Source organism: Commensalibacter communis, assembly GCF_947179015.1.
Classification (GTDB): Bacteria; Pseudomonadota; Alphaproteobacteria; order Acetobacterales; family Acetobacteraceae; genus Commensalibacter; species Commensalibacter communis.
Window position 1 is genome coordinate 230,687 of the sequence record NZ_CAMXCM010000001.1, and the last position, 461,373, is coordinate 692,059.

The window sequence follows — 461,373 nt, forward strand, 5'->3', positions numbered from 1 at the left end:
TTGATTACGTGCATGCTCTGCAGCAAGGGCTTCTGCCTTTAAACGTCTTTCAGCGGCTATTTTTGAAGCAGTAATCTTTTGAATAGCATCATTGATTGTATTGGCTTTTGCAGCAGCCTTCGCGGCGTCTTGAGAGACTTTAAATGCAGTGGATGCAGAACGCTGTTGAATGGCTCGGGCTTCTTTTGTAGCATTTGCAAGCTGGTCTCGTTGCTTTTCTTGTTCTTTATGTAACGCTTCTAACTTGGATGTCTCATCTGCTAATTTTACTTGTAAATCATTTAGTTCTTTTTTGTGTTGTTTGATGATTTTTGCTTTTTGTTCTAGCTGAGCAGAAACGCCTTTAATGATTGATAAACCAAGCGTTGAGCGGGACGAATTGATAGGAGCTGCAAGTAGGGTATCCGTTGGATATAGAGAAAGACGTTCAATAACTGGTAAGAACTTAGAAAATTGTTTTGATTCATCTTGGAGCTTTTGATTTAGAATCTCCATTTGTTTCTTTAATTGTTCAATTTGTTCTGACAGCTTTTCTGATTTTGTTTCTGTTTCTTGTAGTGCGCGGGTTGCTTTAAGCATTTCATTATTAAGAGCTTCGGCCTTTTTACGATCTTCAGCAGCTTGTTTGATGGCGCTTTCTTTTTGTTGTTTTAAATCTTTTAATGCTGTTGTGGCTTGCTGTTTTTGTTGTTGTAAGCGTTTTTGTGCATCTTTTGCTTGTTGTAAGGCATCTTTTGCTGACGTTGGTTTTTCTGCTTTAGCAGCAGAATTATTGAAAAAAAATAAAGCAGAGGAAAAGAAAAAGGCGCAACTTCCCCTTAAAACGATTTTTAAAAACCGCTTTGAAGAAAAAAGGGGATATTGCGTCGTCTTTTTCAGAAAACCCTCGTTTTATTCTGAGATTAATGTTTTGCCAGTCATTTCTTTAGGTTGAGGCAAATTCATTAAATGCAATAAAGTAGGAGCTAGATCAGCCAATCTTCCGTCGTGTAACTTCACTCCGGAAACACCCGCAAGGATGACAGGAACTTTATCAAGTGTATGTTGTGTATGGGGTTCCCCTGTAACAGGATCGACCATAATTTCACAATTTCCGTGATCTGCGGTAATAATCAACGCACCATTTTGTTGTTTGATCGCTTTGACAACTTCACCTAATGCTTGGTCAATAGCTTCTACAGCTTTAATCGCAGCATCCAGCATTCCTGTATGTCCGACCATGTCAGGATTAGCAAAATTCACCACAATCAAATCATATTTTTGACTGTTTATTGCCTCTACAATTTTAGACGTAAGTTCGGGCGCAGACATTTCTGGTTGTAAATCATAAGTAGCAACTTTTGGTGAGTTCACCAAAATGCGATCTTCACCAGGGAAGGGTTCTTCACGACCACCATTCAAGAAATAGGTAACATGAGGGTATTTCTCTGTTTCAGCAGAACGAAGCTGTTTTAACCCAGCTTTTGAAACCACTTCACCTAAGACATTGTCAATAGATTCTGGCGGAAATAAAACCCCCATATAGTTTGTAAGAACATCACTATATTGCGTCATTCCTAAAACTTTGGAGAATTTAACGATTTTGGAGCGAGTAAATCCATCAAAGTCAGGAAATAAGAACGCATTCATTAATTGACGAATACGGTCTGCACGGAAGTTAAAGGATAAAATACCATCGCCATCTTGCATGCCTTGGTAGTCATCGATAACAGTTGGTAAAATGAATTCATCAGTAATTTTTTCATGATAAGAATCTGTGATAGCCGATAAAGCATCCCCTTTATGTGGACCTTCACCTGAGATCAGCGCGTCATAAGCTTTTTGTACACGATCCCAACGTTTATCACGATCCATGGCGTAATAACGTCCAGAAACGGTTGCAACTTTCACTTCTTTAGGGAGTTCTTTTAAAGCTTCTGTAACAAATTCCTTAGCCGATTCAGGGGGGGTATCCCTGCCATCGGTAAAGATATGCAATGCAACTTTGATGCCTGCTGCGTGTAAAGATTTAGCCAAACCAACTGCATGATCTTGATGGGCATGAACCCCACCAGGAGAGAATAATCCAAGCAAATGGCATGTACCACCATTTTTCTTTAAGGTATCAATAAACTCAACCATTAATGGTTTTTGAAGAATAGAGCCATCTTTGACTGCTTTGCCAATTTTCGGCAGCTCTTGCATAATGATACGACCTGCACCAATACCCATATGACCGACTTCTGAATTACCCATTTGACCGTCAGGTAAACCAACATCTTCGCCACTTGCTTCAAGTAGAGCGTGTGGACATTCTTTTAATAAATAATCTAAATTAGGCGTATTTGCGTTTGCAATCGCGTTATTTTTACGTTCTGGATTATATCCAAACCCGTCAAGAATGGTTAACATGACTGGGCGATATTTATTTTGAGTCATTTTGATATCCTATTCCTTGAAACAAGTAAAAAATCAAATAAATGTTTTATAATGTGTATGTTAGAATGTACTAGTAAGAATATTATGGAGATGACTATAACATAATAACAGACATTGCTTGTGAATTTTTTCTATAAAATGAAGAAATGTTTTTTATAGTGAATATGATAATTTTTATCATCAGGAACAATATAAAGGTATATTATAATGACAAACCAATCAAAAAAAGAGTTTTTATGGGTTTCTGATCTGTCTGCTGAACAATTAAGAGTTATGCGTGATCATGGGACAGAACCCCCAGGTAGTAGCCCGCTCAATTATGAAACGCGCTCAGGGATTTATTATTGTGCAGGGTGTCATACGCCATTATTTCATGGGGATATGAAATATGATAGTGGTTGTGGTTGGCCAGCTTTTTTCACCGTTATCGATAATGCGGTTGAGACGGAAATCGATCATAGCCATCACATGGTAAGGACAGAAGTTCATTGCGCAAAATGTAAAGCACATTTAGGGCATGTTTTTCCAGATGGTCCCCAACCAACGGGTGAGCGATATTGTATCAATGGAATTTCGTTGAAGTTTAAAAAGGAAGAGTCTTAAGTATTAAGATATGTTTGAAAATGATTTTGATGTGTTTGCAATCAGCCAAAAACTTAACCCGATGATGGCAATGATGGATAACGCTAAAAAGGCTGTGCCATAATTACAATCTTTTGCAATGATGCCAGCAATAGAGGGGCTGAGGGCTGCACCGATTCCTTGAACTGTCATAATAATGCCTATGCCCGTATTAATCCGTCCCGATCCATCAAGGATGCGAGCGGTTAAACCAGGCACGGCAACGCCCATCAATCCAGCACCGACACCATCCAGCATTTGTACTGGGATTAAAATATCAGGATGTTGGATGAAACCAGCCAACAATCCTCTGACGGGTAAGGCAATTAAGGCAAAGATAAAAATAGATTTATAACCCTTTGTTTGTGCGACTTTGGCAGCTAATAAAGCCATAGGAACCATTGTAAGTTGAGCAATAATAATAGTTAATGCTGTATAAGCTCCAGGATTGCCTGCAGTGCCTCTGGCAACCATTGCTTGGCTTAATAAGGGGAGCATAGCAGCATTTGCTAAATGAAAAAAAGCAACGGTAATTGCGAGGACTATCATTGATCTCTTTTTTAATAAATCCAAGATAGATTGAGGATCTTTATGTGTTTCACTTAGACCTCGGGCTGCTTGATAATTAATGTTTTTAGGGCGAATAAATTGAATGGTTATTATAGATAATATTGTCCATACAATCATGAGGGCAAAAACAGCTTTTAATCCGAAATAATAACTAAAAACCCCAGCCATCATTGCTGAAAAAGCATTGCCACCATGATTATAAGATTCATTGCGCCCCAGCTGATGATTGTATCCTTTTTGCCCAACCAATCCTAGGGTTATTGCATTAATCGCAGGCGGAATAGCAGCCCCAGCAATAGCTGCTAAAATTTGTGCCGATATAGTCATATAAAAAACAGGATAAAAATAATTTAAACAACACGCGAGAATAATAACTAATGCAGAAACAATAATAACAGCGCGTTTAGCATGGATGATATCAGCCAAGGTACTAATAGGGGTAGTAACAATCATTCCTGTTAGACCACTGATGGTCATCACCCACCCAATTTGATCAACTTCCCAATGATGTTGTTGTAGAAATATAGCTAGAAAAGGCCCTAATCCATCCCTTACGTCTGATAGAAAAAAATTAAGAAGATTTAATGGGAGCAGGTTCATGATCGTTCTATAGAATATTAAATATATATAAAATGTTAATCTGTTTTCGAAATATTGAATAGAATATTATTTTGTTTGATGAGCATATATTATACAATTTGTCGGCTTCAGATGATTCATCAAATGAGTAATAAATGACCGAGATAAATTCACAAGCTCAAGAACAAATCTGAAAGAAAATTATAGAATATTTTTCTGATGAACTAAAGAGTTTTCCTAAGGAAATCAAGCTTGGTCTTGTTATAAACAAAGGTCGATATATTTTGAATTCCGAGCAAATTTATACGATATTGGCACATATCTCAGATGATACGGGTATATCAACGGTTTTATTACGAAGTATTTTCCCATATAGTCGTTTTTTTATTACAACTAAAGTAGATATTTCTATATCATTTGGGGTATTCTGTTTAATTATTGCTTCGATCACTTTTTTTATAGATCGAGACAATAATATTTTCTTTTTTTTTGTTTTTTTATCATGTTTACTTTTTACATTTGCACTTTTAAAATTTATTATAATTAGTCTTATTAGAATTCTTAAACCAGTATTAACAATTGCATCGTTTATCAAGACTATTACTGTTATTATTGATGAGCACCGTGATAAATTAACTTTTGGAATATCTATTCAAGATCGTCAAATATGGCGCACAAAGATTTATGAAATATGTTCTCGATATAAAAGTATATTTTGGTCAAAAGGCGAGTTTCTTCCTGCGTTGATCCTTCTTTTATCAGATCCTGACGGATATGCGTTATCGCTTATGATTGAGGAGTGCGCTGAAATAATGTCGCTTCCTTTTGAAATAATTGATAGCTCAAGAATATATGAAAAATATACTGATCTTAATGAGGATCAGTTGTTAACCGTCGTGCATTTTGAAGACTTATTAATTGATTTTTGGGCAGAAAATCAAATAAAAAACTGACTAAGCTCTATGCGCGATTTGTTATAATAAATCAATTATAAATTAAAATATTTTCGTAAAATTAAAAATTAATCGGATCAACAAAGTAGCTTAATAAACTATTTTTTTGTTGATCCAAATGGATGGTTAAACTCGTTCGACTTTGTATTTAGCTTGCAAACATTCGACAATTTCTTGAGAATGTTCTGCACTGCGTGCTTCAATCATAATTTCTAGTACGGCTGATTGCACGCTGGACGTCGTAAATAAACGTTGATGAGAAACTTCGATAATATTACCGTTCATTTCTGTGCCGATAATATGAGAAATATCAGCCAATACACCAGGACGATCAGGAATAAAGAACCGTAATCTTAGCAAACGTCCTTCACGTAATAGGGTACGTAGCAATGTGTTGGCTAAGATACGTGTATCAATATTAGCACCACTGATAGGGAAAGCAATATTCTTATTTTTGAAACGCTCTGGATAAGTTAAAATCGCAGCTAAAGCATTGGCTCCAGATCCTTCAGTGACTTGTTTAGCGTGTTCGGCAGTTAATGTAATGGCATCTTCAATCGCCTGTTCAGGAACGGAGATAATATCATGCACATGCTTTTTAATGACTTCGAACGGATATTGTCCTAATTTCCGAACAGCTGTTCCTTCGGCGATAGTGGCTCCGCCTAAAACAGGTAAATCTTTGTTTTGTGCCATGGAATAAGAAAAGAACTGCTCACTTTGCACGCCAATTACTTTGGTATATGGACGTAACGCAGCAGCAGCAATTGCAAACCCTGAAATTAATCCACCGCCACCTACGGGAACAAGTAAATAATCAAGTTCACCGGCATCTTCAAAAATTTCCAATGCCGCTGTGCCTTGCCCAGCCATAACAGCTGGATCGTCATAAGGATGAACAAAAATACGCCCTTCTTTGGCAGCTAATTCATCAGCGAATAAAGAGGCTTGGGCAAAATCTTCGCCTTCTAGGATAATTCTTGCGCCCCATGCAGCGGTTCGATTGACTTTTGCAACGGGGGTAAATTTCGGCATAACGATAATGGCATCAATACCCATTACTTGTGAATGACGAGCAACCCCCTGAGCATGATTACCAGCAGAAACGGTGATTACACCACGTTTCTTTTCTTCTTCAGTCAGCATTGCCAAACGATTAGCAGCACCACGTTCTTTAAAAGAACCGACAGACTGTAAGTTTTCAAGTTTTAATGTAAGATTAGCACCCACGCGCTTTGACAAAGATTGACAAGCAATGGTTGGAGTACGGGTGACGCGACCTTTGATCCGTTCTGCGGCAGCATAGATATCATCGATAGAAAGCATTATTTTTAACCAGACCTAGGCACCATAAGTAATATCAAGGATTTCATAAGAGCGGTCTCCACCTGGTGCAGGAACGGAAACTGTTGATCCTTTTTCTTTTCCAATTAAGGCTTTTGCCAATGGTGACGAAATAGAAAGCAACCCCTGTTTGATATCTGCTTCATGAACACCGACAATTTGATATGTCATTTCTTTGTCGGTTTCTTCGTCGACCAACACTACTTTAGCACCAAATTTGATAGTGCTTCCTGAAAGTGTAGAGGGGTCGATGACTTGTGCAGAAGAAATAATTTGCTCAAGTTCTAAAATACGTCCTTCAGTAAAAGATTGACGATCACGAGCAGCGTCATATTCTGCGTTTTCAGATAAATCACCATGGCTGCGTGCTTCAGCGATCGCACGAATAATTTCAGGGCGTTCTTTATCTTTAAGGCGACGAAGCTCTTCTTCCAGACGTTGAAGCCCTTGTGCCGTCATTGGAAATTTTTGCAAGATTTACTATCCTTTAAAAAACGAACAAGAAGATACTATACCGAAAATCAATATAATAATAAATAACTTTCTACGGAAACGAAGTAATGATTATCAAAATATTATTTATTGTTCAATAAATATGAAATATATCTGTAAAATATAGATTATAGAATAGGATTACAAAAGATGCAGTATCCGATAGTTGTGGGGCTTGTTGGTTTAGGAATAGGGCTGAGTTCAGTAACATATGCTGATAAAGTTGCGTATCCTAGTTTTGAGTATAAAGATTGGCAAATCGTTTGCGATAACACTCGTACATGTCGTGCCGCGGGATATTCTGCTGAAGAGGCTTCAAATCGTGTGAGTATCCTGTTAACCAGAAAGGCGGGTGTAGGGCAAGATGTATCAGTCAAAGTAAAATTTTCAGACATTTCTGATGATGGTAGTACTATTAACGAGCCTCATATAATTACCTTGAATATCAATAATCATTCTTATGGTGTAATTGGTAAGGTCATTAGTACAGAAGATAGAGCCCATTCATTAAATAAAACCCAGACAGATGCTTTAACCAAAGCGTTAAAAGGTACATCAACAATCACATTTATTGGTGAGGGCAAAGAGTGGGTTCTGTCAGGGAACGGAGCTGCGGCGACCTTATTAAAAATGGATGATATTCAAGGACGTGTTGGAACGCCATCTGCGTTGATCAAAAAAGGCGCTAAGTCAGAGGATAGTGTTTTACCCGCACTGGCTCAGCCTGTTATTCACCAACAACCTATTCCAAAAGAAGAACCAAAATTATGGCAAAGCAAAATTGATTGGAATATATTGAAAAAAGAGCTTCTTAGAGACAAGACATTCGAAGATGATGATCGTTGTGAGTTATTAACTGAAAAAGATACAAATTTAGGAAAGTTTGAGCCCCATGTTGTTGTGGTATTATCTCATAAACGTCTATTGGTTAGTGGTCTATGTTGGCGGGCGGCTTATAATGAGGGATATGGGTATTGGATTATTCAACAACAACAACCTTATAAACCTCAATTGATCACAACGATGGCAGATGTTACGTTGGAAGGTGACTTTAAAAAGAACAACACAATTGACTCTTTTATGAAGGGCAGAGGGCTTAGTGATTGTATATCTCGTATGTCTTGGGTATGGGATGGAGAGAATTTTGTTAAAACCTATGACGGTAACTCTGGAATGTGTCGGATGATCACTCTTGGTGGGGCATGGGATTTGCCAAGTTATATTGCCAAAGTTCAGTGAGTTTTATAAAATGACATCGTTAAAATGGTCTACTTATTCTGAACTATCAACGCAGCTTTCGAATATAGAAATTGATTGGTTGTTTAATCAAGGATCATTGACTAAACGTTTGGTTGAACTTAGCGACAACCAATTTTCTCTTGAAATATTATCCGAAAAAACACAAAAGTTGCGGCAAGATGAATGTGATTATTTAAATATATCTTCTTCATCACAACAGAGCGTAAGAGAAGTGCTTTTGAAGGGAAAAGAAATTCCTTGGGTCTATGCGCGAAGTATCATTCTTTGCAATAATATAGATCAAAATGATACAAGCATATTAATTAATATAGGCACGAACCCACTCGGTTCGATTTTATTTGAAAAAGATCAATTTGATCGCTCTGTTATAGAAGTAACAAAATACCCAGCTAACCTTTTATCATTTGAGCATTCCGATAATGATTTATGGGCTAGACGCTCAAAATTTAATAGTGATACGCACATTGTCTTGGTACAAGAAATATTTTTATCCGATATTTGGAGAGTTATACAATCTATAAAATAATGGATGATTGCATCATCATTTTATAGATTAGAAATTAGTTATTACACTAAATTATTCGGGAAATCTGCTGGTAACTCATTTGCAGCACAATTAATAACATCTTCATTATCGATCCCACGATCTTTAATAAAAGTAATATTAGCAAACTCATCAATAATTTCGATTGGATAGGTTGGTCCAGCTTCACGATAAAATTCCATCAAAGGCAAATTATCATTTTGAAAGCCTCTAGTTCTTTCGGGATGATTTAAAATCCAGCGAGGAAAAAATATGGTTCCTTGGTAAAAATTATCCTTTAGATTAATGATTATGCTGACATTGGTTCCTGTGGGTTCCGTCCAAGAAATTTTACATATTTCTGCAGCAATTCTGGCAATATGTACAGATTGACTTTTAACCCATCGTTGCCCGATAAGACCATTATGAATGCGATAATCGACGATGTTTTCGTTTTTGATATAAAGTTCGTAATTCCAACCATTATCATAGGTAAAAATTAATTGTCTACCAAGAAAATGTGAAAGATCTTTTCTATCAAAATGAGGCATGGAGATTTCCTTTAGTATTACCAGATCAAAAACATATAATAGAATTAGCTATTAGATTGTGTAATTATATTCAAATTACAATAGTTTGGTTAGTGAAATATCTTAGCTAAGCGCATTTTTGAGATAAATTGATAGCAATCTCTTACGAAATTTAAAAGAACAACAACTTTCACGAAAGGGATAGTTGTTGTTCTTATATTTATCTTAATGTTTAAAATAAGATTGTAAAGGCGCTACGTCCAATTGTCCAGCGCGCAATGCAGAAATCGCATGAACGGCAGCAATTGCTCCAGCCATTGTTGTATAATATGGTATGGCATGGGTTAACGCAGAATGACGAATATCAAAACTATCCGCAGTGGCTTGTGCTCCTTGAACAGTGTTGATAATCAGTTGAACCTCGCCTGAAAGGATGGCGTCAATGCAGTGGGGACGACCTTCAAGCACTTTATTCACGATCTTTGCTTCGATGCCAGCTTGCTTTAAGGTTTCCGCGGTTCCTCGAGTTGCAAGAATTGTAAAGCCCATTTCTGTTAGCTTACGTCCTATTGAGGGTAAAGATACACGATCGTTATGACGAACAGATAGGAATACATTGCCAGATAAAGGCAAGGTAACCCCTGCGCCAAGCTGAGATTTTGCAAAAGCGCGTTCGAAAGATGTATCAATACCCATAACTTCACCCGTTGAACGCATTTCTGGACCTAGGATGATGTCAACATTGGGGAAACGTGCAAATGGGAAAACAGCTTCTTTAACAGCCACATGACCCGAAGATGAACGTTCAGTCAAATTGAATGATTTCAATTTCTCACCCGCCATTACTCGAGCCCCAATTTTAGCAACAGGAACACCCGTCGCTTTCGCCACAAAAGGAACGGTTCTGGATGCACGAGGATTAACTTCTAAGATGAAAATTTCATTATTCTTAATAGCATACTGAACATTCATCAGCCCAACAATGCCTAATGCTTTAGCGAGGGTTGATGTTTGTGCTTTCAGCTCAGTTACGACGGAAGGCGCCAAAGTATATGGCGGGATCGAGCAAGCGCTGTCGCCAGAATGGATGCCTGCTTGTTCGATATGTTCCATAACACCAGCAACATATACATCTTCGCCATCCGCCAAACAATCGACATCCGTTTCAATAGCATCACTCAGGTACTGATCGATTAATAATGGACCAGAGCTGACATCGATACCGGCTGATTGCAGAACATCACGTAAATAACGATGTAAGCTATTTTTATCATAAACAATTTCCATCGCACGTCCACCAAGAACATAAGAGGGACGCACAACGACAGGATAGCCAATTTCTTCAGCGATTGCTTCTGCTTCGTCACCATTGCGAGCAATGCCGTTTAACGGTTGACGTAATCCTAATTTTTTCAGTAAAACTTGGAAACGTTCACGATCTTCAGCTAAATCAATCGCATCTGCAGGCGTGCCAAGTAATGGAATATTGGCTTCTTCAAGGGCTTTTGAAAGTTTTAACGGGGTTTGACCACCATATTGAACAATACAGCCTTTGACAGTGCCATTTTCTTGTTCACGACGGATTAAAGAGATTACATCTTCATTCGTTAAAGGTTCGAAATATAACCGATCGGAAGTGTCATAATCTGTTGAAACGGTTTCAGGATTACAGTTGACCATGATGGTTTCATAGCCAGCTTCTCTGAGTGCATAAGAGGCATGAACACAGCAATAATCGAATTCAATCCCTTGCCCAATACGGTTGGGGCCACCACCCAAGATAATGATTTTTTCACGATCTGTTGGGTTGCTTTCACAAACAGGTGTATTGAAGCTACCTTCATAGGTGGAATACATATAAGAAGTCGAAGAAGCGAACTCGCCAGCACAAGTATCAATCCGTTTATATACTGGCATGACTTTAAGATTGGCACGGTGTTGTGCAATATCTGCTTCTGTTTTATTTGTAAATTGTGCTAGTTGTTTATCAGAGAACCCAAGCGCTTTGATCGCTCTGAGTTTATAAGTATCATTGGGTAATCCATTGGCTTGGATTTCTTTTTCAACGTAGATAATTTTTGCAAGCTCACGTAAGAACCAAGGATCTAAACGACATGCTTCGTGAATGCTTTCCAAAGAGATGCCTGCACGAATAGCTTGTGCTGCCATTAAAATACGATTAGGGCGGGGCTGAGAAAGCGCGCCGCGGAATGAATCGATATCTCCATCGCCAGGAATCTCAACAGAATCAAGCCCAGAAAGGCCAATTTCCATTGAACGTAGCCCTTTTTGTAAGGCTTCTGGGAAAGATCGACCAATCGCCATGGCTTCACCAACAGATTTCATGCTGGTGCTCAATAATGCTGGTGTTCCAGGGAATTTTTCGAATGTAAAACGCGGTATCTTAACAACGACATAATCGATTGTAGGTTCAAAAGAGGCTGGGGTTGTTTTGGTAATATCGTTTTTAAGTTCGTCCAGCGTATAACCAATCGCCAACTTGGCAGCAATCTTAGCAATTGGGAACCCTGTTGCTTTGGAAGCAAGTGCTGATGAGCGTGACACGCGAGGATTCATTTCGATCACAACCATACGGCCATCAACGGGATTTAACCCGAACTGAACATTTGATCCACCAGTATCCACACCAATCGCACGTAAACATGCAATCGATGCGTCACGCATGCGTTGATATTCTTTATCTGTCAACGTTAACGCAGGCGCGACGGTGATTGAATCACCTGTATGGATCCCCATCGGATCAATATTTTCGATGGAGCAAATAATAATACAATTATCCGCGGTATCGCGAACAACTTCCATCTCGAATTCTTTCCAACCTAAGATACTTTCTTCGATCAGCACTTCTGTTGTTGGGGATGCATCCAGACCAGAGGTTACAATTTGTTCGAACTCGTCTTTATTATAGGCAATACCGCCGCCAGAACCGCCAAGCGTAAAAGAGGGGCGAATAACAGCGGGAAGACCTGTGAACTTTAATGCTTCTCTGGCTTCTTCAATAGTATGTGCAATGGTGCTGCGAGGACTTTCAATCCCAATTTTTTCCATGGTTTCGCGGAATTTTAAACGATCTTCAGCACGATCAATCACGTCTGCTTTGGCACCAATTAGCTCAACATTATGTTTTGCCAAGAACCCAGATTTATCCAACGCCATTGCTGTATTCAAAGCAGTTTGCCCACCCATGGTTGGCAGGATCGCATCTGGTTTTTCTTTGAGAATAATTTTTTCGACGGTTTCTGGCGTAATAGGCTCGATATAAGTCGCATCGGCCATATCAGGATCAGTCATGATCGTGGCGGGGTTAGAATTCACCAAAATCACGCGATAGCCTTCTTCTCTCAACGCTTTACAAGCCTGAGCACCAGAATAATCGAATTCACATGCCTGACCGATCACAATCGGTCCAGCACCAATAATCATAATAGAGGATATGTCTGTCCGTTTAGGCATAGGAACACCTTATTGTTTTTTGTTAGGAGAGTGTTGGTCCATTAATTCCGCAAAGCGTTGGAATAAATAATGGCTATCGGTTGGGCCAGGGCTGGCTTCTGGATGATATTGCACAGAAAATGCAGGATATTTATCCGAAGCAATGCCTTCATTTGATCCATCAAATAAATTAATATGAGTTGGATGCGCATCAGATGGCAGGCTTTCAGGATCAACGGCAAAGCCGTGATTTTGGCTGGTAATCTCAACGCGACCTGTTTTTAAATCTTTGACAGGTTGATTAGCACCACGATGCCCTTGATCCAGTTTATAGGTTTTGCCACCCAAAGCGTGAGCCAAAAGCTGATGTCCCAGACAAATCCCAAAAATAGGAATGCGTTTTTCAAGCAATGTTTTTAAGACAGGCACGGTATAATGTGTAGTTGCTGCAGGATCAGCAGGGCCGTTGGATAAGAAAACACCATCAGGATTATGGCTCAGGATTTCTTCGGCAGAAGCAGTGGCAGGCACAACGGTAAGGTTACAGCCGACTTCGACAAGATTACGGAAAATATTATGTTTGGCTCCATAATCAATCGCAACCACGTTATATGTTTTGCTTGGTTTTGGTGATGTCTCATCACCCCAATGCCAAACGCCATTTTTCCACTGGTGTGATGTCGCACAAGTGACTTCTTTGGCTAAGTCCATGCCTTGTAATCCAGGCCATGCTTTTACTTGTTCTTGCAAGAATGGAATATCAAAGATGCCATCTTCTGGGAAATATAATAATGCATTTTGTGGCCCTTGGTCACGAATACGTAAGGTTAAAGTACGCGTATCAATGCCACAAATCCCAGAAACGTGATGTTGTTTTAACCATTCTTGTAAAGGACTGGTTGAGCGCCAACTGGCTGGTTCTGTAATGGGTTGTTTAACAATTAACCCTTTGGCAACGATTTTATTGGCTTCGTTATCATCAATATTTGTGCCAACATTTCCAATGTGAGGAAAGGTGAAGGTAATGAGTTGCCCAGCAAAAGACGGATCTGTCAATGTTTCTTGATATCCAGTCATGCTGGTGGAAAAGCAAATTTCACCAATAGAAAGATTATCTTTGGAGGAAAATGCCCCAAATCCGATCCCCCATAAAAAAGTACCGTCCTCTAGCAAGAGAACGGCATTGGCACCTGTTGGACAGGTATGAGGGGTAGAATCGGAAAGTTCATTTGGTTGTAAATCAGACAATGTTAAACCCGTTTCTTGAATAATTGTTGTCCAATGTTTGGATGGAATGGCACGGGCTTGTTTCCATTTGCGGATAGCCTCTGTGCTGACTTTTGTAATGCGGGCGGCGTTTTCAATCCCCCCAAGGCGAGAAATAATTGTATCAATATCCATCATGTCCTTATGTCCTTTGCTGGACGAATGTCGTATACTATATATAAAGCATTGGGAAAAAAATTCCCAGAGTATTTATAAAATTTTTCTTTTGGGAAATTTATTCCTGAATTAAGTCATGCTATACAGTATTTTAGTTTATTATATGGAGAGTTATTGTGGATTTACGCGAGCGTTTCAAAGAAGATCTTAAAGTGGCGATGAAAGCCAAAGAAGCCGAAAAAGTATCAACCTTAAGAATGATTGGTGCAAAATTAAAAGATTTGGATATTAATGCACGTCCAAAAGGAATTGAAGCGGTTGGAGAAGACGAAATCATTGCGATGTTAAAAGGCATGATTAAATCTCGTCGCGAATCTGTGGAAATGTATAAGCAAGCCGACCGTCCTGAATTGGCAGAAAAAGAGGAAAGCGAAATTCAAGTCATTGAAACATTTTTGCCTGCTCAGTTAGATGATGCTGCCATTGCAAAAGTTGTGGATGAAGCCATTGAAAAAACAGGAGCTTCTTCTGTGAAAGAAATGGGAAAAGTCATGGCTTATTTAAAAGAACATTATGGCGCTGTGTTAGATTTCTCTAAAGTCGGTCCATTAATTAAAGCTAAATTTTCTTAATATATTAAGGTGATGTGTGGCGTTTGATCAGCGTTTTCTTGAGGAATTACGGCAACGTATTCCTTTACATAGTATAATTTCAAGAAAAGTAAAAGTTGCCCGATCAGGTCGCCATTGGAAGGCGTGTTGTCCTTTTCATGGGGAAAAAACGCCTTCATTCTATATCTATGATGATCATTTTCATTGTTATGGATGTGGCGTTCATGGGGATGTTATTTCCTTTGTGATGCAAAATGAAGGTCGAACCTTTAATGAAGCGGTCACAGAGCTTGCTGCTTTGGCAGGAATAGAAGTTCCAGAACAAACTCCTCAACAAAAACAACGTCAGGAGCAACAGCATAATTTATACGAGCTGATGGCAGCAGCGCATGAATATTACTTATCTGAATTTCAAACCAATAAAGCCAAAATTGCGCGAGATTATTTATTGGATCGTGGAATAACGCCACAGACAATACGTCATTTTGGTCTTTGTTGGTCGGGTGATGGTCGAGGGGGTCTGATCCAATATCTAAGATCCAAAGAATATAGTTTGGAGATGATAGGCGAAGCAGGTTTATTAAGAAAACAGGCGGACGGGCAATGGGGGGGAGAGCTATTTTTTAATCGCGTGATGTATCCCATATGTGACCGGCGTGGTCGTGTGATTGCTTTTGGTGGACGTATTATTGGTGAGGGACAGCCAAAATACCTAAATAGCCCAGAAACGCCGTTATTTTCGAAACGTCGAATTTTATTTGGATTAAATCATTTATCATCTGTTTTTTCACGTAAAGACATAGATCCACTATTTAATACTATCTTGGTTGTTGAAGGTTATATGGATGTGATTGCTTTGTATCAAGCAGGGTTCCATGGCGCGGTTGCCCCTTTAGGAACAGCATTAACTCAAGACCAATTGGCTTTATTATGGCGGGTCAGTTCACAACCTGTTTTGTCCTTTGATGGTGACAGTGCAGGGCGCAGGGCAATGTTGCATGCTGCTGAAGAAGCATTGCCGATTTTGACCCCAGAGCAGACTTTGAATTTTATTACCCTTCCAGAGGGTGAGGATCCGGATAGTTTCATTCAAAATAAAGGGGTGAACGCCTTTCTTGAAATTATACGTCACAAACTAAGCCCTAGTGAAATATTGTATAATTTGTCTGTTGATGCCATGACGAATCGTTCACCAGAACAGAGAGCTGCGTTAAGAAAGCGATTAACGTCTATTGCTGAACAGATCAAAGATAAAAACCTTGCTAAGGAATATCGGAAAGTATTATTGGATCGGTTTTATGAGCAATTCTATTCTAAAAATAAACAATCAAATTATCAATCTCCTTACGGAAAAAAGCAAAACGATAAATTTAATGAACATTTAATGCGTCCTGTATTTCAAAAAGATCAGGTTGAATATCAACGGATGTGTATTTTAATTGCTTTGTTAATATATTGTCCAAGGATTATTTCGAGTGTTGAAGACGCACTTTGTCGCTTGGATTTGCCAGAGGAGCTATCGAAGTTAAGGGAAATTTTATTAGATTTCCCCCTTGATTGCGATAATATAAATTCATATTTACAAGAGAGAAATATGATTGAGGTAACCAAAAAAATCCTCAGCCATTCCAATCTAACCTTGATAAATCATAATAATTACGATAAAATCAATGATTTTGGATTGTTTGAAAAGCAATGGTGGCATTATTATGGGTGGTTAAATATTCACGAATTGGAAAATCAAGTTACACAAGCGCAACAGGACTGGATTAATTGTCCAGATGAGGAACACCAACGAACATTAATTGCTAGACTTAATGCTTTGGATGCTGTTAAACGTGGTGAGATTGATGTTTAAAAACGTGTTTAAGATAATGTGTAAGAATAATTTTGATATAACTCTTGATTTATTTTAATAAAACACCATTTGTAATAACAAATTATTTTTGGCTATGAAGTTGTTCCGCTAACCCTGCGTAATTCAAGAAAGTGATAAGGGTCTATAAGAGAGCCAATTTTAAGAGAGTCTGCATAGGTTTGTGTTATTTATTGATTGGTGATTTGTTAATATTTAGAAATAGTGCTATTTGGTAGTAAACTATTTATTCTTTGAGGCGGAAAATGGTTGTAAAAGCAGCAGGTAAAAGTGAAGGAAATGCAAATGATCGGGATAATGACACCAGTTTGTTAGATGTCAGATCTGCAGATGTTAAAAAATTAATTAGCAAAGGGAAGGAAAGAGGATATGTAACTCTTGATGAGCTGAATGCAATCCTTCCACAAGATAAAATGTCTTCTGAACAAATCGAAGATGTGATGGCTGCTTTTTCAGAGATGAGTATTCAGATTATTGAGTCTGAAGAAAGCGAAGAAGAAGCTAGTGAAGATGATAATGAAAATAATGCTTCCGAAGATGAGGTTGGGGAGAATGATGATGAAGAAGTCGTCGTTGCAGCAACCGAATCAACTGCAGGAAGAACGGATGATCCCGTACGTATGTATTTGCGTGAAATGGGTGCAGTTGAGCTCTTGTCACGTGAAGGCGAAATCGCCATTGCCAAACGTATCGAAGCGGGTCGCAATCAAATGATTGGAGGGCTTTGTGAAAGCCCCTTGACATTCAAAGCTATTATTGGCTGGCATGAGCAATTAAAAGCCGGTGATATTCTACTTAGGGATATTGTAGATTTAGAGGCGACACAAACAGAATACGATCAAGCAGGTTTGCCAGATATGAGCAGTGCTCTAAGTGCATCTGACGATGGTGACGAAGACACTGATGAAAATGATGATAGTGATGAAGACACAGATGAGAACGGAGAAGATTCTAATGAAGAAAATAACCTTTCTCTATCAGCATTAGAAGAAAAATATAAAGATGAAGTTTTAAGCCATTTTGCTGAAATCGAAACAATTTACACCAAACTTTATCAACTTCAAGCTCAACGTCTAGATTTTATTCAAGCTGGTGAAAAATTAACCCCGGCCTTTGAAACGGAATATGAAGATCTAAGAAATAAATTGATTATTGAAGTTCAACAAGTTCATTTACAAAGTAATAAAATTGAATTTCTGGTTGAACAGTTGAAAGAAGTTTCAAAAAAATTAGCGACTTTAGAAGGTGGTTTGTTGAGAATGGCCGAGAAATGTAAAATTTCTCGTGACGATTTCTTATCTAAATATCATGGTTATGAATTAAATCCAGATTGGATAGATGCAGTCCGTGCGTTGCCAGGAAAATATTGGAAGTTATTTGTTGAGCGATACGAAGAAGATATTAATAAATGTCGTGATGAAATCGCTGAACTTTCTCAAAGAGTAGGATTGCCAATTGGTGAATTTCGCCGTGTTTTTTCAACGGTTTCTTATGGTGAACGTGATTCGTCCAGAGCAAAAAAAGAGATGATCGAAGCCAATTTGCGGTTGGTTATTTCGATTGCTAAGAAATATACGAATTGCGGATTACAATTCTTGGATTTGATCCAAGAGGGTAATATTGGCTTAATGAAAGCGGTTGATAAATTCGAGTATCGTCGTGGTTATAAATTCTCGACTTATGCGACATGGTGGATTCGTCAAGCTATTACCCGTTCTATTGCGGATCAAGCCAGAACCATTCGCATCCCAGTGCATATGATTGAAACAATTAATAAATTGGTTCGTACTTCTCGTCAAATGCTGCATGAGATTGGTAGAGAGCCAACCCCAGAAGAGCTTGCTGAAAAATTGGGAATGCCCTTAGAAAAGGTCAGAAAAGTTCTGAAAATTGCGAAAGAACCTATTTCTTTGGAAATTCCAGTTGGTGACGAAGAAGACAGCCATTTGGGTGATTTCATTGAAGATAAAAGTGCGGTTATTCCTTTGGATGCTGCAATTCAGACCAATCTTCGTGAGGCAACAACACGTGTTTTAGCCTCTTTGACACCTAGAGAAGAACGCGTTTTGAGAATGCGTTTTGGTATTGGGATGAATACAGATCATACGTTGGAAGAAGTTGGTCAACAATTTAACGTAACACGTGAACGTATTCGTCAGATTGAAGCTAAAGCATTACGGAAACTTAAACACCCAAGTCGTAGTCGTAAGCTGCGTTCATTCTTAGATGATAATTAATTTAATTTTAAATTCTAATTCATAAGGGAAGAGGGCTTATCGCCTTCTTCCTTTTTTTGTTAATTGAAATGTCAGCACTAAATAATATTCATCCTTCTACACCTGTAACGGTTTCTATCACTTTCTTGCGAATGGATCATTTTCCAACTTACGAACTGTTGGATTTGCCTGCTGGATATTCTTTGGAAAAATTGTCTTTTGTTCCTGTACCACTATATCGTTATCTGTATGGGAATGTTGGCAAAAGCTGCTGTTGGTGGATGCGCAGGGTACTTTCAGATCAATATTTAGAGCAATTATTTTCTGATCCGTTGATTGAAGTTTATATTTTAAAAGATTCAGAAAATATAATTTCTGGTTTTTTTGAACTAGATTGTACACTTTTTACCAGTATCAATGTTGCGTATTTTGGTTTGATGCCTCATTTAGTCGGTCAAGGGATAGGAACTGCTTTTTTTCATCAAGCAATTCGAAAAGCGTGGGAAAAGAAACCAAGTTGCCTACGCATCAATACGTGTAACCTTGATAATCCAAGAGCATTGGAAATTTATAAAAAAGCTGGTTTTGAGCCATTCAAAGTAGAAACCGAGCTTTGGAATATTCCAGATGTTTTAAATTTACCTATTCCTAAAAAATATCGAAAAAAATAAGATAATCCCTTGCTTTTTATGAGAGTTTATGGTTTTAAAAGAGTTCTTCCCTGCCAAGGTTTTACGGCTATGCCTTGGCTATACCCAAAAGATGGAAGAATAATCAGGTTCTATACTGATTTTATTGGGTTGAAGTCAGCCGAAGGGAGATAATATGCCATTATACGAGTGCGTGTTTATTGCACGTAATGATGTCACTCAACAACAAGTTGAAGATATCGCTAATGGAGTTGCTTCTTTGATCGAAAGTGAAGAAGGCTCTGTACAAAAACGTGAATATTGGGGATTACGTAACTTAGCATACCGTGTTAAGAAAAATCGTAAAGGCCATTATATGCTATTAGGTGTTGATGCAAAATCAACAACTATCAAAGAAATTGAACGTCAATTGAACTTGAACGAAGATGTTCTTCGTTTCATGACATTGCGTATTGATGCGATTGATGAAGCACCATCTGCGATTCTTTCTCGTAAAGGGGATGATAGCAGAGATCGTTCAGATCGTTCTTCAAATAATCGTTCTTCTAAATCATCTGGGCGTTATGAAAGCGGTCGCAAAGCCGTTGAAGAAGATGATCTAAGCTCTGATAACAACAGTTTTGCTGTTGATCATGCTGATGATGAAGAGGAGGTCTAATTCATGTCAGAAACAGCTCAAGTAAATCCAGCTGCACGTCGTATTGCTGTGGGGGCACGTCGTCCCTTCCATCGCAGACGTAAAACATGTCCTTTTTCATCTGCAAATGCACCAAAGATCGATTATAAGGATATTCGTTTATTGTCTCGTTTCCTTTCAGAAAGAGGCAAGATCGTTCCAAGTCGTATCACTGCAGTTTCTGCAAAGAAACAACGTGAATTGGCACAGGCAATCAAACGTGCTCGCTTTTTAGCATTATTGCCTTACGTTCAAGACTGAGGGAGAAGAGATTATGGCTGCAACTGAAGTTATTCTACTTCAAAGAGTAGAAAAACTGGGTCAAATGGGTGATGTCGTTAAGGTAAAACCTGGTTTTGCTCGTAACTACTTGCTTCCTCAAGGTAAAGCAATCCGTGCGACGGCTGCTAATCGTGACCGTTTCGAAAGAGAACGTAGTCAATTAGAAGCACATAATGTCAAACGTCGTGAAGAGGCTGAACGTCTCTTGGAACGTTTACATGGCTTGTCAGTGGTTATTATTCGTCAAGCTGGCGAAAGTGGAAACCTTTATGGTTCTGTAACTGCACGTGATATTTCTGAAGCTGCTGCAAAAGATGGTGTATCCTTCTCTCGTCAGCAAGTCGAAATCGCACATCCAATTAAATCATTAGGTTTGTACCAAGTTAAAGTTCAACTTCATCCAGAAGTTCACTTGGATGCAAAAGTTAATGTTGCTCGTTCTGTTGAAGAAGCTGAACGTCAAGAAAAAGGCGATGTTACACAAGTTGAAGCTGCACATACACATGTGGATGCTGATACTGTTGAGCAAGCCAATTCAGAAATGTTAGAAAATGCACCTGTTGTAGATGAAGCTGCTGATAAAGCAGAATAATATAACATTATTTTTTGATATGGTTATAAAAAGCGAGGGGATTAACCCTCGCTTTTTTTATAGTTTTATCTTTGATTAGATTAAATTTTTATTAAAGCATCATAACTTATTTGAATTTTCAGTTAAAAAATAAGATACTTATTTCAAGAGTAATCGTTTATTTTGTAAATTAAGAAAAGCTTTATAAATTTGGGAGCTAGATATGTCTGGATTATTAGACGCAGTTTTAAAAAAACTCATTAAGAATGGTCGTTTAGAAGTTATATTTCCAGATAAAAGAAGAAGAATATATGGGGATATGAATGCTAAAGATGCTGCTGCAATGGAGATTTTAACAGCAGATACCTATGCTCACTTGTTAGTTAATCCCAGCCTTGCTTTTGGTGAAGGCTATATGAATGAAACTATCAAACCAATCAATTGCTCAATTTATGATGTTTTGAATGTGATCTTACAAAATGATCTTGCAGCTGGACATTTTGGAGAAAAAATTGTTTCTGTTTTAAGGTTTGGAAAGCGTTTTTGGTCTCAGCTCAATGGTTTGAAAACGTCACGTAAAAATGTAGCACACCATTATGATCTAAGCGGTGCTTTGTATAGTTTATTTTTAGATGAAGATCGTCAATATTCTTGTGCTTATTTTCTGACAGGTAATGAAACCTTGGAAGAGGCTCAGTTGGCTAAGAAACGCCATATTGCATCTAAATTGAACCTAGATCGTCCAGGGCTCAATATTTTGGACATTGGATGTGGTTGGGGTGGAATGGCGTTGTTCCTTGCAAAAGAGTTTGATGCCAACGTAACTGGAATTACTTTATCACAGGAGCAACTGCAAGTTGCTAAAAAACGTGCTAAAGAGGAGGGGTTAGAGGATAAGGTTCGTTTTGAGTTAAGAGATTATCGATTGGTAAATAAACAATATGACCGTATTGTTTCAGTAGGCATGTTCGAACATGTGGGTGTGAATTTTTACGATCAATTTTTTCAAGATATTAAAAGAATTCTCAAACCTGATGGTGTTATGCTTCTCCACTCGATTGGACGCTCCGATGGTCCAGGCTCTACAAATGCTTGGATTAATAAATATATTTTCCCAGGAGGGTATTCTCCATCATTAAGTGAAGCTTTTGCAGCTATTGAAAAAAGTGGTCTGTGGGTTACTGATTGTGAGATACTTAGATTGCATTATGCCAAGACATTAAAATTATGGCGTGCACGAGTAGAAGCACAAAAACAAGCGATTATAGAAATGTATGATGAACGTTTTTATCGAATGTTTGACTTTTATTTGTCTTCTTGTGAATTATCATTTTATTATCATAACCACATGAATTTCCAACTACAGATTAGCCCGACAATCGACAGCTTACCGATAACAAGAGATTATATGTTTCAAACGGAACAGGAGTTATCTATCGAGCATTAATATTATGGTGCAAGTGAGCAAGTTGATCAAACTCTGAAATCGTCAATGTTTCTGCTCTTCTTGTACCGTCAATATTTGCTGAAGCAAGTAATTGTTCCCCGCCGATATTTTTTAATGCACCTTTTAACATTTTGCGTCTTTGTCCAAAAGCAGCGGCAGTAACCTGTTCCATCGCTTTAAAGAGGGCTGGTGTAGGTTGCTCTGCTTTGGGAATGATATTAATGACAGCAGAATAAACCTTTGGTGGTGGGGAAAACGCACCAGGTGGAATACGCTTTACGATCACACATTCAGCAACCCATTGTGCAATAACAGATAAACGTCCATAATATTCAGTATTAGGAGCAGCGCATATACGCTCAGCGACTTCTTGTTGGAACATTAACGTCATGCGTTTCCATTCTAATCCTTGCTTTAACCACCCCAGTAATAATGAAGTGCCTATATTATAGGGTAGGTTGGCGATGATTTGACGCGGTGCGTCACAAAGCGTTGTTAGATCAAGTTTTAACGCATCATGTTGCACGACTTGAAAGCGATCAGGGTAAAAACTTTGTAACTCATGAAGTAATTGCAAAGCACGCTGATCGACTTCAACGCCAATGATCTTTTTGGCAGCGCTGTCCAACAAAGCTCTGGTTAGACCGCCAGGGCCTGGCCCCACTTCAATCACATTTTTATTGGTTAAATCTCCAGCCAAAGCAATAATTTGCTGATTTATCATGGGGTCTAACAGAAAATGTTGCCCCAATGATTTTTTGGCAAGAAGATTATATCTAGTGATGCTTTCTTTTAGGCTGGGTAGCTGGTTTTGTTGTAGAGTCATTGGTATTTGTATGCATTTCAATAATGGCTTGGCGGTGTAAGTCGCGATCTAATTGTTGAGACACTTGTTCAACACGTTGGCTTAACAGTTGGTTAGCAATTTCACTGGTTGAAATATCAGCGATATTCTTCTTTTCTTTTGTACAAACCATAATTAGGGCAATACCATCAATTGAAACCAATGGTTTGCTGACTTGACCAGGTTGTAATCCTTGCAAAACATTACCCATTTCTGGATTCATACGCTCTAACTGCATTGGGCCAGGATCAGAAGGGCGCGTGTTTCCCGCCTTTTGGTTTGCTTCTTCAACTTGTTGGCAAGTATGTAAAGAATTTTTTAATTGGTTGACCTGATTTAATACACTGATTTGCTGTGGGGTAGGGTTTTTCGGGTTTAGTTTAGAAGAGAATGGGAGGAACACTTGCCGAATAGTCATTAACGTTCCCATTTCATTACCGATCGTACGTTTGCCACTGAGCATTGCAATAATATATCCACCAGCAACTTGAATAGGGTTAGAAATTGCCCCAATAGGCATTTTGCTGACTAGAGTAGCAACTTCTGGATCTAAATTATCCTTCTGCACCCAGCCTAGAGCTCCACCTTGTAAGGCACTTTGTGCTTGAGAGAATTGAGCAGCAACGATTGGAAAAGGGGCACCATTTCGAAGTTGTTGAATGATGGTTTTGGTAAATTGTAACTCTTGTTCTGGATGACGTGCGTTTTCAACAGGAATGAAGATTTCATTCAGAAGATATTCTGGTTGTCCAACCTCTTGTTTTAAGGCTTTTTGTCTTTGTTCAACTTCTTGGGCTGTAATACGACTTTGGCTTCCAAGTTCTTGTTGAAGGACTCTACTCCATCCTAGTTGTAGCCGGATTTGGTCAATCAAGGTGCTCATAGATACACCATCGGACGAAAGTTGGTTTCTTAGAGCATTAGGGGGCATACCATTGCGTTTTTCAATGTCAGCAATGGCTTCGGCGATTTGCTCAGGGGGGACATTCACATTTCTTCTGAGCATCTCTTGAGTATGAAGGCGTTCAGTAATTAATTGCTTAATTAATTGTGGACGCATCCGCTGTAATACATCAGGAGTTAATCGGACACCTGCGGTTAATTGGAATAATTGTTCTCTGTTATTTACATCTCTTTGGGTTAACAGATTACCATTAATGATCGCAATAATCTTGCTTTCTGCATTATCTTGAGCGTCAGGAATGGAGTAATCTTTACCCATAGCTTTCGAGTTAACACTGGGAGAGGAGGAGGGAATATGATTTTTGTGCTCTGTTGTTGCAAAAGAAGTCGCGGAGCTTAAAAAAGTACCAACCATAGCTAGGAAAATACTCAATTTATATGGAGAGAGTAAGAGTGAAAATCTATGTGTCTTGTACATTATCCATTAATTCCAAAAGTGCCAAGTGTTTTAAAGGTTAGCATAAATAATACTGTATCACTATTTTGCTCACCATTAATCATTGTATATTGTTTAAGATAAATTACATCTAGACTGAAGCAATCATTTCGATAGCCCGCATTACCACCGATTGCGACATTTTGCTTTCTAGATAAACTGCGTCGTCCAAAAGCAGATGCATGCCAATGTTCCCAATCTGTGGAAGCACCTAACGTTAATTCACTTGTTTTTTGATCGTAAAGCTTAGATGGACCTGTGGATGTAAAGGGGTTTCCAAAATAGTAATAATAAGGGGTAACGGGTTCATAAATATATCCCCCGTTGATACCGAAATGTTTGAAGCCTGCGTTAAATATTCCTTCACCATATGTAATATCCCCGCTATATGGGTCTACACGAGTTCGGGCTGTTGTCGTAAAATATTGCGTGGGTGCAAATCTTAGACGCGCGACCACATCTGACATATGACGATTGACTCCGGCATTTCTGGGTAAATTTTTGGTTACATGTTCTTGGTAACTTTGACCGACTAAGAAATCAACTTGCTTACCGTTCCATGCCCAATTTCCGTGAATACCGACATTGGCTCTGGCACCACCATCTAAACGATCTGTTCCTTGAAAACGATTGAGTGCGAAAAGGGTTGTATCAGAAAATTCGTATGCAAAGCTATCTTCATTTGGCATTGCCCAATTTCGTCCGCCTTTGGAATGAGGGGCAGCAATAAGTTGTACAATAGGCTCGATAACCTGTGTGCCGGTTGTATTGCCTAGTTTAAATTGTCTAAGGAAAGGCCAATTCATTTTGACCGCTAATGTTGGTAATGCTTGTCCTGTAAAATGGCTACCGTATTTATTTAAATAAAGTGGTTGTTGGTAGAGATGTGATGCATTGTAGATGTTGGAATCTACATGTAAAGTCACCAACCATTTTTGTCCAATATTAGTATCAAATGGTCTATCCCAATTTAAAGAAGCCTGACCTCTTTGGTCATTTACACCTGTTGGGCGATAAAGGATAAAGTTGGTTGTATCAAATGAGAAGCGACCACCTAATGCATCAGGTTGACCGAAATAGCTATATGTATAACGTGGTAGCACAAAAGGCAGATCGGAATCATTAATGACGCCACGATTTAATCCTTGATAAGCTTGCATGGTAACCTTTGAGTAGGCACCTTCTCCAAACCCTTCTAAATAAAGATTTGAGCTTAAGGTATCTTGACCGTAACCGTTGATACGATAATCGCGCATATAGTCAGCAGATGTTGCAACGTTAATATTTGCACCATAACGCCAATTTTTATTTAATGACCATTCTGTTTTTAAGAATAAATATCCTTGTGCGCCATGACCATTACTGTGGAGTGTATTTCCCCATGCATTTTGCCATGAATCTTTATCTACTGTATCATCTGCGACACCACCTTCAACGCGCAACATGCCTTGATTAAAGCGCGCTCTGTAGATAGCACTTAGTTGTGGTCCAGTTTTTGTTGCAAATAAGGGGCTCAATGTCAAATCTGACCACTTATTCATCGCCCAGTAATATGGAATAGTCGTGTAGGCACCAATATATTTACTATTAAAATTAATACTTGGGATTAAGAAACCACTTTGGCGTTTTACAGAAGGGTCAACGATAGAGAAGAAAGGCATATAGAAAACAGGCACACCAAAGAAATCGATGAATGTATCAGAGAAATCAATGCGCTGATTTTCCATATCTCGAATAGCTTGATAAGAACGTAATTGCCAGAAGGGTGCTTTTTTAGGATTTTTTTCACAAATAGGACAGGCTGTATAAACAGATCGGCTGAAATCATGCACTTTACCACCCGTGCGTCGAGCACCATTAGCAGCCAGTTTACCATTGTCGGCAAGCAATGCATAAACTTGATCCATCACGCCTTCACGCATATTATCACCAAGTTGCACATGTTGGGTAAATAAAATTTCACCATCAGGTTCAACCATAGATACATTACCACTGGCGGTAGCGATGTTCGTGGTACGATTATAAGTCACTTTATCAGCGCGCAAGATATGGTCATTTTGCCATATATGAACATCTCCAGCCCATGTAACCTCTCCAGTCTTTGAATTGTAAGAAACGTTATCAGCTTGGAAAGTAATCGGTTCTTTTTCTGAAAAAGGAGTACCGCTTGATTTGCCAATGTTGGATTGAGCAATTTGTACTTGCTGCTGTGCAAATACACTCTGATCCACAAGTAAACCAATAGTTCCTATTGATCCGCTGAAAATGCTAATTAACAATAAGGTTTTATGCTTATTTTTACGAGCAATTTTTCTGGTCAATTTTTTAAAGAGTGAAGGTGAAGAATAATTACGCATCAGCCGTCTTCCAAATGAATAAGAAGAGATATAGCCAAACAAAGTCCAGCAGCCGTCGGGGCCCATGCAGCAATAAGGGCTGGCAAAGCACCAGACTCACCAAATTGTTCAGCGACTTTTGAAATGGTAAATAAGGCAAAACCAGCAGCTACTCCTGAGCCAATCATTTTCGCAACGCCACCTCTGCGTGTGGAACGGGTGGCAAATCCTGCAGCAACCAAAGCCATTGTACTAGCTAATAAAGGTTGTGCCAATAATGACTGAAAACGCAAGCGATGACTGATAGACGAAAAGCCAGATTCGTTTAACAAATGTATGAACCCTGGTAATGACCAAAAGGACAACGTGTCAGGGGATGAAAAGCTTTCTTCTATGTTTGATAGTGACAGATTTGTTGACAATTTAATCATTCCTAAATTGACAGGTAATTTGTCTGGTTTAATAGACCGTGCATCATTCAAGACCCAATAATGTTGATGTTCCAAATATCCCGAAGGCGATTCAATACGAACCAGTAAATGGTCATTATCGTCAAGTCTGAAAATGCTGATTCCTTTCATATGAAGGATGTTATCTTGCACTTTCACTTCCTGAGCATGTAAAATTGCAACACCTTTATGATCTAGCCCTTGATCAGATTGACGAACCCATAAAGAGCCGCTTGAAAGGCTTGTTAATTTTCCACCACTTGTATTTAAATAAGTTTGATCGAGGATTTCAGCTTTACGAAATAAGTTAGAGGAGATAGGGGAAATAATCATAATTGAAAATAATCCCAGACCAAAAGCACATAGCACAGGTGCAGTTAAGAATTGCCAAGCAGAAATTCCTGCTGCGCGTGTTACAATTAATTCGGAAGAGCGAGTTAACCTCCAAAAACAAATAATCCCACCTAAAAGAATGCCAAATGGTAAAATTTGCATACAGAAGTTGGGAATATGATAAAGCGCAATAGAAGTTGCTACACTTGTTGAAACGTGAGGTTTGGTTGCAACTCGACGCAATAAATCAATAAAGTCAAATAAAGATACCAGTGCTGTTAAAGCAAGGATCATCGATATTGAGGCAAAAGAAAATTGTTTTGCAATATAGATTGAAATCGTGCGTGCTGAAAACATATTTTACCTTCCTTTTTGTAAAGAAGATAGGGGGATAGGTTTGTCAGTCTTGGATTTTAATTCGGGTATAAAAAGAATGAAAGACGCAACAATGCCTGGTGTAATTGCTACAACCCATATGAATGGAATGAAGATCATATTTCTTGTTGCTATGTTTTGAATAATTAAAATCAATGACATTAACCCAACAATAGTAAAAATAGCACCGAGTGGGCGAAGAATATTACCATATCGTGCAAAACTTCCTCTTAACACGCTGACCAATGCAACCATAGTGAATGAAAATATGGTTAATGGCGAAGTTAATCGTCGATGTGCTTCGACCGCTAGTTTGCCATAATCACGATCAAATACCTCTTGTGCATTGGGATGAAGTAGTTCGTACAAAGACATTTCCGTTGCATCTTTAAGACGTGCAGCTTGTTCTTTGTTTGAAGAGAGATCAATTGTATTTCGTTTAAAATTCAGCACATTTAAACGACCTGTTCTTTTATCGATAACTTCTCGGGAACCATTTAATAAAACGACTTGAGGCTTATCATTGATAATAACGATATTCCCACTTTCAGCGAGGATAGTAGCTTTATTATCTGGTTGCCTAGCATCCTCTACTAAAATACCTTTCAAGACACCATTATGGTCTTTAGAGCGTATATAAACGGTTAAATTATTCGAAATATTCGTAAAAACACCTTCTTGTAACATAAAGGCAGCCATTTTATTTCGGATTTTAAATTCGTTTTGCCTAAAAGAATGATAGGCAGCAGGCACAATCCATAGATTAAGTAAATAACACGCAACTGTTGCAATGAGCGCACAAATCATTCCAGGCTTAGCCAAAGCAAATGATGACATTCCTGCTGCTCTCATGACAACGATTTCTCTGTCACCAGCTAAACGATGGTATATAAATTGTACAACAACAAAAGTTGTAATAGGTAAAATAACCGCAACAAAAGAAGGAATTAACAATCCAGTTAGTTGAAGGAATACCCCCAGAGACAGACCTCTATCGACAACAAGAGATACAAATCGTAAAGATTGTGTGAGCCAGATAAGTGCTGCTAAGCCTCCTGTTGTTGCCACCAAAGCAATCAATAATTGATGTAAGATATAGCGGTCAAACATGGGGAGACGCAATGAAGCCAATAAACGCATTTGAAATTACCCCACCTTGTTCCCTAGATATTTCTTCTTTACTATTAATACGGTTCAAAAGACAATAAGAATTATAAATTAAGTAACGAAAATGAGAGTTTTTGCTTTTGATATTTACACCAATAGCAAAAATTTTTCATTTAAAGAAACGGATTTAATATAGTTTGTTATAAATGTATAGCTCGACTTAAGCTATTATCATGATTGTTTTGCTAGTTTGGAAAGATTTTTCCTGGATTTAAAATATTTTTTGGATCCAAACTTTGTTTGATTTTTTCCATTAGCTCTAGCTCTACCCCGCCACGCCATGAGGGCATCATATAGTTCTTTAATTGCCCAATACCATGTTCAGCAGAAAATGAACCTTCCAAATCGTAAACAACTGCACAAACAGCATCCATCAAATCATGGCTTTTATTCATAAAATCTTTGCTGTCGCCATTGGCAGGTTGAACCAAATTAAAATGAATATTCCCATCCCCTAAATGTCCAAATGGAGCAACCTGTATTCCTGGATAGATTGCTTCGCATGCTTGGGTTGCACGTTCAATAAATTCTGGAATAGAGGAAATGGGAACAGAAACATCGTTTTTAATGTTTGCCCCAGAAAGTTTTTGTGATTCAGATTGTTCTTCTCTGAAACGCCACAAATTAAGTCTTTGCGTTTCGCTTTCCGCAAGAACGGCATCGAGAATAATTTCTTCTTCAAAAGCTTTTTCTAGGACGGTTTCAAAGAGCTCTCTTAATCCATCCCCTTGTGCCGGAATGGCCAGTTCGACAACTATATATACGGGTGCTTTGGTTTCAAGTGGGAAATTTAACTCTGGAAAATGTTGGCAAACCAGATCCATGCCTTTTTGTGAAATATATTCAAATGCTTGTAATGCAGCAGGGTTATAATTGTTAAACAGATGTAGTAAACGTAGTGCATGTTGCAAATCTGGCACTGCACACAATGCAACTTCTGTAGAACGCGGGAGGGGGTGTAAATGCAGAACAGCAGCTGTAATAATGCCCAGCGTTCCTTCTGATCCTATAAAGATTTGCTTTAACGCATACCCTGTATTGTCTTTTCTCAGGCGACGTAAATTATGTAATATTTGACCATCAGCCGTTACAACTTCTAGACCCAAAACAAACTCTCTAGCATTGCCATATCGTAATGTATTATTACCACCAGCATTGGTTGCAATAACGCCTCCAATTTGTGCAGAGCCTTGGGATGCAATAACGATCGGTAAATATAGCCCTGCATTTTTCGCTGCATTTTGGGCTTCTTCTAAAATAACACCAGCTTCCACAGTCATCGTAGAATCAATGGTATCAATATTGCGAATTTTATTCATGCGGCTTAGGCTAAGGATGATTTGGTTACCTTGTTTTGGTGGCGTTGCACCACCGACAAGGCTTGTATTTCCACCTTGTGGAATAATCGTTACATCATATTGGACGCACAATTTAACGACATCTGAGACTTCTTGCGTATTCTGAGGTCTTAGTACAGCAATACTATTCCCCTGAAAGATTTGTCGCCAATCAGTGTTATAGATTTCGGTATCTTTGGGATTGGTGATAATTCCTTGTGAACCGACAATAGAGGTCAGGTCATGAATAAAGCTGTTAATATCCATAAGAGTAATCCATTAATGAAGGTAAGTTGTATTATCGGGTTGATACGGTTGATACATAGCAGAATTAAAAACCGAAGTCCCAGCAATTCCAAAAAATAAACCACATAATATTGAAACAATAATCGTGGCTGTTTTAAAGGGGAATTTGTCAGATTGAGCATGAAGTTCAGTCTGTAGCTCAGCTCTAGATCGTTGTGTAAGCAATAATTCTGACTTTAGTGTTTCGTTTTGTCTTCTTAAATCACGAATAACGATATCTAATTGAGTGATATTGCGAGTTAGGTTTGAAATGTGGGAACGCGCTCTGGTCAACTCCAGAGAGTCTGACTGATTTTTATATTGAGCATTATTAGCGCTGTTTGATGAAGGGGGATTATTGGCAATATTTTTAAAAAGGTTTTTTAATGCTCCACCCGTAATCGTATCCTTTTTTGCCCTTTTTTTAATTGTTTCGAGCGCATTTGCAGATTGCCCTGGTTGGTCTTCTAAAACCAATGCCAGAATATCAGCAAGGACTTTTAACTCTTTGGGGTCTATTTTTTGGTTCATTTTTAATTACGTTGTTCTTGGTGCGGCAGCACGGGTTAACCTATCACAAATTGCTAATCCTAATCCGACTTGTGGAATGGACATGACTGCAATTCCTTTTAATCCTAATGCTTGTCCTTGTGCATCTAGATCGCGTAGATATGCAAACAAATTTTGTGCGGCCTCTTCTAAATTAGCATTGATACTTAAGTTTTTAGACAAGCCAGTATGTTCTATTGGATGCCCAAAAGCAAGTAAAGCTTCATCGGGTGCCACATGGGTGCAATTCAACCGAACTGGTAAAGAAGGTGCATAATGAGAACTCAGCTGACCAGGGGAAATAATTTTGGTTTCGATGGGGTGGCTGATTTCTATGGTTCCACAAATAGAGGTTAATGCTTCCAAAGAAATACCACCGGGGCGTAATAGAGTTGGGGTATCACGGCTTAGATCGAGAATAGTGCTTTCGACACCCACTTGACAGGGACCAGAATCAATGATGGCATCAATTTTATGATTAAGCTCTTGAAATACATGTTGAGCCGTAGAAGGGCTGATTTTACCAGAGTTGTTCGCAGAGGGGGCAGCAATCGGTTTTTTGCTGAACTGAATCAGTTGTCTTGCGACCTTCGTGTTGGGAATACGTACCGCCATTGTCGGTAAATAAGCAGTCGCAATAGGACTTATTTTGATAGGATTATCTGTTCTTTGGTTCAAAACCAACGTCAAAGCGCCTGGCCAAAATTTCAATGCCAGCTCATAAGCAAGTTCTGTTTTTTGAACAAATTGAAAGAGATGATCTAACTCGGCGAAATGAATAATTAACGGATTAAAGCTTGGGCGACCTTTAGCTCGATAAATTTTCTCTACAGCCTTTGTATTGGTTGCGTCAGCACCCAATCCATAAACAGTTTCTGTGCCAAATGCGACGACGCCCCCATGCTTAATGATGGTGGCTGCTTGTTGGATTTCAGATAGTGAATCAGAAAATAAAGAAGTCATCAGGAATTAATCACTCAAAATTACTTAAATAATCATCAATCAATGTACTAGAACAAAAGAAAGGCGGAATACGTGATCCTTCTTTGCCATATTGTAAAGGTTGGTTGTCAAAACTGCGCAAATATCCACCAGCAGCCTCAAGTATTGCTTGAGGAGCAGCCGTGTCCCATTCCATAATAGAGTTAAGGCGAAAATGCAAATCAGCTTTTCCTTCGGCAATGCGTATAATTTTGGCAGCAGATCCCATCGCTTTGATTGAGCAAGCTGGAAAATTTTCAAGCTTTTCGCTTAGTTGGGGATCATTTGAATGGTTATGAGAGGTAATAATGCGAAAACCGTTTTTAGGAAGTGTGCTGACATGAATAGGAATTTTTTTGTTGTTCTCAATTCGCCAAGCTCCTTGACCAACAATACCGCAAAAGATTTCATTATAAGCTGGCAAAGCAACAACGCCCATAACAGGTTTGTGGTTGCGGATCAGACCGATATTGATGGTAAAGTTCTTACTGCCTCGGATGAAACCCTTGGTACCGTCAAGGGGATCGATTAACCAAAATTCAGAACCAATTTTGGTATGGATGCCTTCGGATGTTTCTTCTTCGGCAATAATGGGGATGGAGGGGACGGCTTTTCGTAAACCTTGCAAGATTAGGGTTTCTGAGGCTTTATCTGCTTGGGTTACGGGGCTGAGGTCAGATTTCGTAGAGACAATTAACCCTTTTTCACGGATTTCATTAATAATGACTGTGGCTTGTGCTGCCAAGTCAATTGCCAATTTCATTAATTGTTGGTCAGAAAAAGGGTGCATTGTAAAATTTGAACCTAAATTAAGAATTTTTGATTGAGCGTGGAGATAAGAAATTTGATCATATCTAAAGTGAACTCAGTTTTTATAATTCAATTATCATTTAGAGAATATATCAAAAATATCACTGTGAGTAGATATTTATAGGATGCGATAAAGTTACATAACTTTCCTGCATAGATATTGTTGCTAAATATGAAACCCGTTTATATAAAGAAACTGCATTTGATTAGGTCATTATTATAAATGAATATTAGTAGGTGAAGCTGTTGTCTTCTCTCGTGCATGTGGGTTTCCCATCTATGTATGCGAATATAAGTTTATAGGCGTATAAATGCTCCAAATCGGTTGTATAGTTCATTGGTAGAACGCTAAATTTAAGATTTAGAAGTAGCAGGTTCGATTCTTGTTATAACCACCATAATAAAATGCCCCAAAATTTTAAGGATGGCAGCCTTAAACTCTTTATAAAATGAAGGGGGGTCTAGGGGGAAGATATTTTCTAATGAAGGTTAAATGATCTTCGGGTGATTTAATCTAACAGCGGAAAGCATGGTCATCACCGGTTAAAGATGATGTTATGATCGCTTTATTATCAGCAAGATGATGGGATTTATATCAAATTGCCTGTAGTAAAGCCATCATAACCACTCGCGGCAATCTGTCGTGATTATGTATATATTTGACACTTAGACCCTTCATTAAAATCGTTATTTTATGGATATCCACGATGACACAAAGTTTGATCGAAAAAATTACAGGTAAAAAAACCATTATCGTTCAAGAAAATGAACGTATGATTGCGTCGTATCAAGGGCGGGTTTTAGGATTTTACTCATCAGGAGTGCATTCTTTGCCTAATCGGGATCATTCTTTGGAATATACTATCTATGATTTAAACCAACCTGTTTTTTTCAGTGATTTAGAAAAAATTATTCGGCGGAAAATGCCTAGAGAATTAGAGCGACATGTCTTCATCATTGTAGCAAACGACAATGAAATTTGTATTATCAAAAATGGTATCGCAGTTTATGAGGTTTTAATGCCTAATACTGAGCGTCTGTTATGGAAAGATGCCGGAGAATGGTCAATCCAAAAAATTGTCATTCCAAACGATTATCGTATGGATGCGAAAGTTGTAAAACAGTTTGGATTGGAACAGAATGTCCTGTCTATCACAACAAATGAGAACGAAGTTTGCATCATCAGAAACGGGAATTTGGTTTATGATGTTCTTAGTCCTAATAAAGAATGTTTATTGTGGAAAGATGGAGAAGATTGGTCGCTTGAAAAAATTACCATTCCAGATGATTGCCGAGTTGATAATAAAGTTGCTAAACAGCTTGTTGTTTCCAAAAAGGCGTCGTTGTTGGTGACCTCCACGATTGAATCTTATGAAAAAGGGATATTAAGAATTGATGGTATTATATATCCACCATTAGAGGCAGGGACATATTACTTTTGGAATATCGCGGTTAATCTTACGGTTAAAAAAATAGATTTGCGTCGTCAGACTTTGGATATTACTGGTCAAGAACTATTAACACGCGATCGGGTAACTATTCGTATTAATCTGACCGCAGATTATACAGTAGAAGATCCAATGATGGCTGTTTCAGCAGTCAAGGATTACCAAGCAGCCCTTTATAATACGTTACAATTAACGTTTCGTAAAACTTTAGGGGAAATGTCTTTGGATCAGATTTTGGATCGCAAATTTGCTATTGGTGATGAAACAATGGCGATGGTGCGTGCGGAAATGAAATCCATTGGATTAGAAGTGCATAATATTGATTTAAAAGACGTTATTTTGCCTGGAGAAATGCGTGATATTTTTAATCAGGTCGTTGCTGCTGAAAAGCAAGCAGAGGCGAATGTCATTCGCAGACGTGAAGAAACGAATGCGACACGTTCATTATTGAATACAGCCAAAGTCATGGCGGATAATCCGATTATGTTGCGTTTGAAAGAATTGGAAAGTTTAGAAGCTATTGCTGCCAAAGTCGATCATTTAACAGTTCATAATGGTACCGAAGGGCTGATGAATGATTTGGTTAAGCTAAGAAGTGGTAAATGATAGTTAAGATATATTTTGATTTTTTTCTTGATGCAAAGTCTGTTCAAGGAAAAGAGAAAATACTGAACAAGATTACTCGACTTTTAGACAATCAATATGGTTATGCATCAGTGAACCATATTGAGAATAATAAATTCATCATAGCTTATGAAATAGATACCTGAAAAAATTTGATATTTCGATTGATTGAATTTTCTCAAACAATAGGAAGGTAGTGGATTATCACAGGTTCTATCAATGATGATTTGAGTTTATGGAGTAATGATCCAAGAGTTATTGGGGTTAGTCATATTGGGATTAATGTAGATAAATCAAATAGATAATTCAATTATGTATTTGCTGCTGCTTTCTATTACAATTGTTTCATTTAGAACGCAATCAACTGTTTATGACCTTCATTCTATTGTTAATCATAGAGTGAAGGTCATATGACTTTATTGTATTGTCGATACCCAGCCACGTTCAATTTGATAGCCATAGCCTGTTAATTGATATGGTGTTATATTAATTTTGGTTGAGACTGTTTTGCTTGAAAAATTACTCAAGCTACCTATACAATCGGTATTATATTCAAAGGGAAAATACATTTTTGATGTGTTTCCAATGGCGCCGCCAAAATCTGTGGAAGTCACAGGGCCGTAAAAAACACTAATCTTTGCTAGTAAATTACATGATGGAACAACAAATTGGGGAAAGCCAACTTTATAAAATGCATAATATTCTGCAAATCCACTTCCTGATGTTTGCAGATTGCTAACGGTGCTTGGTAAAGTCCAGCTGCCGATATGGACTGTTTGTCCTGTTTGTTCGTCTTGTAAGTCACCACTCCATGTGTTCCCGGTGGTTTTTTTAACGGTCATTTTGTAATTATGACCATAAGTGGTTGGAAATACTACGCCACAGCTTACACCAGGACCGCCATCAGCTCCGTTTGAGCAATTTGGATCTGTTGTGGTTGAATTGGCAATAAATGATGAAAATACAGCTCTTAGATATTGTTTTCCATTGATATCATATTGTGGTTGAAGTCCAGTATATGCACCATTTCCTTGATTGCCAGAGTTATTAAAATAAAATTGTTGTGCAAAATAGGTGCCCGTCGCATGTAGAGTATTTTTATTTACTGTAAATCTGAAGGTTAAATTTGTTAAGCCGGTGTTATTATAAGGCTTAACAAATTTACCGATTTGCCAAGAAAACCCTACATTCCCAGCTGGGACATACGCCATCGCATTAGATATTCCAATTAGAAAAGTAGAAAAGATACCTACGATTAAACTAATTGTTTGTTTTTTGTTTTTAACCATAATATTGGTTGATCCTTTTTGTATAAAATGAATAAAATATAGTGATAATTATTTAAAATTTATAATAATTACTAGTACAATATAATATTATATTCAAAATAAATACACAAGTTCGAATTTATATACTTAGAAAAATTCAATTTTTACTTATAATTTAACGTCTATATTTATTTGTAATTTATTTGTGGTATTTCATTATGTAGGTTTCTGCGTTTGCCCTTTGTCTGACAAAATGCCGACTATTTGTGTATGATGTGATCAGCATTTTTTATAAACGTAAATTTCTTTGTTCTTTAGATTTCCTTGTTGGATATTTTTGATATAGTAGATTGAATTAATAATTATTTAATGAAATAAATTTTAAGTTTTTGAAGGATTATACAGATGATACCGACAGTCAGTTTTGCCAGTTTAAAAAAACCAGAAAAGGGTGATATTGTTCTTTTTACATTTGAGAATGGCGAACAAAGTGATTCTTTTCGTGTAATAAACAAAGCATTGGGTGATGCGTTGACTCGCGCGATTGCAGCAGAAGAGTATAAAGGGAAGTTAGGTCAAGTCTGTAAACTCGTTGCCCCAAGTGCGGAATATACTCATGTTGTGATTGTTGGTTTAGGTGAGCAGGCTGATTTTTCTATTGCCAAGGCCCGTCAAGCTGGTGGTGTGGCAGCAAAATCTTTGCAACATAAAACCACCGCTTTAACCATGATGACTGATTGGGATTTTACGGAATATTCGACTTATATTGCTTTGGGTGCATTACTAAGTGTGTATGAATTTAATAAATATTGCACAGAAAAAAATAAAAAAACCGATACAAAACACTTAAAAGAAATCCAAGTGTTAACTTCTGATTTTGAAGCAGCTCAAAAAGATTGGGGTAATATTGCCGCAGTGGCAGAAGGATCTTATTTGACCAGAAATTTGGTTAATGAGCCTGCTAATCACTTAACACCTCCTGAATTTGCCAAACGGATTAAAGAGCTCGAAACATTAGGCGTTTCAATTGAAATCCTAAACAGAGCTAAAATGGAAGAACTAGGCTTTGGTGCATTATTAGGGGTTGCGCAAGGCAGTGATGCTGAACCTCAAACCGTGATTATGCAATGGAAAGGCAATCCAGAAGATAAAGAAGCACCAGTAGCATTCCTTGGAAAAGGGGTGACCTTTGATTCTGGTGGAATTTCTATTAAGCCAGCTGGCGGTATGGAAGATATGAAAATGGATATGGCTGGGGCAGCCACCGTTGTTGGGTTAATGAAAACTTTGGCAACTCGTAAAGCCAAAGCAAACGTCATTGGTGTTGTCGGATTGGTTGAAAATATGTTGTCTGGGAATGCACAACGTCCAGGCGATATTGTCACCAGTGCTTCTGGTCAAACCATTGAAGTCTTAAATACCGATGCTGAAGGACGTTTAGTTCTGGCTGATATTCTTTGGTATACCCAAGATCGCTTTAAACCACGTTTTATGATTAATCTTGCGACCTTAACAGGTGCGATTGTCGTCGCATTAGGCTATGAATATGCTGGATTATTCTCAAATAATGATGAACTTTCAGAACGCTTATCAACGATTGGAAATGATATTGGCGAAAAAGTATGGCGTATGCCAATGGGACCCGCTTATGATAAAGCCCTAGACGCACAATTTGCAGATATGCAAAATATTGGCGGTCGTGACGGTGGGTCTATTACTGCGGCTCAGTTCTTACAACGCTTTGTAAATAAAACCCCTTGGGTTCATTTGGATATTGCTGGAACGGCTTATACTGGCAAAGGAACAGATAATGGCCCTAAAGGTGCAACCTCTTTTGGTGTCTGTTTATTAAACCAATTGGTTAAAGATCATTACGAAGCCTAAGGATTTTTAACATGGCCTCTGTTGGTTTTTATCATTTAACCAAGACTAGTTTAGAACAAGCATTGCCAGCGTTGTTGACACGCACGATGCAAGTAAAAGAACATGGGTTGGTCTTATGCAAAGATGACCAACAGGTTAAATTATTGACAGAGGCTTTATGGCGTATCACACATCCTGTGTGGTTGCCACATGGGTGTCAAACATCTAAACACCAAGATATTTCTCCTGAATGGCAACCGATATGGTTGACAGTGTCAGAGGAAAATCTTAATCAGGCTGCTTTTTTATTCATTGTAAAAGGGCAGTCTTCACTTTCTTTATCGTCTTTTAAACGAGTGTTTGATTTATTTGATGGGAATGATGAACAAGCCGTTCAACAAGCACGGGAACGGTGGCGGTTATTAAAACAAGAAGGTCATGATTTGACCTATTGGAAACAGACCGACAAAGGTTGGGAACAAGGCGGCAAGTAGTATTTGTGCTTTTTTGTTTATTTCTTTGCCATTTTACGCTAGTGAATAAACAACTCATTTTATATTCAATATCAAATTATCGCTTATCCATGATAAAGGAATAAGATTCTGTCACTTTTTATTCTTTGCTTATTATTGTTGATCGTCATGTTGATGGGATTACAGGGCGGGATAGCAGCAAAGCGGTATTATCAAGGGTATGTTTTAACTGGTCTTGAGAATGTTCCTTTGATAGGATCTTCTTTGGGTTGTATACTCACATTTATTTATTCAATTTTTTATTTGTCTACAACAAGTTTACCTTTGCCAATATTGAATAAGATATTTGGTTTCAGCTTTTATCTTGATGCATTAAACTCTTTTTGTTTATTTTGTCTTTTCTTATGTGGTGCATTATTTGTATCCTTTAAACGAGAGTTAGGCGCTTCTCATTATTTTCTGTTACCTTATGTAAATACATTATTGCTGTTATTATCAGGTAATTTATATTTTCTCGTCGGTCTTTTGTCTATTTTGATGATGATGACCTATGGTCTTTCAATAGGAAAAACTATTATTCCTTTTATTGGGTTGGCGAGTTTACTAATTATAGTTGTTTTATTGCCCGTACAAGTCGGTGCGCAAGGAAATTTTGTTTATTTACCCTTCGAAATATTAAGACAAATTAGTTTCCCACCCATCATATTATTTTTCGTCTTATTAGCCAGTAGCGTCTTTATGGGATTTGTTCCTTTGAGCCAGTGGCGAATGAATATTGCTCGGCAAGGTAAAGGGGATGTCGTTTATAATTTTATGCATCTGTTATTATCTATGGCGGGGATGTATTTATTGTTACGATTTTATGTCGATCTGGGTCAAAAAAGTGAAGCTTTGTGGCTTTCATTATTGGTAACAATGATGGGTGTCGTTGCCGCTTGTTATGCGGGATGGCAAAGTTTAGTTGTGAAGAGTTTCCAAGAACGGATCAGCTGTTTATATATATTGGGCAATGCTGTTCTTGTTCAAACGGTTGGCATTGTCTCTTCTTTTATGGTCTCTGAACAACAACAATGGATTTCATTTGCGAATGATGTGTTATATTTTGGTTTATTCATTCAGTTTATAGGATTCAGTTTTGTTTTTTTATTATCGGGTTTGTTAAAAGCCTATCAAACAACACCGTCTGAGAAACAAATTATTCCTTCGTCGATTTTAATTTCTTTGTTGCTTTTGAGCTTTTTACTATCAGGTTTTCCTCCATTTGCTGGTTTTGCAATATTATGGGGTAATTTACAATTATTATTGACGATGCCAGCAGGACATCATTTAACCAATACGTTATTAACAACGGTTATTCTTGGGTTAAATGCGATTATTTTAATCGTCTCCATATTAGGGTGGATACGATTAATTTTAACAGGTGGCGTGCAATCACTTCAAAAAGCATTACTAGAATTATCAGACTATTTTTCGCTGAAATCCTTTGCAGAAATTAAAATAGGTATTGCTCTTCTCTTTATTATTGCGTTGATACCAGGATGTGTTTTTGTCCTAGCACGTTCTGTTGCAACGAATGTTATGGGCATATCGGAAGCATCAAGTAACTTTTTCACTTTTACTATTTCCTCATCACATATTTCATTTACCCCTTGGCTTATTGCGGGCTTATTCATTGGCATTGTCTTAATAATAGGATGGGTTGCGCGTAAAGAGAGGCAAAAAGCGCCGACTTTATTATTAAGAGAATCAAATTCACAACCGAATACAAACCGTTCCATTATTGTCGAGGAAACAAGTTTTTCATTTGGACAAGCCAGTTTTCAAGCAATGTTAGAAAGACGTTTTTCGTTTATACGTTATTTCTCTGTTATCAATTATACCGTTTGTAAAAATTGGATACGACTAAAGAAAATTTCTTTACGGCATACGCATCATATCAATCTTTTCGTTTGGCAATATCAGAATTTGTTTCTGTTGATGATAATTGCGATTATCCTCGTTTCTATCAGTATGATTGCACGGTGATTGCGATGATGTTTTGGTTATTAACTTTTAGCGTCACTTTGCTGCATTTAATGATGGTTTTATTATTGGCTCCTTGGGTAATGGGGTTCCAAAAATGGCTAGAGGCAAAGATACAAGGCCTGCCTGTTGTTCCTTTTTGGTTTTATTGGGGTGAAATCTACTCGGTTAATATTAAACGTTTATCTAGTTTTTTAACGATTACCTATTCATATACCTCTTTATTGCCTTTCATAGCTTTGGGAGCAGCAATCATTGCAGCTTTACTGGTGCCTAGTTTTACGGTGGGAATGGTTACAGCTTCTTTTTCTGACTTGTTGTTAATTATTGCTTTGCTGATGATGATCCCCGTATCTTTTTTCTTGGTTTCCTTGCGCTATGATTCCTTGAAAAGTCTAAAATTGTTACAGACCATGTTGGTTGATAATCTTTTATTTTTGCCTGTCTTATTCTTCGTGTTAACCATAATTCGTTTCATTACAGGCAGTACATTCCTTGATACGGTGGTAATATTTTTTCACCAGTTTGGTGAATTTCCTTTGATGGCGTATTGCCCTTTATTGGTTGTGGCTTTTTCTTTGTTATTTGTGGTTTGGGATATGCCTAATTTTTCACAAAGAGAAGGGATGGATGGCTTTGGTGGGGCAGATAGAGGGTTGCTGCTTTACACAAATGATGTGCAGTTTTTAGTTTGGTTGTCTCTGATCGCGCTGTTTCTATGGCCACAAAGCTTAGTTATTTTGCAACTTGGTGATCACTATTTTATAAATTGGTTGCGCGCAGTTCCTTTTGGGATATTGGCTTGGGTTACTAAAATTATTGCTGAATGTTTTATATTGGCAATGATGCGCAGTTTATTGCTGTTTTCCAGTGGTATTTATCGTGTTGGTATTGCAGTTGTTCTAAGTTTTTTGGCAATTATCTTATATTTTGCTGGTTTGAGTGGAGAGTAACGATGTGGCTTTCCTTATTCATTAGTATTTTATTATTGGCAACGATTGGTGGAATGTCCCATCCTTCTGCTCAAAGTTTTACTCATTCAATACTAACTATTTTTTGTCTATTAGCAGGAAAAGAAAATGCGCTTGATTCACAGATTACCGTAGGGTGCATGATCTTGTCTTTTGCATCAGGTGTTGTTTTAAGTATTATTTTAAGGCGACAATCCTTTCCACGCTCTTTCAAAGAATTATTCTCTGGGCTTTTTTTCGTTATCTTGATGGTCTCGCTAATTGTATACATTTTGCCACCTTCTTTACCAAGGTTAGAATATGGAATTGTTTTATCCATTATTTTAATTGGTATGGTTTATAGTGTTTTAGGAAAAACAGTTGGTGGGCAAATTATGGGGGTTGCGTGTGCATTAAATGCATTGTCATTGGTTGTTGGGTTAAATGGGCAAGGCATGGCTTTTATTGCACTGGTTTCATTTTACAGTGTTTTTCTATTCATGTCTTACGTTGTTGTTTCTAGATTGGGGCGATTTTGATCGTGGAAACAATAAATGATCTAGCAAAATTATTATATTGGGGTTGTGTGATTTGGCCTTTGGCTGGAATGGCTGGTATTTTTGCGTGTGAAGGTCAAGCAGCTAGGGCAAAATGTCATTTTGTTATTTCGATTATTTTAATTGTTATTACGGCTGCTTCGGCATGTTTAGCAGATGATTTTTTCTTGTCTACGGTGTGGAGTAGTGATGGGTTAACACGATTTTTGCGTCTTATCATCGCGATTGGGGCTGGTATCTCAACGGTCTTATTAACTTTTTGGGCACCCAGAAGTCTTTTCTTTGCCAAAGAAGACAAAAGATCATTATGGAATTTATTATTATTTCATTTGCTAATAACCGTTTCAATGTTAGCGGTTGGGGTTAATAATCTTTTCATTGCTTTGTTATTTATCGTCGTGTTAGCTGCGTTACTAATGTTAGGATGCATGATGATGCAAGGAGGCAGCAGCATCAAAGCAGGTTGGGGATATTTTCGGTTAGTATTGTTGTTCGCAATGATGGCTGTTGTTTCGGCATTTTTACTGGCATCGGTTCCAATCGATAATGCTCCTTATCTGGCACAATTTAGCAGTGTATTACTAAGTGTAAGTCTGGTTTTAATTGCTGGATTATTTCCAATGTCTATGTTTTCTTTAGGATTGACAATCGAACTGCCTTTGACATTAGGGGGCATTGGCTCTTTTATTCTTTCTGTTCCAACGATCGCTACTGTTTTAAGGTTATATCAACTTCCAAATTATCAGCCTTCTGCATATCTGTTAATTATTTTGGTCATTATCAGTTTATGTTTCGTGATAATGAATGAACAAAATCGTCAACGCTCTTCCTTGTGCCTCAGCTCTATATTCTTAGTTGCCATGAGTATTTTAGGGGGCATTTTTGCTAATCATGTCGAAGGAGTGTTCAGTGCTTGCTTGTTTATGATGGCACTAGTTGTTTTTGCACCCTTGGGATATATGATGAGTCAAAAGCAAAGGAATAATCAAGAAGCATGTGAAGGTTGGGTTATGTTGGCATTATCTGGGTTACCACCGATGGGTATTTTTTGGGCTTGCTCGGTATTATTTGCTTATTTGATGCAAACGTTGCCTGTGGCAGGAATATTGATTATTGGTCTATTTTTGATAAGAGGATATATTCTATTTCAAAAGGGTAGAACGATTTTTTTCTCTCCAGATATGTTTAATAAAGAAATACAATTGATTCTGGGGATTATTATTACGCAAACAATTATTATTCCTTTTGTTACATCCAGTTGGCTATACCAGATTTCTTTGGAATTTATTAAACATCATGGTGGATCATGATACAGTCTGAGCCACCGTTAACAACGCATACCAAGGCTGCGGATTTAATCAAGAAACACAAAAGGGAAAGTAAGTTCTTTTTCCGTGTAGAAGAAGATGAGTGGAGAGAAATTGTCTCAAAGCTACCTTTAGATCGTTTGATTTTTTTGGCGATGTGGTGCAGCGGTGATGATATTAACATTTTGTTTCTCGAAAATGGTTTCCGTCCGTTGGGGGTAAGGGTTGCTTTTTCAATTGATCGTTATTTAGCTGTATCTCAAATCCGTCCAGCAGCGATTATTTACGAACGTATGATTTGGGAGTTATGGGGCAAAGAGGCGATGAATGCCGTCGATTTGCGTCCATGGTTAGATCGAGGCCTGTGGAAACATACTTGGCCATTATCCTCTAAACAAGCACCAACTACTTGGCCGCCAGAACAATATGATTATGAAATGCCTCCTGATATCGTTCAAAAAGGTGGCGAGCTTGCAACGATTGATCCTTCATCTTGTCAAGGTTTTTCTCCGTCCTTATGGCGTTTTGCGATGGTGGGTGAAACAATTATAAAGGCAGAATCGCTATATGGATATACGCATCGTAGTATTATATCTAATTTATTAAATAAAAACGTTTTAGAGGTTTTACCTAGAATTAGCCGTATTAATGCAGTCGATAGTGTGGCACATCAAATTGCGTTTGCTCATGCGATCGAAGATATGGCGCAGTTTATGCCAACCGCCAAAGTATTACGAAAGCGGGTGATTTTATCGGAGCTTTCGAAAATAATTGCCCATTTGCTCTATTTATCGCAGCTATTTCGTCAGTTGGGGATTGGCATTATAGCTTCTCGTTGTGAGATTGCGCGTGAACTCTTAATGCGTTGGAGCGCGCATTATTACGGTCACCGATGGCTAATGGATTGTGTCTTTCCTGGGACTGTTCGTTCAATCGATGAAATGGGGGAGGAAGCTACCGAAAAATTACCAGCGAAAGTAAAATATCTATGTGCTGAAGCTCATAAACTGATGCATGGTTTCCCAGGATTAATAGATAGTTTGCAAGATATTGGGGTATTAAGCACAGAGCAAGCCATCCAATTTAATATTGGTGGGGTTATTGGGCGAGCTTCTGGGCGGGATGTGGATATTCGTCGATATATGCCTGAATATCGTTTAGAGTGGTTGTCTCCTCGTACTTTTACCAGTGGGGATGTGTATGCACGGATGCAACTTCGATTTCAGGAAATTGAGAATGCATTGCAAATTATTGAAACAATCTTGCAAGACGTCGAAGAAGAAGCCCCTGTTGAAGATAAGAAAATCATCGTTGAAACTTTATATGGTGAAGGAATAGGGGTTTGCGAAGGGGTGCAAGGGGATCTGTGGTATTATATCAAGGTAGAGGGTGGGATTATTAAGGATATTTTTATCCGTGATCCTGCTGCCAATCAGGCCTATGTATTACAGGGTATTTTGCAAGGCGAACTTTGGGAAAATCAATCCATTATCAGGGCTTCTTTTGGAATATTATCAACGGGCGTTGATCTATAAAAGGATAAAAAATGGCTGTAATCCGAGCATTATTTGATTCTGTTTTTGGAAAAATCAAACCTTTAGATCAAAAAATAGGTCATACTAATCAGATTCTACATCTTTTTCCTGTCCCTTGTGGGGATTGCAATGGTTGTATATTGGAAATAAACGCATTGCGAGGCGCAGCATTTGATATTTCAGCCAGTGGGTTAGCCTTTGTCGACCATCCAGCCATTGCAAATATTTTATTGATTACTGGGGTATTAACCCGTTCTATGATCCCGTATTTAGAAAAAAATTGGGAGTTAATGCCAGAACCAAAAGCGATTGTGACTGTTGGGGCTTGTGCAATTAATAAAAATGTTTTCGATGAAAATTATGCGGTTTTAAAAGAGACGACTGGAGGGGAAGATTGTATCTTGAAAATCGAAGGATGCCCCCCAGCACCTCAACAGATTATGGAGGGGTTATTGGGGGTGTTGGGGCTTCGTCCTCAGTCTGAATTGGATCTTCCTCATCCTCCTCACTCGCCTCTTTATGAAGAGCCTCTGCATCAGCCTTCAACAGACGAAAACTCCGATAACTCAACGGGATAGTGCATAAATATAATATACCACTAAATGCAAAAGTTCCCCATGGATCTGCAACTAATACAGTTGCATAAATGGTAGTCCCTAAAAATAAAGGTAGAACATAGGCAGTAGGAACTTTAAAATTTTTAAATGACCAAATCGGAATGGTTGAGATCAATAAGAAAGATGTTGTTACCAACATAATAATGGTTAATATTTCTGAATGAGCAATATTAATCAAAAAATCCCATTGTAGTTTATTGGCTTCTAATCCCAAGAATACAGGGAATAACACGATCCCAGCCCCAGCAGGTGCGGGTACTCCTGTAAAAAAGTTACTGGCGTATTTAGGTTTTTCTTCATCTTCTAAAGACGCGTTGAATCGAGCCAATCGTAATGCCATACAAACGGCAAACATTGCACAAGGGACAAAAGCATAACCGCTTCTTATATCTTTTAACGCCCACATATATAAAATGAAACAAGGGGAGATCCCAAAAGATAAAAAGTCGGCCAAGCTGTCTAGTTCCGCACCAAAACGGCTGGTTCCTCGTAATAAACGCGCAATGCGCCCATCTAACCCATCAAAACAAGCTGCGATTACAATAGCAATAACTGCTGTGCCAAAATCCCCATGGATAGCACTGCGAATACCAATTAAACCTGCGCATAATCCTAACATTGTTAAAAGGTTAGGAATCATGCGGTTAAACGATATTCCTTTTACCCTAGGGCGTATTTTTTGACGTAATAGTAAATTACGTCGTGCACGAAGCGATAAAGATTTAGGTGTTTTAGAGTTTAGAGACAATAGTTTCCCCACCAATCATAGTTTGTCCAATTTGTACATTCGGTTTACAGTTTTCAGGCAGATATAAATCAACTCGAGAACCAAAGCGAATCAACCCATAAAGATCGCCTGTTTCAAAGTGATCCTCAACATTTGCATCACATACAATTCGGCGTGCAATAAGACCAGCAATCTGAACGACGATTAATTGTTGACCATTGGGCAATGTCATACAAATAGCATTACGTTCGTTATGTTCTGATGCTTTATCCAAAGAGGCATTGAAAAATTTCCCTTTGATATATACTCGGCTGGTAATGGTTCCTTTGGCTGGAATACGTTGTAAATGCACATTCAACACAGACAAGAAAATAGAAACACGCCATACGGGCTTTTCAGGCATCCCTAAGTTGGCAGGAGGCATAATACAATCAATGGCTGCTACTGTGCCGTCTGCGGGGGCTACAATCACGTTTTCTTCCGTGGGGATGACGCGCTTTGGGTTACGAAAGAAAAACCAAACGAATCCAAAACCGAGTAAACTAAGTTTACCGATGAAGCGAGTCATTCGCCATTTTGTCATGCGCCCTAAAATAGCTACTATGGCTGTTATAATTAGGAAAGGGTGGCTGGCAGGATGTGGTTTGCACATACTGGATTGTATTGATTTTAAAATAGACATGTAAACGTAACCTTTAGACGTAATATTCTTAACTCAGTCAGAATCTTTTAAATTCAAACTGGATTTGGATGATTTGCTTTGTAGTATATAGTTTTTTTTCAAAGGTGCCACTGTAATTGGTGCATAAAGATTTTTTTCAATCTCAACAAGGTGATATCCACCCAAAAAAGGAACAAAAAACAACCCCGTGAATTCAAGTATTTTATTTGTTCTTAGAGAAACAGAATTCATGATTTTAGGAGGGAAGTACAAAACACGTTCATAATGATTTATACGAAACATATGTTGTTTTAAAACGATATTTAATTTTTGAATAAAGAACGCATTTCTATATCGAAAAGAAAGATTATCAATAACCGACCACCATCCAAGTTTATTGGGTAAGAGTAAGATGATTTTTCCGTGATCTTCTAAAGTCTCCCAGCATGAACGAAGCATTAAGCTAAATTGATCCTTGGATAGTTTGGCATCATGCACGTACAAAATACGGTTGATACTACAAGCTTGCAAGGGAAAAGAATCAATGGATAAATGGCATATATTTTGAGTATATAAAGATTTCAAATTCTGAGATGGGAGAGAATCTAATATCCCATGAATATGATATTGAGGGTACCAAGTGTTTTTTGGAATTAAAGAGGATGTTTGCCCCAATGTAAATAGAGATAGTCCGTATAGATTAGGCCACAGTTGTGCTAATTTATGTTGAAGATAGGTTGCAATTCCTTGTCTTTTTTGACGTGGATCGGTTAGAATAGAATTAAAGTCGTAGGCCATTGCAACCTTTTCCTCGAAGATAAATTTTAGTTTAAAAAAGGATAATGGTTAAAATAAGGAGAAAGCATGTCTATTATTATTGAACCTATTTCTTTCTATGAGTCAAATTATGCATGGATAATGATCGATGAAAAGAGCAAAAATGCAATTGTTGTTGACCCAGGAGATGCAAAACCCGTTTTAAAATATTTAGAAGAAAAACAATTATCTTTACAAGCGATTTTGATTACTCATTTTCATGACGATCATATTGGTGGAATAGCAGAATTAAAAAGCAAATATTCGTGTAAAATATATGCGCCTTTAAAAGAGATCAATAAAATTCCAAATATCGATCAAACCGTAAAAGATGGGGATATCATTTCTTTAGAGGCAATGGGACAGGCTGAAATAATAGAAACACCAGGTCATACATTGGGTTCAATTTGTTATTATCTGCCTAATTTAAAAGTTATTTTCACAGGCGATACAATGTTTAGCATGGGATGTGGACGTTTATTCGAAGGAACCCCGCAACAAATGTATAATAGTTTTGGAAAGTTAAAGAATTTACCAGAAGATACTCTGGTTTATTGTGCGCATGAATATACCGCCGATAATGGACGTTTTGCGATATCTGTGATCCCTGAAAGTATAGCTTTGAAAAATAGGGTGGAACAGGTAAAAAAGTTAAGATCACAATATTTGCCAACATTGCCCATCTCATTATTAGATGAAAAAAGAACTAATCCCTTTTTACTTGCGAAAAATGTTGATGAATTCACGGCATTTCGTAAAGCAAAAGATCATTTTGCATAATGTCTGATTAACATTTTCAAGTCATTATACCAACGTGTTTCCAAAGGAATGGCTCCCAGATACAATACACCATCGCGGATTAAGAGCGTTAGATGAATTTGTGATGGCAGTGAGGTCTGGGAAAGTTCCTGTTGTAGTTTATTACAACATTTTAAAGATGATAATTGTTCGTAGATTGCTTGATTAACACCATTCAAATAAAGTGATAACTCGCCTGTCGGAGCCATTTGAGGAAAAGGTAGATATAATTTGCCAGAAGAGTTAATGGCTAGATTATTCCAGCTTGAATTAATATTCTGAACTAACAATTTGTATAAATTATTAGGTTCTTGAACTAATGCTGCTTGGATATATACATTTTTCAGCTTTTGCGGGGATAAATTATTAACATTTACAGTCATTTGTTGTATATTAAGGCTTAGAAAGGCGAGACTGTCTTGAGGTGTTGCTTGAATATTCCAATGCAGCTTGGATCGTAAATTTTTAACCTGTATAGATTGAATTGTCTCTGTAGATTGTGAAGGGCTGGTATAAAAGATTTCATCACATTGCAGGTAAATTGAATTCTGCGAAATATTCTTGAAAATAGATGTGTGGATATTCCAAGAATTACCATGAATTTGGATACATTGGTTTAGGTTATTCAAGGAACAAAAAAGCTGCTCCCCGTTAAGACGAATTGAGATACTCAAAGGATGTGATAAAGAATAAAAAATTATCGCCTGTTTTGCTTGCCAAAGAATTTGGGGGGGGTGTGAAGAAATATCCTTTTGTATTGTTGGATATGCAACGATAACCTGTGGCCAAATCGTCCATTTAGAGGCAGAGGCTGATTGAAATTTAAAGATCAGACCTTGTTTAGTTAAAATATTTTGTTGATTGGTCAAAAACAGATTGATCGTTTGTTTCAAATAGACGTGGGAAAATAAAAAAGTTCCCCAAAAAAGAAAAAACATCAATCCCATTAACAGAAATTTTTGGTAAGATTTTTTTTTACGGTTAAATAAATGTCGTTTATTGTTATTAAACATAGGAAATTCAAAAATTTATATTGGATAGTTTCGATGTTTAGAAAAATCCACAAGAGAGATTCTTAAAAAATCAAGAAGAAAATTAATTATATTTTTTAATTGACTGTTGTAAAACGACAGAAATTCAAGGGTTGTAGAGAATCTACCAAAATAGCCAACGACTCTAAAGATTAAAACTTTTATCAAAAAACCCACAAAGTTATCCACAGGCCTATTCACTACGATTCCAACTTAGACCAACTGCGCTCGATAGCAGCAACCGTCTCCTTGCGGTTACTCGTATCCGTAATAGCAGGATGAATGATAATGTGGATAGTTCCTGGATATTTGTAAAAAGAATTTCTTGGCCAACAATATCCAGAGTCAATACTGACAGGAACAATTTTTAAATTGAGTTGATTGGCTATAGCAACTGTTCCTGCATGTAATTTTACTTTTTCACCGACAGCGGTTCGTGTGCCTTCTGGAAAAATAATAATTTGTCTAAAATCATTAACAGCTTTTTGACAGTCTTGAATTAGGTTTTTTAAAGCTTTGACACCCCCTTGTCGATCGAGAGGAATCATTCCAGATAATAACAACATTGGTCCAACCAAAGGAATACGGGTCAGCTCTCTTTTCATAATATATGCAGGGCGGTCTAGAAGATTCATCCATACAAACGTATCAAACGCAGATTGGTGCTGAGAAGCAATTAAAAAAGATTTGTCTTGGGGAAGGTTTTCTTGGCCAATAATTTGAGTGGATATTTTACAGATTTTTTCAAGTCCATTCAAAGAGAGACGAGTCCATAACTGAGCATAAGTTAGAGCGTGTTTCTTTGCTATAAAACGAATAACAAAAGCAATAGTACCCATAAAAATGGTTAATGTAATAAAGTAGATTAAAAATAGAATAGAACGAATTAAAATCATCAGAAATCAGCTTCTTATGGAATATTTTGTAATAAATCTTCTTTGGGACGTGTCGTATGGATAAGGCCTGTATAAGCTGCTAGAAATTTATTATATTCAAGAAACAATAATCTTATCGAATGTAAATGGGATAAAGTTTCTTTTTTATCATTACGAGCAACATAGGGATACAGCTTTACATTATCTAACAAAGTTTGCATTTCCACAAGTGCACGACGAATATGATAGCTAGAGGTCACAATAATTAATGAATCCAAATGATAATAATGTGCCCATGCAGCGGTTTCAACAGCATTCCCCATAGTAGAGGTTGCATTATGTCCCAATGTAATTCGATTTCGATCTTGTTGTGTCAAAGCAAAGGGTAGGATTCTTTCTAAATCCACCAAATGAGTGGTTGGTTCTACCCCAGAAATTAATAGATATTTCCCATGATTGGATTGTAAAAGTTTAATCGCAGTCTCAATACGTTTTGCACCACCTGTTAAGACAACAATACCCTGGGCGTTAGGTATAGCAGGATTATAGGTTAATGTATCAATAACAAATACAACAAAGCCCATGCCCCATAGAAGAAAAATCCCCAAGATCACCCATATAATACTCCATTTCGATTGCAAGCGTAGTTTATTCATATTTTACGTTAAACGCCTTAACCAAAAGTAAACAATGATAGTGGTGGTAATCCATCCGATAAAATAATTGCATATTGGCAGCAGAATAAACAGACCAAAAAGTTGAAAAGGGGTCGTTATTAAAAAATAAAACCAACTGGCATTGGACAGAGCTTGCCAATTAGGGTCACTGCTAAATGGTAAGGATAAATATGTTAAGAATAATAGCAAAGGTACTGAAAATACACTGCCTATTGTTCCACCCACACTGGCCAAAAAAGCACTTCTGTTTGCAAAACGAAAAGATATATAGGCATCTGATGCCCCAAGATTATGTAAAATTTCAATTGTTTGTTTACATTGCATTAATCCCGTTCGTGTGGATAATGCAATGACGGTCGCAGCAACAGATATGACAATAATAAGTGCTAAAAAAGCACTTGTTTGCAAGCTATTGGCTAAGGCATTTAATCGTTGATTCCAAAAATTGCTTTGTTCGATTGAAATATCAGGAACTGTTTGTTTCAGAGTTTTTTCAAGTGTAATAGATAAGGGCGGATCATGTTTTAAGTGAAGCTCTATAATCGCTGGAATAGGCAAAGCAAATGATTGAATACTTTCATGTAACCAAGGCGCAAGCAATTCATCAATTTCTTTGTCGGTCATTTGATGAAATGAATCGAGTTCTTTTGAAGTAGACAAGATTGCAATGACGCTTTGTATTTTTGTTTTAGTGGCGGTTGTTGATAGCGTTGTTGTTTGATTGCTGGATGATAACGACTCATTGGGCATCGGAATCTGTAAGATGATTGTTGACGCTGCACCTGCGCTCCATCTTTTTGCTAGTTGTTGGCTAGCATAGGCCCCAGCAATGGACAAGGCAGCAAGGAAAGTCATGGCTGCAACCAAAGGAATTAAAAATTGCCCAGGCAGTGCACGGTGCAGTTTTAGACCATCTGATGTTTTATATTTAAACAGCATCATTTACCCATAATCGTCCATTTTCCAATTTCAAGCGCGTTGCTGGAAATTGGCGAATTAATGCATCATTGTGTGTTGCCATGATAATAGTACACCCCAGATCATTCAAATCATAAAACAGATCCATTAGACGCTTGACTTGATATTCGTCTAAAGCGTTTGTTGGTTCATCAGCAAGTAAGAGATTGGGTCTATGAATGACAGCCCTTGCAATTGCAACACGTTGTTGTTCGCCCCCAGATAGGGTTTTAGGATAAGTATATTTTTTATGTTCTAATCCGATCCATTCTAATATACGTGCATTTGAACGTTGTACGGTATTTTCATCGATATTTTGTAACCGTAAAGGAAGTGCTATATTATCAAAAACCGTCAAATTAGGAATGAGTTTAAAATCTTGATAGACTATCCCAATACGTTGTTTTAACCGACAGATCGTTGATCTGCGAGCGTGATTAGTTGGTGTATCTAAAATCGTTATTAAACCCGAGCTAGGTTTTTTTTCCAAGTGTAATAAACGCAGCAAGGTTGATTTTCCAACGCCAGATGGACCTGTTAACCAACAGAAACCACCCTGAGGAATATGTAAATTTACATTGTCCAACAGAGTAATATCATTTTTATAATTTAAACTGACGCCATCGAGTTGAATCATTCGCTGTGCTTTAAATCTTTTTAATTTTTAGAAAGAGAAAACTTACAAACGTCTTCCCAAAAAGGCTGTGATGGTTGCGCAAAGTGCCGTCAAACCAATCAGCAATAAACCATCAAAAATTAATGAAGATGCAGAAATTGTATGACCAGCGACAGTTAATGATGATGGGATTAGTTCTGTTCCACGGCCAACTATATCACGTATTTGTGGATCAGCTGCATCGACCATGCCGACCGCAGAGTGTAAAACACTGGGTAATATTTTCCAAATAATACCAATAATGAGTAAAAGTGGCGCAAAGATTTCAGCGACTTGTTGAATGAAAAAGAAAGCAAAATGACATACTGCCCATATAACCGTTAAAACCATTTTGGATATTGGAACTCCAGAGGATGGATTTTTTTTTGTATAATGCTGCTCTGACATGGATGTGCTGAGACGTTCGTTTGTACGGGTGGTATCTGTGGGTATATTCACGAAATAATCCTCAAATAAACAATAAATTGGGCTAATTATCTTTCTGTTTTCAGTAATATGCAACCCTATAAAAAGCAATATTTTATATAATTACAGTAATGATACGATATGATTTTGGGTTTGTGAGGCGTTACATTGGATTTACTCACCAGCTTTTAACATAAAAAAAGACATAATCTTAAATAATTATTTGATCGGTTACTGAATTCAGATACAAACATTTGATATCAATTTCAGTTCGTTAAAATGTTAAGGAGAACGAGCAATGAATGCGCTTCCAGCCATTTTGGTTGTGGATGATGATCCTAAAATTCTGCAAGAGTTCAAGCAAATGTTAGAGGATCAGTTTTGCGTATATATTACACAATCTCCACATTGTGCCTTGGATATGATTAAAAGAGGCGTTCACTTTTCTGCTATATTATATAATTATTTTATGCCTGTAATGTATGGGAATGTGTTTTTTGCACGTGTTCGGAATATTACAGTTGCCACGCGTATTCTTCTATCATCTAAGGATCGAACTGATTTTTTAATTTCAGCGTTAAATCAGGGTGGGATATCTTTTTTTATCTCAAAACCTCTCGATCCTTTGGAAGTTAAAGAAATTGTACAACGTGCTGTTGCACGCTCTCAATATCGTCGCCAATTACGACATGAACAGATTTTGCTAAAAGGATTATTGGATCATTTACCTTATGGATTGGCCTTTAAAGACGAGCAAGGCAAATTTACTAAAATGAATGAACTGGCAGCAGCAAGAAGAGGCTTGACCGTTCAAGAATGTTTAGGAAAAACCGAAGAGGAAATAGAACCGTCTTTTAAGCCCCAAGAGCTGTCGGCGTTTAAAGAGCGTTTACAAAAAGAAGAACGCTTTGTTGCGACACTAGAAGTACCTGCTGCTGATATTCATCAGCCTTCGCAATGGTTTTTGATTACACGGTTGTTACTAGGCAGGGTCAAAGGTGAAATTGCGCATTCTTCCGTTATTATGGAATTAGATATTACCGAGCAGAAAATGCTAGAAGCTAAGCTACAACATGCAGAAAAACTACAAGCATTAGGAACTATGGCAGGGAGTATTGCTCATGATTTTAATAATCTGTTGACAACCATGATGGGATCGTTGGAGTTATCAGAACAATTATTAATGCAAGATCAGTTGCAAGAAAAACAAATTATTTCTATAAAACGATTATTAGTGAATACGCTTGCTGCTGCACAGAAAGGCGCAGTTCTTACGGAAAGATTGTTAAGTTTTAGTCGTCGAAAAAAATTATCTTTGCAAGAAGTCGATGTCGTTAAACAAGTAAAAGAAAATTATGAACTTTTATCCCAAACTCTATCAATGCGTCATGCTTCTCGTTTAAAAGGCGATAAGAAGGCCGCAATTAAAGAAAGTATTTACTTAGACATTCGGTGTCAGCTTCCTATGGGGGTTTTAATCAAAACAGATCCTTCTCAATTAGAGTTGGCAGTCATGAATTTATGTATTAACTCTGCTGATGCAATGCCTCACGGTGGGAAAATCATGGTTATTTTACACAAGGAAACGATTACAGACCCTGTGAACCATAATCATCAACTCTCATGTGGGGATTATGTTGTGATTACAGTAAAAGATGAAGGTGAAGGTATGTCAGCAGAAACGATTGCCCATATTTTCGAACCTTTTTTTACAACAAAGGAAGCAGGGTGGGGAACAGGTTTAGGACTAGCAATGGTTTATGGGTTTGCACAACAATCAGGTGGGGATGTGATGGTTAAAAGCCAAGCTGGGGTTGGAACAGCAATTAGTATTTATTTACCTATTTTAGTCAACTAACCTCGTTGAGCGTAAATTGATGAAAGAAGTCTTCTTTGCTTTGGAAGCATCTCAGGACGAAAGAGGTAATAATTATTACATTATTCCTCCTGACTTTCAAAATTATAAAGCGGATCCATACCGGTACCATTATTCAGAATTTGAAACTATATCAACATATCATTTTGATAATTTTTATCAGGCTAAGATCAAAGAAAATCAATTAACTGCTGACTTTTATGTGCAAAGTAATCTGGCATCAAAAGAATTCAATGTATTATTAGATCAGCTCGATATTAAACATCAATCTATTCCGTTGGATATAGTTCTTTATCGTAATAAAAAGCCGTTAAAGCAGTATTTTTTAACTTTTGTTACAGATATAATTTCTATTCTTGATGAAGGGCAATCTGATTTTCGAATAAGTATCGATCAATACACAAATAAACCAATTATCGAGAAAGGATTTACAATTTATGAAACAATATCAAATTTTATTATTGATGAAACAAAAGTAAATCAAAAACATTTATTTTATTGTGCAGATATCCAGAGTTTAATGTGTTCATCCTATTTTAAAGACAGATATATAAAACAGAATTTAATCGGGATTAATTTTAAAGAAATTAATAGCAAGTTTAAATATGATCCTTTGGCAAGTTTAATGTAACATTGTATATTAGTAAATAGAATCGTTTTAGTTATAAAGTAGAAGATTTAAAACTAAATAAGTAAGAATTAATTGTAACGTAATTGTAATATGACCTTTAATTTTTTTTGATAATTGATTGTAATCAATATGTTATATGAAAGTTGTTTGAATATAATTATGAATTTTGCCTAATTATTAAGAAAGCTATTCAAGAGTTGATTGAATATGCACTACCTTAATATTCATTTTGTATTATTTTGTAGAAGAGTTAATTTGGTATGTTTTTAAGGTATAATTAAGATTAAGATGCTTATAAAATTTGATGTAAATATTATTTTTCTTCTTTGTTCAAAGGGTTACATTTTATGGCAATAGAACAAATTGAAAAGAAATTAATCTTAGTTGTGGAAGATGATTCTGTTTTACGTCCGTTGTTGGTCGAATTGTTAAACGATATGGAGTTCGAAGTTATTGTTGCAGAAGATGGTCAAACAGCATTGTCTTTGTTACAAAATTTAAACGAGAGCCAAAGTAATATTGATTTATTACTCACAGATATTGGCTTGCCAGGTATGAACGGCAGTGATTTGGCAAAAATAGCACGAAAAATGTGGCCAGATTTATCAATTTTATTTATTACGGGTTACTCTCATGGGGTTGGAAAACTGCCAACAGATGAAAATATAAAGCTGATTACCAAACCTTTTTCTTTGGGTGTTTTCACAAAGAGAGTTGAAGAGCTCGTCGCAAGAGAATAAAGTAGGGCATACTTATTTTAGTAAAAAGGCTATTTAATACAGATGCAAAATCATATTTTATCTTCACATGACCCAGTACAATGGCATGGGACAACCATTTTATGTGTACGCCGTGATGGTCAAGTCACCATTGCTGGTGATGGCCAAGTCACATTGGGGCACACTGTTGTAAAAGGAAATGCCAAAAAAGTCAGAAGAATAGGTGCCAGTGGTACTATTCTTGCGGGCTTTGCAGGGGCAACTGCGGATGCATTTACCTTATTAGAAAGATTAGAAAAAAAACTTGAACGTTATCCGAACCAACTAGAACGTGCTTGTGTGGAATTAGCTCAAGATTGGCGTACAGATCGTTATCTTCGCAGATTAGAGGCCATGTTGTTGGTTGCTGATAAACATCATTCTTATACATTAACAGGAAATGGCGATGTATTAGAGCCAGAAGATGGTGTTGTTGCGATTGGTTCAGGTGGAAATTATGCGCTGGCTGCTGCCCGTGCTTTGTTGGGGGTTGACGGATTAACATCCGAAGAAATAGCACGTCGTGCAATGGCGATTGCTGGTGAAATTTGTATTTATACGAATTCTTCCCTTACCGTAGAGACATTGTCAGCAGAAGGTTAATAATGATGAGTAATAATATTCCAACCTATTCTCCAAAAGAAATCGTTGCAGAGTTAGACCGCTTTATTGTTGGTCAAAATGATGCAAAACGTGCTGTTTCCATTGCGTTGCGTAATCGTTGGAGACGTGCAAAATTGGCAGATGGTATTCGTGAAGAGGTTGTTCCTAAAAATATCCTTATGATTGGTCCAACGGGTTGTGGTAAAACAGAAATTGCAAGACGCTTAGCACGTTTGTCACAGGCTCCATTTTTAAAAATTGAAGCAACCAAATTCACCGAAGTTGGATATGTGGGACGTGATGTTGAAAGCATCGTCAGAGATCTAGTCGAAGCCTCTTTGGTAATGTTACGTGATATTAAACGCCGTGATGTCAAAGAAAAAGCGAAAGACGCAGCTAATCAACGTTTAGTAGTGGCATTAGTGGGTGAAAGTGCTTCTGCGGAAACTAAAAATAAATTTTTACAAATGTTGCTTAATGGTGAGTTAGAAGACAAGGAAATCGAGATTAGCCTTGCCGATGCGTCTTCACCTGTCAATCAATTTGATATTCCTGGCATGCCGTCTGCTCAAGTCATTAACTTTACTGATATGATGAAAGGGTTAATGAGCAAATCTGAAAAAACACGTCGTCTGACCGTTGCCAAAGCCCGCGAAGCATTGATTAAAGAAGAATCTGATAAAATGCTTGATAATGATGCATTGGTGCAAGAAGCGATTAATCGCACGCAGAATCATGGTATTGTTTTCTTGGATGAAATCGATAAAGTCTGTGCGCGTTCTTATGAAGGCAGTGGTGGACGCGGTGGTGCAGATGTGTCTCGTGAAGGGGTGCAGCGTGACTTATTACCTTTAATCGAAGGTACCACGGTTTCTACAAAATATGGTTTGGTAAAAACAGATCATATTTTATTTATTGCGTCTGGTGCTTTCCATTTAGCCAAGCCGTCAGATTTATTACCAGAATTACAAGGGCGTTTGCCTATTCGTGTAGAATTATCGCCGCTGACTTGTGAAGATATGCGCCGTATTTTAACAGAGCCAGAACATTCTTTGTTAAAGCAATACATCGCGTTGATGGAAACGGAAGGTGTCAAGTTACACTTTACCGAAGATGCCATTGATGCCATTGCAGAACTGGCCACGGATATTAATGAACGGGTTGAAAATATTGGGGCTCGTCGTTTGGCAACAGTGATGGAAAGGTTATTAGAAGAAGTGTCTTTCTCAGCTTCTGATAAGGCAGGGGAGACCATTGAAATTACACGTCAAGATGTTCAAGAACGTGTCGGTTCATTGGCCAATAAAAGTGATCTAAGTCGCTTCATCCTCTAATTTTTTTTCTAACTGACTGACCATGCGAGATTTATAGAATGTCTGATCCTTTTATTGTTCCAGAAGAAGAAAGTGCTGCCGAGGCGATTGAGGCAATTCGTGAAGAATTAGAGTTGTTTGATGATTGGATGCAACGCTATCGGTATTTGATTAATTTAGGCGAAAAGCTACCTGATTTTCCTTCAGAATGGCAAAATGATCAATTTCGCGTGGTCGGTTGTCAAAGTCAAGTTTGGCTCAATTTCCGTGAACAAGAAGGGAAATTGTTTTTCGCGGGCAGTTCAGATGCGGTGATCGTCAAAGGATTAATCGCATTATTATTACGCATTTACTCAGGGCGTGATGCTGTAGAAATATCTCAAATTGACCCTATTTTTATTACTGATTTGGGATTGGCAGGTGCCTTGTCTGCCAATCGCAGTAATGGTGTTGCGTCAATGGTAAAAGCAATCCAAACAATCACACAGCGTTATTTGTAGTTTCCAATATTTGTAAATAAGTTAATGAACGAGTCCGATTTGCATAAGCGCGGAATTGTGATTTTCTTTTACTTTTGGACTAGAGTAAAAATAAATACAAAATAAACATCTTCTTTTATTAAAAAGAATATATTAGAGAGGCATACATGAAAAGGACTATAGGGGATTTCTTACTTGATAGATTATCCCAAATTGGTATCAAAGATATCCTTGGTGTTCCTGGAGATTATAATCTTCAATTTTTAATTCAAACAGAAAGAAGAAACGATATCAAATTCGTTGGCACGCGTAATGAGCTAAATGGTGCTTATGCCGCAGATGGTTATGCCAGGTTGAATGGTATCTCGGCTTTGCTTACAACATATGGGGTTGGTGATCTCAGCGCGATTAATGGCATTGCTGGTGCATATGCAGAGTACGTACCAATTGTTTGTATTACAGGTGCACCTCCTTTAAATAGTATGTATCGTCGTCGTTCCTTGCATCATACGACTGCAGAAGGGAATTTTGAGGATATAATGAGTTGTTATCGGCCTTTTACTGTGGCTCAGGCAAGAATTACCCCTCAAAATGCTGTTGAGGAAATTGATCGTGTTTTACGTGCCTGTGTTCGTAAGAAACGTCCAGTTTATCTGCAAATACCATCTGATATTACTTTTTTTGAAATTGACGTTTATAACGAAAAATTATCTCTGCGCCAGCAAACCAGCGATTTGCAACAACTAAATGCTGTTGTTGAATCTATTGAAGAAAAATTGGCTAAGGCGGAAAACCCTTCTGCTTTATTAGGGATGGCATTGGATCGCTTTGGATTACGTGATTTAAGCCAATCTATGATTGAAAATCTTCAGATTCCTTTTGCAACTTTATCTGCTGCACAATGTGTGTTGGATGGGGATCATCCGCAATGGATTGGCGGATATAGTGGACGCTCTTCTTCAGACAAGGTTAAGGCTGCTATTGAACAATCAGATTGTTTATTTGGGTTAAATGTTAAATTTACCGATAGTAATTCAAGCTATTTTACTCAACATGTTCCAGAAAATATGATCAATATCCGTCCATTTAGAACGATTATTGGTCATGAAGTGTATGAGGGCGTTTCAGCGATTGAATTATTAGATCGTTTATCCAAAATTACGCCTCCTAAAAAATACAAAAATTGGCAATCGAATCCTCCAAAAGTGAAGGATGCTTGGAAACCAGTCACTGGTGAAAAGTTAATCCAAAATCGTTTCTGGCAACGTGTCGAAAGTTTCATTAAACCACACGACGTGGTTGTTACAGAAGCTGGTACTTCCATGCGTGGTGTGAAGATTTTGGACATGCCCTCTGGTATTACGATTATCAGTCAACCTTTATGGTTATCGATTGGATATTCGTTGCCAGCATTGTTTGGTTCTTTGATGGCAAAGCCAAATCGTCGTCAAGTAATCTTTATCGGTGATGGATCATTCCAATTAACAGCACAAGAGGTTTCTTCTTTTTTTGAACATGATCTAAAACCTATCATATTCTTAATTAATAATAGAGGTTATACGATCGAACGAGCAATTATGGGCTTTCATTCGAAGTATAATGATATTCCTAATTGGAATTATCGTCAGTTGTTTGATGCCTTTAGTGATGGGAAAGAATTTTTCTCTCGTCAAGTCAATACTGAAGAAGAATTCGAAAATGCATTAAATGACGCTGATAAAGTTGCTGACAAGCAATTATGCTTGATTGAAGTTATGTTTGACCCGTTGGATATTCCAAAAGCAGTGCAATCTTCTGCAAACATGGTTGCAGCATTTAACTATGGACCAAGAGGCTTAAAAGAGCTTGATAAAAATATAGATGATTAAGTTGAATTCTATATAATGTAGTTAAAAACCAGATAAATATTTTATCTGGTTTTTTTTGTTGCCAGACAGCACAATAATTAAAGAGCTAATTATTGGTTTTATTTTGTTGAGGCACTTCAATATCGATTTCCAAAGTTGAAAAATCATTTCCTCTGTCTACTTTGACATGAATTTTCTCTTGATCGATAGCAATATGTTTCTGTATCACTTCCATAATTTCTTTTTGAAGTTTTTGTAACAGATCGGAATTGCTTGTTTGAGAAGAACGCTCATGAGCCAGTAGTATTTGTAAACGATCTTTGGCAACTGGGGCTGTATTTTTTTTATTGAAGAAATTTGAAAAAAAACTCATTATTTATTCCTTCCAATTAGCCAGTCAAAGAATCCTTTCTTATCAGTAGGAACAGTAACTTCAATTTTTTCACCTTGTAGGCGTTTCACAGCTTCTGAATATGCACGCGCCGCAGGAGAGTTCGGCGCAGATAATGTGATTGGTGATCCTAGATTAGAAGCCTTTAAAACATCTTCGCTTTCTGGAACAATGCCGATTAAAGGGATAGAAAGGATCTCTAGAATATCATCTGTATTCAGCATGTCACCACGGCTGGCGCGGCTAGCAGCATAACGCGTAATCAAAAGATGTTTTGGGATTTTTTCGCCTTTTTGTGCTTTGTCGGTAGTACTGTCCAATATCCCGATAATACGATCGCTGTCGCGTACTGATGATACTTCTGGATTCGTAATAATAATCGCTTCATCAGCAAAATGCATGGCCATTTTCGCACCTTTTTCGATGCCAGCAGGGCTATCACAGATAATCCAGTCAAATTTTTCCCTTAGTTCTGCGATAACTTTTCCGACACCTTCTTCGGTCAAGGCATCTTTATCCCGTGTTTGTGAGGCGGCAAGAATATAAAGTGTTTCTACACGTTTATCCTTAATAAGCGCCTGTGATAATGCGGCTTCGCCTTGAATAACATTAACAAAATCAAAAACAACACGACGTTCTGCGCCCATAACAAGGTCAAGATTTCTTAGCCCAACATCAAAGTCAATAACAACGACATTTTGTCCTGTTTGTGCCAAGGCTGCACCTATTGCAGCAGTAGATGTTGTTTTTCCAACGCCACCTTTTCCAGAGGTAACAACAATTACCTTTGCCATATCATCTCCCTTATTATTTACGGTTTAGAAATTTATTATTGTATATTGATTAATTATGCTAGAGACTAAAATTCAAAATTACTTTATTTTCAATAAAGGTGCGACTGTCATAACATCCTTATCTAAATATACTTGCGCAGCTTTCATACTGAAATCATTGTCAATTTCTTCTGCTGTCATATAATATCCATCAATAGCCATCAGTTCTGCTTCGAGTTGATAAGCAAAAATCCTGGCCTTAGGTTGCCCACTGATGCCTGCTATGGCTCTACCACGCAAAGCGCCATAGACATGAATGGATCCCCCTGCAACGATTTCAGTACCAGAAGCGACAGAGTTGGTGATGATAACATCCCCTTCTGGGAAGAGAACACTTTGTCCAGAGCGAACTTGTTCATCAATAATCAAACAGGGAAGAGCTACATTGGCTGTCTGTGGGTTTGCTGGCATATCGAGATTATCGATATTTTTTCCATTGCCAAAAATAAAGGTTTTTGGCCAGTTTTTTAACTTTTCCCATGTTAAGGAACCACCCTCAACACTAATAATCTGTATATTTCTTTGTGACAAAGCCAAATGTAAATTTTCCAGCCCTTCTTCTTGTCCAGAGAGAAGTTCAAGATTTAAAATTACGGGCTTTCCTAAAAAAAAGAACGAAGAGCGTTCTAGTTGTTTATCCAAGCTGGCAAGCCAACTTGGTAAAGGCGCTTCTGGTGAGAGAACCAAAGATAAAAAGGATCGCCCTCTAATGCGTATTTGAGGAAGAGATGGGGAAGTGTCTGGCACGAATAATAATTCCTATTATACAAGCAGAAAAAGAGATAAAATTAACTTATAATATTTTTATAATAGATAAAAATTAAAATTAATCTTTATATTCATTTTATATTTTTTTGTCACTTAATTATCTATAAATTTGTTAATTACAAGGAAATAGTGCTTTTAAGGCAAGGATATTTGACAAGTTTCAAGCTGTTGGAAATATTTTATTGGATTACTTGAAGTAATGGTGATAGAAGAATTAAATTTCAGAGTAAAATTCTATATTTCTGTATGTTCATGATATTTTAGAAAAATGGCTAAGTTATATGCGTATCTTATATCATCTACCTCTTTGCCCTTTTAGTCGTAAAATCCGTCTGATTATGGCGGAAAAGCGCTTGTCTTTTGAACTCATGACAGAGATGGTTTGGAAAAGAAGACCAGAATTCATTGCAATCAATCCAGCTGGCATGGTGCCTGTTCTGGTTGAAGAAACAGGTCTGACCATTCCTGATTCTTATGCGATTTGTGAATACTTAGAAGAGGCCTATCCCGATACTTCATTAATGGGTCGTACGCTTGCTGAACGTGTTGAAGTTCGTCGTTTGACGGCTTGGTTTGATTGTAAATTCAATCGTGAAGTGACCCATAATCTCTTATACGAAAAAACATTTAAACGTTTTTTTGGAAATAATAATCCTAATGCTCAGGCATTGAGGGAAGGGTATGAAAATATCAAATTCCATCTGAATTATATTGCTTTACTGACTGAAAATAGAGTGTGGTTGGCAGGTAGTAATTTATCTATGGCTGATTTTGCTGCTGCGGCACATTTATCGGCACTGGATTATATTGGTGATGTGAATTGGGAAAAAAATCCTGCGGTAAAAGATTGGTATGCACGGATTAAATCCCGCCCAAGTTTCAGAGCATTATTGAATGATCGTGTCAGTGGTGTTGTCCCTCCTAAACATTATGCTGATTTAGATTTCTAAGTGTTTTGGATCAAAGTATGACGTTTGATAAACCTGTTATTTTACAAGTTTTACCTGCATTAAACACAGGTGGGGTCGAACGTGGCACTGTTGAAATGGCACAAGCAATTTTAAATGCTGGTGGTGTTGCACTTGTTGCAAGTGCAGATGGAGTTTGGAAACAATCATTAGAACGGATGGGTGCAATCCATATTCAATTGCCTTTGAATTCAAAGAACCCTTTGGTGATTTGGAAAAATCAATTCGCTCTAAAAAAAATTATCAAAAAATATAATGTTGACATAGTTCATGTCAGGTCGCGAGCACCTGCATGGTCAGCTTGGCTGGCTGTAAAAAACACAAAGGTACATTTGATAACGACTTGGCATGGTGTTTTTAGCGAAAATTGGCGTGGTAAGCGTTGGTATAATCAAGTAATGACAAGGGGCGAACGAGTAATTGCGATCAGCTATTATATCGCAGAGCGACTGAAAAAACATTATGGGGTATCAGAACAAATGTTGAGAATCATTCCTCGTGGTGTTGACTTGAATACTTTTGATCCAGAGCTTTCTTTTGGCGATAGAGTGACAGATCTTGCTGAGAAATGGCAGATTCCAGCAACGAAAAAAATTATTTTATTACCTGGGCGTTTAACGGCTTGGAAAGGGCAAGAGTTGCTTGTGCGTGCTATGGCAATGATAAAACGACATCACGAAGATTGGATTTGTGTTTTTGTCGGACCATCAAAACATAACGACCAGTTTATAAAACGACTATTATTGCTAGCAGACCAATTACAGGTTCGTGAACAATTATATTTCGTAGGAAATTGTCAGGATATGCCAGCAGCATTTATGTTAGCGAACATTGTTGTGGTCCCTTCATTAAAACCAGAGCCTTTTGGTCGAGTAGTGATAGAAGCGCAAGCGATGGAAAAGCCAGTTATTGTTGCTAATCATGGTGGTGCGGCTGAAACCGTGATAGATAAAAAAACAGGATATGTTTTTGAGCCTGGTAATGTAAAGGCTTTGGCTGAACTGTTACAAGAGTTAGTCGAATCCTCAGATGAAGACTTACATTGGACGGGTCGTTTAGCCAGAGAGGATGCCCAAGCTCATTATGCCCTCACACAGATGCAAGCTGCGACATTGAACGTATATAATGAGGTTCTGCCTCAAACTAAACAATTAAGAGTATCATGACTAAGCCCTTGAAGATTTTAGTTATTCGGTTGGGGGCTTTAGGGGATTTCATACAGAGTTTTTATCCTTTTGCTGCTATTCGTCAACATCATGCACAAGATAATATTACCTTAATGACAACAGCACCCTTTGTAGAATTGGCACAGCATAGTCCTTGGTTTGATCGTGTTATCGTGGATGATAAACCTCACTTGTTTAATTTCGTCGGAAGATTAAAGTTAAAACAAAAGTTACAGGGTTATGATTTTGTATATGATTTGCAAACTTCTGGGCGTTCAAGTCGGTATTTTAAATGGGCAGGTAGGCCTCAATGGTCTGGCATAGCTGATGGAGCTTCTCATCCTCATAATAACCCTCATCGCAATCAAATGCACACGATTGATCGACAACAAGACCAGTTAGAAAAGGCAGGAATCACTCTTTTTCCATCTCCTGATCTATCCTGGCTATTGTCAGAGTCTATTAAAATACCTAGTCCTTATGTTGTCTTGATACCTGGGTGTTCTTTGAAACGTCCTGAAAAAAGATGGCCTATTAAATATTACGGTAAGATTGCACATTATTTAATGGAACAAGGGTTTCAGCCTGTGATTGTTGGTGGGCAATCAGAGGAAAATATGGTTGCTGTTATAAAAGAGTATTGTCCTCAAATAATTAGTTTAATTGGACAAACAAGTTTGTTACAATTAGGGGGCGTCATCAAGCATGCAGAATTTGCGTTGGGAAACGATACGGGCCCAATGCATCTAGCAGCAATGGTGGGCTGTCCAAGTGTGGTTTTATTCTCATCAGGTAGCGATCCGTTGTTAACGGCACCTCGTGGGGATGATGTAAAAATAATATATCAGGAAAATTTAAAAGATCTTTCTGTAAAAAGGGTTGCACAAGAACTGAAGTGGGTTCATTAGTTTTTGTGATTTTGATAAAATTTGATTTAATTGTTCTGGAGATTTGATTATGCTTTCTATTACTTTGCCTGATGGTTCCATTCGACAATATGAGGGAACGGTAACAGGCTTAACGATTGCACAATCGATTGGGGCAGGGTTGGCAAAAGCAGCTTTGGCAATGGAAGTTGATGGCAAACTGGTTGATTTGTCTTTGGAAATCACAGAGGATTCATCGATTAAGTTCGTAACCAGAAAAGACGAAGCAGCTCTGGAATTAATTCGTCACGATGCTGCCCATATTTTGGCTCAGGCTGTTCAAGAGCTTTTTCCTGGAACACAAGTAACAATTGGCCCAGCTATTGAGAATGGCTTTTACTATGATTTTGCCCGTGAAGAGCCTTTTAAACCAGAAGATTTAGAAAATATTGAGCGTCGTATGCATGAAATTGTGACGCGCAACGAGGCTTTTATTCGTCAAGTCATGCCACGAGATGAAGCAATTCAGTATTTTGAAAAAATTGGTGAACATTATAAAGCTGAACTGATTCGTGATTTACCTGAAACAGAAACGATTTCCGTTTATCAACAAGGTCCTTGGTTAGATCTCTGCCGTGGTCCACATATGCGGACAACAGCTGACGTTGGTGGTGCTTTTAAATTAACCAAAGTTGCAGGTGCTTATTGGCGTGGAGATTCTAAAAATGCGATGTTGTCTCGTATTTATGGGACGGCTTGGCGTGATAAAAAAGAGTTAGATGCCTATTTAACGCAAATTGAAGAAGCCGCTAAGCGCGATCATCGTCGTATTGGTAAAGAAATGGATTTATTCCATTTACAAGAAGATGCGGCTGGCTCTATTTTTTGGCACCCAAAAGGATGGCAACTTTATACAAATTTACAAAATTATATCCAAAGAATCCAACGTCGTTATGGATATGTTGAAGTTCGTACACCTCAACTATTAGATCGTTCTTTGTGGGAAGCCTCTGGTCACTGGGAAAAATTCAGAGAAAATATGTTCATTGCAACGGTCGAGGATGAGGATCGTACTTATGCATTGAAACCGATGAACTGTCCTTGTCATATTCAGATTTTTAATCATACGTTGCGTTCTTATCGCGAATTACCTTTGCGTATGGCGGAATTCGGTGCTTGTCATCGTTATGAACCTTCTGGTGCATTGCATGGGATTATGCGGGTGCGTTCTTTTGTCCAAGATGACGCGCATATTTTCTGTAGTGAAGATCAAATTACCTCCGAAACGGCGATGTTTGTTCGCATGTTATCTGAAGTTTATAAAGATCTCGGATTTGAAAGTTTTCGTGTTAAATTTTCTGATCGTCCAGAAAAACGTGCGGGCGATGATTCTACTTGGGATAAGGCAGAAAATAGTCTGAAAGAAGCATGTGAACAAGTCGGTGTTGAATTTGAATTAAATCAAGGTGAAGGCGCATTTTATGGTCCCAAACTAGAATTTGTTTTACGTGATGCGATTGGTCGTGACTGGCAATGCGGTACGTTGCAAGTAGACTATGTTTTGCCTGAACGTTTGAAAGCTTCTTATATTGGTGAAGATAGTGCCAGACATCGCCCTGTTATGCTGCATCGTGCGATTGTTGGATCATTCGAAAGATTCTTGGGGATTTTGATTGAACAATATGCAGGTTCTTTCCCATTATGGTTAGCACCAGTTCAAGTGGTTGTTGCAACGATCGTCAATGATGCCGAAGACTATGCTCAAGAAGTGGTTGAGTTACTACAATCAAAAGGAATGAATGTAGAGCTTGATTCTCGGAACGAAAAAATTAATGCAAAAATTCGTGAACATAGCTTGCAACACGTGCCAGTTATCTTGGTTGTTGGACGTAAAGAGGTCGAAGAACGTAAAGTTGCTATTCGTAGATTGGGTGGCGCAGCACAGGAAGTCCTGGGTTTAGACGAGGCAATTGAACTTTTAGGCAAAGAAGCAACACCTCCTGATTATAATCGTGCTCCTATTGTAAAACAAAAGCTAAAACTTGAATGTGAAGGCTAGATCGTTCGACAAAAATAGATTATAATAATTATTAAATCATTTTTATACCTTTAGAAAGCGTATCATCCAAAATCAATGTGCATTTATTGCCAAATAGGGTTATGTCTTTCTAAGGTAAACAATTAGAAGGAAAACTAACCATAGTAGTAAAGACAACGACACCTCCCACAACAAACCGCGAAGGTCCGCTTGTTGATGAGGAGATTCGTGCACCTCAGGTTCGTCTCGTTGGTGCAGAAGGCGAAATGTTAGGCATTGTTGCCACTCGTGAAGCTTTGAAAATGGCTCATGCGGTTGGGTTAAATTTATTAGAAGTTAGCCCTAACGCCGAGCCTCCTGTAGCTAAAATTCTTGATTATGGTAAGTTCAAATACGAACAACAGAAAAAGAAAAACGAAGCGCGTAAAAAACAAAAAGTGATCGAAATTAAAGAACTTAAAGTTCGACCTAATATCGACGAAAACGACTATCAAGTTAAATTAAATGCTGCAAAGCGTTTTATTGGTAGTGGTGATAAAGTAAAATTAACGCTTCGTTTTCGTGGCCGGGAAATGGCTCACCAAGAGTTGGGTGTGCAACTCTTGGAACGTTTTCGCTTGGATTTAGAGGCTGATACAAAAGTAGAACAGCTGCCAAAGCTTGAGAATCGTCAGATGGTTATGGTTTTAGCCCCACGTTAAAATAAAGAAAGGTATGTAATTAATTACATACCTTTTTTTTATATCTATAAAAATACTCGCTTTTCTGATAGCCATCGATTAAATTTCTTTTATCAATTGATAATTAATAATACTTTCATGAATAAAAAGGATATTTTTTGATGACGATACAATCTCGTTTTACAGGTTTTTGCCAAGAAGTCAGAAAAGATATTATCCTTGGGTGGGCGATTAATGCATCCTCTCCACAAGACTATGTGACTGTATCAGTCTTTATTGATGATCAGCAAGTCGCAGAAATTAAGTGCGATCAAAATAGAGAAGATATTCAAAAAAAAATTAATTTTTTTCGCAATGATATCGGTTTTCAATTCATCATACCAAATGAATTTAGAGATGGCAAATCTCATCGACTTTCTTTTCGTTTCCCAGATAATAATATTATTTCCATTTTAACGAAAAATAACCCTACCGAAGGGATCTCTGTTTATCCTTTTCAATTAGAAGAAAAACAATCAGATCAAGTCAAAGTTCTATCTTGTATGGATGGGTGGAAAAATGGGGCCATTCATGGCTGGGTATTAAGGCAAGATACCTCGACCGGTAAATATTCTGGTAAATGTCAGGTAATGGTGACAATAGATGGTCGTCATTTAAAAACAGTTGAGGCAAATCAGTTTCGAGGTGACGTCGCCAGTGCAGTTAATGCAGACGCACGTTGTGGTTTTGCTGTGGTTGTTCCTAGAGCATTACGTAAAAGAGTTCGCTCTGTATTTCGTGTATATGTCATGCCTGAGCAAATAGAGTTGCTGGGCAGCCCTTATGAAACGACATTAATTGATGATTTGTTAGAACAACAACTTTTAGTTTTAAATAATCAAATTGATTTTCTTTATAAAGAAATGACAGCGCTACGTACTCAGTTTAAACGTTTAGTGAGTGGTTCTGATTATGTAATCAACGAATATGGCACTTGGGCAAAGAAATACTATTTTTTATTACCAAAACGCTTGGAAAAACTACATTTAGAATTGGAAATTAATGATATTGGGTATCAAACACCGTTAATTTCTATTATTTGCCCTGTTTATCAGCCTGCAATTAAGTTTTTTAAAGAAGCTGTAGGGTCTGTATTGGGACAAACCTATCAAAACTGGGAATTGATACTTGTTGATGATGGCGGCAAATCTTCTGAGATTAAAAAAGAAATTAAACAGCTGGTTAAACAAGATGCTCGGATTAAATCTGTTACGTTAAAAACGAATAAAGGCATTTCAGAAGCTACAAATGCTGGGATTAAAAAAGCTACTGGGGAGTGGATAGCATTTTTTGATCACGATGACGTATTGGTTCCTCAGGCTCTAGAAATGATGATTGGCTCTGCGCAGTTGCATCAAGCGCAAATGCTGTATTCTGATGAAGATAAAGTGGATGATTACGGTGCTTTTGTTGAACCTCACTTTAAACCAGATTTTAACTATCGTTATCTACTTGGATTAAACTATATTTGTCATTTTGTAATGGTGAAAGTCGGTGCAGTAAAGAAAGCAGGGCAATTACACTCTCGATATGATGGTGCACAAGACCATGATTTCTTGTTACGTTTAACGGAGGTTATTCCTCATCAACAGATCTATCATGTGCCAGAAGTTTTATACCATTGGCGTAAAACAGCTGGTTCTACTGCGGAAACGGTGGATAATAAAGAATATGCGATCAGGGCTGGGGTTGCTTGTGTTCAGGATCATCTGAAACGGATTAAAAAATCTGCTAACGTATCTTCTATTAAAGATTTTACAGCGTATCAGATTGAATGGAAAAAAGCACAGTCTGATTTAGTGACGATTGTTATTCCGTTTAAAGATCAAGTCAAGACAACAAAAGAATGTATTGATCGATTATTGGAATATACAAACTATAAAAATTATCGGATTATATTGGTTGATAATGCTTCACGTGAAGCAGAAACCTTAATATTTTTAGAGGAATATTCTCAGTACGACAATATTGAAGTTCTACCGATCCATGAGGAATTTAATTTTTCCAGATTAAATAATCTTGCGACACAACAATTTGAAAGTGATTTTTATTTATTTTTAAATAATGATGTTTTTGTCAATGATCCTAATTGGCTTCATATTTTAGTGAATGAGGCTTTATTGTCTAAAGATGTTGGGATTGTTGGTGCGAAATTATTGTATCCTGATGGTCGGGTGCAACATGGTGGCGTTGTTGTAGGACCTGAAGTCATTGGCGATCATATGAATAGGGGTTTGGAAACTGAAGAATTTGGGTATGCTTGTCGTTCTATATTATCTCAAGAGCTAACAGCAGTCACAGCAGCAATGATGCTTATCAAAGCAAGTGTTTTCGAAGAGTTAAATGGTTTTAATGAAAATCATCTCAAAATTGCATTTAATGATGTAGACTTATGCTTACGTGCCAGAGAAGCTGGATATAAAGTGGTTTTTAGTGCTGATTGCATGGCTGTGCATCATGAAAGCTTATCCAGAGGAACAGATGATTGCCCAGAACATGAAGAACGTTTTTCTTATGAGAAAGAGTATATGAACAATAGTTGGGGACGGAAAGCTATTTATACTTGTGACCCTGCATACTCACCTAATTTCGTGGTAAGACCTCCGCTTTTTTACGAATTAAGTAATCCAGAAAAAACGGAGGCTACAGAAAAATAATAAATTATTTTTCGATTTGATTAAAATCAGCGATCAGGCTAGCGGCCTGGTCGATTTGAGACAGTAATTTCAAACGATTGCTGCGGATAGCAGGGTTTCCGTCATTAATCGTTACGTTTTCAAAGAATAGATCCAAAGAATTTTTTAACGTTGCAATGCTGTTCATTGCTTCACTAAATTGCTCTTGCTCAATGGTTACGCTAATTTGCTCAATGGCTTTACTCAAAGTAGCAGAAAGTTTTTTTTCTTCATCTTGAGCGAGTAATGCTGTATCGACTTTCCCTTGATGAGGACCATCCTTTTTATCTTCAATTCGTAAAATATTGCTGGCACGCTTAACTGCAGCAAGTAAGTCTTTACCATCTGTTGTTTCAAGGAAAGATGTAATTGCTTCGACTTTCTTTAATAACTCTACAAGATCAGTAAATTGCTTGGTTGGTGCAACAGCAGAAAGAATATCATACCGAGATCCTTCACTGCGTAATTGAACATAAAGACGTTCATAAATGAATTCGACTAACGCGTTAAGATCACTGGATGCTCGCAATGCTTGAGGTAAACCAGCAATAGCGAATTCAAAGAGTAATTTGATATTAAAACGCAGCTGATTTTCACGAATAATACGAATAATTCCCAAAGCTGCACGGCGAAGCGCATATGGATCGCCCGAACCACTTGGTTTTTCACCAATTGCAAAGAAAGCAGTCAGAAGATCAATTTTATCCGATAGAGCCGCAATGATCGAAATAGGTGCGGTAGGGACGCTATCACTTGGACCAGCAGGCTTATAATGCTCAGAAATAGCCAATGCTACTTCAGCAGCCTCTTTGTCATGCTTGGCGTAATACCCGCCCATAATGCCTTGGACTTCTGGGAACTCACCAACCATACCTGTGGTTAAATCGGCTTTACTAAGAAGGGCTGCACGTTTTGCGAGTTTTTCATCTTGCTTTAATTGTTGTGCAAGATAGCCAGCTAAACGCTCTAAGCGTTGAATACGTTCGTGTTGGCTGCCAAGTTTTGCATGGAAAATTACATTTTGAAGTTGTTGATTTCGTTGTTCAAGAGATGTTTTACGATCTTGATCCCAGAAATAACGCGCATCTGCAAAACGTGCGCGTAATACGCGTTCATTTCCTGCAATGATTAATTTACCTTCATCATCAGGAGTAATATTGGCAACAAATGCAAACGCATTGGCAGGGGAACCATCTTTATTTTTTAACGCAAAATAACGTTGATTAACTCGCATGGAAACTTGCATGACTTCAGAGGGTAAATCCATGAAGATCTCATCAATTTTTCCCAATAAAGGCACAGGCCACTCAACCAATCCTGTTACTTCATTTAATAAAACTTCGTCAGGAACAAGTTGCAGATTTGCTTTTTGGGTTAATTCTGTTAGTTCATCGAGAATTTTTTCACGACGTTTAACAACATCAGCAATGACGAATTGAGAGAGGAGAGTTTTTTCCCATTGTTCCGCATTTTTGATTTCAAAGGTTTGTGGTGCTAGGAAACGATGACCTTCGCTTTTATTATTACAAACCAATCCATGCGCATCATCATTTGCAGTGGCAAGGTCTAACGGAATGATTTTTCCATCAAGCAAGCAAGTAATGTAATGTAAAGGTCTTACCCATGTAAATTGGCTGCCATTGCCCCAACGTTGAGATTTTGGCCAAGGGAACTTCCACAGAATTTGAGGAAAAATTTGTGCAATAAAATCAGTTGCAGAAACTTCCGCGATTTTCTTTTGCAAAACCCAAAAGCCATTTTCTTCGATCAGATCAGATTGCTGTGCTTGATGTTTACGCAAGAACCCTTCCAATGCTTTTTCAGGCGCAGTCGTCCGTGGCCCACGTTCTTGCACTTCTTGAGCAGGAATGGTGTTTTGAATATCTAAACGAATAGCAATCCGACGAAGGGTGCTGAAAGTTTTGATATTTGTTGGGGATAAATTAGCCAATGCATCACAAAGCAGACGTTGTAAATTCTCGGTCGCTTGTCGTTGCATGCGTGCAGGAATCTCTTCGGAAAAGAGCTCGATAAAAAGTTCTGACATCTTATTTCTCCTCCGCTAACCAAGTTTCACAACAATGTTTGGCAAGGTTGCGGATACGACCAATATAAGACGCTCTTTCATTGACACTAATGACCCCACGGGCATCTAATAAATTAAATAAATGACTGGCTTTTAGACAATAATCATAAGCAGGTTGTGCTAGTTTCTGATTAGCTAGTGCCTCAGATTCTTTTTCTGCATCTTTAAAATGGCTAAAGAGGATTTCTGTGTCAGCACATTCAAAGTTAAAACGAGAATAATCTTGTTCAGCTCTTAGGAAAACTTCACCATAAGTCAGCCCATGATCGTTAAAAGCGAGATCATAGACATTTTCAATTCCTTGGATATACATTGCCAAACGTTCTAAACCGTAGGTTAATTCGGTCGATGGAACAGAAGTTGTAATACCGCCTACTTGTTGGAAATAGGTAAATTGAGTGACTTCCATACCATCGCACCAAACTTCCCAACCAAGTCCCCAAGCACCAATGGTTGGATTTTCCCAATCATCTTCGACAAAACGAATATCATGTTTTTTGGGATCAATACCGATAGCTTTATAACTTTCCAAGAGAAGCTCTTGACTGTCTTGAGGAGAGGGCTTTAATAACACTTGATATTGATAATAATGCTGCAAGCGGTTTGGGTTTTCTCCATAACGCCCATCCGTTGGTCTGCGACAAGGTTGCACATAAGCAGCCTTCCACGGCTTATTTCCTAAAGCTCGCAACGTCGTATGAGGGGATAAGGTTCCCGCGCCAATTTCAAGATCATAAGGTTGTAAAATCGCACATCCTTTTGAATCCCAAAATTCATGCAATTTCAAGATTAGTCCTTGGAAAGATAAAGCACCATTCTTTGATGATGGAAGCGTTGTATTCGAAGGCATGAAAAATATAATTCCTAGAAAACAATATAAAAATTAAATTACATTTTATAGTGTTTTCTGGAAAAAAATAAGAGTAATCTTAAGTAAAAAATCGAATAAATGAATTTAAATTTAAATCATGTGGATTGCAATTCCTTATTTAAAGGTATTTATTTGATATTCGTATCTTTGTAATCGTAAAAACCTTGACCTGTTTTAACGCCAAGTTTGTTTTTGGATAGAAAATTTTCTTTTAAATATTCTCTTGGTTCTTTGGGAGTATCTTTTCTGACGGTGGCATAATGTTCTTCGATATCATACACAACATCTAATCCGACTTCGTCCATTAAATGAAAAGCACCATGGCGGAAATCCCCAATCTGAGAAAAGATTTTATCAATTTCTTCAGGTGTAGAAACGCCTTCTGCAGCAACATATAAAGATTCTCTTTTAATTGCAGCCCAAATACGATTGAAAATGAAGCCAACACTTTCTTTTCTGACATGGAAAGGGCTGAGGTGCAGTTCTTCAAAAACTTTGATAATAAAATTAATAAGATTTGGATCAGTATACCCACATCCCATGATCTCTACCACTTTGATTGCAGGAGGGCGATAAAAATGTGTATTGATAACGCGGCTTGTATTTTTTACTTTGCCAATCAGTTGACTGGAAGGGAATGAAGAAGAGTTCGTCGCTAAAATAGCATCAGGTGGAATCATTTGATCCAGTTGACCCAAAAGATCGACTTTGGCATCAAAAATCTCTGGAATGGCTTCAATCACTAACCAAGCATTCTCGGTAGCTGCTTTTAAATCATTAAATGCTTTGACGGTTCCAGCTTTACCATTCGGTGTTTCTTTGACAACTTCAGGAAGATATTGATTAATATATTCGATAGATTGTTTTGTTTGTTCAGGGGATGAATCGTAAAGATGAACTAAATTTTTTTTTGTGGCAAGTAATGCTGCCATTCTGCGTCCCATATTTCCAGAACCACAGATTACGATAGGGCGGTTAATGTAATCAATCATGATTAATCCTTTTATATAAATGATGCACTTGGATTAATAAAAAGAATATATTTTTTTATTATTTAAAAGTAACAATATGAATAATTTATTAAAATTTAACCTAATTAGCATAAGCGGTAATTTTCTTATATAAAGAATCACTTTATTGTGATGTCTGCGTAGTTTGAATTTTATAAAAGGTTTTTAGAGAAAAAAAACTTGTTAAACTGCTTACAAAAACTACATAATGTTAGACGTTTATTGTTTTATAAAAGGATTATAAACAAATGAATAATGAAGAACGTGAGCTTATTAACAAATTTTTTGATAGGGTCGGGGGTAATACTTCATCCCAATCTGGTTCCGTTCCTACGACGAATCAGATGCCACCTGTCGATCAAGAAGCGGATCGGCTCATCAAAGATAATTTGCAAAAATATCCCGATGCAGGGTATCGCATGACCCAAATGGCGGTTGTGCAAGAGGCAGCTCTGGCAGAAGCTCAAAATCGTATTCGTCAACTTGAGTGGCAGTTGCAACAGGCTTCTCAGCAAGTACAGCAAATGCAACAACAACCTCAAAATCAACAACAATCTTCATCAGGTGGTTTTTTAGGTGGGTTATTTGGCGGTAACCGCCAGTCAACTCAATCCACACAGCAAAATCAGGCGCTTCCTCCTGGATGGGGTGCACCGAATCAGCAACAATTCCAAGGTCAACAAGGGCGTCCGTATCCTGGCCAACAAAACGCTTATGGTGCGCCACCTCCACAAAATTATCCTCCTGGATATCAACAAGGCATGTTTAATCGTGGTGGCGGGGGCTTTTTAGGCAGTGCATTGACCACCGCAGCAGGGGTTGCCGGTGGTATGTTTGCCTATAACGCGTTAAGCGGTTTATTCGGTGGCAGCCATGCTGGTGGTGCTGGTGTTGATCCAACAGCAGGAGCAGCAGATCCTTTTGCTGGTGGTGACCCATTTGCTGGGGCTGGCACAGGTGTTGATCCAGGTTTTGATGCGGGTGCTGGTACTGACGCAGGCTGGGGAGCAAGTGATAACTCTGGTTGGGGTGATAATAGCGGTCAAGATGACAGCGGCTGGGGTGACAGCGGCGGTGATGACAGTAATTGGGGAGATGATAGTTTCTAGGGTATTGAAAGTTTAATTGATACTGGGCAATGGTCTGACAATTGATTTTGCTGATTAAAGCCCTGTTCTTTATATTTTAATACGCTGAGAGAGTTTGGAATAAACCATTTGGTTGCATGATGATCTAACATGAAGCCATCAATAAAGTAACTGCCTCCCCAACACGGATTGGCTTGATAAGCCGTAGGAAACGTTGGGGAGGTTATTTTTTCTGATAAACTTTTATAAAAGAACTCATTTGGGGAAATAACTCTGTTAAAATCACCCAAGATAATAAACGCTTGCTTTTCCATTAAACGTTTTCGTATCCATTCTTGCAAAATAGGTAATTGTTCTTTGAGGAATTGACAAGATGGTTTAAGAGCCTTGTTCGTTAAAGGATAATCTTGGCAACCAGACTTTAAATGCAAAACAAGAATCCTAAGGCTATTCTTTTCTTTAGTATAAAAAGTTACATCTAACCCACTACGTAAAGGGTGTGATCCGTTTATATTGCCTAATTCTGTTAAATCTGGATTTTGTTCAATATGCGCAAAAACACTATATCGTACTGCAAGAGCTGTATGCTGAGCAATAGGGTCTCTTGATATAAAGAATAAATATTTATTTGCAGGAAAAACGGAACGCAATGTTTCCAAAGAACCGATTTCTTGTAGTGCAATGATGTCGGATTGTAATTTTATTGCATATTGTTGTAGTTGCTGAAAATCAGAAGCGTTTCTAAGATTTACATTTTGTGGAATAGGGGTGTTTTGGATATCTTTTTGAGAAACTAACCACTCTAAATTCCAAGTGGTTAGTTTTAGTATTTCGGCTTGTGCTGAAGCACTATTTACAAGACATAATGTATAAAGAATATAGGCAAAAATCTTATTATACATTGATGGCTAAGATTATTCTTGTGAACGACGTTCATCTACTTGATTTTGTAAAATCTCAATGGCTTGGCTGACAGTCATATCATGGCGTGTTTCTTCATTTAGGATATAAACTTGCCCATTGGGAATATCATAATACCATCCTTGAAGTGCGACCTCATTACGAGCCAATGCTGCGGCAATGGAAGGATGTGTGCGAAGATGTTGTAATTGTAACAAAACATTATGTTCTGTTAAAGTTTGAATATTTTCAGGCCCAACATCGGTTGCTGTTAACGCATCGGTTACAGCATGGGCTGTGGCTGCGAATTTGAGCCAACTTTTAACAGCTGGCATAGAATCTGTTTTTTCTGGATGGATCAGCGCATCCATTGCCCCACAATTTGAATGCCCACAGACAATGATGGTTGATACTTTTAAAGCGCAAACTGCATATTCGATTGCAGAGGTAACACCCCCCATAGCATTTCCGTATGCAGGGATAATATTACCAATATTTCTTAATACGAATAGATTTCCAGGATCTTGATCGGTTAAAAGTTCCGGGTGAATACGACTATCTGCGCAGGTAATAAAAAGAGTTTTAGGCTCTTGACCATTTGCCAGTTTACTAAAGAGCTCTTTGCGTTCAGGGAATTTCTCTGTTTTAAAGCGTTTAACACCGTGTAAAATGTTTAATAAAGTCTGTTTAGGATTTAGATCTGGCATGTAATTTCTTTCATTTATGTAAAACCAAGAAGCTGTTATTCAGCAAGAAGATATTGATATTGTAGATAGATCAAAATATATTGCAATTTAATTTTACATAAATTCTTGTTTACAATTTAAAAAAGCGGGCTTTTCAGCCCGCTTCTTAAAGGTTTTTACACAGAAAGTTTTTTAATTTCTTCAAGAATTTTATCAAATGCTATTTGATAGTCACCTGCATTTGGACCTCCTGCCTGAGCCATATCAGGTCGTCCACCACCACCCTTTCCACCAACAGCATCACTGGCAATTTGAACCAAATGAACTGCATTAACGGTCTGAGAAAGATCTTTGCTGACAGCAACCACAAAAGAGGCTTTGTCTCCAAAAGAGGAAAAGACAACTGCAATGCCGTTATCCATTTTTCTGACTAACCCCTCAGCTAAGGATTTTAATTCTTTAGGAGCGACGTCGCCCAAATTACGCATGACATATTCAATATTACCGATTTTCTCTGCGCTATTTTGCTCACTTCCTCCAACAGCAATTTGGTGTTGAAGTTTAGATACTTGTTGTTTAAGAGATTTACGTTCTTCAAGTAATTGCTGTAACCGTTCCACAAGCTGTGTCGATGGCGTGTTTAATAAAGAAGCTGTTTCGTGCAATGTTGCTTCATTTTGTTTAAAATATGCTTCCGCAGCGGTGCCTGCGACGGCTTCGATACGGCGAATACCCGCAGCCACCCCAGTTTCAGAGATGATATGGAATAAACCAATTTCAGCCGTGCGGGTAACGTGAGTACCACCACAAAGTTCAATCGACCATGCTTTGAGTTTTTCTTTGTCATTACCCATGGCAACAACGCGAACTTCGTCACCATACTTCTCGCCAAATAAAGCCATAGCACCCAGCTTGACTGCTTCATCAGGGGTCATAATACGGGTAACAACAGGTTCATTCTTGCGGATTTCTTCATTAACAGCAGATTCAATGGATTGAAGTTCTTCGGGTGTTAATGGTTTTGAATGACTAAAGTCAAAACGTAACCGATCGACACTATTTAAACTGCCTTTTTGGGTAACATGGTCACCAAGTTGGTTGCGTAATGCTTGGTGAAGTAAATGTGTCGCAGAATGATGGGCTTTAATCGCTTGGCGTTCTTTATGGTCAAGAGCAGCAGCAGCAGGCTCACCAACTTTAATGGAACCTTTTGTGATTTTTCCATAATGAACAATCAAATCACCTAGTTTTTTTTGTGTATTGATAATGGTTACTATAGCATTTTTGCTGGTAATATATCCTGTATCGCCAGCTTGACCACCACTTTCACCGTAAAAAGGGGTTTGATTAAGAAGAATGGCAACCTCATCACCTTCTTTGGCTTCTTGAACAGATTGATTATTTACAATAATAGCTTGGATCTCTGCGTCAGCAGTCTCGTTTTTATATCCAAGAAATTCTGTTGCACCACATTTTTCTTTGAACTCGAACCAGACGGTTTCGGTGGCATTATCCCCAGACCCAACCCAAGCAGCTCTCGCTCTGCTACGTTGTTCGTTCATGGCACTGTCAAAGCCCTCTTGATCAACCGTAAAGCCTTTTTCGCGTAAGGCATCGGCAGTTAGATCAAGCGGAAAACCGTAGGTATCGTAAAGTTTAAAAGCAATATCTCCAGGAAGTTTTCCTTTGCTTGGCAATTTATTGGTTTCGTCAGCCAACAAAGAAAGCCCTCGATCAAGCATTGTTTTAAATCGTTCTTCTTCGCCTTTTAAAGTTTCTGAAATCAAGGCTTTGGCTTGAATCAGTTCAGGATAAGCACCACCCATTTCAGTAATTAATGCAGGTAGCAATTTAAAGAAAGTAGGCTCTTTGGTGCCAATCATATGTAAATGGCGCATCGCACGGCGCATGATGCGACGTAACACATAACCACGACCATCTTTGGAGGGTAATACACCATCAGCAATCAGAAATGCGGCTGAACGCAAATGATCGGCGACAACGCGGTGACTTACTTTATGTGTGCCAAAAGGATCCGTATTGGTAACTTCAGCAGAAGCACGTATTAAAGATTGGAATGTATCAATATCAAAATTGTCTCTTTTCCCTTGCATAATTGCTGCAAAACGTTCCAATCCCATGCCTGTATCAATTGATGGGCGAGGAAGAGGCGTGCGGGTTCCTGGTGGGTCTTCGAAATATTGCATAAAGACCAAATTCCAGATCTCTACAAAACGATCACCATCTTCGTCAGGAGAGCCAGGAGGGCCACCGAAAATATCCTCACCATGATCGTAAAAGATTTCAGAACAAGGTCCACAAGGTCCCGTATCGCCCATACGCCAAAAATTATCAGAGCTGTTAATACGAATAATACGATCATCAGAAAAACCAGCGATTTTTTTCCATAATTCAGCAGCTTCATCATCATCTGCATATACGGTCGCAAGAAGTTTATCTTTGGATAAACCAAATTCTTTTGTAATTAAATTCCACGCAAATTCAATCGCACCTTCTTTGAAATAATCGCCAAAGGAAAAATTGCCCATCATTTCAAAAAAAGTATGATGGCGGGCGGTATAACCTACATTGTCCAAATCATTATGCTTACCACCAGCACGTACTACTTTTTGAGCAGTAGTTGCACGTGAATAAGGACGTTGTTCCTGCCCAGTAAATACGTTTTTGAATTGAACCATTCCTGCATTAGTAAAAAGGAGTGTTGGATCATTTTGAGGAACGAGAGGGGATGACGGAACATGTTGATGATCATTTTTGGTAAAATAATCTATGAAAGTAGAACGTATTTCGTTTGTACTGGGCATGTTAAATAGATAATCCTAATCAGATAAAAACATAATTTCTAAGAAGATTCCTGAGCAAACAAGTAAAATAGAAATTTTATAAACTATTTCACAATTTTTTTGATAATTTGCAAGATAAAGCTCTTTTAACTTTAATGAAAAAGGTAAATTTTTATGTCTAATGTTATTAAAAGTACACGTTCTTTGTTAGATCAAGGCTTAATTGGTCGTTTACGTCGAGATTGTCAAGCTGATTGGACACAATTCACTAACCATCGTTTTATCAAAGAATTAGCGTTGGGGACTCTGCCAAAAAATGAATTTCAACAATATCTTTTGCAAGATTATTTATATTTACTAGATTTTTGTCGAGTGGAAGCGTTAGCTGTATATAAAAGTCGATCTTTTGAAGAAATGCAATATTTTTCATCTGTATTACATGATCTGTTACACGTAGAGCTGCCTTTACACATATCCTATTGCCGCGAATGGGGCATTCAGCAAGAAATAATTGATAATACCCCCAAGACCCTAGAATTATTAGCTTATAGTCAATATATATTGAGTAAAGCAATGCAAGGGGATTTATTAGATCTGATCGTTTTATTGATGCCCTGCGTTATTGGCTATGGAGAAATTGGATTGAATATTATTTCAGATTCTGAGTCAAAAACTCAAAATAATCCATATCAATCATGGATAGATATGTATTCTGGTAAGGAATATTTGGAGATCATACAAAAAACGGTGACTTTTTTGGAAAAGATTTGCACAAAATATGGTGTAGAACAAAGATATTTAAATTTACTTGAACAATTTCAAACATCAGTAAGGTTGGAAACTGCATTTTGGGATGTAGGTCGAGCAAATCCACTATAAAATGAATGTCTTCATTTTAAGCAAAATTTTTTATATGAAACTCTGTAAGATTTATTATTGCTTAACAAGATTTGTATAATCTTTTGAATTCATTAAAAATAAGGCCAATAACACATATTATGCTATTGGCTTTTAATCTAATATAGCTAAGCGCTTAATTGCATTACTTTTGAATTACTTTTTTCTTTTTCAATAAAAATAGTTGTCTCAACAACTTTGATAACAAGACATGAATTTGTTCCAGGTTTGTTGTTTAAGGGTAAAAGGGCTTTGCCAGTAGTCCAACGACAATTTGATTGATTTAGATCATGCCAACCTTCTAATGTTGGTTGATCTAAGTGCGCTGTAATCTTCTGTATATTTTGATTATTAAATAGAGTGATTTCTCCTATGGATACCCCAAAATAACGGCGATCATCAATATACGGACCGATTACATCACTTGGGCGACTTGCGTTTGAGATAAGATGAACAGAAGTTACGTCGCCTGGTATAACGAATAAGTAATGATCATTGTTATTTTTACCGTATATCGTAATGCCAGTATCAGTAATAAGATGTAAATCTGTTTCTTTTGTAAATGTATAAGGCAATGTTTGATCAATAAAACCACATTCCTTGGCTCTTGTTTTAAGTTGATTAAAAAGAGGCTCAACAAAAACTTGAGATACATCCAAGGATACCGCTGAGTCGTTCCAAGTTTTAAATGCATGATTGTGGAGTGAAACAATATTATTTTGTTGATGGAATAATCGATGATTTTCAGTGTTTAAAAACGATTCAGCAAGCATTCCATTGGCAAATAATACAGAATGCTCCTCTGTCTCAATATGATATACATCAAATATTTTTAAACCATAATCATAATAAATTGATGTACCATTAACAAGCATACGAGCAGGTACAAACTTTTTGTTCAAAAACAAACAATGTTCAGAAGTTACCCACGTGTCTTGGTAAGGAATATTGGATGCAATAGCATCCTTTTTGATGCAAACAGGATATCCGGCCAAATCATCAGGAAAATTCGGGTTTACGGTAACTGTTCGATTACCAACCCATATTATTATTTTGTTTTGATGGTTATTGGTAACCACATCAAAAATTTTTATATGATCGCCAATTTTAAGTTGCTCCACAGGGACATCACCATTTGGAGTGCTAATCATAGAACCGGCTAAGTAACATGGAGTATCAATGTCAGGGGCTTCGCCGTTATATTGAATCGTTGTTCCAGAATAGACAAAAAGTGCAGGGTCATAGCCAAGTCCCATATCAAACTTATATTGTGTGTTTGCGTAGGTAACGGTTAAAATACCGGTTTGGGGATCGTATATTTGGGTTCCTGCAAAACCTAAATTTAGTTGATCCGTTTTACCAAATCCACGAATCTTTCCTTGGAATGATTTCGCTGTTGCCATAGAGAAATTAAAGACGTTATTGCCATTAGTGAAATTAATCGTCTGGTTCAAAAATGTGGGTGTGTAAGTATAATTATTAATATATGCGCCGCCAATCAGATTTATATAACCAGGTTTGTCGCTTGTAGAGCTGATATCTGTGACATTTAAACTTACACGTGTATGATCGAATGTTAACGAGCCATTGTTAATAAAACCTTTTGATGTTGAGTTTAAAGTAACTGTTGAACCATCGGTGGCACCGCTTTTAGCACTGGAAGAATAAGTAAAATTACCGTTATTAATAAATCCACCTGCACCAGCAGTGACATGGACAGTGCTTCCAGGTGTGTAATTTAGTGTGAAATTACCATCATTTATAACTTGACCAAAATTAATATTTATCGTCGTTCCACCAGTTGCAGATCGATTATCAATATTAAAGGTCCCAGTATTATTAAATACACCTCCAGCTGCTCCATTTCCCCAGTTCGAGGTCATGGCTCCACCGTTGCTACCTATACCTCGAATAATACCTGCATTTGTTAAGTTTTTAACATAAGGGGCACTGAATGTGGAAGATGCACCTGCATTAGATATAATTTTACTATTTGCATCATTGGTGATGGATGAATAGTTCAAATTAAATACCGTTCCAGAAGTATTGTCTGGTTGATCAAATTGAATTTGACCGTTTGTTTGGGTCAAACTGTTTGTTGTATTCGCATAACCAAAAGCTATATTAATACCTGCTCCAGGGGTCTTAGGATTGATTGAAAATAAACCATTATTGATCAGGTTACCATATATATTAAATGTGGTACCAGGTTGGGTAAATATGAATGAACCATTCTCATCGTTTGTAATTGTATTGCCAGTACCTCCACCTATATAGGTGGTTCCACCGTTGTTAAACAGCTGTTCTGTGGAATTGGTTCCACCATTTGGAAACGTGTTGGCCATAAAACCTCCTTAATAAGATTAAAAAATATTTTAATTTTTATTTCTTTTGTGCATTCAATTGGTCTGTATTCAATAAATGTAATTTGAAATTTACAATTATTGATTAAAAATAATTATTGCAATAAATTAGATTCTAATTTGAATCAAATATGAATCAAATAAAATTATCAAACAAAAGGAAGGTTGTAAATAATATTTCTGTAAGGGTACGAAATTTTTTATTTGTAATCGGACAGATAAATAAAAACACGCACTAACGCAGAACAACTAATCTGATGACTTGCTGACTAAATATAGTATGAAAAATAAGGGGAAATTGAAGTTAGAAACTATGTCTAATTTTGTAAAAAATAGGTAAAAAAGTATGTGTTATACTGATTTAATAAAAATAATAATGATAATTTGGTATTATCTATAGACCAGTTTGCGAGATAAATTAAAATTGGCAAACATACCTGCGGCTGCACCGATAACTAAAGCAATAATAGGGTGGGCTACACAAGTGGGGCTGAAATAGAAAAGAATTAAAACAGTGCCTCTATTTAAACAGAAACCAAATATATTTGTAATTAAGAAAGTTAACCATTGATTTATATACTTTTTCTTTTTTCCAGCGCCGCGAAAAGTCCATAAGCGGTTTATCAGCCAATTTGATGTTGCTGCGATGAAATATGCTAATAAAGTAGAGGCGGTTAATCCAATAATATGTCGCAATAAGTAAACAGTGCAAGTATCTAGGACAAGGCCAGAGAAACCAACTAATCCAAATTGGATGAATTGGGTTATTTTTGTATGATATTTTTCAGGTTTAAAGAGACTTAATAACCTTTGAAACATATCAATTAAATCTTTTGTTTATAAATAATTAAAATAAAAAAAGGAGATATCTTTTGATATCTCCTTCTTATAAATTACTAACTAAGTAATAAATTACTTAAGAATAATTTCTACGCGACGGTTTTGTGGTTCACGTACATTTGGTCCTGTTGGAACCAATGGATGAGATTCACCGAAACCTTGAGTAAAGATCGCACTAGCAGGAACGCCATCACGGATCAACTCAGATTTAACGCTTTTTGCACGGCGTTGTGATAGACCCATGTTATAACGAGCACCAGCTGCGCCACCACGAGCAGATGAAGTATCGGTGTAACCGTTAACTTCGATACGTGTTGTTTGAACACGTGTAGATGCTTGAGCAGCTTCACGGACGATTTCACGAGCGCGAGGTGTCAAAGTATATTTGTCGAAATCGAAGAATACTAAGTATGTACGAGCAGGTTGTGTTTGTGGCACAACTACAGGTGCTACTGTAGGAGGAGCTGGAGGAGCTGTGTCAAACGCATAACGTAGACCTAGGATAAATTGGTGATTGAAACGATGATCAACTTTACCATTACCTTTATAAACGCCATTACCAACCCAAGATGTTGATTTATATGTAGATTGGTCTAATTGACCCATCATACGATATTCTGTTGTAACAGCAAGACCAGGTACACCTGGGATGTCATATGCAGCACCAACGATACCTTGGTATGCAAACCCACCATTTGTTCCGCCAAGACGGTTCACGCTGCCGTTGCGGTAATTGGTTTGTAATGGACCCATATCTTGCCATAAGTAACCAGCACCAACACCAACAAATGGAGTAATAGGAACATCGATTCCGAATTGACGTAGATCGATATCATAAAGAACGTTTACTAATCCACCATAACCTTGGTCGTGACCTTTGGTTTTATATGCAGGTGATTCAGTGCCTTTACGACCATTAATATTAGAATAGTTGTAAACACCTTCTACTTCAACGCGAAGACCGTTGCCAAATCCCCAACCAGCAGAACCGAATGTTGTGAATCCAGTACCATGACGGTACTGAGATTTGCTTCCAGCAGCACTGTTTGTGCCATTAGCACGTGTGCTTGGTGAGAAAGTAGCGTGTTGATTTTGAACTAAGTTATAACCACCACCCAAGCTAACATAAGGGCCAGTAATTGTGCTAGCCATCGCTGCAGCGGGTGTGGCTACTGCAAAAGTCGTTGCAAGTAATGCTGTACGAAGACGCATCTTGACTTATCCTTTTAATTACGTTTTGAGCGATAGACCGCTGGTCAAAGCGGTAGCTCTTTTGAAACAATGAAACTCTATAACTAGATGTTAATCTAATCTATTTTATTGTAAAACCAAGGTGTTTTTGTATTTTACACGCAATTCTATAACACATGTAATAAAAATAACACAATAACTTTTCTTGGCCTTTCAACCACTAAAGATTAGACGGTATATTAATTAAGTTTTAATAGAATGACAATCACCGAAATATCATTGCTAGGCTAGATTTTTAAAGATGTGCTTTCTATACAACAATAAATTCATTATATACAGCCATCCTCGATTAGTAACTTATATAAATCTTTTTCGTTAACTTCTTGAGAAGTAAAAGTTTTTCCGATACCGTTCACCAGAATAAAAAGTAACTTGCCATCTTTCACTTTTTTATCATGTTGAAGATGTCTCAGCAGATTTGTGGCTTTCATTGGTGAGTTCAGATCTTTAATAGAAGTTGGTAGGCCTACTGACTTGAAATGTTTTAAAACTCGGCTTGTATCTTCTGAAGGACATAGTCCTAAACGTGTGCAAAGTTTAAAAATAAGGCAACATCCTAAGGCCACGGCTTCGCCATGAAGAATACGACCATCATATTCTAGCTCTGCTTCTAAGGTATGTCCTAAGCTATGACCTAAATTTAACAAGTTTCTACCTTTGGAACTTTGTTCGAATTCATCGTTTTTAATAATTCTCGCTTTGAAAGCACAAGCACGTTCGACGGCTTCATCAATATATTGATGATCTTTAGATAGAATCTTTTGACCATTTTCTTCGCACCACTGAAACAGCTCTGGATCATCAATTAAACCTGCTTTTACAATCTCAGCATAACCAGCTACGAGTTCCCTGTGGGGAAGGGTATCTAGAGTTTGTGTGTCGGCAATTACAATCTGGGGTTGATAAAACGCGCCAACCAAGTTTTTGCCTATGCTGGTATTAATTCCAGTTTTTCCGCCAACGGATGAATCAACTTGTGATAATAAGGTTGTTGGAATTTGAATAAATGGAACGCCTCTTAAAACACTCGCAGCGGCAAAGCCACTTAAATCGCCAGTCACACCACCACCCAGGGCAATAATCGGTGTTTTTCTTTCAATATTTTTTTCGAGTAATTGGTTTATAACTCGTTCGAAATGTTTAAAGGATTTTGTATTTTCACCTGGAGGGATCAAAATCGTTTCATAATGTATTTGTGCATGGCTGAGGCTGTCTGTAAGAGTTTGCAAGTGAAGTGCTGCAACATTCTCATCAGCGATGATAAACACTTTCTTTTGTGATAAGATTGGAGAAATTAACGCACCGGCTTGTTCAAGCAGTTGAGAGCCAATCATTACGTTATATTGAGTATCTGAAAGTTGAATAGGTAATGTACGCATGTTACTTGCACGCTCCAAAGTTAAAAGAATCTGTGTTAAAGTGGTTTCGATTTTATTGTCGTGACAAGGTATAATAAGGTCAGCTTCGGCATAAACCGGATAGCGTGTCGCCATAAGGTTAGAGAGGATCTCATGTTTATCACCTGAATTTAACAAAGGGCGATGGGTATGATGAGAGATTCTTTCCAAGAGCGTTTCAACATTGCAATGTAACCAAATTGTTGTCGTTTTCTCTTTTAATAATGCTCTTGTTTTAGGGTGCATAAAGGCACCGCCACCTGTGGCTAGTATAATAGGGGATTGTCTAATTAAACGTCGAATGACTTCGTGTTCCACACGTCTAAATTCTGCTTCTCCATATTGCTCAAAAATATCAGCAATTGTGCAACCTGCTGTTTTTTCGACTTCTTGGTCAGAATCAACGAAAGGAATGCAAAGCTCTTGAGCCAATTTTTTTCCGATCGTTGTTTTTCCAGCGCCCATTAATCCTATTAAGGTAATAGGTTTATTAATTCTTTTCTCTTTATTAAACATTAAATATACCGAAGATAGCGTAAGTTACATGAAACATACTGATTTAAATGAACAATTAAAAATATAAAATTTGGCTTTATTTTTCAACACAATCTATCGTAAAGGCAACGCTCTTATGCTATGAAAAAGTTTATTGTAACGACTTATATACAGAAATCATAGATTTAAAATTGTTAAGGAAAGATGATGCGTCGTCCTATTTTTATTATTATTGGCTTGATTGTTGTCGTATTTGCCATTGTTATCGTTCTTTTTGGGCTAAGGGGTCCTGAAATGCCGATTCAAGAAATACATAAAGTAATTCCTTTAAGCAAATTGCAACAGCAATCATCAGCACCAGCTCTGCCATCGATTCCATCAATGCCTGCTGCTGGTAATCCTGTTGGCCAACAACCAGCTGTGAATCCCTCTCAACCTATTCCTGCAATGCCACAACCTAATGCCACACCTGCGGCAACACCTAACACTAGTGGTCAGCCTGCGATGAATATGCCAACACCTCCCGCACAGCAACAAGCTGTTGTTCCAAATGCTGCAACAGGAAATACGACGGTAATGCCTCAACAAACACCTCAATCAACAGTACCTTTGATTATTCCCCAACAAGGCGCTGGAACTGAGAGTACAGTTGGTCAACAGCCTGTAAATCCACCTCAAGCCATTCCTGCGATGCCACAGCCAGCCAGCGCTCCTGGAAATGCAATAGGGGTTCCTGCACAACGTTAAAATAGTTTAACTAATAATGAATAATACGTATCTCGAATCTTTTCTTGAAATGCTGGCTGCAGAGCGTGGTGCTAGTAAACATACGTTACAAGCTTATCAAGCGGATATAGAGGATTTTCTGAGTTATCTTATGACTCAGAATGATAAACAGCCTCTAGAATCCGCTTCGAAAGAAGTTATTCAGGACTATTTTCAGTGGATGGGTAAAGAGGGTAAATCTGCGCGAACAGCAGCGAGACGATTATCCTGTTTGCGCCAATTTTATCTTTTTTTAGTCAAGGAAGGGATTAGAAGTGATAATCCAACGTATTTATTGCAAAATCCTTACTTACCTAAGACTTTGCCAAAATATTTAACTGAACTTGAAATTGGTCTTTTATTGGATGCTTGTGTTCTTTTAGAGGATTATCGTCGTGGCTTGGTGGCGCGGGCAGCTTTAGAAATTCTTTATAGTTCAGGCTTGCGAATCTCAGAATTATTAAAGATTAAAAAAGATCAAATTCAGTCCGACACTAAAATCTTACGAATCTATGGGAAAGGGGGCAAAGAGCGGTTGATTCCTATTTCTGATTCGGCAGTGGAGGCTGCTATTGATTTAAAGAGAAATGATCACCATTTACAAAGTATGTTTTTATTCCCTGGTCGCGACTCATCAAAAAATTTAACACGACAAGGATTTGACAAAATTCTTTATCAAGTGGCATTGAAAGCGGATTTGGATCCAGATCGTATTTCACCCCATGTCTTGCGCCATTCTTTTGCAAGTCATCTACTCGCTCATGGTGCCGATCTCAGATCTTTGCAAATGATGTTGGGACATGCTGATATTTCTACAACACAAATTTATACGCATGTTCAGACTGAACAACTACAAAAAACGGTGCGTAATCACCATCCTTTAGCTAAAGTAAGAGATAAAACGTAAAGATTGAAAATCTGTGCTAAGATAAAATGATAGATTTTCAGGCGAATAGACTATAGAATTTTATTTATTTATGGTATTTCCGGATAATTATGCGTCAATTTTTAGATTTTGAAAAATCAGTTGCTGAACTTGAAACGAAGATTTTTGAGTTACAGCACGTTGAACAATCCTCTGATGATATGAATATCTCCGAGGAGTTAAAGCAACTTGTCGAGAAAGCAGATAAGCAACTTATTGCTCTATATGCCAAACTGACCCCCTGGCAAAAGGTTCAAGTGGCTCGTCATGCACAACGTCCACATGCGTTGGATTATGTCAATGCGTTTATTGAGGATTTCACAGCGTTAGCTGGGGATCGATTATTTGGAGAAGACCACGCAATTATTGGCGGAATTGGTCGTTTTAATGGTCAAACCGTTGTTGTGATTGGTATTGAGCGTGGCTCTGATTTAGATACACGGTTGGAACATAATTTCGGGATGGCTAGACCCGAAGGGTATCGTAAAGCACAACGTTTGATGCAATTAGCTAGTCAGTTTAATGTGCCGGTGATTACATTGGTTGATACGCCAGGTGCTTGGCCAGGAATCGATGCTGAAGAAAGAGGACAAGCGGAAGCAATCGCAAAGTCTATTCAGACATGCTTGCGTACTACTGTGCCTATTGTTACGGTGATTATCGGTGAAGGTGGCTCTGGTGGTGCGATTGCTTTGGCTACGGCGGATAAAATTTTAATGCTTGAGCATTCGATTTATTCTGTGATTTCTCCAGAGGCTTGCTCTTCAATTTTGTGGCGTGATGCTTCTCAAGCCGCTCAAGCGGCAGGGGCATTATGTTTAACTGCCCAAGATTTGTTAAAGTTTAAATTAATTGATCAAATCATAGAAGAACCAATGGGCGGCGCCCAACGTGATCCCGAAGCTGCCGTTGCGTCTGTGAAGAAAGCTATTCAAGAATCACTCGATGAACTACAAGCAATCCCTGCACAAATTTTACAAGCAAAAAGAAGAGATAAATTCTTGGCGATGGGTCGCCAAGAAGTAGAGTAAATATTAAAGGGGTTCACCTTCTTGAGGTTGATACCCCATACGAATCAATAGTTCATAAACTGCTTTTGCTGCTTGTTCAACAGCTTGTTGATCTTGCCCTTTTGCGACCAGAGCAACACCGTTTTGCTTTTCATTTTTATAGAATGGATATGATCCAATATCTGTTTGTGGAAACTGATTTTGGATATCATTTAAATCAGCAGCAACTTTCCCTTCAGAGGCATGATAGGCATACCAAGTTTTTGAGACGATGGGATTTCCATGACGTAATGTCGGAATGATATTATCCAACATTGCCTGCATAATTTGTGGAACACCAGCCATGACATAGACGTTGCCAATAACATATCCAGGTGCAACAGAAACTGGGTTAGCAATTGGTGTCGCGCCCAAAGGTAAGTGCGCCATTCGTTGACGTGCTTCGTTGAAGTTTTCTTTTCCGATATAGTCTTCTAATAATTTAAAAGTTTCGGGGTGGATCTGGTTAGGGACTCCAAATGCTTCAGCAATACAATCAGAGGTGATATCATCATGAGTCGGGCCAATGCCGCCTGTGGTAAAGACATAATCCACAGCTGCTCTGATTTCATTAACAGTATGAATAATTACTTTTGGATCATCAGGAATAACCCTTGCTTCTTTTAACTTGATCCCTGCAATTGCCAAGTGCCTAGCAATATAGTTAATATTAATATCTTGCGTACGGCCTGACAGTATTTCATTGCCGATTATGATAATTGCAGCTGTGGGATTCATTGATACTTTCCTATGATACGTAAATATGAAATGATCTATAAGGTATATAGAGTTCCCTTGTAGTATAGCGAAGGATTGAGAATGTTACATACAAAATTTTTCGAACCCGTTTGTGTATGGGATGTCAAAGCTTCATTGGGTGAAGGCGTAGTCTGGATCGAAAGTGAACAATGCGTTTATTTTGTAAATATCATAGAAAAGAAGATCTATCGATATCATCCAGAAACACAGGCAAAAACAGTTTGGGATGCACCCAAAAAGCCAGCCTTTATCTTTCCAACAACAGGTTTTGTCTTATTATGTGGTATGGAAGATGGATTATACTGGTTTGATCCAGTTCAAGGCACTTTTACTCAATGGTTTGCCATGAACGAAACACATCCAAATAATCGTTTAAATGATGGATATATCGACTCTTTGGGCAGACTCTGGTTCGGCACAATGGATAACGAAGAGAAAGAACCAAGTGGGTCTCTTTATTTATTAACCTACGACGAAGATGGTAAAATATCTTCTGTGCTACAGGATAAAGACTACGTTGTTACCAATGGTCCAGTCATTATGGAAAATCATTATATCTTGTTTCATAATCATTCCAACGAGCAGGTTATATACAAATTTGATTGGCACGAGTCAGGATCTATTTCTAATAAGACAAGTTTTGCTGTGCTTGAAAATGGATATCCCGATGGGATGGCAAGTGATTCGCAGGATAATCTTTGGGTTTGTCTATATGCGGGCAATCAAATCAATGTTTATTCACAAGATGCAACATTACTTCAAACCATTCCGTTTCCTTGCCCTAATATTACAAAAATTACGTTTGGAGGACAGAATTACCAAACCGCTTATGTAACGACGGCAATAAAGGATATGACGGTTCAAGATAAACAGGAATACCCTTTGGCAGGTGGTTTATTTGCGTTTGACGTATCCGTTCCAGGGAAATCTCAAAATTTATTCAAGATTTCCGAACATGTTTTATTAAAATAATAGGTCTTTGAGTAAAGGAATAAAGGGTTTGTCTGCTTCCATCACTAAATAATGATCCAGTTCTTCGGCAGAAACCCATGCAAGCTGTTGATTTTCTCTAGGTTCTGGTGGGTTATTCCATTTATGACAGACATATAATGGCATCAGCAAATGAAAATCTGCATACTCGAAAGAGGCAAATGTAAAAGGAGCCAAGCAGCTTTGGGAGACGTCGACGTTAATTTCTTCTTTCAATTCTCTTACCAAGGCTGCTTCTGGCGTTTCCCCTGGCTCTATTTTTCCACCAGGGAATTCCCACATGCCAGCCATGGATTTACCCTCTGGCCTGCGAGCCAGCAACAAGCGACCTTCTGTATCGATCAAAGCAGCTGCAACAACCAATAAGATTTTTTTAGGTGTAGAAGAGGAGGGGGGCATAGAAGGGGCTTTCCCAGGGCAGATATCTTCGCGTTGCAGTAAAAAGTAAGAAACAGGTTGCTCCGTCGCCCGTGCAAGGAATTTTTCTTTGCCTTGACCAAAAGGTTGGTAACCGCATTTTTTTAACACAGCGATCGAAGCCATATTATCATCAGCAGCTGTGGCGCGAATGTAATTGATATTTAGATTTGCTAATGCCCATGTGCTAATGCGTTGTAATGTTTTACTGGCAATTTGTTGCCCCCAATATTTATGAGCAATCCAATATCCAATTTTCCCTATTTGATCTTTGCTATCTACGCGAAGACCAATGCAGCCGACAATTTTCTGGATGGTCTCATCGATAATAGTGAAATGATACGATTTTCCTTCTTCAGATTCTTTTGAAACCGAATCGATCCATTGTTCTAAAAGTGATTTAGGATAGGGAAAAGGAACTTGGCTGAGCATTCTGACAACATTCCAATCATTGATTAAAGAATGGATCGAATGAATATCCTCTGCTTCAATAAGTCGCAACGTATAATGATCGATTTTTAATGGAGGAACAGAAACATTATGGATCGTCATTGTGCAAAGCCTTGTTATAAAGATTATATTTTTCGAGCAGCAATGAGGAATTCTACATTGCCTTCTGGGCCAGTTATAGGGCTGGTTTCGATGCCCAAAATATCCCAGTTTTCTAAACTTTCCCACCAAGATCTGATTTCTTGGCATACTTTTTCGTGGATTACAGGATCACGCACCACCCCTTTGGAGCCAACATGCTCTCTGCCAGCCTCAAATTGTGGTTTAATTAATGCTACTGCCCATCCACCTGACTGACACAAAGCAAGTGCGGCTGGTAATACGGTTTTAAGGCTGATAAAGCTGGCATCACAAACAACAACTTGTACTGGATCATGAATGATTTCATCGGTTAAATAGCGTGCATTGCATTTTTCATGCACGATAACTCTCTCATCACTGCGTATTTTCCACGCAAGCTGTCCATGACCCACATCAACGGCATAGACTTTGCTGGCATCATTGGTTAGTAATACATCTGTAAAACCACCTGTTGATGCCCCAACATCGATACAATTCAATCCTTTGGGGGAAAGGTTAAAGGCAGATAGAGCATGATCCAGCTTAATACCGCCTCTGGAAACCCAAGGGTGCGGTTGTTGTTTGACATTTAATTCAGTATCTTCACGAACCATGTCGCCAGCTTTATTAACGCGTTGCTCTTTGCTGAAGACGAGCCCCGCCATAATTAAAGCTTGAGCTTTGGAGCGGCTTTCGACTAAGCCTCTATCAACCAAGAGGACATCAACACGTTTTTTAGCAGCCATCAGATCAAAGCTCTTTTATATGTGAATATGACAAATATACTAATTTTTACGATAGACAACATATTCTGCTAGCGCACGTAAATTGTCAGCGGCGGTGCCAAAAGGTTCTAAATGACGGATAGCTTTGGCAACCAAACGATGTGCTTCTTTTCTGGCATCTTCGATTCCTAATAGTGAAACAAACGTTGATTTTCCAGCAGCATTATCTTTTCCTGCTGTCTTGCCAAGTTCTTCCGCACTAGCAGTCGCATCCAATACATCATCTGCGATTTGGAACGCCGTTCCTAAATCCCTACCATAACTGATAATATGGTTTTTTAAGTCTGGGGTTGCTTTTCCTAAAATGGCACCTGCTTCGGCAGAATAACAAATCAGACGTCCTGTTTTCATCGCATGTAAGTTTAGAACTTCTGGTAGGGTAAGATGACGATTTTCGCCTTCCATATCAATCACTTGACCACCGACCATACCAGTTGAACCGCTTGCTTCAGCCAAAGCTTTTACCAATTGGATACGAATGGTGGCACTTTCGTGCACTTCTTCTATTGCTAATAATTCAAACGCTTTGGTTTGCAACGCATCGCCTGCCAAGATCGCAATCGCTTCACCATATTTGATATGGGTAGATGGTTTTCCACGACGTAAATCATCATCATCCATTGCAGGTAAATCATCATGAATCAAAGAATAAGCATGAAGCATTTCAACAGATGCGCCAACATATAATGATTGAGTCAATGATACATCAAACAGGGATGCTACTTCTGTTACCAGATATCCTCTGAGGCGTTTTCCCCCACCCAGAACAGCATAACGCATTGCATCAATTAAATTGGCTTCTCCACCCTTCATGCGAGGGAATTGTTTGTCCAATGTTGTCTCAAGTTCTTTTGCGCGTTGGGTTAAAGAATCACGAAGAGATTGAGCATTATAGGTTGTAGGGGAAGTCATGAGAGAAAGGACCTTCAAAATTATTCAATAGTTTCAGTATCAAGGCTGTTATCATCTTTTTTTACAATGATTTGAACACGAGCCTCTGCTTCATTCAGTTTTTTTTCACAATAACGGCGTAACTGCGCACCACGTTCATAAGAAACAATGGCTTCTTCCAACTTTTGTTGACCTGTTTCGAGGTTATGAACAATTTTTTCCAGTTCGCTTAAAGCATCCTCGAAAGAAAGAGAGGATAAATCATTGGTCATCGGTATTTTCCAATAGCTCTTTTTAATGTTAAAACAATCTTATTGTTTCTTCAGAAAATGGTTTTCTTGTTTATAAGACGACTTAATACAGTTGTATAGAAAATATTGACGTTATTTTCGTTTTATTAGAAAGGATAATGCCGTTCCTTGATCTGAAAAGGCAATTAATGCATGTCCAGTTTGGCGACAAAATTCTTGAAATTCTTTGATTGTGCTGCGGTCTGTTGCCAGAATACGTAGACTATCGCCTTTTTCTAGGGTTTGTAATGCACGGTTTGCTTTTAAAACAGGCAAAGGGCACAATAATCCTTTAACATCTAAAACGATCTCGCTCATGAAGATATTCCTAAAAAAAGACCTTGTTTCCAAGGTCTTTAATACTATATTTACAACGACTTGTATAGAATTTTCGTATTATTTTAATTCAGAGTGCTTCATTTCGCCTGTTTTACTATATTTATGAGTGAAAATACGAATAATTCCGATAATCGCTAAAATTAGACAGGTAATAATAATTTGGGCACGCGAAGTATCGTTAAAAAGCATTGCAACGATAACGGCTGCTAGGGATAAAACGGTAATCCATGATAAATATGGGAATAACCACATTTGGAAAATAGGAAGCTTATTTACGGTTTGCATTTTCTTGCGAACATTAATCTGAGAAAGACCAATCGCAATATAAACAAACAGAATGATAGATCCCGCACAGCTCAATAAGTAAGAAAATGTATGGCTTGGGGAGATATAAGAGGCAATTGAAATGGCAATACCAATAACGGAAGCTGTAATAATTGCTCTCTTAGGAACCCCGTTGCTAGTAGTATGAATTAACCATCTTGGAGCATCATCATATTCCGCAAGTTCAAATAAGGTTCTAGATGTTGCATAAATTGAAGAATTTAAACACGATAAAATTGCAATCAAAATAGTAAATTCCATAATTTCAGAGGCGTAAGGAATTTTAATCGCTTGTAATGCCATTAAGAATGGAGAGATACCAGGAACGACTTGATCCCAAGGAACGATTGATAAAATAATAGCAATTGAAACAACATAAAAAGCAACAATTCTGAAGATGATTGTTCTGGTTGCATAAGCAACATTCTCAGCAGGTTTATCAGATTCAGCCGCTGCAATGGTGGCAACCTCTGATCCTGTTACGGTAAATAAAACCGTCGGAATAATGGTGAAAATTGCAATAACACCATTAGGGAAAAAACCATGATGTGACCAAATATTACTGACACTGCCTGTTTTAAAGCCAAAAAAATGTGATAAAGCAATGCCACCAATGACAATAAAGGCAGCAATAGCAACAATTTTAATCAATGCGAACCAAAACTCAAATTCACCATACCCACGCACAGAAAATAAATTGGTAAGCATCATGGCAATGACCAATAAAGGCCCTAAGACCATGGTGGCGGCAAAGCTATATTCTGGGGGAATATGCATGTAATGCTGTAACATTTCTCCACCAGCAATTGATTCAGCAGCAATGGCAGAAATCCAAAATAGCCAATATCCCCATCCTAAAACAAAAGTAACATTATGTCCCATTCCTCGGCGAATATGATTTAAGAAGGAGCCGATTTCTGGTCGTTCAATAACCAATTCCCCCAACATTCTCATGACAAAGAAAATCATCAATCCCGTGATAACATAGGATAATAAAACAGCAGGCCCTGTGGCATGAATAGAAGCAGATGCACCAACAAAAAGGCCAGCGCCAATAATCCCCCCCATAGAAATCATGACAACATGACGACGTTCAAGGGTATGGGCAAGTTCACCGTCTTTTAAAGGGGGAGTAGGAACTTGTTCTTTGTGTTTTTTGGGTATCAATGATTCATCCTTTATTATGTTCATGAATGTTATAATTTAAATACAGTGTTGTGTATAATATATCGTGTATCAATTCCTTTTTTATACAAAGACAAATATGTGATATGGGCATATCTGTTGATTAATTCAAAGCATCACATAGGTGCATAAAACATATTAAGGCATTTTTGTGGCTAAAAAATCATGCTTACTTATTTTGATTATTTTTGCAAATAGATAATTTATTATCAGACAGAAATTTATGATTAAAATTTTTAAAATTAATATAAGAATATTACAAAATTTGAGTATGCTTTATGCTGAACAAAGATCACGATCAGTTATATGAAGGCGTGAGATATAATGTTAAATATGAGTAAAGTGAGTATAATAAGCCAATTTAAGATCTGATTGCTCAATTGGCTTTATGAAATAATATACGAATTTAAATTATTTTAGGGCATCTTCTTGTAAATAAACTGGGTAATTCACTAAAAAAAGAAAAATAATCATAAAGTGCCATTGAATCTATCTTACTTAATTCTGGATCATTTTTAAAGCGTGGCGCTGACGTATAGTATTTAACTCTATTTTGTTCTAGAGCAATTGTCATATAAGGGTCTCTTGCAGAAGGATTTTTTCTTCTAAAACCATATAATCTAGCATAATTTTTGTTGATAAATTTTGTCGCAATTGAAGTCATTGCTTGATCAGCAAGAATACATTGATCAAGGGTTGGGCTATTTTTTGGGGTTTCAGCATAGCACTTTTTGACTGCATCTTTAGTGCATTGATACCGTCTATACAATATTTGGCACCAAATTTATTATTGTGTAATAGTTTTTAATAAATTTTTGCTTTTAGTTTGATCCTTATAATAAGTAGATTATTAAAAGTTAAATTATAAGAGATTTTATTTAGATGTGCAAATTTGATGAGACAAAGGAAAAGAACTTTCGTTAAAAACGTGTTTAATAGCAATGATTGAACACGTCTTAAAAGTTTAGCTTATTAGGATATTGATTGATAATTATTTAGTATGTTCCAGGACATCTTTTTGTTAATATATCTGGTAAACTAGCAAAGCCTGGAAAATAGCCGGATAATTCAAAATGATCTAGCTTGCTTAGTGTAGGATCTTTTGTAAAACGTGGTGAGGATAAATAGTATTTTTCTCTTGGATTATGAATTTCTGCACTATAGTATGGATCTATTGTACTTGGGTCTTTTTTAAATGGACCATAAATATTTTCATATTTTATATTTTTACGAACTGCAATAGAAGCCAAAGCTCTATCTGCTACAATACATTTATCAAGCTCTGGGCTAGTATCTGGTGTATTTTTGTAACACTCTTGAACAGCTTCTTTCAGAGCGTTTAGACCTTCTTTACAATAAATTGCACCATATTTGTCTACAGTTTCATTAACTGCCTTTTGTGACATTTTAGGTGCTTCAGCTTTTGCTATCAAAGGGGAGAATGAAATCAGAAGAGTAATGAATAAATAACTATATTTCATCAAAATTATCCTTTTGTTGATTTATAATTAAATATAGACTGTATTGAGTGAAAAATAAACAGTCTATAAATTCCCATCCTACTTTATTCAGGGGCGTTTTCTGATCTCTTAACAGCAACTTTCGGTAAATTCAACGCTAAAGAAAGCTCTTTTAATCGTTCTGGTGTCGTGGGCGCTGGTGCACACATCATTAAATCTTCGCCTTGTTGATTTAATGGGAATAAAATAACTTCACGAATGTTTGGTTCATCCGTTAATAACATTACAATACGATCTACACCAGGAGCCGCACCACCATGAGGAGGTGCTCCATAACGGAATGCGTTCAACATCCCACCAAAGCGTTTTTCAACTTCTTCTTCTGGATAGCCAGCAATTTCAAACGCACGGATCATAATGTCTGGGCGGTGGTTACGAATTGCACCAGAAGAAAGTTCAATTCCATTACAAACAATATCATATTGATATGCATTAATTTCCAAAGGATCTCGATTATTTAATGCTTCTAAACCGCCTTGAGGCATAGAGAATGGATTATGAGAGAAATCGACTAATCCTGTTTCTTCATTTAACTCATACATTGGGAAATCAACAATCCAACAGAAACGAAATGCATTTTGTTCTATTAAATTAAGCTCTGTTGCAATCTTTGTACGGACGGTTCCAGAGAACTTAATCATTTCAAGCCCTTTGCCAGCCACAAAGAAAACAGCATCGCCATTTTGAAGATTACATGCTTTTTTAATTTGCTCACAACGTGCTTCATCAAGATTCTTAGCAATTGGGCCTTTGGCTGCGCCCGTTTCATCAAAAGTAATATAGCCCAGACCACCCATTTTTTCTTCTCTAGCCCAACCATTCAACTTGTCAAAGAAAGAACGCGGTTTGCCACCAGCACCGGGGGCAGGAATGGCACGCACTTCACCACCTTCGGCTGTAATTTTAGCAAATAAGCCAAAGTCAGAACCATCAAAAGCGCTAGTCACATCGGTAATTCTTAATGGATTACGTAAATCAGGTTTGTCACTGCCATACTCTTTCATCGCGGTTTTATAAGGGATGCGTTCAAAAGGGGCAGGGCTAATTTCATGATTTGGTGCAAATTCTCTAAAGATGCCTTCCATCACAGGTTCAAGTGTTTCAAAAACATCTTCTTGTGTAACAAAAGACATTTCAAAATCAAGCTGATAGAATTCACCAGGAGAACGATCCGCACGTGCAGCTTCGTCACGGAAACAAGGAGCGATTTGGAAATAACGATCAAATCCAGCAACCATTGCCAATTGTTTGAATTGCTGTGGTGCTTGAGGAAGAGCATAAAATTTACCAGGATGTAGGCGCGCTGGCACCAAGAAGTCTCTTGCTCCCTCAGGAGAAGAAGCAGTCAGAATAGGCGTTTGAAATTCAGTAAAGCCTTGTGCGATCATACGGTTACGAAGGCTAGAGATAACGTTGGATCGTAAAAGGATATTACGATGAATACGTTCGCGGCGTAGATCAATATAACGATAGGTTAAGCGTAAATCTTCTGGGTAATTTTCATTACCATTAACTTGGAAGGGAAGAACTGCGGCTGAAGATAAAATTTCAATATCTTCAGCTTGGATCTCAATTTCGCCAGTAGGCAGTTTGGGATTTACGGTATCACCTTCACGTGCGACGACTTTACCTGTCACACATAAAACGCTTTCCACTCTGATTTTTTCAACTGTTTCTAATAAAGTGGAATCTGCAGGAATAACTATTTGAGTTACGCCAAAATGATCACGAAGGTCAATGAATAATAACCCGCCATGGTCTCTTTTACTATGTACCCAGCCAGAAAGTTTAACAATTGATCCAACGTCACTTGCCCTGAGGGCAGCACAATTATGGGTACGATAGCGATGCATTATTTTATCCTATTATTAAAAAATCGATATTATAGTTTTATGATATGAAAGGCATGATTACAATAAAAATGCTATATCATTTTATTTAAAGGAATAATTATAAATGAGATCATGAATTCTTTCAAATTCATTCATGACTACTTAGTATATTTTTCTAAATACAGGGCACGTTTGATATTAGGACGAATAAAAAAAATATCTAATACTTGAATACCGATCATATGATTGATATGCATCAGAACTCTGTGTGAGTAATTGCCACGATAAAGTTAAATTTGTTAAGCCGATAATAATGGAATGAGAAACTCTTAAATTGTTATCGATGCCTTGCAATTTATATTTTTTGGTTTCGTGAATGTTAACAAGTCTTGTAATTGGTCATAATCTTCTAGTACACAGTCTAGAGTATATTTATCGAGAACTGTATAAAAGGCTTCAAATGCGTCATAAATAATTGTTTTTATAGTGCAATTTTTTTGAATGATACATTTTCCACATTTAATAGGTTGTTCTGTGTCTTCTGTGTGTCTGACGATGCTGCCCAAGGTAATATCACACGGCGGCTTATTTAATTTAAGCCCTCCACGTCGTCCTCGAACGGTTGAAATAAAGTCTGCTTTTCCAAGATGATGCACCACTTTCATAAGATGGTTTTGCGAAATATCATAACAAGTAGCAATTTCATGGATAGAGCTGAGGCGATCTTGATGAATGCTTAGATAAATCAAGACGCGTAGTGCATAATCTGTATATAAAGAGAGTTGCATAATTTAGGTCTCCACCAACACATAGACATTCTATAATTAATAGTTTCGAAATAGGGTTTAAATATGTTTAATTATTTAAACCCTTTATATTTATATAGTCATTAGTTTGAGCGTTTCCACCAACCAGCACGCGGTGCTGGAGACGGAGCAGCATCATCAATCACAATTGGCTTAATTGCAGTGTCTTGTTGATTTGGTTGTGTTTCTTCTTTTGTTTCTGATTTAGGCGTTTTTGCTTTTTTACTGACTGTTTTTCGAGAAGTAGTTTTTGCTTTTTTAGCATCAGCACTGTCGACAGTAGTATCAGCGGTCGTTTTTGTGGTTGATGTTGCTTTTCTTACTCGAGTTGTTCTTTTTACAGGTTTCTTTTCTGTTTCATCAGTAACAACAGTTAATGCAACAGCATCGGTGCTATCATTGGCGTCTTCTGTTTGACTTACAGCTTTTGCCTTTGGTGCTGCAGCTTTCTTTTTCGCTGTAGTAGAGACCTTTCTAGTTGTCTTACGCGTTGGTTTGGATGGCGTCTTTTCTGTAGCTGCTTCTTTTTCTGTATTTTCCGACACTATTGGTTTTGATGTTGGGATTTCAGAAACAGGAACAGTTTTCTCCTGTATATTATTTTCAACCTTATCTGTAATATCGACAGCGATAAAAGGGGCAGAGCTTGCATCATTATCTGTTTTTAGCGCATTTACAGATGCTGCTGTTTTTGTTTCTGTAATTGGAACAATATTAACAGTAGTTGTAGTTTGATCACGAGGTGCTTCCTGAGTATTATCCTCGTTAGATTGCTGATATTTGTTCCGTTTCCAACGAGGTTGTCGTGGGTAACGATTTGAGCGTTTAGGACGATCTTCACGTTTAGTTGCAAAATATTCGTCTTGATTAACCACGGGATGAAAGCTGATATCAGGCTGCTCATCTTGTTCAGCAATTATAACAGCTGGTGGGTTATCTTGTATAACTTTTTGAACATCTACAGATTCAATAATGTCCTCGGGTTGTTGATCAGGCTTACGTTGCTTATAGTTATTGTAACGAGAACGTCTATTATTATTACGACGTTTTTGTTGATAGTTTTCTCTTTCCTCAGAAGCCTCTTCTCCTTCAGAAAATTCAGATTGGATTGGAATTTCTCTGATGAAGGGACTTTGACTTTCTTGTAATAAGAAATTTGCTTTTTCTTGTTCTACTTCTGGCTCTTGTTCAAGAGCTTCATTAACTTCATGAGAGAAAGAAATCTTTGATTCAGTTAATGTTGCATCGATTTCAAGTATGATTTGAATTTTGTATTTATTTTCGATATCTAATAACCAACTGCGTTTTTGATTCAAAATATAAAACGCAATATCATTAGAAGATGTATGAACTGTTAAAACACCAGGTTTAGATTTGCGAGCTTCTTCGTCAATTTGGCGTAAAATATGCAAACAAGCACTTGGGATGCTGCGAATAATTCCTGTTCCATTGCAATGATGGCAAGGAATAAAAGAAAATTCAGAAATGGAAGGACGTAGCCGTTGGCGCGTCATTTCCAACAAACCAAATGAGGAAATAGAGCCAACTTGGATGCGTGCACGGTCTTTGTGTAAAGCATTTTTAAGACGCTTTTCAACCATATAGTTATGTTTTCTATTTTCCATATCAATAAAGTCAATAACGATCAGCCCAGCTAGGTCACGTAGGCGTAGCTGTCTTACAATTTCTTCAGCAGCCTCTTGATTGGTACGTAACGCTGTTTCTTCCAAATCTTTTTCTTTGATAGAACGCCCAGAATTCACATCAATGGCAACCAAAGCTTCGGTTTGATTGATAACCAGATATCCACCAGATTTTAATTGTACTGTAGGGGATAACATTTGTTCGATCAACTTTTCCACTTTATAATGAGAGAAAAGGGTTTGTTTCTGATCTCTCCATAAATGGAGTTTTCTCATGTTTTGAGGCATCAGAGCACGCATATACTCTCTGGCGATGTTCCAGCCTTCTTCACCATCAATCAAAATTTCGCCAATATCAGAAGTATAAATATCTCTGATTGCACGTTTTAATAAACTTGAATCTTCGTAGATTAAAGAAGGGGCAACTGCTTTCATCGTGCGGTCACGAATTTCATCCCATAAGTGCAAAAGATATTCACCATCTTTTAATGCATCAGGTTTAGGACATTGAGCACCAGCAGTGCGAACAATCATTCCCATATGAGAAGGAATGTTTAATTCAGCAACGATGTCTTTCAGACGCTTTCTTTCGGAAATAGAAGTGATTTTCCTTGAAATCCCACCCCCTCGAAGAGAGTTTGGCATTAACACACAATAGCGACCTGCAAGAGATAAATAAGTTGTTAAAGCAGCGCCTTTATTTCCTCTTTCCTCTTTAACGACTTGGACTAATAATATTTGTCTTTTGTGAATAACTTCTTGGATTTTATAGTTTTTGATAATATTTGCAACAGGCTGACTAATATCATCATCGTCATTAAATGTAGTAGGTTGTTGATCGTCGAAATTTTCATCGTCTAGTTGATTATCATCAAGATCAATTTTATTCAAATCAAGCAGTTTGTTACGGTCTGCGATTGGAATTTGATAATAATCAGGATGAATTTCACTGAAAGCCAAGAAACCATGACGGTTGCCACCATATTCAACAAAAGCAGCCTGCAAGCTAGGCTCAATTCGGATGACTTTAGCTAGGTATATATTACCTTTTAATTGTTTTTTAGTTGAATTTTCAACGTCATAATTTTCAATACAATTCCCATCTAGGGTAACAACACGTGTTTCTTCTTTATAGCTGGCGTCAATCAGCAATTTTTTAGTCATAATAATTTATTACTCCGGCGATTGTGTTTAAACAATCAATAATAATTTCAAAGTAATATTTGCGATGGGAACGTGCATTTCATATTATTTTTTACGACGTAACCATGAAATTTACCTGAAATAGATAAAAAACTTAAAATCTTGTTTAGCAAATTTAGAAAATAATTACACTACTCAAATTAAATTTTGTTTCATATTTATACAAAGTTATTGTTAGCAAAGTTGAACAAATGTTTTAGCTCTTAGATATCATTAAGGATACTCTTTAAATAAGTTGTTATAAATATTCAAAATAATATTGATTTGACATATAGTTTTGCCACTCTACGGTGCAGAGTATTTTCCACTAGAAAACAATATCTCAGAATTATATGACAACGCAAAGTTTTTTTTGTTATTTGCAGACTAATAAAGTTTTTTTATTAAAAAAAGAACTTTTTGAATTCTTCAAAAGAATCGGGCAATATAAGCTAGTGAAGGTTTCAATTGAATTAATTTGGTCAAAAGTGTCAGTAGGAAAATGATCGATAACTTAAAAAACTGTAATGAGATTATAAAAGATTCTATTCCTCAGATTTCAAGACGAATTATATTATCAGCATCTGTGACTTTATTTGTACCATCCGTTGCAATCGCTGTAGATAGGGTTTCGCAAAAGTCGACTATTACAAAACACGTAAAGACCTCAACAAAGCAAACTGTAAAAAGCAAGGCTCCAGCAATTGTTGGACGTGCCAGGCCACATGTACCTGTTATCATATTAGATCCTGGGCATGGAGGAAAAGATCCTGGTGCAGTTGGATATTCTGGAACTTATGAGAAACATGTAGCTTATGCAACAGCGGTAGAACTTTCAAAGCAATTGATGCGAACAGGAAAATACCGCGTTAAATTAACACGAAATTCAGATAAATTTGTTCCGTTAGACGGTCGTGTTGATTTTGCCCAATCAAACAAAGCAAACTTATTTGTTTCAATGCATGCAGATGCCTTGAATAACCATTCAATCAGAGGGGCCAGCGTCTATACATTATCTAACCATGCTTCTGATGCGCAATCTGCTGCACTGGCTTCTGTGGAGAACAATGCTGATAGATATGGAGGCGCGAATGTACATGTCGCGTCACCTGCAGTGCAAAAAATTCTAGCAAGTTTGGTAAAGTTAGAGACTAAGAAAGAGTCCGTTGCAATGGCGCGAAATATTGTAAGCTCTTTTCATTCCCGTGTAAGTTTATTACAAAATCCGAAACGTTATGCTGCTTTTGTAGTGTTAAAATCAATTAATATCCCATCTATATTGGTGGAGATGGGGTTTATGTCTAATCGAGTTGACGAAGAAGCTTTAAAAAGAGCAGCATATAGATCATTGATTGCATCCTCGATGTGTCAAGCTATTGATAGATATTTTGCAATTGGTGGAAGCGTCACGCACTTAACAGGTTAAATAAAAATTTGATTTTATATCAGAAAATGATATATTTCATTTACACAATTTATGATATTTAACCTTTATTTATAAAGTAAATATTTATGTTTTGTTGGATCTTTTTAATTTATTTTCTCTATATAATTTTGGTTTTTTTCAAAAATTATATAGAGATTTTTTTTATTAGTAACCTTGGTTATAATTACCTTGCTTAGGTCTGTTTGGTGTTGTTGCAGCACCTACACCCGCCCCAAGAGCACCACCAGCTAATGCGCCAATAGCAGCACCGCCGCCGCCGCCAGCAAGTGCGCCAATGGCTGCACCGGTGCCGCCACCAATTAATGCGCCTGTGCCGGCACGTCCACCCATACTGTAGCCATTATCACATGCAGTTAAAAAAGATGTTGAAAGAATGACAACAGCCAGACCTGCATAAGTCGATTTTAAAATTTTCTTCATTTTGGTTCTTTTCTCTCTTAAGGTTTAACTCATAAGACAACTACTCTTACAAATCTAATATAACAAAATGGCTTATTTTTGGCAGCTTTTTTTTAAAATTCGTCAATGATTGCGATTCTTTTATAAAATCATAAAGTATGTCGTAAAATACAGGCTTTATAAGAATTGGAATTTATTATTTATACATTAGAGTTGAGGTTTTTTGATGAATTTGAATTTTTTATTAAAATTTGACTACAAATTTTATTTATTTACGGTTATATATTTATATCTCTTTTGTGTTGTTTTTTTGTAACAATGTTGATGTTGTGCAATGTTTATTGTTAAAAAATATAAAAATTAAAAAAAACTTTTTTTTTTATAAGATTAAGGCTTGCCCCGAGCGTTGCAAATGGGTAATTCCAAGAGAGAGCTTTGTAATTTAGGGGCTGGGTGTTTCTATTTCAAAATCGTGATTATAGAAATTATTAATTAAAGTTTGATTAAAAGCATATAAAGTTTTTGCTGTCGGGAGTGGTGGATGTTTTCTCGTCTGTTCGGTTTTATGTCTGCAGACATGGCGATCGATCTTGGAACTGCTAATACATTGGTGTATGTCAAAGGTCGTGGAATAGTTTTGAATGAACCTTCAGTGGTTGCGATTGCTGAAGTTCGTGGGAAAAAACAAGTTTTAGCAGTGGGTGAAGAAGCCAAAAATATGGTGGGACGTACTCCTGGCAATATTACTGCTATTCGTCCTATGCGCGATGGGGTTATTGCTGATTTTGAAGTCGCAGAGGAAATGATTAAGCATTTTATTCAAAAAGTGCATAATCGTCGTATGTTTGCCAGTCCTCAGATTGTTATTTGCGTGCCCTCTGGATCGACAGCGGTCGAAAGACGTGCTATTCAAGAGAGTGCGGAAGGCGCTGGTGCACGCAGAGTTCTGTTGATTGAAGAACCAATGGCTGCAGCAATTGGTGCAGGGTTGCCTGTGACAGAACCTTCCGGCAGCATGATCGTTGATATTGGCGGTGGAACTACCGAGGTAGCTGTGATTTCATTGGGTGGTATTGTCTATTCTCGCTCGGTGCGCGTCGGTGGTGATAGAATGGACGAGGCTATTATTGCATATATTCGTCGTCATCATAATTTGCTGATTGGTGAAACGTCTGCTGAAAAAATTAAGATGGAATTGGGGGCGGCGATAGCAACCCCTTCTGCTGATGGTGGTCCTTGGCGCGAAGTCAAAGGACGTGACTTGATGAACGGTGTGCCAAGAGAAGTCTTGGTGTCTCAAGAGCAAATTGCGGATAGTTTAGCTGAACCCATCGCACAAATTGTCGAAGGTGTATCTGTTGCACTAGAAAACACACCGCCTGAATTAGCTGCAGATATTGTTGATAAAGGGATTATGTTAACGGGTGGCGGCAGTTTATTAGCACGTTTTGACGATGTTTTGCGTCAAGCAACAGGATTGCCAGTTATTCTTGCGGAAAATCCTTTGGACTGTGTTGCACTCGGTACCGGTCGTGCCCTAGAAGAAATGAAACGACTTAGAAATATTCTAACAACAATGTATTAAACTAAATTTGTTCATTGAAGCAATTTTATTAATTGAATAGTGTGTGTTGATTGAACACACACTATTTATATATTCAAGTAAACAACTGTAACTGTTGGTTGTCCAAATGATCCCTTTATCTATTCATCTTAAACAAGGCTTGACAAAATTAGTATTACCATTTTTGTTCGTAATGGCTTGTTTAGTTATGCTAATAGGACAAGCTAAACCCAAATTGGTGGAGGCAATGCGTCTAAAGGTGACAGATTTTTTGGCTCCTGGATATGCTTTAATAGAAGAACCCTTTAATTTCATTTATAATCTTGCACATAGCCTTAAGGATATCCAAAATTTATCGACAGACAATAAAAAATTAAAAGAAGAAAATTTACAGCTTCGACGTTGGTACCACGTTGCTATGGGGCTAAGTGAAGAAAATATTAAATTAAAAAATCAGTTACATTGGATACCAGAGCCCAGGTTGTCTTTCGTCACAACCCGTGTCGTTGCAGATGTAAGTGGCGTATACCACAAAGCTATTCTAGTCATTTTAGGTGAAGATCACGCCGTAAATCCCGGTCAAGTTGTTTTGGATGGGTTTGGACTAATTGGCAGAGTCACCGAAGTTGGAAATAGATCGGCACGCATATTACTAATTAATGATGATTCTAGTCGTATTCCCATACGCCTGTCTGAATCACATGCGCAAGCAATAATGGCTGGTGATAATAGTTTATATCCTAGACTGATTTTTTATCCAGAAGATAAACATCCTATTGAAGGAGAAAAAGTGTTAACCGAGGGGCAAGGGGATACTTTGCCTGCGGGAATTCCAATTGGGTATGTTCATTATATAAAAAAAGGACAGCCTGTCGTTGTTCCATATCTACCCTTAGACCATCTTAGAATCGTCAGAATTGTTGATTATGGAAATAAAGAGGTTACGCCTCCAGATGCACCTGGACGAATTACACCTTCGAATAAAAGAGTGAGACAAGGTCCCGTTGCAAGTCCTACAATGCTTGAACGTGATGAACAATGATAAAAAAAGAGAATACACATACTATTATAAATGATCGTAAAAGTCCTGGTATACGACCAGCATTTAATAGATTCCAACGTATTGACATGTTGGTTCGTTCGTTTGTACCCATGCTTTTTTCAATTTTTGTAATATTATTTTTATCGATACCGTTTGATATTCCTGGCAGAAATGAGTTATTGCCTGCGATTATTGTATCTTCCGTTTATTTTTGGTCTATCTACAGACCTAAATCAATGCCTGCGATTGGGGTTTTTTTTCTAGGATTATTGATTGATCTTTTAAATTTTACACCGCCAGGAATAGTAATTTTAATATTATTGATTATTTATGGTATAGGCGTGACACAACGTTTTCGCTTGGTAAAGTACAATTTTTTATTGATTTGGTTAATATTTTCTTTTGCTGCAACGGGAGTATTTTTGTTGCAATGGGTTTTAATATCTGCGTTTAGTTTAAGAATAGTGCCTTATTATTCATTTTTGTTCGAAATAATTTTTTCAATTGGCATTTATCCTTTGCTGTCTGTTTTATTTACGTGGGCACATCAAACGATTGCAAATCCTGCGAAAGTATAAGTTTTACAGTTGAAATGAAAAAAAAGAAACTCTCTCGCGGCAGTAAGCAAGCACAACAAGACGTTCATTCTTCGCGCCGTGTGTTTACGCGCAGAGCCCTATTATTGATAGCAGCGCAAACGGGAATTTTATCTTTATTAGCTAATCGTCTTTATAAATTACAAATTACTGAGGGCGATAAATATATTAAAATGGCTAAAAATAATTTGATTAGTAAACGGTTGTTATCTCCACCTAGAGGGAGTATTTATGATCGTTATGGAGATGTGCTTGCGAATAATAAAATTAGTTGGCGAGCTTTATTAATTCCAGAAGAAACAAGTAATTTATCCGATGTTATTGAGCGTTTTAGTCAGTTTATTACGTTAGATGAACATGATTATGCACGTATACAGTGGGCAGTCGATCATCAAAGACGTTTTATTCCAATTATGTTAAAGGATTTTTTATCTTGGGATGAAATGGCTATGATTGAAGTGAACTCACCCACTTTACCAGGGGTATTGATTGATACTGGCACAAAGCGTGTTTATCCAACAGGCCCTCTATTAGCCCATTTGGTAGGGTATGTCGCACCTCCTAATGAAAAAGATGTAGCTGCAAATTCATTTTTGGCATTACCTGGTATACGTGTTGGTCGAGCCGGTATTGAAAATACTCAAGATGACGTGTTGCAGGGAAAAGCAGGAGAGGTAGAGGTAGAGGTTGATTCTGTTGGGCGTATCATTACAACAATTGGCAGAAAAGAAAGTGTACAAGGGCAAGATATCCAACTAGCAGTTGACATGCAATTACAACAAGATGTTGTCAATTTAATCGGGGAAGAATCCGCCAGTGCTGTTATATTGAATTGTCAAAATGGCGAAGTGATGGCGATGGTCAGTAATCCATCCTTTGATCCATCTTTGTTTGACAGTGGGGTTAGTCATGCACAATGGAAAGCATGGATGACTGATGAACGTAATCCTTTGATGGATAAAGCAGTTGCTGGATTGTATCCTCCTGGGTCTACATTCAAGCCAGCGGTCGGACTAGGGGCGTTGGAAGCTGGAACTATTAATGAAAACGTGCGTATTAATTGTCCTGGCTATTATGATTATGGAGGCACAAGGTTTCATTGTTGGAACAAATATGGTCATGGGTCTTTGAATCTTCATGAGGCATTAAAATATTCTTGTGACGTTTATTTTTATGAAGTGGCACGCCGTACTGGAATGGAGGCGATCCATAAGACTTGCCAAAAATTGGGGTTAGGTGTGTCTTTACCTATTGAGCTAACTCATGTGAAAGCAGGATTGATCCCAACACCTGCATGGAGGGAAAAACACGGGCATCATTGGAATATTGGGGATACCATTGTCAGTGGGATTGGCCAAGGATTTGTGCATGTTTCGCCTTTGCAGTTAGCAACTTATACTGCACGGATGGCAACTGGTAAAATGATTAATCCCCATTTAGTTCGCGCAAGAGACCATAATCTTATTCCAGAAGCAAATTCTGAATTTTGGAAACCAATTGATATTAAGCCAGAATTTTTAAAGATGGTACGCTCTGGGATGTATGCTGTTGTAAATGAACCCAGAGGGTCTGGGGCAAAAGCGAAGATTGATTATAATGGTATATTATTAGCAGGGAAAACAGGAACGGCTCAGGTCAGAAGAGTATCAAGAGCATTGCGTGAAAGCGGTCATTTTAATTCTGCGAATTTACCTTGGAAATATCGTCCTCATGCTTTATTTATTTGTTTTGCACCTTATGATAATCCGCAATATGCGATTTCTGTTGTTGTGGAGCATGGGAATGCGGCTGCTTCTGTTGCGGCACCTTTGGCAAAAAATATCATGTTGAAAACCCTTCAACGAGATCCAGCAAATAAAGCAACAAGAGCAGAGCAAACAAAACCTGAAGAGCCAGAAGAGCCCAAATCTTCCGATCAATAAATATCGATACGCTTTATCTAATTTCTTTAATAAGAGTCAAATATATGGTTTTTGAAAAACGTTTATTAAGAGCAGAGCCAAACTTAAAGATATTAGGTAAATTATGGCGTATTAATTGGCTATATGTTGGATTAATTTGTCTGTTAGCAGGTGTGGGTTATATTGCGCTTTATTCAGCGGCTGGTGGTGCTGATTATCCTTATGCACGCCCTCAGATGATGCGTTTTGCGGTGGGATTTATTGTTATGATCTCGGTAGCTGTAACCCCATTAAGGTTTTTAGCAAAATTGGCGTGGCCCTTATATGGTTTGGGCATTGTGTTGCTATTGGCTGTTTTACATATGGGTCATGTTGGCAAAGGGGCGGAACGTTGGATTGTTATCGGAGGGATCGCTTTACAACCCTCGGAATTAATGAAAATTGGGTTGGTTTTGTTATTGGCAACTTGGTTTCATAAAATTAGTTGGAAGCAGATGGGAAACCCTTTGCGTTTAATTATCCCAGCAATTTTGGTCTTAATTCCAGTTGCCTTAATCTTAAAGGAACCCAATTTAGGAACAGCAGTGATTGTAGGTTGTATTGGGGCGTCGATCTTCTTTGTTGCGGGGATGCGTTTATGGCTTATTTTGTTGCTAGTATGCCCTTTACCATTTGCGTTTGAATTTATTTATAGTCATTTACATGATTATCAAAAAGCAAGAATTACAACCTTTTTACATCCAGAAAGTGATCCTTTGGGGGCAGGGTATAATATTATTCAGTCTAAAATTGCTTTGGGATCGGGGGGAATGTGGGGACAAGGCTTTTTACATGGAACTCAAGCACAACTAAATTTCTTACCTGAAAAGCAAACCGACTTTATTTTTACGATGTTATCAGAAGAGTGGGGATTTGTCGGTGGTATTTGTATTATTGGATTATTGTTAATGATAATTCTGGGGGGAATGATTTTTGCGATACGTTCAAAGAATCAATTTGGTCGTTTATTAGCATTGGGACTAACGATGAATTTTTTCTTTTACTGTGCTGTTAATCTTTCAATGGTGATGGGGGCTATTCCTGTCGGGGGTGTACCTCTACCGATGGTGTCTTATGGTGGTTCTGCGATGTTGACGGTGATGTTTGGCTTTGGGCTATTATTATCGGTACAAGTTCACCGAGACTCGACTTTTGGTATGGAAAAAAAAAGTAAAGATTAGTAAAGTGCCAAACATATTGCCACCGACCTTAGAGATAAGTGCTGCTTATAAACAAAGCCTTTATCAAGCAGGTTCTGTAGTAACCAGAATTAATCAATATCCTAAAGGCATTCCAGCTAAATTACATCAATCAACTTTGATTATGTTAAGTGCTTATAATCCTGGGGGGCGTTTAAGACTTTTGGGTTGGAATATAAAAATGATGCGAAAGCTCGAGCAAGAATTAAAGCAATATGAATATTTTATCGGTAAAGGATCTTTAAAAGAGGTGTCTGAACCTCTTTTTATGGTGGTGCTTTCTTTGCCAAAAGCTGTTGTTTTAGCAAGAAAATTTCGTCAGAATGCCATTGTGATGATCCGTCATCAACGTTTATCTAAACTGACATTTCTCGCTTAAATTGGGATTAAAATAGCATCATAATTGCGAATTGAGGTTGGATAAAATCATTCGTGTTATGTCCGTTGACAGTTAAAGCAGTACCGACGATAGCACCAATTTTGGGTGTCCAATTATACTCAATGGCTGGAGCTATTTGGATATCGTGAGATGCCCCAGTTATATTACGATTATAAACAGCGTTTTTATTTGTACCTCGTATTCTAGTTCCACGTGCCCAATCATAGACAAAATCAAAAGAAAACAGCCATTCTTTATTAAAACCATATTCCACAGAAAAACCGGTATTGCCAAATAAACCTGGTCTTGCGTTCCCTTGATATCCTAAGGAAGTGCCATAATTGCTTATATTTTTGATATTGACGGAGTTTAATGGTTGCCTACCAACTCCCCAAACGCGAATACGTAACGCTCGATTAAATATTTTATAAGCAGCTTGTGATTGAAGACCGAAACGAACAGTATATGTGCCATTACCAGCCCCATCCAGAGAGCGCCCTAAATTGGAATAGTTGCCCGTTGGAAAAGTCATTCCTAAGATTGTGGTTAGACTAGGTATATATTTTGGATTATTTTGGTCAATCAAGCGATATTGTAATTCAACAGGCAGATCAGCAAAATGCAAGCTGCTGGCGGTGGTGCGTCCATTCCATGCATAACGAATTTGAGGGGTACTTTGAACCGAAAAATGATTGGTAACGGCATATTTTACTAAAGTAAAATTAATAAAATTATCTGTTCTATTTTTACTATTTTGTACATTACCATTTGATAAATATCGACCACGGCTAATCGTTATTTGGGCATAGGGTTCAATAGCCCATAAACCTGCTGTTGTCATAGCCCCAGAGGGGGATAACAAAGAGCCTGTATAACGTTGCTCATTCAAAGTATTAGTGGTTTGTTGAGAGGGTGGCGTTACTTGAGCATCGGCATTTGTAAGGATTGTATACGAAATAATACAAACAGTTTGAATATATAGTATATAGCGATATTTGTTGATGGATATCATATAAGATCCCTGATACGTAACAATTTTAAATAAAATTAATTATTACCTGATATAATCAACAAGGAAATAGTTATCTATCACTATTAAAGTAAAGTTGAAGTGTGAAATAGTTGGCTATTAATTTAAGAAAGAAAATTGAATATCGAATGATCTTTCTTAAATTTAATTTATTAAAATGCAAAGTTTATGGCGAATTGAGGTTGAACAAAATCGTTAGTGTTATGACCGTCAATGGTTAATGCTGCCCCAACAATGGCACCAATAGTTGGTGTCCAGTTATACTCTATTGCTGGTGCAATTTGAATGTCATGAGAAGCGGCACTGACGTAACGTTCGAATGGGCCATTGGTATAAGCACCTCTCATCCTTGTCCCTTTCGCCCAATCATATTGGAAATCAAAGGCTAGAACCCACTCTTTGGTAATACCATATTCTAAAGAAAAACCCCAGTTACCGTATAAACCCGATTTGGCATTTCCTCTGTATCCGATATCAGTGCCATAATTGCTGATGCCACGAATATCAGCAGAGGTTAATGGTTTTCTAGCCACTCCCCATAATCTGACCCGTAAAGCATGGTTATTGATATCATAGGCTGCTTGGCTTTGTACGCCGAAACGTAATGCATAAGAACCACTTCCCGCTGCGTCAAGTGCTCTACCAAGATTCGTGTAATCTCCTGTTGGAAAGATCATGCCAAGATAAGTCGTAAAGCTTGGTATATATTTTTTGTTATTTTGATCAATCCATCGATATTGAAACTCCACAGGTAAATCGGAAAAATGAACAGTACTCGACGTTGTTCTGCCATTCCAATAATAGTTCACTTGAGGTGTAATTTGGACGCTAAGATTATTCGTCACGCCATATTTGATCAATAGAAAGCTGTCGGCAGAGTCTGTTCTGTATTTATTACTTCTGACACGACCATTATTCAAATATCCTCCACGACTGATGGTGGATTGAAAATATGGCTCCATCATCAGTGCGCCAGCTTGTGTTACCGCACCAGAAGGAGAGAGCAAAGATCCAGTATATCTTTGAATATCCAAAATACTGACATTAGATGATTTATTTAGTGTCGTTGTATCAGTAGCTGCATTTGTTGAAGGAACAGGTGTAATCGCAGAAAAATCTTTTGTTAACTTAGCATGGCTGCTGGGTGCTAATGCGCATAAAAAGCCCATAGATAAAAAAGAGATTTTAAATTTTTGAGTATAATTTGAGGATAATGTTTGTGAAGGGTCTTTAAATAAAAAACGCATCAGCCTGTCTCCAAAAATGGGGAAAAAATTAAGGTTGAAACGATGAGCAATCGTTGAGTAGTAACAGAATATATCAAGCTAATGAATATAAAATAAAAATACTATATGAAAAAAAACATACAGATTTTATTTCTGACAGCTTGTGTGAATATACAACACAATAATTCGTATTATGTGAATTTATATAGAAATAATACTTAACTATTCAAGATTATATGTAAATTTTAAGATATTAGTTATCGGCATCCTTTGGGCGATGACCAACAGTAGTAACGATATTAAATTTTCGTTTATTGCGTTTGATTAGCAATTCTATTTTTGAGCCAGGATGAGCCATGGCGACTGTTTTCATAAAAGTACGAACGGTATCAACATGTTGTGAATTAATCATTTCAATTCGATCTCCAACTTTGATTTTTGCATCATAAGCAGGACCTTTGGCATCGATGTCAACGATACGTACGCCATCACGTCTGTCGTCATCGCCCAAAGTCACCCCAAGCCATCCACGATCAATAAATCCAGTTTTACAAAGTTGGGTAACGATAGGGGCAACGATTTCGGAGGGAATACCAAAACCAATCCCGACAGAACTTCCCGTTGGTGAAACAATTGCGGTGTTTAATGCAATAACTTGCCCTGCTAGGTTAAAAGAGGGGCCACCTGAATTTCCAGGGTTCATTGGGGCATCAAGTTGTAAAAAATCATCAAAGGGACCCGATCCAATGTCTCTACCTCGAGCAGAAACAATCCCAGCTGTGACAGAAGATCCCAGTCCAAAAGGGTTTCCTGTGGTTAAAATCCAATCGCCGACTTCAACTCTTTTGCTATCTCCCCATTTGACATAAGGCAAAGGATGATGTGCATTGATTTTAATAACGGCAATATCAGTTAACGAATCATTTCCGATCACTGAGGCAGGAAGTTGTGTTCCATCTTGCAACGAAACGGTTATATCACTTGAATCACCAATAACATGAGTATTGGTGACAATAATTCCACTGGGATCAATAATAAACCCAGACCCAGCTTCTGTTATTTTTTGTTGTTGTTGGTGTTGCCTTTGTCGAAATTCTTTTTCTAGTGGTGTTCCTCTGACAGAGGGAGGAATAATTATTTTCTTGGGATGTTTAATGGGTACATTTTGAGAAACAGCAATATTAACAACTGCAGGAACGACTTTTTTTACCAATGGGGAAAAAGTCAATGGTCCATATTCCACCAATAAAGGTGAGGTCTTTGCTAATTCATCAGAAGGAATAATTTTTTCAGGAGCAGGAGCAGGAGCAGGAGCAGGAGCAGGAGCAGGAGCAGGAGCAGTGTTTTCCTTAACAATCTTGTCTTTTAAATCTTGCTTTTGTTCTTGTGCGCCAGCAGAGTAAGCATATAAAGCAGCCAGGACGCTCGATATACCTATCAATAAGATAGTTTTATATGCGATGTGAGAATAGGGAAATGAAGAGGATTTAAACAGTTTCATTAGGATTTACGCTCTGTTGCAGAAGAAATGCTTCCAGGGTTTTCTGGCCAATGATGCTTTGGATACCGTCCTTTCATATCTTTTCTCATATCTTTCCATCCTTCGTTCCAAAAAGTTTGTAGATCACTGGTAATCGCTTGTGGACGATTAGCAGGGGATAATAAACAACATTGTAATGTAATTTGCCCTTTGGCAATGCTGGGAGTAGTGTTTATACCATAAAAATATTTGGCTGGTGCAGAAATTGTAGGTCTTGATTGCGTATAATCAATATAAATTTTGTGATTATTGAATGAGATAGATTTTGGTAAGAGCTTATTCAGTTCTTGACAGAGTGTATATCCCAAATAGGCTTCCAGCATTTCTACGACATTGAGTTGTTTGATTTCCGCAAGATTAGTGATGCCATTCATCCAGGGAAGAAGCCATTCTTTACATGTTTTTGCTAATACATCATCAGATAAATTGGGTGAAGCTGAAAATCCAAAGTCAGATTGGGCGAGGGCATATCTGGCTTGTAATTGTTTGCTATGTTCATTCCAATCAAGGGGTTTCGATAAATTATTTGCAACAACCTGTAGCAAGATAGGCACAGCTTCTTTAGAGGAGGCAGGGATATTGCGATCTTGTAAAGTTAATCTGCCAAATTTTAGGCGTTCACGTAGAATAACTTTGCCACTGATACTATCTAATGTTGTTTCTTGCTCAATCTCAGCACGTTGATCGATAAAATTGGACAATGCTTGTAATTTAACAGGAAACGCCAAGCAAATATTGGTGCGTTTATACACATGAACGCTGGCAACCGCTAACAAACTTTCTTTTGCAAAAGGGTCTTGAGGGGATAAATGCGCTGCCCCACCGCCAGCCAGTCGAAAAGATCCAATTTCACTGCGTCTTTGAGCCAAACGATCAGGAAAAGCTGCACAGATAAGTAAAGATGGGTTAAGTGCAGGGGGGTGAGTAGCAGAAATACGTAGTCTTTTACGATAATCTTGGCTAATTTTACGAATGCGATGCCATAATCCTTGGTCATTTTTTGAATTTGGCTGATTGCGCATCCATATTAAACGAGATTGAATATCAACCGATGCAGGTTCTTCGTGACGCAAAGGATCTCGTTCTTCTAATAGTGCAGCGATATCAGCAGCCAGAGCTTTTTCTTCATCGGATTGTGCGCTTAACATCATGCTGGCTAATCTAGGATGGGCACCAAATTGTGCAACTTTTTGACCAAAAGGAGTGATATGATTTTTTGAGTTCAAACATCCTAATAAAACTAATAGCTCTTTTGCAGCTTCGATGACACCCAAAGAGGGTTTTTCAGGAAAAGGAATATCAGTGATGTCTGTTCCCATAATATCTGACCATGTCTGACAAACCAGTAAAAATTCACTAAGTTCAGCTTCGAGTATTTCAGGGCGGTCATGTAGTGGTAAGCTACGTTCTGTGGCTTGTGTCCATAATTTATAAACAACACCTGCACCCTCACGTCCTGCACGCCCCGCGCGTTGGGTTGCAGCAGCTTTTGAAATACGTTGCGTTTGCAAGCGTGTTAATCCTGTATCTGCATTTAACTGAGGTAATCTGCGATATCCGCCATCAATCACAATGCGCACACCTGGAACTGTTAGAGAGGTTTCTGCAATAGAGGTTGCTAGAACAATGCGGCGTGGTGTTTGAGGTGTGACTGGGCGCAGGGCTTTATCTTGCTCTGTAGCAGGCAAATCACCATAAAGTGGAAGGACCTCAGCATTGGGCAGAGAAAGAAGATTCATTGTTTTATGGATTTCCCCAGCTCCAGGAAGAAAGGCGAGAATATTGCCTTGTTCTTCTTTATAGGCTTCGGTAATTTGTGCAGCCATGACAGAGGGAAGGTCTCTGATATGGGTTAAATCTCTTTTGCGATGATGTGTCGTAATGGGATAATAGTCTGTCTTACTTTCGATAATATCGCATTGCAGAATTTCTTGTAAGTTTTTCAAAGATGGCGTTGCCGACATTGCTATCAGGCGAAGGTCAGGACGTAGATTTTGTTGTAAATTACGGCATAGCCCTAAACATAAATCAGCATCTAATGAGCGTTCATGGATTTCATCAAAAATTATTCCAGCAATGTCATCTAATAGAGGGTTATTGAGCAAATGTCTTAAAAATAATCCTTGGGTAACGACTTCTATTTCAGTATTGGCACTGACTGCTTTATCCATACGGGTTCGATACCCGATTTTTTGTCCAATTTCTTCATTTAACAAATAGGACATTTGCCTTGCTGCTGCTCTGGTGGCAATACGGCGAGGTTCCAGCATAATCAGCTTTTTTCCTTGTTTCCAAGGCGCATCCAATAATGCCAACGGAACAAGGCTGGTTTTACCTGTTCCAGGAGGGGCAACTAAAATCACATTTGAATGTTGATTCAAATATTCATAGAGATCGGGAAGTGTATGTTGGATAGGAAGTGAAATATTTGATATACTAAACATAGAATTTGTGACGACAAAATTATTAAGAAGAAATTTTATAGCTGATTTATCTTTATCTTCTTATATAAAAGACAAAATAATATTTATCAAAGGATAGTTTCATTGCGTGCTTGGTTGTTGAGTTTTCTTTTGGTTATTGGATTGGTAACCTTAAACCCTTATTCTGTTCTTGCCAAAGAAACAGATGCAGTCATTAATAAGCACGATCAGACAACTATTCTTTCAGAAAGTGATACGTACGATGGTCGTAAAGCGTTAACGCTAGGGCTGCGGATAAAGTTAGAGCCAAAATGGCATACTTATTGGATTAATCCAGGGGATGCAGGCGAGCCAGCTTCGGTTTTTGTAAAAATTAATGATCATCCCACCGCACAAGAAGGTAAAATTGAATGGCCTTCACCAGAGCCTTTGTCTGAAAATGGATTAATGTCTTATATCTATAAAGGGGACGTGGTTTTACCTTTTAAAATTTCTGTGCCTGATGAAGAGATGAATAAGCCTTTGAATTTGAAATTGAAAGTTAGATGGTTGGTTTGTGCTGATGCTTGTATTCCACAAGAAGGCGAGTTTGCTTTAGAGATTCCAAAAGGCGCAGCCTCAGACTCAAAAGAAGCCTCTTTGATTCAGCAATCTTTGTCCAAAAAGCCTAAACAAAGCCCTTGGAATGTCCATATTGCACCGACAGGTGAGTTATGGGTTCAGAATGATGCGATCAGCCCTTTGCATATGATTCATGCGTGGTTTATGCCTGACAAAAATGGTGTGATTGATCAAATTGCACCGCAGACACTAACAGTCAAACCAGGATTATTAATTTTAAATTTAAAACCTATTCATCAGCTTGATTCATTAAAGCCGTTCAGTGGGATTTTAGCGATACAAGACGATCACCAACAAGTGCAGCATTTTTCTGTTAAAGCATCAGTTGCCCCCTTACCAACATCAGGACAGTCACAAACAAGTTTATTGATTTTGATTGGCAGTGCTTTTCTGGGAGGGATTTTATTAAATTTGATGCCTTGTGTTTTTCCAGTCATTACGATGAAACTCTTGTCGCTAAGCCGTATTGGGCAAGAGCATATCAGTGTTCGATATAAAAGCAGTTTTGCATATACAGCGGGGATTTTATGTTGTTTTATAGCAATGGCAGTCGCATTTGTGGCATTACGTTGGATGGGATCGCAACTTGGATGGGGCTTTCAATTCCAATCGGTGGGGTTTGTAGTCTTATTATGTTGGCTCTTATTTGGAATATCTTTGAATTTCCTCGGCGTATTTAATATCCGACTTTCTTTAAATAGTGTTGGTTCAAATAATAAAACTACTGGATACTCCTCTGATTTCTTTACAGGATTATTGGCGGTATTGGTGGCAACGCCTTGCACAGCACCTTTTATGGGAATTGCCATCGCTGGGGCTTTAAACGCACCGTTATGGATCAGTGTTTTAATCTTTATCGGGATGGGATTAGGGCTGGCATTGCCTTATGTATTATTTGCTTGTATTCCGTCTTTTGCACGGTTGTTGCCTCGCCCTGGATTATGGATGGATATTCTTAAACAATTCTTGGCGTTTCCATTGTTGCTTAGTTGTTTATGGTTGGCTTGGGTAGTATATCAACATCAACAACCGATGAGCTTCTTGGTATTATTAACAGGATTTGTTGGATTAGGGTTTATAGCGTGGGGCGTTGGCATTATTCAACAGCTTTATATGCAGGGGACTTATCGTAACTTACGCTTGTTCATTAGTGGCTTGATTTTAATTATTGTTGGTTTATTGGGTGGTGGTTTTTATTTCTTTGTGCATGATGAAGCCACACACTCAGTTGCGGGTATCAAAGAAGATGCTATCCCATTTTCAGAACAAAAACTTGAAGAATTACGTCGAGAACACAAGCCTGTTTTTGTTAATATGACAGCGTCTTGGTGTTTAACCTGTATGGTGAATGATAAGGTTGCTTTATCTTCCGAAAAAGTTCAAAAAGCATTTAAAAATCAGCATATTACTTATATGGTTGGGGATTGGACGCAATATGATAAATCGATTGGTGATTTCTTAAAAGCACATGGGCGAGAAGGGGTGCCGCTGTATATTTATTATCCAATCAAGGGTAAGCCAAAAATATTACCGCAAATTCTGACGCCGAATATTGTGATAGATTATTTGTTTGACCCCAAAAAGTAGAGTTATGTTTAAAAAGTTTTAGATGCCTCTTTATAAATTTTTTTGCAAATAAATTAAAGTTTTTATGTAGCTCTATCGTTTCAGGAGTTATGATCTTTTTCTCAAATAATGTTCTGATTGCTAAGTTGGCTTTTTCTTTTAATATTTTCAGAAAAGCAATTTGCTCAAGATTTATCCTATATTTTTGTTTATTGTTTATGAAGAATCCTATCAAAAATAGATTGTTTTGTGATGTCATCACATAGTGACAGGAACCCTCCATGAAAATGCACCGAACTTTTGATCCATGGAAACAAGCAATCGCTTTTTGAATCCATTCGTTTAAAAGGATGATGATAAAATCGTCCCAATGCTTATCAGGGAAGAAAGCATCCTGATCTAACTGAAAATATATTTCTCCAAACACTGTCGTATTATGATTGGTGTCAATATGATTTCTGATGGTTGGTGGGGACATAATTAAGTCGAACATATTTAAGTGATATCTTTGAAGGAATTATTGTAATCATTTCCGATTCTGCAGTATATTTTCATATATATAACGAAGTAAACTAATAAATAATAATCACATTTACTTTTCGAAATAATGATATTTAATTTATATAAAGGATTGATAAGATGGAAGTCGGGTTGTTTATTCCCTGTTACATGGATGCTTTGGAACCAGAGGTTGGCATATCGACTTTGAAATTACTAGAGCGTTTTGATATCAACGTAACGTATCCATTTGATCAAACTTGCTGCGGGCAGCCGATGACGAATACGGGATGTCATACAGAGGCTGCCGAAACAGAAAAATTATTTGTTAAAAATTTCTCACAATTTGATTATATCGTGATGCCGTCAGGCAGTTGCACAAATCAAGTCCGCCATCATTTTGATGCGATTAAACAAACGGACGAGGTTCAGCATGTTCGTAAAAATACTTATGATTTAGTTGAATTTTTACATGATATTCTGAAAGTCGAAGATTTCCCTTGGGCAAGTTTCTCTCATAAAGTAGCTATTCATTATAATTGTAATGCGTTGCGTGGATTACGTCATGCCAGCATGTCTGAACGCAGGGAACCTTTTTTCTCTAAACCCAAAGATTTATTATCAAAAGTTAAAGGCATTGAATTTGTTGATTTGGAACGTCCTGATGAGTGTTGTGGCTTTGGTGGAACTTTCTCTGTTTTTGAGGAAGGTGTTTCTGCCAAAATGGGACAAGATAAAGTCATGGATCAACATCGTAGTGGTGCAGAATATGTTATTTCTGCGGATAGCTCTTGTTTAATGCATCAAAAAGGCTGTGCGATGCGTATGGGGGTTGATTTAAAATATGCGCATATTGCTCAAATCTTGAACGGAGATTTATCATGAGTGATCTTCAACAAGAGGTTCAACCCAAAGGGGCTAAAATCAAAGGGAATAAACCTGTTAATCAATTAGAAGCTGCTAATCGTTTTATTGCTGCTTCTGCACATCAACAAATGCATGACCAACGCCTATGGGATTTACGAAAAAAGCGTGATGCACAAATGCATTTAATCCCTGAATGGGAAGCGTTGCGAGATCTAGCTTCTGATATTAAATCACATACTTTGGATCATTTAGCGGATTATTTAGAAGAATTCGAGCGTAATGCCAAAGCTAATGGTGTGCATGTCCATTGGGCCAAAGATGCACAAGAAAGTAACGATATTATAACGACCATTCTAAAAGAGCGTAATGCCAAGAGCTTAGTGAAAAGCAAATCCATGCTGGGTGAAGAATGTATGTTGCGCCAGCATTTAGAGGAAGAGGGCATTACCGTTATTGAAACTGATCTCGGGGAACGTATTCAGCAATTGGATAAAGAAGATCCCAGTCATGTTGTTGTCCCTGCGGTGCATAAAAGCAGAACTGATGTCTCCAAAGTATTTGTGAAAACATTAAATGCTGAACAAGGCAATAATGATGTGCATTACTTGGCGGAAACTCAAAGAGAAACCACTCGACCTTATATTTTAAATGCTGATGCAGGCATGACAGGTGGAAATTTTCTTGTGGCAGAGACTGGTGCTGTGGTTGTTTGTACCAATGAAGGCAATGCTGATTTGTCAGCGAATACGCCGTCATTACATATTGTAACGGTGGGGATTGAAAAAATGATCCCTAAAATGGAGCATTTGGCAGTCTTTATTCGTCTTTTATCGCGCAGTGCTTTGGGATCACCAATCACACAATATACTTCTTGTTTTCGTGGCCCTCGTAAGGGTGGCGAAATGCATGTAGTATTGGTCGATAATGGTCGATCTACACGTCTTGCCAGTCAGAAATTTAAAGCTGGATTAAAATGTATTCGTTGTGGCGCATGTATGAATACATGTCCTGTTTTCCGCCGTAGTGGTGGGCTAAGTTACGGTAGTACATATGCAGGACCAATTGGATTAATTCTAAGTCCTACTTATAATGCACATAAATATCGTAATTTGCCTTTTGCATCGACGTTGAATGGCAGTTGTACGAATGTTTGCCCTGTTAAAATTAATTTGCATGAACAAATCTTTGCATGGCGCGAAACATTGGCTGATGAAAAAGAACTCTCTTTGTCCAAACGCATTATTATGACCTCGTTAGGTAAATTATTTGCTCATCCCAAAGCCTATCGAATGGCCGTTCAAACGGGGGATAAAGTATTGTCTTATTTGCCTCATTTTATTGTTTATAATCAACTCAATGCATGGGGAAGGCAGCGGGATATACCACAACCACCCAAAGAAACTTTTCATAGTTGGTATGCGAAAAATTACATGAAGAAAGGAAAGGCTGATGAGTAGTCGTGAATTTATTTTAAACCAAATCCGTCAATCTTGTCAGACAGAGCATTCTGAAGCGCCAACATTACCTTTGTTTCATCAAAATTCAGTAGATATTATTGAGAGATTTAAGCAATCTTTAATTGCTATGGGAGGACAAATCATTGAAGCAGATCCTCAAGACCCTTATAAATTTGTAAAAGAAAGAATAGCAGAAAGCAAAGTTATCTGTTCTGTTGTTCCTGAAATACAAGGCAATAGACATTTAACGGAAACAACTGAGCCTAAAGAGTTGCAAGATATAGATTATGGGATTTTACGTGCTAGTTTTGGGGTGGCTGAAACAGGTTCGATTTGCTTAACCGAACAAGATTTGTTTATTAATACGTTAGGGTATTTGCCTCAACATTTGATTATATTCCTTGATCCAAAACAAATAGTAGAGAATTTGCACGATGCTTATGCACGTCCAGAATGGAAACAAATTCATTATGCAGCATTACATAGTGGGCCCTCAGCGACTGCGGATATCGAAGGCGTATTAATCCGTGGTGCGCAAGGGGTGCGTTCTTTATCTGTGTTGTTGATAGAATAGCTTATTTATTATTTAGCAGAGTTATCTATATTATAATTATAGGTAGAAACAATTGGCCATTTTTTCTGCATATAGTTCAATAAGGGAAGGTTCTTTTGTAAGTTAGAGCTGATTGAAGGTTTCCTCTCGCCTCCAAATTTATCCTTTCCTATAATAATAGTTTGTTCACCTCTCATGGTATATTTTTGACCATTTTGATATGCAAAATATTTTATATCTTCGGGGTCAATACCCCCTCGACAGCTGATGCTGTATGAAAAAAGCAGGTAATGATTATTCGTTTTATTAAGGTCAATATTCTCAAATGATTTTGGGTTTATTGTTATATTTGCATCGACAGGACAATCTTTAACAAAATCATGGATAGTCCACTCTGGTTTATTATTAATAGAACCTTTTCCTGATAAAGATACTTGTTGCAGGTCATCTGAAGCCATTTCTTCGACGATAAGGATAACATCATGCTGTCCCTTTACGTCGTTCCATGTTTTTTTATACGTATTTGCTTGCGCGATAAATGGGTTCAAAACCATGGAAATGATAAATGCAATGGCATTTTTAATGAGGTGCATTTTATTTTTAAACGTCATCGTTTTTTATCGATTTATTACCAACCTTACTTATGAAGTTCAAACGTGCTTCATAAGTAAGAATTGCATAAAAAAACTTAATATCCCTTGGGCGTAGAGCCTTCAGGTAAAGTGCCTAAACTTCCAACGGGAAATTTACTATTGGTTGTTTTACCTGAAGATTGTTGTCCCTCTTGTGTCGTCTTATTAACAGTATCGGGTTTTCCACCTGGAAAAATAGCACTGAGGTCATCGTCGTCTGATGATGGGGATGATTGAGGAGTATTGGTTTTACCACTTGATTGCGTAGTAGGTGTGGTGGTAGGGGGTTGTACTGTTGATCCAGGTTTTCCAAGGTCTTGGGTTTGGATGCTTCCAGCAACAGGGGTACCAGTCGCATCAACAATCCAGTTTCCTAAATGTTTACGAATTTGGAATTCTAATTCGACATTCATGTCTTGCATCAGTTTTTGTGTAGCATCATATAAATTAGCTTTGCTGCTTGCTGCGCCTTTAGAGGAATCAATATTATAGGTATGATTGACACTGGCAGCCACAGAAGCAACTTTTTTATTGCTACTATCAAATATATCTAAAGTCGCATCCATTTGCCCGTAAATGCCATTGTGACCTTGTTCTTGCAACGATGCACGATTGATGATGAAATTTGCATTGCCAGAGGACCCACGAGCTTGGAAACGCGTTTTAGCCATATTTTCCAAAGCAGCTGCTGGTAAAACTGGACTAAGATTCGTTACATCACGCGGATATTTTTGATTTTCAGCGAGATTTTGAACGTTAATTTGACCAACATTGAAAAAAATAGGGGTTAGATAGTCGTAAGTTAATGGTGCAAATGTTTTAGGATCATCGCTAGAACATGCGGTTAATCCAATCAGTGGAGTCATCAGCAATAGTGCAGAAGCACATAATTTTAATTTCAAAGATAATGTGTTTTGTTGTTTTAATGACATTGAATGTTCCTTTGTGTGAAATCAAAAGTAGACATTGATGGATTGGAATGAAACTATAAAGAGAATTACCAGAAGATACACGCTTTATTTGTATGTATTAGATTTCTGTTGGTTTGAAAATAAAATCGTAACGACAAAATTCACAAGTCATTGTGATATTTCCATCTTTATTCATGGTATCAATGTCATCTTTGCTAAATGTTTTTAACAGGTTTTCAAGGCGAGAACGAGAACAACGACAGCCATAAGAAACAGGTTTTGCGGTTCCGATAGAAATAGAGGTGCTGTTAAATAAACGATAAAGCAATTGATTGTTATCGATGGTTTGATCCAACATTTCTTTGGAGGTCATGGTCTCTGCCAAAATAGTCAATGTATTCCATTCTTCTGCTTCATTGGCAATTTCTTCTTCATTTTTAACAATGATAGAAGGATCATTAGCGATCTTTTCTAAAATTAATCCAGAAGCTTCCCAGCCATCTGACGTGTGTTCACAATATAGACGTATCCAGCTGGAGAGTTGTTCGCTGCTTTCAAAATAATGGCTAGCCATCTCAGAGAGACTATTGCCAGTAATTTTAACCATTCCTTGATAGGTGTCTTTATCATTATGTTGGTCAACAGTAAGAGCAAATAGACCTTTTTCAAAAAGTTCTAAAGCGCTTGCCTCTTTTGGTAGTTGAGCGACTTTTTCTTCATCAAAACGTGCATAAAAACGAAGTTCTCCATTATGCGTGCAATCAACAACCAGCAAAGAAACGGCTCCTTCGCCTTTGACTTGTAAAGAGAAAGAACCTTCAAATTTGAGCGCTGCTGCCAATCCAGCAACCAAAGCAAGTGCTTCGCCACCTAATTTAGAAATAGCATAAGGATATTGATGACGTTCTAATAACGTATTCGCCAAAGCACCAAGGCGAATTAAACGACCTCTGGCTGAGGGGAAAAAGAAAGGGGTGATGCCTTCTGGAATTGTTAATTCAGGAACATCAGGGCGGTCGGAAATAGATGTATGTTTAGTCATTATTTTGTTTCTTTTTTTCGTGTTGTAAAAAATTGATATATTGCTTGCAAACATTCTTTGCTAGTTTTTTGTTTTGAAACAAGTCACTATTCTTTAGAAATCTGAAATAGGTTTCAAAACACCATAATTTACGGCGCACTCGTTTGCAGTTTTTTTACGTCGAATGTATCAAGGATTACATCAAGAAGGAATATAGATGACCACATAAATCGTGGCTGTGCAAAAATTTTCATACTCCACAAATCATTATCTAAAAAGCGAAAATAAATCTTGTTCGGATGCTGAATAGCAAAATCAGACACATGATCTGCAGTCTCATCAAAATAATCACATAAATATTGAAGGTTCGAAATGATAACTTCCTCTTTGTCAGGAGAAGTGAAAATTACATAATATGAACACTTAATATAGAAAACAACCGTTAAGAACACAATTAGTCTTATAGCTATTTAAATAAATAATGTGTTTTCCACTGGATTTACCGTCAGATTTATATATTGTTCTTATATCTAATTCATTTTTTTTGAATAGGGATGATAGACATTGGTAACTCTTAAGCTACTTAAAATTTAAAAATGGACCTACAAATATTGTAGATCCATTTTATTGATAAAGATGTAAATTAATTACAAACTCTTATTTACCAGAGCCATATTGACGCCAATCATCATCCATCATAGCCCAAATCAAGATGGCTTTATGTGCATGAAGACGATTTTCGGCTTCATCAAACACAACAGATTGCTTGCTTTCAAAAACTTCTTCAGTAACTTCTTCGCCAATATGCGCAGGCAAACAATGTAAGAAAATCGCATCAGAAGCGGCTAATTTCATTAGATCTGCATTCACTTGGTAAGGTGCTAATGCCTTCAAACGGACTTGTTTTCCATCGTCGCTGTCTGACATACTAACCCAAGTATCGGTTACAATAGCATCAGCGTTTCTGACGGCTTCTTTAGGATCGGTTATGACGTTAATATTGCCACCGTTTGCTTTTGCCCAATCAAGAACTTCTTGAGAAGGGGAAAAAGCATGAGGGGTAGCAAGGTTTAATGTGAACTCAAATTGTGTCGCTGCTTCAATCAGAGAACTTGCAACATTGTTACCATCACCTAGCCATGCCAGTGTTTTTCCTCTGATTGAACCTCTATGTTCCTCGAATGTCATAATATCAGCAATGATTTGTGATGGGTGAGAAGTGGGGGTTAATCCATTGATAACAGGTACAGAACTCAACTCAGCAAGACCCAAAAGGTCATCTGTGCAACCTGTTCTTAAGACCATAGCATCAACAAATCGAGATAAAACACGTGCTGTGTCAGCAATGGTTTCCCCACGACCAATTTGCATTGTATCGGTTGATAAAACAACAGAATCACCACCTAATTGACGAATGCCCACTTCAAAAGAAACACGTGTTCTGGTCGAGGGTTTAGAAAAAATTAGTGCAACATTTTTGCCTTTTAAAGGTGCTGTAGGATGCAAAGGATATTTACGATTTTCTTGCATATCCTTCATTTGTTTTCCCAAAACAACCATGTCTTGTAAATCTTTTTTTGATAAGTCACGAATATCAAGGAAATGTTTGCATTTTTTACCGTGATGGTTGTTTGGATGAGTTTTTGATAAAGAGCTCATTAATTTTGTTCCATAATATTTTGTAATTGCTTTGCGGCTTTTGCCAAACGATTTGCACCCTCGTGACATTCTTCTTCAGTAATAATGAGAGGAGGGATAATTCGAAGCACATTATTTCCCGCGGCAACCGTCAATAAATCTTGGTGTAAAGCAGCATTTTGAATTTCAGCAGGAGGCAGTTTTCCCTTGAGACCCAACATCAATCCCATCCCTTTGACTTCTTCAAAAACCGTTGGGTATTGTGCAATTAATGTTTGCAGCTCATTTCTTAGATAGTCTCCTGTTTGGACAACTTGATCTAGAAAATTAGGTGATAGTAAAATATCTAATACAGCATTCCCAGCGGCACACGCCAGCGGATTCCCACCAAAAGTCGATCCGTGCGTCCCTGGTGTTAAATGTTTGGCAATAGATTCTTTAGCAAGAAACGCGCCCATTGGAACACCACCTGCAATTCCTTTGGCCAAAGACATAATATCAGGTTCTACATCTGTCCATTGATAGGCAAACATTTTACCCGTACGACCCATACCGCATTGAATTTCATCAAAGCCAAGATATAAATTTTTTTCGTCACAGATTTTTCTTAGTTCACGCAAAAATACTTCTGGAACAACATTAATACCGCTTTCCCCTTGGATTGGCTCAATCAGGAAACCAGCAGTATGTTCATCGACAGCCTTGTGTAAAGCCTCCAAATCTCCAACAGGAATATGCTTAATCCCAGGAAGTCTTGGTTCGAATCCTTCCAAGTATTTCGGATTGCCTGTTGCAGTTAATGTTGCCAACGTTCTGCCGTGGAAGGCATTTTTAAAGCAAATAATATCTGTACGTTCAGGATGACCATTTTGAAATTGTGCTCTACGGATTCCTTTAATTATTCCTTCGTTGGCTTCAGCACCGGAATTGCAGAAAAAAACACTATCAGCAAAACTGATTTCAACTAGTCTTTGTGCTAGTTTTTCTGCTTGTGGAATGCGATATAAATTGGAAACATGCAATACCAGTTTAGCTTGTTCAGCGATCGTATTGGTCAAATGAGGATGGTTATGTCCAATAGAGGAGGTCGCGATGCCTGCACCAAAATCTAAAAATCGTCGTTTATCTTCCGTAAAAAGCCAAGCACCTTGACCTTGCATAAACGCAAGATTTGCACGATTATAGGTAGGCATAAGAACGGATATCATGGTTACTCTTCTTCATGAATTGGTTTAAAGAAAAGAATCATAATCTGTGATTGTATTTGTAAAGTCAATTTTTCTTTTTATTTTGCACGGCTAAATATATACAATAATATTATCATTTTTGATTATGCAATAGAGTATTCATCCTGTGAAATATCCAGATCTTCAAGAATATGCAATGGCTTATCTAGCACGATATAGTAATACTGAAAAAGGGTTAATTCGTGTGTTGAAAGCTAAACTACGCCGTTGGGCGGCAAAAGCTGAACAGGGTGGTATCGATCAATCAGAGATTGATGAGGGATTACGTCAAGGATTACAACAAATTCCTCAGATCATTGCAAAGGTTAAGAAAATAGGGATTATTGATGACCATACTTTTACTGAATATAAAATAAATTCATTGATACGCTCTGGACGCTCACAAAAAGTAATACAAAACAAATTATTACAAAAAGGTGTTGCTTTTGATGTGATTCAGTCGGTATTAGATCAGTATCAAGACATAGATACAGAATTACTAGCGGCGTTGGTCTACGCCAGGAAAAGACGTTTGGGTCCTTTTCGTCGTGTTGATCGCGAGGTTGGTGATGAACTAAAACAAAAAGAACAATCTTCTTTTGCCAGAGGAGGGTTCTCCTTCGTGATGGTAGATAAAGTATTGTCGATGGAACAGGCAGAAGCAGAAGAAACGATACAAAGATTACGGTCTTTATAAATTGGGTTGTTATATATGACGATTTTTAGATCATTAATTATATTGACATTTCTGTTACCTCTGCTTGCAGCATGCGGGGGTGGTCGCAGTTATAACGGACCATTACAATGTGCACCTTATGCCAGAAAATTAACGGGTGTTCAGCTCAGAGGCTCTGCCTATACGTGGTGGTATAAATCTCAAGGAAAATATTTACATACAAAGCAACCTAAAAAAGGGGCTATTTTAGTCTTTCGTAAAACATCAAAACTGCCCGATGGGCATGTTTCTGTTGTAAAAAAAATTAAAGATTCGCGCACAATTATAGTCGATCATGCCAATTGGGATGCACAAAGGATTAACCATAATGCATCTGTGGTGGATGTTTCCTCTCGGAATGATTGGTCTTTGGTTCGGGTTTGGTGGCCACCAATAAATAAATTGGGAACGCGTAAATATCCAACGTATGGATTTATTTTGCCAGGAAAGACTTGATCTGTAAGAAATATGAATCTGAATTCTGCTTCCAAATACAATCAATTGTCATATTTGGAATGTTTAGATCTGACAAATTGTTGAAAGTTGAAAATATCACCTGATTTGATTACTACCCCCAAGAAAAGCAAGTACTAACATGTCAAACCAGAATAGTAACAATAGACTAAATATGGATTTATAAATTTTGCATCCTATATAAAATTATAGTATTACCCAAGAAATCAGATTATAGTATATTTCTTATGGTTTTATTATTGATCTGGTTATGATGTTAAAGCAATAGATGCATCATTTTGAACCCAAACATAAATATGAGGATACTATGGGTAGCTTAAGTATTTGGCATTGGCTGATTGTATTAATTGTTATTTTATTATTATTTGGATCAACAAAAGTATCTTCCTTAATGGGCGATTTTGCCAAGGGGATTAAATCCTTTAAGAAAAATATGGCCGATGACGAACCATCACCAAATTCTTCAACGACCCAACCCAATAAAACATTATCAGCATCAGATCATAAGGATGACTCTGTGCCTTTTAATGAACCTCCGAAAACGACTGTCTCTTCTGATTCTGACAAGAAGTAAATTAATCAAAGGAATATATAGTCGTTTATGACTGTAATTTTTAAAAATAGCCAATCCATTTCCCAAGATGCCAAGGGAAGTGTGGCTGCATTAGGAAATTTCGACGGTGTACATCGTGGACATGGTTATTTGATACAAAGCCTGCGCGAACAATATCAAAACCGTCCTTTATCTGTTGTAACGTTTGAACCTCATCCTCGACAGCTTTTTTTTAAAGAAGCTGCGCCATTTCGTTTGACCAATGCGGACGAACGAAACGTAGTTTTAGAAAAGATGGGGGTTGATTTTATTTTTCAAATTGACTTCACACAAGAATTCGCATCTTTGAGTGCTCATGATTTTGTACATAATATTTTACATAATCATTTAGGCGTTACTCATATCGCTTGTGGCAATTGCTTTGCTTTTGGTAAAGGGCGCAGTGGGAGTATTGAATATTTAGCCTCTGAAACACAATCCTTGGGAATAGGCTTGACGGTTTTGGAGCCTTTACAAGATGGCGATGAAGTGATTTCTTCCAGTCGTATCCGTCATTTATTAAGAGATGGTCATCCTCGGAAAGCTGCTGAATTATTAGGTAGAGTTTGGAGTGTTCGAGCCATTGTCCAACACGGGGATAAACGTGGCAGAACAATTGGTTTTCCAACCGCAAATTTACTCTTGGGCGAACATGTTGAGCCAATGTGCGGTGTTTATGCTGTTAAGATTGCGCTGCCGAATGGTGAAATGCGTGATGGTGTTGCAAATGTGGGCTATCGCCCCACTTTTGGTCAACAAAATGAATGCCGTTTAGAAGTGCATTTATTTGATTTCAATCAAGATATTTATGGTCAAGAGCTACAAGTGTGGTTGCATCATTTCATTCGCTCAGAAAAACGCTTTTCTGGACTGGATGAATTAAAAGGTCAAATTGCCAAAGATGCACTGGACGCTAAAGATTTTTTTAGTAATCTTGAAATAATTAGATAATTTGTAATTATGAATTGAAAATAATCTGAAAAATAGGTTATTGATTGATGTTCGTGACTATTGATTTTTATCGTTATTTAAGGATTAATAGTCGTTTTGTTTATTATTGTCACAGTTAGAATAATGTTATGACTGAATCCAAATCGACTGATCTGTATCGTGATACAGTATTTTTACCTTCTACTTCCTTTCCTATGCGTGGTGGCTTACCTAAAAAAGAACCAGAAATTCTGGCTCATTGGAAGAAGATAGGGTTGGATGAAGCCATACAGAAAAAATCTGACGAGCGTCTGGCTGCAGGTCATAAAGTCTTTACCCTGCATGATGGTCCTCCTTATGCCAATGGTCATTTACATATTGGTCATGCATTAAATAAAATCATTAAAGACGTTATTAATCGCTCTCATCGCATGAATGGTGAGGTCGTGCGCTATATTCCTGGTTGGGATTGTCATGGCTTGCCGATTGAGTGGCGGATCGAAGAACAATATCGTAAAGCAGGTAAGAATAAAGATGATGTTCCTGTTTTGCAATTTCGTGCAGAATGTCGTAACTATGCCAAAGAATGGTTGACCACTCAATCTTCAGAGTTTCAACGTTTAGGGGTTCAGGCTGAATGGGATAATCGTTATGCAACGATGGATTTCTCTTCTGAAGCAACGATCGTTGAGGAAATTGGTCGTTTCTTATTGAACGGTAGCCTCTATCGTGGTTTGCGTCCTGTAATGTGGAGCCCAGTTGAAAAAACAGCTTTGGCAGAAGCAGAAATTGAATATCACGATCATACTTCTGTAACGATTTTTGTTGCGTTTCCAATTGTGAAAGATTCGACTTCAAATCACGCATTAGACGGCGTTTCAGCGGTTATTTGGACAACAACACCTTGGACAATCCCTGCAAACAGAGCAATTGCTTATAATAACGACATTAATTATCAAGTCATTATTGCTCAAGCTGTCAGTGATGAATCCTATGTCATGGTTGGCTCTAAATTTCTGGTTGCGCAAGATCTGGCTGATTCTTTTTGTCAACAAGTCGGGATTACCGATCATCAAGCTTTACATACATTCTCTGGTCAAGCGCTAAAAGGCACCGTTGCGGCACATCCTTTCCGTGGGAAAGGGTTTGATTATGATGTACCATTACTTGCAGGCGAATTTGTAACAACAGAGGCTGGAACGGGATTGGTTCATTGTGCGCCTGCTCATGGTGAAGACGATTTTTATCTTTGTCGTGACCACCAAATCGGCGTTGATGAATTGGTTCAAGATGACGGTGTATATGCACCTAATGTTCCATTATTTGCTGGTATCCACGTATTTAAAGCAGCAGAACCCGTTTGTGACCAGTTAATTGAATCGTCTCAAAAAGCACAAACCGAAGGAAAAGCTTTCACAGGATTAGTCGCCAGATCATCGATTGTTCACTCTTACCCACATTCTTGGCGTTCAAGAGCACCAGTTATTTATCGTGCGACACCGCAATGGTTTATTGCGATGGATGATGACAGAAAAATTCGTGAAAACGCATTATCTGTATTGGAAGTTGTAACTTTTGTCCCTGCACAAATTCGTAATCGCCTGACCAGCATGGTGGCATCCCGTCCAGATTGGTGTATTAGTCGCCAGCGTGCTTGGGGCGTTCCGATTGCGGTGTTTGTCAACAAAGAAACCCGTGAAGTATTACGTGATGAAAACGTTATGCAACGCATTGTCGAAGCATTCAAAGTTGAGGGGGCAGATGCTTGGTACACATCACCAGCTTCTCGCTTCCTTGGTGATAGCTATAATGCTGATGACTTTGAACAAGTATTTGATATTGTTGATGTTTGGTTCGAAAGTGGTTCAACCCATGCGTTTGTCCTAGGTCAAGATAAACTCAATTTTCCAGCAGATTTATATCTTGAAGGCTCAGATCAACATCGTGGTTGGTTCCAGTCTTCTTTGTTAGAATGCGTTGGCACCAGAGGCATTGCCCCATATAAAGCAATTGTTACGAACGGCTTTGTTATGGATGAGCAAGGGCGCAAAATGTCTAAATCTTTGGGCAATGTGGTCGCGCCACAAGATGTAAATGATTCATTGGGAGCAGATATTCTTCGGCTTTGGGTGATGAACTCAGATACGAATGATGATTTGCGTATTGGTAAAGAAATCCTGAAACAACAAGGGGATTTATATCGCCGTTTACGCAATACCTTGCGTTGGTTGTTGGGGGGCTTGGATGATTTCTCTGAGGCTGAAAAAGTGCCATATGCAGAATTACCAGAGCTTGAAAAATGGGTTTTACATCGCTTGACCGAAATGAATAAAATCATTCAACAAGCAGTAACCTCTCATGAATGGGTTGGGGTTTATCCAACGTTACACCATTTCTGTACGGTCGATTTGTCTGCATTCTATTTTGATATTCGTAAAGATGCGCTCTATTGCGATGATACAAATAATGTCCGTCGTAGAGCTGCTAGAACTGTTTTGGACATTTTGCATCGTTGTTTATGTGCTTGGTTGGCACCTGTATTATGCTTTACTGCAGAAGAAGCCTGGACAGCTCGTTTTGGTGAAGATCAAAGCATTCACCTAGAAGATTTCCCAACCTTGCCAGCTGAATGGAATAACGAAGCCTTAGCAGAAAGATGGTTACAAGTTAGAGCTATTCGCCGTATTATTACTACTGAAATTGAAAATGCAAGAAGAGAAGGGATGATTAAATCTTCTTTACAAGCAGCTGTTGAATTGGCTTTTTCTGAAAAAGAAGTGGCTCTTTTTGGACAATATGATTGGGCAGAATTAGTGATTGTTTCTCAGGTCGATATTCAGATCGTGCCTGGTTCAGCATCTCTTTATACGGAGGATGAAGAACAACAAGGTGAGCCGCATGCACCGCCAGTGGTCACGGTTGCTTCTGGTGAAAAATGTGCGCGTTGTTGGAAAGTTTTGGATGAAGTGGGTGAAAATACTGAACATCCAGAATTATGTCTGCGTTGCGTAGATGTAGTCAGCCAATAAAGATAGAGATTGTAGAAAGTAATGAATATAGTCTCGGCACATTCGGCGAAAACCAAGCATTGGCTTTTGGGTATAGTGATGTTGGTGTTGGTTCTCGTTTGCGATCAGTTAAGCAAATATTGGATTTTAAATATTTTTGACTTGCCTGAAAAAAGGTCTGTCGAGATACTTCCTTTTCTGAATTTTACAATGGTATGGAATAAAGCGATCACATTTGGCATGTTGGGTGATGCATTAGGTCAATACGCCCCAATAATTTTTGCTGTTGTTGCTTTTTCTATTGCAGTTGGTCTGTTTGTATGGATGATAAGAGCATCTAAACGATGTGTTGTTTTAAGTTTAGGTGCAATTATTGGTGGTGCTGTCGGAAATATTATCGATCGTGTACGTTTTGGGGCGGTTGTGGATTTTATACATCTTCATGTTAGCGGCTGGTCGTGGTATGTATTTAATATTGCCGATAGTGCAATTGTTTGTGGTGTAGGGGTATTGCTAATTGATGCTTTTTTCCGTAAGGATTCAAAACATTAGTTCGTATTGTCGTCTATTGAATGTTTGTTGATTTTTATTGTAAGTTAGGGGTGAGGCAAATTATGGTGCATAAGTTAAGCCTGAATTCTTTGATGCCAGTTGGCTGTCTTATGACGGTGTTTCTTCTTTCTGCATGTTCGGGAGAGGATGTTTCCCGCGCTTTTGGAATAAAACGTTCTATGCCTGATGAATATACGGTGACAACACGTTCACCATTATCTATGCCTCCATCGGAAAGTTTGTTGTTACCTGACAGCAATGGGGGACGTCCCGCAGGACAATCTATTCGTCAACAAACTTTAGAAATTTTATCCCCTGATGTGGCATTGGAAAGAGATAAAGACGTTCCAAGTCCAGGACAATCAGAGTTGGTAACACAAGCCAATCAATCTGCTGATGTTAGCCGTCAACATGAATTGGTAACGGATCAAGGTTTTGTTGATCAAATTATGTTTTGGAAAAGTGGCAAACCATCTGATCTAGCTGTTGATGGTGCTGCTGAAAATAAACGTTTACATAATAATCTAAGCCTAGGGGTCAGCCCAGATCAAGGGGCAACGCCTACAACAGATAAAAAATAACTTTTTCTTTGAGGTGATCGATATTGGTTGAAGATAGTGATAGAGAAAATATTTCTTTTCAAAATCATAATAAAATTCGCCAATTATCTGAACATACAATAAATCTAATTGCTGCGGGTGAAGTCATCGAACGCCCAGCAGCAGTTGTTAAAGAACTTGTTGAAAATGCACTTGATTCTGGTGCCGATCGTATTGTTATACACCTTGTTAATGGGGGTATAGATCGTATTCAAGTGATTGATAATGGATGTGGAATGTCATCCGATGATTTATCACTTGCGATAGAACGACATTGCACATCTAAATTAAAAGAAGAAGATCTAGTCCATATTCAAACACTAGGATTTCGTGGTGAGGCATTGCCTTCGATCGGTGCTGCGGCACGTTTAAAGATTATTTCCCGTATAGAAAATGCATCCCAAGCATGGCAGATCAGTGTTGAGGGTGGAAAAACCAGGGGTATCTCACCAGCTGCTGGGCAAAAGGGAACCCAAGTTGTTGTTGAGGATATATTCTTTGCAACACCAGTGCGGCGCAAATTTTTAAAAACGCCTCGTGTAGAATTTTCTCGTTGTGAAGCGATGATACAGCGCCTTGCTGTAGCACGTCCAGAAGTTTCATTCTGTTTGATTCGAGACGACAGAACAATTTTTGATCTGCCGATTCAAACTCAACAAGAACGAATTCTCGCAATTTTAAACGATATTCGTAAAGAAGAACTAATTGCGATTGATTTTAAGCGTGAGGAATTACGTCTAACGGGGTTTATTGGTGCTTCTTCTGTAAATCGATCTACGACTAATGGTCAGATTATGGTGGTCAACGACCGCCCTGTGATTGATCCAGTAATGCAAACAGCTATTCGCGTTGGGTATAGAGATGTTTTAGAAAAAGGACGTCATCCCGTTGTTGCTTTGTTTTTAGCGGTGCCGTTAGATCAGTTAGACGTTAATGTTCATCCTGCTAAAACGGAATTAAGATTTTCTGATGAAGCCAATGTGCGTGCATTATTAATTGGCAGTATTCAAAAAAGCCTGTCGATTGGTGCAGGAAATATAGGTATTCATCCTGAGTCGTTACATGTCGTCCCCAGGCAATATCAATCAAAACCGACAAATATACAATACCCATCTTCTATACCGCGATCCTTACCTACTCAATCGGATTCTCCTCTTGTGGAGCAAGCGCCTAAACAACAACTGGATGTTTTGTTTAATAGAGGAGCTTTGTCGGCCAGAGATGTTGGAAATAGTTTAGTAACCTTTTCCAATCCTGTTTTTGGAAAGGAATTTGATAACACATCATTTCCTTTAGGAACAGCTGTTGCACAGATATTTAAAACTTACATTTTGGCGGTCACAGGTCAAGATGAATTGGTGATTGTTGATCAACATGCTGCACATGAACGATTAACGCATGAATTATTAAAAAAACAATATTTAGAACAAGGAATTCGTTCTCAGCCTTTATTATTACCTGAAGTAATTGAGTTATCAGATTCTCACATACAATGTTTGTTGGATTTTAAAGATAGTTTAGAAGGGTTAGGGATCGAGCTCGAATCTTTTGGTGGTAAATCTATATTGGTTAGGTCATTACCCCAACTACTGGGTGCAATTTCTGCAAAGCCTTTGTTGATTGATTTGGCAGAAGAATTAGAAGCTGACGATCAAGCAAACCCCGAAGAGACGGAAACTCTCCACCATCGCCTAGATGCCATTCTGGCAAGGATGGCTTGTCATCACAGTGTCCGTGCGGGACGTTCGTTAAAAATAGATGAAATGAATGCGTTGTTACGACAAATGGAGGAAACCCCTAGGGCAGGAACCTGTTCTCATGGTCGTCCTACTTGGTTAAAATGGTCGAAAAAAGACATAGAAAAGCTCTTTCATCGTTCATAATTCAGTCTGTTGATCAGGTTGAATTCCAAAAAAATAAAATCATTTCTGGGCAATTCTGTTATAAAGATGTATAAACTTTTTATTATCGTATTTGAATCAATAAATTAATGAGAATACAGTGCACACAGTATTACTTACGCTCGTAACGTATTTGCCCTTACTTGGGGCTTTAATTATCTTCCTGATGCGTGGATCTTCTGAAGAGGTTGCACGTACCGCAAGATGGATCGCTTTATGGACCAGTGTTGTTGTCTTTGGTTTATCTATTGTAATGTGGAGCAAATTTGATCCAACATTGCCTGGATATCAATTTGATTACCAAAGTACATGGTTAGAAGGCTATGGCGTATCTTATCATGTTGGGGTTGATGGAATCAGTCTATTCTTTATTATTCTGTCTACCTTGCTGACATTGGTTGCTATTTTAGCCGCTTGGCAAATGATTATTGATCGTATTCGTGATTATATGGTCGCTATATTATTGCTTGAAACGACATTAGTTGGTTTGTTCTCTTCACTAGACATGGTGGTTTTTTACTGTTTCTACGAAGCAACTCTGATCCCAAGCAGCATGCTCATTGGGATTTGGGGCGGACCAAAGCGTATTTTCGCATCATTAACATTCTTTTTATTCACATTTACTGGATCATTATTCATGATGATCGGTATTTTGTGGATATGGGTTCATACAGGCACCACCGATATTCCAGTGCTAATGCATCAATCGTTTTCTGGCACTGTTCAAGGCTGGTTATTGTTGGGCTTTGTCTTGGCGTTTGGTGTTAAATTGCCGCTATTCCCATTACATTCTTGGTTGCCAAACGCATATTCTGAAGCTCCTGCACCCACAACATTATTAGTCTCAGGCGTGATGTCAAAGGCGGGTGCTTATGGTCTATTACGGTTTTGTATTTTGATGTTACCAGAAGCTTCGCATCGTTATTCCATGTTAATTATGATCTTGGGTGTGTGTGCTGTGATTTATGGTGCTGTGATTGCACTGGCACAGACGGATATTAAGCGTATGGTAGCTTATTCGTCTTTTTCACACATGGGATTGATTGCAATTGGTTTATTTTCGTTCACTGCTGAAGGTATTAACGGTGCTTTGATGCAAGTTATTTCTCATGGTGTAACGATTTCAGCATTATTCTTATGTATTGCAGCCGTGACCTATCGTGCAGAAACACGTTCTATTACCGAATTTGGTGGGGTGGCTAGTCAAATGCCTAAACTTGCCTTACTAGGGATGATCTTTATCATGGCAAATGTTGGTTTACCTGGTACGGGTGCATTTGTTGGTGAATTACTTGTTATGGTAGGGGCTTTACAAGTTTCTTTCTGGATTGCTTTGTTGGGTGGATCCACCATGATTTTAGGGGCAATCTATACCTTAGTTTTATATCGAAAAGTTATCTTTGGTGCCGTAGTAAAGCCAGCTGTTAGCCACATGCGTGATTTGAGTGTCAGAGAATTAACTATTCTTGTACCACTAGCATTGATTACTTTGTGGATGGGGATTTATCCAAATAGTTTCCTATCCGTTTTTGATCCAGCAGTTGTTTCCTTTACCAGTTCAGGTAGAGTTGCCGAGTTAACATCTCAAGTTCATACTGTTGCAGTGAATAGTATTGATACTCATTCAGCTGTTGTTCGCTAAAATGTGAAGGAATTTATTCCTTTAAATGATGAAAAACCCATTGCAGCCCTTGGCTTTGCAGTGGGTTTTTTTTATGATGTATTAATCTATAAATAAAAGGATTTTTTCAATGGCTCAGGATAAAGCGTCTTATAACTATGTGGAAATCGGTATCCAAGCAACAGGAAATCGTCAAGAAAGCGATTCTATGGGTGCTGTTGAAGTACCTGCTGATCGATACTGGGGCGCACAAACTCAGCGGTCTTTACACCATTTTAATATTGGTGGTGATATCATGCCACGTGAGGTCTATCACGCTTATGGTGTGGTTAAAGGAGCCGCAGCAGAAGTCAATGCCGCAGCAGGACGTTTGGATAAAACAATAGCTGAAGCGATTGTGCAAGCTTCAAAAGAAGCTGCTAATGGCAAATTGGATGATCATTTCCCATTATGTGTATGGCAAACAGGATCTGGTACACAAACCAATATGAATGCTAATGAAGTTATTGCTAATCGTGCCATTCAATTACTGGGTGGTGTAATTGGATCGAAGAAACCCGTTCATCCAAACGATCATGTGAATATGGGACAATCTTCCAATGATAGTTTCCCAACAGTAATGCATGTGGCTATGGCTTTAGAATTAGAGAGAAAATTCTTTCCAGAATTAAACAATCTTGTCAAAGCGATTGAAGCTAAGGCAGAGCAATGGTTTGAAGTTGTCAAAGTAGGTCGTACTCATTTACAAGATGCTGTGCCATTAACCGTGGGTCAAGAATGGTCTGGTTGGGCCTATCAATTAAAAGATGCATTACATCGTGTTAAAGAAGCAGAAAGAGGTGTTTTTGAATTAGCTGCTGGTGGAACTGCTGTTGGAACTGGGATGAATGCTCCCAAAGGTTTCTCTAAAGCAATTGCGGCAAAAATCTCTGAAATTACTGGGCAGTCTTTCATTACAGCACCTAATAAATTTGCTGCTTTAGGTGGCGTGGACGGAATGGTTGCAGTGATGGCAGCCTTGCGCGGTGTTGCAACAGTATTAATGAAAATTGCCAACGATACACGTTGGTTGGCTTCTGGTCCACGCTGCGGTTTGGGTGAATTACATTTGCCAGAAAATGAGCCAGGTTCTTCAATTATGCCAGGTAAAGTTAATCCTACACAATGTGAAGCCATGATTATGGTATGTATACAAATTATGGGGCTGGATGCTGCTGTCGCACTTGCAGGATCTCAAGGTAATTTACAGCTTAATGTTACACGTCCTTTGGTGATTATGAATACATTGCATGCAAGTCGTCTATTAACTGATGCTGCCAAAGCTTTCCGTGAATTCTCAGTTGAGGGTACTACATTAAACGAAAAGCGTATTCAGCATTATATTGATAATTCATTGATGTTAGTAACAGCATTAGCTCCAGTTGTCGGATATGATGGAGCAGCAAAAATTGCACATCTAGGGGATGTAGAAGGATTAAGTCTGAAAGAAGCTGCTTTGAAAACAGGATTGTTAGACGAAAAACAATTCGACGAACACATTAAACCACGCCTGATGGCTGGTGAAGGTGTTGAGGGCGCTTAATGATATAATTCAGATTTGGTATGTTAATAAAAATAGCTAATATATTTAATATTAGCTATTTTTTATGTACATCAAAGTAGTAAAACTAGGAATAAATAATGTTGCAAGCATATCGAAAAAATGACGATAGATATATATTGACATATCAGCTGAATCAAAACGACATAAATATATTTTTTAAAATGTTTAATAAGCTATTTCTATTACAGAGATGGTTTATTTGTTTAGTTTCATTTTACTGTGCTTTTATTCTCTTGTTTCCTACATTTCATTTAAAATGGGTCTTACTTTTTATAAGTTCTATCGTAGCAGGAGTATATTTTTCTTCTAATTTGTTTGTTAAGAACTGTACTAAAAAAGCCCCTGGCTTTTCTGTTTTAATACATAATAGATCATTATTAACTGTAGATAATGATTGTATTACAATTGATTATTTAGAAAAGTTAAAAAGTATTGTTCAATGGAGAGCGGTTATTAAAATAATTGAAAAGAAAGATTATCTTTATATTCATCTTGAAACAAAAAATTATTTAATCATTCCTTGTTATGTATTTGAAACAGAGCTAGATAAAACTAATTTTATCCATTTTGTAAAAACGCATATATTATTAGCAAAAGAACAAGATAAATTGAAAAAATGAGGATATAGTTTTAAATACTATAATGGATCTTGACATTTAAGATTTAATTAAATTTTTTAGAACAGTGGTGATCGTTAGTTTAAGTTTCAACCGAGATTGCTCTACTTTTGCGTTAGAGGCATTGCTTTCTCATTCCTATAATAATTTGATAATTTTTACACTTATTACGGTCGAAAGAAATAATCTAAATATCTAACGTTTCTATAGAGCCTGCATGTTCCTGAATGAATTGAAAACGCATTTCAGATTTTTTACCCATTAGATTAGAAACGCGTTCTTCAGTAAAGTTAGCCTCTTCTTGAGGAATGGTGACTTTTAATAAAGTTCTATGTTTAGGATCCATTGTTGTTTCCTTAAGATCTTTCGGAGGCATTTCCCCAAGACCTTTAAAGCGAGAAACTTCGACCTTTCCACGTCCTTGACTAAGTTTACTTTGTTTTTTCTCTTTATCTTTGTCATCCATTGCGTAAACACTTTTTTCCCCTTGAGTTAATCGATAAAGGGGAGGTTGAGCTAAATAAAGTTTTCCTTGAAGAATAAGCTCAGGCAGTTCTTGGTAGAAAAAAGTCATCAGCAGAGATGCAATGTGAGCGCCGTCAACATCAGCATCCGTCATAATAATAATACGACCATAGCGCAATTTATCTATATTGAAATAAGACCCAATACCACATCCTAGCGCTTCGATTAAATCTTTCAATTCTTGATTATTATTTAATTTTTGATTAGAAGCACTGGCAACATTCAGAATTTTACCACGTAAAGGAAGGATTGCTTGGGTTTCACGATTACGAGCTTGCTTTGCAGATCCTCCAGCAGAATCACCCTCAACAATAAATATCTCAGTAATTGCAGCATTTTCTTTAGTACAGTCTGTTAATTTTCCAGGTAAACGTAATCGTTTTGTAGCGCTTTTTCTGGGCGTATCTTTTGCTTCTTTACGACGTAGGCGTTCTTCGGCTTTTTCTAGAATGGTTGTAAACAGGATATCTGCTTGGCTGGGATCAGCAGCTAACCAATGATCTAAGCGATCACGTAATGCCGTTTCAACAAGCTTGACCGTTTCCTTGGAACTTAATTTTTCTTTTGTTTGCCCTTGGAACTCAGGGTCGCGAATAAAAACGGATAATTTAGCTGCAAGTGATCCCAATACATCATCACTTGTAATGATAGAGGCTCTTTTGTTAGAACGCTGATCACCCCAAGCTCTGATACCTTTGAGCAAAGCATTTCTAAAACCTTGCTCGTGCGTTCCACCCAATGGAGTGGGAATCGTATTACAAAAAGAACTGAGTGAAGAATCGCCTTTGGTTAACCATGCGATAGACCATTCAATACGACCTGTGTCTTTGCCTTCTGTGTCTGTTGGGAGGGAAACATCGCCCGACCAAATAGGGCAAATAAGAGTATTGGTATCAATTTCTTCTTTTAAACTATCTTCTAGTCCATTTGGAAAATGTAATGTAGCTTGAGCTGGAATGTCGCTATTTTTTAAAAGTGTTTCATCACATGACCAGCGAATAGTAACACCTTTAAACAAAAATGCTTTTGCACGGCATAGTTTAAAAAGTTGTTTAGGTGAAAAATGAATGTCACCAAAAATTTCTGTGTCTGGGATAAAGCTAATTTGGGTGCCACGTCGATTCTGAATTGCGCCTACTTCAATGAGTGGGGTAATTGGGGTACCACGTCCATAGGTTTGTTTCCAGAGGATTTTATCTCTGGCAATTTCGACTTCCATCCAAGATGACAGCGCATTAACTACAGAAGAGCCGACACCATGTAACCCACCAGCAGTATTATATACTTTATTGGAGAATTTTCCACCAGCATGCAAGGTTGTAAGAATGACTTCTAACGCTGACTTATCTTTAAATTTAGGATGAGGATCAACAGGGATACCTCGACCGTTATCGCGAATGGTTAGCTTATTGTCCGTATCTAATCTTACGTGGATCAGATTAGCAAAACCACCAACAGCTTCATCCATAGAATTATCAAGAATTTCGGCAGCCATATGGTGGTATGCCGCATCATCGGTACCACCGATATACATTCCCGGTCGCCTGCGAACAGGTTCAAGACCTTCTAAAACTTCAATATCATTAGCATTATAACTGTTTGTCGAGGATATGGTCGCACCTGATTGCTGAGGTATCTTAGAATTATCAGAAGAAAATAAATCGCTCATATTGTTACTGTTCCTTTAAACGGTACAATGTTACACACTATTTTCTTCATCTTTCTTGATTTAAAGTTTATTTTTTGCTTGTTTTTTTAGTATGACGTACTGCGCGCTTTTTACTTGTTTTTGCTCTACTTTTGGAGGAAGAAGCAGGCGCATCACAAACTTCGATTGAAGTTGGTTGTGCAATATCTTTTGCCTCTGCGTATTGAGACAAATCTGTAGCTGTTTTTAGAGGTTTAAGCTCATCAAACATACTCATTCTTTGTAAACAGAAAATAGTTCCTGCTTTTAATCCTTGAGAGGATTGAACGTTAGCTAGTTGGGTAATATAATCATCTTGTGCTTTTTGAGCACCACGTCCGTAAGTTGTACGAAAATGACGCTTTAATTGGCTCTCTTGGTCATTCACAATAGAACCAAATTGTTTAATAAACCCGTTATATTGATCTTGTGCTTTACAAGATAAAGCAGTCACCATAAGCTCGCTTTTTAAACCTTCAACGTTGAAAGCTTCATGAGCAGAGGATGAACGGCAGGCTGCATTTGCAGTACTAATTTGACCGACAATAAGGCCGCTAAGAATAACCCCAGAAAGAGCAAGACGTTTAATTGAAAAAGACATTCAATTCTCCAAATCAGGACAAAGGACAATGATTATAAGAATATATCAAATGAATATATAAAATAACCGATTCGGTATTTTTTTTCAGCTATTTTTATTTTCTTAGCAACTCAAACCTGTATCAGTTCATATGATTTGCTTTTTTGATATAGCAGGTATTCAATATAATGCAATAGTTTATTATTCTTTACCTTAACTGAGCATTCAGTAAAAAAAAGCATTGTTTTATCTTTGATAAATGATTAAAGATTATGTAAAATATTAAAGTTATATCGATATATTCTGTCATTAATAAACAATGCTTGGGATCAGGATAAGTCTTTGATATAATTTTTTATAAATAAATGGTTTGATTAGTAATCATAAAACGAAAAATAGTTTTTCGTTGAATGCAATGGGGGCTAGTACGTGCGTCTTCAATTATCTTTAGTTTTGGTTGGTTTAGGGTTTGCCTTAACCGCATGTCAAAATCAGCAGCTTACCTCTTCTGATAGTGAGGCAAATAATCCGTTTAAATACACAAAACGTTCCGCTGTGTGTAAAGTAACGCCAATTGTCAAAGAAAAAGATGGTAGTTGGAAAACAACTATGGCTGTACGCAGCGATGACGGGCAATGTGAGTTCGTTGTTAAAGATCCAGATTCAAGCGGTTCATTTGCCTCTTTCGGTATGACGATTGCACCTGAAAACGGTAAAACATTTTTGTACAATTACGACAATCGTACTTATGTTCGTTATACACCAACAATGGCATATGCAGGTGCCGATAAATTTACAGCAAGTTTGATAGGCAAAGATGCTGTTAAAAGAACACCATTGCTTGTCGATGTTACTGTTGATAACACAGGGGTGCAAGTTGCAAAACCTGTTGTTGCCACAGCACCTGTAAGTAGTAGTAAGGCAAGCAGTAAAAAAGCCAAAACTACTCGTAAAAAAACGACACGTCGCTCTACAGCTAAGAAGAAATAGTTAAATATATAAAAATTGAATATGAGATTAATAAATTTCATATTCAATTTTATATTGTAAAATAAATTGGATTAGGACGAGGTCTTTTCATTCCCTTTTCTTCAGCTGATTTGATTAAATCTTGCAACGTAACTTTTGTAGCTTCTTTTAGTATTTTGTGATCTGTTTCTTCCCAAAAAGGTTTTATAACCTGTTGATATAAAGGGGAGGAAATTTCTGTATATTTTTCTTTTTCTTGAACTGAAATCGCTTGTATTATACTAGCAACAGTAATTAATCGCTTTGGTTTGGCAAGGTGATATCCACCGTGGGGACCTCTAGTACTTTCCAAAATAGAAGCTTTAGAAAGTAATTGTAACAAAGGCTCAATACTTCGTTTAGGCAAAGTTGTTCTTGTCGATATATCAGCAGCACTGACTGTATTGTTTCGACTTGAATAAAAAGCAACATCTGTCACAATTAAAAGAGCAATGATTGCTCGATCTTGTCTTAAAAGCATAAATCTTTCCAAAGTTAGTTATTGAACATTAAAAAATATTTAATATTATTAAACATAGATATTATATTATTTTAGTAAAAAAAATAGGTTTTTGTACAAAAAATTATATTATATACAAAAAAATATAGTAATATATTGAATTATAATATTTATAATTGGGGATTAAATTAGATGGTTGATATACAAGGGAATGACTTTGGCTTCTCAAAGGCAAGAGGTAAAATTTATAATTCGTTATTGGAAACCATTGGTGGCACGCCGTTGGTACGTCCTTCGAATTTATTAAAAAAGGATCAAATTGCTGCTGATATTTTATTAAAATTAGAATGCTTTAATCCTTTGGCATCTGTAAAAGATCGGTTAGCGGCAGCTATGGTTTTACAGGCTGAAGCTGATGGAATTATCAGCCCACATAAAACAATTTTGGTTGAACCAACATCTGGAAATACTGGAATTGGTTTAGCGTTCATTGCTGCGGCAAGGGGGTATCGCTTGATTGTAACGATGCCTGAAAAAGCGTCGATAGAACGTCGAAAAATGATGCGTTTTTTAGATGCTCAATTAGAGTTAACTCCTGGGCATTTAGGAATGGCAGGGGCAATTGCACGTGCAGAGGAAATTGTTGAAACAACTCCAAACGCATGGATGCCAAAACAATTTGAAAATCCAGTGAATGCAACAATGCATGAATTCACAACTGCTGAAGAAATTTGGCAAGATACAGAGGGTAAAGTTGATATCGTTGTTGCTGGTATTGGAACAGGTGGTACGATCACAGGAATTGCAAACGGGCTTAAAAAACACAATAGTGCTATTGAAATCTATGGTGTCGAGCCTGCAGAAAGTGCTGTACTAAACGGTGAGGAACCTGGTCCTCATGGTATCCAAGGAATTGGTGCTGGATTCAAACCAAAAGTTTTAGAAATGGATTTGATTAAGCAAGTATTAATGGTTTCAGAAAATGATGCCTTAGCTGCATCTCGTAGACTAGCTAGTCTTGATGGTATTCCAGTTGGAATTTCTTCGGGTGCGGCATTACATGCTAGTTTAATGCTGGCAACTCGCCCTGAAAATAAAGGGAAAATGATTGTTGCCATAGCGCCTTCATTTGCAGAGCGTTATTTATCGACACCTTTATTTAATAATTTGGGATAACAATATTATATTAATTCAAAAAAAGCGGGAGTTACCCGCTTTTTTTTATTTGTGATCGTTAATTAACGTAGAATAATTTCTACACGTCGATTTTGTGCTTCGCGTACATTTGGACCTGTTGGTACTAATGGGTTTTCTGATCCATAGCCATGAATATCTATGTTACTTGCTGGGACACCATTTTTAATCAATTCAGCTTTGATTGAACGTGCTCTTTTAAGAGAGAGAGCAATATTATAACGTTTGCCTTGTTCATTAGGAGCTGCAGAAGTATCGGTGTATCCGTCAGCTTCAATACGTGTACTACGAACACTATTATATGCTAGTGCCGCTTCTTTAACGATAGATACAGCATGATCGTTTAAAGCATAACTGTCCCATGCAAAGAATACCAAATATGTGCGTGACTTTCTTGAGGATGGAACGGTTGGTGTTGTATCAACAGGCTGTGTAGGAGGAGGGGCTGGATTGAATTCGTATCTCAACCCTAATAAAATAGAATGATTGAAATAGGTAGTTGTATCTCTATTTCCACGTGCTTGGCTATAGGCATGAGTCGTATTATAGCCACCTTGTGTTCCCCAAACATCGGCAGTGTGGCTTTGTGGACCTAGCATCGTCCAAAAACGATATTCCGTCGTAAAGGAGAGCCCGACAACCCAAGGCGTTGGAAAGGACAAACCACCAATTGCTTGATAGGAAAAATTACCAAATGTTCCGCCGAGATGTTCTGTAAGACGATTATCTGTGGTGCGAAGTTTTACACCATTCATAGATGACCATCCATACCCAATACCTGCACCGAAATAAGGAAAGATATAGGGGCTACCAACATCCATATCAAAAAGAGCATTTGCCATAAAACCATAAGTTTGTTGGCGTCCTTGGCCCCAGGCTTTATAAGAGCCTAGATTCTGATATCTTAACGGATTGTTACGATAGTTTCCTTCGATTTCAACACGGAAACCATTTCCAAGGCCATAACCAAGGCTTGTGACTGCGGTTGCACCAGGTGTATATTTATCCCGTCCACCTGGCATAAATTTATTTAATCGTACAACTTGATCTTGGTTAAAGCTTACTCCGCCTGCTCCTGAAACGTAAATCCCTCGAACAGGCTGTGCTTTAGCAGTAGAGGATAAAAGAGGCATTACACAATAAGATGCTGAAAGGCTGAATAGGGATGTCATTAATAGACGAAAGCGTAAATTCATCTTAACCTTTAAACTCCTGTTAAGTGTAGCTGCTGTTGTTTATAGTACAATAATCATTTTGGAATAGCGTGTTTTTTTATAAGAAAGAAGCAAAAAATTATTTTTTTGAAAAAAGTTTTATTTTTGTCATACAAACATCACATATTACTCATGATTTTTAAGTATAAGAACTAAGTTAAGCTGATAGAAATTATTCGCTAGGAATAAAATTTAGTAATTGTTTATAAAGTGTTGGTTTAAGGATTAACATGTTCGCGATATCAAGATCAGCATCAGTTCCCAAAGCAGCTGGACAAGCACTGCGGATATTTTGAATAATTTTTGCATCCAGAGGGGCTCGTGCTTTTCGAGAGGATACAACGCTGTCTTTATAAAAAGATGTAGGTGTTTTTAAAGAATCTAATTGTTTTTTTATAAATTGCTCGCCTCGGCTGGTGCATAGTTGTGGCATGACACCCAATCCTTGGAGGGGCCATCCTAATGGTGCTAGAACTCGACTCCATGTAACGAATAATTCACCTTCATCAGGCAATTGTGCAATGGTTTGCACCAATCCTTTTCCTAAGGTTGTGCTGCCTACAATGACTGCTCTTTTATGGTCAGAAAGAGCCGCTGCCAGAATTTCTGCTGCACTCGCAGTATGTCCGTCAACTAAAATGACGATAGGTATCCCTTGGGTCAGGTCTCCTCCTTGAACGGCCCAAATATGATTTGCATCATCAAAGCGCCCTTGAGTGGTTGCAGCAATACCATTATCTAATAACAGCGCAGCACTTGTAATTGCTTGTTGTAATACGCCACCACGATTACCGCGAAGATCGATAATTAAGCCCTTTATTTTCATATCTTGTATTGCTTGATCTAGGTATTGGCTGATTTCCTCGGCTGTATCTGTTGAAAAAGAAGTGATTTTTAGCATCACAATATTATTGCTAGTAAATGCGAAAACAGTTGCTGGGGGAACAGATGCTCTTTTTATACGAACTGTTTTGGTCTTTTTGTTACTAGCCATACTAACCGTTAGGGAAATAGTTGTATTTTCCTTACCCCTTAACCATTTTTTAACCGTGTCTAATGATTGTTTAGCTGTTTTTTTACCATCCACTGCATATAAGCGTTGACCTACCATTAGCTGCGTTTCCCATGATGGGCCATTGGGATTAATAGAAGATATAATAAAATAGTTGCCTTGTTTAATTAAAGAAATTCCTGCGCTGGCGTCACCACCATCGCGTATGTCTCGATCGGTAACGGCAGAACTAGGGGCGACATAACGAGAATACGGATCCATATGATCGAATAGCTCGTCAAAAAACGCCTGTATAATTGCTTGCTTACCAATAGATTGGATTGTGTTTGAATTCTGCCAAGCATTGTACCAGATATTTATAACGCTTTGTGACCATAATTTGATATTGTCAGCTGAAGGAGGGATTGGCGTACTATAAAGCAGTTTTTGGGCTTTATATAAATTTAATTGTCCTTTTTCCTCTTTGATAGAAAAGGCAGGATCGATCGCGTTTAAGCCATTCAACCCCCATAAACATAATTGTTCGATAGAATGTTCATCTAGCGTTCTGGGTTGTAAAAATGTCAACGCTGTGGCGATAATATTAATGTAATTATTTTGATCGAAATCTTTGTCGCTTGAATGCACTGTGCTGGGTTGGGGTTGTTGTGCAATGGCAAAAGAACAACTCATCGCTATTAAGAAAGTTACGACAAGTAATATCTTTAAGAGTCGTTTGCAACAAGGCGTTATTGAAAGAACAAGTTGCATCGCAATAGTTTCAATCAATGGAAATGTTACATGCCTTAATAGGACTAGAATCGTATTTCTCCGATTAAAGTAGAGTGAGCAATTAAATTACAAAAGATATTAAGTACAGAACTTCGTCAAAAAGAACAGTGATTATTGATACAAAAGTAAAAGTTGTAATAAAATTACACTGATTGTTACATAAAATATACATAACAATCATGTGGATTCAGTCTTTTTTTGTCTTTTTACGAGAAGTTGTTTTTTTTGCTGTAGAAGTTGTGGCTTTCTTCTTTTTAGTTTTTTCTTTGGTGGATTTGCCTTTCTCTTCCAAAATAGACAACGCAGTTTCTAGAGTAAGCGTGTCGCCATTATCCCCTTTCGGTAGGGGGGCAACTGTTTTTTTATGTTGCAAGTAAAATCCAAAACGTCCTTTGCGTAACAAAATAGGTTCTTTATCTTTTGGATGGGCGCCTAAATTTTGAATAGAGGCCATTTTTTTCTCAACGACTTCCAATGCACGGGGAAGATCAACGGTTAAGACATTATCCGATTTATCCAAGGAAGCAAATATATTCCCGACTTTGATATATGGTCCAAACGGCCCCAAGCCTGCTTGAATCGCTTCTCCAGTGGTTGGGTATTGGCCTAAAGTGCGTGGAAGGGATAGTAATCCAATCGCATCTTCTAGAGTCATGGCATTTCCATCCATTCCTTTTGGAATAGTGGCACGCTTGGGTTTCTTCTTTTTATTTTCAGGATCTGCTTCGCCACATTGAATATAAAGTCCATAAGGACCACGTTTAAGGATAATGGATTCATCTGTTTCGGGATGGTTTCCGAGGGTGCGAGAACCCTCTTTTAATGTATCCTCTTCTTCTGGATTAGCACCATCAACCCCTAATCTGCGGGTATATTGGCATTCTGGGTAATTTGTGCATCCTATGAAAGCCCCATAACGTCCTAACTTAAGATGTAGTTTGCCACTATCACAAGCAGGACATTTACGCGGATCAGATCCATCGGTAGACTCTGCAAAGAAATGATTGCCTAGATCATGATCTAATGCATCAATAACATCTGAGATTTTAAGATCTTTTGTTTGTTCGATTGCCTTGGAAAAATCATCCCAGAAATTGCGTAAAACCGTTTTCCAATTGACTTTACTATCAGATATATCATCCAGTTTTTCTTCTAGATTAGCAGTAAAGTCAACGTCAATATATCGTGTAAAGAAAGAAGTTAAAAAGGCGGTAACCAATCTTCCGCGGTCTTGAGGGATAAAATAACGATTTTCAAGCGTTACATATTCTCGATCACGTAGCACTCCCAAAATAGACGCATACGTAGAAGGTCTACCAATACCCAACTCTTCCATTTTTTTAACAAGGGAGGCTTCGCTGTAACGAGGGGGTGGCTGCGTAAAATGCTGTTCTGGGATGATTGTTTTGGTTGTCGTATGTTCACCTTCTTTCATAGAAGGTAACATTGTTGAGCTTTCCTGTTTTGATGGATCTTTTTCTTGATCGTCAACAATATCTTTATAGAGTTTTAAAAACCCATCAAATGCGATCATTGAGCCTGTGGCTCTAAACAAATGCTCTTTGTTTGGATTAGCAAGTGTTACCGCAACTTGATCCAATTCTGCGGATTGCATTTGACTTGCAACGGCACGTTTCCAAATCAATTCATAGAGCTTTTTTTGATCTGGTGTTAAATATGCCGCGATTTGATCTGGAGTATAGCTAATATTTGTTGGCCGTATTGCTTCATGTGCCTCTTGGGCATTTTTGGCTTTGCTCGTATAGTGACGGGGTTTGGAAGGTAGATATTTATCCCCAAATTGAGTTTCAATATGTTGACGAATGGACGTAATAGCTTCACTTGCCATTTGTACGCCATCTGTTCTCATATAGGTAATTAACCCGACCGTTTCCCCACCAAGATCAACTCCTTCATAGAGTTGTTGGGCTGTGCGCATTGTGTTTTGTGCGCTCATATGTAATTTACGAGAAGCATCTTGTTGTAAAGTCGATGTTGTAAAAGGGGGAGCTGGATTACGTTTTGTTTTTTTACGCTCAACAGCTTGAACAGCGAATTTTTCTTTTTGAAGGGTTTGTACAGCTTGCTGAGCTAACTCTTCATTGTTAAGATCAAATTGCTCTAACTTTTTACCTTGGAGTTGTGTCAGTTTCGCTGTGAATGCTACATTTTCTGAAGTTAAGAACGTGCCACTAATCGTCCAATATTCTTTGGATTTGAAGACTTCAATTTCAGCTTCACGTTCACAAATAAGACGCAACGCCACAGATTGCACGCGTCCAGCACTGCGAGAACCTGGTAGTTTTCGCCATAGAATAGGAGATAATGTAAATCCAACCAAATAATCCAAGGCACGACGAGCAAGATAGGCTTCAATAAGCGGTTGATCTAGTTCTCGAGGGTTTTGCATTGCATGCTGGACGGCTTGTTTGGTAATCTCGTTAAAAGTTACCCGTTCAACATTAATGTTTTTAAGGAGTTTTTTATCCTCTAACATTGCTCTAACATGCCAAGAAATAGCCTCACCCTCTCTATCTGGGTCAGTTGCGAGATAGAGGTTTTTAGCACCCTTTAAGGCTTGTGATATGGCTTTAATCTGTTTCGTGCCACGTTCATCCGCAGCCCAATCCATAGCGAAATCTTCATCGGGACGAACACTGCCATCTTTGGGCGGTAGGTCGCGAACATGACCAAAAGAGGCAAGAACAGTATATTGATTGCCAAGGTATTTATTGATTGTTTTAGCCTTAGCAGGTGATTCTACTATAATGACGTCTGTCATTGCTTCTCCAGGCGAGAATAAGATGAAAAGTGTAAAGTCGAAAATATAAAAAACAAAATACTATCGTTTTTTTTCAAAGAAGCAAATGTTATTTAATTGCCTTCTAATAATGTTTGGTAATCTTTTTGTAAAGGTAAGAAAGAAAATTTTAAAAGACTAACAATGATTTTAGCTGGTTAGAATATATCCATTATGTTGAAAGATAATTTTGTTATTGATTTCAAGTAAAGTAATTGTGCTAAGTATTTCAGTGGCTGAATAAGAAAGATGACGAATAATTAAATCAATAGGGATCGGTGTTGTCGACAGTAAAGCAATGATTTCATCTTCTATTGAATTGCATGTTGTTTCTTGAATGGTATCCATTGATTGTTTGTCAATTGTGGCAATAGAAGGCTCTATATCAGTAAATAAATCTGGTTTAAAAGGTTTATGATTGTTTGTAATGAATGGTGAAAGCTCTGGAATAATATCCAACGCACTTTCCGTAAGAACTGCACCCATTCGTATCAGATTATTGCTGCCTTTACAGCGTGGATCCAAAGGTGATCCAGGCACAGCAAAGATAGGTTTGTTATAATTTAACGCAAGTTTGCTTGTAATCAGACTGCCAGAATTCAGAGCAGCTTCAATAACGACACATCCATGACATAGCCCTGCAATTAATCTGTTTCGACGAGGGAAATGAGTGGCTTGGGGAGAAGTGCCAAATGGAAATTCTGATATAATAACGCCTTTGTCGGCAATTTGCTTTTGTAGTTTTTCATGCTCTGTTGGATAAACAATATCGATCCCGCATGCAATGGCTGCAATTGTAAAGCCTGTATATAAAGCACCTTTGTGTGCAGCCTGATCGATGCCTCTGGCTAAACCAGAAGTGACACCAATCGAATGTGCTGCTAAATCAGCAGCAAGACTTTCTGCGATACGAATACCGTGCATTGACGCATTTCTGGCTCCAACAATTGCAATATTTTGCTGATGTAGAAAACCTGCGTTTCCCAAAACAGTAAGGACTGGAGGAGCATCATCTAATTGGGTCAATAATGCAGGATAGTCATCAAAGCCGTGAATGAGAAATTGTCCTTGAAGTTCAAAAGTTTTCTCAATTTCTTCAATGATAATAGAGAGAGGCGGTGGCGAAAAATACGTAGAGTTTTTTTTGTTTCTGAGTAACGAAGGTAATATATCTAAAGCTGCATCAGGTGTGTGATATTTTTTTAATAGCTGATGAAAGCGAATAGCTCCGATACCGTCTGTTCTTGCTAACCTTAAATAGGAAGATAGCTTTTGAATAGACAGGTTTTTGGATATCATTTTAGTCATTCGATGACTTTGATAAGGAAGATTGCTCTTTTTTATCTCCAATACGGGGTTCCGTGCCATCCATCAGACGTTGAATATTGGCGTGGTGCCGCCAGATAACCAACAGACTTATGATTAGGCTTGGAAAGAGTAGAGGTGCTTTTAAGTCAAACTGGGATTCAATCATAACTAATAATGGCCACGCGATAAACGCTGATAATGCACCCATTGAAGAAATTTTCGATAATTTAGCGCCTAAAAGCCAAATAGCACAGCATAAAGCGCCAGAAATTGGTGTTAACGCAAGTGCGGCACCAAGGCCCGTTGCGACACCTTTGCCGCCTTTAAAGCCTAACCATATTGGGAAGCAATGTCCAAGCACCACACAAATAGCAGCAATCGAAATCGCGGGATTAAGATTAGCCAGGCCAAAAATATACCCGCAAGCTACTGCAAATGTTCCTTTGCCCATATCGCACAATAATGTGAGTGCTGCGAGTTTTTTATTACCTGTTCTTAGCACATTGGTTGCCCCAATATTGCCAGAGCCAATTTTACGAATATCCCCCATTCCGCCGAGTTGACTGATAAGCATCCCAAAAGGAATGCTGCCAATAAGATAGGATATCAACGCAATTCCGCCCATTAAAGGCATTTGAGAAGGGGGGATATGCCACATCATGATGATTGCCTCGTATAAACACGACGACCAGATTTCCACGTACCTAAAACAATCCCAGGCAGTTCACGATTATCAAAAGGTGTATTTTGTGCACGTCCTGGTAATTTTCCAGCTTCAACCAGCCAAGTTTGATCGGGATCAAATAAACAAAGATCAGCATCAGCCCCTATATTCAAGGTTCCAAAATGTTGATCTAATAACGCTGCGGGACGATAGGTTAATAACGATAATGCATCCGACAAGGAAAGATTGCCTTCTTTAACCCGTAATAAAGTGACACTTAATAAAGTGACTAATCCTGTGCCACCAGCAGCAGCTTCAGCAAAAGGTAGTCGTTTATCATCAACATCACGGGGAAGATGATCTGATGCAATCGCATCAATTGTCCCATCGGCAAGCGCTTGGCAAACAGCTTGACGGTCTTCTTCAGATCTTAATGGTGGTGATAATTTTGCATAAGTACGAAAATCACCGATAGCTTCTTCATTCAGATCGAAATATACAGGAGCAGTGTCGCAACTGATGGGTAATCCTTTGGCTTTAGCTTGGCGAATTAACTCCAGCCCTTCGGCGGTGGATATATGACCAAAATGTAAACGGCATCCTGTCAATTCAGCAAGACGCAAGTCTCTGGCAATCATGATGGCTTCAGCCGCAGCAGGAATAGAAGGCAATCCTAATTTGGTAGCCAACTCACCGCGAGTGGCACTGCCATTTCTAGCAAGAGAAGGATCCTCTGGATGTTGCACGACAAGGCAATTATATCCTCTGGCATAAGCCATGATGAGCATCATGAGGCGTGTATTTTCGAGGGCTTTGTTTCCATCAGTGAATGCAATTGCTCCCGCTTCATGTAATAAACCGATTTCAGCCATTTCTTTGCCTTCGCACCCGACACTCAGTGCACCGTAAGGTAAAATATTGACAGAATGTGTTTCTTCCCCTTTGGCTTTGAGTAGAGTTACTAATGCAGGGTTATCAATGGCTGGTTTGCTATTCGGCAAAATTGCCATCGTGGTAATTCCGCCAGCAGCACTGGCTTCGGCAGCTGTAGCAATTGTTTCACGATATTCATAACCTGGTTCGCCAACAGTGACGCGCATATCGACTAGACCAGGACACAGTACAGCGCCTTGCCCATCAATAAGTTCACACTCTTCGGGTGGCTTTTCTGTTTCTGGAAGATCGACAGCAGCAATCTTGCCTTCTTTGACAAGTAAACATCCCAATTTATCCAACCCAGATTTAGGGTCAATTAAGCGCACATTGGTAAAAAGCAATGGTTTCATGGTTGTGCCTTTATCTGAGAGAATTTTTCGAGAACAGCCATGCGAACAGCAACACCCATTTCAACTTGCTCTTGAATAACGCTTTGTACAGGGTCGTCTGCTACATTACTGTCGATTTCTACCCCGCGGTTTAATGGACCAGGATGCATAACCAAAGCACCTGATTTAGCAAGGTTAAGGCGACGGCGATCCAATCCAAAGAAACGGAAATATTCTCTGCTACTGGGGACGAGACCAGCTTGCATTCGTTCTTTCTGCATTCGTAACATCATAATAACATCAACGCCTTTAATCCCTTCGTCCATAGAATAGTAAGGGGTGGCGCCCATTTTTGTAATCGTTAGTGGCAATAAAGTTGGTGGACCAATGACGCGTACGTTGCAACCCATTGTATTTAAAAGTAAAATATTTGAACGAGCTACTCGACTATGTAAAATATCACCACAAATTGCAACGGTTAATCCTGATAATTTCCCGTAATGGCGACGAATAGTAAGCGCATCTAACAATGCTTGTGTGGGGTGTTCATGCATCCCGTCACCTGCATTAATGACGCTGGCATCGACTTTTTGAGCTAAAAGGGCTGGCGCGCCAGAGTGAGCATGTCGAATAACCAATAGATCAGCACGCATTGCGTTTAATGTATAAGCTGTATCTAATAATGTTTCCCCTTTGCTGACAGAGGAGGTGGAGACAGACATATTAATCACGTCAGCGCCTAGTCGTTTTCCTGCTAATTCGAAAGAGGTTCTGGTTCGTGTGCTATTTTCAAAAAAGAGCGTAATCAGAGTACGTTCTCTTAATAAGGTCCTAGGCGTTTTCCTGGATCGATTAAGCAAAGCATAATTATCCGCTCGATCCAATAAAGACTCTATGTGATGAGGGGATAAGCCTTCTATTCCAAGAAAATGCTGTCCAAATGGATTATCCATTGGTTACGGCTCCTAATCTAGCCAAAACTTCCTCTTTACCTAAAGCGAGTAATGTATCATCAATTCCAGGAGACATGGTGCTGCCTGTCACGGCTGCGCGCAGAGGTTGGGCGACTTTACCCAACTTTAAAGATTCTTTTTCTGCAAATTCGTGAAGAAGATGATTAATAGTTTCTTTGGTAAAAGGAGTTAATGTGGCAAGTTGCGATGCAAGTTTGCTTAACATATCACAATTTTCTTCGGTCAGTAATTTTTGTGCTTTATCTGTAAAAGATAGAGGGGTTTGAGCAAATATAAATTGTGAATTCTCAGCGAGTTCTACAAGGTTTTTAGCGCGTTCTTTAAGTCCTGGCATCAATGTTAATAGACGATCTTGATGGCTTTGATCTAGGATAAGATCAGGATTGTTTGAAAGGCGACTTACAACATCTTTAACGAGTCTTTGATCGTCCGCTTGGCGGAGCCAATAGCCATTGACATGCATTAATTTTGCATAATCCATACGAGAGGGTGAGCGTCCTACACCATCAAGATCAAAGAGTTTAATCTGTTCTTCACGGTCTAGAATCTCGTCGTCTCCATGTCCCCAACCCAAGCGTAATAAATAATTACAAAGCGCTTCTGGTAAATATCCTTCATCTCGGAATTCGACAACAGAGCTGGCACCGTGACGTTTGGAAAGTTTTGCACCATCAGGGCCATGAATGAGCGGAAGATGTGCAAAATTTGGAATATCCCAGCCCATAGCACGATAAATCATTAGTTGGCGAAATGTATTGGTTAAATGGTCATCTCCACGAATAACATGGGTAATATTCATGTCATGATCGTCACATACAACAGCATGTTGATAGGTCGGTGTTCCATCAGCACGTAGAATAATCATATCATCCAGTTCAATATTTGCGACAGTGACTTCGCCTTGAACTAAATCATTGAGAATGGTTTTTCCTTCGTGAGGTGCTTTAATTCTAACTGTGTAAGGCGCACCTTCTGGAGCTTCTGATTCGTCACGATCGCGCCAATAGCCATTATAACGAGGGGGTTTTCCCTCAGCTTGTGCCTTGGCACGCATATCGGCAAGTTCTTCTTGGGTACAGAAACATTTATAGGCTTTACCTGTTTCTAATAAATGTAAAGCCACTTCTTGATGCCGTTTAATACGGGTTGATTGATAGACAGGTTCTTCGTCTGGGGTTAATCCCATCCATGCTAATCCATCAAAAATAACATCTACGGCTTGTTGTGTAGAGCGCTCTTTATCTGTGTCTTCAATACGTAATAAAAATTGACCATTATGATGCTTGGCATAAAGATAATTAAAAAGTGCTGCGCGAGCATTTCCAATATGGAGTAAACCTGTGGGGCTTGGGGCAAAACGTGTACGAACTGTCATAAGCGTCTTTCTTGAGTGCGCAAATTGAAAATAAATTTTGTATAAACGATCATACTATAATTATTTAAATCATATATGTGAAGTCTAGTTTCGTATTTGTTGTTATATTTTTCATCCCGTTAAGGATATGGGCGTTTCTTGACCGAATAATTAAAAAATCAATTAAAGCTGTTCAATTTTAATGATGTATTATGATCTGAGAATGGAGATGCAGAATGAATGAGCAAAAAGAACGTCAGGAAAGAAAAATTCAACGTGGTAGAATACCGGCGCCGCGTTTATATGGAATATTGGCAAGATCAAAGAGAGAGGGAGTGATTTTGCGTCGAGGCCCTAAAGAATGGGTGCAACTTATTAACTGGAATCTTTCTAACGATACATTGGAACATGGGCAATGGTTAAAAGGGCGCGTTTATGAAAATCGGTGTGATTTATCGCCATCTGGAAAGTATTTGATATATTTTGCCACAGGCCAGCATGGTACTCGCAGAGGATATGTTGGAACAATGGTATCAAAACCGCCTTTCTTTACGGCGTTGGCATATTGGAAACATGGTGGTCATACATGGGGTGGAGGCGGTGTTTTTGAGAATGAAAAAACTATTCAATTAAATTATTATTGGGATGAGCAAATACTAGCAGATGGATTTTCCGTGCCTTCGTCTATTCGTGTTAAACCTTTTGGAGAACAATCGGGCAAAGGTGAAGATTGGCCTGTTTATTATCATAGGCAATGTCGTGATGGATGGATAATGATACAAGAAGGGAAATGCCATCGTGCTTCCGCTGATATGACATATTTTTGGTATTTCGATCCTGTGATGATTTTTGAAAAAGTAAATAAAAATGGCTTCAAATTACAACAAATATGGCGCTGGATAGGAAGGCAAAATAAGCCTCATCTAGAGTCCGATTATGTGATTTTAGATCCGAATACTCGAATTCGTTTACAACTTGAGAATTTGACTTGGGCAGATTGGGATCAAGGGAATTTAGTTTTTGCTAAAAATGGATGTTTATATCGTCTTTCATGTAGTAAAAAAGGACATTTTCCACCTGTAGAAGAACAATTTTTTAAATTGATTTATAATTTTAGAAAGAACTCTTTTGCGCCATTAAAGGCGCCACTTAAAGTATGTAAGTGGTAACTCTTTTAATTAATCGTTTATTTTATTTTTCAATCCTTTCAAGATAAGTTGATCTGCCGAAATATATTTTCTTATTGTTGTTCTTTGAAATGTTGTTTACCAATAGTTATGGAAATTTTTTTCTATTAGAAGAAATTTATATCCTAAAATAGAATTATTTTTCTACGATTGTGAAAAAAGTAGAAAAATGATGGTCATAATTTTTAAACTTGGTTTTGGGGGACAAAGATGAAATTTGCATATGATCCCAGTCACTTTAGAGATAATACAACAATAACTGAAATGATTCACAAGGTTGCTGATCTCGGATATGAATATATTGAGATGTCTCCTCGTGTAGATTTTTGCCCTTTTTATGGATTTCCTAAAGTCGACAAAGCAACGATACAAACCGTAAAAAAAACTCTGTCTGAAACGGGAGTAAAGATATCTTCTTTATTGCCTTTGTATCATTGGGCTGGACCAGAGGAAGATCGCCGTCAAGCAGCGGTACGCAATTGGAAAAGAGCGATTGAAATTGCTGTAGAGTTGGGCGTTGATCTGATGAATAGTGAATTTTCAGGATCAAAATATCAAGCGGATGTTTCAGAGGAAATGTTTATTCGCTCGATGGATGAATTATTACCTATATTTGAAAAAGAAGGCGTTCGTCTAAATTTACAAGCACATCCTTATGATTTTATTGAAACCAATGCGGGTGCAGTGAATATGATTAGAGCACTTGATAAACCTTGGATCAAGCTAGTTTATTCAACAGCACATGCTTTTTATTATGATGATGGTGTTGGTGATATTAATGCTCAGTTTGATGAGGCTGGGGATCTAATAGACCATGTTTTATTTGCAGATACATATAATCATAAAGCAGCCTTTGGATTACGGTATATTGTTAATCCACCCGATGCAAAAGTAACCATTCATCAGCATTTAAATATCGGTGAGGGTGAAGTTGATTTCGATACGATTTTTAAAAGACTGCGAGCCATGAAATTTGATGGGATTGCAACCAATGCTGTCTTTGCATGGTCAGATAAACCACAAGAATCTTCAGATTTTATGAAGAAAAAATTAAAAGAAGGTCTTGGAATATAATGTTTAACATTGATGCTGCCTTCGTTTAACGCTGGATAAAATCATACTATTTCACTGTTTTTCAATGCAAGGCAGCATTTTAATTTCTTAGCAAATTTAAATAATAAAGGTTTAAGAATATGATTAATGGTGAAAGTAAAATTGCACGATTGCGTTGGGGTATGATCGGTGGTGGTCGTACGGGACAAGTCGGCTATAAGCATCGTACGGGCGCGTTAAGAGATGGAACTTATCAACTCGTTTGTGGCGCTTTCGACCTTGATGTAGAGAGAGGTCGTGAGTTTGGGGTAAATATTGGTGTTGCATCAGATCGTTGTTATGCGGATTACAAGGAATTAATTGCCAAAGAAACAGCACGTCCAGATGGTGTGGAGGTGGTTTCTATTGCAACGCCTAATTTCACGCATTTTGAAATTACCAAAGCATTTTTAGAAGCTGGCTTGCATGTTATTTGTGAAAAACCATTATTTTTTACGGTGGCAGAATGTGAAGAAGTTCGAAAAATTGCCGAAGCAAAAGGGTTAATAGTCGGGGTAACTTATGGGTTTACAGGACATCCATTGGTTGAACAAATGGCTATGATGGTTAAAAAGGGAATGCTTGGTGATATTCGGATTGTTGATTTGCAATATACACATGGATTTAATGCTGGGGACGATACCAATGCCAGCGAAGCACAAAAATGGAGAACCAACCCCAAGACTTCTGGTCCAACATTTGTGCTAGGGGACATCGGAACACATCTTTATTATCTTTCAGAAGTCGTGTTGCCACATTTAAAAATCGACAAACTGCTTTGTGATCGTAAGGCATTTATTCCAACGCGTGAACCTTTGGAGGATCATGCAACAGTATTAATGCATTATGATAATGGTGCTCGTGGACATTTATGGGTTTCTTCGGTTGATGCAGGGAATATGCGTTCGCATCGTTATCGTTTTGTTGGGTCTAAAGCATCGCTTGAATGGACAGATTCTTTTCCGAACCAATTAAGCTATGAAGTGCAGGGCGAGCCTGTCAAAATCTTGCATCACGGTATGCCTTATCTAGAAGATGAAACGAATGCGATTGATCGCATGGGGGCATTACATACCGAAGGGCTAGGAGATAGCTGGGCAAATATTTATTTATGGATTGCTCAAGCTATTGATGCCAAGAAAAGAGGAGATGAAGCCTTTTTGAAAACGCATCGTTATCCTGGGATCGAAGCAGGGACAGAGGGTGTTCGTTGGCTTGAAAACTGTGTTCGTTCTGCGGATGCAGGGGCAGTATGGGTTGATTTTAAATAAACTATTATAAGAGAAGTGAATAGAATGAAATTATCAATTTGTACTGATGTGATGGCGGACCTTTCTTTTGTAGAAATGTTGGATAAGTGCGTCAAACTTGGTGTTGAAGGCATTGAGATGACGGGTGGCGGCTGGTCTCGTGCGCCACATTTTAGAGCCGATGAATTATTGGCTGACAAAGGGTTGCTCAAACAAAAACTAAATGAAATTAAAGCCAGAAATCTTGAAATTGCAGCGTTAAATTGTTCAGGCAACCCATTGGATCCAGGAGGAATGGGAAAACGTCATTTAAAAGAAATCGAAGACACTATTCGATTAGCTGGAGAAATTGGCGTTAAGAAAATCGTTACTATGTCTGGTTTGCCCGAGGCTGCCCATGGCGATACAGTTCCAAATTGGCTGGTTTACACCAAAAGTTGGCCAGGGGAGATGCCTGAGCGAGATCGCTATCAATGGGAAGACAGAGCTTTTCCTTTGTGGCATCATTTGGTGAAATTGGCTGACGAAGTGGGTGTCGAAAAATATGCCCTTGAGAATTTCTCGGCAATGTTGGTTTGGAATCCAGAAACACTTTTTCGACTGCGCAATGAAGTGGGAGAAAAGATTGGAATGAATTTAGATCCTTCACATTTAATATGGATGGGTGCTGATCCAATTGCTTCAGCCAGAGCATTAGGAAAAGCTATTCATCATTGTCATGGTAAAGATACCCGTATTGAACGTGGATTAGCGGATGTGAATGGGTTGCTTGAAACCAAAGAAGTGACAGATGTTGCTAATCGTGCTTGGAACTATGTGGCGGTTGGGGCAGGTAAAGATTTGCAATGGTGGAAAGAATTCTTCTCGGTCGTCAGGATGGTTGGATATAATGGTTGGGTCAGCTTAGAAATGGAAGATTTTACGATGTCTACTGAAGCTGGTATTCAAACATCCATTGATGCTTTGCAAGCAACGATTAGTCGGTAATTTTATTGTATCACCTATAGAATATTTGTTTAAAAGATTAATATTGTATATTAATATATACCTTATCTATATATTAATTTTATTAAGGCTAACAATATTCAAGCTATATTCTATAGGATGTATCAATATTTATATATTGAAACTGAATCGCTGAGATTATGGATTCCTATTGCTTTTGCCGTTGGGTGTTTAGCTTATTTCTTACTACCTTTTGAACCATCTATCATTTGGGGATGTATATTTTCTGTTATAGGATTAACAGCGGTAATCATAATCCGTCGTTATTACACGGCGTATTTAGGTCTTTATCAAATCAGCTGGACAATTACACTAATAGCGTCGGGGTTTTGCTTGGCATGGTTGCAAACCTACCGCCAAGAACCTTTTTATGCGGTGCCCTCTCGTGCGACGGTTGTCCAAGGACAAATTCAGTCTATTGAATATTTAAATAACGGTAAGAAACGGATTACGTTACAGCAAGTTCGTTTTAAAACAGCACCAGAATCAGACCAAAAAAAATGGGAAAGAGTGATCTTATTCACGCTTTCTAAAAAAGATAATCAGTCTTTACGAAGTGGTGATTTGGTGCAGGCGAGAGTTATGTTGCATCGCCCTGCACCTCCTCAATATGTAGGAGGCTATGATCTACAATTTCGATCTTGGTTTAACAATATAGGAGCATATGGATACGCTCTAGAACCTGTAAAACTTATTTCTGTTCATCCTATTTACTCGATACAAAGTCTAAGAGAGAAAATTGCAGCACATATTCGAGAAATAAATGCTGGTTCTGCAGGGATTATTGCGCAAATCTTGCTGACAGGCATGGGTGGAGAATTATCCCCTGATGTGCGTCATGTATTTGCTGCTTCTGGACTGGCGCATCTATTGGCAATTGCTGGATTACATTTGGGCATTGTGATGGGGATTGTTGCTTTTACAGTACGGTGGTTATTGTTGCGCAGCCAAACTCTGACATTATACTGGCCGATAAAATCGATTGCGATTATCGTTGGATGGACTGTCGGATGTGGTTACTTGGTGCTAACAGGATTGCATATTCCAGCAATGCGAAGTCTATTAATGGCCAGTATTGTGATGTTGGCTTTACTTTGCAATCGTTCGGTGTTTTCTAAATATAATTTGATGCTGGCTGCCTTATTTCTTTTGTTGCTTTCGCCAGCTTCTGTATTGGATGTGTCATTTCAGATGTCAATGACGGCGGTGATGGCTTTGGTTTCTGGATATCAGTTGGTTTATCGGTGGTTAGAGAAATACCAACAGATTAACTCTTGTTTATTCCGATTTATTAAAGTTTATATTCTGGAAGGGGCATGGGTTAGTATTTTGGCAGGAACCGCTGTGGTTCCTGTGGTGATGTTTTATTTTCACGAATTAAATCTATATTTTGTCTTTGCAAATTTAATCGCAGTTCCTTTAATGGCTTTGTGGGTTATGCCTTTGGGATTATTGACCTTATGCACAATGATTTTTGGGTTTGATTATATTTTCTTAAAGCTTATGACCTTTGGAATAGATTGGATTATTTGGTTAGCAGAGCTTGTTTCCCATTTACCTTATGCCAGTGTTTCAGTTCCTAATTTTCCTGCTTGGGGATACGCACTTTATTTTCTAGGGCTGTGTATTTTATGTTTATGCATAACAGCTATACGTTGGTTTGGTATAATCGTGATGATAATCGGCATATCGTCTATTTTTTGTATAACCACACCAACTATTATAACGTCACCTAATGGAAGAATGATAGGGGTCAATCACCAGCATCGATTGTTGATGGTCTGTCAAGGAGGATGTGATCCGATAGCCGTGGAAGAATGGCGTAAAATTACAAAACTTACAGAAGCCAAAGTAATATCTTCCAATACCATAGAGGCAGGAATATATTGTAATAAGGATTATTGCTTTATCAAAAGAAAGAGGATTTTGATTTTATTAAAGAGTATTCCAAAGGATCAACAAGAGAATTTATGTCGATCAAGTCTCATTGAATTATCTTTCTTGTGGAATGAGTCCTCTTGTAAAAATATTCCTGTTATCAATAAAAAAGAAAATTGGATTAATGGCGCACATAGTATCTGGCTAGATCCTCTAATAATAAACACCGATATATATAATAGGGGGCAGCGACCTTGGGTTATGGAACCTATTCAGAGGGGGGTTCCTAAAATGCCGATGGCACAGCAGGAATAATATTATAAGGTAGAATTAAACAAAGAGTTTTATGAATCAGTTACTATTCTTAAGTTTGTATAGTCATAAATACTTAAATAAATTTTAGGCTAGCCAATATACTTAAATTGCTAAATTTTTATTTGGATAATGGCAAACAGCAGTAGCAGGACAACGCCAACATTCGGGTTTCCTGGCTTTACAAATATATCTTCCGTGTAAAATCAACCAATGATGAGAATCTCGTAATAATTCTTTAGGAATACGCCGAATTAATGCTTTTTCAACCGCAAGTACATCCTTTCCTATAGCAAGACCTGTGCGATTTCCCAATCTAAAAATATGGGTATCAACAGCCATGGTGCTTTGATTAAAAGCGATATTTAACACGACATTTGCTGTTTTTCGACCTACGCCAGGTAAGGCTTCTAACGCTTTTCTTTCTCCAGGAACATCACCATTATAATGTTCTAATAGCTGAGCCGACAAAGCAACTACATTTCTTGATTTCGCACGCCACAAACCAATGGAATTGATGTATTTTGCAACGCCTTCTTCGCCTAAGGCAACCATTTCTGAGGGAGTAGATGCAGCTTGAAATAGCTTGTCCGTTGCTTTATTGACCGATGCATCTGTTGCTTGTGCCGATAAAACAACAGCAACTAGCAATGTATAAGAAGAAGTATAATTTAATTCACTTTCTGCATCCGGATTTTCTTTGGCCAAAAGTTCAATAAAAGTCCGTACTTCTGCCAATGACATGGCGGTTACTTTTTTATCTGTTTCTACGCTTTTGCTTTTCATTGCGAAAAATTAAACTAACCCATAAAGCCCAATTGTTTTCCACCCATAATATGGAAATGGAAGTGAGGAACTTCTTGTCCAGAATCTCGACCTATGTTGCTGATAATACGATATCCGTTATCTTCCAGTCCTAATTCTTTGGCAACATAAGCAATGGCTTTGCTAAAGGCAACAAGCTCTTCTGGTGCAGCACGTTCAGCAAAATCAGAATAGCAAGTATACGGATTTTTAGGGATTATCAACGCATGGACTGGGGCTTGTGGAGCAATATCATGAAATGCAAGCACAAAGTCGTTTTCGTAAATTGCTTTGCATGGAATTTCTTTTCTTAGAATTTTTGCAAAAATATTTTGAGGATCATATTTTGAGATATTAATAGACATAGTTTGCTCCTTGCATGATTTATTTCAAAGGATCACTAGAACGCGCAGCTTTTTCTGCAATGCCGCTGGTTCCTTCTCTGCGATGTAGTTCTTGCCAAACATCATCAGGGGATACGCCTGCACTGACCCACATAACAAGTAAATGATATAATACATCAGCACTTTCGGTAATCAATTCTTTTTGATTGCCAGTGGCACATTCAATCAGACATTCGACGGCTTCTTCACCGAATTTTTCAGCAGTTTTTTTTGAACCTTTGGCCAGTAATTTTGCAGAATAGCTGGTATTGGGATCTGCATTTTTCCGTGAAAGAATCGTTTCATAGAGTTGATTAAGGATATCGGCGCTGATTTTTGGGCTCATCATTATCTTCTTTTGCTCTAATTCTTATTTCGATAAACGAACAGGAATGTTGTTTTGGGCGAGTTCTTGTTTAACTTGAGAGATCGTAAATTGCCCAAAATGAAAGACGCTTGCTGCCAGCAGCCCTGTAGCCCCTGTCTGTGCCCCTTCCGTAAAGTGATGTAATTCACCGACACCACCACTGGCAATCACAGGGATCTTAATGGTATTACAAACTGTTTTTAATAGTTCCAAATCGAAACCTTTGCCTGTTCCATCACGATCCATGCTGGTCAGTAAGATTTCACCAGCTCCACGCTCCGCCATTTGTTGACACCATTCAATCGCATTAATGCCCGTTGGATTACGCCCCCCATGGGTATAGATTTCCCAAGATCCTTTGCCATTAGAACGTGCATCAATCGCGACAACTACACATTGACTACCAAATTTATTTGCCGCTTCGTTGATAAGTTCGGGGGTTTTGATGGCAGCTGAATTGATTGCACATTTATCAGCCCCAGCCAGTAAAAGTGCGCGCATATCTTCGACACGACGAACGCCGCCACCAACTGTTAAAGGTAGGAATATTTTCTCTGCAGTGCGAGTCACGACATCCAGAATGGTATCCCTGTTTTCATGGCTGGCGGTAATGTCAAGAAACGTCAGTTCGTCTGCACCTGCTTGGTCATAAACTAATGCTTGTTCAACGGGATCACCAGCATCACGCAATGAAACAAAATTGACCCCTTTAACCACGCGACCATCTTTTACATCAAGACAAGGGATAACCCTGGTTTTTAACATGTTTCCAAGACCTTTAATGCTTCGGTAATATTCACACGCCCATCATATAATGCCCGACCAACGATAACGCCCTCAATACCGGGTTCTGTGTTGGCGACCTCACGTAAAGCACGTAAATGATCTAAATTGCCTACACCACCACTGGCGATGACAGGTATAGATAAATGGTGCGCTAATTCAGCCGTTTGTTCTAAATCTAATCCAGACAACATGCCATCTCGCTGAATCTCGGTAAAAATAATTGCTCCAGCTCCGCTGTCTTGTAATTTTAAAGCAAGATCGAGTGCTTTCATTTCAGAGGTCTCTGCCCAACCTTCGGTAGAAACAAACCCCGATTTGGCATCAATCCCAATCACGATCTGATTAGGAAATGCTTTACAAGCATCGTAAACCAGTTGTGGGTTTTTAACCGCGACACTGCCCAGAATAACGCGAGTAACCCCTTGAGACAACCAAAACTCAATGGATTGAAGGTCTCTGATGCCACCGCCAAGCTCTACTGGAACCTTTGAATTCGCAAGGATGGCTTGCACAGCTTCGATATTGACAGGTTTTTTAGCAAAAGCACCGTCCAAATCCACAACATGTAGCCATTTACATCCTTGCTGATGCCATTCTTTGGCTTGGCTTCCTGGATCATCTGAGTAAATGGTGGCTTGATCCATTTCCCCTTGGCGTAACCGAACGCATTGCCCGCCTTTTAAATCAATAGCAGGATATAAGGTTAATGGACGAGGAGCGGGATGTGATATCATAAAAAAAGAGCTTTCCTGATTATGAAGAGGAAGTATTTAAAAACGATTTATAAAGCAACAAGCCTTTAACAATTTGACCGTCTATTCTTTGATAGTAGGGATGGGTTGCCCAATGTTGATATTCATTTTGTAGATAAAATTGAAATAATTTTTTCTGTGTTTCATCAATAATAACATTGATGATCGGAAATCCGAGTTGCGAAATACAATGCTCCACTTTTGATAATAGTCGCTCCTCAACCCCTGCATTTAATGCATAGGGTGCAACGGTAAAGATATCGATCATTGCAGCAATTGAAGACGAATCTTTTTGCTTTGGTGGCGTCGTCACCTCGCAAATTCCAGTAATATTCCCATCTAAACGTGCAATGAATAAAATCTTTTCAGGTACTAACAACACGCCTTTGAAATAGTTTTCTACCTGATGACGAGGAGGGGGCTTTGTCCATTTACAATGATATCCAGCAATAATCGAGGCCTCTAATGCTTCAGATAGAGAATGAAGATCGTCTTCATTCTCCCAAGATACGAGTTTTTCGATTTCTATTTTAGGTAAAAGACCAGAAGTAAAATGATCCATTTTAAATCTTAATATGAATGATTAGGATAAGCGGAGTTAGTCTTCCATGTTAAAAAATTAGCAAGAATTCTCAGGCCGACTTCTTGGCTTTTTTCAACATGAAATTGTGTTCCAACCTTGTTGCCTTGGGCAATAATAGCAGGAATGGCTACTCCATCATAATCTGTTGTTGCGATAATAGTCTGTGAATCAGCGTTGGTTAATGCATAAGAATGCACAAAATAAGCATGATTACCAGGGTCTATTCCTTCAAGAATGGGATGCTGATTTGGTTTAAATTGTAATTCATTCCATCCCATTTGAGGTAGGGGTAAATTCTTGGGCTTCATTTGAGCGATCTCACCTTTTACCCACCCTAGACCCTCAGTGATATGATGTTCCAGACCTCTTTGTGCCATTAATTGCATACCAACGCAAATTCCCAAAAAAGGAGTTCCTTGGTCGGTGCTTTGTTCTATCGCGGTTAAAAGGTGAGGGATATTCTTTAATCCATTCATACAGTCTGCAAAAGCACCTTGACCTGGCAATATAATTCGATCTGCATTAAGGATTGTGTCTGGATGATTGCTGATTTCTACATCAACAGATAAATTAATTTGTTGGGCTGCATACAGGGCAGCACGTTGTGCAGAGGCAAGGTTGCCGCCATTATAATCAATCACAACGATTTTAAGAGAAGGATGGGACATTATATTATATCTTTTGGGCAAGATCTGGATATTGATCGAATAATCTTAATAAAGCAGCTTGTTTATTTCGTCCTGCTATAATTGTTTTGATTTTCCATCCTGATAACGTAAGTTCTGTTCTTTGAAAATGATACGCAAAACAGGCTAATAGAAAATGGATCAAAAATAAAATAACAAATGGCGGGTGTAACCAAAATTTTAAAGAAATACACAGGCTTAATATAATTAATCCGTGTATCCAGCTTTTTTGGATAAATAAACCAATTGCGCCCAAGACCAAAACCATCCAAGAAAATCCATTAGGAACAAGTTTGATATTTCTGGGGTATTGTGGATTGGTATAAACGGTAAAAAACTTCACAAGACACCTTTGGTAGATGGAATGTTATTTAAGGCACGAGCATCCAATTCACATGCACAGCGTAAAGCTCTGGCAGTGGCTTTGAAAGTTGCTTCGGCAATATGATGCGAATTACGTCCTGCACGTCTGATTGCATGTAGATTAATATGCGCACTCATGACAAAACCGCGAAAAAATTCTTCGAACAGTTCTGTATCCATTTGCCCAATTTTTTGTGTAGGGAAAGATACATCCCAAGCCAAATAAGGACGGCCAGAAATATCAATGATGACTTCGCTAAGCGCTTCATCCAAAGGAACCGTAGCTTGTCCAAAACGACAAATCCCTTTTTTATCCCCAATGACTTGACGAAAAGCCTGTCCCAAAGCAATCCCTGTATCCTCGACACTGTGATGATCGTCTATATGAAGATCCCCTTTGACGACCAAATCAAGATCAAACAGACTATGTTTAGACAAAGCGGTTAGCATGTGGTCAAAAAAACCAATCCCTGTATTAATATTAGATTTTCCAGTGCCGTCAATATTTAGCGTCAACTGAATATCTGTTTCCGAAGTTTGTCTGTGTATGCTGGTTTGTCTTTGCTGGGTCATAAAAGATTCTGTGTCCATTGATAATGATTACTGGCGATACAAGATAGAAATATAAGGCCAAGAAAAAGAAAAGACAATCTTATAGAAATAGAATAATGTAAGAAAAATTATTTTTTATTAGTTTTTATCAGTTTTTAATTTTTTTATTCGAGATACTGTGAGTGTTTGAATACTAAAAATACGATATATGGTTTAATATTCATATAGTGGATTAGCAAATGTCAAATATTGATTTTTTACTTTCACGTTTTTCGAGCGGTGCTTTGAAAGAGCCAGCACCTTCGGATCAACAATTGCATCAAATTCTGTCTGTGGCAATGCGTGCGCCAGATCATGGAAAGTTGCGTCCTTGGCGTTTTATCGTAATTCCAAGGGAAAACAGAGCCGCATGGTTGCAATCAGTTGAGCAATCCATGCAAAAACCAGAATATGATTATCCTGCATCCTATTTGCCAAAAGTGCAGCATAATTTTTCATGCGCGCCGATGGTGATAGCACTTGGCATGCGTCAATTTACGCAAAAAACCAGCGTTTCTGTTGATGAACAACTAATGGCTAGTTCAGCTGCTGTGATGAATATTCTGAATGCTGTGCATGCGTTGGGATTTGGTGCCAAATGGGTTACCGGTCCAATTGCTAATAAAGATATTGTTGAAGGGCTAGGGTTCCAAGAACCTTATCGGATGCTTGGTTTCTTATTTATCGGCAGTTTATGTGAGTCTGAAGAAGCTCCACCTCGCGTAGCGGTAGATGATTATGTTGCTGTTTGGAACGGGAAGCCTGTTCAATTCAAAGTAGATATTTAAGAGTATATGACCTACTTAAGAATAAAATTATATTAATTTGGGAGAGTATCAAATGCCATTACCAATGGATAAGAAAGATGTTGTTGTTATTGGCGGTGGCCCCGCTGGTTTAGGGGCAGCATTATCCTTAGAGGCATTGGGATTACAGGTTACTGTAATTGATCCAGCACCGTTACATGCTTTAGAAAACCCGTCATTTGATGGGCGTGAAATTGCGTTGACCCATCACACGGTTGCGTTAATGCAATCAATGGGGGTGTGGGATCGTATTCGACCCGAAGATATTTCTGTGATACAAGAAGCACGCGTTGAAAATGGTGATGAAAATGACCCTTTAACCTTTGATACCAAAGGCAAAGATGAAGAGGCGTTAGGATATTTAGTTCCAAATTGTGCTATTCGTAAATCTTTGTTTGAAGAAGCACAAAGCCGCGAAGGAATTACCATTTTACCTGAACAATCTTGTGAAGATCTGGCTTGTTTTGTTGATTATGTAACGGTTCAAATTAAAGGCGAGAAATTTACTGCAAAATTAGCTGTGCTTGCCGATGGACGTTTCTCTAAAACCAGAGATCATCTTGGCATCGGGTATCATTTACATGATTTTCATCGCCATATGATGGTAACTCGTTTAGAGCATGAATTACCACATCATGGGGTTGCGTTACAGTGGTTTGATAAAGGTCAGACGATTGCGTTACTGCCATTGAATGGCAATATGTCATCGATTGTTTTATCGTTACCTCCTGATGAAATGAACAAGGTTCGGTCATTAGACCAAGATGCCTTTACCGCCGATATTAGCCAACGACTACAAAATCGCTTAGGCAAAGTTAAGTCTGTTTCCTCACGTCATGTATATCCATTAAAAACAGTCTTTTCGAACCGATTTGAAACTCGCCATACGGCACTCGTTGGAGATACTGCGATTGGAATGCATCCAATTACAGCACATGGATTTAACTTTGCAATGACCGCGCAAGAGATTTTAGCACAAGAAGTTGAAGCAGGAATCGAACGTGGTGAAGAAATTGGTGCGGCAAAACAACTGCGCCGTTATGAACGTCGCTTAAGACAAAAAACATTCGCAATGTTCACAATTACCAATACGATTGCCACTTTATATACCCGTGAAGAAAAAGGATTATGGCTGTTAAGACAAGCCGGAATGCGTGCTGCTAATTTATTAAAACCTCTAAAAGATAAAGTTGTGGATCAATTGATTGATAAAAAAAGACGGTTATCCTCATCGTCAATAGACACAAAATAGTTATAGAAATAAAGATGAGTAGTATCCTTTTGGTCGTGAAGTTATCGTGATGAGAAATATTGTAAAATATGGATTTACAACCTTATTACTATCCGTAAATATCTCAGCTTCAGCTGAAGTTGTTCATTCGCTGGATCAGATTAACCCTAAGATGCATAGTCAAGATGGCAAAGCCAATTTTGCAAAAGAAATGAATGGGGATACACTACCCAATGAGTTTGGTAGCGATTTTTGGTCAACGCAGACAGCGTTAAAGCCCAGTGATATAATCAATATTATTGCTCCACAATATAAAAATGACAAATGGAGTCTGGTGGGGATGAAGGCTTGGCCAGGGCAAAAAGATCGTTATATTGTTGTGGCTTGTTCTACAAAGATAAAAAAAGAGATATTGGATAAATATCAAGAAAATAGTTGTTCGTACGAAGTCGATCCAAGAGATAAAATTATTGTAGCTGTTCTGGATTATGATGGCTCAGGAATGCCAAAACTTGCCGCTGAGCCATATATTGAAACAGTTGCGAGTGATGAAAATGGTTATGTCAACAATGACAATGGAGATGAGCTTGAAAAAAGTGCATTTAATCTAAAAAATAGAGACGATGGAGTTGTCGTAGGGAATTTGCAAAATTTAGATTTCGCGCATTACCAAGTAAATCCTCAAACTCTGGCGTTTGGTATTCGTTATGGCGCAGAGGTAGGGTATTCAGGAGGAAATGCGTCTAATCAATCGATGACTTTGTTTGCTATTATGCAAGGAAAACTTCGTCCGATTTTAAAAACAGATATGTATCATTTTGCAAATATTGCGGGTGAATGGCATAATGACGGAACTCGCGATCACGATATAACCGAAGAAGAGTATATTTTATCTTTTTTACCCCATCAAACAAATGGATTTTACGATATAAAATATACTCAAAAAGGGACTAAAAGTAAGAAAAGCAAAATCTATCGATGGAATAATCAAAAACTATACTATCAATAGTTTGCTTTCATTATCTTTTTATAATTCTGCTTTTCGTCTTTGTTGACGTAATACAGATTCAATCCAGTCATTCAGTTCCCGAGTAGTCTTCTCTGCGGTTTCTAAATCGGGATATATTTTAGGAAAACGCAAGGATAACCAACGCCACGCAACAAGACGTTTATGGCGTTTTTCTGCTCGTTCTAACTCTTGACGTGATGCATTGCTTGGATGAGGAAGCTTGCCAGTGCTGGGTGCAGAAATTTCTTTACCAGCAGCATGATCGGCTGCCCAACGCGTTAAGCGTTGAATACCATTATCACGATCATCAACAGGACAGACCGAATATGTCCAGCGATCTTTTAATTCTAATCCTTGCACACCTTCTAATGCTGAGGCAATCGCAAAGGTTTCTTCCATCGGGGCGAGGCGATAATTCGGATCATCAGGACGTAATACCGCGCGTTTCAATCGTGTTAAAACACCAAACAAGCTGTCAGAGTTAATTTCGTTGGCAATAAGCTGCACAATATCACTGTCAGGTTGCACCAAAGGTCGTAAGTCCTTCAGGATTTCAGGCGGTGCTTCTAATTGACGGCGAATGAAATCGGGATCACCAGCACCTGCGAGTAAACCAACGGTTCCTGTTTCATGCTTTCCATAACGTCCTGCACGACCGCCAATTTGCTTGACTTCTTGAGACGTAAGGGGACGTCTGCTGGTTCCGTCAAATTTATAAATAGTGCTGAAAATCACCCGTTTGATTGACAGGTTCAATCCCATACCAATCGCATCAGTAGCAATCAGGATTTCAGCTTCACCATCATTAAAGCGTTTAGCTTCGGCACGTCGAACCTCTGGACTTAATGCGCCGTAAATGACAGCAACTCGATGCCCTTTTTGCATAAGAACTGCACGTAAATCCAAGACTTCACGCCTGGAAAATGCAATTAACGCATCACCAGCGTGAAGCTGGTTTAGTCGAATAGGGGCAGAAGCTGTTTGTAAAGCACTTTTACGCTCCAGAGAGATTTCTTCCCAAGGGTCATCACAGAGTCGGGCTATATTTTTAACAATCGGAATACATTCAGGCGATCCCAGAACAAAAACTTGTCGTGCTGGCACACCCATAATCGCAGCCGTCCAAGCAGCCCCTCGATCTTGGTCGGTCAGCATTTGTGCTTCGTCGATAAGTGCAACATCGACAGGATTATCCATTGGACACATCTCAACTGTCGCAGCTAAAAACTTGCTATGAGGAATAAGTTGGCGTTCTTCTCCCGTTTTGAGGGATGCGCCGATGTCTCTTTCTGCCAGGGCTTCTTTGAATTCGTGCGCTAATAAACGTAAAGGAGCCAAAGCAATTCCGCTTTCGCTCTCTGCCATCGTTTTTAAAGCAGTGTAAGATTTTCCACTGTTTGTGGGGCCAGTAACAATAGTAATACGGCGTTTTAAACTGCGTGCTGTGACAAAGTGACCTGCATAACGATCCATCGCTGCAACACTGGCAAGGACTTTATTTTTGATATTCAGATCACCCAAATTGATAAAAGCGTTCTTTTTCCCTTTGGTTGGTGTATCATTGCGCCAGTTGGAGATTTGAGGGCGTAACGCTTTAATTTCTTTGGGATCAAAACGCCAAATATCTTTGCCATGTTTTTTTATTTTTTGGGCAACTGGAATTTTATTTTCAGCAATCCAGCGTAAGACTTCTTTATGAGAACAATGTAGCAAAGCAGGGATTTCTTTAAAAGAAACAAGGCTGTCTTCCCATTCTCTTTGCTTTTTAATTTCGTCTTTTTTACGATCACGAGCCTTTTGATGAATTTCTTGATCTTTTTGCTGCTGCTTTTGCTCTTGATAGACAATATCTTCGATGAAATGTTCGGTAGCATCAGGGTCTAATTGAAAAGCCAATGCAATATCTTGTGCCATTAAGCGCAGCGATTTGCTACCAATAATGGGTTTGCCACTATCAAGCAAATCCGTGTAAAGGGTTTGAAACGAGTCATTAGCGTTTTTACCGTTTTGACGTAGCCGTGTATGAAGGGCTTGTTCTAACGCATTATGTAAAGATTCTTCGTTGGGGTCTGGATCATGAATGAAAGAGACTGCCCAAGCAATATCTTCGGATTGAATCCAATGTTTATTCTCTTTTTGAACTTGTTTATTTAGATGTTTTGCCCATTCTTTTCTGCGAATAATGCAAAGTAATTTGTTAAAAGTTGCCGTTGAGATTTCGGTTTGCTCTGGTTGTAAATTACGAGCAATTAATTTTAATAACCGAGGTTCTTCTTGAGCACTTAGGGTAATAGGGCTTTGTTGTAATGCTTTTTGTAAGGCAAGTTCAGCAGGAGATAAATTCATGAATTTCCAAAAAATAAAGGATATGTCCAAAAGTAAAAAGAGAATAAAATCAAAGAAGTTATTGAAAGTGCAAACGGATTTCGAATATAACTAAGAATGATTATAATCTATTGATTTTTATTTTGTCACTTTAAATAGCTTTGAGGCATGATATTAGCTATTATTTAACGAAAAGAGTAGTGATAATTTTTTAAAGTTAAAAAAACTTATAAATACTCTTTGAAATCTGTTCAATTTTGGATAGGAATGGGTTAAAGTACATTCGAAATGTGAATAATTTTTATTTACGCAATAATTTAGGTTAATTTAGTAGGAGCCTCTTTATAATGTCTGAACCAATCGTTATTGATAGTTCTTTTCGTCTGACAGACCCAACCAAAGAATATAGCCATTTAAATGCAGAAAAAGTGTTGACGGTTCATCATTGGACTGATCGTTTATTTTCATTTACTTGTACTCGCACATCCAGCCTGCGCTTTGAGAACGGTCAATTTTGTATGATTGGGATCGAAGTTGACGGTAAGCCTTTGTTGCGTGCGTACAGCGTCGCTAGTGCAAATTATGAAGAAGAGTTAGAATTCTTATCTATCAAGGTTCCAGATGGTCCATTAACCTCTCGTCTATGCCATATGCAAGTTGGCGATACGGTTTTAATTGGGCGTAAACCAACGGGGACATTGGTGCTATCTAATTTAAAGCCAGGTCGTAACTTGTACTTCTTCTCCACCGGAACTGGGCTTGCACCTTTTATGAGTCTGATTCGTGATCCTGAAGTCTATGAAAATTTTGATCATGTGATTTTAACACATGGCGTTCGTACTGTGGGTGAATTGGCATATCGTGATTATATTACCAAAGAACTTCCAAATCATGAATTCCTTGGTGAAGATATTGCTAAAAAGTTGATTTATTATCCAACGGTTACGCGTGAAGATTTTCCTGTTCGTGATCGTATTACAACTTTGGTGAATAATGAGAAATTGTTCTCTGACATTAACTTACCTGTGATGGATCCAGAATTGGATAGAGCCATGATTTGTGGTTCACCAGAAATGTTGGTTGAAATCAAAGCTATTCTTGAAAATCGTGGCTTTACGGAAGGGAACGGGAATTCTCCTGGTTCTTTCGTTATTGAAAAAGCATTTGCGGAGCAATAATTAATGACATATGACTTTGACCTTATCGTAATCGGAGCAGGTTCTGGTGGCGTTCGTTGCGCACGAATTGCTGCTGGACATGGCGCGAAAGTTGCCATTATTGAAAAACAACATTGGGGTGGAACCTGTGTAAATATTGGTTGTGTTCCTAAGAAGTTAATGATGTTTGCCAGCACCTTTGGCGATTTGGTCGAAGATAGTCATGGATATGGCTGGGATACGAAAAAAGGTCAGCATCATTGGCAACAGTTGATTGAAGCAAAAGATAAGGAAATTAATCGTTTAAACGGTATTTACGTATCAATGCTTCAAAAAGCTGGTGTGACGATCTTTAGAGGCGCAGCCTCTTTTAAAGATGCACATACGATTAATATCGCACAAAGCGTTTTATCTGAAGATAATGCTCAAGGTAAATTAAATATTACCGCAAAGCATATTGTGATTGCGACCGGTTCATCACCAAGTCTTTTAGATATTGAAGGCAAAGAACACGCAATCGTTTCTGACCAAGCTTTTTATTTAAAAGAACGCCCTCAGAGAGTATCGATTGTAGGTTCCGGATATATTGGGATTGAATTTGCTGGTATTTTCGCAGGTTTGGGATCTCAAGTAGATTTAGTTTATCGACAATCGGTTCCCTTACGTGGGTTCGATCAAGATATGCGTGAAGCGTTATATGATGCTATTGATGCACGCTCTAATATTACGCAACATACTAGGGTATCACCTGTTAAAGTTGTTAAAAATGATGATGCTTACCAGCTTCATTTAGATAATGACGAAGTGATTACAACGGATTGCGTATTTTTTGCAACGGGTCGCCATCCTAATATCGAAGGGCTGGAGTTAGATCTGGCTGGGGTAGGCGTGACTAAGAAAAAACAAATTATCGTTAATGATGATTTTGTCACTTCTACTCCTAATATTTACGCTATTGGCGATGTGATCGATAAGATTAATTTAACACCTGTTGCTATTGCTCAGGGACATGCGCTAGCAGATCGTCTATTCGCAGGAAAAACTCGTAAGAGTGCTTATGATGCAACGCCTAAAGCAGTTTTCTTTTATCCGCCTTTGGCAAGTGTTGGATTGTCAGAAGAAGAGGCAGCTGAAAAAGGTGAAGTGGAGATTTACATTTCACAATTCACATCAATGAAGTATGCATTTACCCAGCGTAAAGTTAAAACTTATATCAAGATGATTGTTGATAAAGCCTCACAACATGTTGTTGGATTGCATATGCTTGGTGATGATGCCCCTGAAATTATGCAAGGGTTTGCGGTCGCCATTGCTTCGGGTTTAACGAAAAGTGATTTCGATCAAACGATTGGTATTCATCCATCTTCAGCTGAAGAGCTTGTTACGTTAAGACAAGTAACAAGAACCAGCCAAAAACAATAATACTATAATTATCTTGGGGTTAACCAACCATTGCCAGTTGAGTCCCCAAGTTTACCGCTGCCCATTGGGCCACTTTCCCTGTAAGCAGTTCCGTAACGTGAGAGATTAGCCCCACTGACAGGATCTTTTCCTTCTTTTAACGCCTGCTGGTGCTCTGGATCAGGACCTTTGGTCATATCCATCGAGGGCGCATAAGTATAACCAGGAGGTGGGGCTCTACGACCACGAACGGTAATATGTTCGCCATTACCAGAGTTATTATTTCCAGAGGTTGAGGACTGTGCATTCGTGGACTGTCCTGAAAGACCTGGTAATGTGGCACTGTTAGAGTTCACATTCATCTCTTGTGCATAACTGTTTGTTATGAGTAAAGGCGTGATTAGGAATAGCCCGTATAAGCTATGTTTCAGCCAGTGCATTTTAATATCCTTTTACTTCTTTGAGCGGTAAGAATTGCATATTCTATAATAAATACAATTCATTTTATATAAAACTGATAAGAAAATATAGATTCAAAATGATTTATTTGTGGCAAGTTCATTAAAATCTGATCAAACAGAATAAATAAAATTCATTGTTTTATTAAAGAATAAATGGGTTTATTGTCCAAAATTGAGTTGACGACAGTTCATATGATATTATTGATTCTAGGAATTGAGAGGCAAGCTATTATTTTTATAGATTTTTGCTTAATCTAAAATAGTATTGTTTTTTAGAGGGTAACTGTGATGGATCTTCAAGCGATTAATCCGATTGTTTATAATGCTTGGTTACAAAGAAAAAACGGAGGGTCACGTTATTATACGCCAAGTACAATTGAGCAATTACAGCAAATTGAAGATAGGGTCGGCTGTCATTTGCCTGCGGATTTTACTGAATTTATGCTTAAGTATTCATGTGTTGCACCGACACCGAAAAATAAATGTTCATGCTTTAAAGTGGACTACGTCACAGGTGCTAAACTTGGGATGATTTGGGGTTTAGTAGATTGTGCAAAATCAATTATAGACGCTACGGCATTTTATCATGAAACCTCTCCATATAATGATGAAATTGGCCCTAGATTACCAAAATCTTTGTTACCTTTGACCAGAAGTGAAGAGGCTGCTTTATTGATTGATTTGCGACCAGAAAGTTTTGGCAATATCCTTTATCATCCTGATTTGACTTATTATACGTTTGGCACGGATCTTAATGATTGGTGGAGAGTGGGCTATGTTGCACCAACTTTTACAGATATGCTTAAAGAGTTAAATACTGAAGAAGTCATTTGCCAACGTTATAACTTGCAACTTGGGAACTATGACTAGATTTACTTTGCATATTGACAGTAGGAACGACAAGCTGAAGTTTTATCTGTGATTTACTCTTCTTGCTAAATAATCTCCAACCCATTGAATGGCAGAAATCATAATGACCAATAATATAGTAACAATCAAAGTAATATCATTTCTATAATCTTGATATCCGTATTTAATAGCATATCGTCCCAATCCGCCTGCACCAATCGTTCCAGCCATTGCTGAAATGCCAATAACAAGAATAATGGTAACCGTAAAGCCAGAAATTAATCCAGGTAAAGCTTCGGGTAAAAGAACTTCTCTGATAATGGTTAATCGGCTGCCACCCATTGCTTTGACGGCTTCTATCAATCCTTGATCGACTTCTTTTAAAGAAACCTCAGCAATGCGGGTAAAGTAAGGAATGGTTGCAATGGATAAAGGAATAATAGCGGCTTCTGTTCCAATAGACGTTCCTATGATAAATCGTGTCACAGGGATTAAAGCGACTAATAGAATGATAAAGGGAATAGAGCGAAATATATTGATGATAATACTGACAATTTTATTAGAAATAGGGGCAGGGCGTAACCCGTCAGGTGCAGTAATGACTAAGAATAAAGCAATCGGTAGTCCACCAATCAATGTTAAAAAGCTACAAGCAGCAGTCATTTCTGCTGTATCTGCAATGGCTTGATAGAGTTGCGTTAACAGGTAGGGTGAGAGATGAAGTGTGTTTGCAATAAAAGCGTTCATTTGATCTAAACTAGAGGTTAACATATCCAATTCTTTCAACTGTTTCTACACCCATTGATGCCAAAGCATGAATTGTTTTGTCGCAATCTTTTGCAGGAACAGCCAGGAATGACGTGCCGATAGGGGTTTCCCTGATATGAGAGATACTTCCTTCTAACAAAGAAGCAGAAATAGAAAAATCTTTTTGTAAGTCAGCAATGAGCGGTTTTCTGACGACATTGCCAAACATAATGACATGCAAAATCGCATAATCATTAGGTGCAGGTTCATCATGTAATAGGTTCGTAATGCTGGCTGGTAAAGAAGGTTGTTCTTCGGTTAATAATTGTTTTGTTGTCTCTGTCTTAGGATGAGAAAATATATGAGCAACAGCACCTTCTTCAATAATCTGTCCTTTTTGGAGGACAATAACACGATCTGCCAATAAGCGAATAACACTCATCTCATGCGTAATCAAAATGATTGTGAGCTTTAGCTCTTTGTTGATTTGCAATAATAATTCAATAATTGAACGGGTGGTTTCTGGATCAAGGGCAGAGGTTGCTTCGTCGCAAAGCAGTAATGCAGGATCGGCGGCTAATGCTCTTGCTATACCTACACGTTGTTTTTGCCCGCCTGAAAGCTGTGCAGGATAATTATTGGCTTTATCAGGCAATCCAACTAAATTAAGTAACTCTTGTGCTTTTTGATATCGTTTTGCTTTTGGCATACCAGATATTTTAAGAGGTAAAGCAACATTTTTTAAAACGGTTTTATTACTGATTAAGTTAAAGTGTTGAAAGACAAGCCCAATTTTCTGACGCAAAGGTAGTAATTCTTTACGAGGCAAATTAGCAATATCTTTCCCTTCAATTTTGACCTTACCCGTATCAGGTTGCTCTAATCCAGCCAAACAACGTAAAAGGGTTGTTTTTCCAGCGCCAGAATGTCCGATAATTCCTAATATTTCACCTTTTTTAACAGAGAAAGAAAGGTGAGACAAAGCAATATGATTGTCGAAATTTCGGCAAACATCGTCAAATTCGACGACAGGAACATCAGGGGTGTTTTCAGAAGGTAAGATCATTTTTTAAAAATATATAGTAAAGAAAAGGTTTATTGCCAAGCAGGTAGGATTGCCCCATGATATTTATCTTCCATAGCTTTTTTAACAGCATCAGATTGGAAGCTTTCAACCAGTTTTTTAATTTCTGGGCGGTTCTCATCACCTTTTCTGACCACGATGATATTTGCGTATGGATTATTCAAACGATCTTCTTGTAGAAGGACTGACTTAGGATCAATCTTGGCAGAAATCACGTAATTGGTGTTAATCGATGCCATACTGACATCATCCAAAGAACGGGCAAGTTGAGCTGCGTCAAGTTCAACAAAATCATAATGATGAGGATTTTCTGTAATATCAGCTAAACTCGGTAAAGCAGGGGCGCCTTTTTTAAGTGTAATAAGCCCTTGTTTTGCAAGTAGATTTAAAGCACGACCTTGATTGGATGGATCATTTTGGATGCCAATTTTTGCTCCATCAGGTAGCTCTTTTAAAGACTTAATTTTATGAGAGTAAAATCCTAAAGGTTCAACCCAAGTTTTACCAACAACAGCAAGCTTATATCCACGTGCTTTGACCTGTGCATCCATAAAAGGAATATGCTGGAACGCATTCGCATCAATATCTTTGCCCACTAATGCTTCGTTAGGGAGGTTGTAATCGTCAAAATCGATAAGTTGGACATTAAGATTTTTTGTTTTTGCAACATTTTTTGCAACAACGGCTAGATCTTCTTCTGGGCCGGATACAACACCGACTTTGATCGTTTTGTCTTGTGAATCAGCAGCTTTGGTTTGAAGTGCTGTAAACGAGCAAAGTGCAAAAGCAACAGAACCAGCAAGAATAACTCGACGAGATAAAGAAGAAAACATAAGCAAAGCCCCTTGTGATGCAAGTGAAAATGACCAGTTTATTTATAAAATTGAGTTTATATCTATAGTAAAATTTTAAAAAAACAATAGTTAAACTACAACTTATAAAGATAATATCTTTTTTAAGGTGAAATAAAAAACGATTATTTTAAGGTAAATTGATATTTTTCTATAGGAAAAATCTAAAAATACGATACAATAATTAAGCCTTATATGCATGAAACTTCTTATTCTAATTCGTGATATAACGTATTATTTAAATTTTGTAACTTTTAATAATTGATTAGGATATACCCGATGAGTGAACCTTCTTCGAACTCTGGAACCAAAAATTCATCTTGGAAGTCAGATAGCTGGCGTTCATTTCCAATTAAGCATGTCCCAGAATATCCTGATCAATCTGCTTTGGCTGAAACCGAAGAGAAGCTCAATCGATATCCACCCTTGGTTTTTGCTGGTGAAACACGCCGTTTAAAGCAACAATTGGCATTGGCATCACAAGGGAAAGCCTTTGTGTTACAGGGTGGGCCTTGTGCCGAAATATTTGAAGAATTTACAGCAGATATTATTCGTGATGTGTTCCGCGTGATTTTACAAATGGCGGTCGTCCTAACCTACGGAGCAAAAGTGCCTGTGGTTAAAATTGGTCGTATCGCAGGACAATTTGCCAAACCACGTTCATCAGATAATGAAACCAAAGATGGTGTCAGCCACATGTCCTATCGTGGGGACATCATTAACGGTATTGAATTTTCTGAAGCCTCACGAGTGCCAGATCCAAAACGGATGGAGCTTGCTTATTTCCAATCAGCAGGCACATTAAACTTAGTTCGTGCTTTTGCTAATGGGGGGTACGCGAATTTAAATGAAGTACATCGTTGGAATTTAGATTTTGTTCAACGTTCTCCATTAGCAGAACGATATAGTGTATTATCAGAAAAAATTGGTGAGACATTAGCATTTATGAATGCTTGTGGGTTAACAGGTCACAATACACCTCAAATTAATGAAACTGATTTTTATACATCACACGAAGCCTTGTTACTTCCTTATGAACAGTCATTGACCAGAATTGATTCAACTTCTGGTGAATGGTATGATTGTTCTGCGCATTTCTTATGGATTGGCGACAGAACACGTCAACCAGATGGTGCTCATGTTGAATTCTTACGTGGTATTAAAAACCCGATAGGAATCAAAGTCGGGCCTAGTGCTAATATTGAAGATTTATTAAAATTATTGGATATTTTAAACCCTGAGAATGAGCCTGGACGCATCTCTTTAATTGCGCGTATGGGTGCAGGTAAAGTTAAAGAATTGCTTCCTCCTTTTGTAAAAGCAGTAAATGAATCAGGTAAAATTGTGACGTGGTTATGTGATCCAATGCACGGCAATACCATTTCAACAAGTGATGGCGTAAAAACACGTCCATTTGATGCAATTTTATCTGAAGTAATGGGATTTTTTGATGTTATGGCATCGGAAGGTGCAATTCCAGGTGGTGTGCATGTTGAAATGACAGGGGCGAATGTAACCGAATGTATTGGTGGTGCGCATCATTTAACCGAAGCAGACCTAGGGGAACGCTATCATACATTCTGTGATCCTCGTTTAAATGCTGAACAATCTCTTGAAATGGCCTTTTTAGTTGCAGAAGAGCTGGCTCAACGTCGTGTTGCTGCGAATAAAGAAAAATAACCCAAGGTTTTTGAAAGAGCATTATATATGACTGCCAAGGATAATAACGACTTAGCGTCTGTGTTTAACGATTGGGTTTCCGTAAAACAACCAGCCAATGCCGATAGTGTTGCGCTACGAACAGATGCTTATTTTGATAGAACACAGCAGATTGTTCATCATTATGGTGATAAAGAAGTAGTATATGCGGTCTTTTTACGTCGCCCTGTCTTATCTGCCCCAAGGTTAGTGTTGCAGTGGTTGGATCAAATCTTTGAACAAGAAAAGATTAAGGCAACCTATTACGTTGCCTTTCCAGAAGGGGAATGGGTTGGGGCTGGTCAACCTATTTTGTATTTAAAAGGTTCTTTTGAACAACTTGTTGTTCTAGAAACCATTTTATTGCAAAAACTGGGTGTCTGTTGTGTTGCTGCGTGTAATGCGTTTCAAATGGCACAAGCATTACCTGAAGTTGACTTTATCGCAATGGGTGCACGTCATTGTGCAGGCTATGAAATGCAGGAACTGGTTGAATATGCGGCTTGGGTTGGAACACAGGCTGCACAGAAAAAGAGTGGTTCTAAAGGATTTATCGGCACGGCGGCTGCAAGTACAGCGACAATGTTTGGGTTGGACGCTGGTATGGGCACAATGCCTCATGCTTTGGTTGGATATGCGGGTTCTACTGTTCGTGCTGCTGAGATGTTTCATGAACAATTTCCGGATCAAATATTGGGTGTATTGGTTGATTATTTTGGCAAAGAGGTCACAGACGGTATCGCTGTTTGTCAACGCTTTCCAGAGCTTGCCGATCAAGGAAAAATTTCTTTGCGTTTAGATACGCACGGCGGACGTTTTTTAGAAGGATTAAATCGACAAACATCTTATTCTTTGATTATGCGTCATGCTCCAGAAACATTGCAACGCTATTGTTCTGAAAAAGAATTAACGCATTTAACGGGGACGGGGGTTTCAGCTGCTGCAATTTGGTGGATGCGTGAGCGCCTGAATGAAGCGGGGTTTAAAAAAGTTAAATTAATTGCCTCTTCTGGTTTTGATGTCACGAAATGCCGTATGATTGCCGAGGCCAAAGCACCAGTAGATTGTATTGGAACTGGCTCTTTTATTCCCAGTCGCTGGAGCGAAACCTATGCGACGGCTGACATTATTGCCTATAATGGTCAGGCGCTTGTCAAACAAGGAAGAGAATTTTTGATTAATTTTGCACGCCAATATGTTCCTGGGTTATAAGTGTTGAAGAATCAAAAAATGTATAGGAGTAGAGTTTTTGGATAGTCAAAACAATGATGAAAATCATGACAAAGGTGAATATAAAGTTCATGTTTTTGATCTTTCCAGTGATGCCGAGGATAAAGTCGTAGAAATCATTGATGGTTTTTATAATGAAGAACATGCGATTGTTTTTGCACATGCCTACGTGCGGGCAAGTGTAGAACGCTGTCGTATTCCTGGCGTGACAAATCAAGAAATCGTTGATGCGTGGTCTGCGTTCGGTGAAGATATAAAAGTCATGAAAAAGGAAGAAATAGTTTGGAATTCTTCTGACGAAATTATGTCTTTTGTTGAAAATGTTGCGACCCCTATGGAATGTGATTGGCGTTCATTAGACCCCCGCCGATTGGTTGAAGAAGACGAATTCCCAGAAGATGACGACGAATAACCCCCTTGAGTTTTAAGATAATTTAAATAGCGATAAGTTTTAAAGATGAAATTACGTTTTGCCCCAAGTCCTACTGGTTTAATGCATGTAGGAAATGCTCGTTTAGCTGTTGCGAATGCTTTATATGCACGTCGTCATGGCGGTAAGTTTATGTTGCGTATTGATGATACGGATGTTGAACGTTCCAAGGAAGAATATGTTCGTGAAATTCACAAAGCATTAGAATGGTTTGGTTTTTCTTGGGACGAATATATGAAACAATCTGATCGTATGGATCGTTATAATATGGCGATTGAGCGATTGAAAGAATCTGGACATTTATATCCTTGCTTTGAAACCAAAGAAGAGTTGGATTTTAAACGCGAATTGCGTCGTCGTCAAAATAAACCGCCCATTTATGACCGTGCAATGTTAAGATTAACACCAGAACAACGCGCATCAGCTGAGGCAAATGATAAAGTGCCACATTGGCGTTTCAAACTTTCTGGTCGTGAAGTCAAATGGGATGATTTGGTGATGGGGCAATGTCGGGTTAAATTAACATCGATCTCTGATCCGATTATGATTAAAGCTGATGGAACTGTGTTATATACACTAGCTTCTGTTGTTGATGATTTGGAAACAGATATTACTCATATTATTCGTGGGGAAGATCATGTGACAAACACGGGTGTTCAAATTGATTTAATTGAAGCATTAACAGGTAAACCAAATAAAATTAGATTTGCGCATTTGCCTTTATTAATGGATGCCGATGGCGGTAAATTATCTAAACGTTTAGGCAGTGTTTCTTTGAAAGAGCTACGTGAAGACGGGTTAGAAGCCAAAGCCATTGTTTCTTATTTGGCACGTTTGGGAACATCCCGTGACCCTCAATTATTAAGTGTTGATGAGTTGGCACAAGATTACGATTTGTCAACTTACTCCAAATCTCCTGCACGTTTTGATATTCAACAAATGTTAATGTTGAATAAGAAATGCTTGCACGGAATGGAATTTGCAGAAGTCAAAGATCGCTTGCCATCTTATATCACAGAAGAATTTTGGAATGTCGTTCGTCCGAACATCGATCTTCTTAGTGAAGCGAGATATTGGTGGGATTTAATTCATGAAGATATGATTCCAGAAGTGGCAGAAGAAGATAAAGACTATTTACAACAGGCCTTAGACTGCTTGCCAGAAGACCCTTGGAGCGAAGAAACTTGGGGAGAATGGACAGCAAAACTGAAAGATATCAGTGGCAGAAAAGGTAAATCTTTATTCCATCCATTGCGGATTGCTTTGACTCGTGAAGAAAAAGGCCCCGAAATGAAAGGGATGTTACCTTTGATTGGTCGTGAACGTGTTGTTCGCCGTTTGCAAGAGGCAGTTTCTCGTTAATATTCATTATATTGAGTTAAGAGCTAAATCATAAAGGGCAGTTTAGGAACTCTAAATAGCCCTTTATGATATTTTAGGGTTTTATAAATTCATGTATTGAGCGAATTGCTTTTTCCAAAGTGGATGCCATCTTGATAAAGCAGGTCGGTTTAAAATAATATCATTGACTGCCCACATCATACGCCGTTTATCGATTTCAGGAGTTACGGCATTATCGGGACAAAGTATATAAAAATCCTCTTGAAATAATCGCTCGATAAAATAATCTACAAGTTGTTTTGCTGTCCAAGGTTCTTCTGGTTTATCGTCAGATGTTGGATTCATATTGGGGAAATTCATCGGGGTCCAAGTATAACCAGGAATCAATAAATGCGCCGAAACAATACCATTTGTGCTTTTCAGTAATTCGTGTGCCAGTTGCTCTGTTAATAGTTTAACCGCACCTTTGGCAACGGAATAGGCCGCATTTCCTGGGGGAGTGGTAATCCCTTCTTTTGACCCTAAATTAATTATGGCTGCAGGATTGTTGGCTTTAATCATATATGGCACAAAAAGATGTTGAGCATTTAAAACAGCGGTAAAATTCACATCTAACGATTGACGCCATTGTTCAGGGCTATCCCAAGGCCCAGCATTTAGCGTTATGCCTGCATTATTTATAAGCAATGCAACGTCTTTAAATTGCTCTGTGGTTTGGTGATAGAGTTGTTGTAAAATATGGGGATCACTGATGTCTCCACCCATTATGATGGTGTCGGTATTCAGGGTGCGGGCAAGTTTATTTAACTCGTTTAAATCTATATCAATTAAAGAGAGTTTCATTTTATGGGATGCAAGCTTCCGTGCCAATTCTGCGCCAATTCCTTTGGCAGCTCCTGTGATAACAGCAACTCGATCTTTTTGTATGATATGATGCATTCTTGTTGTCATGATGAATATCCTTTATTTTTGATAAGAATTGAAAAGACAAATAATGGTATTCCACAAATCGCGAGGATGGCTCCCACCACACCAATAGATGCCCAGCCAAAACCTGTTGAAATAGCTATTCCTCCAGTCCATGCGCCAATGGCATTAGAAAGGTTAAAAGCAGAATGATTCATGGCAGAGGCTAAGGTTTGTGCTTTTGGGGCAATATCCATTAGTCTTGCTTGCAATGCGGGAACCAAAGCAAAGCCAGTTCCGATTAGGAATAAGCAAATGGCTACCCATAAGGGGGAATGCGCTATGATGGTGAATAAACCGAGGAAAATTGCATTCCAAATTAGCAAACCAAAGATTGTTTTTAATAAAGATTGGTCTGCCAACCAAGAACCAATGATATTTCCGATCACCATTCCTAGTCCCCATAAGGCAAGGAAGAGAGGAACGCGGTGTTCAGGTTGCTGGGTTACATGTATTAAGGTAGGGGTTATATAACTGTAAACAGCAAACATTCCACCAAATCCAATAGCGGCAGTTGCCAGCGTCAGCCATACTTGTCGTGTATTCATGGCTGAAACCTCTTGTAACGGAGAAATCGTTTGATCGGATTTAATTTTTGGAACAGTAAGGGGAAGTAATAGCAGCAATATGATCCCCCCAAGGGATATTAACCCAAAAGTAGAACGCCACCCCCATAATTGTCCCATCCATGTCACCAAAGGAACCCCTGCAAGGTTTGCAGCTGCCAGACCTAACATGACGCGTCCGATTGCTTGGGTGCGTTGATGGTGGGGGACTAAACTTGCGGCTACTAATCCAGCCGTGCCATAATAAGCACCATGAGGTAAACCAGCGATAAATCGAGCGATGGCTTCCAAACCAAAATGGTTGGCAAACTCAGAAGCACCATTGCCAATGAATACTAAAATCGCAAGGAGATAAAGCAAAAATCGTCTCTCCATCCTTGCGCCAAAAATCACCAGTAATGGAGACCCAACAATAACGCCACAAGCATAAATAGAGATCAAATAACCAGCAGTTGGAATGGTGACTTGAAAAGTTTGTGCAATATTGGGTAACAGCCCCATTGCTGCGAATTCACCTGTGCCAATAAATAATCCGCCCAGAGCCAAAACAAGATGAGCCATCCAAATAGTGGTTGGATTATTTTCTTGAGATAAAGATGTCGTTTTCATGTCAGATACTCTGTTTTAATTTAATTAGAACCTTCATATAAATTAAATAGAGCGCGCTTTATGTAGGTAAGGTAACGGATGAACTCTGTGTTTTCAATGAACTAAAATTGCACATAATGTTGATTTTAGATGAACATTAAAATATGATTATGATGTAAAGATTGGGTCAGTGATGGGGTGAAAATTCTATGTCATTATTAACGCGCAGCGATCTTGGTGATCTCAGTCTTTTTCGCGAAATTGCCGAAGCTGGAGGGTTCCGAAAGGCTGCGGATAGACTAGATATGTCACCCTCAGCACTCAGTCGGGCCATGCGTAATTTAGAGGAACGTCAGGGTGTTCGTTTATTTCATCGCACCAATCGTAGTGTTCAACTAACCCCAGCAGGACGAGAGCTGTTACAATCCATTCATATTGGCTTTGGTGAGATTGAATCTGGATTAGAGGCGCTTAATCGCTATCGAGATCATCCTGCGGGGCTACTCAGAATTAATGTGTTAAGCGATGCTGCACGTCTTATTTTGGCACCTATCTTAGCAAAATATGCCGAAACTTATCCTGATGTCAGGTTGGAAATTGCCGTTCAAGATACCGTTATTGATATTATCAATAATGGATTTGATGCCGGTATACGATACGGTGATAATGTCCCGGAGGATATGATCGCTCTGAGGCTATGTAATGATTTAAAATGGATCATTGTTGCTTCTCCTGAGTATTTAGAATCAGCACCGCCTTTAAAAATCCCTGCGGATTTACATCATCATCAATGTATCGGTACCCGTATGGGAAATGGCAAGATTTATCATTGGGAATTAGAGCAGGAAGAAGAAAGATTTATTCTTTCCGCGGATTGGTCAATTATTGTAAATGAAACGATCCTTTCGATTGAACTTGCCGAAAAAGGCGGTGGGATTTGTTATAATTTAGAGCATCGCGTTGTCAAGCAATTGGCTGATGGGTCATTGGTTCGGGTTTTGCCAGAATGGGGATCAATAGGAGAAGCTTTTTACTTATATTACTCAAACCGTCGTCAATTACCCAAAGCATTGCGGGCACTAATAGATTTTATTAAGATATATCCTTTTTATTTATAATCAAAATATATTAAATTTGTTTAAGGATTAAATAAATGAACTTGATTTAAATTAGTAGGATGAATCACATAGGTTTGTTTAGATTTATCCTTTGACAAGTAATTATATACTTTTAATTTAGCGTTATTCGGTGTTAGTAAATAATATGAAACGTTATCATTTTGCTCTTTTTTATCTAGACTAAAAGCTATGATTACTCTTTTCTTTGTAAAGAAAAAATACTTTAAATCATTAAATGATGGTAACATATCAAGATCATATAAAAAATCATTATGAATAATCTGACCATATAAAACTAATTTGCTCTCCAATATCTGTTTCAAAAGAGTTTCTGAGACCCGTTTTATTTTGAATACTATCTTGACTTGCTCTATCAAAAAAATATGTTTTATCCCATTTAAAAGGTAAAATTTGATTTAAATCAACCACACATTCTTTTTGCTCTTTGCAATTATTCTTTAAGTATAAAAAAAGAGTTTGTTCAAAATCTTTTTTTACAGAAAAATATATAAAAAGCGTAAAGACAACTACTCCAATACAAATTATCGAATATTGCTTTAATTTCATATTTTTAACCTAAAACCTAAGTTTTTATATTCTCTTAAATAATTTTGAATTATAGAGCAAAAGATTAATTTTCTGCTGCTTCTTTATAAATACATTTAAATAATATATATAATTTGCTAAAAGATCTTTCCTTTATATTAAAAAACAGTTGTTATTACATGTCAAATCCTTTGAAAGTTGAACTCTTAAGTCCCGCGGGGACATTAAAATCCATGCGTTATGCATTTGCCTATGGCGCAGATGCTGTTTATGCGGGACAACCTCGATATAGTTTAAGAGTTCGGAATAATGAGTTTAATCACGAGAATCTTAAAATTGGGATTGATGAAGCTCATGCTCAGGGGAAATGTTTTTATGTGGTGGTGAACATTGCCCCTCATAATGCGAAATTAAAAACTTTTATCAAAGATTTAGAACCTGTGGTTGCAATGAATCCAGATGCATTGATTATGTCTGATCCTGGATTGATTATGATGGTGCGTGAAGCATTTCCTGATATGGCTGTGCATTTATCTGTGCAAGCCAATGCAGTCAATTGGGCAACCGTGAAGTTCTGGCGTCAAATGGGTCTAACACGCGTTATTTTGTCTCGTGAATTATCGATCAAAGAGATCGAAGAGATCCATCAACATGTGCCTGATATTGAATTGGAAGTTTTTGTTCATGGTGCATTATGTATGGCTTATTCTGGGCGTTGCTTATTGTCTGGATATATTAACCATCGTGATGCAAACCAAGGAACCTGCACCAATGCTTGTCGTTGGCAATATGGTGTTGAGGAAGGCACTGAAAACGAAGTTGGTGAGATTGTAAGCAAGAAATCCGAAAAGCAAGATGGATGCTGTCAAGAGAAAGAGGAAGTCCAACCCACATTAGGTGAGGGGCCATCAACTGATAAAGTATTCGTGTTACGCGAAGGCACCAGACCTGAAGAGGAAATGACTGCTTTTGAAGATGAACATGGTACGTATATCATGAACTCCAAAGATTTACGCGCGATCCAACATGTAGAGCGTTTGGTGAATATTGGCGTTTACTCTTTAAAAATCGAAGGTCGGACGAAATCACATTATTATGTAGCTCGTACCGCTCAAGTTTATCGCAAAGCAATGGATGATGCGGTGGCAGGTCGTCCTTTTGACACCAACCTATTAAGCACATTAGAATCTTTGGCACATCGTGGTTATACCGAAGGGTTCTTGCAACGCCATAAACATAATGATTATCAAAATTATGAAACGGGTTCTTCAGTTTCGATTAAACAACAATTTGTAGGTGAGTTCACAGGACAACGCCAAAATGGCTTGGCAGAAGTCACCGTAAAAAATCGTTTTGAAATTGGCGATCGTTTGGAAATGATGACCCCAAAAGGGAATATTAGTTTCACGCTTGAGAAAATGGAGAATACCAAAGGTGAAGCAGCCACAGTTGCACCAGGAAATAGCCATACGGTTTATATTCCGATTGCAGACGATGTGCAGTTGGAATATGCACTGTTAATGCGGTATTTAGGTGAGAAATAAGGACTAATTAATGGTATAGTTAGAAAGGCTGGTCTGGCAATAGGATCAGCCTTTTTATTTTGATAATATTTTAAGTAAGGATAAGATTGCTATTTAAATTGATAGTGAAATATTTGGGTATAAGGAGATACAATGTGGTAGTCAGTGTTAATGGTCAAGATAGGTGGACATGTCCATATTGTAATTATTTAAATAGTCTGGGAGATAATTGCAAAATTATATCTGGGGTATTTGATGAACATACAAATTCATTTACCGGTAATCCTAGTGATATAATATATAATAAGCACCAAGATCAATTGAATTTAAAGACTGCTTTTATAGTATGTTTAAACCCTGAATGTAGAGAATATATTTTTATGTTTTCTTTATCCTTACACAACTCTAGTGATTTTATTCATAAGTGGGATTCTTTACCTGAGGGTTTAAATACGGCAAAAATATTTCCCGATTATATTCCCAAAGCTATTCTTGAAGATTATAAAGAGGCTTGTTTAATCAAAGATAAAAGTCCAAAGGCTTCAGCAACATTATCAAGAAGATGTTTACAAGGGATAATAAGGGACTTTTGGAAGGTTAAGCCTGATACTCTTTATAAAGAAATTAACCAAATCAAAGATAAAATTGGCTCTGATTTATACGATGCGATTGATGCTATTCGGCAGATTTGGAATATTGGGGCTCATATGGAAAAGGATATTAATGTCATTATTGATGTTGATCCTAATGAGGCGCAGATATTGATCGAGTTAATTGAGATGTTGATTGAAGAATGGTATATCAAAGATCATGAAAGAAAAGAAAGATTAGCAAGAATTACAGCTATTGGTGTTGAGAAAAAAGCATTAAAAGGTAGTAAATAAGGAGAATTTTATGCCTAAACAATTTGCAATATTAATAGCAACAGTTTTTATTTTATTTATTGTTTGTTTTATTACTTTATATATTCTTTTAAAACCTGCTGTTGAAGATCATTTATTAGAGGTGGGTTCTCAATCTGCATATAACGCTCTTGCTATAAAAACGAAATTTGTACCGATTAAATCATCGATGTCTGAACTTATGGAAGGTGGGAATGGGTATAAAGTAACATCAACGAATAAGACATCAACTGGTTTAATATTTACGTTAGAATGGAACGTAATAACACAAGAATATTATAAAAAAGAAAGAGATAATGTTCTTTGTATTTTAACCTTTCCTAATCCTCAAAAAGGTCAATATGAAGCAACATCACGTTGTTGGCGTTTGAATTAAAATACACTATACTTATATTATGCCCAAGGATCATTTTGAATATTTGTAAATGGATCATTATTAATAAAAGATTGCTCAAATGGGTTATTATCATACCAATTATTATATAAAGGCACAGGCTGAATATAATTTCCATCCCAACCCGGTTCCATATGTAAGATACGTTGATTCAATGGTGGATGAGTTGAAAATAATTGCCTAGCACTATTGGCAAAAAACATATGGCTATAGGCTTTGCTATTAGGGGTATGAATAGTGGAACCTTCGATACTTCCACCAATTTTTTTTAACAAAGAGGCAACTGCATGGGGCATTCGGGTAAATTGTGCGGATGATGCATCGGCAAGGAACTCTCTTTGGCGACTAACACTGGCCTGCATAATATTCCCCCACAATGCTAACAACGCCCCCAAAGCAATAAAAATCAGGCAAAAGAAAGCCATAATGGCAAGACCGCCGCCACCTTCTTTGGAAGATCTGTTACGGCTTCCTCTGCCCATATTGATAATGAGCTGATAGGCAACAGTCATTAATACATACATTCCACAAATAATAGCTGTGAAACGTAGATTAATACGCATATCCTCGTTTAAGATGTGACTTAATTCATGACCAATTAAAGCCATTAATTCTTCACGAGTTAAGACATCCAAAGCCCCTTTGGTAATCCCAATCGCCGCATCATCAAACGTATATCCCGCAGCAAAAGCATTAATGCCTTGTTCGGCATCCAAAATATATAGGTGAGGTGCAGGAATATTGGCGGCAATCGCCATTTCAGCAACCACATTAATGAGTTGTCTTTCTTGAAAATTTTGTGCTTGTTGTGGATGAATATATCGTCCGCCTAGTTGCTCTGCGATAACGTAACCCCCAACTTTAAATTGGGAAAATTTATACAAAGCAACAGGAATAACTATACCAATCGTACCACCTAATAATATCCCGATGATTTCCCAGGGAATACTATCAAAATCTCTGGGTAAATATCCTTTTTCCCAATAATCAATGCCGATGGCCGTAAGAATAGGGAGGATGACCGTACCAATAATAAACAGAACGACAAAAATTGTCGTATTGTTACGCGCATTATGTTGATGGGTAAAAAAACTCATAGGGATCGTAACAGAATTAGTTGAAGTTTACTTTAGGGGCTGACTGAATTTGAGCTGAATCTTCAAATTCCAACAATTTTCCTTTTTCGGTATGACCAACCAAAGGGGCTATCAATACCGCAGGAAATGTTTTTAATGCAATATTATAGGAGGTAACTGCATCATTATATGCTTGTCTTGCATAACTGACGCGGTTTTCAGTAGAAGTGATTTCTTCACTTAATTGCATCATATTGGTACTGGCTTTTAAATCAGGATAGGCTTCTAACTGCAAATTTAATCCTGACATATTTCGATTGAGATTTTGTTCAGCTCTATTTAATGCTTGAATATTCTGACCGTTGGTTGGATCAGCGGAGGCATTTTTTAAAGCGCTGATTGCTTGGTTTCTGGCTTCGGTAACTTTGATTAAAGTTTCGCTTTCATGCTTCAAATAAGCTTTGGCAGTTTCAACTAAATTTGGAATTAAATCATATCGACGTTTTAATTGGACTTCAATTTGTGCAAAAGCATTTTTAAACTGTGCCTTGAGACGAACAAGTTGATTATAAATTGAAATCAATATAAAGATCGCAATAATAATTAGAGCAATAATAATAAGCGTGGTTATATTCATATCGATCTTACTACCATGTGAAAAAATGTAATATCGTATCTTAGCAAAAAATAAGCGAAATAAACATTAATCTTTTTATGTTTATACTATGAATATCAGTTATAAATAAATTTCATATATAAGATGGGTTGATTAGACTACTTAGTAAGTAGAATGGTTTTCAAACATGTTAAATACGCAACAGTAAGGCTGCCATCAAAGCAACGCATTCTTTTACAATGGGAAAACATCTGAAATTCATATATGAGTTAGGAAAGTATATATTGAAGGACTTTAAAGATGATTAGCTCAGGCATCAGCACAGGTTTAATTGCTATTATTATTATATTATTTGCTGTGGTAATGACATTGTTTAAAGGGGTTCGTATTGTTCCTCAAGGACAGCAGTGGATTATTGAGCGATTAGGAAAATACAAAGAAACATTAGGGGCAGGATTGAATATTGTTGTTCCTTATATGGATCGTGTTGCGTATCGTCTTTCTAATAAAGATCAAATCTTAGAAGTCCCTAGCCAAGATGTGATTACCAAAGATAATGCCGTTGTGACGGTCAATGCTATTTGTTTTGTCAAAATTGCAGATCCACAAAAAGCAGCCTATGGGGTTGAGGATTACGAGCAAGCAACTGCAAGTCTGGCCATGACATCATTGCGTGCCACCATTGGGAAAATGGATTTGGATGAAAGCCTTTCTTCTCGAGACATGATCAAAGCTGAATTATTAGGCGTGATGTCTGATCAAATGACGGATTGGGGGCTGATTTTACGCTCAATTGAAATTCAAGATATTGCCCCATCACCATCAATGCAAGGAGCAATGGAACAACAAGCCGCCGCAGAGCGTCAACGTAAAGCGACAGAAACCAGAGCCGCTGGGAATAAACAGGCCGCTATTTTAGAAGCTGAAGGGATTAAGCAATCCACTATTTTACGTGCAGAGGCTGAACAAGAATCTGCAACAAGGCAAGCTGCTGCTGCGATTTCTTTGGCAGAAGGAACAAAAAGAGCCAACCAGCTTCTTGCTGAAAGTATCAGTGGTGAGGGTGGTCAAGCAGCGCTAAATTTCCAACTAGCAACACGTTATGTTGACGCATTATCTGCTTTATCTCAAAGCAATAATACCAAAGTCGTTGCAATGCCATCCGAGCTATCACAATCCATAGGCAGCTTGATTAATGCAGGGGTTGTATTAGGAACAACCGCAGAAGTTGTTGCTGATAAAAAGAAGCAAACTCAAAGTCAAACAAGCACTAATTTCCCTTGGAATACCGAAAATAGTTCAACATAAATTATACGCATTAAGTAAGAGAAGATAAAATGGTCATAGATTTACATACACTTTGGTTAATGTGGATTATTATTGGTGCTGTTCTTTTACTTGTAGAGTTATTTACAACGACTTTTTTTGCACTGTGGATGGCTGGGGCAGCGATTGTTCCTGCAATTCTATCGTTTCTTTATCCCAATATAAGCTTAGAATTTCAAATCATCGTTTGGATAATTTCGATGTGTATCTGTGCATTCTTATGGATGCGTTTTTCTAAAAGAGATACACCGCTTGAAAATATTGATAAAGAGTTAATCGGACAAATTGGTATCCTTGCTAAGAAATGTGATGCTGAAAATAAAGGGATATTGTTATTACAAAAACCCGTTGATGGATTATCACAATGGGAATGTGTGGCGAACGATGCTATTCCAACGGAAACACGCGTGATTGTAATTAAAAGAATTGATCAACGGTTATTGCAAGTTGATTTTGAGAAAAAATAATTTAAAAATAGTAATCATTGACTAAACTATGCAAGAGGCATAATGGGTATAGGTCTGTTTGTAGTTTTTCTTTTATTGTTTATTGTTGTATATTACCCTTGCAACAACAATTTGTATTGTCCCACAAGGGCAGCAGCTTATTATCGAGCGTCTAGGAAAATATAAAACTACTTTGGGTGCAGGTTTAAATATCTTAACGCCTTTTGTTGATAGGGTTGCCTATCGTCTCTCAACCAAAGATCAGATTTTAAATGTTCCAAGTCAAGATGTCATTACCAAAGATAACGCATTGGTAAAAGTAAATGCTATTTGTTTTATTAAAATTATTGATACCCAAAAAGCGGCTTATGGTGTTGAAAATTATGAACAAGCAACCATTAGTCTTGTGATGACCTCCTTACGTGCGACGATTGGGAAAATGGATTTAGACGAAAGTCTTTCCTCCAGAGATGTGATTAAGGCTGAGTTGATTAAAGCCATGGCAGATCAAATGACGGACTGGGGATTGGTACTTCGCTCTATCGAAATTCAAGATATTTCACCCTCTGAATCTATGCAAGTTGCAATGGAACAACAAGCTGCGGCTGAGCGTCATCGTAAAGCAGCTGAAACGCAAGCTGCAGGAAATAAACAAGCCGCTGTTTTAGAAGCGGAGGGGATAAGACAATCAACGATCTTGAAAGCAGAAGGGATTAAACAGTCTACTATTTTAAAAGCCGAGGCAGAGCAAGAGGCTGCGGTCAGACAAGCTGCTGCAGCAGTATCTTTGGCAGAGGGTACAAAAAGGTCAAATGAATTATTAGCAGAAGGAATAAAAGCGGTTGATGGTCAATCTGCTTTGAATTACCAGCTTTCAAAACAATATATAGAAGCATTGGCTTTGTTATTTAAAAGTGAAAGCAATAAAGTGCTGATTATGCCTCCAGAATTATCTCAATCAATGGGTAATTTAATCAATTCCAGTTTCGTTTTGGGTGCTACAAACGAGTTGGATAAAAAAGATAAATCTTAAAGTCAGTGGTTGATTATAAACGTGATATCGTTAATTTATTTTTTTGGAAATACAATAAATGCATCATTTTCATAGTAATAAATCAATGCTTTGAATAAAACTTCCAGCGATGGTGCTGTTAATTGTGCTTTGGTATTCTCTATAATATCTTCAATAGTTGCACCATCGAACAGTTTGATCCATCCATTTTCTTTCACTTGTATTGGTAAATAGTCATTGGAATCTGGTGGAAATTCGCTGGCATCCAAACTAAAAGCACCTTTGGTGTCTAACGTCCATTTTTCTTGTTCAGGAGGTAAATAAAATCATTCTTGGTTCTTGATTGGAAAAGAGAGTAAATCACGAATAGCAATGAGTTTCATGTAGTACCTCCATATCATTCAAAAGAACTATCAGCACCGTTTAACCATTTTATCCAATCAGAAAATTCTTTGAATTTTTGTTCTGATTGTCCGTGATAGCGCCATATTTCTGGTTCAATAGGGTTATTCCATACGGCCAGTGTAAAGTCTCCATCTTTTTCACTGGCAACAGAGATAACCGATAATTGTTTATCAGAATAGATCATTGGTGCGGAATCTTCCCAATTTTCTCTCATGGATTTTACCCATTTTTTGAATTTTGGTTTATGAATGAGCTTCAACATCCCTTCAACATCAAGCCAAGTTTCACCAATTTCTTTCCGTTTGCCAGTATATAAAAAATGTTCGTGAAGTTGAGGGCTGACTTTTTTAGAAATAGATAGATCAAATGTAGGAACTTCACGCACGATACTGCCAGCAGTTCGTTTGATTTTTGCATCTTGCTTGGCTTCTGCTTCAGTAAAGCCATAGGATAGATATTCTTGAATGAATTCTTGCTTACGTTGTTCAACGCTTTTTTCATAAGCCTCAAGTAAATCACGAATAGACATTCTTATTTCCTAATTAAATTTATTAACCAGACCGTAATAAACGTCCTGCATTATTTTTAGCAAATAAAAGGAGTAAACATTCAATTGTTTCTTTTTGTTGCACAGACGCTTTTGGCTCATATTGAAACCATTGCTCGGACGATTGCCACGCTATATTTAACCATTGTTCAAATCTAATTTCATCAACCACTTTAAAATCAGGAAGTCCAGATTGTCTGCGTCCAGTGACTTCGCCACCGCCTCTGATTTTGAAATCTTCGTCAGCAATTAAAAACCCATCTTCAGTATCGCGTAACAGAGCTAGACGTTTTTTAGCGGTAAAATTGATTTTATCATCGTGAAGGAGTAAGCAATAAGATTGTTTTTCTCCTCGACCAACACGCCCTCTTAATTGATGGAGTTGGGCTAGACCGAAACGCTCCGCATGTTCGATAACCATAATATTGGCGTTGGGGATATTGACGCCAACTTCAATAACGGTGGTTGCAACCAAGATTTTGGTTTTATTTTGTGCAAACGCATCTAAAGCATCTTGTCGTTCTTGGCTATCTTGTTGGCCATGAGCTAACCCCACAATATCTTTACCAAAATGATGTTTCAGCTCGTTAAATCGATCTTTGGCAGCTGCTAAATCCATGACTTCGCTTTCTTCAACCAAAGGGCATACCCAAAAGATTTGACATCCTTGAGAGACCATACGTTCAACGCCTTGCAGGATTTGTTCCATACTGCCTAGATTATGCAAGGTGGTATGAATGGGTTTACGCCCTGCGGGCTTTTGAGTCAGGCGACTGACTTGTAATTCTCCCCACCGTGTTAGTAATAAAGTTCTGGGGATTGGGGTGGCGGTCATGACAAGAATATCGGTATTTTCTCCTTTATCCCCCAGTTTAATTCGTTGCTCTACGCCAAAACGATGCTGCTCATCAATAATAACCAGAGCAAGATTATGGAACTCCACGCCTTCTTGAAATAAAGCATGGGTTCCAATTGCAATTTTTGCATCACCATTCTGGATTTTTTCAAGCGCTTCTTTTCGTGCACTGCCTTTGACAGAACCACTCAGAAATACAGTTTCGACTGAACATAATTGTGAAAAGACCTCAAAATGTTGTCTGGCTAATATCTCGGTGGGCGCCATGATAACGGCTTGATATCCAGCCTCTACAGCGTGTAACGCGGTTAATAAAGCAACGATTGTTTTTCCTGAACCGACATCGCCTTGTAATAAGCGCAGCATCCGAAAAGGGCGTTCAAGATCTTGTTTAATTTCTTGTAACGCATGAACTTGCGATTGCGTTAATGGATAACCAAATTGTTCCAAAGCTTGATGAGATAAGGTTTGGTCTCCTATTAATGCTCGACCAGGATTTTTCTGTGTCGCTCTTTTGGCCTGCCCAATAGCCAGTTGTTCGGCAAAGAGCTCATCAAAGGCTAATCTTGAACGTGCTCTACTTTCAGCAGCTTCATAAGATTGATTGTCAAATAACTCTGGAAAATCACCTGGAAAATGTAAAAGATGTAAAGCTTCTTTAAATCTCGGCCATTGATTTTGTTGAACGATTGTGGGATCAATCCATTCAGGTAATATTGGGCATTTGGATAAGGCAGAACGGAGGGCTTTGTATAGATTTTTAGGAAATAATCCTGCTGTTAATGGCCAGACGGGTTCTATTAACGGGATCATATATTCGTTTTCTGTAGATTCCAGATAATGAGGATTTGTAATTTGTAAACGATTGCCATAAGTTTCCAACGTGCCAGATACAATAATTTGTGTATTGGGTTGGATTTTCTTTGCTTGCCATTGAGAGAAAAAGCTGAGTTCGGCGTTTTTAGTGCCATCCGTGGCATGAATCCGCCAGGGTTGCTTGCTGCGTAATGGTCTTTCAATATGGATAACTTTTAGTTTTACTGTGACAATCCTACCTGGGATTGCATTTTGCAGTTGAGGGCGATATCGTCGATCGATAATATTTTCAGGCAGGTGAAACAATAAATCAATAACGCGATACCCACCAACCGCTCTGGCAATCAGTTCGCTGGTTTTTGGTCCAATACCATCAAGGGAAGATAAAGGAGCAAGCAAAGGGGATAAAGCAAGTTGTGTTGTCGATGAAATAGAGGTTTCACCCATGAGATGGCTCGGTTATATTAGAGGTCATAAAAGCGTTTAAGATAAGGTATATTGCATCATGGATCAAAAAGAAACAATGACGGATTTAGAAATTCGTAAACGTCGTTTAATCTATCAAGGGAATTATCGTGGATCTTATGAAGCAGATTTGTTAATTGGTCGCTTTGTAAAGCAGCATATTGCGGTTATGGACGAACGAGAGTTAAATGAGCTTGAGCATATTATGAGTTTAGATGATACCGATTTAACCTTGTGGTTGACGGGTGCAAAAGAAATTCCTTCTGAACTATTGAGTATTCCAATGTTTCACAAAATGCGTGAATTCGCAAAAATTATTCATTCAAAATTATAAGATTTAATAACGAGGAGAGATAGAATGGGGGATACCTCATCAAAACAGCAGAACAATTTGTTGCCAATATGGGGTGTTCCAGATGGATATGATGCCTTTTTGTTAAAACGTCACGCTTCGGAATGTTTTATTAAAGATAAGAAAACTTTGGTTCATGTTGCCCGTAATGATGCGGATATGATCCGAATTGCTGATTTATTGAATTTCATTGATCCGAGTTTAGAAGTTTTGAACTTTCCGGGATGGGATTGTTTACCTTATGATCGGGTTTCCCCTAATAAACGGGTTGTTTCTGAACGTGTAGCAACGTTGACACGATTACTAGAGCCTGTTACTTCGCCCAGAATTGTTTTAACAACGATCTCAGCACTTTTACAGAAGGTAGCCCCTCGTTCTGTTTTTTCTGGACGTGCACTAAATATGAAAAGAGGGGATAGTTTAGATCATGAATTCTTAGTCGAACTCCTTGTTTCTCAGGGGTATAATCGAACAGATACAGTGATGGAGGCAGGAGAGTTCGCTGTACGCGGCAATTTATTTGATATTTTTCTTGCTGGTGAAGAAGAGCCTGTCCGTCTGGATTTATTTGGAGATGAGGTTGATTCAATTCGTTCTTTTGATCCTATTAGTCAGCGTTCAACAGGTACGATGGACGCGTTAATAATGCGTCCAACAGCTGATTTTTCTTTGGATGAAGAAAGTATTGCAAGATTTAGAACAAAATGGCGTGATTTATTTGGATCAACGGCAACAAATGATCCTATTTATGACGCCGTCTCTAATGGTCGTAGATATCAAGGTATTGAGCATTGGTTGCCTTTGTTTCATGAGAAAATGGAAACATTGTTTGATTATATCCCAAGATTGTCTTTATCGTTCGCATATCAAGCCGAGGAGGCATTACAACCTAGGTTGGAAATGATTGCAGATCATTATGAGGCTAGGAAGCAACCTGTCAGACCAAACGAAGTTCCTTATCGTCCGCTGCCTTCGGATTATCATTATTTGAGTCAAGAAGCTTGGGATCAATTAATCTCAGCATATAAAATAATTTCTTTTCACCCTTTTGCAAAACCTGATGGTGCTGTGGGTGTGGATGCTGGAGGGCGCCCTGGTATTGTGTTTGCAAAAAGCCTTGCTGTATCAGAGCGTGAAAATGTTTTTGCTTTTTTTGGGAAAAAAGTTTCGGAATGGGGATCTGCGGGGCGCAAAGTGATTATTGCTGCGTGGAGCAAAGGCTCCAGAGAGCGAATTGCAACATTATTAAAAGAGCACCAGATTCCAACCCAACAGTTAGCCCGTTGGATTGAGGTAGAGAAATCTAAGGCTGGTATTGTGAATTTGTTAACTTTGGGTGTTGATAATGGATTTATTGCTGATGATTTTGCATTAATATCAGAGCAAGATTTATTAGGGGAGCGTATTTCCCGCCCACATCGTCAGCGTAAAAGGGCAGAACAATTTATTTCAGAGGCTTCTGAAATTAGCGAAGGGGATTTGGTGGTTCACCAAGAATACGGAATTGGTCAATATCAAGGATTAATTAATCTTGATATAGGTAATGCTCCTCATGATTGTTTGTCATTAATGTATCACGGCGAGGAAAAACTTTTTCTGCCCATTGAAAATATTGAGCTGCTCAGTCGATTTGGTTCGGATCAATCAGGCGTGGCATTGGATAGGCTAGGTAGCCCAGCTTGGCAAAAGCGCAAAGCTACCATGAAGGCCCGTATTCGCGATATGGCTGATGCTTTGTTGCGTACAGCTGCGACACGTTTGATGAAAGAAGCCTCTATTGAAACGCCCCCCGAGGGATTATGGGAAGAGTTCTGTGCAGGGTTCCCATTTATTGAAACAGAAGATCAATCTAGAGCAGTGGCAGATATTATCCAAGATTTATCGTCTGGCCGCCCGATGGATCGTTTAATTTGCGGTGATGTGGGTTTTGGTAAAACCGAAGTTGCTTTGCGTGCAGCCTTTATTGCAGCAATGGGCGGTTCTCAAGTGGCTGTTGTTGTGCCAACGACATTATTGGCTCGACAACATTATCGTACATTTATGAAACGGTTTGATGGGTTTCCTATTAAAATTGCACAATTATCACGTATGGTAACCGCCAAAGATGCGACGCAAGTTAAAAAAGAAATAGCTGATGGTACAGTGAATATTGTCATAGGTACTCATGCCTTACTGGCCAAAGGAATACAATTTGCCAATCTGGGGATGTTAATTATTGATGAGGAGCAACATTTTGGGGTGACTCATAAAGAAAAATTAAAAGCATTGCGTGAAGATATTCATGTTTTGACCCTTTCTGCAACGCCATTGCCAAGGACTTTGCAACTCTCTTTGACGGGTATGCGGGAAATCAGTCTGATCGCGACACCTCCTGTCGATCGATTGGCAGTCAGAACGTTTATTATGCCATTTGATCGTGTTGTAATCCGTGAGGCTTTACAAAGGGAGCGTTTCAGAGGCGGGCAAGCATTCTGCGTTGTTCCTAGGCTGCAAGATTTACAACCATTACAAGAACAACTGCTTGATATTATTCCCGACTTACGTTTGGTGCAAGCTCATGGTCGTTTGACACCGACCGAGCTGGAACGTGTGATGACAGAGTTTAGTGATGGAAAGTATGACGTTCTTCTTTCGACCAATATTGTTGAAAGTGGTCTGGATATGCCATCAGTTAATACGCTGATTATTTATAAAGCAGACCGTTTTGGATTGGGTCAATTATATCAGCTTCGTGGTCGAGTAGGGCGTGGTAAGCAACGTGGTTATGCATATCTTACGTGGCCACAAAACCATTTTTTATCTAAAAACTCTGAAAAGCGACTTGAGATCATGCAGTCTTTGGATAATTTAGGAGCAGGATTTACGCTTGCTTCTCATGATCTGGATTTGCGTGGTGCAGGGAATTTGCTCGGTGAAGAACAGTCTGGTCATATTCGCGAGGTGGGTGTTGAATTATATCAAAAAATGCTCGAGGAAACAGTCGCATCATTACGTGCAGAACGTGACAATCAACCTATTGAAAATCAGGAATGGAGTCCTAATATAGTGCTAGGACTGGCTGTATTAATTCCTGAAAACTACGTTACTGACTTGCCTGTGCGGTTAGGGTTATATCGCCGTATCGGTAATCTAGTGCAAGAAGATGAAATTGAAGCAATGCGCGCAGAATTAATTGATCGTTTTGGTGATCTTCCAGATGAAGTGTCTAACTTACTGGCAGTTGTGAAGTTAAAAGGATTATGTAAAAAAATAGGTGTTCAGCGTGTCGATGCTGGTCCAAAAGGAGTGGTGGTTCAGTTTTTAAACAACCAATTTAAAAATCCCGAAGGTCTTATTAAATGGGTAGCAGGAATTGGAGAGGGATATATGAAGTTACGACCAGATGGTAAATTGGTATATTTGAGAGAAACACCATTTGCAAAAAGAGTACAACGTACTCAATTCTTACTAGAGAAACTTCGTGAAATATACAACTTTAAATAAATAATTTATTATGTTTACAAAATACTTTACTTAAGTGTAATAATTATTATAGTTATTTATTATCATTAAATTTTTATTTATTTCGGAGAGTATTTATGTATAAAATAAATATTCTCTGTAAAATCTTGAATACAACTTTGGATTGGATTTTTCTAGTATGTTGCAAAAAAATATTAACGATCTTTTAGTTTTTTTAAGTGTTGCAAAGGAACGCAGTTTCACGAAAGCTGCATCTAAGTTAGGTGTGTCGCAATCTGCATTAAGTCATACAATGCGAAACCTAGAAGGGCGTTTAGGAATTCGTTTGTTGATGCGTACGACGCGCAGTGTTGCGCCAACAGAAGCAGGCGAGTTGTTGCTGAGGAATATTGCCCCTCGAGTAGAGGAAATGGAACAAGAATTAAGCAGGGTCATTGAATTTAAGCAACAACCTGCAGGCACTATTCGACTGACTGCTGATGAGCATGCAGCAAATTTTATTTTGTGGCCTAGATTAAGAAGCTTTTTGAAAGACTATCCTGACATAAAACTCGAAATTGATGTTGATTTTGCTTTGAAAGATATTGTAACAGAACAATATGATGCTGGAATTCGTTTAGGAGAGCTGGTTCATAAAGATATGATTGCTCTGCCAATCAGCCCTGAAATTCGTATGGCTGTGGTTGCATCACCTCATTATTTAGAAAATAGATCTATTCCCAAAAAGCCAAAAGATTTATTAAAACATCAGTGTGTTAATCTGAGATTACCAACAGTAGGTAATTTGTATGCTTGGGAATTTGAGGTCAATCGACGTGAGATCAAAGTGAACGTCGAGGGGCAGGTAATCTGTAATACTTTAACACAAATGTTACAAGCAGCATTAGATGGTTTTGGTTTTATATATGTGCCAGAAGACGAGGTAAGTATTGCAATACAACAAGGTCGATTAGTCCGGGTATTGGAAGATTGCTGCCCTTACATTCCGGGATATTATTTATATTATCCCAACCGTCGTCAGCATAGTTATGCTTTTTCTCTATTTTTAAAAATGTTTCAAAATCAGAATAAAAAATAAAATTAGCTTTGTCTTTAAAATATTTGACTTGACGATACTTGATGATAAAAATCATCAAAATATTTCACAAATAAAGTTATTATATTAATTGTAATATTATTACATCCATTGTTGCTCTATATTATAGGTTTATATATCTTTTTTTTACAAGGTACATCAAATGTATGATGTTGTGGTTGCTCGTGCAATACATGTTCTATCTGTCGTTATTTGGATAGGTGGGGTATGTATGGTGACGACGATTTTATTACCTTCACTGCGGCGTTATTTTCCTATTCAAGAACGATTAAGTTTGTTTCATAAAATCGAAGAACGGTTTGCTTGGCAGGCAAGATTTGTTGTGTTATTGACTGGAATGTCAGGCTTTTATATGGTTTGGCGTTTATCTGCTTGGGATCGTTTTCACCATATCTCTTATTGGTGGATGAATGCGATGCTATTAATATGGGTTCTATTTATGGTGATGCTTTTTGTTCTGGAGCCTCTTTTCTTAGAAAAAAAATTACATCAAATGTCTAATGAAAATCCAGAAAGAGCGTATAAATTAGTACAAAGATTACATTGGGTATTGCTTATTCTAAGCTGTATTACCATTATGGGGGCAGTGATGGGGAGTCACGGTTTTTGGTAAGATAATTTAATAGAATAAGGGCGCAACAAAATGCAAAAGCTAATTCGTAATATTCTTTTATTTATAAAGAATATACCAAGAGGATGGATTGATGCATGGCGCCATTATTTTTACTTCAAAGGACGTACCAATCGATCTGGATTTTGGTCATTTGCGATTATGAATAGTTTAGTGGCATATGTCTTGTTTTTGTTGAGTGCCCAATTAGGGCTAGTATATGGTATTAACCTTTATACAAAATATGTAGAATCTTATCTTTTATTTACGATTTATATTATCGCCAGTACGGCACCTTCTTTTTGTTTGTGTATCAGACGTTTGCATGATTTGAATTTGAGGGGGTTTTGGTTTTGGATCTGGCTCTTGGTTTTATTCGTATCGATCCCTTATATGTATGTTAATTTTGTTTGTCAGTGGTTCATATTATTGGTGGCTTGCTATCCTTCAAGTGAAAATGAAAGATTTGGCAGTCCACCACAATCCTCTTTTACTGTATAAATTACCAAACAGGAATTGGGACACTATTAACTTTGAATAAATTTCCTTGCCAGTTAATATCCCATTCTAAAGCATTATTGTCCACGCTGCGCCCTGCAAATTTTGCTAAAATTAATCCAGTTTTGAGCTTACTGTTTTGACTTTCATTACTAGCTGTAATAAGTGCTTGCATATTTGTTATACGCAATACACCATTTGCAGAGGTTAAGTTTGGTTTGTTATTCAAAGTCACATTGCCATTAGCTGTGATGCTTACTTTTGGATTATTTACATTAAGGCTATTAATTTTAACAGGAAATGTACCACTCGCAGCTGTATCCATATTTCCGCTAGTTGCAGCAAGAATTAAAGGATAAAATTGTGCAGTTGTTGTCATATCAATCGTCCCTCGTTGAGGAACAAAGGCAGAAGGCGTATTATGTTGCGATGTCGTTGATAATCCTGAAAAATTAACGACAACACGAATATTATTACCCTGCGCACTCAGTTGTGCGGCTAAAATTTTTGCTTGATAAGATGCTTTGCTATTTTGAATACGAATATTATTCCACGTAAAATTTACCTTATTACCATTTTGTAGGCTGGTTAGTAAGGGTGCTAAGCTATCAGTATAATATCTTTTATTACAATCTTTCATTTGGTGATTTAATATAAGATTTAAAATACCTGTAGAGGTTATATTTGTTATTCTCTGAAGTTGATCAGTAGATAAATTTTTATTAGATTGGGTTGTGTTCAATTGTTGAGCAATCATTTTAATAGCGGGATTATTAGATGCTTGCACTGTGTAATTGGTTGCGCTAATAGAATTGGGACTATTAGAACTGTTATTTACAGTAACATTAGAGCAAAAAGATTGCCAAGTTTGTGATGCATGAGCGGTATATGCCGATAGATGGCTTATTGCGAATAATCCAAAGAGAGTAAGTAAATTTGCTTTTTTATTCATGATGATAATATTTTTTTGATAAATGATTGCTACTAATTATTAAAATATATAGAGATTTAATAAGATATCAAAGAAAGAATTATGGTTTTTCTTTCATTTGATATAATTTCATTTAAGGTTCCCCTTCAAAATGTTCAAATTTATTGATCCTTTTTTAGTTTCATTGCTATCGACTGTCTTATTAGCCAGTCTATTCCCATGTTATGGCAGTGGTGTGGCTTTTTTTGATAATTTGGCCATTATTGCGATTGCGTTAATGTTCTTTTTACAAGGTGCACGGCTGTCTCGGCAAGCAATGGTGCAGGGGTTATTGCATTGGCGATTACATTTAGTAATTTTCCTTTGCACTTTTGCTTTATTTCCGATCCTAGGGATCGGTTTACATTTTTTCTTTCCTCACTTGTTGATCCCTGGATTATGGAGTGGTGTGATTTTTCTGTGTTGCTTGCCTTCTACGGTTCAGTCTTCGATTGCATTTACATCAATCGCAAAGGGAAATGTTCCTGCCGCCATTTGTTCTGCAACAGCTTCTAATCTGCTTGGGGTGTTTATTACACCTTTATTGGCAGGGTTAATTTTCAGTAGCCAAGGGCATTTGAAATTAGATGGGACAATTAATATTGTCTACCAATTATTACTACCGTTTATTGCCGGGCAATTACTACAACCATGGATTGGCGAATGGGCGGTGCGTAATCGGCGTTTACTGTCTTTTTCTGATCGTGGGTCTATTTTGATTGTTGTTTATAGTGCGTTTAGTGAAGCAGTAAATATGCATTTATGGCAGGAACTAAGTATCGATCAATTGATATATGTCGTGTTGATTGATGTTTTCTTATTATTCCTGGTTTTAACGATTACAGCGATTGTTAGTAAGTTTTTAAAATTTTCTTTGGCAGATCGAATTAGTATTATTTTTTGTGGGTCAAAAAAGACCCTGGCATCAGGCGTCCCGATTGCGAATGTGCTTTTTCCATCTAGCATGGTTGGAATCATTGTTCTACCATTGATGATTTTTCACCAGATCCAACTTTTTATTATCGCCATTCTAGCAAAATATTGTGCAAAATTAATGGATAAGGAATTGGCTGCGAAAAAAGAAGATTAATTTATAAAAAACCGCTTGCCAAAGAACTATAAAATCGTATATGAATGTTTTTACAAATCAGGAGGGGTGGCCGAGTGGTTGAAGGCAGCGGTCTTGAAAACCGCCGTGCGTTAATAGCGTACCGTGGGTTCGAATCCCACCCCCTCCGCCATATATGTCAGTTAGAACATTGATTTTGCTATATATTTCTTGTAAAATTAAATCTGACCCATTATAAAACCCATCTTAGAGTATTTGCTGAATTTTACTTCCTTACAATGCAACTTGTTTTGTTATCGTATCTATATTGATGAATCGTGGAGTTAGACAATAATTTAATAGCTTGCTCAATAATATCTAAAGAAAGTAAAAACCATTCTTTTGGCTGTACTGTTTTTCCAAAACGATCTTTAATTTCTATTTGTAATTGGGCTTGCCCAAAAAAACGGTGTAATAAATTTTCAAATGAAGCCAAATTAATATTTTTAACTCTATACTTATGAACAAGTTGTACGGGTGCTAAGAGATAGGTAGCTTCATTTTGTGCGTTCTGGATACGTTGTTGCACGTCATCTGACGTTGTATATCCAATTTTAAATAATCCACCGTCTAACTCTTGAATGCTTTCATTTTTAGAAAGGCTTTTTAAGATATAAATATATCCAGAAATTTCTTTTCCAGGAATGGTTATTATATGGTCTGAGCTAAAAGTTTCTGTTTCAGGTTTGGAAATACGTCTGCCTTGTGGATCTTTATACAATTCAGTAGCCAAAGAACGTAATAAATTTTCACCTTCCATACCATTACTAAAAATCAATCTTAAACGTGCGTTTTTTCGTCCATTTCTTATTTGACGCTCTGTTACTTCTGCAACTAAAACCATAATTCCGTTTAAGATAAAGAAATCACCAGTATCAATTTCTTGCTCTTTACGAAAACGTATACTGGCTCTTTTTCCACTTACGAGATCACTAACACAAGAATCAAATAAGGGTTTAAATTGATTAAAATCAAGGCATTTAATGCGCTTTGAAACGCGATCTGTCTTGGAGATAAGTCGTTTAGGTGTTTTTGAAGAAGAGAAAATATTTGTTGCGGATGAGGTGTCTGTTGATAACAAAGCATGTCCTTTATTAAAAATATCATCCAAAGAATTTGGAATATCTTCTATTTCTTTTTCCTCTTGATAGTTCAGTAGGAAATGCCGATCTTGTGACTTTAAAATACGAATATATTGATTATTTTTATGGTATTGTTCTAATCGTGCAGCCAGTTTACGTTCATTTAAACTTAATCGATGCCCATCACGCACATCGCCTGGTGCATAACCATTCGCATCAATAAAAAGATTAATCTCTTCAAAATCATGCAAGATTTTATCATCTTCACTTGGACGCTGATTTCTTTTTTTCTGATCGGTTAATCCCATTTCTTGCATGCGGTTGAAGATTTCATCAAGGGTTGCTTTGGTCATTATATAATACTTAATTTTCTGGAGTAATAGAACGTTTACGTTGTGCTTCTTTTAACCAGGCCAAGGCTTCGGCCAAGCGTTGTTCCATTGGGTGATTACTATTGATGTTCGGCTCTTTTTGATGCTCGTTATGAAATATTTCAATTTTTGGCCATAATGCAATTGCCTCGCCTTCGGTCATGCTTATTTTGGAAGATATAATATAAGTATGCAGTGTGTTCAATGTTTTTGCATTCAGGGTTTTTGATAAAATTTCATAAGCACGTTGAAACGGATTGATTGTTTCAATGAGGTCAATATCCAGCTCTGAGACATGAATTAATTTATTTGCCATGCGAATGAATTGATCTCTTTTTGCTATTGCCTGAGGATATTTTTGTTTAATTTCTTGTTCTTCCTCTGGTGATAATTCTGGCTCCATTTCTACAGAGGGAGAGCTTATGACCATTTTTGTGGCCAGGCGTTGACTAATTGCTTCGACTTCTTCATCATTACAATTAGGATATTTTTCTCTGATAATCCCAGGTAAAACGCTTTGCATTAAAATTTCTGGAGGATATTCTTTGATATTCATTCCAGCTTTTAAAACAATGCTATCTTGTAAGGTAATAGCGACCAAATCATTCAAATCATTTTCGCAAATTTCTTTGGCACGTTCAGAAGGATAAGGGTTAAGTCCTTTGATGGACAAAATAGATCCTCCATCTGGGCTATTTTGGATAAACCCTTCGATTGAGTCGCTATCTGTACGATTTTTAAAACTATAAGATGGTGCCAAGACTTGTTCCATTAATAATGAACAGGCAATGGCTTTAAGGAAGTTATTGACAGATTCCTGCACACGATCATCGCTGGCATCAGGTTGGGCAATAAGGTTAGTAAATTGCGCATGGTTTTTACCAGGGGCATCACGGGTTGCCCGCCCGATAATTTGGATAATTTCAGTCAAAGATCCACGATATCCAACGGTTAAAGCATGTTCACACCAAATCCAATCAAATCCTTCTTTGGCCATAGCCATTGCAATAATGATATCGACATCATCGCGCCCATCAATATTGCGTAAAGAAGCAATAACTTTTTCACGCTTAGTAGTGTCATCGTTAACTAAATCAGCGATTTTAAGGGTTCTGCCATTAGGAGCCGTAATCAGGTAAAATCCAGTGTCTTCGTCAACACCTTGATACTTTCCAATAATATCACACAGCCTGGCGATTTCATCATATTTATCATCGGTAGCTTCGGCAGAGTTAGTATGGGGAATATGAATGATGGTTTTTAGGTCTCGGTTTAAGACCTCGCCAATAGCGTCTAAATATCGACCGCGATAAAAATGATATCCCATTCCCAGCGTTTTTAAATAATGATACCCATTTAATTGTTCGTAATAGGTATAGGTAACGCGGGCAAAGCGTTCTTCGTCCTCTGGGGACAGGATTGATTCAGTATCTCCACGGAAATAAGAGCCCGTCATGGCAATAATATGGGCTTTGTCGCGTTCAATCAGTTGATGCACCACATCGCCCAAGCGGCTTTCTTGTTTAGAAGAAACATGATGGAATTCATCAATCGCAATTAAACAGTTATCAAATCCATCAACCCCAATTTCATTAAACGCAAACCTTAACGTGGCATGGGTGCATAACAAGATTTGATCTTCTGAGGCTAAGAATTGTTGTAATGCCTTGGTTTTGGCATTATTGCTGGAAATATCAGTTAAGTCCCACTTTGCATTTAATGTCCAATCAGCAAAAAAGCCTTTGGTGGTTAAATCAGTCGAGGCAAACGATTTTCCAATGGATCGTTCGGGAACGGCGATGATGACTTTTTCCAACCCTTGGTGATGTAATTTATCTAATCCCAAAAACATTAATGCTCTGGATTTTCCTGATGCGGGTGGGGATTTGATGAGTAAATATTGCGCATTACGGGCAGCATAGGCGCGTTTTTGCATTTCCCGCATGCCCATATTGTCCAGATTTTGGCTGGTTCCTGTTTGGTGATAGGAAACGGTGGTAAAATTAACCATTTTTTATTCCTTTTTATTCTTTTGTGGCAGGATTGGACGCGGATTTAGAGGGCTTTTTTTTGGTTTGTTTTTTAACGGCTTTCTTTTTTGTATCGGCTTTTAACAAACGTTCATACTGTTTGAATAAAAAAGTTAATCGTTCTGTATCATCGACAAAGGGTTTGCCATTATAGAAATTTTCCAACATTTCATCGGTTTGCTGATGGGCTTGTAAGAGGTTGGCGGGCATGGTTTGGGGATTATAGAGGAAAGCAATGGTTTTACCTGGATGTTCCTCTCTGGCGGCCAAGATATTGCCTGCACATTCAGCCAGTTGCTCTTCTTGATCCTCGGTTAAAGGAAGGAATGGGAAATTATTATAGACGATTGTGTTGGAATACCTATAACGCTCTTCTAGTTTTCCACCAATATTCGCCAACCATACCGCATGTAAACGAGAGGATAAAATCGCAAATAAATAGTCAGGTGGATCAAAAATAGCGAATGATGAATTATTGATAATAATATTGGCGGGCATAAAGCCAATCGATAAATAATGACGTTGTTCAGATGATACTGCTGGAATTAAAAAAACTTCTTGATTTATTCGACTTCGTATTTCATCAAATCGATAAGGTTGTTGAGCTAGTTCTTTGGTTGTTTTTTTACTACTTTTTAAACGAAATTGTTGAACTGCTTTTATTCTTTTCATAATGGGGGGGATAGAGTGTGCCAACGGTAAATCCTGATCCTGAATCCACAAGCAAAAACGTTCCTCTCCACGAATAAATTCTTGTGATCCATAAATACGCTTCACCAGAGGGGTCGCTTGTGGATAATTCTCTAACAGTTCTTGTTTTTCTGGTGGAGATAACATTAAATATCCACCATCAGTTGGTTTATTACCAAACACCATAATAGGAGTTTTTCCAAAAGGTTTACTGCGTTTTTGTACAATAATATCATTATTAACAGGCAATAAATATGGTGAAATATGAGGGATATCCGTACTATGATCCTCAAAATATAATGTCTTTATGGTTGATGATGCACGCCGCAATCCCACAATAATACAAGTCACTCCCGCATTATGGGTGGCATTATTTTTCCATTTAAAAGATGGCCAGGCAAAGCCAATTTCAATATTAAGATTTAAAATTAACGGCCAAAGCAGTTCCACTTGTGTACCTTGGCAAATTGAATTGGTGCTAACCAATGCCCCGCCATATGTCTTAGGATGGGTTAAAAATTGTGCGGTTTTAAAAAACCAGCCTGCACTATAATCCAGCGTTTTATAAGATTTGGTATGTGGAGAAAATAGCTGTTCAATATCTTCTTTTTGCTCTTTACTCTGCCAAGTACTACCATGAAATGGAGGGTTCCCCGCCACATAAATCTCTGTTTTGGAATCAATATTTTCAACAGGACAAATCTCTGTCCAATCCAATCGTAACGCATTCCCACAAATGATATGACCATTTTCTGTCAAGGGCAAGGTTGCTGGGGAATCTCCAAAATCCTTTTTCATCTTGGCATTCATTTGATATTGCACAATCCACAAGGATAGTCTTGCTGTTTGTGCTGCAAAATCATCCAGCTCTATCCCATAAAAATGATCCAATTGAATAGACGTAAACCCCAACGGTGCTGCTATTTGTTGTTTTAACCGCTTTAAGACTTTGAATTCCAGCTCTCTTAACCGACGATAGGCAATAATTAAAAAATTACCCGATCCACAGGCAGGGTCAAAAATACGAATACGAGCCAAATGATCGTGAAATTTATTTAATTTGGATAAATCATCCCCAGCCTCGGTTAATTCAGCCTCTAACTGATCCAATAATAAAGGTTTTAATAATCGCTCAATGTTCGGAACAGAGGTATAATGCATCCCATTATCTTTGCGTAACTCTTTGTTCGCAATGGCTTGCATCATCGATCCAAAAATATCAGGATTAATTTCTTGCCAATTATAATTGCCACAATCTCTGAAAAAGCGTAATGCTCGGTCTGAAAATCTGGGAATACGAATGTCATCGTTAAATAATCCCCCATTCACATAGGGAAAATCCAATACCCATTTCGGAAAATTCTTTGTTTTCCTTTGGGTTGGGTTGGTCGCCATTCCCTCAAAAAGCTGGTGCAAAATATCCGCTGTATCTGATCCATCGGGCGATGAATAGGTCATCACCGTTTCAGTAAATTGATCTTTTGGAAAAATGGCAGTATCCTCGGCAAAGAAACAAAATAATAATCGCATCACAAATAGATTTAATTCGTGTTCTGCCTTTGGATTGTTAATCCAATCCATATTATGATCTAATAACTCTTTGTATAACAAATTGAGTTTACGCGTGGCTTTACGATCGGCTTCAACCTCTTCTATAACTTCGTATCGTTCTATACCCGCCAAATAAGCAAAAAAATCAAAGTAATCATTCAACTCTGTGAATGGTTTATCCAAAAGTTGATCCTGTTTAGCGTTCCAAGCCCTGATCGTTTTGCCATTTGTCACAACATATAGACGAGGTTTGTTTTTGTGCTTGTTATATTTCTCTTTTAATTGATCCTCGGCCAGCAATAAATCATCATGATCAATGGCTATAAAAGCCAGTTTTTTAGGAATAAAAACAGGTGTGTTTAATTGATAAGACTTTTGAATATCCGTAATTGTTTTTTGCGGAATATTATAAATCTCTAAGAACTTGGTAATAAAAGCAGAGCCATCTTCAAAAGGTTGCTCTATCAATAGTTTTAGCTTTGGTTCAAGTTCGTAAAGATTTAGCATTAATTTGTTCCGTATAACAATCGTGATTAGCTATATTATCAAGAGATTATATTTAATTTTAATGATTGTATCTAAATTTTTATTGAATATTAATCATTTTAAAAACGGACGAGCGGGGGAAGCGGGATTTATTTGGTAACATATTGATATATAATAATATTTTATTTTCCCGTTTTATCCCGTTCGTTTTTGTGGTTCAGTATTAGCGGGAGGCATTAAGTTTCTGCCATTCTCCCGCTTTTCCCGTTAATCCCGCTGCAATTTAATGGGTTTTATTTTTTATTCATAATTCAAGATCTCGCCTTTGACGATGTAACATCGCATATCGCCCATTGATGGAATTGTGACTTTTTGCTTCATTCGATCAAGTTGAGGCACATCGAGAAAGTGGTGATCTCTTAATATTCTAGCCATTTGTAATGGATCAAAGCCTTTACAAACCTCTTTCTTCCAAGCCTCAGACAAGATCAAATAATCAAACACACCATTTGCATTCTTCTTTTTATACCCAACGCGGTGGGGTGTTCGGTCGGTGTCTGCGAACGTAATATCAATAAAGCGATTGGCTCCATGCGCTTCAAGATAGTGTTTGATATGCAAGATCATTTGTTTTTCTTCATGTTCTTGCATATTGGGATTATGGTTGATCCAGTCTTTGAAACATTGTTCTATATTCTGGGTAATGATGACTTTATCAAATGGGAATATTTGATATTGAATCGCCAGCAATCCCGCTTGTTCAATCAAAGCACAACGCTGGGCAATGGTTCTGATCGCACCATCTTTGCTGGTTGTATGATTTGATAAAAGCTCTTGCGTGCGTTGTTCTATAGTATTGGTTAAGTGTTGTTTAAAGCATCCCTCGTTTTGTTGACGTGCTTTGCACATAGCCTCGATAAAAGCCAGTCCAACCGTGCCATAGAATCTGGCTGATTGTGTTTGTAGGTAAGAGGCAAATAACCCAGCTTCTTTAAACTCATGGATATTCTCAAATAACCCCATATTCGCCCCTGCATCGGCGGGGATTTCCATAAATCTGACTTTCTGTCCCATTTTGCTGGATCGTTGATCCTCACTCATCTTTTGATCTAACGTGACCTCTCCAGACGATAAGAATGTGGATCGCCATGTTTTTACAGAACGTGCATTCCCCAATTGATTGGCTCTGCCTTTACCAATCCCATTAGCCAGCATATAGATAATATCGCCAATCTCTTTTGCTGAGGCCTCCCCAAATTCATCTAAAATTAAACATAAATCGGAAGTTTCATTGGCAATGCCTTCCAATCCATTACCTGTATGTCTCCAGCTTCTGACTTGACCATCTCTGGCACCTTTCCCCCAAAGCGATGCTGCAACAAATAACGCCGTACTTTTTCCTGATTGGCTTTTACCAACCAGATGTAATCCACCCCCAGCAATATGAGTCATCTCCAATAAACTCCCCGCCAAAGACGCACAGACAAAGAAGATCAATCTTGAATTACCAACTAAATATTGCCCGATCTGTTCTTGCCAGTCTGATAAGCTGCCAGATTGGGTAAAGAGTTGACCTTGATGAATATTCCCTGTTTGTAGGATTAGGCTATTTTTTGTCTGTGATGATGAACCCATAATTTTGCCATTAGGCATCATAAACAAAGCTTTGTTGTTTAAATGATGCCAGCCAGTTTTATGAGTGCTGCGTAATAAGATATTGATTTTCAATTGGCTGATAAAGTTTAATAAGTGTTTACGTCCAGCAATGAGGCATGCCAATCCTTTGCCTTCTAACGTGGCAGCAATTTCATTGCCATTCGAGTGGATTAAACTGCGTGGAATAGAATAAGTATGTTTTGTGCCTGAGTTTTGGTTCGTCCAAGCAATATATAACCCACAATTAGACCCATGCTCATCCTCTGTGGCTCCTAAGATCGTAAAAGGATCCCAGATTTTAATCGGTAAAGCATCATCTTTATAAGGGTTGGTATAATATAATCCATCATCATAGAACTTATAACCAGATGGCATCATGATTTTGATGGGTTTTTCGATCATCTGAGCATTATTCAGTAAATGCATTAAATAATCGTGTTCTGTTTGATTGCTCTCTAAACAAGCCTGAGGAACAGGATCAGCCAAATCCCATCCATTGGGTAAAGTTGTTGGTAAAGCAACTTTACGAAGGGATTGAATGCCAATCCCATATAAAATCTCAATAAGATCGCTTGCATAGTCTTCTCCTGCTTGGTCATGATCTGGCCATATGATGATTGATTTATCTTTTAAGACTGACCACTCATTGCGATTGGCTCCGTGACTGCCTCCTTGTGAGGTCACAACTATATATTCAGGGAATATTTCACGCCCTGCATCGGCGGTCTTTTCCCCTTCAACAATCAAGATCGGATCATGAGGACGCTGTGCAAGAATTTCCAATCCATATAAGGGCAATAATGAATTGGGTTCTTTAAAATGCCACTTAGTTTGATCTTGCTTATTCCCTTGCTTATCAATCCATACACGGTGACCATAAGTCATGGGTAAGAAGTCTTTCTTACCGTTGTCTTTTTCAATGCGTAATCTTGCCATTAATGGTGCGTTATCAGCATCACGATAAATCCACATCTTTGAAGCAAATGATGGTTTTTTGGGTTCGTTTTTGGCTGGAAGCATAGGTTCCCAGATGAGTTCTTGCTCTGCACAAATTGAGGGTGAATTAACTTTATCTAACATGATGATAAGCCTCCAATCTAAGAAGGGCAGAGATCTTGCATGCTGCTTGGCTTTGAGTGGAATGATCCAAATAAGACAAGAGTGCAATTAAATCCCCACCACGATCAGAGGTTGCAAAATCTGCCCATTGTCCTGAACGCATATTGATCCGAAAAGATCCTAAATGCTGATCATGCCTTGTCGGATTTAACGCAATATATTCATGCGCTTTAATAACGCCATTAGGGAGCCATGTTTTTAATAATAGATGACTATGAGAAAGCGCTTTCTCTTTGACCGCTTTATAGTTAATCATAGGTGCGTAAGCTTTGGCTTTTAACGCGGCTCTTGATTTAGATTTAAAACGAGCATTAAAAGAATTAGTTTTGACATGAACACTCATAATTACACTCCTTTACGCTGAGTTGAAGAATGATCATGAAGCTTTGGTAAACTATGAATATAGGCTTCAATAGAGGCATAAGGGATGCGGGTATTGCGACCCATCTTAATGGCTTCTAATTTGCCAGCTTGTAACAAGCGATATAAATTTGCTCGTGACGTGCTTAAGTAAGCACAGGTATCTTTGATGCTCAGTAAAGACATCGGATGGTATATGATTGGTTGTGTCATAATCGACAATCTCCAAGTTAAAAATGAAATTACTGGAGATAATTAATAGTCCTCAAAAAAAGAAAAATGCACAGTACAATTTAAAATAAAAATGTACTGGCTTTTTAAATCTTGTACTTTTGATAGAAATATTTTATAATAAGCTATTGATAAATAATATTATTGTATGCTTTATTTAATGGCATGCTATTCAATCTATACAAAAGACATAACTGATTATATTTGCCAGAGAATCGTTGATGGGGAAAGTTTGCGCCATATTTGTAAGGATGAATCTATTAAAGTAGAGAGTTTATGAATGTTGACTATATATAAATCGTTACATTGAAAAAGAATCAAACTAATCAATAAAAAAGAGGAAAGAATAAAGATGCGTGGAGGATATAGAGAAGGATCAGGACGTAAAAAAGGATCAACTCACAAAGTCTCTTTATCAACCGTTCAAGGGATCATGCAAAAAGAAGAATTTCAAAGTCCATTAGAAATCATTTTAAAGATTATGAACCAAGCCTATGAGAATGAAGATTATAAATTGGCGTTAGAAGCTGCCAAAGGAGCTGCGCCCTATATGCATGCACGGTTAAATGAAGTAAATGCGAATATCCATCACATGAAGAGAATACAAGAGATGAGTGACGACGAGTTACACTATTTTATTAATAAAAACTAAATATAAGATAATTAATCAGGTGCATATTTAATCATTCTTTTATATTCTTTTTCCGATTTAAAACGGTTTAATGCTTGCACAATGGCAGATTGACTGACAGAACGTATTCCAACTCTTTTTAAAATATAATGGATCAGTTGAATAAGTTTAGAATTTGCTTGTTTAAAGCTAAATTTTAAATTTCTAATTTCTGTGAATTTTAATATTTCTTGAGCAATAAAAACTGTATCAACATGCCAAAAATTGGCTGCGGATTGATATTTTAATGATGGTTCATTAATAAGATAAGCATTTTGTTTCAAAGAGTTAATTATTTGTAGAATAGCTTTGCAATGATTAGATAAAAAAATTACATCTTCCATTTGTTTTATATTATCACTAAAGATAATGGTTTTTTCATCTAAAAAATTGATTGCGTCAGGTAAGTTGTCCAATAATTTTTGATAAAGATGGATAACTTGACGCATCGGTTCATATACAGGCATTGTATAAATAGGTTTTGTAACACGTAACATATTTAATTTTTTTGTAAATAATTCTGTTTCATTTAGCGTAAGTTCAAAAAAAGATTTGGTAAACCATCGATTTACCTCATCGACTGTAATGGCAGGTTCTTCAAAATCTTCATGAACAATCTCCTATATATCCGTTTTTGGGTTCCCTTTTGGATTATGAATATTCAATGTAAAATAGAAAGGCCACGCCGTGCCTTCTTGATATGAATAATAATATATACGTCTAAGGAACTTTTTACGTATCTTTGTCATTGAACTTTCCCTGATAACAATACTCAGCCCATTGTTGCATCATGTCGCGTCTTTTGGCAAATAGATCCCCACGACGATAGGCAGCTTCTACTTTATTGGCAATGGTATGAGCCAAGGCCATTTCTGCCACATCTCTTGGCCAGCTGGTCGCTTCTCCACACCAATCCCGAAAAGTGGATCTTAATCCGTGAATGATCACTTCTTTGGTATTGGCTGCATGATGTAAGGCTTTGGATAAAGCAACGTCAGATAATCCTTTGCCTGTTTTAATACTGGGAAAGATAAAACTATGATGATCTTTTTTGAACACTTCAACTTTCTTTAAAATCGCTATGGCTGGAGTTGATAAAGGCACGCGATGTTCTTTCCCTGTCTTCATACGTTGATCGGGGATTGTCCAAATGGATTGATTTAAATCAATCTCCTCCCACCGTGCAAAACGCACTTCACTGGAACGAGATGCACATAAACATAAGAACTGCACAGCCAGCGCACTGACCCCATCAGATTTTTGCAAATTAGCAATGACAGGTTGGATCTTTTGCCATTCAATTGCTGCATGATGCTGGACTTTGGCTACTGAAGAGGGTTTAGGCAGAATATTAAATAAATGGCCTTTCCAACGCGCTGGATTATTGCCGTCACGCCAGTGGTGTGTTGTTGCATAATCCAAAATACGTTCTATGCGACCACGAACACGATCGGCCGTTTCTGTCTTTACTGTCCAAATGGGTCTTAATACAGCCAGAATATCATCTGTATCAATGGAAGATACAATTTTACTGCCAATCACAGGATACGCAATACGTGATAAAGAGCTTCTCCAGATGGGTGCGGATCTGGGATCTTTCCAGCCTGCTTGTTGTTCTGTGATATAGCGTTCGGCAACTTCTGCAAAATTTGGAATTTGTTTTTGTTTCTTTGCTTTGGCTTTGAGTTCCAAAGGGTCTATGTTGTTTGCAACTTGCCTTCTTATATCAATTGCAACTTGACGCGCTTTGGCTAATGTAAGGATATAGGCTGATCCAATGCCAATCTCACGGCGTTTATGGGTGGTTGGACTGAAATATCGCACTGTCCAATGACGTGCTTGCCCTTTGATGGTTAAATAGAGGTTCCCACCGTCACAATGAATACCATCCTCGAGACCATCAATCTTACGAACATTCAATTGACCAGCTGGAATACGACTCATCTAATAACCCACCATAAAACCCATCTTATATCATGAGATTATACAGGCTAAACAGAAACGTCAAGAGACAATAAAATAGTTTAATATATTGATTTATATAGTATAAATTATACATAATGAGACTGTATGAAACATTATGTTGGTGGCCACCCCCTCCGCCATATATCAAAACATTTCCCTACATAATACAGCATAACATATAGAGAAACATTCATTTTTGACGTTTTTGCTTTGAATTGTGTAGTATTTTATATCATTTCAAAGCATGAATTTTGTTGGTATCAAATCATATTTGTTGATATTGATAAACAGGTTTAATTAATTATAACCCTAATTTAAATTATCTTTATCGTCGTAAAATAGTTAATATTATTTTTATATCAACGTCTAATAATTTACCTATATAAACTGATAAATAGAAAAGATGAGAAAAATGAATTATTCTGATTTCACCTTCTTTTGGGGACACATAGAGGATTCTGTGCATCCAGAATGTAGCCAGTTTTACAAAAGCCCTTTCATTATTGATGGAATAGAATTTAATTGTACAGAACAATGGATGCATTGGAAAAAGGCTGTGATTTTTGGAGATCAGGAGATCGCACAGAAAATCCTGTTGGCAAAGTCTCCTTTTGATCAGAAGAAGTTGGGGCGCGAGGTTTCTAATTTTAATGCCTCATTATGGAGTGCAGTATCAGTAGATATTGTATTTCGTGGAAATATTGAGAAATTCTCACAAAATCCAGAGCTTTTAAAACGACTTTCATTATCCAAAGGCACTTTATTAGTAGAGGCCTCACCCTATGATACTATTTGGGGAATAGGGTTGGATGCCTCTGATCCTAAAGCGTTACATAAAGACCAATGGCAAGGACAAAATTTATTAGGAAATATTGTGACACGTGTCAGAGATGTTTTATGTGGCGTCATATAAAAATGAATCAAAGGTTTCGAACTACTTCTGTGTGTGTTAGAGAAACCGTTAGCAAGTTTTAAAGAGGCACCATAATGAGTAAAGACGAGAAAGATTTCGGAATAAAAGAAGAGTATGAATATGAGCTGCCAGGTCAGCCATTGAATTCTTCTGATGAACCTTTGGGAAGGTCTTTTTTTTCTAGCCCTTCTGATATTCCTGCGGATGATAAATATCTTAATGCCGATGAATATACAAATTTGGGTTATTTAAAATACTGGTTTCTCTCTTGTGCGGTGATGCTTGCTTTAGGGTTAACGTTCGAGTTTGGAATATTGGGCAAAGATGGAAAGGAAGGTCCTTTATGTAAGTACCTTCCCAAAAATAAAGTATGTTATTATATGGCAGGTGTAGCCCCTAAACCAGCAAGTCCTGCACCATCCTTGGTAAAATAGAAACTATTCTTCAGTTTTTTCTTGTTGTTTATTCGCTCTTTGAACGGTTAGACGTTTAATGACGGGAACCATTAATTCAGTAATTTCCTGGTATGCCTTGGCAGCTATGCTGTCTGGATCTTGGGCAACAATTGGAACACCTGCATCTGCGCCACTACGAATTGCTGGGATTAATGGGATTTCTCCTAGGAAAGGAAACCCTAAGGTTTGAGCTTCATTTTTGGCACCATTTTCACCGAAAATATAAGTTTTCTCATTACAGCATGGGCAAGAGAAATAAGCCATATTTTCGATAATACCTAAAATTGGCGTTTTAGATTTTTGAAACATCGCGATGCCTCGTCTTGCATCCAATAATGCAACATCTTGAGGGGTAGAAACGATAATTGCGCCATCAATTTGAATTGTTTGGGTCAGGGTTAATTGAACGTCGCCTGTGCCAGGTGGTGTATCAATTAAAAGAACGTCAAGCTCTCCCCATTTAACATCGGATAAAAGTTGTTTGACGGCACCCATAACCATTGGCCCTCGCCAAACCATGGCTTGTTCTTGTGGAACCAACATTCCAATCGACATGGCAGAGATTCCCCAAGCAGTCATTGGTAATAATTTATGATTGACGACTTCTACCTGACCTTCTAATCCCAACATATGCGGAACAGAAGGGCCATAAATATCGGCATCCATCAACCCTACTTTTAACCCTTGCTTAGCAAGGCTGACAGCAAGATTGATGGCAGTAGAAGATTTTCCCACACCTCCTTTGCCAGATGCAATGGCAATGATACAGCCAATTGATTGCAATGTTTCAATCGGACCATTATTGCCAGGTTTAGCAGGTGGATGTTTATGAGGTTGTTTCCAAGCAGGGGCTGTATTTTTCCCTTGTGTAGTATTGGCTGGTTGCCGAGGTGGGAAAACTAATCGTTTACTTGATGCTGTTCCTGAATTTAAAAAAACACGGGCTTGGGTGACATTTTCAAGCTGTTGTAAATGCTGTTCGATTCTGGCTCTTAACGGTTCAGCCGCATCAGGTGGAATAGTTGAAAGATTTAAGGTTAAGTGAACTTTTTGACCCTGAATGGTTATATTTTCGATAATATTAGCATCTAATAACCGTATATCAGGCGACCAAGGAAGTGTAAAATCAGATAAAGTTTGTTTAATCGTTTGCTGATCAATTGGATTTGGGCTAGTCATAGATATACTTTCTAAAGATGGCAATAGGAATAAAGACGATCATAAAGGATCCTTGAAATAATATATAACAATTTTTTTAAAGATTTTTACGATTAATTTTATATTTCTATTATAAAGCACATATAGAAAGATAATTTTACTATTAATGATAAAGGACTGGAGCGTTGTCTATTCAAACAACCAAACCAGGTAGAGATCATCGTATAGATGCCTTGCGAGGTCTGGCATTGATTATGATGTATGTCGATCATATCCCAGAGGATTTATTAAATCGTTTTACGATGCGGAATGTTGGGTTTGCCGATGCTGCAGAGATATTTGTATTATTGGCAGGATATGCCTCATGGCTGGCTTATGGCAGAAAAATAGCAAAAGATGGCTTGTGGAGCGTTACCAAAAAGATATTACATCGTTGTTGGAAAATTTATTTATTCCAAATGGGACTTGTCTTGATTAGCTTGTTGAGTATTTATCAATGGCGGCGTTTTTGGGTATTGCCTGTTGATTTTTTAGAACCCGAGCTGGCGCATGGATATAGCATCGCGCGTCAGATTTGGCGTTTGTTATTATTGGATGCGTTACCCAGTAATTTAAATATCTTACCGCTTTATATTATTTTATTAGGTATATTTCCTCTATTATATTTATTGATAAAGTGCCGGTGGTGGTTGGCAATTGGGTTCAGCTTTGTTGTCTGGCTGGTGGTAAATATTAATCCATGGTTCAATTTCCCCAATTGGTTAGATCCAGACGGTTGGTTTTTTAATCCATTTGCTTGGCAATTTTTATTTACGATTGGGATTTATGGAGCCATCATCGCAGGTAAGCATCAAGGAAGTTTTCCAGCATATTTATGGTTAAAGTGGTTTTTGTCACTCTACTTACTCTTTTCTTTTTTTGAGGCATTTCCTTGGCAATATTGGGGTTTGCCTGATTTAAGGATATTGCATGTGCCTGTTCCAGCTAAGGCATATTTATCACCATTACGATTGCTAGATGTAGTGGCTATCTTTTATTTAGTGCAATCCTCTGAGAGAGCAAAACGCTTTTCCGAAGGGAAAGTCGGTCAATTTCTAGCCTTATATGGTCGTCATTCTCTTGAAATATTTTCTTTAAGCACGGTGTTTGATCTATGGGGGCGTTTAATGTTTGCAAGTTGGGGAACCAGCTTGTGGTTACAACTTATTGTTAATTGTATGGGTGTTTCTCTTTTATATTGTTTAGCACTGCATCTGGATAAAAAAAGAGCTAAATTGAAAGCAAGGTTAAATACAAATATTCTTTAGAAATTATGAAGAGGATACTCTAATTCTCTTCATAAATTATTTTCTTGATGGTTTACATTTAAGAGATCTTAGCTAAAGTATTTACCCTACGTTCTTTTTGCATGTAGGTTTTTTTATGATCAATTATTATTAATCTGAACAGGAAAATATGCGAATGAAAATGCGCAAAAGATTTTTAATGCAGCCTTATTGTTTGTTGTTTATAGGAACAACTTGCTTGTTCCCTGTTTCAGAAGTTAAAGCACAATCCTCTATTTTTTCTCTTCCTTTTTTTCACAAAACAGAACTTATATGCCGTTCACAACGTGTGCCCGACAGTTTTGCCGATTTAGCAGATAAATTATTACCAACCGTGGTAAATATTTCGTCAAGCAAAGTGGTAAAACCTGGTCAGACGACAGACGATGATGAAGAGGATGATAGTGATGAAGGTGATGATGATAATAATGCGGCACCTGATCCTAATTCACCATTTGAAAAATTCTTCCGTAATTATATGAATAATCGCGGTGTTCCTGATGATGGAAATAATCATTTACAAGCATTAGGATCGGGATTTGTAGTCGATCCAGCAGGATGGATTGTAACAAATTATCATGTTATTAAAGATGCCGATCAAATTACGGTAACATTACAAAATAATCACATGTTGAAAGCCACCTTGAAAGGTGTGGATGAACGGACGGATTTAGCTTTATTAAAAATAAATCCAAAAACCCCCTTAACAGCAACTTCTTTTGGTAATAGTGATCAATCAAGAGTAGGGGATTGGGTATTAGCTATTGGTAATCCTTATGGGTTATCGGGCACGGTGACCTCGGGTATTATCTCTTCTCGTGGTCGTGATATTGAGCAAGGACCCTATGACGATTTTATTCAAACAGATGCCCCGATTAATAAAGGAAATTCTGGAGGCCCTTTATTCAATATGAAAGGCGAGGTTATTGGGATTAACACTGCGATTTTCTCTCCTTCTGGAGGATCTATTGGAATTGCCTTTGCAATACCTTCGAACGAAGCTAAGGGAATTATCGATCAATTAAAAAAAACTGGGAAAGTAGCCAGAGGATGGGTGGGTATTCGTATTCAAGAAGTTAGCGAAACGATTGCAGACAGTTTGAATATTCAACCCTTTCAAGGGGCTTTGGTGGTACAAGTCGATCCCAAAGGCCCAGCAGCAAAAGCGGGAGTTAAGGCTGGAGATGTAATTCAAACGCTGGATGGAAGTAATGTTACCGCACATACGATGCCTCGTCTGGTTGCACAAATGACCGCGAATAGCAAAGCATCAATCGGGGTTTTAAGGCAAGGAAAACAAATTGTTCTACCTATTGTCATTGAAAGCTTACCCGATGATGGTAATGTACAACCTGATCCTCATCATGATATCCAAGAAGAAAAAGAAAAAATTGTTTTATTAAAAGATCTAGGCGTTTCAGTTAGTAATATGACTGATCTTTTAAGACAAAAATATAATCTTTCTGAAAAGCAACAAGGAATTGTAATTGTTAAAGTTGATAGTCATAAAGGCAAAAATACAAGCGATTTAAAAGTCGGAGATGTGATCATTGGAACAAATAAAAGTAATATTACTCAGGCTACTGAGTTACAAAAAGAAGTTACTTTGTTTAAACAGGAAGCGAAGAAAAAAAATCAACGAAAACCAACGATGTTACTTTTGATTCAAAGCGGTGACGCTATGCGTTGGGTTGCTGTTCCCATGCAAGATAATAAAAAATAATGTGTTTTGCTTTGAGTATTGCACAAATAAAGAAATGATTTTTATAAATGCGAACCATCATGTTTTATAGCCTTAAAAAGCGTGAAATATACTCAGCTGTGCAACAAAGTCTGCGCTTATTGCTATCAATTGCTTTGTCTAGTTTAATAGCCTATGTTTGCAAGTTACATGAACCTTATTGGGCGTTAATTACCTCGGTCATTGTAACCCAAAGTCGTATAGTGCAAACTATTCAAACCAGTCGAGATCAAATCGTTGGTTCTTTGATAGGTGGAGTGGCTGGGTTAATTGCCATTATTTTAGAGAATTATTCACAGTGGCCGTCTTTGATTGTTTTTACGATTGTGATTATTCCGATGGTTGCATTGGTTGCTTGGCGACCCTCTATGCGTTTGGGAGTGGTTACTCTAGCAGTGGTATTTTTATTTCCTTCTCCTGGTGGGATGTTTGAACGTCCTTTTGACCGTATAATGGCCATTATTGTTGGGGTTATTGCATCTCTTGCTGCCAGTTATTTTATCTTACGTCCTCAGGCGCGATGCAATGCATTTATTCATGCCAAAGTAGCTTTCGATAAGCTACATATATTACTGCATTCTGTATTAACGTCTCATATTATTTGGGAAGAAGTTGAATCAATGAATGATGATGTTGCTTCTGAATTACGTGACTTAGCCAGCGAAATCGCCGAAGCACGGAAAGAACATCCAAATTATACGTTAGAGCATTCAGATCCGACATTGGTCAGAGTTTATCCACTATTAAGACGTTTACAAAGCGATAGCATTTTTGTTGCCAGAGCAATGGATGAATATCATCAGATGTTGCCTGATGAAACAAGGAATATTTTGAAAATATCTTTGAATCAAGTTTTTGAAAGATTTATTCAGCTATGCAACGAGCAAGCAGATCATAGTGAACCATTCTTTTGTTCTATCCAAGCAGCCAATGATTTTGAAGCCATGATAGAACCTATTTTGAAGGAAATTAAAGAAAATTGCCCAGAAACCATTCAATTTACACTGGAAGCATTGTGCCATGATCTGGTTCTCGGGCATGATGTTTTTATGTTATCCAAAAAGCTGAGGGCTTCTTCTTAGAACAAATTTATTTATATTTATTCACTTCTTCATCTGTTAAATGCCTGGCTTCGTCAACCAGCATCACAGGAATTCCTTCTTTGATGGGATATGCTAAAGCAGCATTGCAACTGATGAGTTCGCTTTTTTCTTTGTCATAAATCAAAGGGCCTTTTGTCAATGGACATACTAGGACGGAGAGCAAGCGTGGATCAATAGGGGGAGAAGATGATTGTTCTGTCATGTGAACCTTGTAATCAATATAATGGGTTGCAGAAAAGATAAAGAATAAAGCAAAATTGTTAATTGGCTCTATTCTATACTCATATTATGAAAATAGAAGGCTTGATAAACGTCTTCTTGCTTCTAGGGTTGATGGATCGTCTAAGCCCCATGCTTCGAAAAGGCGTAAAAGTTGTTTTTTTGCGGCTTCATCATTCCAGCTTCGGTCTTTTTTAACGATTTCTAATAATTCATCCGCAGCTTCCTTACGTTTTCCAGCAGCATTATAGGCGCTTGCCAGATCATAACGTGCTTGGTGATCGTCAGGGTTGGCGGTGACTTTGTCAAGAAAAGATTGGAACTCGCTTTGTACTTTCTGACCTTCAATAGCCAAGTCAATGGCTGCTTGTGCACCAGTAATTTCACCATTTTCTAATAAAGCTTCTGGAACTTGCTCTATAACTTCTTGGGCTGCTTCTGGGCCAGAATGTGCTAATAAGGCACGAATCATTCCACCCCAAGCTTCTGGTTTTTCTGGCTCCAGTTCTAGGGCTTGAGAATAGGCCCCCATAGCTTCTTCATACTGATGATTTTCAAGAAATTCTTTGCCTTGTTCAATAAAATCTTCGCTAGGCATAGCACTACCTGCTGCTTTTAACACTTGATCGATGAATTTTTGAATAGCACTTTCTGGCTGTGCACCTTGGAACAAATCAACAATTTGGCCTTGCCAAAAAGCAGCAACGACAGGAATAGATTGCATTGGCAATCCTACTTGCATCAATTGTTGCGTTAAGGCTTGGTTTTCATCAACGTTAAGCTTAACAAGTTTAACCCGACCCTTGGCTGCGATGACAACTTTTTCTAGAACAGGCGTTAATTGTTTACAAGGAGAGCACCAATCCGCCCAGAAATCAACCAAAACAGGGATAGTTTTGCTGCCGTCCAATACTTCTTGCATAAAGTTATTTTGATTGCCATCAATAATCATATTTGGATTGGATGAAGACGAGGTAACTGCAGAGCCATCTTCTGATAAAAGCTGTGCAGTGGAGGGGCTGTTAAAAGACGTCATAGAGTTATGTTATCCCGTATATAAATGAGGTACATTTAAATGATATAAATTTTATAAGGTCTTTAAAGAAAGAAATGTTTATTATTACAATTCAATCATAAAGTGTTAGGCATCATTATATCAATAAGGGCATAGAGAAACAAAAATAAAAATAATTTTTTAGAATTTATTATTTTTCACTTGCAAGGTTTTTAAGAATCTCTTACAAGCAACTTACGCAATATAAAGCGGGCGTAGCTCAGGGGTAGAGCACAACCTTGCCAAGGTTGGGGTCGTGGGTTCGAATCCCATCGCCCGCTCCAGGTTAACAAATCTGAAGCGAGTTTCCAGAAAAATAATTTTAAAAGCCTTCTAACACAATTTTTCCAACCATTGTTTGGTTTTCAAGAAGAATATGTGCTTTTTTAAGGTTCTTAGCATTAATTTTTCCTAGATTTTTTCCTAGAGTAGTTTTTATTTTTCCTTGATCAATCAAAGATGACACTGTGTTTAGTAATTGGCTTTGTTTAATCATATCATCTGTTTTATGGGTTGAACTAGCAAACATATATTCATGATGCAAAGACAGGCTTTTTTGTTCCAAGAATGCAGTGCCACACTTGATAGGATCGTCAATCATACAAATTTTTCCAAATGGACGAATAATTTCTTGAAATTGATCAAGGTAATGTTCGGTATTATGTAAACTGGCAATATGGGTCACATCTTGAATGCCCAGTTCCTCAAGTTGTTGCTTCATTGGTTGATGATGGTTAATAACATAGTCCGCGCCTAATTTTTTAACCCATTCGATAGATTCTGGACGGGATGCTGTTGTGATAATCGTTGTGTTTGTTAGTAATTTTGTGAGTTGAATAAGAATAGAGCCAACGCCACCGGCACCTCCCATAATCAGCAAGATTTCTTTTTTTGAGGGATTTTGTGTATTTGAAACGTTTAAATGAAAATGATCAAATAAAATTTCCCATGCCGTCATTGTCGTTAAGGGCAAAGCCGCTGCTTCTGCATTGCTCAGCGTTGAAGGTTTTTTACCAACCAGACGTTCATCAATCAGTTGATATTCTGCATTACAACCTTGCCTTGTAATATCTCCAGCATAATAGACTTGGTCGCCAATTTTGAAATTTTGAACCTCAGAACCAACTTCGATGACTTCACCAACAGCGTCCCATCCTAATATTCTAATTTGCCCTAGTTGAGGTTGAGCACGTTGTCTGACTTTGTAATCAACAGGATTAACAGCAATTGCGTGAATTTTGACTAATAAATCCCGTCCTGTAGCTGTTGGTTTAGGCAGCTCTATATCGATTAATGCGTCAGGTTCTGTAATCGGTAGAGAGGTTTTATATCCAATGGCTTTCATCATAATCTCCTATAATTGATGTGTTATAGATGAATATAAAACTTGTTATTTCTTTGATAAACAGCATAATAATTGAAACATTATCAAATTATTTTTGAAAATATGCAGTTAGAAGATTTACAAATTATTATCAAAGTCGCAGAGTTGCGCAGTATTACGGCTGCTGCGGATTATTTTAATATTCGCCCAGCAACCGCCAGTGCGGCGATTAAAAGGGTAGAGCATCATCTGGGAACTGAGCTGTTTACCAGAACGACGCGACAATTACGCTTATCGACAGCGGGTGAAAAATATTTACCTCAATGCCAACAAGCATTGCAGTTATTAACGAAAGCCAAACGAGATATTGAGGAAGATTATGCCGAGATTCAAGGGGAACTTCGTATAACGATTTCTTCTGATTTAGGAAGAAATTTGGTCTTAAAATGGCTAGATGAATTTATGGATCAGCACCCTAAAATTATTTTAAAAATCCATATGAGTGATAGTAATATTGATGTGTACCGTAATGCGATTGATGTGGCATTGCGCTATTCTCCTTCTCTGCAAAGCAATTTATACGGATTCAAAATTTGTGATGCGCCACGTTTGATGTGTGCGGCTCCTGATTATCTTGCAGAATATGGAACGCCTCAACACCCCGATGATCTGGTTCATCATCAAGGGTTGTTTTATGAGCTTGATGAGGTTGTGCATGATGAATGGAAATTTTCTGATGGACAACAGAATTATAAAATAAAGATGAAGGGCAAACGTTTTGGGAATGACAGTGATGTGGTTAGGAAATGGTGCGTTGCAGGCAAAGGGATTGTGATTAAATCATCATTAGATATGTATGAAGATTTACTGGCTGGGTGATTAGTTCCGATTTCACCTGGTTTCACAAAAGATGTTGCCGAGCTATGGTTAGTTTGTCCCAGTAAACATTCTATTACTCCAGCCGTCCATTTGTTAAGAGATTTATTTCGGCAAAAATGTAAAGAATCAATTAATGATATGAAAGCAAAAGGAATTTTAGAGGAGTATTTAATATGAGAAAAATGACCTTAAATAAGAAAAATAAAATTTAACCTATTTAATAATTATCCACTTGCATATATTTTAAAAATGTCGTAAACAACCTCTACGTTCAGAGCGGGCGTAGCTCAGGGGTAGAGCACAACCTTGCCAAGGTTGGGGTCGTGGGTTCGAATCCCATCGCCCGCTCCAATTTATTTATGCTTTTATGATAAAGCAGTCTCTAAATGTTTCCTTATAAGTTACCAATCTTTGAGATTTTTATGCCCATTGAATCGTTTCAATATTTATTGGTTCTAATGTTATCATGATTGATGCCGAAGATATTGAATTATCGTGTATAACGATTGAGGATCAAGATTTTATTGCCAATGCTCGGCAAGATATTCCAAAATAGTTGCAAGAAATCAAACTGTCGAGACAGAAATTATTCTCTTTGAAATTGTTAGTCTTTGCCGATCTAAACTATTGATCTATATCGGCAAATCATAACATTAATTATATAACAGCGAGTGCTTGTTCAAGGTCGGCGATAATATCAACTGCATTTTCGATACCAATAGACAAACGTACTACATCAGGTCCAGCACCAGCCACAGTTTTTTGTTTATCCGTTAATTGGCGGTGGGTTGTAGACGCAGGATGGATGACTAGGGATCGTGTATCCCCAATATTTGCTAATAACGAAAACAGATCTAATTTAGAAACAAATTTGACGCAAGCATCATATCCGCCTTTTATCCCGAATGTGAAGACTGAGCCTGCGCCATTCGGTGCATATTTTTGTTGTAAAATATGATAAGGATTACTCTTCAATCCAGGATATGACACCCAAGAGACTTTTGGATGATTTTCTAAGAAATTGGCAACTTCAAGAGCATTGTCGCAATGACGCTGCATCCTTAGTGGTAGAGTTTCTACACCTGTCAGAATAAGGAAAGCGTTAAACGGGGAAATGGTAGGTCCTAAATCCCGCATTCCCAGAATACGAGCGGTCAAAGCAAAAGCCATATTTCCAAAAGCATCGCTGGCAACTAGACCTGCATAGTCTGGTCGAGGTTCCGTAATTTTGGAATAGTTCCCCGATTTTTTCCAATCAAAATTGCCTCCATCAACGATGATCCCACCCATAGAATTGCCATGACCACCAATAAATTTGGTTAAAGAATGGATGACAATATTTGCACCATGTTCAATAGGACGAACAAGGTAAGGGGTCGCCATCGTGTTATCGACAATTAAAGGGATATTATGTTTTTGTGCGATTGTGGCTATTTTTTCAATATCAACAATGATCCCACCTGGATTAGCAAAACTTTCAATAAAAATAGCACGAGTGCGATCGTCGATTTGGGATTCAAATGTTGAAATATCATCTGCGTCTGCAAAGCGAACATGCCAATCAAAAGACTTAAATGTATGCACAAATTGGTTAATAGAGCCACCATAAAGCTGGCTTGCAGCAATAAAATTATCGCCTGGCTCCATTAGAGTTTGAAAGGCCAAGAATTCTGCGGCATGACCTGATGCGGTCGCCAAAGCAGCAGTTCCTCCTTCCAAAGCGGCTATACGTTCTTCTAAAACAGCTTGGGTAGGATTAGTGATACGGCTATAGATATTCCCAGCGTCTTTGAGGGCAAAGCGATTGGCTGCTTGATCGACATCTTCAAAAACATAAGCAGTTGTTTGATAAATAGGCGTTGCGCGTGCGCCTGTGGTTGGATCTGGTGTGGCACCAGCATGCACAGATAAGGTTTCGAATTTTTGCTTCTTGGTCATTGTTGGGCTTCCTTTATATCTATTGCTACTTTACACTATTTGATAGTTAACTTTTATAAAAAGTAGATCAATGAATAAATTACAATATTTTTTACTTTTCTCAATTGTTTCAATCTTTTGCGGGAATAGCAATTTAAGTTATGCCCAGGAAACTCAGCAGAATGACATTATACAAGGACCTTTTAAAACGAGTTTATATCCAGAGGGTAAAATTTATTTTGTTAAAGAAAATGATGCCACACCAGATGATCGCTGTCAGATGATTGCTTTTATGCTGGAATATAAGCAAGATCATATAGTGAAAAAAGAAAAGATTGATGAATATGAAGAAAATGGTGGTTGTGTAGAGGTTGCCTCGGTATTTTTCGACAAAATTCATAATAAACCTTATATATTTGTAATGCAAAAATGGGAGCATAGTTTTCCACCTGCTATTCAGATGGGGAGTGATAGTTATGAAATAAGGGCTTATACTAAAAATAAAGAGGGAAAATTAGTTATAGATGCAGATGTTTCTGCTGATCCTAATTTTGAAGGAATAGACGGAATTGTTGATGATGATGTTAATCCTGAACGTCACTATAAATATAAAACAGCAGCAGACGTAAAGCGATACTTAAAGAAGAAATATCATTAATGATTTAATTTAATATAATGACTTTATCATATGAATATTAGTTTGTTACATTACCTAAAAACTAGTAACCTTAAAAAATATTCGAAATATTAATAAATACGATAGAATGACAGAGGGTAAAAAGGTAATGGATCATAACAACAAAAATTTTGATAAGCATGACTGTAATACGATAGAGCAATCAAATCTAGCTCGTTGGCCAGACCCTGATTTAGATCCAGATGTGTATTTGTCTTTGACGCCAACACCCGACGGTATGAAGCCTATCTTTAATTTAGGCGTCAGAATGTGTATTGGATTTTATGATAAAGAAGGTGCCATTTATGATTATCAAGGTGTCTTGACGGAGCATTCTATATCAAGGACACATCCTTATTACACGGAGAATGTGTCATCTACTACGCTCTATGATTTTTCGCAAGAAGATTGGTTTCCTCTTCTTGATGCTCAACATTATATCCCTAAAATTATTTTAGTGCATGTAATAAAAAATGGAATAAGATCCAAAGATCCAAATAATTATGGTTTTGGATTAATGTATAAAATGTACACCGCTATTGTATTTCGATATGGTCAAGCGATGATGGTAACAGTCCTTGTCAATGTAAGAACGTGGGAGATAAGGCATTTTAAGGCTTTGGAACCGCATAATCTGGATGAAAAGATATCTCAATAGGCTTATGAATATAATTAAAACACTACATTTCAACGTTCATATATCAAAGATATAGAAAATCATAAGAAACATGTGCATGCAACATGTTCGATAAAATATGATTGTCAAGAATATACAGATTGGCAATGGGTAGAGAAAGAATGATCGAAATTATAGGGAAAGATGGCGGTATTCTTCAGCTCGAAGTTAATTATACGAGCTGTGGTGGTATAGAATATACTTTCTATTATAAAAATAATGATATTTTTTTCATGTGCAAAGATGATTATTGTGATGATGACTATTTATGGGACTTTAAACGTGATTTAAAAGAATTACTGAAAAATAAGCAAAATTCCACTATTCCAGAAAAAATATACCAAGAATCTGACACTTGGCTGACAATTCAATTAAAGACAATGTTTCCTTTTTTATCTGGCAAAACATCTGGATCATTAATCAAAGAAAATGAGCATGATAGTTGTTCATTTCACTTTGTATATCCTGATGCTACTTTGGAATGTAAAAAGATTGAAGATTCTTCAGACTATCTAATCGAATTTGAGTTTATTGATCCAAATATTGTGCAGGATATAGTTGAGGGCATGTTAGCTTTGAAAGGATCTTTAACGGTTACCAGAGCAGCTTTATGGGATTTCCATCAAGATTTATTATCACTTTAAAAGATTTTAAATATAGTTACATGGAAAAAAAATAATGATAGAAATAAAAGGCGAACGTGAGCTGATTCAGATTGATGTTACTCAATCGAATACAGATAAAAAACAATGGCAATCTGGAGATAATATAAGCTGTAACATCTATTTTCAAAAACTCGAATGTAAGTTCGCATCAAAAGATATCGTGATTAGTTACGATGCATTGGAAATGTTTGCTAATGAACTAAAGATGCTTATTAATAGTCATAGAGGTGGTTGTGGTTGCTCTTTCACTGATGAAAATCAAGTTATTTTCCTAGGGTATGAAATTGATAGAAACCCATCTAGACCTGTTATTGTCTTGGAAAATAATGTTTATAAAGTGGGATTCAATCTTCTTTATCATAAGGGCAGTGATATTTTCCTCAGTGGATACTTATATTCTAGCAAAGAGCAGTTACAACAAACAATCCAACAAATAGAGAGGTTGTTATGAGTATTTACTAACTTATTTCTTGCCTTGCTTAGCCTGTGTCAACATTTCATAAGAACGTGCAAAGTTTGTTTTAAAATAGATTATATCTGTTTCTGCCAATTTATTTTCGGCATAGGCACAACTGAGCAAATAATCTCTCATTTCATTAAGTAAATCAAGTTCTGTTGGAAACAGATCATTAGTTGTCAAGGAACCAGCTGGTGCATTTTGAATAAGTTTGGTTGCTCTGTATTTTAATGGATATTCAATCCAAGAATGATAATCCCCAATGGCTTCAATGATCTTATGATTAGATAACAAAGCATTCGTGACTGTTGAATGCACCAAGTAGTTTTGAAAATAAAGGTTCATAAAGGTTGTTTTATCTTCTGCCTCTTCGAAATCTTGAAAAATATGGATGAAATCAGAGGGTTTGTTAATAAGATAAACACAGATATAATCAATCAAGTAATCACAACAAATACTCAAAGGGCTGTCGCTGTTATTAACCGAGCATTCTTTGACTGCATGGCATAGGATAGAAGAAATCTTATCTTCTTTACACCATAATTGTTGAACAAATTCTGGATTTTGGAATGCTGAGCTAATGTAATATTGCGATGCTGGGGATTGGTTGGACATGAATTTTCCTTGAAGTTAATATTAATTTACATTTAAAATTATTTTTATTTTACTCCGAAACATAGAAGCATATTGTCATTCGGTAAAATTTGTTTTTGGTGGTCAATAATAAATAATAAACTCTGCAATCCTAACATTCTTAGCACAATACTTAAATACGCATTAGGTAAATAATAGTTAAAAAAGTCATGATTATATGATACTCAACTATGGAGAGATATAATGTATATTGCAACAAGTAAAATACATTTAGATATTTCAATATAATCGATTGTTGGATAACAATAAAAATACAAATATTATCTGATTGATAGGTGCTTTTTTGAAGAAAATATATATTGCCGCTTTACTCGGATTGTTCATAACGGTTCCTGCAAAGGCGTATCTTGCTTGCCCTTATATCGTTCCTGTTCCTTTGAATAGTTCGCCATCTCCGTTGGTCAATCCAGAGCCAACACCGTTGGTTAGTCAAGCGGATCAAAAGGTTTGTGGTAATGGGTATGCGTGGGGATTTTCGACGAAAACCAATGTTAATGTTTATGCAGCTGAACATATAACCAAAGATCAGATTTTAAAAGCTCGGGAAATGCGGCGTTTTGGTACATTTGATAATAGAGATCCGTTGATTCAAAATTATCGCAACTCTGGATATGATCGTGGTCACATGGCTCCCAGTGGGGATATGGGGGATTATGAGTCTCAAGTCAAAACATTTGTGCCTCAAAACTTAGTCCCGCAGACAAGACAATTAAATAGTGGGAAGTGGAATTGGATCGAGGGTCAGGTTCGTCAAATGGCAGTGCAATATGGTGAAGTTTATGCGGTGACAGGTCCATATTTCCAAGGAAGAACAAAAACAATTGGCAAAGATAACCTTTGGGTGCCTTATGCCACGTGGAAAGCAATTTACATTCCATCTACCAAAGAAGCAGGGGTTTATTTCTGTCGAAATACTCAAAAACCCAAATGCTATGTTCAAACGGTTGCTTTTTTCACTGAAAAAACTGGAATTGACCCATTTCCAACATTGGCACCATCCATCAAAGAACAAAAACCAGCATTTCCAAAAATGGGTGAATATCGAAAGAAATCTAATCCATATGCTAAACATCAAAAATATAATTATTAATGCATCCATTCTATCAAATATTGAGCGCATTTTTACTTTTATGTGAAAATGCTATTTTGTATCCTGCTTTCGCGCAATCAGATAAGAACACATATATGACAGACGATAAGTTGAAATTTGTTCAAGATAAAGCTAATGATTTTTTAAAACGTTATAATCAAGAATACCACACCAGTTGGGAGGCTTTAGCTCTTAATCCCAAAATCAGTATACCTCAATGTGCTGGTGCAATGTCGGCTAAATGGGGTAACAGATTTATGAATGGAGATAAAATAACCATTGATGTAGAACGCTATGTTATTTTAGTAACTTGTGCTAAGGATCAAAGCGGCTCTTCTTGGACGGTTGATGTTCCTACAACAAGACCTGATCGCGTCACTGTGCATCAATAATCAATTCGTAATGTTGAAATCAAGAGTATCATTTTAGCTTATAAGTAATAAACCCTATGATAATAAAATTCGATGAGTTAATTATGGATGGAGTTAAATCTCCACCGACATAAGACACTCTGAGATAACTTAATTTTTAAAAATTAGTTGTTGGTGAAACTTGGATAATAAAGTGGTTTATGTTGTTTCACCTGATCTTATCATGATTATAGGTTTCAGTCTTATGTCTTTTATCGGAATTTTAATTCTTCAATTTTTTGCTTTGATTATTCCTGGGCCAGATTTCTTGTTGGTTTCTAGAACAGGAATTACAGGCAGTAAAGTCGCAGTCTGTCAAGTGGTTGCTGGGATTTGTACAGGTGCTTTAATATGGATGATTTTATCGATCCTTGGGTTACATATTTTATTTCAAACTTACCCTGTTGTTAATCAATTAGTTATGTTGGGTGGGGCTTGTTATCTAATATATTTGGCTTACGGGATTATCAAACAGTCCAATCTGGAAATTGGTAATGTAGCTATTCAAGGACAGCGTTATTATCTAAAAGGGGTCATGTGCAATTTATCTAATCCTAAAGCAATTATTTATTTTGCAAGCGTTTTTTCAGCGTTGCCTTTGGGATCAGATATAACCAATATTATACTGATTATCATTTTACTTTTAGTTGAAAGCTTTTTATGTTTTGTTGGATTGGGTATTTTATTCTCTCATTCTATGATTAAAAGAATATATCAACAATATACCAAAAAAATAGATATCGTTTCAGCGATTATCTTTATATTTTTTGCGTTATTATTATTGTTTAAATTTTTAGTTTCAGTCGATTTAGGGTGAAGTGATAGATAAATGTGATTTGTTATTTTAACGATAAAGTGATTAACTAATACTTATTTCATTAAAATAGGATGGCTCTTATGTTACAAATTATTCAGTCTCCTTCTAAATATATTCAAGGACCTAATGCTCTACAAAAAATTGGGTGTTATGGAAAGTTATTAGCAGATCACTATCTAGTTATTGCAGATAAAGTCGTGATGAATATAACCAAAGACATTATCGAAAATAGTTTAAAAACAGAATCAGTTCAGAGCCATTTTGAGCTTTTTAATGGTGAGTGTTCTAAAAACGAAATTCACCGCCTAGGTGATGTATTAAAAGCCAATAATTGTCGAGGCGTGATCGGTGTTGGTGGCGGAAAAGCGCTTGATACGGCTAAGGCTGTTGCTTATTATAATAAAGTACCTGTTTTAATCGTACCAACGATTGCTTCGAATGATGCGCCGACCAGCGCGTTGTCTGTGATATATACCGAAAAAGGCGAATTTGAAGAATATTTAATGTATCCGACTAACCCAGATATGGTTTTCATGGATACAATAATTGTTGCCAAAGCACCCGTTCGTTTATTCGTTGCTGGAATGGGGGATGCATTATCAACCTACTTTGAAGGACGTGCTTGCTCAATGTCACGTGCAAAAACAATGGCTGGTGGGCAATCAACCTTGGCCGCAATGGGATTGGCAAAACTATGTTATGAAACCTTGTTAGAAGAGGGATATAAAGCAAAGTTGGCTGTTGAAAATGGCGTTTCCACATCTGCTGTAGAGCGTATTATTGAAGCAAATACATATTTAAGTGGTATTGGATTTGAAAGCTCTGGCTTGGCTGCAGCGCATGCGATCCATAATGGATTTACGGTATTAGAAGAATGCCACCATATGTATCATGGTGAAAAAGTTGCTTTTGGCACATTGACCCAACTTGTGCTGGAAAATGCATCGGAAGAAGAGCTGGAAACTGTGTTAGATTTTTGTGATCGTCTTGGGTTACCAATTACTTTGGCTCAAATTGGGGTTAAAGAAGGGGATGGATTTACAGAAAAGAAAATTATGGAAGTTGCTAAAGCCAGTTGTGCGGAAGGGGAAACTATTCATAATATGCCGTTCAAAGTCACACCAGAACGAGTTTATGCAGCGATTTTGACCGCTGATGCGCTGGGTAAAGCATGGCGAGCATAAGCTCTTATTTATGGTATAAAATTCTACGTTTTATTGGTGAACAATATATGATATTAAACTTCTTTTAATACAAAAAGTTGAGGATAAAATGACCTATGATGCGGTTGGGCCATTATGTATCATTTTATTAATTATGGTTGTTTTCCTCAGCTTACCTATTCCTCTGTTTCGAAATATCCAAGTGGTTCAGCAAAGACAAGATAATCGTTTATATACGATTGATGGTTTACGTGGATATTTAGCCTATTTTATTGTCTTTTTGCACGCAACTGTTTGGTATAATTTAATTTCAGTTCATCAATTTAAAGGTTCAGAACATACAAATGTAGAGCTGTTGGGAACAACGGGTTTATGTATATTTTTTATGGTTTCATCATTTTTATTTTGGACAAGATGGTTAAATCATCAAGGGAAAATTCAAGTTATTCCTTTTTATATCAAACGTTTTTTTCGAATTGCACCCATTTATTACTTATGTATCTTATGTCTGTTTATTGCGGTAATGAGCAAAACCCACTGGCACTTAGATGTTTCTATTTGGAGTTTTATTAAACAGATTCTTTCTTGGCTAAGTTTTGGATTATTTTCTTTTCCGCCCATTAACGGATATGGATTAACTTCCTTATTAGTGATGGGGGTAGTGTGGACTATTCCTTATGAATGGATGCTTTATCTGGCTTTGCCTATTATCGGGGTGTTTAGTAAAAATATTTGGTTATCTTTTTGGTTTGCAATAACTCTGTGTGTATTCACTGTTCTAGCCCAATTTTATTGGAAAATTCATTTTATCGCTGATAATGACATGATGCCTTTTGCGTCTTATGCGATTGGGATGTTGATTGCAACATTAAAACAGATGAAGTGGCAGCCACCATTAAATGATATATGTGGCTCATTCATAATGACTGGTTGTATCATATTGCTGTTAATTTTTTGTCATAAATATCCAGAACCTTTGATGTTATTTTTTTGTGGCGTTTTTTTCTATTGCGTTGTTTCTGGAGGGTCTTTATTTGGCTTGTTTAAACTTCCTGCATCACAACGAATGGGGAGAGTCAGTTACAGTATTTATCTATGCCAAGGTTTAATTTTATATTTTTTTAGTGATACGTTAATCTTTGTAAAACAGTTTATGTTGCGTTCCATTTGGCATTATTGGGTGGCTTTTTTAGGAGAATGTATCATTCTTTTAATAATTGCTTGTTGTTTATATATAATTGTTGAAAAACCTTGTATGGATTTAGGCAGAGAGATAGCTGATAAATATATAAAAAACAAAAGAAATAAGTGTGTTACAACTAAATGACTTATTTTTCGATTTGGCCATTTTTTATAATTATGGCGCTGCTTTTATTGGTCTTATCTTTGCCGATATTTAGAGTGATTAAACCAAACACACAAAACACACATCGTGTTCAAACGATTGATGGATTAAGAGGTTTTTTAGCCTATGGTGTTGTGTTTTCTCATGGTCAAAACTTCCATACATTATTAGCAACAGGACAATGGGCAGGCAGCCCTAATCCTTTTTACAATATGTTTGGAACCGTAGCAGTTCGTTTGTTTTTTATGATAACGGCGTATCTATTTTGGTCAAGATTATTAGCATCTCATGGGAAAATGAATTGGCAATCTTTTTATATCAAGCGTTTGTTTCGTATAGCCCCAGTCTATTGGTGTGCTTGTCTGGGTGTTTTTACCATTGTGATGATAGAAACGCATTGGACATTGCGAGTGCCTTGGACAGAGTTTGCTAAACAAATTGGCTCTTGGCTGGCATTGGGTATTTTGCCACTGCCAGATATTAATAATCATATGATGAGTTTTATGATTTTACTTGGGGTTGTATGGACATTACAATATGAGTGGTTATTTTATGGATTATTGCCTTTAGTGGCATGGTTTGCACAAAATAAAGAACGGGCACTTATTTTCATTATTTGCGCTATTATTTTTATTTTGATTTCAGCTTATTTTCTGCAATCGTATCCTATTATCAGGCAAGTATGGGGCGTGTTATTCATGTTTTTAATGGGGATGCTTTGTGCAACCCTACAGCAATATGCGTTTATCATTCCGTTTAATTCAATGATACAATCATTCTTTGTATCAGCAATGATAATGGCTATTTTTATTTTAGCACCCAACGGCATCTATGTTTCATCTATTTTATTTGCTGTAATTTTCTTTTTTATTATTTCAGGGTGTTCTCTTTTTGGATTACTAACTTCATCTGCTTCTCAACGTATGGGGGAAGTAAGCTATGGGGTTTATTTGTTACAAGGAATCGTGTTTTATTGGGTTTATTCCGTCCCATTTGTACGTCATTATGTGTTACAAGGTTCTATTGAATTTTGGGGTATTATGACTTTGATTTGCACTCTAATTCTGTTCTTTGCAATGATTGTTCATATAATCCTTGAAAAACCTGGAGTTAAAATAGGGTATCGATTATCTGTTCTATTGAGTGCTAGAAAATAAACATTATTATCATAACTATGATTCACTAATTTTTTTATATTTAGAAAAATCTTGGCAGTTTTTGATTAAATTTCTCATACTATTAAGAAACTTTATTCCTTTAACTTTATCGGTTCTAAGAATGTGGGGTTTATTATCGGTATCGCTTAAAATAAACTCTGTATAGCCAGCCTCATCAACGCGGCTGTTTTCTGGCCAAGTAAGAAGTGAAAATTGGTATTTTCTGGTAGATTCCATTGTCACGGTAATTGAGCATATATGATCTGAATTAACACTATATATTCTTTTACCATCAATGGTTGCTTTTCTGGGCATAGATTGTTGCAAATTATTCACTGCACTGGGATATAAAGCGGTATTTTGAACATTTTGCCCATGAGTTTGATAAGTGACGAAAAAGCTAGTTACAAACGAACAAGATAAAAATAGTGTTTTCATTTTGTGAACCTTTTAGATTAACACAAGGCGCGTGAGTATATTAGATCTAATCTTTTATTTTCAAAGGGATTAGTTTCAAAGTTGGCATTTGAGAGAAGCTGCAATTTTTGGGATGATAATCTGCACATGATGTCGTTTCGCTGGGTTGGCTTAGCTCTTGTGTTTCCTGATTGATATCAAAAGATATTTTGCATCTTTTATAGGTGATGGTAAGCTTTTTGTTTTTCAATGCAAAAGGATCAATATATCCTGCAATTTCTGCATTGCATCCTGATGATTTCATAGAGACCAAACCATAAGCTGGGTAATAGGGCATATATAAAACCGTTGCATAATGATTGGGTGATTTATACTCATAGGCGATCATATTTAAAGAATATTGTTGTGGTTCACTATTGGATTGAGCTTGGCTCACAACAGGAAAAAATATCACAGTACCAATTATATAAGGGGTAAAAATAGAAAGTAATTTCATCAGACCATACTCTGGCTTATTGTGGATAAATACGAGTTAGCAAAGATATAGATGAAAAAGTACAAAAGTCACCATGCCATGCTGTACAAGCAGCAGTTTCTTTAATAATTTTTAACTCGTTATTATTGGTTTTTTTAAAATTAATTTTACAAAGTGGATCCTCGGTAGAGGTGAACTCAATTTCAGACTTGTTTTTGGGGTTGATGCTTGTGCTACCATATGAATTCGCCTGACAAGTCGGGGAATCATAAGTAATTAATGCTTTTCCAGGCTGATCTGTATATAACGCAATAACGTAATTATTTTTATCTTTGTGAGCATTGTAAATACTGATTTGAGAGTCTGTAACGATTGATGGCTTATCATTCCTAGTGATTGCTTTTGGCGTATTATATGTCTGCTTAGAAGGGGATGTTTTATGATGTTGTGTGTTTGCAAAACTGGATGGCATACTGCTTATCATCAATAAGAATAATACTCCCAAAGAACTGTTTCTAATCAACCGTCATCTCCAATATATTTGCCTAGTAAATAAGAAAGAAATCCCTTGATATGAAGGGATTTGCTCACTTATTTTAAAATATTTTATTCACTATTCATCATTTTAGTTGAAATACAAGGAAATTTCAAACCTCTAATGATGTGTATTATATGTTGGATATATTTCGAAATTAATATAATTTGGAGAATATTGTTTGAATTTGACTGGGTGTAGTAATGTGGTTTGCAAGTAGAATTTGTAATAATAGACGTGATTTTTGAGGGTTTAAATCTTCTGAAACAACAAAATGATTTTGGTCATCATTAATCTCCACATTACGATTCACAAAACCACTTCCCACTCTTGTGGACCGGACGATAACAACCCCTTTATTTGCAGCATTTTGTAACGCTTTTAATGCAGCCGCTGATGTATTTCCGTCTCCAACGCCTGCTAGAATAATACCTTTTGTACCTCTTTTTACAGCATCTTCGATTAAGTCCCCATCCATCTGAACGTGCGAATAAATAATGTCCACTCTAGGAAAAGGTGCTTGACTAGGCGGGGATAAATACTCAGTTTCTTGAGAGAATGATGGTAGATAAAAGCGAACATGTTCATTATTTACAATGCCAATTGAACCCGCATTTGGAGCTTGAAATGCTTCTAAATTGGTCGTGTTCATTTTTTGTGCAGAGCGAGCAGAAAAAATCGTATCATTCATCACAATCATGACAGGACGATTCTTGGCAAGTGGGCTGGTTGCAACTTTGACGGCATCAATGAGATTGGCATTTCCATCTGCACTGGCATACCCTGCAGGGCGCATGGCACCGACAAGGATTATAGGTTTATGATGAGGTAATACTTCGTTAAGGAAAAAAGCAGTTTCTTCCATTGTATCTGTACCATGTGTAATTACTATGCCAGCAAGTTTTGGATTTGTTTCTGCTTTTTGAATATGATGTACTAAATCCAATAATATTGCATCGGACATATCTTGCGACCCAATTTGAGAAACGGCTTCAACTTGTATATTGGCAAGGTCTTTAAGTGCTGGAACAGAAGCAATCAATGCTTCGCCAGAGGTTTGACCAGCATGATATCCAAGACTTTTATGATCTTGGGCTTGTCCTGCAATAGTTCCACCTGTGGTTAAGATTAAGACAGTTGCTTTTTCATGTATAGGTTGCTGCATGATTGTTGTTCCTGATTCAGAATGGGTGTTTTGGGCAAGTAAAGATTGAGAGAAACAGATTAAGCTTAAGCATGTAAAACTGAAAATAAATTGGTATGTAGTTTTTTTTATATTATGATACATGGTATGAAACGATCATTTCTATTAATGAAATATATTGAACGAATGAATTTTAATCATTATCTTAAATCTATTTGTAATCTGTTTTGGTTGTGATTTAAATAGAATAGATTAAGATGCTGATTATCTTAAAAGAGAATATAGATTTAAAATAAAGGTTTTGGTGATTTTATGGTATTTCAGTGGTTTAAAAAGAAAGGTCAAAAAGGCTCGACACAAAATCATTCTCAAAGATTGCTGGTTTTACCTATGCTTCAAACAGGGCAGCAGATTGATTTTATTTATAAAGTTGAGAATCAGGCTGTTCAATATATATTTGATCTCAGTCTGGTTTTGCAACCCAATGAAGTTATTGAAGAAGTTAATTACGAAAATAAAGAAGATTCTTTTCAATTAAAAGATTTTATTTATCAACAAAATGAATTCACAGTTACGGCTGACGGTGGCTGGAATAACTCGAAATTCGCGATTTTACTCAAGGTTACTACAAATACAAAACAAATTTATCATTTTACAATATTAGTAACGATTATAAGTATTTATAAAAATAAGAATGACCTTGGAAATGGGCAAAGAGTTTGTCGTTTATGGGGGTTAGATCATAATCCAGATTTAAATTATGCTCAAGAAAATCAAGAACCCTGGATTGAGGGGGATATGATTTTGAATATTCATAATCGTTATTTATGGGAATACAAAAAAACAGATAAACAAGAAGTATGGCTACCGTTATTTATTTTGAACGGCGCCACAGATTCTGTTGTTTCTTCTTACAGTGATGCAAAAAATCCTGGTGAACGATTGGCTTTGAATCATATTCATTCCGATCAAGGAAAGGTAAAATCAGATTCCAAAGGGAATTTATCAGTTCAAGGGGATATGACGACGGGTTCAATCTATACCAAAGCAATCATTGCTGGACACCCTTTGGGAGAAGGAATGTTATTTACGTCCCAGGGAATGATCGCAGGACATAGTTTATATATTGGCTCCCCTGAGGCAAAGCCAAAAAATATCTATATTGGAATGCCTGGTGTTGTTTCTACCAAAATGGTCTCAACTGATTATTTACAGTTAACCCCTTTATCGGTCAAAGAGTTGCCTTCTCAGGTTACCAAAGGAACGCTAATTTTATGTTATGATTATAAGGGGCATTCAGATTTGGTTTTATTATATGCCAAAAAAGATACTCCGCAAACTCTCAGTGATTGGAAAGTTTTATTCGCGTCTACTGGGATAGAGCAAAAACCAACACCACCAACCTCATCCTATACGCCACGTATTGCCCCTACATCTAAGCCACATTTATATCCGGTGTCATTTAATCCAGATATTCCAACGGGAAGATCTAAGTTAAATAATATAATTGATATCAAACCAGTTCCAAATACTGATAATACGAATGAACAAGAACTGGTGAAGACGCAAACTAATTCCTGTTCTGGGATTGGTACTTATACTAGATTTCAATTTGAAAAAGTAACTATTCCTAAAACAATCGATAAAAAAATAGTGTGGAAAAAGCTTTGTGTCGAAGATCAAGACCAACAATTAAAGGGGGAGGGGCAACAATACTGGTCTGAACAAGAGAGTTGTTGGCAAGTTCCCGTAGAGGGATTATTGCACGTAGAGGGCTCGTTTATATTTATCGAGGAACAATTGAATTCATCAGAACCTATCCCGTATCATACAGGGGATATGCTATTATTAAATGTTGCTTGTAATCAGGAGCAAAAGCACGAGATTTATCCAACGACACAGTTGGAATTCCCCCTAATCCCTTATGTAAATGATGTTACACATAAGATCTGCGCACATCAGCAAATTAGTTTCTCAATGACCTATCCAGTCAAAAAAGGGGATAAGATCAGTATCATATTAGGATATTTGAACCAACATTCAGCTTACAGTGTTGCAAAAGATTTATGTGTTAAAAAATCAATTATAACATTATATATGTCATAGGCTGATCGGCTTAGCTGATCCTTGTTTTCTCATTATTAGAGTAAGCTAAAAATGGAGATGCTAAGACAACATTCATATTTCTATACAGATGCTCTAAGGTGATATCAATCCCGTGTTCTACGTTAATCGCAGTGATAGTCCCATAATAGTAAATTTCATAATTATCCAAAGGTAATTGATCGAGCAATGCTTGCGCACATTGAGGGGTAATGGAATAACAAGGTGTACCAGCAAACATAGTTGTAGAGATAAAATCTGGGGTTATAGATTGTGACAAATATTCTTCTTTATTGATTTTATCGCCATATGCGCCAATCTGATTGATCCGGTGTAGTTGTGAGGAATCGCCTACTTGTACTAAATATGATATTAAAGAAGAAGGGAGGCCTTTTGCTGTTTGTAATCGAATTGGCCAATCTAAGTTATATCCCCAAGCAATAATATCATATTGTTCTTTATTATCTAACAAAAGCTTGTTTGCCTTTACGAAATCAGGATGAACGATGACATCATCTTCCATAATCGTAATGCCATGTTCACTTTTGGCCGCAATCTTCCAAAGTTCGACATGTGACTTCAAAACACCTAAGCCTCTTGGTTTATAAAGGTTTCTATCTGTGATCAATCCATCTAAAATAAGCTGCCTACGAGCTAGACGATTGCCATCATATGCTTTGAATATATTTAAATGCTCTAAAAGAAAGGGATTATTTATTTTGAATTGTTCAAGACGCTCTGTGTGGCGTTGCAGATTGATAAGATAAACAGGCAGCATATATTCCTCATAAGATCTTGTTGATTAATACAATGTTTTAATAAACAATTTGATTTCTAACGGATATATCTTGAAAAGTAAAAATACTTTTCAAGATATATGAGTTATTTTATTCAGCGTTTTTCAATTCACCTGCTGACCACACACGATACGATAAATGAATATCTTTTGGAGTGTAAATGACGAGCGGAAGTTTGCTGTTATATCTTAAGAATTTTAAATTTGTATGAATGGCAATTTGCTTAAGTTCTGTTGTTTGTGGAAAACAAGCCATTCGTGTCGAAGCAGGTTGGCCGATTTGACTTAGTACATAATATTCGTATCCCCACCCTGTCAAAGGTTTCGTTTCGATTGTTCCATTGATCATGATATGATTACAATCTGCTTTTAATGTTTTTTCAGGAATTAATTCGACACGATATAAATCTTCATCTTGCAAGTGAGGTAATTGTATAACAATTTGTTTAAATCCCTTTTCGGGCTTTGGCCAAATAGACATAGGATCCTTTGTATCTGTAGTATACCCTGTTGTTACGTTCAGAAAAAACGAAAAAAAACCAATGAGAGATAAACATATTTTACAAAGTGAAAGATTCTTTGAGAAAGGCATTTTATTTCCTTGAAAATCGAAAGGTAAAGCAATATTTTATCATAAACATAGTAAGATTTGGATACATTCTCTTAAATCTTATGATAGTGTGACCACAAATTATAAATAACACATATTATCACTATGGATAATTTTTCCCTAGTTTAAATAATGGTTTTGATTTGGATAAGCTATGAAACTTTATATTTATGAACATTGTCCTTTTTGTGTTATGGCAAAAATGATTTTTGTTTTAAAGAACTATCCCGTAGAAACTGTTTATTTATTATATGATGATGTTCAAACGCCAATGCATATGGTTGGTCGTAAGGCGCTGCCTGTCTTAGAGTATAAACCGAATCGTTTTATGTCTGAAAGCATTGATATCATTCATTACATTGATCAGAGTATCGGTGAGCCACAGGTAACATTGCCTATTGTTGATGAAATCGCACAATGGGTTAAAGAGGTAGAGCGATTTATTTATCGTTTAGCTTATCCTCGTTGGATTAGAGCTCCTTTTCCAGAGTTTAGCTCTGATGAAGCTAAGAAATATTTTTATAAGAGTAAAGATCCATCTGGTAGAGGGTTTATGTCTGATTTAGCGGATCCTGCATTATTGCAAAGGGCGCAAAAGGCAATTGATAAATTAGAAAATATTCTGGTTGATTATCCTTTGATTGATCGCACAAAGCCTATTTCGATTAGTAGTTTATCTTTGTTTTCGCAGCTACACTCCTTATCTATCATCAAAGGATTAAATTATGGTAATATTGTTGATAGATGGCGAAAAAATACTGCAGAAAATTTCTTTATTTCATTAAATGATGAGTTCGCTAACTAAAAAAGAGAGAGACAGTTTATTGTCTGTCTCTAAGTCGGATCTAAATAAAATCTTCTGTTTGAGGAAACATTGCGCGGATGCTGCTTAGCTGGTGCAATTTTTTGGCAACATTTAACGCTGTGGAAGAGCGAGAAGGGGTCGAGGATATAGGAATAGTATCCGCAGCGCCTAATTCATCAAAATTATTGTCGATTTTATGGATCAAAGCAGTACGATCTTTTGGGTCTAAATCTACAACAAAAGAAGAAATTAGTTGTTCAACCAACAATAACGCGGCACTCAGCTGCTGATTTTCAATTTTAAGATTTTTCACATCCTCTTGAAGTTGTAGCAATTCTTCTTTGGAAATTAATTGTTCAGTCATAATAAATATCCAATCCATAATATAATGAGAAATATAATTTTTACATCTTTATGCGAAAGTTTGTTTGTTAAAATTTATACAACTATTAAAAATTACTCAATAGAAATAACGCGGCGTTGAACGACTTGCCCAATTATAACCAAAACAGGACTTTTAAGATTGGCTGTCTCAACCAATTGGGATAAATTCTCTAATGTTCCAGCGATTACTTTTTGATTAGGTAAAGTTCCTTTTTCGATCGCAGCCGCTGGCCATGTTAATGGTAGACCTTTATGAATTAATTTTTGGCATAGCTGGTGTAGCGTGCTAAGTCCCATATAAATAACCAAGGTTTGTTGTTGGTTTATCATACTTTCCCACGGTAAATCTAGTTGCCCTTCATGTTGCGTATGACCAGTTAGAATCAGACAAGATTGAGCACAATCACGATGGGTCAGGGGAATACCGCTATATGCTGCACATCCATTAGCCGCAGAAATGCCGGGAATAATTTTGAATGGAATCTCAGCTTTTACCAAGGCTTCCGCTTCTTCGCCGCCACGACCAAAAATGAAGGGATCTCCTCCTTTTAAACGTAGAACACGTTTCCCATTTTGTGCATGTTTGATTAAAAGTTGATTAATATCTTGTTGTGGAAGTGTATGTTTCTTTTTTTGTTTGCCAACGTAAATTAATAAGGCATCACGGCGAATTCGTTTTAAAACGTCCTCTGATAATAGATGATCGTATAAAATTACATCTGCATTTTGTAAGCAATGCATTGCTTTTAAAGTTAATAAATCAGGATCACCGGGACCAGCACCAACCAACCATATTTCACCTTTGATAGGCGTATTCAGATCAACAAGTTGTTCTAAATAGGTAAGAGCTTGGTCTTCTTGGTTTTGTTCTATGAAAGAGGGCCCGCGACCATCTAAAAATCTTTCCCATAATCGTTGGCGCTCTTCTGTAACAGGTAAATGTTTTTTTATCCAATGGCGGTGCTTTCCCATAAAGCGAGCCATATGTCCGGTTGCTTGACTGATAATAGGCTCTATTGCTTCCCGAATACGTCTGCTCAGGACAGGGGCAGTTCCTCCAGTAGAAATAGCAATTTGCACGGGGTTTCTATCGATTATGGCAGGTGTAATAAAGCTCGATTGTTGGGGATTATCAACAGCACAAATAGGAATGTTACATTCTTGAGCCCATTGAGAAATTTGCGTATTGTAATCTTGATCGTCTGTGGCTGCAAAGATCAGGCGAACACCATAAATATGGGTTTGAAATTGTTCTTTATTTTCGATTTGTCCGTGGAATTGAACTCGATTTTGCTGAACAAGTTGTTGTATTTCTTGACACAGATTTTGGGCAAAAATTTCTATCTGAGCATTTTTATCCAATAATAGTCGGATCTTTCTTGCTGCAATTTGTCCTCCACCAACAATAACAAGGCGCGAACCATCGATACGTAATGTAATAGGGAAATAAGAAAAAGGGGTAGAAACATCCATAATGTGATTATTTTACCTGATAAAATTGTAAAAATATAAATGCAGTCCATAAAATCGTTCATATCTTAATTTTTATAGGTAGTAAAAGGAAAGTTGTTTTTTTATACTTGGAAAGTATAAATTTATAATCTTCAAACATTGTATCAAAAAGTAAAATATAAAACGGTGAGAGAATGATATGTGAGTTATCCATAGCAAAACTGTTATTTATTTATAACGCTCTGCAAGTTTCTTTACAGTTTTTTTGTTTTCTCATGACTTGCCTCTTGTGATGATAAACGTTCTTTTGTAAAGTCAAAACCAAGTTTATATCATAATTTTTCATAAAGGTCAGGATATTCGCTGATGAGGCCCTATGGACAGGTTCGTCGTTTATTTTTTAAAAGTGAGTATTCCAATAGATCTTTATTCTCAGTTGTTTCTAAAAAGCAAAGAAATACATAATATGTTTTTTTTAGAATACACCTTATTCTTTTACATAAAAAGCTCACAATATGACCCCTCGTAATCGATCGCTGCTTAATACGATTGCTTTCTTATTTGTTTTATTTGGTGCAATTATTTATACCATTATGCATGTGCGTGAGGACTTAATGGGCTCAACACATTCATCAGCTTTGGCTTTTTTATTATTGGGCTTGGCATTAATTATTGCATTGGGGTTTGAATTTGTAAATGGCTTTCATGATACCGCAAATGCTGTGGCTACGGTGATTTACAGTAATTCCTTACCCCCTACTTTTGCTGTCATTTGGTCAGGAATTTGGAATTTTATAGGCGTGTTGCTATCAAGTGGTGCTGTTGCCTATACTATTATTTCCCTATTACCCATTGAGCTGGTACTCAAAGTTGGTAGCGAGGCAGGCTTTTCAATGATTTTCGCCTTGCTATTGGCTGCGGTTATTTGGAATTTGCTTACTTGGTTTTTTGGTATTCCAAATTCGTCTTCTCATACATTGATTGGTTCGATTCTTGGTGTCGGGATAATGAATCAGTTATTGATGGGCGATGGCGTAAGCAGTGGCGTGGATTGGGGACAAGCACTACAAGTGTTCAAAGCATTGATATTCAGTCCTTTGGCTGGATTTGCAATCGCCTTTTTAGGAATGCAATTACTACGCGTTTTGTTACCTATTCCAACATTGTACCAAGCTCCAAAAGAGGGCAAAGCACCACCTTGGCCTATGCGTTTACTGTTGATTTTAACTTGCACAGGGGTAAGTTTTAGTCACGGTTCCAATGATGGGCAAAAAGGCATGGGATTGATTATGTTAATTCTCATTGGGACTGTCCCTACAGCCTATGCATTAAATAGTGCTGTGTCTTCAAAACAAGTTGAGGACTTTACGCATAAGGCGATTATTGTAGATAAAATTCTAGCTCAATATAGTTCAGATATTAAATTATCATTAAATGAGAGCCATGCAATTTTAACGAAAACAATTCAACAAAATCATTTGTTACCAGAAACTGTTCCTGCAATGAGAACAATGCTTCAAACAATCAGGGCAGATGTCGGTAATCGAACAACATTCAAAGAAGTTCCCATTGAGCATCAGACTAATTTAAGAAATAATTTATATTTATTAGATCAAAATCTAGTTCATTTTACCCATTTAAAAGGGGACTTACCGAAAGCAGAAGAATCAGTAATTGACGATTTCGAAGGTGATATTGTTAGTGCAATTCAGTTTATTCCTCCTTGGGTCAAAGTTGTGGTTGCGATTGCGTTGGGTTTAGGTACGATGGTTGGATGGAAACGCATCGTCGTCACAGTTGGTAAAAAAATTGGTAAACAAGAAATGAGCTATGGCCAAGGTGCTGTTGCTGAAACCGTTGCCATGACTATGATTCAAATGGGAAATCAATTTCATATGCCAATTAGCACAACGCATGTTGTAACCTCTGCGATTGCAGGAACGTCTGTTGGACGTGGGAATGGAATACAATGGAGTACAGTGCGCAATATGGCGATGGCATGGATATTAACTTTACCCATTTCAATTATATTGTCTGGTTGTCTTTTTTGGATATTTTTGAAATTATTTTAAACAATAACAGTTAATGATAAAACAGATTTTATGATGAGATCTGTTTTGTCGTTATTATATTGCATTATTTGGAATAGAGTAAATGAAGTCAAAAATCGGTTATAGGCTATCTGAAATTGAACAAGAGGCAATAGCAATTTGTTATCCTTGGATATTCAAAGGATTTCAATTTTTAAAACCTGAAACAGGTCATGAGCTAGCGATTGGCAGCTTATTATTGGGCTTGTGCGGTGGGCATAAACCATGGCAAGATGATCCCATATTACAAGTGAATGCAATGGGATTGTCTTTTCCTAACCCTATTGGAATGGCTGCTGGATTTGATAAAAATGCGTTAGTAATTTCACCATTGGCTCGACTGGGCTTTGGTGCTGTTGAGGTTGGAACGGTTACACCTCGACCACAAACTGGGAATCCAAAACCAAGATTATTTCGATTGACCGAAGATGGTGCCATTATTAACCGTATGGGGTTCAACAATGATGGCATCAATCGCATTATTGCACGACTTGAAAAAATAAAAGATTCGAAAGGATCATTTAAAACAACGGCGAACATTCCCGTTGGTGTCAACATTGGTATTAATAAAATTGGGGCTGATCCTGAAAAAGATTATCCATTTCTAGTGGGAAAAGTTCAGGATTATGCAGATTATATTGTTTTAAATCTTTCCTCTCCTAATACGCCTGGATTAAGGGATTTACAACATCCTTCTCGTTTACGTGGTATCCTAGCAGCGATTAAGGATCAATATCCTCACCATCCTCCAATATTGGTTAAATTAGCCCCTGATTTGGAAGAGAAAGAGATTGAAGGAATTGTTGAAACCGTTATAGAAGCTGGGATAACAGGATTAATTTTAACAAATACAACGATTTCACGTCCCGATGATTTGCAAGGGGCTTTTCGTTATGAGCCAGGTGGATTATCAGGTCGCCCAGTTCGTCAAAAAAGCACTGAAATGTTGGCTCGGGTTGCACGTTTATCCAAAGGCAGATTAACATTAATTGGATGTGGTGGAATTGAAACTGGTGCTGACGTTATCGAAAAAATTACGCACGGTGCTGATTTTACGCAAGTATATAGTGCCTTAGTTTATGAAGGCCCTGGTTTAGTTCGGCGTATAAAAAAAGAAATTGTTGAAATTTTAAACCAGCAAGGGATCAAGCATATTTCAGAGTTAAAAAATATTGCGCTTTAGTCTTTATAAAAAGCCATTCAACTATTCAGGTTGGATGGCTTTTTTTTGATTAGCTTTGTTTGTTTGCGCGTAAACGAAGCATATCAACATATTTTTTCATCGTAATTAGCTTATTTTCTGTTGGTGCGTTTAAAAAATGTACTAATCCTAGCGTTTGATTGCCGTTTGGTATCAATGTTGTTTCAGGGGGGATACGATATAAATTTAACAATTTTGACATCGATATGATTTCTATCTTTTTAAATTTAAATAAAATATAATTTGTAAATCGTTGATCATAAAATTCATCTCTATATCCTTGTTTATCCATGAAACCATAAGTAGACTGAAGGATCATTTCAAAGAAGGGTAATACAGATTCGACATTGTTGAAGAATAGTGCTCCTGCTGAAAAGCCTCTGTTTTGTGTATTAAATGGAACGTTATCTTCTTGCATTAAACGCCAACCATACCAATATCCGCCTGATTGTGGTGATCCTTCACCAATCAAGCCTTCTTGGCAGGCATGTATTAAAGGACTATCAATTAATTTAATAAAAAAGTCGTCTAATGGAGCATTACAGATAATATCTGTATCCATGTAAAATAGCGGTTGTGCTTGTTGCAAAATCGGGTGGTTAATACGGTATCTTGCCATAACCCAATCTAATGTATCTGTTGCTGGCAGAATGGTAATCATATGAAGTTTGTTACCTAGCCCCAAAGAAGAAAGTTTGTCTTGTAAATATTCTTTGGTGTTTTCTGCGGTAAACACCACAATTTCATGTTGCCAAATTCCAAATTCGATCAAAGATTGTATGGATGTATAAACACATTCAAAAATTGCATCTTTACCAAATGCACAAAAATAAATAATTGGTTTATATTTTTTGAAGATTGCCACCTTCCATGATTGATGAACCAATTGGAATTCTTTGATATCCTGGAGATTAGTTAAGGGACGAGCGGTTAATATTTCTTGGTCATTGGTGATAATATCCCCCAATATCCATGTTCCGTCGCTATTACGCTGAGGCTGTATAAGCGTATTATTTCCTAAAACCACCCATTGGGAGTTCAAAATATAATCGAACCATTGTTGTGTATTCTGCATGTTGTTCACTTTATTAACAATATCCCAAAGGTTAATTACGATGACCTTTGGGATATAGATTTTACGGAGTTGCAGGACCTTTGATAATTTGAGCAAGGTCTTTTGGACGAACATAGGTTTGGAATGCTTTTTGGATTTCGGCAGCTGTTGCTTTGTAATAGGCTTCTGCTGCAAGATGGGAAGTATTTAACGGCAGTCCCAAACTGGTATAAGTTAAATAACGACTGGCAATCCCATCAATACTGGCCTCTTGCAAAGGAATGCTGCGTAACAAAGAGGCTTTTGCGAGTTGTAATTCATCATCTGTTACCGAAGCAGTTTGCATTGAAGTTAAGTCTTTTAGTGCCGCTTTGCGTGCTAAAGAGACTTTATCTGGATCTGCACCAAAACTAATACTGTATGAGCCTCTGGTTTGTGACCAGCTAAAATCACTATTTACATTATAGACATAGCCTGTTTTTACACGTAAATCTTTATAAAAACGTCCAGCAAAGCCACCACTAAGGACTTCATTGCCTAAATTTAATAAATAATGATCTGGATGATGCACATCCAACCCAATGCTTTCTACGAGTGCAACACTATTTTGCACTGCGCTTTTGTCGGGAACATGGACATAAGAACTTTTACTATTTGGACGTGTAGGCATGTTCAGGTCAGGCTTTTGTCCTTCGGCCTTCCATTGACCAAAATATTTCTCAATCGTTGCTTTTGCTTGTTCTGGAGTAATATTTCCAGCCACCACAATTGTGGTAAGATCAGGTCTGAAGGATTTTTTATAAAAATCATTCAAATCTTGTATCGTTAATTTCATCACTTGTTGAGGGTTGGCTTGACGTAGGCTGGGGTCATTAGGTGGATTAATGGCTTTGGTAATCGCTCTGCTGAAATGATAACCAGGTGATTGGTATAATCCGACCAAAGATTGCGAGGTTTGTTGCTTTACAATATCAAAGAATTTTTGATCAAAGGCAGGATTAAGCTCGTTATCAGCTAATAATTCCACGCCACGATCAAAATCAGGAGCTAATACAGATAAAGAAAAATCACTGCCAGCACTGACATCAGCGGCAATATCGTCAACGGCCTTTCTGAAAGCTAAACGATCTAAGGTTTTCGTTCCATATTTGAACATGTCATCCGTAATGCCTGCAATACCTTCTTTGCCTTTTCCTTCTTGCAAGCTAGGGTTTTGACGGATTTGTCCGTAAATATTGATCGTGTTACTGACATGGATAGGTTGAACAATCAGGCGTATTCCGTTGCTGAGGGTTATATCTGTAGGGGCAGGACTTTCTTTAGGAACATTTAGTTTTTTCAGTGCAGATTCTGCCCATTCAGGAAGCTTGACGGGTTTGTCCGGTACTGAGGCAAAGGATTCTGCACCACCATAACCTTTATTTGAAATCGGTTTTCCAGAGTTTTCAGGGGTTAAAATAGCCGTAATAGCTTCGTCAGGATTTAGGATTTGTTTAGCAAGCTCATTGACTTGTTCAGGAGTAACCGCTTGATAGGCAGCAGCCATCTCATTGGGGTCATTTAATCCTTGGAATGCTAATGCTGTTGACCAAGAACTGGCCAGTCCTGTGATGCTGTTGGCAGAGAACGCAAGGCTGGCGATTTCTTTTCGTTTTGCAGCTTCGACGAGTTCAGGAGAAACGCCATGTTCATGAATATTTTGAAGGATTTGTTTTACCTCATTTAAAATAGGTTTGTAATCTTGTCCTTTGGGGAAGGCGGCTATCGCAACACCAAAACCAACCTCTCCTTTGGGGACATATTCAAAATCTGCCATTAAGGCTTTGCCTTGAGGAACCAATCCATATAATGCACCCCGTTGGCTAGAAATAACATCGCTTAAAATATCCGCCACGGCAAAATTCTTTGATTTTTCCCCAGGCATACGCCATGCAATCGTGACTAAGCTGGTCGGGAAATCCGTAGGATAGGTTAATGTTTGTGCTTTGATGGGCTTAAGTGTAATAGGTTTGGTTTTAGGAATATCTTTACGAGGGATAGAACCAAAATCTTTTTCGACTTGTGCAATGGCTTGAGCAGGGTCAACATCACCAGAAATGACTAAGATTGCATTATTAGGTGCGTAATATGTTTCATAAAATTTTCTTAACAATGCCACAGTGGTTTTATTAAAAGAAGGACGTGTTCCCAAAGCATCATGTTCATAAGGTGTGCCATCGAACATGATTTTTTGAAGTTCAGATACATATTTATAAATAGGATTGGATAAGTCCCTTGAGACTTCTTGTTCAATCGCACCACGTTCTTTTTCCCAATCCGCAGCATTTAAGCTGAGACCACCCATCCGTAATGCTTCAATTTTTAACATAATGTTTAAATCTTCAGCAGGGGCAGTATAGTAATATTGGGTTACATTTTCAGTGGTAAAGGCATTATAACTGCCTCCTAATTGGGCGCCCAAAACAGCCAGTTGATCTTTGTCTAATCCTGTGCTGCCACGGAACATCATATGTTCCAACGCATGTGCGGTGCCAGGAAATCCAGCAGGGGCTTGATTAGAACCAACAAGATAACTGATTTGAGCAGTGACTACAGGAGCTAACGGATCTTTGACAACGATGACGCGTAATCCATTTTCTAAAGTTTTCCGAATAACATCTTGTTTAATCAGCACAGCAGATTGTGTGTCCGCAGGTTTTTGTGCAGCTGCATTTCGGGAAAAGGAAATACCCCCCATTAATGGGGTTGACGCCAGTAAAGCAAGAGAAAGCGTTGCTGTACCAAATGTAAATTTCATCGCTATTTTTATCCTATTTTATAAAAATGTTTCTTAATAGGTTAGTAGAAAAAACAAGTTTAGTAAAATTAATATCAATAGAAACGATGGTAAAGAACTTAGATCATCAAAAAATATTTAAAATATTATTGTTACGTTAGACATTTAGAAATAATTTCGACAAGTTGCTTATAACGCCTAAACTATCCTGTGCACCAAGCTGTATTGGGTAATAGTGTATATTGTATTTATTGAAGCGCCAGTGGCAGAAAGCGTACTGGCATCAGGGATGAATAAAAAATAATATATTAAAGCAAGTAAGCAAAACGATCAATTTTGTCGTAAATTATTCATCAAAAAAAGATAAAGGCTATGTTTCACGCCTTTATCTTGGGTTTTATTCTTGGTCAGCGCTGTCAGAATTCAAATTGATATAATTTTCGAGTCCCATGCGTTTAATCAAGTCAAATTGTTTATCGATGAAGTCGATATGTTCTTCTTCTGCATCAAGGATAGAAAGGAACAAATCACGAGTTACGAAATCACGAACAGATTCACAATATGCGATTCCTTCACGAAGATCTTTGGTTGCTTTTTGCTCCATCGCAAGATCAGATCTCAACATTTCTTCGACATTTTCACCAATTTGAATGGTGTTTAAGCGTTGCATATTGGGTAAACCATCAAGCATCAAAATTCTTTCGATGATTTCGTCTGCATGTTTCATTTCTTCAATAGATTCGACATATTCTTTTTTACCTAATTTGGTAACGCCCCAATGGTTTAGGGTACGTGAATGAAGAAAATATTGGTTAATTGCAGTTAATTCGTTTGTTAATTGAATATTTAAAAATTCAATTACTTTTTTGTCTTTAATCATTTGGTTTCTCTTAAGATTATTATGATTTATTATATTTTGTTTCTTGAGGATGAATGACATCCTTGGGGTTCACCATATCACTTTTATCATCATAAGTAAAAAGCATAAACGAAATTAAAATTGTTTTTTTTCATATTTTTATAAAAAAATACTGGACAACTTAATTGAGAATGGTTATTAATATCATTATTAACAACTTTGTTGTCTTGGGGCATTTGGCAATGTATATTTGTTCATGTAGAGCTTTAACTGATAAGGATGTTGGTAACGCAATTCGGAGCGGTGCAGATCGCCCCAGTGCGGTTTATGAATCTTGTGGATGCAAACCTGATTGTGGTCGGTGTGTTAACCGGATTGTTAATATGCTTAAAGAACATAAGAAAGACGCTGTTTCAGCATAGATTTGTATATTTTGTTTCTTGAACTTATTCGGCTCGTTTGTAATGAACGAGCTTTTTTTTGTCTTTTTTATAGCAATCATTGAAAAATATTTTTATCTTGTTAAGATTTCCTACCATGACCACAACAGCGCAGAAATGGGGGGTAAAGGAAGTTTATGGCACAAAATACAGATAATGTATTAGTTCGAATTGATCTTTGGATATTGGATACGATTTTTCAACCGATTGCCAATCGTCTTCCAGGCGAGAGGATGAATATTCGCCTTGGTATGAATCTGTTATTAGGATCAGTTATTTTTTCCTTTGCATTTTTATTAATGCCATTGTTCTTTTTCAATGTTGGCTTCTTTAATTCAACTTATAATTTGATGTCATGCATTGTCGTCATCTGTTTTTATATGTTCGTTTATCGCAATCAAGAAGTAGTCAGAGAAGGATTTATTAACCCTTTACGCTACCATCTCTTTGGGATCAGGATTATCTCGATTCCATTCACGTTATATGGTATTTATATTTGGTTGTCTTCGGGAGGAATGGCTGGTCGATTTACGATGTTATATTGTATCAGTAATATTTTATCTGTATGTGGGTTATATTTGATTTCTTGTAATATAAATCCACCTAAGAAAAAAGAAGAGCATAAAGTCGCCTTTGCTGATAATCCTTTTTCTTAATTATTGAACATGCCCTGATTAAGCTAATAATTGTCAGGGCAATTTAGATATTAACGATGAGCTCTTTCATATTCAGCAATGCGTTGTTCGGCTAATTCCCGCCAAGGTATATCTTTGGGAGCGGCTTGCAGCGCTTTGCGGAATAATTGAACACTATCCTCTGAAACTTTACCTTCGGTCTGTGTTTGTACTTCGGCAATTTGTGCAGCAAGATTGGGATCAAATTGTTGATTTAATGCTTCTTTCCATGCTTGGCTTGCAGCTATTAAATTTCCACGAGAAGCCTCAATTTTTCCTAACAATAAATAACCTTCTATTCTTTTGGGATCTGTCATGGATAAACTGGATAATCGTATTTTCAATTGCTCTATATAAGGGGCTACTTTTTGACTCATTTCTTTTTGCTCAACCAGCCGTGGTGCGAGCGGTGCAGCTGGTAAAGAAGGAACACCATTCATCAAGTATAACCCTATTGCCGCCAATGGAATGCAACATAATCCCAAACCAGTAACGATTACGCTGCCTCTCGATAAGGGCGATTGCGGCATTGACGATTGTATTGAAGAATCTGTTTTTAATAGTCGTCTTTGGATTTCAAGTTGCGCTTGATTATATTCAGGTTCTAAAATAAGCCCGTTGTTAAGATCATTTTTAATTTCATTTAATTGAGATTGATACACTCGCAAAGCAGATTGCTGCGTATTGGTTATTGTTGGGGCTTTGCATAAAGCGATCCAACATGGAACCAAGCAGAGTAAGCTAAAAAGAATAATCACTGTCCATAACATTGTTGTTTACTCTTTCATTAACTCGGAAAGGCGTTTTTGTTCTTCTTTACTCAATGCTTCAGCCTCTATATGTTTGCGTTTGCGCAAGGTTACAAAAGCGATGATACAGCCTATGCCTAAAGCCAACACAGGCATAAACCATAATAAAGCTGTTGTAAAAGTGAAAGGCGGTTTTAAGCGAATAAAATTTCCGTAATGATCCACCATCCATTCCATGACTTGTGAGTCTGTATCTCCTGCAACGATGCGTTGCCTAACAACTTTGCGTAAATCTTTGGCCAGATCAGCACTGCTATCCTCGATGCTTTCATTTTGACAAACTAGACATCGTAATTGCGACCCAAGATGCTGAGCTCGTTGCTCTTGTTGGGTGTTTTTTAGCATTTCATCGGGACTATCAATACCAAAAGCAAGCATTGGTGCTGATAGGCTGATACAAAAAAGAAAAAAAATCGTAAAGAAACGCATGAGCATAGTTCTTTATTGCAAAAGAGATAAAAGAATTTGCGTAGAAGCGACACTTAGTGGTTTTGGATAATGCCACTTGATGATTCCACCAGGCATAATCAGAAAACTTTCTGGAACACCTGAAAGTCCCCATTCAATACCAATATTTCCCTCGGGATCTTGACCGATCTTTTGATAAGGGTTGCCATTTCGTTCTAAAAATCCAGATACCGCATCAGGCTTATCTTTATAAGCAATCCCCCAAATATCAATATGGCTAGATAATTGCTGTAAAACACCCATTTCTGTTAAACAAGGAATACACCAAGAGGCAAAAAAGTTAATGAGAATAGGTTTGGTTTGTCGTTGCAACTCTTGTTGATTAAACCCTGCTGATGGGGGTTGGCCTATTAAAGAAAAAGGAGGAATGGGTTTATTGATAACTGGGATATTGATTTCTCTGGGATCAAAATTGCCTTTACGTAATCCAGATAGCATTGCCAAAAATCCTCCACCAGCAACAGCGGCAGTGGCAAAAGGAATGGACCATAATAGACGGCGACGGGTAATGTCCTGCATATTAAGCTTCCTTTACTTTTTTGCGTTGGGCAGGGGTGCCTATTCTGAAACGACGATCCGTTAAAGTAATAAACCCACCAATTGCCATAATAAATCCACCCATCCAGATCCAAGGTGCCAAGGGATTATAATGTAAACGTAAGACAAATAAAGGGGTTGATTGTGTGCTGTTTTTACTGTCACCAAGCACTGCATATAAATCAGAGATAAAATTGGTATGAATAGCGACATCCGTTACGACTTGCTTTTGACGGTCAAAGTAATGACGGGCAGGGAACATCCATGTCACCACTTTTCCGTTTTTAGAAATTTTAATCACTGCCTCTGTGGCAATGAAATTAGCGCCTTGTCGATCTTCGATATTGGTTAATGTCCAATCATATCCAGCCAGATGTATCGTGGTATTGATGGGAACTTCAACGATTTTTTGCTGACTGGCAGCCATCCCAACGATGCCAAGGATGGTAATGGCAACACCAATATGAGCCAAATAAGATGCATAAAAAGCGCGAGGTAACCCAATCATTCTTTTCACTGAGTTACCTAATGATGTTTTAAAAAATGCGATATGTCTGATAAAATCTGAACAGGCACTTAAGATAACCCAGATACTTAATCCTGTTGCAAGTGATGGAAAAATTTGATGTAAATAGATGAAAGCAATAATGGTGCAGATAATGGATAAACCAGCTGCGATGCTTAATGTCTTAAATGTTTGTTGAATATTTCCTTTTTTAAATGCAATGACAGGGCCAATAGCCATGACAAGGAATAAAAAGAGCGCAATTGGGATCAGTGCATTATCAAAAAAAGGTTTACCAACAGATAAAGTCTGTCCGTTGATGAGCTGCACAAAAGGAGGATAAAGCGTTCCTGTTAATACAACGGCTGCCATCGTACATAATAAGATATTATTTAAAACGATAGAGCCTTCACGTGAAAAGAAAGTGAAAATTCCAGTTGAGGTCAAATTCGGGGCACGCCATGCAAAGAGTAACAAAGCCCCACCGCTGATTGCGGCTAATAAAAGTAAAATAAAGACACCTCTGGCTGGATCAGAAGCAAAAGCATGGACAGAATTTAAAATACCAGAGCGTACTAAGAATGTTCCGCTTAATGACAGGGAAAAAGTCCCAATTGCAAGTAAAATTGTCCAGATTTTTAATGCTTCTCTTTTTTCCACGACTAAGGCAGAATGTAACAAGGCCGTTCCTGTAAGCCACGGCAGTAAAGACGCATTTTCCACAGGGTCCCAAAACCAATATCCTCCCCAACCAAGCACATAATAAGACCACCAAGATCCTAAAGCGATCCCACAAGTTAATAACGCCCACGCCAAGACAGTCCAAGGTCGAACCCAACGCCCCCATGCGGCATCAACTTTCCCTTCTAGTAATGCAGCAACCGCAAATGCAAATGGGACTGCAAACCCCACATAGCCCATATAAAGAATAGGAGGATGAAACGCCAACCCTGGGTCTTGTAACAAAGGGTTCATGCCTTGCCCATCTAATGGGGCTGGCCATACGCGTAAAAACGGATTGGAAGTAGTTAGACAAAAAAGTTCAAATCCAGCAGCGCTGCCTCCCATAATGGCAATGACTTTAGCACGAAGTGACAAAGGGAGGTGATGACTATAAGCCGAAACAATGGCACCAAAAAGGGCAAGAATAAAAGCCCAAAGTAAAATAGACCCTTCGTGATTTCCCCAAACGCCTGTAATTTTGTAAAGTAACGGCTTATCCGCAGCACTATTTTGCAAAATGTTTAATACAGAAAAATCATCAGTAACAGCAGCTGTAATTAAACATGCAAAAGCCAAAGTCAAAGCCATAAATTGACCCCACGCCAAAGGCGAAGCCAATGCCATTAAACGGTTATTCTTAACCTTAGCCCCCATTAAGGGGACAATAAATTGCGCCCCAGCAAGACAGCAAGCCAAAGCCAATGTAAAATGACCAAATTCTGGGCTAAGTATTTTTGAGATCACAGCGTTTGTCCAGAGTATATTTTTGAAATAGGCTAGAAATCATTTTTTATTTTCTCTTCTCCAGTAAAAAGACTTTTGAAAAGCAAAAAAAATTTCTAAATAGAGTTAAATATTGTAAATTGTAACCAACCATTACAATGAATTTAACTATTTTACTAAGCAAATATTAGCTTAGTAATTGAGATATGTTTGAATATGATTATTTAGGTTGTGTCATATGATCCCACGTTGCTGCATCGGGTGGAGGGCCATATTTAGGATCCCACTTGCCGCTTTTGCGTAAAGCATCAGCAACTTCTTTAGGCATATAAGTTTCGTCATGTTTAGCGAGTACTTCACTGGCGGTAAAAATATTGTTTTTGTCCAATGTTCCAATGGCAATTACGCTTTGCCCCTCGCGAAATAAATCGGGTAAAATGCCAGTATAATGTACTTCGATAGCCGCTTGCCCGTCAGTGACTTGAAATTGGGCGGTGGGGGTTTGGTCTTTGTGTGAATAGTGCAAAGAATTTGCCAAAACCATTCCACCCAGTCGGATCGTCGTTCCTTTTACAGTGGGATGATTAATCAACTGTGAAGGGGCTTTGAAGTAAACCAGATTACTTGAAAATGCCGAAAGAATTAAAACGATTGCTATGGCAAAAGAAGCCATTGACCCTAGGATAATCCACAATCTTTTTGTTTTACGTTTCATGGCTGCTGATTATTTTGAATCTGTATAAGTTTTTTTTGAACACGTTTTAATCTTGTCCAAGAATGAAAAGATAATATTCCAAGAGAAAGAACGGTAATACCGTAAGCAGCAATAAGATAAGGTAAATGGGTCATAAGTTAAATGGCCTATTCATTTAATAAAAAATGGCGGACTTGACGTTCAAGAATAGCAGCACGCAATTGCATACAAACCAAAGCAATAAAGCCCAAAGCAAATCCCATAAAACAGAAAATAAGGGGCCATATCATTGAAAGGCTCATTGCGGGTGCATGTATTATACTAAATGTGCTGGGTTGATGTAAAGTATGCCACCAATTAACACTAAATTTAATAATAGGTAAATCAAAAACACCTACTAAAGCTAAAATTGCTGCTGCTTTATATCCTTTTTGCTGATTATCAAAGGCATGCAATAAGGTAATATGCCCAAGATATAAAAAAAACAAAACCAAGACAGAGGTTAATCTGGCATCCCATACCCACCAAGTCCCCCACATTGGCTTACCCCACAGAGACCCTGTAATAAGACAAAGTGCGGTAATGACTGCACCAATGGGACCAATTTCACCAGCTGCCAAATCTGCTAGTGGATGCTTCCAAATTAGAGAGCATAAAGCACATGCAGCCAACGCAAAATATCCTCCACTTGCCAAAATTGCCATGGGAACATGAATATACATAATTCTGACGCTGTCGCCTTGTTGCCAATCCGCAGGGGAAAAACATAACCCCCAGATCACCCCAATCACAAGGAAAATGATAGCCGATATTGTAACCCATGATTGTATTTTACTTGCAAAGCGTAAAAATGTTCTTGGGTTAGCAAAACGATGAATATTGAAACTTGATTGGCTCGGTGGGGAAGATGATGTATTTGTCATTTGGAAGATATTAAATAAAAATAAAGATAATCATACTATTACAAGTGAATGTGTTTTTTTTCAATTTTAAAAGTAGAAAGATTTATATTACTATGCATAATTAATAAAGTTTTAATTATAATATGATTAGCATTAGGAAACTAAAATGTTATTTGTGATTATGTGTACTGATAAACCCGATTGTAATGAATTGAGAATGGCTGTACGTCCGCAGCATCTAGCATATTTGAAAACATATGAAAAATATATTAAAGTTTGCGGTCCTTTACTAAATAAAGATGAAAAAAGCTGTGGATCTTTGATTATGATCGAGATGGATGACCGAGCAGCAGCAGAAGGATTTGCTGACAGCGATCCATATACAAAAGCTGGTCTTTTTGAAAGTGTCATTATTAGACCAATGAAAATGATTGCATCAGACGGAAAAATGTTAGCAACATAGTCGCTTATAAAAGCTAAATATAAAAAATCAATTCAATACATATATTAGGTAGAGAATAAATGCGGCTTCAATTTTTAAATCAAGCCCGGTTGCTTGAAACGGATATAAACAATAAGTATCAATTTAATGGCTTATCAGCAATATATTATGATAATGTCACAGACACTTATAGTGTTCCGTGTGATTTTGGAGCCGATGGTAAACCAACAGCAATTGATAGTTTTCAATTTACAGGATTATATAATCCTGATGGCACCCCACAAATCCAATTGGAGAAAACCCCAATTGATTTAACGAAAATTAATGATGTGCGCTCTGTTCGTAAAGACCCCAAAGGGGATGGGTATTGGGTAACCACAGAATCAATAAGACCAAGTATTTATCGCTATTATAATAATGGGACTGTTAGAAAATTAGGAACTATCCCTAATCTTATAGAAATCAGCTCAGAGGATGAATATAAACAATCGACAAGAGCGACTTTTTCCCCTGATGGGTTTTATTACGTTTCGTTACAAACAAACTTGAAACAAGATACTCCAGGATATATTCGAATTACGAAATTTGATTCAGATGGGCAATCGGTTGCACAATATGCTTATGGTACTGATTCTACCTCTACGAATAATAATGGTGTTTATGAAATATTGGCAATTAACAACGATCAGTTATTGGTATTAGAACGAGAGTATACTTCAGATCAAAGTAATCTAATGGCAAAAATGAATGCATATGCCAGGGTTTATGAAATTAATTTAAAAAATGCAGAGAATATTTTAGGGGTTGTCAACTTAAATTCTACGAATGCACAATTAGTCCCAAAGAATCTTGTCCTTGATTTAGAGGGTTCACCCTTGGCAAATGCACAAGAGTACGGTTTGACTGGTATTGTAAATATGAGTTCAGGCCCGACTTTATTTGATGGAAGACGATCAGTTGTTTTTGCCTCGGATACGCAGAATACCACTACTAGCGCAGAAAATACAAAATTAGTTAGTTATGCGCTTGATACGACATCCAGCAGTTTACAGTTGAATTATATCAATCAAGTGGGGCTGCCTTTTGATTATAAATACAGAGATTCTAATGGGATAACCTATCGTATTGGTGGATTATCTGGAATTGACTATGATTCTAAAACAGATACTTATATTGTTGAGTCAGATCACCAGACAATTGATGGTGCTTCGCTAGGATATTCCGTAATGTTTCGTATTAAACTGCACGGATTAACTGATGTCAATTCACGCCCAACAGTTGAGTTTTTAAGTGCGCAGCCACTGGTTAATGAAAAGGGCAATGCTATCTCTGATGCTGAATCCATTCGTCTTGATCCAAATGGAGATGGTTTTTGGTATACGACAGAAGAAAAACCTGCTGGAATTTATCATTATCATCAAGATGGTTCAGTAACTAAGGTTGCAGTTCCAGAGAATATTGCTCTGCGGGCTCAAGATAATTTAAGTTTAGAGGGTTCTACTTTCGCACCTGATGGCTCTTATTATATCGCTATGGAGCGTAATTTAACGGGTGATGCCACTGGATATTCCAGAATTACGAAATATGACGAAAACGGAAATATTACAGCACAATATGCGTATTATACGGATCGTCCTTCGACGATTGGTGCAACGAGTAATGGGATTTCCGAGATTTTAGCTTTGGATAGCAACACGCTTTTAATCATGGAAAGAGGTGATAATAGAAATCAGACAGGCGTTACAGAAGGAGCCTCGAGGAACCGTATACGTATTTATAAAGTCAGTTTAATTGGTGCACAAAATGTTTTGAGTATTGATTATTTAACAGCTGAGAATGCCAAATTATTGGATAAGACTAAAATCTTTGATTCCCAAGATCCTTCGATTGTAGATAAACTAAATACAAACGAGACGAAAATTGATAATATTGAAGGGATGACTCTGGGACCAAAGTTACCTGATGGTCGACAATCTTTGATATTGGTTTCGGATAATAATTTTAATGCGTCTCAATATAAAACTCAGTTTATCAGTCTTGCTTTAGATGATGGTGATGCATGTTTTTTGCCTGGAACATTTATCCGTACACAAAATGGAATGGTTCGAGTAGAAGATATTATGCCAGGGGATTTGGTTTATAGTCTTGGGCATCGTAACGTATGGCAATTACGCCAAGTAGTATGGGTTGGTAAGCAAAAGGGTACTGTCATTCCCTATAAACATGATGACATGGCAGGATATCCCGTTTGTATTCGTAGAAATGCATTTGAAGAAGGCGTTCCTTTTGCAGATTTATATGTGACTGCTGAACATTGCATGTTTTTTGAGGGATGTTTTGTCCCTGTTCGTATGTTGGTCAACGGCAAGACAGTTTTTTATGACCGTTCTGCCATCACGTATGATTATTATCATATAGAGCTTGAAAAACATAGTATTATTGAGGCCAACGGCGCTTTGTCAGAGAGCTATTTAGACACAGGAAACCGTCATTATTTTGAGAGTAAATCATTAAGCAATGTAACGTTTAACAAAATAAAAAATTGGGACCGCGATGCGGCAGCACCTATTATTACAAAACGAGGCAACGCACAAGCCATTTTCAATTTTTTAGATCAACGTGCGGATCGTATGTGCGTGCAGTCAGTGGAGGCCAAAAGAGCTAAAACCAATGATCCCAATGTATATTTGCTGACAGATCGAGGAAGTAAGATACTGCCTATGCAAAATCGAGACCAAAAAATATTGTTTGAATTACCCTCTACTACCCAATCGGTTCGTTTAATGTCGAGAACTTATCGTCCATGTGATGCATTTGGACCGTTCGTTGATAATCGGTATAATTTGGGTATTTCAGTGGGAAAAATTTGTTTACACCATGAGGATCAAGAGCAAGTTATCGATATTCACTTATCCAAACGTGACCTCTCGGGATGGTTACCTTTATCAGAGTTAAATGCTCGATGGACAGCAGGAAACGCGCTTCTTCCCTTGCAACCCTTAGATACAGTGGGAAACGTATTTTTATCAATTCAGGTTTTAGAAACAGGTTCTTATTTTGTTGACGATTGAAAATGTTGCTCTTACGTAACTCGTTGTTTAAGCGAAAATTTAACTAAACGCTAGAAGATTTAAGCTGTTTTCTTTATCTTTTTAGCGCTTTTATAGAGTGGTTATGAATTATATAGTCTAACGATTGAATATTTAATTATATATCTAATGATGAAAGGCTTTCAGGGGATTCTATAGAAACTCAAAATTGTTCAAAGAAATGATCGGGCAATGGGCTATGGATTGTCAATTGATATTCGTCACTCATTGATATATTAAAATTCCCTCGTATCTTCTGCCCATGGGATCAGTTTGGTTGTGGCTATTGTTACTGCTCCCCATAAACATATCGTCATCAAAGATAATAAGAATAAAGCTGCAAACATTAAATCGGTTTGAAAGCGATTATTTGCATTTTGCATCAAAAACCCAAGTCCAGAAGAAGCACCAACCCATTCCCCGACCACGGCACCAATGGGAGCAATAGCTGCGGCAATTCGAAGCCCTGAAGCAAAAGAAGGTAATGCAGCAGGAATACGGATATATAGTAATTGCCTTAGAGGGGAGGCATTCATCGTTTTTCCCAACTCTATCCATCCCGCTGGGGTACGGGTCAAGCCGTCAAAAAAAGCAGAGGTGACTGGAAAAAAAATCATAATCATGGCCATGACCACTTTGGAACTTATCCCAAAACCAAACCATAAAACTAATAAAGGAGCAAGCGCAAAGGTTGGGATGGATTGACTTATCAAAATAATCGGCATTAACCACTGTCTGACGAACGGGATAAGACTCATCATTAATGCCAAAAGAATCCCCAAACCACATCCTGAAATAAGCCCTAGGATCGTCTCGTTGAAGGTGATAAGAGCGGAGTTCCATAATAATACTTGATTATCTTTGAAAGCGATAAAAACAGAATATGGCGAGGGTAATAAATACGGTGGTATATTAAGAAAAAGATGTATCCCTTGCCATAAAAGCAATAAGCCAATTATTAAGATGGGGATGCGGAAATAAAGGGGAAAGGATGGCATTATATTGCACTTTTTTCTATCAAAAGATTTAATAAATTGGCTTGAGCTTGTTGCACGTGGATATCGTCAGGATGACGAGGAATAGAACCTTGAATAGACGGAATGAGATGAATCTGCGCAGGATGGCCAACCAGAATTTGAATATTTTCTCCTAATCGACAGGCCTCAAAAGGATCATGGGTGATTAAAATAACAGTTTTTCCATGCAATAATTGTGCTGTATAATCCTGCATTTTGCTACGGGACACACTATCCAATGCTGAAAAAGGTTCATCCATCAGAATAATCGGACGATCTTCATATAATGTTCGAGCAAGTGCAGCACGTTGGCGCATTCCTCCTGATAATTGAGAGGGATATTGATGGACGACATTGCTTAATCCCACTTGCTCTAAAATATGAAGCGCTTTGCTTTTATCTTGTTTTTCTTTTCGTAATTTACTGCCTAACATTACATTTTGAATAACCGTAGCCCAAGGCATCAACAAATCTTGTTGTGCCATATAGCTGATTTGTGAAGTTAATGAGGCTGTTGGCTCACAAGTTATCTGTCCTTCACTAATAGGTAAAAGACCAGCAATCATTTTAAGTAAACTGCTTTTCCCAACACCACTTGCCCCAAGGAGGATATTAAATACACCACCTTGGAAAGTTGTGTTTAATTTGGAAAACACAGGTTTATTCTGATAATTGAGCGTAAGATCATGAATATAGATTGGTGGTGAAATGTTTGGCACAATAATTACTTATTAAAAGGAGAAAAAGTTGCAAAAGGGCGGGTTATACGAGGAGGAAAAGCAGGCTCCCCATCCATCCCACGTTGTAATGAAAGATTAGGATTGTAAAAAGGATCATTATTACATACAGATTTCCATTTAGAGCGAATTGACAGGATTTCTTGCCGCTCTTTCCCTGCGCGTCGCCCCGTATAATGATCTCCTAAGGAAAGCGATTCATAATGGATCAACTCAGCATGTTGGCACTGAATAATATGATAGTTTGCTTTTCGTAATTTCAAACAAAAATCAACGTCATTATAAGCGATCTCATAAGTTTCATCAAATCCTTGCACTTGGTTATACGCCGACCTGCGGATTAACATGCAAGCTCCTGTAACTGCTGATACATCATGGTCGTAGGTTAATGTAAATCGATTAGATTGCTGAAAACGCCCCGCATGCTCACAGAGGTTAGCAGCCCCCATAATAATACCAGCATGTTGTATTTGCCCATTAGGATAATAGAGCTTTGCCCCAACAGCACCGACATCATCATTTTGCATGTGTCCCATCATATAACTTAACCACTTTGAAGCCTTAGGTCGAACATCATCATTCACAATTGCAAAAAAATCATGCTTTGCATGTTGAATCCCAAAATTACAGCTTTGAGAGAAATTAAAACTATCTGTTTTTAACCAAACCACCCGTAAGTTTTGATGTTTTAATAAAGGACGTAAATAATAACGCTGCGCACGGCTTAAAGGAGCTGGTTGTGAGATGACTAATATTATTTCAGTATTCGGATAATGTGTCTTGTGAAGAATACTTAGAATAGCGTTTCGAATGGTTTTCGATGAAATGGTAGTTGGAATAATCAGGCTGACAGGGATGTGATCAGAAATTAGATTAATTTTTAGCGGAAAAATATTATCTTGTATTTCTCCGATCCAGTTTCGAGATAATAAATCTCGTTTAATTATTTGGTGCATCGCTTTGATTGCTGCTGTGCCGGGGGTGATCTGGCGATGGCTTAATATAAAAGGCACATGATGAACAGATAAATTTTGGTTCCCTAAATATAGCGCCAAAGCAAGACGGTGTGTATAAGCGGAGTTGTACTTTGTTGGGTGTTGTTGTTGATATGAGTCAAAGATATCTTGGCGAAATAGCCAAATATCTTGAGTTAAGAGACCAGATGCTAGTATTGAATATCCAATATTGGGTTTAAAGTGAGGCGTGGAGCGTTGATGATTGTGATCAAACATATCTGAGTCAGCATAAAGAGCTGCTGGGTAATTTTCTCTTGTGGCTTGATCTGCAAAAATAGCGAGCGCATGATCTGACAAGACTTCACCATTTTGTAAGATAGCCACGTAAGATTGATCGGCTTTTCGAGGTGTGGGCCATTGTTGATCTAAACTGATATCCGTTTCAGGGTAATGACTATCAGGCGGATTATATATCAAGGAATGAATGACAGGCCATTGATTATAAAATGGACTTTGATACAGAATTTCTTTCTCTTGCTGCCCCCAGCGATCATATAGATCACACCAATCTTTGTAAATTAAATGGATCTTTGATTGATTATATTGATGATGGAGAGCTGTGCGTAAACGTTTTTTTAGATGAGTTGGCGAGCCTAAAATTGTTTTTATAATAGTTTGTGGGCTGCTCAATGCCAATAATATGCCCGCTTGTAATCGAGACAAAGGGATAATCTTTATAGAACTCAATACAGGGCTAGTTTTGCTATTCTGAGGGATACTAACTTTAATCTTATCACTATCATGTGGTAAATATATAATCCCGCCGATCCAATGTTGTGAGAAGCAGTCATATTGTTTCAAATAGTGGGTTTCTTCCCATTCTAGGCTGTCACGGTGATGAATAGAAAGCACAAAAGGGAGGTTATTATTTTGTTTTTGCAGCAGTTTGCAAAGTACCAAACACCATTGATTTTCATTCTCTTTATTTAAAGATAGTTCAATGAAGTTCGATACAAGAGGTGACATAAAGATTCTTTATACGCAATATACAATAAACAGATTCTACCAGTAGTTACATTTTTCGCAAAACAAAAATATGATATTGAGTATACTTGAGAGGATAGGATTGTAAAATGAATATAAGAAAAGCTGCTGATTAGATATTAAATAATACTAAATTATAAAGTATTATGTGGATAATTTTGATATTAATTTTACTTAAAAATATTGTAATAAATTATAAAGCGCATTATAATATGTATAATTGATCGGGTTATTGCTGTTTTAAATAGGTAAATCGTAAAAAATGAGCAAATATTATTCTGGATATAAAAACACCATAGCGCTACTTCTAATCGGGGGTGGTGTAACGGGTTTGTGCGATTCTGGGTACAGTGCGACCCCGCAAACGAATATTTCTCATGGTACGATGAACGCAACCGACCAAGCAAAAGCATTGTCTCATTTACAAAAGGTGGATGTTGGACAAGGATGGATTGCGTGTGAAAAAACCGCTCAATCTTGTTCTTTATGGAATGCGGTTAAGGTTGTGAATATTGATCCTTATCAAGATATTAAATATCAAATAGGAAAATTATCTGTTACTTTTCCAAAAGGTCGACCAACATTTTCTTTAAATAATAAAGAATTAGTTATCTCACTTGGAGGAATGTTCCAATATGATGTTGGTGCTTTTGTTGGTGGGAATCCAAAGGGAAATGGACCATCGATGAATAGTATTCGCAGTCATTTAAGGCGTGGTCGTTTTATCGTAAGTGCAAAATATAAAGATTTTGTGGTAACCGTGACCCCTGATCTGGGAACATCTGGCACACAAAATGATTCTTTGTTTGAAGCTTCTTTAAGGTATCAAGGATTTCGCCATACATCCATTGATATAGGGTTATTGCAGCCTCGTGTAACGTTGGAAGATGCCGAGGGTTCTAATTTTTTTGAATTCGTTGAACGCCCAATGGTGATTGATTTAGTTCGTAACATTGCTGCGGCAAATGCACGTTTGTCGTTGGGTGGGACACATTGGGAAAAAAGATATATTGTGGCAGCATATGTAACGGGTCCTCGTTATGGTTCTTTTAAGAATTTTCAGGATAATCAAGTTGGAGGTGTTTTTCGCTTGGCAGGTCGTCCAATCATTACTAACGATATTGATTTACATGTTGGTGTTTCTGGTTCTTTTGCCTTTCATGGAGAAAATCGAAAATATTCGATGAATACCGGGCAAGAGGCACAAATATGGTTAACACGTCCTTATTTAAGAACCAGAACGATGGATGGGGTTGATAGTATATGGAGTGTTGGACCTCAAGTTGCTTTGCGTTATAAACGGTTTTTGTTAACATCTGAATATTACTCTATTCATATGCAAAGATCGTCTGTAAATGGTGAGAATGCTCCAAATTTAAATTTTCCAGGATGGTATGTTAGTGCCAATTACACGTTATTTGGACAACCTCGACTTTACGAGGCACAAAGAGGCGTATTTATCACGCCTATAGGACCAACTTTCAATCCATCAGCAGGATATTGGGGGGCATTGGAATGGTCTGCGCGGTGGAGTGTGATGGATTTAAACAGTCATAAATCTTGGTATGGTTCTGATAAAAAATTATTGGGTGTAAATGGTGGAAAGCAGACCGTATGGTCAACGGGTTTCAATTGGTACCCATCTTCCCAAGTCAAAATAATGTTAGATTATAATCATATTCAAGCATCGTCTTCGTTGAAAAATGAGTATAACCCCAGAGGTCGCAGCAGTAATTTGATCATTTCAAGGTTGCAATATAATTTTTAATTCAATTTTACACATTATTTTATAGTTAATGTGTAAAACCCCTTATATTACCTGACCTAAATGTTACTTTAACTTTCTATATATTCATACATAAGATTATTTTTTCGTAGTTTGATTCTCTGATATTTGTTAATTAATCTACATATTTAATAATATGGTGTGTGATATGTGTATAAATAAAATAAATGATAGCAAAATTAATAGCTTTATTTTACCATACAGCATCGTTTTCAGTGTTGCTGTATGTTTTACGAGTGCTTCTTCTGCAAGTAGTATTGCTAGCACGAAGATAGTTACCCAGTCAGAGCAAATTCCTGATGATAAACAGCTTGCACAATTAGGAGAACAAAAGACCGATTTTAGACAAGGCTGGTATATTTGTGCAAAAGCTGAAAAAACTTGTACAATGTGGAATGCTATAAAAGTTATTAATGTAGATCCTTATAAAAATATTAAATACCATGTCGGGGGATTAAATTTAACATTTCCCAAAGGTCGCCCAGCTTTGGCTTCTCAAAATAAACGGTTAAAAATTTCGTTGGGTATGATTATTAACTATGATATCGGCGGATTTATTGGACCTGATAACAAATATGGTCAAGATGTTTCTGGGTCCCGAGGATATATACGTCGTGGACGATTTAGTTTAGGCGTGCAATATGATGATTTCTTATTAACCATAAGCCCTGAATTTGGTGAGTTTTTTAGAGATACATATAATTTATATGAAGCTAACTTGGCATATAAAGGGTTTAAAAATACAATTATTACTATCGGGTTATTTCAACCAAGGTCTTCAATGCAAGATGCAGAGAGCTCGACAGGATATGAATTTATGGAGCGTCCAGCCATTATTGACGTGGTACGTAATATTGCTGGAGGTGAGCCAAGATTAGCGTTTGGTGCCCAACATTTTGGTAATGGATATATGATTAGTGCTTATGTCACGGGTCAGCGATTAGGCAAGCCATTCCAGCAAAATTTTCAAAATAATCAAATTGGTGGCGTATTCAGAACCGCGGTGCATCCGCTTGCTACTCGAGATTTTGACTTACATTTAGGACTTTCAAGTTCGTTTGCTTTGCACGGTGATAATAAAAAATATGGGATCAGTGCGAGGCAGGATGCTCAGTTGTGGTTAAGTAAACAATATATTCGCACGGGCACATTGAGTGGGGTTGATAATGTATGGTCTATTGGGCCAGAAGTGGGATTTCGTTGGAAACGAGCTGTTGTGCAATCAGAATTTTATAACGTGCGGTTGGGACGTAATTCAAGTTATAATGAATACAGACCTAATTTTAATTTTAAAGGATGGTATATTTCGTCTTCTTATACACTTTTTGGTCAACCACGATCATATAATAAAGCACGTGCTATTTTTAATCCACCAACAGGATCATATTTTAATCCAGCAGCAGGTCAGTGGGGGGCTTTGGAATGGGATGCACGGTTTAGCCAAATGGATTTAGATGATCGTGTACATAGTTATAGCCCCACGGGAAAATTCCAAGGAGTGCAGGGAGGAAAGCAAACCATGATTACCACTGGATTTAACTGGTATCCATCGTCCCATATGCGGATTATGTTGGAATATCATCGTGTGCACGCGACAGGGTCCAAAGGAAATAGATATAATCTCTTTGGTCGTACCAGTAACTTTATTACATCAAGATTACAATTTACGTTTTAAGACTTGAATAAGAACAAATTAACATTTGACGAAAGATTAAGTCAGCGGTGTAAGATGTTCATAATTAAATGATTTATGTATACCAAATAGAGTAAAGTGGATGAAACGACTTCTTTTTGTATTTTTCTTGTTTTTAACGTCTTTTTCAGCTTATGCACAATCAAATGAAAAAATATATAGTTATAAACAGTTTGGTGATCAGTATGTGGTTAGTATTAAAAATCACGCTGAAATTTCAAAAGCGATTAGTGATTTCTGTAATGACCAACATATTATGGCTGGAAACATCATTGGCATTGGCGCTGTAAAAGAAGCCACATTACGTTTTTTCAATCCTGTTACTAAAAAATTTAGAGATAAAACATTTTCTGAGCAAATGGAAATCAGTAATCTAACAGGAAATATTGCTCAAAAAGATGGCAAGCTTTACTTACATTTACATATAACACTTGGTCGGTCTGACTATTCAGCTTTGGCTGGGCATTTACTAACTGGTGTGATTAACGGTGCGGGGGAATTTGTCATTACAAAATATAACGGTCAGCTACCACGATATTATGATGAAACGATTGGGTTGAATTTGTATCAGTTTAACTAAAAAGTTGTTGTATTGGTCAAAATTTGATTAAAATATCGAATTAGCACATCCAATATATCTTCTTTTTAAAATCAATCGTTGCTGGCGCATCCCCTCGGCAAGCCTCAATATGATCGAGATTTACATCTTGAGGAGAGTTGGGAGATGAAATAATCCATACGCCTGACTTGTGTTGGCGAATAACTCCATCTTCCATCAGTTCGCCATTTTTTATGCCAGATATATTTACTTTTTTTGCATATATTTTTATTCGATCGTTGTGTATTTTGACAATTACAGTATCGCCCATCCAAGAATTTTGTTCTTCATAGTAAATTTTGTATATGAATGTTCCGTTATGGTATTCTGGCTTTTTAGGTATAGACCAAGCATGGATGCTGAACATAAAAAAGAATATAGGGATTAAAGAAAATTGGAACTTCACAGAAGGTATCCTTGGTAAGAAGACAATAACTTATAGTATAAATTTTGAATTTATATCAGTCCAAATTGTTCGACATGCTTATCTTGCTGCATTTGCACAGCATGTTCTAAATCAATAGAGATAATCTGACTGACCCCACGTTCTTGCATGGTGACGCCATATAACCGATTCATGTGACTCATGGTAAGTTGGTGATGGGTCACAACCAAAAAACGTGTTCCAGCTTGTGCGGTCATATCGGATATCAATGAGCAAAAACGCTCTACGTTCGGATCGTCCAAAGGAGCATCGACTTCATCCAAAATACAAATGGGAACAGGATTACAACGACTGACCGCAAAGACAAGAGAAAGGGCGGTAAGTGCTTGTTCTCCACCAGATAGCAATGAAAGTGTAGAGAGTTTTTTCCCCGGAGGTTGAGCGTAAATCTCTAACCCTGATTGCAAAGGATCCTCATGAGCGAGCAATTTTAAATAGGCACTGCCACCATTAAACATACGGGTAAATAAATCTTGGAAATGTTGGTTAACTTCATTAAAAATTGCATGAAGTTTTTCTTTGCCTTGTTGGTTTAGTTTTTGAATGGAATCTCGTAATTGCTGAATAGCAGTCGATAATTCAGTATATTCTTTTTCTATATTGTTTAATTGTTCTTGTTTTTCTTCGCGTTCAATTTCAGCACGTAAATTGACAGCTCCCAATGCGTCGCGCTCAGCAGAATTTTCTGCAATGATGGTCTTGAGTTTTCTTTCTGCAGCATCACCGATATCCATGTCAGTTTGTTGCTTGGCATGTTCTTGAATAGATGGCTCGATGTTATTTTTTAATTGTTCTAATAAAGCCTCTGCTTGTTCTTGCTTTGCTTGTGCTTTCAGCAGGTTCTCTCTAGCTTTATGAGCATTTTGCTCTGCTTGTTGTAATTGTTTTTGTGCTTCTGTGCGATCTCGTTCAAGCTGAATTAATTGTTGTTGTGCTGCTTGATATAATTCACCTGCGTGCGCCTCAGTTTCTTTTAAAGAGATTAACTGCTTTTCAAGAACAGGAAGCTTTTGATTTAAAAGATCATATTCAGATTGTAACTGTGTGATTTTGTTTAAAGAGATCGTTGCTTCGTCTTGTGCCTGAGATAAACGGGCTTGCCATTCTTTAAATTGAGTTGCCAAAGCTTCTTTTTGTTTAAGCAGATTGTCTTTTTCATTCAGTAGTAAATGATAAGACAACCGTTCTTTTTCTTCTTGTTCTTTGCAATTTTTATAAGTTTCTTGTATCTGATAAAGATTGGCTTTAACAATGTCTAACTCAGGGCGGGCAGCATATAATTCTTCGACTTTAATAAACTCTTGCTGTTTATTTTCTAAGTATTTCTTTGCATCTTCACACCGTGGTTGAAGGGTTTCAATACGGCTATGGTGCTGAATGTAATTTTCTTTGATCGCTTGATGATTTTTTTGTGCAACCAAAAGCGCTTGTTCAGCAATTTGAGATTCTTGTTGCAATGCCAGTATTTGCTGTTCTAGTTCTTGAACGTTCTTTTGCGCTGCTTGTTGAGCAGAGAGTGCTTGCTGAGGATTTTCCAGTCGTGTTTGTTGTTCTTGATCTTGAACTAATCCTTGTTCCAGTTGTTCTAATTCTATTCCCAGCTGTGTTTGTTTTTCTTGTAATGTTTCTAGCCGAATAAGGTTTTGTTGATCATCGCTTAATTGTTTGTGTTGCTGATCTTTAAGGGTCGATAATTGATGTTCAATCATCTGTAAGTGTTGTTGCGCTTGTTGAGCAGCCTCTTTGCAGTGTTGTAATTGTTGTTGGCTTTGTTCGACGATGTTATCGTCAGGCCTAGGAAACTCAGCTTCTTTTTGAGCGTGCTCGTAAGTTTTTTGTTTATCGTCAAATTCCTGTTGTGCTTGGGAATACGCAGGGTGCAGCGCATCAAACTGAGTTTGAGCTGCTTGAGCACGGTTTTGCAGAGATAAAAATTCTTGTTGTGTTCTTTGCAATGTTTGATCGGTCGTTTTATAGAGCGCTTGTTTGTCTGTAAGCTGTACTTTAATCGTTTGAAATTGCTCTTGAAGGTTTTGATGCTTCGTTTGTAGCGTAGGATATTCAGAGCTTAACGCCGCCAGAGCTTCTTCAGTTCGTTTTAAATTTTCTCTTTGTAATAGACGTTGAGCTGCTCTGTTTTGCAATCCTGCTTTTTGATGATAACCATCCCAACGCCATATATCACCCTCTTTGGTCATCAGACTTTGTCCAAAAGTAAGGGTTTGAAAATAATTTTGACCTTGTTCAACCGTTTCAACCATACCAATATGATCGAACGCGCGTTGTAGAGCAGGGGGTGGGGGAATAATTTCTGAAAGTTTCCGAATAGATGCTGGGAATACAGAATGGCTTGGCGGTAATGGCATCCAGCCTGTCTGTGTATCTAAACTGACGGGGCTTTCTAAAGTCTCGTCAAACAAAGCCGCCACCGCAACAATAAGATCAGATGGAATTGTGATACTGTCTAATACAGCTGGTAAAGTATTGGTAAGTTTTTCTTCTTGATCATGTGACAAAGCAAGCGCCAGACCATCTCGTTTTGCTTGCAGCTTTTGTTGCTCTGCTTCATGTTGGTGCAAATTTTTTTGCGCTTGCTCTGTTGCTTCTTGAGTTTCCTGATATTGCGCAGTTAAATTTTGTATTGTTTCTTGTAGAGATGTAACTTGATCTTTTTGTAAATTGAGTTCCGTCTTTTTATTTTGTAAAATTTGATCTGCAATGATCGCTGCTTTAGCTTTGTCAATTTGTTCAGCCAAGAGCGTTAAATTCTTCTGTGCTTGTTGGAATGCTTGTTGTGTCGTTAACAGATTTTTTTGACGGTTATTATAAATTTGTGTGGCTTGTTGGTTTGCAGACTCAGTTTCCAGATGTGCTTTAATAGCATCTTGATAATGTCGAGACGTTATTTCTGTATTTTCTTTAGCGTTTAAATATGTTTTTTGTAGCTCTGATAGTTCAGCAGCAAATTGTTGTTTTTGTTGTTCGGTCAAAGATTGCTTTTGTAATGTTTGCAGTTGTGTTTCAAAATTACTTTTCTGAATTAAAAGCTGTTGTTGCTTTTCGGTTTGCTGCTTAATTTTTGTCGCAAGTTGCGTATAGGCTTGCTCGACTTGTTGAGCGTGGTGTTGTGCGTGACTTGCTTGTAATTTTGCTTCGTTAAGACGTGATTCGCTTTCTTGCTTTTGCGTTTGTATGGTTTTTAAATGTTGTTGGGCATGATCCTGAGCATTGGCAAGATTATTTATTTCCTTTTCTTTGGGAAGAGCTTCAAGACATCCTTGATAGTCAGCAACGATTTTTTGATACTCTATTTCAGCAGCTTGCTTGGCTTGTTTAGCTTGCTCATATTGCTGTGTAATCGTTTGATGTTGTTTTTGTTGCTCTTCAAACGTTTTTTCTTCTTTTTGAATTTCCACAGTCAAACGGGCTAATTGCTTGTCATAGTCAGCAATATTGCCTTGAAGAATTCTTTCTTTTTCAGGGTGTTCCAGCAGATTTTGTTCTGTAGTTTGTAAATGAATATGAACTTGATTTAAATCAGCTTGCGTTTTCTCTACACGATTATTGGCTATGATTTGTTGTTCTGTTGCTTCTTGAATACGTTCTTGAAGTTGTTGCAACTGTTCTGTAATTTTATTTCTTTGCTCTTGCAAGAATCGTGTTGCATTACGTTCATGATCCCATTGGGTACGCGCTTGAATCCCTTGTTGTCTGAGCTGCGGTATTTTTTCTTCAAAAGATTCAAATAGGGTCTTCTGTTCAGTATATTTGTATTCAGCATCCTTTTGTGCGTTGTCAGCTTGGATTTGCTTTTGCTCAAATAGATATAGACTACGGATTGCACGTTGGAAATATAGGGATTGTAAAGTGGTTTCTGCTTCTCTCAGTTCGGTTGAAAGCCGTCTATAGATTGTTGCTTGTGAAGATTGTTCGTTTAAAGATTCAATAAGCAAAATCAGTTGTTGTTGTAAATCATCCAAACGTGCCAGATTTTCTTCAGTTGCTTTAAGTTTTAATTCGGCCTCTCGACGACGACTATAGAGGCCAGCAATGCCGGCCGCTTCTTCTAGGACTTGTCGTCTTTCTTCGGGTGAGGCTGAAATCAGTTGTGCGATGCGGTTTTGGCTGATGATTGCAGAGGATCGCGGACCAGACCCCAGATCAGCAAAAAAAGTTTGCACATCTCTGGCTCGTTGAACTTTGTTATTAATTCTATATTGGCTGCCAGAACCACGTTCTAACTGTCGAGAGATTTGCAGTTGGTCTTGTTGTTGAAATGGGGCTGGTGCAATCGTTTCTGTGCCTTCGATGGTTAAGGCAACTTCGGCGATATTACGTGCTGCCCTTCGTGTGGTTCCGGCAAAAATGACATCGTCCATTTCTCCACCACGTAAAGAGCGGGCAGAGCTTTCCCCCATAACCCAGCGGATGGCCTCAACAATATTGGATTTGCCACAGCCATTGGGGCCGATGATCCCTGTTAACCCTGGTAAGATTTCTAATGTAATAGGATCAGAAAAACTTTTAAATCCAGCAATTTTTAAATGTGTAAAGCGGATGGTCATACAGGGATATTGGAACTATGGTAATTAAGGGGTTGGTTGACGGCTTAAAGCATTTGTAACCTGTTTTCCAAAATCTTCAATAGTTAATTCACCAACAACAGGTTTGCCGTTGAAAATAAAGGTTGGGGTGCTGTCGATTTTATATTGCTCTTCAGCTTGTTTGGTTTCTGCTAAAATTGCATCACGTAAAGCAGAATCGTTTGTAACTTGCTCAAACTGAGAAGCATTCATGCCAGCAAGGGTTGCGTATTTTTGTAATTCTTTGACTGGATCTGCACCTTCTTTAAATGCCCATTGCTCCAAATTATCTAATAAAGCAAAAACAAAAGGTTTATATTGCTCAATAGGTAAACTGCGTGCAACGATAGCAGCCATCAGCGCAATTTTATCTAAAGGAAAATCTTTGAAAATATAATAGACTTTGCCTGTGTTAATATACTGCTTTTCAATTTCTGGAAAAACCGTTTGAGCAAAGCGTCCACAATGAGCGCATGTCAAAGAAAACCATTCTTGGACATGAACTTTGGCATTTGGATTACCTAGTGCGCGTGGCGCAGAAAAATTTGGTGAAATTGTTGCTGCTTTGGCTTGCAAGCTGGTTGCGAACAGGGTTGCAGCTGGAAGTGCAGTGCTTAGAAATAAGCGGCGCGTAATAGGCATAATAGGTTCCTAAAATAGTAAATAAAGACAATGATATTATGTTTCAATTTTAACATCAAATTTGACGGTTAATCACGTATTTTATCATAAATATCATTGAGAATCATAAAATTATTTATTGTAAAGGTGATTGAGAGATGTGGATAATGATTTTGGTTAATCAATATTGATTAACCACCACGGAAAATAAAGAAAACAGCACCAACAATACATAGTCCTGCCCATACATAATCCAACTTAAAGGATTGATTCATAAAAAAGATGCTAAAGGGGATAAAGACCAATAAAGTAATGGCTTCTTGCATGATTTTTAACTCCCCCAAAGAGAGCTTGGTATATCCAATACGGTTGGCAGGGACTTGGATCATATATTCGCCCAAAGCAATGCACCAACTGATGAGTGCAGCGATGTACCACGGCTTGCTTTCTAATGTTTTTAAATGTCCATACCATGCATAGGTCATAAAAAGATTTGATAAGACCAGCATCGACGCAGTTGTTAACCAAACAGGCATTTGTTTCTCCTTTTAAGTTATAAATTTTGCTGAATTTGAATAAATTTTAGTAGTTTGTTAAATAAATTGAATATGCTAACATTTGGTAATAATTTTTAATGTATAAATGAAATTATTCAAATGGCTAAAACAACTGTTGATTTTATATGCTTTATAAGCATGATCCAATAGTAAAATATTGAAGATGAGACTATTTTATAATTCTATTCTGTTATAGGAGATTTTAAATGATTATTCTGTGTGGGGATGTTTTAATTGATTTTATCCCAGATAAAACGGTGGATGGAAAAGATTGTTACTATCCAGCCCCAGGGGGGTCATGTGCAAATATTGCTGTGGCTATTGGTCGTTTAGGCGGAAAAGTTGGCTTTATGGGTGGGATTTCTAATGATTTTCTAGGTGAAAAATTGATGGAATTCCTTGAAACCTCTAACGTCGAAACCAGATACGTGGCACGAGGACCTCAACAGACAACGCTTGCTTTTGTAGAGTTGGGTGAAGAAGAGCCACAATATGCTTTTTATGATGAAAATACAGTTTCTCGTCTGTGGGTTCGTTCACAATCTCCTGGATTTACAGATGATGTGAATTTAATTCATATTGGATCGACTTCTTTGATTGAGCCCCCCATTTCTGAAGCATGCGAACAAATGTTCAGAATTGAAAAAGGTAAACGTATTCTTTCGATTGATCCAAATTGTCGTCCAGGCAATACATTACATCCAGCCGTATATCGTGCGCGGATGTCGCGGTTAATCGCGATGGCTGACATTATTAAGCTTTCTAAATCTGATTTAGCATTCTTAATGCCAGATACCTCTTTTGATGAAGCTGCTGAAATGTGGATTTCACAAGGGACTTCGATCGTAATCATTACACGAGGCAGCCAAGGTACATTATGCTACCTACCAGGACAAAAGGCAATTACGGTAGAGCCAGACTATATTGATGATGTTGTCGATTCTATTGGCGCAGGGGATACGTTTATGGCTGCAACGCTAACGTATTTGCAAAAAGAAGAATTATTGACACTGGATAAGATTAAATCAATTACTGCCGATCAAATTACGCAGGCATTAAAATATGGCTCTGTTGCTGCAGCGATGATCTGCCAACGTCGTGGTGCCAATCCGCCTTGGGAACAAGAAGTTGCGGAACGGATTGCCTCAAAAAAATAATTGTTCATTATAGGCAGAGAAAATAACTTTATCTTTGCCTTTTTTATTTCAGAATGAGCTTTAGGTTAAATTGATTTTTATATCATTTAGCTGGTGATTTTAAAAATACTGCAATGTAAGATAAGAACGTAAATTTTTATCAGCCCCTTAAGTCTTATTTTAACGATGGGTTATAGGGGAGTGGTCATAATATCGGTAATAATCGGATAATACGATTTGAAGGTGAGAAATTAGAGTATAGATTTGGATAGATTTTTAATGATTAGAGCCATATCAAACATTTATTAAGAAGTATTTTTATAAATCTTTTTGGCTATTGTCATTTTCATCTGTCTGACTAGGGACGTTAGAAGCAGGAAAATTCCAATCATTAGGAATATGCATTCTTAAACGTCGAATATGTCTTGGATCAGAGTCTAAGACTCTAAATACTAAACCACTTGAATGTGTCAGTACTTCACCTTTTGTTGGAACATGCTCTGCCAGGCGAAATACGAGACCACCAATCGTATCAATATCAGAATTATTTTCTTCCTCGGTTAAAAAGGCGCCTATGTGTTTTTCAAGATCTTCAAGCACCATTCTAGCATCAAGGTCTAGTGTATGGCGGTCGCGCTCAACCATCATTTCCACGTCAGGGTCATCATGTTCGTCGGCAATATCGCCAACAATTGTTTCAACAAGATCCTCAATTGTAACCAAGCCATCGATACTGCCATACTCATCAATCACCAATCCTAAGTGGGTACGATGTTGACGCATTTGTAACAATAAATCCAAAATAGGAATTTGTGGTGCTATGAAAAGAGGCTGCCTTAAAAGATTCGTAATATTAAATTCTTCGTGGTTTCCCGTATAGGCAATCAGGTCTTTGACATGTAACATTCCAATAATATTATCGAGTTCCGTATGATATACTGGAACGCGAGAATGATTTTCATGTCGCATAACTTCTAATGCTTTTTCAAACGTAATTGTGTCTTCGATCGCAAATATATCTGCTCTGGGTATCATCACGTCATCTGCTGTTTTTCCACGCAAACGTAGAATATTAGAGATCAATAATCGCTCTTGAGTACTAAGCTCTTCAGTACTAACATGTTGCGGGGATTGATCGTTTGCGTTTTCCTCATCAACCAAATTAACAATAGATTGACGCAAACTGGGATGTTTGCTCTTATATATCCAGCGCGAAATGACTGATTTGAAACGTCTAGGTTTTTGCTGTGCAGAGTTTTGTCCGTTATCGGATGATGAATTGTTTGATGAACCAGAGCCACGATGCATTATTATATACTCCGTGATGGGTAAAGTTTCCAAGGATTAGGAATGTTCAGTTTTTGTAATAAAAGAGCCTCTCGCATTTCCATTTCTTTGGCTTCGTTGACATAAATATGATCATAACCTTGTAAATGTAATAGACCATGAATTATTAAATGTGCCAAATGATGCATAAAAGGTCTTTTATTTTGCTGTGCTTCTTTTTGAATTGTTTGCAGCGCAAAAATAATGTCACCGCCTATCATACCCCCACCAGGTAACTCAAAGGTTAATACATTGGTTGGTTTATTTTTTCCCCTAAATTGATCGTTTAATTTTTTAATAGAAAGATCATTAGAAAAACACAAATTGGTTTCTTCGGTAATCGGAAGAATTTGATGGATACGATACAGTAGTGGTAGTAATTTAGGCATAAATCTACGCCATTGTAACTCTTGTATAATCAGTTTTTCGTTTAGCTGTTGTCGAGTTTGATAGGTGAGTTGCATGGGCATTATGTTTTATGAGTATCAGGACGGTGTTGAGCATCACGTTTATCATATGCCTTCACAATTCGACCGACCAACGGATGCCTGACCACATCTTGTGCTTGAAAACGCATAATTTCAATCCCTTGAATACCTTCAAGTGTTTCAACGGCGTCTTTTAATCCAGATTTGATATTAGAGGGTAGATCTATTTGACTGATATCCCCAGTAATAACCATTCTGGATCCTGGGCCTAGACGTGTTAAAAACATCTTCATTTGAGCGGTGGTCGTATTTTGAGCCTCATCTAAGATAACATAAGCATGTTCAAGTGTGCGCCCTCTCATAAATGCAAGAGGGGCGACTTCGATTTCACCATTGGTTAACCGTTTAATGACTTGATCGCCTGGCATCATTGCATGTAACGCATCATATAAAGGGCGTAGATAAGGGTCAATTTTATCCTTCATATCCCCAGGTAAAAAGCCCAATCGTTCGCCAGCTTCCACAGCAGGGCGAGATAAAATAATACGATCAACTTGACCGGACAGCAACATTGAAACAGCCTGTGCAACAGCAAGGAAAGTTTTCCCTGTGCCAGCAGGACCTATTCCAAAAACCATTTCATGTTTTAATAACAGCTTTAAATATTCAGCTTGCCCCGCCGTTCGTGCAGAAATAGTTCCTCGGCGTGTCGTAATTGTGGGTGCATTGCTGGGAATTGCTTCATTTTGCTCATTAGGATTTTTTTGAGCATAAGCATTTGTTTCTAACAGCCCGTCTTGCGTCATACGAATAATGGTATTCACGACGGTCGAATTGATATCTTTTTGATGGTAAATATGGTTATAAAGATTGCTCAAAACAGCTTTGGCAAGCTCGGCACTCTGTATGTTGCCTTCTATAACAATATGATTTCCTCTGCAGCCAAGCTTGATCTGCAGCTCTTTTTCAATTTGTACTAGGTAACGATCATGCTCACCAATCAAATGAGCTAGAACCAAGTTATCACTAAACTGCAATGTTGTTTTTAGCGTGGATGCGTCTAATAATTCTTCTGAAACGATAAGGGGGCGATTATCAGTTTGTTTACTCAATGGGATGTGCTTTCTTTAACAAGAGAACCTGATAGAGAGAAAGTAAGGCATTCATCTATTTCTACCATACATTCTTGACCAATCAAACTATCATTTCCTTGGGCATGAACGGCTTGTAAATAAGGAGACTTACCAGCTATTTGCCCTTCCTTACGGCCTTTATGAGTAAAGAGAATGGGAATCTTGCGTCCAACTGTGTCTTTGTTGAACTGAGTTTGTTGATCTTTTAATACGGCTTGTAACTCTTGCAAACGTGCATCTTTTTCGGGTTCTGCGATTTGATTCATTGAAACCGCAGCTGAAGTACCTGGGCGAGGAGAATATTTAAAAGAGAAAGCCTGTGCAAACGTAATGTCCTGAACCAGTTTCATGGTTGCTTTGAAATCTTCGTTCGTTTCACCTGGATGGCCTATGATAAAATCAGAGGATAAAGCAATATCTGGTCTGGCTTTTTTGAGTTTCTCAATAATAGCATAATATTCACTAACCGTATGACCACGATTCATTGACTTTAAAATACGATCTGATCCTGATTGAACGGGCAGGTGTAAAAACGGCATTAAAGTAGGCAAGTCACGATGGGCTGCAATTAAAGAATCACTCATATCGTTTGGATGTGACGTTGTGTAACGAATACGCAGTAATCCAGGAATGGTTGATAATTTTTCAGCAAGTTTAACCAAATCCCAAATATTCCCATCGGGACCTTGACCATGATAAGCATTTACATTTTGACCAAGTAGTGAAATCTCTTTGACGCCAAGGCTGCATAAATGGGTTGCTTCATCAACAATTGCTTGTACTGGGCGGCTTTCTTCTGCACCTCTTGTGTAAGGAACAACGCAGAAAGAGCAAAATTTATCACACCCTTCTTGGATGGTTAAAAATGCTGTATATCCTTGTGATTCATCAGGTGCAGGCAAGAAATCAAATTTGCTTTCTGTTGGGAAATCGGTCTCAATTACATTACCTGATTTGCGAGCGACGTCTAATATCATCTTAGGAAGACGGTGATAGGTTTGTGGACCAAAGACAATATCAACATAAGGCGCACGCTTTAAAATAATTTCACCTTCTGCTTGTGCAACACAACCTGCCACCGCAATTAATGTTGGGTTACCTTGGTCTTCACGATATTCTTTGATCTGTCTTAATCTTCCCAATTCAGAGAAAACTTTTTCGGTTGCTTTGTCACGGATATGGCACGTGTTTAAGATCAAAACATCGGCTTTTTCAGCTTCATCAGTAACTTTATAGCCCAAAGGGCGAAGAAGATCGACCATACGGTTACTATCATACACATTCATTTGGCATCCCCATGTAATGACATGTAGATAACGTTGTTGTATTGTCTGTGTAGAGTGAGCAATATGAGTAAAACTGGTATCAACCATTCGGTAAGCAACCTATTATAAATAAAAAAGACAGCAAGGTTCTTTTTTAACAAGAAAAAATAAACCAAGCTATCTTTTTATAAAAATAAAGGCGTCGAGACAAGTATTTTATAAACGTTTAACCGTTAGGTTGGAGGAGAAAATATCTCCATCAAAACGAATAGCACCCTGTAAACTCTGAGAAAGTGTTTCAAAGTGTTTTTTGAACATTGTCGCTAGTTCTTCCGCTTGTTTGTGGTAGGCTTGCGGATCAGCCCAACAAAGTGCTGGATTTAAAAGTTCACTTGGGATTCCATCAACTTTTGTCGGGATTTGTAATCCGAAATGCTTCTCTGTTTCAAAAGGCACATCTTTTAACGAGTGATTCAATGCCATATGTAATAATTGGCGGGTATGGGGCAAAGAAAAACGCTTTCCGATACCATAGGGACCACCACTCCAACCTGTATTAATTAACCAGCATTGAATATTAGGATTTTCTTCCAAACGTTTCATCAAAAGAGCACCATAAATATCCGCAGGTCTGGGCAGGAACGGTGCGCCAAAACAGGTACTAAAGGTTGCCTTTGGTTCTTTCCCCAATCCGCTTTCTGTGCCAGCAATACGTGCTGTATATCCCATTAAGAAATGAAAGATTGCTTGTGCATTGGTCAGTTTTGAAATCGGAGGTAACACACCAAACGCGTCTGCAGTTAACATTACGATATTTAGAGGCAGACCACCTTTACCAGATGTTGAAGCATTGGGGATAAAATCAACTGGATAGCAAGAACGTGTATTCTCTGTAAGAGAATTATTATCAAAATCAGGTGAAGCATCAGGGTTTAAAATAACATTTTCTAAAACTGATCCAAACCGTAATGACGCATTCCAGATTTCAGGTTCTGTTTTTTTATTCAAATTGATGACTTTGGCATAACATCCGCCTTCAATATTAAAGACACCAGTTTTTGACCAACCATGTTCGTCATCACCAATTAAAACACGTTCTGGATCAGAGGAAAGAGTGGTTTTTCCAGTACCAGAAAGACCAAAGAAAATAGCGACATCCCCATCTTTACCAATATTGGCAGAGCAATGCATAGGCAGGATATTTTCAGCAGGAAGTTGCCAATTCATCGCAGAAAAAATAGATTTTTTAATTTCCCCAGCATATTGGGTTCCGCAAATAACGATTAACTTCTCTTTGAAAGATGTTGTAACAGCGGTCGGTCCATGGGTGCCACATCGACCAGCGTTTAAAAAGAGATGAGGGGCATGTAAAATTGTATAAGGTTTTTTACTGTTTTGTTTGATGGTTTCTTTTTCATCTTCACTTAAATCTTCAGGTCTGACAAACATATTTCTAGCAAAAAGCGCGTGCCAAGCACTGGTTGTAATTAATCGAATTGGAGTACAACAATCAAAATCACGTCCAGCATAAAGGTCTTGAATATATAAAGTTTGCCCTTGAAGATATCCACCAACTTCTGACAAAAGCTGTGCAAAGTGAGCAGTGGAGAGTTTGTGATTAATATCACCCCATTGGATTTGATCAGAAATATTAGCTTCATCGACAACGAATTTATCGCCTGCTGCACGCCCTGTGAAATGTCCTGTGTTTACAACAAAGGCACCTTCTTTGGATAAAGCCCCCTCTTTGTTGCGAATAGCATGCTCGACTAATGCTGCACGAGAAAGATTAATATATAAATTTGGTGCTTTTATTATTCCTGTGCCCTGTAGAAAACTTGCAATAGCATTATCTACTTGTTCATGGTCACCATGTGTATAGGAAAGGCTAAGCGTTGCTCCTGTAACATAAGGTTTTACAACATTATGAGGTAAGGAAGATGAGTGTGTCATAATTTTCAGAACCCTGAATTATTAAAGTATAGGTTCATCTTATTTAATAGAGTAAAATATCCAAAAGGCTATTCACAAAACCGCTAGTTCTTATCAACAGTCATTGAAATATTTTGCAATATTATGAAAGTTAAAAAAAATTAATAATTATTCAAATAAGTTATATTATTTTTTTTATATCTTCGTCAGATTTCCCTTGCCTTAAATAAGCAGTACCTGTCGCGATAATATCCCATGTTTTTTTGGATAACTGTTTTCTGTTTTTAAAATCTTCGGGATAAAGGGGCTGATGATAGATAATAGATGCCCTCATCTCAGACCATTTACAAAAATCCCATAAGTGGGGAGTAAGTTCCATATCTCCGTACCAAGAATATATTGGACGACGAAAGCGATTGACTGGTAACATCCCCAAACGATCATAAACCACCGAAATAGGTTGGATAATTGGAATAGGATAGGCAACATTTTTGGCAATTGGCTTTGCCAGTACAAAGAAGGATGACAAAAAAGGCGCAAGATGAGATCCCTCGGTTGAGGTGCCTTCTGGAAATAAAATTAAATTTCCACCTTCTTCTAATCTTTTTTCCATCGTTTGTTGTTCTTTGATTGTCGATTGACGTTGCCTACTGACGAATAAAACCCGTCCCAGTCGACATAATGTGCTAATGACTGGCCAAGAGCCAATTTCTTCTTTGGCGACAAAAGCTCCTGGTACTAGTCCTCCAATGGATGCAATATCCAGCCAAGAAGTATGATTGACGATATAAATAATAGGTCGTTTTTGTGAACTGGATTGATGTTTTTGTTCCGCAAGCTTTCCAAATATACGCAGATCGAGCCCTAATATTCTGGAAACGTTACGCCAGTAAAAGCGTGCAAAGTTAATTTTTGCAGAGCCAGGTAATTTGATAAATAAACTTTGAAAAGGCATACAAAGAATAGTCCATATTAAGACAATGCCAATCTTTTTTGCTGCTCTAATTCTTTGATAAATACTAGAAAATTTAGACAGAAAATGAGGGTATGTAATAGGTAGTTGATGAATATCGTGTTGTATAAAATGTTTTTTTTGGTTAGAAGAACGCAAAGGAGAGTTATTCACTTGTGATGAGATTGGTTTGCAAGATATTTTTTGTAAATTTTGTTTGAAAAAGGATAAGTATTTCAAGGTATGACAGCTGCTTATTACAAAGGTTTTGAAAATTGGGTAAAATGTTCTACTAACAATTGTCGGCATTCTATAAGAAGTTAAAAAGAACTACAAGGATATGTCTTATAATACGTTTTAAAAATGTTGTATATATATCACGACATCTTTATAGTGCAAATATTTTAAAAATTGTACATGTTTTTCATAATGTTGTACGGTGAAATGTTTTATATAAAAGATAGGGTAGTTTTTCATAACATATCATTAGATTAATTTTTATCTTTTGTTATCAATATTAAATTTAAAATGCTGTGATTGTATCAATAAGATAGAGGAAATAAAGTTTGTTGTTCACCGAACTGCAATTAAGTTACTTTCGTATATTTAAAAAGATGAAGCCTTCTAAAATGGCCTTTGGCTTATGTTGGGGCGTGATCACAGGCACTTGCACATCTATATACGTAGCTATGGCAGCCGATCCTCAGACTTACAGAGTGGAAATCAGACCAACAGGTAACAAAGATATCGATGCCACATTATCTGATGTTTCAAGCCTTGTATCTTTAAAAAAAACCAAAGCTGTTGGGGCGTTTGCTTTGGCTGGGCGAGTCAAAGGGGATTACGATCGGTTACAAACTGCAATGGATAGTTTTGGATATTATAACGCTAAAATTAACATTAAACTTGGTGCGGGCAAGACCTTAATAAGTAATGATGATAGCAAGAAAAAAAATAAAACAGAAGCAGATATACATCAAGTTACTCAATTAGCCAACGCAATGGATGGAAGCAATCCGGATCTACCTAACTTTATTGCAAATATACCTGATAAAACAGAGGCGGTTATTGTTGTTGATATTGATAAAGGGGATCAATATCATCTTGGTAAAATAGAGTTGGTTGAAAATAAACCTTCAACACAGCCTGTAAAAGATCCCACGTCACCGAATGCTAAGCCTAAAATAGTGTCCGAACCTGTAACATTAACAGCAGATCAACAAAAAGCCTTTAATCTAAAACCTGGGCAAGTTGCAGTATCAGCGGATGTCGTGGCTGCAAAAGGGCGTTTATTAACATCCCTGCGGGAAGATGGTCATGCATTGGCAAAGATCAGTGATCCAGTAGCCTATTTGCGCCCAGATACGAAAACATTAGATATCGTATATCAAGTCAATCCAGGTCCAATAGTCGATTTAGGAAATATTGACTTTAGAGGGTTAAAAAAAGTTAATGAGGATTTTGTTCGTAAACGTCTGTTATTACGTGATGGTCAATTATATCAACCATCGAAAATAGAATCCGCGCGGCAGGATTTAGCTTCTTTAGGTGTTTTTTCCAGTATTGATGCCACTGCGGCAACCAAACTTGACGTGAATGGCAAACTACCATTGGTTCTGACCTTCAAAGAATCTAAAAGAAGATCGGTCAGCTTTGAAGCAGGGTATTCAACAGATTTAGGGGGACGTTTAGGCGTGCGTTGGTCGCATCGTAATCTGTTTGGAAATGCAGAAAAGCTTAATGTTGCTGCTTTGGCTACTGGGTTAGGCGGTACGGCTCAAAGGGGACTGGGATATGATATATATGCTGATTTTACAAAACCGGACTTTCGACGTAGAGATCAAGATTTTAATGCTCGTATCGAAGCAGTAAAGCAGAGATTATACTCCTACGATCAGACAGCACTCTTAGTTAAAGGAGGGCTAAACCGAAAAATTAATAAACGGTGGAGAGCATCTGTTTATTTAGGGGCAATCCAAGAGCGCATCATTCAGCAACACATTAAAAATGATTATACAATGATTAATGTGCCATTAGCAGTCCGATATGACAGCACAGATTTGGACAGTCCGATGATGTCGCCAACACATGGAATGAAAGGGTCTGTTTCTGTAACACCAACCACATCATTTGGGGATGGTACGATTTTCTTTGCGGCTTTAGAAGGTAGCGCTTCGACTTATTTAGACCTTGCAAAAATTGGCTTAACAGATCCAGGAGATAGCGTGTTTGCGTTCAGAGGAACGGTGGGTAGTATTCAAGGCGCATCACGAATGAATCTGCCACCAGATCAACGTATGTATGCTGGGGGAACGTCGACCGTCAGAGGATTTCGCTTTCAAGGGGTAGGGCCTCAATTCCCTGGGACAAAATATGCGGTTGGGGGGAAAGCGATGGATGCTGGAACGGTCGAGTTTCGACAAAAAATTACAGAATCTATCGGCGCACAGGCATTTGTTGATGCCGGGCAAGTCAGTAAAACAAGTATGCCGTTTCAAGGAGATTTAAGAGTAGGTGTGGGTGCTGGCGGAAAATATTACACTCCTTTGGGACCCATTCGTTTAGATGTCGCCGTGCCGATGAACCGTCCATCCAGAGGGGATAAATTCGAAGTGTACATCAGTTTAGGCGAGACATTTTAATGGCAACCGAGGATACAAAAATGACAGAAGCACAATCTACATGGCGACAAACGCATCCTATTGGATGGCGTATTCTCTTAGGATTCTCAATTTTTATCACAACGATCATTGTTTTCTTTTGTGCTTTGTTTATTTTTCTGAATACGCAATTTGGAAAAAATTATGTGTTGACCCAGATTGAAAAGCGCACACACGGTCAAGTTCAAATTGAAAATATTTCAAGCTTTTTCTCTCGCCAGTTAACGATTGCAGATGTTAAATTAAAAGATCCAAATGGTGGCGTATGGCTTAATGTGAAGCAAGTCAAGATGGATTGGTCACCGTGGGAAAGCTTTCGTAACAGTAAAATTATTATCAATTCTCTAATTATTAAAGAACTCGATTTAAATTCATTCCCATCAAAACGCGCCGTCATAGATTTATCCAAAGATAAACGGAAACCGATCAACCTTACGTATATGGTAGACCTCCGTGATTTACAAATTCAACAACTGCTTATCTCTAAAAATATTTCGCCAATTGAGATGCGTTTGGCGATTGAGGGGAAGGTTCTTATTCGCGATCTTTCCAAGATGGTTGATACGGAAACATTAAAAGCAGTGATGAAGGCCAAACCAAAACTGCATCTTTTGGCGTCTAAAAGGCTACCTGATTTTAAATTTAACGGAAAAGTCAGCGGTAATTTGATGGGTGAAGACGGGAAAAGTGCTTCTACGCCTTTACATTTTTCTGTCATGTTCCCTCCAGGGGCAGACACAAATAGCAAAGATAAAGCAGAAATTTACCTCGATTTAGGCAGTGGTGATTGATGAAACTGACAACAGAAAAAACGACTCAAAATCAGGAAGTGCCAAAGAAAAAATGGCGTCAGCGTCACCGTATTCTTTGGGGGTTAGGATGGTTATTTGGTGGCATCATCGGTTTGATTATCGTTGTTATTGCAGGTGCGTTTATTTTTGTGAATACGCAAAAAGGACAAAATTATCTGGCCAATAAAATTGGGGATTTAACAAATCACACAGTTATCGTTGATGGATTAACAGGCTCTTTCCCTAATCATCTACGCGTTGCTACAATCAAGTTAAAAGATCCAAAGACTGGCGTATGGTTATCGTTAAAACAAACAGAGCTTGACTGGTCTTTATTGGCGTTATTAAGCAAAGAGATTCATGTTGATCGACTATATGCCAAGGAGATCAATGTTTATAATTTACCTTCACCAACAGAACCAGAGGCAGGTTCAGAGAGTAGCTCTAGCTCTTTGCCAAATATGGCGATAGCAGCGAATATTAATGATATTCAAGTCGATAAATTATATGTTTCTGACAAAGTTGCACCGATTGATCTTTCAGTGGGGATCAAGGGTAAAGTCGCGATTAAAAACGTGTTAAAAGTTGTTTCCGTTCAATCTATTAATGATTTATCCAATATTAATTTATCACTACATCTTTGGGAGTTAAATCAGGCAACGGATTTACAATTGTTGGCTGGTATTGGGGATAAAGAAGTTGAGAGTGCCTCTCTTAAAATCAATGTTAAAAAACAGTCTGATGGGTTGGTTGAACGTTTATTAAAAATGGATCAATTAACACCATTAGCTTTAAATGTCGCATTACAAGGTCCTTATAATCAACTCAAAACGCGCCTTAATTTATCAGCAGCTCAAACGAATTTAAATCTTAATGGCGATGTTGACCTTATAAACTCTAAAATGAATGTTACATTATCAGGACATTCACCTGAAATGACATTAAGCCCTACGATCGGTTGGGGAGGATGGGACTTAGACGCTAAATTACATGGTGCATTTCAGTCTCCAGCCGGCACAGGGAAATTTGAGATGACAAACTTAGCTGCAGGGGACGCAATGGTTAATAAGCTGTTGTTGCAATTTAAAGGAGAGGATTTAGCATCTCTAGGCGATCAAACAACGCAATTTAATCCTTGGATTCGTTTGAAGCTGGTTGCTGATGGCTTACGCATTCCAGGCAGCCAACCAAAATTATTGGCTGATAGTCCGCTCTCGTTAGAGGTGATTTATCATCCCAAAGAAAAAGACCAGCCTGTGGATTTACAGTTAGATCATCAGTTGATTAAAGCGGTAGGTCGTATTTTTGTAAAACCATCTTTGCATGGAAGTATGGATTTATTTGCTCCACAACTAGGTTCTTTGGCAAAAGCAGGAAATGTTGATTTAAAAGGCTCAGCGGTTTTAAATATGGCTTTTGCATTACCTGAAGATCCAAAAAATCCTATTCATGTCGATGTGGACGGACCGTTAATGATTACTGGCGGCCTTCCAATTGCAGTGCAAATGATTGGGTCTGAAGGTCATATTGGATTGCATGCACAAATGGTTCAAGGTCAAGATCAAAAAATAGAGTTAGACTCTCTGGTCGTAAAAGGGAAACAGATTGGTTTAAATGCTCAAGGATCATTAATTGGTGAACAAGTTAAAGGGTTGTTTAATCTAAGTGTCAACGAATTGTCAGCAGCAACCCCAATATTAAAAGGTAAAGCTAATGCTCAGGTAAATGTGGAGGGTTCGTTAAAAGATTTAGCCGCACAATTAAAATTAACAACTAACTTCACAACGGCTGCTAATAGTGGGTATGTGATTCGACCTAGCCAACTTGAATTGACAGCGAATGCACAACATTTACCTTCACAACCAACTGCGACCGTTGGGCTGACAGGAACGTTAGATCAAACGCCATTAAATATACAATTACAAGCAGGTCAATCTGAACAACAAAAGGCCTATTATTTGAAATTACAACAAATGGAGTGGCGTGGTATCAAAGCCGTGGCCGATGTTGTAATGTCTGAAAATAATATGTTGCCTGTAGGTAAAATTAAACTTGATATCGCGCGTTTGTCTGATTTTAGTCGTTTAATTAACCAAAAGATTGATGGTAATGTTCATCTAGATATTCATAGCTTGCCTGAAAATAAGTCCAAAGTCATGTTGGATTTGAACAGCCAACTTACGATGCCTCAGGCAAAAATAGGAAAATTATCATTATCGGGCTCTGTTGAAAATCCTATTCAAAAACCAGTTGTTAATTTAAAATTACAAGTCAATCAATTACAAGTCCCCAAAGTAGTTAGAGGTAATGCGAATATGACCGCTAATGGCGGGATGGAGAATTTAAAACTAGCACTGAATGGCAATTTTCCTGATTTAATGGACGCCAAAGGAAATATTGATACCGCACTTACGTTGAATTTATTAAAGAAAAAAGTTGATATTCAGAAATTTGCTGCATTGGTTAAAGGCGAGAATATTCGCTTACTGGCACCTGTACAAGCAGATTTTGGTGATAAGATAGCCATTAATCGCCTTAGAATGTCTTTAGCACCACCAAGTGCTGCTGCAGCAACGATTGATATTGCAGGAGAAATCAAGCCAAAATTGGCTGTAACAGCTTCTATTCAGAATATTACGCCAGCACTGGCAAAACCATTTGCGCCAGACTTAAAAGCTAAAGGCGTTATTAATGCGCAGGCAAAACTACAGGGTACTATTGAAAAACCACAAGGAACGATTCAAGTTAATGCGCATAATATGCAGCTATTAACAGGTGCAGCAGCCTCGTTGCCTCCTGCGCAATTAAATGCGCAGGCGAATTTGAATGGCAACTCAGCAAGGCTTGATACAAAGTTACAAGTAGGACAAAAAGTGAATGCCAGCGTCACAGGAACAGTGCCATTACAACCTAAAGGAAACGTGGCGTTACAATTAAATGGAAATATTGATTTATCTGTAGCCAATGCGATTGTTGGGGCATCAGGTCAGCAAGTGCTTGGATTGGTGAATATGGCGATGCAGGTGAATGGAAATGTGAATTCGCCTGTGATTACTGGGCATGTTGATTTAACAAATGGCAGTTTCCGTGATTATGCTCAAGGTGTCAGTATTCGCAATATGCAAGCCTCGATTGTTGGGCAAAGAGATTCGATTGTATTACAATCATTTTCAGCCAAAGCTGGGAACGGGACAATGGATGCGAATGGTCAAGTTGGTGTGTTTAAACCTGGCATGCCGATCAATTTGCATTTCGGTATGAAAAATGCGAAACCATTAGTTAGTGATTTACTGACAGCGATCTTAGATGGCGATATTAATATCAAAGGAATGGCTAAGACACGTATCGATGTTGATGGTGTTGTTAAGATTAAACGTGCCGACATTAATATTCCTCATTCTATGGCACGTTCTGTTGTCCCGTTAAAAGTTATTCGTCCAGGGGATAAAATAGAAGTGGCTCAACATGATTCTGCAGGGCCTGATATTGGTTTAAATCTTACGGTTAAATCTGCGGGGCAAATCTTGGTTCGTGGATTTGGCCTCTTTACCGATATGGCTGGGTCATTACATGTCGGTGGGACTGCCAATGCACCACAAATCTCTGGTGGTTTTGAAATGCAAAATGGTCATATTGATTTGGCGGGTATTTCTTTGGAATTTACCAAAGGAATTATTGGGTTTAAAGGCAGTAACGTTGATCACAAAATTGATCCATCGTTGGATTTTGAGGTTAAGAAATCAGTTGAAGGAAATACTGTTAGTCTGGCAATTACTGGTTACGCCAGCTCGCCTAAAATAGCGTTAACATCATCCCCACCATTATCTCAGGACCGTGTCTTGGCAATGTTATTATTCGGTGTTGATTCACAAAGTCTTTCAACGACACAAATGGCTGAAATTGGCGTAGCATTGGCAACTTTAGGTGGCGAGGGTAGTGGATTTGATCCACTAGGAACGGTTCGTAAAACGTTAGGGCTTGACCGTTTATCCGTTGGCGGAGGTAGTAGTGACGGGAAAGGATCTTCTACTGGAACCAGTGTCTCAGCAGGTAAATATATAATGAAAGGTGTTTATTTGGGTGCCAAACAATCAACGGGTACAGCTGGCACGCAAGCTGAAATGCAAATTGATATTACCAAACGCTTAAAAGCAACAGCAACTGTTGGAACTGGACAAGATAGAACAGGTTTCGTTACCCCTGATAATGATCCAGGAAGCAGTATTGGATTATTGTACAAATTTGATTATTAAGTTGTTTTCTGTTCATGCTCATTAGCCATCTCTTGTAAAAGAGAGGTGGCTTTTTTGACCACATCGCTCCATACTCTTGGGCGTGTTTGTCGAATAATTCGAGTTTTTGGATACCATGGGCTATATTCAGCCCCAGAAATCCAGCGCCAGCAATTATCATATCGATCTAATAAAATGGCATTAGCTCCTAATCCACCAGCCAAATGGATGACAGAAGTATCAACAGAAATCACCAAATCTAAATTCTTGATAATTCCGGCAGTGTCATCCATATCTTGCACCTCAGTCATAGGATTAAAGACAGAAATATCTTTTGACAAATCGTTTATTTCATGCGCATGGTGCCCCATTTGTAAACTGATAAAAGTGGCATTTTTTACAGATCGTAATAATGGGATTAGCTTAGTTAATTCAATTGAACGTTTATTATCCGTCATAACCGCATAGGCATCACTGGGATGAGGTGACCCACCCCAAACAAGACCCACTTTTAAATGTTTAGTATCAGGTAATTTTTTTTTCCAAAAATTTATTTTTTTTCGATCTGCTATTAAATAAGGTATAAATTTATGTTTGTTGGGATCAGCACTTAGGGCTCTGGGCAGGCTGATAAAAGGACAATGCCAATCAAAGAATGGTGCTTCTTCGCCACCAACCTTAACCATCGGTTTTCCTCTGATTCGCTCACAAAGCCCTTTCATTGTCTTCGCCACCCATAATTCGACAATTGCGCCGCGCTTGATAAGCTCTGGCACAAAACGCAAATACATCAAGGTATCTCCAAGTCCTTCTTCTTGAGTAATCAGAATTTTTTTCCCTTGGATATCTGTTGTATTTGTTAATGTAGGAAGCAATGTTTCACGTGGTAAACTTGTATGGTTAGGTGTGTCCAAACGGTATTCATGCTCTGCCCAACCCTGGTAATAATATTGTCCCTTCAACAAACATAATGAATAATTTACACGTATTGGTGCCCAAAGAGGGCTAAGTATGATTGCTTTGCGATAATATATCAAAGCCTGCTCTGTATCGTTTATTGCATTATAGTAAGAAGCAAGGTTAGCTAAAATAGTAACATTATCTTCGTTACGTTGTTCTAGATATTTATATATTTTCAAGGCTTGTGGATATTTTCCTGCTTCGAAAAGAATAGTGGCTAAAATATTAAGTAACCAATCTTGTTTTTTAGAGAATATTAAGCATTTTCTGATATATAAAATTGCTTTTGATGATTGTTTTGTATGTTGTAAAATATTGGCGTAGGCAATATACAAGAGCTCGTCCGCTGATTGAAGTTTAAAGGCTTCTTCGTATACTTTAAAAATCAGGCTATATAAATTATGACTCCCCAGATAAGGTTCAAGCTCACTGCAACTGTGCTGATAAGGGGTTTCCTTAAGTTGTTGCGCTAAACAAAGATGGTACGCAGCCTCTTTGGGTTGATTGCAACCTGCATAGGCGATCCCCAACAACGTCATAATAGGTTGGTTGAGTTTAAAATTCTTATATGGAAGTAGTAAAGCAAGGGCTTTTTCAAAATTTCCTTGATGTAAAAGGATATTTATAGGGTGTATTATATCCTCATCAGAAGGATTGGAAATTTTTGTCATAATTACGTCGATAAAGTTCAATAAAATAAATTGATATATAAAATAGGATCAATACTTTATTTATCAAAATTATTGTTGTTTTCCCAGTTTTTTAATTTACTGGTTTTACCAATGCCTGGATTGAAAATATTGCATGGATCAAGTTCTTGATAGAATTTTTTTAACGGTTCTTTTGCATGGTATAGATGACCAACATTATGTTCAGCAGGATATTCTGCACCTCTATGGTCTAAGATCTTCAACATTTTCTCCTCTAGGGAGACGATGTCGTGTCCTTTATAAATGACATAATCTTGGTGAAACACATGACAGAAAAAATGACCATAATAAAGTTTATGCATACATGTTTTATCAATTTCAGAAGGGAGCGTTTCTGTCCATTTCTTGTCATTACGACGTAAAGCAATATCAAGGGCTAAAATATCCTCTACCGTTTTATGGTGAATGGCACGATAACGAACGGCTGCCCCAGCAACAGCAAAACGCTGTAAAAATGCTTTTTTCCCTTCGTCAGGATTACATTCAAAAAAATTACCTTCTGGATGTGTTTGAAAGAATTTGCTTAGGTATCCTTTGATCGTTTCAATATCATTTTTTCCCACTTTTAAAAGGAGATGATGTTCATATGTTTTTGCATAATCATTCATACGGGTGGGTAGATGTTGAGGAAATAAAGAGCTTGCGAACTGCATAATTTTATCGCTGAAATGCAAAGGTAAAAAACCAACTTTTTTTGTTAAATAATCAAACCGATTTTTCAGTTTAAAAAGTAACGGAATATAATCTGTTCCAAAATAGTTAATAAATAAGAAAGTATCTTTTCCATAGACAGCAGCAATGTCATACGCTTTTTTATGAATATACTCTCCTGAAACAGGAACGATGCGTTGGGAAAGCAGATCATATCGTATTTGGGTTAAGTCATCAGGATTATTGGTGCCAATATAAAAAACTTGTGTTTCTTTTTCTTGTGGAAAAGTATCTAAACGTACTGCAAAAACAGCGAGCTTACCCGCACAACCCGAAGCTTCGTGTAAATGAGAGGAATCAGCATTATACCGTGCAGGGGTGGGGGAATCGACTTGGCAAACATGTTCTTTATAGTGATGGTCTGAACAATGCTTCTCAGTTTTTGGTAGGTTATGGCTATCAAAGAGATTATTGTCTAAATTTGTGAGGATCTCTTCGGGTGTATTTCCCAATTCAATTCCTAAATGATTAATAAGCTCTAAACGACCATCATGCGTATATTGAGCATAAAGAGCCATTTCAGTATAGGCTGGTCCGCGTTGTACTAACGCACCTCCAGAATTGTTGCAAATTCCACCAAGTACAGAAGCTCCAATACAAGAAGACCCAATAACTGAATGAGGTTCTCGATGATAGGGTTTTAATTTTTTTTCAAGTTCGTTTAATGTTGAGCCTGGAAAACAAATTACCTGTTCTGCATTATTCAGAAGAAATATTTTCTTCATATTCATCGTATTGATGATGACAATATCACGATCATAATTATTGCCATCAGGGCTTGACCCACCTGTCAATCCTGTATTGGCTGCTTGCATAATGACAATCACATTGGCTGTTACACATGCTTTTAAAATTTGCCATTGTTCAAGTAACGTCTGTGGCTGAACAACAGCAATAGCTCTGCCCGATCCGTATCGAAAGCCATTACAAAATAAACCCATTTTACTAGGATTGGTAATAATATTTCGTTGACTAACAATTGTTGTCAATTCAGATATAAGATGCTGTTGAGTATTAGATAAGTTAGTTTGTAATTTTCTTTTTAAAAACATGGCAGTAATTGTCTTAATAATCTATGAATTTCTTGTATTATAATCATTAGTAAGATTATAAATCCATATAAATATCGATAGGTAAAAAAAAGAGGATTATAAAATCCCCTTTGATAAAACAATTATCAGCTTAATTAAGCAGACTTCATCACTTCAGTTAGTTCACTTAGAACAGTGTTAGAATCTTTAGATTCTAAAACTGCGACCTCTGTAACGAAACGTTCTTGCGCTGCTTCAAAGAGCTTTCTTTCACTAAAACTGCCATCAAGGCTATCTACGTTGCGACGAAGGTCACGAAGCACTTCGGCGATTTGTATTAAATCACCAGAATTAATTTTTTCTTGATAAATAACAGCGCGTCTTGCCCACATACCCTTATTATTTTGTGGTTTCCCTTTGATTGTCGACATTGCTTTGCTGACGATTTCCCTGGAAGCAATTTTGCGTAACCCTGCTTTTTTAGCTTTTGATAATGGGATACGCAGGGTCATTTGATTATCAGGAAATGAAATTTGTATCATTTCGAGTTTGGTTCCAGCAATTTCTTCGACACCAATACGATCAACACGCCCGACACCATGTGCAGCATATACAATGGCATCGCCTTCTTGAAAAGGGAATGTATCTTTGTTGTCTACTTCTTGAGCAGCTGTTTTCGCAATAGCAGCGCGTGCCATTTCATCAGTGACACCGCCTTTGGGAGGGGAACGGAATATATTCATACGATGAAGCTATCACAAATTTCACAAATTGTCATCATAATATTTTTTAATTAAATATACAAGAAATAGAATTGTTTATTACCATTGTATGCCATTAACAGGTGCAATAGGAGACCCAGTTGGATCACCGATTTGTTCAAGCAAATCGATTTCTAAACTACGCGTCATCGTTAGCATTGGCAAAGCATGTGGACTGTCGTCGAAAGGGTTTTGTAAATCGCTGCCGATTTTATATAACGCCATAAAAAGAAAACCCACAAGTGCGGAACCCAAAGGCGTAAACCATCCTAATGTTTCAACCATAGAAAAGGGTAATATAACACATGTAATTTCGGTTAAAAAATAAGGTAACGTAGAAAATTGAATCGATAAAGGAGTGTTTTTAATTCTCTCCAATGCTCCTTGAGCATTGGCAATATCCGATAAAATCCGATCAATTTGTGCGTGAACAGCACCATCAATATGCTTTTTATCAACTTCTTGAGTAACCATAAGCCCTATTTGGAACAACACGCCATTAGGTTGGTTTCTAAGTCCTTTGATATAATTTTGAATATGTATGGGTAGGACACGTTTTACATTGCTGTTTAACAATGCGTCTTTACCTCGTAGGTGATAGGCCAAGACATAGGCATACCCAGCGATGGCACGCGTTAAGTCAGGGTGTCCTTTAAGGATAGTCGTGCATTGCCTTGAAAACGAACGACAATTATTTGTAATTAGTCCCCAATGAGACCTAGCCTCCCACCACCGATTATATGCAGTATTATTTCGAAAATTCATAAATAATACCAGAACAGAGCCGATTAAAGCGATAGGAAGCTCAGATTGACCAAACCAACTGATTTGATAATATCTGTAACAAATAACAACCAACATATCCCAAATAAAGAGGATAGAAAGCGGTTTGAAGCTATCTTGGAGAATAAACCGAAGACCACGTTTAGCATTAACAATCATTAATTAATGTCTTTTTATTGATGGTTGTAATATATATTCAAAATAACAGTAGAACTGTCACAATAAATTATGTCGATTTTAAGTTAATCAATTTTCATAGTCAATTTAAGCATAACCTTGCATATTCTAATCTTACTCTCGCTCTGAAGCTCTTATTCTTTGACTTTCGGTGCGTAATTGACCGCAAGCTGCTAGAATATCCCTGCCACGAGGGGTACGAATAGGAGACGAATATCCTGCCTGCATAATAATATCTGCGAATTTTTGCACTTGTTCCGATTTAGAGGGTTTATAATCGCTTCCAGGCCATGGGTTGAACGGGATTAAATTGACTTTGGCGTGGATCCCCTTAAGTAGACGAACAAGCTCATGTGCCTCGGCTTCACTGTCATTAATTCCCCGCAACATGATATATTCAAAAGTAATACGTCTTGAATTACTGGCAGCTGGATAACGACGGCAAGCGGCTAATACATCTTTGATAGGATATTTGCGGTTCAACGGAACAATTTCGTTTCGCAAATCATCTCTGACGGCATGCAAAGAAATCGCAAGATTAATTGCCAAATCATTTCCGCACTGATCCATCATTGGAACCACACCAGAAGTCGATAATGTAATACGACGTCTAGAAATACCAATTCCTTCGTCATCCATCGCAATACGCATAGCTTTGGCGATATTTTCGTAATTATATAAAGGCTCACCCATACCCATTAAAACAATTGTCGATAAAAGGCGAGGTCTATCGGCTGTCGGGGTTGGCCATTCACCATAACTATCTCGAGCAGCCATAAACTGACCGATAATTTCAGCCGAACCAAGGTTCCTTACGAGGTTTTGCGTGCCGGTATGGCAAAACCGACAAGAGAGGGTGCAGCCAACTTGCGAAGAGATACAAACAGCTCCTCGATCTTCACGACGATCTGGAATATAAACGGTTTCGGCTTCTTGACCATCTCTGAATTGGAATAGAAACTTACGAGTTTCATCCTTAGAGGTTTGTTCTGTGACGACTTTTGGTCGACTGATAACGCAATGATCAATCAACTTGGCACGTAAAGGCTTGCCAATAGAGGTCATTTCATTAAAATCAGTAGCCCCCTTATGATAGATCCAATGCCATAGTTGCTTTGTTCGAAAGCGCTGTTCACCCATATCCACCAAGAGTTGCTCTAATTCTACACGAGACAATCCGACAAGCTCTGTTCTGCCATCAGGCAAGACAGCAGAAGGAGGAGAGAATTGCGCAGATTTTGCCAATATTCTCTTTTTTTCTTCTTCGGTTAAATCAATAGGAGAAGCATTGGATAAAGTATCAGTAGCCATCATAAAATTGGGTAATCCCAGAGTAAGAGAAAAAATTAGGTATTTTAAGAACGAAGATAAGAGCCATTAATATCAATATAGCCTTTGGTAAGGTTACAGCTCCATATGGTTGCTTTACCACTTCCAAGATTTAGGTCAACTTTAATTTTAATAGTCTCCTCTTTCATATGCTGTGCCACAGTCTCACGGTCATAATCAATAAGAACACCGCCTTCATGAGCAACCCATACATCACCAATAGAAACGGATAAGGTATCTCTATTTGCAGGCTCTCCTGCCTTTCCAACGGCCATAACAACACGTCCCCAGTTTGCATCTTCGCCTGTAATTGCAGTTTTTACCAATGGAGAATCACCAATAGACATACCAATTTTATGAGCGGATTCATCATTGATCGCACCCGTAACAGTAATTTCAATCAGTTTACTGACACCTTCGCCATCTTTGATAACCAGTAACGCTAGTTCCTTAAGCACCTTTTCCAAAGTAGTGGCAAAGTCAGTTAAACGAGGATCACTTGGATCAGTAATATCAGGTGTGTTGGCAACGCCTGTTGCGAATAATAGTAATGTGTCTGATGTGGAGGTATCTGAATCAACAGTAATTGCGTTGAATGTTGTTTTTACTTTTTGAGAAAGTAATGCTTGTAAAACAGAAGCAGGTAATTTGGCATCGGTTGTTACAAAAGATAGCATGGTTGCCATGTCAGGTGCAATCATTCCGCTGCCCTTGGCAATTCCTTGAATGGTCACGGTTTCTGTGCCGATTTTCGTTCGTAAGGAATATCCTTTTGCGAATGTATCCGTTGTCAAAATAGCTTGGGCTGTTTCTGTCCAATGATTTTCATCTAATTGTTGGTATAATGTTGGCATAATATCAACAATTTTTTGATATGGCAGTTGTTCACCAATAACACCCGTAGAAGCAACAAAGATTTCTTCTGCTGAACATCCAATTGCTTTTGCGGCCGCTTCGGCAGAGCGTTGGACAGTTTCAAAGCCAGCTTTTCCAGTAAAAACATTGGCAATACCAGCATTAACCAATAACCCTCTGGCATGACCTTTGGCTAATATAGAACGACACCAATCGATAGGAGCTCCTGGACATTTATTTTGCGTAAAAACTCCAGCGACGGTTGTGGAGGGCGCAAACTCCATTAGCGTTAAGTCTAGTCGCCCAGAATATCGCAACCCTGCTTCTATAGAAGCCAAGCGTACCCCAGGAACAGCAGGAAGCGCTGGAAGTGGAACTGCTAGGGGGGAGGTTGGATATGCGCTCATCGTTGAAATTACCTTATGTTAAATCATTCACCAGAAAATTAAGAATATAATTATATATTCGAATAAAAATATCTATATCTATAATGTTAATTTTATAATGATAATCAATAGAGATCGTCAGATAAAGGATTAATATTCGATAATATGAGCGTTTTCCAAACTTTCTTCGTAAATACGGCTGATTGCTTCTTTTGTAATTTGTTCTTTGATGAAAGATTCAACAGATTCTAAGGAAGGAACAGGTCGATTACGCTCGGCAACTTTTTGGAGAATAACCCATCCATAGTTCGTTCGTATTGCTCTGGCAGTATATTCGTTATTTTTTATTTTTGAAATTGCTTGAATGATAGGTTGGTCTAGCTCGCTGATGGTTAACCAGCCCATATCGCCTTTATTTTGATCTCTGTTTTGTAAATCAATCGAATACATACGTGTTGCCGCTTGAAAATTTTGTCCAGCTTTGAGTTTTTGTAAAACGAGTTCTGCAACTTCAGGGGATTGAACAACAATTTGGCGTAAATTAACTTCTTTGATTTCGGGTTGGTTTATATAATGTTCATTATAATAATGTTGAATAGCTTGTGGGGTTAATAGAGGTCTAAGCTTTTCGAGAAAATAGGCTTGTGTAAGTTTTTGTTGAGCAAGATCTTTGATTGCAGCGTTAATTTGTTGTTGGACAACAGGTCGTCGAGAAATACCATCTTTTTGAATAGCAATCTGCAAAGCATGATCAACAATAAGCTGTTTCGTTAATTGGGGATATAATAACTCTTTTGGAAGAGATTTTAATTCTCTAGGCAAATTGGACGCTAATTTTTTTACATCGCCAACGGTAATAATATCATCGTTAACGCGTGCAAGTATTTGTGCTGAGTTATTGGTTATTACGTTTGTAACAGGTGGTTTGACTGGAGGTTGTATTTCGGAAAATGTAGAATTCTCACTTTCTTTTGGAATTACAATCGACGTTCCAGCCATTCCTGTGAAGGTAAAAAAGGCTGCCTGAGCGATAGTTAGTGCAAATATGTATAAACCACATTTCGTTATTCTACAGACGGCAACCATTTATTTTGATTCAACCTTATTTTGCAGGTGCAGATGTCGGAGCAGATGCAGGAGCTGAAGGCGGTTGAATGGTGTATTTTTTGATGATCGCGTCGTTTTTCGTAATTTTGCTTTGTTTTACAGTATCATCAATGACGGCTTTAACATTTTGTTGAATTAACTTTTGACGAATCATCGGTGTTACTTTGTCCAAAGGAGGAACTGGAACATCTTTATAGGCTAGTACTTGAATAACATGATACCCAAATGGGCTTTTCACAGGGGTTGTGCTGGTTGTATTTGCTTTCATAGCAAAAGCTGCTTTTGAAAAGTCAGGAACAAGTTCGTCAGCTTTAACCCAACCTAAATCACCACCATTTTGTCCTGCAGTTGCTTTATCGATTGAGCTTGATTTAGCAAGATCAGCAAATTTCTTACCAGCTTTTAATTCTTTGATAATTTTTTCAGCTTCAGCTGATGTTTTTACCAAAATATGGCGAATATGTGCTTCTTTTACAGGGGGTTTATTCGCTATATTTTCATCATAGAATTTTTTAATCGCTTCTGGAGTGATTTTAGGTTCAACTTGAGCCTTTAAATAAGCATCTTGGATAATACCCATTCTAGCAAGTTTTAATTGTTGTTGTACTTCTGGGGTGTTTTCAAGGTTTGCTTTTTCAGCCATTTGTTGGATGGCTTTTTGATTGACCATTTGGTCGATCATCATCGGTAACAAAACACCTGTTGGAATTTGGCTGAGTTGAGCAGGTAATAATTTACGTGCATCGATAACGTCGCCAATGGTAATGTTTTGACCATTGACAGTGGCTAACACTGTGCTTTTATCAGCTTTTTCGAGAGGATCCGCATTGTTTGCAGCGGCAGCTTTATTTGTAATCTCAGCTGTTGGGGCTTGTGTTGGTGTTGGTGCTGCAGGTTCAGCAGCCATCAAAGCAGTGCTGAAAAGACTTGATGTGACAAAAAGGCTAGCTGCAAAACGGAATGTTTTTGTAGAAATGGACATTCAAAATACCTTAAAAAAATTGATTTTGTTAAGTCATAAAATATAAAACCTTAGTTGTAATTATACCATACAAAAAAAAGATTGTCTTCAAAGAAAGTCGTTATTATCAAATGAAGCATTAAAAAATTAGGGACATATTTAAAAATACAAATGCAGGAATTTTTATGATATGGTATTAAAAATTTTTAATTATAATATTGTTTGCTTAAGTTCTGCCTGAATTTTGTTAAGTTTAAATAAGATTACTGACTGACCTTGTACTAACAGGCAGAGTTACGGGGTCGTTGTTTGGAAAATATTGATGTTTGCAAAATTTGCTCGTGCTGTTTTAGGTACATCTAATGAGCGTTCATTAAAAGCCTATCAACGGCGAGTGCCCAAAATTAATAGTTTAGAGCCTGAGATGCAGGCTTTGGATGACGCTGCTCTTGCAAATAAGACAGTTGAATTTCGTAAGCGTCTTGCTGATGGTGAGGAACTAGATGCATTGCTGCCCGAAGCTTTTGCAGTGGTCAGAGAGGCTTCTAAACGTGTATTGGGAATGCGTCACTTTGATGTGCAGCTTATTGGTGGGATGGTTCTTCATGATGGTAAAGTCGCTGAAATGCGTACTGGTGAAGGAAAAACACTAGTTGCAACATTAGCAGTATATTTAAATGCACTGCCTGCCAAAGGGGTGCATGTTGTCACCGTCAATGATTATCTTGCGTCTCGTGATGCAGAGGAAATGGGACGTTTATACAATTTCCTTGGATTAACAGTTGGTACTATTGTTGCTGATCTAAATGATGATGAACGTAAACAATCTTATCAAGCTGATATCACTTATGGCACAAATAACGAATTTGGTTTTGATTATTTGCGCGATAATATGAAATACAGCTTTGACGAAATGGTACAACGTGACTTTTTCTATGCGATTGTTGACGAGGTTGACTCTATTCTCATTGATGAAGCGCGTACACCTTTGATTATCTCTGGTGTTGCAGATGATAGTTCTGATTTGTATCGATCTGTTGACGAGGTAATTAAAGAAATTGTCAAAGTCCCAGAGAACTATGAAAAGGACGAAAAGTTTAAAACTGTTATCCCTACAGAAGTTGGAACAGAAAATATCGAGGCAGCTTTAGCCGCAAAAGGTGTTTTGCATGAAGGGGGTCTGTATGACATTCATAACGTATCCCTAGTCCATCATATGCAACAAGCTCTAAGAGCACATACTTTGTTCGCTAAAGATGTGGATTATATCGTAAGAAATGATAAAATTGTCCTAATCGATGAATTTACGGGTCGAATGATGGATGGTCGTCGTTACTCTGATGGGTTGCATCAAGCTTTAGAAGCAAAAGAACATGTCACAATTCAGCCAGAAAACCAAACGCTTGCTTCGATTACCTTCCAAAATTATTTCCGTTTATACCCCAAACTTTCTGGAATGACGGGGACTGCAATGACTGAAGTTGATGAATTTGCAGAAATTTATAAACTGGATGTTGTTTCAATCCCAACTAATTTAAAAGTTCAGCGTAAAGACGAACATGATGAAATTTATCTGACAGCTAATGAAAAATATGAGGCTGTTAGTAAATTAATTGAAGAAATTCATGCGAAGAAACAGCCGATCTTGGTTGGTACAACGTCAATTGAAAAAAGTGAAATTCTATCTGATTTGCTAGCAAAAAAGAAAATCCCTCATAATGTTCTAAATGCGCGTTTTCATGAAAAAGAAGCTCAAATTGTAGCACAAGCGGGTGGTTCTGGAGCTATCACGATTGCCACGAACATGGCTGGTCGTGGAACGGATATTAAGTTGGGGGGGAATGTTGAAATGCTTATTCAACAACAACTCTCTGACATAGAGGACGAAGAAGAGCGTAACCAAAAAGAACAAGAATTACGTGCACGTACAAAAGTCGATCACGAGCAAGTCAAGGCAAATGGTGGCTTGTTCGTGATAGGAACTGAACGTCATGAAAGCCGTCGTATTGATAATCAGTTACGTGGTCGTTCAGGGCGTCAAGGGGACCCCGGGAACTCAAGGTTCTTTTTATCCTTAGAAGATGATTTAATGCGTATTTTTGGTTCTGAACGCATGAGCGGGATGTTGCAAAAAATGGGACTTAAAGAAGGGGAAGCTATTGTGCATCCTTGGATTAACAAAGCCCTAGAAAAAGCCCAGAAAAAAGTTGAAGAACGCAATTTTGATATGCGTAAAAACACATTAAAATATGATGACGTGATTAACGATCAGCGTAAAGAAGTATATTCTCAACGTCGAGAATATATGTCATCAGAGGATGTGTCTGAGACGATTGCAACAATGCGTAATGATGTGATTTCGATGTTGATTGCAAGTTACTTGCCAGAAAAATCTTTTGCAGAACAATGGCAAACTGAAGAGTTAGCTGCAGAAGTCAAACGGTTACTTAATCTTGAGTTGCCGATTAAAGAATGGTCAGAAGAAACAACGATCAGCATTGATGAGATTGAAGGTAGGATCAAAGAAGCTGCTGAAAATGCACACGCAGTACAAGCTGCGAATTTTGGTGCTTCTATCATGCGTTATGTTGAAAAACAAATCTTATTGACAACATTAGATGGTGTTTGGAAAGAGCATCTCTTACGTCTTGATCAAATGCGTCAAGGGATTGGCTTGCGTGCTTATGGGCAAAAAGACCCTCTTAATGAATATAAAAAAGAGGCTTATAATTTATTTCATTATATGCTCGACGAATTAAGTGAGCGCGTCATATCTACTTTGTGTCGTGTTGAAGTAAACGTCAGAACAGATGAAGAAGAGCCGATGGACGAATTCGGTGAAGGACAGTTTTTAGAAAAAAGTGAAGATGAAGAGATTGATATTCCAGAAGAGTGGGCAAATATCTCTCGTAATGCACTATGCCCTTGTGGTTCAGGTAAGAAATATAAGCATTGTCACGGCAAGTTAGTTTAAGTGTTGTTGGTTTAAAGATAGAAAGAATTAAGAGACAAATTTATGGCAGGACATTCCAAATTTAAAAATATTATGCATCGTAAAGGTGCTCAAGATGCACGTAGAGCAAGAGATTTTGCAAAGATTATTCGTGAAATCACCGTTGCTGCTAAGACAGGGTTGCCTGACCCAGCATCAAACCCTCGACTAAGAGCTGCAGTTGCTGCTGCCAGAGCAGTCAATATGCCCAAAGATAATGTCGATCGTGCGATAAAAAAAGCTGCGGGTAGTGGAGAGGGCGATAATTTTCATGAAGTAAGGTATGAAGGTTATGGCACCGCAGGGGTGGCGATTATTGTTGAGGCGTTAACCGACAATCGTAATCGTACGGCTTCCGACGTCCGTGCTGCATTTAATAAATATGGTGGTTCTTTGGGGGAAATGAATTCTGTATCCTTCATGTTTGAACGGTTAGGGGTGATTACTTATCCTGAAGCTATTGCAGATTACGATACAATGTTTGAAGCTGCAATCGAAGCCGAAGCGGATAATGTTGAAGTTGCCGATGGGTATTATGAAATTACTTGTCCAATGGAAAATTTCTTTGCTGTTCGCGATGCGTTGGAAGCAAAATTTAAAGATCCTGAAAGTGCTAAGATTGAATGGCGTCCAAGCAACACAGTGACGCTGACCGAAGATAACGCACAGACCTTGTTAAAATTGATTGATACATTAGAAGATCATGATGATGTGCAAAATGTCTTTGCGAATTTTGATCTTCCTGATGAAGTTGCTGAACGGTTATCGGTTTAAGATTCGTGGTTAGAATCTTAGGGATTGACCCTGGCTTGCGTTTCACAGGCTGGGGGGTAATAGACGCTCAAGGAAATCGTCTTTCTTATGTCGCCAGTGGGATATTGGCGACGGACAGCAAAGCATCAGTTCCAGAGCGTCTTTGTGTTTTATCCGATGGTTTGGAAAAACTAATTGAGCAATATGCCCCTGATGAAGCTGCTGTTGAAGAAACGTATGTTAATCAAAATGGCACGGCGACGTTAAAACTGGGATATGCCAGAGGGGTAGCTTTGTTAATTCCAGCCAAACGAAGTTTAATGGTTATTGAGTATGGTGCTAAAACAGTCAAAAGGGCTGTTGTTGGAACGGGTGCAGCAACCAAAGATCAAGTAACGATGATGGTAAAGCGTATTTTACCCAGTGCTATTATTCAAAAGGCCGATGCTGCGGACGCATTAGCGATTGCGATTTGTCATGCCCATCATCGTACTAGTCAGAATAGCATTGCAATGGGAAAGGTAATGGCATGATCGGTCAATTGACAGGATTACTTATTGAACAAACTGAAGCAGATCGCTGTTTAATAGATGTCAATGGTGTCGGATATGTGGTTTTTTGTTCTAATCGTACATTAACGCGCTTACCCAGGCCTCCAGAAATCGCGAGGGTGTTGGTTGAAACCATTGTTAGAGAAGATGCGATTTTACTATATGGGTTCGCAGATAGTTACGAACGTGATTGGTTTCGCTTGTTAACGACAGTTCAAGGGGTTGGCGTGCGGATGGCATTGTCCATATTATCTACTTTATCTCCTGATGAGATCAGCTCTGCCATTATGACCGCTGATAAGGCCACCTTAACCCGTGCGCCAGGAGTGGGGGCAAGGCTTGCCGTTCGTATTTTGACAGAACTGAGTGGTAAAGTAGCCTCTTTATCTGACCAAGTAGTTTCGACAGTTGTATCTGATGCAAAAGGCCACAATCCTATTCCTCAAGCGACCCAAATTTTATCTGATGCATTGTTGGCGTTGGAGGGATTAGGGTTTCGCCGCGTAGAATCTCAACCTGTTGTTGCTAGAGTGGTTAAACGTTTAAATGAAGAAGACAAAGGATCAGAGCTTGATCTTGTAATTCGTGAATCATTGAAAGAGTTGGCACGATGAATTCTGCTGAAGATCGTCCATTTGATGCGACAAAGCGACCAGAAGATAATTTTGAGGTTGCGTTACGTCCGCAGTCTTTGTCTGAATTTACGGGGCAAAAGACATCTCGTGAAAATTTATCAATTTTTATCCAGGCGGCACGTAAGCGGGAAGAGGCATTAGATCATGTATTATTGCATGGTCCTCCAGGTTTAGGGAAAACAACGTTAGCACAGATCGTCTCGAAAGAATTAGGCGTAGGGTTTCGTGCAACTTCTGGTCCAGTGATACAAAGAGCAGGGGATTTGGCTGCGATCTTAACCAATTTACAGCCAAGAGATGTGCTGTTTATCGATGAAATCCACCGTTTACATCCTTCTATTGAGGAAATTTTATATCCTGCGATGGAAGATTTTCAGTTGGATTTGATTATTGGTGAAGGACCTGCTGCACGTTCTGTCAGAATTGATTTGCCACCTTTCACATTGGTTGCAGCAACAACGCGTTCGGGTTTATTGGCAACACCATTGCGAGATCGATTCGGTATTCCATTGCGATTGATTTTTTATACGCCAGAAGAGCTGAAATTGATTGTAGCACGCGGGGCAAGAAAACTTGGGTTTGAATTAACGGATGATGGTGCACAGGAAATTGCAAGGCGTTCTCGTGGTACGCCTCGTATAGCTGGGCGCTTGTTAAGACGTGTGCGTGATTTTGCCTTGGTAACACATAAAGAGGGACAAGCGGTGGATAGTGGCCTTGCTGATGCTGCACTCTCACGGTTGGAAGTCGATCAAATGGGACTGGACGCGATGGACCGTCGTTATCTGATGCGAATTGCGGAATATCACCACGGTGGACCTGTGGGGGTAGAAACTTTGGCCGCAGCACTGGCAGAATCGAGAGATACGTTGGAGGATGTGATTGAACCTTATTTAATTCAAGAAGGTTTGGTTTTAAGAACGAGTCGTGGACGCGTTTTAGGCGAAAGGGGCTGGAAACATTTGAATTTAGTTCCACCTCCGTCTATTACGACACAGTTTGATTTATTAAATGATATTAATGAGGAAGATGAATAAAATGGATATGTCTGATCAAGAAGAGAACATATATAAAACCAAGACTAGATTATTATCTAAAGAAGAAATTCAAAATTATCAGTTTAGAATATGTTACGAAGATACAGACGCAGGTGGTGTGGTCTATCACGCGAAATATTTAGGAATCGCAGAGCGTGCAAGGACTGAGTGCATTCGCCGTTTGGGGGGCACTCTTGCCGAGTTATATAAAGAATACGGTCAGATATTAGTCGTTCGTCAGATGGAAATTCAATATCGTAAACCCCTTTTTTTGGATGATATGGTGAATGTCAAAACCAGTCTAATTACTGCTTTGGGGGCTAGCTGTTGGTTGTCTCAAGTCTTCTCACGTGAAGGGGAAATTGTTACAGAAATCAAGTTGCAATTAGTATGTTTAAAGAAGGGTGATTACATGCCAACACCGTTCCCTCGACACTGGCAAAAGATGTTTGATGCATTAACAGAAGTAGGCGCTTAAAAGAAAAATATGACCAAGATGAAAACATGATTGTTTTTGTTTCAAAAAATAGATAACAGTTAAGTTAATAGAGAAAAAATCTTAGCCTCATTAGTAATGCTTTGTTCATACTAATGAGATTCATAGTGCAGGAGGCATCTTTGGATCCAACGATTAATGCAGCGAATTTAGCTGCACCAGCAGCCGATTTATCCCCTTGGGCATTGTTTATTCATGCAGCCATTGTTGTAAAGTTGGTTATGATTGGTTTGGTCATTGCCAGTATCTGGGTATGGGCAGTTATCATTGATAAAATTGTTACTATTCGTAAAGCAAAACGTCAGGCTGATGAATTTGAAGATTTATTCTGGTCTGGTGGCAGCCTTGATGATTTGTACGATCAATATGGGGTAAAACCAAATCACCCAATGGCAGCTGTATTTAGTGCAGGCATGGGTGAATGGCGCAGATCAGCCAGAATTGCTGGTGTTGATATGAGCAGTGAAGGTGTAAAACAACGTATTGATCGGGCGATGTCTATCACAATTACTAGAGAGATGGAACGTTTGGAACGTTGGTTAACTTTGTTGGCAACAATCGGGCCCGTGGCTCCTTTTGTTGGGTTATTTGGTACTGTTTGGGGAATTATGCACGCTTTTGCATCCATCGCACAATCAAACAACACCAGTCTTGCGGTGGTTGCTCCTGGTATTTCAGAAGCATTATTCGCAACAGCATTGGGGTTGTTGACAGCTATACCTGCAGTGGTTGCATATAACTTTTTCAGTAATAAAATGAATTTATTTGCTGAACGTTTAGAAGGGTTTGCGACAGAGTTCTCTGCGATTCTTTCTCGCCAATCAGAAGCATCAATGTCTTCTCAAAACTCTGGTAATGTAAATAATCAGGAATAAATCTAATGGGCTTTTCTGTTCAAGGTGGATCTGGCAGAGGGGGACGCGGTCGTCGTCGCCCCCAAGCAGATATTAACGTTACCCCGATGGTTGACGTGATGCTAGTGTTGTTAATTATCTTCATGGTCGCAGCTCCGATGATGACCAGTGGTATTAATGTGGATTTGCCTAAAACAGCTGCAAAGCCTGTTAATGCGGATACAAAACCGATTACGGTTACCGTCAAAGAGGATGGATCAGTTTATATGGGTGATAATCCAGTTGATATGAATCAGCTGGTTGAGCAACTCCGTGCTGTTTCTCAAAATGATCCAGAACATCGTATCTTTGTAAAAGGGGATCAGCATATTAATTATGGGCGTGTGATGGAAATTATGGGACGTATTACAGCAGGTGGATTTACACATGTTGCATTGCTTGCTCAGATGCCATCAGGAGCAGAAGCTGGACAGCAGCCTGCACCATTGCCACCAGCTGCACCTTCTCATACTCCTTAATCAAAGGATTCTTATCGATGCTGGGTATGTATCGTTCTGAACGTAAACTTTTTGGTTGTTCTATTGCTGCCTCTATTGGATCGCATCTTAGTGTTGTGGTGTTGCTGGTATTGTTGTCATTAACATTTCAAAGTGATCCACCTCCTAAACCACCCGAAGAGCAACCTGTTCAGGTTGAATTTGAGAGTAAAGATACAGGACAAGAAACGCCTGCAAAAGCAGAAGTGGATTCTCCTAAACCAGATGCGCCAGCTCCTGAAAAATTAGATGCACCACCAGCACCGACGAAGCCTATTAATGCACCAACAGAAGAGCCTCCTCCTGTTCCTCCGCCACCTCAAGCATTACCACCGCCACCTCAAGCTGTGGCAAAGATTGATACGGTGCAGCCTGTGCAGGAGCAAGCAATGGAATCGCCTGCTGAATCAGCTGTTACGCTGCCCCCAGTTGTGGCGCCATTGACTTCGTCCTCTCAGTCTAAATCACCAGCACCTCCATCACCTTCACCAATGCCTGATGCACTGCCGACAGAACATCAGACATTTTCGAAAATAACCAAGCCCGAGAAAGCAAAGCAAGAAGTGCCTGATACTTCCGCTTTGGAAGCAGCAATTACTTCGAATCGCGCTGAACAAAAGCAAACACACCCCCCTAAATCTGCTGCGAATCCTCGACAAGGTGGATCGCCAAATGGTGGTGGTGCAAGAAATGGTGATATAACCAAAGGGCTTTCAAAAGCCCAACAAGGAAGAATTGCTGATTCGGTTCGGGGTTGTTATACGCAAGATACGGCTGCTAAAAACTATGCGAATAACGTAGCACATATGGTGGTTACTGTTGATAATACGGGTATGGCTCGAATGGTAGATTTTGATGCTGCGACGAAAGCGAAGATGAGCAGTGATCCTGCCTATCGTGCGTTTGCTGAGCGTTCAAAAGATGCAGTATTGAGTCCCAAATGTTCTAAGCTACCTATTCCAAGTAATATGCTTGGGCAAAGAAATACCATTAAGTTTGTGTTTCGCCCTTAATATTTTTGGTAAAAAAATGATGATAAAATATCGTTACATTATGCCACATAAATATGTTTTATTAAGTGGTTTATTCTGTAGTGGTATTTTACCTTCTGTTGCACTGTCAATAAAACAACGGTCATCGTGTAGTGTAATGAAGTTGGAAAACGGTAAGCAACTAGTATTGCAATCTCAATCCCTAGTAACATCGTTGAAAGGTGATCGTGTAAATTAAAAGCAAATATACACGTCTCTTTCACATGTAAATTTTAATCAGGAGGATGCATATTATCTTGAGGAAGATATAGCTGAAGATAATACTATGAAACCCTTCTAAGTCACAGCTAGGGAGGATCGCTGACTCGGTAAGAAGATGTTACGCCAAGATATTGCCGCTACAAATTATGCAAATAATATTGCGCACATGATCGTTACTGTTGATAATACGGGGATGAGGAGTAACTCCTCTTATCGTTTATTTACAGAGCGTTCAAGATACGCGGTATTAAACTCAAAATGTTCTACGCTATCTATTCCAAGTAATATGCTGTTTGGAACAGAAATACAATTCAGTTTGTATTTAAGCCTTAGATATCTTTATGTTTATATATTAGGGTATTTTTATGTATAACTTCTTATTTCTCTCTTTTATATCTAGTATCCCATTTATATTCAAAGATGCGTTAAAAGAATATTTGAACATGCTTTATTGTTATCGACAAAATACTGATACAAAGGAATTTATGGGATATAGAGCGCATATAATTATCTCTCTTGATGATAAAGGAGAGACAAAAAGTGTAGATTTTGATGCGGCAACAAAAGTCAAAATGAATAGTGATCCTAAATATCGTGTTTTTGCTGAGCGTTTGAAAGATTCTGTGTTAAATCCAGCTTGTTCTAGACCATAGATACTCATTAAGATACAAAAGAAGAATACGATTCGATTTGTATTTCGTCCATAAATATGTCGTAATTAAATAATAGTTTTTTGGATATATAAAGTTAAAAAGGAAAGTAACGTTATGCGTTCGATTATTTCTGATCAAGATGCTGATATTCTACGTGATGCATTGATGCCTCGTCGCACAGTATTATATGGGTGTGCCGCTGTTGGTGGGATTATGGCGACCCCTTTATCTGCTTTTGCACAGTCTGGCGATAACGCCCCAGGGGCTGCTGAAATTACAGTGGATCGCGCGCGTAACGAACCTATTCCTATCGTTATCCCAAATTTTGGGTCTGGAAATGGCGCTACAATCACACAAGTTGTTACTGATGATTTGAATAACACGGGTCTTTTTAAAGTAATCAGCTCTACTTCATCTGCTGCAACGCCTGACTTTGCATCATATAAAGCGATGGGTGCTCGTGCTGTTGTGACGGGAAATGCCTCTGGTGGTCGGGTAGAGTTCCGTTTGTGGAATACATTAACAGGACAACAAATCCAAGGCACTGCATATTCTTTTTCAGGCAGTGGCGATGTTCGTCGTGTTGCTCATATGATTGGGGATGTGATTTACGAACGTATGTTGGGTGAAAAAGGTTATTTTAACACTCGCATGGCTTATGTTGCACAAACAGGACGCCGTTCAAATCCGACGAAACGCCTTGCCATTATGGATTATGATGGTGCGAATAGTCGTATGTTGACTAATGGTAAATGGTTGGTGTTGACCCCTCGTTTTAGTCCAGTCAGTAACCAAGTGGCATTCATGTCATATGTGAATAACCGTCCACGTGTTTATTTGTTCAACCTGCAAACTGGTCAGCAAAAAATATTGGGTGATTTTTCTGGGATTTCTTTTGCTCCTCGTTTCTCACCTGACGGGCGTTCCGTTGTTATGTCTGTGACTCGCGGGGCGGGATCAGATATTTATGTTGTGGATCTTGCTTCTGGTTCAAAAAGGCAATTAACTAGCTCTGGCGCAATTGATACCAGTCCATGTTACAGTCCTGATGGCTCTCAGATTGTGTTCTCTTCTGATCGTGGTGGAAAGCAACAATTATATATCATGAGTGCCAGTGGTGGTAGTGCGCATCGCATTTCTTATGGTAGTGGCAGTTATGCTGGTCCTGTGTGGTCACCTCGTAAAGATGTTATTGCTTTTGTACGTATTTCTGGTGGATTCTCCTTAGGGGTAATGGCACCTGATGGTAGTGGGGAGCGTATTTTAACCCAAGGTTATACTGTTGAAAGTCCAACTTTCTGTCCAAATGGTCGGGTTCTTGCGTTCTGTAATCAATCAGCAGCTGGTGCTGGCGGAGCAGGGTTCTCGTCCTCAATCAAAACCATTGATGTTACTGGATTTAATGAGCGCTCAATTCGCACGTCAACGATGGCGTCAGGGCCATCTTGGTCTTCTAGCAACACTTAAAAAATAAATATTAATTCTATATTAAAAATTATAAACAAAAAACAAAGTTTTTGATAAGGTAAAATTAATCTTAGCCTGAATTACAGGTTTGGGTGAAAAGAACAAAGTTACTTTGTTCTTTTAATTTTTATATTTGTTTTGCGATCATTTATCATTGGGATAATTTGAAAGCGATTTTGTAGGAATACAGATAATGAAATTAAAGCTTCTTGGTGCTTTTGGTGCTGCATTGATGCTTGCTGCTTGCGGACACAGTGATGATAAAGGTGCGTCAACAGGAAATGGTGCTGGCCAACAAACTGTTAGTGGAGTAGTTCCTGGTAGCCAAGCTGATTTGGTTGCTAATGTTGGTGATCGTATTTTCTTCCCGTTCAATTCAAATAATTTAACTAGCGATGCACGCTCAACATTAAACCGTCAATCAGAATGGTTAAAACGTTATCCAAACGTACAAGTTATGGTTGCTGGTAACTGCGATGATCGTGGAACAGAAGAATATAACATTGCGTTAGGTTCACGTCGTGCAAATGCTGCTCGTGATTACTTGGTATCTTTGGGTGTTTCTCCTGATCGTGTTACAACGATCTCTTATGGTAAAGATCGCCCAGTTGCAGAAGGTGATAATGAAGAATCATACGCACAAAATCGTAATGCAACGACTTCTGTACGTTAAAATATATTGATTTATCGATATTGATAAAAAGCCGATAAAACGTATTATATGTTTTATCGGCTTTTTGTTATTTATAAAAATAAAATTTGTTTGTTGGATAAGTTATAAAGCAATTGGTAACTAGATCATCCTATTAAGATATCTCAAAGGGTAATGTAAATGCTATTTTTTGATACTCGTGTTGTAAAACAACCTGAATATTTATCGTATAAAAAACTTTTTAGAGGCACATTATTGGGGGTATTTTTACTTTCTGGAGGAATAACCAACAATGCTCTTGCACAAGATGTTTCCAGTCGAGATGTTATCTCATTGCAAAATCAAATTGAGTCGTTAAAAGCACAAGTCAGCCAATTGCAACAAACGACATCATTTTCTGGTAATTCAGATCGTCATACTAAAAGCAATAGTAATAATAAAAGCAGTGGTGATCCTAGTGGATTATTACCCGAATTATTAACAAGAGTGAATAATTTGGAGGATCAGCAACGTGTCATGCGCGGACAACTTGACGATTTAACCAATCAAGTTCAAACAAAAATTGATTTACTAAATAAAAAAATTGATGATGCCAATTTCGCTGCAGGGGGAAATGGTGGGGGATCAACTGCACCAGCTGCTAAGGCTGCACCTGTTGAATCTGCTTCATCTGAAACACCAAAACCAGCATCAAGTGCAGGGGATTCATTGAAAGATGGTCAGCAAGCATTATTAGGTAAAAATTATTCTCAGGCAGAATCGATTGCTCGAAATATCATTGCAACACCACAAGGGAAAAAATCTGTTCCAGCTCATTTCTTGTTGGCACAATCCCTGGCCGGACAACAACGTTATAAAGATGCATCTGTAGGATATTTTGATATATACAAAAAATTCCCTGATTCGACACGTGCACCCGAAGCATTATTGGGGGTAGGGATTACATTATTGAAAAATGGCGATAGTGCAGCTTCTTGCCAAGCACTTAATTTGTTAAATAGTAAATATCCAAATGCTTCTAGTCGCATTAAAAATGCCGCAACCAGTTTACATAAAAAGGCAAAATGTTCTTAAAATTGCATAATGGATGATTTAAGCTTTCCTCCTCTGACTCAAAATGAGTTTAATCAATATATTGAACCTTTGGGGCCATGGGGAGAGGATAAGGATAATATCCCTCCTATAGCGGTTGCGGTTTCAGGGGGGGCAGATAGTTTATGTCTTGCATTAATGCTCTCAAGATGGCGTAAAAATATTCATGCTTTTATTGTGGATCATCAGTTGCGGACATCTTCAGGGCAAGAGGCAATTATTACTCAAAACCGTTTATCTCGTTTATCTATTCCATCTACGATTTTAACGCTAAATAATTTGAACGCAGGTGCTGCTTTAGAAGAGAGAGCTAGAATAGCAAGGTATGATGCGTTGTTCGATGCCTGTTCTAAAAAAGGATGTCTTGATTTATTACTTGGGCATCATGCTGGGGATCAGGCTGAAACTGTTTTGATGCGTATTCGTGCAGGCAGTGCGGCGGACGGTTTGGCTGGTATGGCGTTGATTATGGATTTACCAAATATAAGGTTGGTCAGACCATTATTATCCGTGCCTCCACAACGATTACGTGCAACTTTGAAAAAAGAAAATATTGTTTGGATAGAAGACCCTTCGAACCAAGACATGCGTATTCGACGTAATCAATTAAGAAAAGAGCTATCGACGAGTTCTCAACAATCCGGTGCAATATCTACTTTGTTACAGCGTTCCCGTGAAGAAGGACGTAACCGCATGAAAAAAGATAAAGAACAAGCAGATTTATTGGTTCAACATGTGGAGATTAGACCAGAAGGATTTGCACTTTTATCAGCCTCAACAATAGAATCCAGAGCGTTAGGGGCGATCATTCGGACAATCTCAGGTTCAATTTATGCGCCTGTGTCTCAGTCATTAGAAAGACTGCGTCATTTACGTTCAATGACTGTTGGTGGTGTTAAAATACAGCCGGCAGGCAGGTTGGGTGATGGATGGTTAATGTTTCGTGAAGAGGCTGCTATGCAAAAAAGGGTACAAGTTACCCCAGATTGTATTTGGGATCATCGGTTTCGAGTCATTATCCCTGATGGGCAAATGAAAGATGGAATAGAGGTTGGTGCCTTGGGGGACGGATATAAGCAATTTGCTCATCGTAATACATTCCCTTCGGCTTTATTGAGAGTGTTACCAGCGTTTTGGGATCGTCAAACTTTAATTGCAGTACCACATTTGAATATTTTTTTACAAAGTGATGTTAAAAATTGGCAAATTATTTTTCAACCTAAACAACCAATGACACAAAGTTATCTTTTTTGGGGTATATAATGTGAAACACAAGATTTAATTTGATGAATTAAAATGAGGGAAAATAATTTTTTTGACTAGGAAAATATTAGTTTAGTTCTTATGTTAAATAAGTAATAGTAAATAATAAAACAAAATAATTTTCATTTTGTTTAAGGGATCTGTAAAACAAGACGTGTTTGTTTTGAACATGGAAATATAAAATAGTATGAACAAAAAGAATTTTGGCCGTAATTTAAGTTTATGGGTTGTTGTGATCGTGATGGTCATGCTAGCTGCTGGATTTTTCCGTCCAGATACAGGGCAATCTACTGGAGAACAAATTAATTATTCACAGTTCATCAGTAATATCGATCAAGGAAAAGTAAAGTCTGTCGTTATTCAAGACCGTAATTTAAGCGGTAAGTATAAGGATGATAAAACTTTTACAACATATTTGCCCCCATCAACGAACGATTTGCTTACAAAACTATCAAGCAAAGATGTTTCTATTGAGGCAAAACCTTTGGATAACCAACCCAATTTATTTTGGCGTTTGATTATTAATTTGCTTCCGACATTGTTGATTATTGGGCTATTTATTTTGCTTATGCGCAATATGCAAGGTGCAGGTGGAAAAGCAATGGGTTTTGGGAAATCCAAAGCTAAGATGTTGACTGAAAAACAAGGTCGTGTCACGTTTGCAGATGTTGCAGGGATTGACGAAGCTAAAGCCGAGTTAGAAGAAATTGTTGAATACTTAAGAGATTCTCAAAAATTCCAACGGTTGGGCGGTAAAATTCCTAAAGGGGTTTTATTAGTTGGACCTCCTGGAACGGGTAAAACATTGCTAGCTCGTGCGATTGCTGGTGAAGCAAATGTTCCATTTTTTACCATTTCAGGTTCAGATTTTGTTGAAATGTTTGTTGGTGTAGGTGCTTCCCGTGTTCGTGATATGTTCGAGCAGGGCAAGAAATCAGCTCCTTGTATTATCTTTATCGACGAAATTGATGCTGTAGGTCGTCATCGTGGCGTTGGTATGGGTGGTGGCAATGATGAACGTGAGCAAACTTTAAACCAAATGTTGGTTGAGATGGATGGATTTGATAGCAGTGAAAGCGTTATTCTGATTGCTGCAACAAATCGCCCTGATGTTCTCGATCCTGCATTACTGCGTCCGGGACGTTTTGATCGTCAGGTCGTTGTTCCTAATCCTGATGTGGCTGGACGTGAAAAGATTTTGCGTGTGCATATGCGTAAAGTGCCTGTAACCAGTGACGTTGATCCGAAAGTTATTGCCAGAGGTACCCCAGGATTTTCTGGTGCAGATCTTGCCAATCTGGTCAACGAGGCAGCTTTGTTAGCAGCACGTTTGAATCGTCGTACGGTTTCGATGCTTGAGTTTGAAAATGCCAAAGACAAAGTCATGATGGGTGCAGAACGTCGCTCGTTAGTGATGAGCGATGAAGAGAAGAGAAATACGGCTTATCATGAAGCAGGTCATGCACTTTGTGCGCTCTTAATTCCTGGATGTGACCCTGTGCACAAAGCCACCATTATTCCTCGTGGACGCGCGCTGGGGATGGTGATGAGCTTACCTGAAGGGGATCGTTATTCCGAAACCAAATTGAGATGTAAAGCCCGACTTGTCTTGGCTATGGGTGGTCGTTGTGGTGAAGAATTAGCCTTTGGCCCTGAAAATATCACTAGTGGTGCATCTGGCGACATTCAAATGGCAACCAATCTTGCTCATAATATGGTGACTGAATGGGGAATGAGTGAGAAGCTCGGTATGGTTAATTATGGTGATGGTGAGCAAGGTTATTGGCAAAAACCAAGCAAATCAGGGTCTACCATTCGTGAGATCGAGATTGAAGTCAAACAATTAATTGATGAAGCATACACTCGAGCAATGAATTTGCTAACTGAACATAGAGAAAAGTGGGAAAGGTTAGCTGAAGGATTGTTAGAATATGAGACATTAAATGCTGATGAAATCCAACGTGTTTTACGTGGTGAAAAGATTGAGCGTAGTTTCGTAGATGACACGACGAAAAACCTTCGTTCATCTGTTCCTGAGATTGTAACTACTGAAGTAACAGAGACCTCGTCTGAAAATAAATCGGTTGAAGATGAGAATAAAACAACATCTTTAAATCTGGATAAATCTGATCCAACTGCGTAGTTTATTTAACAAATAAGATTAATTTTAAAGTGAAAGAAGTTTTTTCTTTCACTTTTTTTATATATAGGCTTGGCGAACCAGCAATTTCTTTATAGTAAATAAAGAATGCAAGATATATTTTTAGAGCCAATGGCATTCTTATATGACGACGTTGCTGAGCAAGCGATACAAAATAAGAGCGCTTATCCATTTTTAGGTCAGCAAAGACTAGCGTTTTCAATGGTAAAGCAAGTGAGTCATCGTCAAAAGCATTTTCCTTTGTCAAAAGATTTATTTCCAGTAATATGGCAGGAAAAATTAAATCAATTATCGTCTCCGCTACCTATGGCACATTTACCTTCTGGTCCGTTAGTGATGGGAATATTAAATATCACGCCAGATAGTTTTAGTGATGGTAGTAAGCACTTTCAGTTAAATGATGCTATTCGTGCAGGCCATCAGATGGTCACGGATGGGGCTGCAATTATTGATATTGGCGGTGAAAGCACAAGACCAGGATCTATTCCAATCACACCACAAGAAGAATGTGAGCGTATTGTGCCTGTTATTAAACAGTTGCGAGGGTGTGGTGCTTTAATTTCAGTGGATACACGCCATGCACAAACGATGCGCGTAGCTTTAGAAGCTGGTGCTGATATGATCAATGATATTTCGGCACTTGATGATCCTGAGAGTGCAAAGATTATTGCTCAAGCAAAATGCCCTGTTATTTTAATGCATATGCGTGGAACACCTCAGACAATGGGAAATTATACAAGATATGGGAATGTTTTGTATGATGTTTTATCCGAGTTAACGAATAAGATTCAAAAAGCAGAGCAAGCAGGAATCTCCCGTGATCAAATTATCATTGATCCAGGTATCGGGTTTGCAAAAAATAAACAGCATAATTTATTATTAATAAAGCATTTTCCAGTTTTAGCAAATTTAGGGTGTCGTTTATTATTGGCGGTATCTAGAAAACGTTTTATTAAAGAAGTTATGAATAATATTATTTGTGAACATTATGATTGGGGAACAATGGTTGCCTCATTGCCATTTATGATGGTTGGCAATGGGATAATTCGGGTGCATAATGTGCCTGCAATAGTACAATCAATCAAACTATGGCAAGCTTTACATTAAGATTAAAAAGAGCAGGCTATTTAAAACAAACAACCTTGGAAAGACAGATGAGTAATCAAAGAGTTTTTTTTGGCACTGATGGAATTCGTGGTACGGCAAATAGTAATCCAATGACTGTTGAGGTCGCACAAAAGCTGGGGCAGGCGGTTGGTTTGTTATTTATGGACGAAGGAGATCGAAGACGACATCAAGTCTTGATTGGCAAAGATACACGTTTGTCAGGCTATATGATTGAAAGCGCACTGATTGCAGGGTTTCTATCCGCAGGGATGGATGTGATCGTGGTAGGGCCAATGCCCACACCAGCGATTGCAATGCTGACACGGTCGTTGCGTGCTGATTTGGGGGTTATGATTTCTGCGTCACATAATCCATATTATGATAATGGTATTAAGATTTTTGATCGTGATGGGTTTAAGCTCTCTGATGCTCAGGAAATTGAAATTGAGCGATTAATACAATCTGACCTCTCTCATCGTCTTTCTAGCCCTGAACATATAGGACGAGCTGTTCGTTTAGATGATGCTGCTGGACGTTATATTGAACATGCAAAGGCTTCTTTTCCAAGGCAATATCGCCTTAATGGATTAAAAATTGTCATTGATTGTGCGAATGGCGCAGCTTATAAAGTTGCCCCGGCAGCATTATGGGAGTTAGGAGCAGAAGTTATTTCGTTAGGATGCAAACCCAATGGATTTAATATTAATAAAAATTGTGGCTCTACTCATCCAGAGGCATTATGCCAAGCTGTTATTGAACATCAAGCAGATATTGGCATTGCCCTTGATGGTGATGCAGATCGAATGTTACTGGTTGATGAAACTGGAAAAGTTCTTGATGGTGATCAAATTCTCGCTGTGATTGCATCTTCTTGGGCTGAGAAAGGATATATGCCCAATAAACATGTTGTTGCAACGATTATGTCAAATATGGGATTAGAACGTTTTTTTAAATCTCAAAATATCGAATTATTAAGAACACAAGTTGGAGATCGCTATGTTGTTGAAAAAATGCGCGAGCTTGGGTGTATCATTGGCGGAGAGCAATCTGGGCATATGATTTTGTCCAATTTTTCAACGACAGGAGACGGTTTAATAGCTGCGTTACAAGTGTTAGCTGTTTTGGTCGAAAGAAAAGAAAAAGCGAGCGTTGTTTGTAATAAATTCTCTCCATTCCCGCAAGAATTAAGAAATATACGTTTTCAAGGAAGCGATCCTCTGACTCATGAAAATGTAAAAAACGCATTAAGAGAAGCTGAAGAGCAATTAGGTAAAGATGGTCGTATTATTCTAAGAAAAAGCGGCACTGAACCTCTGATACGCGTTATGGCAGAGGCAGAGGATTATGCTAGTGTTGATCGAATATTAACCCATTTATGTGATGTAATTCAGAATGTCAAAGACTGCTAGCTTTGTTTTCTTTTTGATTTTAATAACAAATAGGAAATTACATTGTTTATCAGCTGGTTACTTTGCACAAAGAAACTGGCTGGTGCGGATAAGAGTTGCTGAGAAGGTTGAATATAACGATCATTTGTTAAGTCTAAGGATGAGTTATTAATCATGCTTTGCAAATGATAAGGTGTTGTTTGTGCATGAAATTGCAGCCCAATAACATGATTTTTAATTTGAAATGCTTGATTTTCGCATATTGAGCTGGATGCAAGTAATGTTGCATTTTCAGGCAGCTCAAATTCGTCTTTATGCCAAAATAAACTTGTAAAATGGTCTGGGAAATGAAAACAGTTTCTTTTAGAAGTTGATTCCGCTTTTATAGGATACCAACCAATAGCTTTATGAGGAGAAGAACGTACTTTTGCTCCAAAAATATCGGCAATTAATTGTGCACCGAAACATATACCCAATGTTGGAATGTTATTTTCAATTGCTTGTCTAATAAGTTCTTTTTCTTTTTTAAGCCAAGGATATTGCTCTTCATCATATATGCTCATTGGGCCACCTAAAATAATTAATAGGTTGGCAGATTCAATATTCGGAAGAGGGGAATCGGGTTTATACAAGAAGCAGATATCTGATGCAATGCCTTGCTCATGTAGCCATGATAAAATATACCCAGGGCCTTCGAAAATCGCATGCTGTAAAATAATAGCTCTCATTTTAGACCATTCCAAATACAAATTTTACTATTGTTTATAGTATATAGTGCAAACATTAAACAAATAAAGCCCCTATTGCATAATAAGGGCTTTATGACAAGGTTTATCTATAATTTTTTATGTAAAATTATAGAGTTGCTTCACCTTTTTTCCAGCTACATGGGCACAAACCACCGTCTTGTAATGCATCAAGAATACGAATGAATTCTGCTGGATTACGGCCAACTGATAAATCATTTGCACTGACATGGCGGATAACGCCTGTAGGATCAACAATGAATGTTGCGCGTAGGTTTACGCCTGCAGCATAGTGCAATACACCAAGTGCTGAAGAAAGCTCACGTTTATTATCTGCTAGCATTGGAATTTCTAAGTTTCTCAACTGGTCGTTGTGTAAACGCCAATTTAAATGAACGAAAGCAGAATCAATTGAAAGACCATAAACAGCAGTATTACGTTCAGCAAATTCTTTTTGTAGATCGCTAAAGGCAACGATTTCTGTTGGGCAAATAAACGTAAAGTCCATTGGCCAGAAAAAGAATAGTTTCCATTTTCCGCTATCATCTTTGTTAGAGATGGTTTGGAATTTGCCTTCTGCACCTTGATCCAAGCCTGCTTGTCCAGCAGCAACAGCATCTAAGCTAAATGATGGGAATTGATCGCCAACTGTTAACATGATTATCTCCATATAAAAAATAAAAAACAGGAATAGATTGCTCTATACTCTATATCTATTTATGGGTATGTATGATTAAATATTCAAATGAATTCTTTTGTAATAAATGATTGAAAAAATCGATGGACATTCTTCCTTCACCACAACAGCTGCGTTATTTGATTGCTCTTTCTGAGCAAAGACACTTTGGCAGAGCTGCAAATGTTTGCTCTGTTACTCAATCGACTTTGTCTGCAGGCATATTAAATTTAGAACGTCAATTTGATGTCGCTATTTTAGACCGAACAGCTGGAAAACGGGTAGTCTTCACGCCAATAGGTGAAGAGGTTATCATTCAAGCAAAGGTTGCGTTACAAGGGCTTGAATCGGTTCGAGATGTTATTCATTTCGTACAGGAACCTTTTTCATCTTCGCTAAGACTTGGAATTATACCCACAGTAGCTCCTTATATACTTCCTGATGTTATTCGGAATATAAGACACAATTATCCTAAATTAACGTTGAGCCTTCACGAAGATTTGACAGAGAATTTAATGGAAAAACTTGCCATCGGTCATCTGGATTTATTGGTGATTGCGATGCCATGTGATTGTAGCGGCGCGGAAACTTTCTTTTTGTTTAAAGACGATTTTTTTATTATTATGCCTAAAGATCACCCACTGGAACAATTTGATCGTATTCGCTTGGATCAAATTGAAGCTAAAGAGATTATTTCTTTACAAGATGGTCATTGTTTGAAGGATCAAACATTGGATATGTGTAGACAAGGGCAAAATTTTAAAACCGTTTCAGATTCTCATAATGATTTTACGGCTTCTTCGCTTAAAACAATTATTAATATGGTTGGAATTGGATTAGGTGTAGCTTTTATACCCAAAATGGCAATAGAAAGTGAAATTGGCGATCGTTCTGATATTGTAGTTCGTCCTTTAGATGGAAATCCAACATGCAGAACGATTGGTTTGGCTTGGCGACGTAATTCTTTAAGAGCAAGCGAGTTCAAACAATTCGAAAAAGTATTCCAAAATTTAAAAATATAGTCTTAGGATTTGACTTTTTCTTATTTTTCTTTATATAAGAGCTAACTTTCGAATTTATTGCCTTGGGTGGAATTGAAATTATGAAAATTAGAAACAGCTTACGTTCGGCTAAATTGCGTGACAAAGACTGCCGTATCGTTCGTCGTCATGGAAGAGTATATGTTATTAATAAGAAAAATCCACGTATGAAAGCACGTCAAGGTTAATCTTATTTATTTACTTATAGAACATCCTTTTACGAGGATGATCTTTTATGAATATGAGTTTAAAAAGGTTTCTATTTTTATAAATAGAAGCCTTTTTTTGCATTTATATGTCTTTAATCATAATATTGATATTTATTTTGTGGGGGATATATGAATGAATATTTATATATTGTTATTTGATAATTTCCGCACGCTGGACGTTTTTGGTCCCGTAGATGTTTTTGGGGAGGTTAGCGAATTCACTTTACATTATTGCTCATTAGTAGGTGGATTAGTGTATAGCTCTCATCACGTACCCATTATGACTGAAGTAATGCCATTAACAATATTTTCAGATTCGATCATATTTATCCCAGGAGGGATAGGGACACGATCTTTGGTTAATGACGTTGGGTTCACCAAGGCGCTAACACATATTATTCCACAAGCATCTTATTGCTTAACGGTATATACAGGATCAGCACTGGTTGCCAAAACGGGATTATTAGAAGGTAAAACAGCAACTTCAAACAAAAAAGCATGGTCTTGGGTGACGTCGGTTAATCCCCAAGTCAATTGGCAGTATCATGCACGTTGGTGTATTGATGTTTGTTTTTACACTTCATCAGGCATATCAGCTGGTACAGATATGGCTTTAGGATTCGTTGCAGATTTATATGGTCAAGAACGTTCGAGATTGATTGCTGATTCAATGGAGTATGTATGGAATAATCAAAGTTACAATGACCCTTTTGCTGAGCCAATGTGACGTTTATTGACGGTGCTGAGCAGGCTTTTCAGGTTTGTTTGCCAAGTCAGATCGAATCATTTCTACATGATCTGCACTAAGGTCTTTATCTTGCGCTTCGGGTATTCCTTTGGCGAGTAAATATATACGTGTTGAGGGAATACCTTGGTTAATCAAAACAGCGCGAATAGCTAACCCACGATTTAATGCCATACGACGAGGTGTTGATAAATCATCGGCATTGCCATGGCTATAGGCATTTAAATAAACTGTAGATTCAGGATGTTGTTTTAACATATTGGCATAGTCCATAATGGCTTTCATCATGGATTCGTTTAAATCTACACTATTTTGATCAAAAATAAGTAATGTATGTTTTGACGTAGCACGTACTTCTCCTTTAACCTCTTTGATAACTTTAGGCATCTCTGGTGGTGCAGGGGGATGTAATGGCACGACAATATTTGCATCTTTAAATACAGGCACAGGAGGTGGTGCAGGGGGGATTGTTGCTGACACAGCAGGTTTTGCGCTTGCTGGTGGCTTTGTTTCTACTGGTGTTGTAATTTTTTCTTTTTGATGTTTTTTCTTATCAGAATGCTTATTGGTTTTTTTTGCTTCTTTATTTTTAGTTTTATGACCGTCTCCCAAGTTGCTCAAAGCAGAGTGATTGACACTTACTTGGGCAATAGCATTGGGTGTGGATAATAGAACTAAACTAGCAAAAGCAGAGGTTAAAAAAAGTTGATTTCTTTTTTTTAGAAGAGAAAAAGGAGATAGAGGAAATAAAGGAAAATTCATAATATAGCCTAACAATCAACTTTCTTTAAAATAAACGCACTTAAGAATAATATATTAATTCATTATTTGTTTGGAGTATTATCCGAGATAATTTCTCTGATTGTAGAAAATAATGCGGCATTGGCAGCAACAGTATCTACAGACATACCAATGTCATTCAAAGGATTTCCTTGGATATCAGAGACATGCCCACCAGCTTCTCTGACTAAAATCAATCCTGCAGCAACATCCCATGGCTTTAACCCAAGCTCCCAGAAACCTTCATATCGGCCAGCGGCCACCCATGCCAAATCCAAAGCAGCAGCGCCAAAACGCCGTAACCCAGCTATTTGAGGCATTAATGAGCTTACAGTTTGTACAAACCCTTTTCTTTTTTCTTCAGTAGAAATTGCAAAAGGAATGCCCGTTGCAAACACGGCTTGGTACATATCCCTTCTTGCAGATACACGTAGGCGGCGTTCATTTAGAAATGCGCCAATCCCTTTTTCAGCCCAGAACATTTCATTCGCAACGGGGTTGTATACAAGACCAGACACAATTTCGATATCGCCATTGTCATTACGTTTTTGTAAAGCAATTGAAATCGCCCAGTGTGGGATGCCATGTAAAAAATTGGTCGTGCCATCTAATGGATCAACGATCCAACGCCAGCTCCAATTATCACTGCCGGAATATCCACTTTCTTCCATCAAAAAAGCATATCCAGGGCGCGCTTTTTCAAGCTCTGTGCGAATCGTGGATTCGGCTCGCAAATCTGCTTGAGACACGAAATCTCCTGGTCCTTTAACACTGACTTGAAGCATTTCCACTTCGTTAAAATCTCGCAATAAACCGCGTGCAGCTTTTTGTGCAGCGTTTTGCATTACCATCATATGAGGAGAAAGTCGCATAGCCATAAGCAAGTTCCTGAATATTATAAAGAAAGGGCTTGGTAGTAAATAATTAACAAAACATCAAAAGATGTCTGTTTGGATATGTGTAAACAGACATCTTTTTTATGTAGAATAAGGGATAAACCTTATGTAAAATCTAGGATTTAGCTCTTTCAACGTAGCTGCCATCTTCGGTTTTAACAACAATTTTTTCACCGGCTTCAACGAATGGGGGAACCATTGTTTTAACGCCATTAGATAACATCGCTGGTTTATATGAAGAGCTTGCTGTTTGTCCTTTGACAACAGGTTCTGCCTCGACTACTTCCAAAGTAACTTGTGCAGGAAGCTCAACAGAAACTGGATCCCCTTCAATTAATCTTACGATTACTTTCATATTATCTTGTAAGAAAGGTAATAGATCCCCAAAAATATCTTTATGAAGCAAAAATTGATCATAAGTTTCTGGATCCATTAACACGATATTATCGCCATCTTCATAAGAATACGTAAATTCTTTATCTTCGGCCATCAGACGCTCTACGGTATCAGCAGTACGCCAACGTTCGTTGGTTTTATTTCCTGTTTTTAGATCGCGCATTTCCACTTGGATAAATGCACCACCTTTGCCTGGCGTGATAATTTGTTGTTTAAGGACAGACCAGCGACGACCTTCATGTTCAATAACTTGGCCCGCACGAATTTGGTTTGCCTGTTGTTTCATTAGTTCTCTCTAAAAAATAAACGAGTAAAAGGAAGATGTATAATCTGTAAACTCGAAAAAGGCAAGTTATTCACATCTCTCATCTTTTAAATTTGATGTATTTTCTTATTGGGGTCAAGCACATAATTAGGAGTTTGTGGATTAAAGTAATCAGGTCCAATGGGCACTTTGCCATATCCTCCTGGAATATCGAGGATATAAGTTGGCCATGCCAGTCCAGTCACCCGTCCGCGTAGAGCACTAAGCAGCTGCCTTCCTTCATCGATAGGAACATAAAAGCGTGCTGTACCTGGGGCTTTGTCAAGTTGGTGTAAATAATAAGGTTTGATACGCCACTCAACAAAATGACGTAGTAAGGATTCAAGTGTTGCAACATTGTCGTTAATATTTTTTAATAAAACGGATTGGCTTAATAAAGGAATGCCATTTTTAACTAAATTTTTAACTGCTTGATGAGCTGCAGGTGTAAATTCATTGGGATGATTGGCGTGTACAACAACCCATAAGGCTTTATCTGTTTCTAAACTATCAATAAATTCTTTGGTAAGTTGACTGGGTGCAGAAAACGGAACACGCGTATGAATACGAATTGTTGTAACATGAGGTATTTGGTCGAGTTGTTGTATAATAAAACGCATACGACGAGGAGATAAGACAAAAGGATCCCCACCCGATAAGATAACCTCTTTTATTTGCTGGTGGTTCTCAATCCAGTGTAGTGCGTTTTCAAGTTGAAGATCGGTTAATAATCCATTTTCAGGTCCTATTTGTTCCCTTCGGAAACAAAAGCGACAGTAAACGGGACATATAAGTAACGGTTTTAACAAAACGCGATCTTCATAACGATGGACAATGCCTGGAATAGGGGAGAGTGCTTCATCTCCAATGGGATCGTTCAGTTCATCTGGATGTGTTATCAGCTCATCAGGATGTGGGACATATTGCAATCCAATTGGATCCTCAGGACATGCAATTAAATCAACCATTTCCGAGGACACAGCAATTGTATAGATTTTTGATAATTCGTTTAACTGTGTCAAATCTTGTTCAGAAATAAGATTATTTTCTAAAAGATCATGAACAGTGCGAAGTGTTTTTGAGGTCATAAAGGAATAAGGCTTTTATGTAGATTAAAGATACAAGTTTGTAAAAACAGAAAAATCGCATATTTAATAGAAGGATGTAAAGCAAATTAAGAGAAATACGAGGACTCTTTAGTGAATAGATTAGATCGCGCCTCTCTATTTGATCGTTTGCCATTGTTGAAACGACGGCAATTAATGATAAAGGCAATCAGAAGTTTTTTTGATGCTCGTAATTATTTAGAAGTTGAAACTCCTTATCTAGTTTCTGCACCAGGCGAAGAAGTACATCTAGAACCCTTTAGTTCAATGTATGAAACGCCTCAAGGGGGAAAAAAAGAGCTATTTTTACATACAAGCCCTGAATTTGCCATGAAACGGATTGTTGCAGAGTTGCATCAACCTATTTATCAATTAGCAAGGGTTTGGAGGAATAAGGAAGGCGGACCATCTCACTCGCCTGAATTTACAATGTTGGAGTGGTATCATCCTCATTGTTCAATGGTTGAATTAATGGATGAAACAGAGAGATTGTGTAAAGTCTTATTTCCTCGACAAATAGAATATTCTAATCATCAAATCCGTTTTGGTGTGCCGTTTGAACGATTAACAGTCCAGCAGGCTTTTCAAAAATATGTTGGGGTTGATATTTTATCTTTACCTGACGACTCTCAAATACTAGCAAATGCAGCAGGATGCCAATTACGATTAGGGGAAACGTGGGAGGATTTATTTTTTCGATTGTTACTAGAAAAAATTGAACCGAATATTGGAAGGGATCGCCCGACCTTTTTAACGCATTGGCCAGTAAAACAAGCCGCTTTGGCAAAAATAGATTCGAACGACAAAAGGGTTGCTTTACGTTTTGAGCTTTATGCTGGCGGATTAGAGTTGGCAAATGCTTTTGAAGAATTAACCGATCCTGTAGAGCAACGTCAACGATTTCTTATCGATCGGCAACAACGAACAGAATTGTATCCTGAGGCTACTCGATGGGAAATTGATGAGGATTTTTTAAGTGCTTTGTCGAAAATGCCACCTTGCTCTGGTATTGCGGTGGGGTTTGATCGATTGGTGATGTTAGCAACAGGTGTCAAAAATATTCGGGATATTCTGTGGATATAAAATAAAAGATATTTGTTCATCGGCAAATATCTTATGAAAAACAGTATGAGAGAGCTTGTCGAAATGGTTAAGAAAAGATAAAACCTAGATACAAGAATGATTTAATTCATTTCAACTGTTCTTTAAGGGAATAAAAAGACCATGTCGCAGTCAAAAGCACAACAATTTGCTGTTATTGTTCACAAAAAAAAATCAATAATCGGAACACTGTTAGGAATGGTAGGCGTGCTTGCTGTGGCTGGATGTGGCGGTGTGCCAGAACATGAACGCGAATGTCAGTGGCAGGGAACACCCTCTTGGTATTGTCGTCATACGGCAAAAAAAGATACTTATTTTGTAAAAGGGAATACGCAATCTTATTTTATTCCTGCTTACACTGGGGCTAAAGAGTTCCCAGTGCCTGATATGCCCGTCTATACAGATGAGACAATTGATCAAACATTGCGTGCCTCTATCGTTCTAACAGATTATAAAGAGGCCTTAAGCAAAACAGGATTGCTTGCTTTGGTTGAACGTCAAGGACCTTATACTGTTTTTGCCGTTCCAAATAATCCGATGGAACATCCAACCTTTGCTGTAGAAGGTTCATTAATGGATGTTCAAAATGAAAATTTGTTAAAACAATTAATGGGTTATACTATTGTTTTAGGGAACTACTCACCAGAGAAACTTAGAAAACTAGCCTTAAAAAATGGCGGGTCTGTTGAGTTGACGACATTTTATAATGAAAAACTAATTGTGGTATTTGATCCTCAAACAGGTGAATTCGCCACTAAAAATAAAGCTGGGCAGATCAATAAAATTTGGGTCAACGGTATTCCCCAAGCAAACGGCACTTTGTATGTCAGCCAAGGTCTACTAAATTTTGTTAAATGATTAAAGATAAAATTATTCTGTGAATAAAGTGATATTCACAGAATCGAAACTTATTGTTTTTCTTCTTCAGCCTCTATAATTGCTCTTAACATGTTTTGGACACCTTTTGCTGGTCCATCAGGATGCCTCCAAACTGCACCAATGACGGATAAGAAATCAGCACCAGCTTTGACAAGCGGTTTGCAATTTTCTGCTGTAATTCCACCAATTGCAACAACAGGTAGCTCCATCATTTCTGACCACCAACTTAATAGTTCAATGGGTGCTCTGACATCGGTATCTTTGGATATTGTTGGGAAAAAAGCACCAAAAGCAATATAGTCTGCCCCTTTTTCCCCAGCTTTCATAGCCATGTCCCGGCTGTCGTAGCAAGAAACACCTAATTGTAAATCATTTCCTAATTGTGATCTTGCTAATTCGATCGGGGCATCATCCATACCAACATGGGCGCCGTCGCAGCCATATTCTTTGGCTAAATCAGGACGGTCATTTAAAATGAATGCAACATTCCTATCCTGAACGACAGGTTGTAATATATCGATTACTTTACGAATTTCATCATCTGAAACATTTTTTAATCTCAGTTGCAAGGCTGCAATTGGACCAGCTTCCAATGCTTCGATAAGTAAAGGTTTAAATTGTATAGGATCCAAGGTGGGAGGGGTTATTAAATAAAGTTCACAAGCATTCATCGTTCGTCTCAATATGTTGAATTTAACGATCAGAATAACATTAAGATTTAAAAGTGACCATAGGAGAGTATATGTGCAATGCAAAACATGAAAAAATGTAAGTAAGAATACTAAAAGTGTTTTTGTTTTATCACTGAGATTATATTTATTGCTTTATAAATAATGTATTTTGACATCAGGTATTTTGTCTTTACTTAAAATGTGATTTAACCGATTAATGCTTTATACGTAATTTTGAAATTGATAAAATGTGGGTTGTTTTAAGTAAATATATTATTGTTGGTCTTGCGAATACCTTGCTGACTATGATTGTGATTATTGCCTTGACGTATTACGGTATAGGTCTGTACGTGGCAAATGCATCTGGCTATGTTGTGGGTATTATTTTCAGTTTTATTCTCAATTCAGTTTTTACATTTTCAGCAACACTAAGTTTCACAAAGCTTTTAAAATTCTTGGTTGTTTGTTTCATTTCTTATTTGGTGAATTTGATTGCAATGAAGGTTTTTTTCTTACTTTGTCCCAATAAAATGCATTTAGCTGAGTATAGAATATATCTTGCACAGTTCTGGGGCATGGGATTTTATACAATTACTGGGTTTATTTTAAATAAAATGTGGGTCATGAAATGAATAATCAAACATCGGGCGATTCCGCTTTACAAATAATGAGAACTGTTCCTTCATTAACCATTGTGGTGCCTTGTTATAATGAGGCAGAGGTATTTATATATTGTGTTGATGCATTAAATAAAATTGTAACTGATTTGGTTTTAAGAAAAAAAATCGAAAAGAATAGTCGCATTTTATTTGTTGATGATGGTAGTAAAGATAATACATGGTTGCAAATTACAGAGGCAGCCAAAAAACTAGATTATGTTCAAGGGCTAAAGTTATCCCGTAATCGTGGACATCAAACAGCTTTAATTGCTGGGTTGTCAGTTGTTGACACAGATGTTTGTATAAGTATTGATGCCGATTTGCAAGATGATATAAAGTGCATTGAGCAAATGATTGATAAATATATGCTCGGTAATGATATTGTTTATGGTGTCAGAAACGATCGTTCGAAAGATAGTTTTTTTAAACGAAATACGGCGAATATATTTTATGGATCTATGTCAGCAATGGGCGTTAATCAGATTGAAAATCATGCTGACTATCGGTTGTTAAGTAAAAGAGCTTTGGCTGCCTTGTTAGAATTTAAAGAACAAAATCTTTATATCAGAGGATTAATTCCGTTACTTGGTTTTAATAGTGATAAGGTGTTTTATACACGTGAAGAACGTGTCGCAGGTGAATCAAAGTATCCATTGAAAAAGATGTTAGGGTTGGCGATAGAAGGAGTTACTTCGTTGACAGTAACTCCTTTGCGTTTAATTTGTGCTTTAGGGTTTTTGACATGTTTCTTTTCTTTTCTAGCGATTATTTATATTCTAGTTGCTAAATTTACTGGACAAGTTATTGAGGGATGGACCTCAGTGATTATTTCTATCTTTTTCCTCAGTGGGGTTCAATTACTTTCACTGGGTGTGATAGGAGAATATGTTGGTAAGATCTATTTGGAAACCAAGCAACGTCCAAAATTTTTTATAGATGAACAGACAACTGACTAAATACTGTCATAAATTATATTTAAGTGTTTTAAAGGTAAATAAAGTGAAACAATACCGTTTCTTATATTTTAAAATTATATTCATATTATTGATAATTTTATTTATTATTGCTCATACAACATATTTTATTATGTCTGAGCAGAATATTTATTATTGGGATTATAGCGGCTATTGGCGTTTTTGGGAAGATATGTCTACAAGGTTTGCGCATCAGCCTTTTCAAGCATTTAAATTTTCCTTAAATTCTATTAGCAATAACGATTATAATGTATTGCCAATTATTTTACCAACAATATTTAGTATATTACCATTACCTTCAAGGTTGTCTTATATTTTATCCATATCCGTTTTTTATTACATACCAGTCATATTTTTATTTTCATACATATTTTGCCACTTTGTTGTTGACAATAAAAAATTAGTTAGCAGTTGGGTGATATCAATAATATTACCGGCGACTTTTGTAGCTTTTTGGACACCTATTTTGGCAGGCTATCCTGATATTTGTGGACTATTATTTATATTACTCGCAATTTTGTATCAATTTAAATTTGATATTGGTAATAAAATTCAAATAAAAAAGATGTTAATATTAGGTATCTTATTATGGGCTCCTTTTGTATTACGTCGTTGGTATGCATATACAGTTGTTTCTTTATATATTTCACTACCTATATTAAATTATTTGTGGTTTTTTGACAAAAGTCGTATTTGGTTGAAATTTAGAACGGTTTTTATTTCTTTTTTTATTTCTGGAACCACCAGTTGTATACTTGCTGTCATTTTTCAAAGAGGATTAATACATAGAATTATTAATACGAATTATTCAGATATATATGCAGCTTATCAGGGAGGTATGAGTTATTCAATCGTATCTTTGTTTAATAGTTGTGGTTATTATATTTTGCCATTAGTTGCATTAGGAGTAGTAATTAGTTTATTTGTAAAAGATAAAAAACAAAAGATTTTTATCTTTTTTTGTTTATTTAATTTGCTATTTACATTTTTTCTCTTTACTCGAACGCAAAGTCCAGGAATGCAGCATAACTTACCTTTTGCATTATGGATGTTGTTTATCGCTTGCTATTCAATCGTATGGTTGAATAATCGTATCTCTAAATCTATTTTTTCTGTATTTTTTATTGGTTGTCTTATATGTTTTTTGGGGTATATCGATCAAAATAGTTTGTTTAATCGCAAACCATATACAGCTTTACAGGAAAAAATGTTTCCTTCTAAACACTTGCCATTAAGAGTAGACAATTACTCTGCTTATGTTCAATTGGAAAAAGATATAGAGAAATTAGTCGGGGATAGTCAGACTGTATCTATTTTAAGTTCAAATCATGTGTTAAATGATGAGATGTTAAATACTATATCAAATCAAAAGTTAAGTAATCATATTGTCTATACTTCACAGGTAGATTTGCGAGATCAGATAAGAGTTAATCCTTTTTTATCAAATTATATGATTATTGTTGACCCTCCTCAAACACATTTAGGTGAGAGTAATCAAAGAGTTATAACAATTCCTGTAAATAATTTATTGCAGCATCACAATGTTGGTAAAGCCTATATCGCGGTTGGTCATTCCTATAAACTCGATGATAATGCAACAGCTTGGATTTATAAAAAAGAAAGAGCTTTTACTCCTGTTGAGGTTAATGAATTTTTAGCTCAATATTATCAATATTACCCCCAATGGAAGTCAATCTATAATAAAGGTCTGTATCTTTCTTTTTTAACCGCACATATTACTAAAGGAGATATTTATGGTGGAGCATCATTAGATAGTGATACGGGTATTATTTCCACTCATCCTGGAGAGAATACGCCAACAATTATAGAATGGACACTCCAGAATGTCCCTAAATTAAAAATACAATCAACTAATATGGAGTGTAACCAACAAGATACGATTAAGATTTCCATTTCAGGTGCAGGCGCTCCGTCAAAAGAAATTGACTTACCTCATGGTGGAGAAGTCAATATTGATATGATGCCTTGGCAAAACATTTTATCGAAAATAGTGATTGAGAAAAATAAAAGTTCCGGTTGCGATGCATTAATCATTTCAGCATTATGATTTATGATTAATTTAAATATTAAAGGAGCTTTAAAGCTCCTTTTTTTTAACAATTGAAATTAATTAGTAGATCAACCTTTAAAGATATTAACAATTTTTTCTAGCATTGCCAAAGCATCTTCACGTTTTCGTTGGAATGTATTTCTTCCTATGATCGCACCTGTTGCACCACCATCTTTTAGGCTTTGGAAAGTGTTATACAAGGTTTCATCATTTGTTTGTTCCCCGCCAGAGAATAATACCAAACGGCGCCCAGCAAATGAAGATTGCATAATATGTTCCGCACGTTTTGCTAACGTAGAAATATCAATTTTTTGATCTTCATATACCTTTTTAGCAGCAGGTAAACATAAATGGTCTGAAGGAGGTTTTACTTTAATGATATGTGCACCCATTTGCGCAGCAATATGCGCAGCATATGCGCAAATATCAACAGCAGTTTCACCAGCTTTATCCAAGAATGGACCACCACGAGGATAGCTCCAGACAACAGAGATCAATCCTGCTGCTTTAGCTTCTCTGATTAATTCTTGTAAGAAATCCATTTGCTCATAACAATAATCACTGCCTGGATAGATGGTATAACCAATACCAACACACCCTAGACGTGCAGCCTCTTGGACAGAACCTGTGATTGCTTGGTTTTTAATGTCACTTAAACTATTGGCATTATTTAACTTTAAAATAGTAGGAATTTGATTACCATAAGAAACAGCACCACATTCCAATGCACCTAATGGAGCTGCGTAAGCACTTAAACCAGCATCAATAGCCATTTTATAATGGTAATGTGGATCATAAGCAGCGGGATTAGCCGCAAAAGAGCGTGCAGGCCCATGTTCCATACCTTGATCAACGGGTAGGATCAATAATTTTCCTGTACCACCAAGTTTTCCGTGCATTAAAAGACGGGCAAGGTTAGCTTTCGTTGCAGCGCTATCTGTTTCATAATTATCGAGAATACGCTTCACTTCAGGAGTGAGTTTCATGCTTAATTTACCTATTAGTAGTTAATTTTATAGCTCAGAATTTAATATAAATGATTTAAAATTGCTATTCATATTATAGTGAGCAATAAACAAGCGTTAATGCTCGCAAATTATTTTTTTTTGAAACTTAACGTCAACAAACTGAATGAGCTTGGTTTATTCGTAATGAATATTGTATTCGTTTGCTCGGCTCTATTTTTTAATAGTGAGGAATGCGGTGATTCCGATTCGAATAAAATATATTTTTGACCTTCTCTAATCGCAGCCATTGCTAATCCAGCATGATCGTAACAATCCAAAATATTAACAAAGTTTTTTCGTGGTAAAATGGTTGATGCTGTATTTATAAAAGCAAGCCACCAACGAACACCCAGGTAAGTGACGGCATTAGGAGGGGATATGATACTAAAAGAAGGACTATTTTCAGAAGTATTTCGTGGATTTATACTTGTTTTTTTAATAAATTCTGCAATAAAGTAGATATGTGCAAGATGGTTGACAACAAAGCAAGGTATTTCTGTTTGTATTAAATAATGATTTAATGCTGTTGTGAATGTTTTTTTTTGTACAAAAATATAAGGGTTTTCTGTCATTATTACAAAAGGTCTTTGATGGTTATTCTGAGTGTATCAGATTGGCTTGTATTGTAATAAAACTTTAGATAAAGAACCTTTTATAAATAGTAAAGTTATTTGTTTGCTATAAATATACAAGGGGCAAAAGAAGTGGTTGAATCAGATACAGTGGATATGAATGTTCAAGATGATAATATTCAAATATCATCTCAACCAATTGTAACTTCTTCTTCAGAACAACGCTTGGACAATGCCCTGATGTCTATTGAAAATTTTCTTGCAGAACAAAGTCATCGTTCAAATGCACAAGCGCAAGAGGATCTAGAGAAAAAAGAGGTTATTCTTGCAAATCTGGATAATCTAATTACACATATGCAAGAGATAGTCGAACAATTAGAAACTGTAGAACAAGTAGACGGATCCAGAGAAGAATAAATGGCGCAAGTAACAATTACAATTAACGGATATGGATATACTGTTGGCTGCAACGATGGGGAAGAACCCCATTTGCAAGCAATGGCAAAAGTGGTAGAGCAGCATATTGATCTGATCCGCCAAATTGGTGGTCAAAGTGGAGAAGGCAGGATACTGGCTTTGTCGAGTTTGCTAATGGCAGATAAACTTCACGACATGGAAAAATATGTCGCCAGCTTAGAAAAACAATTAGACAAACAAAAGCTAAAGCAATTGCAGAAAGAAAACCAAGAATTAAGAAAAAAACTCGATGATTTTGCTGAGAGAGCCGAATCTATTGCAGAGAAATTGAATTTATCATAGAGTTGATTTATGGGGCTGCCTGGTTTGTTAGGTAAAACATACTCCCGGGCCGATAATCACTTCCTAGGGAGCTGGCGCTGTCGTGACCGTGGTCTCGTTATACTGGCACCCACCTGTATTGACAGGTCTGGAAGAGTTGATAGACCGACGGCTAAGGTGGCTTCATATATTTTAGTTAAGTAAATGATTGATATTTTACAACAAAAACAACAATTAAGGCACCAGCTTAAAAGCTTAAGAAGCCAATTTAATCAATCTCATTATCAATATACACCGCCGCTTATCCAAAATATTCTCAGTTTTATTTCTGCTGTTTGTAGTCAAGAAGATGTCATTGCTTGCTTTTGGCCTTTGGAAGGTGAAGCAGATTTACGACCTCTGATGCATGAATTACATCAACAAAGCTATAAAGTTGCACTTCCTAAAACGCCCGTTAAGGGAAATCCTCTCACTTTTTACTCTTGGTATCCATCTGCGGCGATGGAAGAGGGACGATATAAAACGATTTACCCAAATACAGAAATCGTGGAGCCTAATTTTATTTTAGTTCCATTAATGGGGTTTGATCGAAAAGGAAATCGTTTAGGTTATGGTGGGGGATATTACGATCGCACTTTACAGCATTTCACTGAGGCAAAATCTGCTGGAATTGCATTTTCTTATCAAGAAGTAACAACGATTCCAACAGAGCCATTTGACTTTGGCTTATCTGCTATTATTACTGAGTTAGAAATTATTTATACATAAAAGGGTTTATTGTGCGCATTGTTTTTTTAGGGGATATTGTCGGCCGAAGCGGTAGAGAAGTGGTCATTCAAGAGTTACCAGCATTAAAAAGTAAATTATCCGTTGATGCTGTGGTTGTGAATGCAGAAAATGCTAGTCATGGTTTTGGTTTATCACCAGCAATTGCAGAAGACTTATTCAAAGCGGGCGTAGATGTCATTACTCTTGGTAATCATAGCTGGGATCGCAAAGACATTATTCCTTATATCCGTGAAAACCCTAAAATAATTCGTCCTTTGAATTATCCACCTCAAACGCCTGGGGCTGGGCATTATATTCATATGCTGCCGAATAGTAAAAAATTATTAGTGATTAATGCCATGGGTCGTTTATTTATGGAGCCGTTAGACGATCCCTTTCGGATGATTGACGAGTTAATTTCAAAATATCGATTTGGTATTGATGTTCATGCTATTTTAATTGACATTCATGCCGAAGCAACCAGTGAAAAAGCTGGGCTAGCCCATTATTTTGATGGACGTGTTTCGCTGGTGGTTGGAACGCATACACATATTCCTACGGCGGATTATCGTATTTTATCTTCAGGGACGGCTTTTCAAACCGATGCTGGTATGTGTGGGGATTATAATAGTGTGATCGGCATGCAAAAAGAGGCTGCTATTTATCGATTTGTTACTAAAATGCCTGGAATGCGGTTAAGCCCTGCCGAAGGATTAGCCACATTATGTGGGCTTATTGTTGAAACAGATGACAGAACAGGGCTTGCGAAAAGAATATCGCCCATTCGTTTAAAAGGGGATTTGGATCCTATTTTACCAAAATGGGACTAGAAGACCCAATTCATTATATTCCATAAGTTGTTTGGATTAATGTCTTAACAAAATATAGTTAATGGTTAAATCCAGTTCAAAATGATCAGGAAGGTCAGGTGGAATTTTAGGTAGTTTTGCCCCTCTGAACATTCCTGTTATGGCAGCATCCAATGTATCAGATCCTGAAGAGTTGGTTAAGCTGACCGACAAGACATATCCATCTCTGTTTAAAGCAACGTGAACAGAGGCACTGCCATCTTCACCATTTTGAGCAGCTTCGGGTGGATAATATAGATGTTGTCTTATCCATGTATTAATCGCATCACCGTAATCATCGCTAACACCTTTGATACTGATTTTAGCAGCATAAGGAACATTGATTCTGCCATTTTTAACCAAAGGGCCAGTAGACATATCCATGCCTGAACGAGAACCCTGAGGCAATCTGCGTGTTGCTGCTTTACGTCTTGACTTACTAGGATTCTCACTGAAATCGAGTGTTTGCATATTTGCAAAGGGATTGTTGGATTGTTCTGGGGCAGGTTGTCGCCGACGTGGTTGTTGGCGAGGTGGTGTATAACGATAAGTATATTGGTGGTTTTTCGTTGGTTGTTTCTTTGGTGTTTGTTTTTGTTGTTGTGGGATAGGCATCGGTATTTCACCAACATCTGGAGGAAGCTCTTCAGTTTGTGGCTCTGGCGCAGTGACGCTTTGCTCTGGTGCTGGTGGTGGTGAAACCTCTGGTAACGCAGCAGGAGGTGGAGGCGGTGGAGAGGTTTCTCCTTCTTCACCACTCATGCCTTCGCCTGTTAACCCACTAGACCCTGTTGGAGTAGGCGCAAAAACAACATCAACAGGCTGTCCTTCGTTCGTGTTGCCCATCGGTTGAGCTGGAAATTTTAAGGTAGCTGCATATATACCGAGTAATACTAGACCATGAATAATAACTGAACCCGCAATATAAAAGATCATGGAATGCTGATCCGACTCACTACTATATAGTAGTGAGGAGGTTTTATTAAATATAATAGGGGATACGGTTAATGTTTGGTTAGTATCTTTATTGATGTAAGTTGTTGGTGTTTGTATTACTTGTTTGTTGAGTTTATCAAAAGAATTGCTGGCTGCGTAAGGCTCTTTACGTAGTAAGGGAAACCCCGCCAGAACACTCTTGTAATCTTTTGGTTTTTTTAAATAATGAGGTCTTAATGACAAATTTTGATTTAATTGGATTGAAATATTTGTCGGAGCAGGAACAACAGATCCACCAAAACGTTCATCGGGAGATGCCATAAGCGTTTTTTGATTCAAAGGTCTGTTGCTTTTTGTCATTCGCTTATCGATCTTTGCCTGTATTTGTGTTTGATAATATTATGTAATATATTTTTTTGATATTTGTATTTTCTTTTAAAAAACGCAATAGGAAAAAATTATGTTGGCTGAGAAATGGCAAAAAAAAATGCAAGAAGCAACTGATTTTTTATCTTTAGTTGATAAAGATCTTGCATTGGTCATACAAAAAGAAAAAAATTGTCGATTGCAGATCAAAGAAAAACAAGAACCATATTTTGCACTACTCGAAGCCATTGCCGGTCAACAATTGCATGCAAAAGCCGTTACAGCAATTTTAAACCGTTTAAAATTGTTTAATAACGGGCATTTTCCTAACCCAAAGCAATTATTAGCCTATTCAGATACAGAATTAAGAGCATGTGGTTTTTCTTTTCGTAAAGTAGCAAGTTTGAAACAATTGGCTGTGGCAACAATAGAAGGTCGGGTGCCTTCCTATTACCACGCTCAAACAATGTCAGATCAAGCGTTAATAGATTTATTGACACAATTGCCAGGGGTGGGAATCTGGACAGTCGAAATGGTGTTGATTTTTACACTAGGACGTTTAGATATCATGCCCGTGCATGATTTTGGTATTCGTGAAGGATGGAAAATCTGTAAACAATTATCCGAGCAACCTAAACCAAAAGAACTCAAAGAAAAAACAGCCTCTTGGAGTCCTTATCGGTCGGTTGGAGCTTGGTTTTTGTGGCGTGCTGTCGATCAAAAAAAACCAAAAGAGAAACAAAATCCACTGACGTTATAGATTGGATAAATCAAGAATCATTTTACCACTATGATGTCCAGCTTCCATAATTTCGTGAGCTTTGCGAACTTCAGATAATGGAAAAATTTGATGGATCAAAGGGGATATTTTCCGTGAGGAAAGCAACGGCCATACATGATGGTAAAGTTCTTTGGCAATATGTCCTTTAAACTCGTTTGAACGTGGTCGTAAGGTACTGCCACTCACGGTCAATCTTTTCGTTACAATTTTCGCCAAATTAACATCATTTGCCTTGATACCACCTTGAAAAGAAATAATGACTAAACGGCCATCTTCGCTCAAGACGTTGATATTTTGATTAAAATAAGCTGCAGCCATAATATCAAGGATAATATGAACGCCTTGTTTATTTGTTAATTCGTGAATACGTTCGACGAAATCTTCATTAGTATAATTAATATAATCCTTAGCGCCCAATCTTTTGCAAAGTTCTCCTTTTTCTTTACTGCCGACAGTGGTGTAAACGGTGGCTCCGAAATTACTGGCAAGTTGGATGGCTGCGGTGCCGATACCACCACTTCCGCCATGAATCAGGACGGTTTCTCCTGCTGTTAATTTTCCTATTTCAAATAGATTTGTCCAAACGGTAAAAAATGTTTCAGATAAGGCAGCAGCTTCGTGAACAGTAAAATCTTTTGGCCACGGAAGGCATTGTTGTTCAGGTACAGCGCAATATTCAGCGTATCCACCACCATTGGTCAAAGCACAAACGTGATCGCCTGGTTTAAAAATCGAAGCAGAGGGAGCAGATACAACTTCACCAGCGATTTCTAAACCAAGTAACGGGCTTGCTCCCTCTGGAGGAGGATATAACCCTTTACGTTGCATAATATCGGGACGATTAATACCCGCGGCCAAGACACGAACTAAAATTTCTCCTTCTTTACATGTCGGAATAGGTAAGGTGCTTAACGCAAGTTCTTCTGGCCCACCAGGATTTTGAACAATAATAGCTTTCATCTGTTGCGTGTTCATGTCATTTTACCTTTTGAAGAAAATATTATAAATTTTAGCTGCTTCGGAATACCAAATGAAGTAACTAAGATTTTTATCGTAGGTAATTAAAATGCTGTACGCAACCCCTTATGAATTAATACAACAGCTCCCTAAAGGATATCGGATATTGGGGATCGATCCAGGTTCTAAACAAATCGGATTGGCTTTATCGGATGTTACATTAATGCTGGCTTCCCCTTTTGCAACAGTCAAGCGGGGGAAGGTATCAGTTTTTGCCCAATATTTACAAGAATTGGCACAAAAAGAGCAAGTCGGTGGTCTAATATGCGGGTTACCGCTTTCTTTAGATGGTGATTTCGGCCCTGCTGCTCAGGCAGCGAGAGATTGGATTACTGCTGTTTCAAATGCCAGCCAGTTACCAGCTTGCTTATGGGACGAACGATTATCCAGCAGTGCGGTTAATCGTTTTTTAATCAATGAGGCAGATTTAAGTCGTAAGAAACGCAATGCAGTCGTGGATAAAATGGCAGCCAGTTATACGTTACAAGCCGCCCTTGATGCCTCTAAAAACCAGTAAGGGTATTTTTGGTAGCGGACGTTGCGCCCAAAGCATTTAGGTAAGAAACATATTGATCAATTTTTGATCGAGCATTTTCTAAGGATGTTTTGGGAAGCGGTTTATTCTTATCAAATTTTTGTCGAAATTGCATTAACGCTTGATAAGCGTCAGAGCGATATTGTTTGAGACGTGTGAATGATGCAGGATCAGGTTGCCCATAATTTCTTTTTTCGTAATCTTGATCAAGCGCGACAGCGTCATTATAGCTGTTTTGAACTTTCTCAATGGTTGTTAAGTTTTTATGAGACTGGCTGCATGCAATCAATAAACTACATAGAAAAAAAATGGATGCTGGTTTGTAAATCGAGCGATGGGGTGTCATTTTGCTTTAAATCATATAAGTTATGCCTGTCGTAAATACTATAAGAAAAATCTTGTTCAGAATATGATTATTTTGAATTGAACAATTTTATAATATTAACTGCGTTGTTCTTAAACGTATATTGCTTTTTTAAAAATATAAAATATGCTTTTGAAAACACAGTGGTTTTATAAAAAATTAAGAATGCTAAATTTTATTGATCTGATATTATCTAAATAATGTTTGTTGTTTACAAGAATTAGTTGGCAAAAAAGTCTCTTATAATTTTATTGTACAATAACACTATTATGTGAATTTCATAAATAAAGGAAAGAATTTAACCTATCGAAATAAGTTGTTTTCGAAAGGATGAAATATTGATGAAATTTCCTAAATTTGCTTTGAATCGGATTGTTGCACCTAAATTATCTTTTGATGATTATTTAAAATTATGTGCCTCGCTAAATATTGATGCGATTGAATTGCGTAACGATTTACCAGGAATTAATATTTTTGATAAATCGGAGCACTCATTTATTGTTGCAAAATGTCAGCAACATAAAATTGATATTTTAACCATTAATGCACTTTATCCTTTCGACGTATGGAATACTGAAAGAGAGCAACAAGCAGTCAAATTGGCACAAGTGGCGACTAATATTAAGGCAAAAGCAATCGTTTGTTGTCCTCTGAATGATAATGCTGATTCTCGGACGTCACAAGAACGAAAACAGGATTTACGTCAAGCATTAAAAAACTTGAAAAATATTTGTAATCATCATGGTTTGATGGCGTATATCGAGCCTTTGGGATTTCCTCAATCTGCACTACGTGCCAAAAAAGAAGCCGTTGAAGCTATTCGCGATATTGGTGGTGTAGGCACATTTAAATTAGTGCACGATACATTTCATCACCATTTAGCAGAAGAAACAGAGTTCTTTCCTGAATTAACAGGCATTGTTCATGTGTCGGGTGTTGTTGATCAAGATCTTGATATTTCAGAAATGTTGGATGCACATCGAATTTTGGTAAATCAGCAAGACATGTTAGAAAACATAGCGCAATTGAAACGGTTTAAAGAATTAGGTTACACCGGGTATGTCTCTTATGAACCATTTGCGGAGAGCGTGCATAATATGCAAGATATTGAGAACGAGTTGAAGGAAAGTATGAATTTTATACGTAATCACATTTAAAGCTCAGTAAATGCTTTTCTAAATTCTTGTTCAGGCAAAGCAATACCGATAAAAACCAATTCTGAAAAAGGCACTTCTGATTCTGACCAAGGCGATCCAAAATCACTATTATAAACTTGCTGTATTCCTTGTAGCAAAAGGCGTTCCGGGGTGTCTTTTATATAAAGAATTGCTTTATATCGTAAAAGCTGATCTTTGAAATTAACAAGTAACCTTTCAAAAAGTGGGGATAGAGTATGCAAGTCGAAAGGTTCATCTCTTCTTATAACAAAAGAGTTAACTTGTGCGTCTAACGGATTATCAGGTAACTCTTGGCACAAAAAGCTGGATTGAGAAGGTAAAGAAAAACCATCAAGTTGATCTAAGAGTGTTAAATCTAGTCGCCCATTAAAAATAGGATGAATATTTGCTCTGTTATTCATATAAGCAAGTTGTTTAAAAAAATCTTGATATGGTTTGTTTATCAGGTCAATTTTGCTTACTAAAATCAAATCGGCATAACCAATTTGGGCCTGTGTCACATGAAAATGTTTGAACTGATATGGGGCGTTGAATGCATCAACAACAGTAACAACGCCTTTAAGTTGAAAGTAGCTAGAGACATGATCGTGGGTTAAAAATGTTTTAATAATTGAACCAGGATCCGCCATCCCAGTGCATTCTATCATTAGTTGTGAAAATTGAATTTGATGCGTTTTTAATTGATTTATCAGCTGTATTAAAGTTATTTCTAATTCAGCATGGCTGTTGCAACAGATGCAGCCATTTTGTAGAGTCCTAATATGCAGAGATTGCTTCTCTTGTGATAAGACGATGCTATCTAATGCTGTGTTACCTAATTCATTTTCTATAATTGCGATTTTATGTGTCGTTTGATGATATAAAATATAGTTGAGTAAGGTTGTTTTTCCTGCTCCAAGAAAACCGGTTATTATAAATACAGGAATAGGAAAAATCATAGATAAACTCTTTGTTGCCGGTTAGGAAAATTATCCGTGATATTATAAATAAAACGCGAAATATAATAATATATTTCGCGTTTGCTTAAATTATTTAGAGATAAAAAGATTAGATAAAAATTTTTAATAAAACTATTTTACAAGCAATCTGTGCTGAAAGCACCTTTCCATTTTTCTTCGAATTGTGTTACTGCAATTGCAACCGCTGGGTCGGCGAGGAACAGATCAAATACTTCAGGAGATAAAGTAATACCTTTACAACCAATCAGCATACATTCCAAAGCTTGTCTTGGGCTTTTAAAGCTGGCTGCAATAAGTTCACTTTCTGGCGCATGCATTGATAATAGAGATTGAAGCTCAGAAACAACTTCTGGTCCGTTTCCTCCTTGCGCGTCGATGCGACTAACGTAAGGAGAGACATATTTGGCACCAGCAAGAATCCCCAGTAGACCTTGAGCTGAGCCATATACGGCAGTTGCCAATGTTGGTATATTCTGTGCGCTTAATTCTTTGATAACTTGCAGACCTTTTGGGGTTACAGGTACTTTTACAACCAGGTTATCGACACGTTCATATAGTTTTTGTGCATCAGTAATCATACCTTCCACTGAAGATGAAATAACTTGCGCGAAAAGTGTGCCTTTGCCACCCAAAGCATCTCTAATTGCAGGGAGCAGATCAAATAATTGCACTCTGCCAGTTGCAACAATTGCTGGGTTTGTGGTTACCCCCCAAACGGGGAACGTAGCTGCGATTCTTTTGATTGCTTGAACGTCAGAGGTATCTAAAAGTATTTTCATAGTCTCATAAGCCTTATATTGGAATTAAAAGAAATCAAAATAGTAATTTATATATTCGAACTAGTAAAAAACTGGATTTATAGAGAAAAAATATATTTAAAAGATTTATTTAATAAAAAAACAACGACATAATTGTCTTTCGTGGATTGTTTTTTTATTAACGATATTTTATTTCAAAAGAGCAAAAAGAATTAAATATTTTAATTACTTTAATAACGATTAGTTTAATCCAAAAAGGCTTTTTTGTTAAGACATAATTATTAAAAAAATCAATTTTTTGTGATGACCTAACAAAAAAGCTTACGATCAGGTTTTAGACAGAATAGTACATTTCAAACTCTACGGGATGAGGAGTATGTTCAAAGCGATATACTTCTTCCCATTTGATTTTTGCATAGCTTTCGATTTGATCTTTGGTAAAGACATCGCCAGCTAATAAGAAATCATGATCTGCTGCCAAAGCGTCTAATGCTTCACGCAAAGAACCACAAACGGTTGGAATTTCTTTGAGTTCTTCAGGAGGAAGATCATATAAATCTTTGTCCATTGCATCGCCAGGATGAATTTTATTTTTTATACCATCAAGACCAGCCATTAACATTGCTGCGAATGCAAGATATGGATTAGCTGTTGGATCTGGGAAGCGAATTTCAACACGTTTTGCTTTTGGGCTGGTTACATATGGAATACGGCAAGAAGCAGAACGGTTGCGAGCAGAATAAGCCAATAATACAGGAGCTTCAAACCCAGGGATTAAGCGTTTGTAAGAATTGGTTGATGGGTTGGTAAATGCATTTAGTGCTTTGGCATGTTTAATGATACCACCAATATAGTATAATGCTTGATCGGAAAGATCAGCATAACCATTACCAGCAAAATTAGGTTTACCATCTTTCCAAATTGACTGATGCACATGCATTCCTGTGCCGTTATCGCCATAGATTGGCTTTGGCATGAAGGTTGCAGTTTTTCCATAAGAATGCGCCACATTATGTACGCAATATTTATAGATTTGCATATAATCGGCAGAACGCACCAAAGTAGAGAATTCAATGCCTAATTCATGTTGAGATTGTGCCACTTCGTGATGTTGTTTTTCGATTGGAAGTCCCATTTCACCCATCGTTGTCAACATTTCTGCGCGAAGATCATTTTCGCTGTCTACTGGAGGCACAGGGAAGTAACCACCTTTAAGACCTGGACGATGTCCCATGTTACCTTCTGGATAATCTTTTAGATTTGAGCCAGGACCTTCGATGCTGTCGAGTTGATGAATTGCAAAATTAGGACCTGTTCCAAATTTAACATTATCAAAAATGAAGAATTCAGCTTCTGGACCAAAGAATGCAGTATCCCCAATCCCTGTTGATTTTAAATATTGCTCAGCAAGTTTAGCTGTTGAACGTGGGTCACGATTATAAGCAACACCTGTCGCAGGGTCAATAATATCACAAATCAAGATCAACTGTGGTTTTGCGGTAAATGGATCCATCACTGCGCTGGTTGGGTCTGGCATCAAAATCATATCACTTTCGTTGATTGCTTTCCAACCTTTGATAGAAGAGCCATCGAACATAATACCGTCCTCAAAGATTTCTGCTTTGATTGTGGTCACATATTGTGTTGTATGGTGCCATTTACCACATGGGTCAGTAAAACGAAAATCCACAAATTCAACTGAATTTTCTTGGATCATATCCATGACTTTGGAAATGGATTCTTCTCTGGAGATATTAGACATTTTTGATCTTTCCTGTGCCTTTTGACTTAAGAATATGAAAACTATAACGAGTTATCATCTAGAGTGTATTTTGAATGATTGATTATAATGCTTCTGTACCACTTTCGCCTGTGCGAATACGAATAGCATTTTCAACAGGCATCACGAAGATTTTTCCATCCCCGATACGGCCTGTGCGTGCTGTATTCATAATAATTTCTACGGCACGTTCCACCAATTCTTCACCGCAGACAAGTTCAATTTTAACTTTGGGTAAAAAATCGACAACATACTCAGCCCCACGATATAACTCAGTGTGACCTTTTTGACGCCCAAACCCTTTGACTTCGGTGACGGTAATGCCTTGTAAACCAATTTCTTGCAAAGCTTCTTTCACTTCGTCAAGTTTAAAAGGTTTAATAATAGCTTCAATTTTTTTAATCATTCAATTTCTCTTAAATAAAGTTAAGCAAATAATGTTTGCCTAGTTATTCAGATAGAATTTCATAGTTTCTATGGAGGATATTAAAGACCATTTTATAAGTGATTGTCTAGCAAAAATAATTACGTGTATTATTGCTTTTGATTAATTATTAGGCAAAATTTGACCAAAAAAAAGTCATACGAACATATTTTATGCAAGCAGAGCAGAATATTATATATGGTTTACGTTAGTTCGAATGAATTGCCTTTTTTGTAGTCAATTTTTTGTTTAAGTTCTGAAGTTATTTTTTACAGAAATTTTTTATATTTGTATGGAAATCAACAAAAATATTATTTTGATAGTAATTAAGGGTATAAATAGCCGTTTTGAAAGAGCTTATGCCTGTTCGAGTTGCAGAATCTCGTGCAGTTATGAATTGACACATCATTCTTTCATCACCCGAAAATGTATAAGGTAATATATTAGACATCTTTACAGCGACAAGCCAATCGAAGTTTTGTTCACCATATAATGGCAAAAACAATGGAATTCTTGATGCTAATTTTTTATTACTCTCTGACAGGGGAAAGGGGTTCAATACAAATATTTGAGCAGAGGATACGCCCGGCGTATGCCCAATATCATAATTAATATTTGTCATTATCATATCAAAAAAATGATTTTGGTCTTTAAGAAAATTCCCATAACTATAGCTAAATGAAAAGCAAAAACAGCAAAAACAAAAGTAGAACACATAATAAAGCGTTTTAGAAGCAAGGGATATTATATAAAAGGATAATACCCATAAAAATGATATTGCAATTAGCAGACGTACATCACTGATATCCGTTTTAAAGAGAAGACTGGCACCTTCGGCTGTTAACAAAAAAACGATATAAAGTAAGCCAACTATTAAAAAATTAACGACAACTTCAATGGGTTTAATCTGTTTTGTCTTAATTTGTTGATAATGAAAGATAAAAAAAGACAGTAAAGTAATCACCGCAGTTATATATAAAAGATAGTGGATATTGAAAAACAATAATTTAATATAGGAGATTGTTTGTAAAATATTGGTTTTTACGTTTGATAAGCTAATGACTATGCGGCTAGCAGAACCATCGAATAAATATGGATATATTTGTTTGTAAATAACACAAAAAAGCAAATAGATACTCAGGCTAATGATTGCTTTTATGTATATTTTATCGTTATGATTCCAACCATTTTGCAAATAATAAATAAATAATACAAATACCAGAGCGTTTACATATGTTCCAATAGTTGTTTGATATGAAAATATGATGATAAAAGTCAGTAGCGCCGTTAATGGAATATAGTATTTATTTTGTATAATGAGCAATGCAGAGATAATAGCACAACAGGTTGCAATCGTCATGGGAAGACTGTCGTAGCCAAAACTCATATTCTGAAGATAAAAAGGGTTTAAAAAAATCAAAGAAATCAAAGAGCAAGAATAGAAATTAATTATTTTAAAAATTGTTTGTGCAGCATAAATAACAGTAAAAGCAATGCATACAAGAGATAAAAGCTGCGTTAAAGGCGCAGTATAAATGCCATCTGAAAAAGTAAAAAAATTTATAATCCACTTGCTGATAAACCGTCCTTCGTCAACCCAACCTAAATTGAGGAACAAAGCGCGGATATAATCGTCTCTGTATTTGATATCTAATGAGATAACGGGATAGTAATAGAAATAAAAAAAAACAAAAACAAATAACAGATTGAATTTATTCTTTATGACAAATTGCTTCATTTGAATTCTCTATTTTCACCCCTCAATATATTGAGTATAATCTATATACTAAGTTCTTTGTTTTTGAAATAAAATAGGTAAGGGGATAATAGGCTTTATACTGTCTTATTCATTATAGCTGCTGTGAACGATTGATTTTAATCATAGTATATAAGGCAATAGTGAAAACTCATTTAGTTATTATCATTTGTCGCCCTTTTCACGGTTGAATTGTAAAATCTTTTTCTTTGGTTGACTTTCCTTTATTTAACGAGTGTTGTGCCTACTTGTTCAACGGATTGTATCCGAATTTCTTATGAAAAGAGATTAATGCGATCATTTGCGAGGTGAATTTTCTGGGGATTCTAACAAGAATAATGTAATTGAATTAAATCAACGACTAGACCAGTATTGTATGGGAACCGATTAAGCCTTAACTCAATTGACAAAGAAATATCACGATAATCCAAAAATTATTCAAAGGATATGAGAGTCCTATTGAATCTTCAGATCAACGAAAAATTTCTTTTCATGATTATCCAGTGACAATGTTCAAAGGGAATATTCGAATTCCAAAAGGATATACGCACAAAAACGCTGGCTGGGTTGATGAAATGAATAAAATTGTCGATCCATTAAAAATCAATTTTACAGGTCAATATTATATTGCGTTACACAGCTGCGGCGCACAATGTCGATACTACACAGTTTTCAACCTTCAAAATGGGCAAGATTTATCAAAACTTGCTGAGAACTTACCATCTAGTCCAGAAAGTGAATAAAAGTATTTCATTCATTTAGATTATCAAACGAATAGTCTGTTATTGAAATTACGTTATTTTAAGGATTTTCATACAATAAAATTCACACCTTGTTTGTAATTAGAGATGATAAATTAGAAAAATTGAGTCAATGTCCAATAATATCATAATAGATAATATCGAGGTTTTACTTACCGATTTTCTGGATTGTAATATGAAATTACTACTTAAGATACGGTTAGAGCATGATCTTGATCAGGGTTTGATTAAAGAATACCTGCACTTATTAAATAAGATTTGTATAAATTATGAAAGCGCCCAAATGCTTCCTAAAGTGCTAGTCAATGCGTTGATAAATGCTCGTGATACGATTGAGGGTGCAATAGGATACTTTTTGACAGAGGATGATCGTCAAAAGATGAAATATTTAAGTTTAAACTTTTATAGATTAATGGAGCGGGTTTTGTCAGAAGAATAAATGTTCTAGTTAAATAGAAGTAATAATTGCTTTTGTAGATAGTATTATATTAATTTACCTTTATATTTCATAAATTATAAGGAATTCATTAATGAAATTGGTAAATAAGACCTTATTATTTGCAACTTGTATACTATCTTTTACGAGTTATTCGTATGCTCAAAATGCAGCTGTCGAACATAAAGATACTACTGTTTTAGAACAACAAGCAGAAAAGAATGACGCCAAGGCACAACTTGATTTGGGAATGATATATTTGACTGGGCAAGGAAAACCAGTGGATTATGTAAAAGCCAAAGAGTTATTGGAAAAATCAGCCAATCAAGGAAATGCAAGAGCCCAAGATGAGTTGGGTAATATGTATTATGAAAATAGAGGCGGTATTAAGGACTATGCAAAAGCTAAAGAGTTATATGAGAAAGCAATAGCTCAAGGAGATGCAAGGGCTTTGGCTGATCTTGGTTGGCTGTATTATAATGGTCAAGGTGTTGCTCTAGATTATGACAAGGCAAAAGAGTTAATTGAAAAATCGGTAGAAAAAGGGGATGCTCGTGGTCAGGGAATCCTGGGGATTTTATATTCCGAAGGTAAAGCTGTTCCACGTGATTATGCCAAGGCTAAAGAATTATTCGAAAAATCAATTGCACAAGGATATTTACGCTCAAAAAATGGTCTTGGATTATTATATGATGAAGGCAAAGGTGTTACAAAGGATTATGTGAAAGCTAAAACATTATATGAAGAGGCTGCCAAATATGGCAGTATAAGCGCAGTAAATAACATTGGTTTTATTTATTACGATGGTAAAGGTGTTCCTCGAAGCTATAAAAAAGCAATGGAATACTTTAATAAGGCACTTGAAATGGGATATGAAGGTGCAGAAAATAATCTTGCTATTATGTACTACGAGGGGAAAGGCGTTCAAAAAAATTTGGTAAAAGCCCGAGCTTTATATGAAAAAAGTGCACAAAATGGAAGTATAGAAGCCCAATCGAACTTAGGGATAATGTATTTGAATGGTCAAGGGGGCGTGCGAAATTATAGTAAAGCTAAAGAATGGTTAGAAAAAGCTGCCAATCAAAAGAATGCAGTTGCACAAACACAAATGGGTGGAATGTATTTCGAAGGTAAAGGTGTAAAACGGGATTATTTTGAAGCCAAAGATTGGTTTGAAAAAGCCGCTAAACAAGATAATGGTGAAGCACAATTTATTCTTGGCTTTATGTATTATCAAGGTAAGGGCGTTCCAAAAGATAAAGCAAAAGCAAAAGATTACTTTAAACAAGCATGTTTAAATAAAGAGCAACGTGGTTGCCAGTGGTATAGCAAGTTTAAATAAAACGACAAAGAAGCAGTTAAAAACTGCTTCTTTGGTTTACTGGTTAGAATTTATAAGCCATAGTCAACTTCTCTAAAGGATCGTTTATAGCTTTGACTCATTCAAATCTTTTTATTTTCGACACGCTTGTAACGATTGCTTTTGTTTGCCATCTTGATCAAAATTATCAGGAGATAGCCATTGTCGAAATGCTTGATTAATCGCTGGCCATTCTTTGTCTATTATGGAAAACCAGTCCGTATCTCGATTATGTCCTTTAACGACCGCAGCTTGCCTAAAGCGTCCTTCATATTGAAAACCCAACCGCAATGCTGCTTTACGTGAGGGTTCGTTGCAGCTGTTACATTTCCATTCATATCGACGATAGCCAAGCGTTTCAAAAGCATAGTTCATTAAAAGCCATTGCGCTTCGGTTGCCATAATGGTTTTTTCTAATAATGGCGAATAATGCACATGTCCGACCTCTATTGTACCGTTTTCAGGATCAATATGCATTAATGAAAGTGTCCCAACAGGTTGATCAGTTTTATTATCCATCACTGTGAAAAGAAGTGGGTCATTTATTGTGATTACACTTTCGACCCATCTCTTATAATCCTCGATTGTTTTATCGGGTTCACGGGGTAACCATGTCCAATGTCCATCGTCAGGAAAGAGTTGATAAGCTGCAAATAAAGCCTCTGCATGATCCAAAGTCAAAGGTTCTAAATAGCATGTTCTCCCCCGTAGCGTAACACGTTGAGGAAGAGGTCTTGGTTTCCAGTCAGGTAAAGGTTCACCGACAGCTTGGTTAAGTTCGTTAAAGTAGCTCATGTTTGTATACAATAATTTCGTTTTGAGGAAAGTCTTTATGATATGATGAAAAAATCATCTTGTATAATAATTTTATAAAAGAAAGATTTTAAAATGTCCGCTTGCATTATCCCGAAAGTCATTGACAAATTATACCCAGGGATTACAGAAGTTTTTGTAAAGTCTGAATTGTTAAAAGCATTTTTCTTTCCATTATTTTCTTTTAACCATGAGGGGCAGATATTTCATATGATTGCTGTGCCTGGTTTGTTTAATGACGAGGAACAACGCCAGCAAAATGCTGAGTTAAGTTTTTTTGGATTTTCAAGAAATCAAAATAGTAAATATGATTTTTTAGGAAACCTCAGTATTTTTCAAAATTATCAAGAGGTTCCAGAGTTATATGAAAAGCTGTCACAAGATTGGTTGTTAAATAAAGATCGTTATTATCAACAAAAGACTAAAGTAGAGGATTATATACTCGCTTTGGATCTAGATGAAGTTACCAAGATGAAGTTCGAAACGTATATCAGTGATTTTTATGGATATCAGATGGTAAAGCTGAACTGGGAGAGAATTGGGCGGTTTGAAACATTAATGTCTATGACTGAATCTTGGGGTAATCTTGATGTGTTAGAGTTTATTTCGGATAATGAGGCTGTTGAAGAATTTTTTATGAACAGACAATATAACCTGAAATTTAACTATGATTTAACCCCAGAAATGATGATTGGTGGAACGGATAAATACGAGTTTTTATCCGTGATTAATGGGGGAACCAATTTCATATTCTGGGATAGTAAAAAGGACATAGTGTATTTGTTGGAATATTATTCTTAATCGGTAGCGACAATTACCGTTTACAAAAGCTTATGATAGCAAGAGGTATCATGATAAGAAAACAAATAGAACTCATCCCCAGAAAGAGCATTGGAGGATAGGGTTCTTGATATTGTCCACTGCCTGAAATACTCCCAAGCGCACCTAAAATAGGAACAATGCCGATAGCCAAAAAAAGTACACCAAATATTATCGAGAGTATGGCAGCAAGAATGATGCTTTTATTCTTGCTATGGAAAAGTTTGATAATCAATCCAATAAAAATAACTAAAATAATTATGGGTATCAGAGCTATTAAAAAAATCGAAAACATTATAAGAAAGACTTTACATAGATATTGATTAACTGCTCATAATCGATTTTTTTGCAATGGCCTTTAGCATTCTACGCCTGATGATTCCACTGACAATTCGAATAATACACCAGTAACAAGTAAATTGATACATAGAGTGCTTATCTGTGCAATATATTCTCGTTTCAGTGGACAATAGCGTTTTACATTTTTTTAGCGGAATTACGTGAAAATTTAACACAAGTTTTGCTGATTTCGGCGTATTAAAGGCTATAAATTCGTCTGCATTTTTGAAGGGTATTAATCCATAATTAAGTTCCCAAAAACGACCCAATAGACCATAGACAATTTCCTCTTGGTTGCTTTCAAGAACTGTAAATTGCTCCATACTAAACGATTTTGCGGATTTATAAGATTTATAGTTTAAAATCCTATGAGGGAATTCTCGTAAACATATAGCAATTCTATAAAATAAATCTTCTTGAGTGTTATATTCGATGGCATGTGAGAACACTTTATCCGTTGGTGCATCAACAACGATAAAGTGTCGCTCTTTGAATTGAAAATAGGATAAGTATTTATCAATCAACATACTTAGTCTTAACCAAAATTGGTTTTAGAAAACGCCCCGTATAACTTGCTTTAACCTTAGCAATATCTTCTGGGGTGCCAGTGGCGACAATTTGTCCACCACCATTCCCACCTTCGGGGCCCAGGTCAATGACCCAATCTGCGGTTTTAATGACTTCTAAATTATGTTCGATGACAATGATAGTATTACCTTGCTCGACCAAAGCATGAAGGACTTCTAGTAATTTTCGAACATCTTCGGTGTGCAGCCCCGTTGTGGGTTCATCCAAAATATATAATGTTCTTCCCGTAGCGCGTCTGGCAAGCTCTTTAGAGAGTTTAATCCGTTGTGCTTCCCCTCCAGAAAGGGTGGTTGCTTGCTGTCCCAAATGAATATAACCCAAACCAACTTGCTTTAAGATATTTAGACGATCACGTATTCGAGGCGCTGCTTCGAACAAAGGAACCGCTTCATCAACCGACAGATTTAAAATATCCGCAATAGAATGTCCTTTGAATTTAATTTCTAAAGTTTCTCGATTATATCTTGCACCCTTACAGGCATCACAAGTCACAAACATGTCGGGTAAGAAATGCATCTCAATCTTGATAACCCCATCACCTTGGCATGCTTCACATCGTCCCCCCTTGACGTTAAAGGAAAAACGTCCAGGTTTGTAGCCTCTGGCACGACTTTCAGGCAGCTCTGCAAACCATTCACGAATAGGGGTGAATAAATCCGTATAAGTTGCTGGATTTGATCTTGGTGTACGCCCAATGGGGGATTGGTCAATATCAATGATTTTATCAAGATGCTCTAACCCTTTGATGTTTTTATAAGGGGAAGGAACCATGTTCGATTTCATAAGTTGACGAGATAAGGCTTTGTAAAGCGTATCAATAATTAAAGTCGATTTTCCACCACCAGAAACACCAGTAACAGCGATAAAAGTTCCTAATGGGAAATCAACAGTGACATTTTGTAAATTATTCCCTGTTGCACCAGCAAGGGTTAGAAGTTGTTTTTTATTAAATTTTCGGCGATTTTTTGGGATGGGAATATATTTCCTACCGCTAAGATAATCTCCTGTAAGACTTTTTGGATTTGCTTCGACCTCTGCTGGTGTGCCTATAGCAACGACGTTACCTCCAAGAATACCCGCACCAGGTCCCATATCAATTAAATAGTCAGAAGCCTTGATGGTATCTTCGTCGTGTTCAACAACAATAAGTGTATTTCCTAATCCTTTGAGCCGTTCCAAAGTGCCCAATAAACGTTCATTGTCCCGTTGATGTAAGCCAATCGATGGCTCATCCAGAACATAAAGCACCCCTGTTAATCCGGAACCAATTTGACTGGCTAGCCGAATACGTTGGCTCTCACCACCAGATAAAGTAGCTGAACCCCGAGAAAGTGTTAAATAATCCAACCCAACGTCATTTAGGAAATGTAAGCGTTCTATGATTTCACGTAAAATACGATGCGCAATTTCTGCCTTTTGTGTCGTTAGCGTTTCTTCAACTGTTGAAAACCAATCTAATGCTTGTTGAATAGGATATTCTGAAATCTCAGCGATATTTTTCTTATCAATTTTAACGCATAAAGCCTCAGGTTTTAATCGTGCACCGTGACAAGTATGGCAAGGATAATCAGCACGATATTTATTGAGCTCTTCCTTAACAGACATACTGTCTGTTGCATGATAACGCTTTTCAAGGTTGCGAATAACTCCTTCAAACGGTTTATTCAGCGTATATGATTGTTTTTCATCGTGATAAGTAATGGGAATTTCTTCGGTGGAGCCGTGTAAAATGATCTGTTGAACAGCTTCCGGGATCTTTTCCCATGGGGTGTTCATATCAAATTTAAAATGACGGGCAATACTTTCCAACGCTTGTTTATAATAAGGAAGTGAGCTGTTGCTCCACGGAAGGATAGCGCCTTTTTGAAGGGATAAAGTTGTATTGGGAATAATGAGTTGCGGATCAAAAAAACTTTCAGTGCCAATTCCATCACAAGCAGGACAAGCGCCTTGTGGTGCGTTGAAAGAGAAAAGGCGTGGTTCAATTTCTTCGAGCGTAAATCCACTTTCTGGACAAGAGTAACGTGCAGAAAAACTTAAAGTAAGAGGTTGTTTTTCTTCTCCATCGCGCAAGACCTCTTCAACACTTGCTAATCCATCAGATAAGGCAAGGGCAATTTCAAAACTGTCTGCTAGTCGTCCTTCGATGTCCTCTTTGATAACAACACGATCAATAATGACTTCGATCGTATGTTTAATTTTACGATTCAAATTTGGAACATCATCAATATCATACAAAGTGCCGTCAACTTTGACGCGAGTAAATCCTTTGCGTTGTAATTCTGCTAATTCTTTTTTGTATTCACCTTTGCGGGCGCGAACCACAGGTGCCAATAACATCAGGCGTGTTTTTTCGGACAACTCCATAACACGATCCACCATTTGGCTGACGGTCTGAGCCTCAATTGGTAATCCTGTTGCGGGGGAATAGGGTGTGCCAGCTCTTGCCCAAAGCAGACGCATATAATCATGAATCTCAGTAATCGTTCCAACCGTTGACCGTGGGTTTTTAGAGGTTGTCTTTTGTTCAATCGAGATTGCAGGGGACAACCCTTCAATGGATTCAACATCAGGTTTTCCCATGAGTTCTAAGAACTGACGTGCGTATGCAGAAAGGCTTTCCACATAACGGCGTTGTCCCTCGGCATAAATCGTATCGAATGCCAAGGAGGATTTTCCTGAACCTGATAATCCCGTAATAACCGTTAATTGATGCTTTGGAATATTAACATCAATATTTTTAAGGTTGTGTACTTTTGCCCCTTTGACAACCAGAGTGGTGAGGGGAGAAACTTGCTTTGAATTCATGATGTTTTTTTATTGCTCTTGATGATGTACGTTACGATTGTAGATAATATTTTAGTCTCTTTAAAGGTTTTTTATAAAAGAATAGGTGAACGGGAACATATTATGGTGATAAGTGATTAATTTTAGGCAAGATTTTAATTGTATATTGTTAATAAAATTGAGCTGTGAGTGGGGTTATAAGCTTTATAATTTTTCTATAATTAAAAATTATGGGGCAATCGGGTATGAAGACAATGTGTTGTATCTATATTCAGTTAAGTAATGATAACTGGGTTTCAAGCTTATAGTAAGAATATTATGTCAATAGAGTTTCGATTAATAACACTGTAATGAAGAACCCAATAGAGGTATCATTGAGCAAAGAGAGATAGGTTATATGTTTAAAGTATTATTTAGAACGGTATGTACTAATTTTGCAGAAAGTTTCTATTTGTAGTTTAAATAAAAAACTTGAGCTTAGACATGAAAAAAGAGTAAATATATAAACGATATACGAAATTAAAAATATTTGTGATTAAGGTAAAAACAATGGCTGGCAGTGTTAATAAAGTAATTTTGGTTGGGAATTTGGGCAAAGATCCTGATGTCAGAACAACTCAGATGGGTACCAAAGTGGTTAATTTGACACTAGCAACCAGTGATACCTGGAATGATCGTCAAACAGGCGAACGCAAAGAAAATACAGAATGGCATCGTGTCGTTATTTTTAACGAACGTTTGGCAGATGTTGCAGAAAAATATTTACGTAAAGGTCGCAAAGTTTTTATTGAAGGGCAACTGAAAACGCGTAAATGGACAGATCAACAAGGAATGGAGCGTTATACGACCGAAGTCGTTGTTGATCGTTTCCGTGGAGAGTTGGTGTTGTTGGATAGCAATCGTAGCGGTGGTGATGATATGGGATATGAATATGGAGCCTCTGCACCGATGGCACCGACCTCACGTCCAGCGATGTCTTCGCCGTCACAAAATAAATCTGGCGGTGGTTGGGATTCTTCCATGCCAGGAAATAATGATTTAGATGATGAAATTCCATTCTAAGTATTCATTATAAGAATTTTGGAACATACATAATATGTTTATGGTAATCCTTTTTTTGGCATTTATCTTTATTATTTTGCTCTTATCCAAATATAGAAGAAGTTCGCATAAAAAGTTGATTACCGTCACAATTTTTATGATAATGACCGGTATGATATGTTGGGGATATACGGATCTTATCTTCGCAGTTGGCGCGTCATCAGGAATTGGAAATGGTTTTTTCTTTGCATTAGTTAATAAATCGTGGGTTTGGACAATTGGCTCTGGGCTTTTGGTGTTATCAGTTCCTAGTGCTTTATTTTGTTTACTCAGCAAACCTAAAATTCTTGGTGAGGAAGATAAACTCTTAGAAGATAATGATGATTTATAAGGACAATCATACATGATATTGGGTCATATTAATAATGAAGCGACTTTCCCTTTACCACCCATTATACAGCAGGGACTAGAATTCCTAAAAGCCTTAGATTTACTACAAATTAAACCTGGAAAAGTTGACATAGATGGTGATAGAATTTTTGCCGAAATTGTGGATACAGTAACGCACTTCAAAGAAGAATCTAAGCCAGAGAGCCATCAGAAATATATTGATATTCACTATTTAATTTCAGGCGCAGAGTATATTGGTGTTAGTATCAATACCATGGATAATCCAATTTATCGACCTTTTGCACCAGGAAAAGATATTCAGTTTTACGACTCTGTAAGACACGAAAATTTGGTTGAATTATTTCCAGGTAGTTATCTTATTTTATTTCCACAAGATATTCATAGACCTTGTTGTTGTTTGCAAGAACCAGTTTCTATTCGAAAAGTTATTGTTAAAATCGCCGTAAGTGAAATATAGATTGCCAACGATATATTACAAATCTTTGTTGAAGATATTTTGATCGATATTTTAAACTCATATTATATTTGTTTAAAGTTAAATGTTTTCTCCTTGCACGAGGTTTGAATAAATAATATATGAGTGACCGCTCTTTTAGCAGGTTTTGGTGTTAAAGATCTTATTAATGTAACTCCTGATATGGCTTTGTCAAAAAACTGGAGAATTTTGCTCTAAGCATTTATTTATCCTTTTGTCTTTGGGTGATGCTTCCATGGACACTTTAAGAATAAATGGTGGGATCGCAAAAGCGTCAACTGTCGATAGTGTAAGTAAAGGGTTTACACCAATCTTTTACAAAAAACGAACTTAAGCTTATGGTGATTAGATAGTAAAATAAAGAGATCGAAAACTATTAGAATAGCTTTTGATTTTCTAAAAAGGTCAACTTTACGATTTTAATCACCAAAATTTTTTTATTTTTAAGTTATATTCTTACTTTTGATGATAATTAGTAAAACACTCTATAATATTACGGTGTTAATCTCTACATTAATGAAGTCTTACTTGTTTTTTTCTTCTAAAAAAATTATAGTTAATGGCTGTAAATGATCGTTTTTTATATAGAGTATTTATATAACTTGATAGCTAGTTGTTCGCATCGATAATAGTGTTACAAGTATCAAATTTATATATAGTTGCTTTATAATAATGTTATGATCAGTCTTTGAAATTTTAATTTATTATAATTGTAATTAAATACTGGATCTACCTTGACCGATTTGCCAGAAAACACCCTTCCTCCGTTGACTGATATTGTTCCTGTAACTGTAGAAGAGGAAATGCAAACCTCTTATTTGGCTTATGCTATGTCAGTTATTGTCAGTCGCGCTTTGCCAGATGTTCGTGATGGGTTAAAGCCTGTTCATCGTCGTATTCTTTATTCTATGTTTGAAAGCGGTTTGACCGCTGATAAACCTTACCGCAAGTCAGCACGTGCGGTTGGGGATGTGATGAGTAAATATCATCCCCATGGCGATTCATCCATTTATGATGCAATGGTGCGTATGGCGCAACATTGGTCGATGCGGGTTCGTTTAGTCGATGGACAGGGTAATTTTGGTTCTGTTGATGGGGATTCTCCTGCAGCGATGCGCTATACCGAGGCACGCCTAGGGAAACCAGCTACTTTCTTACTTGAAGATATCAATCAAGATACGGTGGATTTCCAAGCAAACTATGATGAAACAGAAGAAGAACCTGTTATTCTTCCTGCGATGTATCCTAATTTGTTGATTAATGGTGCGTCTGGGATTGCGGTTGGGATGGCGACGAATATTCCAACGCACAATCCAACAGAAATTATTGATGCGGCTTTAGCCTTAATTGAAAATCCTGAAATGGATTTGCCAGAATTAATGCAAATTGTAACGGGACCAGATTTTCCTACGGGTGGTATTATTCTTGGGCGTTCTGGTATTCGCAGTGCGTATGCTACAGGTCGCGGGTCTGTGTTGATACGTGGTCGTGCGAATGTTGAAGAAATCCGTAAAGATCGCCAAGCGATCATTATTACTGAAATCCCTTATCAAGTTAATAAAGCAACGTTACAAGAAAAAATCGCAGAGTTGGTGCGGGCTAAGCAAATTGAAGGTGTGTCCGATATTCGTGACGAAAGTGATCGTTCAGGAATGCGGATTGTCATCGAGATCAAACGTGATGCAACGCCTGATGTCGTTTTAAATCAACTTTATCGCTTTACGCAATTACAAACATCCTTTGGTGTCAATATGTTGGCACTAAATAATGGTAAACCTCAGTTGCTGGGTCTCAAGGATGCGTTAACTGCATTTATCACGTTCCGTGAAGAAGTTATTTTACGTCGTGCAAGATTTGAACTAAACAAAGCAAGAGACCGTGCACATTTATTGCTTGGGTTGATGCTAGCAGTTGCTAATATTGATGAAGTGATTGCGTTAATTCGTTCAGCGCCCGATGCGGCAACTGCCCGTGAACAATTAATGCAACGTTCTTGGCCAGCAGCAGATATTCAATCTTATTTAGACCTTATTCAAGATGATGGGAATATTCTTGAAGGTGGGCGCGTTTATTTAAGTGAAACTCAGGTTCGTGGTATTTTAGAACTTCGTTTACAACGCTTAACAGGCTTGGAACGTGAAAAAATCCAAAGTGAATTGGTTGAAGTTTCTAAACGGATTGAAGAATTATTAGAAATCATTGCCAGCCATATTCGTCGTATGGAAATTATGCGCGACGAGTTATTGCGAGTTCGTGGTGAAATTGGTTGTCCTCGTGCGACTGAAATCGTGGATTATGAAGGCGATCAAACTGACGAAAGTTTAATCGAACCTGGCCAAATGGTGGTAACGATTACCAGAGATGGCTTTATTAAACGTACGCCTTTGGAAGCGTTTAGATCTCAAAACAGAGGCGGTCGTGGTCGTAGAGGTGCGGGCAGAAGAGGGGATGATATCATTACCCGTTCTTTTAATGCACATACGCATCAATGGGTAATTTTCTTCTCTTCTGGAGGGAAAGCATATCGTGCAAAGATTTGGCATTTGCCAGAAGCCAGCCCAACCTCCAAAGGTCGCGCATTAGTGAATTTGTTACCTGATCTTGGTGGTGATGAAATTACTGCGGTTTTACCACTTCCTCAGGATGAAGAATTGTGGCCAAATCTTTATCTTGTTTTCGCAACCTCCAAAGGGGGCGTTCGCAGAAACAGACTGAGTGATTTTGGTAATATTCGCTCTTCTGGTTTGATTGCTATGAAATTGGATGAAGGCGAACGTTTAATCGGGGTTGCAACCTGTCATGAAGGGCAAGATATATTCTTGGCTTCTAAAAAAGGGCGTGCTGTTCGGTTCCAAATTACAGATGATACAGTTCGTGTTTTTGCTGGTCGCGCGAGCACCGGTGTGCGTGGTATTCGTTTATCAGACGATGATGAAGTAATGTCTTTATGTATTTTAAATCATGTCGATGCATCTGTTGCCGAAAGAACGGCATATATTCGCTATAGTAATGCAAAACGTCGTGCAGAAAATGCGGAAATAGTCGAAGAAATTGAAGAAATCCTTGAAACTGAAGAAGATGACGGCAGTGCAGATACAGAATTAACGACAGAACGTTTAACCGAGCTGCAACAAACAGAAGAAATCCTACTAACAGTAACGAATGCTGGCTTTGGTAAACGCTCAACTGCTTATGATTATCGTGTCAGTGGTCGTGGCGGCTTGGGATTATCAAATATGAACCTAGCCGGTCGAAATGGTACAGAAATTGTCGCTACCTTTGCTGTGTTGGATAATACGGATGTGATGCTGGTGACTGATAAAGGTCGTTTAATTCGTGTGCCTGTCAATCAAGTTCGTATCACTTCTCGCACCAGTATGGGGGTAACCTTGTTCCGTATTGACGAAGGTGAAACCGTTAGTAGTGTTTTCCCTGTCATCGATGATTCCGTTGAAGGTGAAGAAATCGAGGTTGCTGAAGGTCAAGAAAATGATGAGGTATAAGTCATAGGATGGTTCATCATAAAGAAACAACACGAATTGGTTTTTATCCAGGTACGTTTGATCCCATCACTAATGGTCATCTTGATATTATCAAGCGAGCTGTTGGTTTGGTAGATGAGTTGATTATCGGCGTGGCGTTAAATGAGAACAAAAGCCCTACATGGTCTCTTCAGGAGCGAGTAGAATGTATTCATGAAGCGTTAATTGAGGAATTTGGAGAATCTTGTCGGATACTTGGTCATAAAGACTGTGCGATTAAAGTGATTGGATTCGATAATTTGCTGGTTGATTGCGTTAAGGAATATAATGCTAGTGTGATTATTAGGGGATTACGACAAGCAACCGATTTTGATATGGAGTTTCAAATGTGTTTGATGAATCAACGTCTGGCTCCTGATATTGAAACACTCTTCTTGGTTGCAACTGAACAGAATCGCAGTATTGCTTCTAGTGTTGTTAAAGAAGTTGGTCGCCTAGGAGGAGATATCTCATCTTTTGTGCCGAAAGCGACTCTTCGTAAATTTGCGAATCAATTTAAATCATAATTTAAGGAAATGAAAAATGACGAATACAGATCAAAATAAAATGCTTCGAATGGAATTAAAACACGGTGTAGTCAAAATTAAATTACGTCCAGATTTGGCACCATTAGCCGCGGAACGCTTATTAACCCTGTCTCAGCAAGGGTTTTATGATGATACGCCTTTCCACCGCGTTATCGAAGGATTTATGGCTCAAGGTGGTGATCCAAGTGGAACAGGAACCAAAGGAAGTGATCTACCAGATTTGAAAGCAGAGTTCACAAAGGCCGAATCATTTCACAGAGGCATGATTGGAATGGCTCGGACAATGGATCCGAATAGTGCCAATAGCCAATTCTTTATTATGTTTGATAATGCGCCACATTTAGATGGACAATATACAATTGTTGGACAAGTTATTGAAGGGATGGAGTTTGTTGATCAAATTAAACGCGGTGGCGGTGCCAATGGTATGGTAAATGATCCAGATCGCATTATTAAAATGTCAGTTATTAACGAATAATTTTTTAAAAAAGTGAAAATAGTGGTTGACTTCTACCTAAATAACCACTATTTCAATGTTCATCGCTTGATACAAGCGGTTCAAAAAAGAAGAGCCGGTAGCTCAGTTGGTAGAGCATTCGACTTTTAATCGAATGGTCGAGGGTTCGAATCCCTCCCGGCTCACCAAGATCATTATTGGTCTTGAACAGTTTTGATAAATCAATTTATATATCATTATTATTTTTTAGTAAAGAAAAATTAATACATTATAAGTTGAATTTTAAAACCGTAATTACAACCATAGGTTGTATCATCCATATTCCTCATATTTTTACTTTCCCTCTTCATGTTTCAAGCGGTATTTATAATCAAATGAAATCAATGAATTGAATAATTGCAAATAGCACCCATATGTATAACGAAATATAATTTTTTTATTTAGCTTTGCTTTATGATGCTCGAATTGTGTTTCCTTTGTTCCATCACAATATTGCGATATAAAAAATGCTATGTTAGGCTAGACAAAGTTATTTAAGTGACTTCTTATTAATGTTTAAATGATGTGTTGATTTGATAATTATATTTTTCATACAAATTTCACTTTAGACGTTAGTATTTAAAAAGCTTATAAAAAGAAAAGTATACTTTATTACATATAGGAGATTTCTGGTGGAATATACTGTTGGACAATATCTGGCTACTCGTTTAGCACAGCTGGGTTTAAACCATGTTTTTGCTGTTGCTGGCGATTACAACCTAACCTTACTTGATGAAATGGCAAAGGTTGAAGATTTAGAGCAAGTTTACTGCTGTAATGAACTTAACTGCGGTTTTGCTGGAGAGGGATATGCGCGCTCTCGTGTAATGGGCGCTGCTGTTGTGACGTTCAGTGTGGGTGCATTTAGTGCTTTTAATGCTGTTGGTGGGGCTTTTGCTGAGAATCTACCACTGTTATTGGTTTCTGGCGCTCCAAATAATAATGATTATGGCAGTGGTCATATTTTACATCATACAATGGGATATTCTGATTATCGCTATCAATTGGAAATGGCAAAACAAATTACATGTGAAGCCGTTTCAATTGCTCATGCACATGAAGCCCCTTGTTTGATTGACCATGCTATTCGTTCAGCATTACGCAATCGCAAACCTGCTTATATTGAGATTTCTTGTAATATTGCGAATCAGCCTTGTACGGAACCAGGACCAATTAGTAGCATCACAAATAGTTTAATCAGTGATGATGAAAGTTTAAAAGCAGCTGCTCAGGCATGTTTAGAAGCATTAGAAAATGCAAAAAATCCAGTCATGATTATTGGTGGTAAAATACGTTCTGCTGGATGTGTGATTTCAAAAAAAATTACGCAACTTGGTAAACAACTAGGATGCCCAGTTGCCACCATGGCGCAAGCTAAAGGTCTGTTTCCAGAAGAAGAACCTGAATATGTAGGTACATATTGGGGAGAGATTAGCTCTACTGGTGTAGAAGAACTTGTTAGGAACTCAGATTGTCGCATTTACATTGGTGCTGTATTTAACGACTATTCAACCGTTGGCTGGGAATGTCAATTGCTTGATGACCACGATATTTGGATTTCGACACACCACACACGGATTGGAAAAAAAGAATTTAGTGGTGTTTACTTAAAAGACTTTATTCCAGTATTAACCCCACTTGTGAAAAAGAATTCTGCATATTTAGAACAGTTCAGAGCTAAAAATCATGCTGCTAAAGCAGTAACGATTGCAGAAGGTCAAGCGCCATTAACAACAGTTGAGTTATGCCGTCAAATTCAAGGCATGATTACGGGTGATACAACATTATATCTTGAAACAGGGGATTCGTGGTTCCACGGTATGCATTTCAAACTTCCTAATGGTGCACGTGTAGAATCAGAAATGCAGTGGGGACATATCGGTTGGTCTGTGCCTTCTATGTTTGGATATGCTGTTTCAGAGCCAGATCGTCGTAATATTATCATGGTTGGTGATGGATCATTCCAATTGACAGCACAAGAAGTGTGCCAGATGATTCGTCGTAATTTACCTGTTATTATTATTTTAATTAATAATGCTGGTTATACGATCGAAGTTAAGATTCATGATGGTCCATATAATCGTATTAAAAACTGGGATTATGCAGGTTTGATTGATGTCTTTAATGCTGAAGATGGTAAAGGTCTTGGAATCAAAGCCAAAAATGGTGCGGAACTTGAAAAAGCCGTGCAAACAGCATTGGCACACAAAGATGGCCCAACGTTAATTGAGGTAGAGATTGACGCTCAAGATTGTTCTCCTGATCTTGTTGTTTGGGGTAAAAAAGTTGCTAAGGCAAATGGCAGAGCGCCTCGTAAAGGTTAAGCCCTAAAGACGAATATTAGATATAAAAAAGCCCTCTTTACTTTATATAAAGAGGGTTTTTTATTGTGATACTCGATAAAATGATGGACTAGTCTTTTTTAACTATTTCTTCGTAAGGTTTATTCAAATAAATAGGTAGTACTTCCTCGGGAGTACCATCCATTTTCAAAAATCCTTGATCTAGCCATAATACGCGATTACACCATTTTGCTATTGTTTCAGCAGAGTGGGTCGAAATGACCAGAATTTGAGAATTTTGAACCATGTTTTCTATACGTTTGGTTGCTTTTTGAATGAAGCCAGCATCTCCAGTTAAAAACCATTCATCCATCATTAGAATTTGAGGGGCAATAGCAGTTGCAAGTCCAAATCCTAGACGTAATTGCATCCCAGAGCTGTAGGTTCTGACGGGCAGATCAAGATAAGCACCCAGTTCGGAAAAATCAGCAACGCTTTCTGCGATTTCTTGTGTTTGTTTTTTTGAGTATCCATTGATAGAGCATTTTAAATATATATTTTCTCTGCCTGTCAATCCAAAATTCATACCTGCGTTTGGGTCAAGCAGCGTGCTTATACTACCTTCGACACGAATATGTCCCACAACAGGCTCATAAATGCCCGTCATAGTTCGCAGTAATGTTGTCTTGCCTGCGCCGTTTTGACCAATCAGACCAACTTTATCTCCTTGACGTAATGTAAAATTGATATCACGTAAGCTTTGGACAAGGATCTTTTTATGCTGATCTTGCCTTAAACGACCTGAAATGAACAAATGCGTCATTTTACGCAAGCTACGTGTATTTTCATGGTATAAAGGAAACGAAATAGAGAGGTTTTTTACAGTAATACTAGGCATGGTTCTTACATCCAGTAAGGAATACGAAAACGCGTTTTACTAAAAATGAATAATGCTGCTATCCATAAAAAAAGACTATAGCCAATTGCAGCAATCCATATTGAAGCAGATACGTTCTCACCTAGAATAGGAGATCTGACAATTTCAAATAATGGATAAAGAGGGTTTAAAAGAACATAGTTACTATTAAAATGTAGGGAACTAACTTTCCAAATGATCGGTGTTATAAAGAAAAGAGATTGCATCACGCCAGCAACAATAGGGGGTATATCTTTAAACCGAGTACCTAAGATTCCAAATATAATGCCTAATGCAAGACTGTTTACAAGCCATAAGATTGCGGCTGGCAGTAAAAAGTATAATGTATAAGGTACAATTCTAAAAATAGTGAAAACCACGATAATTACTAATAAATTATGTAAGAGAATTAGAATATTACAAAAAACATTGCGCCAAACATAGATACTATAGGGAAGTCGTTGTGATAAAATAAGCTGGCTTGAACTGGTAAAGATGAGACAGCTATCGTTAACCATACCATTTACATATGTCCACAGAACAACAGAGATAGCAACATAAGTAAAATAATGTTGTAAGTCTAAGTGTAATAAATACGCATATAAAATACCGATTGTAGAAATTTTGGCTCCCATAATAATGGTAATCCAAAAAGGTCCCAGGATCGATCCGCGGTAGCGTAACTTAATATCGAGTAGTGCTAATTTCCATCCTAATCGCCATTGTATCAATCCTTGAAAGAGGTCTGTTAAAGCAAGTTTGACATTTTGACTGAGACTGACAGACCTAAGGTCAATGACAGGCTCTTTGACTATTGTTGGATCATGATCCGACATTATAATATCCTTGGAAGAGATAAAGTATGGCGATGAATAATTGATATGATTTTACTGTATAAATATTAAATGAGAAAGAGATAATTGTTTTTGATTTTCAAAAGCTGGTATGTTGTTTTGTTTCAAGCAAATTATAATGAATTAATTGTTTCTTAACAAATATTGTTACTATTAATTTGTAATGTAATATTTAATATAATATCAATATTATTTAGTCTAAAATTTATGTACAGATAATCCAAAGTAAATAGTATTTTATATTTGTAATTATTTTTATTTTTTCTGTTCTCGAAAATATTATCAGGCTTTATATAGGTCATTTTTCAAATTTGGAGTATATTGACCAAATGATTAGTAATTCTGCTTGGTAATATAAACGTGCGGTAAAATGAAAAATATATCTACAAATGAAGTTAAAGATGCAGTCCTAATAGGCGCGGGTATCGTCAGTGCAACGTTGGGGGCATTATTAAAAGAGTTTAACCCAGACATTAAAATGGCAATCTTAGAAGTGCGCAATACAGGAGCAGAGGAAAGCTCGAGTGCATGGAATAATGCTGGAACAGGTCATGCTGGATTATGTGAATTAAATTATACGCCTTTTATTCCTGGGCAACAGGTTAATTTAAAAAAAGCAATTTTTACCAATGCACAATTTGAAGTGTCCAGATCGTTTTGGAGTCATCTTGTTGCTAATGGTGCTTTTAAAACACCTACAGATTTTATTAATCCTGTTCCTCATATGAGCTTTGTGCAAGGTGAAGCTAATGTTGCCTTTTTAAAAGAGCGTTATGAAAAGCTAAAACAGCATCCTGGCTTTGATAAAATGGCTTTTTCAGATAATCCCCAACAAATTCAAGATTGGGCTCCTTTGGTTGCCAAAGGCAGGTCCGCAGGCGAGAAGATGGCCCTAACTCGTGTTGAAGGAGGAACGGATATTAGTTTTGGTGCCTTAACACGTAAGTTACTTGCTCATCTTGAAGCGCAGCAAAATATTGATGTTGGATATTGCGAAAGAGTAGAAGACATTAAACGTGTTAATGATGTTTGGGAAATTAAAAGTAAAAATATCATTACCGGTGAGGAAAAATTAATTCGATCTCGTTTTGTGTTTATTGGTGCTGGTGGTGCAGCTTTGTTATTACTGCAAAAGTCTGGAATTCCTGAAGGTCGTGGTATTGGTGGTTTTCCAGTAAGTGGACAGTGGTTGCGTTGTGATAATCCTGATATTGTTGAACAACATCATGCCAAAGTATATGGACTATCAACAGAAGGATTACCAACCGTTGTTGCACCGCATTTAGATACTCGAATCATTGATGGTAAAAAATCACTTTTATTTGGACCTTATGCAGGGTTTACCACCAAGTTCCTAAAAAAAGGATCTTATTTTGATGTATTATCTTCAATACGATTAGATAATATCGAATCTTTGGTTTCTGTTGGTATTCATAACCTTGATTTTATTCGTTATTTAATCGACCAATCCACACAAACGATGGAAAAACGGATGGCTGCATTACATCGCTTTTATCCTTTGGCCAAAGAAGGGGATTGGAAACGACAAATTGCAGGGCAACGGGTTCAAATTATCAAAAGGGATCAATATGGCCGCTCTATTTTACAAATGGGGACCGAAGTTATTACATCAGGGGATAAATCCTTAGCTGCACTATTGGGGGCATCACCTGGAGCTTCTGTTTCTGTTTCTGTGATGTTGAATCTGATTGAAAAATGTTTTCCTGAACAAGTCAAAGGGGCTTGGGCTGAAAAAATTAAGAAAATTTTTCCAGCACGAGAAGCTGAATTGCAAACAGATGTTACACTTTATAACAAAGTGCATGATTTTGCCAATAAAGTTTTACATTTAACCTAAATTTACTTTTGATATCTCTAAAAAACCTACCATTTGGTAGGTTTTTTTACAAACTGTCTTAGTCTAGATCTTTTAGAAAAGCATAGTAATTATGCTGTCCTTGTCTAACGCCAGCTTTCATTTTTTTGATAATTGTTCTTGTTGTATTTCGACGCCACAAATTAAAAATAAACATACCTAATACGCCAATAAACACTCCTATGGCAACAGATAGCATATTAGTAGCAGGTAGTTTACTCATCATCCAGCTGCTCATGGCTCCAAGAAGGAATTGAATGGTGCCTAGTAAAGCGGATGCACTGCCTACACGTCGACCGTGAAGAATAAAAGCAAAAATGGTACAGTTAGGAAATACAAATCCTAAGCATCCCATAATGATAACAATAGGGGCACAGTGAAGGATAATCCCTGTTGTGTTTAAAGGAATTGGTAGTAAACAGATAATGATAAATAAAATACTGGTTGCAAAAGCAATATTTGTAGCGACATTCAACATAATATATGGACGGATTTTATTCAGCAACAAGCCATTTACTTGGTTACACGCTGCAATAACGAAAGAATTAATACCAAACCATATGGCTAGTTGTAATTTTGTAAATCCCATTGATTTGCTTAGAACATCGGGAGTACCACTCAGATAAGCAAAAATCATAAAAAGGGCAAAACCAGTAATCATCGTATTCGTTAGGAATATAGGTTCGCGGACAATACGAATATAACGCCAAAAAATAGATCTAATCGACGAATAAATACGATATCTAGGCATTAACGTATCTGGCAAATAGAAATACACAACAAAACTGCCAATAATCCCGTAAATGCCCATGATCCAGAATAATATTTGCCAAGGGAATTTGATGACAATAAGTCCACCTAATGTCGGGGCAACAATTGGCACGATACAACTAACGAGCGCGAGTTGTGCCATGATCTTTATGCCACCAGAGCCAGAAGAAATATCTCTGACCATCGCTCTGGGAATCACCATCCCTGCTGAACCACCCAATGAAGATAAAAAGCGGAAAAAGCAAAAAACGTAAAAGTCAGAGAAAATTGCACAGCCAATAGAGCCAATAGTAAAAATGATGATTCCAATTAAGAGGGGGGCTCTGCGTCCTAGACGATCTGATATAGGGCCGATGGAAAGTTGTCCAAGTGCTAATCCGATAAACCAAACCGTCAAGGTCATTTTTGCTGCACCATCACCGTAACCAGCCAAATCTTGATTGATTTGCGGAAAAGCAGGAAGGTACATGTCTGTTGCCAAAGGCCCAATTGCTGTGAGCAAGCCAAGTATAATAATAACCCACATTGATAGCTTTTCATTAAAGCTATTTTCAGTTGAAGGGGGCGTTGTAGAGATAGTGCTCAAGATTTGATTTCCACAAAATAATTGAAATATTGTAAGATAATTAACTGTTTTAAGATGGGTATTGGGTAATATTCGATCGAATAAATAATCAGAATTTATAAAACTACATATAAACAGACAAATATGATTGGTTCATCAATCATGACTTGTTTGCCTCTTCCTTATCCTAATTCTACAAGGGACGTAAAGCCTTATTTTGAATAGTAAGCTATGGATTTTGTATTCTTTTAAGACATTCATTATATATGTAACACAGTTTGATTATCAACATTAAAAAGAAAATAACCAATCAATTTTTGTCTAATTTTAATGATCTAAAGCAATCTTACCCTTGTTTGTTTTATTTGTTCTGCTATCCTATTCATTATTCATATAAGGAAGGATGTATATATATTATGCGGTTACGTTTTCTCAATAAAACAATATCAGGCATGGCTATTGCTGCAACTGTATTATTGCTTTCAACATCTAACGTTATGGCAAAAGGTCAGATTTATAATAATGTCGGCAAAGAAGTTGGGCATATTGATAATCAAGGAAATATTTACGATAATGTTAGTGGATTTAAAGGTCGTTTACAACAAGATGGCTCTGTCTTTGGATCTGACAATCAACTAGTTGGACGTGTGGATAATAAGGGTTCGATTTTTGATAAAAGTAATATCCAAGTAGGTCAATATGATGCAACTAATGGCAATATTTATGACGCACATCGTCAAATTATAGGTCATTTGCAAAAAGATGGTAATGTGTATGCACCTGACGCCACATTGATCGGAAAAGTTGATCCAGGAAACATCATCGGTGCGATTATGTTATTAAAGCACTAATTATTGCTTTAACTGAATATTTAGCCTATCTATTTAGTATAAAAGTAGCTGTAGGTAGGCTGAAACCATGATTATCTTGAAATTTTAAAATATCTTTGACATGCGCTGGTGCTATTTGTTGAAGTTCAATAATCGCTTGAATACAATGAGCAGAAGGATTGGTTCTGTTTATCCAACTATGAAATTCTAAATTTAATTCTCGTTGTGTAATTGAATTTAACGTTAATTCATAAATAGAGAAAATTTGGGTATATTCCGCCATATTATAGTTTCTGACGTGGGAATGATCTCTTAGTAATTCTATAGTCTGTAAAAAACTGTCTGCTGTTTTATCTAACGGGGCAATGGTATCAATAATGATCGCAGTGCCATTAGGTTTGAGTACACGTTTGATCTCACAAATTCCTTGCGCTAAATTATGCCAATGATGGCTGCTGAAGCGGCTAATAACCCAGTCAAATTGATGGTTTTCAAATGGCAGTTGCTCTGCTTGAGCTCTCTGGGTTATAATATTGTTTAAGGATTTTTCCTTGGCTGTTTGTAATACGGCATCCAACATGGTTTGACTAATATCACAAGCCACAACTTCTTTGACTAATGGAGCTGCACAATAACTAACATGTCCTCCGCCACATCCTAAATCTAGCAAAGACGCGCTACTGTGAGTGCTAAGTAATGCTTTGATTTGTTCAAGGTCAGGACCAAAAGCATGAACTTGACTGGAGACATAATCTTTTGCACGAGGATCATAACTTTGTGCAACATACTCTTGAGGTTTGTTAATCATAAAAAAATTTCCGAAAAAATCTATAATTTTAAACGAGTTAATAAAGTTTGGATCATATTAACATAGTAATCTCCAAAAAGAATATAATGTACTATCGCAGGAAAAAGTTGATAGATGGGTAAGCGTTCTTGCCAGTCTGGTTCTAAAAGAGAATAGCTGTTATAAAAAGCTTCTGGCGGGCTGCCAAAAATATTCAACATCGCGATATCAACTTCGTTATGACCAAAATAACACGCAGGATCAATTAAATATGGTCGATTGATATTTGTAATAATATTTCCAGACCATAAATCTCCATGTAACAATGATATAGGCGGATAAGTAGGAATATAATGATCTAAACGTGCGATTAATTTTTCGATTTGGATGGCAATAGGTTTAGGAAGCTGATTAATATAGCATAATAAACGATTTTCTCGCCAGAACTCTACCCAATTACTGCTAAAGCTGTTTTTAAGCAGTAATTTTCCAAAAGCATAATCTTCTTTCCATCCGTAGGATGAATGATGTATTTGGTGTAATTTATTTAATGTAAGTCCAAGATTTTGCCAAGCCTCTTTGGATAAGCAATTAGTTTCTTGGATTGCTTCCATTATCAAAAGATGATCATTTGCAAAAATTACTTTTGGTACATCAATATGATGTTGCTCAAGAAACTTTAGCATCTTCCCTTCGGTAGTAGGGGAAAATCCATTTTTAACGACATAATTTTGCCCTTCACTTGTGGTAACGATGAACGCTTCTGAGAGGTCACCTTGTGTCAAGGGTTGTGTTTTTATTATTTTACTTTCAAGATGTTGCTCAGCAACTTGAACGAGCGAAAGTTTACTCATAATTGTTTCTCAAAATAATCTGCCAAACCAATAATACCAAGCTCGACTTGCTTCCAAGTGACTTCAAAATCCAATTGATCCCCATAATAAGGATCGGCAATTTCCTGACCTTTATGAGTAAGAGAATAATCCATTAGTAACGATATTTTATGAAGGCATTCTGGTGGAGCTATTTTTTTTAAATGATAGATATTTTTATGATCCATTCCGATAATATGAGTAAAATCAACAAAATCTTCGGATTGTATTTGTCGACCGCGATAATGTGTAATGTCAATTTTATGCTGTGCAGCTTCTTTGATTGTCCTTCTGTCCGGTGGGTTATTAACGTGCCACGAACCTAATCCAGCTGAATCAACTTTAATATGTAATTGTCGTTTTTGAATTTCGTTGATAAAAGCAGCCTCTGCCATCGGAGAGCGGCAAATATTGCCAAGGCAAACAAATAATACTGAAAAAGAAGAATGCATTTTATTGTCCAAATATAGCTTTAGAGTAATTATTTAAAGTGGTAGAGATTTTTTGTTGCAATGAATTTATTTACTTATCACAAAACAGAGCGATTAAAAAATTATTAAAATTCAACGACAATTATAGCGTTAAATTATTGGGATATTGAAATTTATTATAATTATAGATATAAGCAATGAATATATTTTGTATACTATAATTAATTTGAACGGTTTAGTTAATTTTAAGATAAGTTTATTAAATTATTTTATAGATTATAAAAACCTTGTTTATTAGCTGTGGGGAATTGTAAGTGCCTGCTGGTGAAATTGTTGATCCAACCAAGGATTCAGTAAATCGTTTCTGGCGTTTATTTTTACGTATAGGCGTTCCTATTTTAGGGGTGGTTTTGGTTGTATTCGTTGTCGTTGGGGTAACATTACATTCTTATCGTCAAACTAAATCTGGAATTTTAAAACTTACTCATATAATTTTGAAAACCGAGCAATCACGTGTCTCTCAAGAGGTTATGAGCTACCTTTCCCCTGCAACAATCAGTAGTAAATTGGTTGTTGATATGCTTTCTCATATTCCATCTGAATATGAAACAGGAATGTTTTATACCTATGTCATGAGTAGCTTGCGCCAAACAAAACAGTTGCAATCATTTTACCTTGCTGATGAAAAAGGTAACTTTACGATGATTGAACGTATCGTGGATAAACCTAACGAGGTGAGGGTAGTTACTTTAAAACCAGATCAAAATGGAGGACAATTTTTAGAAGAGTTTTCCACCTTTGATGGTAAAAAACTATCCCGATCGTTACGACCAGCCAATGCTTATGATCCGCGTTTACGATCATGGTATAAGCAAGCTATGACAAGTGGTAAATTAACATGGTCACCCCCGTCTTTAATGCCATCAAAAAAAGGGTTGGTGATAACGGCCTCCATTCCATTTCAAGACCGCGATGGCAAGAAGGGCGTTTTCGCAGTCAGTATTTCTTTACAGCAATTAACCACATTTTTAAGCTCACTTAATATCAGTCAACACGCCAGAGCTATTATTGTTGATCGTCAAAAGAATATCATCGCCTCACCAGGATTATTAATGCAATTTGGTGATAATGAATGGAATGCCGAAACAAGTAAGATTAACCCAAAATTTAGCCCGGTTATTGCAAGAGCATACGATCAATTCTTAGTTGATGGTATCGGTATTCGTACGTTTAAAATTAAAAAAGATGAACAAACGAATACAGATAAAGACACACCTTTATCTTCATCAATCGATTCTATTGCTGGAAATTATATTAGTATCACATCACAGCTTCCAGAATCTGTTCAAAGTTGGGTGGTCTTAATTGTTATTCCAGAAAGTGATTTTTCCAATTTTGCAGTTACTAGCGGTAAGCAAAATTTACTATTTTCATTATTAGTGGTTGCTCTTGCTGCGGCAATGGCGGGCGTATTGATCTATCAAGGTCACAGAATGGATCGATTATGGAAACGGTTTAAAAATGTTCAAAATATTGCTGAACAAGAAGATAATGCAATCGAGATGATCGCGTCTCAGCCAGAGATATTTGATCCCAATCATGAAGCCTTAATTTTAACAGAAGGGCTATGTAACTTAGTTTCTGCGAAAAGGGTTAGTATTTGGCATATTTCTGAAGATCAAAAGTCACTAATTTGCAACGATCTTTATGATAATGAAGATGGAAATCATGCAGAGGGCGTGCAATATTCTATTCAAGAGATCCCAGACTTTTTTAAGGCTATTACTGAAGGTGAAACCCTCGAAATTGAAGATGCGGTAAATGATTCTCGTATTGTCAATTTCTATAGGTTGTTCATGCGTTCTGCGGAAACAAAATCTGTACTAATTACACCTGTCCTTGGAAAAGATGGAAGCATTGGGGCTGTGATTATCGAAGATACACCACATCTACATAACATACGTCATATTACTAAGATTTTTGCAGGCCTAGTTGCAATGCGGTTTGTTGCTGCAGAAGTGCAAATGAATGAATCAAACCTTGTTCGCTCTGAAGGAAAAATAGACCCTTCTACTCCCATTGAAAAATTGACAAATGATATTCATGATGATTTGTCGACATTAACCAATGATGAAAAGACAGAATTTTTAGTAAAGCCAGGCACAGTTAAATATCAAAATTTCGATTTTGATAGTTTAAGTGAAGACGATCAACAAGGAATTTACCCAGCAGTTGCTGTAATGAACATTACATTCAGTGGTTATTTAACTTCTGATATCGATGAATCTTCGAAACTCGTAACGCCTGTCCGTGAACTGGTCATCGTGTTACAAGATATTGCTAAGAAATATGGTTTATTTTATGTAAAAATTATGGGTGGTCATTTGGTAGCTGTTGCCGGATGTACAAAAGAACCCGATATTACCGCACCGATTCGATTGGCGCATGCCGCATTGGATATGAGAGCAGCTTGTATAGAAATGATACCTGGTATGGGGACTGAATCTAATTTTGGTATAGGAATAGATGTGGGGGCAGCTTTGGGATCTTGGTTTGGTAAAGAACCCAGAACTTTTAATTTATGGGGACCAGCAGTTGGAATGTCTGGATTAATGGCCAGTATGGCCACAGATGGTGGCGCAGTACAAGTTACGCAAAGTGCTTATATGGCTCTTAGGAATGACTTTTTATTTAGACCAAGAGGAACATTTTACATTCCTAAGGTTGGTATTTCACATACATTTATTCTTGCTGGTAGACGATGAAATATTCAGATGATTTTGAAAAAAAACCTTCGGAGCAAAAGGAAGAACAAAATCGCGTAGAAGCCATGCTGTCTGATTTGGATAAAGATGGTATAAATGATCTTGATCAATATGTTGAGGATATTCGCAATCGCGAGATTGATCAGACGCAACGTCTTTCTGTTCAATTGAAATTGGTAAAAGATGGCCGTTTTGCATGGTTGCAAAAAATTGGGATAATTCTTTTTTGGTATTTGCGTCCAATATTATATGTCATTGGTGAAAAAACTCGCAGTTACTTTCGTTTTTTATTGGGTGTTTTGGCTGCATCATGGGGGGTGCTGGTTGAAAGCATCTCGCCCATTACTTGGCGTCGCACCGTAAAATACGAATTTAAAAGGTCGCTGGGTCAAGTTGTCTGTGGGGGTTTTTTTAGCACATTTTTTACAGCAACATTGGCTGGGTTGGCTGTGGTGTCGCAAGCAATTTTTTGGTTAGGTGCAGCTGGATTAACCAAGATGACAGGGCCCATTTTAATCACGATTTTGGTCAGAGAAGTAGCCCCGATTTTAGTTGGAATGATTTTGTTGGGACGTAACGGTATCCTGACTGTGACAGAATGCAGCTTACTAGCAATGGGGGGGCAGCTTAAATCATTGACAGTAATGGGAATTGATCCATTTATTACGATTGTTTTACCCAGAGCTTGGGCTTTTACGATCGGTAGTTTTACTTTGGGAATGATTTTTGGTACGACTTCTTTATTTATGGGATATGTTGTTACCTATGCTCTGGGAACGATGCAAGATTCGATCTGGACATTTTATAGTAATATCTTAGCTGCAATGTCTGTGGCGGATTATGTTTTAGTTCCTTTGAAATTTATTGTTATGGGATTTATGATTGGAGTTGGTTCTTGTATTACGGGCATGAATGTTAAGGTGAACGATGAGCCATCCACTTTATTACCCAAAGGTTTCACTCGTGGGATCATGCTGATCATGGTGGTGAATATTTTGTTTACGTTGGATTTTTAAAAAATGGCAAATAAAATATTATTAGATATTCACCAAGCAAAACCTTCATTTGATGAAAATTACTTGCCACCTGTTGCTTTTGATTTAAAGGTCAAAGCAGGAGAGTGCGTCATTATAGAATGTCGTGATTTAGAAGTAGCAACAGCTTTTGCAGATTTGTGTAGTGGTATGGTTGCTTTAAGAGACGGTAAAGTATTATTTAAGGGGTTAGATTGGTTTGATTTAAAAGAACCACGTTTATCAGCATTGCGTGGATGTATCGGCCGTGTTTTTCAAAAAAACGGTTGGATGGATATGTATTCAGTTGCAGTGAATATTTTACTGCCTTCATTACATCACACTCGGATCGATGAAGATAAGTTAGTCGATCAAGCCATGACGCTTTGTCGTAAATTTGGATTGCCAGGGTTACCTATGGATACAGCGAGAGAAGCAACGATGATCGATCTGTTTCGCGCATCATGTGTCCGCGCTTTGTTAAATAATCCGGATTTGTTATTATTGGAATATCCAGCAGAGAGTTCCTCTGCTGAGCTTATGTCTCCTTTACTGGAGATGTTGAATATTGCTCAAAATAGAGGGGCGGGTATCATTTGCTTTACACGCCAATTTAGTTTGTGGAATGATTATAAAGATCGTGTAACGCATTGGATGCGTTTACAAGAAAAAGGTTTAACCTCAATACGGCTGGGATGAAATGTTTAACAGTAAACAATATACGAAAACACGACAGTTATTTCAGTTAAGATACGCCAATGAGTGGACAGGCGGATTAGTACTATTGTGTTTATTGGCTTTTGTTGGAGCCGTGATTGAAGCTGGTGTCTTAAGAGACTGGATGACACCAGCTGCAGAGTTAAATATTATTTTGCCTCAGACTGGGGTGGATAATTTATCTGTTGGGGATAATGTTGAGGTTTTTGGGATTAGTGCCGGAACCATTAAGAAAATTAATGTTAATCCAGATGGTGGATTATCTGCTGTTGCGGCAATTGATCCGAAATTGACCACCTTTATACGTCGCGATAGCCAAGCAACCATTAAAAGGCAATTTGCTGTTGCTGGAGCAGCATATGTATCCATTACGCGCGGGTATAGTGCCAAACTCGATTGGAAATATGCGGTATTGGTTGCGAAGACAGAGCCTAACCCTGCAGATCAGATTTCTCAAATGGTTATGCAAATCCATGAACGTATTGTTCCCACAATGGATAGTGCAAAAAATATGATGGCTTCTTTGGAAATGATTGTTGAAAATATTCAACAGGGTAAAGGATCCATTGGTCAGCTGGTTAATAATGACGAGCTTATTCGTCGTGCTGAAAATATGGTTCAAACATTGAATAATATTATTGAACAATTGCAGCCTATTGAAAATAATTTGAACAAAGTGGTCACCCATGCAGATACAATGGTTGTCAATTTTGGTAAGGTCTCCAAAAATATTGCTCAGGCTTCACCAAATCTGGTTCCAATTACAAAGAACTTGGTTCCGATTAGCAAAAATATTAAAAATTCAACAGAGCAATTACCTGAAATGATGACACAATTACAGGCCACCGTGGCTGATTTACAAAAGTTAATTGTTCAGGTCAAAGGATTGTGGTTATTAGGGGGGAATGGAAAAGAACCTCGTCGTTCAAAACGCTTACCAGCACGTGAGGTCAGACCATGAGGTTGCTATACAAAAATTGTGCATTATTGTTTCCTCTTTTATTAGGTCTGACCGCTTGTGGTGGTGGACAAGAAAGCAATCCTGTGCGAGATGATCCATTCGATCGCACGATGGATGTTGCAGACGAGGCAGTTTTTTACGATCGTTTGCAACAGGCAGAGACCAGTTACCAAAAGTCTTTTGATTATGCGATCACAAGTGATGATGTGTCAAATATTGATGATGCAGGATATAATCTGGCCATTATAAAGCTTGGGCTAAATAACGTGCAAGATGCAATGAAAACGGTTAAGAAAACCACTAATGAATTAAAAATTAGAGGACAAGGGATCAGCCCTCAATTAGATTTGGTTAATGCCGCTATTTTTTATCGTATGAACCGTTTATCTGACGCAGCATTAGCCGCCCAAAATGCTGAGAAGAGCAAGGATGAAGATATTCAGGAACGTGCGTATTTTCTATCTGCCTTGATTGCGAATGATGCAGGTAATGTAAATGACATTGTTCAATATTCTCAAAAGTTAGATCAGCTTTTATCTCAAAGCAAAGCTAAGATAGAGAAAAGTTGGCAAGCAGATCAAAAGGAATTGCATGCTTTATTGGCTTATCGACAAGGACAATATGAGCAAGCAATGACAGCAGCCAAAGAAGCACAAGATATTCGTCGTGACCAAGTTGAATATCGTGCCATGGTTCGGACTCTGGCTTTACAAGGATTAATTAGCGAGGGTGAAAAAAACTTTGTTTCAGCAGCACAATTTTATGTCAGAGCTGGGAAAAGTGCGTTGTTACTTAAGGATTATGTCGATGCCAAAAAGTATTTAGATCGTGCAGCCAGCCTTCATGCTGACCAATTAACGTATCAATTGGCATCTGATGCTTTAGTTGACCTAAGTAAGAAAACTAGTAAAACATCAGAGTAATTTATTATAGGATCGTCGTTATCAAGAATTATGACGATCTTTAACTAAAAAGGCTGCGATGGTTAAATATAACCACGAAATAATAAGGGTGCTTCCTCCCATTGGAGCCAAGGGAATAGGCGGATGAAGACCCGTTAGTGCTGTATAAAAAACAGCCCCGCAAAATAACCAAAGCCCAATATTAAAAGCGCATCCTATGATATTCAGATGAATAGAAGGTTGCCAGACCTTTTGTAAAATAGAAACAGCAATCAAAGCTATACTGTGAATCAGTAAGATCGTATCTGCAATACGCGCCATTTCTCTGCCGTTACCAAAAAAATATTGATCAGGAAGATGGGAGGTAAAGGAAGAAAGGACAACAGCGGTCATTCCATAAAATGCACCAGTTGCCAGCCAGAGGCGAGTAGATAAAAAAGATTTTTTTGACGTCATGTTAGAGCAATCAGAAGATATGAAGTAAAATATCATTTCAGGAAATAATATTATTTTAAATGAGAATAATAATTATTATTATGAGGAAAAACAAGTTTTATATTATAGCATTTAAATAAAATGCACATTGTAGTTGTGGACTATGTAACAAATAGGTGAGAGTGATACAGGGTATCATTTATAAATCCGTATAAATTTTTCATATAAAGAGGACTATATCATGTCGAAAATGACTTTAAAAAATACACATAACTTATGGGATGGACATTCTAGGTTAGAAATGACTGAAATGCTGCAACAATACGAGGACGGCCATATAAAGTCTTTGAAAAGAGAAGTGCTAAAAGCACGTGATAGTGTTGTTGTCTTGCTTTATCGTCAAGATACAAAGAAATTGGTGTTAACTTCTCAATGGCGTGCTCCCATTGTTTTTCGCGGTGATAATCGACCTGTTATTGAGGCTTGTGCTGGAAATATTGATCAGAAAGATTTTGACAATCACCCAAAAGACGCTTTGGCTGCAGCTAAAACCGCTGCGATAAGAGAAGTAGAAGAAGAAACAGGATGGCATATAGCTCAGCTAGATTATTTATATGCCTTATATAGCTGCCCTGGTATATCAACTGAAAAATTATATTATTTTATTGCGAGCGTTGATGAAAAAGTGCAGCAAGGCGGTGGTGTCCGTGATGAAGGCGAAGATATTGCGGTGTTAGAAATATCTTTGCAAGAAGCCATAACGAAAATTCAAGAAGGCGAAATTATGGATTTAAAAACAGTTGTTTTGATACAATATATTCAACTACATTGTTTAGATTATTTAGAGTAGTTACTTATTTGTGTGATGAAGGGTGTCATTTGCAAATTATGGTTTTTCGTGTATGCTGACTAGGTGGAATTACAATCATTCAGGCATAATGGTTATTATTTAAAAACTGGATAATAATAAAAAAATTATATGATTTTATTTGTTACTGATTATTATCTTACATTATTCAACTATAGTTATTTAAGGGGTTAAACGTGGTATTTCGTCGAGATCTTTTACGTTCAGCTGCAGGTATCTCATTGGCAAGTGTGGTTGGGGAAGCAACGGGTTCGTTAATACCTCAAGCAGTCGCTGCTGATAGCAAATCAAGTGACGATGAGAAAGGCAAGCCTTTCGATCAAACAACTGTTCGACAGTTGGCTCGTGATATGGCCAAAACATCTTACAAAGCTCCTAGTGATAAATTGCCAGATGCTATTGATAAGCTAGATTTTGATGGGTTTCGTAGTATTGACTTTAAACCTGAAAGTGCTTTGTGGCACGGCAGCAATTTAAATTTTGAAGTGCAATTTTTCCCCAGAGGTTTTTTATACAGACCTCGTATTGATATTTACGAGGTGGTGGATGGTATTTCCAAGCCGGTGCCGTATAACGCTGATATGTTTAATTACAAAAATCCAAAATTGCGAGTTGAGGATAATTTAGGATTCTCTGGATTTAAGCTGATGACCCGTCTAAATCAAAAAGATGTGTTTGAAGAATTTGCTGTCTTTTTAGGTGCCTCTTATTTCCGAGCTGTTTCCAAAGGTCAACAATATGGTTTGTCTGCCCGTGGTTTTGCCAAAGGCACTGCGGATCCTCAAGGCGAAGAATTCCCTTTGTTTAGATCTTTTTGGATTGTGCAGCCAAAATCTGGGATTGAATCTCTTGTTATTTATGCATTATTAGATAGCCCCTCTTTAACGGGTGCATTTAGGTTTACTATTCGTCCAGGTGATACAACAACATTCGATGTAGAAAGCTATTTTTATCCACGTAAAACCATTGCTAATGGCGGGGTCGCCCCTTTAACTGGTATGTTTTATTTTGATGCGAATAACCGTAATCATGTCGATGATTGGCGTCCAGCAGCTCATGATAGTGAGGGGCTGTTAATGTGGACAGGGACTGGTGAGCAAATATGGCGACCTTTGAATAATCCTGTTGATTTACAATATTCTGTCTTTATGGATACTGCCCCCAAAGGGTTTGGCTTGATACAACGTAAACGTGACTTCTCTCAATATGAAGATTTGGCTTTGCACTATGAATTGCGCCCGTCATTATGGGTTGAACCTGTCGGCGAATGGCAATCAGGCAGCATGAATTTGGTAGAAATCCCTACGCCAAGTGAAGTTAATGATAATATTGTAGCTTTTTGGCGTCCCAAACAGCCTTTTAAAGAAGGTGGGGAATATTCATTCACCTATCGTTTATATTGGGGTTGGGATAATCCTTGGACTTCAGATCTTGCAAGAGTAGCAGGAACACGTATTGGCGCAGTAGTTGATAAGCCTGATGTTCGGTTTTTCTGTATCGATTTCTTTGATGGCCCTTTGAATCATTTTCCGACTAATAAACAACTGACATTAAATGTTACTAGTTCGACAGGTAAAGTTAGCAATATTGTTGTCGAGGCTAACCCAGTGACTCATGGATGGCGAACAACGTTTGAATTCGCACCTGAAAATGCTAAAACAGCAGAGTTAAAATGCGTTCTAATGGATGGAGATCAACCTATTTCTGAAAAATGGGTGTACCGTTGGACAGCATAATGCTTGCTATTTATTAATTAAAAAAACCTAGATCTATTGAAGATCTAGGTTTTTTTATGGTTATCTATTATTTAACCATCTTGTGGCTGTATCACGTGCATGTTGAAAATTTGAACAATATGTGAGTTTACCTTGTATTTTTCGCAATCCAGCCCGTTTTAAAGAGAGGATGATTTCTGTAGATACCCCAACAAAAATTAACGATTGATTGTTATTAAAAATTTGTTTTTTTATTGATTGTAGTCCAGAGATCGTAGTTCCGTCCATACTGATGACATCTTTCATATCAAGAACAACAATTTTCTTGTGTAAATTTTCATAAGATTTAAACGATGCGATTGTCCTTTCCGAAACGCCAAAAAATAAAGGGCCATTAATGTCAAACACAACGATATCTTTTGCTATTTCGTCTAATTCTGGATGTTCCTCAATAAGAGCTGTTTTCGATGCGTAGGTCATGCTGCGGATAAATAAGATAGCAGATAAAGCGACACCAACGGCAACAGCAATAACCATATCGAATATAATAGTTAACCCAAAGCAAATTAATAAAACAATGACGTCACTACGTGGGGATGTTTTGATGGTTTGAATACAATGTTTTGCCTCACTCATATTCCATGCCACAATGAATAACAAGGCACCCAAAGACGCCATTGGAACAAAACCTAACAAGGATGCAAAAAGAACAACAGCTAATAATACAAAAATCGAATGAATAATCGCTGCAATAGGAGATTTCGCACCACTGCGGATACTGGTGGCTGTTCTGGCAATTGCCGCGGTCGCAGTAATCCCACCAAACAGAGGTGCAACGATATTTCCAATGCCCTGTCCAATTAACTCTGCGTTAGGATTATGTTTTGTATCAGTTAATTCATCTGCGATAACCGCACATAACAAAGATTCAATTGCACCTAATGTTGCAATAGCGAATGCAGGACCAGTGAGCGAATGAATTAGTTTATATGTAATCACTAATGGCTGACCATCAGGTCCAGGCAGTGCCCAAGGCATTATCAAAGAAGGAGGAATAGGAGGAATACCATTACCGCTCATTCCATTTGCATGCCATGTAAAATTAGAAGCAATCGTTTTTATCTCAGCACCGCTGATTCCTTTATTAATAAAATAAGCAACAATACCTCCGACAATCAATCCAACCAAAGGCGCAGGAAGAGGGATTTTAAATTTTGGCCATAAGATTAAAAGCACTAAAGTGAATAAACCAACACCCATTTCATAAGGATTTATGGTGCCTAATGAAGAAAAGATAATACTGATATTTTCAACGAAATCATCACCAAGTTTTTCAGTATGTAAGCCAAGAAAATCTGGAATTTGAAGAATAGCAATAATAATTGCAATTCCTGCGGTAAAGCCTAAAACAACAGGGTAAGGTACGAAACGAATAAGCTGTCCCATTTTACTTAGTCCCATTAAGAGTAGGATAGTCCCTGCCATCATGGTTGCTAGGAGTAGCCCACCAATTCCGTAATCTTTGACAATTGGAAATAAGATAACAACGAATGCTGCGGTAGGCCCAGAAATATTAAATCTTGACCCCCCAGTTAAAGCAATTAAAGCACCAGCAACAATTGCTGTATATAATCCATGTTCAGGAGGAACGCCTGTAGCAATAGCTAGAGCCATTGAAAGGGGAACAGCAACGGTTCCAATTGTTAAGCCAGCCAAAGCATCGTTTTTAAAATCAGAAAAACGGTAACCCTTGCGAAAAGTATCAATCATCCCCGTAGCAATGGGTGGGGCTTTTAGTATAGTCTTTTTATTATGCATATAATCCTCGTTATAATTGCGTCGTAGATGAGTATTTTCAAGAAGAACTGCAGAAACGAGATTTCAATCTTGTATAAAATAGGTTACAAGAATTAAATTTTTTTAAAAGAGAATTGTTGCCAACATCTCATAAAGAAACATTGATTAGAGAAATAATAAATTTTCTTTATATTATAGCTCTCTTGCTCTATAGTAATTGCCTGGTTATTTGTATTGGTTAGGAGTATTGAATTACTTATGACTGAACCTCATAATGTTTCGTGTCATAATCTGGAGGACAATAAAGTGAACACAGACGATTTATCTCAAAATCAAAATTCTGATCAACCTGTTTTCACGGTTTTGCCTCCTGAAACGCCTATTGATATGCCAGTACAAAATTTACAGGCAAATCCGAATATATACGGCAGACCGAAAACACCGCCAACGCAAGCTCCTAATATTTTATTGAGACGACTGTTTGTCTTCGTTGTTTCAATTGCTTTAACGGTATATGCTTCTTATGAAATGAATTTAGTGTTTAATAGCTATGGAATGACAGCTTTGGGGCTGATTATTCTCGTGATATTTACTATTTTATTTTTCTGGATTGCTTTTTCTTTTGCTTCATCTCTAGGTGGTTTTTTAGAACAGGTTAGTAAAAAAGGAGGCCTGTCTTTGGGGATTAATCCCAAGGATCCTTTACCTTCTTTAATAAAAAAAACAGCTGTTTTAATGCCAACCTATAACGAAGATCCACATCGCGTATTGGCAGGGCTTAAGGCGATTTACGATAGTATCCAAGCGACTGGTCAAGGGAAGCATTTTGATTTTTTTATTTTATCAGACACGACCAACCCTGATGTTTGGGTAGAAGAAGAAGCGGCTTTTTTACGGTTTCGTCAACAAACGGGGGACGATACTCATATCTTTTATCGTCGTCGCTTTAAAAATACAGATCGTAAAGCAGGTAATTTAGGTGATTGGGTTCGTCGTTTTGGCGGTGGATACGATCATATGTTAAGCCTCGATGCGGATAGCTTGATGGAAGGGGATACGGTTGTTCGTATTTGTGCTGCGATGGAAGCCAATGAAGGCGTTGGGTTAATTCAAACACTACCAGTCATTGTAAATGGCACCACGTTATTTGCACGTTTACAACAGTTTGCTGGGCGTGTTTATGGACCAACCATTGCATATGGGATTGCGTGGTGGCATGGCTCTGAGAGTAACTATTGGGGGCATAATGCGGTCATTCGTATCAAAGCATTTGCAGAGCAAGCAGGGATGCCTCATTTACCTTCTGCGCGCAAGCCTTTTGGCGGTATGATTATGAGCCATGACTTTGTCGAAGCAGCGTTGATGCGCCGTGGTCGTTGGGCTATTCATATGGTACCAGCATTACAAGGTTCTTACGAGGAAAGCCCACCGTCATTGACAGACATTGCGGTCAGGGATCGTCGTTGGTGTCAAGGTAATTTGCAGCATATTATGGTAATACCGACTAAGAAACTTAGCTGGATCAGCCGAATTCATATGTTAACAGGTATTGGTGCTTATATTATGTCACCATTATGGTTATTATCCTTATTAGTGGGGATTATGGTTTCTTTACAGGCATTATTTGTAAAACCTGAATATTTCACGGGAACGGATCGTGTTTTATTTCCTAATTGGCCTCAAGTTGATCCTGTTTTAGCGAAGTATGTATTTATTTTAACCATGTTAGTGTTGCTTGCTCCTAAATTTTTGGCTTGGATCGCAATGTTCTTTAATCCAGAGTTGCGTAAGGGATGTGGGGGTTCGATAAAAGCACTATCTTCTATTTTCTTAGAAACTTTGATTGGAGGGTTAATCGCGCCGATTGCTATGTTAATTCAGACAACAGCGGTAATGTCTATTTTGCTTGGATACGATTCAGGGTGGAATGCGCAGCGTAGGGATGTTGGGTTTATTCCCTTAAAAGATGTTGTAAGAGATTACTGGCGTCATACTGCATTTGGGATTTTAGTCGGCATTTTTGCTTGGGAAGTGTCTCCGTCCTTATTTTTCTGGATGACGCCTGTGTTATTAGGGTTATTGTTGGCCATCCCACTTGTATGGATTACCTCTAGTCAGCGTTTTGGTGCATTTTGTATGAGAATTGGATTGTTAATTATTCCAGAAGAAATTGCTCGCCCTGATATTTTAAAACGAGATCGTATTGAAAAAAGAAGAGTGATGGATATGGAAGTACAGGACGCATTTTCAACCCTCGTTAATGATCCTGAACTTGTTGCTTTACATATGTCTTGCTTGCCCCCAGAACGCAAAAAGGGCGAAGTGATTAATCCACATTATTTGGTGGGTATGGTTAAATTAAACGAGGTCGATAATCAAGATCAAGCTATGCAAATTCTAACGCATGATGAGAAATCAGCTTTGTTATGTAGCCGTCAGGCAATCAATAAATTTTTAAGTTTGCCCATTTAGCTTATAATTTAAAAAGATTAATTATTAGACCGGTAAAGATAAAATTATAATTGGCTTTTTAAAAGATGATTGATTAGTTTAAAAAATAAAAACGCAATCATCTTTTCAATTAAAAATTATAATAATTTTAAATAGATTTATTATTTTAGAAGGAATGAATAATATGATTATCCATTTCTGTTGTAGTTAGAGAATCATTTTCTAAAGCGTGTAGTTTATCAACCAGTTCAATCGAAGACTGGCGTTTTCCTTCGCCGACTTTGGTTAATAAAACAAATTCGATGTTATGAGCTTTTTCAGAGTAACGTTGTGCACTGACACGATATCGTTTGTAGGGTTTTGCGAAAATCTTGACTTCACCAACTTCGCAATTTTGTTCAATCATCTCTCGCAAATTGATGAAACCATCTGTGCTATAACTCGTAGCAATCCAGCGTGTGGGTAAAGTTTGTAATAATTGTTGATATGCAAAACTGGCTTGTTTGCGTATCGTATAAGCACTTTTACGTTCTGTTCGCCAATCTTTACGAATGGCCGATTTTTCATAAGGTATAATGTGAGGCGACACATTTGGTTTATCCCAAAGCGTTATACTATTTAAAACGTGATAGTTTGCGCCATAAGGATGTTGATTATATGGGGGATCTAAATAAGCAATACTATATTCAGGTACATTCATATAATGCAATTCTTCAGCCAGTGTTTGGGCATCCATGCGAAAGACTTTATTATTTTGATGATTATTGAAAAATTGGATGGGAGCTAGATTGAGGTCAGCAGCAATACGATAAAGGGCAGTTTGTGTTTGTCCGCCCCAACCTTTATGAAACCCTTTAAATACCCCACTCGTATTTGCATGATAACAAGCACAATAGAGTAAAGGGGCTAATAAGCAGGATTTTTGGATTGGATTTAATAGACCCGCACGATCCCATTCCTCTATCTTTTCACGAATAGTATCAATACGTATGCCATTTTTATGCATGTAAAACATGCGCTCTTTTGAAATATCGTATTCAATATCATCCCGAGGGCATAAATGTTTTGTCACCCAGTCTTCAATTGGAGGCAGGTTATTTAATTGTTGCAGTACCTCGTCGTACGAATATTGATTGAAATAAGTGGGTGGCTCTAATGCTTGTATAGAAGCAATATTCAATGTTTGGCTGTAATATTCCCAATCATTGCAAAAGACTTGATATCCCATCATTTTTGCCAAGCGACTAACAACACCAGTGCCTGCAAAGCAGTCGATGAAAAGACCATTTTGTGTTTTAAAGTTCTCTTGGCTAGCAATTAGAGTTTGTTTGATCAAATCTAATAATTTACGCTTGTTACCAATATATGGAATGAGCTGGTTAAACAAAAAATCTGTTGTTTGATAGGATCCATGCTCGGATTTATTCCATTTCATTAAAGTACACTTTATGATTAGGGTGTGTAAAATAGACAAGTAAACGCAAACTAAAAATGTTACCCTAATTCATCTACGAACTCTGACTCTTTGTATCCTTGAATAAATAAAGCTGAACGAAGTGAAGTATATTGAATGATATTCGACAATTGTTCCGCTACAATAGGTTTTGGATAATATCCAATACCTAATCCTGCATGGGTTAACATGGGTAGGTCATTGGCACCATCGCCAATGGTCATGCTCTCATTTTTAGTCAAATTCAATGTTTGAGTTAAACGATTTAAGTGGAATAGCTTAGCTTCTTTACCAAGGATTGGGAGAATAACAGTGCCATCTAATTTGTTATCTTGAATGCTTAATTGATTAGCATGATTTTCATGAAAACCACATTTATCGGCAACTTTTTGGGTGAAAAAGGTAAAACCACCAGAGATCAAAGCGGTATATGCATGATGTTTTCTCATGGTTGCAACAAGGGTCTGTGCACCATCATTCAATTTTGTGTGTTGCCACGTTTTTTCAAGGAGATCTGCTGAGACATTTTTTAATAAAGCAATACGTTCATTCAAAGCATCAGCAAAGATAAGCTCACCATTCATTGCGCGTTTGGTTATGGCAGCAATTTGCTCACCGATACCGACTTCAGCAGCCAAATCATCCAAGGTTTCACTTTGAACGATTGTACTATCCATATCAGCAATAAGGAGCTTTTTTTTTCGAGAAAGCATTGGCGTTAAAAAAATATCTACTTTTTGAGACCTTAAAGCGGTTTGCATTTTCTTAAATATAGATTTTGCATCATTAAGATCAGTTGTTGGTAATTCAATATCGATTGCTTCTTGTTGAGATAACCATTGCGCATCTTGTAAAGAATAATATGGCTCAATAAGGTCTAAAACCTTTTGGTTTAGTAAAGAAGGGGGTGCAACAACAGTAATCACATAAGGCAAGTAAGACATTCAACAATCCCATCACAACGAACAAGTATAGATTTTAAGAAATAATAAAGAATTAGTATGAAAACTCTGTATGTTATTCAATATATTTATTATAAGTAAGCAGCTTGTGAAGCAACAAAGAAAATCATTTGTCTACTATTAAAAAATATAAAGGCTTGAATATGATGCTGCGATCGTCAGATAATACACAAAAACCTTGGGCGATTATTGTGGCAGGACCAACATGCTCTGGTAAATCATATTTATCTTTAAAAATTGCAGAAGCTTTACAAGGGACGATCATTAATGCCGATGCAATGCAGTGTTACCGTGATTTGCGTATTATTACCACACGTCCTTCTATAGAGGATGAGGCCTATGTTCCTCATCGTCTCTATGGGGTGTTGCCTTGGGATCAAACAGGTAATGCAGGTTGGTGGAGAGAGCAAGCAATATCAAAGTTAAATCAGGCCTGGGATCAACAGCGTTTACCTATTTTATGTGGTGGAACAGGCATGTATTTCCATTCCTTGATCCATGGGATTGCCATGATCCCAGAACCAAGCACAGAGGCTAGGGAAGAGGCCCGTCAGTTGATCGAGACTCAAGGTGCGCCATTTTTACATGAATCTTTGCTACAAGTAGATCCCCAAACCGCAGAATCATTAAACCCTGCTGATTCTCAACGTATTGCCAGAGCGTGGGAAGTATGGCGTTCAACAGGGAAAGGGTTGAAATATTGGCAACAAGAAGCCCATATTCCTGGAATTGATTGTCGTTTTCTTGTTATTCGGTTGGCTCCTGATCGTGCGTTATTAAAAAAAGCTGTCGCACAGCGTTTTATGGCAATGGTTGATGAAGGGGCTGTGGAAGAAGTTGAAGAATTCTTAAGAGCGAACCCACCTGTTCAAACCCCGTTACGAAGAGCACTAGGTGTTCCAGAATTTGCAGCTTATTTATCGGGTGAACTATCGTTATCAGACGCAATAGACCAATCCGTAAGAAATACACAACGATATATCAAACGTCAAGAAACTTGGTTTTCCCATCGAATTTTGGCTCCAGCGGATCAAGTTTGTATTTATAATTCAAGAATTGATAAAAATTTGAAATTTTCAGAAAGTTTTATTGAAAAATCTATACTATTTATTAATTCTTTTATTGACGTTTGATTAAAAATTAGTTAGGTTGCCAAGTAGTCTAAAAATGCTATGCTGTTTTAAGACCTATTATTCTAAAATTAAGTTCGTAAAGCTGAGGATTAACTGAAATGACAAATGCCGAGCATAAGAAATCAGGTTCTGATGAAACAGGACAAACCGTTCATACAATGACTGGTGCTGAAGTTCTTCTCCAAGTGCTCGCAGATCTGGGTGTTGAGGTTATTTTTGGGTATCCAGGTGGCGCCGTCTTACCGATTTACGATGCTATTTTTCAACAAGACAAAATTCGTCACATCTTAACCCGCCATGAACAAGCAGCCGTTCATGCTGCCGAAGCCTATGCGCGTTCAACAGGCAAAATTGGGGTAGCTTTGGTAACTAGTGGTCCAGGAGCAACCAATACAGTTACGGGATTGGTCGATGCTTTGATGGATTCTATTCCTATTGTTTGTATTTCTGGACAAGTATTCAGCAGTTTGATCGGAAATGATGCATTCCAAGAAGCAGACACGGTGGGAATTACGCGTGCAGCAACCAAATTTAACTATTTGGTTAAAGACAAAGAAAAATTAGCGGATAAAATCAGAGAAGCGTTTTATATTGCAGGATCTGGAAGACCAGGCCCAGTTTTGGTTGATATTCCAAAAGACTTACAGCTTGCACAAGTACCATATGTAAAAAAGGAAATTAAATCCCATCCTTCTTATAAACCCGTAACGGAACCTCATCACCAAGCAATCAAAGATGCTGTAACAGCAATGAAGAAAGCGAAACGTCCTATCTTTTATACAGGTGGGGGGATTATCAATGCTGGACCTCATGCTTCGGAAGGGCTTAGAAAACTTGTAAAATTGTCTGGTTTTCCATGTACATCAACATTGATGGGGCTTGGGGCATATCCTGCATCAGACAAGCAGTTTTTGGGCATGTTAGGAATGCATGGAACGTACGAGGCAAATTTAGCAACTCATGGATGTGATGTGTTAATCGCTTTGGGTGCAAGATTTGACGATCGTGTTACGGGTAGTGTTAAAGATTTCTCACCAAATGCCCTAAAGATTCATGCTGATATCGATCCTTCCCAGATTAATAAAATTGTTTTGGTTGATATTCCTGTTATTGGTGATGTGGCTCGGATTATTGAATTAATGATTCAAGAATGGGAAGCACAATCTGATCATTCTGTCGATCAGGAAGCATTGAAAAATTGGTGGGAGCAAATTGAGAAATGGCGTGCCGTTGATTGTTTGAAATATCAACAAGATACTAAAGCTGGTGAGGTGATTAAACCACAACATGCTATTCGTCGATTGAGTGAGTTGGTAAAAGAAAAAAGCAAAGAAGCCTATGTTTCAACAGAGGTTGGTCAACATCAAATGTGGACTGCACAATATTTTCCTTTTGAATCGCCTAATCATTTTATGACCTCAGGTGGGCTTGGAACGATGGGGTATGGATTGCCTGCAGCCGTAGGGATTCAGGTTGCACATCCTGATGCTTTGGTTATTGATATTGCGGGTGAAGCATCAACCATGATGAATATTCAAGAGCTTGCAACAATCAAACAATATCGTTTGCCAGTTAAAATATTTATTTTGAACAACCGATATATGGGAATGGTTCGCCAATGGCAAGAATTGATCCATGGTGGACGTTATTCAGAAAGCTATAGTGAAAGCTTGCCAGATTTTGTTAAATTAGCCGAGAGTTTCGGTCTCAAAGGAATGCGCGCGCGAACCATTGATGAGCTGGATACAATGATTAATGCGATGCTTGATGAGCCTGGCCCAGTTGTCATGGAAATCCAAGTGGAAAGAGAAGAAAACTGTTTCCCAATGATCCCAGCAGGCGCGCCTCATAATCAAATCTTGTTGGGGCCTGTCAAAGAAAAAACCAAAACTGCATCATAAGCGTTGTTGTGTAAACTCAGACATCAGGAATAAAGCAATGGATTATATTGATAAAAAAACATTACAACGTAGCGCACAACAAGAAAAAGATGAGTTTATTAAAGCGATCTTTTCATTGATTGTTGAAAATGAAAGTGGTGTTTTATCAAGAGTTATTGGATTATTCGCAGGGCGTGGTTATAATATCGAAAGCCTAACCGTTGCCCCTGTGGACGATCATGGGCGTAAATCCAGAATTAATATTTTAACTTCTGGAACGCCAATGGTTATTAATCAAATCAAAGAACAATTAAATAAACAAATTCCTGTTTATCAAGTTGTGAATTTATGTCAGCAAGGTCCTTATGTGGCAAGAGAGCTGGCTTTGATTAAAGTAGTTTCTAAAGGTTCTGAACGAGCAGAGGCATTGAACTTGGCTGATGCTTTTAGAGCACAAGTTGTTGATGCAAGTGTGGATTCTTTAGTTTTTGAATTGACTGGTAAAACAGAAAAGATTGATGCTTTTGTGGATTTATTACGTCCTTTGGGTCTGGTAGAGTTATCTCGGACTGGGATAGCAGCCATTGGACGTGGCTGTCAGACAATTTAATTTTGTTGATTTAATACAAGGAAAATAAAAATGCGTGTTTATTATGATCGCGACGCTGATGTAAATTTGATTAAAGGTAAAAAAGTTGCGGTTTTAGGGTATGGCAGCCAAGGGCATGCTCATGCAAATAATATGAAAGACAGTGGCGTCAAAGAGGTTGCTATTGGTCTTCGTCCAGGTTCTGCAAGTGCACAAAAAGCCGAAGCTGCTGGTTTAAAAGTCATGAGTGTTGCAGAAGCATCTGCTTGGGCTGATGTTGTGATGATTTTAACACCAGATGAATCACAAGCTGAAACATACAAAAACGAAGTTGTTCCTAACTTAAAACAAGGTGCAGCAATTGCTTTTGCTCATGGTTTAAACGTGCATTTCAAATTAATCGAACCACGTGCTGATCTTGACGTATTTATGATTGCACCAAAAGGCCCTGGCCATACAGTGCGTTCTGAATATCAACGTGGCGGTGGGGTTCCTTGTTTGGTGGCTGTGCATCAAAACCCATCTGGTAATGCGTTGGAAATCGCATTATCATATGCTTCTGCAATTGGTGGTGGTCGTGCTGGTGTAATTGAAACAACCTTCCGTGAAGAATGTGAAACTGATTTATTTGGTGAACAAGCTGTTCTTTGTGGTGGTGTTGTTGATCTTATCCGTAATGGTTTTGAAACATTGGTTGAAGCTGGATATGCCCCAGAAATGGCATATTTTGAATGTTTGCATGAAATGAAATTAATCGTGGATTTGATCTATGAAGGCGGTTTCGAAAATATGAACTATTCAATTTCAAATACCGCTGAATATGGTGAATATGTTTCTGGTCCACGTGTTATTACCAGTGAATCTCGTCAAGCAATGCGTGATATTTTGAAAGATATTCAAGATGGTACATTCGTGAATAAATTCATGACCGATAATAAAGTAGGTCAAGTTAGCCTTAAAGCACGTCGTAATTTGCTAAACGAACATCAAATCGAAAAAACAGGTTCTAAATTACGTGACATGATGCCATGGATTGCTAAAAACCGTTTGGTTGATAAAAGTAAAAACTAATTTCTGATTAGTATATCAAAGAAAAAGCTCTATATTTTCAATATAGAGCTTTTTTGTTTGTAATTTGATTTTAAAAAAAGGTTGGGGCAAAACAGCAAACGTAGAGTAAGAAAATGAGCCAAATATATTCAGATATTGATCTATGTGAAGCTTTATCAGAAATATCTGTTGATAATAAAATGGATTATTACAGTATTGCTTATGTTGCGAAGCGTTTTCCGATTGAAATATGTGGAAACGGTTTATTTTAAATGGATAGCGCCTATATGTTATTTTAATCTTCAAACCCTTGTTCTTCATATATGGTTTTAATAGAGAGTCGTTATGGAAAAACACACAAGAATACAGGACTAAAAACAGTCAATTAGTTCGTTTTAGAATGTTTTTCTATAAAATTTTTTTTAAAAAATTTAAGAAATGAATATATATCACAATCTGGATGGGGTGAGCTTAAACAACATTTAGAAAGAATGAAAAAACAAGAGGATAGATCTACTTAGATTCAATCCGCGCCAACCATTTCACAAAAGTGGCTTTTCCAGCCTGTGTTATAAGTTGATTATAGTTTTTTGCATCAATTCTTAATTGGTTGAGGTCAATTTTTGCTGTGATTAATTCATGATTGTGCCCAACCAACCACTGTTCAATTTTTTTAGTATCAACTTCCATATGAAATTGTAGTGCCAATACATGATCTTTATAAGAAAAGGCTTGGTTAGGACATAAAGTGCTAGAGGCTAGGGGGTGGCAGTTTGCAGGAATATCAAATTGATCCCCATGCCAATGGAGTATTGGTATATTTTCGAGGCTAATAAGTGGGTTATTTATTACTTCTTTGTTAATCGTTAATGTTGAAAAAGCAATTTCTTTATGTTGCATCGGATAGACTTTGGCGCCTAATAAACGTGCGATTAACTGAGCACCTAGGCAAATCCCGAGTATTGGTTTTTCCGTTTCAAGATAGTTCTGTATAAAAGAAAGCTCTTGAACAATTAAAGGATAAAGTTCTTCGTCAAATGCACCAATTGGTCCGCCCAGAATAATTAATAGATCATATTCTGCTATATTTAATTGGTTAAAGTTTACTATTGGGGCTTCTACATATTGAATTTGAAAGTTGATGTCAATCAATTCATCTTCAAATATGCCTAAATCCTCAAAAAGAAGGTGACGAATGACAAGTGCTTTTTTCATTGTCAGTCCTTACCAAACAATTGTTGAGCCAAGCTGTTTTTGCAACTCTTTTGTTTTTTCTAAAACGTCATGAATTACAGGATTACTTTTATCTTTATCGAATAATTTAAAGATTTTACGTATAATATCAACAGCAGTATAACCACGATTATGTTCAAACAAACTTTTTGCACGCCCATACATTCCTTGAGCAACGATTTCACGAACTTTCATATCTTCATCATTTTGGTAAAAGGTCGTTAAGAGGTCATAGGTTTGTTTAATATCACTTCCCTTTTTTAATTGGATCAAAAGGTTTGCCTTTTTTATAATTGCTAATGCACCATTGTAACGAATAGAGGATAAGGTTTTATGGTGTGCCATTGATATTAGGCTGGTATATGATGAAAGCGCATCATCATATAAATGCATTTTGACTTGAAGTTCAGCCATAGCCATATAAGCTTCGCTGACTTTATAGTATAGACGTTCATTATGAGTATTTTGAAAAATTTGAACGGCTTGAGATAACAATTTCAAGGCTTCGGCATTATTATCTAATTGTACTAATATAGCGCTGCTTTCAATATATGCAGAAAGCAGAACATCGTTAATCGTATTGTGACTATCATCATAATGATAGGATTGTATAATTTGTTGATATACGATCAGTGCTTGTTTATACTGCTGTAGAGTATTTAAAATCTGCGCTTTGGTGAGCAAAGATTTAGCAACGACATCTTTTATTTTGGTGGCATCAATATCAGCAAAAGATTCATAGATTTGATTACATAGATTTAAAGCTTCTGTATATTTTTTCTGTTGTTGAAATATTTGTGCTTTTCCAAGCAACGCTGTTATTTTATAACGCTGATATTCGCCCTCTTTATGCTTATCAATAGCGGATAATAATTCGTCATAAGTGGTTAATGCTGCTTCTTGAGGATTATCACCAAACAATTTTTTCTGATCTTCTGGGATTGTTTTAACTCTATGAAGAATTTCTGCACGATATAAAAGATTATGTGCAAGGAATTCTTTGATTGTAGGCGAGGCATCTTTACTAAAAATTTTAATAAATAGATTGCTGTTGTAAAGAGCAGGCCCCCATTCTCTATTATTCAAACGGTTAACAGTACGTGCCATCAAAGATTTTGCCGTGACTAATCTGATTTCTGGATCTTGTTCGTTAATAAATTGTTCAATGATAGCAGAATGGATGTTCAGGGCAGTGTCTTTTTTTTCCCAATGATTTAATATCTCTGTTTCTTGATACATGGCTTGGGCAACCATACGTTTAATTTTAATATTATCACTTCTTCCATAAACTGATACAAGATGCGACAAGGCAAGCATTGCAGGTTCATATTCTTTTTGTTCTAATAAAAGATTACCTTGCCTGAAGAGAGCCAGGGCAACATCATCCTTTAATTTCTGATTTTTGCTATCTAGAAATAAATTGCTTAATCGTTCTAATGTAAGAATAGCATCATCAGTATTTTTAACCTCAACCAAAATTTCAGCTTTTTTAAGTAGTGCTTCAGCGACGATTTCTTGAACGGTACTATTTCTTTTGTGACCGTAAAATTCACTTAAAAAGCTAAAATCACCCATGGCCTGCAGCTTTTTACCTTTTTTGAGGTTCAGATAACCTGACTGTAAAGCTGTATAAGCACCATGTTCCAACCGTGACTGATGTTTATAATATAAAACAACACCAATAGTCAGAGCAAATAAAAGGGTGAAAATAGCTATTTTTTTATACATCGCAAGAATATATCCTTTATTCTTATCTTTGACTATATTGATCTTTGAAAATATTATTCTTTTTATGAAATGAATTTTTTTGAAATTCCATACCTAAAATACGTATTTGATCCATAGAAAATATTTGATTGTCTCCTGGCACAATAATTCTAATCCATCTTGCTTTTATTCCCAAAGGATGCAGCCATTTATAATAAGAACCATCGACACCACCAAATAAGTCATTATTTGTTTTTCGGTGTCTGACGGTCCATATTTCATGATCTTCGGAGCTTTCGATAGTAAAGTGCTTCATGTTACTGGTATAAGGATCTATACTGTTAAACAAATAAATATTGATAATAATATGGTTCTCTTGAAGATCGATCTCCCACCATGGATTGCTTTCTTGTTGGGTAACACTTTGTGCAACGCCTTTCAGTTGCCCATTGGCAAGAATGTAAGCGGATTCTTCTGTTGTTTTATTTTTGAATGCTATGGAACTTTGTCGACAGGGTTTTAGACTTGAAAGCAGTGACAGTTCTGATGAAAATGAAGGAAATATTGAATTTTTCCACATTTTTTTCTTGTTTTTTTGCCAATATTTATTTGGATTGTATAATTGTAATATGGGCGAGTGTTTATTTTGTTCTACACATTTATCATCATCATTTCGTGAAGCTATAAAAGGCTCAGAATTGTCTTGGAAATGATGATCTGTCGGTAATACCGGAAAATTCTTAATATCCTTTTGTATGGAGTTGATATCGCAAAGGTGAGCTATATAAGCTGTTTTAATAATTTCGTCTTGTGTAGTAGAATTCATCAATTGCAATGCGTGTTCGGGGAAAATTTTATAATATTGTTTCATATCTTGACGTAGAACATTACAAGAGGAAAGCATTAACTGATTATCATCAATATGATGGTCAAATCTATTACTTAAATGATTAAATATAAATTGATATGGACATGATTGGCTCTTTACCATCAGTTTAGTATATATAAAAGGATAATCAATAGGCGTATTTTGCTCAAAGAAGGTTGAGTTGTTTGTAGATGTATCAGCTTCTTTATTGTTATAAAGAACCATATTAAAATATATTGCATTTACATTTGTAAAGCTGTTGATGAAATTAGATAAAGATTGGTTTTCATTAATGTAAATAAAATCAACATTTTCTAATTGAATATACCATTTTGTTTCATGTAAATAATTGCGAATAAAATGAAAATATAATTGCGTCTTAGATTTTGAAAAACGATAATGTAGAAAAGTAATAAATGGCTTTTCCCCAAAAGTAAAAGCCATAATTTTTCTATACAAATCTGTAGGATCACTGTCTGTGCAATACATATAGATATGATCGATGCCTAACATTTGATGGTAGGCAAGCCATTCAATAATATTTAAATTTTCGATAGAGGCAGAAGTAACAACGCTGATATTATATTTAGAACTAGGCCATTGTCCTTGATTATGTAATATCCCCAAAGGTGCATAAGGATAGAGCATTAATTCATGGTCGTAGATCAAATGTGTATAAGAAGTATTGGATATCGTCATTTCAATATTAATTTTGTACTATGTTGCCAAAAATTTGGATTTGATCCAAACCGATTTGTTTATTATTGCCTGGAATTACCAGTTTTATAAAACGTGCAGAAATGCCTTTCTCTGAAGTCCAAACATATGGAGTCCCATCCATACCACCGAATAATGCTGGGCTTATTTTTCTTGCTATACATTGCCAGATTTTCCCATTCGTAGAGGCAAAGATTTCGAATAAACAGTTTGCTTGAACATTTTGATCTAAACGATTAAAAATTTGAATTTCATGGATAAAGGTAATTTCTTCTAAGTCAATTTGCCACCAAGGGTTATCTTCTATTTTAGTTAAATTTTGAGCGGTTCCTAATAATAAATCATTGACCAGTTTGGTTGCATCTTCTTCAACAGAACATTCATGTGCGGTAGAGCTTTGTATAGCAGGCTTGTTTGTGGATAATAAATGCCAGAAATTGACAGGAAACACACTATGATTCCATGCTGTAATAATATGATTAATCCATAATTCATAAAGAAAGCTATCTTCAATCAAATTGAATTGATCAAAATAATCGATGGTATCCTTTAACGGATTAGGAATAGAAAAAGTTTGGCCACCATAATAAGTAAAGCGTTCGTTATTATGTTGATTTTCTATAAAAACGATAGAGGGGAGACCAAAATGAGCAATATAAGCAGTGTCTAATATATTTGAATGTTGGTTTTTTTGTTTAAGGTAATTATCAGCATCTAACGGATAATCCGTGAAATATTCAGACAAATCATCCCCTAAAACATTTATGGAATTTAACTCTGGATCTAAGTAATCATAACGATGTTGAAAGTCAGTAGAAAACTGGTAAAATAGTTTGCTATAAGGTACGCTTTGGGCTTGTATCATGACTCTGGTAAGGGAGGATACGTTGCGTGATCGCAATGTATAGTTTAATAAGATGTCTCCTTCAGGTGCTGATTCAAAATGGCTATGTCCATAGTGACAAATATTAAAATATACAGCATCAATTTCTTGAAGGTCTGGCAGTAAAAAATCTTGAATAGTGGCAGCATTTTTAAGGCATAGAAACTCATCAATATTTAACCACAAGATCCATTTTGTTTCATGGCTGTGATTCCGATAAAAATGGCAAAAAGCTTGATGTGCATTGCCAGGGTCAGCGTAATGGTAATATGTGATTAAAGATGATCCAGAATTTAAAAAAGGTAATAATTGTTGATAAAAATATGCTGGATCATCATGATAAGAGTAAATGTAGAAATGTGAAAAACCTATACGTTGGTGATAGATAATCCATTCTATGATTCTTTCACTAGGATCATTTGTATATAAAAACAAGGAATGTTGATACTCAGGCTCTGGCCATTCACCAGAATTACGAAAGACCCCAACAGGAATATGGGAGTACAATAGCAATTCTCTTTCTTTGATAATGTGGCGAATATCGACCATAATAAATCATCCTGATAATTAAATTCTAATGAAATGATCTTTTATTTTAATCTTTTAATTGGATATCTTTGGATCGGCAAGGACATTTTATCTTTATTCGATACTAGCAAAAATTTACTTCGTTTGTTGCTGCTATCATAATATAATTTTGAAGAAATTATACATAAATCATGTTGAAAGGTATGCGTCATGCAAAAGAGAACTTTGGGCAAAACTAATATCGAAATTGTTCCTCTTGTTTTTGGGGGAAATGTTTTTGGTTGGACGTTGGATGCAAAAGAGAGTTTTGAGATTTTAGATGCGATTGTTGATTTGGGGTTAAACGCCATTGATACAGCCGATGTATATTCTCGTTGGGCGCCTGGAAACCAAGGGGGAGAGTCAGAAACTATCATCGGGAAGTGGTTAAAAGCCAACCCACATAAACGAGATAAAGTTTCGATTTTTACCAAAGTTGGTTCTGATATGGGGGGCGATCACAAAGGCCTGTCGAAACGTTGGATTATGCGTTCTGTAGAGGATTCTTTAAAGCGGCTGCACATTGAGGTGATTGATTTATATCAATCACACTGGCCAGATCCAGAAACATCATATGAAGAAACTTTATCCGCTTATGAACAATTGTTGAAAGAGGGAAAAATAAAAGCGATTGGTACTTCTAATTATACTGCCCAACAATTATCGGATTCTTTGAGGGTTGCTAAAGAACATAGCTTGCCAGCATATCAAACATTACAACCAGAATATAATTTGTATGATCGTGAACAATTTAATCCAGAGTTAAGAAAGTTAGTTGTTGACGAAGAAATTGGTGTTATTACTTATTATAGTTTGGCATCAGGCTTTTTATCAGGCAAATATCGTCGTATAGAGGATTTGAATCAAGGGCCTCGTGGTGAAAAAGTTGCCGGATACATGAATGACCGTGGTGTGTATATGTTGGGTCTTTTGGATCAAATTTCTGACAAACATCAAGCAACATGTGCAGAAATTTCATTGGCGTGGTTAATAGCGCAAAAAGAGGTGACTGCTCCGATTGCAAGTGCAACGACTATTTCACAATTACAGAGTTTAGTGAAATCTTTAACCATTCAACTGGATCAAGAGGATCTGGAATTATTAAATAAAGCCTAACTCATATTGAGTTTATGATGATGATTTATCCGTCAATCATCATCATAATTAGAATAATATTGAACAGAATTGCTATGATATTTAAACTTTATTTTTGGCCAGAATAACAATCATTGCAATGATACAAGCTGCGCCAAACCAATCGACCCAAGAGAATTTTACGTTTAAGAAAAGAACAGATGAAAAAGCCGCAGCCAGAGGTTCAATGGTTGCCAAAATACTTCCCTTTGAGCTGCCGAGGATTTTTACACCAATCAAATAAAGTAAAAAAGCCAACATTCCTGTGGCAAAGATAATGAAAATGATGCTCAAAATTGCTGTAAAATCTAAGATACCTGAAAATTGCCAGAAAGGGTGGAAGAAGTTTAAGATAATCCCACCAATAAACATTCCCCAACCTGCGATGGTGGTGGTGTTGTATTTTTTTAATAGTGGAATAGGTAGGAGCGTATAGGTGACAGATCCGATTACACAAATTGATCCATAAACAATGGCTTTTGCTGGCAGTGTTATTTTGTCAATTGATCCATCTGTGACAAGACAAAAGGCACCCGTTATTGCCAGAATAATTGCAATTATCACATAAATTGATGGTCTTTTTCTTAAATAAATTGCCAAAATAATTGCAATAATCACTGGATATAAATATTGTAAGATGGTAGCTGTCGCCGCATTTGAATATTTAATCGTTAAAAAATAAAAAAGCTGAGATGCCATCATCCCAACAACTGAAAAGATAATAAGTAACATTAACTCTTGAGGGTTTTTTAACGGATTAAAGATCGTGCTTTTATGTTTTCGATAGCATAGAGACAGCAGTAATAATCCAGGAAGCCATAACCGAATACCAATAATCCACGCTGCATCAATATGTTTATATTGCATAATATATTGACCAACAACGCCACCAAATCCCCAAATACATCCAGCAGCAATGATATAAATCATACCTGCACGTTCGCTGGTTAAATTGATTGTTTTGATAGAGGAAAGGGTTTGTTTAATACTAGAAAGAGGCATTGGGATAAAGCTTAAAAAAATATGAAATGAATGATCTATTTTCTATATTCATTTTATTTCAAAAAATAAAATTTTTTATTTGTGATTAATGTTTTCGCTTGAGCTTATGATGAATAGTGGTTATATAAACACACTACGTTTACGGGTTGGGCTGAAAATACAGGGCATGCCCTTCTGGTGACGTCTCCCATGATGGGATGTGAAACTTTGTATTCAAAGGAGATTGAAATGCCCAAGATGAAGACCAAATCATCGGTCAAAAAACGTTTTAAAATTACCGCTACAGGTAAAGTCCTTGCTGGACCTGGTAATAAGCGCCACGGTTTGATTAACCGTTCACAAAAAGCAAAACGTACCAATCGCGGTTCTCAGGTATTAGAACCACAAGATGGTCGTACGGTTAAACAATGGGCTCCATACGGCCTATCACGTTAAGGAATTTTTGAACTATGGCAAGAGTAAAACGCGGCGTTACCTCACACGCACGTCATAAAAAAGTATTAGCACAATCCAAAGGTTTCCGCGGTCGTTCATCTACGAACTATCGTATTGCGTTGGAACGTCTAGAAAAATCTTTACAATACGCATATCGTGATCGTCGCGTGAAAAAACGTGATTTCCGTGCATTGTGGATTCAACGTATTAATGCTGCTGTTCGTGAACACGGGCTAACATATAGCCGTTTCATCAATGGTTTAAACAAAGCTGGCATCGAATTGGATCGTAAAGTTTTGGCTGCGATTGCATATGATGATGCAGCAACATTTGCAGAAATTGTTAAAAAGGCACAAGCGGCTCTCGCTTAAGTCTTCATAATGAGATTTGTCTGTTCATGATAATGAATAGGAAAGAGGGCAGTCTGTAAAGGCGGCCCTTTTTTTGTTTATTGAGGGTTTAAATGGATCAAGATCTAGAAAGTATCAAACAAGATACGTTATCAGCATTAGATCAAGCACAAGATCTACGTGCATGGGATGCCGTTCGTGTTGCAACGCTTGGAAAATCAGCACCATTAACGCAAAAATTAAAAGAATTAGGAAAATGTCCTCCAGAACTACGAAAAGAACGCGGGGGCATTTTAAATCGTTTACGTGATGAGCTTACACAAGCCATAGAAACCCGCAAAGTGGTCTTAGAAGAAATTGCTTTAAACGAAAAATTAAACGCGGAAGCCATCGACGTGACGATGCCTGTGACGGTGACTTCGGGTATTTTACATCCTTTACGCAGAACTGTTGAAGAAATTATTGCGATTTTTGGCGCAATGGGTTTCAAAGTCGCAGAGGGTCCCAATGTCGACACGGACTGGTTTAATTTTTCGGCATTGAATATTGATAAAAATCATCCTGCACGTGCGGATCATGATACGTTTTATCTTCCAACAAAGACGCTTGATGGGCAACAAAATTTACTAAGAACTCAGACGTCAACCGTTCAGATTCGGACTTTATTAGATCAAGAACCACCTATTCGTATTATTGCACCGGGCCGCACCTATCGTGCAGATCACGATGCGACACATTCTCCGATGTTTCATCAATGTGAGGGAATGGTCGTCGACAAAGGAATTACGTTGGGTCATCTCAAAGGATGTTTAATTGATTTTTTACGTGCGTTCTTTGGTATTCCTCATTTACCTGTTCGTTTTCGTTCTTCTTATTTCCCATTTACAGAACCTTCAATGGAAATTGATATTGGTTGGAACCGTAAAACAGGCGAATTAGGGGGAAGTTCTGACTGGTTGGAAATTTTAGGATCAGGAATGATGCATTCCCGCGTATTGGCTAATTGTGGTGTCGATCCCAGTGAATGGCAAGCATTTGCGTTTGGAATGGGAATTGAACGATTGACCATGTTAAAATATGGTATTTCCGATTTACGCTCTTTTTATGAGGGTGATGTGCGTTGGTTACGTCATTATGGTTTTTCCTCTTTTCGCTCTGTTGCATTACATGAAGGGATATAAGCGATGAAATTTACTTTATCCTGGTTACGCGATCATTTAGAAACCACAAAATCTGTTGATGAGATTTGCGTGGCTTTGAACTCAATTGGCTTGGAGGTAGAGTCTGTTGAAGATCCAGCAAAAACATTAGGTGCTTTCAGAATTGCTCGTATTTTGACGGCATCTCAACATCCGAATGCAGACCGTTTGCAAGTGTGTCAGGTCAATGCAGGAGAAGGATTTGAAAATGTTCAAGTTGTTTGTGGCGCCCCTAATGCTAGAGCAGGACTGGTAACTATTTTTGCTCCTGTTGGGACGTATGTTCCTGGTAGTGATATTACTTTAAAAGCTGGGAAAATCCGTGGTGAACAAAGTAATGGCATGATGTGTTCCACCGAGGAGCTTGGTCTTGGAGAGAAACAAGACGGCATTATGGAATTACCCGAAGAAGCCCCCGTAGGGACTGCTTATGTGGATTTCGCAAAATTGAATGATCCCGTGATTGAAATTGCCATTACGCCTAATCGTGGGGATGCGTTATCAATTCGCAATATTGCCAGGGATTTAGCTGCAGCAGGGATGGGAACGCTTAAGCCCTGGAATCCTGAAGTGATAGAAGGAACATTTCCACCTGAAATTACGTGGGATAATCAATTTACAGAAGCATGTCCATGGGTGCTGGGACGTACGATTACCAATGTGAAGAATGGTTCAAGTCCAGAATGGTTGCAAGCTCGTCTGAGAGCAGTTGGCGTTCGTCCGATTTCATTATTAGTCGATATTACCAATTTCTTTACCTTCGATCTGGGGCGTCCTTTACATGTATTTGATGTTGATAAAATCACAGGCAAAACGCTGACGATTTGTCCAGGTCAAGGCGAAAAATTGATTGCATTAGACGGCAAAGAATATCAAGTAACCGATAAAGATTGTGTCATTGCTGATCAATCAGGCGTTCAATCTTTGGCTGGCCTAATAGGTGGCGAGCATACAGGAGTTACAGAAGAAACAACCACAGTTTTTATCGAATGTGCTTTGTTTAATCCTGCTACGATTGCATTAAGCGGTCGTCGTCATTTTATCACAACGGATGCACGCCAACGGTTTGAACGGGGTGTGGATCAAGCGTTATTACCTGATGCGATGGAAGCTGCAACACAAATGATCCTTGATCTTTGTGGTGGAAAACCCAGCGAAGTTGTTGTTGCTGGAGAAGAGCCAAAATGGAAACGTGATGCAACTTTAAGATATAATAGTCTGGAGAATTTTGGTGGGCTGGTTGTAGCTCCTGAGCGCGTTACCGAAATTTTAACATCACTTGGGTTTGAGGTTAAAGACCTAGATAGCCAAGCAGTTACCGTATCAGTACCATCATGGCGTAATGATATTGTAATGCCGATGAATATGGCGCAACATTCCAGTATTGATGCAGGCAAGGCAGATCAATTAACAATAATTGCTCAGGCTATGGAAGGTGAGATCGATCTGATTGAAGAAGTGTTGCGTATTGAAGGGCTAGATTGTGTACCAGCGGTATCTTTACCTGTTACCAAAGCCGTGCCAGAGGCGGCATTAACCAGTAGTCAAGAGAATTCCATTCTCTGTGCACGTTTGTTGGCAGCACGAGGATTGGTTGAAACGGTTGGTTTTTCTTTTGTCGATCACGAAATTGCTGCAAGGTTAGGGGATGCGCCTGAGAATTTGCGTCTATTAAATCCTATTTCGAGTGATATGGATCAATTGCGTCCAACACCCTTGGCTTCTTTACTACCGACTTTACAACGAAATATTGTTCGAGGTTGGGGAAATATCGCCTTTTTTGAAGTCGGACCAGCTTTTACTCAAGATGCCGAAAAGACAGTCGCTGCTGGTGTGCGTTATGGCTACATGCCACGTAATATTCAGGGTAAAGCACAAGAAGTCACGTTATGGGATGTAAAAGCAGATGTATATTTTGCGTTGGACGGTCTTGGCGTTGCGGTTGATTCATTGCAAATAACCAAAGAAATCCCTATTTATTATCATCCTGGCCGTTCAGGGCGTTTAAGCTTGGGGCCTAAAAATACTTTAGCTTATTTTGGTGAATTACATCCATCACTTGTTAAAGAGTTTGGGTTTGATCAAGCGCCAATGATTTTTGAAATTATGGTTGATAATTTGATTGCAAAAAAAGCGCAAAAGAAAAAAATACCATACTTATCATCGTTTCAACCGCTGAAACGTGATTTTGCTTTTGTGGTGAAATCAGATGTTGAAGTAGGTAAAATTTTGAATGCAGCAAAACAATCCGATCGTCAATTATTGACAAATGTTGAATTATTTGATGTTTACGTTGGTGAAAAAATTGCTGAAGGTCACAAATCTGTTGCGATACAGGTAACGTTGCAACCTCAAGATCGGAGTCTTAAAGATGAGGAAATTGAGGTAATTTCACAGAAAATTATCAAAGAGGTTGGTCGATTAACAGGCGGCACTTTGCGGTAAAAAGATAAACCAAAAAAGCCCATGTTGTTTTGCATGGGTTTTTTTATTTTAATGATTTTATATATAAACGAGCCTTACAAACTATGTCTATTGCTCAGCAAGTTTCCAACGGAAAATCGAAAGTTCTCATCGCGACAGCTTCGGGTTTACTAACCATCTTATTGTGGTCAAGTTTGGCTGTGATGACGACGTCTTTACCTAACATACCTCGTTTTCAGCTTTTATGGTTTGGCTTTGGTGAAGCCTTTATTATTGGCAGCATTATTTTGGCAATAACTGGGCGGTTGCGTGAAATGGCACAACCATTTGCGCCTTGGTTTACTGCATTTTGTGGGATTTTCTTTTTTCATTTATTTTATTTTGTTGGATTGAATTTTGCCCCACCAGCCAAAGTGACTTTATTATCTTATTTATGGCCTACGATGCTGGTTGTGTGTATTGCATTTTTAAGTACGAAGCAATTTCATATTGCTTATATACTTGGTGCAATCATGGGATTAATCGGAACAATCTTTTTAATGCCTGCAGACCATGGGGCGGCGCTGACTTCTGGGAATTTAATAGGATATTTACTGGGCATTTTATGTGCCATTGTTTGGACGATATACTCTCTTGTTAATCGTCGGTATGCATCGGTTCCTACGGGGATGATGATTGGGGTTTGTGGTGGGATATCATTGGTTGCTATGGGTATTCATTTTGCTTTTGAACCGACCATTCTACCTCAAAATTTCAAAGAAATACTAACAATTCTTTATTTAGGGTGTGGCCCGATGGGAATAGCTTTTTTAGCATGGGATTATGCTACTAAAAATGCTAATCTTTCGTTGATGGGGTCATTATCTTATCTTGCACCTTTACTCTCGACGTTATGGTTGGTATTGGCAGGAAAAGCACCAGCCACGATGGGCTTATTAATTGCTGTTTTATTGATAGTTGGTGGTGCTGTCGTTGCAACATATCCATTACAAAAAAAATGAAATAGTTGATTTTTCTATATAATTAAAAAGATTTGCAACATAATAGGTTAAAGGAAAGTCTATGTAATTGCTGCATAGGCTTTTGTTATATTTTGTTATTGAAACTGGATGAATTGTAATGCCTATTAAGCAAAAAGAAACTGAAAGAAACTCTAAGATCTTATTTGCAACAGCATCTGGCTTTTTGACGATTTTGTTATGGTCCAGCTCTTCTGTAACGATTACCTCTTTGCGATACATTCCACAGTTTGAGTTATTATGGTTGGGATTTGGCGCATCTTTTATCGTTGGTATTGCCATTTTGGCGTTAACAGGGCGTTTGAGAGAGATGTCTCAACCTTTTGCTCCTTGGATTACGGCATTTTGTGGATTATTTTTCTTTTATATATTTGATTATATAGGTCTCAGCTTGGCACCACCAGCCAAAGTAACTTTGCTTTCTTATTTATGGCCTATCATGCTGGTTATTTGTATTGCATTGATGAATAATAGGAAATTTCATATTGCGTATTTAATTGGCGCAGTTATGGGGTTAATTGGAATGATTTGCTTAATGCCATCGGATAGTAGTTCATCGTTAAGTCTTAAAGTAATCTTAGGCTATTGTTTCGGTTTTATGAGTGGTGTTGTTTGGACGATTTATTCCGTGATTAATCGTCGTTATGCGACGGTTCCTACGGGAATGATGATCGGGGTTTGTGGTGGAATATCATTAGTTTCGATGGGGCTTCATTTCATTTTTGAGAAAACAGTAATGCCAGTCAATTTCACTGATATGTTGATTATTTTATATTTAGGGTGTGGGCCGATTGGAATTGCATTTTTGGCATGGGATTTTGCAACGAAAAATGCAAATTTGTCATTGATCGCTTCATTTTCTTATCTTGCACCATTACTCTCAACGTTATGGTTGATTTTGGCTGGACGAGCAACAGCGAGTACTATGTTGTTTGTGGCGGTTGTTTTGATTGTTGGTGGGGCAATGGTTGCATCTTATCCATCAAAAAAAATAAAAGGGTCATAGTATTTTTTTAAAAAAGCGTATAGAACTATGTTCTAATACACTCTCTTTATTTCTTGTAATTATTTTGCCTTGTTGGTGCCTATATGACAGATACGCCTTTGGAATTAATTCGTAATTTTTCGATTATTGCTCATATTGATCATGGAAAATCTACGCTTGCTGATCGTTTAATTCAGGCCTGTGGCGGATTGACGCAACGGGAAATGCAAGCTCAAGTTTTGGACAATATGGATATTGAACGTGAGCGTGGAATTACGATTAAAGCGCAGACAGTCCGCTTAAATTATAAGGCAGAAGATGGTCGAACTTATGTCTTAAATTTGATGGATACCCCAGGTCACGTTGACTTTGCTTATGAAGTCAGTCGTTCTTTGGCTGCGTGCGAGGGGTCATTATTAGTTGTGGATGCTTCTCAAGGTGTAGAGGCACAAACATTAGCAAACGTATATCAGGCGATTGATGCGCGTCATGAAATTGTGCCTGTCTTGAATAAGGTTGATTTGCCTGCGGCAGACGTAGAAGATACTAAAAATCAAATTGAAGAAATTGTTGGTATTCCGGCTGATGATGCGATTGGGGTTTCAGCGAAAACAGGTTTGAATATTGAAGCAGTTTTGGATGCCTTGGTAAAACGTTTACCTCCACCAAAAGGGGATGTGAATGCACCATTACAAGCTTTGTTGGTTGATAGTTGGTATGATACCTATCTTGGCGTGATTATCTTGGTGCGTGTCAAAGAAGGGCGTATCAAAAAAGGCATGCGTATTCGTATGATGTTTAATGGCAGCACCTATAATGTCGAACAGGTCGGTGTTTTTACCCCGCATATGCGTGAGGTTGAAAGCCTTGGTGCTGGAGAAATGGGCTTTATTAATGCAGCTATTAAAACCGTTGCTGATTGTCATGTCGGGGACACGATTACCGATGATAAAAAGCCTGCTGCCAAGGCTTTAGACGGCTTTAAACCCTCTGTGCCTGTGGTATGGTGTGGTTTATATCCGATGGATGCAGATGACTTTGAGAAGTTACGTGAAAGTCTGGGCAAGTTACAACTTAATGATGCTTCCTTCCATTATGAAGCTGAAACATCAGCTGCATTAGGGTTTGGGTTTCGATGTGGTTTCCTTGGGTTATTGCATTTAGAAATTATTCAAGAACGATTAAGCCGTGAATTTGATTTGAACTTGATTGCTACGGCTCCGTCTGTTGTGTATCATTTATTTAAAAATGATGGCTCTGCTGAAGATTTACATAATCCTGCTGATATGCCAGATCCATCTTATATCGATCGTATTGAAGAGCCTTGGATCAAAGCTTCGATTATGGTGCCTGACGAATATTTGGGTGCTGTGTTGGGATTATGTACGGAACGTCGTGGACAGCAAATTGATCTTACTTATGTCGGAACGCGGGCAATGGCGATTTATCGTTTGCCCTTAAACGAAGTGGTCTTTGATTTTTATGATCGTTTGAAATCTGCAACCCGTGGATATGCCAGTTTCGAATATCAAATGGATGGGTATGAAGAAAGCGATTTGGTGCGGATCAGTATTCTTGTTAACCAAGAACCTGTCGATGCCTTGGCCTTTGTGGCTCATCGTTCTGTTGCTGAGAGCAGGGGGCGTGCAATTTGTGCGAAATTAAAAGACCTTATTCCTCGTCAACTCTTTAAAATTGCTATTCAAGCAGCGATTGGTAGTCGTGTAATTGCTCGTGAAACGATTGGGGCATTGTCTAAAGATGTGACGGCAAAATGTTACGGTGGAGATATTTCTCGTAAACGTAAACTACTGGATAAACAAAAAGAAGGTAAAAAACGGATGCGTCAATTTGGGAAAGTAGAAATCCCACAATCTGCATTCTTGGCCGCATTGAAAATTGATCGTTAGGCTTTAATGAATTATCCATAAGGTGGTTTTGTGCCTTATGGATATATACTATATGATCGTCATAAGGAAATGCGATGAAGCGTTTATATGACTTTTTTATCAGAGTATTTACTACTCAGTCCTCGTCTCAAACTCATTCCTATACATATAAAAAGACCAAGGGAAATCCTTTTACGAACCACGATGAAGAAGGGAACTCTTTACCTCCTTGGGTAAATTTTCCGAAGATTAGTCCTTTTGATTTTTTCTATAGAGAGGCTGGTGAATTTTGGATGTATTCTGTTTGGAATCCTTTTTGGGAAAAGATGGGTAAAGAAGAGCAAATAGCCTATTTAGATAAACGGGATGCTCCAGAAATTTGGCGTGACTGGTATTCAGAAGAGTGGCAGTCTTTTTTACATAATGACGCGTATAATTGATTGATTTAAAATAAATAGTAAATATATCAATATGATAAAGTCATAAAATTAATGGAATCTATTTTTTTCAGTTTAATTATAGGAATTGTCATCGGTTCTTGTTTTACATTTTTAAAGTTAAAACAAAAATATCATCAAAAAATACAGCAGCTTTTGCAAAAAATACTATATTTAGAAAATAAAGAAAAAAAGCGATTAAAAAACGCCGAGATTTATAAAAATAAACTTAAATCTCAAGGGGTGCCTGTTACAGAACCAGAGCTCACCAATTATCAACAGCAAGTTCAGTATATTAAACAATGTGCTTTGTCATACATAAAGCCAATAAATTGGGAAGCGGTGAAATATTTTTACTATCTGAATGAATGGATACAGAAAAATCAATTAAACTGGTATGTGTCTTTTGAAGTTTCTATGGGCGCGTTTATTCGCACCTCTGGTAAAGAAGATGCAGAGTTACAAAAATTGGCGTTCCGTTCTTATAATAGCAAAAGAGTAGATTTTTTACTGATCGACCATCAAGGAAATCCTAGGGGCGTGATTGAATATCATGGCTCTGGGCATTATTTATCCGATGATGCGAATGAACGAATGCAGGTTAAAAGGCTGGCCTTGCAAAAGGTTGGTATTCCCTTGATTGAAATCCCAGAGCAGTTGGATAAACATGGGTTATTTAAAAAGTTGCATGTGTTGTTATAGTAAATGAATACCTGTATATAGAATTATTTTCATAATAAAATAAATTATAAATATTTTAGGTTCATTATGATGGGTAAAAGCACTTTAGATATTAATAGATTAAAAGAAAATGCGATTTTATCAATACAATTGGGCATTGAGGATTTTGAAATTTCTCAGAAAGAAGAAAGAGAAGGTGGACAGCCTGCACGAGCATTGTCTGCTGTTAGAAATTTATTTTCTGGGGTTTTGTTATTATTTAAATATCGAATTGCTCTATCTGTGCCAAAGGATAAGCAAGAACAAAGAGAACAGTTAATTTATGATCCCCCTCGTGAAATTTTACCCTATTTAGGCGATGATGGTAATGTTGAGTGGAGACCTACGGGAAAATTTAAAACAACAACAATTGATGTATCTCACATAAAAAGTAGGTTTGAAACGCTTAACATACATACGGATTGGAAAGTAATTGAAAAATTACAGCAATGTAGAAACCATTTGGAACATCTACATCCGAGCAATACTTTAGGGGAGATGGCTGATTTTGTTGCTGAACTTTTTCCTATATTGCATGATTTTATTCAGGATGAACTTGAGGAAGATCCAAGAGAGTTATTACAAAATTCTTGGGAAATATTGCTGGAACAGCATGATTTTTTTGAAGATACTCGTCGCAAATGTATGAAAAGATGGAAAGACTTACACGTTCCTGAAAGAATGTGGGTGTTTTTAAAGCAATCAGGGTGTGCACGATGTGGTTCTGTTTTATTAACTCCTTTACAAGAGTTTATTGATCGGGGTTACGATATTCAAGGTTCTCTTGATACACTTCAATATAAATGTCATGCATGTGGAGAAGAAGGATTTATTACGGCATTATTATATGAACAATTATTATATGAACAACTAGAAATATTAGATTCTCAAAGGGCTAAGGATCAAGCTATCCCTATTGAACTTAAAAGGTGTCTAGAAAGTAATCGTTTAACTTTTACAAATGAAAAAGGAGACTGTATCTGGTGTGATTATGTAAACAAAATGTGGTGGTGATTTATACCCTTTAGAATTAGAAGAATTATGTAGTTGATGTTTTTTAGAAAATTAATAAAGGCAGGATTATATAGAAATATTTATTCTTTAATCATCTCTAAAATCTCTTTCGCAGCGACGTGGGAAGGTAGCTCATCATTCGGCCCAGAAAGTTGGTGCATAATTTCGGTAAATGCATCTTGTTGAGCTTTGGCTTTTTCTGGGTCGGTTAATAATCCCATCAACATGGCAGAGAGCTTTTCAGGATGGCAATCTTCTTGCAATAACTCTGGCACAATTTCCTTATTGGCTAATAAATTCAACATACAAACATATGGCACTTTAATCATGCGCCGTGCAATTATTGCCGTAACAGGATTAACACGATAGGTCACCGCCATTGGCACTTTTGCCAAAGCGAGCTCTAAGGTTGTGGTGCCTGATTTGGTGAGGGCAGCACTGGCGGCAGCATAGGCATTATATTTGTCATGAGGGTCATGGATAATAATTGGTTTGACTGGCCAATCATTTACCATTTGCAATACACGTTCTTTTGCCAAAGGCGAAGTCGGGATCACGGCAGTGACTTCGGGGAGCTGTCGTTTTAATAGGCTCAATGTTTGTTTAAACACAGGCATTAATTTTGGTAATTCAGAGCGACGACTGCCTGGCATAAATAAAACAATAGGGGCTTCATCGCTGATTTCATGGTCTTTTCGAAATTGTTCTGCATTTCCATGATGGACTTCAGTTTCTAAAATAGGATGTCCAACAAAGGTGCTTTGCAATCCATGCTTCGAAAAGAACTCTTTTTCAAATGGCAGCAAACATAAAAGCTTTTCCCATAATCCAGGAAATTTCTTAACACGACTTTCATGCCAAGCCCAGACTTGGGGGGCAACATAATGAATCCGAGGAATGGATAAATCCGCAATGCGTTTTAATAATCGCAAGGAAAAACCTGGACTATCAATCGTGACAACGACATCAGGACGAATAGTTTGAATATGCTCCACTGCTTGAGTTAAACGATTGGATAGCATACGGATTTTAGGGAGAACTTCAACCAATCCCATCACAGCCAGATCTTGCATTGGAAATAAGAGTTCTAATCCTTGCTCTTGCATCTTTGGGCCACCAACACCGCAAAATTTAAGGTTTGGATTGAAATGACGAAGGGCTTTAATCAGCTTTGCACCCAATTCATCACCACTGGTTTCACCAGCTAATAACCAAATTGTATATGTGGATGTGCTCATCATATTGCTCTTATGTAAGATTATTGGTGATAAAGTTTGTTTGGATCCATCAAAGGTCTACTGACCTCGACGATTTCTCCATCACGATAGGCATGAAAGAAGCAATTACGACGTCCCGTATGACAAGCAACGCCTTTTTGATCGACTAACAATAAAAGCGTGTCACCATCACAATCAAGGCGCATTTCCACCAAAGTTTGCACTTGTCCTGAAGTTTCCCCTTTACGCCATAATTTCTGACGGCTACGAGAATAATAACAAACTTGGTTTGTTATTAGGGTCTCACGGATAGAGTCTTTATTCATCCACGCCATCATCAGGACTTCGCCTGTATCATGTTGTTGGGCGATGGCGGCGATCAATCCATCCGCGTTAAATTTCATCATGGATAAAAAAGAATTAATGGATGAATCTGTCATTCTGTTATAGACCTTTAAAGCAAGATAAAATAATATTCTTTATGGATACTCTTTTGCCTAGTATAAGTATGATATGCAATCATCTACAATAAAAAATATTTTGTTTATTACTTCAACCCGATTAGGCGATGCGGTCATCTCTACGGGAATATTGAATAATTTACTACAAAGCTGTCCTGATGCAGAGTTTACCATTGCTTGCGGTTCAGTCGCAGCAGGGATATTTGATCGAATGCCACGGCGTAAAGCAACCTTGATTATGGAAAAACAACGCTATGATTTGCATTGGTTTAAATTGTGGCAGCAATGTATTTTACATCCTTGGGATATGATTGTAGATTTAAGAGGGTCTGCGATCAGCTACACGCTGCGGGCAAAAAAACGTATTGTTATTCGCGGTGGCAGAATTAAACAAAGGCGTATTGAACATTTGGCAAGCGCTTTAAAGTTGCAGCCCGCACCGTTACCTGTGGCGTGGGTAGGAGAAGAAGATAAAGAAAAAGCCAAACAATATTTGCCTGATGATTTTTATATTGCTTTGGCACCTACGGCAAATTGGTCAGGCAAAGTATGGGATATTAATCGTTTCATTGCTTTAGCTCAAAAAATACAAATATTGTTTCCGAAAAGTAAATTTGCGGTTTTTTACGGAGCAGGTCAGCAAGAATATGCGATGGCAAAACCTTTATTAGATGCCGAACTACCGATTATTAATGTTGGTGGAGGTTTTAACTTACCCGAGGTTGCAGCCATGTTTCAGCGATGCAAAGGGTTTGTCGGGAACGATTCTGGATTGATGCATTTGGCTGCTGCTTGTCAAATTCCTGTGTTGGGTTTGTTTGGTCCTAGTCAAGTTACAGAATATGCACCCGCAGGACTATATGCACGGGCTGTTGTTGCAAAGGGAGAAGAGGGAAAGGCATCAATGGATAATTTATCTGTTGATAAAGTTTTTGACGCTTTCAAAGCATTATATCAAAAATATTAAAATTGGTTAAAAATACGATTGATGCGGGTAGGAAAAACTGAATGAGTGATTTGCGTATAGCCCATGTGATGGCGGGGGCAGCCAATGGTGGGGCTGAGTTATTTTATGAACGTCTTTGTGTGGCACAACATGAACAAGGATTAAATATCTTACCCATTATTCGTAAAAACCCAGAACGATTACGATTATTACAACAAGTAGGATTACGACCCCGTGAATTATCCTTTGGTGGAAAAATTGATTTTCTAACAGGGCGTAAATTAAAACAGTTATTAACCGATTTTTCCCCTCGAGTATCGGTGGCATGGATGAATAGAGCTGCTGCTTTCATGCCGGTTGGAGATTGGGTGTCCGTTGGACGCTTAGGTGGGTTTTACGATTTAAAATATTATAAAAATTGCGATCATTTGGTTGGTAATACCAAAGGGATTGTGAAATGGCTGATTGAACAAGGATGGCCAAAAGAACGTGCGCATTATGTCCCTAATTTCGCCAGAGACTTTCCAAATGTTATTCCCAAACGCTCTGAATATATTCCTTCACAAGCGCCATTTTTATTGGCTTTGGGGCGATTACATACGAATAAAGGATTTGATATCTTAATCAAAGCGATGCCTTATCTTAAAGATGCACATCTCTTAATCGCTGGCGAAGGTGAAGAGCGGGCAAAGTTACAAGATTTAGCGGATTCTTTAAATGTCTCTGATCGTGTGCATATGCCAGGATGGGTGACGGATATTTCCCAGCTGTTGGGGGCATGTGATGTATTTGTTTGCTCATCTCGTCATGAGCCTTTGGGCAATATCGTGCTGGAAGCATTTGCAGCGACTAAACCTGTTGCATCATTAGCCTCTCAAGGACCAGTAGAACTGATTACAGATGGTGAGAATGGGTTATTATCGCCTTTAGAAGATGAAAGATTATTGGCACGATCAATTCAAAAATTGCTAGATTCTCCAGAATTTTCCAATAAAATTGCAATGGCTGGTCGACAAAAATTTGAACAAGAATTTAGTAAAGAAACCGTATTAAACCAATGGTTTGATTTTTTAAGTAAAGTTGAAAAAGTTTAATGTGTGGCTTGGCAGGGATTGCTCTCAAATCAGGATATTCCATAACGAATGAACAAAAAGAGCTACTGAAAAACGCTCTTGCGCATCGTGGGCCAGATGGTTCAGGAGAATATGTTGGACAACATGCCGTTTTAATTCATACGCGTCTTTCTATTATTGATCTTGACGGCGGGAAACAGCCGTTGAGTTCCCCAAATAAACAGTTTCTTGTTGCAAATGGAGAAATTTATAACGATTTAGAATTGCGCGACGCTTTACTTGATTATCCTTTTCAAACAGGTAGTGATTGTGAATGTATTATTCCTTTGTGGCAACAATTTAAAGAGAAATTCCCAGAAAAATTACGAGGTATGTATGGAGTTGCGTTGGTTGATGTGGACGAGCATACTCTTATCCTAAGTCGTGATCCTTTTGGAATTAAACCTTTATATTACGCTTGTGTAGAGCAAGGTGTTGTTTTTGCTTCAGAGGCACAAGCTTTGATCAAAGCAGGTTTCGTTCAACCAACACTTCGTCAAGAAGGAATAGAGTCTTTATTACAGCTTCAGTTTATTCCTGGAAAAGAGACAATATTTCAGAATATTCACCGTCTGCTGCCTGGGGAAACATTGATAATCCAAGATGGGGTTATCGTGCTAAAGAAACGGATTGAAGTTTTTAAAGAACAAAATCGAATAATTTCAAATCCAGATTTTGCTTTATCAGAACTAGATCATATTTTGGAAGAAACGGTGTGCGTTCATGAACGTTCTGATGTTCCTTTTGGATTGTTTTTATCTAGTGGTATTGATAGTTCAATCGTCCTGAAAATGATGCAGCGCTTAGGACAAGAAAAACGAGTAAGAGCGTGGACGGCACGGTTTGAAACGGATGACCGCCAAGGCTATGTTGCCGATGAAACGGATCAAGCGTCCTTGTTAGCCAAACAAGTGGGGGCTGAACATCATATTTTCTCTATCACTCAAGAACAAGTTTGGCAATATCTTCCTCAGATTGTGGCGTGTATGGATGATCCCGTGGCTGATTATGCGATTATCCCGACTTGGTTTTTGGCAAAAGAAGCTAGCCAATCGGTAAAAGTAATCTTGTCTGGCGAGGGTGGTGATGAGCTGTTTGCAGGATATGGTCGTTACCGCAAAGCCAGTCAGCCTTGGTGGCGTGGTGGAAAGAAAATGTATCGCAAAGGTGTATTTGATCAAACCGATTACCTGCGATCTTCGTTATCTTCTTGGCGAGACGAAATAACAGCTTATGAAAATGCATGTGATTTCTCGTCAATGACATGCTTAACCAAAGCACAAAAAATTGATATCGAGACTTGGTTACCCAATGATTTGTTGATTAAATTAGATCGGTGTTTAATGGCGCATGGTATCGAAGGACGTGTGCCATTTTTAGATAAAAAAGTAGCTGAATTCGCCTTCAGCCTTTCAGATTCATTAAAAGTGCAAAACAGGCAAGGAAAATGGATTTTAAGAAAATGGCTAGAAAAATATTTTCCAGAATCTAAGCCTTTTGCTCCTAAATTAGGGTTCAGTGTGCCCATTGGATTATGGATTGAGCAACAAGCAAAAATATTAGCACCAATAGTTTCTCAACAAGCAGGAATAAAAGAAATTGCTTTTTCTGATAAAATATTACCATTATTTGAAAAAGCCTCTGGTCGAAAAGAGCGCTATATGGCATGGAATTTATTATTTTATGCTTTATGGCATCAAATACATATAGTGGGTCAATCTCCAAACGGTTCGGTAACCGATATTTTGGCAGTTTAGTAAAGTAGAAACGAGAAGATGCATTACGATTTAATATTAAAAAACGGAATTTGTATTTTTCCTTGGGGTGAGGAAAAAGCGAGCATTGGTATTAAAAATGGACGTATTCTTTCTTTGACTGTTGGCACGCATGACGAAGCAGACCAAGTGATTGATGCTCAGGGTCTGCATGTACTACCAGGGTTGATGGATTGCCATGTGCATTTTCGTGAGCCAGGAAATGCGTTGGTTGAAACGATTGAAACTGGAACCAAAGCAGCGGCTTTGGGTGGGTTAACGACTGTTTTTGATATGCCCAATACCAATCCTGCAACCGCAGATTTGGAAACGGTGCAATGGAAGCAAAAACGTGCTAGTGAAACCAGTTGGATCAATTTTGGATTTTATATCGGCGCTACCCGAGAAAATACCAAAGATCTTGCCAGTTTAGAATCTCAACAAGGTGTATGTGGGATCAAAGTTTATGCGGGTTCTTCAACGGGATCGTTGATGGTCGAAGATGATGCCAGCCTTGAACAAGTGATGTTGCGTGGGCATCGTCGTGTTTGTTACCACGCCGAAGATGAATATCGTCTGCAAGAACGTAAAAAGTTGTTTTGTGAGGGAATGCCTTATGAAAACCATAGCAAATGGCGTGATGAAGAATGTGCATTTTTAGGCACCCGTCGAATTATTGCTTTGGCACGTAAAACAGGTCGTCCAGCCCATATTCTGCATACAACTACGCAAGAAGAATTAGAATGGTTGGTGGATCACAAAGATATTGCCACCGTTGAAGTGTTAGCTAATCATCTTACTCAGATCGGTCCAGAATGTTATGAACGCTTAGGGGGATTTGCAGTGATGAATCCTCCTATTCGCGATCAACGTCACTATGATGCGTGTTGGGAAGCGATCAGAAACGGTGTTGTTGATGTGGTTTCATCCGATCATGCGCCACATGATCCAACGTTAAAAGCGAAACCTTGGTTATGTTGTCCTTCTGGAATGCTGGGAGTACAAACGATTGTACCATTAATGCTTAATCACGTGAATGAGGGGCGTTTATCCCTCAGCCGTCTGGCAGATGTGATGGCTGCTAATCCCGCACGGATTTATGGAATGCCAACCAAAGGACGTATTCAAGTGGGATATGATGCAGATTTTACTTTGGTTGATATGGGTAAACAGCGTCGTATTACCAATGACTGGATTGCATCTCCAGCAGGGTGGACACCTTACGATCAGGTTAAGGTAAAGGGTTGGCCGATGGTAACGATTGTCAAAGGGTGTGTCGTCATGCAAAATGATGAAATGCTAGGAACGCCGAAAGGACAGTTAGTTAATTTTTTACCATAGAAAAATTGTTTGATTTAAGTTATTTATAAACGCAATAAATTGATTTGGGATAATAAAGATGAAAATTTTACTACAAGCAGGGATCGTTGGCTTAGGAATGATTGTTGGCAGTGCTGCGTTTGCACAAGATTGGGCTGCCAACTGTGGTCACGAACCCAAAGCACCTGCTCTTAATGTATCGAACGTATCCAATTATAATAGCAGCGTAGAGCACTATACTGCGTATGACAAAGCAGCGCGTGCATATTATGGATGTGTTGCCAAAGCTGCGCATGCAAAACAAGCTGCTATTAGTCAGAAAGCTGCTGCAGATATGGAACCTTATAAAAAGGTTACGACAGACGTGCGCACCCGTATCACAGCTAATTTGACCAAGATGCAAACAGAATTAAAAGCAGGCGGAAAAAAATTAGGGGCAAAAGCTAAAAAATAGGCTATGTAGAGGATAATGTTGTTTGCTTATTATGATATAATAGCATGCATTATTGATCAGAAAAGGAGAATACATAGGTGTCTGAAGACCTATTAAAAGAAATTGATGCAGACTTACGCGCAGAAAGAATCAAAAATACCGCGCGTCGTTATGTTGCTTTTGTTGTCGTATTGATTATTGTTGCTGTTGCTGCATTAGGGATATGGCAATATAAAAGCTGGCAATATCGTAAAGCTGTTGAACAAGCCTCCTTTTCTTACTTCAATATTACACAGCCTATTATTGCGGCGATTCCTGGACAGTCTATTTCAGATGCAACAAAGATTACTGCAATATCACAATTAAAAACATTATCTGCAAAGTCTCCACAGGCAGTGCGTGCTTTGGCTCAACTAGAACAAGCTGGTTTATTGGCTGATCAAAGCAAAGTTAAAGAAGCTTCTATTGTATGGGAAAATTTACGGGGAGATAAAACTGCGCCATCTGATTTGCGATCTCTAGCAGGATTATTGTGGATACAACATCATTTGGACACTGCCCCTCCATCTGATTTGCGCAACCGAATCAATGAATTATTGGGACAGCAAACCCCTTGGTATGGATTACTGAAAGAATCAGAAGCATTATTAAATTTACGTACAGGTAAGTTAATTGAAGCACGTCAGATTTTTGGACAATTATCAATTGATATGAATGCATCACCATCTTTACGTGAACGTGCAAGTATGATGTTGCAAATTATTGCTCACAATAAAACTGTAAATAAAAAGGTATCTCCATGATAAAATCTTTTTCTATGGTCAATAAAGGTTTGTCTCGACGTTCTGTGTTATTAGCCACTGGGGGCAGTATTGCATTGGCTGCTTGTGGGCATAAAAGTGAAAAGAAAGTATTGGTTGGTCAACGGATTGACGTATTCAGCTCTGGTGCAGGGTTAATGGTCGATCGAGACGATCAAACGCCGATTATTATTCCAGCCCCAATTATCGATCCCAAGTGGATGCAAGAGGGGCGTGTGCCTAGCCATACTTCAATTCATAGTGCTATCGGTGGTGTCCGTAAATTATGGGATTGCAGTATCGGAGCAGGTAATTCAGAACCAAGTCCTTTGGCGTTCATTGCGCTGGGGTCCAAGGGAAGAGGGATTGTTAATACCACTCCCGTTGTTGATGGCGATCGTTTTTATACTGTGGACGCAGTTGGAAAAGTAACTGCATTCGATTGGAAATCAAGAAAAGTATTATGGAAGTTAAATCCAAATAAAAAAGGGTCTAAATCGAGTAATCTAGGCGGCGGTATTGGATTAACGGATGATGCTCTATATATTGTTGATGGTGTTGCAGAAACATTAAGGGTTGATCGAAATAATGGCAATGTTATTTGGCGCGTTGATGTAGGAACCCCTGGACGTTCAGCACCAACTATTGTAGATGACCGTTTGTTTTTCGGCACAATTGATGGCAGTTTATTTTGTTTAGATACAAAGACTGGCAATCAATTATGGTCATATCAAACAGGCAGTGTGCAAACAAAATTATTTGGACAACCTGCACCTGCTTATTTTGATGGAATTATTGTCGCAGGTTTTGGTACGGGTGATTTGGTTGCTCTGCGTGCTGAAACGGGTGAACAAATTTGGACAGAGACGTTGGGACGCGGTGGTCGAGATTCTGATACAGATTTTTCTGCCATTAGTGCGTTGCCAGTTATTGTTGATGGCACAGTCTATGCAATTAGTGTGGGGGCTGTGTTGGTTGCTATTGACGTGCGTTCAGGGCGCAGGTTATGGGAACGTGAAGTTTCCGGTCAAAATGCGATGGTTGTGATTAGTGATTGGCTGTTTGCCTTATCCCTAGATCAACAATTAGCATGTTTAGATCGTATTACGGGGCGTGTACGTTGGGTTACTCAATTACGTCGTTTTAAAAACGTGGAAAAATCTAAAGATCCGATTGCTTGGTATGGTCCTGTGCTGGGTGGTGGTCAATTGATTTGTATCAGTGATTTTGGTGATAATGGTTTGGTTACGGTTGATCCTGCGACAGGGAAAGTAACCAAGGTTGTTAAAACAGATATTACCCCAGCGTTAGCCCCAGTTATTGTTAATGAGAATTTGCTGGTCGTTGGACAAAATGGCAAATTGACTGCTTTTGGATAGGAATAAAATACGTGGCATTATCCACTAAATCTTTGCCTGTTGTTGTGATTGCTGGGCGCCCAAATGTTGGGAAGTCAACCTTATTTAATCGTTTGGCAGGCAGACGATATGCAATTGTCAATGATCAACCAGGCGTTACGCGTGATCGTAAATCTGTTGATATTATGCTAAGAGGCAGAAATGTTTCTTTGGTGGATACTGCTGGCTGGGAAGAAGATGATCCTCAAACCGTTTTTGGACGGATGCGTCAATCCTCTGAAAGTGCCGTTGCTTCTGCTGATGTTGTGATTTTTTGTGTCGATGCACGTTCAGGTATTCATCCTGTCGATCAACATCTTGCTCAGTGGCTTAGAAAACAGGGTAAGGTTATAATTTTAACCGTGAATAAAGCAGAGGGACATGCTGGGAATGTTGCTGCAATGGAAATGTATAGTCTTGGTCTAGGAGAGCCATACCCAGTTTCCGCAGAGCATGGTGATGGTGTAGGGGATCTTATCGAAGCCGTTCTTGATGCTTTGCCTAATGAAGAAGATGAAGATTTTGATGCTTTCGAAGATGATGAGAATGATAATATTGATCGTCCATTAAAGTTGGCTATCATTGGTCGACCCAATGCTGGAAAATCAACATTGGTCAATCAGTTGCTGGGCGAACAGCGTGTCATTACTGGACCTGAAGCAGGATTAACCCGAGATTCGATTACAGTCAGATTAAGAGATGAAGAGGGTGAAATTGAGTTGGTTGATACAGCTGGATTACGCCGAAAAGCTAGAATTGACGAAACATTAGAAAAAATGTCTGTATCCGCTTCGTTGGTCGCTTTGAAAATGGCTGAAGTCGTTGTTTTGGTTATCGATGCTGAATTAGGTGTGCATGAGCAAGACTTGCAAATTGCACGTTTGGTTGAGAGAGAAGGGCGTTGCTGTATTCTAGCCTTAAATAAGTGGGATATCTTAGAGAATAGAGATGAAGTACGTCAACAAATCAAAGATCGTATCGAAATCTCTTTAACTCAAATGAGTGGTATTTTTACCGTTTCTTTCTCTGCATTAACGGGACGAGGCGTGCATAAATTACTGCCTACAGTACGCAGAGCTTATGCAGTATGGAACAAACGTGTTCCGACGGGCGCTTTGAATCGTTGGTTTGAAGAAGCAATCACACGTCATAATCCGCCAATGGTTGAGGGACGACGTTTAAAAATACGTTATATTACTCAAATTAAGGCTCGTCCTCCGACTTTTGTTTTATTTGGAACACGGACTTCAAAAATCCCGATGGATTATCAACGGTATTTAGTGAATGGATTACGAGCTACATTCGATATGCCTGGTACACCGATACGATTACAATTTAGGGACAGTAAAAATCCTTATGCGAACGCTAAGGATTAATATTTAGATTTAAAAGCTGAGCATATCAAAATGTTTGGCTTTTTTTATAAAAAACATACGAATAGTGAAACATATTATGATTTATATGAATTAACAGGGAGCGATATTGAGGTCGCTAGACAAAACATAGAAACCCTATTTTTCATTATATTAGAAAAGAGATATAGTGATTATCATATCGGTAATTATTTCTTGTTTCGAGTTGATACAATGTCTTTAGGTTAAAATATAATATTGATCTTTATGATTGGGAGTCAGCTGAATTAAATTATTCAGAGTGTAGAATACTTATTTATTTTTCTTATCCAAAAAATTTATTGGAATATAAGTATAAATTATTTGCACATCAGCTATTAATATTAATGGAAAGAAAAAGGTCGGCTCATTTATACGAGGTCACGTCGCTGTAAATATATACTGAGAATAATAGAGATCATAAGTAAGATTCCTAGGATAGTCTCTCCTATAAATTGCATGAAGTGGATGCAAATAACACTCGTCAATGCGCCTGTAACAAAAGCAAGAATTACAAAAAACTGCATGATATATTCTTTCTTTTTGTCAGTATAATTCGGGTCATTTTTATGTAATGCAAAGTAATTATTGATTAAAGTCGTGCTCATTCCGGTGACATAACTGGAGTGAATGCCGATTTTATGCAAGTTATTAATGGTGCCATTTTGCAGACCCAGAGCAAAACCTAATCCTCCAAAGAAGATAATGTGACTTATATTGTTATAGAATCGTAAATTGATTACGAAAATACACATGACAACAACCAATTGTAGCAATAGTGCAATAGATGTTTTATAAATCAAATGGATTTTTGGATTTGTTCGAAACCATACCCCTAATACGGTACCAATTGTAAAACCGAAAATGGCTATAATACAACGATATAACGATGAGTAGTTCTGATTAACAGCATATACCGTGCTAAGCACAAGATTTCCTGTTAAGTGACCTGTAAATATTCCAGAAATAAGATAAGAACTGGCATCGGCAAATCCACCGATAAATGTAAATAGTAACATATATATAGATACAAGAGATTTATAATGCATGATTTAAGGTCACTTCGACTTTTTTAAAAAAAGCAAAAAACAAAAGGTTTTTGGTGATGTCACGAAAATATACTGAATTTGTCATATTTTTGCCTAAAAGATTATCGAAACTCTTAACAAGAGCACAATACAAGTTTGGCTATAATTTCAAATTGTGTAAATAAAAATAAGGATTAAAATAATGTTTAATAAAAAAATGCTCTCTTCTATGGTAGTTGCTAGTGGATTAAGTTTAAGTGCTATTGGTGCTGCGTTCGCTCATCCCGAAGCACCACCTCCACCACCTCCGGGTGAGTTGCCACCACCGCCACCGCCTCATCGTCCAGGTGGGATGTTTGGTCCAGCTGTTGGTCCGATGGGAATGATCTTCCAAGGTGTCAAGTTAACTAAAGAACAAAAACAAAAGATTCATGACATTATCGACGCAGCTCGTAAAGAAGAAAAAACTAATCGTGAAGCAATGAAATCTATTCAAGATCAGATGGCTGCAGCGTTATTATCACCTGGAAAAGTAACTGATGAGACGTTAAAGCCAATCTTGGAAAAGCAAGCAGCTCTGGAAAAAACGACAAAAGAAAGTCACTTAAAGACTATTTTGGCATTACGCGATGTGTTGACACCAGAACAATTGGCTAAAGCTAAGGTTCGTTATACAAAAATTAAATCAATTAGGGAGCAAATGAAAGAGTTGCGTGAAATGGATGCGCCATCTCCAGAAGATGCACCATCACCTACTTCAGAACCTTAATTTAAAAAATATTGGTTAGTTTTGAGGCCTGTTACAATAATTTGTAGCAGGCTTTTTTCATATTTGGTTCATAGTGGTATAGTGATGAAAAATGTTTTTTAAAAGTGACAAGCTCATGAAAAATTGTTTAAATTTAAAAGTTAAAGTTCTATCCTTCATTTGTTTTATGGTAAGCGGGTTGAATGCTTTGGCAACTGAGCCGGCTTCCATGAGTGAAATGCCACAATCGTGCCGAATGATTTCACCTGAAAAAATAACTTTTGAACTTCCTCTACCAACGCAAAAAATAACACAATCTCAAAAAGAACGAATTTATACTATTTTAAGTGATGCTCGCACACAGGCTTGTATATTACAAATGCAATATGATGGCTTGTTACAGCAAATCATTGCTATGCTTTTTGAAAATAGGGATGTTACTACAGAACAGCTACAACCATTTTATGATCAATTAACCTCTCTAACGCAAAATAGAATAGAGAATAAACTAAAAACGATTATATCTATTCGAAAGTTACTGTCACAAAAAGAATGGCAAGATGTTATCGCTGAATATACACGATATATCACAGCCAAAAATGAATTTATAAAGCAACAAACAGCGTTACATCACTCAACTGATGCGTTAATTAGTGGTGATAAACCGAGTGATTTTATGACATCACCCCTAATTTCAATGTCGTATTGTATAGAAAACACTCCAAAAATAGAGATGTTGGAACAAATTATCTCTAAATTGCCTTTGACCAATTCTCAAGAGGGGAATTTTCGTAATGTTATGCGCTTACAAGAGACGCAATCTTGTGCGGCGAGACAAGAGATGGACAACTTTATAAGTCAGTTTATTACACTTTTGGCGCAGCCATCAGAACAAATAGAAACAAAACAATATCAAGCACTGTTTAATCAATTAATAACGAAAGAATATTTATTAGAAAGCTATCAACTGCAAACATTATCTTCTTTATTTCAATTTTTAACGGTCGAGCAAAGAACGCAGTTGAAGGAAAAATATATGTTGTTAAAAGGATTACTGTAATTACAGTTCAATAATGATGTTTACTTTCAATAGGTTATATATTTTATTAAAAAATTTATTCTAACGCTTACTCTTTTATCCGCACCTGTTGTTGTGCATGCAGAGGAACAAAAGGTTAAAGATGCCTCCACACAACTGCCACAAAAAACATTTGATGATTGGTAATATTTTGGGTAATTGTTTGATTCCGTTTTGCCCATTCAATATCCATTCCATTTGATGCCATAGGTCGGTTACGCGTTTCAGGATGTTGGTATTTATCGTCCAATGAAGCATTTGATTTTTTATTAGTATCTAAAAATTAACTTTTAATTATATTCTTTCTTGACATTTACCAATAAGTTAAACTATTCTCATCCCAAAGATAAGAAACGTCACCTCGCGAAGACTCGTGCAGTGACGCGTTATTTATTGCTTAAAACTGTAGGATGATTTAACGTGTTTGATCGTTTATCTGGAAAGCTTTCTGGCGTATTTGATGGGTTGTCAAAACGCGGTTCCCTGTCTGTGGAAGATGTCAATGAAGCCATGCGAGAAATCCGCTTGGCGATGTTGGATGCGGACGTTGCTTTGCCAGTGGTCAAAGACTTTGTTAACAGAGTTCAAGAGAAATCTGTTGGTCAAGAAGTCCTCCATAATATTTCCCCAGGTCAAGCCATTGCAAAAATCGTCAATGATGCGCTGATTGAAGCCTTGGGGGGTGCAGGGGCAGTTCCGTTAAATCTGAATGCCGTGCCTCCTATTCCTTATTTGATGGTGGGGTTACAAGGGTCTGGTAAAACCACGACTTCTGCAAAAATTGCTTATTATTTAAACCGTCGTGAACGCAAAAAAGTATTATTAGCCAGCTTGGATACATATCGTCCTGCTGCTCAGTTACAATTAGAGCAACTGGCCAATCAAGTCAAAGTAACCTCTTTACCTGTGATCGAAGGGCAAATGCCTGTTCAGATCGCCAAACGTGCGATGGAAGTTGCTCGTCTTGAAGGGTATGACGTCGTTATTTTGGATACTGCGGGTCGTCTATCCATCGATGAAGCATTGATGGAAGAAGTTCAAAATATTCGCGACGTAGCCAAACCTGCTGAAACCTTGTTAGTCGTTGATGCGATGACAGGGCAAGATGCGGTTCATACAGCCAAAAGTTTCAATGAAAAAGTTGGTATTACTGGTGTAGTCATGACCCGTATGGACGGGGATGCACGCGGTGGTGCGGCTTTATCAATGCGTGCCATTACGGGTGCGCCGATTAAATTGGTTGGTATGGGTGAAAAGGTGGATGCGTTACAGGAATTCTATCCTGAACGTGTTGCCAGTCGTATTTTGGGTCTGGGTGATATTGCTGGTTTGGTTGAAAAAGCCAGTGAAACCATTGACCAAGAAGAAAGTGAGCGTCTTGCCAAAAAGATGCTTAAAGGCAAATTTGATCTGAATGATTACGCAGCTCAAATTGGTCAAATCAATAAAATGGGTTCTATTTCAAATATCATGGATATGATGCCTGGTATGGGCAAAATGAAAGAGAAACTCGGAGACAAAGAGTTAGACACCTCTATCCTAAAGCGTCATCAGGCGATTATTTCGTCAATGACCAAAGCAGAACGCAAGCAGCCTGCTATTATCAAGGCTTCTCGTAAAAAACGTATTGCAGCTGGATCAGGGGTTACAGTTCAAGAAGTTAATCGTCTATTAAAACAATATGATCAGATGGCTTCTATGATGAAGCGGTTTAATAAACTGGGCGTTAAAGGTTTAATGCGTCAGGGATTATCCGCTCTTTTACCAAAAGGAATGACGCCACCGCCTGGTGGTGGAATGATGCGTTAATTCTTTTTTAATTGTGGCTAGATATCTGGAGAGAAACAGTCAATGAGCCTTAAAATTCGTTTATCCCGTGCAGGGTCAAAGAAACGTCCTTATTATCACATCGTTATTGCTGATAGCCGTTCACCACGGGATGGCCGTTTCATTGAAAAAGTTGGGTCTTATAACCCAATGTTACCAGCAGATCATGCTGACAGAATTCGTTTGTTCGATGAACGTATTAAACACTGGTTATCACAAGGCGCACAAGCGACTGACCGTGTTGCACGTTTCTTAGGCAATGCTGGTTTAGCACCTAAATTTGAATATCGTGAACAACCTAATCAGTCAGCTCCAAAGAAAAAAGCACAAGAACGTGCTGCGGCTGCTGCTAAAAAGAGCGAAGAAGCTGCTGCTTAATCGTAAATTAGTTATCGCAAGAGAGTAACAATCTTTATGAAAACGCAGCTGGTTCATATAGGAACGATAGGGAAGCCCCACGGTGTTCGTGGTTTGGTTCACCTTCATCCTTGTGTTGAAAATCCAAAAGATTTAGAAAAATACGGTGAACTGGTTGATGATCGTGGAGAGCGTTGGACGATAAGTTGGCAAAGTGGCAAGGTTGCAGCACTTTATGATAGTCAAAAAAAACGGATAGATGATCGAAATGCCGTTGAAAAATTGACTAATCGTAAATTGTATATTCCTAGAAACTTGTTACCTGAACCTGAAGAAGAAGAATTTTACTTTAGTGATTTAATCGGATTGCAAGCGAAAATTCGGCATGAAGATCAATCAGAGGAACTCTTTGGAACGGTTCATATTGTGCATGATTACGGCGCAGGGGTCAGTTTGGAAATAAAACGGGATCAAGGGGAAAATGCTCTGATTCCTTTTACCAAAATTTGTGTTCCTGAGATTGATATCAAATCTGGCTGGTTATTGATTTGTCCTCCGAATGAGGTGGAAGTTCGTCCATCGAATACAAAGGATCAATCATGACTTGGCAAGTGGATGTCTTAACGTTATTTCCAGAAATGTTTCCTGGCTTTTTAGGGTATTCCCTTGCAGGTAGAGCATTGGAAGATCAGCGTTGGTCGTTAAAAACGCATGCACTTCGTGAATTTGGTTTAGGACGGCATAAAGCCGTTGATGATACGCCTTTTGGTGGTGGAGCTGGGATGGTTATTCGTGCAGATATCTTGGATACTGCACTAGAGGCAACAAAGCCTGAGGATGATCGTCCAATCATTTATTTATCTCCTAAAGGTCGTTTATTACAACAAGCTGACGTGGTGCGTTATGCATCGGGTCAAGGTGCATATTTCATTTGTGGTCGTTATGAAGGGGTCGACGAACGGATCTTTCAAAAACACACAATTGAAGAAGTTTCTATTGGGGATTATGTCCTTTCAGGTGGAGAACCCGCAGCATTGATTTTAATGGATGCTTGTGTGCGTTTATTACCTGGTGTGATGGGTTCAGATCAAAGTGGGGTTGAGGAAAGTTTTTCCTCCGGTTTACTAGAATATCCTCATTATACGAAACCTGCGCAATGGGATGACTATGCTGTGCCTGAAATATTACTGTCTGGAAATCATGGTGCGATTGCCTCTTGGCGTAAAGAGCAGGCTGAGAATGCAACGCGACAACGTAGACCAGATTTATGGGAATCCTATCAAGGAAACCATAAATAAACATTGTGCTGACGATAAATAGTTTGTTACTTGAATTGCTTAAAAGATTGTAGAACTTATCTTATTGTAAAAGGAATAGGATTAAATGAATACCATTCAAAAATACGAGGCAGAGGAAATCGCTCGTTTAACAGCAGAACGCCCAGTTCCTGAATTTTTTCCTGGGGACTCTGTTCGTGTTGATGTTCGCGTTGTTGAAGGTGAACGTAAACGTATTCAGGCTTACGAAGGTGTTGTTATTGCACGTTCAAACAAAGGCTTGAACAGCAATTTTACTGTTCGTAAAATTTCTAATGGTGAAGGTGTGGAACGTGTATTCCCTCTATACTCACCAACCATTGCTGCGATTACTGTTGTACGTCATGGTGATGTTCGCCGTGCAAAATTATATTACCTACGTAGCCGTAGCGGTAAATCTGCTCGTATTAAAGAACGTAGCCGTGATGTTAAAAAAGCTGCTGATACAGCTCAAAACTAATATTCTATTTATTAGTTTCAAATAAAAGACTATATTAAGTATCTGGCAGCTTTTTAAGTAAGGTTGCCAGATATTTTTTTAGAAACAAAATACAGCAAATAATTAAGGAAAAAAAATGAAGGCGCGTACTTTATTTGACAAGTTGTGGGATAGTCATGTGGTTGAACAACTTCCAGATGGTACCGCAATCCTGTATATTGATCGTCATTTAATTCATGAAGTGACCAGCCCGCAAGCATTTGAAGGCTTACGTATGGCTGGACGTAAAATCCATAATCCAGAAGCAATGATGGCGGTAATCGACCATAATGTTCCAACAACAGATCGCAGCAAACCGATTGAAGAAGATGATAGTCGACAACAAATAGAAGCATTAGAGCATAATGTAAAAGAATTTGGTGTGCCATTCATTCCATTGCAATCAGATAAACAAGGGATTATTCATGTTGTCGGACCAGAAGAAGGAATTACACTTCCTGGTATGACTATTGTTTGTGGGGATAGCCACACATCAACGCATGGTGCTTTTGGGGCTTTGGCTTTTGGTATTGGTACTTCTGAAGTTGAACATGTGATGGCAACGCAGACCTTGTTACAAAAGCCAGCAAAAAATTTAAAAATTGAAATTAATGGCACATTAAGGCCAGGGATGAGTGCTAAAGATGTCGTATTAGCTGTCATTGGTCATATTGGTACTGCTGGTGGTACAGGTCATGTGATTGAATTTACGGGCTCTGTTATTCGTAATTTAGATATGGCTGGTCGTATGACTGTTTGTAATATGGCTATCGAAGGTGGTGCAAGATCAGGGTTGATTGCTCCAGATGAAGTTACATTCGAGTATATCAAGGGTCGTCCGAATGCACCTCAAGGGGCTGATTTTGATGCTGCGGTTGGCTATTGGAAAAGCTTGGCTTCTGATGAAGGCGCGCATTATGATAAAGTCATTACGATTAATGTAGATAATTTAGAGCCAATGGTCACATGGGGAACCAGCCCAGAAGATGTTTTGCCAATTACAGGTAATATTCCAGATCCTGCTCTTCTAAAAGATGAATCTCAACGGTTACGTAAACAACGTATGTTGGATTATATGGATTTAAAAATTGGTACGCCTATTGCGGGCACTAAAATTGATGCTGTTTTCATTGGTTCTTGTACCAACAGTCGCCTTGAAGATCTACGCGCGGCAGCCCATGTTTTAAAAGGTAAAAAAATTGCAAATCATGTGTGGGCATTGGTTGTGCCAGGTTCTGGTGTGATTAAAAAACAAGCCGAAGCCGAAGGGTTGGATAAAATCTTTATTGATGCAGGGTTTGAATGGCGTGAAGCAGGATGTTCAATGTGTCTTGCAATGAATCCTGATCGTTTAAAACCAGGTCAACGTTGTGCATCGACCTCTAATCGTAATTTCGAAGATCGCCAAGGACCAGGAGGCAGAACCCATCTTGTATCCCCAGCAATGGCTGCTGCTGCTGCAGTTAAAGGTGAATTAACAGACGTAAGGGAAATGATTTAAAATGGATAAATTTGATATTTTAACAGCGATTGCTGCACCTTTACCTGAAGAAAATATTGATACGGATAAAATCATTCCTGCACGCTTTTTGAAAACAACCAAAAGAAGTGGTTTGGGGAAGTCAGCTTTTTATTCATGGCGTTATGATGAAAATGGTAAAGAGCGTGAAGAGTTTGTTTTAAACCGTGAACCTTATCGTCAAGCCGAAATTCTTGTAACGTATGAAAATTTTGGATGTGGCTCTTCTAGAGAGCATGCGCCTTGGGCATTGCTAGATTTTGGTATTCGTTGTGTGATTGCACCTTCTTTTGCAGATATTTTCTTTAATAACTCTTTTAAAAACGGTATTCTGCCTATTCGTTTACCAAGAGAGATTTGTGAACAGTTGGTTGAAGATACCAAAATGGGTGCAAATGCTAAATTAACGATTAACTTGGAAAAACAAGAAATTATTCGCCCAAATGGGGAAAAGATTTCTTTTGAAGTCGATCCTTTGCGTCGTCAATTATTGCTGGATGGATTGGATGATATTGGTCAGACTTTGCAGCATGTGAAGTCTATTGATGATTTTGAAGAAAAGCGTAAACAAAATCAACCTTGGTATCCAAAAGTGTCTGCGGAAAAGTTATCTTCTTAATTAGTTAAGATATTTTAAGGATGATTATAAAAGGCTCATTATGTTTAATTAATGAGCCTTTTACATCATGTACAATAGTAAGTTTAAATGGAATAAATGATTATGATTTATGAAGATTTATTTGCATTTAAATTACAATTAAAAGTTGGGTTAACTACATTCAAAGAAGTGTAAGGCTGGGCAGATCAAAAAATCTTACAAAATAATAATGATATAATTATTTTGGATATTTGTTTTATAAAGAACGATTATGAACTTCATGATTATATAAACCACTTATTTAAATATGATGTTGACGTTGATAAAGAGAAGGTGGCTTTAGTAATTCTTAAGCAGTATTTAAGTCACAAAATGCCAAAACAAATGGATAGTCAATTTGATTACCATGTATCGAATTTAAGATTTTTAGCTGATTACTTAGATGAGGTTAATCTTCCAGAAAGGGAAGCGTTTTTAAGTGGATATATTGTAGCTTATGACGATGAAATTTTTGGGGCAGCAACAGGCAATTGGTCTATTTCTGCAGAGGAGATTTATGAGGAGTTCTATCAATATTTACAGAATTGGCTATTAAAATATACTTAGTTTTAAAAGTTTAGCTGATATATAGAAATATTTAGAATATTTTATGTTATTGTGTATCATAATATAATAAAAGATGGATATGATAATGAAATTAATAGGAATGTTAGATTCCCCTTATGTTCGAAGAGTAGCAATTTCGTTAAAAGCAATGGAGCTTTTATTTGAACATCAACAGCTCTCTGTTTTTAGTGATACTGAAAAAATGAAAGCTGTAAATCCATTAATGAAAGCACCTTCATTAATAACTGATGAAGGCACTTTGTTAATTGATTCAACGTTAATTTTAGAATATCTTGATCGGAAATGCTCAGCAGATTGTTCTTTATTTCCAAAAGATTTAGAACAATTTACAAAATCTCAGTATCTAATTGGCATAGCATTGACGTTATGTGATAAAGCAGTACAGCTTTTTATGGAATATAATCGCCGTCCACCTGAAAAATTCTATCAAGAATGGGCAGATCGTATTGATGAACAATTACACATAGGTCTAAAGCTGCTCGATCAGCAAGTTACCTTTAACAATATGGGTTATCTTGTCGATACACGCATAATGTTGGCTGATATTACGATTGCAGTTGCGATAAAATATATTAAAAAGAAATTGCCCGATCTCTATCAAGAACATGTATCAGAAAAACTAAAACAATTCTCTTCTGAGATGGAAGCAACATCTCTTTTCAGAGAATTTAATTTTTAAATCATCTCACTTCATAATGGATTAAAAGAATGACAAAAGAAAAAAAGATATTAACGTTGGCTGGTGATGGTATTGGCCCAGAAGTCATGGAACAAGCGCTTCATGTATTAGATTGGGTGCAAGAAAACTCTAATTTGTCTTTTGTAGTTGAAAAAGATCTTGTTGGTGGGGCTGCTATCGATGCCAATGGTGTGCCTTTAACCGAAGAAGTGATTGCCAAAGCAAAAGCTGCAGATGCGGTCTTATTTGGTTCTGTTGGTGGTCCAAAATGGGAAAAAGTAGGATTTGATAAACGCCCTGAAGTGGGGATTATTGGTCTGCGTAAAGAGTTAGGATTATTTGCCAATTTACGCTCTGCGATTGTGTTTGATTCGTTAGTTGGTGCCAGCACAGTAAAGCCTGAAATTATTCAAGGGCTTGATCTTATGATTGTGCGTGAAAGCACAGGTGGTGTGTATTTTGGTGAGCCACGTGGTATTGAAACTTTACCAGATGGAACGCGTAAAGGGGTAAATACCGAAGTTTATACGTCCGTTGAAATTGAACGGATAGCACGTGTTGCTTTTGAACTAGCACGTCAACGTCAAAATCGTGTTTGTTCTGTTGAAAAATGTAACGTGATGGAAAGTGGTCTTTTATGGAAAGAAGTTGTGACTGAGCTTCACCAAAAAGAATATTCTGACGTCCAACTTTCTCATATGCTAGCAGATAATTGTGCAATGCAATTAGTACGTAATCCCAAACAATTTGATACGATTTTAACCGGCAATTTATTCGGTGATATTTTATCTGATCTAGCAGCAATGTTGACGGGTAGTTTGGGAATGCTTCCTTCTGCAACGTTGGGCGCACGACAAGAAAATGGTGTTATCCCAGCTTTATACGAACCAATTCATGGCAGTGCTCCTGATATTGCAGGGCAGGGTAAAGCCAACCCATTGGCTCAAATTTTATCACTAGCGATGATGCTGCGTTATTCTTTTGATGAACAAGCAATTTCAGAAAAAGTGGTACATGCTTGTGAAGCTGTTCTAAACCAAGGTCTACGCACACCAGATATTATGAGTGATGGGATGAAACTGGTCGGAACAGAAGATATGGGTAAAGCTGTGTTGGCAGAGCTTAAAAAATAATTTTGATTAAAAGCTCATACCAAAAAATATGAGCTTTTTTATATGCTTTAAATAAGCAAAACGCTTCATTATAAATAACGAAGCGTTCAATAACATCACCAACTTACAAAAAATTTTGATTAGAAGAATATGAAAATAAGATTATTTTCGTATGTAGACTCTTAATAAAGAAAAAACTAGAAGCCTTCGCGTTCTACGCGTTTACGTTCCATTTTACGAGCACGTCTTACAGCTTCAGCAGATTCGCGCGCACGGCGTTCTGATGGTTTTTCATAATGACGACGTAATTTCATTTCGCGAAAAATACCTTCGCGTTGCATTTTTTTCTTTAAAGCTTTTAAAGCTTGATCAACATTATTATCTCTAACAAGAACTTGCACTTGGCTGTCATCTCCTGTGTGTGTTAAGTGAACATTAATTATATATCATCCATGGATACATATAACTAGACAAAGTTATATACGCTATTTCGTTTAAAAAAGAAATAGATTATTGTAATTTCATTGTATTTTTCATTTAGTTTTAAAGAGATTTTTATTTGTATCGTCCTTTTCCCCATGATTTACCGATTTCAAAACCAGGTGAAGAACTTTTATTCTTACGTGAGGAAAAGATTCGTTTCATGCAAGATGTTTTATTTTTTATCGACTGTGAATTGCATAATGCCACGAAACCAATTTTACAAGAGTATGGAATAGGTCATGCCCATCATCGTTTAATGCAATTTGTTTGTCATTGTTCTGGGGCGAGTGTTAGTGAGATTTGCAAACTGCTAGGGATTACAAAGCAAAGTTTAAATCGCGTTTTACGTGATGTTCTTGAGCTGGGATATATTGAATATCGTACAAATGCAGAAGATCGACGCAAAAAAAGCTTATATTTAACTCCACAAGGTGAGAAGATAGAAGAAAAATTATTTCAGTTGCAACGTAAGCAATTTCTCCGTGCTTTTCGAGAAGCACCCAATAATACCTATATTGAAGGGTTTCAACGTATTCTTTATGGTATGTTAAGTATAGAGTCTAAACAATTACTTGAATTACATTCCAGCCAAAAACCAGATAAAGGAAAAGCATGATGGATGAGAGCATCATTAAAAATGAAGATTCTGACTCTTTACATGTTTTGGTCATTGATGATGATCCTCGGCTGCGTCGTCTGTTGCAACGATATTTAAATGAAAATGGATTCCGTATTAGTGGTGCAGAATCAGCTAAAGAAGCCAGAGAAATGCTAAAATTTCTTCAGCCAGATGCTATTGTTCTCGATGTTTCAATGCCTGGTGAGGATGGGTTGCAATTAACACATTCTTTGCGTGAAGAAGGAAAAGACATTCCTATTATTCTCCTCACCGCTCGAGGGGAGCCAGAAGATCGTATTGCTGGTTTAGAGGCTGGCGCAGACGATTATCTTGGAAAGCCATTCGAACCCAAAGAACTCTTACTGCGTTTACGCGCTCAATTACGTCGTTTACAACAACCAATTATGACGGATAACGTAAGGGCGGTAAGATTAGGGGACATGGAATTTGATCCTATTCGTAATTTATTGATTCATAACAATGAGATTATTCATTTAACGGGTGGTGAAATAGCGCTTTTACGTGTGTTGGCAAGTCGTCCAAATGAAATTTTGTCACGCGAAGATATTGTGCAAGAAATTGGGATGGAGGAAATCGGTGAGCGTGCCGTAGATGTCCAAGTAACGCGTTTACGAAGAAGAATAGAATCTGATCCCAAACAACCTAGGTTTCTACATACAGTCAGAGGTAAAGGGTATGTATTAAAACCTAGCTATTCTTTATCTTGAGGAAATTATTGTGTTTGCTAATTTTAAACGTTATCGTCGAGTTTCTAAGGAAGGTAAAATTGCTGCTGATCGAAAAGTACGTAGGTTTTTACCGCGTTCTTTATTAGCACGTTCTTTATTAATGATTTCCATCCCTTTAATTATTACTCAGGCTATATCGTTAGAGTTATTTTATGGAACTTTTTTAAATACAGTTTCTCGTCGTTTAACTGATTCGGTCAGTGGTGAAATCAGTTATATCGTTCAACAATATTCAACTACTAAATCTGAACAATATCGTGCTACTTTATTGGATCAGTCACAACAATATTTGCAATTGAATATCAAGTGGTTCCCTAATCAAAATTTACATAACCAGTCCAATAACGGGTTGGTTATAGGGCCAGTTGATGAGTTATTGGATCGAGGATTGGCAGATCGGCTTGATATTCCTTTTAAAACAGATTGGCAAAGTTACACGGATCAAGTTATTGTTTCGATTCAACTTAAAAATGGTGTTTTACAGTTCCTTGTTCCAAAGAAAAAATTAACGGCAGGATCTGTTTGGTTGTTTGTCGTTTGGATTGTTGGCAGCGCCATAATTTTGTTTATGATTACAGCCGTATTTGCGTGGGTGCAATTTAGAGCCATTCGCCGATTATCCAAAGCGGTAGAAAAATTTGGAAAGGGTAGAGATCCTGGAATATTAATGCCTGTCGGTTCAAAAGAGTTACGTAATGCGGCCGAATCATTCAATGTGATGAGAGAGCGTATTTTACGTTTTATCAAACAACGAACTGTTATTCTTGCCAGTGTATCCCATGATTTGCGAACCCCTTTAACACGTTTAAGACTAAGTTTAGCAATGTTACCGCAAAAAGGGATCGTGAATGCCGAGGATCAAGCGACAGATATTGCAGAGATGATTGGTGACACAGAGGAAATGGAGCAAATGATTGCTGGTTATCTATCTTTTGCCAGAGGAGAAGGAACCGAAGAGCCACAAACGACAGATATGGTACAATTAACCGAAGACGTGGTGGCAGCTGCTTATCGATTAGGTACGGAATTTATATCAGCAAATATTCCTGCATCTTTACCAGACATGATGGTGAGGGCAGGTAGTCTTCGTCGGGTTTTGGGGAATATCTTAGAAAATGCCAGACGGCACGGTGGCAAGGTCGCGATTGAGGTGCAAGATAGAAGTAGAGGGATTTTATTTATTATAGATGATGACGGTCCAGGCATTCCCGAAGAGAAAAAGGAAAGTGTTTTTATTCCTTTTCAAACTGGTAATAGCCAAAAAGGAACAGGCTTAGGATTAGCAATTGCACTGAATATTGTTCAAGGACATGGTGGTGATATTGAATTGCAAAACAGCCCACTAGGTGGGCTGCGCGTTGTTATTTTTATTCCAAAATAGATTATTATATTTATCGAATAGTGTTACCAGAGCTTCCTATACCGCCAGCAGTATTTGGATTATTGGCAAAAGGCCCAGTGCTATTATTGGGTCCAAAGGTGCTTCCTAACCCCATAGCACTTAAAGGTGAGTATTGTCCAATATTACCCAAAAGTTGTTGGAAGAAATTTGTTTTTGTTCCAGGTGTTGGGGTAACTTCTGAAACCATTCCTACAGGTTTGGCATCTTTTTTACCAAGATGTTGTATTTTTTGCAAAGTTCCATTTTGATCAAAATATAATGATAATACTTCTTGTTTAGTAATTCCGGGATATGACAACGGAACTAGTCGCGTCATCATCGAAATATATATCCAATTATTAGGATCAAAGGTCGCGTATGCAGTAGGAGATCCAAGAATATCCACGACGTCTGCTTTACTGGTGCTGCCGACTTGTAATGCTTTTAGATCTTCTTTGCCAATAATGTTTCCTCTGGGAAGTGGAGGAGGGGAAAAGATTGAACAAGCAGATAAAGTCATTCCAATTGAAAGAATAGAAGCCAGACAGGCACCTTTTCTTGCTTTACGAAAAGATTGAAATCGCAATTTAACTGACGGGGCAAGAGGTTTCTTATTGAAGCATGGACGCATGATTGATAAATATTCCTCGAGATTTGGATATAAAAAAAATACCTGTTATAAAAATGCGTATTGTAGTTTGAATAAAACTTCAACAAAAAAAAACATATAAAGGAATAAAAATGAAAGCATGTTGCGAGTTTTCAAGGAAAGTACAAATTAATCAAATACAAAAAAAACCTTTAACTGTAAAAATAGAAGCAAATGAGGATGAAAAACAGGCTTTGGCGAAGCGTTTTTCTATTCCAGAAGTGCAGTCTTTATTATGTACGTATCAGTTAAAATATTATCATGGTAGACAAGTTCGCGCTGTTGGGGAGATGAGGGCAGAGGTGATACAAAATTGTGTGATTTCGTTGGAGGATTTTTTGGTAAAAATGAATGAATCGTTTGAACTGCATTTTATCCCAAGTGATAAACTATCATCAGAGCTAGAGGAAATTGATGATCCTGATGTTATACCTTATGAAAATGATGTAATTGATTTAGGTGAAGTCACAGCCGAGCAATTGGCATTATTTTTGGACCCTTATCCACATAAAACAGATGCTGACCAACCTAATCCATTGATATTAAGTGAAAATGAGGTCGAGATTGTTAGTAATAAAGAGCCAAAAGAAAACCCATTTAAAGTGCTTGAACAGCTGAAAATTTTGAATAAAGATAAAAAGAAATCATGATTTTGTACTAATCTGCTTGTTATTTTTTAAAATAAGAGATATTAACTCTTAGGAAAGTAAAACTTACAGATAATCGACGTTTATTGCTTGCATATAAGGTTGTTATCTGTTAGAAAACTCGTTTTAATTTGAATAGTTTAACTATAATATCAAACAATTTCGAATTGTTTGGTCGTTGGGAAAGGTAGGAGGGACTAATGGCTGTTCCTAAGAGAAAAACATCACCTTCACGTCGTGGTATGCGTCGTAGTCACCATGCTTTGCGTACAGAAGCACATGCAGAATGCGGTAATTGTGGCGAATTAAAACGTCCTCATCATGTTTGCAGTCACTGTGGCCATTATGATGGTCGTGAAGTTGTTGCAGCTGGAAAAGCGTTGAAAGTTGCTGTTCGTCAGTAATTTTTAAGGAAAAAACCTGTAAAACATTTATCTTGAGAGATACAACTTAATGATTATAACCAATCATTTTTTTAGTCAGTGCTTTACAGGGATACTTTATAAATAATGAGCCAAGAAGTAGAAATTCAAAAAGAAGATCAATATGATCTCGCCATTGACGCAATGGGGGGCGATGAAGCTCCAGATATTGTGATTAAAGGTTTGGATTTTACGGCACTCCGCCATCCAAATGTAAAAATATTGTTGATAGGCGATGAAACAAAGATCAACCCTTTGTTGCATCAATACCCTAATGTTTCTGCAATTTGCACGGTGAGACATACTTCTGTATCCGTTCCAATGGAGATGAAACCTACAGCAGCATTAAAGTTGCGAGATTCGTCTTTGCGTATGGCGATGGAAAGCGTTGCAAAAAAAGAATCTAAAGGGATTGTTTCTGCTGGTAATAGTGGTGCGATGCTTGCTTTGGCGCAAATTATCGTTAAAACAATGCCTGGTATTGCACGCCCAGCGATGGCCGCGATCAATCCAACCGCCAAAGGTGATGCAGTTATGTTGGATTTGGGTGCAAATGTTGCTTGTGACAGTCGTAATCTTGTCGATTTTGCAATCATGGGTCACGCTTTTGCAAAAGCTGTTCTTGGTCTTCCTCATCCTACAATTGGTTTGCTGAATGTTGGTTCAGAGGAATTAAAGGGTGATGAGCGTGTGCGAGTTGCTGCTGAGATATTACGCAACAGCCCTCTTTCTGATCAATTCTATGGTTTTATAGAAGGACATGATATTACCGCAGGTACCACAGATGTTGTGGTAACGGATGGCTTTACAGGCAATATTGCATTAAAAACAGGCGAAGGTGCATTAAAACTTGTTTTTCATTTATTGAAACAGGTTTATACTTCTGGAATACGTGGGAAGTTAGGGTATTTGATGGTTCGCCCTGGTTTGGAGCGAATGAAAGAGTGGCTTGATCCTCGTCGTTATAATGGAGCAGTTTTCGTTGGTCTCAATGGGGTGGTTGTGAAATCCCATGGTGGTGCTGATGAAGTTGGTTTTGCATGCGCAGTCGATGTTGCGATGGATATGATAAGCCATGGTTTCTATGAAGAAATCTTGTCAGGACTATCCAAAATAAACGCAGCAAAAGCAAATAATCAACAATAAAAACTTTATATTAATCAGAATTTTTAGGGTAACTGAATGGCATATTGTTCACGCTTAGTAGGGTTTGGTGGGTATTTGCCAGAAAAAATCGTGACTAATCAGGAGTTGTCACAATCTGTGGACACGTCTGATGAGTGGATTCGCGAAAGAACAGGTATTAAGCAACGCCACATTATCTCAGGAAATGAAAGCTGTAATTCAATGGCAGCAGCAGCAGCTCAACAAGCCATGGATTATGCTGGGCTGAGCTCAGATGATATTGATGCGATTGTTGTCGCAACCTGCACACCTGATCAAGCTTTTCCGACAACTGCAGCAAGAGTCCAGCAAACATTAGGAATTAAAAAAGGATTTGCTTTTGATATTTCTTCTGCATGTGCTGGCTTTGTTTTTGGACTATCTGTTGCGGATAATTTTATTCGTAATGGTCAAGCTAAAAATGTTCTTTTAATCGGCAGTGAAGTTTATTCCCGTATTTTAGATTGGTCAGATCGAAGAACATGCGTGCTGTTTGGCGATGGCGCTGGAGCTGTTGTATTAAGTGCTGAAGAAGTTACCAATACAACTAGTCAAAACGGTATATTGGGGGTCTATTTACATACAGATGGTCAATATAGTGATTTATTGTATGTTGATGGCGTTCCTTCTAAAACAGGAGATGCCTGTTTCTTGAAGATGCATGGTAAAGAAGTGTTTCGCCACGCCGTTACCAAGCTTTCAGAAGTGGTGGAAGAGGCTTTGACAATACATCATTTGACGCACGATGATATTGATTGGTTAGTTCCTCATCAAGCCAATTTGCGCATCATTTCTGGAATGGGAAAGAAATTAAACTTACCTGCAGATCGTGTAATTGCAACAGTTGATCGTCATGCGAATACTTCTGCTGCTTCTGTGCCATTGGCGTTAAATGAAGCTGTACGTGATGGTCGCATTAAAAAAGGTGATTTAATCGTCATCGAAGCTTTGGGTGGTGGATTAAGTTGGGGATCTTCTATAATTCGCTTATAAAAAAATTGATTTTAAAATATATTTAAGGCTACAAGAAAATAAAAGCCTTAGAATCTTAAATTGACTATATTGTGTTAACAACTTTTAGATTATTGATTATTTGATAAATTATGCAAACTTTGACAAGAGCAGGACTAATAGAAAAACTTTACAGCCATGTTGGCCTTTCACGCAGCGAATCTGCTGTTTTATTGGAAGAAGTTTTAGAGAAAATTGTTTCCACTTTAGAAGGTGGGGATGCCGTTAAAATTAGTGGTTTTGGAACCTTTTCAGTTAGAAAAAAAGGTAGTCGCATTGGTCGCAATCCAAAAACAGGTGAGGAAGTTGTTATTGAACCGAGGTTAGTTCTCGCATTTCGTCCTAGCCAAATGCTCAAAAATAGTGTTAATGAAGGTATGACGAAGAAAGTTGCTAAAAAGGATTAAAACATGACGAATAGCACCTCTACGAGTTCTTCTAATGAATTAGAGGAAAAATTCTTGGATAATATCGAAGAGAATTCTGATTTAGAGGATGATGGGGTGACTAAAAAACATCCTGGTGCTTTTCGTACAATTAGTGAGGTCGCAGAAGAAATTCATGTACCTCAACATGTTTTACGCTTTTGGGAAACACGTTTCAAACAAGTTCAACCTGTTAAGCGCAGTGGTGGCCGACGTTATTACCGCTCCGAAGATATTACGTTATTACAATATATTTCTGAGTTACTATATACGCAAGGTTATACCATCAAAGGTGTTCAGCGTTTATTAGATGAGGATTTTTCTAAATTTAGCCCCCAAAATGAGTTGGTCGAGGAAGAAGCCACTGAGGTTTCTACTGCCTTGACTCATGAAGAGGTTAAAGAGGAAGAAAATCATTTTTCTGATTCCACAGAAATAAACGAACAATTTATACAACACGAAGAAAATAACGCTGATGAGATGACACGTTTGAAAGAACAAAATGTTCTTTTAACACAATTTTTGCGAGCAGTTTTAGACGAGCTGCAAGAACTGCGTAAAATAATTGCCTCTTGATGTGAGTTTTTTGTTGCCTATAGCCATATAGATTGCTATATGGCTTTAACACCTTTAAACGGGCAGTAGCGCAGCCTGGTAGCGCATCAGTCTGGGGGACTGGGGGTCGTGGGTTCGAATCCCGCCTGCCCGATATCGTTTAAGTGTTATGAGAGGATAATCCTTTCTTTTTTGCAGTCCAATTGCACCATAGCATCATCAGGGCTGCCATGATTGCAGGTCCAATAAATAGACCAATCATTCCCCAAGATTCTAATCCTCCTAAAATCCCAATCAAAACCCAAATAAATGGTAATTTTGTTGATCCACCAATCAAAGCAGGTCTGATAAAATGATCGGCAATAAAGACAACGATACAGCCAATAACGACAACTGTAATTGCAGCGATAGATGAGACTTTTAGCAAAGCGGTTAATGCAACTGCGGCAATAGCAATAATTGGACAAAAAGGAATCATTGCAGCGATTGCGGTCATAATGCCAAACAATGCAGCGTGGGGAATACCAACAAGCGCATAGACAATTCCCAGAATAATTCCTTGCCCTAAGCCCACCAACACCAAACCTGAAACGGTTCCATGAACGGAAGAGATCATTTGCTTGGCAATATTTTCCCCTTGTATTCCAAACAAACGACGTGACCCACGAAGGCATTGTTGAATGACTGTTTCACCATCTTTGAAAAGAAAAAACAAGGTGATGATTGTAAAGAGAAATAATAAACCTCGGTGAAAAATTTGTGCACCAATTTTCTGGGTGACATAAACCCCACGGCTCAGATGCAGGCTTGAAAGCAGGTCTGATGCAGATTGGGGATCGGCTAGATTGTTATTCCACCAATTGATCACGTAGTCTTTGGCAAAGGGGATGCTTTGTAACCATTGTGGAGGGGGAACGCCATCATGACTGGCATGCATGACCCATGCAAATGCAGTTTGGATATCTTTAGTTGCTTCCACAGCAATGATTGTTAATGGAAACATAAAAAGAAAAGTAATGATACAAGAAAAAACTAACGGCAAAAGAAATTCAGGTTTTCGATAAGGCCATCGTGTTTTGGCTTTCATGTATAAAGGCCAGCAAGCAATCGCAAATATGACCCCCCAGATTAAAGAGGGAAGAAAAGCGCGTATTGTAAAAAGCCCAAACAAAAACAAGAGAATGGTTAAGCATGTTTGAGCAATAGTCTGATTGTGGATTTGTTCGGCAATACTGAGTTGCCTTGTAATATTAAGGTCAGAATCTTTATGAGGTAGGGACATTTCATACCTTTTAAATTATATTTGATTTAAATCTTTTGATTAACAATGAATAAGGCGAACGCTTGGATAAAAGCAGCCTCTTTTAATGAGTCATATCGACCCGCAGTCCCGCCATGTCCGGTATCCATATTGATTTTCAACAGTAAAGGGGCATCGGATAGATTATAATCTCTTAACTTAGCAATCCATTTTGTGGGTTCCCAATAGGTTACCCTAGGGTCGGTTAATCCACCAATAGCAAGGATAGCAGGATAAGATTGTTTCTTTATGTTATCATAAGGCGAGTAACTTGCAATATATTCGTAGGCTTCTTTATCTTCAATAGGATTACCCCATTCTGGCCATTCAGGCGGTGTCAAAGGCAAAGAAATATCTGACATGGTATTCAACACATCTACAAAGGGAACCACTGCGACAATGGCTGCAAATAAATCGGGACGTTCATTGGCAATATAACCCATCACCATCCCTCCCGCGGAGCGTCCATCAGCAATAATAAGTCCAGCATTGGTATAGTTTTGTTGAATAAGATGTTCAGCGCAACAGATAAAATCTGTGAAGCTATTTATTTTGTTAAATTTACGTCCTTGTAAAAACCAATTCCACCCTTTTTCAGAACCACCGCGAACATGAGCAATGGCATAAATCCATCCTTGGTCAAGATAATTTAATGCCGTATTTGAAAATGTCGGATCAATCGCATATCCGTAAGAGCCATAACCGTAAAGCAGGACAGGCGTTTTCCCATTAAGTGGAGTATCTTTGCGATATGTGATGGTGATCGGGATTTGCTCGCCATCTGATGCAGTAGCCCATAAACGCTTTGTTTGATAATCGTTAGAGTTATGACCAGAGGAAATTTCTTGTATTTTAAGGGTTTTTCTTTCTCCCGTCCTCATATTATATTGATACCAATGACGAGGTGTTGTCGGGGATTGATAGCTATAACGAAGCCATTCTGTTTGATCGGTGAGCGTTTCGTCTAAAGATACAACGAAAGCCTCTTCCTCTCCTGATAATAGGGCTTCTTTACCATCTTTATTAGTAATGATAATGCGCGTATTGACGTTATGACGTTCTAAACGAACAAAAAAATCTTGATAAGCAATGGTTTCCATTAAATATGTTTCTGGATCATGTATAATCCATTCTTGCCAATTTGCAGAAGATAAATAGTGTTCTGAAAGCTGTTGGGGATTAGGTAGTGCCATCCGCATTAGTTTAAAATTATCAGCATCATTTAGATTTGTCTTAATGATAAAATGACCTTGCCAGTCTACTAATTCATATTGAATACCGACTTGTCGTTTCATAACACAGACAGGAGAAGCCGTTGGATCTTCATTTGAAAGAAGCCAAGTTTCATTCGTATCATGATCGTTGGCAGTAATAAATATCCATTGATTAGACAGGCTGCGTTCAATACCAAGGAAAAATCCAGGATCATGTTCTTCATAAATCAAAGTATCTTTTCCAGAAGCGAATTCGTGCCTAAAGATTTTAGTTGGGCGCCCGTGATGATCTCTGTAAATCCAGAAAAGATAATAACCACAAGGTGAAAATGCAAATTGTCCTGCACAGTGGGAAATGGTTTGGGGTAAGAGGACATTACTATTTAAATCTTTGATGCGAATATCCCATATTTCTGACCCTTGAGTATCCTCGGCATAGGCTAGATATTCGTGAGTTGGACTATGTTCAATATAGCCAACTTTATAGTAACTGGATTTGTTGGCTTCTTGATTAGGGTCAAGGATTGTTTGTTCTGTAAGTGATTGTATCGATTTCCGATAATATGTTTTAAATTCGTTCCCAGCCTCGTATCGAGATAGATAAATCCAATTACCATCCTCAAGTTCTGGACTGCTATCTTTATCAACAAGCCTGTTTTTCATTGAATGAAATAAGGTTTCTTGCAACTCTTTTGTTGGTTCAAGATAAGTATCTGTATAATTATTCTCGGCAATCAAATAAGATTCAATATCTTTTCTTAAAGATTTAGGATTTTGTAATACCTCTTGCCAATGCTCATCTTTGATCCACGCGTAAGAATCCGTGCGTTGATAACCGAGTTGTTCAAGATGCGTGGTCTGTTTTGATGCAATAGGAGGCAAAAGAGGTTTCATGAAATACTATATCCTTGATGAATGTTAATGAATTGAGAATATAACCAAAATGAGTGAAGAATAAATATCGTTTATTAAATATGTTGACCTTAATTTATACTAGGGTAATTGTTAAAAGAAAGTAAAACTATCATGAAAGGATATGAATTAAATGGTTAAAAAAGTGATATTCTTTTTGATGGGTTGTATTGCATTACGGTGGTTTTTTAGTTCTACGTCTTTACAAGATCAGTTATATGATTCGATTAAATCAAAATGTAAAAATCAAGAAAATTGTATTGTGCGTTTGCATGAAATCATGCCATTTAAATGGGATAAGGCTTACTTCTTTTCGCCTGAAAGTCCTTATTCATTTAACTATTGATAAGGTGATAGGAAATCAAACTCAACTGAAGCAAGATGTGACGACTACGCTGGTTGTTTTTACTCGAAACGGTAAAATAGTGAAAGAGGAGATTTTTGAAGTTATATATAGTGATTATTATGAGTTAAGACTTGCTCCTCTTTTTCAATTTTCTCCACGTGAAAGTATAGGTATCAATTTTGTTTTTAGAAAAAGTCGATTGAAAGAGTCGAATTATTTAGGAAATATTGATGATTTTGTAGATTTGGTTGGAGTTGAATATTATGAGATAACTCCACAAAATGATTTTCCGCGTGCAGGCTGTGAAACGTTTTATTTACGAGCAACAGGACGCGAGGTGTCAGTAAGTCAGTATAGGCTTAGTTTAAAGAATTTAAATCAGGTTGTTTTATTTAATCCTAAAACTCATAAAAATTAAAGATAATGAATGACCTTTAAAAAATCCTTTATATATGGTGGATATACTAGAAAGCTAATTCTTGTTATAAAGAATCAAATTAATTATTAAATTTATAAAATAAAGAAAAAACATGGAAAATAAGAAAATACTCATCGTTGGTGCTGGTTTTTCTGGCGCTGTTATTGGACGGTTGTTGGCAGAAGAAGGCTTCGACGTTCAAATTATTGATGAACGTTCACATACTGCAGGAAATTGTTATTCTGAGCGTGACAAAGAAACTGAGGTGATGGTGCATACTTATGGTCCTCATATTTTTCACACTGATAATGAAGAAGTATGGAATTTCCTTAACCAGCATGCAGAAATGATGCCTTATATTAACCGTGTTAAAACCACAGTTAATGGACAAGTTTTTTCTTTGCCGATTAATTTGCATACGATTAATCAATTTTTTCATAAAACTTTTTCACCATACGAAGCCAAAGAATTTATCAAAACAAAAGGAGATAGTTCCATTGCTGAACCTCAATCTTTTGAAGAGCAAGCACTTAAATTCGTGGGAAAAGAATTGTACGAGGCGTTTTTTAAAGGCTATACCTTAAAACAATGGGGATTACATCCTTCTGAACTGCCTGCTTCTATTTTAAAACGGTTGCCTGTTCGTTTTAATTATGATGATAATTATTTCAGTCATAAATTCCAAGGGATGCCAAAAGATGGTTATACCGTCATTGTTGACAGTATCATGGATCATAAAAACATCACTGTTTCTTTGAATACCAAATTTGATAAAGAAGATCAGGGAAAATATCGTCATATTTTCTATAGTGGTCCATTAGATGCCTATTTCGATTATCAACATGGTCGCTTGGCTTATCGTACATTGGATTTTGAAAAATTTACTTATCAAGGGGATTATCAAGGCACTGCGGTAATGAATTATGGTGAAGAATCTGTTCCTTATACGCGTATTACAGAGCATAAATATTTTGCGCCATGGGAAAGCCATGAGGGATCTGTGATGTATAAAGAATTTAGTCGTTTATGCACAGAAAAAGATTTGCCATATTATCCAATTCGCTTAGTTGGTGAAATGACTCAATTGGAAGAATATGTTGATTTAGCCGAACAAGAAAGCAATGTAACGTTTGTGGGTCGTTTAGGGACTTATCGTTATTTAGATATGGATGTCACAATTGCAGAGGCGTTAAAAACGGCAAAAGTATTTTTAGAAAATGCTCGTGATAATAAGAAAATGCCAGCTTTTACGGTGGCAATGAAATAGACAGTTTGGCAAATAGAGAAGGGGTATTCTGTGAAGAATATTCCTTTTTATATAGATAGTCGAGTTGCATTAGTAAGAGAGTTTAGCATCTGTAATCATATCGTATAATTGATTGATTGTTTTAAGACTTTTACATTTTGGATTATTTAAAAGCTCTATGATGGCATCTCGTAGTAGTGTATTCATTCGATGAAAATCTATGTTCTTAGATGATAGACTTCCATGAACTAATGCAGAGCGTGCTTTGTATATTTCTTTTGTAAATTTTATAATTTCTTTCCTATGCTTTAAGTCCTTGCCAATGATGAATGCAAGACAATCAGATAGTTTATCAGTGATACTTCTTTGGAATAACTGTCCTTCATCAAAAGAAAATAAAGCCTCTATAGCGATGCACGTGTATATGAGAGAATTTTTTTCATCTTCACTACGTATAGACTCTCCAACAGCAAGGCTGGCACTTAAAATACGTTTTTGAATATCTGTTATTTTTGAGGATTTTGGATTGTTTTTAATTTGTTGATAGAAATTCCATAAATCATTTAGTTGAGTATAATTTGAAGAGCTCAATAGTATATTCATATCAAATGGTCGAAAAGAATTACTGTGGTAGCATGCTGCTATGTTATTCCATTCAAGATCATAGAGGTAATATTCATAAAATTGTGTTGTGATAAGATTATCATTATTAATAATACAAAATAGGTTGTTTATTAGTATATTATAATTATGGCTAATATCTTTTGTAATAAAAAGAAGTAATCTATTAAAGTCTAAAAAGTATGCTGATGCTTTTTTAAAGGGCATGTTATAATCATATATATGAGTTATATTAGTTTTAAGATATAAGAAATTTTCTTTTCCAAGCTTCTCTGGTAAATCGTGATTATACCCCATTTCAAAACATCCCATTTGTATAGGTGTTTGACAATTTTCTAATGAAATACCTTCTATACGTGTAATTATTTGCATAGTGGAAGGCTCTATGGAAGTAAGATTTTTGAAAAAATCTTCTTGATTTTTTATTGTGTACAAGACGTTATTTATTTTTGCAGAAAGCAAATTTCTTTTTATACAATCATCTATAGTTTCTTCAGTGAAATTAGACGAAATATTTTGCGTGAAATATTTTATGAGGTTGTTTTTAACTTTTTTATATTCTGTTATCTTTTGATCAATTACAATCAAAGATGTCTGATCTCGATATGGACGAAAAAAGATCTTTGATTTTATAGCTTTATCAAAAGAAGATAAGTCTATTAAAGATAGCAATTCATTCAGCAACTCATAAAGCTGCATTTAACCCTCCAACAATATCTCTCAAACAATCTTAACATTATCTTAACAAGAAAGTTATAAAATTTACAAAATCGCATCAATATCGTGTATAATTTGCCAATTAATAAAAATTAAAAACAGCAAGTTATAAATTAATGACCAAAAATAATATTAATGACTATGTATTAACCCTTTCTTGTCCCGATCAGCCTGGGATAGTGGCGGCAATTTCCACTGGACTATTTGAGGCAAAAGCAAATATTTTAGAATCTCAACAGCATGACGATCCTTCAGGGCGTTTTTTTATGCGTGTTGTTTTTGCTTTGGAAAATCAAAGTGAACTCTATGAATGGTTATATGCACGTTTAGAAGCTCTGGCAGGTCAGTTTAAAATGACATGGTCTTTGCATAACCGATCAAAACGCAGGCGCGTAATGCTGATGGTTTCAAAGATGGATCATTGTTTGGTGGACTTGCTATATCGTTGGCGAATAGGGGAGTTACCTATTGAACCAGTAGCGATCGTTGCGAATTACCCCAAAGAAGAATACGCCCATATCGAAATGAAAGATATTCCTTTTTATTATCTGCCGATTTCCAAAGAGACTAAAAAAGAACAAGAACAACAATTATGGGATATTATTAAAGAAACTCGAACAGAATTAGTTGTTCTGGCACGATATATGCAAATTCTATCTGCTGATATGATTAAAAAGCTACCCGGGCAATGTATTAATATTCATCATTCTTTTTTGCCAGGCTTCAAAGGGGCTAAGGCCTATCATCAAGCCTTTGCTCGTGGCGTTAAATTGATCGGTGCAACAGCCCATTATGTCACCGAAGATCTTGATGAGGGGCCGATCATTGAACAAGACGTTGAACGTGTCAGTCATCGTGATATCCCAGAAGATTTGGTGCGCAAAGGGCGTGATATTGAACGGCGTGTATTGGCCAAGGCTGTTCGCTATCATGTCGAAAATCGTGTCATACTCAATGGTAATAAAACAGTTATTTTTGCTGATTAAAGAGTTAAAGCCTAATGATTAAGTAAATTGGCTTAATCATTAGCGTAATTTAATGTTATTTTTGTTCGATATATCGACGCTATAGACTGGATTATGGAAATAACTTTCCCTTCAATCCAACTTTAAGCATTTGTGCGTTAGCAGATTTACTGGAAATAATCCCTAAACGTAGAAACAAATCGATCAATACAAGATTTATATTAAACTTAAAATCATTTGTTTCACAAACGCGTTGATAAACATCTGTGATTTTCATTAACTCGAACCCAATAGCTTCACCATCAATTGGGATTGGTTTGAACTCTTCAGGTAACCATATATCATAACAATATAATACATCGCGACGTAAACCTTCGGGACGAAGCATGCTATAGGTAACTATGCTAGTATATTCAGCTTTAGAAATGAGTTCAGCTGGAATATTAGCTTCTTCTTCAGCTTCTTTTGCTAATGCTGTTTTATGGGTATAGCCAGCTGGGATACCTCCCGCAACGATGTGATCCAACTTATTAGGGTCAAGGCGTTTATGAGGGGATCGTTTGGCAATCCATAGATGCGTTTCATTATCCTTTTTGACCAAACCATTGAGGTGGACACCCGTGCCAATTATGCCCAAAGAAGGTAAAACAGCTCTGTCTATTTGTCCGATAGGTTTTGCATGAGGTGAAGGATAAACATCGAATAGTTCATCCATCGTTTGAATGATTTTATCTTGGATCAGTTTTTCGCCTAATATTTGCAATGTTAAGGTATCAGGTAAAGTATCGATGTGGTCATCTGCTTTATACACACCATAATGATATAAACTTTTCATAAAGTCAGGTCTGACCCAACCGACGATTTGATTGCAAGCACGAAAAGGAAGGAAATCTTTATGAAGTTGCGCTGTATTGCATTGTTGTATGTAGCTTAATAATGTTTTAAATTCAGAGGGTTGCATAAATAACCTTTGATATAACTTTAATGATGATAATGTAAAATATTTTACAAGAAGAGCGTAATTGGTCTGTATTTAATTTTTTTATTCTTCTACACTATAAACTTTATATAACATTTTAAAAATTGAATATGTCAAGATACTCTAAATTTCATTTTTCTGCCAAAGATAGTAACCGATCAGGCTGGTCAACTTTGCTTGAACTTCTGTCTTATTTATGGCCTAAACATCAACCCATGATGCGTTTGCAGTTGGTTGGTGCCACATTGCTGATGATTATCGCCAAAGTTTCAGCTCTTGGTATTCCTTATTTATATAGTAAAGTTGTCGATATTTTGTCCAAAACGCATGGACAAGATTTGGTTTATATCCCGATTTGGCTGATTTTAGGATATGGGCTTATTCGTATTATTTCTAGCTTATGTTCAGAGTTAAAAGATACCGTTTTTGCACCTTTACGCTTCAGAGTGATGCGTACAATTACGTTGCGATGCTTTGAGCATATGCATAATTTATCTTTGAAATTTCATCTTAATCGTCATACAGGTGCGATTACGCGTGCGATTGAACGCGGTAGCGAAGGGGTGGAAACAATCCTTCGGGTTGGTGTTTTTAGTATTGTGCCAACCTTAATTGAAGCACTAATGGTTATAATTGTCATCGCAAATCTGTATGACTGGCGTTATACGGTTTTGGTTTGTGTGGCTGTGTTAGCATATTTTTTGTTCACGATTTGGTTTACGTCATGGCGTATACAAATTCGTCGTCAAATGAATGAGATCAATAATGAAGCGAATAATCGTGCATTAGATAGCTTATTAAATTACGAAACAGTAAAATATTTCGGTAATGAAGCGCACGAAATTAAACGTTATGATGAATCTTTAGAGCGGTATGAAAAAGCATCTATTACAACGCAAATGACGTTGAATGGGCTAAATTTTGGGCAATCTTTAATCATTGCTGTGGCGTTGACTTCGGTGATGCTGTTGGCAGCTCATGATATTGTCATGGGTTATTTTTCCGTTGGGAAATTTGTATTGATAAATACATATTTAATGCAGTTGTATCAGCCGCTGAATTTCTTGGGCAGCGTTTATTCGAATCTTAGAAAATCGATCGTTGACTTGGAAAATATGTTTTCTTTGCTCTCGCAAGATCCGGAAGTTGATAATCATAAAGATACGA

General features: G+C 37.6%; 423 protein-coding genes, 6 tRNA genes, 1 other RNA gene and 3 pseudogenes (2 of these 433 only partly in view). 238 read left to right on the plus strand and 195 right to left on the minus strand.

Annotated elements, in window-relative coordinates:
• Positions 1–579: the 5' portion of a murein hydrolase activator EnvC family protein gene (locus PQG54_RS01130; protein ID WP_271789306.1), read on the minus strand. The gene continues 450 nt to the left of window position 1, outside the view; only the first 579 of its 1,029 coding nucleotides appear in the window; its start codon is at positions 577–579; its stop codon lies beyond the left edge, outside the window.
• A gap of 49 nt (positions 580–628) precedes the next feature.
• Here PQG54_RS01130 and PQG54_RS01135 point away from each other — a divergent pair, with 49 nt between their 5' ends.
• Complete coding sequence (locus tag PQG54_RS01135) at positions 629–934, plus strand: hypothetical protein (protein ID WP_271789305.1); 306 nt, start codon at positions 629–631, stop codon at positions 932–934.
• Here the strand turns inward: PQG54_RS01135 and gpmI are convergent.
• Positions 892–2,418 (minus strand): 2,3-bisphosphoglycerate-independent phosphoglycerate mutase, encoded by a 1,527-nt coding sequence (gene gpmI / locus PQG54_RS01140; RefSeq protein ID WP_271789304.1) that lies wholly within the window; start codon positions 2,416–2,418, stop codon positions 892–894. The genes PQG54_RS01135 and gpmI overlap by 43 nt on opposite strands.
• A gap of 207 nt (positions 2,419–2,625) precedes the next feature.
• Here gpmI and msrB point away from each other — a divergent pair, with 207 nt between their 5' ends.
• On the plus strand, positions 2,626–3,021 hold the full coding sequence (gene msrB / locus PQG54_RS01145) for a peptide-methionine (R)-S-oxide reductase MsrB (protein ID WP_271789303.1): 396 nt from the start codon (positions 2,626–2,628) through the stop codon (positions 3,019–3,021).
• 3 nt (positions 3,022–3,024) lie between these two features.
• Here the strand turns inward: msrB and PQG54_RS01150 are convergent, their stop codons facing one another.
• Entirely contained in the window at positions 3,025–4,209 is a 1,185-nt protein-coding gene (locus PQG54_RS01150) for an MFS transporter (RefSeq protein WP_271789302.1), read from the minus strand.
• Between the two features lie 263 nt (positions 4,210–4,472).
• Here PQG54_RS01150 and PQG54_RS01155 point away from each other — a divergent pair, with 263 nt between their 5' ends.
• On the plus strand, positions 4,473–5,141 hold the full coding sequence (locus PQG54_RS01155) for a hypothetical protein (protein WP_271807697.1): 669 nt from the start codon (positions 4,473–4,475) through the stop codon (positions 5,139–5,141).
• 126 nt (positions 5,142–5,267) lie between these two features.
• Here the strand turns inward: PQG54_RS01155 and PQG54_RS01160 are convergent, their stop codons facing one another.
• Together PQG54_RS01160 and greA are read right to left on the minus strand one after the other, a co-directional pair.
• On the minus strand, positions 5,268–6,467 hold the full coding sequence (locus tag PQG54_RS01160) for a threonine ammonia-lyase (RefSeq protein ID WP_271789300.1): 1,200 nt from the start codon (positions 6,465–6,467) through the stop codon (positions 5,268–5,270).
• Between the two features lie 15 nt (positions 6,468–6,482).
• Positions 6,483–6,959 (minus strand): transcription elongation factor GreA, encoded by a 477-nt coding sequence (gene greA / locus PQG54_RS01165; protein WP_271789299.1) that lies wholly within the window; start codon positions 6,957–6,959, stop codon positions 6,483–6,485.
• Between the two features lie 168 nt (positions 6,960–7,127).
• Between greA and PQG54_RS01170 the strand changes: the two genes are divergently transcribed.
• The gene (locus PQG54_RS01170) at positions 7,128–8,216 is read left to right on the plus strand and encodes a DUF1176 domain-containing protein (RefSeq protein ID WP_271789298.1); all 1,089 of its coding nucleotides are present in this window, start codon (positions 7,128–7,130) and stop codon (positions 8,214–8,216) included.
• A gap of 10 nt (positions 8,217–8,226) precedes the next feature.
• Positions 8,227–8,763 carry a chorismate--pyruvate lyase family protein gene (locus tag PQG54_RS01175; RefSeq protein ID WP_271807698.1) on the plus strand — a complete coding sequence of 179 codons (537 nt, stop codon included), beginning with the start codon at positions 8,227–8,229 and terminating at the stop codon, positions 8,761–8,763.
• 41 nt (positions 8,764–8,804) lie between these two features.
• On the opposite strand, the gene PQG54_RS01180 is transcribed toward PQG54_RS01175, so the two are convergent.
• From PQG54_RS01180 to carA, 3 genes are all read right to left on the minus strand, one after another.
• Positions 8,805–9,311, minus strand: coding sequence for a phenolic acid decarboxylase (locus tag PQG54_RS01180; protein WP_271789296.1), 507 nt, complete (start codon positions 9,309–9,311; stop codon positions 8,805–8,807).
• A 204-nt stretch (positions 9,312–9,515) separates the two neighbouring features.
• Positions 9,516–12,764 carry a carbamoyl-phosphate synthase large subunit gene (gene carB / locus PQG54_RS01185; protein WP_271789295.1) on the minus strand — a complete coding sequence of 1,083 codons (3,249 nt, stop codon included), beginning with the start codon at positions 12,762–12,764 and terminating at the stop codon, positions 9,516–9,518.
• Positions 12,765–12,773: 9 nt separating this feature from the next.
• The gene (gene carA / locus PQG54_RS01190; RefSeq protein WP_271789294.1) at positions 12,774–14,147 is read right to left on the minus strand and encodes a glutamine-hydrolyzing carbamoyl-phosphate synthase small subunit; all 1,374 of its coding nucleotides are present in this window, start codon (positions 14,145–14,147) and stop codon (positions 12,774–12,776) included.
• A gap of 155 nt (positions 14,148–14,302) precedes the next feature.
• On the opposite strand from carA, the gene PQG54_RS01195 reads away from it, so the two are divergent.
• The 8 genes from PQG54_RS01195 (at position 14,303) to PQG54_RS01230 (ending at position 22,455) form a co-directional block, all read left to right on the plus strand.
• Positions 14,303–14,758, plus strand: a complete 456-nt coding sequence (locus PQG54_RS01195) for a GatB/YqeY domain-containing protein (protein WP_271789293.1) — start codon at positions 14,303–14,305, stop codon at positions 14,756–14,758.
• A gap of 16 nt (positions 14,759–14,774) precedes the next feature.
• Positions 14,775–16,595, plus strand: coding sequence for a DNA primase (dnaG, locus tag PQG54_RS01200; RefSeq protein WP_271789292.1), 1,821 nt, complete (start codon positions 14,775–14,777; stop codon positions 16,593–16,595).
• Between the two features lie 263 nt (positions 16,596–16,858).
• Positions 16,859–18,850: an RNA polymerase sigma factor RpoD gene (gene rpoD / locus PQG54_RS01205; protein WP_271789291.1), complete on the plus strand. Its 1,992-nt coding sequence runs from the start codon at positions 16,859–16,861 to the stop codon at positions 18,848–18,850.
• A 68-nt stretch (positions 18,851–18,918) separates the two neighbouring features.
• The gene (locus tag PQG54_RS01210; protein ID WP_271789290.1) at positions 18,919–19,500 is read left to right on the plus strand and encodes a GNAT family N-acetyltransferase; all 582 of its coding nucleotides are present in this window, start codon (positions 18,919–18,921) and stop codon (positions 19,498–19,500) included.
• 154 nt (positions 19,501–19,654) lie between these two features.
• Positions 19,655–20,137: a 30S ribosomal protein S6 gene (gene rpsF / locus PQG54_RS01215; RefSeq protein WP_271789289.1), complete on the plus strand. Its 483-nt coding sequence runs from the start codon at positions 19,655–19,657 to the stop codon at positions 20,135–20,137.
• A 3-nt stretch (positions 20,138–20,140) separates the two neighbouring features.
• Positions 20,141–20,416: a 30S ribosomal protein S18 gene (gene rpsR / locus PQG54_RS01220; protein WP_271789288.1), complete on the plus strand. Its 276-nt coding sequence runs from the start codon at positions 20,141–20,143 to the stop codon at positions 20,414–20,416.
• Between the two features lie 13 nt (positions 20,417–20,429).
• The gene (gene rplI / locus PQG54_RS01225) at positions 20,430–21,029 is read left to right on the plus strand and encodes a 50S ribosomal protein L9 (protein WP_271789287.1); all 600 of its coding nucleotides are present in this window, start codon (positions 20,430–20,432) and stop codon (positions 21,027–21,029) included.
• Positions 21,030–21,231: 202 nt separating this feature from the next.
• Entirely contained in the window at positions 21,232–22,455 is a 1,224-nt protein-coding gene (locus PQG54_RS01230) for an SAM-dependent methyltransferase (RefSeq protein ID WP_271789286.1), read from the plus strand.
• On the opposite strand, the gene rsmA is transcribed toward PQG54_RS01230, so the two are convergent.
• The 9 genes from rsmA to cysQ form a co-directional block, all read right to left on the minus strand.
• Positions 22,442–23,281, minus strand: a complete 840-nt coding sequence (rsmA, locus tag PQG54_RS01235; RefSeq protein ID WP_271789285.1) for a 16S rRNA (adenine(1518)-N(6)/adenine(1519)-N(6))-dimethyltransferase RsmA — start codon at positions 23,279–23,281, stop codon at positions 22,442–22,444. The genes PQG54_RS01230 and rsmA overlap by 14 nt on opposite strands.
• Complete coding sequence (locus tag PQG54_RS01240) at positions 23,232–24,617, minus strand: peptidylprolyl isomerase (RefSeq protein WP_271789284.1); 1,386 nt, start codon at positions 24,615–24,617, stop codon at positions 23,232–23,234. Before PQG54_RS01240 ends, rsmA begins: the two co-directional genes overlap by 50 nt.
• Positions 24,618–24,679: 62 nt before the next feature.
• Entirely contained in the window at positions 24,680–27,055 is a 2,376-nt protein-coding gene (locus PQG54_RS01245; protein ID WP_271789283.1) for an LPS-assembly protein LptD, read from the minus strand.
• Positions 27,055–28,173 carry an LPS export ABC transporter permease LptG gene (gene lptG / locus PQG54_RS01250; RefSeq protein WP_271789282.1) on the minus strand — a complete coding sequence of 373 codons (1,119 nt, stop codon included), beginning with the start codon at positions 28,171–28,173 and terminating at the stop codon, positions 27,055–27,057. The genes PQG54_RS01245 and lptG overlap by 1 nt, the downstream gene beginning before the upstream one ends.
• A gap of 3 nt (positions 28,174–28,176) precedes the next feature.
• A complete protein-coding gene (gene lptF, locus PQG54_RS01255) occupies positions 28,177–29,331 on the minus strand; it encodes an LPS export ABC transporter permease LptF (RefSeq protein WP_271789281.1) in 1,155 nt (384 codons plus the stop codon).
• Positions 29,332–29,543: 212 nt separating this feature from the next.
• Positions 29,544–30,962, minus strand: a complete 1,419-nt coding sequence (locus PQG54_RS01260; RefSeq protein ID WP_271789280.1) for an FAD-binding oxidoreductase — start codon at positions 30,960–30,962, stop codon at positions 29,544–29,546.
• A gap of 12 nt (positions 30,963–30,974) precedes the next feature.
• A complete protein-coding gene (locus PQG54_RS01265) occupies positions 30,975–31,511 on the minus strand; it encodes a hypothetical protein (RefSeq protein WP_271789279.1) in 537 nt (178 codons plus the stop codon).
• Positions 31,512–31,517: 6 nt separating this feature from the next.
• Positions 31,518–32,492: an L-threonylcarbamoyladenylate synthase gene (locus PQG54_RS01270; protein WP_271789278.1), complete on the minus strand. Its 975-nt coding sequence runs from the start codon at positions 32,490–32,492 to the stop codon at positions 31,518–31,520.
• A 10-nt stretch (positions 32,493–32,502) separates the two neighbouring features.
• Positions 32,503–33,300: a 3'(2'),5'-bisphosphate nucleotidase CysQ gene (gene cysQ, locus PQG54_RS01275; RefSeq protein ID WP_271789277.1), complete on the minus strand. Its 798-nt coding sequence runs from the start codon at positions 33,298–33,300 to the stop codon at positions 32,503–32,505.
• Between the two features lie 343 nt (positions 33,301–33,643).
• Between cysQ and PQG54_RS01280 the strand changes: the two genes are divergently transcribed.
• Both PQG54_RS01280 and PQG54_RS01285 read left to right on the plus strand, forming a co-directional pair.
• Positions 33,644–33,718 (plus strand) — tRNA-Leu (locus PQG54_RS01280).
• Positions 33,719–34,027: 309 nt separating this feature from the next.
• The gene (locus PQG54_RS01285; protein WP_271789276.1) at positions 34,028–35,374 is read left to right on the plus strand and encodes a slipin family protein; all 1,347 of its coding nucleotides are present in this window, start codon (positions 34,028–34,030) and stop codon (positions 35,372–35,374) included.
• A gap of 434 nt (positions 35,375–35,808) precedes the next feature.
• Here the strand turns inward: PQG54_RS01285 and PQG54_RS01290 are convergent, their stop codons facing one another.
• A complete protein-coding gene (locus tag PQG54_RS01290) occupies positions 35,809–36,681 on the minus strand; it encodes a hypothetical protein (protein WP_271789275.1) in 873 nt (290 codons plus the stop codon).
• Between the two features lie 384 nt (positions 36,682–37,065).
• Here PQG54_RS01290 and PQG54_RS01295 point away from each other — a divergent pair, with 384 nt between their 5' ends.
• From PQG54_RS01295 to PQG54_RS01330, 8 genes and pseudogenes are all read left to right on the plus strand, one after another.
• Positions 37,066–38,544 (plus strand): leucyl aminopeptidase, encoded by a 1,479-nt coding sequence (locus PQG54_RS01295; protein WP_271789274.1) that lies wholly within the window; start codon positions 37,066–37,068, stop codon positions 38,542–38,544.
• Positions 38,545–38,555: 11 nt separating this feature from the next.
• The gene (locus tag PQG54_RS01300) at positions 38,556–39,017 is read left to right on the plus strand and encodes a DNA polymerase III subunit chi (protein ID WP_271789273.1); all 462 of its coding nucleotides are present in this window, start codon (positions 38,556–38,558) and stop codon (positions 39,015–39,017) included.
• 147 nt (positions 39,018–39,164) lie between these two features.
• Positions 39,165–41,021 carry a hypothetical protein gene (locus PQG54_RS01305; protein ID WP_271789272.1) on the plus strand — a complete coding sequence of 619 codons (1,857 nt, stop codon included), beginning with the start codon at positions 39,165–39,167 and terminating at the stop codon, positions 41,019–41,021.
• A 5-nt stretch (positions 41,022–41,026) separates the two neighbouring features.
• A complete protein-coding gene (locus tag PQG54_RS01310; protein WP_271789271.1) occupies positions 41,027–41,971 on the plus strand; it encodes a hypothetical protein in 945 nt (314 codons plus the stop codon).
• Between the two features lie 2 nt (positions 41,972–41,973).
• Positions 41,974–42,507, plus strand: a complete 534-nt coding sequence (locus PQG54_RS01315) for a hypothetical protein (protein WP_271789270.1) — start codon at positions 41,974–41,976, stop codon at positions 42,505–42,507.
• Positions 42,508–42,509: 2 nt separating this feature from the next.
• Positions 42,510–43,835: a hypothetical protein gene (locus PQG54_RS01320; protein WP_271789269.1), complete on the plus strand. Its 1,326-nt coding sequence runs from the start codon at positions 42,510–42,512 to the stop codon at positions 43,833–43,835.
• Complete coding sequence (locus PQG54_RS01325; RefSeq protein ID WP_271789268.1) at positions 43,832–45,367, plus strand: NADH-quinone oxidoreductase subunit D-related protein; 1,536 nt, start codon at positions 43,832–43,834, stop codon at positions 45,365–45,367. The genes PQG54_RS01320 and PQG54_RS01325 overlap by 4 nt, the downstream gene beginning before the upstream one ends.
• An 11-nt stretch (positions 45,368–45,378) precedes the next feature.
• Positions 45,379–45,762, plus strand: a pseudogene (locus PQG54_RS01330) (NADH-quinone oxidoreductase subunit B family protein); the annotation flags it as partial.
• Positions 45,763–45,805: 43 nt separating this feature from the next.
• Here the strand turns inward: PQG54_RS01330 and PQG54_RS01335 are convergent.
• The 3 genes from PQG54_RS01335 to PQG54_RS01345 are packed head-to-tail and all read right to left on the minus strand — an operon-like array spanning position 45,806 to position 48,170.
• Entirely contained in the window at positions 45,806–46,732 is a 927-nt protein-coding gene (locus PQG54_RS01335; protein WP_370866881.1) for a CDP-alcohol phosphatidyltransferase family protein, read from the minus strand.
• Complete coding sequence (locus tag PQG54_RS01340; RefSeq protein ID WP_271789267.1) at positions 46,716–47,393, minus strand: phosphatidylserine decarboxylase; 678 nt, start codon at positions 47,391–47,393, stop codon at positions 46,716–46,718. The genes PQG54_RS01335 and PQG54_RS01340 overlap by 17 nt, the downstream gene beginning before the upstream one ends.
• 33 nt (positions 47,394–47,426) lie before the next feature.
• Positions 47,427–48,170 (minus strand): hypothetical protein, encoded by a 744-nt coding sequence (locus tag PQG54_RS01345; RefSeq protein ID WP_271789266.1) that lies wholly within the window; start codon positions 48,168–48,170, stop codon positions 47,427–47,429.
• 66 nt (positions 48,171–48,236) lie between these two features.
• Here PQG54_RS01345 and gloB point away from each other — a divergent pair, with 66 nt between their 5' ends.
• Entirely contained in the window at positions 48,237–48,968 is a 732-nt protein-coding gene (gene gloB / locus PQG54_RS01350; protein ID WP_271789265.1) for a hydroxyacylglutathione hydrolase, read from the plus strand.
• Here gloB and PQG54_RS01355 read toward each other — a convergent pair.
• The 6 genes from PQG54_RS01355 to PQG54_RS01380 form a co-directional block, all read right to left on the minus strand.
• Positions 48,956–49,924, minus strand: coding sequence for a hypothetical protein (locus PQG54_RS01355; protein WP_271789264.1), 969 nt, complete (start codon positions 49,922–49,924; stop codon positions 48,956–48,958). The two genes, gloB and PQG54_RS01355, sit on opposite strands and share 13 nt — an antisense overlap.
• A 293-nt stretch (positions 49,925–50,217) precedes the next feature.
• Complete coding sequence (locus PQG54_RS01360) at positions 50,218–50,913, minus strand: lysophospholipid acyltransferase family protein (RefSeq protein WP_271789263.1); 696 nt, start codon at positions 50,911–50,913, stop codon at positions 50,218–50,220.
• A 14-nt stretch (positions 50,914–50,927) separates the two neighbouring features.
• Positions 50,928–51,548 carry a YdcF family protein gene (locus PQG54_RS01365; protein ID WP_271789262.1) on the minus strand — a complete coding sequence of 207 codons (621 nt, stop codon included), beginning with the start codon at positions 51,546–51,548 and terminating at the stop codon, positions 50,928–50,930.
• Positions 51,549–51,551: 3 nt separating this feature from the next.
• A complete protein-coding gene (locus PQG54_RS01370) occupies positions 51,552–52,511 on the minus strand; it encodes a cell division protein FtsX (protein ID WP_271789261.1) in 960 nt (319 codons plus the stop codon).
• Positions 52,498–53,163 (minus strand): cell division ATP-binding protein FtsE, encoded by a 666-nt coding sequence (locus PQG54_RS01375; protein WP_271789260.1) that lies wholly within the window; start codon positions 53,161–53,163, stop codon positions 52,498–52,500. Before PQG54_RS01375 ends, PQG54_RS01370 begins: the two co-directional genes overlap by 14 nt.
• A 42-nt stretch (positions 53,164–53,205) precedes the next feature.
• Positions 53,206–53,640, minus strand: a complete 435-nt coding sequence (locus PQG54_RS01380) for a hypothetical protein (protein WP_271789259.1) — start codon at positions 53,638–53,640, stop codon at positions 53,206–53,208.
• Positions 53,641–53,905: 265 nt separating this feature from the next.
• On the opposite strand from PQG54_RS01380, the gene PQG54_RS01385 reads away from it, so the two are divergent.
• The 7 genes from PQG54_RS01385 (at position 53,906) to PQG54_RS01415 (ending at position 61,135) form a co-directional block, all read left to right on the plus strand.
• On the plus strand, positions 53,906–55,465 hold the full coding sequence (locus PQG54_RS01385) for an ATP-binding response regulator (protein ID WP_271789258.1): 1,560 nt from the start codon (positions 53,906–53,908) through the stop codon (positions 55,463–55,465).
• 19 nt (positions 55,466–55,484) lie between these two features.
• On the plus strand, positions 55,485–56,114 hold the full coding sequence (locus PQG54_RS01390) for an imm11 family protein (RefSeq protein WP_271789257.1): 630 nt from the start codon (positions 55,485–55,487) through the stop codon (positions 56,112–56,114).
• A 347-nt stretch (positions 56,115–56,461) separates the two neighbouring features.
• Complete coding sequence (locus PQG54_RS01395; RefSeq protein ID WP_271789256.1) at positions 56,462–56,854, plus strand: response regulator; 393 nt, start codon at positions 56,462–56,464, stop codon at positions 56,852–56,854.
• A gap of 42 nt (positions 56,855–56,896) precedes the next feature.
• A complete protein-coding gene (gene hslV / locus PQG54_RS01400; protein ID WP_271789255.1) occupies positions 56,897–57,475 on the plus strand; it encodes an ATP-dependent protease subunit HslV in 579 nt (192 codons plus the stop codon).
• Between the two features lie 5 nt (positions 57,476–57,480).
• Positions 57,481–58,809 carry an ATP-dependent protease ATPase subunit HslU gene (gene hslU / locus PQG54_RS01405; RefSeq protein ID WP_370866897.1) on the plus strand — a complete coding sequence of 443 codons (1,329 nt, stop codon included), beginning with the start codon at positions 57,481–57,483 and terminating at the stop codon, positions 58,807–58,809.
• Between the two features lie 38 nt (positions 58,810–58,847).
• A complete protein-coding gene (locus tag PQG54_RS01410) occupies positions 58,848–59,288 on the plus strand; it encodes a SufE family protein (RefSeq protein ID WP_271789253.1) in 441 nt (146 codons plus the stop codon).
• 146 nt (positions 59,289–59,434) lie between these two features.
• Complete coding sequence (locus PQG54_RS01415) at positions 59,435–61,135, plus strand: alpha-keto acid decarboxylase family protein (protein ID WP_271789252.1); 1,701 nt, start codon at positions 59,435–59,437, stop codon at positions 61,133–61,135.
• An 85-nt stretch (positions 61,136–61,220) separates the two neighbouring features.
• On the opposite strand, the gene minE is transcribed toward PQG54_RS01415, so the two are convergent.
• The 3 genes from minE to minC form a co-directional block, all read right to left on the minus strand.
• The gene (gene minE / locus PQG54_RS01420) at positions 61,221–61,487 is read right to left on the minus strand and encodes a cell division topological specificity factor MinE (protein ID WP_271789251.1); all 267 of its coding nucleotides are present in this window, start codon (positions 61,485–61,487) and stop codon (positions 61,221–61,223) included.
• Positions 61,487–62,299, minus strand: coding sequence for a septum site-determining protein MinD (minD, locus tag PQG54_RS01425; protein ID WP_271789250.1), 813 nt, complete (start codon positions 62,297–62,299; stop codon positions 61,487–61,489). Before minD ends, minE begins: the two co-directional genes overlap by 1 nt.
• Positions 62,300–62,377: 78 nt before the next feature.
• Complete coding sequence (gene minC, locus PQG54_RS01430; RefSeq protein ID WP_271789249.1) at positions 62,378–63,085, minus strand: septum site-determining protein MinC; 708 nt, start codon at positions 63,083–63,085, stop codon at positions 62,378–62,380.
• Positions 63,086–63,387: 302 nt separating this feature from the next.
• Here minC and fzlA point away from each other — a divergent pair, with 302 nt between their 5' ends.
• The 6 genes from fzlA (at position 63,388) to PQG54_RS01460 (ending at position 71,520) form a co-directional block, all read left to right on the plus strand.
• The gene (fzlA, locus tag PQG54_RS01435; protein ID WP_271789248.1) at positions 63,388–64,056 is read left to right on the plus strand and encodes an FtsZ-binding protein FzlA; all 669 of its coding nucleotides are present in this window, start codon (positions 63,388–63,390) and stop codon (positions 64,054–64,056) included.
• Between the two features lie 17 nt (positions 64,057–64,073).
• Positions 64,074–65,240: a glycosyltransferase family 4 protein gene (locus tag PQG54_RS01440; RefSeq protein WP_271789247.1), complete on the plus strand. Its 1,167-nt coding sequence runs from the start codon at positions 64,074–64,076 to the stop codon at positions 65,238–65,240.
• Entirely contained in the window at positions 65,237–66,148 is a 912-nt protein-coding gene (locus PQG54_RS01445; protein WP_271789246.1) for a glycosyltransferase family 9 protein, read from the plus strand. Before PQG54_RS01440 ends, PQG54_RS01445 begins: the two co-directional genes overlap by 4 nt.
• 49 nt (positions 66,149–66,197) lie before the next feature.
• Entirely contained in the window at positions 66,198–68,165 is a 1,968-nt protein-coding gene (gene thrS / locus PQG54_RS01450; RefSeq protein ID WP_271789245.1) for a threonine--tRNA ligase, read from the plus strand.
• Between the two features lie 140 nt (positions 68,166–68,305).
• Positions 68,306–68,845, plus strand: a complete 540-nt coding sequence (infC, locus tag PQG54_RS01455) for a translation initiation factor IF-3 (RefSeq protein WP_271789532.1) — start codon at positions 68,306–68,308, stop codon at positions 68,843–68,845.
• A 140-nt stretch (positions 68,846–68,985) separates the two neighbouring features.
• Positions 68,986–71,520 carry a glycosyltransferase family 2 protein gene (locus tag PQG54_RS01460; RefSeq protein ID WP_271789244.1) on the plus strand — a complete coding sequence of 845 codons (2,535 nt, stop codon included), beginning with the start codon at positions 68,986–68,988 and terminating at the stop codon, positions 71,518–71,520.
• 4 nt (positions 71,521–71,524) lie between these two features.
• On the opposite strand, the gene glyS is transcribed toward PQG54_RS01460, so the two are convergent.
• From glyS to PQG54_RS01475, 3 genes are all read right to left on the minus strand, one after another.
• Positions 71,525–73,585: a glycine--tRNA ligase subunit beta gene (gene glyS, locus PQG54_RS01465; RefSeq protein ID WP_271789243.1), complete on the minus strand. Its 2,061-nt coding sequence runs from the start codon at positions 73,583–73,585 to the stop codon at positions 71,525–71,527.
• Between the two features lies 1 nt (position 73,586).
• On the minus strand, positions 73,587–74,474 hold the full coding sequence (locus PQG54_RS01470; protein WP_271789242.1) for a glycine--tRNA ligase subunit alpha: 888 nt from the start codon (positions 74,472–74,474) through the stop codon (positions 73,587–73,589).
• Positions 74,475–74,623: 149 nt separating this feature from the next.
• On the minus strand, positions 74,624–75,487 hold the full coding sequence (locus tag PQG54_RS01475) for a 3-hydroxyacyl-CoA dehydrogenase family protein (RefSeq protein WP_271789241.1): 864 nt from the start codon (positions 75,485–75,487) through the stop codon (positions 74,624–74,626).
• Between the two features lie 266 nt (positions 75,488–75,753).
• On the opposite strand from PQG54_RS01475, the gene PQG54_RS01480 reads away from it, so the two are divergent.
• Positions 75,754–76,614, plus strand: a complete 861-nt coding sequence (locus tag PQG54_RS01480; RefSeq protein ID WP_271789240.1) for a DUF2076 domain-containing protein — start codon at positions 75,754–75,756, stop codon at positions 76,612–76,614.
• Here the strand turns inward: PQG54_RS01480 and PQG54_RS01485 are convergent.
• From PQG54_RS01485 to alaS, 3 genes are all read right to left on the minus strand, one after another.
• Positions 76,611–77,495, minus strand: coding sequence for an exonuclease/endonuclease/phosphatase family protein (locus PQG54_RS01485; RefSeq protein ID WP_271789239.1), 885 nt, complete (start codon positions 77,493–77,495; stop codon positions 76,611–76,613). The two genes, PQG54_RS01480 and PQG54_RS01485, sit on opposite strands and share 4 nt — an antisense overlap.
• Positions 77,496–77,507: 12 nt before the next feature.
• Positions 77,508–78,200 carry a carbonic anhydrase gene (locus PQG54_RS01490; RefSeq protein ID WP_271789238.1) on the minus strand — a complete coding sequence of 231 codons (693 nt, stop codon included), beginning with the start codon at positions 78,198–78,200 and terminating at the stop codon, positions 77,508–77,510.
• A gap of 155 nt (positions 78,201–78,355) precedes the next feature.
• A complete protein-coding gene (gene alaS / locus PQG54_RS01495; protein ID WP_271789237.1) occupies positions 78,356–81,004 on the minus strand; it encodes an alanine--tRNA ligase in 2,649 nt (882 codons plus the stop codon).
• Between the two features lie 153 nt (positions 81,005–81,157).
• Here alaS and tenA point away from each other — a divergent pair, with 153 nt between their 5' ends.
• Positions 81,158–81,862 carry a thiaminase II gene (gene tenA, locus PQG54_RS01500; RefSeq protein ID WP_271789236.1) on the plus strand — a complete coding sequence of 235 codons (705 nt, stop codon included), beginning with the start codon at positions 81,158–81,160 and terminating at the stop codon, positions 81,860–81,862.
• A gap of 146 nt (positions 81,863–82,008) precedes the next feature.
• Here the strand turns inward: tenA and PQG54_RS01505 are convergent, their stop codons facing one another.
• From PQG54_RS01505 to aroB, 4 genes are all read right to left on the minus strand, one after another.
• Entirely contained in the window at positions 82,009–84,225 is a 2,217-nt protein-coding gene (locus tag PQG54_RS01505) for a Hint domain-containing protein (RefSeq protein ID WP_271789235.1), read from the minus strand.
• Positions 84,226–84,633: 408 nt separating this feature from the next.
• On the minus strand, positions 84,634–85,062 hold the full coding sequence (locus tag PQG54_RS01510) for a GtrA family protein (RefSeq protein ID WP_271789234.1): 429 nt from the start codon (positions 85,060–85,062) through the stop codon (positions 84,634–84,636).
• A 93-nt stretch (positions 85,063–85,155) separates the two neighbouring features.
• Complete coding sequence (locus tag PQG54_RS01515) at positions 85,156–86,295, minus strand: OmpA family protein (RefSeq protein ID WP_271789233.1); 1,140 nt, start codon at positions 86,293–86,295, stop codon at positions 85,156–85,158.
• 308 nt (positions 86,296–86,603) lie between these two features.
• Positions 86,604–88,247 (minus strand): 3-dehydroquinate synthase, encoded by a 1,644-nt coding sequence (gene aroB, locus PQG54_RS01520; protein WP_271789232.1) that lies wholly within the window; start codon positions 88,245–88,247, stop codon positions 86,604–86,606.
• A 183-nt stretch (positions 88,248–88,430) separates the two neighbouring features.
• Here aroB and PQG54_RS01525 point away from each other — a divergent pair, with 183 nt between their 5' ends.
• The 3 genes from PQG54_RS01525 to PQG54_RS01535 all read left to right on the plus strand — a co-directional run bounded on the left by PQG54_RS01525 (position 88,431) and on the right by PQG54_RS01535 (position 90,947).
• Positions 88,431–88,973, plus strand: a complete 543-nt coding sequence (locus PQG54_RS01525; protein ID WP_271789231.1) for a hypothetical protein — start codon at positions 88,431–88,433, stop codon at positions 88,971–88,973.
• A 16-nt stretch (positions 88,974–88,989) separates the two neighbouring features.
• Entirely contained in the window at positions 88,990–89,898 is a 909-nt protein-coding gene (locus PQG54_RS01530) for a tyrosine recombinase (RefSeq protein ID WP_271789230.1), read from the plus strand.
• Positions 89,899–89,987: 89 nt separating this feature from the next.
• Positions 89,988–90,947 (plus strand): acetyl-CoA carboxylase carboxyltransferase subunit alpha, encoded by a 960-nt coding sequence (locus PQG54_RS01535; RefSeq protein ID WP_271789229.1) that lies wholly within the window; start codon positions 89,988–89,990, stop codon positions 90,945–90,947.
• A gap of 3 nt (positions 90,948–90,950) precedes the next feature.
• Here the strand turns inward: PQG54_RS01535 and PQG54_RS01540 are convergent, their stop codons facing one another.
• Entirely contained in the window at positions 90,951–91,703 is a 753-nt protein-coding gene (locus PQG54_RS01540; RefSeq protein ID WP_271789228.1) for a competence/damage-inducible protein A, read from the minus strand.
• An 81-nt stretch (positions 91,704–91,784) separates the two neighbouring features.
• Between PQG54_RS01540 and PQG54_RS01545 the strand changes: the two genes are divergently transcribed.
• Complete coding sequence (locus PQG54_RS01545) at positions 91,785–92,696, plus strand: SMP-30/gluconolactonase/LRE family protein (RefSeq protein WP_271789227.1); 912 nt, start codon at positions 91,785–91,787, stop codon at positions 92,694–92,696.
• On the opposite strand, the gene PQG54_RS01550 is transcribed toward PQG54_RS01545, so the two are convergent.
• The 11 genes from PQG54_RS01550 to PQG54_RS01600 form a co-directional block, all read right to left on the minus strand.
• The gene (locus PQG54_RS01550) at positions 92,688–93,683 is read right to left on the minus strand and encodes a bifunctional GNAT family N-acetyltransferase/(deoxy)nucleoside triphosphate pyrophosphohydrolase (RefSeq protein WP_271789226.1); all 996 of its coding nucleotides are present in this window, start codon (positions 93,681–93,683) and stop codon (positions 92,688–92,690) included. The two genes, PQG54_RS01545 and PQG54_RS01550, sit on opposite strands and share 9 nt — an antisense overlap.
• A 23-nt stretch (positions 93,684–93,706) precedes the next feature.
• Positions 93,707–94,447, minus strand: a complete 741-nt coding sequence (locus tag PQG54_RS01555; RefSeq protein WP_271789225.1) for a TlyA family RNA methyltransferase — start codon at positions 94,445–94,447, stop codon at positions 93,707–93,709.
• A gap of 39 nt (positions 94,448–94,486) precedes the next feature.
• The gene (locus PQG54_RS01560; RefSeq protein WP_271789224.1) at positions 94,487–95,398 is read right to left on the minus strand and encodes a polyprenyl synthetase family protein; all 912 of its coding nucleotides are present in this window, start codon (positions 95,396–95,398) and stop codon (positions 94,487–94,489) included.
• Between the two features lie 20 nt (positions 95,399–95,418).
• Positions 95,419–95,649: an exodeoxyribonuclease VII small subunit gene (locus tag PQG54_RS01565; protein WP_271789223.1), complete on the minus strand. Its 231-nt coding sequence runs from the start codon at positions 95,647–95,649 to the stop codon at positions 95,419–95,421.
• A gap of 111 nt (positions 95,650–95,760) precedes the next feature.
• The gene (locus PQG54_RS01570; protein WP_271789222.1) at positions 95,761–95,985 is read right to left on the minus strand and encodes a sulfurtransferase TusA family protein; all 225 of its coding nucleotides are present in this window, start codon (positions 95,983–95,985) and stop codon (positions 95,761–95,763) included.
• 78 nt (positions 95,986–96,063) lie between these two features.
• Positions 96,064–97,497 carry an amino acid permease gene (locus tag PQG54_RS01575; protein ID WP_271789221.1) on the minus strand — a complete coding sequence of 478 codons (1,434 nt, stop codon included), beginning with the start codon at positions 97,495–97,497 and terminating at the stop codon, positions 96,064–96,066.
• A gap of 424 nt (positions 97,498–97,921) precedes the next feature.
• Positions 97,922–98,284, minus strand: a complete 363-nt coding sequence (locus PQG54_RS01580) for a hypothetical protein (RefSeq protein ID WP_271789220.1) — start codon at positions 98,282–98,284, stop codon at positions 97,922–97,924.
• A 226-nt stretch (positions 98,285–98,510) separates the two neighbouring features.
• Positions 98,511–98,996 (minus strand): hypothetical protein, encoded by a 486-nt coding sequence (locus tag PQG54_RS01585; protein WP_271789219.1) that lies wholly within the window; start codon positions 98,994–98,996, stop codon positions 98,511–98,513.
• A gap of 83 nt (positions 98,997–99,079) precedes the next feature.
• Positions 99,080–100,888, minus strand: coding sequence for an aspartate--tRNA ligase (gene aspS, locus PQG54_RS01590; protein ID WP_271789218.1), 1,809 nt, complete (start codon positions 100,886–100,888; stop codon positions 99,080–99,082).
• A gap of 308 nt (positions 100,889–101,196) precedes the next feature.
• Positions 101,197–101,655 carry an RrF2 family transcriptional regulator gene (locus PQG54_RS01595; RefSeq protein WP_271789217.1) on the minus strand — a complete coding sequence of 153 codons (459 nt, stop codon included), beginning with the start codon at positions 101,653–101,655 and terminating at the stop codon, positions 101,197–101,199.
• 101 nt (positions 101,656–101,756) lie between these two features.
• Entirely contained in the window at positions 101,757–104,480 is a 2,724-nt protein-coding gene (locus tag PQG54_RS01600; RefSeq protein ID WP_271789216.1) for an Rne/Rng family ribonuclease, read from the minus strand.
• 520 nt (positions 104,481–105,000) lie between these two features.
• Here PQG54_RS01600 and PQG54_RS01605 point away from each other — a divergent pair.
• Entirely contained in the window at positions 105,001–105,924 is a 924-nt protein-coding gene (locus PQG54_RS01605) for an N-acetylmuramoyl-L-alanine amidase family protein (protein WP_271789215.1), read from the plus strand.
• A 165-nt stretch (positions 105,925–106,089) separates the two neighbouring features.
• Here PQG54_RS01605 and PQG54_RS01610 read toward each other — a convergent pair whose 3' ends face one another.
• Entirely contained in the window at positions 106,090–106,365 is a 276-nt protein-coding gene (locus PQG54_RS01610; protein ID WP_271789214.1) for a hypothetical protein, read from the minus strand.
• A gap of 520 nt (positions 106,366–106,885) precedes the next feature.
• Here PQG54_RS01610 and PQG54_RS01615 point away from each other — a divergent pair.
• The 6 genes from PQG54_RS01615 to PQG54_RS01640 all read left to right on the plus strand — a co-directional run bounded on the left by PQG54_RS01615 (position 106,886) and on the right by PQG54_RS01640 (position 113,064).
• On the plus strand, positions 106,886–107,929 hold the full coding sequence (locus PQG54_RS01615) for a rod shape-determining protein (RefSeq protein WP_271789213.1): 1,044 nt from the start codon (positions 106,886–106,888) through the stop codon (positions 107,927–107,929).
• A 106-nt stretch (positions 107,930–108,035) separates the two neighbouring features.
• Positions 108,036–108,950, plus strand: coding sequence for a rod shape-determining protein MreC (gene mreC, locus PQG54_RS01620; protein ID WP_271789212.1), 915 nt, complete (start codon positions 108,036–108,038; stop codon positions 108,948–108,950).
• Positions 108,947–109,528: a hypothetical protein gene (locus PQG54_RS01625; RefSeq protein WP_271789211.1), complete on the plus strand. Its 582-nt coding sequence runs from the start codon at positions 108,947–108,949 to the stop codon at positions 109,526–109,528. The genes mreC and PQG54_RS01625 overlap by 4 nt, the downstream gene beginning before the upstream one ends.
• 14 nt (positions 109,529–109,542) lie before the next feature.
• A complete protein-coding gene (gene mrdA, locus PQG54_RS01630) occupies positions 109,543–111,468 on the plus strand; it encodes a penicillin-binding protein 2 (RefSeq protein WP_271789210.1) in 1,926 nt (641 codons plus the stop codon).
• A 44-nt stretch (positions 111,469–111,512) separates the two neighbouring features.
• Positions 111,513–112,667 (plus strand): rod shape-determining protein RodA, encoded by a 1,155-nt coding sequence (gene rodA, locus PQG54_RS01635; protein ID WP_271789209.1) that lies wholly within the window; start codon positions 111,513–111,515, stop codon positions 112,665–112,667.
• A 4-nt stretch (positions 112,668–112,671) separates the two neighbouring features.
• Positions 112,672–113,064 (plus strand): DUF3293 domain-containing protein, encoded by a 393-nt coding sequence (locus PQG54_RS01640; protein WP_271789208.1) that lies wholly within the window; start codon positions 112,672–112,674, stop codon positions 113,062–113,064.
• Positions 113,065–113,071: 7 nt separating this feature from the next.
• On the opposite strand, the gene PQG54_RS01645 is transcribed toward PQG54_RS01640, so the two are convergent.
• From PQG54_RS01645 to hrpB, 4 genes are all read right to left on the minus strand, one after another.
• The gene (locus tag PQG54_RS01645) at positions 113,072–114,076 is read right to left on the minus strand and encodes a hypothetical protein (protein WP_271789207.1); all 1,005 of its coding nucleotides are present in this window, start codon (positions 114,074–114,076) and stop codon (positions 113,072–113,074) included.
• A gap of 170 nt (positions 114,077–114,246) precedes the next feature.
• On the minus strand, positions 114,247–115,341 hold the full coding sequence (locus PQG54_RS01650) for a transporter (protein WP_271789206.1): 1,095 nt from the start codon (positions 115,339–115,341) through the stop codon (positions 114,247–114,249).
• 232 nt (positions 115,342–115,573) lie between these two features.
• Positions 115,574–116,821 carry a S1C family serine protease gene (locus PQG54_RS01655; protein WP_271789205.1) on the minus strand — a complete coding sequence of 416 codons (1,248 nt, stop codon included), beginning with the start codon at positions 116,819–116,821 and terminating at the stop codon, positions 115,574–115,576.
• The gene (gene hrpB, locus PQG54_RS01660; RefSeq protein WP_271789204.1) at positions 116,821–119,304 is read right to left on the minus strand and encodes an ATP-dependent helicase HrpB; all 2,484 of its coding nucleotides are present in this window, start codon (positions 119,302–119,304) and stop codon (positions 116,821–116,823) included. The genes PQG54_RS01655 and hrpB overlap by 1 nt, the downstream gene beginning before the upstream one ends.
• Positions 119,305–119,406: 102 nt before the next feature.
• Between hrpB and PQG54_RS01665 the strand changes: the two genes are divergently transcribed.
• Entirely contained in the window at positions 119,407–121,491 is a 2,085-nt protein-coding gene (locus tag PQG54_RS01665; protein WP_271789203.1) for a protein-disulfide reductase DsbD family protein, read from the plus strand.
• On the opposite strand, the gene PQG54_RS01670 is transcribed toward PQG54_RS01665, so the two are convergent.
• Positions 121,412–121,963 carry a hypothetical protein gene (locus PQG54_RS01670; protein ID WP_271789202.1) on the minus strand — a complete coding sequence of 184 codons (552 nt, stop codon included), beginning with the start codon at positions 121,961–121,963 and terminating at the stop codon, positions 121,412–121,414. The genes PQG54_RS01665 and PQG54_RS01670 overlap by 80 nt on opposite strands.
• Before the next feature lie 146 nt (positions 121,964–122,109).
• Between PQG54_RS01670 and PQG54_RS01675 the strand changes: the two genes are divergently transcribed.
• From PQG54_RS01675 to PQG54_RS01685, 3 genes are read left to right on the plus strand one after another with little or no spacing between them, the layout of a single operon-like run.
• Positions 122,110–122,853: a (Fe-S)-binding protein gene (locus PQG54_RS01675; RefSeq protein ID WP_271789201.1), complete on the plus strand. Its 744-nt coding sequence runs from the start codon at positions 122,110–122,112 to the stop codon at positions 122,851–122,853.
• On the plus strand, positions 122,850–124,292 hold the full coding sequence (locus PQG54_RS01680; protein ID WP_271789200.1) for a lactate utilization protein B: 1,443 nt from the start codon (positions 122,850–122,852) through the stop codon (positions 124,290–124,292). Before PQG54_RS01675 ends, PQG54_RS01680 begins: the two co-directional genes overlap by 4 nt.
• A complete protein-coding gene (locus PQG54_RS01685) occupies positions 124,285–124,866 on the plus strand; it encodes a LutC/YkgG family protein (RefSeq protein ID WP_271789199.1) in 582 nt (193 codons plus the stop codon). Before PQG54_RS01680 ends, PQG54_RS01685 begins: the two co-directional genes overlap by 8 nt.
• Before the next feature lie 8 nt (positions 124,867–124,874).
• On the opposite strand, the gene PQG54_RS01690 is transcribed toward PQG54_RS01685, so the two are convergent.
• The 5 genes from PQG54_RS01690 to PQG54_RS01710 all read right to left on the minus strand — a co-directional run bounded on the left by PQG54_RS01690 (position 124,875) and on the right by PQG54_RS01710 (position 130,255).
• The gene (locus PQG54_RS01690; protein WP_271789198.1) at positions 124,875–125,456 is read right to left on the minus strand and encodes a M949_RS01915 family surface polysaccharide biosynthesis protein; all 582 of its coding nucleotides are present in this window, start codon (positions 125,454–125,456) and stop codon (positions 124,875–124,877) included.
• Between the two features lie 77 nt (positions 125,457–125,533).
• A complete protein-coding gene (locus PQG54_RS01695) occupies positions 125,534–126,409 on the minus strand; it encodes a hypothetical protein (RefSeq protein ID WP_271789197.1) in 876 nt (291 codons plus the stop codon).
• Between the two features lie 97 nt (positions 126,410–126,506).
• Positions 126,507–127,430, minus strand: a complete 924-nt coding sequence (gene hslO / locus PQG54_RS01700) for an Hsp33 family molecular chaperone HslO (protein ID WP_271789196.1) — start codon at positions 127,428–127,430, stop codon at positions 126,507–126,509.
• A gap of 636 nt (positions 127,431–128,066) precedes the next feature.
• Positions 128,067–129,068 (minus strand): ornithine carbamoyltransferase, encoded by a 1,002-nt coding sequence (argF, locus tag PQG54_RS01705; RefSeq protein WP_271789195.1) that lies wholly within the window; start codon positions 129,066–129,068, stop codon positions 128,067–128,069.
• Positions 129,068–130,255: an aspartate aminotransferase family protein gene (locus tag PQG54_RS01710; RefSeq protein ID WP_271789194.1), complete on the minus strand. Its 1,188-nt coding sequence runs from the start codon at positions 130,253–130,255 to the stop codon at positions 129,068–129,070. The genes argF and PQG54_RS01710 overlap by 1 nt, the downstream gene beginning before the upstream one ends.
• 145 nt (positions 130,256–130,400) lie before the next feature.
• Between PQG54_RS01710 and PQG54_RS01715 the strand changes: the two genes are divergently transcribed.
• The 11 genes from PQG54_RS01715 to PQG54_RS01765 all read left to right on the plus strand — a co-directional run bounded on the left by PQG54_RS01715 (position 130,401) and on the right by PQG54_RS01765 (position 142,888).
• The gene (locus tag PQG54_RS01715; RefSeq protein WP_271789193.1) at positions 130,401–130,970 is read left to right on the plus strand and encodes a regulatory protein RecX; all 570 of its coding nucleotides are present in this window, start codon (positions 130,401–130,403) and stop codon (positions 130,968–130,970) included.
• 15 nt (positions 130,971–130,985) lie between these two features.
• Positions 130,986–131,444, plus strand: a complete 459-nt coding sequence (locus PQG54_RS01720) for a CHAP domain-containing protein (protein ID WP_271789192.1) — start codon at positions 130,986–130,988, stop codon at positions 131,442–131,444.
• Positions 131,445–131,769: 325 nt separating this feature from the next.
• Positions 131,770–132,036 carry a twin-arginine translocase TatA/TatE family subunit gene (locus PQG54_RS01725; protein WP_271789191.1) on the plus strand — a complete coding sequence of 89 codons (267 nt, stop codon included), beginning with the start codon at positions 131,770–131,772 and terminating at the stop codon, positions 132,034–132,036.
• Positions 132,037–132,063: 27 nt separating this feature from the next.
• Positions 132,064–133,005: a bifunctional riboflavin kinase/FAD synthetase gene (locus PQG54_RS01730; protein ID WP_271789190.1), complete on the plus strand. Its 942-nt coding sequence runs from the start codon at positions 132,064–132,066 to the stop codon at positions 133,003–133,005.
• A 128-nt stretch (positions 133,006–133,133) separates the two neighbouring features.
• On the plus strand, positions 133,134–136,013 hold the full coding sequence (gene ileS / locus PQG54_RS01735) for an isoleucine--tRNA ligase (protein ID WP_271789189.1): 2,880 nt from the start codon (positions 133,134–133,136) through the stop codon (positions 136,011–136,013).
• Positions 136,014–136,034: 21 nt separating this feature from the next.
• Positions 136,035–136,544 (plus strand): signal peptidase II, encoded by a 510-nt coding sequence (gene lspA / locus PQG54_RS01740; RefSeq protein WP_271789188.1) that lies wholly within the window; start codon positions 136,035–136,037, stop codon positions 136,542–136,544.
• A 62-nt stretch (positions 136,545–136,606) separates the two neighbouring features.
• The gene (locus PQG54_RS01745) at positions 136,607–137,125 is read left to right on the plus strand and encodes a DUF3035 domain-containing protein (protein ID WP_271789187.1); all 519 of its coding nucleotides are present in this window, start codon (positions 136,607–136,609) and stop codon (positions 137,123–137,125) included.
• 23 nt (positions 137,126–137,148) lie between these two features.
• A complete protein-coding gene (mutL, locus tag PQG54_RS01750) occupies positions 137,149–139,026 on the plus strand; it encodes a DNA mismatch repair endonuclease MutL (RefSeq protein ID WP_271789186.1) in 1,878 nt (625 codons plus the stop codon).
• A 118-nt stretch (positions 139,027–139,144) separates the two neighbouring features.
• A complete protein-coding gene (locus PQG54_RS01755) occupies positions 139,145–140,686 on the plus strand; it encodes a complex I subunit 4 family protein (protein ID WP_271789185.1) in 1,542 nt (513 codons plus the stop codon).
• A 109-nt stretch (positions 140,687–140,795) separates the two neighbouring features.
• Positions 140,796–142,247 (plus strand): class II fumarate hydratase, encoded by a 1,452-nt coding sequence (fumC, locus tag PQG54_RS01760; protein ID WP_271789184.1) that lies wholly within the window; start codon positions 140,796–140,798, stop codon positions 142,245–142,247.
• Positions 142,248–142,345: 98 nt separating this feature from the next.
• Positions 142,346–142,888 carry a YcxB family protein gene (locus tag PQG54_RS01765; protein ID WP_271789183.1) on the plus strand — a complete coding sequence of 181 codons (543 nt, stop codon included), beginning with the start codon at positions 142,346–142,348 and terminating at the stop codon, positions 142,886–142,888.
• Between the two features lie 184 nt (positions 142,889–143,072).
• Here PQG54_RS01765 and parE read toward each other — a convergent pair whose 3' ends face one another.
• Both parE and PQG54_RS01775 read right to left on the minus strand, forming a co-directional pair.
• Positions 143,073–145,079: a DNA topoisomerase IV subunit B gene (gene parE, locus PQG54_RS01770; protein WP_271789182.1), complete on the minus strand. Its 2,007-nt coding sequence runs from the start codon at positions 145,077–145,079 to the stop codon at positions 143,073–143,075.
• Between the two features lie 67 nt (positions 145,080–145,146).
• Positions 145,147–145,698, minus strand: coding sequence for a hypothetical protein (locus tag PQG54_RS01775; RefSeq protein WP_271789181.1), 552 nt, complete (start codon positions 145,696–145,698; stop codon positions 145,147–145,149).
• 408 nt (positions 145,699–146,106) lie between these two features.
• On the opposite strand from PQG54_RS01775, the gene PQG54_RS01780 reads away from it, so the two are divergent.
• On the plus strand, positions 146,107–146,667 hold the full coding sequence (locus tag PQG54_RS01780) for a hypothetical protein (RefSeq protein WP_271789180.1): 561 nt from the start codon (positions 146,107–146,109) through the stop codon (positions 146,665–146,667).
• Positions 146,668–146,716: 49 nt separating this feature from the next.
• On the opposite strand, the gene PQG54_RS01785 is transcribed toward PQG54_RS01780, so the two are convergent.
• Positions 146,717–147,166, minus strand: a complete 450-nt coding sequence (locus PQG54_RS01785; RefSeq protein WP_271789179.1) for an RrF2 family transcriptional regulator — start codon at positions 147,164–147,166, stop codon at positions 146,717–146,719.
• Between the two features lie 171 nt (positions 147,167–147,337).
• On the opposite strand from PQG54_RS01785, the gene cysK reads away from it, so the two are divergent.
• Positions 147,338–148,321, plus strand: a complete 984-nt coding sequence (gene cysK, locus PQG54_RS01790) for a cysteine synthase A (protein ID WP_271789178.1) — start codon at positions 147,338–147,340, stop codon at positions 148,319–148,321.
• A gap of 62 nt (positions 148,322–148,383) precedes the next feature.
• Here cysK and PQG54_RS01795 read toward each other — a convergent pair whose 3' ends face one another.
• The 8 genes from PQG54_RS01795 to gltX (PQG54_RS01830) form a co-directional block, all read right to left on the minus strand.
• A complete protein-coding gene (locus tag PQG54_RS01795; RefSeq protein WP_271789177.1) occupies positions 148,384–149,535 on the minus strand; it encodes an OmpA family protein in 1,152 nt (383 codons plus the stop codon).
• Between the two features lie 190 nt (positions 149,536–149,725).
• Positions 149,726–151,333 (minus strand): S41 family peptidase, encoded by a 1,608-nt coding sequence (locus PQG54_RS01800; RefSeq protein WP_271789176.1) that lies wholly within the window; start codon positions 151,331–151,333, stop codon positions 149,726–149,728.
• Positions 151,334–151,523: 190 nt separating this feature from the next.
• Complete coding sequence (gene topA / locus PQG54_RS01805; protein ID WP_271789175.1) at positions 151,524–154,118, minus strand: type I DNA topoisomerase; 2,595 nt, start codon at positions 154,116–154,118, stop codon at positions 151,524–151,526.
• A gap of 168 nt (positions 154,119–154,286) precedes the next feature.
• Positions 154,287–155,444 carry a DNA-processing protein DprA gene (dprA, locus tag PQG54_RS01810; protein ID WP_271789174.1) on the minus strand — a complete coding sequence of 386 codons (1,158 nt, stop codon included), beginning with the start codon at positions 155,442–155,444 and terminating at the stop codon, positions 154,287–154,289.
• Positions 155,437–156,105, minus strand: a complete 669-nt coding sequence (gene plsY / locus PQG54_RS01815) for a glycerol-3-phosphate 1-O-acyltransferase PlsY (RefSeq protein WP_370866879.1) — start codon at positions 156,103–156,105, stop codon at positions 155,437–155,439. Before plsY ends, dprA begins: the two co-directional genes overlap by 8 nt.
• Complete coding sequence (locus tag PQG54_RS01820; protein ID WP_271789173.1) at positions 156,102–157,394, minus strand: dihydroorotase; 1,293 nt, start codon at positions 157,392–157,394, stop codon at positions 156,102–156,104. Before PQG54_RS01820 ends, plsY begins: the two co-directional genes overlap by 4 nt.
• On the minus strand, positions 157,391–158,326 hold the full coding sequence (locus PQG54_RS01825) for an aspartate carbamoyltransferase catalytic subunit (RefSeq protein WP_271789172.1): 936 nt from the start codon (positions 158,324–158,326) through the stop codon (positions 157,391–157,393). The genes PQG54_RS01820 and PQG54_RS01825 overlap by 4 nt, the downstream gene beginning before the upstream one ends.
• Entirely contained in the window at positions 158,319–159,722 is a 1,404-nt protein-coding gene (gltX, locus tag PQG54_RS01830; protein ID WP_271789171.1) for a glutamate--tRNA ligase, read from the minus strand. The genes PQG54_RS01825 and gltX (PQG54_RS01830) overlap by 8 nt, the downstream gene beginning before the upstream one ends.
• A gap of 215 nt (positions 159,723–159,937) precedes the next feature.
• On the opposite strand from gltX (PQG54_RS01830), the gene PQG54_RS01835 reads away from it, so the two are divergent.
• The 5 genes from PQG54_RS01835 (at position 159,938) to PQG54_RS01855 (ending at position 166,428) form a co-directional block, all read left to right on the plus strand.
• The gene (locus PQG54_RS01835; RefSeq protein ID WP_271789170.1) at positions 159,938–160,870 is read left to right on the plus strand and encodes a hypothetical protein; all 933 of its coding nucleotides are present in this window, start codon (positions 159,938–159,940) and stop codon (positions 160,868–160,870) included.
• A gap of 228 nt (positions 160,871–161,098) precedes the next feature.
• The gene (locus tag PQG54_RS01840; RefSeq protein WP_271789169.1) at positions 161,099–161,962 is read left to right on the plus strand and encodes a sugar phosphate isomerase/epimerase family protein; all 864 of its coding nucleotides are present in this window, start codon (positions 161,099–161,101) and stop codon (positions 161,960–161,962) included.
• 119 nt (positions 161,963–162,081) lie between these two features.
• A complete protein-coding gene (locus tag PQG54_RS01845; RefSeq protein ID WP_271789168.1) occupies positions 162,082–163,251 on the plus strand; it encodes a Gfo/Idh/MocA family protein in 1,170 nt (389 codons plus the stop codon).
• A gap of 24 nt (positions 163,252–163,275) precedes the next feature.
• Positions 163,276–164,217, plus strand: a complete 942-nt coding sequence (locus PQG54_RS01850; protein WP_271789167.1) for a sugar phosphate isomerase/epimerase family protein — start codon at positions 163,276–163,278, stop codon at positions 164,215–164,217.
• A 117-nt stretch (positions 164,218–164,334) separates the two neighbouring features.
• Positions 164,335–166,428 (plus strand): ComEC/Rec2 family competence protein, encoded by a 2,094-nt coding sequence (locus tag PQG54_RS01855; RefSeq protein WP_271789166.1) that lies wholly within the window; start codon positions 164,335–164,337, stop codon positions 166,426–166,428.
• Positions 166,429–166,530: 102 nt separating this feature from the next.
• Here PQG54_RS01855 and nth read toward each other — a convergent pair whose 3' ends face one another.
• From nth to hisB, 9 genes are read right to left on the minus strand one after another with little or no spacing between them, the layout of a single operon-like run.
• Complete coding sequence (nth, locus tag PQG54_RS01860) at positions 166,531–167,211, minus strand: endonuclease III (RefSeq protein WP_271789165.1); 681 nt, start codon at positions 167,209–167,211, stop codon at positions 166,531–166,533.
• Between the two features lie 14 nt (positions 167,212–167,225).
• Positions 167,226–167,594 carry a histidine triad nucleotide-binding protein gene (locus tag PQG54_RS01865; protein ID WP_271789164.1) on the minus strand — a complete coding sequence of 123 codons (369 nt, stop codon included), beginning with the start codon at positions 167,592–167,594 and terminating at the stop codon, positions 167,226–167,228.
• A 19-nt stretch (positions 167,595–167,613) separates the two neighbouring features.
• On the minus strand, positions 167,614–167,958 hold the full coding sequence (locus tag PQG54_RS01870; RefSeq protein WP_271789530.1) for a phosphoribosyl-ATP diphosphatase: 345 nt from the start codon (positions 167,956–167,958) through the stop codon (positions 167,614–167,616).
• A 24-nt stretch (positions 167,959–167,982) separates the two neighbouring features.
• A complete protein-coding gene (gene hisF / locus PQG54_RS01875) occupies positions 167,983–168,744 on the minus strand; it encodes an imidazole glycerol phosphate synthase subunit HisF (RefSeq protein WP_271789163.1) in 762 nt (253 codons plus the stop codon).
• Positions 168,738–169,499, minus strand: coding sequence for a 1-(5-phosphoribosyl)-5-[(5-phosphoribosylamino)methylideneamino]imidazole-4-carboxamide isomerase (gene hisA / locus PQG54_RS12415; protein ID WP_306421359.1), 762 nt, complete (start codon positions 169,497–169,499; stop codon positions 168,738–168,740). Before hisA ends, hisF begins: the two co-directional genes overlap by 7 nt.
• A 19-nt stretch (positions 169,500–169,518) precedes the next feature.
• Positions 169,519–170,079 (minus strand): hypothetical protein, encoded by a 561-nt coding sequence (locus PQG54_RS12420; RefSeq protein ID WP_306421358.1) that lies wholly within the window; start codon positions 170,077–170,079, stop codon positions 169,519–169,521.
• 8 nt (positions 170,080–170,087) lie between these two features.
• The gene (gene hisH / locus PQG54_RS01885; RefSeq protein WP_271789162.1) at positions 170,088–170,768 is read right to left on the minus strand and encodes an imidazole glycerol phosphate synthase subunit HisH; all 681 of its coding nucleotides are present in this window, start codon (positions 170,766–170,768) and stop codon (positions 170,088–170,090) included.
• A gap of 4 nt (positions 170,769–170,772) precedes the next feature.
• The gene (locus PQG54_RS01890; RefSeq protein WP_271789161.1) at positions 170,773–171,129 is read right to left on the minus strand and encodes a hypothetical protein; all 357 of its coding nucleotides are present in this window, start codon (positions 171,127–171,129) and stop codon (positions 170,773–170,775) included.
• On the minus strand, positions 171,126–171,722 hold the full coding sequence (gene hisB / locus PQG54_RS01895) for an imidazoleglycerol-phosphate dehydratase HisB (protein ID WP_271789160.1): 597 nt from the start codon (positions 171,720–171,722) through the stop codon (positions 171,126–171,128). The genes PQG54_RS01890 and hisB overlap by 4 nt, the downstream gene beginning before the upstream one ends.
• Positions 171,723–171,940: 218 nt before the next feature.
• Here hisB and PQG54_RS01900 point away from each other — a divergent pair, with 218 nt between their 5' ends.
• From PQG54_RS01900 to PQG54_RS01910, 3 genes are read left to right on the plus strand one after another with little or no spacing between them, the layout of a single operon-like run.
• Positions 171,941–172,528 (plus strand): nitroreductase family protein, encoded by a 588-nt coding sequence (locus tag PQG54_RS01900; RefSeq protein WP_271789159.1) that lies wholly within the window; start codon positions 171,941–171,943, stop codon positions 172,526–172,528.
• Between the two features lie 52 nt (positions 172,529–172,580).
• Entirely contained in the window at positions 172,581–173,798 is a 1,218-nt protein-coding gene (gene ubiM / locus PQG54_RS01905) for a 5-demethoxyubiquinol-8 5-hydroxylase UbiM (protein ID WP_271789158.1), read from the plus strand.
• Between the two features lie 49 nt (positions 173,799–173,847).
• Complete coding sequence (locus PQG54_RS01910) at positions 173,848–174,786, plus strand: hypothetical protein (RefSeq protein WP_271789157.1); 939 nt, start codon at positions 173,848–173,850, stop codon at positions 174,784–174,786.
• An 18-nt stretch (positions 174,787–174,804) separates the two neighbouring features.
• Here PQG54_RS01910 and PQG54_RS01915 read toward each other — a convergent pair whose 3' ends face one another.
• Positions 174,805–177,132: a helicase-related protein gene (locus PQG54_RS01915; RefSeq protein WP_271789156.1), complete on the minus strand. Its 2,328-nt coding sequence runs from the start codon at positions 177,130–177,132 to the stop codon at positions 174,805–174,807.
• Positions 177,133–177,458: 326 nt separating this feature from the next.
• On the opposite strand from PQG54_RS01915, the gene PQG54_RS01920 reads away from it, so the two are divergent.
• Positions 177,459–178,289, plus strand: a complete 831-nt coding sequence (locus PQG54_RS01920; RefSeq protein WP_271789155.1) for a ferredoxin--NADP reductase — start codon at positions 177,459–177,461, stop codon at positions 178,287–178,289.
• Between the two features lie 3 nt (positions 178,290–178,292).
• Positions 178,293–179,690: a glutathione-disulfide reductase gene (gene gorA / locus PQG54_RS01925; protein ID WP_271789154.1), complete on the plus strand. Its 1,398-nt coding sequence runs from the start codon at positions 178,293–178,295 to the stop codon at positions 179,688–179,690.
• Between the two features lie 8 nt (positions 179,691–179,698).
• Here the strand turns inward: gorA and PQG54_RS01930 are convergent, their stop codons facing one another.
• The gene (locus PQG54_RS01930) at positions 179,699–180,109 is read right to left on the minus strand and encodes a hypothetical protein (protein ID WP_271789153.1); all 411 of its coding nucleotides are present in this window, start codon (positions 180,107–180,109) and stop codon (positions 179,699–179,701) included.
• Between the two features lie 309 nt (positions 180,110–180,418).
• On the opposite strand from PQG54_RS01930, the gene PQG54_RS01935 reads away from it, so the two are divergent.
• Positions 180,419–181,000, plus strand: coding sequence for an SMI1/KNR4 family protein (locus PQG54_RS01935; RefSeq protein WP_271789152.1), 582 nt, complete (start codon positions 180,419–180,421; stop codon positions 180,998–181,000).
• Positions 181,001–181,042: 42 nt separating this feature from the next.
• Here PQG54_RS01935 and PQG54_RS01940 read toward each other — a convergent pair whose 3' ends face one another.
• The 3 genes from PQG54_RS01940 to PQG54_RS01950 are packed head-to-tail and all read right to left on the minus strand — an operon-like array spanning position 181,043 to position 183,643.
• The gene (locus tag PQG54_RS01940) at positions 181,043–181,750 is read right to left on the minus strand and encodes a methionine ABC transporter permease (protein WP_271789151.1); all 708 of its coding nucleotides are present in this window, start codon (positions 181,748–181,750) and stop codon (positions 181,043–181,045) included.
• Entirely contained in the window at positions 181,737–182,792 is a 1,056-nt protein-coding gene (locus PQG54_RS01945) for a methionine ABC transporter ATP-binding protein (RefSeq protein WP_271789150.1), read from the minus strand. Before PQG54_RS01945 ends, PQG54_RS01940 begins: the two co-directional genes overlap by 14 nt.
• A gap of 29 nt (positions 182,793–182,821) precedes the next feature.
• On the minus strand, positions 182,822–183,643 hold the full coding sequence (locus PQG54_RS01950) for a MetQ/NlpA family ABC transporter substrate-binding protein (RefSeq protein WP_271789149.1): 822 nt from the start codon (positions 183,641–183,643) through the stop codon (positions 182,822–182,824).
• A gap of 297 nt (positions 183,644–183,940) precedes the next feature.
• On the opposite strand from PQG54_RS01950, the gene PQG54_RS01955 reads away from it, so the two are divergent.
• The 4 genes from PQG54_RS01955 to gltX (PQG54_RS01970) are packed head-to-tail and all read left to right on the plus strand — an operon-like array spanning position 183,941 to position 188,381.
• Positions 183,941–185,341, plus strand: a complete 1,401-nt coding sequence (locus PQG54_RS01955; RefSeq protein ID WP_271789148.1) for a class II 3-deoxy-7-phosphoheptulonate synthase — start codon at positions 183,941–183,943, stop codon at positions 185,339–185,341.
• A 27-nt stretch (positions 185,342–185,368) separates the two neighbouring features.
• Positions 185,369–186,571 carry a beta/alpha barrel domain-containing protein gene (locus tag PQG54_RS01960; protein WP_271789147.1) on the plus strand — a complete coding sequence of 401 codons (1,203 nt, stop codon included), beginning with the start codon at positions 185,369–185,371 and terminating at the stop codon, positions 186,569–186,571.
• 37 nt (positions 186,572–186,608) lie between these two features.
• Entirely contained in the window at positions 186,609–187,001 is a 393-nt protein-coding gene (locus PQG54_RS01965) for a hypothetical protein (RefSeq protein ID WP_271789146.1), read from the plus strand.
• 45 nt (positions 187,002–187,046) lie between these two features.
• Entirely contained in the window at positions 187,047–188,381 is a 1,335-nt protein-coding gene (gltX, locus tag PQG54_RS01970) for a glutamate--tRNA ligase (protein WP_271789145.1), read from the plus strand.
• A gap of 81 nt (positions 188,382–188,462) precedes the next feature.
• On the opposite strand, the gene PQG54_RS01975 is transcribed toward gltX (PQG54_RS01970), so the two are convergent.
• On the minus strand, positions 188,463–189,311 hold the full coding sequence (locus PQG54_RS01975) for an SDR family NAD(P)-dependent oxidoreductase (protein ID WP_271789144.1): 849 nt from the start codon (positions 189,309–189,311) through the stop codon (positions 188,463–188,465).
• Positions 189,308–190,501 (minus strand): MFS transporter, encoded by a 1,194-nt coding sequence (locus tag PQG54_RS01980; RefSeq protein ID WP_271789143.1) that lies wholly within the window; start codon positions 190,499–190,501, stop codon positions 189,308–189,310. Before PQG54_RS01980 ends, PQG54_RS01975 begins: the two co-directional genes overlap by 4 nt.
• A 188-nt stretch (positions 190,502–190,689) precedes the next feature.
• Here PQG54_RS01980 and PQG54_RS01985 point away from each other — a divergent pair, with 188 nt between their 5' ends.
• Positions 190,690–191,598, plus strand: coding sequence for a LysR family transcriptional regulator (locus PQG54_RS01985; protein WP_271789142.1), 909 nt, complete (start codon positions 190,690–190,692; stop codon positions 191,596–191,598).
• 270 nt (positions 191,599–191,868) lie between these two features.
• Here PQG54_RS01985 and PQG54_RS01990 read toward each other — a convergent pair whose 3' ends face one another.
• Positions 191,869–192,165, minus strand: coding sequence for a hypothetical protein (locus PQG54_RS01990; RefSeq protein WP_271789141.1), 297 nt, complete (start codon positions 192,163–192,165; stop codon positions 191,869–191,871).
• 158 nt (positions 192,166–192,323) lie between these two features.
• On the opposite strand from PQG54_RS01990, the gene trhP reads away from it, so the two are divergent.
• The 3 genes from trhP (at position 192,324) to PQG54_RS02005 (ending at position 194,945) form a co-directional block, all read left to right on the plus strand.
• Entirely contained in the window at positions 192,324–193,688 is a 1,365-nt protein-coding gene (gene trhP / locus PQG54_RS01995; RefSeq protein WP_271789140.1) for a prephenate-dependent tRNA uridine(34) hydroxylase TrhP, read from the plus strand.
• 134 nt (positions 193,689–193,822) lie between these two features.
• Positions 193,823–194,551: a DUF4145 domain-containing protein gene (locus PQG54_RS02000; protein ID WP_271789139.1), complete on the plus strand. Its 729-nt coding sequence runs from the start codon at positions 193,823–193,825 to the stop codon at positions 194,549–194,551.
• A gap of 10 nt (positions 194,552–194,561) precedes the next feature.
• A complete protein-coding gene (locus tag PQG54_RS02005) occupies positions 194,562–194,945 on the plus strand; it encodes a hypothetical protein (RefSeq protein WP_271789138.1) in 384 nt (127 codons plus the stop codon).
• 17 nt (positions 194,946–194,962) lie between these two features.
• Here the strand turns inward: PQG54_RS02005 and PQG54_RS02010 are convergent, their stop codons facing one another.
• Both PQG54_RS02010 and PQG54_RS02015 read right to left on the minus strand, forming a co-directional pair.
• Complete coding sequence (locus tag PQG54_RS02010; RefSeq protein WP_271789137.1) at positions 194,963–196,060, minus strand: M48 family metalloprotease; 1,098 nt, start codon at positions 196,058–196,060, stop codon at positions 194,963–194,965.
• A gap of 16 nt (positions 196,061–196,076) precedes the next feature.
• On the minus strand, positions 196,077–196,676 hold the full coding sequence (locus PQG54_RS02015; protein WP_271789136.1) for a LemA family protein: 600 nt from the start codon (positions 196,674–196,676) through the stop codon (positions 196,077–196,079).
• 279 nt (positions 196,677–196,955) lie between these two features.
• Here PQG54_RS02015 and PQG54_RS02020 point away from each other — a divergent pair, with 279 nt between their 5' ends.
• From PQG54_RS02020 to PQG54_RS02030, 3 genes are all read left to right on the plus strand, one after another.
• Positions 196,956–197,963, plus strand: coding sequence for an SPFH domain-containing protein (locus PQG54_RS02020; RefSeq protein ID WP_271789135.1), 1,008 nt, complete (start codon positions 196,956–196,958; stop codon positions 197,961–197,963).
• Positions 197,964–197,992: 29 nt separating this feature from the next.
• Positions 197,993–198,448, plus strand: coding sequence for an NfeD family protein (locus PQG54_RS02025; RefSeq protein ID WP_271789134.1), 456 nt, complete (start codon positions 197,993–197,995; stop codon positions 198,446–198,448).
• A gap of 85 nt (positions 198,449–198,533) precedes the next feature.
• Complete coding sequence (locus PQG54_RS02030) at positions 198,534–199,460, plus strand: SPFH domain-containing protein (RefSeq protein ID WP_271789133.1); 927 nt, start codon at positions 198,534–198,536, stop codon at positions 199,458–199,460.
• 35 nt (positions 199,461–199,495) lie between these two features.
• Here PQG54_RS02030 and PQG54_RS02035 read toward each other — a convergent pair.
• The 3 genes and pseudogenes from PQG54_RS02035 to recG form a co-directional block, all read right to left on the minus strand.
• Positions 199,496–199,750 (minus strand): annotated as a pseudogene (locus tag PQG54_RS02035) (DUF7716 domain-containing protein); the annotation flags it as partial.
• A gap of 86 nt (positions 199,751–199,836) precedes the next feature.
• The gene (locus PQG54_RS02040; protein WP_271789131.1) at positions 199,837–200,373 is read right to left on the minus strand and encodes a hypothetical protein; all 537 of its coding nucleotides are present in this window, start codon (positions 200,371–200,373) and stop codon (positions 199,837–199,839) included.
• A 22-nt stretch (positions 200,374–200,395) separates the two neighbouring features.
• A complete protein-coding gene (recG, locus tag PQG54_RS02045) occupies positions 200,396–202,510 on the minus strand; it encodes an ATP-dependent DNA helicase RecG (protein ID WP_271789130.1) in 2,115 nt (704 codons plus the stop codon).
• Between the two features lie 58 nt (positions 202,511–202,568).
• Between recG and PQG54_RS02050 the strand changes: the two genes are divergently transcribed.
• The 5 genes from PQG54_RS02050 (at position 202,569) to PQG54_RS02070 (ending at position 208,549) form a co-directional block, all read left to right on the plus strand.
• Complete coding sequence (locus PQG54_RS02050; RefSeq protein WP_271789129.1) at positions 202,569–202,862, plus strand: succinate dehydrogenase assembly factor 2; 294 nt, start codon at positions 202,569–202,571, stop codon at positions 202,860–202,862.
• 24 nt (positions 202,863–202,886) lie between these two features.
• Positions 202,887–206,363, plus strand: coding sequence for a transcription-repair coupling factor (gene mfd / locus PQG54_RS02055; protein WP_271789128.1), 3,477 nt, complete (start codon positions 202,887–202,889; stop codon positions 206,361–206,363).
• A 157-nt stretch (positions 206,364–206,520) separates the two neighbouring features.
• The gene (locus PQG54_RS02060; RefSeq protein ID WP_271789127.1) at positions 206,521–207,420 is read left to right on the plus strand and encodes a LysR family transcriptional regulator; all 900 of its coding nucleotides are present in this window, start codon (positions 206,521–206,523) and stop codon (positions 207,418–207,420) included.
• A gap of 160 nt (positions 207,421–207,580) precedes the next feature.
• Positions 207,581–208,051, plus strand: coding sequence for a hypothetical protein (locus tag PQG54_RS02065; protein ID WP_271789126.1), 471 nt, complete (start codon positions 207,581–207,583; stop codon positions 208,049–208,051).
• A 30-nt stretch (positions 208,052–208,081) separates the two neighbouring features.
• A complete protein-coding gene (locus PQG54_RS02070; protein WP_271789125.1) occupies positions 208,082–208,549 on the plus strand; it encodes a DUF805 domain-containing protein in 468 nt (155 codons plus the stop codon).
• 1 nt (position 208,550) lies between these two features.
• Here PQG54_RS02070 and PQG54_RS02075 read toward each other — a convergent pair whose 3' ends face one another.
• Positions 208,551–209,498 (minus strand): hypothetical protein, encoded by a 948-nt coding sequence (locus PQG54_RS02075; RefSeq protein WP_271789124.1) that lies wholly within the window; start codon positions 209,496–209,498, stop codon positions 208,551–208,553.
• A 130-nt stretch (positions 209,499–209,628) separates the two neighbouring features.
• Between PQG54_RS02075 and PQG54_RS02080 the strand changes: the two genes are divergently transcribed.
• A complete protein-coding gene (locus PQG54_RS02080) occupies positions 209,629–210,606 on the plus strand; it encodes a bile acid:sodium symporter family protein (RefSeq protein ID WP_271789123.1) in 978 nt (325 codons plus the stop codon).
• 60 nt (positions 210,607–210,666) lie between these two features.
• Positions 210,667–210,757, plus strand: a tRNA-Ser gene (locus PQG54_RS02085).
• Positions 210,758–210,850: 93 nt separating this feature from the next.
• Here the strand turns inward: PQG54_RS02085 and PQG54_RS02090 are convergent.
• The 6 genes from PQG54_RS02090 to PQG54_RS02115 all read right to left on the minus strand — a co-directional run bounded on the left by PQG54_RS02090 (position 210,851) and on the right by PQG54_RS02115 (position 220,182).
• Positions 210,851–212,059 (minus strand): GIY-YIG nuclease family protein, encoded by a 1,209-nt coding sequence (locus tag PQG54_RS02090; RefSeq protein ID WP_271789122.1) that lies wholly within the window; start codon positions 212,057–212,059, stop codon positions 210,851–210,853.
• 10 nt (positions 212,060–212,069) lie between these two features.
• Complete coding sequence (locus tag PQG54_RS02095) at positions 212,070–214,088, minus strand: DEAD/DEAH box helicase (RefSeq protein ID WP_271789121.1); 2,019 nt, start codon at positions 214,086–214,088, stop codon at positions 212,070–212,072.
• A 13-nt stretch (positions 214,089–214,101) separates the two neighbouring features.
• Positions 214,102–216,855: a class I SAM-dependent DNA methyltransferase gene (locus PQG54_RS02100; protein ID WP_271789120.1), complete on the minus strand. Its 2,754-nt coding sequence runs from the start codon at positions 216,853–216,855 to the stop codon at positions 214,102–214,104.
• Between the two features lie 279 nt (positions 216,856–217,134).
• Positions 217,135–219,570 carry a DUF927 domain-containing protein gene (locus tag PQG54_RS02105; RefSeq protein WP_271789119.1) on the minus strand — a complete coding sequence of 812 codons (2,436 nt, stop codon included), beginning with the start codon at positions 219,568–219,570 and terminating at the stop codon, positions 217,135–217,137.
• Positions 219,560–219,952 (minus strand): hypothetical protein, encoded by a 393-nt coding sequence (locus PQG54_RS02110; protein WP_271789118.1) that lies wholly within the window; start codon positions 219,950–219,952, stop codon positions 219,560–219,562. The genes PQG54_RS02105 and PQG54_RS02110 overlap by 11 nt, the downstream gene beginning before the upstream one ends.
• A gap of 2 nt (positions 219,953–219,954) precedes the next feature.
• Positions 219,955–220,182, minus strand: a complete 228-nt coding sequence (locus PQG54_RS02115) for a helix-turn-helix domain-containing protein (RefSeq protein WP_040364210.1) — start codon at positions 220,180–220,182, stop codon at positions 219,955–219,957.
• A gap of 178 nt (positions 220,183–220,360) precedes the next feature.
• Between PQG54_RS02115 and PQG54_RS12430 the strand changes: the two genes are divergently transcribed.
• Positions 220,361–220,480 carry a terminase small subunit-like protein gene (locus PQG54_RS12430; RefSeq protein WP_408869476.1) on the plus strand — a complete coding sequence of 40 codons (120 nt, stop codon included), beginning with the start codon at positions 220,361–220,363 and terminating at the stop codon, positions 220,478–220,480.
• Positions 220,481–220,552: 72 nt separating this feature from the next.
• Positions 220,553–220,852, plus strand: a complete 300-nt coding sequence (locus tag PQG54_RS02120) for a hypothetical protein (RefSeq protein WP_271789117.1) — start codon at positions 220,553–220,555, stop codon at positions 220,850–220,852.
• 11 nt (positions 220,853–220,863) lie between these two features.
• Here the strand turns inward: PQG54_RS02120 and PQG54_RS02125 are convergent, their stop codons facing one another.
• Together PQG54_RS02125 and PQG54_RS02130 are read right to left on the minus strand one after the other, a co-directional pair.
• Positions 220,864–221,367 carry a hypothetical protein gene (locus PQG54_RS02125; protein WP_271789116.1) on the minus strand — a complete coding sequence of 168 codons (504 nt, stop codon included), beginning with the start codon at positions 221,365–221,367 and terminating at the stop codon, positions 220,864–220,866.
• A gap of 235 nt (positions 221,368–221,602) precedes the next feature.
• Positions 221,603–222,814, minus strand: a complete 1,212-nt coding sequence (locus PQG54_RS02130; RefSeq protein WP_271789115.1) for a tyrosine-type recombinase/integrase — start codon at positions 222,812–222,814, stop codon at positions 221,603–221,605.
• 433 nt (positions 222,815–223,247) lie between these two features.
• Here PQG54_RS02130 and PQG54_RS02135 point away from each other — a divergent pair, with 433 nt between their 5' ends.
• Positions 223,248–223,748 carry an NADAR family protein gene (locus PQG54_RS02135; protein ID WP_271789114.1) on the plus strand — a complete coding sequence of 167 codons (501 nt, stop codon included), beginning with the start codon at positions 223,248–223,250 and terminating at the stop codon, positions 223,746–223,748.
• Positions 223,749–223,822: 74 nt separating this feature from the next.
• A complete protein-coding gene (locus PQG54_RS02140) occupies positions 223,823–224,182 on the plus strand; it encodes a hypothetical protein (RefSeq protein ID WP_271789113.1) in 360 nt (119 codons plus the stop codon).
• Between the two features lie 3 nt (positions 224,183–224,185).
• Here the strand turns inward: PQG54_RS02140 and PQG54_RS02145 are convergent, their stop codons facing one another.
• Positions 224,186–225,382 carry an Mrp/NBP35 family ATP-binding protein gene (locus PQG54_RS02145; protein ID WP_271789112.1) on the minus strand — a complete coding sequence of 399 codons (1,197 nt, stop codon included), beginning with the start codon at positions 225,380–225,382 and terminating at the stop codon, positions 224,186–224,188.
• A 164-nt stretch (positions 225,383–225,546) separates the two neighbouring features.
• Here PQG54_RS02145 and PQG54_RS02150 point away from each other — a divergent pair, with 164 nt between their 5' ends.
• The 3 genes from PQG54_RS02150 (at position 225,547) to PQG54_RS02160 (ending at position 229,509) form a co-directional block, all read left to right on the plus strand.
• Positions 225,547–226,668: an OpgC family protein gene (locus tag PQG54_RS02150; RefSeq protein ID WP_271789111.1), complete on the plus strand. Its 1,122-nt coding sequence runs from the start codon at positions 225,547–225,549 to the stop codon at positions 226,666–226,668.
• Positions 226,669–226,822: 154 nt separating this feature from the next.
• On the plus strand, positions 226,823–228,409 hold the full coding sequence (locus PQG54_RS02155) for a Do family serine endopeptidase (protein ID WP_271789110.1): 1,587 nt from the start codon (positions 226,823–226,825) through the stop codon (positions 228,407–228,409).
• A gap of 59 nt (positions 228,410–228,468) precedes the next feature.
• Positions 228,469–229,509: an FUSC family protein gene (locus tag PQG54_RS02160; RefSeq protein WP_271789109.1), complete on the plus strand. Its 1,041-nt coding sequence runs from the start codon at positions 228,469–228,471 to the stop codon at positions 229,507–229,509.
• A 7-nt stretch (positions 229,510–229,516) separates the two neighbouring features.
• Here the strand turns inward: PQG54_RS02160 and PQG54_RS02165 are convergent, their stop codons facing one another.
• Together PQG54_RS02165 and PQG54_RS02170 are read right to left on the minus strand one after the other, a co-directional pair.
• Positions 229,517–229,732 (minus strand): Trm112 family protein, encoded by a 216-nt coding sequence (locus PQG54_RS02165; RefSeq protein WP_271789108.1) that lies wholly within the window; start codon positions 229,730–229,732, stop codon positions 229,517–229,519.
• A gap of 84 nt (positions 229,733–229,816) precedes the next feature.
• Entirely contained in the window at positions 229,817–230,785 is a 969-nt protein-coding gene (locus PQG54_RS02170; protein WP_271789107.1) for a thioredoxin family protein, read from the minus strand.
• Between the two features lie 227 nt (positions 230,786–231,012).
• Here PQG54_RS02170 and PQG54_RS02175 point away from each other — a divergent pair.
• A tRNA-Gly gene (locus tag PQG54_RS02175) sits at positions 231,013–231,087 on the plus strand.
• Between the two features lie 38 nt (positions 231,088–231,125).
• On the opposite strand, the gene PQG54_RS02180 is transcribed toward PQG54_RS02175, so the two are convergent.
• Positions 231,126–232,148: a zinc-binding alcohol dehydrogenase family protein gene (locus PQG54_RS02180; RefSeq protein WP_271789529.1), complete on the minus strand. Its 1,023-nt coding sequence runs from the start codon at positions 232,146–232,148 to the stop codon at positions 231,126–231,128.
• Between the two features lie 72 nt (positions 232,149–232,220).
• On the opposite strand from PQG54_RS02180, the gene PQG54_RS02185 reads away from it, so the two are divergent.
• Complete coding sequence (locus tag PQG54_RS02185; RefSeq protein ID WP_271789106.1) at positions 232,221–233,006, plus strand: LysR substrate-binding domain-containing protein; 786 nt, start codon at positions 232,221–232,223, stop codon at positions 233,004–233,006.
• A gap of 276 nt (positions 233,007–233,282) precedes the next feature.
• Positions 233,283–233,357, plus strand: a tRNA-Gly gene (locus tag PQG54_RS02190).
• A 306-nt stretch (positions 233,358–233,663) separates the two neighbouring features.
• Here PQG54_RS02190 and PQG54_RS02195 read toward each other — a convergent pair.
• Positions 233,664–234,944, minus strand: a complete 1,281-nt coding sequence (locus PQG54_RS02195) for an O-acetylhomoserine aminocarboxypropyltransferase (RefSeq protein ID WP_271789105.1) — start codon at positions 234,942–234,944, stop codon at positions 233,664–233,666.
• Positions 234,945–235,014: 70 nt separating this feature from the next.
• Between PQG54_RS02195 and PQG54_RS02200 the strand changes: the two genes are divergently transcribed.
• From PQG54_RS02200 to PQG54_RS02215, 4 genes are all read left to right on the plus strand, one after another.
• Positions 235,015–235,581 carry a hypothetical protein gene (locus PQG54_RS02200; RefSeq protein WP_271789104.1) on the plus strand — a complete coding sequence of 189 codons (567 nt, stop codon included), beginning with the start codon at positions 235,015–235,017 and terminating at the stop codon, positions 235,579–235,581.
• Between the two features lie 127 nt (positions 235,582–235,708).
• Complete coding sequence (locus tag PQG54_RS02205) at positions 235,709–236,257, plus strand: hypothetical protein (protein ID WP_271789103.1); 549 nt, start codon at positions 235,709–235,711, stop codon at positions 236,255–236,257.
• 140 nt (positions 236,258–236,397) lie between these two features.
• On the plus strand, positions 236,398–236,919 hold the full coding sequence (locus PQG54_RS02210) for a hypothetical protein (protein ID WP_271789102.1): 522 nt from the start codon (positions 236,398–236,400) through the stop codon (positions 236,917–236,919).
• A 34-nt stretch (positions 236,920–236,953) separates the two neighbouring features.
• On the plus strand, positions 236,954–237,391 hold the full coding sequence (locus tag PQG54_RS02215; protein WP_271789101.1) for a hypothetical protein: 438 nt from the start codon (positions 236,954–236,956) through the stop codon (positions 237,389–237,391).
• Between the two features lie 12 nt (positions 237,392–237,403).
• Here the strand turns inward: PQG54_RS02215 and PQG54_RS02220 are convergent, their stop codons facing one another.
• Positions 237,404–238,012, minus strand: a complete 609-nt coding sequence (locus PQG54_RS02220; protein WP_271789100.1) for a hypothetical protein — start codon at positions 238,010–238,012, stop codon at positions 237,404–237,406.
• Positions 238,013–238,334: 322 nt separating this feature from the next.
• On the opposite strand from PQG54_RS02220, the gene PQG54_RS02225 reads away from it, so the two are divergent.
• From PQG54_RS02225 to PQG54_RS02250, 6 genes are all read left to right on the plus strand, one after another.
• Entirely contained in the window at positions 238,335–239,141 is an 807-nt protein-coding gene (locus PQG54_RS02225; protein ID WP_271789099.1) for a DNA/RNA non-specific endonuclease, read from the plus strand.
• Between the two features lie 95 nt (positions 239,142–239,236).
• On the plus strand, positions 239,237–239,533 hold the full coding sequence (locus tag PQG54_RS02230; RefSeq protein WP_271789098.1) for a hypothetical protein: 297 nt from the start codon (positions 239,237–239,239) through the stop codon (positions 239,531–239,533).
• A 223-nt stretch (positions 239,534–239,756) separates the two neighbouring features.
• Entirely contained in the window at positions 239,757–240,368 is a 612-nt protein-coding gene (locus tag PQG54_RS02235; protein WP_271789097.1) for a LysE family transporter, read from the plus strand.
• A gap of 80 nt (positions 240,369–240,448) precedes the next feature.
• Positions 240,449–241,552, plus strand: a complete 1,104-nt coding sequence (locus PQG54_RS02240) for a glycerol dehydrogenase (protein ID WP_271789096.1) — start codon at positions 240,449–240,451, stop codon at positions 241,550–241,552.
• Positions 241,553–241,640: 88 nt separating this feature from the next.
• Entirely contained in the window at positions 241,641–242,858 is a 1,218-nt protein-coding gene (locus PQG54_RS02245) for an acyltransferase family protein (protein WP_271789095.1), read from the plus strand.
• Positions 242,859–242,890: 32 nt separating this feature from the next.
• A complete protein-coding gene (locus tag PQG54_RS02250) occupies positions 242,891–244,033 on the plus strand; it encodes an acyltransferase family protein (RefSeq protein ID WP_271789094.1) in 1,143 nt (380 codons plus the stop codon).
• Positions 244,034–244,048: 15 nt separating this feature from the next.
• Here the strand turns inward: PQG54_RS02250 and PQG54_RS02255 are convergent, their stop codons facing one another.
• The 4 genes from PQG54_RS02255 to PQG54_RS02270 all read right to left on the minus strand — a co-directional run bounded on the left by PQG54_RS02255 (position 244,049) and on the right by PQG54_RS02270 (position 246,625).
• Positions 244,049–244,471 carry a hypothetical protein gene (locus tag PQG54_RS02255; RefSeq protein ID WP_271789093.1) on the minus strand — a complete coding sequence of 141 codons (423 nt, stop codon included), beginning with the start codon at positions 244,469–244,471 and terminating at the stop codon, positions 244,049–244,051.
• A 46-nt stretch (positions 244,472–244,517) separates the two neighbouring features.
• On the minus strand, positions 244,518–244,946 hold the full coding sequence (locus tag PQG54_RS02260) for a hypothetical protein (protein ID WP_271789092.1): 429 nt from the start codon (positions 244,944–244,946) through the stop codon (positions 244,518–244,520).
• Positions 244,947–244,962: 16 nt separating this feature from the next.
• The gene (locus PQG54_RS02265) at positions 244,963–245,448 is read right to left on the minus strand and encodes a hypothetical protein (protein ID WP_271789091.1); all 486 of its coding nucleotides are present in this window, start codon (positions 245,446–245,448) and stop codon (positions 244,963–244,965) included.
• Positions 245,449–245,617: 169 nt separating this feature from the next.
• Positions 245,618–246,625, minus strand: coding sequence for an asparaginase (locus PQG54_RS02270; protein ID WP_271789090.1), 1,008 nt, complete (start codon positions 246,623–246,625; stop codon positions 245,618–245,620).
• Positions 246,626–246,916: 291 nt separating this feature from the next.
• On the opposite strand from PQG54_RS02270, the gene PQG54_RS02275 reads away from it, so the two are divergent.
• On the plus strand, positions 246,917–248,710 hold the full coding sequence (locus tag PQG54_RS02275) for a hypothetical protein (protein ID WP_271789089.1): 1,794 nt from the start codon (positions 246,917–246,919) through the stop codon (positions 248,708–248,710).
• 10 nt (positions 248,711–248,720) lie between these two features.
• Here the strand turns inward: PQG54_RS02275 and PQG54_RS02280 are convergent, their stop codons facing one another.
• Entirely contained in the window at positions 248,721–249,485 is a 765-nt protein-coding gene (locus PQG54_RS02280) for a glycosyltransferase family 25 protein (protein ID WP_271789088.1), read from the minus strand.
• Between the two features lie 109 nt (positions 249,486–249,594).
• Positions 249,595–250,095: a serine protease inhibitor ecotin gene (eco, locus tag PQG54_RS02285; RefSeq protein WP_271789087.1), complete on the minus strand. Its 501-nt coding sequence runs from the start codon at positions 250,093–250,095 to the stop codon at positions 249,595–249,597.
• A 172-nt stretch (positions 250,096–250,267) separates the two neighbouring features.
• On the opposite strand from eco, the gene grxB reads away from it, so the two are divergent.
• Entirely contained in the window at positions 250,268–250,918 is a 651-nt protein-coding gene (gene grxB / locus PQG54_RS02290) for a glutaredoxin 2 (protein WP_271789086.1), read from the plus strand.
• Positions 250,919–250,958: 40 nt separating this feature from the next.
• On the opposite strand, the gene PQG54_RS02295 is transcribed toward grxB, so the two are convergent.
• Together PQG54_RS02295 and cysG are read right to left on the minus strand one after the other, a co-directional pair.
• Complete coding sequence (locus tag PQG54_RS02295) at positions 250,959–251,282, minus strand: hypothetical protein (protein ID WP_271789085.1); 324 nt, start codon at positions 251,280–251,282, stop codon at positions 250,959–250,961.
• A gap of 92 nt (positions 251,283–251,374) precedes the next feature.
• Entirely contained in the window at positions 251,375–252,775 is a 1,401-nt protein-coding gene (cysG, locus tag PQG54_RS02300) for a siroheme synthase CysG (RefSeq protein WP_271789084.1), read from the minus strand.
• A 494-nt stretch (positions 252,776–253,269) separates the two neighbouring features.
• On the opposite strand from cysG, the gene PQG54_RS02305 reads away from it, so the two are divergent.
• Positions 253,270–254,826, plus strand: coding sequence for an inorganic phosphate transporter (locus PQG54_RS02305; protein WP_271789083.1), 1,557 nt, complete (start codon positions 253,270–253,272; stop codon positions 254,824–254,826).
• 82 nt (positions 254,827–254,908) lie between these two features.
• Positions 254,909–256,027, plus strand: a complete 1,119-nt coding sequence (locus tag PQG54_RS02310) for a quinone-dependent dihydroorotate dehydrogenase (protein ID WP_271789082.1) — start codon at positions 254,909–254,911, stop codon at positions 256,025–256,027.
• A 49-nt stretch (positions 256,028–256,076) separates the two neighbouring features.
• Here the strand turns inward: PQG54_RS02310 and PQG54_RS02315 are convergent, their stop codons facing one another.
• The 3 genes from PQG54_RS02315 to bfr all read right to left on the minus strand — a co-directional run bounded on the left by PQG54_RS02315 (position 256,077) and on the right by bfr (position 260,755).
• Positions 256,077–257,120, minus strand: a complete 1,044-nt coding sequence (locus PQG54_RS02315; protein WP_271789081.1) for a hypothetical protein — start codon at positions 257,118–257,120, stop codon at positions 256,077–256,079.
• A gap of 61 nt (positions 257,121–257,181) precedes the next feature.
• On the minus strand, positions 257,182–259,896 hold the full coding sequence (locus tag PQG54_RS02320; protein WP_271789080.1) for a M16 family metallopeptidase: 2,715 nt from the start codon (positions 259,894–259,896) through the stop codon (positions 257,182–257,184).
• Between the two features lie 376 nt (positions 259,897–260,272).
• A complete protein-coding gene (gene bfr, locus PQG54_RS02325; protein WP_271789079.1) occupies positions 260,273–260,755 on the minus strand; it encodes a bacterioferritin in 483 nt (160 codons plus the stop codon).
• Positions 260,756–260,925: 170 nt separating this feature from the next.
• Between bfr and PQG54_RS02330 the strand changes: the two genes are divergently transcribed.
• Complete coding sequence (locus PQG54_RS02330) at positions 260,926–261,156, plus strand: (2Fe-2S)-binding protein (protein ID WP_271789078.1); 231 nt, start codon at positions 260,926–260,928, stop codon at positions 261,154–261,156.
• 155 nt (positions 261,157–261,311) lie between these two features.
• Positions 261,312–261,830: a hypothetical protein gene (locus tag PQG54_RS02335; RefSeq protein WP_271789077.1), complete on the plus strand. Its 519-nt coding sequence runs from the start codon at positions 261,312–261,314 to the stop codon at positions 261,828–261,830.
• A gap of 50 nt (positions 261,831–261,880) precedes the next feature.
• Here PQG54_RS02335 and ccmI read toward each other — a convergent pair whose 3' ends face one another.
• From ccmI to PQG54_RS02370, 7 genes are all read right to left on the minus strand, one after another.
• Positions 261,881–262,618: a c-type cytochrome biogenesis protein CcmI gene (ccmI, locus tag PQG54_RS02340; RefSeq protein ID WP_271789076.1), complete on the minus strand. Its 738-nt coding sequence runs from the start codon at positions 262,616–262,618 to the stop codon at positions 261,881–261,883.
• A 6-nt stretch (positions 262,619–262,624) separates the two neighbouring features.
• A complete protein-coding gene (locus tag PQG54_RS02345; RefSeq protein ID WP_271789075.1) occupies positions 262,625–263,086 on the minus strand; it encodes a cytochrome c-type biogenesis protein in 462 nt (153 codons plus the stop codon).
• Positions 263,087–263,098: 12 nt separating this feature from the next.
• Positions 263,099–263,644: a redoxin family protein gene (locus PQG54_RS02350; RefSeq protein WP_271789074.1), complete on the minus strand. Its 546-nt coding sequence runs from the start codon at positions 263,642–263,644 to the stop codon at positions 263,099–263,101.
• A 1-nt stretch (position 263,645) separates the two neighbouring features.
• The gene (locus PQG54_RS02355) at positions 263,646–265,622 is read right to left on the minus strand and encodes a heme lyase CcmF/NrfE family subunit (RefSeq protein WP_271789528.1); all 1,977 of its coding nucleotides are present in this window, start codon (positions 265,620–265,622) and stop codon (positions 263,646–263,648) included.
• Between the two features lie 211 nt (positions 265,623–265,833).
• Positions 265,834–266,328: a cytochrome c maturation protein CcmE gene (gene ccmE, locus PQG54_RS02360; protein ID WP_271789073.1), complete on the minus strand. Its 495-nt coding sequence runs from the start codon at positions 266,326–266,328 to the stop codon at positions 265,834–265,836.
• Positions 266,325–266,462 carry a heme exporter protein CcmD gene (gene ccmD, locus PQG54_RS02365; protein ID WP_271789072.1) on the minus strand — a complete coding sequence of 46 codons (138 nt, stop codon included), beginning with the start codon at positions 266,460–266,462 and terminating at the stop codon, positions 266,325–266,327. Before ccmD ends, ccmE begins: the two co-directional genes overlap by 4 nt.
• A gap of 12 nt (positions 266,463–266,474) precedes the next feature.
• On the minus strand, positions 266,475–267,230 hold the full coding sequence (locus tag PQG54_RS02370; protein ID WP_271789071.1) for a heme ABC transporter permease: 756 nt from the start codon (positions 267,228–267,230) through the stop codon (positions 266,475–266,477).
• A gap of 145 nt (positions 267,231–267,375) precedes the next feature.
• On the opposite strand from PQG54_RS02370, the gene PQG54_RS02375 reads away from it, so the two are divergent.
• Complete coding sequence (locus PQG54_RS02375; protein WP_271789070.1) at positions 267,376–267,672, plus strand: YciI family protein; 297 nt, start codon at positions 267,376–267,378, stop codon at positions 267,670–267,672.
• Positions 267,673–267,731: 59 nt separating this feature from the next.
• Positions 267,732–270,722, plus strand: coding sequence for an esterase-like activity of phytase family protein (locus tag PQG54_RS02380; protein ID WP_271789069.1), 2,991 nt, complete (start codon positions 267,732–267,734; stop codon positions 270,720–270,722).
• A gap of 254 nt (positions 270,723–270,976) precedes the next feature.
• On the opposite strand, the gene PQG54_RS02385 is transcribed toward PQG54_RS02380, so the two are convergent.
• From PQG54_RS02385 to PQG54_RS02395, 3 genes are read right to left on the minus strand one after another with little or no spacing between them, the layout of a single operon-like run.
• Entirely contained in the window at positions 270,977–271,738 is a 762-nt protein-coding gene (locus PQG54_RS02385; protein WP_271789068.1) for an ABC transporter permease, read from the minus strand.
• On the minus strand, positions 271,738–272,475 hold the full coding sequence (locus PQG54_RS02390) for an ABC transporter ATP-binding protein (protein ID WP_271789067.1): 738 nt from the start codon (positions 272,473–272,475) through the stop codon (positions 271,738–271,740). The genes PQG54_RS02385 and PQG54_RS02390 overlap by 1 nt, the downstream gene beginning before the upstream one ends.
• Before the next feature lie 5 nt (positions 272,476–272,480).
• A complete protein-coding gene (locus tag PQG54_RS02395; RefSeq protein ID WP_271789066.1) occupies positions 272,481–274,475 on the minus strand; it encodes a glycosyltransferase in 1,995 nt (664 codons plus the stop codon).
• Between the two features lie 280 nt (positions 274,476–274,755).
• Between PQG54_RS02395 and PQG54_RS02400 the strand changes: the two genes are divergently transcribed.
• From PQG54_RS02400 to PQG54_RS02410, 3 genes are all read left to right on the plus strand, one after another.
• Entirely contained in the window at positions 274,756–276,261 is a 1,506-nt protein-coding gene (locus tag PQG54_RS02400) for an OprO/OprP family phosphate-selective porin (protein ID WP_271789065.1), read from the plus strand.
• Positions 276,262–276,427: 166 nt separating this feature from the next.
• Positions 276,428–277,954, plus strand: a complete 1,527-nt coding sequence (locus PQG54_RS02405) for an OprO/OprP family phosphate-selective porin (protein ID WP_271789064.1) — start codon at positions 276,428–276,430, stop codon at positions 277,952–277,954.
• Between the two features lie 100 nt (positions 277,955–278,054).
• Positions 278,055–278,552 (plus strand): PPC domain-containing DNA-binding protein, encoded by a 498-nt coding sequence (locus PQG54_RS02410; protein WP_271789063.1) that lies wholly within the window; start codon positions 278,055–278,057, stop codon positions 278,550–278,552.
• Between the two features lie 40 nt (positions 278,553–278,592).
• On the opposite strand, the gene PQG54_RS02415 is transcribed toward PQG54_RS02410, so the two are convergent.
• From PQG54_RS02415 to PQG54_RS02430, 4 genes are all read right to left on the minus strand, one after another.
• Positions 278,593–278,976: a hypothetical protein gene (locus PQG54_RS02415; protein WP_271789062.1), complete on the minus strand. Its 384-nt coding sequence runs from the start codon at positions 278,974–278,976 to the stop codon at positions 278,593–278,595.
• A 50-nt stretch (positions 278,977–279,026) separates the two neighbouring features.
• Entirely contained in the window at positions 279,027–283,580 is a 4,554-nt protein-coding gene (locus PQG54_RS02420) for an AAA family ATPase (RefSeq protein ID WP_271789061.1), read from the minus strand.
• 24 nt (positions 283,581–283,604) lie between these two features.
• Positions 283,605–284,240 (minus strand): thioredoxin domain-containing protein, encoded by a 636-nt coding sequence (locus tag PQG54_RS02425; protein ID WP_271789060.1) that lies wholly within the window; start codon positions 284,238–284,240, stop codon positions 283,605–283,607.
• Positions 284,241–284,410: 170 nt separating this feature from the next.
• The gene (locus PQG54_RS02430) at positions 284,411–284,755 is read right to left on the minus strand and encodes a DMT family protein (RefSeq protein ID WP_271789059.1); all 345 of its coding nucleotides are present in this window, start codon (positions 284,753–284,755) and stop codon (positions 284,411–284,413) included.
• 227 nt (positions 284,756–284,982) lie between these two features.
• On the opposite strand from PQG54_RS02430, the gene PQG54_RS02435 reads away from it, so the two are divergent.
• A complete protein-coding gene (locus tag PQG54_RS02435) occupies positions 284,983–285,933 on the plus strand; it encodes a carbohydrate kinase family protein (RefSeq protein WP_271789058.1) in 951 nt (316 codons plus the stop codon).
• Positions 285,934–286,230: 297 nt separating this feature from the next.
• Here the strand turns inward: PQG54_RS02435 and PQG54_RS02440 are convergent, their stop codons facing one another.
• From PQG54_RS02440 to PQG54_RS02465, 6 genes are all read right to left on the minus strand, one after another.
• Positions 286,231–287,220 carry a hemolysin family protein gene (locus PQG54_RS02440; RefSeq protein ID WP_271789057.1) on the minus strand — a complete coding sequence of 330 codons (990 nt, stop codon included), beginning with the start codon at positions 287,218–287,220 and terminating at the stop codon, positions 286,231–286,233.
• A gap of 2 nt (positions 287,221–287,222) precedes the next feature.
• Positions 287,223–287,627, minus strand: a complete 405-nt coding sequence (ybeY, locus tag PQG54_RS02445) for an rRNA maturation RNase YbeY (RefSeq protein ID WP_271807699.1) — start codon at positions 287,625–287,627, stop codon at positions 287,223–287,225.
• An 80-nt stretch (positions 287,628–287,707) separates the two neighbouring features.
• Positions 287,708–288,778, minus strand: coding sequence for a PhoH family protein (locus tag PQG54_RS02450; RefSeq protein WP_271789055.1), 1,071 nt, complete (start codon positions 288,776–288,778; stop codon positions 287,708–287,710).
• On the minus strand, positions 288,775–290,172 hold the full coding sequence (gene miaB / locus PQG54_RS02455; RefSeq protein ID WP_271789054.1) for a tRNA (N6-isopentenyl adenosine(37)-C2)-methylthiotransferase MiaB: 1,398 nt from the start codon (positions 290,170–290,172) through the stop codon (positions 288,775–288,777). Before miaB ends, PQG54_RS02450 begins: the two co-directional genes overlap by 4 nt.
• A gap of 108 nt (positions 290,173–290,280) precedes the next feature.
• A complete protein-coding gene (locus PQG54_RS02460) occupies positions 290,281–292,017 on the minus strand; it encodes a phosphoenolpyruvate carboxykinase (ATP) (RefSeq protein ID WP_271789053.1) in 1,737 nt (578 codons plus the stop codon).
• Between the two features lie 160 nt (positions 292,018–292,177).
• On the minus strand, positions 292,178–292,951 hold the full coding sequence (locus tag PQG54_RS02465) for a lysophospholipid acyltransferase family protein (RefSeq protein WP_271789052.1): 774 nt from the start codon (positions 292,949–292,951) through the stop codon (positions 292,178–292,180).
• Between the two features lie 626 nt (positions 292,952–293,577).
• On the opposite strand from PQG54_RS02465, the gene PQG54_RS02470 reads away from it, so the two are divergent.
• From PQG54_RS02470 to PQG54_RS02480, 3 genes are read left to right on the plus strand one after another with little or no spacing between them, the layout of a single operon-like run.
• Positions 293,578–295,590, plus strand: a complete 2,013-nt coding sequence (locus tag PQG54_RS02470; protein ID WP_271789051.1) for an autotransporter assembly complex protein TamA — start codon at positions 293,578–293,580, stop codon at positions 295,588–295,590.
• Between the two features lie 20 nt (positions 295,591–295,610).
• Positions 295,611–296,399, plus strand: coding sequence for an AsmA family protein (locus PQG54_RS02475; protein ID WP_271789050.1), 789 nt, complete (start codon positions 295,611–295,613; stop codon positions 296,397–296,399).
• Complete coding sequence (locus PQG54_RS02480; protein ID WP_271789049.1) at positions 296,399–300,652, plus strand: translocation/assembly module TamB domain-containing protein; 4,254 nt, start codon at positions 296,399–296,401, stop codon at positions 300,650–300,652. The genes PQG54_RS02475 and PQG54_RS02480 overlap by 1 nt, the downstream gene beginning before the upstream one ends.
• Here PQG54_RS02480 and PQG54_RS02485 read toward each other — a convergent pair.
• The 8 genes from PQG54_RS02485 to PQG54_RS02520 all read right to left on the minus strand — a co-directional run bounded on the left by PQG54_RS02485 (position 300,649) and on the right by PQG54_RS02520 (position 310,423).
• Positions 300,649–302,262 carry a tetratricopeptide repeat-containing glycosyltransferase family protein gene (locus PQG54_RS02485; protein WP_271789048.1) on the minus strand — a complete coding sequence of 538 codons (1,614 nt, stop codon included), beginning with the start codon at positions 302,260–302,262 and terminating at the stop codon, positions 300,649–300,651. The two genes, PQG54_RS02480 and PQG54_RS02485, sit on opposite strands and share 4 nt — an antisense overlap.
• A 56-nt stretch (positions 302,263–302,318) precedes the next feature.
• Positions 302,319–304,064 (minus strand): D-lactate dehydrogenase, encoded by a 1,746-nt coding sequence (gene dld / locus PQG54_RS02490; protein ID WP_271789047.1) that lies wholly within the window; start codon positions 304,062–304,064, stop codon positions 302,319–302,321.
• A gap of 134 nt (positions 304,065–304,198) precedes the next feature.
• Complete coding sequence (locus PQG54_RS02495) at positions 304,199–304,786, minus strand: CarD family transcriptional regulator (protein WP_271789046.1); 588 nt, start codon at positions 304,784–304,786, stop codon at positions 304,199–304,201.
• A gap of 78 nt (positions 304,787–304,864) precedes the next feature.
• On the minus strand, positions 304,865–305,746 hold the full coding sequence (locus tag PQG54_RS02500) for a bestrophin family protein (RefSeq protein WP_271789045.1): 882 nt from the start codon (positions 305,744–305,746) through the stop codon (positions 304,865–304,867).
• A gap of 132 nt (positions 305,747–305,878) precedes the next feature.
• Positions 305,879–307,078, minus strand: coding sequence for a 23S rRNA (adenine(2503)-C(2))-methyltransferase RlmN (rlmN, locus tag PQG54_RS02505; RefSeq protein WP_271789044.1), 1,200 nt, complete (start codon positions 307,076–307,078; stop codon positions 305,879–305,881).
• 41 nt (positions 307,079–307,119) lie between these two features.
• Positions 307,120–308,355 (minus strand): bifunctional glutamate N-acetyltransferase/amino-acid acetyltransferase ArgJ, encoded by a 1,236-nt coding sequence (argJ, locus tag PQG54_RS02510; protein ID WP_271789043.1) that lies wholly within the window; start codon positions 308,353–308,355, stop codon positions 307,120–307,122.
• Positions 308,356–308,484: 129 nt separating this feature from the next.
• The gene (locus PQG54_RS02515) at positions 308,485–309,420 is read right to left on the minus strand and encodes a peptidylprolyl isomerase (RefSeq protein WP_271789042.1); all 936 of its coding nucleotides are present in this window, start codon (positions 309,418–309,420) and stop codon (positions 308,485–308,487) included.
• Between the two features lie 16 nt (positions 309,421–309,436).
• Positions 309,437–310,423 carry a peptidylprolyl isomerase gene (locus PQG54_RS02520; RefSeq protein WP_271789041.1) on the minus strand — a complete coding sequence of 329 codons (987 nt, stop codon included), beginning with the start codon at positions 310,421–310,423 and terminating at the stop codon, positions 309,437–309,439.
• A 301-nt stretch (positions 310,424–310,724) separates the two neighbouring features.
• Here PQG54_RS02520 and secA point away from each other — a divergent pair, with 301 nt between their 5' ends.
• The 18 genes from secA (at position 310,725) to glmM (ending at position 329,313) form a co-directional block, all read left to right on the plus strand.
• Positions 310,725–313,376 (plus strand): preprotein translocase subunit SecA, encoded by a 2,652-nt coding sequence (secA, locus tag PQG54_RS02525; RefSeq protein WP_271789040.1) that lies wholly within the window; start codon positions 310,725–310,727, stop codon positions 313,374–313,376.
• A 42-nt stretch (positions 313,377–313,418) separates the two neighbouring features.
• The gene (locus PQG54_RS02530; protein WP_271789039.1) at positions 313,419–314,168 is read left to right on the plus strand and encodes a YebC/PmpR family DNA-binding transcriptional regulator; all 750 of its coding nucleotides are present in this window, start codon (positions 313,419–313,421) and stop codon (positions 314,166–314,168) included.
• Positions 314,169–314,173: 5 nt separating this feature from the next.
• Positions 314,174–314,680 carry a crossover junction endodeoxyribonuclease RuvC gene (ruvC, locus tag PQG54_RS02535; RefSeq protein WP_271789038.1) on the plus strand — a complete coding sequence of 169 codons (507 nt, stop codon included), beginning with the start codon at positions 314,174–314,176 and terminating at the stop codon, positions 314,678–314,680.
• Positions 314,677–315,312 carry a Holliday junction branch migration protein RuvA gene (gene ruvA, locus PQG54_RS02540; protein WP_271789037.1) on the plus strand — a complete coding sequence of 212 codons (636 nt, stop codon included), beginning with the start codon at positions 314,677–314,679 and terminating at the stop codon, positions 315,310–315,312. The genes ruvC and ruvA overlap by 4 nt, the downstream gene beginning before the upstream one ends.
• The gene (gene ruvB, locus PQG54_RS02545) at positions 315,309–316,370 is read left to right on the plus strand and encodes a Holliday junction branch migration DNA helicase RuvB (RefSeq protein ID WP_271789036.1); all 1,062 of its coding nucleotides are present in this window, start codon (positions 315,309–315,311) and stop codon (positions 316,368–316,370) included. Before ruvA ends, ruvB begins: the two co-directional genes overlap by 4 nt.
• A gap of 1 nt (position 316,371) precedes the next feature.
• Positions 316,372–316,848 (plus strand): YbgC/FadM family acyl-CoA thioesterase, encoded by a 477-nt coding sequence (locus PQG54_RS02550; RefSeq protein WP_271789035.1) that lies wholly within the window; start codon positions 316,372–316,374, stop codon positions 316,846–316,848.
• Positions 316,849–316,961: 113 nt separating this feature from the next.
• Positions 316,962–317,741 (plus strand): protein TolQ, encoded by a 780-nt coding sequence (tolQ, locus tag PQG54_RS02555; protein ID WP_271789034.1) that lies wholly within the window; start codon positions 316,962–316,964, stop codon positions 317,739–317,741.
• A 5-nt stretch (positions 317,742–317,746) separates the two neighbouring features.
• On the plus strand, positions 317,747–318,238 hold the full coding sequence (tolR, locus tag PQG54_RS02560) for a protein TolR (RefSeq protein WP_271789033.1): 492 nt from the start codon (positions 317,747–317,749) through the stop codon (positions 318,236–318,238).
• Positions 318,239–318,255: 17 nt separating this feature from the next.
• The gene (locus PQG54_RS02565) at positions 318,256–319,269 is read left to right on the plus strand and encodes an energy transducer TonB (RefSeq protein ID WP_271789032.1); all 1,014 of its coding nucleotides are present in this window, start codon (positions 318,256–318,258) and stop codon (positions 319,267–319,269) included.
• Between the two features lie 355 nt (positions 319,270–319,624).
• On the plus strand, positions 319,625–319,882 hold the full coding sequence (locus PQG54_RS02570; RefSeq protein WP_271789031.1) for a hypothetical protein: 258 nt from the start codon (positions 319,625–319,627) through the stop codon (positions 319,880–319,882).
• A 70-nt stretch (positions 319,883–319,952) separates the two neighbouring features.
• Positions 319,953–320,162: a hypothetical protein gene (locus PQG54_RS02575; RefSeq protein ID WP_271789030.1), complete on the plus strand. Its 210-nt coding sequence runs from the start codon at positions 319,953–319,955 to the stop codon at positions 320,160–320,162.
• Positions 320,163–320,276: 114 nt separating this feature from the next.
• The gene (gene tolB, locus PQG54_RS02580) at positions 320,277–321,629 is read left to right on the plus strand and encodes a Tol-Pal system beta propeller repeat protein TolB (protein WP_271789029.1); all 1,353 of its coding nucleotides are present in this window, start codon (positions 320,277–320,279) and stop codon (positions 321,627–321,629) included.
• 193 nt (positions 321,630–321,822) lie between these two features.
• Positions 321,823–322,302, plus strand: coding sequence for a peptidoglycan-associated lipoprotein Pal (gene pal / locus PQG54_RS02585; RefSeq protein ID WP_271789028.1), 480 nt, complete (start codon positions 321,823–321,825; stop codon positions 322,300–322,302).
• A gap of 159 nt (positions 322,303–322,461) precedes the next feature.
• On the plus strand, positions 322,462–323,355 hold the full coding sequence (locus PQG54_RS02590; protein WP_271789027.1) for a tol-pal system YbgF family protein: 894 nt from the start codon (positions 322,462–322,464) through the stop codon (positions 323,353–323,355).
• A gap of 9 nt (positions 323,356–323,364) precedes the next feature.
• Positions 323,365–324,636: a tRNA lysidine(34) synthetase TilS gene (gene tilS, locus PQG54_RS02595; protein ID WP_271789026.1), complete on the plus strand. Its 1,272-nt coding sequence runs from the start codon at positions 323,365–323,367 to the stop codon at positions 324,634–324,636.
• A gap of 187 nt (positions 324,637–324,823) precedes the next feature.
• Positions 324,824–326,779, plus strand: coding sequence for an ATP-dependent zinc metalloprotease FtsH (gene ftsH / locus PQG54_RS02600; protein ID WP_271789025.1), 1,956 nt, complete (start codon positions 324,824–324,826; stop codon positions 326,777–326,779).
• Positions 326,780–326,884: 105 nt separating this feature from the next.
• The gene (gene folP / locus PQG54_RS02605; protein WP_271789024.1) at positions 326,885–327,904 is read left to right on the plus strand and encodes a dihydropteroate synthase; all 1,020 of its coding nucleotides are present in this window, start codon (positions 326,885–326,887) and stop codon (positions 327,902–327,904) included.
• A 47-nt stretch (positions 327,905–327,951) separates the two neighbouring features.
• The gene (glmM, locus tag PQG54_RS02610) at positions 327,952–329,313 is read left to right on the plus strand and encodes a phosphoglucosamine mutase (RefSeq protein ID WP_271789023.1); all 1,362 of its coding nucleotides are present in this window, start codon (positions 327,952–327,954) and stop codon (positions 329,311–329,313) included.
• Here the strand turns inward: glmM and PQG54_RS02615 are convergent.
• Positions 329,310–330,020, minus strand: a complete 711-nt coding sequence (locus PQG54_RS02615) for a type 1 glutamine amidotransferase (RefSeq protein ID WP_271789022.1) — start codon at positions 330,018–330,020, stop codon at positions 329,310–329,312. The genes glmM and PQG54_RS02615 overlap by 4 nt on opposite strands.
• A 127-nt stretch (positions 330,021–330,147) precedes the next feature.
• Entirely contained in the window at positions 330,148–330,696 is a 549-nt protein-coding gene (locus tag PQG54_RS02620; RefSeq protein WP_271789021.1) for a peroxiredoxin, read from the minus strand.
• Between the two features lie 122 nt (positions 330,697–330,818).
• On the opposite strand from PQG54_RS02620, the gene PQG54_RS02625 reads away from it, so the two are divergent.
• From PQG54_RS02625 to PQG54_RS02635, 3 genes are all read left to right on the plus strand, one after another.
• Positions 330,819–331,736 carry a hydrogen peroxide-inducible genes activator gene (locus PQG54_RS02625; protein ID WP_271789020.1) on the plus strand — a complete coding sequence of 306 codons (918 nt, stop codon included), beginning with the start codon at positions 330,819–330,821 and terminating at the stop codon, positions 331,734–331,736.
• A gap of 80 nt (positions 331,737–331,816) precedes the next feature.
• The gene (ykgO, locus tag PQG54_RS02630; RefSeq protein WP_034336436.1) at positions 331,817–331,942 is read left to right on the plus strand and encodes a type B 50S ribosomal protein L36; all 126 of its coding nucleotides are present in this window, start codon (positions 331,817–331,819) and stop codon (positions 331,940–331,942) included.
• Between the two features lie 154 nt (positions 331,943–332,096).
• A complete protein-coding gene (locus PQG54_RS02635; protein ID WP_271789019.1) occupies positions 332,097–332,690 on the plus strand; it encodes a DJ-1/PfpI family protein in 594 nt (197 codons plus the stop codon).
• Positions 332,691–332,693: 3 nt separating this feature from the next.
• On the opposite strand, the gene PQG54_RS02640 is transcribed toward PQG54_RS02635, so the two are convergent.
• The 4 genes from PQG54_RS02640 to PQG54_RS02655 form a co-directional block, all read right to left on the minus strand.
• Entirely contained in the window at positions 332,694–333,470 is a 777-nt protein-coding gene (locus PQG54_RS02640; RefSeq protein ID WP_271789018.1) for an OmpA family protein, read from the minus strand.
• Positions 333,471–333,532: 62 nt separating this feature from the next.
• On the minus strand, positions 333,533–334,360 hold the full coding sequence (locus PQG54_RS02645) for an inositol monophosphatase family protein (protein WP_271789527.1): 828 nt from the start codon (positions 334,358–334,360) through the stop codon (positions 333,533–333,535).
• Positions 334,361–334,499: 139 nt separating this feature from the next.
• Positions 334,500–335,066, minus strand: coding sequence for an elongation factor P (gene efp / locus PQG54_RS02650; RefSeq protein WP_271789017.1), 567 nt, complete (start codon positions 335,064–335,066; stop codon positions 334,500–334,502).
• Between the two features lie 86 nt (positions 335,067–335,152).
• Entirely contained in the window at positions 335,153–336,172 is a 1,020-nt protein-coding gene (locus tag PQG54_RS02655; protein ID WP_271789016.1) for a lysine-2,3-aminomutase-like protein, read from the minus strand.
• A gap of 111 nt (positions 336,173–336,283) precedes the next feature.
• Between PQG54_RS02655 and epmA the strand changes: the two genes are divergently transcribed.
• Together epmA and PQG54_RS02665 are read left to right on the plus strand one after the other, a co-directional pair.
• Positions 336,284–337,273, plus strand: a complete 990-nt coding sequence (gene epmA, locus PQG54_RS02660) for an EF-P lysine aminoacylase EpmA (protein WP_271789015.1) — start codon at positions 336,284–336,286, stop codon at positions 337,271–337,273.
• A gap of 141 nt (positions 337,274–337,414) precedes the next feature.
• Positions 337,415–338,149 carry a fasciclin domain-containing protein gene (locus PQG54_RS02665; RefSeq protein ID WP_271789014.1) on the plus strand — a complete coding sequence of 245 codons (735 nt, stop codon included), beginning with the start codon at positions 337,415–337,417 and terminating at the stop codon, positions 338,147–338,149.
• 50 nt (positions 338,150–338,199) lie between these two features.
• On the opposite strand, the gene thiE is transcribed toward PQG54_RS02665, so the two are convergent.
• Positions 338,200–338,841 carry a thiamine phosphate synthase gene (gene thiE, locus PQG54_RS02670; protein ID WP_271789013.1) on the minus strand — a complete coding sequence of 214 codons (642 nt, stop codon included), beginning with the start codon at positions 338,839–338,841 and terminating at the stop codon, positions 338,200–338,202.
• A 248-nt stretch (positions 338,842–339,089) separates the two neighbouring features.
• On the opposite strand from thiE, the gene PQG54_RS02675 reads away from it, so the two are divergent.
• The 3 genes from PQG54_RS02675 to PQG54_RS02685 are packed head-to-tail and all read left to right on the plus strand — an operon-like array spanning position 339,090 to position 342,542.
• Positions 339,090–339,473, plus strand: coding sequence for a GtrA family protein (locus tag PQG54_RS02675; protein WP_271789012.1), 384 nt, complete (start codon positions 339,090–339,092; stop codon positions 339,471–339,473).
• Positions 339,470–340,456, plus strand: coding sequence for a glycosyltransferase family 2 protein (locus PQG54_RS02680; protein ID WP_271789011.1), 987 nt, complete (start codon positions 339,470–339,472; stop codon positions 340,454–340,456). The genes PQG54_RS02675 and PQG54_RS02680 overlap by 4 nt, the downstream gene beginning before the upstream one ends.
• Before the next feature lie 43 nt (positions 340,457–340,499).
• Positions 340,500–342,542 (plus strand): hypothetical protein, encoded by a 2,043-nt coding sequence (locus PQG54_RS02685; RefSeq protein ID WP_271789010.1) that lies wholly within the window; start codon positions 340,500–340,502, stop codon positions 342,540–342,542.
• A gap of 71 nt (positions 342,543–342,613) precedes the next feature.
• On the opposite strand, the gene PQG54_RS02690 is transcribed toward PQG54_RS02685, so the two are convergent.
• Together PQG54_RS02690 and PQG54_RS02695 are read right to left on the minus strand one after the other, a co-directional pair.
• Positions 342,614–343,531: a class I fructose-bisphosphate aldolase gene (locus PQG54_RS02690; RefSeq protein ID WP_271789009.1), complete on the minus strand. Its 918-nt coding sequence runs from the start codon at positions 343,529–343,531 to the stop codon at positions 342,614–342,616.
• Positions 343,532–343,641: 110 nt separating this feature from the next.
• Positions 343,642–344,124 (minus strand): calponin homology domain-containing protein, encoded by a 483-nt coding sequence (locus tag PQG54_RS02695; protein WP_271789008.1) that lies wholly within the window; start codon positions 344,122–344,124, stop codon positions 343,642–343,644.
• A 132-nt stretch (positions 344,125–344,256) separates the two neighbouring features.
• Between PQG54_RS02695 and PQG54_RS02700 the strand changes: the two genes are divergently transcribed.
• The 5 genes from PQG54_RS02700 to PQG54_RS02720 all read left to right on the plus strand — a co-directional run bounded on the left by PQG54_RS02700 (position 344,257) and on the right by PQG54_RS02720 (position 346,460).
• The gene (locus tag PQG54_RS02700) at positions 344,257–344,541 is read left to right on the plus strand and encodes a hypothetical protein (RefSeq protein ID WP_271789007.1); all 285 of its coding nucleotides are present in this window, start codon (positions 344,257–344,259) and stop codon (positions 344,539–344,541) included.
• Positions 344,542–344,883: a cell division protein ZapA gene (locus PQG54_RS02705; protein ID WP_271789006.1), complete on the plus strand. Its 342-nt coding sequence runs from the start codon at positions 344,542–344,544 to the stop codon at positions 344,881–344,883. It begins immediately after the preceding gene.
• 9 nt (positions 344,884–344,892) lie between these two features.
• Positions 344,893–345,050, plus strand: a non-coding RNA gene (gene ssrS / locus PQG54_RS02710) — 6S RNA.
• A gap of 16 nt (positions 345,051–345,066) precedes the next feature.
• On the plus strand, positions 345,067–345,630 hold the full coding sequence (locus PQG54_RS02715) for a 5-formyltetrahydrofolate cyclo-ligase (protein WP_271789005.1): 564 nt from the start codon (positions 345,067–345,069) through the stop codon (positions 345,628–345,630).
• Positions 345,631–345,641: 11 nt separating this feature from the next.
• Positions 345,642–346,460, plus strand: coding sequence for a TIGR00282 family metallophosphoesterase (locus tag PQG54_RS02720; RefSeq protein WP_271789004.1), 819 nt, complete (start codon positions 345,642–345,644; stop codon positions 346,458–346,460).
• A 36-nt stretch (positions 346,461–346,496) separates the two neighbouring features.
• Here the strand turns inward: PQG54_RS02720 and PQG54_RS02725 are convergent, their stop codons facing one another.
• Positions 346,497–347,774, minus strand: a complete 1,278-nt coding sequence (locus tag PQG54_RS02725; RefSeq protein ID WP_271789003.1) for an energy transducer TonB — start codon at positions 347,772–347,774, stop codon at positions 346,497–346,499.
• Positions 347,775–347,874: 100 nt separating this feature from the next.
• Between PQG54_RS02725 and PQG54_RS02730 the strand changes: the two genes are divergently transcribed.
• Entirely contained in the window at positions 347,875–348,540 is a 666-nt protein-coding gene (locus PQG54_RS02730) for a DNA-3-methyladenine glycosylase family protein (RefSeq protein WP_271789002.1), read from the plus strand.
• Here the strand turns inward: PQG54_RS02730 and PQG54_RS02735 are convergent.
• Positions 348,535–349,536 carry an NAD(P)H-quinone oxidoreductase gene (locus PQG54_RS02735; protein WP_271789001.1) on the minus strand — a complete coding sequence of 334 codons (1,002 nt, stop codon included), beginning with the start codon at positions 349,534–349,536 and terminating at the stop codon, positions 348,535–348,537. The two genes, PQG54_RS02730 and PQG54_RS02735, sit on opposite strands and share 6 nt — an antisense overlap.
• A gap of 91 nt (positions 349,537–349,627) precedes the next feature.
• Between PQG54_RS02735 and ruvX the strand changes: the two genes are divergently transcribed.
• The gene (gene ruvX / locus PQG54_RS02740) at positions 349,628–350,095 is read left to right on the plus strand and encodes a Holliday junction resolvase RuvX (protein WP_271789000.1); all 468 of its coding nucleotides are present in this window, start codon (positions 349,628–349,630) and stop codon (positions 350,093–350,095) included.
• Here ruvX and PQG54_RS02745 read toward each other — a convergent pair.
• The gene (locus tag PQG54_RS02745; RefSeq protein ID WP_271788999.1) at positions 350,082–350,459 is read right to left on the minus strand and encodes a hypothetical protein; all 378 of its coding nucleotides are present in this window, start codon (positions 350,457–350,459) and stop codon (positions 350,082–350,084) included. The genes ruvX and PQG54_RS02745 overlap by 14 nt on opposite strands.
• Positions 350,460–350,818: 359 nt before the next feature.
• Here PQG54_RS02745 and PQG54_RS02750 point away from each other — a divergent pair, with 359 nt between their 5' ends.
• On the plus strand, positions 350,819–351,634 hold the full coding sequence (locus tag PQG54_RS02750) for a TIM barrel protein (protein ID WP_271788998.1): 816 nt from the start codon (positions 350,819–350,821) through the stop codon (positions 351,632–351,634).
• Here PQG54_RS02750 and PQG54_RS02755 read toward each other — a convergent pair.
• From PQG54_RS02755 to PQG54_RS02775, 5 genes are all read right to left on the minus strand, one after another.
• Entirely contained in the window at positions 351,631–352,593 is a 963-nt protein-coding gene (locus tag PQG54_RS02755; RefSeq protein WP_271788997.1) for a GTP-binding protein, read from the minus strand. The two genes, PQG54_RS02750 and PQG54_RS02755, sit on opposite strands and share 4 nt — an antisense overlap.
• A 137-nt stretch (positions 352,594–352,730) precedes the next feature.
• Entirely contained in the window at positions 352,731–353,393 is a 663-nt protein-coding gene (locus PQG54_RS02760; protein ID WP_271788996.1) for a transaldolase family protein, read from the minus strand.
• A 313-nt stretch (positions 353,394–353,706) separates the two neighbouring features.
• Positions 353,707–355,134: a type I glutamate--ammonia ligase gene (gene glnA / locus PQG54_RS02765; protein WP_271788995.1), complete on the minus strand. Its 1,428-nt coding sequence runs from the start codon at positions 355,132–355,134 to the stop codon at positions 353,707–353,709.
• An 82-nt stretch (positions 355,135–355,216) separates the two neighbouring features.
• The gene (locus tag PQG54_RS02770) at positions 355,217–355,555 is read right to left on the minus strand and encodes a P-II family nitrogen regulator (protein ID WP_271789526.1); all 339 of its coding nucleotides are present in this window, start codon (positions 355,553–355,555) and stop codon (positions 355,217–355,219) included.
• Positions 355,556–355,838: 283 nt separating this feature from the next.
• Positions 355,839–357,314: a glucosyltransferase domain-containing protein gene (locus PQG54_RS02775; RefSeq protein WP_271788994.1), complete on the minus strand. Its 1,476-nt coding sequence runs from the start codon at positions 357,312–357,314 to the stop codon at positions 355,839–355,841.
• A gap of 521 nt (positions 357,315–357,835) precedes the next feature.
• Between PQG54_RS02775 and PQG54_RS02780 the strand changes: the two genes are divergently transcribed.
• The 3 genes from PQG54_RS02780 to PQG54_RS02790 all read left to right on the plus strand — a co-directional run bounded on the left by PQG54_RS02780 (position 357,836) and on the right by PQG54_RS02790 (position 359,871).
• On the plus strand, positions 357,836–358,075 hold the full coding sequence (locus tag PQG54_RS02780) for a hypothetical protein (RefSeq protein ID WP_271788993.1): 240 nt from the start codon (positions 357,836–357,838) through the stop codon (positions 358,073–358,075).
• Between the two features lie 193 nt (positions 358,076–358,268).
• The gene (locus PQG54_RS02785) at positions 358,269–358,532 is read left to right on the plus strand and encodes a hypothetical protein (protein WP_271788992.1); all 264 of its coding nucleotides are present in this window, start codon (positions 358,269–358,271) and stop codon (positions 358,530–358,532) included.
• A gap of 91 nt (positions 358,533–358,623) precedes the next feature.
• Positions 358,624–359,871, plus strand: coding sequence for a tetratricopeptide repeat protein (locus PQG54_RS02790; protein WP_271788991.1), 1,248 nt, complete (start codon positions 358,624–358,626; stop codon positions 359,869–359,871).
• 111 nt (positions 359,872–359,982) lie between these two features.
• Here the strand turns inward: PQG54_RS02790 and PQG54_RS02795 are convergent, their stop codons facing one another.
• The gene (locus tag PQG54_RS02795; RefSeq protein WP_271788990.1) at positions 359,983–360,684 is read right to left on the minus strand and encodes a GNAT family N-acetyltransferase; all 702 of its coding nucleotides are present in this window, start codon (positions 360,682–360,684) and stop codon (positions 359,983–359,985) included.
• Between the two features lie 93 nt (positions 360,685–360,777).
• Between PQG54_RS02795 and PQG54_RS02800 the strand changes: the two genes are divergently transcribed.
• Complete coding sequence (locus PQG54_RS02800; protein WP_271788989.1) at positions 360,778–361,503, plus strand: hypothetical protein; 726 nt, start codon at positions 360,778–360,780, stop codon at positions 361,501–361,503.
• A 341-nt stretch (positions 361,504–361,844) separates the two neighbouring features.
• Here the strand turns inward: PQG54_RS02800 and PQG54_RS02805 are convergent, their stop codons facing one another.
• Together PQG54_RS02805 and uvrA are read right to left on the minus strand one after the other, a co-directional pair.
• On the minus strand, positions 361,845–362,387 hold the full coding sequence (locus PQG54_RS02805; RefSeq protein WP_271788988.1) for a hypothetical protein: 543 nt from the start codon (positions 362,385–362,387) through the stop codon (positions 361,845–361,847).
• Positions 362,377–365,256 carry an excinuclease ABC subunit UvrA gene (gene uvrA, locus PQG54_RS02810; protein ID WP_271788987.1) on the minus strand — a complete coding sequence of 960 codons (2,880 nt, stop codon included), beginning with the start codon at positions 365,254–365,256 and terminating at the stop codon, positions 362,377–362,379. The genes PQG54_RS02805 and uvrA overlap by 11 nt, the downstream gene beginning before the upstream one ends.
• A gap of 528 nt (positions 365,257–365,784) precedes the next feature.
• On the opposite strand from uvrA, the gene ssb reads away from it, so the two are divergent.
• From ssb to PQG54_RS02850, 9 genes are all read left to right on the plus strand, one after another.
• Positions 365,785–366,297 (plus strand): single-stranded DNA-binding protein, encoded by a 513-nt coding sequence (ssb, locus tag PQG54_RS02815; RefSeq protein ID WP_271788986.1) that lies wholly within the window; start codon positions 365,785–365,787, stop codon positions 366,295–366,297.
• A 142-nt stretch (positions 366,298–366,439) separates the two neighbouring features.
• Positions 366,440–366,667, plus strand: a complete 228-nt coding sequence (locus PQG54_RS02820; protein ID WP_271788985.1) for a hypothetical protein — start codon at positions 366,440–366,442, stop codon at positions 366,665–366,667.
• A 12-nt stretch (positions 366,668–366,679) separates the two neighbouring features.
• Positions 366,680–367,144 (plus strand): YhcH/YjgK/YiaL family protein, encoded by a 465-nt coding sequence (locus tag PQG54_RS02825; protein WP_271788984.1) that lies wholly within the window; start codon positions 366,680–366,682, stop codon positions 367,142–367,144.
• Between the two features lie 178 nt (positions 367,145–367,322).
• Positions 367,323–367,496: a TRL domain-containing protein gene (locus PQG54_RS12435; RefSeq protein ID WP_408869477.1), complete on the plus strand. Its 174-nt coding sequence runs from the start codon at positions 367,323–367,325 to the stop codon at positions 367,494–367,496.
• Between the two features lie 400 nt (positions 367,497–367,896).
• On the plus strand, positions 367,897–370,665 hold the full coding sequence (gene gyrA, locus PQG54_RS02830) for a DNA gyrase subunit A (RefSeq protein ID WP_271788983.1): 2,769 nt from the start codon (positions 367,897–367,899) through the stop codon (positions 370,663–370,665).
• Between the two features lie 8 nt (positions 370,666–370,673).
• Positions 370,674–371,210, plus strand: a complete 537-nt coding sequence (gene coaD / locus PQG54_RS02835) for a pantetheine-phosphate adenylyltransferase (RefSeq protein WP_271788982.1) — start codon at positions 370,674–370,676, stop codon at positions 371,208–371,210.
• A gap of 16 nt (positions 371,211–371,226) precedes the next feature.
• Positions 371,227–371,709: a peptidylprolyl isomerase gene (locus PQG54_RS02840; protein WP_271788981.1), complete on the plus strand. Its 483-nt coding sequence runs from the start codon at positions 371,227–371,229 to the stop codon at positions 371,707–371,709.
• 91 nt (positions 371,710–371,800) lie between these two features.
• Positions 371,801–371,876, plus strand: a tRNA-Lys gene (locus PQG54_RS02845).
• A 483-nt stretch (positions 371,877–372,359) separates the two neighbouring features.
• A complete protein-coding gene (locus tag PQG54_RS02850; RefSeq protein WP_271788980.1) occupies positions 372,360–374,051 on the plus strand; it encodes an alpha-keto acid decarboxylase family protein in 1,692 nt (563 codons plus the stop codon).
• Positions 374,052–374,139: 88 nt separating this feature from the next.
• On the opposite strand, the gene PQG54_RS02855 is transcribed toward PQG54_RS02850, so the two are convergent.
• A complete protein-coding gene (locus tag PQG54_RS02855) occupies positions 374,140–374,907 on the minus strand; it encodes an ABC transporter ATP-binding protein (protein ID WP_271788979.1) in 768 nt (255 codons plus the stop codon).
• 5 nt (positions 374,908–374,912) lie between these two features.
• On the minus strand, positions 374,913–375,761 hold the full coding sequence (locus tag PQG54_RS02860) for an ABC transporter permease (RefSeq protein ID WP_271788978.1): 849 nt from the start codon (positions 375,759–375,761) through the stop codon (positions 374,913–374,915).
• 388 nt (positions 375,762–376,149) lie between these two features.
• On the opposite strand from PQG54_RS02860, the gene mqo reads away from it, so the two are divergent.
• Positions 376,150–377,637 (plus strand): malate dehydrogenase (quinone), encoded by a 1,488-nt coding sequence (gene mqo, locus PQG54_RS02865; RefSeq protein ID WP_271788977.1) that lies wholly within the window; start codon positions 376,150–376,152, stop codon positions 377,635–377,637.
• Between the two features lie 58 nt (positions 377,638–377,695).
• Here the strand turns inward: mqo and PQG54_RS02870 are convergent, their stop codons facing one another.
• A complete protein-coding gene (locus PQG54_RS02870; RefSeq protein WP_271788976.1) occupies positions 377,696–379,012 on the minus strand; it encodes a multidrug effflux MFS transporter in 1,317 nt (438 codons plus the stop codon).
• A gap of 395 nt (positions 379,013–379,407) precedes the next feature.
• Between PQG54_RS02870 and PQG54_RS02875 the strand changes: the two genes are divergently transcribed.
• Positions 379,408–379,842 (plus strand): 5-fold beta-flower protein, encoded by a 435-nt coding sequence (locus PQG54_RS02875; protein ID WP_271788975.1) that lies wholly within the window; start codon positions 379,408–379,410, stop codon positions 379,840–379,842.
• A 25-nt stretch (positions 379,843–379,867) separates the two neighbouring features.
• Here the strand turns inward: PQG54_RS02875 and PQG54_RS02880 are convergent, their stop codons facing one another.
• Genes PQG54_RS02880 through PQG54_RS02890 form a run of 3 tightly spaced genes read right to left on the minus strand, consistent with a single transcriptional unit; the run spans position 379,868 to position 381,932 of the window.
• Complete coding sequence (locus PQG54_RS02880) at positions 379,868–380,629, minus strand: class I SAM-dependent methyltransferase (protein ID WP_271788974.1); 762 nt, start codon at positions 380,627–380,629, stop codon at positions 379,868–379,870.
• 20 nt (positions 380,630–380,649) lie between these two features.
• Positions 380,650–381,462, minus strand: a complete 813-nt coding sequence (locus tag PQG54_RS02885; RefSeq protein ID WP_271788973.1) for a fructosamine kinase family protein — start codon at positions 381,460–381,462, stop codon at positions 380,650–380,652.
• On the minus strand, positions 381,459–381,932 hold the full coding sequence (locus tag PQG54_RS02890; protein WP_271788972.1) for a low molecular weight protein-tyrosine-phosphatase: 474 nt from the start codon (positions 381,930–381,932) through the stop codon (positions 381,459–381,461). Before PQG54_RS02890 ends, PQG54_RS02885 begins: the two co-directional genes overlap by 4 nt.
• A 293-nt stretch (positions 381,933–382,225) precedes the next feature.
• Here PQG54_RS02890 and PQG54_RS02895 point away from each other — a divergent pair, with 293 nt between their 5' ends.
• Genes PQG54_RS02895 through PQG54_RS02915 form a run of 5 tightly spaced genes read left to right on the plus strand, consistent with a single transcriptional unit; the run spans position 382,226 to position 388,290 of the window.
• A complete protein-coding gene (locus tag PQG54_RS02895) occupies positions 382,226–384,676 on the plus strand; it encodes a cache domain-containing protein (protein WP_271788971.1) in 2,451 nt (816 codons plus the stop codon).
• Positions 384,673–385,692, plus strand: a complete 1,020-nt coding sequence (locus tag PQG54_RS02900; RefSeq protein WP_271788970.1) for an MlaE family ABC transporter permease — start codon at positions 384,673–384,675, stop codon at positions 385,690–385,692. Before PQG54_RS02895 ends, PQG54_RS02900 begins: the two co-directional genes overlap by 4 nt.
• Before the next feature lie 3 nt (positions 385,693–385,695).
• Positions 385,696–386,388, plus strand: a complete 693-nt coding sequence (locus tag PQG54_RS02905; RefSeq protein ID WP_271788969.1) for a P-loop NTPase family protein — start codon at positions 385,696–385,698, stop codon at positions 386,386–386,388.
• Between the two features lies 1 nt (position 386,389).
• Positions 386,390–387,367, plus strand: a complete 978-nt coding sequence (locus PQG54_RS02910) for an MlaD family protein (protein ID WP_271788968.1) — start codon at positions 386,390–386,392, stop codon at positions 387,365–387,367.
• Complete coding sequence (locus PQG54_RS02915; protein ID WP_271788967.1) at positions 387,364–388,290, plus strand: tetratricopeptide repeat protein; 927 nt, start codon at positions 387,364–387,366, stop codon at positions 388,288–388,290. The genes PQG54_RS02910 and PQG54_RS02915 overlap by 4 nt, the downstream gene beginning before the upstream one ends.
• Positions 388,291–388,311: 21 nt before the next feature.
• Here PQG54_RS02915 and PQG54_RS02920 read toward each other — a convergent pair whose 3' ends face one another.
• On the minus strand, positions 388,312–388,725 hold the full coding sequence (locus PQG54_RS02920) for a DUF423 domain-containing protein (RefSeq protein WP_271788966.1): 414 nt from the start codon (positions 388,723–388,725) through the stop codon (positions 388,312–388,314).
• Between the two features lie 220 nt (positions 388,726–388,945).
• Here PQG54_RS02920 and PQG54_RS02925 point away from each other — a divergent pair, with 220 nt between their 5' ends.
• Together PQG54_RS02925 and PQG54_RS02930 are read left to right on the plus strand one after the other, a co-directional pair.
• Positions 388,946–389,554 (plus strand): NUDIX domain-containing protein, encoded by a 609-nt coding sequence (locus PQG54_RS02925; protein ID WP_271788965.1) that lies wholly within the window; start codon positions 388,946–388,948, stop codon positions 389,552–389,554.
• A 194-nt stretch (positions 389,555–389,748) separates the two neighbouring features.
• Complete coding sequence (locus PQG54_RS02930; RefSeq protein WP_271788964.1) at positions 389,749–391,308, plus strand: glucan biosynthesis protein; 1,560 nt, start codon at positions 389,749–389,751, stop codon at positions 391,306–391,308.
• A 60-nt stretch (positions 391,309–391,368) separates the two neighbouring features.
• Here PQG54_RS02930 and dauA read toward each other — a convergent pair whose 3' ends face one another.
• Entirely contained in the window at positions 391,369–393,105 is a 1,737-nt protein-coding gene (gene dauA, locus PQG54_RS02935) for a C4-dicarboxylic acid transporter DauA (protein WP_271788963.1), read from the minus strand.
• Positions 393,106–393,342: 237 nt separating this feature from the next.
• On the opposite strand from dauA, the gene mdoH reads away from it, so the two are divergent.
• Positions 393,343–395,556, plus strand: coding sequence for a glucans biosynthesis glucosyltransferase MdoH (gene mdoH, locus PQG54_RS02940; protein ID WP_271788962.1), 2,214 nt, complete (start codon positions 393,343–393,345; stop codon positions 395,554–395,556).
• A 145-nt stretch (positions 395,557–395,701) separates the two neighbouring features.
• On the opposite strand, the gene PQG54_RS02945 is transcribed toward mdoH, so the two are convergent.
• Positions 395,702–396,970, minus strand: a complete 1,269-nt coding sequence (locus PQG54_RS02945) for a DNA adenine methylase (RefSeq protein ID WP_271788961.1) — start codon at positions 396,968–396,970, stop codon at positions 395,702–395,704.
• A gap of 59 nt (positions 396,971–397,029) precedes the next feature.
• Positions 397,030–397,932 carry a phosphoserine phosphatase SerB gene (gene serB, locus PQG54_RS02950; RefSeq protein ID WP_271788960.1) on the minus strand — a complete coding sequence of 301 codons (903 nt, stop codon included), beginning with the start codon at positions 397,930–397,932 and terminating at the stop codon, positions 397,030–397,032.
• Positions 397,933–398,093: 161 nt separating this feature from the next.
• Here serB and miaA point away from each other — a divergent pair, with 161 nt between their 5' ends.
• The 5 genes from miaA to PQG54_RS02975 all read left to right on the plus strand — a co-directional run bounded on the left by miaA (position 398,094) and on the right by PQG54_RS02975 (position 402,874).
• Positions 398,094–399,083: a tRNA (adenosine(37)-N6)-dimethylallyltransferase MiaA gene (gene miaA, locus PQG54_RS02955; RefSeq protein ID WP_271788959.1), complete on the plus strand. Its 990-nt coding sequence runs from the start codon at positions 398,094–398,096 to the stop codon at positions 399,081–399,083.
• A 98-nt stretch (positions 399,084–399,181) separates the two neighbouring features.
• Positions 399,182–400,984: a biosynthetic-type acetolactate synthase large subunit gene (gene ilvB, locus PQG54_RS02960; RefSeq protein ID WP_271788958.1), complete on the plus strand. Its 1,803-nt coding sequence runs from the start codon at positions 399,182–399,184 to the stop codon at positions 400,982–400,984.
• Positions 400,985–401,021: 37 nt separating this feature from the next.
• On the plus strand, positions 401,022–401,573 hold the full coding sequence (gene ilvN, locus PQG54_RS02965; RefSeq protein WP_271788957.1) for an acetolactate synthase small subunit: 552 nt from the start codon (positions 401,022–401,024) through the stop codon (positions 401,571–401,573).
• Positions 401,574–401,603: 30 nt separating this feature from the next.
• Positions 401,604–402,623: a ketol-acid reductoisomerase gene (gene ilvC, locus PQG54_RS02970; protein WP_271788956.1), complete on the plus strand. Its 1,020-nt coding sequence runs from the start codon at positions 401,604–401,606 to the stop codon at positions 402,621–402,623.
• Positions 402,624–402,736: 113 nt separating this feature from the next.
• Positions 402,737–402,874 carry a hypothetical protein gene (locus PQG54_RS02975; RefSeq protein WP_271788955.1) on the plus strand — a complete coding sequence of 46 codons (138 nt, stop codon included), beginning with the start codon at positions 402,737–402,739 and terminating at the stop codon, positions 402,872–402,874.
• 241 nt (positions 402,875–403,115) lie between these two features.
• On the opposite strand, the gene PQG54_RS02980 is transcribed toward PQG54_RS02975, so the two are convergent.
• From PQG54_RS02980 to PQG54_RS02995, 4 genes are read right to left on the minus strand one after another with little or no spacing between them, the layout of a single operon-like run.
• Positions 403,116–403,817 (minus strand): glutamine amidotransferase, encoded by a 702-nt coding sequence (locus PQG54_RS02980; protein ID WP_271788954.1) that lies wholly within the window; start codon positions 403,815–403,817, stop codon positions 403,116–403,118.
• Positions 403,818–403,826: 9 nt separating this feature from the next.
• Positions 403,827–405,563, minus strand: coding sequence for a tetratricopeptide repeat protein (locus tag PQG54_RS02985; protein ID WP_271788953.1), 1,737 nt, complete (start codon positions 405,561–405,563; stop codon positions 403,827–403,829).
• A 22-nt stretch (positions 405,564–405,585) separates the two neighbouring features.
• Positions 405,586–407,109: a discoidin domain-containing protein gene (locus PQG54_RS02990; protein WP_271788952.1), complete on the minus strand. Its 1,524-nt coding sequence runs from the start codon at positions 407,107–407,109 to the stop codon at positions 405,586–405,588.
• 7 nt (positions 407,110–407,116) lie between these two features.
• Positions 407,117–408,559 carry a discoidin domain-containing protein gene (locus PQG54_RS02995; protein ID WP_271788951.1) on the minus strand — a complete coding sequence of 481 codons (1,443 nt, stop codon included), beginning with the start codon at positions 408,557–408,559 and terminating at the stop codon, positions 407,117–407,119.
• 189 nt (positions 408,560–408,748) lie between these two features.
• Between PQG54_RS02995 and PQG54_RS03000 the strand changes: the two genes are divergently transcribed.
• Positions 408,749–409,693, plus strand: coding sequence for an aldo/keto reductase (locus tag PQG54_RS03000; RefSeq protein ID WP_271788950.1), 945 nt, complete (start codon positions 408,749–408,751; stop codon positions 409,691–409,693).
• An 81-nt stretch (positions 409,694–409,774) separates the two neighbouring features.
• Here PQG54_RS03000 and PQG54_RS03005 read toward each other — a convergent pair whose 3' ends face one another.
• Entirely contained in the window at positions 409,775–410,713 is a 939-nt protein-coding gene (locus tag PQG54_RS03005; RefSeq protein WP_271788949.1) for a DMT family transporter, read from the minus strand.
• Between the two features lie 228 nt (positions 410,714–410,941).
• On the opposite strand from PQG54_RS03005, the gene rpmI reads away from it, so the two are divergent.
• The 10 genes from rpmI to PQG54_RS03055 all read left to right on the plus strand — a co-directional run bounded on the left by rpmI (position 410,942) and on the right by PQG54_RS03055 (position 421,185).
• Positions 410,942–411,148: a 50S ribosomal protein L35 gene (gene rpmI / locus PQG54_RS03010; protein ID WP_271788948.1), complete on the plus strand. Its 207-nt coding sequence runs from the start codon at positions 410,942–410,944 to the stop codon at positions 411,146–411,148.
• Positions 411,149–411,162: 14 nt separating this feature from the next.
• Positions 411,163–411,519 (plus strand): 50S ribosomal protein L20, encoded by a 357-nt coding sequence (gene rplT, locus PQG54_RS03015; protein ID WP_271788947.1) that lies wholly within the window; start codon positions 411,163–411,165, stop codon positions 411,517–411,519.
• A 92-nt stretch (positions 411,520–411,611) separates the two neighbouring features.
• On the plus strand, positions 411,612–412,679 hold the full coding sequence (pheS, locus tag PQG54_RS03020; RefSeq protein WP_271788946.1) for a phenylalanine--tRNA ligase subunit alpha: 1,068 nt from the start codon (positions 411,612–411,614) through the stop codon (positions 412,677–412,679).
• Positions 412,680–412,682: 3 nt separating this feature from the next.
• Positions 412,683–415,142, plus strand: coding sequence for a phenylalanine--tRNA ligase subunit beta (gene pheT / locus PQG54_RS03025; RefSeq protein ID WP_271788945.1), 2,460 nt, complete (start codon positions 412,683–412,685; stop codon positions 415,140–415,142).
• 83 nt (positions 415,143–415,225) lie between these two features.
• Positions 415,226–416,122 carry a DMT family transporter gene (locus tag PQG54_RS03030; RefSeq protein WP_271788944.1) on the plus strand — a complete coding sequence of 299 codons (897 nt, stop codon included), beginning with the start codon at positions 415,226–415,228 and terminating at the stop codon, positions 416,120–416,122.
• Positions 416,123–416,240: 118 nt separating this feature from the next.
• Positions 416,241–417,146: a DMT family transporter gene (locus PQG54_RS03035; RefSeq protein WP_271788943.1), complete on the plus strand. Its 906-nt coding sequence runs from the start codon at positions 416,241–416,243 to the stop codon at positions 417,144–417,146.
• A gap of 83 nt (positions 417,147–417,229) precedes the next feature.
• Positions 417,230–419,035 (plus strand): translation elongation factor 4, encoded by a 1,806-nt coding sequence (gene lepA / locus PQG54_RS03040; RefSeq protein WP_271788942.1) that lies wholly within the window; start codon positions 417,230–417,232, stop codon positions 419,033–419,035.
• A gap of 74 nt (positions 419,036–419,109) precedes the next feature.
• Positions 419,110–419,454: a hypothetical protein gene (locus tag PQG54_RS03045; RefSeq protein WP_271788941.1), complete on the plus strand. Its 345-nt coding sequence runs from the start codon at positions 419,110–419,112 to the stop codon at positions 419,452–419,454.
• 51 nt (positions 419,455–419,505) lie between these two features.
• The gene (locus tag PQG54_RS03050) at positions 419,506–420,153 is read left to right on the plus strand and encodes a DUF2726 domain-containing protein (protein WP_271788940.1); all 648 of its coding nucleotides are present in this window, start codon (positions 419,506–419,508) and stop codon (positions 420,151–420,153) included.
• A 66-nt stretch (positions 420,154–420,219) separates the two neighbouring features.
• Positions 420,220–421,185, plus strand: a complete 966-nt coding sequence (locus PQG54_RS03055) for a hypothetical protein (protein ID WP_271788939.1) — start codon at positions 420,220–420,222, stop codon at positions 421,183–421,185.
• 80 nt (positions 421,186–421,265) lie between these two features.
• Here the strand turns inward: PQG54_RS03055 and lpxB are convergent, their stop codons facing one another.
• The gene (lpxB, locus tag PQG54_RS03060; protein WP_370866895.1) at positions 421,266–422,423 is read right to left on the minus strand and encodes a lipid-A-disaccharide synthase; all 1,158 of its coding nucleotides are present in this window, start codon (positions 422,421–422,423) and stop codon (positions 421,266–421,268) included.
• Positions 422,424–422,443: 20 nt separating this feature from the next.
• Complete coding sequence (gene hisI, locus PQG54_RS03065) at positions 422,444–422,842, minus strand: phosphoribosyl-AMP cyclohydrolase (protein ID WP_271788937.1); 399 nt, start codon at positions 422,840–422,842, stop codon at positions 422,444–422,446.
• A gap of 73 nt (positions 422,843–422,915) precedes the next feature.
• Here hisI and PQG54_RS03070 point away from each other — a divergent pair, with 73 nt between their 5' ends.
• The 8 genes from PQG54_RS03070 (at position 422,916) to der (ending at position 432,001) form a co-directional block, all read left to right on the plus strand.
• Positions 422,916–423,830 carry a glycosyltransferase family 9 protein gene (locus tag PQG54_RS03070; RefSeq protein ID WP_271788936.1) on the plus strand — a complete coding sequence of 305 codons (915 nt, stop codon included), beginning with the start codon at positions 422,916–422,918 and terminating at the stop codon, positions 423,828–423,830.
• A gap of 41 nt (positions 423,831–423,871) precedes the next feature.
• Positions 423,872–424,903: a glycosyltransferase gene (locus PQG54_RS03075; RefSeq protein ID WP_271788935.1), complete on the plus strand. Its 1,032-nt coding sequence runs from the start codon at positions 423,872–423,874 to the stop codon at positions 424,901–424,903.
• On the plus strand, positions 424,903–426,678 hold the full coding sequence (gene asnB / locus PQG54_RS03080) for an asparagine synthase (glutamine-hydrolyzing) (RefSeq protein ID WP_271788934.1): 1,776 nt from the start codon (positions 424,903–424,905) through the stop codon (positions 426,676–426,678). Before PQG54_RS03075 ends, asnB begins: the two co-directional genes overlap by 1 nt.
• 18 nt (positions 426,679–426,696) lie before the next feature.
• Positions 426,697–428,016, plus strand: coding sequence for a dihydroorotase (locus PQG54_RS03085; protein WP_271788933.1), 1,320 nt, complete (start codon positions 426,697–426,699; stop codon positions 428,014–428,016).
• Between the two features lie 58 nt (positions 428,017–428,074).
• Positions 428,075–428,449: a hypothetical protein gene (locus PQG54_RS03090; RefSeq protein ID WP_271788932.1), complete on the plus strand. Its 375-nt coding sequence runs from the start codon at positions 428,075–428,077 to the stop codon at positions 428,447–428,449.
• Positions 428,450–428,526: 77 nt separating this feature from the next.
• Positions 428,527–429,231 carry a hypothetical protein gene (locus tag PQG54_RS03095; RefSeq protein ID WP_271788931.1) on the plus strand — a complete coding sequence of 235 codons (705 nt, stop codon included), beginning with the start codon at positions 428,527–428,529 and terminating at the stop codon, positions 429,229–429,231.
• The gene (locus tag PQG54_RS03100; protein WP_271788930.1) at positions 429,228–430,607 is read left to right on the plus strand and encodes an outer membrane protein assembly factor BamB family protein; all 1,380 of its coding nucleotides are present in this window, start codon (positions 429,228–429,230) and stop codon (positions 430,605–430,607) included. The genes PQG54_RS03095 and PQG54_RS03100 overlap by 4 nt, the downstream gene beginning before the upstream one ends.
• An 11-nt stretch (positions 430,608–430,618) precedes the next feature.
• Positions 430,619–432,001: a ribosome biogenesis GTPase Der gene (gene der / locus PQG54_RS03105; protein ID WP_271788929.1), complete on the plus strand. Its 1,383-nt coding sequence runs from the start codon at positions 430,619–430,621 to the stop codon at positions 431,999–432,001.
• A 386-nt stretch (positions 432,002–432,387) separates the two neighbouring features.
• Here der and PQG54_RS03110 read toward each other — a convergent pair whose 3' ends face one another.
• Positions 432,388–433,065, minus strand: a complete 678-nt coding sequence (locus tag PQG54_RS03110) for a YoaK family protein (RefSeq protein WP_271807700.1) — start codon at positions 433,063–433,065, stop codon at positions 432,388–432,390.
• A gap of 181 nt (positions 433,066–433,246) precedes the next feature.
• Between PQG54_RS03110 and PQG54_RS03115 the strand changes: the two genes are divergently transcribed.
• A complete protein-coding gene (locus PQG54_RS03115; protein WP_271788927.1) occupies positions 433,247–433,813 on the plus strand; it encodes a Spy/CpxP family protein refolding chaperone in 567 nt (188 codons plus the stop codon).
• Between the two features lie 115 nt (positions 433,814–433,928).
• Positions 433,929–434,852, plus strand: coding sequence for a hypothetical protein (locus PQG54_RS03120; protein WP_271788926.1), 924 nt, complete (start codon positions 433,929–433,931; stop codon positions 434,850–434,852).
• 115 nt (positions 434,853–434,967) lie between these two features.
• On the opposite strand, the gene PQG54_RS03125 is transcribed toward PQG54_RS03120, so the two are convergent.
• On the minus strand, positions 434,968–435,120 hold the full coding sequence (locus PQG54_RS03125) for a hypothetical protein (protein ID WP_271788925.1): 153 nt from the start codon (positions 435,118–435,120) through the stop codon (positions 434,968–434,970).
• 170 nt (positions 435,121–435,290) lie between these two features.
• Here PQG54_RS03125 and ffh point away from each other — a divergent pair, with 170 nt between their 5' ends.
• The 10 genes from ffh to leuB all read left to right on the plus strand — a co-directional run bounded on the left by ffh (position 435,291) and on the right by leuB (position 443,404).
• Complete coding sequence (gene ffh, locus PQG54_RS03130) at positions 435,291–436,679, plus strand: signal recognition particle protein (protein ID WP_271788924.1); 1,389 nt, start codon at positions 435,291–435,293, stop codon at positions 436,677–436,679.
• A 42-nt stretch (positions 436,680–436,721) separates the two neighbouring features.
• Complete coding sequence (rpsP, locus tag PQG54_RS03135) at positions 436,722–437,075, plus strand: 30S ribosomal protein S16 (RefSeq protein ID WP_271788923.1); 354 nt, start codon at positions 436,722–436,724, stop codon at positions 437,073–437,075.
• A 36-nt stretch (positions 437,076–437,111) separates the two neighbouring features.
• Positions 437,112–437,657 (plus strand): ribosome maturation factor RimM, encoded by a 546-nt coding sequence (gene rimM, locus PQG54_RS03140; protein ID WP_271788922.1) that lies wholly within the window; start codon positions 437,112–437,114, stop codon positions 437,655–437,657.
• Positions 437,654–438,352 carry a tRNA (guanosine(37)-N1)-methyltransferase TrmD gene (gene trmD / locus PQG54_RS03145; protein ID WP_271788921.1) on the plus strand — a complete coding sequence of 233 codons (699 nt, stop codon included), beginning with the start codon at positions 437,654–437,656 and terminating at the stop codon, positions 438,350–438,352. Before rimM ends, trmD begins: the two co-directional genes overlap by 4 nt.
• Before the next feature lie 85 nt (positions 438,353–438,437).
• Positions 438,438–438,830 (plus strand): 50S ribosomal protein L19, encoded by a 393-nt coding sequence (gene rplS, locus PQG54_RS03150; protein ID WP_271788920.1) that lies wholly within the window; start codon positions 438,438–438,440, stop codon positions 438,828–438,830.
• Positions 438,831–438,945: 115 nt separating this feature from the next.
• The gene (gene leuC, locus PQG54_RS03155) at positions 438,946–440,349 is read left to right on the plus strand and encodes a 3-isopropylmalate dehydratase large subunit (RefSeq protein WP_271788919.1); all 1,404 of its coding nucleotides are present in this window, start codon (positions 438,946–438,948) and stop codon (positions 440,347–440,349) included.
• A 1-nt stretch (position 440,350) separates the two neighbouring features.
• A complete protein-coding gene (gene leuD / locus PQG54_RS03160; RefSeq protein WP_271788918.1) occupies positions 440,351–440,986 on the plus strand; it encodes a 3-isopropylmalate dehydratase small subunit in 636 nt (211 codons plus the stop codon).
• A gap of 222 nt (positions 440,987–441,208) precedes the next feature.
• Complete coding sequence (locus PQG54_RS03165) at positions 441,209–441,571, plus strand: hypothetical protein (RefSeq protein WP_271788917.1); 363 nt, start codon at positions 441,209–441,211, stop codon at positions 441,569–441,571.
• 85 nt (positions 441,572–441,656) lie between these two features.
• Complete coding sequence (locus PQG54_RS03170; protein ID WP_271788916.1) at positions 441,657–442,271, plus strand: glutathione S-transferase family protein; 615 nt, start codon at positions 441,657–441,659, stop codon at positions 442,269–442,271.
• Positions 442,272–442,300: 29 nt separating this feature from the next.
• Positions 442,301–443,404 carry a 3-isopropylmalate dehydrogenase gene (leuB, locus tag PQG54_RS03175; RefSeq protein WP_271788915.1) on the plus strand — a complete coding sequence of 368 codons (1,104 nt, stop codon included), beginning with the start codon at positions 442,301–442,303 and terminating at the stop codon, positions 443,402–443,404.
• 176 nt (positions 443,405–443,580) lie between these two features.
• On the opposite strand, the gene rpsU is transcribed toward leuB, so the two are convergent.
• Entirely contained in the window at positions 443,581–443,784 is a 204-nt protein-coding gene (gene rpsU / locus PQG54_RS03180) for a 30S ribosomal protein S21 (protein ID WP_008853618.1), read from the minus strand.
• A 158-nt stretch (positions 443,785–443,942) separates the two neighbouring features.
• Here rpsU and PQG54_RS03185 point away from each other — a divergent pair, with 158 nt between their 5' ends.
• From PQG54_RS03185 to PQG54_RS03195, 3 genes are read left to right on the plus strand one after another with little or no spacing between them, the layout of a single operon-like run.
• A complete protein-coding gene (locus PQG54_RS03185) occupies positions 443,943–444,482 on the plus strand; it encodes a MarR family winged helix-turn-helix transcriptional regulator (protein ID WP_271788914.1) in 540 nt (179 codons plus the stop codon).
• Positions 444,479–445,213, plus strand: coding sequence for a response regulator transcription factor (locus PQG54_RS03190; protein ID WP_271788913.1), 735 nt, complete (start codon positions 444,479–444,481; stop codon positions 445,211–445,213). The genes PQG54_RS03185 and PQG54_RS03190 overlap by 4 nt, the downstream gene beginning before the upstream one ends.
• 10 nt (positions 445,214–445,223) lie before the next feature.
• The gene (locus PQG54_RS03195) at positions 445,224–446,615 is read left to right on the plus strand and encodes an ATP-binding protein (RefSeq protein WP_271788912.1); all 1,392 of its coding nucleotides are present in this window, start codon (positions 445,224–445,226) and stop codon (positions 446,613–446,615) included.
• Positions 446,616–446,625: 10 nt separating this feature from the next.
• On the opposite strand, the gene PQG54_RS03200 is transcribed toward PQG54_RS03195, so the two are convergent.
• Positions 446,626–447,246: an outer membrane protein assembly factor BamE gene (locus PQG54_RS03200; protein WP_271788911.1), complete on the minus strand. Its 621-nt coding sequence runs from the start codon at positions 447,244–447,246 to the stop codon at positions 446,626–446,628.
• Between the two features lie 110 nt (positions 447,247–447,356).
• Here PQG54_RS03200 and PQG54_RS03205 point away from each other — a divergent pair, with 110 nt between their 5' ends.
• From PQG54_RS03205 to PQG54_RS03235, 7 genes and pseudogenes are all read left to right on the plus strand, one after another.
• Positions 447,357–447,914: a DUF177 domain-containing protein gene (locus tag PQG54_RS03205; protein WP_271788910.1), complete on the plus strand. Its 558-nt coding sequence runs from the start codon at positions 447,357–447,359 to the stop codon at positions 447,912–447,914.
• Between the two features lie 197 nt (positions 447,915–448,111).
• Positions 448,112–448,315, plus strand: a complete 204-nt coding sequence (rpmF, locus tag PQG54_RS03210; protein ID WP_086632049.1) for a 50S ribosomal protein L32 — start codon at positions 448,112–448,114, stop codon at positions 448,313–448,315.
• 105 nt (positions 448,316–448,420) lie between these two features.
• A complete protein-coding gene (gene plsX / locus PQG54_RS03215; RefSeq protein WP_271788909.1) occupies positions 448,421–449,479 on the plus strand; it encodes a phosphate acyltransferase PlsX in 1,059 nt (352 codons plus the stop codon).
• 36 nt (positions 449,480–449,515) lie between these two features.
• Positions 449,516–450,490, plus strand: coding sequence for a beta-ketoacyl-ACP synthase III (locus PQG54_RS03220; protein WP_271788908.1), 975 nt, complete (start codon positions 449,516–449,518; stop codon positions 450,488–450,490).
• Positions 450,491–450,600: 110 nt separating this feature from the next.
• On the plus strand, positions 450,601–450,915 hold the full coding sequence (locus PQG54_RS03225) for an integration host factor subunit alpha (RefSeq protein ID WP_271788907.1): 315 nt from the start codon (positions 450,601–450,603) through the stop codon (positions 450,913–450,915).
• A gap of 54 nt (positions 450,916–450,969) precedes the next feature.
• Positions 450,970–451,243: pseudogene (locus PQG54_RS12440) on the plus strand (MerR family transcriptional regulator); the annotation flags it as partial.
• 325 nt (positions 451,244–451,568) lie between these two features.
• Positions 451,569–451,642: transfer RNA gene (locus PQG54_RS03235), tRNA-Pro, on the plus strand.
• A 6-nt stretch (positions 451,643–451,648) separates the two neighbouring features.
• Here the strand turns inward: PQG54_RS03235 and PQG54_RS03240 are convergent.
• Together PQG54_RS03240 and PQG54_RS03245 are read right to left on the minus strand one after the other, a co-directional pair.
• Complete coding sequence (locus tag PQG54_RS03240; protein ID WP_271788905.1) at positions 451,649–452,770, minus strand: AI-2E family transporter; 1,122 nt, start codon at positions 452,768–452,770, stop codon at positions 451,649–451,651.
• A 26-nt stretch (positions 452,771–452,796) separates the two neighbouring features.
• Positions 452,797–454,896: a S9 family peptidase gene (locus PQG54_RS03245; RefSeq protein ID WP_271788904.1), complete on the minus strand. Its 2,100-nt coding sequence runs from the start codon at positions 454,894–454,896 to the stop codon at positions 452,797–452,799.
• A gap of 236 nt (positions 454,897–455,132) precedes the next feature.
• Between PQG54_RS03245 and PQG54_RS03250 the strand changes: the two genes are divergently transcribed.
• Positions 455,133–455,678, plus strand: coding sequence for a hypothetical protein (locus tag PQG54_RS03250; RefSeq protein ID WP_271788903.1), 546 nt, complete (start codon positions 455,133–455,135; stop codon positions 455,676–455,678).
• Positions 455,679–455,790: 112 nt separating this feature from the next.
• Positions 455,791–456,945 (plus strand): UDP-galactopyranose mutase, encoded by a 1,155-nt coding sequence (glf, locus tag PQG54_RS03255; protein ID WP_271788902.1) that lies wholly within the window; start codon positions 455,791–455,793, stop codon positions 456,943–456,945.
• 69 nt (positions 456,946–457,014) lie between these two features.
• Here glf and PQG54_RS03260 read toward each other — a convergent pair whose 3' ends face one another.
• Positions 457,015–458,244, minus strand: a complete 1,230-nt coding sequence (locus PQG54_RS03260) for a HEPN domain-containing protein (protein ID WP_271788901.1) — start codon at positions 458,242–458,244, stop codon at positions 457,015–457,017.
• 134 nt (positions 458,245–458,378) lie between these two features.
• On the opposite strand from PQG54_RS03260, the gene purU reads away from it, so the two are divergent.
• The gene (gene purU / locus PQG54_RS03265) at positions 458,379–459,248 is read left to right on the plus strand and encodes a formyltetrahydrofolate deformylase (RefSeq protein ID WP_271788900.1); all 870 of its coding nucleotides are present in this window, start codon (positions 458,379–458,381) and stop codon (positions 459,246–459,248) included.
• 91 nt (positions 459,249–459,339) lie between these two features.
• Here purU and PQG54_RS03270 read toward each other — a convergent pair whose 3' ends face one another.
• Positions 459,340–460,188 (minus strand): NUDIX hydrolase, encoded by an 849-nt coding sequence (locus PQG54_RS03270; protein WP_271788899.1) that lies wholly within the window; start codon positions 460,186–460,188, stop codon positions 459,340–459,342.
• Between the two features lie 128 nt (positions 460,189–460,316).
• Between PQG54_RS03270 and PQG54_RS03275 the strand changes: the two genes are divergently transcribed.
• A protein-coding gene (locus PQG54_RS03275; protein ID WP_271788898.1) for an ABCB family ABC transporter ATP-binding protein/permease crosses the window boundary here: on the plus strand, positions 460,317–461,373 show its 5' portion. 770 nt of this gene lie beyond the right edge of the window; the window shows 1,057 of its 1,827 coding nt (coding positions 1–1,057); the start codon lies at positions 460,317–460,319; its stop codon lies off the right edge, out of view.

Bases quoted from the DNA above. Each gene is read 5' to 3' on its own strand.
- PQG54_RS02375 (WP_271789070.1), top strand. From the start codon at position 267,376: ATGTTATTTGTGATTATGTGTACTGATAAACCCGATTGTAATGAATTG.
- PQG54_RS02275 (WP_271789089.1), top strand. From the start codon at position 246,917: ATGGTATTTCAGTGGTTTAAAAAGAAAGGTCAAAAAGGCTCGACACAA.
- hslO (WP_271789196.1), bottom strand. From the start codon at position 127,430: ATGACTAAACATACATCTATTTCCGACCGCCCTGATGTTCCTGAATTA.
- PQG54_RS01845 (WP_271789168.1), top strand. From the start codon at position 162,082: ATGATTAATGGTGAAAGTAAAATTGCACGATTGCGTTGGGGTATGATC.
- mqo (WP_271788977.1), top strand. From the start codon at position 376,150: ATGAAAAATATATCTACAAATGAAGTTAAAGATGCAGTCCTAATAGGC.
- ileS (WP_271789189.1), top strand. From the start codon at position 133,134: ATGACTGAATCCAAATCGACTGATCTGTATCGTGATACAGTATTTTTA.
- PQG54_RS02640 (WP_271789018.1), bottom strand. From the start codon at position 333,470: ATGAATTTTCCTTTATTTCCTCTATCTCCTTTTTCTCTTCTAAAAAAA.
- PQG54_RS03100 (WP_271788930.1), top strand. From the start codon at position 429,228: ATGATAAAATCTTTTTCTATGGTCAATAAAGGTTTGTCTCGACGTTCT.
- thrS (WP_271789245.1), top strand. From the start codon at position 66,198: ATGCTTTCTATTACTTTGCCTGATGGTTCCATTCGACAATATGAGGGA.
- PQG54_RS02040 (WP_271789131.1), bottom strand. From the start codon at position 200,373: ATGTCTATTCGTGATTTACTTGAGGCTTATGAAAAAAGCGTTGAACAA.
- PQG54_RS01440 (WP_271789247.1), top strand. From the start codon at position 64,074: ATGACGTTTGATAAACCTGTTATTTTACAAGTTTTACCTGCATTAAAC.
- PQG54_RS01370 (WP_271789261.1), bottom strand. From the start codon at position 52,511: ATGATGCTGTTTAAATATAAAACATCAGATGGTCTAAAACTGCACCGT.
- PQG54_RS02550 (WP_271789035.1), top strand. From the start codon at position 316,372: ATGGATATGTCTGATCAAGAAGAGAACATATATAAAACCAAGACTAGA.
- PQG54_RS01550 (WP_271789226.1), bottom strand. From the start codon at position 93,683: ATGACGATCCATAATGTTTCTGTTCCTCCATTAAAAATCGATCATTAT.
- PQG54_RS01295 (WP_271789274.1), top strand. From the start codon at position 37,066: ATGATACCGACAGTCAGTTTTGCCAGTTTAAAAAAACCAGAAAAGGGT.
- PQG54_RS02655 (WP_271789016.1), bottom strand. From the start codon at position 336,172: ATGACCTCAAAAACACTTCGCACTGTTCATGATCTTTTAGAAAATAAT.
- rsmA (WP_271789285.1), bottom strand. From the start codon at position 23,281: ATGACTCTACAACAAAACCAGCTACCCAGCCTAAAAGAAAGCATCACT.
- PQG54_RS02575 (WP_271789030.1), top strand. From the start codon at position 319,953: ATGCTTTATTGTTATCGACAAAATACTGATACAAAGGAATTTATGGGA.
- PQG54_RS01915 (WP_271789156.1), bottom strand. From the start codon at position 177,132: ATGAATTTATCTCCTGCTGAACTTGCCTTACAAAAAGCATTACAACAA.
- PQG54_RS03090 (WP_271788932.1), top strand. From the start codon at position 428,075: ATGAAAATTTTACTACAAGCAGGGATCGTTGGCTTAGGAATGATTGTT.
- PQG54_RS01510 (WP_271789234.1), bottom strand. From the start codon at position 85,062: ATGTTTCAAAGGTTATTAAGTCTCTTTAAACCTGAAAAATATCATACA.
- PQG54_RS02070 (WP_271789125.1), top strand. From the start codon at position 208,082: ATGCAAAAGCTAATTCGTAATATTCTTTTATTTATAAAGAATATACCA.
- PQG54_RS01270 (WP_271789278.1), bottom strand. From the start codon at position 32,492: ATGACTTCTTTATTTTCTGATTCACTATCTGAAATCCAACAAGCAGCC.
- PQG54_RS02975 (WP_271788955.1), top strand. From the start codon at position 402,737: ATGAGCCAAATATATTCAGATATTGATCTATGTGAAGCTTTATCAGAA.
- PQG54_RS12420 (WP_306421358.1), bottom strand. From the start codon at position 170,079: ATGGATCATTTTACTTCTGGTCTTTTACCTAAAATAGAAATCGAAAAA.
- PQG54_RS02160 (WP_271789109.1), top strand. From the start codon at position 228,469: ATGTTTTATAGCCTTAAAAAGCGTGAAATATACTCAGCTGTGCAACAA.
- PQG54_RS02995 (WP_271788951.1), bottom strand. From the start codon at position 408,559: ATGGTCGATATTCGCCACATTATCAAAGAAAGAGAATTGCTATTGTAC.
- PQG54_RS01820 (WP_271789173.1), bottom strand. From the start codon at position 157,394: ATGAAACCATTGCTTTTTACCAATGTGCGCTTAATTGACCCTAAATCT.
- PQG54_RS01865 (WP_271789164.1), bottom strand. From the start codon at position 167,594: ATGTCTATTAATATCTCAAAATATGATCCTCAAAATATTTTTGCAAAA.
- leuC (WP_271788919.1), top strand. From the start codon at position 438,946: ATGAAGGCGCGTACTTTATTTGACAAGTTGTGGGATAGTCATGTGGTT.
- PQG54_RS01955 (WP_271789148.1), top strand. From the start codon at position 183,941: ATGAGTGAACCTTCTTCGAACTCTGGAACCAAAAATTCATCTTGGAAG.
- PQG54_RS02755 (WP_271788997.1), bottom strand. From the start codon at position 352,593: ATGATTTTTCCTATTCCTGTATTTATAATAACCGGTTTTCTTGGAGCA.
- gltX (WP_271789145.1), top strand. From the start codon at position 187,047: ATGAAATTACGTTTTGCCCCAAGTCCTACTGGTTTAATGCATGTAGGA.
- PQG54_RS01570 (WP_271789222.1), bottom strand. From the start codon at position 95,985: ATGAGCGAGATCGTTTTAGATGTTAAAGGATTATTGTGCCCTTTGCCT.
- PQG54_RS02410 (WP_271789063.1), top strand. From the start codon at position 278,055: ATGAAACGACTTCTTTTTGTATTTTTCTTGTTTTTAACGTCTTTTTCA.
- fzlA (WP_271789248.1), top strand. From the start codon at position 63,388: ATGCGTATCTTATATCATCTACCTCTTTGCCCTTTTAGTCGTAAAATC.
- PQG54_RS02205 (WP_271789103.1), top strand. From the start codon at position 235,709: ATGGATCATAACAACAAAAATTTTGATAAGCATGACTGTAATACGATA.
- PQG54_RS03070 (WP_271788936.1), top strand. From the start codon at position 422,916: ATGCAATCATCTACAATAAAAAATATTTTGTTTATTACTTCAACCCGA.
- gpmI (WP_271789304.1), bottom strand. From the start codon at position 2,418: ATGACTCAAAATAAATATCGCCCAGTCATGTTAACCATTCTTGACGGG.
- ccmD (WP_271789072.1), bottom strand. From the start codon at position 266,462: ATGACCCATTTACCTTATCTTATTGCTGCTTACGGTATTACCGTTCTT.
- PQG54_RS01825 (WP_271789172.1), bottom strand. From the start codon at position 158,326: ATGGATAATCCATTTGGACAGCATTTTCTTGGAATAGAAGGCTTATCC.
- PQG54_RS01685 (WP_271789199.1), top strand. From the start codon at position 124,285: ATGAGTAGTCGTGAATTTATTTTAAACCAAATCCGTCAATCTTGTCAG.
- PQG54_RS02530 (WP_271789039.1), top strand. From the start codon at position 313,419: ATGGCAGGACATTCCAAATTTAAAAATATTATGCATCGTAAAGGTGCT.
- PQG54_RS01615 (WP_271789213.1), top strand. From the start codon at position 106,886: ATGTTTTCTCGTCTGTTCGGTTTTATGTCTGCAGACATGGCGATCGAT.
- PQG54_RS02395 (WP_271789066.1), bottom strand. From the start codon at position 274,475: ATGTCACCTCTTGTATCGAACTTCATTGAACTATCTTTAAATAAAGAG.
- PQG54_RS02130 (WP_271789115.1), bottom strand. From the start codon at position 222,814: ATGAGTCGTATTCCAGCTGGTCAATTGAATGTTCGTAAGATTGATGGT.
- dauA (WP_271788963.1), bottom strand. From the start codon at position 393,105: ATGCATAATAAAAAGACTATACTAAAAGCCCCACCCATTGCTACGGGG.
- PQG54_RS01985 (WP_271789142.1), top strand. From the start codon at position 190,690: ATGTCATTATTAACGCGCAGCGATCTTGGTGATCTCAGTCTTTTTCGC.
- PQG54_RS01485 (WP_271789239.1), bottom strand. From the start codon at position 77,495: ATGTATAATAAGATTTTTGCCTATATTCTTTATACATTATGTCTTGTA.
- hisA (WP_306421359.1), bottom strand. From the start codon at position 169,499: ATGATATCACATCCCGCTCCTCGTCCATTAACCTTATATCCTGCTATT.
- PQG54_RS02480 (WP_271789049.1), top strand. From the start codon at position 296,399: ATGAAACTGACAACAGAAAAAACGACTCAAAATCAGGAAGTGCCAAAG.
- carA (WP_271789294.1), bottom strand. From the start codon at position 14,147: ATGATGGATATTGATACAATTATTTCTCGCCTTGGGGGGATTGAAAAC.
- PQG54_RS02170 (WP_271789107.1), bottom strand. From the start codon at position 230,785: ATGACGTCTTTTAACAGCCCCTCCACTGCACAGCTTTTATCAGAAGAT.
- PQG54_RS02145 (WP_271789112.1), bottom strand. From the start codon at position 225,382: ATGACTAGCCCAAATCCAATTGATCAGCAAACGATTAAACAAACTTTA.
- PQG54_RS02775 (WP_271788994.1), bottom strand. From the start codon at position 357,314: ATGAAGCAATTTGTCATAAAGAATAAATTCAATCTGTTATTTGTTTTT.
- PQG54_RS02470 (WP_271789051.1), top strand. From the start codon at position 293,578: ATGGCCTTTGGCTTATGTTGGGGCGTGATCACAGGCACTTGCACATCT.
- PQG54_RS03045 (WP_271788941.1), top strand. From the start codon at position 419,110: ATGAAGCGTTTATATGACTTTTTTATCAGAGTATTTACTACTCAGTCC.
- recG (WP_271789130.1), bottom strand. From the start codon at position 202,510: ATGGGTGAAACCTCTATTTCATCGACAACACAACTTGCTTTATCCCCT.
- PQG54_RS01305 (WP_271789272.1), top strand. From the start codon at position 39,165: ATGTTGATGGGATTACAGGGCGGGATAGCAGCAAAGCGGTATTATCAA.
- PQG54_RS01940 (WP_271789151.1), bottom strand. From the start codon at position 181,750: ATGTTAACCTCTAGTTTAGATCAAATGAACGCTTTTATTGCAAACACA.
- PQG54_RS02090 (WP_271789122.1), bottom strand. From the start codon at position 212,059: ATGACCAAAGCAACCCTTGATGAAATCTTCAACCGCATGCAAGAAATG.
- PQG54_RS02380 (WP_271789069.1), top strand. From the start codon at position 267,732: ATGCGGCTTCAATTTTTAAATCAAGCCCGGTTGCTTGAAACGGATATA.
- PQG54_RS02025 (WP_271789134.1), top strand. From the start codon at position 197,993: ATGGTCATAGATTTACATACACTTTGGTTAATGTGGATTATTATTGGT.
- PQG54_RS03240 (WP_271788905.1), bottom strand. From the start codon at position 452,770: ATGTCCCTACCTCATAAAGATTCTGACCTTAATATTACAAGGCAACTC.
- hisB (WP_271789160.1), bottom strand. From the start codon at position 171,722: ATGACCCAGCAAAGACAAACCAGCATACACAGACAAACTTCGGAAACA.
- PQG54_RS02245 (WP_271789095.1), top strand. From the start codon at position 241,641: ATGACCTATGATGCGGTTGGGCCATTATGTATCATTTTATTAATTATG.
- PQG54_RS02385 (WP_271789068.1), bottom strand. From the start codon at position 271,738: ATGCCATCCTTTCCCCTTTATTTCCGCATCCCCATCTTAATAATTGGC.
- dprA (WP_271789174.1), bottom strand. From the start codon at position 155,444: ATGACTAAAATGATATCCAAAAACCTGTCTATTCAAAAGCTATCTTCC.
- glmM (WP_271789023.1), top strand. From the start codon at position 327,952: ATGAGTAATCAAAGAGTTTTTTTTGGCACTGATGGAATTCGTGGTACG.
- PQG54_RS02240 (WP_271789096.1), top strand. From the start codon at position 240,449: ATGTTACAAATTATTCAGTCTCCTTCTAAATATATTCAAGGACCTAAT.
- PQG54_RS02305 (WP_271789083.1), top strand. From the start codon at position 253,270: ATGACCCCTCGTAATCGATCGCTGCTTAATACGATTGCTTTCTTATTT.
- PQG54_RS01480 (WP_271789240.1), top strand. From the start codon at position 75,754: ATGAATAATGAAGAACGTGAGCTTATTAACAAATTTTTTGATAGGGTC.
- ccmI (WP_271789076.1), bottom strand. From the start codon at position 262,618: ATGTTATGGACAGTGATTATTCTTTTTAGCTTACTCTGCTTGGTTCCA.
- PQG54_RS01585 (WP_271789219.1), bottom strand. From the start codon at position 98,996: ATGAAATATAGTTATTTATTCATTACTCTTCTGATTTCATTCTCCCCT.
- PQG54_RS02715 (WP_271789005.1), top strand. From the start codon at position 345,067: ATGATTGATATTTTACAACAAAAACAACAATTAAGGCACCAGCTTAAA.
- PQG54_RS01475 (WP_271789241.1), bottom strand. From the start codon at position 75,487: ATGATTGATTACATTAACCGCCCTATCGTAATCTGTGGTTCTGGAAAT.
- PQG54_RS03030 (WP_271788944.1), top strand. From the start codon at position 415,226: ATGTCTATTGCTCAGCAAGTTTCCAACGGAAAATCGAAAGTTCTCATC.
- PQG54_RS02625 (WP_271789020.1), top strand. From the start codon at position 330,819: ATGGACATTCTTCCTTCACCACAACAGCTGCGTTATTTGATTGCTCTT.
- PQG54_RS02570 (WP_271789031.1), top strand. From the start codon at position 319,625: ATGTTACGCCAAGATATTGCCGCTACAAATTATGCAAATAATATTGCG.
- PQG54_RS01695 (WP_271789197.1), bottom strand. From the start codon at position 126,409: ATGTCATTAAAACAACAAAACACATTATCTTTGAAATTAAAATTATGT.
- rpmI (WP_271788948.1), top strand. From the start codon at position 410,942: ATGCCCAAGATGAAGACCAAATCATCGGTCAAAAAACGTTTTAAAATT.
- PQG54_RS01415 (WP_271789252.1), top strand. From the start codon at position 59,435: ATGAAAAGGACTATAGGGGATTTCTTACTTGATAGATTATCCCAAATT.
- PQG54_RS02475 (WP_271789050.1), top strand. From the start codon at position 295,611: ATGACAGAAGCACAATCTACATGGCGACAAACGCATCCTATTGGATGG.
- PQG54_RS03190 (WP_271788913.1), top strand. From the start codon at position 444,479: ATGATGGATGAGAGCATCATTAAAAATGAAGATTCTGACTCTTTACAT.
- PQG54_RS01135 (WP_271789305.1), top strand. From the start codon at position 629: ATGGCGCTTTCTTTTTGTTGTTTTAAATCTTTTAATGCTGTTGTGGCT.
- PQG54_RS02105 (WP_271789119.1), bottom strand. From the start codon at position 219,570: ATGTTAGATAAAGTTAATTCACCCTCAATTTGTGCAGAGCAAGAACTC.
- PQG54_RS01950 (WP_271789149.1), bottom strand. From the start codon at position 183,643: ATGTTTTCTTCTTTATCTCGTCGAGTTATTCTTGCTGGTTCTGTTGCT.
- efp (WP_271789017.1), bottom strand. From the start codon at position 335,066: ATGAAACAACAGGCAAACCAAATTCGTGCGGGCCAAGTTATTGAACAT.
- PQG54_RS01910 (WP_271789157.1), top strand. From the start codon at position 173,848: ATGAGAAATATTGTAAAATATGGATTTACAACCTTATTACTATCCGTA.
- mfd (WP_271789128.1), top strand. From the start codon at position 202,887: ATGGGGGATACCTCATCAAAACAGCAGAACAATTTGTTGCCAATATGG.
- tolR (WP_271789033.1), top strand. From the start codon at position 317,747: ATGGGCTTTTCTGTTCAAGGTGGATCTGGCAGAGGGGGACGCGGTCGT.
- PQG54_RS03120 (WP_271788926.1), top strand. From the start codon at position 433,929: ATGAAAAATTGTTTAAATTTAAAAGTTAAAGTTCTATCCTTCATTTGT.
- PQG54_RS01920 (WP_271789155.1), top strand. From the start codon at position 177,459: ATGTCTGAACCAATCGTTATTGATAGTTCTTTTCGTCTGACAGACCCA.
- PQG54_RS01670 (WP_271789202.1), bottom strand. From the start codon at position 121,963: ATGTTCGACTTAATTATGTCCCCACCAACCATCAGAAATCATATTGAC.
- PQG54_RS01230 (WP_271789286.1), top strand. From the start codon at position 21,232: ATGTCTGGATTATTAGACGCAGTTTTAAAAAAACTCATTAAGAATGGT.
- msrB (WP_271789303.1), top strand. From the start codon at position 2,626: ATGACAAACCAATCAAAAAAAGAGTTTTTATGGGTTTCTGATCTGTCT.
- pheS (WP_271788946.1), top strand. From the start codon at position 411,612: ATGGATCAAGATCTAGAAAGTATCAAACAAGATACGTTATCAGCATTA.
- PQG54_RS02745 (WP_271788999.1), bottom strand. From the start codon at position 350,459: ATGACACCCCATCGCTCGATTTACAAACCAGCATCCATTTTTTTTCTA.
- PQG54_RS02520 (WP_271789041.1), bottom strand. From the start codon at position 310,423: ATGTCCATTTCTACAAAAACATTCCGTTTTGCAGCTAGCCTTTTTGTC.
- PQG54_RS03005 (WP_271788949.1), bottom strand. From the start codon at position 410,713: ATGCCTCTTTCTAGTATTAAACAAACCCTTTCCTCTATCAAAACAATC.
- trhP (WP_271789140.1), top strand. From the start codon at position 192,324: ATGTCAAATCCTTTGAAAGTTGAACTCTTAAGTCCCGCGGGGACATTA.
- PQG54_RS01745 (WP_271789187.1), top strand. From the start codon at position 136,607: ATGGTGCATAAGTTAAGCCTGAATTCTTTGATGCCAGTTGGCTGTCTT.
- ybeY (WP_271807699.1), bottom strand. From the start codon at position 287,627: ATGCCTAAATTACTACCACTACTGTATCGTATCCATCAAATTCTTCCG.
- hrpB (WP_271789204.1), bottom strand. From the start codon at position 119,304: ATGTTTAGTATATCAAATATTTCACTTCCTATCCAACATACACTTCCC.
- PQG54_RS02860 (WP_271788978.1), bottom strand. From the start codon at position 375,761: ATGTCGGATCATGATCCAACAATAGTCAAAGAGCCTGTCATTGACCTT.
- PQG54_RS01530 (WP_271789230.1), top strand. From the start codon at position 88,990: ATGAATAATACGTATCTCGAATCTTTTCTTGAAATGCTGGCTGCAGAG.
- PQG54_RS02235 (WP_271789097.1), top strand. From the start codon at position 239,757: ATGTCTTTTATCGGAATTTTAATTCTTCAATTTTTTGCTTTGATTATT.
- folP (WP_271789024.1), top strand. From the start codon at position 326,885: ATGCAAGATATATTTTTAGAGCCAATGGCATTCTTATATGACGACGTT.
- PQG54_RS02785 (WP_271788992.1), top strand. From the start codon at position 358,269: ATGAAATTACTACTTAAGATACGGTTAGAGCATGATCTTGATCAGGGT.
- PQG54_RS02210 (WP_271789102.1), top strand. From the start codon at position 236,398: ATGATCGAAATTATAGGGAAAGATGGCGGTATTCTTCAGCTCGAAGTT.
- PQG54_RS02075 (WP_271789124.1), bottom strand. From the start codon at position 209,498: ATGAATAAAAAAGCAAATTTACTTACTCTCTTTGGATTATTCGCAATA.
- rpsP (WP_271788923.1), top strand. From the start codon at position 436,722: ATGAGCCTTAAAATTCGTTTATCCCGTGCAGGGTCAAAGAAACGTCCT.
- PQG54_RS03205 (WP_271788910.1), top strand. From the start codon at position 447,357: ATGAAAGCATGTTGCGAGTTTTCAAGGAAAGTACAAATTAATCAAATA.
- PQG54_RS02925 (WP_271788965.1), top strand. From the start codon at position 388,946: ATGTCGAAAATGACTTTAAAAAATACACATAACTTATGGGATGGACAT.
- lptG (WP_271789282.1), bottom strand. From the start codon at position 28,173: ATGTTTTCAGCACGCACGATTTCAATCTATATTGCAAAACAATTTTCT.
- PQG54_RS02425 (WP_271789060.1), bottom strand. From the start codon at position 284,240: ATGCCTATTACGCGCCGCTTATTTCTAAGCACTGCACTTCCAGCTGCA.
- PQG54_RS01170 (WP_271789298.1), top strand. From the start codon at position 7,128: ATGCAGTATCCGATAGTTGTGGGGCTTGTTGGTTTAGGAATAGGGCTG.
- PQG54_RS02890 (WP_271788972.1), bottom strand. From the start codon at position 381,932: ATGCATTCTTCTTTTTCAGTATTATTTGTTTGCCTTGGCAATATTTGC.
- grxB (WP_271789086.1), top strand. From the start codon at position 250,268: ATGAAACTTTATATTTATGAACATTGTCCTTTTTGTGTTATGGCAAAA.
- PQG54_RS01525 (WP_271789231.1), top strand. From the start codon at position 88,431: ATGATGCGTCGTCCTATTTTTATTATTATTGGCTTGATTGTTGTCGTA.
- PQG54_RS02345 (WP_271789075.1), bottom strand. From the start codon at position 263,086: ATGCGTTTCTTTACGATTTTTTTTCTTTTTTGTATCAGCCTATCAGCA.
- PQG54_RS01595 (WP_271789217.1), bottom strand. From the start codon at position 101,655: ATGCAACTCTCTTTATATACAGATTATGCACTACGCGTCTTGATTTAT.
- PQG54_RS01345 (WP_271789266.1), bottom strand. From the start codon at position 48,170: ATGGCCTACGACTTTAATTCTATTCTAACCGATCCACGTCAAAAAAGA.
- PQG54_RS02095 (WP_271789121.1), bottom strand. From the start codon at position 214,088: ATGGTTAATTTTACCACCGTTTCCTATCACCAAACAGGAACCAGCCAA.
- PQG54_RS03000 (WP_271788950.1), top strand. From the start codon at position 408,749: ATGCAAAAGAGAACTTTGGGCAAAACTAATATCGAAATTGTTCCTCTT.
- PQG54_RS02880 (WP_271788974.1), bottom strand. From the start codon at position 380,629: ATGATTAACAAACCTCAAGAGTATGTTGCACAAAGTTATGATCCTCGT.
- PQG54_RS02200 (WP_271789104.1), top strand. From the start codon at position 235,015: ATGAATAAATTACAATATTTTTTACTTTTCTCAATTGTTTCAATCTTT.
- PQG54_RS02370 (WP_271789071.1), bottom strand. From the start codon at position 267,230: ATGACAAATACATCATCTTCCCCACCGAGCCAATCAAGTTTCAATATT.
- PQG54_RS01310 (WP_271789271.1), top strand. From the start codon at position 41,027: ATGATGTTTTGGTTATTAACTTTTAGCGTCACTTTGCTGCATTTAATG.
- PQG54_RS02250 (WP_271789094.1), top strand. From the start codon at position 242,891: ATGGCGCTGCTTTTATTGGTCTTATCTTTGCCGATATTTAGAGTGATT.
- glf (WP_271788902.1), top strand. From the start codon at position 455,791: ATGGAAAATAAGAAAATACTCATCGTTGGTGCTGGTTTTTCTGGCGCT.
- PQG54_RS02875 (WP_271788975.1), top strand. From the start codon at position 379,408: ATGCGGTTACGTTTTCTCAATAAAACAATATCAGGCATGGCTATTGCT.
- PQG54_RS01725 (WP_271789191.1), top strand. From the start codon at position 131,770: ATGGGTAGCTTAAGTATTTGGCATTGGCTGATTGTATTAATTGTTATT.
- PQG54_RS03085 (WP_271788933.1), top strand. From the start codon at position 426,697: ATGCATTACGATTTAATATTAAAAAACGGAATTTGTATTTTTCCTTGG.
- PQG54_RS01285 (WP_271789276.1), top strand. From the start codon at position 34,028: ATGACACAAAGTTTGATCGAAAAAATTACAGGTAAAAAAACCATTATC.
- dld (WP_271789047.1), bottom strand. From the start codon at position 304,064: ATGTTTTTAAAAAGAAAATTACAAACTAACTTATCTAATACTCAACAG.
- pal (WP_271789028.1), top strand. From the start codon at position 321,823: ATGAAATTAAAGCTTCTTGGTGCTTTTGGTGCTGCATTGATGCTTGCT.
- PQG54_RS01645 (WP_271789207.1), bottom strand. From the start codon at position 114,076: ATGATATCCATCAACAAATATCGCTATATACTATATATTCAAACTGTT.
- PQG54_RS02910 (WP_271788968.1), top strand. From the start codon at position 386,390: ATGTTTAACAGTAAACAATATACGAAAACACGACAGTTATTTCAGTTA.
- PQG54_RS03245 (WP_271788904.1), bottom strand. From the start codon at position 454,896: ATGAAACCTCTTTTGCCTCCTATTGCATCAAAACAGACCACGCATCTT.
- aspS (WP_271789218.1), bottom strand. From the start codon at position 100,888: ATGCATCGCTATCGTACCCATAATTGTGCTGCCCTCAGGGCAAGTGAC.
- PQG54_RS02795 (WP_271788990.1), bottom strand. From the start codon at position 360,684: ATGAGCTACTTTAACGAACTTAACCAAGCTGTCGGTGAACCTTTACCT.
- hslU (WP_370866897.1), top strand. From the start codon at position 57,481: ATGAGTAATAATATTCCAACCTATTCTCCAAAAGAAATCGTTGCAGAG.
- rpsF (WP_271789289.1), top strand. From the start codon at position 19,655: ATGCCATTATACGAGTGCGTGTTTATTGCACGTAATGATGTCACTCAA.
- PQG54_RS03225 (WP_271788907.1), top strand. From the start codon at position 450,601: ATGCAAACTTTGACAAGAGCAGGACTAATAGAAAAACTTTACAGCCAT.
- tilS (WP_271789026.1), top strand. From the start codon at position 323,365: ATGGATGATTTAAGCTTTCCTCCTCTGACTCAAAATGAGTTTAATCAA.
- rpmF (WP_086632049.1), top strand. From the start codon at position 448,112: ATGGCTGTTCCTAAGAGAAAAACATCACCTTCACGTCGTGGTATGCGT.
- PQG54_RS02730 (WP_271789002.1), top strand. From the start codon at position 347,875: ATGTTGGCTGAGAAATGGCAAAAAAAAATGCAAGAAGCAACTGATTTT.
- tenA (WP_271789236.1), top strand. From the start codon at position 81,158: ATGTCTAATGTTATTAAAAGTACACGTTCTTTGTTAGATCAAGGCTTA.
- PQG54_RS01175 (WP_271807698.1), top strand. From the start codon at position 8,227: ATGACATCGTTAAAATGGTCTACTTATTCTGAACTATCAACGCAGCTT.
- PQG54_RS01560 (WP_271789224.1), bottom strand. From the start codon at position 95,398: ATGACTTCCCCTACAACCTATAATGCTCAATCTCTTCGTGATTCTTTA.
- miaA (WP_271788959.1), top strand. From the start codon at position 398,094: ATGATGCTGCGATCGTCAGATAATACACAAAAACCTTGGGCGATTATT.
- PQG54_RS02110 (WP_271789118.1), bottom strand. From the start codon at position 219,952: ATGAGTGTTCATGTCAAAACTAATTCTTTTAATGCTCGTTTTAAATCT.
- PQG54_RS02705 (WP_271789006.1), top strand. From the start codon at position 344,542: ATGGCGCAAGTAACAATTACAATTAACGGATATGGATATACTGTTGGC.
- PQG54_RS01650 (WP_271789206.1), bottom strand. From the start codon at position 115,341: ATGCGTTTTTTATTTAAAGACCCTTCACAAACATTATCCTCAAATTAT.
- rplS (WP_271788920.1), top strand. From the start codon at position 438,438: ATGAATACCATTCAAAAATACGAGGCAGAGGAAATCGCTCGTTTAACA.
- PQG54_RS03115 (WP_271788927.1), top strand. From the start codon at position 433,247: ATGTTTAATAAAAAAATGCTCTCTTCTATGGTAGTTGCTAGTGGATTA.
- PQG54_RS02495 (WP_271789046.1), bottom strand. From the start codon at position 304,786: ATGAATATATTCCGTTCCCCTCCCAAAGGCGGTGTCACTGATGAAATG.
- gltX (WP_271789171.1), bottom strand. From the start codon at position 159,722: ATGACAGTTCGTACACGTTTTGCCCCAAGCCCCACAGGTTTACTCCAT.
- ubiM (WP_271789158.1), top strand. From the start codon at position 172,581: ATGCCATTACCAATGGATAAGAAAGATGTTGTTGTTATTGGCGGTGGC.
- PQG54_RS01900 (WP_271789159.1), top strand. From the start codon at position 171,941: ATGTCAAATATTGATTTTTTACTTTCACGTTTTTCGAGCGGTGCTTTG.
- PQG54_RS02165 (WP_271789108.1), bottom strand. From the start codon at position 229,732: ATGACAGAACAATCATCTTCTCCCCCTATTGATCCACGCTTGCTCTCC.
- tolB (WP_271789029.1), top strand. From the start codon at position 320,277: ATGCGTTCGATTATTTCTGATCAAGATGCTGATATTCTACGTGATGCA.
- PQG54_RS01765 (WP_271789183.1), top strand. From the start codon at position 142,346: ATGTTGCAAGCATATCGAAAAAATGACGATAGATATATATTGACATAT.
- minD (WP_271789250.1), bottom strand. From the start codon at position 62,299: ATGGCAAAGGTAATTGTTGTTACCTCTGGAAAAGGTGGCGTTGGAAAA.
- aroB (WP_271789232.1), bottom strand. From the start codon at position 88,247: ATGTTTAATAAAGAGAAAAGAATTAATAAACCTATTACCTTAATAGGA.
- mrdA (WP_271789210.1), top strand. From the start codon at position 109,543: ATGAAAAAAAAGAAACTCTCTCGCGGCAGTAAGCAAGCACAACAAGAC.
- bfr (WP_271789079.1), bottom strand. From the start codon at position 260,755: ATGATTAAAGACAAAAAAGTAATTGAATTTTTAAATATTCAATTAACA.
- PQG54_RS02435 (WP_271789058.1), top strand. From the start codon at position 284,983: ATGATTATTCTGTGTGGGGATGTTTTAATTGATTTTATCCCAGATAAA.
- PQG54_RS01360 (WP_271789263.1), bottom strand. From the start codon at position 50,913: ATGATTTTAATTCGTTCTATTCTATTTTTAATCTACTTTATTACATTA.
- PQG54_RS12430 (WP_408869476.1), top strand. From the start codon at position 220,361: ATGGCATGCTATTCAATCTATACAAAAGACATAACTGATTATATTTGC.
- PQG54_RS01610 (WP_271789214.1), bottom strand. From the start codon at position 106,365: ATGAAGAAAATTTTAAAATCGACTTATGCAGGTCTGGCTGTTGTCATT.
- PQG54_RS01290 (WP_271789275.1), bottom strand. From the start codon at position 36,681: ATGGTTAAAAACAAAAAACAAACAATTAGTTTAATCGTAGGTATCTTT.
- cysK (WP_271789178.1), top strand. From the start codon at position 147,338: ATGGTTGATATACAAGGGAATGACTTTGGCTTCTCAAAGGCAAGAGGT.
- PQG54_RS02125 (WP_271789116.1), bottom strand. From the start codon at position 221,367: ATGTTACGTGTTACAAAACCTATTTATACAATGCCTGTATATGAACCG.
- PQG54_RS01390 (WP_271789257.1), top strand. From the start codon at position 55,485: ATGAAAGAAGTCTTCTTTGCTTTGGAAGCATCTCAGGACGAAAGAGGT.
- PQG54_RS02120 (WP_271789117.1), top strand. From the start codon at position 220,553: ATGCGTGGAGGATATAGAGAAGGATCAGGACGTAAAAAAGGATCAACT.
- PQG54_RS02155 (WP_271789110.1), top strand. From the start codon at position 226,823: ATGAAAATGCGCAAAAGATTTTTAATGCAGCCTTATTGTTTGTTGTTT.
- PQG54_RS01655 (WP_271789205.1), bottom strand. From the start codon at position 116,821: ATGAAACTGTTTAAATCCTCTTCATTTCCCTATTCTCACATCGCATAT.
- cysQ (WP_271789277.1), bottom strand. From the start codon at position 33,300: ATGCACCCTTTTTCTGACCAACAATTAATGAAATTGGCAATTGACTTG.
- PQG54_RS01850 (WP_271789167.1), top strand. From the start codon at position 163,276: ATGAAATTATCAATTTGTACTGATGTGATGGCGGACCTTTCTTTTGTA.
- PQG54_RS02255 (WP_271789093.1), bottom strand. From the start codon at position 244,471: ATGAAAACACTATTTTTATCTTGTTCGTTTGTAACTAGCTTTTTCGTC.
- rlmN (WP_271789044.1), bottom strand. From the start codon at position 307,078: ATGATGGCTACTGATACTTTATCCAATGCTTCTCCTATTGATTTAACC.
- PQG54_RS03260 (WP_271788901.1), bottom strand. From the start codon at position 458,244: ATGCAGCTTTATGAGTTGCTGAATGAATTGCTATCTTTAATAGACTTA.
- PQG54_RS01835 (WP_271789170.1), top strand. From the start codon at position 159,938: ATGAATGAGCAAAAAGAACGTCAGGAAAGAAAAATTCAACGTGGTAGA.
- PQG54_RS02050 (WP_271789129.1), top strand. From the start codon at position 202,569: ATGGATCAAAAAGAAACAATGACGGATTTAGAAATTCGTAAACGTCGT.
- PQG54_RS01675 (WP_271789201.1), top strand. From the start codon at position 122,110: ATGGAAGTCGGGTTGTTTATTCCCTGTTACATGGATGCTTTGGAACCA.
- PQG54_RS01990 (WP_271789141.1), bottom strand. From the start codon at position 192,165: ATGAAATTAAAGCAATATTCGATAATTTGTATTGGAGTAGTTGTCTTT.
- trmD (WP_271788921.1), top strand. From the start codon at position 437,654: ATGACTTGGCAAGTGGATGTCTTAACGTTATTTCCAGAAATGTTTCCT.
- PQG54_RS02825 (WP_271788984.1), top strand. From the start codon at position 366,680: ATGATATTGGGTCATATTAATAATGAAGCGACTTTCCCTTTACCACCC.
- PQG54_RS03050 (WP_271788940.1), top strand. From the start codon at position 419,506: ATGGAATCTATTTTTTTCAGTTTAATTATAGGAATTGTCATCGGTTCT.
- PQG54_RS01855 (WP_271789166.1), top strand. From the start codon at position 164,335: ATGTATCAATATTTATATATTGAAACTGAATCGCTGAGATTATGGATT.
- leuD (WP_271788918.1), top strand. From the start codon at position 440,351: ATGGATAAATTTGATATTTTAACAGCGATTGCTGCACCTTTACCTGAA.
- PQG54_RS02985 (WP_271788953.1), bottom strand. From the start codon at position 405,563: ATGTATAAAAAAATAGCTATTTTCACCCTTTTATTTGCTCTGACTATT.
- PQG54_RS02485 (WP_271789048.1), bottom strand. From the start codon at position 302,262: ATGACAAAAATTTCCAATCCTTCTGATGAGGATATAATACACCCTATA.
- tolQ (WP_271789034.1), top strand. From the start codon at position 316,962: ATGAGATTCATAGTGCAGGAGGCATCTTTGGATCCAACGATTAATGCA.
- hisI (WP_271788937.1), bottom strand. From the start codon at position 422,842: ATGACAGATTCATCCATTAATTCTTTTTTATCCATGATGAAATTTAAC.
- PQG54_RS02215 (WP_271789101.1), top strand. From the start codon at position 236,954: ATGATAGAAATAAAAGGCGAACGTGAGCTGATTCAGATTGATGTTACT.
- PQG54_RS01870 (WP_271789530.1), bottom strand. From the start codon at position 167,958: ATGAGCCCAAAAATCAGCGCCGATATCCTTAATCAACTCTATGAAACG.
- ccmE (WP_271789073.1), bottom strand. From the start codon at position 266,328: ATGAAACGTAAAACAAAAAGATTGTGGATTATCCTAGGGTCAATGGCT.
- PQG54_RS02945 (WP_271788961.1), bottom strand. From the start codon at position 396,970: ATGAAATGGAATAAATCCGAGCATGGATCCTATCAAACAACAGATTTT.
- PQG54_RS01325 (WP_271789268.1), top strand. From the start codon at position 43,832: ATGATACAGTCTGAGCCACCGTTAACAACGCATACCAAGGCTGCGGAT.
- PQG54_RS02590 (WP_271789027.1), top strand. From the start codon at position 322,462: ATGCTATTTTTTGATACTCGTGTTGTAAAACAACCTGAATATTTATCG.
- PQG54_RS01515 (WP_271789233.1), bottom strand. From the start codon at position 86,295: ATGCGTCTTCGTACAGCATTACTTGCAACGACTTTTGCAGTAGCCACA.
- PQG54_RS02140 (WP_271789113.1), top strand. From the start codon at position 223,823: ATGAGTAAAGACGAGAAAGATTTCGGAATAAAAGAAGAGTATGAATAT.
- PQG54_RS01625 (WP_271789211.1), top strand. From the start codon at position 108,947: ATGATAAAAAAAGAGAATACACATACTATTATAAATGATCGTAAAAGT.
- PQG54_RS02920 (WP_271788966.1), bottom strand. From the start codon at position 388,725: ATGACGTCAAAAAAATCTTTTTTATCTACTCGCCTCTGGCTGGCAACT.
- PQG54_RS02635 (WP_271789019.1), top strand. From the start codon at position 332,097: ATGAATATTTATATATTGTTATTTGATAATTTCCGCACGCTGGACGTT.
- PQG54_RS01470 (WP_271789242.1), bottom strand. From the start codon at position 74,474: ATGCCTTCGAATACAACGCTTCCATCATCAAAGAATGGTGCTTTATCT.
- PQG54_RS02310 (WP_271789082.1), top strand. From the start codon at position 254,909: ATGAAGTCAAAAATCGGTTATAGGCTATCTGAAATTGAACAAGAGGCA.
- PQG54_RS02515 (WP_271789042.1), bottom strand. From the start codon at position 309,420: ATGGTTGCCGTCTGTAGAATAACGAAATGTGGTTTATACATATTTGCA.
- PQG54_RS01300 (WP_271789273.1), top strand. From the start codon at position 38,556: ATGGCCTCTGTTGGTTTTTATCATTTAACCAAGACTAGTTTAGAACAA.
- PQG54_RS02915 (WP_271788967.1), top strand. From the start codon at position 387,364: ATGAGGTTGCTATACAAAAATTGTGCATTATTGTTTCCTCTTTTATTA.
- purU (WP_271788900.1), top strand. From the start codon at position 458,379: ATGACCAAAAATAATATTAATGACTATGTATTAACCCTTTCTTGTCCC.
- lptF (WP_271789281.1), bottom strand. From the start codon at position 29,331: ATGCGTTTATTGGCTTCATTGCGTCTCCCCATGTTTGACCGCTATATC.
- PQG54_RS02465 (WP_271789052.1), bottom strand. From the start codon at position 292,951: ATGCCTTTTCAAAGTTTATTTATCAAATTACCTGGCTCTGCAAAAATT.
- PQG54_RS01315 (WP_271789270.1), top strand. From the start codon at position 41,974: ATGTGGCTTTCCTTATTCATTAGTATTTTATTATTGGCAACGATTGGT.
- PQG54_RS02840 (WP_271788981.1), top strand. From the start codon at position 371,227: ATGACGAATACAGATCAAAATAAAATGCTTCGAATGGAATTAAAACAC.
- PQG54_RS02400 (WP_271789065.1), top strand. From the start codon at position 274,756: ATGAGCAAATATTATTCTGGATATAAAAACACCATAGCGCTACTTCTA.
- PQG54_RS02980 (WP_271788954.1), bottom strand. From the start codon at position 403,817: ATGAAAAAAGCACTTGTCATTCGTCACCTTCTTTTTGAGGATTTAGGC.
- PQG54_RS03035 (WP_271788943.1), top strand. From the start codon at position 416,241: ATGCCTATTAAGCAAAAAGAAACTGAAAGAAACTCTAAGATCTTATTT.
- PQG54_RS01545 (WP_271789227.1), top strand. From the start codon at position 91,785: ATGTTACATACAAAATTTTTCGAACCCGTTTGTGTATGGGATGTCAAA.
- secA (WP_271789040.1), top strand. From the start codon at position 310,725: ATGTTTGCAAAATTTGCTCGTGCTGTTTTAGGTACATCTAATGAGCGT.
- mreC (WP_271789212.1), top strand. From the start codon at position 108,036: ATGATCCCTTTATCTATTCATCTTAAACAAGGCTTGACAAAATTAGTA.
- hisH (WP_271789162.1), bottom strand. From the start codon at position 170,768: ATGTCCCATCCTTCTCTTAAAATCGTTGTGATTGATTATAATGGCGGC.
- PQG54_RS01160 (WP_271789300.1), bottom strand. From the start codon at position 6,467: ATGCTTTCTATCGATGATATCTATGCTGCCGCAGAACGGATCAAAGGT.
- carB (WP_271789295.1), bottom strand. From the start codon at position 12,764: ATGCCTAAACGGACAGACATATCCTCTATTATGATTATTGGTGCTGGA.
- ruvX (WP_271789000.1), top strand. From the start codon at position 349,628: ATGCTGTACGCAACCCCTTATGAATTAATACAACAGCTCCCTAAAGGA.
- PQG54_RS02430 (WP_271789059.1), bottom strand. From the start codon at position 284,755: ATGCCTGTTTGGTTAACAACTGCGTCGATGCTGGTCTTATCAAATCTT.
- lspA (WP_271789188.1), top strand. From the start codon at position 136,035: ATGAATATAGTCTCGGCACATTCGGCGAAAACCAAGCATTGGCTTTTG.
- PQG54_RS02420 (WP_271789061.1), bottom strand. From the start codon at position 283,580: ATGACCATCCGCTTTACACATTTAAAAATTGCTGGATTTAAAAGTTTT.
- PQG54_RS02270 (WP_271789090.1), bottom strand. From the start codon at position 246,625: ATGCAGCAACCTATACATGAAAAAGCAACTGTCTTAATCTTAACCACA.
- PQG54_RS02735 (WP_271789001.1), bottom strand. From the start codon at position 349,536: ATGAACACGCAACAGATGAAAGCTATTATTGTTCAAAATCCTGGTGGG.
- PQG54_RS01680 (WP_271789200.1), top strand. From the start codon at position 122,850: ATGAGTGATCTTCAACAAGAGGTTCAACCCAAAGGGGCTAAAATCAAA.
- PQG54_RS02805 (WP_271788988.1), bottom strand. From the start codon at position 362,387: ATGTTGATTGATAAATACTTATCCTATTTTCAATTCAAAGAGCGACAC.
- PQG54_RS02885 (WP_271788973.1), bottom strand. From the start codon at position 381,462: ATGAGTAAACTTTCGCTCGTTCAAGTTGCTGAGCAACATCTTGAAAGT.
- PQG54_RS01565 (WP_271789223.1), bottom strand. From the start codon at position 95,649: ATGACCAATGATTTATCCTCTCTTTCTTTCGAGGATGCTTTAAGCGAA.
- PQG54_RS02135 (WP_271789114.1), top strand. From the start codon at position 223,248: ATGAATTATTCTGATTTCACCTTCTTTTGGGGACACATAGAGGATTCT.
- PQG54_RS01690 (WP_271789198.1), bottom strand. From the start codon at position 125,456: ATGACGTTTAAAAATAAAATGCACCTCATTAAAAATGCCATTGCATTT.
- rimM (WP_271788922.1), top strand. From the start codon at position 437,112: ATGAAAACGCAGCTGGTTCATATAGGAACGATAGGGAAGCCCCACGGT.
- PQG54_RS01775 (WP_271789181.1), bottom strand. From the start codon at position 145,698: ATGTCTTTTTCAATTAAACGTCTTGCTCTTTCTGGGGTTATTCTTAGC.
- thiE (WP_271789013.1), bottom strand. From the start codon at position 338,841: ATGAATGCTTGTGAACTTTATTTAATAACCCCTCCCACCTTGGATCCT.
- hslV (WP_271789255.1), top strand. From the start codon at position 56,897: ATGCAAAATCATATTTTATCTTCACATGACCCAGTACAATGGCATGGG.
- rodA (WP_271789209.1), top strand. From the start codon at position 111,513: ATGGTTTTTGAAAAACGTTTATTAAGAGCAGAGCCAAACTTAAAGATA.
- PQG54_RS01355 (WP_271789264.1), bottom strand. From the start codon at position 49,924: ATGTTTTTTCTTTTTTGGGGAACTTTTTTATTTTCCCACGTCTATTTG.
- PQG54_RS01180 (WP_271789296.1), bottom strand. From the start codon at position 9,311: ATGCCTCATTTTGATAGAAAAGATCTTTCACATTTTCTTGGTAGACAA.
- PQG54_RS03110 (WP_271807700.1), bottom strand. From the start codon at position 433,065: ATGCATTATAAATCTCTTGTATCTATATATATGTTACTATTTACATTT.
- topA (WP_271789175.1), bottom strand. From the start codon at position 154,118: ATGACAGACGTCATTATAGTAGAATCACCTGCTAAGGCTAAAACAATC.
- PQG54_RS02440 (WP_271789057.1), bottom strand. From the start codon at position 287,220: ATGCATCGTGGCTCTGGTTCATCAAACAATTCATCATCCGATAACGGA.
- PQG54_RS02020 (WP_271789135.1), top strand. From the start codon at position 196,956: ATGATTAGCTCAGGCATCAGCACAGGTTTAATTGCTATTATTATTATA.
- PQG54_RS01960 (WP_271789147.1), top strand. From the start codon at position 185,369: ATGACTGCCAAGGATAATAACGACTTAGCGTCTGTGTTTAACGATTGG.
- PQG54_RS02615 (WP_271789022.1), bottom strand. From the start codon at position 330,020: ATGAGAGCTATTATTTTACAGCATGCGATTTTCGAAGGCCCTGGGTAT.
- PQG54_RS01555 (WP_271789225.1), bottom strand. From the start codon at position 94,447: ATGGCTGCTAAAAAACGTGTTGATGTCCTCTTGGTTGATAGAGGCTTA.
- gorA (WP_271789154.1), top strand. From the start codon at position 178,293: ATGACATATGACTTTGACCTTATCGTAATCGGAGCAGGTTCTGGTGGC.
- PQG54_RS02180 (WP_271789529.1), bottom strand. From the start codon at position 232,148: ATGAAAGCCATTGGATATAAAACCTCTCTACCGATTACAGAACCTGAC.
- parE (WP_271789182.1), bottom strand. From the start codon at position 145,079: ATGAGCGATTTATTTTCTTCTGATAATTCTAAGATACCTCAGCAATCA.
- asnB (WP_271788934.1), top strand. From the start codon at position 424,903: ATGTGTGGCTTGGCAGGGATTGCTCTCAAATCAGGATATTCCATAACG.
- PQG54_RS01935 (WP_271789152.1), top strand. From the start codon at position 180,419: ATGGATCTTCAAGCGATTAATCCGATTGTTTATAATGCTTGGTTACAA.
- PQG54_RS03055 (WP_271788939.1), top strand. From the start codon at position 420,220: ATGATGGGTAAAAGCACTTTAGATATTAATAGATTAAAAGAAAATGCG.
- PQG54_RS02725 (WP_271789003.1), bottom strand. From the start codon at position 347,774: ATGACAAAAAGCAACAGACCTTTGAATCAAAAAACGCTTATGGCATCT.
- PQG54_RS01240 (WP_271789284.1), bottom strand. From the start codon at position 24,617: ATGGTTGGTACTTTTTTAAGCTCCGCGACTTCTTTTGCAACAACAGAG.
- PQG54_RS02010 (WP_271789137.1), bottom strand. From the start codon at position 196,060: ATGAGTTTTTTTACCCATCAACATAATGCGCGTAACAATACGACAATT.
- PQG54_RS02695 (WP_271789008.1), bottom strand. From the start codon at position 344,124: ATGACAGAAAACCCTTATATTTTTGTACAAAAAAAAACATTCACAACA.
- uvrA (WP_271788987.1), bottom strand. From the start codon at position 365,256: ATGAATTCAAAGCAAGTTTCTCCCCTCACCACTCTGGTTGTCAAAGGG.
- PQG54_RS03250 (WP_271788903.1), top strand. From the start codon at position 455,133: ATGATTCGATTAAATCAAAATGTAAAAATCAAGAAAATTGTATTGTGC.
- PQG54_RS03075 (WP_271788935.1), top strand. From the start codon at position 423,872: ATGAGTGATTTGCGTATAGCCCATGTGATGGCGGGGGCAGCCAATGGT.
- nth (WP_271789165.1), bottom strand. From the start codon at position 167,211: ATGAAAAGCAAAAGCGTAGAAACAGATAAAAAAGTAACCGCCATGTCA.
- PQG54_RS02760 (WP_271788996.1), bottom strand. From the start codon at position 353,393: ATGAAAATACTTTTAGATACCTCTGACGTTCAAGCAATCAAAAGAATC.
- PQG54_RS02015 (WP_271789136.1), bottom strand. From the start codon at position 196,676: ATGAATATAACCACGCTTATTATTATTGCTCTAATTATTATTGCGATC.
- PQG54_RS03200 (WP_271788911.1), bottom strand. From the start codon at position 447,246: ATGCGTCCATGCTTCAATAAGAAACCTCTTGCCCCGTCAGTTAAATTG.
- PQG54_RS01840 (WP_271789169.1), top strand. From the start codon at position 161,099: ATGAAATTTGCATATGATCCCAGTCACTTTAGAGATAATACAACAATA.
- PQG54_RS01540 (WP_271789228.1), bottom strand. From the start codon at position 91,703: ATGAATCCCACAGCTGCAATTATCATAATCGGCAATGAAATACTGTCA.
- lepA (WP_271788942.1), top strand. From the start codon at position 417,230: ATGACAGATACGCCTTTGGAATTAATTCGTAATTTTTCGATTATTGCT.
- PQG54_RS01150 (WP_271789302.1), bottom strand. From the start codon at position 4,209: ATGAACCTGCTCCCATTAAATCTTCTTAATTTTTTTCTATCAGACGTA.
- PQG54_RS01505 (WP_271789235.1), bottom strand. From the start codon at position 84,225: ATGGCCAACACGTTTCCAAATGGTGGAACCAATTCCACAGAACAGCTG.
- ruvA (WP_271789037.1), top strand. From the start codon at position 314,677: ATGATCGGTCAATTGACAGGATTACTTATTGAACAAACTGAAGCAGAT.
- miaB (WP_271789054.1), bottom strand. From the start codon at position 290,172: ATGGTTGATACCAGTTTTACTCATATTGCTCACTCTACACAGACAATA.
- PQG54_RS01260 (WP_271789280.1), bottom strand. From the start codon at position 30,962: ATGGATATTAACAGCTTTATTCATGACCTGACCTCTATTGTCGGTTCA.
- PQG54_RS02280 (WP_271789088.1), bottom strand. From the start codon at position 249,485: ATGCTGCCTGTTTATCTTATCAATCTGCAACGCCACACAGAGCGTCTT.
- argJ (WP_271789043.1), bottom strand. From the start codon at position 308,355: ATGAGCGCATATCCAACCTCCCCCCTAGCAGTTCCACTTCCAGCGCTT.
- PQG54_RS01600 (WP_271789216.1), bottom strand. From the start codon at position 104,480: ATGACTAAAAAATTGCTGATTGACGCCAGCTATAAAGAAGAAACACGT.
- PQG54_RS01605 (WP_271789215.1), top strand. From the start codon at position 105,001: ATGATCGATAACTTAAAAAACTGTAATGAGATTATAAAAGATTCTATT.
- plsY (WP_370866879.1), bottom strand. From the start codon at position 156,105: ATGATGTGGCATATCCCCCCTTCTCAAATGCCTTTAATGGGCGGAATT.
- PQG54_RS02100 (WP_271789120.1), bottom strand. From the start codon at position 216,855: ATGCTAAATCTTTACGAACTTGAACCAAAGCTAAAACTATTGATAGAG.
- PQG54_RS02065 (WP_271789126.1), top strand. From the start codon at position 207,581: ATGTATGATGTTGTGGTTGCTCGTGCAATACATGTTCTATCTGTCGTT.
- PQG54_RS02320 (WP_271789080.1), bottom strand. From the start codon at position 259,896: ATGAAATTTACATTTGGTACAGCAACGCTTTCTCTTGCTTTACTGGCG.
- PQG54_RS02820 (WP_271788985.1), top strand. From the start codon at position 366,440: ATGACCGGTATGATATGTTGGGGATATACGGATCTTATCTTCGCAGTT.
- PQG54_RS01245 (WP_271789283.1), bottom strand. From the start codon at position 27,055: ATGCGTAATTATTCTTCACCTTCACTCTTTAAAAAATTGACCAGAAAA.
- minE (WP_271789251.1), bottom strand. From the start codon at position 61,487: ATGAGTTTTTTTTCAAATTTCTTCAATAAAAAAAATACAGCCCCAGTT.
- ilvB (WP_271788958.1), top strand. From the start codon at position 399,182: ATGACAAATGCCGAGCATAAGAAATCAGGTTCTGATGAAACAGGACAA.
- PQG54_RS01945 (WP_271789150.1), bottom strand. From the start codon at position 182,792: ATGATCTTACCTTCTGAAAACACCCCTGATGTTCCTGTCGTCGAATTT.
- PQG54_RS02080 (WP_271789123.1), top strand. From the start codon at position 209,629: ATGTTCAAATTTATTGATCCTTTTTTAGTTTCATTGCTATCGACTGTC.
- PQG54_RS01710 (WP_271789194.1), bottom strand. From the start codon at position 130,255: ATGATATCCGTTCTTATGCCTACCTATAATCGTGCAAATCTTGCGTTT.
- PQG54_RS01795 (WP_271789177.1), bottom strand. From the start codon at position 149,535: ATGAATTTACGCTTTCGTCTATTAATGACATCCCTATTCAGCCTTTCA.
- PQG54_RS01210 (WP_271789290.1), top strand. From the start codon at position 18,919: ATGTCAGCACTAAATAATATTCATCCTTCTACACCTGTAACGGTTTCT.
- PQG54_RS01975 (WP_271789144.1), bottom strand. From the start codon at position 189,311: ATGACAACAAGAATGCATCATATCATACAAAAAGATCGAGTTGCTGTT.
- rplI (WP_271789287.1), top strand. From the start codon at position 20,430: ATGGCTGCAACTGAAGTTATTCTACTTCAAAGAGTAGAAAAACTGGGT.
- PQG54_RS01730 (WP_271789190.1), top strand. From the start codon at position 132,064: ATGACTGTAATTTTTAAAAATAGCCAATCCATTTCCCAAGATGCCAAG.
- PQG54_RS01410 (WP_271789253.1), top strand. From the start codon at position 58,848: ATGTCTGATCCTTTTATTGTTCCAGAAGAAGAAAGTGCTGCCGAGGCG.
- mdoH (WP_271788962.1), top strand. From the start codon at position 393,343: ATGACTGAACCTCATAATGTTTCGTGTCATAATCTGGAGGACAATAAA.
- PQG54_RS02335 (WP_271789077.1), top strand. From the start codon at position 261,312: ATGGCACAAAATACAGATAATGTATTAGTTCGAATTGATCTTTGGATA.
- rplT (WP_271788947.1), top strand. From the start codon at position 411,163: ATGGCAAGAGTAAAACGCGGCGTTACCTCACACGCACGTCATAAAAAA.
- serB (WP_271788960.1), bottom strand. From the start codon at position 397,932: ATGTCTTACTTGCCTTATGTGATTACTGTTGTTGCACCCCCTTCTTTA.
- PQG54_RS02315 (WP_271789081.1), bottom strand. From the start codon at position 257,120: ATGCAGAATACACAACAATGGTTCGATTATATTTTGAACTCCCAATGG.
- leuB (WP_271788915.1), top strand. From the start codon at position 442,301: ATGACAAAAGAAAAAAAGATATTAACGTTGGCTGGTGATGGTATTGGC.
- PQG54_RS02800 (WP_271788989.1), top strand. From the start codon at position 360,778: ATGTCCGCTTGCATTATCCCGAAAGTCATTGACAAATTATACCCAGGG.
- PQG54_RS02005 (WP_271789138.1), top strand. From the start codon at position 194,562: ATGCCTAAACAATTTGCAATATTAATAGCAACAGTTTTTATTTTATTT.
- ilvC (WP_271788956.1), top strand. From the start codon at position 401,604: ATGCGTGTTTATTATGATCGCGACGCTGATGTAAATTTGATTAAAGGT.
- lpxB (WP_370866895.1), bottom strand. From the start codon at position 422,423: ATGAGCACATCCACATATACAATTTGGTTATTAGCTGGTGAAACCAGT.
- PQG54_RS02680 (WP_271789011.1), top strand. From the start codon at position 339,470: ATGAATAATCAAACATCGGGCGATTCCGCTTTACAAATAATGAGAACT.
- PQG54_RS02295 (WP_271789085.1), bottom strand. From the start codon at position 251,282: ATGACTGAACAATTAATTTCCAAAGAAGAATTGCTACAACTTCAAGAG.
- PQG54_RS01365 (WP_271789262.1), bottom strand. From the start codon at position 51,548: ATGAATAAACTACGCTTGCAATCGAAATGGAGTATTATATGGGTGATC.
- eco (WP_271789087.1), bottom strand. From the start codon at position 250,095: ATGCCTTTCTCAAAGAATCTTTCACTTTGTAAAATATGTTTATCTCTC.
- PQG54_RS03170 (WP_271788916.1), top strand. From the start codon at position 441,657: ATGAAATTAATAGGAATGTTAGATTCCCCTTATGTTCGAAGAGTAGCA.
- PQG54_RS02855 (WP_271788979.1), bottom strand. From the start codon at position 374,907: ATGCCTAGTATTACTGTAAAAAACCTCTCTATTTCGTTTCCTTTATAC.
- PQG54_RS02790 (WP_271788991.1), top strand. From the start codon at position 358,624: ATGAAATTGGTAAATAAGACCTTATTATTTGCAACTTGTATACTATCT.
- cysG (WP_271789084.1), bottom strand. From the start codon at position 252,775: ATGGATGTTTCTACCCCTTTTTCTTATTTCCCTATTACATTACGTATC.
- PQG54_RS02115 (WP_040364210.1), bottom strand. From the start codon at position 220,182: ATGACACAACCAATCATATACCATCCGATGTCTTTACTGAGCATCAAA.
- PQG54_RS02350 (WP_271789074.1), bottom strand. From the start codon at position 263,644: ATGCAGGACATTACCCGTCGCCGTCTATTATGGTCCATTCCTTTTGCC.
- PQG54_RS01785 (WP_271789179.1), bottom strand. From the start codon at position 147,166: ATGCTTTTAAGACAAGATCGAGCAATCATTGCTCTTTTAATTGTGACA.
- PQG54_RS02645 (WP_271789527.1), bottom strand. From the start codon at position 334,360: ATGCGACTTTCTCCTCATATGATGGTAATGCAAAACGCTGCACAAAAA.
- coaD (WP_271788982.1), top strand. From the start codon at position 370,674: ATGGTTCATCATAAAGAAACAACACGAATTGGTTTTTATCCAGGTACG.
- ssb (WP_271788986.1), top strand. From the start codon at position 365,785: ATGGCTGGCAGTGTTAATAAAGTAATTTTGGTTGGGAATTTGGGCAAA.
- PQG54_RS03270 (WP_271788899.1), bottom strand. From the start codon at position 460,188: ATGCAACCCTCTGAATTTAAAACATTATTAAGCTACATACAACAATGC.
- PQG54_RS02900 (WP_271788970.1), top strand. From the start codon at position 384,673: ATGAAATATTCAGATGATTTTGAAAAAAAACCTTCGGAGCAAAAGGAA.
- PQG54_RS02690 (WP_271789009.1), bottom strand. From the start codon at position 343,531: ATGAAACTCACTCCTGAAGTGAAGCGTATTCTCGATAATTATGAAACA.
- PQG54_RS01375 (WP_271789260.1), bottom strand. From the start codon at position 53,163: ATGATTCAACTCGATGGCGTCAGTTTAAATTATAAAAATGATATTACT.
- PQG54_RS02675 (WP_271789012.1), top strand. From the start codon at position 339,090: ATGTGGGTTGTTTTAAGTAAATATATTATTGTTGGTCTTGCGAATACC.
- PQG54_RS01445 (WP_271789246.1), top strand. From the start codon at position 65,237: ATGACTAAGCCCTTGAAGATTTTAGTTATTCGGTTGGGGGCTTTAGGG.
- PQG54_RS01265 (WP_271789279.1), bottom strand. From the start codon at position 31,511: ATGAACCAAAAAATAGACCCCAAAGAGTTAAAAGTCCTTGCTGATATT.
- PQG54_RS01535 (WP_271789229.1), top strand. From the start codon at position 89,988: ATGCGTCAATTTTTAGATTTTGAAAAATCAGTTGCTGAACTTGAAACG.
- fumC (WP_271789184.1), top strand. From the start codon at position 140,796: ATGGCTCAGGATAAAGCGTCTTATAACTATGTGGAAATCGGTATCCAA.
- PQG54_RS02220 (WP_271789100.1), bottom strand. From the start codon at position 238,012: ATGTCCAACCAATCCCCAGCATCGCAATATTACATTAGCTCAGCATTC.
- PQG54_RS02195 (WP_271789105.1), bottom strand. From the start codon at position 234,944: ATGACCAAGAAGCAAAAATTCGAAACCTTATCTGTGCATGCTGGTGCC.
- PQG54_RS01980 (WP_271789143.1), bottom strand. From the start codon at position 190,501: ATGAAAACGACATCTTTATCTCAAGAAAATAATCCAACCACTATTTGG.
- PQG54_RS02260 (WP_271789092.1), bottom strand. From the start codon at position 244,946: ATGAAATTACTTTCTATTTTTACCCCTTATATAATTGGTACTGTGATA.
- ilvN (WP_271788957.1), top strand. From the start codon at position 401,022: ATGGATTATATTGATAAAAAAACATTACAACGTAGCGCACAACAAGAA.
- ykgO (WP_034336436.1), top strand. From the start codon at position 331,817: ATGAAAATTAGAAACAGCTTACGTTCGGCTAAATTGCGTGACAAAGAC.
- PQG54_RS02330 (WP_271789078.1), top strand. From the start codon at position 260,926: ATGGTTATTAATATCATTATTAACAACTTTGTTGTCTTGGGGCATTTG.
- PQG54_RS02500 (WP_271789045.1), bottom strand. From the start codon at position 305,746: ATGATTGTTAATGCTAAACGTGGTCTTCGGTTTATTCTCCAAGATAGC.
- PQG54_RS02405 (WP_271789064.1), top strand. From the start codon at position 276,428: ATGTGTATAAATAAAATAAATGATAGCAAAATTAATAGCTTTATTTTA.
- PQG54_RS02750 (WP_271788998.1), top strand. From the start codon at position 350,819: ATGAAATTTCCTAAATTTGCTTTGAATCGGATTGTTGCACCTAAATTA.
- ftsH (WP_271789025.1), top strand. From the start codon at position 324,824: ATGAACAAAAAGAATTTTGGCCGTAATTTAAGTTTATGGGTTGTTGTG.
- PQG54_RS02905 (WP_271788969.1), top strand. From the start codon at position 385,696: ATGGCAAATAAAATATTATTAGATATTCACCAAGCAAAACCTTCATTT.
- glnA (WP_271788995.1), bottom strand. From the start codon at position 355,134: ATGTCTAATATCTCCAGAGAAGAATCCATTTCCAAAGTCATGGATATG.
- PQG54_RS01460 (WP_271789244.1), top strand. From the start codon at position 68,986: ATGACGATACAATCTCGTTTTACAGGTTTTTGCCAAGAAGTCAGAAAA.
- PQG54_RS02665 (WP_271789014.1), top strand. From the start codon at position 337,415: ATGTCGCAGTCAAAAGCACAACAATTTGCTGTTATTGTTCACAAAAAA.
- PQG54_RS02230 (WP_271789098.1), top strand. From the start codon at position 239,237: ATGACAGACGATAAGTTGAAATTTGTTCAAGATAAAGCTAATGATTTT.
- gloB (WP_271789265.1), top strand. From the start codon at position 48,237: ATGTCTATTATTATTGAACCTATTTCTTTCTATGAGTCAAATTATGCA.
- PQG54_RS02565 (WP_271789032.1), top strand. From the start codon at position 318,256: ATGCTGGGTATGTATCGTTCTGAACGTAAACTTTTTGGTTGTTCTATT.
- alaS (WP_271789237.1), bottom strand. From the start codon at position 81,004: ATGCCCAGTACAAACGAAATACGTTCTACTTTCATAGATTATTTTACC.
- glyS (WP_271789243.1), bottom strand. From the start codon at position 73,585: ATGTCAGAACTTTTTATCGAGCTCTTTTCCGAAGAGATTCCTGCACGC.
- rpsR (WP_271789288.1), top strand. From the start codon at position 20,141: ATGTCAGAAACAGCTCAAGTAAATCCAGCTGCACGTCGTATTGCTGTG.
- PQG54_RS01720 (WP_271789192.1), top strand. From the start codon at position 130,986: ATGACGATTTTTAGATCATTAATTATATTGACATTTCTGTTACCTCTG.
- plsX (WP_271788909.1), top strand. From the start codon at position 448,421: ATGAGCCAAGAAGTAGAAATTCAAAAAGAAGATCAATATGATCTCGCC.
- PQG54_RS01930 (WP_271789153.1), bottom strand. From the start codon at position 180,109: ATGCACTGGCTGAAACATAGCTTATACGGGCTATTCCTAATCACGCCT.
- rpoD (WP_271789291.1), top strand. From the start codon at position 16,859: ATGGTTGTAAAAGCAGCAGGTAAAAGTGAAGGAAATGCAAATGATCGG.
- PQG54_RS02460 (WP_271789053.1), bottom strand. From the start codon at position 292,017: ATGACACACTCATCTTCCTTACCTCATAATGTTGTAAAACCTTATGTT.
- PQG54_RS02620 (WP_271789021.1), bottom strand. From the start codon at position 330,696: ATGTTAACAGTTGGCGATCAATTCCCATCATTTAGCTTAGATGCTGTT.
- PQG54_RS01340 (WP_271789267.1), bottom strand. From the start codon at position 47,393: ATGTCTATTTTAAAATCAATACAATCCAGTATGTGCAAACCACATCCT.
- PQG54_RS01395 (WP_271789256.1), top strand. From the start codon at position 56,462: ATGGCAATAGAACAAATTGAAAAGAAATTAATCTTAGTTGTGGAAGAT.
- ruvB (WP_271789036.1), top strand. From the start codon at position 315,309: ATGAATTCTGCTGAAGATCGTCCATTTGATGCGACAAAGCGACCAGAA.
- pheT (WP_271788945.1), top strand. From the start codon at position 412,683: ATGAAATTTACTTTATCCTGGTTACGCGATCATTTAGAAACCACAAAA.
- argF (WP_271789195.1), bottom strand. From the start codon at position 129,068: ATGAGCTCTTTATCAAAAACTCATCCAAACAACCATCACGGTAAAAAA.
- PQG54_RS01490 (WP_271789238.1), bottom strand. From the start codon at position 78,200: ATGCCAGATCTAAATCCTAAACAGACTTTATTAAACATTTTACACGGT.
- PQG54_RS03220 (WP_271788908.1), top strand. From the start codon at position 449,516: ATGGCATATTGTTCACGCTTAGTAGGGTTTGGTGGGTATTTGCCAGAA.
- PQG54_RS02060 (WP_271789127.1), top strand. From the start codon at position 206,521: ATGTTGCAAAAAAATATTAACGATCTTTTAGTTTTTTTAAGTGTTGCA.
- PQG54_RS02990 (WP_271788952.1), bottom strand. From the start codon at position 407,109: ATGACGATATCCAATACTTCTTATACACATTTGATCTACGACCATGAA.
- hisF (WP_271789163.1), bottom strand. From the start codon at position 168,744: ATGTTAAAAACCAGGGTTATCCCTTGTCTTGATGTAAAAGATGGTCGC.
- PQG54_RS01385 (WP_271789258.1), top strand. From the start codon at position 53,906: ATGAATGCGCTTCCAGCCATTTTGGTTGTGGATGATGATCCTAAAATT.